Here is a 461,373-nt window from a genome sequence, read left to right on the forward strand (position 1 = left end):
GGCGCGGTCCCGTAAGCGGTATCGCCGATGAGTCGATCCGGTTTGATATCGAACCGATCTTCGACCCGATCAATCATTGTCTTGGTGCTCTCGGCCTCGGCCGTTCGATGAGCAGGTGTTGCTTCTACATCCACGATGACGCCGTGCTCGGTATCGATCAGGTAGTTCGTGGAATATGCGAAGAACGCCGGTCCTCCTGGAGCAGCGGTCCAGCGGGCTTGAGGATCAGTCAGCGATAGGTACTTCGGAAGTGTTTCCCCCAGAGCTTCCGCATCAAGCCCCTCAAGGTACTCACGCACCGCGCGGGTGCTCAGAGCCGGATCACCCCAGTTGACCTGCTCATCACCAGGTATGCCGCGCTGTCGACTCGCATCCGCTTTGATGATGCTGGCGTCCACGGCGAATCCTTCGCCTTTGACCAGGCCTGCATCCATACAGCGCCGCAGCACTTCATTGAACAACCAGCGAAACAAATCACTGTCCCGGAAACGGCCGTGTCTATTTTTGGAAAAGGTCGAATGGTTGGGGACTTCATCTTCAAGGCTCAACCGGCAGAACCAGCGGTAAGCCAGATTCAGATGGGCCTCTTCACACAAGCGACGTTCAGAGCGAATGCCATAGCAGTAGCCCACGATCAGCATGCGCAGCATCAATTCAGGATCAATCGAGGGACGCCCAAGCGGGCTATAAAAATCGGCGAGGTAGTCGCGCAGATCACTCAGATCGAGACACTGATCAATGCTGCGCAGAAGGTGATTTGCTGGGATGTGATCTTCAAGGTTGAACGAGTAAAACAGTCGATTCTGTCCACTCGATAACTGTCCCATCATGCTGTGATATCCCCCACCGCCCAATGGAGATATTTTGCCGCAAGGCAGGTAGAGGAGCTACTTTTTCAACAGCATCGACCCGAAGCTGATGTTGGGAAAAGGCAAAACCGTGCCATGAGCGAACGATAAAACGTCTTCGGAATTTACGCATGCTATAGAAACTTGGTCTAACCAACCTCTTCAATTCCTAAGAAGATTGTCTAGGAAATTCCATGTGAAAACCGGTGAGACCATCTGAGGAGGTACACCAGATCCGCCCCTTGTGCGCTTCCACGATAGAGCGGGTAATGGCCAGCCCCAATCCGGCATTGCTCGCATTACCTTCACGGCGCGCAGGGTCAGCACGATAAAAGCGATCGAACAGCTTCTGTAGATGCTCAGGCGGGATGGTGCTTCCGGGGTTCTCGATGCTGACCGCTGTCAGGCTAGCGGCCTGTCTGATTGAAAGGTGGATAGTCTCGCCCGACGGGGTATAGCGCAGTGCGTTGGCAAGCAGATTGGAAATCGCCCGCTCGAGCATCAGCGGATCACCCCGAACCTCTCCGGAGCCAGACACCGCCAGCTGAATACCCTGTTCTTCTGCCAGCAGCTGGTAAAACTCAAACAGTTTGGCGGCCAGGTCGGCCAGCGCTATCGGTGCTTGCTGCGGGATGATAAGTCCGTTGTCCGCCTTGGCCAGAAACAACATGTCGTCAATCATCCGTGACATGCGCCTGAGGTCGTCCAGGTTGGCGTGCAGGTTTTCCTCGTACGCAGTGCTATCGCGTTGTCTGCTCAATACCACCTCGGTGTGTGTCATAAGGTTGCTCAGCGGTGTACGCAGCTCGTGTGCAATGTCAGCGGAAAAATTCGACAGACGGATAAAGTCTTCCTCCAGTCGTGCCAGCATGGCATTGAACGACAGCACCAGCTGTTGCAGTTCCAGCGGCACCGGTTCAAGAGGGATTCGCTGCTGCAGCGAGCCCGCAGACATCGATGCTGCAGTGTCCGTCACTTGCCGCAGTGGGCGCAGGCCACTTCGGGCGACCACCCAGCCCAGTGCAGCACTCAAAAGCGCACAGATAATCAAACCGATCCAGAACCAGCGCTGCAGGGTCACGAAGAAATGCGCGTGGTTGGTTACATCCAGAGCCAGCAGGATTGTCAGCGGTGCTGTCTGACCAGGAGCCGTGACCTGCGCCGTCATGCCGCGAAACAGTTGCTCGCCATCTTGCCACGCCCACAAGTCCTGTTCGGCAGCATGCCTGAAACTCTTTGGAATCGCGGTTGCTGATGAATCAGCAAACAGCACACTGCCATCACCGCTCACAATTATTGCCAGTAGGTCCTGATGAGCACCCAGCAAAGCGCGCAGTTGCGGTAATTCATTCTCAAGATTCTCACTGTTGCGGGCCTTGCCAAGAATTTGCCTGGTTGATTCGAGCTTCTCCACCAGCGCCTGCCGATCAAGCTCCTGGAAGTGATGCTGGCTGAGCATGTAGAAGCTAAGCCCTGCGATTACAAGTACTGCGATAACTGCAGACATGAACATCAGACTCATGCGTGCCGTCAGCGACAGTTGGCGCAGGTTCATTCCAGCTCATCCATCATGTAGCCCATGCCACGGGCGGTATGGATCAGCTTGCGCTCGAAATCGTCATCGATCTTTGCCCGTAGCCGGCGTACCGCAACCTCGATGACGTTGGTATCACTGTCGAAGTTCATATCCCAGACCTGTGAGGCAATCAGCGACTTGGACAGTACTTCGCCCCGCCGCCGCAGCAACAGCTCCAGCAGGGCAAACTCTTTGGCAGTCAGGTCAATGCGTCGGCCATCTCGCATAGCCCGGCGCTTGAGCAAGTCGACTTCAAGATCCGCCATTTTCATGCTGGTCTGCACCGGCGAACTGTTGCCCCGGCGTAGTAGCGTACGCACCCGTGCCAGCAGCTCAGAGAAGGCGAATGGTTTGATCAGGTAGTCGTCCGCACCCAGCTCCAGACCTTTGACGCGATCCTCCACGCCATCACGGGCAGTCAGGAACAAAACAGGGACATCTTTGCCTGCAGCGCGGACCATGCGCAGCACCTCCCAACCATCCAGCCCCGGCATCATCACGTCGAGGATCAGCAGGTCATAGGCCTCGCTCAGCGCGTACTGCAGCGCATCGGTACCAGTCAGCACCCGATCGACGTTGAAGCCAGCTTCACTCAGACCTTGCTGCAGGTAGGCACCGGTTTTTGGTTCGTCTTCAGCCACCAGTAGTTTCATGTACGCCGTTTCCGATAAAGCAGAGGCCCCCGAGTGTGCCGGCAAAACCTGCGACCAACCAGAAGCTTACCGAAATGTAATCACGGCAACAGGTGACTGTCAGGCTACACACGGCGACAGCAAGCCTGTAGCGACATGACACAAGCGTAATCTGCACTTCAGGTTACTGACAGCATGAGCCGTTTAAGGTGGCATCGAGCCTAAAGCTCTACCCCTGCACTCCTTTGGGCGGGGGTTACCAAAACCATGAGGATTCACAAAATGAAAGCAATCCAAGCCCTGTTCGTCGTCGCTGCCCTAAGCGTTTCCAGCATAGCGCTGGCCGAAGGAGGCAGTGATCGGGTTTCCGCTCGTATGGAGCAACTCCGTGATGCCTCTCAAGCGGCTGCGCAGTTGGCAAGTCAACAGAAAGCCGAGGCTCCCGTTGCCGTCAGTCATGACAAGCAGCCTGGTCACGCCAACTGCTGAGCGCAGCAACCTTACAGAATTGTAATCACCCAGAGAGCTGGGGTATGGCAGTGTAAACCTGCTCGCTGGCGGCATTCGCAAGCAATATTCGGGGCGAGCACGGTTTGACTGACTACCGGTGTCCTAAAAGTAGCCGACTAAGCCGTATCTAGATGACGTAGTGCCAGCTCTTCTGACTGATTGGACATGACGCAATGCAAAGCAAAACCTCAAGACGAACATTCGTAAAAGGCTTGGCTGCTACCAGTCTGCTGGGTGGCCTTGGATATTGGCGCGTACCGGCATGGGCCGCAAGTCCTGCATTGCTGGCGCAAGAACTGCGTGGCACCGAGTTTGATTTATTGATCGGTGAAACTCCGGTCAATATCACAGGCACGGCACGTACCGCGATGACCATCAACGGCACCATGCCAGGACCAACTCTGCACTGGCGTGAAGGCGATACCGTCACCCTGCGGGTGAAAAACAAGTTGCGTGAAGATACCTCGATCCACTGGCACGGCATCCTGCTGCCCGCCAACATGGATGGTGTGCCAGGCATGAGCTTCAACGGCATTGCCCCGGATGGCATGTACGAATACCGCTTCACGGTCAACCAGAACGGCACCTACTGGTATCACAGCCACTCGGGCTTGCAGGAGCAGGTTGGCGTGTATGGCCCGATCGTTATCGAGGCCAAAGACCCCGAACCGTTCGTCTACGACCGCGAGCATGTGCTGATGCTTACCGACTGGAGCGACGAGCAGCCAGCTCAGATAGTGGCCAAGCTAAAGAAACAGTCTGACTACTACAACTTCCACCAACGCACCGTCGGTGATTTTATCAACGATGTCAGCGACAAGGGCTGGGATGCGACCGTCACTGATCGAGTGATGTGGGCCGAGATGAAGATGAGCCCCACCGATCTGGCCGACGTCAGTGGTTACACCTACACCTACCTCCTTAATGGTCAGAGCCCGAACGGCAACTGGACCGGCTTGTTCAAACCGGGCGAGAAGTTGCGCCTGCGCCTGATCAACGGTTCGGCCATGACCTACTTCGACGTGCGCATTCCCGGCCTGAAGATGACCGTGGTCGCCGCAGATGGTCAATACGTCAAGCCGGTCAGTGTCGACGAACTGCGTATCGCTGTGGCAGAAACCTACGACGTTATCGTCGAGCCGGAAGATGCGCAGGCCTACACCATTTTCGCCCAATCGATGGATCGCAGCGGCTATGCCCGTGGCACCCTGGCGGTGCGCGAAGGACTGGTTGCTGTCGTGCCGGAACTGGACCCGCGCCCGGAGCTGTTGATGTCCGACATGGGCATGGATCACGGCAGTATGGCCGGCATGGATGATGCCAGCATGGCGGGAATGGATCACTCGAAGATGGCCGGCATGGATCACGGCTCTATGGCTGGCATGGACCATTCATCCATGGCCGGTATGGACCACAGTAGTATGACGGGGATGGCTGGAATGGCCGGCATAAGTAAAAGTATGCCGGCCATGCAAACCCACCCTGCGTCCGAGTACAACAACCCGCTGGTCGACATGCTGACCATGATGCCCACCTCCAAACTGGATGACCCGGGCATTGGTTTGCGTAACAACGGCCGCCGGGTACTGACCTATGCCGATCTGCACAGCACTTTCCCCGATCCGGACGGCCGCATACCGAGCCGCACCATTGAACTGCACCTGACCGGGCATATGGAGCGCTTTGCCTGGTCGATGGACGGCATCAAGTTCGCCGATGCCGAACCGGTTCGCCTGAAGTACGGCGAGCGGCTGCGCATCACCCTGGTCAACGACACCATGATGACCCACCCCATCCACCTGCATGGCATGTGGAGCGACCTGGAAGATGACAACGGTAACTTCATGGTGCGCAAACACACCATCGACATACCGCCGGGCAGCAAGCGCAGCTATCGGGTAACCGCCGACGCCCTGGGACGCTGGGCCTACCACTGCCATCTGATGTATCACATGGAAATGGGCATGTTCCGTGAAGTCCGCGTGGATGCGTAAAGGAGATATCCAATGAACACATTTCTGCAGCGAAATACCTTACTTGCCAGTGCAGCGGCACTGAGTTTACTGCTGTCTTTGTTTGCCCCAGCGGCAATGGCTGACGATGGCCATAATGAGCACGATCACTCGGCTACTGCGCCTGCAACACAGGGTGCAAGCGACACGCCGGCTCCAAAAGCGCAGTCAAATGCGCCTAAGGCTCAGCAGATGGACCATGGCGCCATGAGCCACGACGGCATGGATCACTCGAACATGATGCAAATGCAGGACGGCGACAATGCCGGGGAAGGTTCGCACAATGGCCAATAAGCGTTTCCGTCTTAATGTCATTGCCCTGAGCGTTTCTCTGAGCGCCGTGAGTAGCAGTCTCACCTTTGCTGCTGAGGCAATGGATCATTCAGCAATGGGTCAGGGCTCCATGCCGATGGACCACAGCATGATGAAGCCAGACTCTGCTCAGAGCCCGATGGAGGGTATGGACCATAGCCAGATGAATCATGATGCGATGGACATGGATATGGGTGAAATGCCCATGGACCACAGCATGATGAAGCCAGCTGCTGATCAGAGCCCGATGCAGGGCATGGACCATAGCCAGATGGATCATGACGCGATGGATATGGGTGAAACGCCCATGCCTGCCATGGATCACAGCACTATTGATCACAGCCAGATGCAGCATGCCGCGCCGGCGCCGACCAGCGAAAGCCGTACTCCGATCCCGCCCATCACCGAGGCTGACCGGGAAGCGGCGTTCCCTGATGTCCACGGCCATAAGATGGACGACAATGCCATCAACAGCTTTGTCCTGTTTGATCAGCTCGAATACCAGAATGCCGACGCCGGCAGCGTATTGGCTTGGAATGCGATGGGCTGGGTCGGTGGCGATATCGATCGCCTCTGGTGGCGCTCCGAAGGTGAACGTACCAACGGCACCACCGAAGCTGCCGAAGTACAAGCCTTCTGGGGCCACGCCATCAGCCCGTGGGGGGAAACTGTGGTTGGTGTGCGCCAGGACTTCAAGCCCGGCGCACCGCAAACATGGGGCGCCATTGGTATTCAGGGCATGGCGCTGTACAACTTTGAAACGGAAGCCACGGCATATATCGGCGAAAACGGGCAGAGCGCTGCGCGGTTGGAAGGTGAGTACGACATCCTGTTGACTAACCGCCTGATTCTGCAACCGCGTGCCGAAGCGAATTTCTACGGTAAAAACGACGACTCCCGAGGATACGGCTCGGGGCTTGCCGATGTCGATCTTGGCCTGCGCTTGCGCTATGAAGTCGTTCGCCAGTTCGCGCCTTATATCGGCGTTAGCTGGAGCAAGGTTTACGGTAATACCGCCGATTATGTTCGCGATGAAGGTGGTGACAGCAGCGAAGCACGCTTCGTCGCGGGCGTGCGCATGTGGTTCTGATGCCGCCATTGATTTTTTTTGTTCAAACTCCTCGCAAGCCAGCCAATAAGCGCAGAACCTCGAATTCAACCTAAGGAATACCGATGAAGCGAACCCTGATTACACTGACCACTGCCGGTGCAGTAGCCGCCCTGGGTATCGCCAGCGTGGCCTATGTCGGCCTGATCAATGTCGGCGCGGATGATCCCCACTGGAAACCCGTGCACGCCTTTCTGAACTTTGTCCGTGAACGCTCGATCGCTGTGCGCGCACGGGATATTCAAGTGCCTGCGCTGGACGATCCAGCACTGATCAAAGCCGGCGCCGGCAATTACAATGCCATGTGCATCGGTTGTCATCTGGCGCCGGGCGTCGAAGTCACAGAACTGAGCCAGAGCCTGTATCCGGCACCGCCAAATCTGGCAGTAGAGGGTGCACCAGCCGATCCGGCCATCAGCTTCTGGATCGTCAAGCACGGCATCAAGGCCACAGGCATGCCAGCCTGGGGCAAGAGCATGGGTGATGAGTACCTCTGGGGACTGGTCGCCTTCATGCAAAAACTGCCACAGCTGGATGCCGGCCAATACCAAGCGCTGGTCGCCGCCAGCAGTGGCCACCAGCACGGCGGTGGCGAGAGCATGATGCACGACCATGAAGGCCAGCATGGCGCCCCCTCCGCAGGCGGCAGCGACCATCATGCGGCCATGGCAGAAATGGCCGGACATGGCTCAATGGAGAGTGCCTCGCCTGACGGGGCAGACAAGCAACCGACTGACGAGCATGCGCAGCACGCTATGGCGCCTGCACCTACACCTGCAGCACCAGCCAAAACCCACATTCACGCCGACGGTAATTCACATGAGCACGCCAATTAACAGCCAACGCCTGCGCCTGTTGGCGCTATGCGCTTTATTTCTGCTGCCCGGAGCGCATGCCGCCGAACCACTAACCATCGACGTGCATCGCGACGCCAATTGCGGTTGCTGCAAGAGCTGGATTCGTCACCTCGAAGCCAATGGTTTTCAAGTCATTGACCATGTTGAAAGCAACATGAGTGCAGTCAAACAAGAGCTCGGTGTGCCCTACCGTCTGGCGTCCTGCCATACCGGCGTTATCAACGGCAAGTTTGTCGAAGGCCATGTGCCGGCCGCTGAGGTTATCGAACTGACCAGGCGCAATGATCTGGCGGGAGTCGCTGTACCGGGCATGCCGAAAGGCTCGCCCGGCATGGAAGCCGGTGGCGCTGTACAGCCCTACGAGGTCATTGGCCTGACAGCGTCAGGCACAGAACAGGTTATCGCCGAATACCCAGGCAACTAGCGCTTCCGGTTGCATCTGGCTGAAGAAAATAAGCCAGTACAGCTATCAAACAGAGTAGCTGAACCGGCGTAAAAATTAGCACTACCGCGAACCAAGGAACACGACACGTCTTGGGTACTCGGTCCAAGCTGTAACAAGGAGGAGAAGATCATGTCGAACTTGCCCCCAACCGTAGAAAAGCCAACACCCTTCTGGAGAAGCAGAGGCGGCATCGTGCTGGGTATGTTGCTGGTGATTGCCGTGTTCTACGTGGTGAATGAGCACCTTGCACACGCTGGGCAAGCATTGAGTTATCTGCCTTATCTGATTTTACTGGCATGCCCGCTGATGCATGTTTTCGGGCATCACCACGGTGGGCATGACCACAGAGAGCATAAGCAATCCGAAGATGCGCCAAACAAGGACGATCAGAGGAGTTAAGCCATGCACAGCCATGAGAATGACCATCCGCGGCACACACAAGCCCAGTCTGAAGGCGAACTGCACGATCCCGTCTGCGGCATGAAGGTCAGCCTCGACAGTAAATTTGTCGAGGAGCATGCGGGCCAGACCCTCCATTTTTGTAGCGCCAAGTGCCAGGCAAAATTCGTCGCCGAACCTGCGCGCTATCTGGCTGACAAACCTGTAGATACAGCCAGCAGTTCCGGGCCACAAGCAGCACTGGCGGGTGCTGCCGAATACACCTGCCCGATGCATCCGGAGATCCGTCAGCCGACTCCGGGTGTCTGTCCGAAATGCGGTATGACCCTGGAGCCGGTGATGCCGGTGCTGGAGGATGAAGAGAACCCGGAGCTCAATGACTTCAAGCGCCGCTTCTGGTGGACGCTGCCGCTGACGATCATCGTCACCATCCTCGCCATGGGAGGCCATGCGGTGCAGATATTCCAGGGCAACACGCAGAACTGGGTCGAGCTGGCACTGGCTACACCGGTCACGCTCTGGGCTGGCTGGCCGTTCTTTGTGCGCTGCGTGCAGTCCTTCCTGCATCGCAGCCCGAACATGTGGACGCTGATCGGGCTGGGCACCTCGGCGGCCTATCTGTACAGCGTTGTGGCGACCTTGTTCCCGCAGGCTTTCCCGGCAACCTTTCTGCATGAAGGGCGGATCGGGGTGTACTTCGAAGCCGCCGCCGTGATCATCTCGCTGACCCTGCTCGGGCAGATGCTCGAACTCAAGGCCCGCTCGCAAACCTCTGCGGCGATCAAATCATTGCTTGGTCTGGCGCCGAAAACCGCACGACGGATCAACGCTGATGGCAGCGAAGAAGATATCCCGCTGAGCCATGTGCACCTGAATGATCAACTGCGCGTGCGCCCCGGTGAGAAGGTGCCGGTCGATGGCGTGGTGGTCTCGGGCGAGAGTGCTGTCGACGAGTCAATGCTCACTGGCGAGCCGTTACCGGTGATGAAGCGTCAAGGTGATGCGCTGATTGGTGCCACCATCAACAGCCAGGGCAGTCTGGTCATGCAGGCGCAGAAAGTCGGAGGCGAAACCATGCTGGCGCAAATCGTACAGATGGTCGCTCAGGCTCAGCGCTCAAAAGCACCGATGCAGCGCCTTGCCGATGTCATTGCCGGTTACTTTGTGGTGGTTGTGATAAGTATTTCCGTGCTGACATTCCTTGGCTGGGGTCTTTGGGGGCCGGAGCCGAGCTGGGTGTTCGGCCTTATCAATGCGGTGGCGGTGCTGATCATTGCCTGCCCCTGCGCGCTGGGCCTGGCCACGCCGATGTCGGTGATGGTGTCTACCGGCAAGGCAGCCAGCAGTGGCGTGCTATTTCGCGACGCGGCAGCCATTGAGAACCTGCGCAAGATTGATACGCTGATCGTCGACAAGACCGGCACCCTGACCGAAGGGCGACCAGCATTTCACAGTGTCGAAGCGGCGACTGGCTTCGAAAAACAGCAGGTGCTGCAGCTGGCCGCCAGCCTTGATCAGGGTAGCGAGCACCCACTGGGGCGCGCCATTGTCGATCAGGCCAATGCTGGCGGTTTGCAGTTGTCAGTTGTGCAGAACTTTGAGACGGTTTCCGGTATCGGGGTGCGCGGTCAGGTAGACGGCCACCAGTTGCTACTGGGCAATACCGCACTGTTGCAAGAGGCCGGCATAGCCACCGAAGCTGTGCAGACGCGTGCCGAAGAATTGCGCAGCGAAGGCACTAGCATTATGTATCTAGCAGTAGACGGTGCTCTGGCCGGCCTACTGGCTGTGGCCGACCCGATCAAGGAAACCTCGAAGCTGGCCGTTCAACGTCTGCAAGCTGCCGGCGTCACGGTAATTATGGCAACCGGTGACGGCCTGACAACGGCAAAGTCTGTGGCGCGGCAACTGGGTATTGAAGAGGTGCACGGCGAGGTCAAGCCACAGGACAAGGAGCGCCTGGTCGCAGATCTGCAAAAGGCCGGCAAGCGTGTGGCCATGGCCGGTGACGGTATCAATGACGCCCCGGCGCTGGCGCGTGCCGATGTCGGCATCGCCATGGGCACCGGTACCGACGTGGCGATGAACAGTGCACAGATCACCCTGGTCAAGGGCGACCTGATGGGCATCCTGCGTGCGCGCAGCTTGTCCCAGGCCACGGTGAAAAACATGCACCAGAACCTGACCTTCGCCTTTCTCTATAACGCCATGGGCATACCGCTGGCTGCCGGCCTGTTCTTTCCACTCACCGGGTACTTGTTGTCGCCAATTATCGCTGCGCTGGCCATGAGCGTCAGCTCGGCCTCAGTCGTATTCAACGCGCTGCGTCTGCGCAATGTGCGGATTGATGAACCGTAAATTTACTGCTTGACCTTTCTATAAGGTCAAGGTTGAGGATGGTCGTAACAGCCAGCCTGTGGCTCTAACCGAACACAGACATTCGGTAGGGTTTTATGGCTGTCGACGACTAGATCCGCAGATTCGAAACTTGTTTTTAATTCAAATCAGATGGGCCTTACGAAGCACCAGAGCACAGACAAACGATATCAGCGCTCTGGAAGTTCGTGACCAATTATCCAAAAATTCTACAGGCAGAAACAGTTTAACTATGAGGGTTAACGCCATGAAATTAAGTGCAATAAAGCTTGGCTATGCTGCAGCTTTCGCATTCGCAATTCTATGGATCATCTGCAGCCTGATGGTGTGGCTGATGCCAGCCATGATGTTGAATATGACTGGCAACATGATGCACACCGACTGGTCGCAAATGGGCTGGCATATGTCACTGGGCGGCATGCTGCTCGGATTGATCGGCTGGTCGGTGGTAGCAGGAATAAGCGGATGGTTACTGGCAACTATCTACAACAAACTTCTTTAACAAAACCGGGGTTGCCCAGATTTTACGGGGCAACTCACGTGTCTCATACGCTCTTGTCTATGGAGCGCTTTCTTGCTGCCAAACCCGGCGGCTACCTCGATTAATCGCATTGGAGGCGAAAGCATGACTGCTTTCCTTTTTGCACGCCGGGCTGGTAAGGGTGTAATGGCTGCCGTGCTTTGGCTGAGTCTTGCTACCGGCGCACAGGCCGAAACCCTCAGTTTTGCCCGAGCGCAGGTATTGGCGCAGCAGGACGCACCGGAGAATCTGGCGCGTCAGGCGCAGCTTGAATCCGCTCAGTTCTCAGTAGAGCCGGCAGATGCCTTGCCTGATCCGCAGCTGATCCTTGGAGTCGACAACGTGCCGGTTGAGGGCGCGGATCGGTACAGCCTCAATCAGGACTTCATGACCATGCGTCGAATCGGTCTGATGCAGGAAGTACCAAACAGCGACAAGCGCAAGGCGCGCCGCAGTCTGGCCGTAGCCACGGTTGGCGTAGCCGAGGCAGAGCAGCGGGAGATGCTATTGCAGACCCGGCGGCAGACCGCACTCAACTGGCTGAATGTCTACTATGCCGAGCACAGCGTGGCCTTGTTTGATCAGTTGGATTTGCAGATCAGCCTGCTGCGTGCGACGGTGCAATCGCTGATCGCTGGCGGCTCTGCGTCCCCCACTGAATTGCTGCAAGCCGATGAGCTGGCGCTTACGCTGGAGGATCGCCGTGATCAGCTACAGCGCGATGTCGCTGTGGCTCGTGCCGCATTGCGCCGCTGGATTGGTGCGGCGGCAACTGAACCACTGGTGGGCAATCCGCCGGTATTTCAACTAAGCGTACCGCAGCTGCATCAACGACTGCACGAGCATCCTGAGTTGAACGCAGCGAATGCCCGTGTCGGTGAAGCCAACGCGGCGCTGGCCGAGGCGATCGCTGAGAAGACCCCAGATTGGGGCGTCGGCTTTGTCTATAGCAACCGTGCCCCGCAGTTTGGTGACATGGTCTCATTGCAATTCACCTTTGATCTGCCGATGTTCGTTGGCAGCCGTCAGGGACCGACGATCAAGGCCCGGCAACAGAGCGTGGCGCAACTGGAGGCCGAGCAGGAGGTCTTGCTGCGCGAACATGCGGCTGAGCTGGAAAGCGGTCTGGCCGAGCTGGAACAACTGCACAAGGCACTGACTCGCACGGAAAAATCTCTTATACCGCTGGCCAGCCAGCGCGCCGAACTGGAACTGGCGGCCTACAAGGCGGGCAACCGCCAGCTGAGCACAGTAATCAACAGCCGCACCGCGCTGATCGAGGCGCAGCTGCGCGAGATCGAGCTCAAACGCCAGGTCAGCGAGCTATCTGCCAATCTGTATTACGCCTATGTGGAGAGCCTGCAATGAGTCGCCCTATTTTTCTGTATTCGCTGTTGGGCCTGATGCTAGCAGCAGGTAGTGGCGCTGCGGGTTATTGGTTTGGCCAGCAGAGCGCCAGTCATGTGCAAATGCCCCATGCCTCAGCGCAAAGCGACGAACGCACGGTGCTTTACTGGTATGACCCGATGAAACCGGATCAGCATTTCGATCAGCCCGGTAAATCGCCCTTTATGGACATGCAGCTGGTACCCAAATATGCCGGCAGTCTGCCGGAGGCCGATGTTCTCAGCGTGTCGGCACAAGCGGTGCAGAACCTGGGTATGCGCACTGTGCTGGTACAGCGCGGGGTGCTGCCTACGGGTATCGAGGCGGTTGGCTCGCTGGCTTACAACCAGCGCGAAGTTGCCACCCTGCAGGCGCGCGCAGCCGGTTTCGTCGAGCGCGTGTATGGCCGTGCACCGGGTGATGTGCTGGCGGCCGGCACGCCACTGGCCGATCTGCTGATTCCCGAATGGTCCGCCGCCCAGCTGGAGTTCATCGCCGTATTGCAGAGTGGCGATAGCCGCCTGATTGCAGCTACACGTGAGCGCCTTCGCCTGCTAGGCATGTCCCAGGCTCTGATTACGCGGGTAGAGGGTCATCGACAACCCGAGCCGTTGCAGACCATCGTTACGCCGCTGGCTGGCGAGTTGCAGTCGCTGGAAGTGCGCGTGGGCATGGCGGTCTCGGCAGGCCAGGATTTGGCGCAGGTCAACGGGCTGGCCAGTGTATGGCTGGATACCGCGATTCCCGAAGCGCAGGCCGGCTTGGTTGAAGTAGGGGCGCCGATCAGTGCCACGTTGGCGGCCTTTCCAGGACAAACCCTGCATGGCAAGGTCATCGCGCTGTTACCCAGCGCTGACCTGCAGACCCGCACGCTGACGGTACGTAGCGAGCTACCCAACCCGGACGGCAAGCTGCGCCCGGGCATGTTTGCCGCAGTTCGGCTCAACAGTGCGGGAGAGGAAACGGTGTTGCTACTGCCCAGCGAGGCGCTGATTCGCAGCGGCAAGCGCACGCTGGTCATGCTGGCCGAAGGCGAAGGGCGTTTCCGTCCACAGGAGATCACTATTGGCCGTGAAGCCGATGGCCGTGTGCAGGTACTGACCGGCTTGCAGGAAGGTCAGTCCGTGGTCACCTCGGGGCAATTTCTGATCGACTCCGAGGCCAGCCTGCAGGGCTTGCTCGCACAGACCTCCGATGTTCAGTCAGAGGCGCCGGCATTAGAACTGCACAGGGCACAAGGCATCATCCGTGCGCTGGACGCGAAGCAGGTTACGCTGGAGCACGGCTCCTTCGACAGCCTGAACATGATGGGAATGACCATGCCGTTTACGTTGGCTAGCCCTGAAGTGGCTGCCGGTTTGCAGGTCGGTGATCGGGTGCAGATTGCCGTCAGCCAGAGCCCAGCGGGACTGGTGGTCGAGCAGCTGACCAGGCAGGCGAAGCAGCAGGAGGAAACGCCATGATCGCGAGGCTTATTCGCTGGTCGATCGGCAACCGCCTGCTGGTATTGCTTGCGACCCTGTTCATTGTGGCCTGGGGCATCTGGTCAGTACGCAACACGCCACTGGATGCGTTGCCCGACCTGTCCGATACCCAGGTCATCCTGCGCACCAGCTTCCCCGGCCAGGCACCACAGATTGTCGAGAACCAGGTGACCTACCCGCTGGCGACCAGCATGCTCTCGGTGCCGGGGGCGAAGACCGTGCGCGGCTATTCGTTCTTTGGTGACTCGTTTGTTTACGTGTTGTTCGAGGACGGCACTGATCAGTACTGGGCACGCTCACGGGTGCTGGAGTACCTCAATCAGGCCCAGGGCCAATTGCCGCCAGGCGTGACCACCAGCCTCGGACCTGATGCCAGCGGCGTCGGCTGGATCTACCAATACGCACTGGTCGATCGCAGCGGTCAGCATGATCTTGCGCAACTGCGCTCGCTACAGGACTGGTTCCTCAAATACGAACTGAAAAGCGTGCCGAATGTGGCCGAGGTGGCCACCCTCGGCGGCATGGTCAAGCAGTATCAGGTAGTGCTTGATCCGCAGAAGTTGATTGCCTACGGGGTGACCCTGCAGGAGGTCGAACAGGCCTTGCAGGATGCCAATCAGGAAACCGGAGGTGCAGTGCTGGAGCTGGCCGAGCGCGAGTTCATGGTACGTGCCAGCGGCTACCTGCAGAGCCTGGAGGACTTCCGAAATGTGCCGCTACGCGCCTCGCAGAGCGGTATTCCGGTGCTGCTCGGACAGGTGGCGAACATCCAGCTGGGCCCGGAAATGCGTCGCGGAATTGCCGAACTGGATGGTCAGGGCGAAGTCGTCGGTGGCGTGGTGATCATGCGTTCGGGCAGCAATGCGCGCGACACCATTCAGGCGGTCAAGGACAAGCTGGCGGTATTGCAGGCGAGTTTGCCCGATGGCGTCGAGCTGGTGACCACCTACGACCGCTCACAGCTGATCGACCGTGCCATCGCCAACCTCAGCTACAAGCTGCTGGAAGAGTTTCTGGTGGTGGCGCTGGTCTGTCTGATTTTTCTCTGGCACCTGCGCTCTTCGCTGGTAGCGATTATCACCTTGCCGGTGGGCATTCTGGCAGCGTTCATCGTCATGCATCTGCAGGGGGTGAACGCCAACATCATGTCGCTGGGCGGCATCGCCATCGCCATCGGCGCCATGGTCGATGCAGCGGTGGTGATGATCGAGAACGCGCACAAGCATCTCGAAGCCTGGCACGCCAAGCACCCGGAGGAGACGTTGCAGGGTGAAACACGTTGGCAGGTAATCGGCGAGGCAGCGGCCGAGGTTGGCCCGGCACTGTTCTTCAGTTTGCTGATCATCACTCTGTCTTTCCTGCCGGTGTTTACTTTGGAAGCCCAAGAGGGCCGGCTGTTTGGCCCGCTGGCATTCACCAAAACCTACGCCATGGCCGCTGCTGCCGGACTGTCGGTGACTCTGGTGCCGGTATTGATGGGGTTCTGGATTCGTGGGCGTATCCCCAATGAACAACAGAATCCGCTGAATCGCGGTCTGATCGCGGCGTATAGGCCGATCCTCGAAGCAGTGCTGGCCTGGCCCAAAGCTACCCTGTTGGCAGCGCTGCTGGTGTTTGTCTCCAGCCTCTGGCCACTGAGCCAGCTGGGTGGCGAGTTTTTGCCGATGATGGATGAAGGCGACTTGCTTTATATGCCCACTGCGTTGCCCGGCCTTTCGGCCAGCAAGGCCGCACAATTGTTACAGCAGACCGATCGCATGATCCTTTCTGTTCCTGAAGTAGAGCGGGTGTTCGGCAAGGCCGGTCGCGCCGAAACGGCCACCGATCCGGCACCGTTGGAGATGTTCGAGACCACCATCCAGTTCAAACCGCGCGAGCAATGGCGTGCTGGCATGACGCCCGAGAAACTAATCGAGCAACTGGATCAGGCGGTGCGGGTGCCCGGGCTGTCGAATATCTGGGTGCCGCCGATCCGCAACCGTATCGACATGCTGGCCACCGGAATCAAGAGCCCGATCGGGGTGAAGGTTGCCGGTACTTCGCTGGAGGCTATCGAACAGCTTACCCGCGAAATCGAAACCGTAGCAAAACAGGTGCCTGGGGTCAGTTCGGCGCTGGCCGAGCGCCTGTCGGGAGGTAGCTATGTGGACATCAAGATCAACCGTCTGGTGGCCGCACGCTATGGCCTGAACATCAAGGATGTGCAGGCAGTGGTGTCAGGTGCGATTGGCGGAAAAAACATCGGGCAGACCGTCGAAGGGCTGGCGCGTTATCCGATCAACCTGCGTTATCCACGCGAATGGCGCGACAACCCCGAAGCGCTGCGGCAGCTTCCGATCCTCACTGCCAGCGGTCAGCAGATCACCCTTGGCGCGGTGGCCGATGTCAGTCTCAGCGAAGGGCCTCCAATGTTGCGCAGCGAGAACGGGCGCTTGTCCGGCTGGGTGTATGTCGATGTGCGCGGTCGCGATCTGGCGTCCACCGTGCATGAGTTGCAGCAGCGCATCAGCGCCGAAGTACAGCCCGTGACCGGCATGAGCATTGCCTACTCGGGGCAATTCGAGTATCTCGAACGGGCCAACGCAAGGCTGGTCTGGGTAGTGCCGGCGACTTTGCTGATTATCTTCGTGCTTCTGTTTCTGACCTTCAACAGCTTTAGTGAGGCGCTGCTGATTCTGGCGACCTTGCCGTTCGCCCTGTCCGGTGGCATCTGGTTGCTCTACTGGTTCGGCTTCAATATGTCGATCGCCACTGGGGTCGGTTTTATTGCCCTAGCCGGAGTCTCGGCGGAGTTCGGCGTGATCATGTTGCTGTATCTGAAGAACGCTTGGCAGGCACGGCTTGCTGCCGAACGCAGCGACAATCAGGCATTGCTCGATGCTATTCGCGAAGGTGCTGTGCTGCGTGTGCGCCCCAAGATGATGACAGTGGCGGTCATTATTGCCGGCCTACTACCGATCCTCTGGGGAGGCGGTGCAGGCTCCGAAGTGATGAAGCGCATCGCTGTGCCAATGGTCGGCGGCATGATCACCGCGCCACTGCTGTCGATGCTGGTTTTACCTGCGGCGTTCTGGTTGTTACGGCAGGAAAGGGGCAGGCAGTAGCGCCGTTTTCACCCTTGTATACCCGTCTCTATCAAGTGCATTACGCTAATGTGAGGCGTCGATTGATTGAGGGAAACTGCACGCTTGACCTTGACATAAGGTTAAGGTTGAGAATGAATCCTGCACCGGATTTCGCCGATAACCTGGAGGAACTAACCATGCAAACTATCGAACTTAACGTACAGGGCATGACCTGTAGCTCTTGTGTAAAACACGTCAACGCCTCTTTGAATCAACTGGCCGGCGTAACCTCCGTCGAGGTTGACCTGACTGCTGGCCGAGTCCGCGTCACCGGTTCAGTAGAGGCCGAACCGCTGATCACTGCTCTTGATAGTGTGGGATATCCTGCGCAGCTAGCTACGTCTACTGCTAGTGATATTAAGGACTGCGACCAGTGCTAACTGATATACCCCCAACGTCCGCTTTTGGCACATCTCTGCCGGTCGGCATTACAGCATCCGCTGGTCAAGCAGGCATGCAATTGACTGGTCGGTGGCTTTGCAAATTGGCGATCAACTGCGATGCCATTACACAACACCATCTCGCACTGACAGTTATTGGTCTTTTTTGTCGACCAATCGAGCAGTTTTTGGGTCATAAGCCTTTTCAGTGATAGAGCCATCTCGAATGCGCTCAACCGCTTCGTTAATGACATTAAGCGGCACCAGGAACCACTCCCTTGGCTTAACCGGATGGCCGAAGCGGTCTTCGATGGTTAGGTCCAACTGTGCGGCACCGAACAGGCGGTGGAAGATGTTTTCAAGCCGGGTGCGATTCAGGTTGTGCAGCTTGTAGGTGGCGACCACTTCCACGTCGGCCAGCAAGTAAGTGGCATCTTTGTTTGCGCCTGCGATGCGGGTTTCCACTTTGCCGCCGGTCACGCCAATCTTGTGGATCAGCTCGCGGTGTTCGGTGACGAAGGGGTGGCTGGACTGGCTGCGCAGTACATAGATGGTGCCGCTTTCTATGTCGTCAGGCTCGGCACTATCGCTGAACATCGGGCCGGCATCGACCTTGATGAGGCGAGACCCGGCACGCCCCTCGCTGTCTTTGTAGAGCGCCCGCTGCAAAGATCGCAGTAACAGATCGCTTTCCGTCTCATTGGAGTAAATGACGCGCAAACGTCCATTCATCTCCGCATTTGGTGTCTTGTAGGTGTCGCCTATCTCGGCGACATAAGCGATCAGTCCGCTCAGGACGAAAAAATCCCCAACCTCGATGCTAGCGTTCTTGCCAAAGGGTTTGGTTATCCACGATTTTTGCTTGAGGCCCGTGCCCACCTCATCAAACAGTGGCTTAAACCTCTCAAAGTCTTTACATGGGGCTCGGGCGGCAATTTCTTCCGCCGCCTTTATCGCCGCATGGGATCGCACATGCCGTAGTACGGTGATGTCGTCCTGGTCGGCGGATTCACTGCCGATACCTAGCTCCGCCAGCAAAGCGTCTTCGTCCAGGTCATCCACATTTACTGTGGCGACCGCGGCCCCTGACAGCAAACCTGGGCTATCCAACTCAGCGAGCAGGGTTTGCGCCTCGGGCAACTTGCGAAGTTGATCCAGGCGCACGGCGTACAAGCGCTCGAAGATGTCGCGGCTCTCACCATGCAGAGGGGCGCGGCCGTGTGCTTGGTGAAATCGCAGAATGTCCTCGAAACCGGCGATGATGCGTTCTTCGCGCGGGGTTCGATTGGCTGTCTTGAGTAAAGGTACTTCGACCCCTAGCGCATCCAGCAAGTCATCATCATTCATGTCAGCCATTGGCAGACTCTCCCGACGCCGCTTTTGCCTTAGCTTGGGCGCGGTAGCGTGCCAATGCGGCTACACCTTCAGCCATACGCTTTTCCCAGGCGTCGGCGGAGTTGATGTCCGGCAGGCGACCCCGCTCATTCTTGAACTGAAGAGCACGCCTTGCCAGCTCTCGGGCTTCGTCTTCAGGAATACTCACCTTCTTGGCAGCTATGCTGGCTTGCACTTGGCGCAGGGATTTCTCATCCATCGCTTTCGCCAGCACGGCATAGGCGGCATCGAAGGGATTGATGCGGTCGATCAGATCAATATCCAGGTCGCGCACGTTGATGAACTTGCGTACGCCATCCAGCAGCGCCGTGCTGCCTTGTATGGCGTCAGCACCGTTAGTATCGGCCTGACCCAAGGCCAACTTGGCCTGCTGGGTGATGTTCATCGCGGCGATGGCGTGTTGGCGAATGGCTTCCTGATCGCTATCGCTCAAGTCCGGGTAGCGCTCGCGTACGATCTTGCCCATGCGCAGCTGGGTCAGCTCTTCGGGCAAGGTGTTTTCTTTGTCAAACAGGCCGCGCTCCACCACGGTTTTGTCTTGCAGGAAGCTGGTGACGACCTCGTTAAGGTCTTCCTTGCAGATGCGCGTTGCTTCTGGGCTACTTGGCGTGGAAAGCCCGTTTATCTCTACATGAATCTGGCCTGTATCTTTATTCACGCCGATGTTGTGGCCGTCGTTTTTGTAACCTTCGTCGCCGTAATCAAAGCCGTCCTTCGGGCCAGTGTTCTTGGGGGTGAACTCATACCTCGGGGCCAGTACTTGCTCCATCAGCAAGCTCGCGGAGATGGCTTTGAGCATGTCGTTTACGGCCTCAGCCACCGCTGCCTGATCTGCTGCCGGCTCTGCGATCAGGTTAGTGAATCGGGAGCGCTCTTTACCCTCGGCATCACGCGTGGCGCGGCCAATGATTTGCACGATTTCAGTCAGACTCGAACGGTAGCCGATAGTCAGCGCATGCTCGCACCAGATCCAGTCAAAACCTTCCTTGGCCATGCCCAGCGCAATGATCACATCGACGTTATCGCGGTTGTTCTTTTGCGCAGGGTCTTTCAAGGCGCCGAGCACCTTGGAGCGCCTTGCTGCGTCGCTGTCATCCACCAGGTCGGCCACTTTCAGCGTACGACCATCCTTGGCTTTGATGAGGTGAAATCCGGTTGCAGTATCGACACCTTGCCATTCGCCAAGCGCCCCCATGATTTCGTTGACCTCGCGCTCCTTGTCTTTGAGGCTTTCGCGAGCATTTACATTGGGGATATGGACGATGGTTTTCAGTGCCGGATCAAGCACCTTGGCGACCGCATCCACGTAGCGGCCGGTGTAGAAGAAATAACCGATGTCCAGCGACTTTAGCCAGCGGTAACCATTGAGTTGCTCGTAGTAGGTGTAAGTTACCGTCTCAAACTTGGATTCTTCCTCCGGGGCCAGCACAGCCTCCCCGTCGCCACGAAAATACGAGCCCGTCATGGCCACTAAGTGCACTTTATCGCGCTCGATTAACGCGCTTAGCTGACTACCCAGAATGCTGTCTGGATTAGCGGAAACGTGGTGAAACTCATCAATGGCGATCAGGCGATTGTCGAAGGCTTCGATGCCCAACTCTTCCACAGCAAAACGGAAGGTGGCATGGGTGCAGACCAGCGTCTTGTCAGTGCTTGCCAAGAAAGCTCGCACGGCTTGCACCTTGGACTTGGCTACACGCGGCTCGTCGATACCTGGTGCATTACACAGGTTCCACTGCGGGGCTACTTGCCAGTCCCAGTAGAAGCCGAACGAACTCAGCGGCTCGTCGGCGAAGCTGCCGCCAATGGAGCGCTCAGGCACCACGACAATGGCCTGCTGTAAGCCCTGGTTATGCAGCTTATCCAAGGCGATAAACATCAATGCGCGGGACTTGCCCGATGCGGGCGGTGATTTGATCAGCAGGTACTGCTCACCACGCTTGGCATAGGCGCGCTCTTGCATGGTACGCATGCCCAGCTCATTGGCTTTGCTGGAAGCCCCGGTGTGCGCGATGGTGATGGACACCGACGGGACCGTGTAGGCATTGGTCGGGTTCCGCAAGGATTCCGTCATGCGCTTTTTTCCTTTTTTGTTCTGGGCGCGACTTTGGCTTGGCCTGCCGTCATCTTGGTATAAAGCTCAAACAGCTTTTCCAGCCGTTCAGTGTCGTTTTTGAAACGACGACCAATATAAATACGTTCCAGTACCTCATCGTTGCGCTCGTGGGCGTGACGAAGGTTGGCCGGCATGCTGTCTGGGGCATACAGGTCGGCGATGGTGGCGGGAAAATGGGCTTCGCGGGCCAGCAGGATGGCTTCGGCGCAGTCGGTTAGATCGGCTTTGTTTTGCTCTGTCAGTAGCGGTACGGGAAATGTGTTCCAGCCGAGGGTGTTGGAGTAGCGATAGCGTGTTTCCAGTTTGCCGCAGACTGTGGCAATCCAGACTAGATGGATGCGGGAGGCGATAAGGGCTAAGTTCCATAGGGGGGCGTCGTACAGGCCAAACGCAAGGTCGCTAACAATTGTGTCACTCGGTAATAGACCGACAGGTAAGTATTCGCGCGTCTCAGAAGAAACCTTGGCCACAACGATCGAGCTTACTTGGGAGTATCCAGCAATTTGCACAAACCGATATGGCCGTGCTGCAAAGCCTCTAGTTGATTCAGCGTCAGATTTACCTCGACTTTCTGCAACCAAACTCAGACGTTCCGCAATGAAAGCACTCGTCATGGCTTTATTCTGTTGCCCTTCCTCGATCCATAGGCAATAACGTTTTCTCCCATTAATTAATTCATCCGAGCCGATAAGGCCTCTGATGAAGGGTTGAACAGACTCGTCAAACTTCATTTGAGAACCGAGTCCACTGTCCAGAATCAGATTTCCACCATCGCGAGGCATATTTCCAAATAACATGGGGGCTTGCTCCCCGATGGGCGCATTCGCTTTCTGGACGTAAGCAAGACTGTCAGGTACCAAATACGGTCCGATGGCCGAGCATTGTTTAAGCAACTCATCTTGATAGAGCTTCTTCGGCACAGAAGATCTCTTGCCTAAACCAACAATCACCACGGTAACTCCCGCGTTGTGGCTGGCAAGATTGGCCCATTTAAATGATGTATGCGCAAAGCGAATTTCACATCCACGTTGAAACGTGGCCGGCCAGACGTCAATCGCCTGCTGGCCTTGGCAAATGCTGTTTGTGGCCACAAATGCGCCTACAGCATTGGACTCGTTATCGACGTACTCTAGGAATTTGGCGATCCAGCCTGTTACGTAGTCTGTCGTCTTGGCGAGCTTCGGGTGTTTTTGCCACGCACTAACCATGTCACTTTTTTGATCGTCGGTTTGCCACTTGCTGCCCTTATATGGCGGGTTGCCACAGACATAAGTCTCACCGCCGTCGTTCTCGAAGTCGATTTCGCTCTGATTTAGTGGCGTGCCGAATAAATCATCTGAGAGAACTTTCACGCCCGTCCCGGTAGGCGGACACACGCTTAACCAATCCAGCCGCAGCGCATTACCACAGATAATCCAGTTCTGCGCATCCAGCGGCAAGAACTCTTCTAACGCATCCTGCTGGCCGCGATACAGCACGTCGCATTGGTACTCGGCAATGATCAGCGCCAGGCGGGCAATTTCGGCTGGAAAATCGCGCAACTCAATGCCTCGGAAGTTGGTCAGCGGGATTTCCGATTTGTTGTGAGCCTCGCTGCGACGCTGATTGATCGCGGCTTCGATCTCGCGCATCTGCTTATAGGCAATCACCAAAAAGTTGCCGGAACCGCAGGCGGGGTCGAATACGCGGATGCGCGCAATACGTTTACGCAGATTGAGTAGCTTGGCCTTGTTGTCGCCGGCCGCTTCCAGTTGCCCGCGCAGGTCATCCAGAAACAGCGGGTTCAGCACCTTGAGGATGTTGGGCACACTGGTGTAATGCATACCCAGCGCACCGCGCTCTTCATCATCAGCCACGGCCTGGATCATGCTGCCGAAGATGTCCGGGTTGATTTTTTGCCAGTTCAGGTTGCCGGCGTGCAACAGGTAAGTGCGCGCCATGCGGGTAAAACGCGGTGTGTCGGTTGATCCTGCAAACAGGCCGCCATTCACATAGGGGAATTTATTGGCCCAGCCAGGCAAACGCGGCTCGACGCTCGGGCGCTCGGCCAGTTTGAGGTCCATGGCACGGAAAATTTCCGACAGCACTTCATGGCTGTTAGAGCCGTCACGTTCGCTGTACTGCTCAACCGTCTTGGTAAACAGACCATCGCCATGAAAAATGTCCGTGTCTTCCGCAAAAAAACAGAACACCAGCCGCGCCATGAAGTGGTTCATGTCGGCACGGCGCTCGGCCTTGGCCCAGTCCGGGTTCTCGCTCAGCAGCTCGACGTATAGCTTGTTAAGGCGGCTGGTGGCGCGCACGTCGATGGGGTTTTCCTTGATCTCCTTGATGGTGGAGATACCAGCCAGCGGCAGCAGAAAGCCGAAGTGGTTGGGTAGATCCTCAAACTCGCAGGCTACGAGATCACAAGTGGCCAACTCTTTGATCTGAATTGTCTGCCCGTCAGTGGCAAGAATGAACTTTACCTTGCCCTTTGCTGTGGCTGGGCTTGCATGTAACCCCGTAAGGGTTTCGCCTACATTGTCCACATCGCATACGGCAATGTGGATGTTATTGCGGAGCAGCACGCCACCAGGCACATCTGAGGTGTTGTTATTGCCCGCGCGCAACCGCTTGAGCGCAGTGCCTTTATTGCCAAAGGCGGCCAGAAAGGCATACGGAAATTCCGACGCGTCAAAAGGCTCAAGTGCTAGATCTGATATGGCGGACTCAATTTCAACTGCATTCATTTGGCATCTTGCCTATCGGGGAGCGTCATCGTTTTTGTATTTGGCGTATTTAGTGGCCGAAGTGTAACGGGCAGCCCCCTGTCTTGTAGAGGGCTGCCTTCGATACCTTGGAGTCAGAGCCAACGAGCCCTTGGCAATGCGCTATTCACCCGCACGGTAAGGGTTTTGCCATTTGAGGCTGGCTGAGTGAGTCGCCCCTAGCGTTTTGGGGGATAGTCCGGGCTTCTGACACCTCTCTGCATGTCTCAACTACTCAATACGAATGCAAATAAGTGGTCAATAAATCACGCAATAAGCATTGAGCGTAACGCTACCTGCCGACCAAACGCCTTCGGCGGAAGCGCAACGGCTTTCTTCACCGCCTCCTCATTACCAACCAAGATCACCTGTACCTGTGCCCGAGTAACAGCGGTGTAGATGAAGGTGCGATCCAGCACTCGCGACTTTCGCACCGGCACGATAACCCGCCTGAACTGACTGCCCTGGCTCTTGTGAACGGTGATGGCGTAAGCGTGTTGCATCACATCAATATCGCTGTCGAGAACGTAGTGTTCTACGCCCTCGTAAATAGCCTTTCCCAGCGCAATTCGGATGTCAGGGTTTTCGTCATCGACCAAATTGACCTTTATGGGTTGTTCGAAGACCTCCATGAGCTTGCCCAAACAACCGTTTTGCAGGTTCCTTTCCCACTTGTTGGCTGTGAAGAGCAGCAGATCGCCCTCACAGAAGCCCGTCGCTTCAACCTCGCCCGTCTCGGGGTTAGTGGCCACCAGATGCCTTCCTTGGCCCGCGTAGCGCACATGGCAGACGCGGTTCAGTGTCTCCACCCCAGCAAATTGGCAGGAACGGGTAGCGCCGAGGATTTGCGTGCTGTCTCGATCCTGCTCGTAAAGTTTGAGAACGGTCGTGATGATCTGGTCATCGGCACATGGGATGAATACGACCTCGCCCGCTGCATCCTCTGAAAATGCTGGCCACTGGCCCTCGCGGATTGCCTTGGCGGCTGCCGGAATAGCCGACTCCTTGGCCTGCCGCTTAACCTCCATGAGCTGGGTGGAAGGCATTCCCGGTAGGTCGCATAGCACATGCAGGATAAGGCCCGCACCAATCGGAGGTAGTTGGTAAGGATCGCCTACCAGGATCAGGTGAGTGCCCGATGGCAGCTTGCAGACCAGCCGGTGGAAGGTCACCAGATCGAGCATAGAGGCCTCGTCAATGACGATGATCGGCGCAGGCCCCATTTCCTCGTTACTGACATTGCGCAGGAAACCGGCGATGGTGGTGGCAGACTCTTGGGTAGCCTCCATCATGCGTGCTGTTGCGCGACCCGACAGGGCCATTTGAAAGCGAGGGCGTCCAAGGGTGTCCAGCGCCCGATAGAGCGCCTTCAGCACCGTCGTTTTACCGACACCAGCCCCGCCCGTAATGATGCTGAAGCGGTTTTCTAGCGAAGTCTTGACTGCTGTCTTCTGTGCCTCGTTCAGTGCAAAGGCAGGGATATTAAGATGCAGTCGTTCCTCGCGCTCAAAGTCGCCAATCAGGGAGTCTATGTCAGTCGGGAACAGTTGCTGTTGGGTGTCAGGGTTGTTCAGCAATGTGCGGATGAACTCTGCGCACTGGCGCTCCATGATATAGGTGCCGGGGGCGTGCAGCATGATCTCGCCGGTTTCGGTTTCGCGGCAGATAAACTGGCCAGAAGCTTTGCCCTGAATCAGGGCCTTAGACATAGCCTTCAAGGGGGCAGAAAACGGCCGGACCAAGCGGAAAAACGTATCTTTAAGGTCGTCCAGAGTGGCACAGGTATGGCCTTTCTCCGATACCCGATACAGGGCCTCTTCAAGCGCAGCAGCCAGCCGTCGAGAGTCGTCTAGGGCAACACTGAACTTGTCTCGGGCGATGCCATCCACGCGCTCCCAGCTGCCCTCGAATGACAACAGCCGGTAGGGATCTTCGGTCAGGGCGATGATGGTGTTCTTTTTGTGGAACCTAATGACCTTGCGGGCGAGATCGAGGGGAATATCGCGCTCCTGCACAAAGCGCAGGGTCTTTGCATCGCCATTCTCGGCCCACTTTTCGAACAGTCCATCACGCACATGCTTAGACACAATCACTGGCGCAATGGCGTCGTGATCCTGATTGTCTAGCGCGTCGTAAAGCCGCTCGCCCAAGGTATCCCAAAGTTTGGTTGCCTTGACCTCACGAATACCCGCTGCATGGTCGGCTAGCCATTGAATTAACTGGCTACCAGAGGGGCGAACCAATCTAACGTCCTGAGCCTCGATCTGGGTTTCGAGCACTGTGTATGAGCCGTGGGTTCGCTGAATGTTGCAAGCTTCGCCATATATCTCGTAAATGCCGCCTATAGTGATGTTCGCCGGCTCCACGATCGCGGCTGACACGCTGACAACCAAGGCGCTTGCTCGATCATTGAGGCCAGTCACCAGGTCAATCCGATGGCCGAAGGCGATGCATCCGTGTCGATTTTTGACCCGCATTCGGGTCAAGCGAACAGTCGTGCTGATCAGATTCGGGATCGGCGCATTCATCGTGGAAGTCGCCCGGTTTCTTGCATGAACGAGGACAGCAGGTTGTACTGCTTAAGCATGCTCTTAGCTTCCGCCAACTCAGCACTCAGGGCTGCGTTCTCCTGCTCCAGAGCGTTAAGCCGCTTGCCGTCATTGCGGCGCTGCTTGGCTTCCCTGTCGCGCATCGGTGGTTCTTCTTGGAGCGGTTGAGCGGCGGCAACCGGGGGAAGCAGTACGCCAGTGCCTCTTAGTCGATCCTCAAGCTCTTCTAGCGCTTTTTTGATTGATGGGTTCTGTCCCAGTGCGCTTTTGCCAAAACCGCATTCAGCGGCAATTTCTTTGCGATTGAGCCTGCCCCGATGGGCATACTCACGAAAGTCATCGTCAGACTTCGATACAAACCAAGCGATAAATGTGGCCAAGTTTTGTTCGGCTTTTTGTTGTCCGCTGACCATGTTCACTTCACCTGCACAGACAGCACTTTCTCAATAGCGTCGCGGAAGCCGGGCTTGTGAATCTTCCTGCCTTTGGCATCCTCCACTTCGCCCCTGCTCCCAATCGACAGCCCCACAAGGCTCAGCGTTGTCGGATCGATGGCCGCTTTTAGCGCAGACAACTCCGCATCATTGAAGCGCGGCTGTGTCGAAACAGCTTGCCCCATCGCGCTTCCAATGATGATCGGTGCGCCACTGTGCCTGGCCTTACGTGCCTCCTTAGCCTTGAGCGACCGCAACTCATTTGCGAGCAGGCTAACGCTCATGCGCAGCACTGGGTCTTCGATGTGTTCGATCCAATTATTGGGATCAGCTTTTGTTTGACTGCCCTTGGCTGGAAGCGAAGCCAGCTTCCACGCCTGGATCAATTCACGGTAATGCTCGCCGGTCGCATTGACGATGGACTTCTCACCGGGAACCGGCAGACCTCGGTCGTTGCCAAGGGTGATGATGGTTTTGTAGGAGAAGTCGGAGGACTGCCGCTCATGTAACAGCCGGCACGCTTCGTTGATGGCTTCCAGGCTGCGCTTGCGGCGGCTATCGCTGGCCTCGCTCAACAACCGCTCGTAGGTTTCCTGCGGAGAAACAAGTTGGTCATTCATCAACACAAGCCTCTTGATCGCGGGCCAACTGGCGTGCGCGTTTGGGATTGCAGAGAATCTGTTTAATCTCGGTCGAAATACGTGTCATCTCCGGCTCGTGGGTATCAAGATCAAGCAGCATCAGGTCGCCCGAGAACAGGTCGTCGATCTTTTGCCATGAACCGAGACGATGAAGAAGGAACCGGTTCAACTCATTTACAACTACCAGCATATCTTCGTCGTCGAGCCTAAACATGGCCGGTGCCAAACCGTTGTTTTCGGCCATACGGTCGATGGCCTGAGCGATCAATGGCACAGCACGCGAGGGGTTAGTCGATTTGTAAATGGTCGCGTTCTGGCAGACTTCGGCCAGCAAATGGTAGTTCGTGTTTGATTCCTCAAAGACGACGCCGACCTCGGCAAGATCGCCAGCGGCGATCAGTCTGACGCCATTCTCGCCTTCGCCGGTCTGCTCGCCTTCCTTGATAAGTTTCAGACAGCCCTGAACGTAGTGATTGACTGCTACATAATCATTCAGTAGTCCATCTAGCTTCGCAGCGCACTTCTCTTGAATGGCTCTCGCCTGCTTAAGCTTTGACTGCTCACGCTGGGTATCTAGCTGATCCGCCTGACAAGCGTCGTAGAATGCCTGTTCCAAAAGCTCGACCTCTTTCGTGTACCTTTGAAAAGGTGCGCTTTCAGTGTGAACCTCCAATGCGAGTTCGTTGGCCAGCGCCACCAGCCCGCCGAGGAACGGAACCCCAGTGACAAAGAATCGACAGCGCGGGCAATTCTTCTGGCCTAGATAGCCTGCCTCAACAGGCGCATAGATAGTTTCAGCCTTTCTCTCAACCACAACCTCGCCGCCAATATTGCATGCGGCAGCTGACATGGGGCAGATGCCGTAATCGAATACCACGCAGGCCGAGTTTGGTACGTCAGATTCGAGCAACGAGCGATTTCCGTCCGTTGCGATCAGTTGATGTCGAAGCGGCTGTAATCCCCGCGTCCTTACCTCTTCGGCATGACGCTGAGTTGAGATCTGTGCGGCGCGCTTCTCAGTCTCGCCCATGGTGCGGCGCATCTGATCGTTGTTCAGCCTGATGTAGTAGATCGTCATCACCAGCGAGGCATGACCAACAAGCTTGGAGATCAGATGAATAGGCGCTTCGCCGTCTGCGATGAACGCCGTAATCAGACTGACACGTAGGCTGTGCGGTGTGTAGGGGCTGATATAGCGCTGATTGCTCACTTTGAATTTGGGGTATTCGCTGGCAAGGTTTTCGCCAGGGCGCTGAATCGCGTAGAGCAATGCCGGCAAGGTGTGAGTGAAAGCCGTTGTGGTGAAAGCCGGCTGACCCGAGGCGTCCGTGCGGAACAAAAAGCATTGGGTGCCACGCGCCTGCAAAATCTTCTCATTGGTTTCGGCGCGAAGTTTGATGTCAGACCAGCGCGTAGGCTCTTTCAGCGGGTTGTACTTGGCTTGCCAATCGCGCAGCAAGAGGAACCAATAGAGCAGATCATCAGGAATCCACGGAACTTCATAACCGCCTTCCTGGCGTCCGGTCTTGTTGGTAGTCACATATAGCTTTGCCGCGTCCTTGTCGCCGCGCTGGACCGCAGCCTGCGGGCGACGCTTCTTACTCCCTTTCCCAGCCAGAGGGCCGGTATTCTTCTCCCAGCGAATACCGCCATGCTCAGCATTGAGAACGGCTATCTCGTTATCCGCCTCGCCGCTGTCCAGCCAGAGAATCTGTTGGCCGCGCAGCGGAAAACGCAGCAACGTGTAGAGCGCCACAAAGCGAACAGGCGACCAAATCTGATAGCTATTTACCACTTCGCGCTTGTCTTTCATCTTGCGGTCAGCCTTAACCTCGCGCCAGATGCAGTTCGGATCGTCGCGGTCGATCAGCGTTTCGTCCACATAAATCCAGTCGGCGCGGGTCGCAAAGAAGTCTTGTAGGTGCGGCAAATCCGTCAGACTGGGCCTTGTCTGCAATACCTGTTCGCCGTTCGGCACCAGGAAATTGCGCGCCCGGAGGATGTATTCATAACCAAGCGGCGGCTTGGTGGACTGGTTGGGCCGATAGGCCTGCAAGCTATCTGCAAAGCCGGCCAGCACCGTTTGAAAGGGATTCCGGAAATCAGCCAGCACAATGCGCTCGTCCATGTCGGCATCGGTGCAGTGTTCATCCAAAAGCCAGCCGAAAAAGGCCGCGATAGCACTGTGATAGGGCCTTCTCAGGGACTCGGCCTGCGCTTCAATGAACTGCTGATAGGCCTCAGTGGGGAATGGATTGGCTCGCAGCAGCAGGTGTACCGGCTCATCTGGCAATTCCTGTATCTGATAGAAACCACTCAAAAAAGCCCTCACCGCGGCTTTCTTTCCGGCGATGTTTATTTGGTTCTTCAACCACTGCTCAACATTTGCCCACATGTGCGGGTAGTCCGCTAGAGCAGCGCTAGGGTTTTCATTGCCAAAGAAGTCGTACCAGTCCAGCCAGCCGGCGTCGGCATAGACCTCGTTGGGGGTAGCCGGCAGCCGCGGGTCTTCGCGGTAGCGCCTTAAGTAGTCGAGCTGACGCTTGATGCCCAGCGCCTGGGCTGCCGCCTGTGCCTCGGCGTAGGTCGGGTAGAAGTCGGGCCGTTCATTGCCGAGGAAGCCGTACCAGTCGATCCAGCCGGCGTCGGCATAGACATCACCCGGGCGGGCAGGCAGTTGCGGGTCTTCGCGGTAACGACTCATGTAGTCGGGCTGACGCTTGATGCCCAGCGCCTGTGCTGCCGTCTGGGCCTCGGCGTAGGTCGGGTAGAAGTCGGGCCGTTCATTGCCGAGGAAGCCGTACCAGTCGATCCAGCCGGCGTCGGCATAGATCTTATCGGGACTAGACGGCAGCCGCGGGTCTTCGCGGTAACGCCTTATGTAGTCGGGCTTACGCTTGATGCCCAGCGCCTGGGCTGCCGTCTGGGCCTCGGCGTAGGTCGGGTAGAAGTCGGGCCGTTCATTGCCGAGGAAGTCGTACCAGTCCATCCAGCCGACGTCGGCATAGAGCTCACCAGGGTCGTACGGCAGTCGCGGGTCTTCGCGGTAGCGCCTTATGTACTCGGGCTTACGCTTGATGCCCAGCGCCTGGGCAGCCGTCTGGGCCTCGGCGTAGGTCGGGTAGAAGTTGGGCCGTTCATAGCCGAGGAAACCGTACCAGTCCATCCAGCCGGCGCTGGCATAGACCTCATTCGGGCAGGCAGGAAGTCGCGGGTCTTCGCGGTAGCGCCTTATGTAGTCGGGCTGACGCTTGATGCCCAGCGCCTGGGCTGCCGTCTGGGCCTCGGCGTAGGTCGGGTAGAAGTTGGGCCGTTCATAGCCGAGGAAACCGTACCAGTCGATCCATCCGGCGTCGGCATAGATCTTATCGGGCCTAGACGGCAGTCGCGGGTCTTCGCGGTAGCGCCTTATGTAGTCGGGCTGACGCTTGATGCCCAGCGCCTGGACTGCCGCCTGGGCCTCGGTGTAGGTCGGGTAGAAGTCGGGCCGTTTATTGCCGAGGAAGTCGTACCAGTCTATCCAGCCGGCGTCGGCATAGACATCACCCGGGCGGGCAGGCAGTTGCGGGTCTTCGCGGTAACGACTCATGTAGTCGGGCTGACGCTTGATGCCCAGCGCCTGTGCTGCCGTCTGGGCCTCGGCGTAGGTCGGGTAGAAGTCGGACCGTTCCTTGCCGTGGAAGTCGTACCAGTCTATCCAGCCGGCATCGACATAGACCTCATTCGGGCAGGCAGGCAGCCGCGGGTCTTCGCGGTAGCGCTTTGTGTAGTCGGACACATTCCTGATGCCCAGCGCTTGGGCTGCCGCCTGAGCCTCGGCGTAGGCCGGGTAGATGTCGGGCCGCTTCTTGCCGAAGAAGTCGTACCAGTCTATCCAGCCGGCGCTGGCATAGACCTTATCGGGGCCGGACGGCAGCCGCGGGGCTTCGCGGTAGCGCTTTTTGTAGTCGAACTGACTCTTGATGCCGAGCGCCTGGGCTGCCGCCTTTGCCCCGGAGTAGTTATAAAAATTTTTCTTGGCTGGCATCGGCGTCAGTCCTTGGTCAAAGGTCGTGGGAATCGTCTGCATGCTGCAAGCGCAGCCGCGCTTCCAGGTCTCGGAGACTCTGACGCATTTGCGCCGTTGTGGGCTGCGTGTAGGTCTGACTCGATGTGATCGAGGCATGGTGCATGGCGTTCTTGATCAACAGCGGGTCGGCGCCATCGCGAGCAAGTCGCTGCCCATAGGCATGACGGTGGCCATGCGGGGTTGTGCCCTCGCTCTTCTCGTACACTAACCCAATCCTCTCAATAGCCAACCTGTGAGCCTTGCGGAACATGCGGTGCGAGTAGGGCTGGCCGTCGCGGTTGGTAAAGGCATAGGGATGATCTTCGCTGGCCTTCGGCTTTAACCGCTGTTTCAGGTGGTAGTCACGCCACAACTCGGCAAAAATCTGCCCGGCTTCATGGGGGAAGAAGAAGACCTCGAAACAGCGTCTGTGCGGGTCGGTAATCAGGCTGTTCTTCCACCCGAGGAACAGCGGATCAGTCGCCTTGACCAGTCGGTTGCGGGGTTGCAGGGCGAACTGGCTTTGAAGGTAAGCAGCGCGATTGCCTTTACCGCTAGGTGCCAGCCCGTATTCAGGGTGATAAATACGGACGATGACCTCCCCGGCCTCTAGGCTAACGTCTTCACTCCAAAGCGATAGCGCTTCAGACAGCCTTAAACCACCGTAGTGCATGAGGTAGGTAATCAGGACATTTCGAAGATCTGTCGGCCCGCGTGAATCTCGCGCCCGCCTGCGGAAGCCCTCGGAAACCAGCAGATCGAAGTGTTCCTCTTGAAACGCCTTGGCAGCCGTTTGCCGCTCCACAGGCATTATCCGTGAACGCACGGCTCTGGACTGGTTCGTCTGCGGCTTGGAACGCCACAGGTGGGACAGAAAGGCATTATCCCTGCGGTGCGAATAGGCAGCCCAATTCAGCCGTTCCTCGTGCCGAGTCGCCTGCCGCCATGGATTGAGTTGCAGCTTGGCGTCTTCGTTGACGACAGCCAGCCAATCGGTGAATCGCGTGACATGGCCGATCAATTTACCGGCATCGTCCGGTTGCCTTGGTTGCCACCACAGGCCAGAGGGGTCGCAGCTTTTGGACACCGTGCCGGTGTAAAGCGCGTCTGAGAACGCCGTGAACAGCGCCCTCGGCGTGTCATAGAAGCCCTGGTTGGCCTCCATGTATTCCAACAACAACTGCAACGCGAAAGTTGCTGAATCCTGCCATGAGCGACTTCTGAGCCGGCTCAGATGAATATAACGAACGAACTGATCCAAAACCCCGTGATCAGTGACGATAACCGGCAGAACTGTCTGCATGCCGGTTGCGTCACCCACAATGGTTCGGAACTCACGGTGAGAGAATTTCATGAAGGTAGGCATTGCTTCTCAATAATGGCCTTGCTATCATCTCGTATTATGATAGGATATTTTTAAGCCTTAATTAATGTAATTAAAACAGAAGCTGCTCAAGAATTCGAGACCTTTTTGCTTAAGGAGGGGTTTTTGTGCTCTTGGAATTCCGATGAGGGCTACAAATCCGCACACTCAGCGCAGGCTCCATCAGCCCCTGCAGGCTGTTCGGCCGGGAGCCTAGCGGTGATCGCTGGCAAAATATCTACCAGCAATCACCATTGCACACCTCGCAGAGCGTCGATCCGGCGATAGACTTCATACAGAGAAATCATATCGCCCTGCGCCATAATTTCGAGCGGGGAGCGCCCGTTGAAAAAAGCGTTGTTGTTCGCCATAGAAGGGAATCCATAGACGTTTTCTGGGTTGTCGAAGATTTGCCGAAGCACTGCATGGATGTTCAGCACGAAACTCACACGCTGCATCTGATCGGCATCCAGCGAGACAGTCCAGCCTGGGGCTCGCTGCTTGGCGCGGTTATAGGTGCTGCGCGAAATACGCAGGATTTTGCAGGCCTGCTCTCTCGACGCACCCCAAATATCGAGAATGCACTTACGGGATAGGTGCGCCTGAACTATGCAAAAAACCTCAAATTAACCCACAAACAGAGCAACAACGATCAACGAAGGACCGATTAACTACTCAATGTGGTTAGCAGGTTCTCAGTTGGTGGTCATGCCTGAGTTCAGGCGAGTTGAAAAACCGACTTTTTCAACAGAATCTGCCAAGAGCTGCCCCTCATAAGTGGCCACGAAACGAGGGGCAACGAACCACATCGCAATCTTGGTCATGCCACATGTTTGCGATGCTTCACCGATGCAATACAAGCAATCGCTATCGAAACGACAATTTCGTTCACATACGCTTACATCCGGTAATATCCGGACAAGCTAGGGATTAGGGAAAACAAGAAATGGATCTCACTCCGATAATCGCGCAGGTCTGGGGCACGCTTGGCTGGTTTATCCCGCTGATGCTGCTGATCGGCCTAGTCAAGTCGCCTTGGGCCAAGGGCCATATTGGCGAACTCCTGGTGCGGCTGTTTGCCCATTGGCAGCTGGACAAGCAAACCTACCGCCGCCTGCACAACGTCACGCTGAACACGCCAGACGGCACCACGCAGATCGACCACGTATTTCTATCGCCTTACGGCATCTTCGTGCTGGAAACGAAGAATATGAGCGGCTGGATCTTTGGCAGCGAGAAGCAGGCGCAGTGGACGCAGAAGCTCTACAAACGCACGTTCAAATTCCAGAACCCGCTGCGACAGAACTACAAGCACCTCAAGGCCCTGGAAGCCACTCTTGGCGTTAACCCCGAGCACCTGCATTCGGTTATCACCTTTGTCGGCGGCAGCACCTTCAAAACCGACGTACCAGCCAACGTGACCCAGGGCATTGGCTTTATCCGCTATATCAAGTCATTCCAGCAGCCGGTATTCAGCGAGACGCAAGTCGACGCCATGCTGCACGCCCTGCAAACCGGCCGCCGCGCGCCGACCCTCGCAACCCACCGCGAGCACGTGCAAAACCTCAAGCGACGTAGCGACCCAACAGCCGAGCGGCAATGCCCGAAATGCGGCAGCGCGCTGCTGATTCGCACTGTGAAGTCAGGGGCGAAAGCGGGGCAGCAGTTTTGGGGGTGCTCGGGGTTTCCCAAGTGCCGAACCGTGCAGAATATTTGAAAGGTTGGAAATCGTAGCCTCTCTCCAACTATTCTTATTAGAAAAATATAACGAACACAACCGAGAATAAATTTCGAAACAAGAAGCACTGTGAACTTAGCCCCACCTACAAACGGGAAATTTTTAATAAAGCAAAACAAGCCAACAATAAAAGGATGGCGAAATGGAAATTGACATCAGGCATTGCAACAACTTCACATCCGCCAAGATACATATCGAAGCCGGCAAATTAAACATTAAATTTGCCCCAAACGGCACGGGGAAAAGTACAATTTCAAAAGCCATTCAATTCGCATCGACTAAAAATGAACAAGCATTAGCCGAGCTACTGCCCTTCAAATTTCGCGGTGAAAATCCAGACAACATAAAACCTGAAGTAACTGGCATTGAACACTTCGACAGTATTATGTGCTTTAACGAAGAGTACGTAAGCAAATTTACCTTTCAACCCGACGAGCTGGTAAGCAATAGTTTTGATATATTTATACGCACAGAAGCTTACAAAGAAAAAGAACGAGACATCCAAGCTCTTACAAGTGCAGTTCAGCAGCAATTTGCAAACAACCCTGATTTAGAAATGCTACTCGCTAACTTTAAAGAGTTAAGCGGCGCATTTAAAGTTACCGCTAACGGTGGCTTAGCCAAAACATCAACTGGGGCCAAAGCACTTTCCATTGCAAATAAAATTGATCACATACCGCAGGGACTAGAACATTATAAGCCATTTATCCAAAGCCCCAAGAGTGTCACTTGGATTGATTGGCAAGCCAAAGGACACAAAGAGTTTTCTGAACTATCTGATTCATGCCCGTTTTGCACAAGTGACTCTGTAGACAAAAAAGAGCAGATTGCAAAGGTGAGTCAAGAGTACGACAAAAATCTTATAAAAAACCTAGTGAGCATTATCGAAGTCATCAATAATTTAGGGGAGTTTTTCTCAGAACCTGCGAAAGAAACACTTAATGTTATTAAATCCCTTAAAGACGGAATTGAAAACGAGCACGAAACCTTTATCGTAACAATTAAATCACAGATTGATAATTTGGTTACAAAGCTTGAAAAACTCAAAAGCCTAACCGGATTCGATTTTAAAGAAGGTGACGTTGTTGGGCAAAAATTGTTGAGTTACAAAATCGACATTCAGTTTTTTGACACATTAAACTCTGCTAAAACCAACGAAACAATAGCCATAATCAACCAATCAATTGACGATCTAATACAGCAGGCCGGCCCACTGCAGGGAAAAATCAATCAACAGCGAAAAGAAATGCAAATACTGATTGAAAAACATCAGGCTAACATTAATGAATTCCTTACTTTCGCCGGATATCGCTATCAGGTAGCAATCATTGGTGAAGGCATACAATCACAATTAAAACTACGACATATTGATCACTCAAACAATCTGAGCGGCGGCAGTCAGCACTTGAGTTTTGGTGAGCGCAATGCTTTTTCAATTGTCTTATTTATGTATGAGTGCATTGCCAAAAACCCAAGCCTAATAATACTAGACGACCCTATATCATCATTCGACAAAAACAAAAAATATGCGATCTTAGAGATGCTTTTTAGCCGCAGCGCAAAAGACTGCTTAAATGGCAAGACAGTGCTAATGCTAACCCATGATGTCGAACCGATTATTGATACGCTAAAGTCTGTTCGGATGCGATTTAGCAATAAAGTTTGTGCAGCTTACTTACGACTAAAAAAAGGACAAATCACAGAACAGCCAATCTCAGGAAGCGATATAAAAACCTTTATACAGATATGCGAAACCATATTTGGATCAGCGCACGATCCTGTAATTAAACTAATTTATCTGCGGCGCCGCTATGAGGTTTTGGGTGCGCTTGAAACTGCATACCAAGTGCTGTCAAATTTATTTAAGAAGCGCGCAGCCCCCGAAGACCATCGAATTCCAAAAACTGCTGATGGCTTGAGCGCACCTCTATCGCCCGATGACGTATCGCTAGGAATCGCGGAAATAAAGTCCTACATCCCAGAACTTCCGGCAGACTATCTATCCTTGATTGCGTTATTTAGTGACGAGGAACGAGTTAAGACAATGTATCGCCAAAGCACCAATGGTTATGAAAAACTACAACTAACTCGAATACTGTTAGATGTAGACACCATTGACAACACGATTATCAGGAAATTTATCAACGAAGCTTACCATATTGAAAATGAGTTCATCTTCCAATTAGACCCAGCGCAATTCGATTTAATTCCTGAATATATAGTTATGGAATGCAATAAAATCTTAGGGGAGACCGTCGAATGAATTTTATGGGAAAAAGGGGACGGAAAAAGCGGAAAAAGGGGACAGATTTATTTATTGGGTCACTGTCCGTTTTTGGCACTTCTCTGCCGGTCGTCACTACGGCGTATGGCTAGCATCCCTCCACCACTGATCGATGCGTTCAATAACCTCAATCTGGACCCCGCGGCTTAATTTTGAAGCTTCCTAACTGTGCAAAGATATATCGTAACTCTGCACGGATAGACGACGATGCCGCAATCTTGAAAATGTGGTGCACCCCAACATTGACGCCAACACCATCGCGTATTTCGCGTCTTGGAGTTTTGGACTTAAAAAGGGTAACTCCAATAATTCAACGTATGGAATAGAGCTACTCCTGAGTTGAAAATGGTGTTTTTGTGGTAGGAAAAGGGTCCCTAGGGCGAAGTTTGGGACCTCGTAGGAGGGTAACTAAGAAAGATCTGTTTGGCGTACATCTCGTACACCTGACCCTGGTTGAGGAATATCACCTTATAGAGTGGCTCTGGCTTGCTCATGAGGAACGACAGCGTAGTGAAAAGGGCGCGCAGCTTACCACAGACAATCCGCCGTGGCCGCGACCAGCCGTCAAGCAGCCCTAGGAAGCTGGCGGCTTGCCGCCTATAATCGCAGCCCCTTGAAGATTCCCGACGACCGCGCATGACCAGAAAGCTCTATATCGAAACCCACGGCTGCCAGATGAACGAGTACGACAGCTCGCGCATGGTCGACCTGCTGGGCGAGCATCAGGCGCTGGAAGTCACGGAGAATCCGGCGGAAGCTGATGTCATCCTGCTCAATACCTGTTCCATTCGCGAAAAAGCCCAGGACCGGGTGTTCTCGCAGCTGGGTCGCTGGCGTGAGCTGAAGCTGGACAACCCGCAACTGGTCATCGGTGTCGGCGGCTGTGTAGCCAGCCAGGAAGGGGCGGCCATCCGCGACCGCGCACCCTATGTTGACGTGGTATTCGGTCCGCAAACCCTGCACCGCCTGCCGGAAATGATCGATGCCGCGCGCAGCACCCGCCAGCCGCAGGTGGATATTTCCTTCCCCGAAATCGAAAAATTCGACCGCCTGCCCGAACCACGCATCGACGGCCCGAGCGCCTATGTCTCGGTGATGGAGGGTTGCAGCAAGTACTGCTCCTTCTGCGTAGTGCCCTACACCCGCGGCGAAGAGGTCAGCCGGCCGCTGGCCGACGTGCTGCATGAAGTCAGCCATCTGGCCGAAAACGGCGTGCGCGAGGTCAACCTGCTCGGGCAGAACGTCAACGGCTACCGCGGCGCACGCAAGGACGGACAGATCGCCGACTTTGCCGAACTGCTGTATGCGGTGGCGGCCATCGACGGCATCGACCGCATCCGCTACACCACCTCGCACCCGCTGGAGTTTTCCGACGCGCTGATCGAGGCCCACGCCAGCATTCCTCAACTGGTGAAATTCGTGCATCTGCCGGTGCAGGCCGGCTCCGACCGTATTCTGGCGGCGATGAAGCGCAACCACACGGCGCTGGAATACAAGTCGCGGATACGCAAACTGCGTGCGGCAGTACCGGATATCTGCGTCAGCTCGGATTTCATCGTCGGCTTCCCCGGCGAAACCGAACAGGACTTCGTCCAGACCATGAAGCTGATCGAAGACATCGGTTTCGATTTTTCCTACTCCTTTGTCTACAGCGCCCGCCCCGGTACCCCGGCAGCCGAGCTGGCGGATGACACGCCGGAAGAACTGAAGAAGCAGCGCCTGCAGATCCTGCAGAACCGCATCAACCAGCAGGGCTTCGAAATCAGCCGGCGCATGGTTGGCAGCACCCAGCGCATCCTGGTTACCGACTTTTCCCGGCGCGACCCCGGCAAGCTGCAGGGCCGCACCGAGAACAACCGCATCGTCAACTTCCCCAGCAGCAATGCCGGCCTGATCGGCCAGTTTGTCGATGTCCGCATCGACGATGCCCTGCCCCATTCCCTGCGCGGCAGCCTGCTTGAGTAAACCCGGCCACATAACCCTGCCAGTGCGTGACCGGCGCGTGCACCGCGCGACTTCCCGCAGAGCGCTGTCAGGTTTATTCTTCCCTTATCTTTTTTGCCCTCAGGCGGCCAGCCCATCACTTTGAACGCGACCCTGGAACTGCACAGATTCATCCTCGAGCCCTTCGAGGCCCAACGCTTCGCCAACCTGTGCGGACAATTCGACGAGCACCTGCGTCTGATCGAGCAGCGTCTGGCCATCGAGATCCGTAACCGTGGCAACCAGTTCGAACTGATCGGCGATGCCCGGCGTACCCAGGCTGCGGAGCTGTTGCTGCGCCGCCTGTACCGGGAAACCGCTGCCAGCGAACTTACCCCGGACCTGGTCCACCTGTTTCTGCAGGAGTCGGCCATCGAGGATCTGGGCAGCGCGAAGAATGACGCCAGTGTCAGCCTGAAGACACGCAAGGGCATGATCCGCCCGCGCGGCAGCAACCAGCAGCGCTACGTCAAATCGATTCTCGAGCATGACATCAACTTCGGCATCGGCCCGGCCGGCACCGGCAAGACTTACCTCGCGGTGGCCTGTGCCGTGGACGCACTGGAGCGCGAACAGATCCGCCGCATCCTATTGGTGCGCCCGGCCGTCGAGGCCGGCGAGAAGCTCGGCTTCCTGCCCGGCGACCTGTCGCAGAAGATCGACCCCTACCTGCGTCCGCTGTATGACGCGCTCTACGAAATGCTCGGCTTCGAGGCCGTGGCCAAGCTGATCGAACGCCAGGTGATCGAAGTCGCGCCGCTGGCTTACATGCGCGGCCGCACCCTGAACAACAGCTTCATCATTCTCGACGAGAGCCAGAACACCACGGTCGAACAGATGAAGATGTTCCTCACCCGCATCGGCTTCGGCTCCACTGCGGTGATCACCGGTGACATTACCCAGATTGACCTGCCGCGCGGCACCAAGTCCGGACTGACCCAGGTGATCGATGTGCTGCGTGACGTGCCCGGCATCGCTTTCACCCATTTCCAGCCCAAGGACGTGGTGCGCCATCCGCTGGTACAGCGCATCGTCGAAGCCTACGAGCGCCACGAAAACACGCCACAGGGTAAAACCGGCCGCAGCACCACAGGTCGCGAAGATGCTTGAACTGGACCTGCAACTGGCCAGCGACACGGCAGAGCTGCCGGCCGAAGCGGATTTTCGCCGCTGGTGCGAACTGGCTCTGCAACAGCGCAGCGCCGACTCGGAACTGACCATCCGCATCGTCGATGAAAGCGAAGCGCGTGAGCTCAACCACACCTGGCGGCACAAGGACTACGCAACCAATGTGTTGTCCTTTCCGGCCGACATCCCCGACGGTCTGCTGGACATTCCACTGCTCGGCGATCTGGTGATCTGCGCACCGGTGGTGGCCCGCGAAGCGGCTGAACAAGGCAAGGCACCGGCGGCCCACTGGGCGCATCTGGTCATCCATGGTTGCCTGCATCTGCTTGGCTACGATCACATCGAGGATGCCGAGGCCGAGGAAATGGAAGCACTGGAACGAAAATTGCTGGCTGAACTGGGTCATCCTGACCCCTACGACGATGAATAACCGCAACAACAGAAGGTACCCGGGTAGAACACCATGAGTGAAGACCGATCGAGCACCGAGCAGAAGTCCTGGCTGGAAAGACTTACCCAGGCTTTTGCTCATGAACCCAAGAACCGCAAGGAGTTGCTGGAAGTGTTGCGCGAAGCGCACCTGAACAAGCTGCTCGACAGTGACGCGCTGGCGATTGTCGAAGGCGCGATCCAGGTTGCCGACCTGCAGGTGCGCGACATCATGGTGCCGCGCTCGCAGATGATGAGCATCCGCGTCGAGCAGACCCCGGCCGAGTTCCTGCCGGCGGTGATCGAGGCTGCCCACTCGCGTTACCCGGTTACCGGCGAAAGCCTGGACGAGGTACTCGGCATACTGCTGGCCAAGGACCTGTTGCCGCTGATCCTGCAGAACAGCGAGCACACCTTTGACATCCGCAAACTGTTACGCCCGGTAACTTTCGTCCCCGAGTCCAAGCGCCTCAACGTGCTGCTCAAGGAATTCCGCGCCAAGCGCCAGCATATGGCCGTGGTTATCGACGAATACGGTGGTGTTGCGGGACTGGTGACCATCGAAGATGTGCTGGAGCAGATCGTCGGTGAAATCGAGGACGAGCACGATGTCGAGGAAGACAGTTACATCCGCCCGTTGCCCAGCGGCGATTTCATCGTCAAGGCACTGACCCCGGTGGAGAACTTCAACGACTTCTTCGAGTGCGACTATTCCGAAGACGAGTTCGATACCATTGGCGGCCTGGTGATGAGTGCTTTCGGCCATCTGCCCAAGCGCAATGAAATCACCGAGATCGGCGAGTTCCGTTTCCGCATCGTCAACGCCGACAGCCGGCGCATTCACCTGCTGCGCGTCTCGCCGCTGAGCCGTTAAGCCCTCCCGGCGGGACACGACCAGTGGTTTTTCCCGCCCAAACCCCAAGGAAGTATCTGGGTTGAACATGAACTGGATCACCCGCCCCGGCTGGCCGGGCAACCTGCTGGCCATGGCTGCCGGCGCGCTGACGCCGCTGTGCATGGCGCCCTTCGATTTCTGGCCGTTGTCGCTGTTATCGCTTGGCCTGCTCTACCTGAGCCTGCGCGAACTCGCACCGAAAGCCGCAATGCTGCGCGGCTGGAGCTATGGCTTCGGCCTGTTCGGCGCCGGTACCAGCTGGATCTACGTCAGCATCCATGACTTCGGTGGCGCATCGCCCCTGCTGGCTGGCGGCCTGATGCTGCTGTTCAGTGCCGCCGTAGCCCTGTTCTTCGCCCTGCCGGCCTGGCTCTGGAGTCGCTGGCTGCGCAACGGTTCCGGTCTCGGCGATGCGTTGGCGTTCGCCGCCCTGTGGGTGGCACAGGAAGCGTTTCGCGGCTGGTTCCTCACCGGTTTCCCCTGGCTGTTTGCCGGCTACAGCCAGCTGGACGGGCCGCTCGCCGGCCTGGCACCGCTTGGCGGCGTGTGGCTGATCGGCTTCGTGCTGGCTTTCAGCGCCGCCCTGCTGGTCAACCTGCCGCGCCTGCGCCAGCAACCGCGCGCACTCAGTCTGGGTCTGCTGTTGCTGCTGCTGTTCTGGGGTACTGGCTGGAGCCTGCAGCAATACAGCTGGACCGAACCCGCCGGGAAAGCCTTATCGGTAGCTGCGGTACAGGGCAATGTGGCGCAGAACATGAAGTGGGACCCGGCGCAACTCAATGCCCAGCTGGCGCTGTACCGTGACCTGAGCATCAAAGGCCCGCGCGTTGACCTGCTGGTCTGGCCGGAAACTGCCGTGCCGGTTCTCAAGGACTATGCCGGCAGCTATCTGCAGGCGATGGACGCCTTCGCCAACGACAGGCAAACCACGCTGATCACCGGCGTTCCGGTACGCGAGGTGGATGCCGACGGCAACAAGCGTTTCTATAACGCCATCACCGTGATCGGCAAAGGCCAGGGCACTTACCTGAAACAGAAGCTGGTGCCGTTTGGCGAGTACGTACCGCTGCAGGATGTCCTGCGCGGCCTGATTGCCTTCTTCGACCTGCCCATGTCCGACTTTGCCCGCGGCCCGGCTGACCAGCCGTTATTGCAGGCCCAGGGTTACCAGGTCGCTGCCTACATCTGCTACGAAGTGGTCTACCCCGAGTTTGCGGCCGGGCTGGCGGCGCAGAGCAATCTGTTGCTGACAGTGAGCAACGACGCCTGGTTCGGCCATTCGATCGGCCCCCTGCAGCACCTGCAGATGGCGCAGATGCGCGCACTCGAGGCCGGGCGCTGGATGATTCGTGCGACCAATACCGGGGTCACCGCACTGATCGACCCTTTCGGGCAGATCGATACGCGCATCGCATCCTTCGAACAAGGCGTCCTCTACGGCGAAGTGCTGCCAATGCAGGGGCTAACCCCTTACCTGCGCTGGCATAGCTGGCCTCTGACGCTCTGCTGCGGGCTGCTTCTGCTGGGCGCGGCCAGAGCCAGAAAAACCCGCACCGCGGCCTAGCCAGGGCTGCCGGCGCGAAACAGTTGCGATCCGCAAATCAGGCAAGCCCGTGCACCTTCGGCAGTTTTCCACTCCGCCAGGGTACCGCAGACGGCGCAGCACAGCGGCTTGTGGCGGCGCAGCACGGACTGCCGCCGCTCCGGAGTGCGCAGTGGCAATCTGACCAGGGGATCATCGGGCGGAGCGCGACGTTCTGCCGGCAGCAGTCCGTCGGCCGCCGCATGCCAGCCCGGCAACCAGGGTAGGTCGCCCTCAAGATAGGCCCGAATCAGTGCCATCTCCGCCAGGCTCAGGTCGCTGAGCTCCAGCTCGGCAGGAGCCTCCATGCGCAGGTGCACGGCGCTGTCGGCTTCCTCAAGAGCCAGCGCAATGCGCTGCAACAGGTGGCCATAGGGGCCCGCGTCTGCCGCATCTGGTTTTGTTCGCCGCATTTGTCACCTCGCCGGAGACCAATAGCCTTCAGATGAAGCGTAGTTGGCTTCACCGGCATGCCAATGCCTGTCGACCAACGGAGCCTGCCATTCGTCCGGACCCGAGCACTGGCCACGGCAATCAGGGTTTCCCTCGGGTTGGCGCGCTCATGTATGCTACGCGGCTTTCCGCAAGCCAAAATTCTCAGCAAACCGCCATGCACGAACAGTATCAGCCCCGCGAAATCGAAGCCGCCGCCCAGTCCCATTGGGATGCGCAAAAATCCTTTGTCGTCAGCGAACAGCCGGGCAAGGACACCTTCTATTGCCTGTCGATGTTCCCCTACCCCAGCGGCAAGCTGCACATGGGCCACGTGCGCAATTACACCATCGGTGACGTGATCGCCCGCTACCAGCGCATGCAGGGCAAAAACGTGTTGCAGCCGATGGGCTGGGACGCATTCGGCATGCCAGCGGAAAACGCGGCGATGAAGAACCAGGTGGCCCCGGCCAAGTGGACCTACGAAAACATTGCCTACATGAAAACCCAGCTGCAGAGCCTCGGCCTGGCGGTGGACTGGACCCGCGAAGTCACCACCTGCAAGCCGGACTACTACCGCTGGGAGCAATGGCTGTTCACCCGCCTGTTCCAGAAAGGCGTGATTTACCGCAAGAACGGCAGCGTCAACTGGGATCCGGTGGACCAGACCGTGCTGGCCAACGAGCAGGTGATCGACGGGCGCGGCTGGCGCAGCGGCGCGCTGATCGAAAAGCGCGAAATTCCCATGTACTACTTCAAGATCACCGCCTATGCGGAAGAGCTTCTGAGCAGTCTGGATGATCTGGATGGCTGGCCGGAACAGGTCAAGACCATGCAGCGCAACTGGATCGGCAAGTCCCGCGGCATGGAAATCAGCTTCCCCTACGATGTCGCCAGCGTTGGCAGCCCAGGGCAGATGAAGGTCTTTACCACCCGCCCCGACACGCTGATGGGTGCCACCTACGTGGCAGTGGCCGCCGAGCACCCGCTGGCAACTTTGGCCGCACAGAACAATCCCGAACTGCAGGCGTTTATCGACGAGTGCAAGCGCGGCGGCGTGGCCGAAGCCGATATCGCCACCCAGGAAAAGAAAGGTCTGGCCACCAGCCTGCGCGTCACGCATCCGCTGACTGGCGAACTGCTGCCGGTGTGGGTCGCCAACTACGTGCTGATGAACTACGGCGAAGGCGCCGTAATGGCCGTGCCGGCCCACGACGAGCGCGATTTTGCCTTTGCCGGCAAGTACGGCCTGCCGATCCAGCCGGTCATCCGTACCAGCGCCGGTGATGCAACCCCGGCGCCCTGGCAGGATGCCTATGCCGAGCACGGCCAGCTGATCAACTCCGGTGATTTCGACGGGCTGGATTTCGACGGCGCCTTTGACGCCATCGAAGTGGCCCTGCAGCGCAAGTCGCTGGGCCAGGCACGTACCCAGTTCCGCCTGCGTGACTGGGGCATCAGCCGCCAGCGCTATTGGGGCTGCCCAATCCCGATTATTCATTGCGACACCTGTGGCGATGTGCCGGTGCCGGAAGACCAGCTGCCGGTAGTGCTGCCGGAAGATGTGGTGCCGGACGGCGCCGGCAGCCCGCTGGCACGCATGCCCGAGTTCTACCAGTGCCAGTGCCCGACCTGCGGCGCACCGGCCAGGCGCGAAACCGACACCATGGACACCTTTGTCGAATCGTCCTGGTACTACGCCCGTTACGCCTCGCCGCAATACAGCGGCGGCATGGTCGACCCGGCCGCGGCCAATCACTGGTTGCCGGTAGACCAGTACATAGGCGGAATCGAGCACGCCATCCTGCACCTGCTGTATGCGCGCTTCTTCCACAAGCTGATGCGCGATGAAGGGCTGGTCAGTTCCGATGAGCCATTCCGCAATCTGCTGACCCAGGGCATGGTGGTTGCCGAGACTTACTACCGCACCCTCGATAATGGCGGCAAGGACTGGTTCAATCCGGCCGATGTCGAGCTTGAGCGTGACGCCAAAGCCAAGGTCATCAGCGCCAGGCTGAAGTCCGATGGCCTGCCGGTGGAAATCGGCGGCACCGAGAAGATGTCCAAGTCAAAGAACAATGGCGTCGACCCGCAGTCGATGATCGATCAGTACGGTGCCGACACCTGCCGTCTGTTCATGATGTTCGCTTCGCCGCCGGACATGAGTTGCGAATGGTCGGACTCCGGCGTCGAGGGCGCCAACCGCTTCCTGCGTCGCGTCTGGCGCCTGGCCCACAGCCATGTCAGCGCCGGCCTGCCGGGAGCGCTGGAGGTTGCCAGCCTGGATGACAACCAGAAGGCCGTGCGCCGCGCCATCCATCTGGCTATCCGCCAGGCCAGCACGGATGTTGGCCAGCACCACAAGTTCAATACTGCCATCGCCCAGGTGATGACCCTGATGAACGTACTGGAAAAGGCCTCCACGGCCAGCGAACAGGATCGCGCCCTGCTGCAGGAAGGCCTGCAAACCGTAGCCCTGTTGCTGGCCCCGATCACCCCGCATATCTGCCATGTGCTCTGGCAACAGCTGGGCATGAGCGGAGCGGTCATCGATGCACAATGGCCGCAAGTGGACGAGTCGGCGCTGGCCCAGGACAGTCTGGTGCTGGTAGTACAGGTCAACGGCAAGTTGCGCGGACAGATCGAAGTGGCCGCCACCGCGAGCCGCGAAGCCGTCGAGGCAGAAGCCCGCGCCAATGAAAATGTCCAGCGCTTCACCGAGGGCCTGAGCATCCGCAAGGTCATCGTGGTGCCGGGCAAACTGGTCAACATAGTCGCAAGCTGATAGAACATGAGGCCTTGATGGCACCGCAGCTTCTCAGGAGAAACCCGCTAATGATCAAACGCAACCTGCTGCTCATAGGCCTGAGCGCCCTGATATCGGCCTGTGGCTTTCAGCTGCGCGGTACCGGCGACATGCACTTCGCTCTTCAGGAGCTGGGGCTGACAGCACGCAATGCCTACGGTGAAACCGTCAAACTGACACGCAAGGGACTGGAAAGCAGTGGCGTCACGGTTACCGAAACCGCACCTTACACGCTGGCCCTGATTCGTGAAGAGCAGACATCGCGCACCGTCAGTTACACCTCCAGTGCCCAGGGCGCAGAAAGCGAGATAACCAAAACTCTGGAATACGCCATTCTCGGCAAAAACAACCAGACGTTAATGAGCAACCAGCTGGAAGTGCAGCGCAGCTATATCACCGACTCCAACAACATCGCCGGTGCCAGTGAGAGCCAGATACAACTAAGTGGCGAAATGACCAGTGCCATGGTGCAACAGTTGCTCGGGCGCATCCAGATGATCACGCCGGCACAACTGGATGCCCTGCAAGCCAAGGCCGATGCCGATGCCAAGGCTGCAGCGGAAGCTGCCGAAGCCGCACGCAAGGCCGATGAGGCATTGCAGCAACAGGTCACGCCAATCGAACTACCGGGCATTCCCCTGCCATTGCAGGGCGAATAATCCGCAAACGGGTGTTGTTCTGCCCCTGACTGCGACCAGCCAATGAAGCTCAATAGCGCGCAACTCGGCAAACACCTGCAAGGCAAGCTGGCCGCAGTCTATGCGGTCAGCGGTGACGATCCGCTACTGTGCCAGGAAGCCGCCGATACGATTCGCAGCAGCGCACGCAGCCAGGGCTTCAGCGAACGTCAGGTGTTTCATTGCGATGCCAGCTTTGACTGGAGTCTGCTCTACGAAGCAGGCGCCAGCCTGTCACTGTTTGCCGAGCAACGCCTGATCGAACTGCGCATTCCCGGTGGCAAGCCCGGCGATAAAGGTTCCAGCGCCCTGATCGACTATCTTGCCCGGCCAGCCGAAGACACCTTGCTGCTGATCAGCCTGCCCAAGCTGGATGGCAGTGCGCAAAAGACCAAGTGGGCCAAGGCGCTGATCGACAACGCCGATGCGGTGTTTGTACAAATATGGCCGGTGGAAACCGCCCAACTACCGCACTGGATCAGCCAGCGCCTGGCCCAGACCGGACTGAGTGCCAGCCAGGACGCCGTTGAACTGATTGCTGACCGTGTGGAGGGCAACCTGCTGGCGGCGGCGCAGGAAATCGAAAAAATCAAACTGCTGGCCGATGGCACGCCGATTGATGCGGACTACGTGCTTGCCTGCGTTGCTGACAGCGCGCGCTTTGATGTCTTCGGCCTGATCGAAGCCTGTCTCAACGGGGATGCCGTACATGCACTGCGCATGCTCGACGGCTTGCGTGGTGAAGGTGTGGAGCCCCTGTTTCTATGTGCCATGCTGGCCCGCGAACTGCGCCTGCTGAGTGGCCTGGCTCTGCAAATCAGTCAGGGCACAACCCCGGACCGTGCATTTGCCGCCGCCCGCCCACCGGTCTGGGACAAACGCAAGCCACCCTTGCACAAGGCGTTGCAGCGGCATTCCGCCGGACGCTTCAACCACTTTCTGCTGGAACTTCAACAGGTCGATGCGCAGGTCAAGGGACAAGCTGCCGGCGACCCCTGGAGCAGTCTGGCTCGCCTGTGCCTGCAGCTGGCAGGTCAGCGCCTGCTGCTGGAAGCGTGACAGCATCAACCAGTGAACATTCACCTGCGGTCCGGGCGCCCTGACTTAACGAGCACAGTCACTTTCGGCCCCTTCTCACCGCCAACCATGAGTCGAGCTTCAATGAATCAGTCACACCGCCTCACTACCGTCACACGCCCCTTGCTGCTGTGCCTGTGCTTTCTGCTTTCTGCCTGTGCCGAGCAGTCAACTGCCGAGGATGCGCCGTCCGCCACGACTTCCAGCCAGCCGTCGGCGGCGCCTGCCGTCAGCGTGCTCCCGCCGGTAACACCGGCTCCGCTGCAGCCGGCCATCAGCTTTGCCGAGTGGCGTGACCAGTTCCGCCACGAAGCACTTGCGCAAGGCATCAGCACACAAACATTTGACCAGGCTTTTGCCGGGATCACCCCGGACCCAACGGTCCTGAGCGCAGACAGCAGCCAGCCCGAATTTACCCGGCCAGTCTGGGAATATCTGGAAAGCGCCACTTCCGCCAGTCGTGTGCGCAACGGGCAAGCCAAGCTGCAGCAGGAACAGGACGATCTGGCCAGCATCCAGCAGCAGTATGGCGTCGAGGCCGCCTATCTGGTCGCGGTATGGGGCATGGAAAGCAGCTACGGCCAGTTCATGGGCAACCAGTCGGTGATCCGCTCGCTGGCCACCCTGGCGTATGCCGGCCGCCGGCAACAGTTTGCCCGCACCCAGCTGCTGGCAGCGCTGGGGATTCTGCAACACGGCGACATTGCCGCGCAGAGCATGCGCGGCTCCTGGGCCGGCGCCATGGGCCAGACCCAGTTCATCCCTACTACCTATGACAGCCATGCCGTGGACTTCGACGGTGACGGCCGGCGCGACATCTGGAACTCTTCTGGCGATGCCCTGGCCTCGGCCGCACATTACCTGCAGGCGTCCGGCTGGCAGAGCGGGCAACCCTGGGGTTTTGAAGTACAGCTGAGCAAGGATTTTGACTACGCCCAGGCTGACCCTGACGCACGCCACAGCGTAGGCGAATGGCAGGCAATGGGTGTGCAGAGCGGATTCCACGGCGCACAGCTGGCGGATCAACCCGCTGCGCTGATCCTGCCGGCAGGCCATCGCGGCCCGGCGTTTCTGGTGCTGAACAACTTCCGCGCCATCCTCAAGTACAACAACTCGACGTCCTATGCACTGGCCGTTGGCCTGTTGGGCGACCGCCTGCAGGGCAAAGGCGAGATACGCGCAACCTGGCCCATGGATGAAAAACCCCTGAGCCGCACCCAGCGTATCGAACTGCAGGATGCTCTGGGCGCAAGAGGTTTCAATCCGGGACCGGCAGACGGGATCATCGGCGCCAATACGCGCAAGGCAGTACGTGCCTACCAGCAGAGCCAGGGCTGGCCGGCAGATGGCTTTCCTACGCTGTACCTGCTGAAAACCCTACAAAACTGAGTGCCTAACGGCCGAGCTGGCGTAACTCGTCAGACTCGACAACGCGCACACCCTTGCCCTCTTCCAGCGCCAGACGCCAGAGGGCCCGGGCCAGCACACCGGCCTCGATACTGCGCAACTTGCCGGGAATCAGACGCATCAGTGGTGCTGCCAGACGCTCACCAATTCGAAACTCCTGGCGCACGCCGTCCAGCAACGACGGCCGGGCAATGGTCAGCTGTGGCCAGCCCTGCGCGCGCAACGCCTGCTCCATCTCACCCTTGACCCGGTTGTAAAACACCCGCGAGCCGGCATCGGCCCCGAGCGCACTGATCACCAGAAAGTGCCGCGCCCCCATGTCACGGGCACGCTGGGCAAATGCCACGACCAGATCATGGTCCACTGCACGAAAAGCTTCTGGCGAACCGGCCACACGGATCGTGGTGCCCAGACAGCAGAATGCTACATCCGGTTTGCCTTTCAGGGCGGGCAGCAATTCTTCCAGCTCGCCAACCGGATTCACCAGGTGAGCGTGTTCGGCAAGTGGCCGTCGCGTCGGGGCAACCACTTTGGACACTGCCGGCACACTGAGAATACGATCCAGCAAATGCTCGCCGGTCAGTCCGGTAGCACCAGCGAGCAGAACATGCTTAGGCGTTTGGGGCATTCGTGATTCTCCGCATCAAGTGCGCACAGACTAATGAATCCGGCTGGATATGTCTTGTTTCCTTGCACCAGAATCGATCAGGGCATCACTCCTGCCAAGACCAAGTGTAATCAGACGAAGCACAGCGTCAGCGGCTCGGCAATATAGGCCGGTTTCTCCTGACCCTCGATCTCCATCACGGCCCTGGCCTTGATCAGCCATTGCCCGGGGTTCTTTTCCTGCACATCAACCACATCCAGCTGCAAGCGCACGCGCGAGCCGACTTTTACCGGCTGAATGAAGCGCAGGCTGTCCAGCCCGTAATTGACCGCCATCTTCAGGTTCTCCGGCATGATCATGATGCTCTCCATCAGCATCGGCAGCAGCGACAGCGAGAGGAAGCCGTGCGCGATGGTCGAGCCAAAGGGAGTCTGGCGGGCCTTTTCAGGGTCGACATGAATGAACTGATGGTCACCGGTACAGTCGGCGAACTGATCGATACGTTGCTGATCGATCTCCACCCAGTCGGAACAACCCAGCGACTTTCCTATGTAACCCTTGAGTTCGGCAACAGGTACAAATGGCATGACAACTCCTTGAGTAATAGCGCAGCCACCAGGTATGACGGCTGTCCGTCTGGTAGATCAGCATGCAGTGTAGCGCCGGTCAAGCAAGATACTGCGCGGCGAATGACGGTGTATAGCCGGGGGTATAGCAACCTATAATGCGCTGAAACCAATCCGGAGATCCCCATGCTGTTGCGCGGCCTGACCCTGCTGATACTGATGCAATTGCTCGGTACGGCGATAAACGTCCTGTTTCTGCCGATGATTCCCGGCCAGGTACTTGGCATGCTGCTGCTGTTTGCCCTGCTGCTGTTGCGCGGCGAAGTCAGTCCGCCCTTGCAGGAGGCAGCCAGTAGCCTGCTGCGGTATCTGCCGCTGCTGCTGATTCCAACTGCCGTGAGTTCGGTGCTGTTCATCGATACCCTCAGTGGCCAGCTGCTCGCCATCGGCGCCGCCCTGCTGCTGTCAGTGGCAGTGTCGCTGATGTTCACCGGCTGGTTGATGGAACGGCTTATCGCCCGCCAGACACGCCAGGAGGACCAGGCATGAGCCCTGATATACAGGCCGCCTGGCAGGCAGTGATCCATCACCCGTTATTCGGCATCGGCCTTACCCTGGCCACTTACCAGCTGGCCCTGGCCGTCTATGAACGCACCCGCTGGCCGATCTTCCAGCCGGTACTGCTGGCCATGTTGATGGTGATCGGCATCCTGCATCTGTTTGCCATTGATGTTCGCGAATACCTGAATTTCACCGGCATCTTCGTCCTGCTGCTGGGGCCGGTTATCGTTGCGCTGGCAGTGCCGCTGTATATCAACCTGCGGCACATCCGCCAGCTGTTGAAGCCGGTGCTGCAGACGCTGCTGATCGCCGGACTGATCGCCACCCTGATGGGCTCCGGCCTTGCGTGGTTGTTCGGTGCCAGCGAGGAAATGCAACGGACGCTGCTGACCAAGTCGGTAACCTCACCGTTTTCCATCCTGCTGGCCGACAAAGTCCATGGCATACCGGCCCTTGCGGCGATTTTTTCTATCCTGACCGGCGTCATCGGAGCGATTGTCGGCCCCAGCCTGCTGCAACGGATCAACGTCCGCCACCCGGCGGCGATTGGTATGGCCATGGGCCTTACTTCCCACGCCGTGGGCACTGCCAGAGCACTGCAGGAAGGCGAGCAATGTGGCGGCTTTGCCGCGCTGGGCATGAGCCTGATCGGCGTCGCTACGGCGGTACTGCTGCCTGTCGCCGTCAGTCTCATCGCCTGAGGTCCGTCCCATGAGCCTCGCCCTGTTTCCGCTTGCAACCCTGCTGTTTCCCGGCTGCCAGCTGGATCTGCAACTGTTCGAGCCGCGCTATCTGGACATGCTCGGGCGCTGCCTGAAACAGGACAGCAGCTTCGGTATTGTCGGGATAATCGAAGGGCGGGAAGCCGGCATAGCCGCCCGCGACTTCTCGATGATCGGCTGTGAAGCCCTGATCCGCGACTGGCAGCAGCTGCCTAACGGTCTGCTGGGCATCCGTGTCGAAGGTGGCCGGCGCTTCAGGGTCAAAAACAGTTGGGTGGAAGCGGATCAGTTAATCAGTGCCGAAATCGAATGGCTGCAGGAGGAGGCCGAGCAACCCCTGCTCGAGCAGCACGCCGACCTGGTAGCTCTGTTGCAGGCGCTGGCCGAACATCCACTGGTAGACCGCCTGAACCTGAACAGCAGCCCCACTGGCCAACAGATGCTGGCCAACCAGCTGGCTTATCTGCTGCCATTCTCCATCGCGGAAAAAGCCCGGTTGCTCGAGCTGAACAATCCGCAGCAGCGCCTGGCAAAGATCCAGACCCTGCTTGAGCGGTTGCAGGGCTCTCTGGGCGCCTGAGCACTCAGGCTGCAGTTGCCCCGGCGCGGTTCGACGGGAACACCATGCCACCATCACACACAAGGAAGTCGATGCGGTTATCCGCCAGCGCCTGCAGCGCCTCTTCCGGAGTATTGATGATCGGCTCTTCATGGGCGTTGAAGCTGGTATTGACCAGCGTCGGCAAGCCGGTGATGTCCTTGAAAGCCCGCAGAATGTCGTAGTACAGCGGATTCGTCTCGCGCTCGATGATCTGCGGCCGCGCGGTACCGTCGACATGCACAACGGCAGCGATCTTGTCGGCCCACTCGGGTTTGACCTTGGTGGTAATGGTCATGAAGCGGCAGGCGTAACGGTTGCGCTCATCCACGTCATAGACCCGCTCGGCATCCACATCTAGTACGAAGGGTGCAAAAGGCATGAACTCGGTACGCTGCAGGCGCTTGTTGATGCTGTCATTCACTTCGCGCTTGGCCGGGCTGGCCAGAATGGTCCTGGCACCGAGTGCGCGCGGGCCCATCTCCATGGCGCCATAGAAGATTGCCCCGACCCAGTTTTCCGCCAGTAGCTGCGCGGTCTTCTGCACATGCTCAGGACTGCGCTCGACACGAAAGCCCAGCCGTTCGCCGGCACTGAGCAGGTCTTCGCCGGTATAGGGCCAGCCGTAATACAGGTGGGTCAGACGGTCTCGGGTCAGCCTGTCCAGCCCCTGACTGGCAATCCAGTAGTCGACGCAGGCACCGACCGGCAGACCTTCATCGCCCATCGCCGGGAAAATGAACACTTCCTCGACCCCTGGCAGTGCTGCCACCAGCTGATTGAGCCGCACGTTGGAAAACACCCCGCCACTCATGGCGATGTACTTGGCCGGATGCTTGTTCAGCAAGGCCTGCAACCAGTTGACGATGACCTGCTCGGTGGCAATCTGGATCGAAGCGGCGATGTCCTCGTTGGACAAACCGTTGAACAGCTTTTCCAGCTCGGCATGCAGTGCCTTGTGATCGGCCAGATGGTTATGGATATGCCCGCTCTCGTCGACCGGAAATAATTCGACGATCTGCGGCGCCACCACGGGCTTGCCGAAAGCAGCCAGACCGGTGAGTTTGCCTTCATGCCGGTTGGGGCGGAAGCCGCATGCGGCAGTGGCGAAGGCATAGGCCAGGCCAATCGAGGCACCGGAGTTCTGCGGCTGATCGAGCAGCGTTTCCTCACCACCCCAGAGCAGCTCCAGCTGCTGGTTGGCAAACAGGTAGGCCGAATACTCGGCGGCATCACCACCGCCGTCACAGCTGACCAGCAACACATCATCCGTCCAGTCGCAAAAACGCAGGGATGACAGTACGTGGGCTTTGTGATGGTTGCTGAAGTGCAAGGCCACATCGGCACGCAAGCCCATATAGCGGCGCAACTTGTCGAAGTCGAGGAAAGTCGCTGCATCCAGGTTTTTCTGCTTGATCATCAGGCTCGCCAGTGAGCGCTCACGCTTCTGCCCAAGCACCTTGCGCCGCACATCACGCAACGGCAAGGCCGAGGTCTTGAAGCAGGACACCGGGAATTTCATCCGCGTAAAGGCAACTGCATCCACCTGCTGGCGATTGATACCGGCAATGCGCAGCACCTCGTCAATTGACTGCAAGTCGAAGAAGCCGCCGTCATTCTTGATCCGGTTCAGCCGCTCTTCCTTGCAGAAAGCCAGCAACTGATCATTCTTGAACAGGCAAGCGCCTGCATCATGGCCGGTGTGAATGCCCAATATGTACATAGCGTTTGACTACCTTGACAAAAGGATGGCGCGGGCCGATCCGGTAATAAATAAGAGTTGGTTAAGAGCGCCCGGGGTCAGGAGCGTTCCCGGATTTTTTCCACGATGGCGGTCGTCGAGCTGTTCTCCACCAGACCGAGCACCCGCACCTCACCACCATATGCCGTGACAATCCCGGCACCCACCACCTGGTCGATGGCATAATCACCACCTTTCACCAGCACATCCGGCCTGACCGCACGCAGCAGGTTCTCCGGAGTATCCTCCGGGAAGCTCACTACCCAGTCCACAGCACCCAGTCCGGCGAGTACTGCCATGCGCCGGTCGACCGAATTGATCGGTCGACCGGGGCCTTTCAGTCGACTGACCGAAGCATCGTCATTGACCGCCAGTACCAGTCGATCGCCCTGGGCGCGCGCCTGTTCCAGATAGGTCACATGGCCGGCATGCAGGATGTCGAAACAACCATTGGTAAACACGATTTTTTCGCCATGGGCGCGGGCATCCTCGACCGCCAGCAATAACTGATCAAAGCTGACCACCCCGCGCTCGGAGCCTTCCTCGCGCTGTACCGCGCGGCGCAATTCCGGCGCGCTGATGGCAGCGGTACCAAGTTTGCCGACCACGATACCGGCCGCCAGATTGGCCAGCGCCACCGCCTGTGGCAGCTCTTCACCGGCAGCAATGCTCGCCGCCAGGGTGGAAATCACCGTATCGCCGGCACCGGTTACATCGAACACTTCGCGCGCCCGCGCCGGCAGGTGCAAGGCCGGATGGCCGGGGCGCAGCAGGGTCATGCCGTGTTCGCCACGGGTCACCAGCAATGCACCCAACTCCAGTTCCTGCATCAAATGCGCACCCTTGGCCACTAGGTCGGCCTCATCGGCGCAATGACCGACGACCACCTCGAACTCATGCAGATTGGGCGTGATCAGGCTGGCACCACGATAGATCGAGAAATCCCGGCCTTTCGGATCAGCCAGTACCGGTATACCGCGTGCCCGGGCGGCCTGCACCAGGACCTGATGATTCTGCAGCGCGCCTTTGCCGTAATCGGAAAGCACCAGCACCTTGATTCCTGCCAGCAGACTTTCAACTTGCAGAGCCAAAGCCGGGGCGTCGGTCTTGAACTGCTCTTCGAAATCCATCCGCAACAATTGCTGGTGACGACTCAGAACACGCAGCTTGACGATGGTCGGCTGACTGGGAATTTGCTGGAAATGTGCCGCCACACCAACTGCCGCCAGGCTATCGCGCAGGCTCTCGGCGGCCTCGTCGACGCCGGTCACGCCAACCAGCAGCGCCGGCGCACCAAGTGCGGCAATGTTCAGTGCAACGTTGGCAGCACCACCGGGGCGATCTTCGATCTGCTCGACCTTGACCACCGGAACCGGCGCTTCCGGAGAAATGCGCGAAGAACTGCCATGCCAGTAGCGGTCGAGCATGACATCGCCAACCACCAGCACGGTAGCCTGATCAAAACGGGGCATGGACAGCTTCATGGGCACTCCGGAGGCGGTAAAAGCGCCGCGAATCATAACACAGGGGGTGCTGGCACAGCCTGAGGTCTGCGACAGCTTATTCGACCAGACGCCGCACCCAGAACAGCTCATGGCGACGCACTGCCTTGCGGAAAAACTCATTCTCGCCGGTTGCCGGCCAGCGACGTCCGGCCAACAGGTACTGCACAATCCGCCTCAGGCGTTTTTTCCAGGGTTGCCGGCCCTGCAGATCATGCTGCATGGACAGCGCCATAGCCTTGTCCAGCTGCTGCTGTGCGCTCAGGCACAGGCTCCACATGGCGTCTGCCGGCAATGCCTGCAAGACTGGTGGCAGAGCGACACCGCCACCAGCAGGGCCCATCGGCCAGCGGTCGTTATCGTGCAGGTGGTTGGCGTACAGCAACAACGTCTGCGGCTGCCAACTGCAGATCTCGATGGCCTCCAGCAGCGCCCGGGTGGCCGCTATATGGTCGCTGTGCGGATCAAGCTGCGGATGTGGCGTGACCACTACATCCGGGCGGAAATGTTCGAGCAGCGCCGCCAGATCCGCGCGCAGATTGTTCCAGGTCGGCAGGCCATCGGCATCGCCAGGCAGGCGCAGTGGATTCTGGCCACGCACCAGCCGGATATCCGCTTCGCCGGACTCACGCGATGGACAGACCCGTTCGGCAGAGGACGCCATGTCCGCCAATTGCAGGCAGTAATAACCCAGCTGCACGCAACGCTGTTGCGGCACGCCGCCCCAGAGCGGGATAGCCAGACTGTCCCAGCTGCGCAGACGCCCCTTGAGTCGGGCCGCCGCCGCCTGCTCAAGACCCAATGCCTGATAACTTTCTGCTTCGATTTCGCCCTGAGTCAGGGTAACGATGCTTGCCTCTGCGGCCTGGCTGTAGAGGCCAAATGCCGCCAGCTCGGCATCATCAGCATGCGGTGCGATCACCATCACCCGCTGCTGACGGTAATCCGCGTTCCCGATGGCGTAGAGCACGTCAGCGGAGCGGATTTGGCAGCGGCGACCGTTCAGGGTCAGCCTGCCGCTTCTGAGCGCCTCAAGCTGCCCCGACAGATTCAGATATCGCCGGCCCTTCACGCCACGCTCGAAATCCTGCCGGTCATCGCCAATCAATACATGGGGGTCCAGCCAGCGGCCTAACCAGCTACAGCAGATTTCTACCTGCAGAATCAGCGTGTCTGCAGTGCCCACGTCACCATCAACCCGCACAACGCCTGACTGCAATTGCACGGCATGGGTGGGCGTGCCATCGGGGAATGCATATTGATAATCCTGATCCGGCGCGTAAAACAGGTGATCGGCAAACCAGGCCTCATGCGCTACCCAGCCCAGCACCAGCAGCACAGGCAGCCACCACCACGCCACCCAGATTGCCAGCGCCAGCAGCACCAGCAGACCAGCCGCCAGCGCGAGGCGCTTGTGCCGGCGATGCCGCTTCAACAGCTGCTGCTTGCGTCCTTCCATGCTTGCCCCCGGTTCAGACCTGATAGGCCGCCGCGCGATTGCACCAGCGATCCTTGTATTCGCGGTCGGCACGGCCAAACGAATAACGCAGCACTTTGCCCAGCGCGCGCGCCTCAGCCCAGGCATTCTGCGTATTCACAAAGCTCAGCACACTGCCCGGACTGAAATCGCGCTGTTGCGGATCGACCCCGCCGTTGATGTACTCGACGCTGACCCAGCGGGGTGATTCAACGCGATACAGGATCTGGATTGCCACCGGCTGATCAGCCAGATAGACCACCGAGCCGGTCATGAACTCGCGCATCAAGCCGAACACTTCTGCCAGATGCGCCTCACCTGTTGCCGGAAAACCCCAGCGGCGCTGGAACAGGTCAGCATAAATCGCGGCCTGTTCGGCAGCAGTCAGCTCAAGCATCGGGCGAATCAACCCTCCCGCTTCTTCCAGCAAACGCTGTTCACGGCGCTGGTTGTAACGGAATTTCTTGCTGTATTGCTCGGGCTCACGGGCCAGTGCCAAGCCTTCCGGCTGCTCGCGCAAGGTGCTGATCTGCTGCACATGCAACGCCGATATATAACGCGCCTTGTGGCGCAAAGGAATCTGCGCCGCCTCGGCAATCGGCAGAATGATTTCGGCATTCCCCAGATCAAACAGGCCACGTTTCAGCTGTTGCTTGAGTACATCCTTGGACAACGCCAGATACCGCCCCCACACCGGAATAGCCGCCTGCAACTCGCCGTTCTCCGGCCAGCCCAGATAACGCACCGGAATACCGGCCAGCGCCGCCAGGCGCTCGACTACCTGCGGATGGGTCGCCACACTGCCGCCAAACTTTTGCCAGACTTCGCTGTAGGCGGGCGCGTCTATCGCCACCCAGCCCTTTTCACGAAACCAGCGCAGACGATCAAGCATCAGTCATGGGTCTCGACAGCCGGTGCCTCGTCTTCTTCAAACTGACGTGCGTGCAGGCGTGAGTAATAGCCATTAAGTGCGAGCAATTGCGCGTGAGTGCCACGCTCGACGATCTTGCCCTGATCCATTACCAGAATCAGATCGGCCTTCTCGATGGTACTCAGGCGGTGCGCAATCACCAGCGTGGTGCGGCCCTGCATCACCTTGTCCAGAGCGGCCTGGATGTGCCGCTCTGATTCGGTATCCAGGGCCGATGTAGCCTCGTCGAGAATCAGCAGCGGTGCATTTTTCAGCAGCGCGCGGGCAATCGCCAGACGCTGGCGCTGGCCACCGGAAAGCAGTACGCCATTCTCGCCAACCAGGGTCTTGTAGGACTGCGGCATTTTCTCGATGAACTCATCGGCATAGGCTGCGGCAGATGCCTGCTGGATGTCTTCCAGCGGCGCGCCTGCCAGATCACCGTAGGCAATATTGTTGGCCACCGTGTCGTTGAACAGCGTCACGTGCTGCGTCACCAGCGCTATATGCCGGCGCAGGTTGCGCAAGGTGTACTCCTCGACATCAACCCCATCGAGCAGAATCTGCCCCTGCTCATGGTGATAGAAACGCGGCACCAGATTGGCCAGGGTCGACTTGCCACTGCCCGAGCGACCAACCAGCGCCACCATCTGCCCCGGCTCGGCGATAAAGGAAATATCGTCCAGCACCGGCTTGTCCGTATCCGGGTAACTGAAACTCAGGTTGCGTACCTCAAGACGGCCGGTGATTCTGGGTAACTCCACCGTCCCGCTATCAACCTCCGGATGCTCATCCAGTTGCTCGAAAATACTCTCGGCAGCCGCAAGGCCTTTCTGTACGGTCGAACTTACCTCGGACAACTGGCGAATCGGCTTGGGCAGCAGGCCCGCCATGGTGATATACGCAACCAGCTCTCCAGCCGTTGCATCTCCGCGCATCAACAGCACCAGAAACATCAGCACGGCCATGGCGACATAAATCACCAGTTGCAGCATGGGGGTATACACCGCACCCGTCTTGATCATGCGCAACTGGCGGTTTGCATTGTCTTCGGTAACCTGACGAAAGCGGGCCTGCTCATAAGGTTCACCGCCGAAGCTACGCACAACCCTGTAGCCCTGAATGGTCTCCGAAGCCACATGGGTAACATCGCCCATGGCCAGCTGGATCTTCTTGCTTTGCTTGCGGAACTTGCGACTGGCACTGACCACCATCAAGCCGATCACCGGCAGGATGCCCAGCATGACCAAAGTCAGCTTCCAGTTCATCCAGAGCAATGTGCCAAACAGGAAAATTACGGTCATGCCTTCGCGGATAACCACCTTGATGGCATCGGTAGCAGCGCCGGTAACCATGGTCACATTGAAGGTAACGCGCGAAATCAGATGCCCCGAGTTGTGCTGGTCAAAATAGCGATTGGGCAGGGTCAGCAGGTTATCGAAAAGCGCAATGCGCAAATCGCGCACCATACCCAAGGAAACCCTGGCCAGGAAAAAGTTGCCAAGATAAGAGCCGATGCCCTGAAAGGCGGCAATCAGCACGATCATCAGCGGCACGGCCTGCAGCAGCTGCAGGTCTCGCAGATAGGGTACATGCGGGAACAGACTGGCCTGGGGATTGCTCAATCCATCGACAAAATACTTGAGGATGTATCCCAGCATCGGCTGGGTAGAGGAGAAAAACAGAAACCCGAGGATACTGATCAGAAACAGGCCAGCATAAGGCCATACGTAGCGCAGCAACCGCAGATAAACCTTCAGGTCGGATTGCTGGTTATCCTTGGGCATTGCTCGACCCTCATTACTATTCACTGGATGCGGAAGCAAATTGTACCAGCGAACCCTTCACTACTGTGGGTCAGCAAAAGCAAACCCGGCAACCTGATCTGGTGCTGAAATGGTCATATTGCAAAGATTCCATCTCGGCGCAGCCCGGTTTCACTAGCTCAACCCTTTGCCATCGCAGTAACTGGACGCATGGTGACCGCACTGTTGAGCCGCTTGCAATAATCCAGCAATGGCTTCTCGAGCAGATGCCAGGAGATGATGGCGCATACAAGCGTCAGCAACGATGCCAGGCCGAATACCCATAGCGGCCCGAGTTGCGGCCATTTCAGAAATATCACCTGCTGGATGGGGAAGGCATAGAGGTAAAGACCATAGGAGTAATCACCAACCCGGTTGTACTTCAAGATCCAGCCGCGCGGAATGTACGCAATATAAAAAACCGCATAGCTGAGAAACAGCGCCGCGAACAAGTCATACATCAGGCCGCCGCGAGACAGCAGCATCAGCGCGCCCAACAACAGCAGCAGGCCACCATGCAGTGGCAATCTCGCCCCGTAACAGGTCGCCAGACCTCCAAGGAAAAAACACAACGACAATCTGAGCATCTCGTCGGATACCGGAGCCTCCAGCATCCAGAGACCGGCCAGGGTGTTGCCGAGATACCAGAGCACAAATACACCGACAAACAAACGCAACCGTTTCCCGCCCAGATAGCCAAGCAATCCGAGCACGGCAAGCGCCAGGTACATTTTCATCTCATAACGCAACGTCCACAGAGAGCCATTGACCGCATCCGGATACGGGTTGCTGGCAAACACACCCGGCAGGTCATATTCGGTCTTTATCATCAGCAGGTTCTTGTAAAAATATTTCCAGGTTTCACCGCTGCGAAAGAACGCTTCCGCATCCAGCGTGCTCCAGAAAAAACCAGCCATTAACACAGTGAATAGCAATACCCCGAAAAGCCCCGGAATCACGCGAAAGACCCTTGCCCGGCAAAAGTTCAGCAGTGAACGCTGGCGCCCCCAGCTCTGCATCACCAGAAAGCCACTGATGATGAAAAAGGCATTGACCGCCAGCATGCCAACGCTTCCCCCGAGAAAGATCTTCAGTGGATCATCCGCTTCGCCCTGGGTCGACAGCCCCCAACTGTGCGCGTAGATAACCATCAGCGCGGCAATGCAGCGCAACAGATTGAAGTTATTCTCGCGAACACCGGCAAAGTTGCCCAATACAGCCATCAGCGCTCTTCTCCGGCAGCAGTCTTACGCCTTTCAACCAGCAATGCGATGATCACCAGCAGCAAGACCGGTATCCAGCCGCGCACCAGAAAGGCTGTCGCCAGAAGGATGTAACCGGTGATTTGCAGCGGCTTGGCCGCGCGCGCGCTACCCAGATTCAACACTCAACTCCAGTCAAATTCACGGCCAAGCAGTGAAAACAGCTGCTGGTTGAATGGTCGGTAATAATCTGCAAGCAGCTGCTTTGCATCCGCCGGGATCGGCTCACTGTAGCCTCCCTCGAAATGCGGTCTGATCTGCTCGCTCTGCCAGGCATGCCGGCTGATGCCAAAGTGTGCCTCGATCGCGTGCAGGCTGTTACGCGTATCTCGCCTGAACTCTTCACTGGAAATTACCTGAACCTGACTGAAGGGGAACTTCTGCAGATAACTTAGTAAACAGGAAAAGTACAAACCATGCTTTATCAGTGGAAGGTCGACAACCCCACCACGATCCATCACATCAATTTCAAAGCGCACATCGTCTAAAAATGACTCGCCAAATACCGGACGGATCTGCATATTTTCAAAGCCGACCAGCCGATAGCCATGTACCCACTGATCAAACCATTGCGGATTTATGCTGCGCATTTTGCGAAACATCTGCCAAGCAGAAAATGCTCTGGAAACAGGCTCGCGCAACAATGCCAACAATTTCAGGTCCGGATTGTAGCGAGCAAGGCGTTCAGCCACTAGATCGCCAGCCATCAGATAACCAGGCGTGATGTCCAGGGTGATTCGTGACGCCCTGGAGGGTGTTGCCGCCTCAAAGAACGAGTGATAGTAATCAGTACCTTTCTCGTAATGCGCATCACAATTGAAAAAGTGGATTTCCTTCTGCAGGCTCGGCACTACATCTGGGTGCTGTGATAGATAATGGAACAGCGCGGTAGTACCACCTTTCTGTGTCCCCAGCACAACACCAGCAGGCCGCATTGGCGGATAGAAGGCTTTTTCAACGTGGCGTACCAGACGTGCTTTCCTTTTCCTCAGCGAGCGAACGAAACGTTTCAATTCAATCGCTCCTGTTCAGCCATGGGAAATCGCCCTGCCGACCGGGCAAGCCAAGGAAGTCCATCAATTTGCCATAGGCTCCCGGCTGCGTGAGGTTCAGCACCAGCAGATCATCCTGGCGAAACCGAAAATACTCCTGCACTGCACTAATGTGCTCCTGATAAATTCTTATGTAGCGCTGTCGATCATAAGCACCCTGCGTAACCGGTCCGAACACGAAGGTCAGGTACTGCAATAACCAGCCTTTGTAATGGTATTTGATCTCGGCCAGTTCTGCTTCGTCTGGGTGCGCGGAAAAGCCGAACATCTTGCGATGAAAGCGCTCAAGACTATCGAACCATTGATCGCCATTATCCCGCACAGTCAGAATGAACTTGCTGCCCGGGAACTGCACATCCAGCGCCTGATAGGTGAAAGGCAGGCTGAACGGAATATCCTGAAAAAACCGCGCGGTGCGACAGTATTTGAACAGTGGCCGATACTCTCTGCGGGACCAGTTTTCCAGCTGCAACTCTGCATGCTTCTGCTTGCCAACCTTCCAGCCCAGCTCCTGAAATACCTGCTCCAGGGAGGTCGTTCCAGTCTTGTTGAAGCCGATACAGAACACCTTCTCGTCGCTCTTGCCAAACCCGAACATTAGTCCTTCCTGTAATAGTGACCTTAGCCGGTAGCGGTCATAGGTATTCTTCGCCAGCATCGCGAAATCTTGTTGTTCGTGCCGGGACACCTAATGCCACCGCATAGGCTGGCAAATCCCGGACAGCTGTTGCGCCAGCGCCCAGTAGAGCATGCTCCCCCAACTCCAGCGCATTGATGACGCCTGCACCCAGCGCAACAATGGCACCAACTCCCAGCCTTACATTGCCGCCAAGCACACCTCCCGGCCCGACACTACTTCCATCGCCCAATTTGCAGTCATGCTCGACTATCGCCGAAGTATTGATGAGGCAGTGCCGTCCGATCTGCGCCCCTGCATTGACAATCGCACCCGCCATAATGACTGCGCCTTCGCCCACGACTGCATCACCAGCCAGAACGGCTGCAGGATGTAACAGACTCTGCCAAACGACATCGTTACACAGCGACTCGATACGTGCTGCCAGATCCAGTCTGCGTGCGTTGTGACCGACCGCCAGCACCACCCTGCAACACTCCAGCTGGCGCATGATGCGCGGCAGATCTTCACAGGTACCAAGTATTTCTACGCCCAGGGCTGGCGTGCCAGCCATCTCGAAATCATCAATTACTCCCACCAGACGCAACCCGTTGCTTAGATGGAGAATATCCGCCAGTACCCGGGCATGACCTCCGGATCCAACCATAAGCACGGACTCTTGTCGCATTCACCTCTCCCGACAGCTAACAGCCTGAACGACCTTCACGACAGATAACGCAGCATTTCCGCAATCCATAGTCACAATCCACAACTGAACTTTCCTATGTTCTGACTTGCAGAGAGATATAAAATCCCCTGACTGATTCAAGCAGGATATAGCCAGTGTTTTTCCTTTCCAACAAACACCGCGTCGAGCGACTCAAGGGGCGCTTGCAGACAAGGTTCGAAAACGAGCTGGATGCCATTCGATGCAGAATCGACATGCCTGACAATATTCTTGATGACTATCTGCGAGATCGTAAAAGCCCTGATTTCCAAAAGGTATTCAGCAAGGATATGCCACTGATCAGCGTATGCATTGCTACTTACAATCGAGGCCGCCTGCTCACCGAACGCACTATTCCCTCGATATTGCAGCAAACCTACAGAAATCTTGAGCTGATTGTGGTTGGCGACTGTTGTGAGGATGACACCGAAGAGCGGGTAGCTGCAATCAACGATCCTCGTCTGCACTTTGTCAATCTGGAAGAGCGTGGGCGCTATCCAGATGACAGCACTTTGCGCTGGATGGTCGCCGGTAGCAAACCGATGAATCACGCCCTGTCACTAGCCAAAGGTGACTTCATTACCCACCTTGATGACGATGACCGCTTCCCTCTCGATCGCCTGGAGAAGCTTGTGGCATTCGCTCAACAGCGGAAACTGGAATTCGTCTGGCACCCGTTTCAATACGAAGTCGCCAATGACCAATGGGAAACCAACTCGGCCACCAAGTTTGCAGCCGGTCAAGTTACGACTTCATCGGTGCTTTATCACAACTGGTTGAAGCGCATCGAATGGGACATCAACGCTTACCGCCTGAAGGAGCCAGGCGACTGGAACCGTTTCCGCAAGTTCAAGTACCTCGGCGTCAGTCATGACCGCTTTCCCGAGCCGCTGCTGTTCCACTACAAGGAAAGAAATCAGGCGCTAGTGACTGACTGAGTCAGCCGCGCTCCTAGGCAGCCCTCCGAATGACCTCGACGACCCGTTCCACGTCCGCCTCGGTCAGGTCAGGATAGATAGGCAAGCAGAGAACTCTTGCTGAAACCTGAGTAGCATGAGGCAAGTTACCCCGATGCGCCGAGGGCATGCCCTGATACATCGAAAACTCACTGATCAGTGGAAAGAAATAACGCCGCGCATAGATCTCATTGCTCTTGAGCAACGCATACAACTCATCGCGCTTGAGCGAGTACTGCGGATCAACCAGCACAGGAAAGTAGGAATAGTTGGCCTTGCCCCCGGCGAACACCTGTGCGCAACGAATGCCTGGAATACCCGCCAACCCAACTCTGTACCATGTATCAATCTGGCGCCGGGCGGCCATGGACTGCTCAATATACTCCAGTTGCAATAGTCCGAATGCTGCGCTTATTTCATTCATCTTGCCGTTGATGCCGGGTGCTACTACGGACACCTCGTCGGTAATTCCGAAATTCTTCAGCTGATCAATACGTTGCTTGGTCTGTGCATCGGGACAAATGATGGCTCCGCCCTCGAAGGTATTGAACACCTTGGTAGCGTGGAAGCTAAGCACACTCAGATCACCATGGCGCAGCACGCTGCCGCCAGCATCGCGCACACCAAAAGCATGTGCTGCATCGTAGATAACACGCAAATTATAGGTATCGGCAATCCGCTGGATTTGCTCCACATCGCAAGGATTTCCGTAGCAATGTACCGGCATTATGGCCGTAGTGTGCGGCGTGATTGCAGCCTCAATAAGCGCAGGATCCAGATTCATGCTTAGAGGATCAATATCTACAAAGACCGGCTTGATGCCACGCCATAGCAACGAATGGGCAGTAGCCACAAATGAATAGGGTGTGGTGATTACTTCGCCGGTAATCCGTAATGCCTGCAGCGCAACCAGCAATGCAATTGTGCCGTTATTGAACAAAGCCAGATGATCAACCCCAAGGTACTCGCAAAGCGACTGCTCCAGTCGCTGATGCATCGGCCCGCCATTGGTAAGAACGCGGCTTTGCCAGATGTCCTCAAGGTAGGGGATGAACTCATCCAGAGGGGGCAAATTTGGCTGGGTTACAAATAGTTTTTTCTCTGCCATCTTCGCTCCTTGCAAGCACCAGAAGAAATTGCGTCAGGAACGCTTTCAATCACAGGTTTGAACGGGGGATGCTTCTAGAAATCACCTGCCGATCTGAACTGCAGACTTAGCCCGATGCTAGCACAACGAACCAAATCCAGACCCCGGACAATACCGTCAGATAGCGCCCGGGCATCTGGAACTCAATTGTCGAGTAAAATGTGCGGCACTCATAAGGGGTAAGCATGCAAATTATTGTAAAACACGATTACCTGAGCCTGCGCCAGGGCGCCCGGGTGCTTGAAGCAGATAGTCATGGCGATAAAGTTCTACTACTGCCTGACGGAAACTACCTGAAGCTGTTCCGTCGAAAGCGCCTGCTTTCCTCAGCAGCACTCTGGCCTTATGCCCAGCGCTTTGCTGACAACACCCGGGCACTGCATGCCAGAGGCATACCCTGCCCGAAGATCATTGCTGTTTTTCGCATCCCGGCCATTAACCGGGATGCCGTGCATTACGCGCCACTCCCGGGCCAGACCTTGCGAGAGCTGATTAAGCATGATCAAGCAACCAAAAACTTGCGCAGGCGTCTGGCTGAGTTTGTCGCCAGATTACATGCGCAGGGCGTTTACTTTCGCTCACTGCATCTGGGCAATGTTGTCCTCACTCCCGACAATGAATTCGGCCTCATAGACATCGCAGACTTGAAATGCCAGAGCCACCCCCTAAGTAGAATGCAACGCATACGCAACTTCCAGCACATGCTGCGCTATGACATCGACAAACAATGGTTATTTTCAGACCCGTTGAACCCTGAAGATTTTTTTGGCCAGTATCTCTCACTGAGCCATTCAACCATGGAACTTGCGGACTTCGTCAGGAAGCTCGACAAAAAGAGTTAACCTTTTCGCCGCCCAACCTGACGATAGCCCTACAGTGGCTCAGAAATATCTTCAGGAATAACTTTCTGCTTGCTACCACCCAGCGCAAATGCCATGGCAAGGGGTAACCAGGTCACAAACCACCCGGGATTCGGCTTCATCCACTGGGCAATACCATCAGTCTGCACAACGACACCTGAATAAATCAGCAAAACCAGTGTCGCCATTCCCAGGTCAGTAAATCGATACTGATATGCCCTGACAATCGCCCAACCCCAGAGCAACAGCCAGGAAATCAAGCCCACGGCGCCAAAGCGGATAGCTATATCAATAAACATATTGTGCGGGTGCGACCAAACTTTCTTGGACGATGCAATGGCTACCTGGAATTTTTCGAATCCCAGACCAACCAACCAGTTATCCAGCGCATGCTTTATTCCTTGCTCCCATAATTCCGACCTGAACGAAACGCCTCTCTTAAGAAAAACACTATTATCAAGAATAAAGACCAAACCCAGTGCCAATACAAAGAAACCAAATAACAGATAAATCTTACGGTTGCGCGACAACAATGCAACGATAACAAGCGCAAAAAGCAAAGCAAGCCAAACGCCACGACTTTGATTTGCAATCAGGAAAATACTATAGCCCGCCAGGGTCACAACAAATACTGCATTCAGAAGGGGTCGCGTGGTCTTTCTTAACCCGAGACTGACTACCAGCAACATAAGGGCACCGGTTGCCTGTGCCGCAGGAATAATTACACTCCACAGCCCAATGGCGGGGTGTCTGGACAACAACGACTTACCCTCAACCAGATAAAAGAACAACCAGGAAGCCCACGCCCCAATACCGCCAAGTACAGCGAAAATTAACAGGAATCTTGTACATTTTTCCTGGTCTGCTTGCGCAATCGCGAAAAAGCCAAGCAATGTCAGGCCGGCATATAGAGGAATTTTCAGTTCGCGCAAATCATGTGTGCTTTGTGCGTGGTAAATAACTACAAACGAGAACCACGCTGCCGCAAACAAATACAGACCCGCACCTGTACGGCTCAATGACTTATAGCGGGACGAATAGAAGCACACATGCAAAAACGCAGGAACCCATATAAATACTATTATCAATTTATGATATGGCGTATTACTCGTCAACAGCCAGTGCGCACAAAATAAAATAAAAAATCCAAAATATATCGCCCTGACAAGATACTGCTCTTTATTCGAACCAATCAAAACCCTTACCTCAAAAAACTGAAATTCACTTCAACTTGTAATCGAACAAAAATTACCCCCGGATATTATCCTTATCGGAACAGCTTGGCGACTTCCTCAAGAAAAACTCTTGAATATGCATATAAAAATTCAAATCCATATTTTTTCAGCACCGGATATAATCTACCAAAATCAGAAATACCTGCTTCCCGGATGCTCTGCATAATTTCTTTTCGTCTGGCTTTGCTAACGCGCCGTGCTCGCCTGCGACTCTGATCAAGCAACGTTTTCTTTAATGCTCCATCATAAAAATTCGCCTCATCTACATCACCACTCGCTCGCAAACGCGCGATCTCAAGCCGGACATTTTCGTACACACGCTCCTGATAATCTGCAAAGGCTATATTTTGCGTGGCGCTCCCGGAGTGCACCCGCACCATGGCCATTGCTGTTTGATCATCCACTAGGGCCACACAAGCCCCTCGCAGGATGCAGCGCAGTACATAATCCCAATCTTCCAAAGCCCTCATGCCCACTCCGAAGAGACCTACCCGCTGCAACAGAGAGCGCCGGAACAGGGCTGTTTGCAGCGGTAAGCGATTGTTCCGGATAAGTACGGGGAAGGTTTCTTTTCCGTAACCCGAAATCAGATGCCGCTGTTCACGCACCGAATCCAAACCATAATTGGTGAAGAGTTCGGAGCGTTTGCTGTCTGAGAAAAATCGAAGTTTTGAATAGGATATGTCCACGGCCGGGCAACGCCGGAAGTGCTCAATATGGGCCTGCAACTTGGTAGGCGAGAGCAGATCATCTGCATCAAGAAATGCCACGAACTCACCGCGCGCCAACTCCATACCGGTATTGCGCGCGACGGACACGCCTTGATTCTGCTGGTGAACATATTGAATTCGCGCATCTTTCTGCGCTAACGCAAGCACTCGACTCGCCGTGTCATCGACAGAGCCATCATCAACAATAATCGCCTCCCAATACTCATGCGTTTGCGCCTGAAGACTCGCGACGGTATCCGCAACAAAGGCACCATAGTTGTAACAAGGCACAATAATCGAAACAAAATCCGCCCTGTTCAACCCAGACCTCCAATTGACTTAGCCACCTCTGAGAAAACACTCACGAGCAAAGGAGGTGCATTAATTTCCGAAAGAAAGCCGGCACACTACCCGGCACTCGACCTGATCCGGCCGGTCCACAGGAGCTATGCAGTTGCACATGTACTTTATCTAACAGCCTTGAGGTAGCGGGCCGGCTGACCAACGTAAACGCCGCCGCCTTCAAGATCCCTGGTAACCAGAGCACCTGCGCCAATCACAACATCACTTCCGATAGTTACTCCAGCGAGAATTATTACATTGGCGCCTATCCATACATTGCTGCCTATGTGCACGCTTTTATTGATCAAAGGCTGGGCGCCGAAAACCAAGTCTGGGTCACGAACATCATGGGTCGTCGAAATAATGCGGACACCAGGGCCAATGATAACGTCGTCGCCAATTTCTATTTCCCCGGAGCCTTGCAACCAGTTATAGGCCCCGATGACCGAACGCTTGCCAATCCGTACTTTGCCGCCACACTCGATAATTGCATAGTTTCTGAGCTCGACCCGCTCGGATAATTCGAGTTGCGCGCCTTTGGTTATCTGCAAGATACAGCCTGATCGGAGTTTGACGTCATCAGCAAATTTCACTGATGCATTTTTATCGATTTTCACCTCGCAACCGCGACCGATTCGCACCCGCTTGCCCAGTTCGATTAGTGACCCTTTACCTCTCAGAACACAAACCAGAGTATTCATGGACTTGAGAAGGTAAGGCCGCAGCATACTCATTTTCATACAAGCTTCCGCTCAAAACCATCAACGTGCCTTAACGCTACCTTCCAGTATTCGCCACAGGCCTTTTAGAGTCTTGCTGCCCCAGTATTTTGCCGGTATCTGCCGTAATAACTCGACGGCCAACTGCCTGTCGGTACGTGCGCACTTGAGCAGCATTGAATTACGAAACCTTGCACAGACCTCTGCATACGCCGGGTGGTCGCTGAATGCTGCATATGTTTTCAGCACATTATCGACCATGAAGCGATAATTCTTATAGGTATTAGTGCCGTGCACCCGGTACAGGGCAAGCACTTCTGCAAGAATATCGACGAAATAACCGGCCCGGGTGATCTTCAGCTGGATATACAGATCCTCAAGACGGATCTGTGGATCGAAACCACCAACCTTTTCCAGCGCCTCGCGACGAAACATCAGCGTTGGCGCCGGCGCGCCGGGTTTGCGATTGAGAAATACATCCTCGAAATCCAGGCGCCGCAGCGCAAGCTTACGCGGCGCTCCACGCGAAACACCCCGGGCATCGATCTCTTCGATATTCCCCGCGCAAATGCCCACTTCCGGTTTGCCTTGCATGTAGGCGACCTGCAAGGCCAGACGCTCGGGCAACATAACGTCATCCGAGCCAAACGACACGATCAGGTCACCGCGCGCGCGCGCAATGGAATCGTTCAGGGTGCGCGACAAGCCCTGATTCTTCTGCACCAGAAAATCGAAGCCGTGTTGCTGCTGCAGCCTGCGAATGCGCTCGACACTGTCATCAGTGGAGCCATCGTCCACCACCAGCAACTCGACGTTGCCATAGGTCTGGGCCAGCACACTGCCGATACTGGCCTCGATATAGGGCCCGTGGTTGTACGACGCGATAATCACGCTGACCAGCGGCTGTTCGGTATTCAACGATGTCATGCACTGACTCTCAAAGGAAATTCAGCCGCTGCCACAGCCCACGCCAGCCCGTAGCTGGCGGCACCATTGGCCAGGGTTCTGCCAGCATCGCAGCCATACGCTCCGCCAGGTGCGCGTAACTCAGATGGCTTTCGACAAAGGCTCGGCCGGCATCGGCAATCCGCTGTGCCCGCTGTGGATCCAGGCGCAGCGCAGCGATATGTTCGCGCAACTCGCCGAGACTGTTATACAACAGCAGATGCTCGCCCTCGCGCAAGCCGATGGCTGCCTCATCCCTGCCCTGACGCCAGGCCAGCAACACACAACCACAGGCCATGGCCTCGAAGTTCTTCGCCATGTACTCATCCAGCCCCACATCGGCGCTGATGAACAGGCGAATCCGGTTGAGCATTTCCCGGTAGGCGTCACCCGGTTCGGTACGCAGCATTTGCAGTGGCTCGACACTGGCCAGTGCTTCCAGCAACTCCTTGCGCCCGGAATAGGCAGCGCTGGCGGTACGGCCGATAAAGCCCAGCTCGATGTCACGCTGCGTCAAGTCGCGGGCGTCGGGTTGCACATACTGGTGAGCCGGGTCATAACCCTTGGGTGCAAAACTCACGTTGAACCCTTCGCCTTGCAAACGCGCCGCCACACTGGCACCGGTTACCAGTATCCGCGCACGCGGCAGGCGCTTGTAGAAACGGCTGAACTGCCCCTGCCAGCGCGAGTTGTGCAGATAGTTCTGGCAGGCATCCTCGTCATACACCAGCAAGCCTTCAATGCCCGACAGGTAGCGGGTCTGCTGGTAGACATTCTTGATCGGCAGATCCAGCATTACCCGCGTGAAGCTGTGCAGGTCGACAGCATGCAACGATTTGCGCAGATTGCGCTGCTGCTGTTTGTCCAGCCGCATTACCTGCAGGTCAACCTGCTTGGCCAGCTCGGCGTACAACGTGCTCAAATCCGGCAGTCGTTTTGCCGCAGTGACTAAAAGCACGCGCATCAGGCCAATCCCGAAGCCAGGCGCACAGCCTTTTTCAGATAGCTCCAGCGCAATGCCTGCAGTGGACTCAGACCCAGCGCGTGGCGATAGAAACGTTTTGCCGCAGGTTTGTCATCCGCCAACAACGCTGCACGAAACAATGACAGGTAGCGCTGTGCTTCATAACGTTTACGCAGTGGCTGGCACTCGGCCGGCAGGCTGGCAAAGACTTCGCGCAGCATGCCTTGCGCCACCGCCTCTTCGTCATCACGGTTATGCCGCAGGCTACCGGCGTGTTTGTGGATGCGTGCCAGTGGTTGCTTGGTCAGGGCTACCGGAGCACTCACCAGCAGGTAGGCAAACACCGGAATGTCTTCGCCAGTGCGCAACTGCTCCGGGTAGGGCCGCTGCAGCAACAGGTCGCGGCGAAACAGCGTGCAGCAGTGCGAGATGGAGATTTTCTTTTCCAGCAGGTAGCGCCGGATCAACTGCCGCGGCGAACCGCTGGCAGGCGTGGGCAGCCGCAGTCGCTCGCGACCATCCGCCGTCACCGACAGCTGGGCGCCGAGTACCAGACCGGCATCCGGGTTTGCCTGCAGGGTCTGGCGCAGACTGGCCAGAGCCTCGGGCAGCAATTCGTCATCGGCATCCAGCAGCAACGCATAGCGTCCATGGGCCAGCCTGATGCCATGGTTGCGCGCCGCAGCGGCACCGGCATTGGCCTGACTGATTACCTGCACCTGCGGATAACGCTGCGCATAGTCCGCCAGCACATCGGCCGTGTTGTCCGTGGAGCCATCGTTGATCACCAGCAACTCAATGTCATCGGCCCACTGCGCGAGCACCGAGTCCAGCGCGCGCGGCAGCAGATGTGCATAGTTGTAGGCCGGAATGATCACGCTGATCAGCGGTGGCTGCTCAGCGTTCATCGCTGCATGCTCAGAGAGCGTCGTCATATGGCTTGACGCCATCCTTGACCACCAGAATGTCCTGCATGATCAGGTACTCCAGATCCGAGCCGAAGAACATGTTCAGGGCATCGGTCGGCGAGCAGATCATCGGCTCGCCACGGCGATTCAGCGAGGTGTTCAGCGACACGCCATTGCCGGTGAGGTTTTCCAGTTCCTTCATCAGGTCGTACCAGCGCGGGTTGAATTCGCGCTGCAGTACCTGGGCGCGCGAAGTGCCGTCTTCGTGCACCACTTCGCTGACACGGGTTTTCCACTCCTCGTTCACTTCGAAGGTGAAGGTCATGTACGGACTCGGGTGATCGACCTTGAGCATCTGCGGCGCAACGCTATCCAGCATCGACGGGCAGAAGGGTCTCCAGCGCTCGCGGAACTTGATCTGCGCATTGATGCGGTCAGCCACGCCCGGCACGCTCGGACAACCGATGATCGAACGGCCACCAAGGGCCCGCGGACCGAACTCCATGCGCCCCTGGAACCAGGCCACCGGATTGCCATCGACCATGATGCGCGCGATGCGCTGCACGGTGTTGTCGATCTGTTGCCAGTTCGGCTTACCCGGATGCCGCGCACAGGCGGCGATCACGTCTTCGTTACTGTATTCCGGGCCGAGGTAGACGTGTTCCATCTTCTCCACCGGCACGCCGCGCGCTTGCGAGACGTAAGCGGCGGCACCCACCGCAGTACCGGCATCACCGGAAGCCGGCTGCACGAACAGCTCCTTGACTTCCGGACGGGCAATGATCCGCTGGTTGAGTTTGACGTTCAGTGCGCAGCCGCCGGCAAACACGATCTTGCCGGTTTCCTTGAGAATGTCGCCCAGGTAGTAATCCATCATCTGCAGCGAGAGCTTTTCGAACAGCGCCTGCATGCTGGCGGCGTAATGGATGTACGGATCGTCGGCGATATCGCCTTCACGCTTGGGCCCCAGCCACTCGATCAGCTTGGGCGAGAAGTAGAAACCCTTGCCCTTTTCCTTGTAGCGGCGCAGGCCGATGACGTTGGCATAGTCGGTATTGATCACCAGCTCGCCATTATCAAAGCTGGCCAGCCGCGAGAAGTCGTACTTGCTGGCATCACCATAGGGCGCCATGCCCATGACCTTGAACTCGCCGTCGAGCATCTCGAAACCGAGGAATTCGGTGACGGCACCGTACAGCCCGCCGAGGGAGTCCGGGTCGTAGAATTCCTTGATCTTGTGGATCTTGCCATTCTCGCCATAGCCGAAGAAGGTGGTGGCGTACTCGCCCTTGCCATCGATGCCGAGGATTGCGGTTTTTTCCTTGAAGCCCGAACAGTGGTAGGCACTGGAAGCGTGCGCCAGGTGATGCTCGACCGCTTCGATCTTGACCTTCTTCAGATCAAAACCGAGCTGCTCCAGGCACCATTTGACCTTGTTGCGATAACGCTTGTAGCGCCGGTTGCCCATCAGGATCGCATCCAGCGCACGGTCCGGGGCGTACCAGTAGCGTCTGGCGTAATGCCAGCGTGCCTTGTCGAAGATGCTGATCGGGGCGAACGGAATAGCCACCACATCGACGTCGGACGGTTTGATCCCGGCCTGTTCCAGACAGAACTTGGCCGACTCATAGGGCATGCGGTGCTTGGCGTGCTTGTCGCGCACAAAGCGCTCTTCTTCTGCGGCGGCAATCAGCTTGCCGTCAATGTACAGGGCGGCAGAAGGGTCATGGCTAAGGGCGCCGGACAGTCCGAGAATCGTCAATGCCACAGGAGAAACCTCTATTCAGGGCAGGTGCCGGGCACCTGCGGTAAACGTTTGTCGAGCAACCGGTACAGCGCTGAATCAGCCGGCCAGTTGCGCAAAAAGCGCGCGCGATCCCGCGCATAAGCTGGCTTGAAGCGGCGCAGGCTGCGGTGTTGCTGCATGGCATCCAGATCAATCAAGGACCAGCAGCCAACTCCCTGCACCTCATCCCAGAACAGATTGTAGCCTTTCAGGTCGCCATGGCTGATGCGCTCGCGCAGCAGTGCCTGGAACAGCCGGTCCAGTGCCAGCAAATCACTCTCGGGCGGTGTGCTGTCGAGATACGGCTGGAAGCGCGTGATTATATCTTGCCCCGCCAGGTATTCGGTAATCAGATAGGCCGGACCGCGCAACCAGCACCAGCGCCGCTCGATTACTGCCAGCGGCTGTGGCGTGGCAATGCCGAGCAACTCCAGGCGATTGCCCTCACGCCAGCTGTGCCAGGCGCGACTGGGTCGCCAGAAGCGTTTGCACCAGTGCAGCAGGCTCTTGATGTTGTAGCGTTTGGCCAGCAGCCTAGTGCCGCCAACCTCCACCCGCGCCACCGTGGCAGCACCGCCGGTCTTGTGGATATGCCCCTGCTCGATGCGCCCATCCAGCTCCGCCAGCAAGGGTGCCAGCTGCGTTTCAGCTTCGCGGCGCACCACGCGCAAACCGAAGGCACCTATGCGGGCGCTGAACAGGCTGCAATCGCGGGCGATCTTTTTCAGGTAGTCACGCAACCGCCAGCGCCGCACCTTGGCAATTTCTTTCTGCAACCGCTCCAGCGGCAAGGCGTGTTCAGCGTTGGCCAGCAGGTAATGCACCAGCAGTTCTTCCAGCGAGGCCTCGATCTCGGCTGGCAGCTGGGCAAAAAACACCCCGAGATTCTCCAGCACCCTGGCCCTGGATAGCGGCTGCCCGGCCGTTTCGACCTGCACACCGCCGCCATCGATGACGAACAGCTGTCCCTGCTGACGCAGCAGATTGTCCAGATGCAGGTCGGCCTGCCACAAACCCCGCGCATGCATCTGGCCGATCAGGCTCAGCGCTTCGCCCAGAACGGCTTGCTGAGCATCGGATAAACAGGGTTGCCGCTCCACGGCACGCCAGGCATCCCAAAGGCTTTCAGCGCCCTCCAGGTAATCGAACAACAGCCAGCCGCCCTCGCCCGCCATCTGGCCATGCGCCAGCAGTGCCGGGGTCTTGAGCCCCTGCCCTGCGAGCAACTGCGCACCGGCAAGCTCACGGGAATAATGCCGCTCGCTATTGCCGCCGATCAGCAGTTTGGCCAGCACCTTGCGCCCTTGCCACTGCGCCACGCCGACATAGCGCTGCCCTGGCAGGACACGCATCCAACGCTCGATCTGCAACGTATTGCACGCGTCCAGCTCTAGCGCCAACGGCAATTGCGGATTACGGCCGGCTAACCGGGAAAGTTTCACCGCCGCCCGTCCTTGTCACGCTGACGGGCACCCAGCCGATCCATCCAGCTGTCTAACCCGGTTTCGCCGCCCAGATAGGTCACGAGGAACAAGTGCACTTCGTCCTCCGTCCAGGCATTGGCGCGACGCAGCAAAGGCTCCAGGTCCTTGATCCGGTCACGCCGGCCAAACCACAGTGGCCGGGTTTTCTCCAGATCGATCAGACAGGCCTGATAGCCTTCTGCCTGCGGCCGCAGAAAAATATGTTTGGGATAGAAGCAACCATGCAGCTGCCCTGCGGCGTGCAGGCGGGCGGCGAGCTGGCCACAGGCAAGGATGATGTTGCGGCGCTGTAGCGCGGTCAGCGCATCCCAGCCTTCGAGCAATTTGAACAGGTCGCTCCAGCCATCCAGTGCGCGCGTCAGCAATATTGCACAGGACTCGCCCGGGCGCTTGCGTGCGGCAAAAAACGCCGCCTCCAGCGCCGGGATGCCCAGCTCCCGGTAACGCCGGATATTGCGCAATTCGCGGGCAAAGGTCGGCTCGCCCAGCGGATGCGCCAGGCTGCGGGTCAGATGGTTGGTCTGGCGTTTGAGATAATAGGCATGCCCGTCCAGCTCCAGCCGGCAGACCGTGCTGTAACCACCGCGCTCGGTATTCGGCTCGTCCACCGGCTCCAGTTGCAGCGCCCACAAGGCATCGAAGCTGGCCAGGCCATGCTGTTCCAGCAGCGCGCGATCCTCAGCAGCAAGGTAGTCGTTCATTCGCGGCCCTCGAAGAAGCCGACGACCTGCGCAATACGCTTCTTGTCACTGGCATTCAGCCGCTGGCGCCCGCGGTACTGCAGGTAAAAGCGCAGGCGCTGGGTGCGACTCAGGCAGGTCTTGGCCACCTTGTCCAGGCAGGCCAGATCCTTGACGATGCGATAGCGCAGAGTCGGCCCCCACCAGAACCCGCCGGACGGACAGTCGATGAGGAACACCTGATCGCTCGTATTGACCAGTAGGTTGCGCCACTTCAGGTCATTGTGGGTGAAGTGCTGGTCATGCAGCGCACGGGTGATGCTTGCCACCTGCTGGCTGATGTTGCGCACCCAGTCCGGGTTAGCCAGGCGCGGGTCACGGGTCAGCGCCAGCTGGGACAGGTCGCAGGTGCCGACCAGTTCCCGGGTAATCAGCGCGCCACGCACAAAAGAGCCTTTCTGCCGCTGCATACCGGCCGCGACCACCCTCGGCGTGGGTATGCCCCATTGGGCAAAGCGCTTCAGATTGCGACACTCGGTCATCACCCGGGTGCGTCCGCTGAAACGGCGCAGACCCTTGCCATTGCTGCGGTAGCGTTTGACGTAATAACCAACTCCGGCGCGCTCTAGGCGGATCACCTCGGAAATTTCATCCTTGGTAATACGCTGACCCTGCAGGGCAAACACTGCATCCAGGCTGCCGAAATCGGCCACAAGCGCAACAAAGTCATCTTCCAGTTTCCAGCCCGCCATCAGAGTGCGTCCCCGTAACGCTGCTTGCGTGCATAAAGCTTGTCCGCCTTGCCCTGCAACCAGCCGAGCAACCGGGCTTCTTCACGGAGTATCTGGCGCAGCGGTTGCCGGAAATACCCGCGCAGGAAGCGCAGCTTGTCGCGCTCGGTCAGACCAATATCCAGCACCGAGAAATACAGCGCGGCCAGATCCTTGTCACGCCAGCGGCGTGGCGTAGCGTTGCGTGTCTGCGCGCGGTGCAGGTCGATCAGCGACAGGCGCAGAGTATCTGCCGTCAGCGGCTGGTCGGTGTGCAGCAGAAAGTGGCAGATATAGCAGTCACGGTGATTGACCCCGGCACGATGCATCATGCCGGTCATGCGTGCCACTTCTGCAATCAGCGCGCGCTTGAGGCGGGGCTCGGGCGGCTGCTGCGCCCAGTGCAGACTGAGTTGCTCGAGGTCGGTGGTAGGTGCCAGCTCCTCGGTGACGATAAACGAGTGCTGCCGCGCCGGATTGCCTCCACGCTCGCCATAGGCCACTGCGGTCATGGTCGGCACGCCGGCAGCGGTCAGGCGCTTGATCGCCAGCCATTCCTGCCGGGCGCCGAGTACCGGCAATTTGGCAGTCAGCAGGTTCTTGACGATCTCGCCCCAGCCGATACCGCGATGGATCTTGACGAAATAGCCGTGCCCGACGAGCTCGGTGCGCAGAGTGCGGCGGCCTTCCAGTTCACGGTAGACCTCGCCCTGCAACTGTTCGACGGCAACGAAGGGGTCCTGCTTGGCCCACAGGGTTTTGAAGGGTTCGGCGAGGAATAGCTTCATGCACCACCCCCGACAATCACATCCGCTGCCTTTTGCGGCATCGAATAGAGGTCGGCAGACTCGGCAAACGCCAGCCCGTTACGCCCCCAGAAAGCCCGCCGCTGATCGTCGGCCAGCATGTCGGCCAGCTGGTGGTCGAGGGCCGCCTGCTCGAACGGACTGGCCAGCACCCGTCCGCAATCGGCCTCGGCAATATAGTGGGCGTAACCGCAGACATCGGTGACCAGTACCGGCAAACCGGAGACCAGCGCCTCGAGCAGCACGGTACCGGTGTTCTCGTTGTAGGCCGGATGGATCAGCAGATCGGCACCGAGCAGGAAGCGCGGAATATCGCTGCGCCCCTTGAGAATATCGACCTGCGCGGAGACCCCGAGCGTCTTGGCCTGCAGCTGGAACGGCCGCGGGTCGTCCTGACCGATGGCGATCAGCCGTGTGCGTTTTTTCAGCTCGCGCGGCAGCGCCGCCAGCGCCTTGAGGCTGCGGTCCAGGCCCTTGGTCTTGAAGCCGGAACCGATCTGCACCAGCAGCAGGTCGTCATCCGCCAGCTTGAACTCGCGACGGAATTCAGCCCGAATTTCGGCGGCATTGGCCGGTGCCCGGCGGTCCTGGGCGATACCCGGCGGCAGCAGGTGAAAGCGCTGCAGCGGGGTGTGGTAATGCTGCACGAACAGCGGTTGCTGCACTGCCGAAATCATCAGGATCTCGGTGTTCGCATCGACGCCAAACACCGCCCGCTCGTAGTCGGCAAAGTGCTTGTAGCGACCCCAGCGTTTGTAGATCGGATTGCGCAGGGTTTGCGCCTTGTCCTCGTAGCAACCGTCGGCGGCATAGTAGACATCCAGCCCGGGCATCTTGTTGAAACCGACCAGCCGGTCCACCGGATCACGGGCCAGATCAGCTGCCAGCCAGGCAGTGAATTTTTCGTTGCGGCGGTGGTTGAACAGCGCCTTGACCGGCGCCACCCGCACATCGAAACCGGCCGGCACTTCACCTTCCCAGATGGGCGTGTAAACGCGAATGGCATGCCCGCGTTGCTGGCATTCCAGGGCGATCCGCATGAAGTCGCGCTGCAAGCCGCCGTAGGGAAAGTACTTGTAGAGCACGAAGGCAAGTTGCATCACGGCTTTCCAGTCAAGCGTAGGGTGGGCCTTGGCCCACCAACTGCGGCGTAAGCATACCGGTGGGCTGAAGCCCACCCTACGAAAGCTGTCATGCATCCTCTCCAGCCAGCAGCAGTGCTTCCAGCTGCGTACCAACATGCTGTGCATCAAGCCCATCAAAGCACGACTTGTTGCGGTCGCCGCTACCGGCACCCGGGCCACTGGCACACAGATGGATCTGGCCCTTGCCGTAGGCACCGACCTTGCCCGGCAGGGTCGGTCCATACAGGGAGATGGTGGGCACATCCAGCGCGGCAGCCATGTGACCGAGGCCGGTGTCCACCGCCACGCAGGCGCGGGCACCGGCTATTACCTTGGCCACGCCGGCGAGATTCAGTTTCGGCAGCACGGCAACATGCTCCAGTCCTGCCGCAATACGTTCGGCGCGGGCCTGCTCTTCCGCGTTGCCCCAGGGCAGGCGGACTGCCCAGCCCAGTTCGTTGCAGCGCTCGGCCAGCGCACGCCACTCGTTCTCCGGCCAGTGCTTGCTCGGCCAGGTGGTACCGTGCAGGAACAGCAGGTAAGGCAATTCCGGCGCGTCCGCCATGCCGGCCCGATCCAGCCCATAGTCACCCAGACCTGCGGGCAAGGCATAACCCAGCGCGCGGGCGAACAGCTGGCGGACCCGCTGCAGCGCATGCTGGTCCTTGGGTACCGCATAGGTCCGGTCATAGAAGTGGCAGGCGATGGGTTCACGGGCCGAATCGCGGTCCAGCCCGGCCACCGGCGCCTGTACGTAACGGGTCAACCAGGCGCTCTTGAGCAGGCCCTGGGCATCAATCACCAGATCGTATCTGGTCTCGCGCAGACGCGCCTTGAAGCGCCGCCACTCACCGTCTCTGAAGGTTTGCAGGGGATGCTTGCGCCAACGGCGGATGGCCACCGGCAGCACCTGCGCCACCGCCGGATGCCAGGCCGGAATCTCGGCAAAGCCCTCTTCCACCACCCAGTCGAACTGGATGCCCGGAATCGCCAGTGCGGCATCGGTAAGCGCCGGCAAGGTATGAATGACATCGCCGAGCGACGAGGTCTTGATCAGCAGGACGCGCAACCTAACGCACCTCGACCGGACTGCCGAGCAAACGCTCCAGTGCGTCAATCACCGGCCGCGGTTTCAGATCACGCAAACAGTTGTAATGACCGAAGCGGCAGGTGCGCTCGAAGCACGGGCTGCACTCCAGGCCCAGGCGAACTATTTCCACCTGATCGGCCAGCGGCGGGGTGAACTGCGGCGAAGTGGAACCGTACACCGCCACCAGCGGGCGATTCAGCGCCGCGGCGACATGCATCAGACCGGAGTCGTTGGACACCACGGCGCTGGCGCTGGACAACAGGTCAATGGCTTCGGCCATCGAGGTCTGCCCGGCCAGATTCACACACTCCTCACGCAGACCGGGAATCAGCCGGCTGCGGATATCCTCACCGCCGGGCTGGTCGCTCTTCGAGCCGAACAACCAGACCTGCCAGCCCTGACGAATCTTCAGCTCGGCAACCTTGGCGTAATGCTCGGCCGGCCAGCGTTTCGCCTCGCCGAACTCGGCACCCGGGCAGAGGGCCAGCACAGGGTGCTGCAGACTCAGGCCGAATCTGGCCAGCGCCGCCTCCCGGCTGGCCGGATCGATCTGCAGCAGCGGCCGTGGATAAGGCTGCGCCAGTGCGGCTCCCGGCTCGAAGGCCAGTGCCATGAAGCGCTCGATCATCAGCGGGTAGCGGTCTTTATCCAGGCTGCGGATGTCATTCAGCAGACCGTAACGCATCTCGCCTTTCCAGCCGGTGCGTTTGGCAATGCCGGCAAAGAACGGTACCAGGGCGGATTTCAGTGAATTGGGCAGCAGGATTGCCTGATCGTACTGACCAGCCAGGCTTTTGCCGATCTTGCGCCGCGCCGCCAGATCCAGCACGCCATGCCCCAGCGGAAAGCTCAGGGCTGCCCGCACTTCGGGCATGCGCTCGAGAATCGGCCGGCTCCAGTCGGGCGCCAGCACATCGATGGCGCAGCCCGGATGGCGCTGTTGCAGACACTGGAAGAGTGTCTGCGCCATGACCATGTCGCCTACCCAGCTGGGTCCTACGATCAATATGTTCATGCTTTACCCGTAGGGTGGGTTAGTCGCATCAGCGGCGTAACCCACCATGGATGTCGGCAGACATCCCTTTGGCCGCCCCTTCGGGCCGGATGGCGGGTTACGACCTGCGGTCTAACCCACCCTACGCTTACTTGACCAGAGTGCGCCATTCCGCATGGCCGGCACTCTTGCCGTTGACCAGGTCGAAATAGGCCTTCTGCAGTTTCTCGGTCAGCGGACCACGGCGGCCGGCGCCGATCTGGCGACCGTCGACTTCACGAATCGGCGTGACTTCGGCAGCGGTGCCGGTAAAGAAGGCTTCATCGGCGATGTACACCTCGTCACGGGTGATGCGCTTCTCGACCACCTTGATGCCCAGCTCGTCGGCCAGCGTGAGGATGGTGTTGCGGGTAATGCCATTCAGGCAGGAGGTGACCTCCGGGGTGTAGACCACGCCATTGCGTACCAGGAAGATGTTCTCCCCCGAGCCTTCCGCTACGTAACCTTCGGTATCCAGCAGCATGGCCTCGTCGGCACCGCCGGAGATGGCTTCCTGCAATGCCAGCATCGAGTTGATGTAGTTGCCGTTGGCCTTGGCCCGGGTCATGGAGATATTCACATGGTGGCGGGTGAAGGAGCTGGTACGCACCTTGATGCCCTGCTCGAACGCTTCGTCGCCCATGTACGCGCCCCAGTACCAGGCCGCCACTATGACATGCACCTTGAGGCCGGCAGCGCGCAGGCCCATGGCCTCGGATCCGTAGAACACCATCGGCCGCAGGTAGGCGGTTTCCAGATTGTTCTCGCGCACCACTGCACGGTGGGCCTCGTTGATCTCTTCCTTGCTGAACGGCATCGGCATATTCATGATGTGCGCCGAGTCGAACAGGCGGTCGGTATGCGCCTGCAAACGGAAAATCGCCGTACCTTCCGCCGTGTTGTAGGCACGCACGCCCTCGAACACACCCATCCCGTAATGCAGGGTATGGGTCAGGACATGGGTGGTGGCATCGCGCCATGGCACCATTTTGCCGTCATACCAGATCACGCCATCACGATCGGCCATCGACATATCAATCTGCTCCTTATCTGTTCGCTCAATTCAACAATTCGTTTACTGCCGCGCGCCCCGGTCAAACCTGCCGCCCGCGTCCAGCCTACAACAACCCCAGCTCCCGCCAGACCCTCAGCACGGTACCCCGCTCGGCGGACAACTGGTCAGCGGCGACTTTGCCGGGCTGTTTCTGCAAGGCCTGCCGGTGGGCTACGGCGCGCAGCGCCCGGTAAGCGTCCTGCAACAGGCTGACATCCTCCAGCGGCAACAGATCCAGCTCGCCCAAGCCATCCAGAATGCGGATATTGTCGGTATAGCGTAGCAATTGCGGGTGCCTGTGCGACCAGGCCAAGACCGCGTATTGCACCATAAATTCAATATCGACGATACCGCCGGCGTCCTGCTTGAGATCGAAGCTCTGCCCGGCGTCGAAGGCGTTGACGGCTGTGCCGGCTGCCGTTTCGCGGGTGCCCAGGTTGTCGCGCATCTTCGCGCGCATTTCGGAAACCTCTTCGCGCAGCTTGGGCAGATCGCGCTCACCACCCAGCACCCGGGCACGAATCGCCTCGAACCCCGCCGTCACCCGCGGACACCCGACCAGCACCCGCGCACGCACCAGGGCCTGATGCTCCCAGGTCCAGGCTTCGCTTTCCTGATAGCGCTCGAACGCCGCCAGCGAACTGACCAGCAGACCGGAAGCACCGGAAGGACGCAGGCGCATGTCCACTTCATACAGCGGCCCCGAAGTGGTCTGGGTGGTCAGCAGGTGAATGATGCGCTGCCCGAGCCTGGCGAAAAACTGAGCACCATCGACCGGTTTGGCACCATCGGTTTCCGCCAGCGAATCGGCATCGTGAATGAACACCAGATCCAGATCAGAACCATGGCCGAGCTCGATACCACCAACCTTGCCATACCCGACGACGATGAAATCCGGGTTGCACAGGCTGCCATCGACGCGCCGCGGCGTGCCGTGCCTGGCCACCATCTGCCGCCAGGCCAGCGCCAGCACCTGCTCGAGAATGGCTTCGGCAAGCCAGGTCAGATAGTCACTGACCTTCATCAGCGGCAAACTTCCGGCAATTTCCGAAGCGGCAACACGCAAGCGGTGCGCCAGCTTGAAATGCCGCAGCGCCTCCATTTCCTGCTCCAGGTCATCCTCGGGAATACGCGCCAGCCGCTCACGCAATTCGGCCGCCAGTTCGGGCGCCAGTGGCGGCTTGAACAGACGCCCCTCGTTGAGCAACTCATCGAGCAGTAACGGGTAGCGCGCAATCTGCTCGGAAATCCACGGGCTGGCCGCACACAAGCGGATCAGCCGCTGCAGGGCGCCGGGATTTTCGCTAAGCAGTACCAGATAGGCCGAACGCCGCACAACCCGCTCCACCAGCGGCATCACCCGTTCCAGCACCCGGTCCGGATCATCGTGCTCTGCCGCCTGCACCAGCAGGCGCGGTATGAACGCATCCAGCCGCCCACGCCCCATGCGTTGCATGGCACGTACCTGCGGCCCGCGCTTGAGGTCAAGAATACGTTTGAAAGCCGCCTCGGCATTATCAAAACCGGCCTCGGCCAGTTGCTGAATGGCACTTTCCGGCTCCACCGCTTCTTCCCACAGCGGCAACCACTCCAGCCCGGCGGCCCCAGCGGCCTGCTCGTCTTCATCCTCGTCAGGATCGGCAATTACATGGCGGAAATGCCGGTCAATGCGTGCGCGCCATTGCATCAGCTCCAGATGAAACTCACCCCAGCTGGCAAAGCCCAGCATGCAGGCGACGCGCGCCTGATCCAGCTCGTTATCCGGCAACATCTGCGTCTGGCGGTCACCGATGGCCTGCAAGGCATGCTCGGTATAGCGCAGGAATTCGTAGCCCTGCCGCATGTCATCTACTGCTGTCGCCGGCATATAACCCTGGGCTTGCAAGGTCCCCAGAACTTTCAGTAATGAGCGCTGCTGCAGGCTCAGGTCACGGCCACCATGAATCAGCTGGAAGACCTGGGCGATGAATTCCACTTCACGAATGCCGCCGGCGCCGAGCTTGATGTTATCTGCCATGCCCTTGCGCCGTACCTCCTGCTGAATCAGCAGTTTCATGGCGCGCAGTGCCTCGATGGCGGAAAAATCCAGATAGCGGCGGTAAACAAACGGCCGCAGCATTTCCAGCAACTGCGCACCCGCCTGCTGGTCACCGGCAACCACCCGAGCCTTGATCATGGCGTAACGTTCCCAGTCACGACCCTGATCCTGGTAGTACTGTTCCAGCGCATTGAAGCTCAGCGCCAGCGCGCCGGCCGAACCGTACGGACGCAAACGCATGTCGGTGCGGAACACGAAACCATCCACGGTGATCGCATCCAGCGCCTTGATCAGCCGCTGGCCCAAACGAATGAAGAATTCCTGGTTATCCAGCGTGCGCTTGACCCCCTCGGTTTCACCGCCCTCCGGGTAGCCGAAGATCAGATCGATATCCGAAGACAGGTTGAGCTCATGGGCGCCCAGCTTGCCCATACCGAGGATCACCATATGTTGCGGCGTGCCCGTATGGCGACCGATTGGCGTGCCGAACTGGACAATGTGGCGCTGGTAGATCCACTGATAGGCCAGGTCGATGCAGGCATCGGCCATGTCCGACAGGTCGCGACAGGTTTCCACCAGCGTGGCCTGCCGGGTGACATCACGCCAGATGATGCGCAACTGCTGACGATTGCGGAAACGCCGCAGACGCCGTCCGAGATCGTCCTCGTCCGGGCAGTCGGCCAGACACGCCTGGAGCAGGCTGCGCATCTCGGCGTGCGCCAGTTCGCGCTGCAACAGGCCGGTGAACTGCTCGTCAAGTAACAGCTGCGGATCGCGCAGCAACTGCTCGGTTACAAAATCACTGGCGGCGGTAACCCGGCGGAAGTCTTCGCGAAACCCGACAGGCCAGGAATCTGCAGCTCCCTGCTCGGCCAGCGCACTGGCAAACTCCCTTTCAGCACGCCCGGCACATGCCTGCAATAGGTCTGGCAAAGGAGGCAGCAAAGGCAAACTCATGGTCTATCCTTGATGAAAGCGGGCTGACTGGAAGGCAGATTCTACGGCTGCAACTGCAGCCTGATTACAGCAAATCCCATGTAGTAGTACTACATAAGTAGACTATTCCAAACCAGCCCGGCAGGTTAATATGTAGTAAAACTACAAAACGGAAAGCCGTCAGTAGTTCCCGAATTCGCTGCTACTGCGTAACGCCGTGCAGCAACTGGTGACCGATTCTGGAAGCCTTTGAGCCTTGGAGCAAGCCATGCAAGACCTCGATCCCGTCGAAACCCAGGAATGGCTGGACGCCCTCGAGTCGGTTCTCGACAAGGAGGGCGAAGACCGCGCGCACTATCTGCTGACCCGCATGGGTGAACTGGCAGCCCGTACCGGCACCCAGTTGCCCTACGCGATCACCACGCCTTATCGCAACAGCATACCGGTCGGCCATGAGGCACGCATGCCCGGCGACCTGTTCATGGAACGGCGGATCCGTTCACTGGTGCGCTGGAACGCGCTGGCCATGGTCATGCGCACCAACCAGCAGGACCCCGACCTCGGCGGCCACATCGGCACCTTTGCTTCCAGTGCCACCCTGTATGACGTCGGCTTCAACTATTTCTTCCAGGCCCCGACCGAAGAACATGGCGGCGACCTGATCTACTTCCAGGGCCATGCCTCGCCGGGCGTGTATGCCCGCGCCTTCCTTGAAGGGCGCATCACTGAAGACCAGCTGAACAAATTCCGCCGGGAAACCGACGGTGGCGGCCTGTCTTCCTATCCGCACCCCTGGCTGATGCCGGAGTTCTGGCAATTTCCCACGGTGTCCATGGGCCTCGGCCCGTTGCAGGCGATCTACCAGGCACGCTTCATGAAGTACCTGGAGCATCGCGGCTTCATTCCCGCCGGCAAGCAGAAGGTCTGGTGCTTCATGGGCGATGGCGAGTCCGACGAGCCGGAATCCCTCGGAGCGATTGCCATGGCCGGTCGCGAGCAACTGGACAACCTGATCTTCGTGGTCAACTGCAACCTGCAGCGCCTCGACGGCCCGGTGCGCGGTAACGGCAAGATCATCCAGGAACTCGAAGGGGTGTTCCGCGGTGCTGGCTGGAACGTCAAGAAAGTCATCTGGGGCCGCTTCTGGGATCCGCTGTTCGCCAAGGACAAGAACGGTGCCTTGCAGCGGCGTATGGACGAGGTGGTTGACGGTGACTACCAGAACTACAAATCCAAGGACGGCGGCTTCGTCCGCGAGCACTTCTTCAACACCCCTGAACTCAAGGCCATGGTCAGTGACCTCTCCGACAAGGAGATATGGAATCTCAACCGCGGCGGCCATGACCCCTACAAGGTGTATGCCGCCTACCACGCTGCCGTGAACCACAAGGGCCAGCCCACCGTGGTGCTGGCCAAGACCATCAAGGGTTATGGCATCGGCGCAGGCGAAGCGCAAAACACCGCGCACAACGTGAAGAAAGTCGACGTCGAGAGCCTGAAGAAATTCCGCGACCGCTTTGACATCCCGATCAACGACAACGATCTGGACAAGCTGCCGTTCTACCGCCCGGCCGAAGGCAGTGCCGAGGCCCGCTACCTGCTGCAACGCCGTGAGGCACTGGGCGGTTTCGTGCCGCAACGGCGCAGCCGCAGCATCAGCATTCCGACGCCGCCACTGGCCACCCTGAAGGCCGTTCTTGACGGTTCCGGCGACCGCGAAATCTCCACCACCATGGCCTTCGTGCGGATCCTCGCGCAACTGGTCAAGGACAAGGACCTCGGCCAGCGCATCGTGCCGATCATCCCCGACGAGGCGCGCACCTTCGGCATGGAAGGCATGTTCCGCCAGCTGGGCATCTACTCCTCGGTCGGCCAGCTGTATGAGCCGGTGGATAAAGACCAGGTGATGTTCTACCGCGAGGACAAGAAGGGCCAGATTCTCGAGGAAGGCATCAACGAGGCCGGCGCCATGTCCAGCTGGATGGCTGCCGGCAGTTCCTACAGCAGCCACAACCAGCCGATGCTGCCGTTCTACGCGTTCTATTCGATGTTCGGTTTCCAGCGTATCGGCGATCTGGCCTGGGCCGCCGGCGACATGCAGGTGCGCGGCTTCCTGATCGGCGGCACTGCCGGGCGCACCACCCTGAATGGCGAAGGTCTGCAACACGAGGACGGCCACAGCCACATCCTCGCCTCGACCATCCCCAACTGCCGCAGCTACGACCCGACTTACGGCTACGAGCTGGCGGTGATCATCCGTGAAGGCATCCGCCAGATGATCGAGGAACAGCAAAGCGTGTTCTTCTACCTGACGGTGATGAACGAGGCCTATGTGCAACCGCCAATGCCCAAGGGTGTCGAGGACGGCATCATCCGCGGCATGTACCTGCTGGAAGCGGACAAGAGCAAAGCCGCGCATCAGGTACAACTGCTCGGCTGCGGCACCATCCTGCGCGAAGTGCGCGAGGCGGCGAAAATTCTTCGCGAAGACTTCAATGTCGGCGCCGATGTCTGGAGCGTGACCAGCTTCAATGAGCTGCGCCGCGAAGGTCTCGCCGTGGAGCGCTGGAATCGTCTGAATCCGACCAAGAAGGCGCGCACCACCTACGTCGAGCAATGCCTGTGCAAGAGCGACGTACCGGTGATTGCCAGCACCGACTACATGAAACTGTTCGCTGACCAGATTCGCCAGTGGCTACCCGGCAAGGAGTACAAGGTACTCGGCACCGACGGCTTCGGCCGCAGCGACAGCCGGGCCAAACTGCGGCACTTCTTCGAGGTGGATCGCCACTTCGTCGTGATTACCGCACTGGAAGCGCTGGTTGCCCGTGGCGAAATCAAACCCAAGGTGGTGGCCGATGCGATCAAGCGTTTCGGTATCGATCCGGACAAGGCCAACCCGCTGGAGTGCTGAGTCATGAAAACTGCATCGCTGATTTTTTCCTGGACTGCTGCACGGGTTAACTATTGCCGGTCTTTGTCTGAAGGGTGGGCTTCAGCCCACCAATGCCCACGCAGAGCGTCTCGGCGGGCTGAAGCCCACCCTGCGTCCGCGCTTTGCCAAGGAGAAGGATTGTGAGTGAGTTGATTCGCGTACCCGATATCGGCAACGGTGAGGGTGAAGTGATCGAGCTGCTGGTCAAGGTCGGTGATCGCATCGAGGCCGAACAGAGCCTGCTGACCCTGGAGTCGGACAAGGCCAGCATGGAAATTCCGGCGCCACGCGCCGGCGTGATCACCCGCCTGCTGGTCAAGCTGGGCGACAAACTGAAAACCGGCGATGACCTGCTCGAGCTGGACAGCGGCGAAGCCGCGGTTACCCCGCCCGCAGAGCCAGCAGCACCTGCTGCCGCAGAGACAAGCGCCAGCGCAACTCCAGCGCCGGAGCAGACCGCGCCTGCCGCCGCCAGCACCAGCGCACTGCAGGATATCCAGGTGCCGGATATCGGCTCGTCCGGCAAGGCGAGGATCATCGAACTGCTGGTCAAGGTCGGCGACACGGTAGCAACCGAACAGTCGCTGCTGGTGCTGGAGTCGGACAAGGCCAGCATGGAAATTCCCTCGCCGGCCGCCGGCGTGGTCACTGCCCTGCACGTCAAGCTGGAAGACGAAGTCGGCACCGGCGATCCGATCCTGCAATTGCAGGTCAGCGCGACAACCCCCTCTGCAGCAGCCAGCCCTGCCGCCGCCGCACCAGCACCAGCCACGCCTGCGCCAGCACCTGCAGCCAACGCAGCTGCACCAACCCGTAGCGAGCCGCCAGCAGAACAGCCCGCAACGCAACCCGGCAACAGCAGGGTGCATGCCGGTCCTGCCGTACGCCAGCTGGCGCGCGAACTGGGCGCGGACCTGGCGGCGGTGACCGCCAGCGGACCACACGGTCGTATTCTCAAGGAGGACGTGCAGCAGTTCGTCAAACAACAGCTGCAGAAGGCCAAGCAAGCACCCGGCGCCATGGGTGGCAGCGGCATCCCGCCGGTACCCGAGGTCGATTTCAGCAAGTTCGGCCCGGTGGAAGAAATACCGATGACCCGGCTGATGCAGGTCGGCGCCGCCAACCTGCACCGCAGCTGGCTGAATGTGCCCCACGTGACCCAGTTCGACAACGCCGATATCAGCGAACTGGAAGCCTTCCGCATTGCCCAGAAAGCCACTGCGGAAAAAGCCGGGGTCAAACTGACCGTGCTGCCGTTCCTGCTCAAGGCCTGTGCGCACCTGCTGCTGGAACTACCGGACTTCAACAGCTCGCTGGCGCCGAGTGGCAAGGCACTGCTGCGCAAGGGTTATGTACATATCGGTTTCGCCGTGGACACCCCGGACGGCCTGCTGGTCCCCGTGCTCAAGGACGTCGACAAGAAAAGCCTGCTGCAACTGGCCGCCGAAGCCGCCGAACTGGCGGAAAAGGCGCGCACCAAGAAACTCCTGCCGGACGCCATGCAGGGTGCCTGCTTCACCATTTCCAGCCTCGGGCATATCGGCGGCACCGGCTTCACGCCGATCGTCAATGCGCCGGAAGTGGCGATCCTTGGCGTCAGCAAGGCCAGCATGCAACCGGTCTGGGATGGCCAGGCGTTCCAGCCGAAACTGCTGCTGCCGCTGTCGCTGTCCTACGACCACCGGGTAATCAACGGCGCCGCCGCGGCACGCTTCACCAGGCGTCTGGGCGAACTGCTCGGCGATATCCGTACGCTGCTGCTGTAACTGTCGTCGCAGGACACTGTAGGAGCGGGCTTGCCCGCGAATAACTTGGCCGGGTTATTCGCGGGCAAACCCGCTTCTACAAGAACCGTTAAGTCGCAAGCTCATGGTGTTATCCACCCACGCGCCGTAATACGTTAACCTGCGCGCCCCGCAATCCAAGAGCACCCCGCCATGGCCAACCGCCGTTACAGCTGTATCGGCCTGTTCAACCCCAAGTCGCCGGAGAACGTCGGCGCGGTAATGCGTGCGGCCGGCTGTTACGGGGTCAACTCGGTGTTCTATACCGGCAAGCGCTATGCCCGCGCCCAGGATTTCGTCACCGATACCAAGAAGGTGCATCAGGACATTCCGCTGATCGGCATCGACGACCTGCAGCAGATCATCCCCCTCGGCTGTACGCCGGTCGCGGTGGAAATGGTCGAAGGTGCCCGCGACCTGACCACCTTCACCCATCCGGATCGGGCCATCTACATCTTTGGCCCGGAAGACGGCTCGCTGGACAAGCGGGTGCTGTCCTGGTGCGAAGAGGTCATTTATATTCCCACCAACGGCTGCATGAACCTCGCGGCGACGGTCAATGTGGTGCTCTACGACCGTCTGAGCAAAGGCCTGAACACCCGCTCCGGCCCGCAATTCGGCTGAACCGCCAGCCGCCAATCCATTCAACCGACGAGGCATCCCCCATGGTCCTGCGTTCCCGGATTCTGGCCCACAAGGCACAACTGCCCAGCGCCGAACAGGCATTACCCGGTCGTGCAACAGCGCTGGCCGTACCGGCGGCTCACCATGTCAACGGCCACGCCCTGCAACCGCCGTTCCCTGCCGGATTGCAGCAGGCGATATTTGCCATGGGTTGTTTCTGGGGTGCCGAACGGCGCTTCTGGCAGCAGCCCGGCGTGTGGAGCACGGCAGTCGGCTACGCCGGCGGCTTCACGCCGAACCCGACCTACGAGGAAACCTGCTCCGGGCTGACCGGCCACACCGAAGTGGTGCTGGTGGTGTTCGACCCGCAACTGACCAGCTATCAGGCGCTGCTGAAAACCTTCTGGGAGGCACACAATCCGACCCAGGGCATGCGTCAGGGCAACGACACCGGCACCCAGTACCGCTCGGCAATCTACTGCCTGAACGATGAACAACTGCAGGCCGCCGAAGCCAGCAAGGCAGTATTTGCGCAAGCCCTGCAAGCTGCCGGCCATGGCCCGATAACCACAGAGATTGCCATGGCAGGCCCCTTCTACTATGCCGAGGCCTACCATCAGCAGTATCTGGCGAAGAACCCCGGCGGTTATTGCGGCCTGGGTGGCACCGGCGTCTGCCTGCCCGCCTGAGCTGATCCGGGAACCCTCGCCATGCCCGCGCTTAACCGCGTACGCCACCTGAGCCAGAGCATCGCCTGCCCCTGGCAGCTGGCCTATGACTACCTGTGTGTACCCGAACACTTCTGCCAGTGGGCCTCGGGGCTCGCCAGCGGCATGCAACGGATAGATGGCCAGTGGCTGGCAACAACGCCGCAGGGGCAAGTACGCCTGACCTTCAGCCCGCCCAATAGCTATGGCGTGCTCGATCACTGGGTGCACATCACGCCGCAAGTCAGCATCTATGTGCCGCTACGGCTGGTCGCCAATGGCGAGGGCTGCGAGCTGATCCTCAGCCTGTTTCGCCAGCCAGGCATGAGTGAGGAACGCTTCGCGGCGGATGCGCAGTGGGTGCAGCGCGATCTGCTGACGGCCAGGCAACTGCTCGAAGCCCTGTAGCCCTCAGCCGGCAGTCTTCTCCTCGATCAGCCAGTCCAGCGTCCAGCCGGGCTGACCCTGCGCCAGCAGGTTTGCCAGCCAGGGCAACAACTCGCGCAATTCCTCTTCCAACCCCCATGGCGGATTGGCGATCACCAGCCCGGAACCGTTCAGCCGTTCGGCGCTGTCGGCCGGCTGCACCAGCAACTCGGCACGCAACAGTTTCGGCGCCGGACTTTTCGCCAGTTGCTGGTAGAAGCGCCTGAGCTGGCCGGGCTCCTTGATCGGGTACCAGATCAGCACAATGGCCTGGCGCATGCGCCCGATCGCCTCGCTCAGCGCCTGCACACAACGCTGCAACTCGTCGGCCTGTTCGAACGGCGGATCGATCAGCAGTACCGCACGTTTCTCCCGTGGCGGCAGCAAGGCCCGCGGCACATGCCAGCCCTCACCCAGATGCACCGCCACGCGGCGGTCGAAATGCAGGTTCTCCTTGAGCAGGCGGCCATCCTCGGGATGCTTCTCGTTGCAGTGCAGACGATCCTGCTCACGGGTCAGCTGGCGTGCCAGCTCCGGCGAGCCGGGGTAATAGCGCAGCTGGCCATCCGGGTTCAGGTTGCGCAGCACCTGCAGGTAATCGGCACAGCTGGCAGGCAGGTCAGACGCCCGCCACAGGCGGGCAATGCCCTGCAGGTATTCGCCGGTGCGACTGGCCTGATCACCACGCAGGTCGTAGAGCCCGACACCGGCATGGCTATCGAGGTAGGCGTAGGGTGCGTCCTTTTTCGCCAGCAGGGCAAAGATGCGCGACAGGATCAGGTGCTTGAGCACATCGGCATGGTTGCCGGCATGGAAGGCGTGGCGGTAATTCATCGAAAACTCCTGGCAAGGCGGCGAATTCTAGCAGCCTGCGCCAGGTCGATGCGTGCAGGGGCCTGCTTTGGCCGCTTTATCACGGGCATCGATGAAGCTGGGCGTGCGCAGCATTGCCACATAAGCTGGCAGGATTGACTCAATCCACCGGGATACGACCCATGACCGATACCCTGCTCAGCGCCCGCAATCTGGCTTTTGAACTCTACGAAGTACTGGATGCGCAGAGCCTGATCCAGCGCGAACGCTTTGCCGAGCACAACCGCGAGACCTTCGACGCCGCCGTGGATACCGCACGCAGCATTGCCGAGGAACTGTTCGCCCCGCACAACCGCAAGGGCGATGAACAGGAGCCGCAGTACGTGGACGGCGCCGCGCAGATCATCCCGGAAATCAAACCGGCGCTGGAAGCCTTCCATCAGGCCGGTTTCCTCAACGCCACACGCGATTTCGAGCACGGCGGCATGCAACTGCCGAATCTGCTGTCGCAGGCCTGCTTCGCCCACTTCCAGTCGGCCAATATCGCCACCTCGTCCTATTCGATGCTGACCATGGGCGTGGCCAACCTGATCGAGAATTTCGGTAACGACGAGCAGAAGCGCCTGTTCCTGCAGCCGATCATCGACGGGCGCTTCTTCGGCACCATGGCCCTGACCGAACCGCATGCCGGCTCCTCGCTGTCGGATATCCGCAGCAAAGCCGAGCCGGCCGCCGATGGCAGCTACCGGATCAAGGGCAACAAGATCTTCATTTCCGGCGGTGACCAGCCGATCTCGGAAAACATCGTGCACATGGTGCTGGCCAAACTGCCGGACGCGCCGCCCGGCGTGAAGGGTATTTCACTGTTTATCGTGCCCAAGTTTCTGGTCAACGACGATGGCTCAGTGGGCGCGCGCAACGATGCGTTGCTCGCCGGGTTGTTCCACAAGATGGGCTGGCGCGGCACCACCTCCACCGCGCTGAACTTTGGCGACAACGGCAATTGCGTTGGCTATCTGGTGGGCAAGCCACACCACGGCCTCAACTACATGTTCCAGATGATGAACGAGGCGCGCATCGGCGTCGGCATGGGCGCGACCATGCTTGGCTATGCCGGCTACCTCTATTCCCTGGAATACGCCCACCAGCGCCCGCAGGGCCGCCAGCCGGACGGCAAGGACCCGACCAGCCCGCAGGTGGCGATCATCGAACACACCGATGTGAAGCGCATGCTGCTGATGCAAAAGGCCTACGTTGAAGGCGCTTTCGATCTCGGCCTGTATGCCGCGCGCCTGTTTGATGACACCGAAACCCTGGACACTGCCGAAGAGCGCCAGAACGCGCTGGAACTGCTTGACCTGCTGACACCGATCGTCAAATCCTGGCCCTCGGAGTTCTGCCTGAAGGCCAACGAGATGGCCATCCAGATTCTTGGCGGCCACGGCTATACCCGCGAGTACCCGGTTGAGCAGTACTACCGCGAGAACCGCCTGAACCAGATCCACGAAGGCACCCACGGCATCCAGTCGCTCGACCTGCTCGGGCGCAAGGTAGCGATGAACAATGGCGCGGCACTCAAGCAGTTGCTCAAGCTGATTCATCAATGCTGCGCAAGGGCGACCGCTTTCGAGTCACTGAATGCCCTGCGCCAGCCGCTGGAACAACTGCTGGCGCGCCTGTCTTCCACCACCCTGGCCCTGCTCGGCGATCTGATGAGCGGCAAGGTCAATCAGGGGCTGGCCAACTCGGCGCTGTACCTGAAAGTGTTTGGTCACATGGTGATCGGCTGGCGCTGGCTGGAGCAGGCAATACGGGCTGAGCAAGGCTTGGCCAGCGGCAACCCGGCGGATGCCGAGTTCTACCAAGGCAAGCTGCAGGCGGCACGCTACTTCCTGACCTGGGAGGTGCCGGGCTGCCAGCATGAGCTGAACCTGCTGGAGGCGCGCGACGATACCTGCCTGACCATGCAGGGCGAGTGGTTCTGACGCAACGCCTTGCTGTCTGATCAAGTGCGCCTTCTCGGCGGTCGCACTGGTGGCAGAACCCTGGTATGAGCCAAGCCTGCCGGCTCTTCGGCTGGCTTGTGCCTGCATTCAAGGGCTGCCGACGCCTTCGCGCCTGAACCCGCGGCAGCGCTCAGCGGGTTTCGCCGAAAGCCGGTCTCCCGTGCGGCAGGCTGAACCGGCAAACAAGCCTGCAGCTTCTTTAGCAACCGGCCAAAGCCACAGGTTAGAATCCCGGCATGCACCCTGCATGTTGAAAAGTCCCCTCGCCACACATCACCGGAGCCGCACACTTGGACGCCAGCAGCATCAACAACCTGTTCATGATCGGTGCGCTGCTGGTAGGCCTGAGCATCCTGGTGAGCAATTTTGGCTCGCGTTTCGGCATCCCGATCCTGGTGGTGTTTCTGGCCGTCGGCATGCTTGCCGGCGAAGACGGTTTCGGCGGGATTGTTTTTGATGATTACTCGACCGCCTACCTGATCGGCAATCTGGCGCTGGCGATCATCCTGCTCGATGGCGGCCTGCGCACGCGCGTCGAGAGCTTCCGCGTAGCCCTGTGGCCGTCCCTGTCGCTGGCCACCCTGGGCGTGCTGCTGACTGCCGGACTGACCGGACTGGCAGCTGCCTGGCTGTTCAAGCTGACGCTGCTGGAGGGCCTGCTGATCGGCGCGATCGTTGGCTCCACCGATGCCGCAGCCGTGTTCAGCCTGCTCGGCGGGCGCGGCCTGAACCAGCGGGTCAGTGCCACCCTGGAGATCGAGTCGGGCAGCAACGACCCGATGGCGGTGTTCCTCACGGTCACCCTGATCAGCATCATCAGCAACCAGCAAGCCCTGAGCTGGGCACTACCGCTGGAATTGCTGAGTGATTTCAGCATCGGCGCGGCAATCGGCCTCGGTGGCGGCTGGCTGCTGCTGCAGATCATCAACCGCCTGCAACTGGCCAACGGCCTCTACCCGCTACTGGTGGTCAGTGGCGGCCTGCTGCTGTTCGCGATTACCAACAGCCTGAACGGCAGCGGCATTCTGGCCATTTACCTGTGCGGGCTGGTGCTGGGCAACCGGCCCATTCGCTCGTGGCATGGCATCCTGCACATGCTTGACGGGCTGACCTGGCTGGCACAGATCGGCATGTTCCTGGTGCTCGGGCTGCTGGTCACGCCCCATGAACTGCTGCCGATCGCCCTGCCGGCGCTCGGACTGGCGATGTGGATGATCCTGTTTGCCCGGCCGCTGTCGGTATTCCTCGGCCTGTTGCCGTTCCCGGCCTTCCATGACCGCGAAAAAGCCTTTATCGCCTGGGTCGGCCTGCGCGGTGCGGTACCGATCATTCTTGCGGTATTTCCGCTGATGGCCGGCCTGCAGAACGCGCAACTGTTCTTCAATCTGGCGTTCTTCATCGTGCTGGTGTCTTTACTGCTGCAAGGCGCCAGCCTGCCATGGGCCGCGAAACTGCTGAAAGTGGTAGTACCGCCGGACCCGGCGCCGATCTCGCGGGCCGGTCTGGAAATTCACCCGACCAGTGAATGGGAGCTGTTCATCTATCGCCTCGGTGCAGAAAAGTGGTGCATCGGCGCCCCGTTGCGGGCGCTGAAAATGCCAGAGGGTACCCACGTGGCGGCACTGTTCCGCGGCACTGAACTGCTGCATCCGTCCGGTAGCACTACACTCCACGCCAGCGACATTCTTTGCGTAGTCGGGCATGAGCATGACCTGCCGACACTGGGCAAGCTGTTCAGCCAGGCTCCCCAACGCGGTCTGGACCTGCGCTTCTTCGGTGATTTCGTGCTCGAAGGCGATGCTGAACTTTCAGCCGTGGCCGCACTCTATGGCCTGCAACTGGGCGAAGTCGATGGAAGCCTGCCGCTGGGCAGATTTATGGCCCATGAAATCGGTGGCCAGCCCATTGTTGGCGACCAGGTGGAGTGGAACGGCCTGATCTGGACCGTTGCCGTGATGGAAAACAACAAGGTCCGCAAGGTCGGGGTCAAGTTTCCTGAAGGCAGAAGCCCGGGACCTTCGCTGTTCCTCTAGACTGCTATACGGGATACTTTTAACCATCCTTCCGAATCAAACCCACAATCAGTGAGCCACCGATGACCCTTACGCCATTCCTGCGCTCCCTTGTTTTCATCAGCCTGCTTGGACTCTGTCTGCCTGCCACCGCCAGACCCGACAGCGGCTTGCCATCCATCGCGGATGTGCAGCAAAGCATCGAGGGTCTGGCCGACCGCAAGCTGCCGGAAACCGAACAGAAAAACATGCTGATCGTGCTCACCAGCACACTGCAGAACCTCGAAGACATTGATCAAACCCAGAAGGAAATGGCGGAACTCGAGCAGCGCCTGAAAACAGCGCCCGAGGTAATCAAGCAGTCGAAAGCGGAACTGATCAAGCTGGACGGTCAGCCTGAGTCTCCCGACCTGAAGCGGTACGCCAACAGCAGTCTTGAGCAGTTGCAACAGCTGTTGGCCGAGCGCAATGAACAGCTCAACAAAAGCCAGAAAATACTTACCCAGGCCAACAGCATTGTCATCAACGCACAGTCGCGGCCCGAACGCGCCCAGTCTGATGTCAACCAGATGCTGGAGCGTAGCCAGCAAATCAATACGGCCCTGTCTAGCGGCAAAATCAACGGCAAGCCCCTGAGCAAAGAAGTCCGCGTGCAGCTGCTCAGCGAACGCGAACTGATCAGTCTGCAGACCGACCTGCTGAAAGAGCAGATGGCTTCTAACGACATACTGCTCGACCTCGGCACCTCCCTGCGCGACCTGGAAGTCCTGCGTTCCAAGCGGCTCGACAATGAAATGCTCGAACTGCAAACGCTGAGCAGCAACAAGCGCCGCGAGGAATCGGAAAAGGCCATCGAGCAATTTTCACTGGCAGCCAAGCATGCAACGCCGGACAGCCTGTTTGCCAAGGAGGCTCAGGCCAACCTGGAGCTCAGTACCGACATCCTCGCGACCACCGACCAGTTGAGTCTGATAAACCGGCGCAACCTGGAGGTAAACCAGCAGCTCGACAGTATCAACCAGACCAAGAAGTCTCTGGATGAGAACATCAATGTACTCAAGGGCAGCCTGCTGCTGGCGAAAATTCTCTACCAGCAGAAACAGTCGCTGGAAGACATCAAGGTTGACCCCGGCCTGGCTGATCAGGTCGCCGATATTCGCCTGCGCCAGTTCGAAATCGGCCAGCAGCGCGAACAACTCATCAACCCCCAGCAGTACCTGCAAAAACTGCTCGCGCAAACCGGTGACGAAAGCGTCACTCCCGGCATGATTGACCGCCTGCGCGCGCAGATCAAAACCCGCGTCTCGTTGCTGGAAAATTACAACCGCGAACTCAACTCGCTGCTCAATGCCTCGATCGCCCTGCAACTTTCGCAAACCTACCTGATGAGCAAAAGCGAGGAGCTGCGCGACACCCTGGAAGAACAGATGTTCTGGGTGCCCAGCAACAAGCACCTGACGTTATCCGGCTTGCTGAAAGTTCCTTCCCGGGCATTTCAGCAGATCAGCAACTTTCCCTATGGCCAGGGCTTCAAAGACTTCGCCAGCGCCATGACCGAAAAACCCTGGATATTCATTCCGGTACTTCTGCTGATAATCACCCTGCTCTGGCAGCGCAAGGCACTCAAGGAAAAATTGTCCAGCCTGAACAAGGATATCGGTCACTTCAAGCGGGACAGCCAGCTGCATACCCCGGTGGCGGTGCTGCTCAACCTGTTACTGGCACTACCTGTCACCCTGATATTTCTGCTTACCGGCTTTGCCCTGCAGCTAGACGGCAGTGGGCACATGCTCTACCTGGTTAATGCCATGTTTGGCGTGGCCAAGGCCTGGCTGGTGCTATACACCTGTTACTGCCTGCTCAAGCCCGGCGGCGTGGCCGAACGGCACTTCCACTGGCCCCGTGAAACCACCCTGACGCTCTACAAGCTGATTCGCGCAATCGGCCTGGTGATCATTCCCCTGCTGGTAGTGGCCACCATCGCCGAGCACCAGCCGCAGGCCCTGACCAAAGACAACATGGGCATGTTGCTGGTAATGATCGGCTTCCTGATGCTGTCAGTGCTGTTGCGCCGCCTGTTGCTGACCGGCCCGGTCCGCGAGCATGCCTCCCTGGTGCGCCTTGCCCTGGGTGGCGCCCTGACCCTGTTGCCGCTGGGGCTGGTTGTCGCCATCGGCATGGGCTACTACTACACCGCGCTCAAGCTGACGGACCGCCTGATTGATACGCTCTACGTAGTGATGATCTGGGTCATTATCGAGGCGATGCTGATGCGCGGGCTGGGTGTTGCCGCCAGGCGCCTGGCCTACAACCGGGCAGTCAGCAAGCGCGAGCAAATTGCCAAGGAAGGTGCCGAGGGCGGCGAGTTCGTCGAAGAGCCGACGCTGGATATCGAGCAGGTCAACGAACAGTCGATGCGCCTGATCCGCCTGGCGCTTTATGGTGTACTTGCGGTTGCGCTGTACTGGGTCTGGGCCGACCTGCTTACCGTCTTCAGCTACCTCGACAATTTCACCCTTTACCAGTACAGCAGCGGCACCGGTGCAACTGCCACCATGGTGCCCCTGAGTCTGGGCGACCTGCTGGGCGCACTGCTGATAGTCGCCCTGACCATCGCCCTGGCCAGTAACCTGCCCGGGCTGCTGGAAGTGCTGGTGCTGTCCCGTCTGAAGCTGGCGCAGGGCTCGTCCTATGCGGCAACCACCCTGCTGTCCTACACCATCATCGGGGTCGGCACGGTGACCACCCTGTCGGTGCTCGGGGTCAGCTGGGACAAGCTGCAATGGCTGGTAGCGGCCCTGTCACTGGGCATCGGCTTCGGCATGCAGGAGATTTTTGCCAACTTCATTTCCGGCCTGATCATCCTCTTCGAGCGGCCGGTGCGCATCGGTGACACGGTGACCATAGGCCCACTGTCCGGTACCGTCAGCCGCATCCAGATCCGCGCGACCACCATCACCGACTTTGACCGCAAGGAAATCATCGTACCCAACAAGTCGTTTATCACCGATCAACTGATCAACTGGTCATTGACCGATACCGTGACACGCATCGTGCTGACCATCGGCCTGGCCTATGAGGCCGATCTGGCCCTGGCGCGCAAACTGATCATGAAAGCCATGCTGGATAATCCGCGGGTTCTGCGCGATCCGGAACCGCAGATATTCTTCGTCAATATCGGCGCCAGCACTTTCAACTACGATGTGCGCTTCCATGTGCGTGACCTGGCTGATCGCCTGCCGGCCACCGATGAAATACTCACGACCATCGCCCTGAGCTTCCGCGAGCATAATGTCGAGATGGCCTTCAACCAGATGGATATCTTCGTCAAGAACATGCAGGGCAAGGAAGCGCAACTCGAAAGCAAGCAGGTCAACCTGCCGCCTGCCGGACCCGAGGATGCCGCGCCGGCGCAAAACGCCTGATCACCAGCGGCGCTGGACTCACCCCTTCAATTCCGAGCAAAATACTCGGAATTGAAGGGGTAACCAACCGTGAAGCAGCTTACCGACCTGACCTTTGACAACCGTTTTGCCCGTCTGGGTGATGGGTTTTCCACTGCGGTCATGCCCAAACCGATAGCCGAACCCCGGCTGGTGATTGCCAGCCCGGCGGCCATGGCGCTGCTGGATCTGGATCCGGCACAAGCACAGAGTCCGGTGTTCGCCGAGTTGTTCGCCGGCCACAAACTCTGGAGCACGGCGCAGTCGCGGGCGATGGTCTATTCCGGCCACCAGTTCGGCCAGTACAACCCGCAACTGGGCGATGGCCGCGGCCTGCTGCTCGGCGAAGTGGTGAATGACGCGGGCGAGTACTGGGATCTGCACCTCAAGGGCGCCGGCCAGACCCCCTATTCGCGCTCCGCTGATGGCCGCGCCGTGCTGCGCAGCTCGATCCGCGAATTTCTCGCCAGCGAGTACCTGCACGCGCTGGGTATCCCCACCAGCCGCGCGCTCTGCGTCACTGCTTCCAGCACGCCGGTGTGGCGCGAAAAGCAGGAAAAGGCCGCGATGTTGCTGCGCCTGGCGCCCAGTCACGTACGCTTCGGGCACTTTGAGTACTTCTACTACACCAGGCAGCACGACCAGCTGAAAATCCTCCTTGAGCATGTACTGAGCTGTCATTTCCCGGAAACCCTGCAGCAGCCCGAGCCCTATGCGGCATTCTTCCGCACGGTGGTGGAGCGCAATGCCGGGATGATTGCCAGGTGGCAAGCCTATGGTTTCTGCCACGGCGTGATGAACACCGACAACATGTCGATTCTCGGTATCACCTTCGACTTCGGCCCCTACGCCTTTCTCGATGACTTCGATGAAAAGCACATCTGCAACCACTCCGACGATAGCGGCCGCTACAGCTTCAGCAATCAGGTGCCGATTGCCCACTGGAATCTGGCGGCACTGGCGCAGGCGCTGACACCCTTTGTCGCAGCCGAGCAACTCCGCGAAAGCCTCGACCTGTTCCTGCCGTTGTACCAGGCCCACTACCTCGACCTGATGCGCCGTCGCCTCGGACTGGACAGTGCGGCTGATAACGATCAGCAACTGATCGAACGCTTGCTGCAACTGATGCAGGGCAGTGCTGTCGATTACTCGCTGTTCTTCCGCCGCCTCGGCGAACTGCCGGCCGAACAGGCAGTCGCCCGCCTGCGCGATGAGTTCATCGATCTCGCCGGATTCGACCGCTGGGCACACGATTACTGCAGCCGCAGCGCTATGGACAAGCGCTCACAAGCCGAGCGCCAGCAACACATGCATGCGGTTAACCCGTTGTACCTGTTGCGCAATTATCTGGCCCAGCAAGCCATCGAAGCCGCCGAGGCAGGTGATTACACGGCGGTGCGCAAACTGCATGCCGTGCTCAGCCAGCCTTTCGTGGAACAACCCGGCCAGCAGCGCTATGCCGAACGCCCGCCGCAGTGGGGCAAGCACCTGGAAATCAGCTGTTCGTCCTGAGCGGTGCATCAGCCAGCAACCATTCCAGCCCCATCGCCACATGCCACCCGGTACTGTCGAACAACGGCAGCGGCGCAGCACAATCCTGCAGTAACAGGCCGATTTCGGTGCACCCGAGGATCGCCGCCTCGGCGCCTGCCGCGCGCAACTGCTCCAGCTGCTGCAAGTAGAAGTCACGCGAACTGGTGGTGAAACTGCCACGGCACAGCTCGGCAAAAATGATCCGGTCCAGCTCCGTCATCGCTGAACGATCCGGCAGCACAATCTGCATGGCGAAACCCCGGCTCAGGCGCTCGCGGTAAAAATCCTCCTGCATGGTAAAGCGCGTGCCCAGCAGTGCCGCACGCCGGATACCTGCATTGTGCAGAGCCTGACCTACCGCATCGGCGATATGCAGCAACGGTATATCCAGTGCTGCCTCGATCACCGGCGCGACCTTGTGCATGGTATTGGTCGCCAGCAGCACAGCACCAGCACCGGCCTGTTGCAAGCCGCGCGCGGCCGCGGCCAGCAGTTCACCAGCGGCTTGCCAGTCACCGGACTTCTGCAGTTCGGCTATGCCGGCAAAATCCACCGAATGCAGCAGCAGCGGAGCCGAGTGCAAGCCGCCCATGCGTTCACGCACACCCTGATTGAGCAAACGGTAATAGCTGGCAGTCGACTCCCAGCTCATGCCACCCAGAATACCAAGCGTACGCATGTTCTCTCTCCTTCAGCCGTTACAGGAACAGGCTACTCCTGCAACGGAAACTAGCAAACAAAATAACCAAATAGCATATAAAGAGACGCAAACAGTCTTAGACTATCTAAGCAAAGCTCACTATCTTTGCCCTCCTGTCCGTCCATTCGAACTGTTGCAGCCCACCGCACTGGCACGTCGCCCTGAAGGAACACACATGTCCTGGGACTCACTCCCACTGATTTTTGTCAGCGCCCTGCTGGTCTGGGTGCTGATTTCCTTTATCCGCGAAAAATGGAGCCCCGATGTGGTGGCGGCCATTGCCGTAGCGGCGCTGCTGGTCAGCCAACTGCTGACCCCGGCGGAAGTGCTCAGCGTGCTGTCCAACCCGGCACCGGTAACCATTGCCTGCATGTTTGTCCTGTCTGCTGCGCTGGAGCGCACCGGTTGCATCGATGCGCTGGGCAACTGGCTGGGCAATCTGGTCGGGACCAGTCCGACCCGCACGCTGTTTGGCCTGACCATCACCGCCCTGGTGATTTCGGCCTTCCTCAACAACACCCCGGTAGTAGCGATTCTTACTCCGGTGGCAATTGCGCTGGCCAAGCGCTCCGGCACCTCGGCGTCCAAACTGTTGATCCCGCTGTCCTACGCCACCATCCTCGGCGGCACGCTGACGATGATCGGCACCTCGACCAACATTCTGGTCGACGGCGTGGCACGCAAGGCCGGCCTGGCGCCCTTCGGCATGTTCGAAATCACCGGCGCCGGCCTGGCACTGGCAACGGTCGGCATGCTCTACATGATGACCATCGGCAAGCACCTGCTGCCTGAGCGCGACAGCCTGTCGAAACAGTTGCGGCCCAATCTGGATCGCACCTTCATGAGCGAGCTGCTGGTGCCACACGACTCGCCGATGCTCGGCAAAACCCTCAGTGAGGCCAACCTGAATGGCGGCAGCGGACTGAAAGTACTGAAGATCTTTCGCGAGCAGCAGGAGATCACCGAACCCGGCCATGATCTGATACTGGCTGCCGGCGATCAGCTGTTTATCCATGGCCAGGTCAAGGATGTAGTGGAGCTGCGCGGCAGCGGCCATCTGAGCTTCAGTCGCAGCGAAGCCTTCGAGACGATCAGCAGTCATGACGTGATCCTCGTCGAGGCCATTGTCGGGCGCAACTCACGCTACAGCCACCGGCCGATGCGCGATCTCGACCTGACCGCACGTTACGGCATCGCCGTGCTTGCCATCCATCGCCAGGATGAAAACGTGCAGGGCAATCTGGACGAGTTCCAGCTGCAGTTCGGTGACGTGATGCTGGTAGAGGGTACGCCAACCCAGATCAAACGCTTTGCCGAGAACGGTGAACTGATCAGCCTGAATACCGTGCTGGAGCGTTCGTTTCGCCGCGACAAGGCGCCGATTGCCATCCTCGCGACGCTCGGCGTAATGCTGCTGGCTGCCTTTGGCCTGATGCCCATCGAGGGACTGGCGATCATTGGCGCGGTCACTGTACTGGCGACCCGTTGCCTCGATGTGGAGGATGCCTACAAGGCCGTCGACTGGAAAATTCTCAGCCTGATTTTCGGCATGCTGGCCGTCAGCATTGCCATGGGCAAGGTCGGTCTGGTAAGTCTGATCGTCGACAGCGTAATGACCCTGATGCCTGCGGCAGGGCCTTTGCTGATGCTGTCGCTACTCTATTTGTTCACTTCGATCCTGACCGAGATACTGTCGAACAATGCGGTTGCCGTGCTGCTTACGCCGATTGCTATCGGCATGGCCCAGCAGCTGGGCGTCGATCCGCGGGCCTTTGTCGCCGCAGTGATGTTTGCCGCCAGTGCCAGCTTCGCCACCCCGATCGGTTATCAGACCAACACCTTCGTCTATAACGCCGGCGGCTACCGCTTCAGCGACTTCTTCAAGGTTGGCGCACCGCTCAATTTACTGCTCTGGGGTGTGGCAACAGTGGTACTCCCGCTGGTCTGGCCGTTGACGCCGGTGTGAATCAGCTAACGCCGGGGCCCCTGCCGGCGCACGCGTTCATCACAACAAGACATTGACCATCCGCTCGTCACTTCCCATGATGCAGGTTTACTTCCCTGCCTCAAGGAGCGCCCTGATGAAACTGGAAACCCTGGCCATTCACGCCGGCTACAGCCCCGACCCGACCACCAAGGCGGTCGCCGTGCCGATCTATCAGACCACTTCCTATGCTTTCGACAACACCCAGCACGGTGCCGACCTGTTCGATCTGAAAGTGCCGGGCAACATCTACACGCGCATCATGAACCCGACCAGTTCCGTGCTCGAACAGCGCGTCGCCGCACTGGAAGGCGGTGTTGGCGCACTGGCCGTAGCCTCCGGCATGGCCGCCATCACCTATGCCATCCAGACCATTGCCGAGGCCGGGGACAACATCGTTTCGGTGGCCAAACTGTATGGCGGTACCTACAACCTGTTTGCCCACACATTCCCGCGCCAGGGCATCCAGGTGCGCTTTGCGCCGCATGACGATATCGCCGCACTGGAAGCACTGATCGACGACAGGACCAAGGCGGTGTTCTGCGAATCCATCGGCAACCCGGCCGGCAACATCATTGACCTGCAGGCGCTGGCCGATGCCGCGCACCGTCACGGCGTACCGCTAATCGTCGATAACACCGTGGCCACCCCGGTGCTCTGCCGGCCGTTCGAGCATGGCGCCGATATCATCGTGCACTCGCTGACCAAATACATGGGCGGCCATGGCACCAGCATCGGCGGTATCGTCGTCGACTCCGGCAACTTCCCGTGGGCACAGCACAAGGAACGCTTTGCCATTCTCAACACCCCGGATGCTTCCTACCACGGCGTGACCTATACCGAGGCGTTCGGCCCGGCAGCGTTCATCGGCCGCTGCCGCGTGGTACCGCTGCGCAACATGGGCGCGGCGTTGTCACCGTTCAATGCCTTCCTGATTATGCAGGGCCTGGAGACGCTGGCACTGCGCATGGAGCGCCACTGCGAGAACACCCTGAAAGTCGCCGAGTTCCTGAAAAGCCACCCGCAGGTGGCCTGGGTAAAATACGCCGGTCTGACGGATCATCCCGAACATGCACTGGCCCAGCGCTACTGCAGCGGCAAGCCGGCTGGTATTCTTTCCTTCGGCATCGTCGGCGGCCAGGAGGCCGGGGCGCGCTTTATCGATGCGCTGCAACTGGTGGTGCGACTGGTGAATATCGGTGATGCCAAGTCACTGGCCTGCCATCCGGCTTCGACCACCCACCGCCAGCTTAACGACGAAGAACTGGAGAAGGCCGGCGTGCCCCGTGACATGGTGCGCCTGTCGGTCGGCATCGAGCATATCGATGACATTCTGGAAGATCTCGGGCAGGCGCTGGTTGCCGCGAAAAGCTGAGCTGATGCAGTAAAACCTTGATATTCGCCGGGGTGACTCCACTTAAGCAGGTATAACCTGCCGGAGTTACCCCATGAGCGATGCATTACTGATCCCCTGCCCACACTGCAACGCACTCAACCGGATTCCAGCCGGGCGCGTGCAGGATGTACCACGTTGCGGGCGCTGCCAGCAGGCGGTGCTGCCGTTGCAACCTTTCAGCGTCGACCAGCACAACTTCACCAGCCAGCTCAAGGGCGATCTGCCGCTGTTGCTGGATGTCTGGGCGGACTGGTGCGGGCCCTGCCGCGCGTTCGCGCCGACCTTTGCACAAGCCGCGCAACAATTGACCGGTCACTGCCGGCTGGGCAAGCTCGACAGCGAAGCCAATCCGCAACTGGCCGGGCAACTGGCCATCCGCTCGATTCCCGGCCTGATCCTGTTCCGCCACGGCAAGGAGATCGCACGCCAGAGCGGTGCCATGAGCCTGCCGCAGCTGCTCGGCTGGCTGCAACAACAGGGCGTCTGAGCGCTTTCGTCAAGTGACAGGGAGCTGTAGGGTCATAGGCCGCGCCAACCGCGAGCAGTAGCCTTGAGCGGCAAAACTGCCTGGATTAGCTGAATGAACATGCCGACTGAACTGGTGCGCCAGCTCACCGAGGAACAGATTGCCTTCGTCAAGCGCAGCGGACTCAAGGCCGAAGTGCTGGAGCCGGGCTTCGTGCGCCTGCGCATGCCCTTGCAGGGCAACCAGAACCACATAAACAGCATGTATGCCGGTGCGCTGTTCACCCTCGCCGAGATCCCCGGTGGCGCATTATTCATGACCAGTTTCGACGTGCAGGGCTATTACCCGATCATCAAGGAAATGACCCTGCGCTTCCGCCGTCCGGCAACCAGCGACATTCTGGTCGAGGCGCGTCTGGACCAGGCACAGGTAGCCCGGATCACCACGCAAGCGGACGCCGAGGGCAAGGCCGATTATCGGCTGGATCTGGAGTTGAAGGATACCGCTGGCGAGGTGGTAGCCATCAGCCAGGGCTTGTACCAGTTGCGCAAACGCTGAGTCCACGCCCCGGTTCAGCCGGGGCGGGCATAGTTCGACTAGCTGCCTGACTCCAGCAAACGGTGCAGTTCGACGAACTGCTGGGTCAGCTTGTGTCTTGGATCCAGATGGATCAGCGGCAGGCAGGCCTGATGCGACTCACGCATGCGCACCGAACTCATCAGGTTGACCGGCAGCATGGGCAAGCCCTCCTCGGTCAACTCGTCGAGTAACTGCTGTGGCAGGCTGGCACGTGGCTGAAACTGGTTGACCACGATGCCTTCCACTTGCAGATCCTCGTTGTGGTCATCCTTGAGCTCTTCAATTTCCGCCAGCAGTCCATACAGGGCCTGACGCGAGAAGCTGTCGCAGTCAAAGGGGATCAGCACGCGATCCGCGGCGATCAATGCCGAAACGGTATAAAAGTTCAGTGCCGGCGGGGTGTCCATATAGATGCGATCGTAGTCGCCAGCCAGATCTTCCAGCAGCTTGGCCAGTTTGTTGATCTTGTGCTTTGCCTCGAGCTTGGGCTGCAGATCAGCCAGTTCGGCAGTGGCGGTAATGACATGCAGGTTGTCGAACGGTGTCTCGTAGATATCGACCTTGCCCTTCTTGCTGAACGCACCGGATGACAGGGTCTGCTTGAAGAACTCAGCTATCCCGTTGGGTATATCGGCACCGGTCAGGCCGGTCAGGTAGTGGGTCGAATTGGCCTGGGAGTCCAGGTCGATCAACAGCGTCCGATAGCCTTCAGCCGCGCTCACCGCCGCCAGATTGCAGGCAATACTCGATTTGCCCACACCGCCTTTCTGATTGAACACTACACGCCGCATCTGCTAATCCCCTCTCTCGAAAGCCAAGACTTTAAGCCGGTCGGCAGCTGCCGATCGAACTTGTCCGTTTTATTAATGATATTGCCCTGAAAGCTCGTGCACCGCCTCGATAAAGGCGCCTGCATGGGCCGGATCCACCTCGGGAGTGATGCCATGCCCGAGATTGAACACATGACCGCTGCCGGCCCCGTAACTGGCCAGAATCCGCCCTACTTCGCTACGGATAGCCGCCGGTTTGGCGTACAGCACAGTCGGGTCCATATTGCCCTGCAAGGCCACCCGGTCTCCAACCCGCGCGCGCGCCTGGCCGATATCGCATGACCAGTCCAGACCGAGCGCCTCGGCGCCGGTATCCGCCATCGACTCCAGCCACAGTCCGCCGTTCTTGGTAAACAGGATCACCGGCACCCGGCGCCCTTCGTGCTCGCGCAGCAAGCCGCTGACGATCTTCTGCATGTAGGCCAGCGAGAACTCCTGATAGGCCGCAGAGGACAGGTTGCCGCCCCAGGTATCGAAAATCTGCACGGCCTGGGCACCTGCCCTGATCTGCCCGTTGAGGTAGGCGGTCACCGCCTGCGCCAATTTGTCGAGCAAGCGGTGCATGGCCTGGGGATTGTCATACAGCAGTGCCTTAGACTTGCGAAAGTCTTTGGACGAGCCACCTTCAACCATATAAGTGGCCAGCGTCCACGGACTGCCGGAAAAACCGATCAGCGGCACACGGCCATTCAGGGCACTGCGTATGGTGCGTACAGCGTCCATCACGTAGCCCAGATCCTGCTCCGGATCGGGTATCGGCAGGGCATCGATATCCGCGGCACTGCTGATGACCTTTCTGAAGCGCGGCCCTTCGCCGGTTTCAAAGTACAAACCCTGGCCCATGGCGTCGGGGATGGTCAGGATGTCCGAGAACAGGATGGCCGCATCCAGCGGATAGCGATCCAGTGGCTGCAGGGTCACTTCACAGGCGAATTGCGGATTCTGCATCAGGCTCATGAAATCACCGGCCCTGGCCCGGCTGGCGCGGTATTCAGGCAAATAGCGACCGGCCTGGCGCATCATCCATACCGGCGTGACATCCACAGGCTGCTTGAGCAAGGCACGCAGAAAACGATCGTTTTTCAGCAAAGTCATAACAGTGTTCCGGATTGAAGTGCGGGCATTTTCGCAGAGCCCTATGTAAAAGGCACAGCGATTGCCGTGCCTTTCGTCATGCCGACTGGCTGGCTTCTGCCTCAGACGCCCAGATAGTCCAGAATTCCCTCGGCAGCATTGCGGCCCTCGAAAATCGCCGTGACCACCAGATCCGAGCCGCGCACCATGTCGCCGCCGGCAAAAATCTTCGGATTGCTGGTCTGGTGCTTGAACCTGGCTGCTTCCGGTGCCACTACCCGTCCCTGACTGTCGGTCTGAATGGCAAACTCCTCAAACCACGGCGCCGGACTCGGGCGGAAACCAAAGGCAATCAGTACCGCGTCGGCGGGAATGATTTCCTCGGAGCCCGGGATCGGTTCCGGACTGCGGCGCCCACGTGCATCCGGCTCGCCAAGGCGAGTTTCAACGACCTTGACACCCTCTACCGAGCCTTCACCGACAATCGCAATCGGCTGGCGGTTGTAGAGGAACTTGACGCCCTCTTCGCGGGCATTCTTAACTTCCTTGCGCGAACCCGGCATGTTGGCTTCGTCGCGGCGATAGGCGCAGGTCACCGACTTGGCGACCTGGCGAATCGAGGTGCGGTTACAGTCCATCGCCGTATCGCCACCACCGAGCACCACCACACGCTTGCCTTTCATGTCGATGAAGTCTTCGGGGGCTTTCTCGAAGCCGAGATTGCGATTGACGTTGGCCACCAGGAAGTCCAGCGCATCGTACACACCGGGCATCTCTTCGCCGGGGAAACCGCCCTTCATGTAGGTGTAGGTGCCCATGCCCATGAACACCGCATCGTATTCATCGAGCAGTTGCTGGACGCTGATGTCGCGGCCGACTTCGGTATTCAGGCGGAACTCGATACCCATGCCGGCGAAAATTTCGCGACGGCGTGACAGTACCGTTTTTTCCAGCTTGAACTCCGGGATACCGAAGGTCAGCAAGCCGCCGATTTCCGGGTTGCGGTCAAACACCACCGGGGTGACGCCGCTACGCGCCAGAATATCCGCGCAGCCCAGACCGGCCGGGCCGGCACCGATTATGGCTACCTTCTTGCCTGTAGGTATGACACTGGACAGATCCGGACGCCAGCCCATGGCAAAGGCGGTATCGGTAATGTATTTCTCCACCGAGCCGATGGTCACCGCGCCAAAACCGTCGTTCAGCGTGCAGGCACCTTCACACAGGCGATCCTGCGGGCATACGCGACCACAGACTTCCGGCAGCGTGTTGGTCTGGTGGCACAATTCGGCAGCAGCCAGAATGTTGCCCTCGGCGACCAGCTTGAGCCAGTTGGGAATGTAGTTGTGGACCGGGCACTTCCATTCGCAATAGGGGTTGCCGCAGCCCAGGCAACGGTGGGCCTGATCAGCTGCCACCAGCGGCTTGAAGTTCTCGTAAATCTCGACGAATTCCTTCTTGCGCTGGCGCAAGAGTTTCTTCTTCGGGTCTTTGCGTCCGACCTCGATGAACTGGAAGTCATTGTTCAGACGTTCAGCCATTTCAAAAACCTCTCAACAGCAGCCTGCTACTGATTCTGTCAGGCTGCAAAACAACGGGTAAAGCGGCGCACGCGCCGCTTGAGACTGGGTTACTGCGGGTTGGCCCGGGTGCTGGTGAGCAGCGACTTCAGGCTGGCAGCCTTTGGTTTGACCAGCCAGAACTTGCGCAGGTAATCGTCCAGGTTCTCTATCAGATTGGCGCCCCAGGTACTGGCAGTCTCCTCGACATACTCGCGCAACACCGACTCCAGGTGGCTGCGGTAAGCCTCCATGGCCTCACTGCTGATGCGCTGTATTTCCACCAGCTCATGATTGACCAGATCGACGAAGGAGTTGTCCAGATCAAGTACGTAGGCAAAACCACCGGTCATACCCGAACCGAAGTTGTAACCGGTCTTGCCCAGTACGCAGACAAAACCACCCGTCATGTATTCACAACAATGGTCGCCGGTACCCTCGACTACCGCATGGGCACCGGAGTTACGCACGGCAAAGCGCTCGCCAGCCGTACCGGCTGCGAACAGCTTGCCGCCGGTCGCACCGTACAGACAGGTGTTGCCGACAATGGCTGACTCCTGCGTCTGGAACGAACTGCCCGGTGGCGGCGCAATCACCAGCTTGCCGCCGGTCATGCCCTTGCCCACGTAGTCGTTGGCGTCCCCCTGCAGGTACAGGTTCAGGCCGCCGGCATTCCACACGCCGAAGCTCTGCCCCGCGGTACCGTTGAAGCGGAAGGTAATTGGCGCCGCCGACATGCCCTGGTTGCCATGTTGCCGGGCAATTTCACCCGACACCCTTGCGCCGATGGAACGGTCACAGTTGCAGATATCCAGACTGAACTCGCCACCGCTCTTGTTGGCAATCGCCGAACGGGCCAGATCGACCATCTTCTCGGCCAGCAGGCCCTGATCGAATGGGGGGTTGCGCTCCACTTCACAGAACTGCGGCTTGTCGGCAGCAATATGCGCGCTACCCAGCAACGGGCTCAGATCCAGATTACGTTGCTTGCCGGTCTCGCCAGGCAGCATTTCCAGCAGATCGGTACGCCCGATCAGCTCTTCCAGACTGCGCACCCCCAGCCTGGCCAGCCACTCACGGGTTTCTTCGGCGAGGAAAGTGAAGAAGTTCACCACCATGTCGACAGTTCCGATGTAGTGGTCCTTGCGCAGCTTTTCGTTCTGCGTGGCGATACCGGTAGCACAGTTGTTCAGATGACAGATGCGCAGGTATTTGCAACCCAGCGCGATCATCGGCGCGGTACCGAAGCCGAAGCTTTCGGCACCGAGAATGGCCGCCTTGATCACGTCCAGACCTGTTTTCAGGCCACCATCGGTTTGCACCCGCACCTTGCCGCGCAGGTCGTTGCCACGCAGGGTCTGATGGGTCTCGGCCAGACCGAGTTCCCAGGGGCTGCCGGCGTACTTGATCGAACTCAGCGGTGAAGCACCGGTACCACCGTCGTAGCCGGAAATGGTGATCAGGTCGGCATAGGCCTTGGCCACGCCCGCGGCGATGGTACCCACGCCATGTTCAGCCACCAGCTTGACCGAGACCAGCGCCTGCGGATTGACCTGCTTGAGGTCAAAAATCAGTTGCGCCAGATCCTCGATGGAATAAATGTCATGGTGTGGCGGCGGTGAAATCAGTGTCACCCCCGGCACGGCATAACGCAGGCGGGCAATCAGGCCATTGACCTTGCCACCCGGCAGCTGGCCGCCTTCGCCGGGCTTGGCGCCCTGAGCCACCTTGATCTGCAGCACTTCGGCGTTCACCAGATATTCCGGTGTCACGCCAAAGCGGCCGGTGGCGACCTGCTTGATCTTCGAACTGCGATTGGTGCCGTAACGGGCCGGGTCTTCACCACCTTCACCCGAGTTGGAACGCGCACCCAGCTGATTCATCGCCGCGGCAATCGCTTCGTGTGCTTCAGGCGACAGCGCACCAAGAGAAATACCTGCAGAATCAAAGCGTTGCAGAATGGCGCCGAGTGGCTCTACCTGATCAAGTGGGATTGGCTGGTCAGCCAGTTTCACTTGCAGCAGATCACGCAGCATGGACACCGGCCGGTTATCGACCAGCGCGGTGTATTCCTTGAAGCGCGCGTAATCGGCTTGCTGGACCGCCATCTGCAGCATGGTCACTACGTCGGGGTTGTACGCGTGGTATTCCCCACCGTGGACAAACTTCAGCAGACCGCCCTGCTGGATCGGCCGGCGCGTGCTCCATGCTTCCTGTGCCAGCATTTTCTGCTCGGCTTCCAGGTCGACGAAACGCGCACCCTTGATACGTGAGGCCACACCACGAAAGCTCAACTCCACCACTTCGTCGGCCAAACCCACCGCCTCGAAAAGCTGGGCGCCACGGTACGAGGCGATAGTCGAAATCCCCATCTTGGACAGGACTTTCAGCAAACCCTTGGAGATGCCTTTGCGGTAATACTTGAAGACCTCATGCAAATCGCCGAGGACCTCACCATTACGCACCAGATCAGCAAGCAGTTCATAAGCAAGATAGGGGTAGACGGCGCTGGCACCAAAGCCGCAGAGCACTGCAAAGTGATGGGGATCACGCGCAGTAGCCGTCTCTACCAGAATATTGCAGTCACAACGCAAGCCTTGCTCTACCAGCCGGTGATGTGCCGCGCCAACAGCCAGTGCCGCGTGCACCGGCAGTTTCCCCGGAGCAATTTCGCGGTCACTGAGTACCAGCAGAACCTTGCCAGCACGCACGGCCTGTTCGGCCTGATCAGCGATAGCCCGCACCGCTGCCTCCAGGCCGAGCTCCTCTGCATAGTTGAGATCAATATGCTCACGCTCGAAACCGGGACGCTGCAGATTCATCAGCGTCCGCCACTTCGCCGGAGAAACCACCGGTGAACTGAGAATCAGGTGATTGGCGTGCTCGGGAGCCTCGTCAAAAATATTGTGCTCGGCACCCAGGCAAGTCTCCAGCGACATCACGATAGATTCCCGCAGCGGGTCGATCGGCGGGTTGGTTACCTGGGCAAATTGCTGACGAAAATAATCAAAGGGCGAACGTATGCGTTGCGACAATACCGCCATCGGTGTGTCATCACCCATGGAGCCGACCGCTTCCTGACCCTGTTCGGCCAGCGGACGCAGCACCTGGTCACGCTCCTCAAAGGTGACCTGGAACATCTTCATGTATTGCTTTAACTGGTCGCCATCGTAACTGGAAGCACCGTTATCCTCATCCAGCGCAGCCTGGATACGCAGGGCACTTTTACGCAACCACTGCTTGTAGGGGTGGCGGGACTTGAGGCGATTATCGATGTCATCGGACTGCAGGATCTGCCCGGTTTCAGTATCAACCGCGAGAATCTGGCCGGGGCCAACACGGCCCTTGGCAATCACTTCGTCTGGCTGGTAATTCCACACGCCAACTTCTGAAGCCAGTGTGATATAGCCATTCTTGGTGGTGACCCAGCGCGCAGGCCGCAAACCGTTGCGATCCAGCAGGCACACGGCATAGCGGCCGTCGGTCATTACCACACCTGCCGGACCATCCCAGGGCTCCATTTTCAGCGAGTTGAACTCGTAGAACGCCCTTAGATCGGCCCCCATGCTTTCAACGTTCTGCCAGGCCGGCGGAATGATCATGCGCAGACCGCGAAACAGGTCCATGCCGCCAGTCACCATCAACTCCAGCATGTTATCCATGCTGGACGAATCCGAACCCACCCGGTTGACCAGCGGACCCAGATCATCCAGATTGCCAAGCAGATCGTTGGCAAACTTGCTGCGACGGGCCTGTGCCCAGTTGCGGTTGCCGGTAATGGTATTGATTTCGCCGTTGTGCGCCAGAAAGCGGAAGGGCTGGGCCAGCGGCCACTTGGGCAGCGTGTTGGTGGAGAAGCGCTGGTGGAACACGCAGATCGCGGTCTGCAACCGCTCATCACCCAGATCTGGGTAAAACTGTTGCAGGTCCGCCGGCATCATCAGACCCTTGTAGATAAGGGTCTTGTGCGAAAAACTGCAGATGAAGTGTTCTTTATCCGTTGCATTGGCCACAGATGAGCGACGCCGGGCCACAAACAGTTTGACGGCGAACTCCTGATCACTCAGCCCCTCACCACCAATGAAAACCTGCTCGATCTGCGGCAGGCCTTCAAGGGCGAGGCGTCCCAGCACCGAACTGTCAACCGGCACACTGCGCCAGCCAATCAATTGCAACCCGGCAGCCAGAATCTCGCGATTCATGTTCTCGCGCGCAACATCTGCCCTGGCCGGATCCTGATTCAGAAAGACCATACCCACGGCATATTGCGCTGGCAATTCGGCGGAAAAGTGCTCTAGCGCCTTGGCCCGCAGGAACAGGTCGGGCTTCTGAATCAGCAGGCCACAACCGTCACCCGTCTTGCCATCGGCGTTGATCCCGCCCCGATGCGTCATACAGGTCAGCGCTTCGATAGCCGTTTGCAGCAAGTGGTGACTGGCCTCACCCTGCATATGGGAAATCAGGCCGAAGCCGCAGTTATCCTTGAACTCATCAGGATGATAAAGACCTGCTTTCATAGACATTCTCACCAGAAACTTCTTTCAAATTCAGACAGTTACCTTGCGCGCAGGTCAGTGCGCCAGCTTTGCGCAGGCAAAAGGGAGGTTATTGTACATATCCACCCAAGTCGTCACAAATGTTCATGACGAACCGATGGAATCGCATGTCGCCTGAGCGAAGGAAAGCCTGGCGCAAGGCTGTTAGCGCTTGCGCCGTCCTTTAAGGCCAGTCAACGCCCCTTGAGCATCTCTTGCTGGATGCTGCGGAATGTTTTCGCCCAGGGTTTGCCAGCCTGCAATTTTGCCGGAAGGGTTTTCAGCGCTGCGTCAGCAGCGGCACGACTGGAAAACACGCCATAGGTAACTACGTACAGGTTACCGCCCTGATGCGCTTTAACGTAGTAATGATATTCGTTGCCGTTTTGCTTTACCAAAGCCCTGGCGCTATCTTCACTTCGCGTGCCCAGCACCTGCAAGGCAAAACGCTCGGGTGACTGGGCGCTATACCATGCGGTTCCAACCGGAACCGCCGGCGTCACTGACTTGACGGCCGAGACTGCAGGAGTGACCGCTTTTTCCACGGGCTTTACAACTGGTGGCGGCTCAACTTTTACCGCAGCGGAAGGCTGTACCGGCAAGCTGCTCGCCGCACTATCCGGAACGGGAGCAGTTTTAGTACTCTGGGTGTCCTCTGGAATGCTGACCGCTTCCATCGGCTTGGCAGGCAGCGGCAAAGGTACACTGGCTAGCGCATCAGCATCGGCTGCAGAAGTGCTTTCGCCTGTATCCGTCTGGCTCGTCATTTCTCCCGGCTCGTCAGCGTCTGCCTCACCGGACGCCAGAGCCAGCGGCTCTCTAATTACCGGGTTAGCCGATTGTGACTGGGTACTAAATTCGACCGCTGAATCAGAGGTATTAGCCTCTGCAGGCTGGTGTTCGCCTGCAGGTAAAGAAACAGCCTGCTGAGGCTGCGGCTTTTCATTATTCATGAACCACACACCGATGACTGCAACGCATGCAACAGTCAGTGCCAGCAAGTGCTTACGGGGCAATCTGAACGAGAAGCCGCGCGAGTTGCTTTCACCCCTATCAGCCAGCATGGCATCAACCAGCGTCTCTCTGGCAACAAGATTTATTGCCCCAGGCCAGCCACCTGACTGCGCATGAATATCTTCAATCTGTTCATCCGTAAGCAGATCTATGGCTTGTCCCGCCCCCTCCAGCCGCTGTGCAAGATACTCGCGCGTTTCCGTGTCGGTATAGGGCTGCAACTCGATACGATGAAAGCCCTCCGCATCTGGGGAAAGGCTGTCCAGCCGCTCGGCCAGCGCTGCCTCGCCAAAGAGGAATACGTGCAGACGACCCTCGCCATTCCCTGCAGCCAGTGCAAGCAATGCTTCAAGCGCCTGATCTTCCAGCAGACCAGCATCATCAACCAGCAAATACTCCTCTTGCCCCGTTAATGCCAGCTGACCTGCACGCGCGAGAATTGCCGCTAACGAAGCTGAACTTGCCTCAACTCCCCTCGCAGTCTGGGCCAACACATCCGCTGCGGTGGAACACTCCTTCCCCGACAGCACCAGGCTTTGAACCGACTGTTTATTGGTGCTGGCAACCAGCGCCTGGCGCAGCAGCGTCTTGCCGCTGCCTTTGGGGCCGGTAACCAATAACAATAACTGGCCATAACGAGCCAAGTGGTGCAGTTGCCCCAGCACAGACTTACGCTGCGCGGGATAAAACTTGAACCCCGGAACGCGCGGGGTAAACGGGTCATGGCTGAACTGGTAATAACTCAGAAAGGCGTCATCAGCATGCAAACTGGTCATGAAATCCTCTTTACTTTTATAGCTGCCTAACTATGGCCCGATAGTCGGCGACCAAAGTGTCATGCAATATCTTTTCGGGGTATTCGCCCACCACAACAGCATCACCGAGTTGGCGCAACAGAACAAATCTGACACGCCCAGCCTGTACTTTTTTATCTACAGCCATGTGCTCCATAAAGTGCTCAGCTCGCATTTCGGCTGGCGGCACTACGGGAAGTTCCGCCCGCTGGAGCAGGCGAATGCCGCGATCCCTGACTTCAGCACCTATGAAGCCCAGACGACGCGACATCTCCAAGGCCATGACTGTACCTGCTGCTACAGCCTCGCCATGCAACCAGACCCCGTAGCCCATGTGCGTCTCTATGGCATGGCCAAAGGTATGTCCAAGATTAAGGATTTCCCGCAAGCCCGACTCTCGCTCATCAAGCGCAACGACACGGGCCTTTGCAGCGCAGGATTTTTCAACAGCCTCAGTCACAAATGACGGATCCAGAGCCAGAATTTTTTCTATATTGACTTCCAGCCATCCAAGAAACTGCTGATCACAGATCAATCCATACTTGATTACTTCGGCTAATCCCGCACAGAGCTCGCGCCTGGGCAGGGTTGCCAGAGTATCAATATCAATCAACACAGCCATGGGTTGATAAAAGGCTCCGATCATATTCTTGCCTAGCGGGTGATTAATCCCGGTCTTTCCACCCACAGAAGAATCCACCTGGGAAAGCAAGGTCGTAGGCACCTGAATGAAATTGATTCCGCGCTGGTAGCAGGCCGCGGCAAAGCCTGCCATGTCACCGATGACACCGCCACCCAAGGCAATCAGCGTGGATTTTCGATCAAACCGCGCATCCAGCAATCCATCAAAGATCAGTTGCAGCGTTTCCCAGTTTTTGTAGGCTTCACCGTCAGGCAAGATAACAGTGGCCAGACTATAGCCCTCAAGCGCTGACTGCAGGGCCTTCAGATACAAGGGTGCCACAGTCTGGTTGCTGACAATCGCAACCTGGGTACCGTGAATATGCTTGGAAAATATCTCTTTGCTGCCAAGCACAGCCGACCCTATGTAAATAGGGTAACTGCGCTCGGCGAGATCGACGTGAAGAGTCTGCATGAAGCCCTCCGAATAAAGGGCGATAGGATAACGCAGTTCTTCAGATATTTACCGGACCGGACAATCAGGTAATCGTTCCAGAATCTCCTGAACGACCATCCGCGGAGGGCGCTCGTCAGTCTCAATGACCATGTCAGCTATTTCCCGATAGAGAGGATCACGAACCGACATCAACTCCACCAGAACCTTTTCAGGATTGGCTGTCTGCAGCAGCGGCCTGTTGCGATCACGGGAAGTCCGCCCCAACTGCTGCTCAATCGAAGTGAACAGATAAACCACCTGACCGCCAGCGCTTAGGCACGCCCTGTTGGCTGCTCGCAAAACGGCACCACCGCCGGTTGCAATCACTACACCGTCCAAGGCGCACAACTCGGCAATCATTGCCTGTTCGCGCTCACGAAATCCCGACTCACCTTCAACGTCAAAGATCCAGGGAATATCTGCTCCCGTGCGTTGCTCAATTTCCTTATCCGAGTCCTTGAATGGAACCCGCAGTTCCTTTGCCAGCAAACGCCCGATGGTGCTTTTGCCAGCTCCCATCGGGCCAACCAGAATCAGATTTTGCACCAATTACTGTTCCGGAGTAATTGCTGAACCGTTCATGATTCTGGGCGTCAGGAAAATCAGCAATTCGCTCTTATTGTCGAAAACTCTCGTGCTTTTAAACAGCTGGCCCAGGTATGGCAGATCTCCGAGGAATGGAACCTTCTCGACTGTTTTACTCTGCTGGGTGCTAAACACACCACCGATTACTATCGTCTCGCCGTCACGTACCAGAACCTTGGCATTGACCTCGTTGGTTTTCAGAGCAGGCACGCCATTGATTCTTGGCACAGAGTCGTCGATATCATCCTTGGTGACCTTGACTTCCATGATCACCTGATCATCTGGCGTAATCTGCGGTGTAACCTCGAGTGACAACACAGCATCCTTGAACTGGGTAGTAGTAGCACCGCTTGAGCTGGCTTCCTGATATGGAATTTCTTTACCTTTCAGTATTTTGGCAGTTTCTTTATCAGAAGTTACTACTTTCGGCTGGGATATAACCTCGCCATTCCCGGTGCTTTCCATGGCAGTCAGCTCCAGATCGAGAATTGTATTATCCGTGATAAACCCGATCCCCAGGCCAGAAGTCGCAGAGTCGACCCCCATATCAACAAAAGTACCCGCAGTGCCGCCGCCGTCAGTCACGCCATTGCCTGAACTGCCACCGATAACCCAGTTGCCATTATTTGTGCTCAGGCCTCTCCACTTAACGCCAAGCTCCTTCTCGTAGCCAACATCCGCCTCGACTATGCGCGCCTCGATAAGCACCTGCCGAACTGGAATATCCAGCTGCGCGACAACACGTCTCAGTTCATCCAGACGATCCTGAGTCTGGTACGCGATAATGCTGTTAGTACGATCATCAACAGTTAATGAGCCGCGACCTGCAGACGCGCCCTCACCTTCAGCATCACTGGCCGTTACACTTTCAAAAAGTTTGGCTATGTCCGCAGCCTTGGCATAGTTCACCTGGATCAACTCGCGCCGCAGGGGAGCCAGCTCATCCATTAACTGCTGGGACTCAAGTTCTTGCCTTTCGCGAGCAGCAATTTCATCAGCAGGCGCGATCAACAGCACATTGCCAACCTTTCGCTGATCCAGCCCCTTTGTCTTGAGCACCAAGTCGAGAGCCTGATCCCATGGGACATTTTGCAGACGCAACGTTATGCTTCCCTGCACGCTATCACTGGCAACCAGGTTCAGATTCGTAAAGTCCGCAATCAGCTGAAGTACGGAACGAACATCGATATCCTGAAAGTTAAGCGATAACTTCTCGCCGGAATATGCAAACCGGTTTTCATCACGCTTGGCCTTTTCTGCCTGAGTCAACGGCTTAACGCTGACAGTAAGACGCTTGTCCGTCTGATAAGCCATGTAATCGTAAGAACCTGTAGGCTCAATAGTAACTACTGCCTTGCCTGACTGCTCAGTCGCATTCACAAACAAAACTGGAGTTGCAAAGTCTTTAACATCAAGGCGCAGCCTGAGCGATTCGGGAAGAGTTGTCTTGGCAAACTCAAGCTTAATTTTACCACCCTGATCTGTAATATCAGGGCTAATCGACGCTGCGGAAAGGTCAATAACGATATTGCCCTCACCTTGCGCGCCCCTCTGGAAGTCAATCGCACTTATCGACTTGCCAGTAGATTGGTAAGCAATGTTTTTCGTCGGGCTGTACTGACTTTTCGCTACTGCAGGCGGCGGCGAGCTTACCGGAGCCGCATTGGCCACCTGGCCACCTACAACAATAAAAACAGTATTTCCTTCAGAACGGGCACTATAAGGTTTCGGATCCGAAAGATTGATGATTAATCTGGTACGGTCCTTTGCCTCTACAACAGTAAGGCTTTTGGCTGCGCCAACCGCGATTTCCTTGTTTTTGACACCCAGTTTGTTGACAACACCCGGCAAGTCCAGAGCAATGCGCGCAGGCTGCTCGGTTGTATACCCCCGGGGAGAGGCAACCGGCTCATCAAACTGCAACTTCAGCTCAACACCTTCACCAGGCAGCGCGCCGACATCAATCGACTGTAGCTCAGCCGCAAACAGGGCGGATGAAGCCAACACCGTCGCCAAAGCAAATCCAGCACGCACCAAGGAGCTATTCATTCTCAGGTTCCGTTCTTTAGCTTGAAAGATATTATTCATTATTATCACCCACCCTTAAGTGCGCTCTTTGAGCGGGATACTTCGAGGGCGCTCCAACCAGCCACCTTCCCCATCCGGAACTATTTCAATGACATCAACACTTGAGTCTTTTATTGAAACTATTCGTCCGTTATTGCGGCCAAGATAATCTCCAACCTTGACTCGATGCACCCCGCCAGCGCCACGAACCAGTGCATTCAGCCCTTGCTCGTTTGAAAGCGTTCCCACCATCTCGAAAACTTCGATATTGAAACCTTCAAGAAATTGCCGGATCCGTGTCTCATCAGGCTTTATATTTCCGGAGCCTTTGTGTTGCGACAAGATATCGATCTTGACCGAGGGCTGGAACGGGGAGCGCATGACCGAGGCGGTATAGGTAAACGCCTCATAGGGCTGGAACTTTGGCACAGGCTCTATTGAACCCTTTGGCTTGGCTCGCACTTCCTCCATAAACGCCTGGATATCGCTGAAATCCCCACCACCACAACCGGCCAGCAACAAAAGAGGGACGAAACACAAACAGAACCGATATCTGCTCATTGATTCAACCCCTTGTCGTTATAACGATAGGTTTTGGCTAGAACGCTCATGCGCAACCTTGAAGGCTCGTCTTTGTTAATAGGTTCTACAGAAAAATCATGCAGCGTAACAATTCGCGGAAGGCTCGATACCCCACTAACAAAAGTAGCCAGATCGTGATACCCGCCCTCAACCACTATCTGGATGGGCAACTCAATATAAAATTGCTGTTGAACTTCGGGGAGCAATTTGATTTCAGAGAATTCCAAGCCGCTAGCCAAGCCCGTACGCGTTATATCCTCCAGCAAGCCCGGCACTTCAGTGTCACTTGGCAACTGCCGAAGCAAAGCACCGAAAGACTCCTCCATCTCTTTCATCTGCTCTTTATAAGCTTCAAGGTTTGCTGCCTGGAAAGCCTTGAGAGTAAATTGCTCCCGCAATGACTGCTCTTCAATCTGCTGTTGCTCAAGTTGCAACTGAATATCTTCAAGATTGAACTTGTAACCCGCTACCAGCACAGCAACCAGAAGCAATATTCCGGCTATTGCTTTTACAGGTGCTGGCCAGGATCCCGCATTTTCAAAATCAAGGTCTGCAAGATCAATCTTGCGCAGACTCTCCAGAGATTCAGAAAAACTCATTTCTTGCCCTCCTCTTCGCCTGCCACGACAGGTGAAACCTGCTGCACGCTCAAGGTAAACACGTTCGCCTGATCAACACCGCCGGAAGAAACTGCCTTGACCTCAGACAAATTGGGCGATGCCAGCCACTCGGAACCGTCCAGATTACGCATCAAGCTGGATACCCTGTTGTTCGACTCGGCAGCCCCGTTAATCGCGATACTGTCGCCCGTCATATTCAGACTGGTGAAGTACACCCCGTCCGGCAATGTGCGAACCAACTGATCAAAAACCCGTGCGATTATCGAACGGTTACCCTGCAGATCCTGAATAATCTTCATCCGCTCCAGCAATTGCTGCCTGCGTGTCTTCAGCTCTTTAATTTCCTGAATCCTGGCATCCAGTGTCGCAATTTCTTTCTTCAGAAAATCATTTCGTGCGTTTTGATTATCAATGGCGGCATTCAGATACTGATTTCCAAGAAAAACCAGGCCAACGGCTAGAACAAGCACACCTGCCAACGACACCAGAAACTGTTGCTTGCGCTCTTCGCGCAACTGCTCCCGCCATGGAAGTAAGTTAATGCGGGCCATTAATCAAAACTCCTCATCGCCAAACCGCAGGCAATCATCAGCGCCGGAGCATCACTTGCCAAACTGCCGGCGTTGACCTTACTGCCAAGTGCCATCTCTGCAAAAGGATTGGCTACCAGTGTGGGGGTGCCGATCTTCTGCTGAATCAGACGATCAAGGTCTGGAATTGATGCCGTCCCACCAGCGAGAAGAATGTAATCGACATCATTGAACTGCCCCGAAGCGAAGAAGAACTGCAACGAGCGCGAAACCTGCTGTACCACTGCTTCCTTGAAAGGCTGCAAAACCTCGGCCTCATAATCATCAGGCAGACCACCGGCCTTCTTCGCCAACCCGGCCTCGTCAACTGAAAGGCCATAGCGACGCTGAATTTCTTCAGTAAGCTGGCGCCCGCCAAACATCGACTCGCGGCTATATATGGTCTTGCCGTTGTGCAGGACACTGAGCGTCATCATGGTCGCGCCGATATCTATAATCGCGACGGTAAGATCGTCGCGATCGGAGCCAATCTGCTGAACCACCAACCCGTAAGCACGCTCAAGGGCATATGCCTCGACATCAACAACTTTCGCTGTAAGCCCCGCCACTGACAAGGCCGCTTCACGCACCTCGACATTTTCCTTTCGGCAAGCGGCGAGAAGAACATCCACACGCTCCGCATTCCTGGCGGAAACGCCCTGTACCTCGAAGTCAATTGCCACTTCTTCCAAGGGATAGGGAATGTATTGATCCGCTTCGATTTTCAGCTGGTTTTCCAGATCATCATCCGAGAGTCCAGCCTCCATTTCGATTGTCTTGGTAATCACGGCAGAGCCGGCCACCGCAACAGCTGCATGCTTGGCCGAGGTCCTGGCCTTGACGAGCACACGCGCCAAAGCCTGACCCACGCCATCCAGCTCGGCGATATTCTTTTCGACGACAGCGTTTGGGGGAAGTGGCTCAACAGCGTAAGCCTCTACTTTGTAGCGGCTTCCCGAGCGACTCAATTCTATGAGCTTCACCGAGGTCGAACTGATATCGATCCCCAGGAGCGTGTTCGCTTTCTTATTGAAGAGCCCTAGCACGTCTGATTTCCTATCAACATCCGAGACTTACGGAAGGTTTATATTTTTCTACATTAAATAACAGTCTTGACAGAAGCGCAAATGGCGACCTAGTAAAAAAACTGCTTATAATGTGATCAGCTTTTCGTTTCGAACCACTCCCCACGCTTAACCCATTCTTTTATCTGGAAATCCAACCATCTTGATACGCCTTTTAAAGTTCCTTTGGTGGTCTTTTGTTGCCCTGTTTTGCGGGCTATTGCTCAGTTTAAGCGGTGCCTACCTTTATCTGAGCCCCAGCCTTCCCTCAGTAGAGTCCCTGAGGACGGTCAAACTGCAGATGCCCCTGAAGGTTTTCAGCAGCGATCAGAAACTGATAGCAGAGTTTGGCGAGATGCGTCGGGCACCAATAAAGTTCGCCGACATCCCCCAGGACTTTATCAATGCGCTGCTGGCAGCTGAAGATGACAATTTTGCCAATCACAACGGTGTAGACCTGACCAGCCTGGTTCGGGCCGGCTCCGAGCTATTGAAGAGCGGACACATCCAGACTGGCGGCAGCACCATCACCATGCAGGTTGCAAAGAACTTCTTCCTGACCAGCGAGCGCAGCTTTTCAAGAAAGATCAACGAAATATTGCTTGCCCTGCAAATAGAGCGCGAACTCAGCAAGGATGAAATTCTCGAGCTCTATGTAAACAAGATTTATCTGGGCAACCGGGCATACGGCATTGAAGCCGCCGCCCAGGTGTATTACGGCAAATCGATTCGCGACACCAGTCTCTCGCAAATGGCCATGATTGCCGGCTTGCCCAAGGCACCCTCACGCTTCAACCCGCTTGCCAACGCACCGCGCAGCAAAGAGCGCCGGGACTGGATACTTGGCCGCATGTACAAACTGGGGCGCATAGACAAAGAGCGCCTGGAGCAGGCCATTGCCGAACCTATCGATGCCAGTTACCACGGTCCGCAACCTGAGCTGGAAGCACACTATATCGCCGAGATGGTTCGCGCCGAAATGGTCGGCCGCTATGGCAGTGATGCCTACACAGAAGGTTTTCAGGTCACGACTACGGTACCCAGCACCCTGCAGAATGACGCCAACCTCGCCGTCCGCGAAGGACTCGCCAGCTACGACTCCCGCCATGGCTACCGCGGGCCGGAGCTGCGGCGTCCGGGCATGACCAAAAGCGCCTGGCTGGAAGAACTGGCAAAGCACCGCAGCATCGGCGGCCTGGAGCCAGCCATCGTTACCCAGGTCGAAAAAAGCGGCATCCTGGTATTACTCAGAAACGGCGAAGAGCAGGCCGTGCCATGGGACAGCATGAAATGGGCAAGACCGTTCCTCAACACCAATAGCCTCGGGGCAAGACCGCAACAGCCGGGTGATGTGGCACAGACCGGCGATCTCGTTCGGGTAAAGCGCGAGACTGACGGCAGCCTGAGCTTTACGCAGGTGCCGGCGGCGCAGGCCGCACTGGTTTCACTTGATCCGTCGAATGGCGCAATTCGCGCTCTGGTCGGTGGCTTCTCCTTTGACCAAAGCAATTACAACCGGGCCATTCAGGCAAAACGCCAGCCTGGTTCCAGCTTCAAGCCCTTCATTTACAGCGCTGCACTGGACAAGGGTTTTACCCCGGCAACCCTGGTCAATGATGCGCCCATTGTTTTTCAGGAAGCCGGCATGGAAGAGGCCTGGCGCCCCAAGAATGACAACAATACATTTCTTGGGCCGATTCGCCTGCGAGAAGCCCTGTACAAGTCGCGCAACCTGGTATCCATTCGCGTCCTGCAGACCATCGGCATAGATTACGCACTGGACTATGTCAGCAAGTTTGGCTTCAACAGGGACGATCTTCCGCGCAATTTGTCACTCGCACTGGGCACCGCAAACCTCACCCCGATGGAAATTGCCCGTGGCTGGAGCGTGTTTTCCAATGGTGGTTACAAGCTCGACCCGTACCTGATCGAGCGCATTGAAAGCCGTGACGGCGAGGTTCTTTACAAGGCCAATCCGGCAACGGTTCCAGTCGCAGAGACCTTTGCAAAAGAACAACTCAAAGACGAACTCAACGGCACCACGGATAGCCCTCCAGTGCTCGCCGAACGCATCATTGACGGCCGCACCACTTACATTCTGACCAGCATGCTGCAGGATGTGATCCGCAAAGGTACCGGGCGGCGCGCGCTGGCAATGAAGCGCAATGATCTGGCGGGCAAGACCGGCACCACCAACGAGTCCAAGGACAGCTGGTTTTCCGGCTTCAACGCGGATTATGTGACAACCGTCTGGGCCGGCTTCGATCAGCCGGAAAGCCTGGGCCGCCACGAATACGGCGGCACCGTCGCGCTGCCGATATGGATGAGCTTCATGAGCGCGGCGCTTGCAGGAAAACCCGAACACCTGCTGCCCGAACCGGAAGGCATCATGACCTTGCGCATCGAACCGCTAACCGGCCGCGCGGCGCCCCCGGGCACACCGGATGCCTATTTCGAACTGTTCAAGAGCGAAGACTCGCTTCCAGCAGCCAGCGAGCTTGATCCTGCCCTCGGAATCCCGGGCGGACCACTGCCCGCCGACCAGGCTGCGCCAATCGATCTGTTCTAGGACTGCACAGGTGCTCAAAAAAAATGCCCCCGCCATGACGACGGGGGCATTTTTATTGGAGCCTTACAAGGCTCGCCAGCAGTTAGCGATCAAACACATCATTTACCGACTGCAGGGGGTAGTGCTTGGGATAGGGCAGCGTGGCTACGCCTGACTCGATAGCCGCTTTGGCCACAGCATCACAGACGACCGTAATCAGACGCGCATCCATTGGCTTAGGAATGATGTACTCGCGGCCAAACTCCAGAGCGATACCACCGTAAGCATCACAGACTTCCTGCGGCACCGGCAGTTTTGCCAGATCACGCAAGGCCAGGGCAGCCGCTACCTTCATCTCCTCATTAATCCGCTTGGCACGGACATCCAGCGCGCCACGGAAGATGAACGGGAAACCCAGCACGTTATTCACCTGATTCGGGTAGTCGGAACGGCCAGTCGCCATAATCACGTCAGGGCGGGTCTGCTTGGCCAGTTCCGGGCGGATCTCCGGATCAGGGTTGGAGCAGGCAAAAACAATCGGATTGGCCGCCATGCGGTTCAGGTTTTCGGCAGACAACAGATCCGGACCAGAAAGCCCGACGAACACGTCGGCGCCATCCAGCGCATCGCTCATGGTGCGCTTGTCGGTGTCATGGGCGAAAACTGCCTTGTACTGATTCAGATCATCACGCCCGGAGTGAATAACCCCTTTGCGGTCACACATGAAAATATTTTCAATGCGCGCACCCATGCTTACCAGCAACTTCATGCAGGAGATGGCCGCAGCGCCCGCACCCAGGCAAACGATTTTGGCTTCGGGCAGCGTTTTTCCGACAATTTCCAGCGCGTTGAGCATGCCGGCAGCCGTGACAATGGCCGTTCCGTGCTGATCATCATGGAAAACCGGAATATCGCACTGTTCAATCAGCGCGCGCTCGATCTCGAAACACTCCGGAGCCTTGATGTCCTCAAGGTTGATACCGCCGAAAGTGATGGAAATGCGCTTGACGGTGTCGATGAAGGCTTGCGGGCTTTCCGAGTCGACTTCGATGTCAAAAACATCAATACCGGCAAAACGCTTGAACAACACGCCTTTACCTTCCATGACCGGCTTGGATGCCAGCGGGCCAAGATCACCCAGACCAAGAATGGCTGTGCCGTCGGAAATCACTGCTACCAGATTACCTTTGCCGGTGTAGGTGTAAGCCAGCTCGGGATCACGTGCGATCTCGCGCACCGGCTCGGCAACACCCGGACTATAGGCCAGCGAAAGATCACGTGCGCTGGCTGTTGGCTTGGTTATCTCGACGCTCAATTTCCCCGGACGAGGCTTGGCGTGATATTCGAGAGCAGCAGTTTTCAGGTCAGTCATTTTGGCGACACCACTTCTGGGTTGATTTTGGCAGGTGGGCGAGAATAACCAATACACCCGGTCCGGACAAGCAAACCCTGCATCAACGGACCAGCTTCAGCATGTCTCCCGGCTTGACTTCGCCGGCCGGATAAAGCCCGTTGAGCAAGCGAATCCGCGCAGTCTTGTCCTCCGGAAGATCCGCCGTTCTGGCCAGACTTTCCAGGGTTTCACCGGGTTTAACTGTAACCACATGAATAACCGCTGGCTGGGCCAGCTTCAGCTCTGCCTTGGTCAGCGCTCTGAAACTGTGAATAACTGAGAGAAACTGGTTGTCCTCACTTTCCAGAGAGCCACGGCTCTTGACCGCTGCGACAAACATGAACACCTGCTTGTCTTTCACGATCAGCGCCACGCGTTTGGCCGGCTGCCCCGGAATAACCGCCGTCACGGCTGGATAGCCCGCCTGTTTGAAGCTCTCCTCCATGGCCAGACGCTGGTCACCAACCTGCTTGCGCAGCATTTCTTCAGGTGTCAGGCGCTCATCAAATTCGCCCATGGTCATGGCGATGAATGCCTGCTTGTCCGCAGTATGCATAACCAGCGCATCCGGCCGATTCAGCAACTCCCAACCCTGCGGAATAGTAACGGTGAAGTCGAGGTCGGCATGATAGAACTGCTGGTCGCGACGCACGCCCTGATCAGCCGAATCGCCTATCGGCAAGCCCTCCAGGTGCTCCAGGAAAACCTGCTTGTTGACTACCTGTTGCGCGCCCTGCAAAGCATGCGCCGGACCGACTACCTGCTGCAGGCGGGTGTCGTTGTCCGGGTGCGTGTCGAACAGCCCGTGATAGCCCGAATCCTTGACCGGTTGCCCCTTCTTGGCCGCCTGATCGCGGGCAAAATCATCCTGCGCCTTGAGCACTTCGACTACCTGGATCATTGCCTGCGGATCATAGCCACTGCGCGCCAGATACTGCGCACCGAGCCCGTCAGCTTCCAGCTCCATGTCCCGGCCATAGCCTCTAACTACAGCACCACCAACCACATTGGTCAGGTCGCCTGCCGCACCAACTCCGGTACCTATGGCAACCATCTGCCCGAGAATATTCCAGGCCTGCGCCTGGCTTTGCTGGCGCACGCTGTGGCGGGCCGTTACATGGCCGACCTCGTGACCGAGCACTGCGGCCAACTCGGCTTCAGAGTTGAGGTAAGCCAGCAGGCCACGGTTGATGAAGATGTAGCCACCGGGCAGGGCAAAGGCGTTGATATCGGCACTGTCAACCACGGTGAACTGGTACTGCAGATTGCTGCGGTGGCTGTTGCTGGCAACTTTCTCGCCCACCTGCTGCACGTAGGCCCGCAGTTTTTCATCCTTGTAGATCGGGTACTGCTTGAGCACCTGCTGGTAAGCCTGACTGCCCATGCTCAGCTCATCCTGCTCACTCATCATGACGAAATCGTTGCTGCCGGTAACCGGATTGACCGCGCAACCGGCCAGACAGGTCAACACCAGCGCCGCCGCGACATCACTACGAAACCTCATTGCACTACCTCCAGCATGATTTCAGCCGTAATCGGCAATAACCAGCGAGCCTGGCCGGGCTTGAGCAGTCCGCGTCGCGAGCGATCGATCACCCAGCCACGGGCCTCAACTTCACTGCCTGCAAGCTTCTGCAGGTTTTCGATATCAAACTGCGGAAAGAGTTTCTGCTTGACCTGCAAAACCAGTGAGCCACCCATTTCCAGCCAAATACCACCACGATTTCGTTCAACCCGCAGCACCTTGCCACGAATCAGGGCAAAACCTCCTGATGCAACCTGCCCGGGCTCAAGCCATTCAGGCTTGCGCCAAAGCCCAACAGCGGAGTTGCGGGCACTGCGCTCCGCTGCCTGCTGACAGCCCAGCAACCGGGTTTCCGGCGCAAAAGCCACCTGATAACCCAGGCCTTCGGCCAGTAACTGTGCTTCAAGGTTGCGCCCCCGGTTATCGTAGGCATGTGCCAGCATGCGCCCGTAATGATCTTTTGCCGGCACGCCGACCTGCAGGGCAACCTGATCATCATTGGCGCGAACCAGTCGCTCAAGGCGCTTTCTGGCCTTTACCGCAAAGGGCTGTTCCGGGCGACCCTGGTGAGCCAGCTCCGGCGTGTTCAAACCGATCAGACGCACACTACGGCCATTCGTCAGCCGCAGGGTATCCCCATCAACCACTTTCTCGACGCTATAAACCGGCAATTGTCCGGGCAGCGGGCAGGCAGCATGGCCCGGAAAAGACGCCATCAGGCCAATAAAAAAGGCGCCCATCAAGGACGCCTTTTTTATCGACTGCGAAGGAACACGCAAGTCTGCTTTGCTCATTCAGCCAATTACTTGGTGCCGAAAACGCCAAAACGCTGTTTGAAGCGATCAATACGGCCGCCAGTGTCGAGCACTTTCTGCTTACCGGTGTAGAAAGGGTGGCACTCGTTGCACACATCGATGCTGAGGCTCTTGCCCAGAGTGGAGCGAGTCTTGATCACGTTACCGCAGCTACAGGTAGCATCGATTTCGACGTAATTAGGATGGATATCAGCTTTCATGAGAATTTCCTTGTATCTGGCGTGCCGCCACCCGACCCTATGTCGAATACCGCACGTAAACAGGCGGCGGATCATACCAGAGCCCACAGGCGATGCAAGCCACCCGTAGCGCCCATCGATAGCCGGCAATAAACTGCGGCCAGACCGGCGCTGTGCCCGGCACAGCTAACCGGCCAATACGCCAGAATATAGTCACACCATGTGCACGGCATGCAATGCTGTACCCGCCACAGGCCAGAAATTCACATCCGACCGGAGTCCGTGTTGCCCGAGCTCATTTTGCGCCTTGCCCTGCCGTCGCCGCTGCGCCGCCTGTTCGACTATCGCGCCCCGCCCGGCCTGACACGTCAGGACCTGCAACCGGGCATGCGCCTGAAAGTTCCATTCGGGCGGCGCGAGATCGTTGGCGTACTGATCGAACTGCGCAACCACAGCGAAGTTCCGCCAGAAAAACTGAAAGCCGCCCTGCAGCTGCTGGATCCGCACACCCCCCTGCCTGCGGCCCTGCTCAAGCTTTGTCTGTGGGCTGCCCAGTACTATCAGCACAGCCTCGGCGATACCTTCAGCTGGGCACTACCGGCGCTGCTGCGCCAGGGCGAACCTGCGCAGTTGCGGCAGGAGCGTTACTGGAAAGCGGTCACCGGCGCCAATCCGGACGATCCACGTCTGCAACGTGCACCGCGCCAGCGCGAGGCACTGGCGACGCTTGCGCAACATCCCCACGGCGTCGCCCAGCAACTGCTAAGCCAGCTGCAACTCAGCCGCGACAGCCTTGAGTTACTGCAAGCCAAGGGGCTGGTAGAGCTTGAGGTTCGCAGCAGCACACCACAACGCCATCACGGTGGCTGGCTGGCGCAAGCGGAGCTGCCACTGAATGCCGAACAGTCCAGCGCCTGCAACGCCATTCACTCCGGACTGGACAGCTTCAACGCCTACCTGCTCGCCGGTATCACCGGCAGCGGCAAGACCGAGGTCTATCTGCAACTGATTCGCCAGACTTTGGAGGCCGGCAAGCAGGCTTTAGTACTGATTCCGGAGATCAACCTGGGCCCGCAGACCCTGCAGCGCTTTACCCGGCGCTTCAATGCGCGCATCGTTCTGCTGCATTCGGCAATCAGTGACCGTGAACGACTGGACGCCTGGCTGGCAGCGCGTGACGGTGAGGCCGATATCATCATCGGCACCCGCTCGGCGCTGTTCACGCCGATGAAAAACCCCGGCCTGATCATCATCGACGAAGAACACGATGCCTCCTACAAGCAGCAGGAAGGCCTGCGCTACCACGCCCGCGACCTGGCACTGGTGCGAGCACAGCAGGAAGACATCCCGATAATCCTTGGTTCGGCCACACCCTCCCTGGAAAGCCTGCAGAATGCCTACAACGGCCGTTACGCCCTGTTGCGCCTGACCCGGCGCGCCGGCGGCGCACAACCACCACGGCTGTTGCGGCTGGACATCAAGAGCCGGCCACTGGATGCAGGAATTTCCGGGCCCATGCAACAAGCCATCGAACAAACCCTGCAAGCCGGACAGCAGGTGCTGGTATTTCTCAACCGCCGCGGCTTTGCGCCCACCCTGCTGTGCCACGACTGCGGCTGGATCAGCCAGTGCCCGCACTGCGATGCGCGCATGACCCTGCACCAGCGTTCGGCCGAGTTGCGTTGCCACCATTGCGGTCATAGCCAGAAACAGCCAAAGGCCTGCCCGGACTGCTCCAGAGTGGACCTGCGGCCGGTCGGCGCGGGGACCGAACGTGCCGAAGAGCGCCTGAACACGCTGTTCCCGCAGTTTCCCGTACTGCGCGTTGATCGCGACAGCACCTCGCGCAAAGGCGCCATGGACAAACTGTTTCAGAGCATCCAGCGGGGCAAGCCGTGCATCCTTGTCGGCACACAGATGCTGGCCAAAGGTCATCATTTTCCACGGGTAACTCTGGTGGCGATTCTGGATGCCGACGGTGGTCTGTTTTCCGCGGACTTCCGCGGCAGCGAACACACAGCGCAACTTATCCTGCAAGTCGCCGGACGCGCCGGACGCGCCGACGAGCCCGGACGGGTGATCATCCAGAGCCATCTGGCGGATCATCCGCTGCTGGTGCAATTGACCGAACAGGGTTACTTCGCCTTTGCCGAACAGGCATTGAGCGAGCGGCGCAGCGCAGGACTTCCGCCGTTCAGTCACCTGGCATTGCTGCGCGCCGACTCTCTCAAGCCGGCGCAGGCCGAAGAGTTCCTCGATGCGGCCTGCGCCCTGGCCGAACAGTTGCTCGGTACACTGAACTGCAGCGGCGTTGAGCTGCTCGGCCCGGTGCCGGCACCGATGGAGCGGCGTGCCGGCCGTTATCGCGCGCAACTGCTGCTGCAAGCCAGCAATCGGGCCAGTCTGCACCGGTTGCTGACCCCCTGGATTCAGCAGCTCGAGCAGTTGCCAGGCAGCCGCAGCGTGCGCTGGACGCTGGACATCGACCCTACCGACTTGTTCTGAAGGCCGACGCAACGGTTGGCAAGCCTGGAGCTGCCACGGATAATGCGGGTCTTTTCCTCGCACCACGCCGCCAACTGACGGCCCCAAGAGCACAGCATGAAAGACACTATTCGCCACCTGATCCAGCAAGCCCTGTGCCGCCTGACTGCCGACGGCATTCTGCCTGAAGGCCTGAGCCCGGCCATTCAGGTGGAGAACAGCCGCGACAAGAGCAACGGCGACTTCGCCAGCAACATTGCCCTGATGCTGGCCAAACCCGCCGGCATGAAACCCCGCGATCTCGCCGAAAAACTGGTCGCCGTGCTGCCGGCTGAGCATCAGATCAGCAAGGTGGAAATCGCCGGCCCGGGATTCCTCAATTTTTTCCAGAACAGCGCTGCGCTGGCGCAGCGTCTGGAAGCCGCGCTGACGGATGAGCACCTTGGCGTCCGCAAGAACGCTCCGCCGCAACGGGTAGTAATTGATCTTTCCTCGCCGAACCTGGCCAAGGAAATGCACGTTGGGCATCTGCGCTCGACAATCATTGGCGACGGTGTGGCACGGGTGCTGGAGTTTCTCGGCGATACGGTAATCCGGCAGAACCATGTCGGCGACTGGGGCACCCAGTTCGGCATGTTGCTGGCGTATATGGAAGAAAACCCGGCCGCCGTGGAAGGCGAGCTGGCGGACCTCGAACAGTTTTACCGCGCCGCCAAAATGCGCTTCGACGAATCCGCCGATTTTGCCGATCGCGCCCGCGAACTGGTCGTACAGTTACAGGCCGGCGATGCCGGTTGCCTGCGTCTCTGGCACCGCTTCAACGATATTTCCCTGAGCCACTGCCAGAAGGTCTACGACCGTCTGGGCGTGAAGCTGTCGATGACTGATGTCCGCGGCGAGAGCGCCTACAACAGCGATCTGCCGGGGATCGTCGAGGCCCTGCGCGATAAAGGCCTGCTTAGCGAGAGTGACGGCGCCCAGTGCGTGTTCATGGACGAATTCCGGAATGCCGAAGGCAACCCTCTGCCAGTGATCGTGCAAAAAGCCGGCGGTGGCTACCTGTATGCCACCACCGACCTGGCCGCCATGCGCTACCGCAGCCAGACCCTGCACGCGGACCGCGCCCTGTACTTCGTCGACCAGCGTCAGGCCCTGCACTTCCAGATGGTATTTGAAGTGGCCCGGCGCGCCGGCTTCGTAGCACCAGAGATGGAGCTGGAGCACATGGGTTTTGGCACCATGAACGGCGCCGATGGGCGGCCATTCAAAACCCGTGACGGTGGCACGGTAAAGCTGATTGACCTGCTCGATGAAGCCGAAGAGCGCGCCTATGCCCTGGTCAGGGACAAAAATCCCGAACTGAACGAAGAAGAACTACGCGTGATCGGCCGCGCAGTGGGTATCGCTGCGGTGAAATATGCCGACCTGTCAAAGCACCGCACCAGCGACTACAGCTTCAACTTCGAGCAGATGCTCAGCTTTGAAGGCAACACCGCGCCCTACCTGCTCTACGCCTATACCCGTGTCGCCAGTATCTTCCGCAAACTGGGCAAGGGCGTGGACGAAATCGACGGGCAGATTCAGCTCGACGCCGTGCAGGAGAAAGAGCTGGCCGCCAGGCTCGCGCAATTTACCGAAATCCTCAACAACGTCGCTGAAAAGGGTACCCCTCACACCCTGTGCAGCTATCTGTACGATGTTGCCGGACTGTTCTCCAGTTTCTACGAGCATTGCCCGATTCTGTCGACGGATGATCTGGCCGTACGCAACAGCCGCCTGCACCTGGCCGCCCTGACCGGCCGCACCCTCAAGCAAGGGCTTGAATTGCTGGGCCTGCAGCCCCTGGAGCGCATGTAAGTGGCCGCCCGCAAGAAAGCGCCACCACCCAAGCGCGGTGCCAGCCGCTACAAGGCTCCGCCAAAGAAACCGGTACCCGGCTGGATCTGGCTGGCCTGCGGCTTGCTGGCCGGTGGCTTCATCGTCTTCCTCATGCAACTGCAGCCCGGCCGCGACAACATCAAGCGCGACAAGCCGGAGCAGGCCAGCACTGCCGTCAAGGCCAAGCCTGAGGTGAAAAAAGAACAACCGCAAAAACCCAAGTACGACTTCTACACCCTGCTGCCCGAGTCGGAAGTGATTGTCCCGCCCGATGCGATGACGTCACCCGCAACCAGCGAAAAACCGGTCAGCGCGGCAGAAGCGGCAAAAATCGATGCTGCACGCGCCGAGGCACTGCTTAACGGCCAGACACCGCCACCGATGCCACCGGTAGCCAAGGCATCCGCAACCACCGAGGTCTTCCTGCAGGCCGGCTCGTTCCGCAAACGCGAGGATGCTGACAAGGTCCGCGCGCAGATCATCCTGCTCGGGCAGAACGTTCAGGTGGAGTCCGGCACTGTGCGCGAGGAAACCTGGTATCGCGTACTGGTCGGCCCGTTTGCCAATCGCGAGCAACTTGCGCAGGCACAGAAATCCCTGGCTGGCAGCGGCTTTAGCAACCTGCTGTTACAGCAACGCCAATCCAACTGATCGGCTTTTTCGCTGCTGACGGTTGAAAAGCCCGCAGCAGCGCCCCATCTCTTCCTGCACAAGGGCCGTCGGCCCAGCAGCGGGAGCAGCTTCTCTTGACCACTATTGTTTCAGTGCGCCGTAACGGCAAAGTCGTCATGGGCGGTGACGGCCAGGTTTCGCTTGGCAACACCGTGATGAAAGGTAATGCGAAAAAGGTCCGGCGCCTCTACCACGGTCAGGTGCTGGCAGGCTTTGCCGGTGCCACCGCGGATGCCTTCACCCTGTTCGAGCGTTTTGAAGGGCAGCTGGAGAAGCATCAGGGCCATCTGGTTCGCGCCGCCGTGGAACTGGCCAAGGACTGGCGTACCGACCGTTCGCTGAGCCGCCTGGAAGCCATGCTGGCAGTGGCCAACAAGGATGCCTCGCTGATCATTACCGGCAACGGCGATGTGGTCGAGCCCGAGCAGGGCCTGATCGCCATGGGCTCCGGTGGCGGTTTTGCCCAGGCAGCCGCCATGGCGCTGCTGCAGAAGACCGAGCTGTCAGCCCGTGAAATCACCGAGACGGCCCTGAATATCGCCGGTTCCATCTGCGTATTCACCAACCAGAATCTGACCATTGAGGAGCAGGACTGCGCCGAATAAGGCGCAACCTGTTCCGGAGCAAATCGTATGTCCATGACGCCCCGCGAGATCGTTCACGAACTCAACCGCCATATCATCGGTCAGGACGACGCCAAGCGTGCCGTGGCCATCGCCCTGCGCAACCGCTGGCGGCGCATGCAATTGCCGGCGGAGTTGCGCCAGGAGGTCACCCCGAAGAACATCCTGATGATCGGCCCGACCGGGGTTGGCAAGACGGAAATAGCCCGCCGTCTGGCACGTCTGGCCAACGCCCCGTTCATCAAGGTCGAGGCGACCAAATTTACCGAAGTCGGCTATGTGGGACGGGACGTCGAATCGATCATTCGCGACCTCGCCGACGCCGCCATCAAGATGCTCCGTGAAGATGAGATGCAGAAGGTACGCTTCCGCGCCGAAGACGCTGCCGAAGAGCGCATTCTCGATGCCCTGCTGCCGCCGGCACGTAGTGGCTTCAACGAAGACCCGGCGCCCAGCCATGACTCCAATACCCGTCAGCTGTTCCGCAAGCGACTGCGCGAAGGCCAGCTGAACGACAAAGAGATTGATATCGAAGTCGTCGACAGCCCGGTCGGCGTGGAAATCATGACGCCACCGGGCATGGAAGAAATGACCAACCAGCTGCAGAACCTGTTCTCCAGCATGGGTCAGGGCAAGAAGAAATCGCGCAAGCTCAAGGTGCAGGACGCCCTCAAACTGGTGCGTGACGAGGAAGCCGCACGTCTGGTCAATGAAGAAGAGCTCAAGGCACGGGCGCTGGAAGCCGTGGAGCAGAATGGCATCGTCTTTATCGACGAGATCGACAAGGTGGCCAAACGTGGCAATGTCGGCGGTGCCGATGTTTCCCGTGAAGGCGTACAGCGCGATCTGCTGCCGCTGATCGAGGGCTGCACGGTCAACACCAAGCTGGGCATGGTCAAGACCGACCACATCCTGTTCATTGCTTCCGGCGCTTTCCACCTGAGCAAGCCCAGCGATCTGGTTCCCGAACTGCAGGGCCGCCTGCCGATCCGGGTCGAACTCAAAGCCCTCACGCCGGATGACTTCAAGCGCATCCTCAGCGAACCGCACGCCTCGCTGACCGAGCAATACACCGCATTGCTGGCCACCGAAGGCCTGCAGATCGAGTTCCTCGAGTCCGGTATCCAGCGCGTTGCCGAGATCGCCTGGCAGGTCAATGAAAAGACCGAGAACATCGGCGCGCGGCGCTTGCACACATTGCTTGAGCGCCTGCTTGAGGAAGTGTCGTTCAGCGCCGGCGATCTTGCCGGGCAACAGGCTGGAGTTGCGTTGAAAATCGATGCCGATTACGTCAACGGCCATCTGGGCGAACTGGCACAGGATGAAGACCTGTCGCGTTATATTCTCTGAGCAGACCGCTACTGCGTCGGCGCTCGCAGAGGCCGACGCCACCAACTCGATCGACCAGACATCAATGAAAATCCCGACAGCCATCAAGCTACACAAGGCCTCCAGAACCCTGGAGCTGCAATATGGCGCGCAGGTCTACAGCCTGAGCGCTGAATTCCTGCGGGTGCACTCCCCGTCTGCAGAAGTTCAGGGACACGGCCAGCCGATACTGCAATACGGCAAGCAGGATGTGGCGCTGCTCGAACTGCAGCCGGCAGGCAACTATGCGCTGAAGCTGTGTTTCGACGATGGCCACGACAGCGGCCTGTTCACCTGGGATTATCTCTATCAGCTGGCGACCCGCCAGGAGCAGCTCTGGAACGATTATTTGCAGGCGCTGCATGACGCCGGTCGCACCCGCGATCCGCAGGCAAGTGTTGTCCGCCTGATGCAATAGTTCACGGCAACCCTGCGAAAGCACAAATGCGCACTGGCCGTGATCGGCAGCGCAGGCTATTGTCTGAGCGTATCTTTACCGGATCAGTGCAGGCCATGAAGACCCGCGACCGCATACTTTTTTGCGCGCTTGAGCTGTTCAACCAGCAAGGTGAGCCGAACGTAACAACCCTGGAAATTGCCAATGAGCTGGATATAAGTCCGGGCAATCTCTACTACCACTTCCATGGCAAAGAACCTTTGATCATGGAACTGCTGAAACGCTTTCAGAGCGAGATGGCACCACTGCTTGATCCACCGGAAGATATCCAGCTCGACGCCGAAGACTACTGGCTGTTCATTTCGCTGATCGTCGAACACCTGTCAAACTTCCGCTTTCTGTTTCAGGACCTCTCCAACCTCGCCGGACGCTTCCCCAAGCTCGGTCGCAGCATTCGTGACTGGCTGAATGAACTCAAGCAAACCGTGGCCTCCCTGCTGGCGCGCCTGAAAGCCGAGGGCTATCTGGAAAGCGATACCCCGGCGCTCGGCCAACTGGTCGAGCAAATCACCCTGACCCTGCTGTTTTCCCTGGACTATCAGCGCATTCTCGGCCGCCCGGGGGAAACCCGCCTAGTCGTGTTTCAGGTGATGATGCTGGCCATCCCGCACCTGAAACAAAGCTCCAGGGCACCGGCAGAACAACAGGCGCGCCGCTTCCTGGAGAGTTGAAATCCACACAGCAAAACGCCCGGCAAGCCGGGCGTTTTTCATTGCCTTGCAGAATCAGGCCGAAGTCGGGGGCGTAAGCGTCGGCGCTGCTGCCGGTTTGGCTGCTGCAGTATTTGCCGCCGGCTTTTTCGCAGCAGGCCGGACTTTCGCGGCAGGCTTGGCTGCTGCCCGCGCCGGTGCTTTGGCTGCTGGCTTGGCTGCTGTCTTGGCCGGCGCTCTAGCTGCAGACCGGGCTGGAGCTTTCGCTGGCTTGATGGCTACGCCGGTCAGCTTTTCGATTTGCTTGGCCAGCAGATCAACCTTTGCCTGCAGGGTCTTTACTTCGTTGCGGCTGGGTACGCCGAGACGGGAAATGGCACTGTTCAGGCGCTTGTCGAAAGCCTCTTCCAGCTCATTCCACTTGCCTACTGCCTTGTCCTTGACCTCTTCGACCTTGGACTTGGCACTATCAACGGAGGTTTTGACCGCTTCTACCTGCTTGTTGACATTGGTCTTGGCCAGCTTCTGGGCTTTCTCGCCATCCTTTACCAGTTCATCAAACAGGCTGTTACCGTCCTTGCTGACCTTGGAAAAAGCACCCAGACCGGCAAGCCAGATCTGCCGGGAGTATTTCTCGATCTCGCCGATCCAGGAGTTGAGTTCTTTCTCGACTTTCTTCTGCACAGGTTTCTTGGTAGCCATACAGCTCTCCTTACTTGGTACGCGCGACTTGCTCTAGCGCGGCGCTGAGCTGGTCGAGTTTATCAGACAGTGCCGCAATGTCCTGATGCGAAGGGATGCCCAGCCGATTCAAGGCATTGGCAACCCGGTTGTCGAAGCTCTGCTCGATCTTGTCCAGCTGCACTTCAACTTTTTCCTTCACACCGCTTACGCTGCTCTTCACGGAGTCGATCTGCGAGTTGGCCGCATCAACCTGTTCGTTGACCAGCTGCTTGCCTTTCTTCTCGATGCTTTCTCCGACCTTGACCAGATCCTTGAAAATCTCGGCGCTGTCATGACCGGCCTTGTTGTATGCGCCGAGGCCAGCCAGCCAGATTTTGCGGGCGTATGCCTTGACGTCGTTCAGAACCACGCCCTGGGCATCGGTTGGTTTCTTTACGGATGCTTTGGTCATGCTACACCTCGGGTCTCAAGTCAAAAAAGGGTGCCTCTTCAGGCTTGCCACCAAGGTATCGGACTAAATTAGAAAACGCATACCAGTCTGCGTCAACCGGATCAGGCGTTGAGCTTTTCATCGAGGGTGTTTTCTATTTCGTCCTGAATGGTTCTCTCGAAGGCCATCAGCAAAAACCCCAGATCCAGCTCCACACGCACACGCTGCTCATCGACGATGACACGACCGTGAGCGCCCACCCGTTTGAATACAATCACATCGTCATGCCAGCGATAACGAATGTCATATTGGCGGGATAACGACTCCGCCAGATCTTCTGCCAGTGAGCGGACAACATCACGCTCCAGGCTATGTTGACGCTCGACAACAATATGCGACATGCAGAACTCCAAACGACAACATTAAAAGTGCTGTGACTATAACAGTATGTTCAGGCTGCAGCTGACTGCAACTTGCAGACAGTTTCAAGCCCGCACAAAATCTCCGAATCCTCGCGCGCATAACCGCGCTAGAATGCGCAGTAAATCAGCCCGGCGAAATCAACATGAGCGATCCGCAAAAAGCTCCCGACCAGGAACCCGTCACGCACTTTGGCTACCAGAACGTGCCCGAGAGCAAGAAGGCCGCCAAGGTGGCCGAAGTCTTCCATTCGGTCGCAGCCAAGTACGACCTGATGAACGACCTGATGTCCGCAGGCGTGCACCGCCTGTGGAAGCGCTTCACTATCGAATTGTCGGGCGTGCGCCCGGGCAATCGGGTGCTGGACATTGCCGGCGGCACCGGCGATCTGACCAAGCAGTTTTCGCGCCTGGTGGGCAGCAACGGTGAAGTGGTACTGGCCGACATCAATGCCTCGATGCTCAAGGTCGGGCGTGATCGCCTGCTCGATCTGGGCGTGGCCGGCAACGTCAAGTTTGTCCAGGCCGATGCCGAGAAGCTGCCGTTCCCGGACAACCACTTCGACGTGGTCACCATCGCCTTCGGTCTGCGCAACGTCACCCACAAGGAAGATGCCCTGCGCTCGATGCTGCGCGTGCTCAAACCCGGTGGTCGCCTGCTGGTACTGGAGTTTTCCAAACCGAGCAACGGGCTGTTGTCCAAAGCCTACGACACCTACTCTTTCAGCTTGCTGCCCATGATGGGCAAGCTGATCACCAACGATGCCGAGAGTTATCGCTATCTGGCCGAGTCGATCCGCATGCACCCGGACCAGGAAACCCTCAAGGACATGATGGCCAGCGCCGGCTTCGAAAGAGTCAGCTACCACAACATGACCGGCGGCATCGTTGCGCTGCACCGCGGCATCAAGCCCTGAGGTAACTGCATGCTTATTCAGGCGTTGCTGGCGGCGGCAGAACAGGGCTTGCGACAGGTATTGAGCCTGGACAGCACGGCGCTGGCACGACTGGGCAAAATGCAGGGCAAGGTGATTGCCATCGAGTGTGCCAGCCCGCCATTGAACCTGTTCCTGCTGCCGGGCAACGACGGACTGCGTCTGGCGGCGCACTGGCAAGCCAGCGCAGATTGCACATTAAAGGCGCCAGCCTCACGCCTGCTGCAACTGGCCCTGGCGCAGGACAAGAGTGCCGTACTGCACGCCGACGACGTTGACCTGAGCGGTGACAGCGCTGTGATGCTGGAGCTGGCAGACCTACTGCAAACCCTCGAACTGGACTGGGAGTACCAGCTGTCACGCTGGCTGGGCCCGGTTGGCGGCCAGCTGCTCGGCAGCAATCTGCGCAGTACTGCACAATGGACCAGCAGCAGCCTTGGGCATCTGCGCGACAATCTCGCCGATTATCTCAGCGAAGAGTCGCGCACGCTGGTCGGTAAACGCGAGGCCGAAGCCCGCTTCAATGAGCTGGACCAGCTCAAAATCTCTCTGGACCGACTGGAAGCGCGCATACAACGGCTGGCCGGCAAGGTCGAGCAATCACCATGAAACTCCTGGCTGTTCGTCGCCTGCTACGCATCCTGCGTGTCAGCATTCATTACCAGCTGGATGACCTGCTGCTCGCCCTGCCCCTGCCCTGGTGGCTGCGCACATTCGGCCATTGTCTGCCGTGGCGCTGGCTGCCCCGTCCTGATCTCAAGTTGTCGCGCGGTGCCCGCCTGCGCCTGGCGCTGGAGGACCTGGGACCGATCTTCATCAAGTTCGGCCAGCTGCTGTCGACCCGCCGGGATCTGTTGCCACCGGACATTGCCGACGAAATGGCCCGCCTGCAGGATCAGGTACCGCCTTTCGACCCCAAACAGGCCGTTGCACTGATCGAGAAACAACTCGGTCTTTCGCTGGACAAGGTGTTTGCCCGCTTCGACCACGCACCTTTGGCCTCGGCCTCGATCGCCCAGGTGCATGCCGCCAAACTGCTAAGTGGCGAAGAAGTAGTGGTCAAGGTGATTCGCCCCGGGCTGCGACCGACCATCCGCCAGGACATTGCCTGGCTGTTCACGCTGGCGCGCCTGGCCGAGAAGACTTCCGCCGACGCGCGGCGTCTGCGCCCTGTAGAAGTGGTCGCCGACTATGAGCGCACCATCTACGACGAACTCGACCTGTTACGCGAGGCCGCCAACACCAGCCAGCTGCGGCGCAATTTCGATGGCTCGCCACTGCTCTACGTCCCGCAGGTCTACTGGGGCTGGTGCCGTCCGCAGGTACTGGTTCTCGAACGCATCTACGGCCTGGCCGTCACCGACATGGCCGGCCTGGCCAAACAGAACACCGACATGAAGCTGCTGGCCGAGCGCGGCGTGGAGATCTTCTTCACCCAGGTGTTCCGTGACAGCTTCTTTCATGCCGACATGCACCCCGGCAATATCTTCGTCAGCAGCAACAACCCGCGCAACCCGCAATACATTGCCATCGACTGCGGCATCATCGGCAGCCTGACGCCGGAAGATCAGGATTATCTGGCGCGCAACCTGATCGCGTTCTTCAAACGCGACTATCGCAAGGTCGCGCAACTGCATATCGACTCCGGCTGGGTACCGGCCAACACCCGGATCAATGATTTCGAGGCAGCCATCCGCACCGTGTGCGAGCCGATCTTCGAAAAACCGCTGAAAGACATCTCCTTTGGCCAGGTGCTTCTGCGCCTGTTCCAGACCGCCCGGCGCTTCAATATGGAAGTGCAGCCGCAACTGGTGTTGCTGCAGAAAACCCTGCTCAACATCGAAGGCCTCGGCCGCCAGCTCTACCCTGATCTGGATCTGTGGAACACCGCACAACCCTTTCTCGAAAAGTGGATGCGCGAACGTATCAACCCCCTGCAACTGCTGCGCAACCTGCAGTTGCAAGCCGAGCAGGTGCCGCACCTGTCGCAGATTGCCCGTGACACCCTGGAACGCCTGTCGCTACCTGTCGCAGCTGCGGGGAGCAAACCGGCAGCCACGCCGGCCAGCTGGCCCGAACGCCTGCTGGGTGTCGCCCTGATTGCCGGGGGCATCTTGCAACAACCGGTTTTGCTCCTGAGCAGCTGGCCCGCCGGACTGATGATTGCCGGCGGCCTGTATCTGGTTTTACGCCGGTAGCCACACCCGCAAGGGGCTGGCAGACTAGCGTCTTTTTTACGATGGCCTGAACCATCGACATGGAACAAGCGATGAGCAACTGGCTGGACGAGATCAAGTGGGACAGCGCCGGCCTGGTACCGGCAATTGCCCAGGACTATAAAAGTGGCCGCGTGCTGATGATGGCCTGGATGAATCGCGAAGCCCTGCAGCTCACCGCTCGCGAAGGCCGTGCGATCTACTGGTCACGCTCGCGCAACAAGCTGTGGCGCAAGGGCGAGGAATCCGGGCATGTGCAGAAACTGCACGAAATGCGTCTGGACTGCGATGCCGACGTGATCATTCTGCTGGTCGAACAACTGGGTGGCATCGCCTGCCATACCGGACGCGAGAGCTGCTTTTACCGGGTTTTTTCCGATAATGCCTGGCAGGCAGTCGACCCGGTACTGAAAGACCCGCAAGCCATCTACACTAGGGCAGACAAACATGACTGAGCAAAGCATGAACGACACCCTGAGCCGTCTGGCCGAAGTCCTCGAGTCACGCAAAGGCGCCGCAGCCGACAGCTCTTACGTGGCCAGTCTGTACCACAAGGGGCTGAACAAGATTCTGGAAAAGGTCGGTGAAGAATCGGTCGAGACCATTCTGGCGGCCAAGGATGCAGCCGTCAGCGGCAACTGTGACGAGCTGATTTATGAAACCGCTGACCTGTGGTTTCACTCGCTGGTCATGCTGGCTGCGCTAGGCCAGCACCCACAGTCAGTCATCAACGAACTTGAAAGGCGTTTCGGCCTTTCCGGGCATGCGGAAAAAGCTGCCCGCAATCAGTAAATCAGGAGAGCTCTTATGGGTTTCGGCGGAATCAGTATCTGGCAACTGCTGATCATTCTGGCCATTGTGGTCATGGTGTTCGGTACCAAGCGTCTGAAAAATCTCGGCGCGGATGTCGGCGAAGCCATCAAGGGCTTTCGCAAATCGATGAATGACGGCGAACAGGGGCAAAAACCCTCGGTCGATGACAAGGGTCAGACCATCAACGGCGAAGCCCGCAAGGTCGAAGACCCGCTGAAGAAAGATTGATCCATGTTTGATGTCGGTTTTTCCGAGCTGCTGCTGGTTGGCCTGGTGGCACTGCTGGTACTCGGCCCTGAGCGGCTGCCGGTAGCTGCGCGCATGGCCGGCCTGTGGATCGGTCGTCTCAAGCGCAGCTTCAATTCGCTCAAGAGTGAAGTCGAGCGCGAACTCGGCGCAGACGAAATCCGCCGCCAATTGCACAACGAAAACATTCTTGAGCTGGAGCGCGAAATGCACAAAAGCCTGCAGCCGCAAGCCCGTGCCGAAGCCCCGGCAAGTGCAACTGCAGCAGCCACGCCAGAACCGACCCCGACTAGCGACAAGCAGCCATGAGTACAGACTCCGAAACCGATCAGGAAATGCCGCTGGTCGCTCACCTGACCGAACTGCGCACGCGGCTGCTGCGCTGTGTGGTCACGGTACTGCTGCTGTTTGCCGGGCTGTTCTACTTTGCCCAGGACATCTACGCGCTGGTCGCCGCGCCGCTGCGAGCCTTCCTGCCAGCCGGCGCCACCATGATCGCCACCGGCGTGGCCTCACCATTTCTCACGCCGTTCAAACTGACCCTGGTGGTTGCCCTGTTCCTCAGCATCCCGGTGATTCTGCAGCAGATATGGGGCTTCATCGCCCCCGGCCTGTACGCCAAGGAAAAGCGGATTGCCGTGCCGCTGCTGATCTCCAGCATCCTGCTGTTCTACGCCGGAATGGCGTTCGCCTATTTCGTGGTGTTCCCGCTGATCTTCAGCTTTTTCGCCAGCGTAACGCCCGAAGGTGTGGCCATGATGACTGACATCGGCCAGTACCTGGACTTCGTGCTTACGCTGTTTTTCGCCTTCGGCGTCGCTTTTGAAATCCCGGTGGCTACCTTCCTGCTGATCTGGGTCGGCATCGTCGACGTACAAACCCTGCGCAAAAGCCGCCCCTATGTGATCGTCGGCTGCTTCGTCATTGGCATGTTTCTCACACCTCCGGATGTGTTTTCCCAGACCCTGCTGGCCTTGCCCATGTGGCTGCTGTTCGAGTCCGGGCTGTTCTTCGGTGCCATGATCAAGAAGCACGAAACCCTCGAAGCGCAAACTGCCAGCGAAGACCAGCCGCCAGCACCGCTGCCGTGAACCTGCTGCTGCTGGAAGACAGCGACTTTATCAGCGCCAACCGGGTGATTCTGCAAGGCCGGCGCCTGCAACACCTGCGCGCAGTGCAGCGGGTCGAAGCAGGCGATAGCTTGCGTGTCGGCCTGCTGGACGGGCTGATGGGTGAAGGCCTGATCACGGCACTGGATGAGCACCATGCCGAACTCGACGTGCGGCTGGATGCGGTTGTCCCCGACAAACTGCCGCTCACCCTGCTACTGGCACTGCCCCGACCGAAAATGCTCAAGCGCATACTGCAAACCATCAGCGCCATGGGCGTGCCACGACTGGTTCTGCTGAACAGTTATCGGGTGGAAAAAAGTTTCTGGCAGACTCCTTTCCTCAGCCCGGAAGCCATTCGCGAACAACTGCTGCTGGGGCTGGAGCAGGCGCGCGACACCGTGCTGCCTGAAATCATCATCGAGAAGCGCTTCAAACCCTTCGTCGAAGACCGTCTGCCTGCGCTGGCTGCCGGAAGCCTCGGCCTGACCGGTCACCCCGGCAATTATCCCGACTGTCCACGTGCCGTTAGCCAGCCGGTAACCCTGGCCATCGGCCCGGAAGGCGGCTGGATTCCGTACGAGGTCGAGCTGCTGGAAAAAGCCGGACTGCAACCGGTGCAACTCGGCGCGCGCATCCTGCGGGTGGAAAACGCGGTTCCTGCCCTGCTCGCCAGACTGTTCTGAAGCGCCGATGAACACTGTCAATCCGCGTCGCGGCTATCTGCTGGGGCTCAGTGCTTACCTGATCTGGGGCCTGTTCCCGCTGTATTTCAAAGCCATCGAACAGGTTCCGGCGCTGGAAATAGTCGTTCACCGGATAATCTGCTCGGCGATCTTTGGCGCCGCCCTGCTATTGCTGTGGAAACACCCGGGGTGGTGGTCGGAGCTGCGTAGCAACCCGAGCAGACTGGCGGTACTGACCCTGTCCGGCACTCTGATTGCGACCAACTGGCTGGTGTATGTGTGGTCGGTCGTGCCTCTTTGGCGGGACGCTACTAAGAAAATTGTTGGTATAGCGTCCGGAGCGCCGGACCGGTTTGTGCCAAGTCTCTAAGGTGAGCGAAAAAGATCTACAAGACCAGCAATGGTGAGTGGCACGTATAGCAATGCCAGCCTTTAATTCTTTTCGCTGTTCCTGGCCTGGGATTGAGCGGGACATTGTGTGGTGTGTCATCCGCGCCCGCGCTGGCTGGACAACCAGCCGCTGTGTGCAGCGCGCCTGTTTTACGGTACCAACTTCGAAGCCGAGGCGGGCCTTCTGCCTCCGGGGCGGTACGCTTTGGCGTTCAGTCCCGGGATATGGCGGCAAGCAGTCGTTCGGCTAGCAGTAACTCCCAACTCCCAAACGCTATTCGAGTTGTCCGTCCCAGGCCCCTGTCCTGGCTTCCATCTCCTCTTTCATCTGTGCGGGCAGCAGCTCAACAGGGTCGCGGCCTTCCCGTATCTCCCAGCCGCCACCCAGCGCCCGGTAAACCTGCACCAGTTTGGCCGCCACGTCGCCCTGGGTGGATACCAGTAAATCCTGTTGCTGGGCGTCGGAGCGCAGGGTGCTGATCACCGTGTTAAACGGAATCAATCCGTTCTGGTACTGGGAGGTGGAAGTATCGACCGAGCGCTGGGATGCGCTTGCCGCGGCCCTGTAGGCCGCCAGTTGCTCATAGGACTTGAGGTAGGCCACGATAGCGTTTTCGACATCGCCCTGGGCTTGCAGGACAGTGTTCTGGTAGTCCACGAGCAGTTGCTGGAAGCGCGCATCCTGTAGCCGGACGTTGCTCTTGAGTCGCCCGTAATTGAAAATATTCCACTGGAAGGCGGCAAACAGGCTCCAGCTTTCACTGCTGTTGTTGAACAGGTCGCTGCTATCGGCCGCATCGGTACCGATGGAGCCGCCAATCGACAGCGAGGGGTACAGTTCTGCCTCGGCCACCCCGATCTGCGCGCTCTGGGACGCCATGCGACGCTCCGCCGCGCGAATGTCGGGCCGCTGCCTGATCAGGTCCTGGGGCATGCCCAGTGCAATCCGGGCAGGGGCCAGGGGAATACTGCGTTTCTGCCCGAGCAGGTAGGTGAGGTCCTGGGGGGGCTTGCCCAGGAGGATAGCCAGTGTGTTTTTCAATTGCTGCAGGGTGGATTGCAGTGCCGGTACACTGGCCCGGGTATTGTTCAACAGGCTTTCGGCCTGGTCCACGTCCAGTTCACTGACATCCCCCGCATCCAGCTTGGCCCTGGCAATCCTCAGGCTTTCCTCTTGCAGGCTTACATTGCGCCGGGCGACATCGAGCCGGGACTGATTGGTACGAATCAGGATATAGGTCTGGGCAACCTGGGACACCAGCGACACCAGTGCACCGTCAAATTCGGCAACGCTGGCGTCCAGCTCGGCGGATGCAGACTCGACCTGGCGTCTGAAGCTACCCCAGAAATCCACCTCCCAACTCAAGTTAAAACCGACGTTGTAATCCTTGAAGATATCGCCGTCCTCCCTTTGTTTGGAGGCCCCGCCCGCAATCTGCTGTTGCTGGGGGTACTGGTTACCCACGGCAATGGCCAATTGCTGTTGCGATTGCAGCACACGCAGACCCGCGGAGCGCAGGCTGAGGTTTTCCTGCAGCGCATCGGCAACCAGTTGATCCAGTACCGGGTCGCCATAGGCCGCCTGCCACCACTTGGTATCGACTGTGGGTTGAGTGCTCAGGCGCGGGTTGCCCGTGTCCAGCCACTCGCTCTCAAGGGGTGCAGGCGGGCGGCTAAAGTCCGGCCCGAGCAGGGTGCAGCCGCATAGCATGATGGTGCAGCCCAGGAGTGCGCCGGCGACTCTGGCGTGAGGCATCACTGCTGAAATCTCACGGCGCAGCGCTCACTGCAGGGCCCCGGGAGCGGCGGCATCCTCGGCGCGGTCATGGCTGCCGGTAATAATCAGGACTGACCCGGTGGTGCCCACCCGCAGCGCGACGTCTTCGGGTAATTCCCCCAGAGTGATGCGAACCGGCACCCGCTGGGCCAGGCGGATCCACTCGAAGGTCGGGCTGACATTGGGGAGCAATTCGTAACCGGTACTGCCGTCCTGCTGGGCGATGCCCCAGCCGATACTGTCCACCCGGCCCTCTATGGGTTTGTCGGGGTAGGTCATGAGGGTGACTATGGCCCGATCGCCGCTGTGAACATGGCCGATGGAGTTTTCCTTGAAATAACCGTCAATCCGGAAGCTGTTGGCATCGACCAACGCCAGGGTGGGCTGGTTGGCGACTGCCTGACTCCCTATCCGCAGATTGAGGTTGGTCACGTAGCCGTCGACGGACGCGGTGACCCGGGTGAATTCCAGGTTGAGCTGAGCCTGCCTGAGTATCGCTGCGGCTTCCCTGATGCTGGCGTTGTTCTCCCCATGCGCCCCGAGACTGGCCCGTGTTCGCGCCAGATCGGCCTCTGCCTGCATCAGCGAGGCCCGCGTCTGGGTGAGGCTGGCGATCGCCGACTTGCGCTGCTCAACCGCCACGTCATAGCTGGCTTCGGCTCGCTCTACCGACTTTTTCGATGTGGCCCGCTGTGGCAGCAGCTCCTGCTGGCGCTCAAACTCCGCTTTATCCTTGGCAATCTGGGCATCGGCTTTGGCTATGGCGCTCTGCGCCTGCTCAATGGATGCGCGGGCAACCTCGACCTGGGCCTGTGCCGCCTCCACTTGTTTCAGCTGGGCCCGGTAGCTGTCATTCGTTTGATCGTACTGCGCTTGCGCTTGCGCCAGACTGGCTTCAAAGGTGCGAGGATCTATGGCGAACAGCAGTTGCCCGGCGCTTACGTACTGATTGTCCTTTACCGCCAGTTCCACAATAGGGCCCGACACGCGCGGCGTAACCTGCACGACTTCGGCCTGGACCTGGCCGTCCCGGGTCCAGGGGTTCAATACATAGTCCCGGTACTTGAGCAGCACTGCCGCAACTGCGACCAACACCACTGCCCCGCTTAGAAGATATTTGCGCGGTATGTTCACTCGTTACGCCCCGACAATAAAAGTTCCGATGACCACTGTGTAAATGACCATCAGCGCCAGCAAGACCAGCGGCGGATAATAGAAGTTTCTGGTCCACTGGTAGTGGTCGAGGAGGCGGCTGGTCGCGAGGGTGGCTATCATGGCGATTGCACCTGCCACCAGCATGGGCGGCATATACACGCCGCCGATGGCGAATTCATGGGGTATGGGCAGGATCATACTTTGCGGTGCTCGATCATGCGAATCGATCTTCATGCCAGGGCGCCCATTTGATCATACTTGCGTTGTCCGTGTAATCCAGCAGCGCGGCGGACAGGGCGCGGTAGGCGCCCAGCACGCGGTAGAAGTTCTCGGCGTCCGCCTCGGTGAAATGGCCTGCGGGCGTCGATTCCAGTGCCTCCTTGATATGGGACTCCAGTGTGGCCAGCACCTGGTCCGTGTTCACCCGGGCAAGCTTCCCGTCTCCCGATGCCCCGGGGTCACGGCCCAGCTGCTGTAACAAAGCGCAGATATCCAGACGCCAGGCGCGAAAGTCCGGCAGCAGTTGCTGCACCAGGAAGCGGGCCTGTGGACTGGTGCGAGCTGCCTGCAAGCCCTGCAGCTGGATAGCCAGTGATTGCACGCTGGTGACCAGGGCACGAACCTGCGCCGGCTCGGCGCCGGCTATTTTCGCAGGGTCGATATGGGGAGCCCAACTGGCAAGCTTGGAGGGTATTGTCGCCACCTCGCGCTGGTGAAATCGATAGCGCAGGCGCTGCAGGCGACTGGTCGGGGCGCTCCGCCCCCATTGCAGGGCATCTGTTAGGTACTCGCTGCTGCGAAAAAAACGCCTCAGCAGGCGCAGAAACACCCGCTCAGGCATGAAATTGAAGGGAAAGTAAGCGGTGATAGCCAGGGCCAGAAAGACGGGGACAAGGGTCAAGCCGTTGGTGGTGACAACCAGAAAATTGTAGCTCTGTGGATTGGAGACGGAGATCACGGAAAGCAGTATTGACAGAGCCAGTGCTCTGGCCAGCTCTTGCCGGGGGGCGGCCAGCAGGTAACAAATGGCGAAGGTGACGCTGAACAGCATCGCCCCCAACCCCTTGAAACTGGACAGCTGTGGCATGACAAAAATATACAGGAAGCCCGCAAACAACACCGACCCTGCCGCCGGAAGAAATGCGCTCGATACGGGAATCTGAGGCATATTGACCAGGGCGATGCCAAATGAGGCCCCCATGGCCACCACCCCGAAGCCTCCGGGCAGGTCGGGGACGTAGATCACGGTCAGGAACACCAGCCACAAAAAAACCAGATAGCGCAGAGCGCAGGCCAGACGGTCGGGGTCGACGACAAGGGACTGGCGTGTAACAACAGGCGGCGCCGGGGCGGTTTCAAACCTGGTAATACCCGCCACCCGCTGAAACATGGAAGCGCTCACTTGGTCCAGTGCCAGTATCTCTCGCTGGACGACGGTTACCGCCGCGCGCTGCACATGTGACAATTTCTCCAACTGGTTTTTATCTGCGGGAAGAGCCATGGACTGTGGGGCGCGTTTGGGAGCGGTGCCCGCGAACATTTTGCCGATCTGCGTCAGGCGCTGATCCAGTTCAGCGAGCAGCGCTTCGAGGTCTGGTAGCAGCAGGGGCATGTTCAGGGGCTGAAGTTCGGCGAAGGTCTCGCGCCAGCGGCCGATACCCTCGCTCAGTTGTGCCAGCTGCGCCTGGTAGTCATGCCACTGGGCGCGCAATTGCCACACCTCCCTGCTCTCGAGCTCTGCGCTGTTCAACAACTGGTCAAAATTTGCTTTCGCCTGCACGCTTTCATCGATCAGTTTTGTGACCTGCTGCTGCTCCCCCCGGCCCAGCAGCAGGTCGCCACAGGCCCTGAACATCCGCTGCTCCAGCGCGAGCACGTCCGCTGCCTGTTGCCTGATGTCGCGGGTATAGGAGGGCCAGAGGAAAATCGAAACCAGGCTGTATACCAGGATACCCAGTCCCGTCTCCTGGACCCGCAGGGTGGCGGTGGTAAAAGCATGGACCGGATCGGGGCCCGCATCCATGCAGATAATGGCGCAAACAAAGCCGGCAACTTGCCAGAAATACGCGTGCCGGCTGCCGCTCATCATGTAGGAGCAAAACATCAGGTACAGGGAGAAAATCAGAAAAAAGGACCAGCGCTCCTGGGGGAAGAGCGCAATGAAGGTCAAGGAGGCAAAAAATGCCAGCAGCGTGCCGCACATTCTCAGGACAGCCTTGTTCAGGGACGCGCCAACGCTGGTTAGTGAGATGAAGGCGACGGCGAAGCCGGCCCAGTAGGGTCTCTCCCAGTTCTGTGACAGCGCGATGCCGTAGGCGATCGTCATGGCAAGGGCGGTCTTGATCGCCTCTTTGGTCCTGCTAGAAAGTGTCAGGGATACTGGCACAGGTCGCCGCCTTTGGGTCTGTGGGCATAACAAGCGGGCGTCGGCCCGCCTGACACCCAAGGATCCTCTGAAGTACCTATGCATTTCTGGCTGACTTCAGCGTTCACCAATTTTAAAAGCGATAAATCGATCAAAATATGACCAGATTTATCGCGTATTTGCTTAATCTCAGCGGTCGCAAGCACTTTCTGCGGCCATTTCCCGCATTACAGGCGCACCTCTCCTGTATTTACCAATAAATGCCGGCGCGCCATCCACAGAAGCGCCTTGGCGCAGCGACAGACCACGGTCACCCAAATAACCGTTGATCACTGCCAGGATGCCGGCCGCGAGTTCATTTTTTTCCAGCAAGCGACGAAAGTTGAGGATGGTTGTTTCATCGGGAATACGCTCCAGGCTCAGCACGGCAAACTGGCGCAGGATAGTGGTTTCGTAAAGCGCCTCTTCCATCGCCGGATCGCTGTAACCAAACCAGTTCTGCAATAGATGAACGCGCAGTATCGCCATCAGCGGATATGACGGACGGCCGCCTTCGCCCTTTGGGTAATGCGGTTCAATCAAGGCGATCAAACCTTTCCACGGCACTACCCGATCCATCTCAATCAGGAACAGTTCTTTGCGAGTTTGCTTGCGCTTGCCTGCGTATTCGGCATCGGCGAAGGTCATCTGCTTCATCGGGAAACTCGGCGGCTTGGATGCCAATACTTTACTAAAATCAGGAAGTCTTTTTCAGCGTTTCCGTAGCTGAAACAGTCAGGGGTTGTGCACTTTGGCCCTAACCACTAAAAAGGTGCAGTAGATACACTATCGCCGGAGCCTTTGAAATTGGTGGGCCGTGCTGGATTCGAACCAGCGACCAATTGGTTAAAAGCCAATTGCTCTCGTTCACCTGCATCTGGGCCGCTCTGACGGTGTACAGCCTGGATATCTGGCTGAGCCTGCGCAGAAGAATCTGAGCAAAAAACGTCCAGCCCGGTACAAGCCACGCGCGCCAAGGGCTGGCTCCAGTCATCCCGAGCTTATCCACAGAAGCATCCCCGCAGATTGTGCGAAAGTCTTTGATAGTGCTGCTTTTTTAGCCACTGTCTGGCGAGCGGCTGGAGACTAGGCGGCGGGCCAAGGCTCCCCAGCTTATCCACAGAGGCATCCCCGCCAATCGGGGATAAGTGCCTTGGCTCAATCTTCCGGTCGCAGTTTGAGTTCGACCATCAGGTCATCGGCCAGTGCCTCCAGACGAACCTGCAAGGCATCCAGCGTCAAGCCAAGTGGCACCGCCAGCAAGGCCTCGGCATGGAACAGCGGTTCGCTGCTCATCGGTGCCGGGACTACCTCCGTGGTAAAGCGCTCCAGATTGACCCCCAGCTCACTCAACAAGCGGGTGATGTCACGCACGATACCGGGGCGGTCATTGCCCACCAGATCCAGATGGATCGGTTTCCAGGTGCAGGAGGGCTCGATCCCGCTTTGCGCCACCACCACGCGAATACCCTGAGCGTCCAGCGCCTGCAGTGCCTGCACCAGCTCTTCATAGGCTTCGGCCGGCACCGCCACGCGCAGGATGCCGGCAAACTGCCCGGCCATTCGCGACATGCGGCTTTCCAGCCAGTTACCACCGTGCCCGGCTACACACTGGGCGAGCTTTTCCACCAGCCCGGGTTTATCCGGGGCAATTACTGTCAATACCAGATGATCCACGCTTGACTCCTTGCTATGTGCCTTGGCCGGGCTTCAAAGTCCCAGCCAGTAAGTGAAGTAGACATCGTCACGAACATAACCCAGTCGCTCGTACAACGCTTGCCCGGCATGATTGTCGCGGGCGGTTTCCAGCTGCAAACCACAGGCACCACTGGCCCGGGCATGGTCTCGCGCGGCGTTCATCAGTGCTTCGCCAACCCCTTGCCGCCGGGCTGCCGGCAGCACATACAGGTCGCTGAGCAACCAGGACGAGCGCAACGCCAGTGAGGCGTACAGCGGATACAACTGCACAAAACCCTGCGCCACGCCCTGGCTGTCACGGGCCAGCAGCACTCGGGAGTCGCCGCGCAGCAAGCGCTCCTGCAGAAAGGCACGAATCTCTTCAAGCGCGCGCGGCACCCGGTAAAATTCCAGATAACCGGCAAACAGTCCGCTCAATTCTTCAAGATCAGCGGGCGTAGCTGGCAGCACAGGCATGGCGGTACCTCGGACAGGATCAACGCAGTATAGCCAGTCGCACCTGAGCGCCGGAGCAACAGGCGTGCCTGATTTTTTCCGGCGCTTCATGTAGTATTCCCCGCCTCGCACTACATGGCCCGGCGGCCAGGTGCTTTGAGCCGTTCCCAGCCCAAAGGCATTCCGTAAAAAAGTTGAGGCAAACTATGACTGATCGCATAAAAGTAGGGGGCCTGCAGGTCGCCAAAGTTCTCTACGACTTCGTCAACAACGAAGCCATCCCGGGTACCGGCGTAACTGCAGAGCAGTTCTGGAGCGGTGCCGATGCGGTGATTCATGACCTCGCGCCGAAAAACCGCGCCTTGCTGGCCAAGCGTGATGCCATCCAGGCGCAGATCGACGGCTGGCACCAGGCCCGCGCCGGTCAGGCCCATGATGCCGTCGCCTACAAGGCCTTCCTGCAGGAAATCGGCTACCTGCTGCCGGAACCGGCTGACTTCAAAATCACCACCGAAAACGTCGATGATGAAATTGCCCGTATGGCCGGCCCGCAGCTGGTGGTGCCGGTGATGAATGCGCGTTTCGCCCTCAACGCCTCCAACGCCCGCTGGGGCTCGCTGTACGATGCCCTGTACGGCACCGACGTGATCAGCGAAGAAGGCGGCGCCGAGAAAGGCAAAGGCTACAACAAGGTCCGCGGTGACAAGGTCATCGCCTACGCGCGGGCCTTCCTCGACCAGGCCGCACCGCTGGCTGCCGGCTCCCACGTCGACGCTACCGGCTACCGCATCGATGCCGGCAAGCTGCTGGTCAACCTCAAAGGCGGCAGCAACAGCGGCCTGCAGGACGCTGCCCAGCTGGTCGGCTTCCAGGGTGACGCTGCCGCGCCAACCGCTGTATTGCTCAAGCACAACGGCCTGCACTTCGAAATCCAGATCGATGCCAGCACCCCGGTCGGCCAGACCGATGCCGCCGGCGTGAAAGATGTACTGATGGAAGCCGCTCTGACCACCATCATGGACTGCGAAGACTCGGTCGCCGCCGTCGATGCCGATGACAAGGTCGTCATCTACAAGAACTGGCTGGGCCTGATGAAGGGCGATCTGGCCGAAGAAGTAGCCAAGGGCGGCAGCACCTTCACCCGCACCATGAATCCGGACCGCGAATACACTGCAGTGGACGGCAGCAGCCTGACCCTGCACGGCCGCAGCCTGCTGTTTGTGCGCAACGTCGGGCACCTGATGACCATCGACGCGATCATCGACAAGGACGGCTTTGAAGTGCCGGAAGGCATCATGGACGGCCTGGTCACCAGCCTGATCGCCCTGCATGACCTCAAGGGCAACAGCAGCCGCAAGAACAGCCGTACCGGCTCGATGTACATCGTCAAGCCGAAAATGCACGGCCCGGAAGAGGCGGCGTTCACCAACGAGCTGTTCGGCCGCGTGGAAGACGTGCTGGGCATGCCGCGCAACACCCTCAAAGTCGGCATCATGGACGAAGAGCGGCGCACCACCATCAACCTGAAAGCCTGTATTCAGGCCGCCAGCGAGCGCGTGGTGTTCATCAACACCGGCTTCCTCGACCGCACCGGTGACGAGCTGCACACCTCCATGGAAGCCGGCGCCATGGTGCGCAAAGGCGCCATGAAAACCGAGAAGTGGATCGGTGCCTACGAAAACTCCAACGTCGATATCGGCCTGGCCTGCGGCCTGCAAGGTCGGGCACAGATCGGTAAAGGCATGTGGGCCATGCCCGACCTGATGGCCGCCATGGTTGAGCAGAAAGTTGCCCACCCGCTGGCCGGCGCCAATACTGCCTGGGTCCCCTCACCCACGGCTGCCTCTCTGCACGCCCTGCACTACCACCAGGTTGACGTGTTTGCCCGTCAGGCCGAGCTGGCCAAGCGTGCACGCGCATCGGTCGATGACATTCTGACCATTCCTCTGGCGCCCGCTACCAACTGGACTGCCGAAGAAGTGCAGAACGAGCTGGACAACAATGCCCAGGGCATCCTCGGCTATGTGGTGCGCTGGATCGATCAGGGCGTCGGCTGTTCGAAAGTGCCGGATATCAACGACATCGGCCTGATGGAAGACCGCGCCACCCTGCGTATCTCCAGCCAGCACATCGCCAACTGGTTGCGCCATGGCGTAGTCAGCCTTGAGCAAGTGATGGCCAGCCTCAAGCGCATGGCGCCGGTGGTTGACCGGCAGAACGCCAGCGACCCGCTGTACCGTCCGCTGGCCCCCGACTTCGACAGCAATATCGCCTTCCAGGCCGCTGTCGAGCTGGTTGTCGAGGGTACCAAGCAGCCCAACGGTTACACCGAGCCGGTGTTGCACCGTCGGCGTCGCGAGTTCAAGGCCGCCAACGGTCTGTAACGGGATGTCAGAAAAAAGCCGCCGCCAGGCGGCTTTTTTCTGTCCGCTACGATAGCATTGACCAATGGCTTTATTGGGATACCGATAGATTCTGCCAATACAACCCATGGCAGCAATCAATTTCGATAGCAGACCTGCATCGCCTAATATAGCCAGCGTCAACTAACCAACCACGAGGATTTACCGATGTCGTTGATCAACACTCAAGTACAGCCGTTCAAAGCCAATGCCTTCCATAACGGCAAGTTCATCGAAGTCACCGAGCAATCCCTGCAGGGCAAGTGGTCCGTGCTGATCTTCATGCCGGCCGCCTTCACCTTCAACTGCCCGACCGAGATCGAGGACGCGGCCAACAACTACGCCGAATTCCAGAAAGCCGGTGCCGAGGTCTACATCGTCACTACCGACACCCACTTCTCGCACAAGGTCTGGCATGAAACCTCGCCGGCGGTCGGCAAGGCCCAGTTCCCGCTGATCGGCGATCCGACCCACGTACTGACCAACGCGTTTGGCGTGCACATCCCCGAAGAAGGCCTGGCCCTGCGCGGCACCTTCGTGATCAACCCGGATGGCGTGATCAAGACTGTGGAAATCCACTCCAACGAAATCGCCCGCGACGTGTCGGAAACCCTGCGCAAGCTGAAAGCTGCCCAGTACACCGCAGCCCACCCGGGTGAAGTGTGCCCGGCCAAGTGGAAGGAAGGCGAGAAGACCCTGGCGCCGTCACTGGACCTGGTCGGAAAAATCTAAAGATGGTTACGGAGCTGCTGCGCTAGGCACTCCGCTCCACTTTCCGCCTGCCGGAGCCTTACCTGGCTCTTAAAGGCGCCCGAACGCCCGGGCGCGATCCGCCCGGGCGTTTGTTTGTCCGCAATTCATCAATACAAGGAACCGTCGTCATGTTGGACGCTACGCTTAAAACCCAGTTGCAGGCCTACCTCGAGAAGGTCATCCAGCCGTTCGAAATCGTTGCGTCGCTGGATGACGGTGATAAATCCGCAGAAATGCTGGCGCTGCTGAATGACATCGTCAGCCTGACCGACAAGATCACGCTGCGTATCGATGGCAATGATGCGCGCAAACCGTCGTTCGCCCTCAATCGTCCGGACGCCAACATCAGCCTGCGCTTTGCCGGCATCCCCATGGGCCACGAGTTCACCTCGCTGGTACTGGCGCTGCTGCAGGTCGGCGGCCACCCGTCCAAGCTGGATGCCGAGGTGATCGAGCAGGTCAAGGGTATTCAGGGCGAATTCCGTTTCGAAACCTATTTTTCGCTGTCCTGCCAGAACTGCCCGGACGTGGTGCAGGCCCTGAACCTGATGGCTGTGCTCAACCCGAATATCCAGCATGTCGCCATCGATGGTGCACTGTTCCAGGACGAGGTCGAGTCACGCCAGGTCATGTCGGTGCCGAGCATCTACCTCAACGGCGAAGTGTTTGGCCAGGGCCGCATGGGCGTGGAAGAAATTCTCGCCAAGATCGATACCGGTGCGGCTGCCCGCGACGCCGAGAAGATGAGCGCCAAAGACGCCTTTGACGTACTGGTGGTCGGCGGCGGCCCGGCTGGTGCAGCAGCGGCCATCTATGCCGCGCGCAAGGGTATCCCCACCGCGGTGGCTGCCGAGCGTTTCGGTGGTCAGGTGCTGGACACCATGGCCATCGAGAACTTCATCTCGGTGCAGGAAACCGAAGGGCCGAAGCTCGCGCGTGCCCTCGAAGAACATGTGCGCCAATACGAAGTCGACATCATGAACCTGCAACGCGCCAGCGCGCTGGTTCCGGCGAAAAACCCCGGCGAGCTGCACGAAGTGAAGTTCGACAGCGGTGGCAGTCTAAAGGCCAAGACGGTGATCCTCGCCACCGGCGCGCGCTGGCGTGAAATGGGCGTGCCCGGCGAACAGGAATACAAGGCCAAGGGCGTATGTTTCTGCCCGCACTGCGATGGCCCGCTGTTCAAGGGCAAGCGCGTGGCTGTGATTGGCGGCGGCAACTCGGGCGTCGAAGCGGCGATCGATCTGGCCGGCATCGTCAGCCATGTCACCCTGCTCGAGTTCGACAGCCAGCTGCGCGCTGACGCCGTGCTGCAACGCAAGTTGTTCAGCCTGCCAAATGTGGATGTGATCACCAGCGCCCTGACCAGCGAAGTCAAAGGCGATGGCCAGAAAGTCACCGGGCTGGTCTACAAGGACCGCAACTCGGAAGAGTTCAAGTCGGTGGCGCTGGAAGGCATCTTCGTGCAGATCGGCCTGCTGCCCAACAGTGACTGGCTCAAGGGCACCATCGAACTCAGCCCGCGCGGCGAGATTATCGTCGATGCGCGCGGTGAAACCTCGCTGCCCGGCATCTTCGCGGCCGGTGATGTGACCACCGTACCGTACAAGCAGATCGTCATCGCGGTCGGCGAAGGTGCCAAGGCCTCGCTCTCGGCCTTTGATCACCTGATCCGCTCTGCCTGAGTGCGCAAAGGCAGGGGTGCCCCGGCGGGCACCCCTGCCTCGCTGTGCGCCTGAACTGCATCCGCAGCCAGCCCTGCTGGCAGTCATCGCACCAGCCGCCTTGGCGGTACTGACGTTGTACTGATCGCCTCGCGCGGGTTCCCCCGCGAGCGGCTAAAGGCGCGCCTGTCCAGCGCGCCGCCTGTTGCTGGAAATCCTCATCTGTCCAAGGCTCGACTGCCGAGCGTTGAACTCTGTCTGCGTCAGCCATCAGATGGTCATCCAGATCCTCGTCGGCTGCGGTTACACTCGCAAAGATCTGCTTCTTGACCAGCAGATCGCCAGCCTCGAAGACACAACCTTGAGCAGTCGGGACGCCGGCCCAAAGCATTTTTCAGCCTTCTGCGGAGTAACCATACATGGAACATATCAATGTCACCCGGGACGGCCACATCCTGCTCATCAGCCTCAACCGCGCGGCCAAATACAATGCCCTGTCCCAGACCATGTACAACGAACTTGGTCAGGCTCTGGCGCAGCTGAACAGCGACCCGCAGCTGCGCGTCGCCGTGCTGTGTGCCGAGGGCAAGCATTTCACGGCCGGCGTCGAGCTGGATTACTGGGCGCCGGTGTTCGCCTCCGGTCAGGGCATGCCGGAAATTCCCGGCGGTATTGATCCGTTCGGCATGCAGGGCGAACGCCACAGCAAACCCATCGTCATGGCAGTGCAGGGCTACTGCTTCACCTGGGGGGTGGAGATCCTGCTGAATACCGAAATCCGCATCGCCGCCAGCGACACCCAGTTCCAGATGCTCGAAGTGCAGCGCGGGATCTACCCCTGCTGTGGCGCGACCTTCCGCCTGCCTCGCGAAATCGGCTGGGGCAATGCGCACAAGGTGCTGCTCACCGGCGAACGCTGGAGCGCCGAGGATGCCTTGCGCTGGGGCATGGTGCAGGAAGTAGTCGCGCCCGGCGCACAGCTCGAACGCGCCATGGACTACGCACGCCAGATTGCCGACTGCGCGCCGCTGGGCGTGCAGGGCGCACTGCGTTCGACGCGCACCGCTCAGGCGCAGCCGCACGCACAGGCAATGGCCGAGATGTTCCACTACCTGCAACCGGTGATGGCCAGCGAGGATGCCGCCGAAGGCGTACGCTCCTTTGTCGAGCGTCGCAAAGCGGTATTTACCGGCCGTTGAGCCAGCCGTCTGCTTCCACGAAAAAAGACCAATATATTGAGCGGGCATGTGCACAATCAGGCGCCATGCCGCACCAAGGCCATGCTAACCCTGCGGCTGGACACGCTGACCGCACAAGCTGCTGTAGCGCCTGCTTGCACCAAACCCTAACGGCATTGATGATAGTTTCCTGCCCTGCATGTACCCCTTCGAGGAGCCACCATGACCGACATGACGCTGTTTTACTCCGCCACCTCGCCCTTCGTGCGCAAGGTGATGCTGCTACTGCATGAAACCGCACAGCTGCAGGACGTGACCTTGCAGGAGGTCGCGCTCAGCCCGGTCAATGCCAATGCCGAAGTGAATGCCGCCAATCCGGCTGGCAAGATTCCCGCCTTGCGCCTGGCCGATGGCAGCCTGCTGTACGACAGCCGGGTGATCCTCGACTATCTGGATCAACGCCATGGCGGCCCTTCGCTGGTGCCGGCCGGCCAGCAGCGCTGGACCTGCCTGACCCTCGCCGCACTGGCCGATGCCGCACTGGATGCCGCCGTACTGATCCGTTATGAAACCTTCCTGCGTCCGCAGGACAAGCGCTGGGATGACTGGTTACAGGGCCAGCAGGAAAAACTCGAGCGGGCGCTGGCGCGCTTTGAACAGGCGGTCGGCAGCGAACTGGCCAACGGTTTCGATCTGGCCGCGATCAGCGTGGCCTGTGCCTTGGGCTATGTCGATCTGCGCCAGCCCGGGATGGGTTGGCGCCAGCGCTACCCGCAGCTCGCCGCCTGGTATGCCGATGTCAGCCAGCGACCTTCGATGCAGGCCACCCAACCGCCAATCTAGGCGCTGCAAGGCACGCCTGCCGACCTGATACACTGCGCGCCCACGCTCATCAGGTCGTTCTCCGTGCCCTCCTCTGCTTTCAGTTCCCTCGCGCTGTCTCCCGCCACCCAGGCCAACCTGCAAAGCCTCGGCTATCTACAGATGACGGCGGTCCAGGCCCAGAGCCTGCCGCTGATTCTCAAGGGCCTGGATCTGATCGCCCAGGCCAAGACCGGCAGCGGCAAGACCGCCGCCTTTGGTATCGGTGTGCTGGAAGCGCTGAATCCGCGGTTTTTCGGCTGTCAGGCGCTGATTCTCTGCCCGACCCGCGAACTTGCCGATCAGGTGGCCAAGGAAATTCGCCGGCTGGCGCGCAGCGCCGACAACATCAAGGTGCTGACCCTCTGCGGCGGCGTCTCCATCGGCCCGCAGATCGGCTCGCTGGAACATGGTGCGCACGTGATCGTCGGCACCCCCGGACGCATCCAGGAACATCTGCGCAAAGGCACACTGAAGCTCGACGGCCTGAACACGCTGGTCCTCGATGAAGCCGACCGCATGCTCGACATGGGCTTCTACGACAGCATCGCCGAGATCATCGGCCAGACCCCCGCGCGGCGCCAGACCCTGCTGTTTTCCGCCACCTACCCGGCGGGCATCAAGCAACTGAGTGCCGCCTTCATGCGTGACCCGCAGCGGGTGGTGGCGGAGGCTCTGCATGACGACACACAGATCGAGCAGCGCTTCTACGAGATCAGCCCCGAACAGCGCATGGATGCCGTACTGCAGGTGCTGGCCGCCTACCGCCCGGAATCCTGCGTGGCATTCTGCTTCACCAAGCAGCAATGCCAGGAGCTGGTCGAACACCTCACAGCCCACGGCATCTCCGCCAGCGCGCTGAACGGTGATCTGGAACAGCGCGACCGCGATCAGGTGCTGGCGATGTTCGCCAATCGCAGCCTGTCGGTGCTGGTGGCCACCGATGTGGCGGCACGCGGGCTGGATATCGATGCGCTGGACATGGTGATCAACGTCGAACTGGCGCGCGACTCGGAAATTCACATCCACCGTGTCGGCCGCACCGGGCGCGCCGGCGCCAAGGGCATCGCCATCAGTCTGGTCGCTCCGGCCGAGGCGCACCGCGCCCAGGCCATCGAAACCCTGCAGAAAAGCCCGCTGAACTGGCACCCGCTGAACAGCCTCAAACCGCGTGACGGCACACCGCTGCAGCCGGCGATGGCCACCCTGTGCATCTCCGGCGGGCGCAAGGACAAAGTGCGTCCGGGCGATATTCTCGGTGCGCTCACGGGTGATGCCGGGATTCCCGGCACCCAGGTCGGCAAGATTGCTATCTTTGATTATCAGGCGTATGTCGCCGTCGAGCGCAGCGTGGCGCGGGCAGCGCTACAGCGCCTGAATGCCGGCAAGATCAAGGGCCGCAGCCTGAAAGTCCGCCTGCTTTAAATACTGCCTGGAAGGAACTGCCGGATCAGCGCCGCGGCACCGCATACAGCGGACGAATGTCCTGCCACAGGCTGTTGATGAACTTCACCACATCCTCGCGGGCCGGCACGCTTTCCGGCAGCACGTCCAGCAGCGGCCAGACATGCGGCATGCCTTCGGCGACCATGATTTCCACATCGACGCCTTCTTCACGGGCCTTCTGTGCCGCCAGCAGGGAATCATCCAGCAGCACTTCGGTGCTGCCGACGTAGAAACGCATCGGCGGCAGACCGGTGAAATCCGCCTCCAGCGGATGCATGCACTCATGGCTGGGGGTCTTGCCCTCGGGCATGTAGCTTTCCTTGAAATACATCAGCGCACGCTCCGAAAGCATGGCTTCAAGCTGCCGGTTGGTCTGGTGCGAACCGCTATTGGCTTCCTCGAAGCGCAAGGCCGGGGACAGCATGAGCATGCCGGCTGGCAGCGGTAACCCGGCGCTACGCGCACCGAGCACGGTGGTCATGGTCAGGTTGCCGCCCGCGGAGTCGCCGGCGATGATGATTTTCGCCGGGTCGTAATCATGCTCCAGCAACCAGCGATAGGCGGCCAGGCAGTCTTCCACACCCGCCGGAAAAGGATGCTCGGGGGCCAGCCGATAGGACGGCATGATCACGGTGGAATGGGTTTTCAGCGCCAGCATGCCGCAAAACGAGTAATGCGGCTTGATCGCCGGCAAGACAAAGCCGCCACCATGCAGATACAGAATGACAAAGTCGGCGCTGGATTTTTCGCTGTACAGCCACTTGACGGGAATGCCGTCCAGGCGGCCGTTACACACGCGCACTTCACGCGGCATTCTGGCCAGTCCCTCACTGAGGGTCACCGCCTTGCGCCGCAGTGCCGCGATATCGGTCCCGGGGCGCATCAGTAGCGGCTTGACCACGTGCTTCAGGAAGCGGGTTACGGCGTGCGACGTCAGACTGCGGGCAAACATGCTTGATCCTTGCATCCAAACTCGTGAGCCTTGGCCGGGCGCTGCCGCAAAAAACGATCAACTCAAGCCTAACACTCTGAATTTATTGTGAAATTTAAATCTCTGGCAATCTTCTACAGGAGTCCCGGAAAACACCCCGACTGGTACGCCAAAACAATAAGAACACAGGATGCGGCTTGTCCTGCAAGCTGGATGTGACAATATGAGTGTCGATTATACGGCGTCATAATTAGAAATAGCCTTCTAAACATTGCAGATATGCTGCCGTTCAGCGCACAAGGCTTTCCCCGCGCAGCGATGGTCAGGAGCTTTAGTCATGGCACAACTTTCCGGTCTGGATAATTTCACGCTCTATGATGAACAGGGCAACGTGTACAACCACGTTGCGGCGCTGGGCATTTATGATCCTTCGACATCACCCAGCGGCATGACCCGCTTCAAGGACATCCTGCACCACTTCAAAAGCCGCATGGGCGAGTTCCCGATTTTCCGGCGCAAACTGGTAACCGTGCCCTACGGAATAGACCGTCCGTACTGGGTCGAGTCGGGTGAAATAGACGTCGAATTCCACATCCGTCACATTGCCCTGCCGCATCCGGGCGACTGGCGCCAGTTGATGATCCAGACCGCACGCCTGCACTCACGCCCGCTGGATCGCACCCGGCCACTCTGGGAAATCTATGTCATCGAGGGGCTGGACAAGATCCCCGGCCTGCATCCGGGTTGTTTTGCCCTGTTTCTCAAATTCCACCATGCAGCAATTGATGGCCAGCGCGGCATCGCCCTGCTGGAGGCCGTGCATGCCATAACCGCCGATGAAACCCATAGCATGCCGGCGTATTACACGATGCCCGAGTCGGGCCGTGCACCCAATACGCTGGAAATGCTGGCCAACGTGGCAAAAAACACCGTAAGCCGCTCCCTCGGCCTGTCCAATCTCTACGTTTCGACGGCCAGCAAAGTCGGCGCACTGATCTGGGAGCGCCTGCCCAAACCGTTCTTTCCGGTAGACGAGTCGGTACGCAAACTGCCGGTCAGAGCTGCGGCACCGACCCGCTTCAACCATCCGGTCTCGGCCAACCGGGTAATTGATGCCGTGCATTTCTCCCTGAGTGACATCAAGATTATCCGCCAGGGCATTCCCGGCTGCACGATCGACGATGTCTTTCTTGCCGTGTGCGGCGGTGCCCTGCGGCGCTACCTGAACAGCAAGGGCGAGCTGCCGGACGAGTCACTGCGGGCACTGGTGCCCAAAGCCGTCAATGAAAAGATCATCACCAAGCGCAAACTGCACAGCACTTATGAGATCGGTGGCACACCGGTCGCGCTGCGCACCGATATACAGGACCCGGTAGAGCGTCTGCATGCCGTTCGTGCGGAAATCCACAATGCCAAGCACACCGCCGAAGGCCTTGGTCTGAATCTGTTCCAGGATCTGCTGGATAACCTGCCGGAAGCAGCCGGACGGGCATTGCTGCGTCATGCACTACTGCCGCTGATCAATGTCTCTGCCTCCAACGTGCGCGGCCCGGAGCTTCCGATGTATGTCGCCGGCGCCCGGCTGGTGCATTTCTATCCGGTGGGCATTGCCACCGACTTTGTCGGCCTGAACCTGAGCGGCTTCAGCTACAACGGTGTGCTGTGGATCAGTGCCGTAGCCTGTCGCAACATGATGCCGGACCCCGGCTTCTTCGCCGAATGCCTGAACCACAGCTTCAATGATCTGCTGGAAGCGGCAAAATTCATCACCGCCGTGCGCACCGCCGGTTCGACATCGAATGTCTACGCCCTCGGCGCCGTGACGGGCAAAAGCAATCCGAAAAGAAAACCTTTGCCAATTGCCAAAGCGCAGGCGGCGAACCCCGCTGGAAAAACTGCCAAAGCAGCCAAAGCTGCACCTAAAGCAACCCGAACCAGACCACACATCAGCACGGACACCCTGCAATGAGCCACAAGGACAACCGGCAACTGCCTGTATACGTCGAGCGCTTGAAAGTTGCCGGCGGATTCTGGAGAAGACTGTTTCTGCAAATCCTGTTTCGCCTGGCCGCCAAAGGCAATCTTCGTCTGGGGATGAATATCCAGAAAATGCGCCGCCAGCAGGAAGCGCTGGATGTACGCATGACCCCGGCAGACTTCAGTACCCGGCGGCGCGCAGCAGAAACCGACGAATTCCAGGCCGAATGGGTAGAAGCCCCGGACCTGCAACCGCAACGGGTGATTCTGTACCTGCACGGCGGTGCCTTCATGTTCCGCTTCCCGCGTACCCATGCACGCCTGGCCGGGGACTGGTGCAAGGCCTTGAATGCCCGGGCGCTGATGGTCGACTACCGTCTGGCACCGGAACACCGCTGGCCTGCCGGGATTGATGACTGTCATGCCGCCTATCGCTGGCTGCTGGCCAGTGGCATTCAGGCTGAAAATATCGTGCTGGCGGGCGACTCTGCCGGCGGTAATCTGTCATTGGCCCTGCTGCACCGGATCAAGGCTGCCGGCGAGCCAATGCCGGCTTGTGCCGTACTGCTCTCGCCGTTTGTCGACTTCACCCTGAGCAGCCCCAGCCTGTGCCTCAATGAACTGCGTGACCCGATCTTCACCGCCCGCGGCATAGTTGCGGTACGCAGCTACTATGCTGAGCCGGAACAGTTTCTCGAACCCGGCCTGTCGCCGCTATTTGGTGACTACCGGAATTTTCCGCCGCTGCTGTTTCAGGCCAGCGACACCGAGATGCTGCGCGACGAAAGCCTGCGTGCCGCCGCCCGCGCCCATGCCGCCGGTGTCAACGTGCGCGTAGAGCTCTGGCAAGGCCAGCTGCCCCACGTGTTCCAGGCTTTTCACAAGCTGCCGCAGACAAAGGCTGCAGTGGCCCGGATTCTTGCCTTTATCGGCCAGCACACCCACTGGGACAACCAGCCGTGAGCGGGCTGGCCGGACCGACTTCAGCTTCCCTGCCTGCCGATAACGAATGCCCAGGTTGAAGCGCCGCCACCTGCTTGCACTGGGTCTGGTCACCTTGCTGGTGCTGGTGTTTATCGCCGGGCCGAAGGTGACGGTGGAGCTGCAGCCCTTCACCCGTCCGCTGCCGGAGAATCTGCAGGCTTATCTGGCAGACAGCGAAGCGGCATATCCCGACATCACGCCGGGTGCCGAGAAAACCATCATCTGGGCGCACCCCGAGCACCAGCAAACCGCTCTGGCGATTGTCTACCTGCACGGATTTTCCGCCACCCGCCAGGAAACCGCGCCACTCTGCGACGACCTGGCTGCCAGCCTCGGTGCCAACCTGTTCTATACGCGACTGACCGGCCATGGCCGCAGTGGCTCAGCAATGGGCGAAGCGAATGCTGGCGACTGGCTGCGCGATGCCCAGGAAGCACTGGCCATAGGCCAGCGCCTGGGGCGGCGGGTACTGGTCATCGGTACCTCCACCGGCGGCACTCTGGCCGCGTGGCTGGCCGCCACACAAACCGATGCACCGGTGCTGGCCTATGTGCTGATCTCGCCCAATTTCGGCCCCAGGGATCCCGCCGCACAGGTACTGACCTGGCCCTGGGCCAGCGAGTTTGCACCGCTGCTGCTTGGGCCAGAACGACAATGGACACCACTCAACAGCGAGCAGGCTCGCTACTGGAGCCACCGCTACCCGAGCAGAGCCTTGCTGCCCATGATGGCGCTGGTGGATACCGTCAACCAGCTTCCACTTGAGCAGGTTCAGGCACCGCTACTGATGATTCACGCCGAGGATGACCAGGTGGTAAGTAGCGCCGCAGCAACCCGGGCCTTCGCCCGCTTCGGTTCGCCAATCAAGCAGCGCGTGGTGTGGCAACAGAGCCAGGACCCCAGCCATCATGTGCTGGCCGGTCGCATCCTGGCGCCGCGGGATACCGCAAGGGTGGCGCAGTCGATCGAGCGGTTTGTCCAGCCCCTGCTCGGGGCAAGCCCCGCGGCCCGCTGAGGCGCTACAGCCCGCGGTCAGACTGCCTGCAGACGCTCGGCAAACATCCGCGCAAACGTGTACGCATCGCCAGCCCAGCGCGCCGAGATGTAATTGCCGTCACAGACCACCCAGGCCGGGCGACTATCCTCGAGTGTGTCGCGATACAGCGCAGTGGCCTTGCGGAAGTAGTCAGGCACGTCCGGAGTCACGCTGAGCAGGTCGGTAGGTCGCGCCAGCGCACGTGTCACCTCAGCTTCAACGCCACGATAGCCTTCCGGCTCTCCCGGCAGTTCAACATAGGTGCGGTAGTAATTCGGCTCCCACACGCGCCCGAGAAAGCGCGTCAGGTTCCACGCATCACGCTCCATGCTCCAGGGCAGGGCCGTGGTCTTGCGCCCGTAGAGTACCGAGCGGCCATCTGCGCGCTTGCTGCGCGCGGCGAGCAGTACGCCATGGGCAATGGCGGCTACCGGACGATCGGCGGCAAAGAAATCCGCAATGAAATCCAGCAATACAGGATCTTCCAGATAGCCCTGCATAGCTTTGGCCCGATGCCCGCCGGAAAGCATCAGCCCACTGAAAGCACTGGCGCGCAGTCGCGAAAACTTGTGCGGGTTGAGGTACGCCCGGTCTTCGAGTAACTGCTGATAGCCCTTGCGCACACTGGCATCTGCGCGCAACAGCAATCCCAGCAACTTGAAATGGCGCAGCAATGGCAGCCCGCCCCACAAGTCGAGCCCCTCACCATTGAGCATCAGCCTATCCGCTGCCGAAGGCTGGCCGTCCAGCGTGGCAAACTCGACCCTGATCCCGGCGGCACGCAATACCTGCCAACAAACCACGACATGGGTCGGATCGAAATCACTGGACGGCAAGGGAATCAGGACGGTTTTGGCAGGCATTGCAACGCTCGAATACTCAACTGGGGTGGACAGTGCTGGCAGGCTGGCACTTGACCACAGGATGCAATTCTATCGCGCGGCCAGAGTGTCCGTGCAGCTTTTGCAGCAGGGGCAGATAGAAGTCTGTGCAACTCTGTGATTCCTGCTAACTTTCTTCCACCGCCGATTACCCGGAGCAGCCATACGCCATGAGCACTGAAATCAACATACTGTCGCAGTCTGTCCAGCTGCCCAACGGCTCGACACTACCCAACCGCATGGCCAAAGCCGCAATGACCGAAGGCCTGGCTGATGCACGCGGCTACCCGTCGGCTGCGCTGGAGAAACTCTACGCAGCCTGGGGCAAAGGCGGTTGCGGATTATTGATCACCGGCAATGTTCTGGTGGATCGTCATCACCTTGAGCGGCCAGGCAACGTGGTCATCGACCGTACACCCGATGCCGACATGCACGCGGCCCTGCAGCGCTGGGCCACGGCGGCGAAAGCCGGCGGCGCGAAGCTGTGGATGCAGATCAGTCATGCCGGCCGGCAAACTTCGGCGATCGTCAATCCGCATCCCAAGGCACCCTCCGCCATCGCGCTGGCCCTGCCAGGAAAGCAGTTCGGCACACCGGTAGCGATGAGCGAAGGCGATATCCAGGAAACCATCCAGCGCTTTGCCCAGGCCGCCGCCGCCGCACAGGCCGCAGGTTTTGACGGCGTACAGATTCATGCTGCCCATGGCTATCTGCTCTCGGCATTTCTCAGCCCCAGGGCCAACCAGCGCACGGATCGCTGGGGTGGTTCGCTGGAGAATCGGGCGCGCATGCTGCTTGAGGTACTCAAGGCCGTTCGCCAGCGTACCGGCGCGGCTTTCACTATCGCGGTAAAACTCAACTCGGCGGACTTCCAGAAAGGCGGTTTCAATTTTTCTGACAGCACGCAAGTGGCGCAATGGCTGACCGAGGGCGGCATTGATCTGATCGAGATATCCGGCGGCAATTACGAGCAGCCACGCATGATGGACATGGAAGGCTTGGAGAAAGCCGACACCTCTGCGCTACCGGCCTCGACGGCGGCACGCGAAGCCTATTTCGTCGACTTCGCCATCGAGATGCAGCGCAAGGTGAGCGTGCCACTGATGGTCACCGGTGGCTTCCGTAGCGCAACGGCCATGGTCAGCGCGGTAAAAGAAGCCGGTGTCGCCGTCATTGGCCTGGGTCGCCCGTTATGCGTGGAAACGCAATGTGTCAATCAATTGCTCAGTGGCGAACGACAGACTCTCGATCGCTGGGAACGACAGCTGCAACTGGGGCCCGGCTGGCTGGGACCACACTCACCATCCGGCCTGATCAAGATGCTCAACGGCTTTGGAGCCACCTACTGGTACTACCAGCAATTCCGCCATTTTGGCCGTGGCGAACCGGCAGACCTGCAACTCGGCGTGTTCACTGCGCTGCTGCGCGAACTCAAGGATCAGAAGCGCTGGATGGCCGCCGCACGCTTTCCCGAGTAATCCGGCCGGGGCGAACCCCGGGCAGGCTGACCGGCAAGCAGATTCAGCCCTTTTGCTTGCCGGTACGGTGCTGGTTTGCAGCTTTTTCAGACGCCATTACTTCCAGAGTCAGATTGATCGCGCTGGCCTGATAACCGATGAAGCGGTCAAACTCTGCGTCTGACATCTCGCGTAAAACATCGTGCTGCCGGACCAGATTGACGAAGCGTCGCTCCCGCTCGTACTGCTTGGGCAGTGCCGTGATACCCCAATAATCCAGACGTTTTTCCAGCGCCGGGTTGTACGTACGCAAAAAGTTGAGAATAAACGGGATCGGGTCATGTCGGGCAATCAGGGCCGCCACCCGCAAGATCATGTCAAACGGCAAGGTGGCGCGCCCCTGCTCTACCTCTTCGAGCAGTTCCGTATCGCTCAGGCCCAGGGCAGTAGCCAGTTCCTGCAGGTTCAGCCCGGCGACCTCGCGCGCATCGCGAAGGAAATTTCCGGCATCCGCCATCGCCGAAAGGCGCTCCGGCGAAATGGCCTTGGCGTAGAGGTCCTTGAGCCAGTTATCACTGGACATCATGGGAATCGCCGAACCGACTCGGGCAACATCCATCAGGCCGCCGGCAACCATGTCGGTATAGCCCTTGAGCTGGCCAAACAAGGCTCCGGCAGCCTTCTCCAGCGACAGCCCTCCAGAGCCGGGGGCTTTCGCGGCACGCTCGCTAGTCGCTGTCGCCGGGGGCTTCTTGCGCGGACGCACCGGCTTGGCTGCAGCCTTGCTCTTGGCCGCGATGGATTTCTCAGCCGCTGTGCGGGTCGTTTTGCCTTTTGCAGTAGCCATGACCATCTCCGTTGAGGACACTCGCCTGAGTGTAGCGCTTGCCGGGCCGAGATACAGCTCAACAGAAAAATCGTCACATTCGTTGTTGCGGAATGAGGCTTGTGACCTGTGCGCAGGCCAGCTACTGCCGGAAGTTCAATGGAACGATCAAGCAGAAATATCCGGTGCAGCAGGCCAGCTGCGGATCAGGGGCAGTGATCAACCCGGCTGGCTGGCATTGCGCAAGGATATCTGGTCATTGAGCGTCCAGAAGTCGTATAGCACCCCGATGAAAAACAGGCCGCCGGTAAAAAAATACACAATACCGGTCAGCCATTTGCCCTGATACATCCGGTGCACGCCGAAAAAGCCGAGAAAGGTCAGCAGCAGCCAGGCGACGTTGTAGTCAATGGCGCCGGAGTGGAAGCGCATGTCGGCATCCCGATCCATACCCGGGATCAGGAACAGATCAATCAGCCAGCCAATGCCGAGCAGGCCCAGGGTAAAAAACCAGATGGTGCCGGTAACGGGTTTGCCGTAGTAGAAGCGGTGAGCACCAAGGAAGCCGAAGATCCAGAGCAGATAGCCGATAACCTTGCTGTGATTGTCCTGCTGCATGGGTATTTCTCTCTGGTTGCTTGATCAAAAACGCCGGCCGGGCTCTTCGTCACTGGTTTGCAGGCTCAGGCCCTGACTCAGGTTGCCCAGATGCTCGGCATCCGACTCCGAGCCCAGCTTGATCAGCAAGCGCAGGTCGTTGGCCGAGTCGGCATGCAGCAGTGCATCTTCGTAGGTAATCTCGCCCTGCGAATAGAGCTGATACAACGACTGGTCGAAGGTCTGCATGCCCAGCTCGTTGGAGCGTTTCATCAGGGACTTGAGCTCATGCACCTCGCCCTTGCGAATCAGGTCTGCTGCCAATGGCGTATTAAGCAACACCTCGATAACCGCGCGACGCCCTTTACCGTCGGGTGTTGGCACCAGCTGCTGGGCGACAATCGCTTTCAGATTGAGGGACAGATCCATCCACACCTGGGACTGCCGGTCCGCCGGGAAAAAGTTGATGATGCGGTCCAGCGCCTGGTTGGCGTTGTTGGCGTGCAGCGTGCCCAGACACAGGTGCCCGGTTTCGGCGAACACTACTGCATGGTCCATGGTTTCACGGGTACGAATCTCGCCAATCAGGATCACATCCGGCGCCTGACGCAGGGTGTTTTTCAGCGCCACCTCGAAGGACTCGGTATCGATACCAACCTCCCGCTGGGTGACGATGCAGTTCTTGTGCTGGTGGATGTACTCGATGGGGTCTTCAATCGAAATGATATGACCGGTGCTTTTCTCGTTGCGATAACCGATCATCGACGCCAGCGAAGTGGACTTGCCGGTGCCGGTGGCGCCGACAAACAGCACCAGTCCGCGCTTGGTCATCGCCAGTTCCTTGAGAATCTCCGGAAGCTTGAGCTGCTCGATGGTCGGGATATTGGTCTCGATACGGCGCAGCACCATGCCCGCCAGATTGCGCTGATAGAAGGCACTGACGCGAAAGCGCCCTACCCCGCGTGCACTGATGGCAAAGTTGCATTCGTGATTTTCGGCAAAATCACGCCGCTGTTGCTCATTCATGACCGAATAGACCACATCCCGCGCCTGATCCGGTGACAGCGGCGTCTTGCTTACCGGCAGAATCGTGCCGTTGACCTTCATCGATGGTGCGATACCTGCAGTAATGAACAGGTCTGATGCACCGCGCTCCACCATCAAACGCAAGAGTTTTTCAAATTCCATAAAAATCTACCTTTGCAGTGGTCAACGCCGCGAAAACAGTCACGCTCTCCGCCGTTTAGAAGTTTTCCTGAATCTTGGCTTTTTCACGGGCGCTGTCGCGACTGATCAGACCTTTGGCCAGCAGACCTTTGAGGCACATATCAAGCGTCTGCATTCCCAGCGAACCGCCGGTCTGGATCGCCGAATACATCTGCGCCACCTTGTCCTCACGGATCAGGTTACGAATCGCCGGCGTACCGATCATGATTTCGTGGGCAGCAACCCGACCACCGCCAACCTTTTTCAGCAGGGTCTGCGAAATAACCGCCTGCAGGGATTCCGAGAGCATGGAGCGCACCATGGATTTCTCTTCGGCAGGAAACACGTCGACGATACGGTCGATGGTCTTGGCCGCCGAGGTGGTGTGCAGGGTGCCGAATACCAGGTGACCGGTCTCCGCGGCAGTCAGGGCCAGACGGATGGTTTCCAGATCGCGCATTTCACCGACCAGAATGATGTCCGGGTCTTCCCGCAGTGCCGAGCGCAGGGCCTCGGAGAAGCCCAGGGTGTCGCGATGCACTTCACGCTGGTTGACCAGGCACTTCTTCGACTCGTGGACGAATTCGATCGGGTCCTCGATGGTCAGGATATGGTGATACTTGTTGTTGTTCAGGTAATCGAGCATCGCCGCCAGGGTGGTCGACTTGCCCGAACCGGTCGGGCCGGTCACCAGCACCAGACCGCGCGGCACATCGGTAACCTTCTTGAATACCTCGCCCATCCCCAGATCTTCCATGGTCAGCACCTTGGAAGGAATGGTCCGGAACACGGCCCCGGCACCACGGTTCTGGTTGAACGCGTTGACCCGGAAGCGGGCAACCCCGGGAACCTCGAAGGAGAAGTCGGTCTCGAGGAATTCTTCAAAATCCTTGCGCTGCTTGTCATTCATGATGTCGTAGATCAGTGCATGCACCTGCTTGTGCTCAAGCGGGGGCAGATTGATCCGGCGCACATCGCCATCCACCCTGATCATCGGTGGCAGTCCTGCAGAGAGGTGCAGGTCTGAAGCTCCTTGCTTGGCGCTGAAGGCAAGCAACTCGGTAATATCCATGGGACTCCTCAATTCCTGACAAGCGGTTAGAATGCCCACAACGCAAGGCAGCCGGGCTCGGTTAATGTCCACGATAGCAGAGAATATTGCAAAGGTTCGCGCACGGATTCGTGGCGCAGCGCAAGCATCCGGGCGCGATTTGGCGGAGATCGGCCTGCTGGCTGTAAGCAAGACCCAGCCGGCCTCGGCCATTCGCGCAGCGGCATCCTGTGGCCTGCGGGATTTTGGTGAGAACTATCTGCAGGAAGCTGTGGAAAAACAGGCCGAACTGAGCGACCTGGCGCTGACCTGGCACTTCATCGGCCCGATCCAGTCGAACAAGACCCGCGCCCTTGCCGAACATTTTGCCTGGGTACACTCGGTTGACCGCTTGAAAATCGCCGAAAGGCTCTCGGCACAGCGCCCGCCTGGCTTGCCGCCGCTGAATATCTGCCTGCAGGTGAATATCAGCGGCGAAGACAGCAAGTCCGGCTGCAATCCGGAAGAGTTACCCGCACTGGCCCAGGCCATCTGCAAATTGCCCAACCTGCGCCTACGTGGTCTGATGGCGATCCCCGCAGCAACCCCTGATACGGCCTTGCAACATGCTGCGTTTGCCCGCTTGCGAGTGCTTCGCGATAGCCTGCAACTGCCACTGGACAGTCTGTCGATGGGCATGAGTGATGATCTCGAAGCCGCTGTCGCCGAAGGCGCCAGCTGGATACGCATCGGCAGCGCCATCTTTGGTGCGCGCAACTACAGCGCACCTTCCACCCAAGGAACCCTCCCATGAGCAATTTCCGAATCGCCTTTATCGGCGCCGGCAACATGGCCGCCAGCCTGATTGGCGGCCTGCGCGCACAGGGCATGCCGGCTGCGCAAATCTGCGCCAGCGAACCCGGCGCCGAGCAGCGTTCGCGGATGGCCCGCGAGTACGGCATCAGCATGCATGCCGACAATGCCCAGGCCGTGCAAGGTGCCGATCTGGTCCTGCTGGCAGTCAAGCCGCAAGTGATGAAAAGCGTGTGTCTGGAGCTGGCTGCGCATCTGCAGGCCAGCCAGCTGGTGGTCTCGATTGCGGCCGGCATCAGCTGTGCGAGCCTGAATGACTGGCTGGGGCCAGTGCCCCTGGTGCGCTGCATGCCCAATACGCCGGCACTGGTTGGCAAGGGTGTCAGCGGCCTGTATGCCACCGCGCAGGTAACCGCCAGCCAGCGCCAGCAGGCGGAAAGTCTGCTGAGCGCCGTAGGCATGGCCCTGTGGCTGGAAGACGAAGCACAACTTGATGCCGTAACCGCCGTATCCGGCAGTGGCCCGGCCTACTTCTTCCTGCTCATGGAGGCCATGACGGCCGCCGGGATAAAGCTCGGTCTGCCTGCAGAGACGGCCGCACAACTGAGCATCCAGACGGCACTCGGCGCTGCGCACATGGCCGCCGGCAGCGAAGTGGATGCCGGCGAATTGCGCCGCCGCGTGACTTCCCCCAACGGTACCACCGAAGCCGCCATCAAAACCTTCCAGGCCGGCGGTTTTGCAACACTGGTTGAACACGCCCTGAACGCAGCCGCCGCGCGCTCGGTCGAACTTGCACACGAACTGGGTAAATAAGGAACCACCATGACCGGACTCAACACTGCTGCCATTTATGTACTGCAAACCCTGGGCAGCCTGTATCTGCTGATCGTGCTGCTGCGCTTTATCCTGCAGCTGGTACGCGCGGACTTTTACAACCAGATCAGCCAGTTCATCGTGAACGCCACGCAACCGTTGCTGAAGCCGCTGCGCAAGGTGATACCCAGTATCGCCGGGCTGGATAGCGCATCACTGATCCTGGCCATCCTGATTCAGCTGCTGGTAATGGCGCTGACGCTGATGCTGATGGGCTACGGTGTTGGCGGCTTCCTGCTGGAGCTGCTGGTATGGGCCATCATTGGCGTCACTTCGCTGTTCCTCAAGGTGTTCTACTTCGCCCTGATCGCCAGCGTGATTCTTTCCTGGATCGCCCAGGGCAGCTACAACCCGGCCGTGCTGCTGGTCAACCAGATTTGTGACCCGCTGCTGGCACCTTTCCGCAGAATCCTGCCGAACCTGGGCGGTCTGGACCTGTCGCCGATTTTCGCCTTTATCGCGCTGAATCTGGTCGACATGCTGGTAGTCGGCAATCTGGCGGCCATGAGCGGACTGCCAGCGCAGCTCAGCCCCTTCCTTTAATGAGCTATTTCCACTGGGATGGCGGCGATCTGATTCTGGACTGCCACCTCCAGCCCAAGGCGAGCAAGGATGAGTTTGCCGGCCTGCATGGCCAGCGGCTGAAAATCCGCCTGACGGCGCCACCAGTGGAAGGCAAGGCCAATGCCCACTTGCTGGCCTTCCTGGGCAAGGCTTTCGGGGTGGCAAAGAGCCAGGTACAGCTAATCAGTGGCGAACTGAACCGGCAGAAACGCGTACGCATCCTGTCTCCGCAAAAGCTGCCGGAGCTCCCGGGCCTGGAGTTTCAGGCACCCTAGGCGCGCTTTTTCACCACTGGGCCGACATGGATTGACGCCACCATTCAGCGCCGCATAATGGTGCCTTTGGCGACAACAGCAGGGGCAACGGGATGAGCATGGAGCTACTGAGCCAGCAGGTAGACAGCTACGTTGCCTGGAAGCGCGAACTGGTACGTGAAATCACCAGATATCGCAGCTGGCTGGAGCGCAATCGCCTCAACGCCCCGGCGCTCGATGCCCGGCTTGAGCGCTCCCTGCAATTGCTGCGCACCGACCACATCACCCTGGCCTTTGTTGGCGAATTTTCCCGCGGCAAAAGCGAGCTGATCAACAGCCTGTTCTTTTCCGCCTATGGCCAGCGCATGCTGCCATCTACGGCGGGGCGCACCACCATGTGCCCGACCGAGCTGTTTTATGACCCGGCTTCCGAGCGCTCGTATATCCGTCTGCTGCCGATCGAAACGCGCGCGGCACAAGCCAGCGTGTCGCAATTCAAGCGTGTACCGCGCCACTGGGTAAACATCCCGCTGGCACTGGACGATAGCGAAAGTATGGCCAAGGCCTTTGCACAGGTGGCCCGCAGCAAACCAATGCCGGTGGAGAAAGCCATTGCCCTGGGCTTCCATCCCGACCTGCTGGAAGGTGCCGGGAAGCCCGGCATCGTCCTGGTTCCAGCCTGGCGGCATGCGCTGATCAACATGGATCACCCGTTGCTGCGCCAGGGCCTGCGCATTCTCGACACCCCCGGCCTGAATGCCCTGGGCAGCGAGCCTGAACTGACCCTGTCCATGTTACCCAGCGCCCAGGCCATCATTTACCTGCTGGCGGCAGATACGGGCGTTACCGCCAGCGACATGGCGATCTGGCAACAGCATATCCGCCAGCTCGACGACGACACCCAGCACAACCTGTTCGCCGTACTGAACAAGATCGACGTGCTCTGGGACGATCTGGCCGGTGAAACCTTCGTGCAGAATGCCATTGGCCGGATCCAGCAAACCACCGCGCGCCAGCTCGGCCTGTCGGTTGCCGACGTACTGCCACTGTCCGCCAAGCAAGGCATGCTGGCCAAGGTCCGCAAGGACAATCTGCTACTGGCACGCAGCCAGCTGGGCAGCCTCGAGCAGTTGCTGTGCGAGCGAATCGTCACCCAGAAAGAGCAGATGATCGAAACCCGCGTGGTCAGCCAGATTCTCAGCATGTTGCACAACAGCCAGCAAGTGCTCAGCCAGCGCCTGCTCAAGGTTCGCGAGCAGCAGACACAACTGGCCGGGCACCAGCAGGATAACGGCCAGATGCTGCATGAACTGACCGCCAAGACCAAGGAAGACCATGCCCTGCATCACAAGCGCCTGCTTGGCCTGAAGGGCAACCAGCGCCTCCTGCACCGTCAAGGCGATCTGTTGCAGGCCGCGACCCGGGCGCAACGCCTTGAACAGCACATTGAAAAAGTCCGCACCAATCTGAAAGGCAGCTGGACCGGCCTTGGCATCAACCGTGCCATTCAACACTTCTTCAAGTCGGTTGCCGCTGATCTGGAAAGCCTTGAGCACGAGGCCGAGACCGCCAACAAGATGGTCGAAGCCATCTACACCAGACACAATCAGGAAAATCCGCTCAACGGCATGGATGCGCCGCTGTTCAACGTCAAGCGTTACCAGCGCGAACTACGCCAACTGCAGGAGCAATCGGATCAGTTCCGCCTGCAGCTGAAAACGCTCCTGACCGACCCGTCCATCCTCAGCAAACGCTTTTACGACACCCTGATGCAGGAAGTGATCGCCTTGCACGAGCGCATCCGCAATGATGCCGAACAATGGGCCAACGATGCGCTGATGCCACTGATGCAGCACACCATGGAACACAAGCAGCTGCTGGAAACCCACATGCTGCGTCTGCGCGTCCTCGCCCAGGAAACCCAGCAAACGCAAAAGCGCTCTGTGCAAATGGAGCGCTACGGCAATGAGCTGGAAGTACAGCTGACCGAGGCCAGTGACATCCTGCGCATCATGCGCAGACCGCCGCCCATCCAGCGCCAGGCGAAAGTGGTCAATCTGCCGGTCGGCCTGCGCCAGCGCGATGCCGGCGAGTCCGCCTGAACACTGCCGCCGCCGCAATATCCTGCAGCAACACACCGCCCCGCGCGCTTGCCCGGCGCGGCAGTGCTAATTAGACTGCTGCACTTCCCAAAATGAGAGCAGGGTCGATGCCCACCGCGTTCCCCGAAGACTCCGTCGGTCTGGTCACTCCACAGCAAATGCACTTCAGCGAGCCGCTGGAGCTGGCCTGTGGTCGCAGCCTGGCTGACTACACACTGGTCTACGAAACCTATGGCGAGCTCAATGCTGCCCGCAGCAATGCCGTGCTGGTCTGTCACGCGTTGTCCGGACACCACCATGCCGCCGGTTACCACAGCACGGAAGACCGCAAGCCCGGCTGGTGGGACAGCTGCATCGGCCCGGGCAAGGCCGTGGATACGCGCAAATTTTTCGTCGTCAGCCTGAACAACCTTGGCGGCTGCAACGGTTCAACCGGACCGGCCAGCCACAACCCGCAAACCGGCCAGCCGTTTGGCGCCGACTTCCCGGTAGTCACAGTCGAGGACTGGGTGCACAGCCAGGCACGCCTGGCCGACGTGCTGGGTATCCAGCAGTGGGCCGCAGTCATCGGTGGCAGCCTCGGAGGCATGCAGGCCATGCAGTGGGCCATCAGCTATCCGCAGCGCATCCGGCACTGCCTGGCGATTGCCTCGGCACCGGCACTCTCGGCACAGAACATTGCCTTCAACGAAGTAGCTCGCCAGGCCATCCTGACCGACCCGCAGTTTCACGGCGGTCACTTCATGGCCCAGGGCGTGATTCCCAAGCGCGGGTTGGCGCTGGCCCGTATGGTCGGGCATATCACCTACCTGTCCGATGACTCCATGGGCGAAAAATTCGGTCACCGGCGCAAGAACGAGCAGCTGAATTTCGACGTGCACAGCGTCGAGTTTCAGGTCGAAAGCTATTTGCGCTATCAGGGCCAGGAGTTTTCCGAGCGCTTTGACGCCAATACCTATCTGCTGATGACCAAGGCGCTGGACTACTTCGATCCGGCCAGCAAACATGACGGCGATTTGACCCGCACGCTGGCTGACGTTGAAGCCGATTTCTGCCTGATCTCCTTTACCACGGACTGGCGTTTTTCACCGGCCCGCTCGCGTGAAATTGCCGACGCCCTGATTGCTGCACAAAAGAATGTCTGCTACTTGGAGATCGACGCACCGCAAGGTCACGATGCCTTTCTCATGCCGATTCCGCGCTACATTCAGGCCTTCAGCAGCTACATGAACCGTATAACCTTTTGAGACAGTCATGAGAGCCGACCTCGACATCATTCAGGAATGGATCCCCGCCGGCAGCCGTGTGCTTGACCTCGGCTGCGGCGATGGCGACCTGCTCTACTGGTTGCGCGAACACAAGCAGGTCAGCGGTTATGGGCTGGAAATCGATGCCGGACACATTGCCAACTGCATCGACAAGGGCGTCAACGTCATAGAGCAGGACCTGGATCAGGGCCTGGGCAACTTCGACAGCAACAGCTTCGACGTGGTGGTGATGACCCAGTCACTGCAAGCCTTGCGCTACCCGGACAAGGTGCTGCGCGAAATGCTGCGGGTCGGCCGCACCTGCATCATCACTTTTCCCAACTTTGCCCACTGGCGCTGTCGCTGGTATCTGGCCACCAAGGGCCGCATGCCGGTATCCGAGTTTCTTCCGTACACCTGGTACAACACACCGAACATCCACTTCTGCACCTTCCGCGACTTCGAAGCACTGTGCCGCGAGATGCAGGTCAGCGTGCTCGATCACCTGGCGGTGGATCACCTGCACCGTGACAGCATGGTCAGTCGCATATGGCCTAATCTATTGGGTGAGATCGGCATTTATCGCGTCAGCGGTCCTGCCCGTGCGTAATAGCTCGCGCACGCAACCCGCCGTCTACAGGAGTCTGCCATGCGTAAAATAATCCTGTGTCTGCTCACCCTGTGTCTGGCGCTGCCGGCCTTCGCCGAGCGCAAGCAGACCTTCGGCACCACCGATGTCCATTACAGCGTGTTCAATTCGAGTTTCCTGCAACCCGATACGGCGGCCGCCACTGGCCTGGTGCGCAGCAAGACCGAAGGCGTTGTCACCGTTGCCGTACTCAGCAATGGCCAGCCGCTGGCGGCCCGGGTGGACGGTGAGGTGAAGAACCTGCTCGGCCAGAGCACGCCGCTGGCCTTCAGGCAGGTCAAGGAACAGAATGCCAGCTACTACCTGGCGCAGTTCCCGCTGGAGCAACGCGAAGTACTGACCTTCACGATCAACGTCAAGGGCAGCGATGGCAGTAGCAACAGCTTCAGTTTCAATCAGGAAGTGTTTCCGGACGAATGACCAAGCTGCTCGAAGAGCTGGTACTGGCCAGCCACAATGCCGGCAAGTTGAAGGAACTCCAGGCCTTGCTGGGTAACGGCATACGCGTGCGCTCGGTTGCCGAATTCAGCACCGAAGTTCCGGAAGAAACCGGCCTCTCATTTGTCGAAAACGCCATTCTCAAGGCGCGCCATGCCGCCCGCGTATCCGGCTTGCCGGCACTGGCCGACGATTCCGGGCTGGCGGTCGATGCGCTGGGCGGCGCGCCAGGCATCCATTCGGCACGTTATGCCGATGGTCAGGGCGATGCAGCCAACAATGCCAAATTGCTCGTTGCCCTCAAGGACGTCGCAGAAGACCAGCGAGGCGCGCAGTTCGTTTGCGCACTGGCGCTGGTGCGGCATGCCGATGATCCCTTGCCGGTCATCTGCGAAGGGCTCTGGCGCGGACGCATCCTGCCGCAGCCGCAAGGCAGCAATGGCTTTGGTTACGATCCGCTGTTCTGGGTAGCCGAGCGCCAGTGTTCCAGTGCCGAGCTGTCACCGGCAGACAAGAACCGGCTCAGCCACCGCGCCCGTGCCATGGCCCTGCTCAGGCAGCGACTGGATCTGGCATGAGCAAAGCCCAGCCTGCCAGCCGCTTCGAACTCCCGCCATTGTCGCTGTACATCCATATTCCCTGGTGCGTGCGCAAGTGCCCCTATTGTGACTTCAACTCCCATGCCGCCGGACCGCAGCTGCCGGAAGATGACTATGTCGAGGCACTGCTGGCTGACCTGCAGCAGGATCTGCAGCATGTGCACGGGCGCCCGCTGACTTCGATCTTTTTTGGTGGCGGCACCCCCAGCCTGTTTTCCGCGAACGCGCTTGGGCGCCTGCTGGATGGCGTGGAACAGCGCATCAACTTCACTACGGGCATTGAAATTACCCTGGAAGCCAACCCCGGCACCTTCGAGCAGGCCAAGTTCCGTGATTACCGCAGCCTGGGCATCAATCGCCTGTCGATCGGCGTGCAGAGCTTCGATGCGGCCAAGCTCAAGGCCCTGGGGCGTATCCATGACGGCGCGGAAGCCATCCGTGCAGCCGATATGGCGCGTGCCGCCGGTTTCGACAATTTCAATCTGGACCTGATGCACGGCCTGCCCGGGCAGAGCATCGACGATGCCCTGCAGGACTTGCGCACGGCCATCGCGCAGAGTCCTGCGCACCTGTCCTGGTACCAGCTGACCATGGAGCCCAACACGCAGTTCTGGAGCCAGCCGCCGCAGCTGCCGGAAGAGGACACCCTGTGGGATATCCAGCAGGCCGGCCAGCAGCTGCTCGCCACCGAAGGCTATGCGCAATACGAAGTGTCGGCTTATGCCAGAGCCGGCCGGCAGGCACGGCACAATCTCAACTATTGGCAGTTCGGTGATTTTCTCGGCATCGGCGCCGGCGCCCACGCCAAGCTGAGCAGCCCGCGGGGCGCAATCCAGCGCAGCTGGAAAACCCGCCAGCCGAAAGACTATCTGGCTGCGGGCAAAGACTTCATTGCCGGTCAACGCCTGTTAAGCGCCGAGGAACTGCCGTTCGAGTTCCTGATGAATGCCTTGCGCCTGAACCAGGGGGTAGCCAGCGAACTGTTCAGCCAGCGCTGTGGCCTGCCACTGGAATGCCTGGCCAGCGCACGCGCTCTGGCCGAAAGCCGCGGCTTGCTGGAGCGCGAGCCGCAACGGCTGTGCGCCAGCCGCGAAGGGCAGTTGTTTCTCAATGATCTGCTGCAGTACTTTCTGCCCTGACCTGCACCGGGCTAAACCGCTACTGACACCTGCCCAACCACCCTGAAGGACCACCGATGGACTTGCTGCTGGATTTGCTCACCGACCTTTCGCGCTGGAGTCGCGGCCATCTGTCCGAGATTGCGCTGGCGATCATGGCCACGTTACTGGTGCTGTTCGGACCGGGGATCAACAACGCGATCAGGCGCTCGATTGGCGGCCTGAACTTCTTTCTGCGCACCCTGCTGTTCGTACTGGTATGCGTGGCCGGTTACGGGCTGGCGATCATATTTCTCAGCCCGTGGCTGGCCAATGCGCTGGGCTACTTCAACAACTACACGCTGGCGCCGGTGCTGTTGCTGGTTTTCTTCCTGATCGGTGTGCTGGCTGACCGGGGCTGATCAGCCAGGCCAGTCAGTCGATGCGCTGGAACTTCAGATCCCACACGCCGTGCCCGAGGCGCTCGCCACGGCGCTCGAACTTGGTCACCGGCCGCTCTGCCGGGCGCGGCACATAGCGGCCGTCTGCGGCCAGATTGCGATAGCCTGGCTGGGCATTCATCACTTCCAGCATGTGTTCGGCATAGGCCTCCCAGTCGGTGGCCATGTGCAGCACACCACCCACTTTCAGTTTTTGCCGCACCAGCTGCGCCCAGCCCGGCTGGACGATACGCCGCTTGTGATGGCGGGCCTTGTGCCAGGGGTCGGGAAAGAACAGCAACAGGCGGTCGAGACTGGCGTCCGCCACGCAATCGCGCAGCACTTCAATGGCATCACAGCTGTACACGCGGATATTGCTCAGGTTCTGCGTCAGCATGCCGTTGAGCAGTGCGCCGACACCCGGGCGATGCACCTCGACACCAATGAAATCTTCATCGGGTGCGGCGGCGGCCATCTCCAGCGTGGCCTGACCCATGCCGAAACCGATCTCGAAAGTGCGCGGCGCGCTGCGACCGAACAGCTGATCAAAATCCTGCAGCCCGGCACCCGGTTCAAGGCCGAACTTCGGCCAGCCCTGATCCAGCCCGCGCTGCTGCCCTTCGGTCATGCGTCCGGAGCGCATGACAAAGCTCTTGATCGCGCGGTGCGGGCGTTCGTTTGCCTCGGGCGCAGCCGATTGGTCGTCAGTCATGCTCAACTCAGGGTGCCTTCAAGTGGGGACGATGCACTGGCATAGAGCTTCTTCGGCATGCGCCCGGCCAGCCAGGCCAGACGACCGGCGATAATCGCGTGCTGCATGGCTGCACCCATCAGCACCGGGTCACCGGCATGGGCAATCGCACTGTTCATCAGCACCGCATCACAACCCAGCTCCATGGCAATGGTGGCGTCGGAAGCGGTACCTACGCCGGCATCCACCAGTACCGGCACCCTGGCCTCCTCGAGGATGATGCGCAGGTTGTAGGGGTTGCAGATGCCCAGCCCGGTACCGATCAGGCCGGCCAGCGGCATCACCGCGATACAGCCGATTTCAGCCAGCTGGCGAGCGATGATCGGATCATCGCTGGTGTAGACCATTACGTCGAAACCATCCTTGACCAGCACCTCGGCGGCCTTGAGGGTTTCGATCACATTGGGGAACAGGGTCTTCTGGTCGGCCAGCACTTCCAGCTTGACCAGATTGCGGCCATCCAGCAGTTCGCGCGCCAGGCGGCAGGTTCGTACCGCCTCCACGGCGTCAAAACAACCCGCGGTATTCGGCAGGATGGTATAGCGCTCGGGTGAAATGACATCGAGCAGGTTCGGCTCGCCAGGATTCTGGCCAAGATTGGTGCGACGTACCGCTACCGTGACTATCTCTGCGCCACTGGCCTCGATAGCCAGACGGGTTTCCTCAAGGTCGCGGTACTTGCCGGTACCGACCAGCAGCCGCGACTGGTAGGTGCGGCCGGCGATCACAAACGGCTTGTCAGGTCGGGCCTGGCTCATGGCATGTAACTCCCTGCGAGAGCCATTGGCAACAACCAATGGCTGGATAAAACGGATTGATGGCAACGCAAACGACCTTCCGGCTAACCGCCGCCGATGGCATGCACCACTTCGACACAATCATTGTCTTTCAATAGGGTGCTGCCGTGCAGACTGCGCGGCACGATATCCAGATTCAGCTCTACCGCTACGCGCCGGCCCTGCAGATCCAGCTTTGCCAGCAATTCGGCAACTGTTGCGTGGTCTGGTAACTCGAATGCGCAGCCATTGAGCCGGATCTGCATGAGCGTCTGCCAACCATCGGAAAAGGGGTGGGCATTCTAGCCCGATCAACCCTGATGACCAAGGTGCGAATCAACGCCCCATCCGCCAGGCCGCCAGGCCCAGACAGAACCAGCCACCGAGAAAGGCCAGTCCACCGAGCGGTGTGATCATGCCCAGCTTGCTGATGCCGGTCAGGGTGAGCAGATACAGGCTGCCGGAAAACAGCAGGATACCCAGAGCGAACAGCACACCGCTGACGCGCAACACTGGCTGCGGGGCATGCAGCCACAGCAACGCCACCGCCAGCAGCGCCAGACTGTGCACCAGCTGGTAGTGCGTGCCGGTCTGGAATACCGCCAGATACTCGCTGCTCAGGCGCGCCTTCAGGCCATGGGCGGCAAAGGCCCCCAGCGCCACGCCGGTAAAGCCGCCAAAGGCAGCCAGCAACAGGAACACTCGTGCCATTTGCACTCTCCACAGAAACAGACCAGAAAAGGTCTGGCTATAATGGCCGCCTCCTGTCTCACGGCCAAGCTGCAATGCTGCGCTCCCTGTTTCGACGCCTGCTGCGTTACGCCTTCTATTTTGCTGCCCTGTCGGTATTGCTGGTGCTGTCCATGCGCTGGATACCGCCGATCGGCAGCGGACTGATGATCGAGCGCAAGCTGGAATCCTGGGCCGATGGCGAGCCGGTCGAGCTGCAGCGCAGCTGGCGACCCTGGTCCGAGCTGCCGGACAACCTGAAGGTGGCCGTGATCGCCGCCGAAGACCAGAAGTTTGCCGATCACTGGGGCTTTGATGTCGATGCCATCCGTGCGGCCATCAGCCACAACCAGAGCGGCGGCAACCTGCGCGGCGCCAGTACCCTCAGCCAGCAGGTGGCCAAGAACATCTTCCTCTGGTCCGGCCGCAGCTGGCTGCGCAAGGGTCTGGAAAGCTGGTTTACCGTGCTGATCGAACTGTTGTGGTCGAAGCAGCGGATTCTCGAGGTCTACCTGAACAGCGCCGAATGGGGCGATGGCATCTTCGGTGCAGAGGCCGCCGCACGTTATCACTTCGGTATTGGCGCAGCCTACCTGTCCAACCAGCAGGCCAGCCTGCTGGCCGCCGTACTGCCCAACCCGCGCGCCTGGAGCGCGCACAAGCCGGGACCGCATGTGACCCGCCGGGCCAGGTGGATTCGGCAGCAAAGCTATCAGCTGGGCGGCAGTCATTATCTGGCCAGGTTGCAGTCCCGGCCACCCGCATGGTGGCCGGCAGCACTACCCTCGCCATAAAGCTGCCGATAGACCCCGGGGCACCGTGGTCGCGCCAGACAAGCATGCACGGTCAAAACAAAAAACCCGCCACTGGGGCGGGTCTTGAACCTCTGCAACAACGTCAGGCCTGAATCGAGCCCTTGAGCTTGTTCATGGCATTTTTCTCCAACTGACGGATGCGCTCGGCGGAAACGTTGTACTTGGCCGCGAGGTCATGCAGGGTGGATTTTTCCTCGGCCAGCCAGCGCTGGTAAAGAATATCGCGGCTGCGCTCATCCAGACCGTCCAGCGCCTCATGCAGACTGGCCGAGGAACTGTCGGCCCAGTCGGCATCTTCCATCTGCCGCGCCGGGTCGTAGCGATTGTCTTCCAGATAATGTGCAGGCGTCTGGTAAGCCGCATCGTCATCGGCATCGGCAGCCGGATCGAAAGACATGTCATGCCCGCTCAGGCGGCTTTCCATTTCCCGCACTTCGCGCACTTCGACGCCCATGCTTTCAGCCACTGCATGCACTTCATCGTTGCTCAGCCAGGCCAGACGCTTCTTCTGGCTGCGCAGATTGAAGAACAGCTTGCGCTGCGCCTTGGTGGTAGCGACTTTGACGATACGCCAGTTACGCAGAACGAACTCGTGAATCTCCGCCTTGATCCAGTGCACCGCAAAGGACACCAGGCGCACACCCATTTCCGGGTTGAAACGCTTGACCGCTTTCATCAGGCCGACGTTGCCTTCCTGGATCAGGTCAGCCTGGGCCAGCCCGTAGCCGGAATAGCTGCGGGCGATATGTACGACAAAACGCAGGTGCGCCAACACCATCTGGCGGGCGGCTTCCAGGTCTTGCTGGTAAAACAGTTTTCCAGCCAACTCGCGCTCCTGCTCGACACTCAGCAGCGGGATGCTGTTGACCGTATGCACGTAGGACTCCAGGTTGGCACCGGGCGCCAGGGCATAGGCAGGTTGCAAAGATGTGGTCATGCGAATCCTCCGACTCACGAAACGGGCTGCAGTTTAGCACTGCGCCTTCAGACATGGAACCGCCTGAAAAGTTCCCTTACAGATCATATAATCCAATAAAATCAGCTAGTTACTATCTTGGCGAGAGCTCGCTCAGATGCCGCGCGACAGCCAGCCAGGCACCGATATAACCCAACAGCAGGGCCGCCAGCAACAGGGACAGGCCATCCTCCGCAGGCACGCCGAGCAGGGCGAAATCGCTGCCATACAACCCGGCCAGACGCATCACCGCACCATTGAGCCAGTCCAGCCCATAGGCCAGCAGGCCCCAGGCCAGCAAGCCGGCACCCGCGCCATAGAGTGCGCCCATGTAAAGGAACGGTCGGCGTACATAACTGTCGGTACCACCGACCAGCTTGATCACCTCGATCTCGTTGCGCCGGTTCTCGATATGCAGCCGAATGGTATTGCCGATGACCAGTAGCAGCGCGGCAATCAACAACAGGCTCAGGCCAAACACGAAGCGGTCGCCCAGCCGCAGGATCGCCGTCAATCGCTCGACCCAGACCATATCCAGCTGCACCTGCTCGGCCTTTGGCAATTCGGCCAAGCGGTTGCGCAGGGCCTCCAGAGTGGTTTTGTCGACCTCGTGGGGCGTCACCAGAATCACCCCGGGCAACGGATTCTCCGGCAACTCCCGGAGCGCCTGACCCAGCCCGGAGCCTTGCTGGAACTCTTGCAGTGCCTGCTCGCGGCTGATCCATTCCGCCTGCGCCACACCGGGCATACTGGCGACTTCATCACGCAGCTTTTCACCCTGGGCATCGCCGACGTCCATTTTCAGGAACACCGAGATCTGCGCGGCCTTCTGCCAGGAGCCACCCAGCCGTTCGAGATTACCCAGCAACAGGGACAGGCCCATGGGCAGACTCAGCGCCACCGCCATCACCAGACAGGTGAAGAAGCTGCCAAACGGCTGCCGGACCAGACGGCGCAGGCTGTCGAGCAGACTGGCGCGATGGCTTTCCAGCCAGGCACGCAGATGCCGGCGGAAATCCGACTCCGGCTTTTTCCCGCCTGCCGGGGCTACGGCTGCCGGCCCACCGATCCGTTCAGCCGCTTTGGGATTACGTATGGCACTCATCAGCTGGCCTCCCCGTCGCCAATCAGGCGCCCGCGCTGCAGGGTCAGCATGCGGTGACGCATGCGTGCGATCAGGGCCAGGTCGTGGCTGGCGATCAGTACCGTGGTGCCCAGCCGGTTAATGTCCTCGAATACTCCCATGATTTCTGCCGCCAGCCGCGGATCCAGGTTGCCGGTCGGCTCATCTGCCAGCAGCAGGGCCGGACGATGCACGATGGCACGGGCAATACCGACGCGCTGCTGCTGTCCGGTGGAAAGATCCTCGGGAAACTGCAGGGCCTTGTCGCCGAGACTGACCCGCTCCAGCGCCACGCCGACACGATCGGCGATTTCCTGCTTGTCGAGGCCGAGAATCTGCAGTGGCAACGCCACATTGGCGAACACGTTGCGATCGAGCAGCAAGCGGTGATTCTGGAAGACCACACCGATCTGTCGGCGCAGATAGGGAATCTGTGCATTGGTGATGCTCGCCAGATCCTGCCCGGCCAGCAGCAACTTGCCATTGGAGGGGCGCTCCATGGCCAGCAACAAGCGCAGCAAAGTACTTTTGCCGGCGCCCGAGTGACCGGTGACGAACAGGAATTCGCCGCGCCGCACCTTGAAACTCAATTCATGCAGGCCGATATGGCCGTTCGGGTAACGCTTGGCGACCTGTTCGAATCGAATCATGTGCGCTCCCTGGCCGCAAACAGGGCCTTGACGAAATCGTCCGCGGCAAAGGTGCGCAGATCGTCAATCCCCTCACCCACACCGATGTAGCGGATCGGCAGATTGAACTGCTTGGCCAGGGCGAAGATCACCCCGCCCTTGGCGGTGCCGTCCAGCTTGGTCAGTGCCAGCCCGGTCAGTTCGACCGCCTGATGGAACTGCTTGGTCTGGTTGATCGCATTCTGTCCGGTGCCGGCATCCAGCACCAGCAACACCTCATGCGGCGCCGTCTGATCGAGCTTGCCGATTACCCGGCGCACCTTCTTCAGCTCTTCCATCAGGTTGTCTTTGGTGTGCAGACGGCCAGCCGTATCGGCAATCAGTACATCAATGCCGCGGGCCTTGGCCGCCTGTACCGCGTCAAAGATCACCGAAGCCGAGTCGGCACCGGTGTGCTGGGCAATTACCGGTATCTGGTTGCGCTCGCCCCACACCTGCAGCTGCTCTACCGCTGCGGCACGGAAGGTATCGCCGGCAGCCAGCATGACCTTCTTGCCATCCTGCTGCAGCTTCTTCGCCAGCTTGCCGATGGTGGTGGTTTTGCCCGCACCATTTACTCCGACCACCAGAATCACATAGGGCTGGATGGCTTTGTCGATCTGCAGCGGCTGCTCCACCGGTTTGAGCAACTGCTGAAGCTCTTCCTGCAACGCCTTGTACAGCGCATTGCTGTCCGCCAGCTCCTTGCGCGCCACACGGCGGGTCAGGCTTTGTACGATCTGCGTAGTCGCCTCGACACCAACATCGGCTGTCAGCAGACGGGTTTCCATTTCCTCGAGCAGGTCATCATCAATGGCTTTCTTGCCGAGAAACAGGCTGGCCATGCCTTCGCCCAGACTGGCACTGGTCTTCGCCAGAGCCAGCTTGAGACGCAGAAAGAATCCATCCTTGACCGCTTCGGCAGATTTACCCTCGCCCGCAACAACAGCAGCAACGACTTGCGGCGGAACCACCGGCGGCGCTTCGGCAACGCCTGGGCTCGGCGCATGGCTGACTTCAGCGCCGGCATTGATACGGAAACGCGAGAAAGCCGGCGCGGGCGTGGCTGCAGGGGTAACCGCAGCCGGTGCCGTCTCGGCCGGAAGCGCAGGCGGCTCAGTCGGCTCAGGCGGTGCAACCGCCGGGGCAGGCTCCGCCGGCAAGACCGGCGGTTGCGCCTCAGCAACCGGAGCAGTTCCACTGGCAGGCAGGCCTTCTGCGGCCTGCTGCTCCGGCGCCGGTTCTGGCAGCACATCCGGCTGCGAAGCGACTGCCGCCGCCGGCGCTGCGCCGGCTGCCGGCTGCTCAGCCGGTTTCCTGCGCATCCAGCCGAACATGCCTTTCTTTTCCGTAGCCGGTTTGTCGGCTGCAGGCAGCGGACTTTCGGGCTGCGCCTGCTTCGGGGCACCCGGTTGCTGGCCGGCAGATGCCTGATCTGCCGGAGGCTGGGAGTTTTTCTTGTCGTCAGTGGAACCAAACATGGATGGCAACTATCTCATGCAAGCGCCACGCTAGCCGGATACCGCTAGTCATGGCCGCCGGGGAAACGGATGCGTATCCTAGCATCTCCACGCTCGCTGGCGGTACGACCGCCGCAGCCGTCTGACGGGTTCCAATACTGATGAAATTCACACAACTGCGGGCGTTATGCCTGCTTGCTTGCATCCTCAGCGTGCCAGTGCAAACCCTTGCAGCGGCACCGCAACCTACCCACGAATTCACCCTGGACAACGGCCTCAAGGTGATTGTGCGCGAAGACCACCGGGCGCCTCTGGTGGTTTCGCAGCTCTGGTACAAAATCGGCTCGAGTTACGAGACACCGGGGCAGACCGGCCTCTCGCATGCTCTGGAGCACATGATGTTCAAGGGCAGCAAGAACCTCGCCCCGGGTGAAGCCTCGCGCATCCTGCGCGAACTGGGCGCCGAGGAAAATGCCTTCACTTCCGACGACTACACGGCCTACTACCAGGTGCTGGCGCGTGACCGTCTGGGGGTGGCTTTCGAGCTGGAAGCCGATCGCATGGCCAGCCTGCAAATTCCGCCCGAAGAGTTCACCCGTGAAATCGAGGTGATCAAGGAAGAGCGGCGGATGCGCACCGATGACAAGCCTTCCTCGCTGGCTTACGAGCGCTTCAAGGCGCTGGCATACCCCGCCAGCGGCTACCACAACCCGACTATCGGCTGGATGGCCGACCTGCAGCGCATGACCGATCCGCAGCTGCGCGCCTGGTACCAGGCCTGGTATGTACCGAACAATGCCACGCTGGTGGTGGTCGGCGATGTCAGCGCAGAGGAGGTGAAAACCCTCGCGCAGCGCTATTTCGGCAATATTCCACAGCGCAGCGTGCCGATTGCACGACGGCCACTGGAGCTGGCCGAACCGGGCGAGCGGCGTATCAGCCTGCATGTAAAAACCCAGCTGCCCAGCCTGATGATGGGTTTCAACGTGCCCGGCCTCGCCACCAGCAAAGACAGCACTTCGATCCATGCGTTACGCCTGATCGCCGGCCTGCTCGATGGTGGCTACAGTGCACGCCTGCCTTCGCGCCTTGAGCGCGGCACGGAACTGGTCAGCGGCGCTTCGGCCTGGTACGACGCCTTTGCCCGCGGTGACAGCCTGTTCGTGCTTTCCGCCACGCCCAATGTGCAGAAAGGCAAAACCCTGCAGCAGGTTGAAGCCGGTCTGTGGGGGGAACTGCAAGCCTTGCAACAGCAGCCACCGAGCAGCGAAGAGCTGGAGCGGGTGCGCGCCCAGGTCATCGCCGGGCTGGTTTATGAACGCGACTCCATCACCAGCCAGGCCACCACCATCGGCCAGCTGGAAAGCGTCGGCCTGCGCTGGCAGTTGATGGATGAGGACCTCGCCGCCCTGCAGGCGGTGACGCCTGCCGATATCCAGGCCGCGGCGAAAACCTACTTCACCCGCTCGCGCCTGAGCGTCGCCTACGTATTGCCCGAGGAGCCCCGCGATGAATGAGCGCAACGGACTGCATTACGCGCTGACGGCCCTGATCATCAGCCTGCTGGTTGGCGCACTGGCCATGCTGGCCAGCCAGCCGACCTCTGACCAGGCTCATCTGGCCCCGACGGAGGCGCCTGCTGCCGGCCTGCAGTCGCTGGCCGAACTGGACGGCAAGGCCCCGGCCCGCCGCGCACTGGACATCCAGACCTGGCAAACCGCCGAAGGCTCGAAAGTACTGTTTGTCGCCGCGCCTGAATTGCCGATGCTCGACCTGCGGGTAACTTTCGCCGCCGGCAGCAGCCATGATGGCGATCAACCGGGGCTGGCCATGCTGACCAATGCCATGCTCAACGAAGGCATTGCCGGCAAGGACGTTACTGCGATCGCCGAAGGTTTCGAAAATCTTGGCGCTGCTTTCGGCAACGGTGCCTACCGCGACATGGCGATAGCCTCGCTGCGCACCCTTAGTGCCCCGGCACAGCGGATCCCGGCACTGGAACTGTTTACCGAAGTCATTGGCCGGCCGACCTTCCCGGCAGACTCGCTGGCACGCATCCAGAACCAGATGCTCGCCGGCTTTGAACAGCAGAAGCAGAACCCCGGCAAACTGGCGGCGCTGAGGCTGTTCGAGAACCTCTACGGTACGCACCCTTATGCGCATCCCAGCGATGGCGATGCGCAAAGCGTGCCCGGCATTGATGTCCAAGCCCTGCAGGCATTCCATCAAAAAGCCTACAGCGCCTGCAACGCCGTGATTGCACTGGTCGGCGATCTCAGCCGCAGCGAGGCCGAGGCCATAGCCGAACAGGTTTCCCGGGCCTTGCCAGAAGGTCCTGCGCTGCCGAAAGTGGCCCAGCCCGAAACACCCGAACCGGGCCAGCAGCACATCGAATTCCCGTCGGCGCAGACCACCCTGTTTCTGGCCCAACTCGGTGTCGACCGGCAGGATCCGGATTACCCGGCACTCTATCTGGGCAACCAGATTCTCGGTGGCGGCGGCTTCGGCACGCGTCTGATGGAAGAGGTGCGCGAAAAGCGCGGGCTGGCCTACGGGGTGTACTCCAGCTTCAGCCCGATGCAGGCCCGCGGCCCGTTCATGATCAACCTGCAGACCCGCGCCGAACTGAGCGAGGGCACCCTGCAGCTGGTACAGGACATCCTGCGCCAGTACCTCGCCGAGGGCCCGACGCAGAAAGAACTGGATGATGCCAAGCGTGAAACCGCCGGCAGCTTTCCGATGACCACGGCCAGCAACGCCGACATCGTCGGCCAGCTCGGTGCGATCGGCTTCTACGACCTGCCCCTGACCCAGCTGGAAGACTTCATGGCGCAGGTCCAGGCGCAGACGGTTGAAAGCGTGAAAGCCGCCATGCAGAAACATCTGTCGGCGCAAGCCATGCTGATCGTCACCGCCGGGCCGACTGTCGCGCAAAAGGAACTACCACCACCCACTGACAAACCGGCAGCACTGCCTGCCGGCGTACCGGAGCACTGATGCGCAATAAACCGAAAGCCCGGCCAGCCGTCGCCAGCCATGGCGGCGAAGGCCAGCTGCGCATCATCGCCGGTGTCTGGCGCAGCCGGCAGTTCAATTTCCCGATGGCTGCCGGCCTGCGCCCGACCCCCAACCGCGTGCGCGAAACCCTGTTCAACTGGCTGGCACCCCATGTCGAAGGCGCCCGGGTGCTGGACGTCTTTACCGGTAGCGGTGCGTTGTTTCTCGAAGCCCTCTCGCGCGGTGCCGGCAGTGCCCTGGCGCTGGACCAGAACCCGGCAGCCATCAACGCCCTGCGCGGTCATCTGCAGATCCTGCGCTGTGACAACGGCCAGCTGCTCAACACCGATGCCCTGCGCTACCTGCAGCAGCAAGCAGCAACGGCGTTTGATCTGGTATTTCTCGATCCGCCGTTCGGCCAGGACCTGCTGCGACCGGCCTGCGCTGCGCTGGAAGAACAAGGCTGGCTGAGCAAGGACGCATGGATATACACCGAAAGCGATAACCCGCCCTCCAGCCTTGGCCTGCCGGGTAACTGGCGCCTGCATCGCGAACAGAAGGCTGGCCAGGTGTATTACACGCTGTGGCAACGTACGGCCTGAACCCATGAATGGCAACTTCCAACCGGCCTGGTGGCTGCGCAACCCGCACCTGCAGACACTCTGGAGTGCGTTCTTCCGGCAAGCGCCGCAACTGCAGCGCCAGCGCGAGCGCCTGTGGCTGGAAGATGGCGATTTCCTTGATCTGGACTGGTACGGCCCGCATACGGCCGAAGCGCCGCTGGTGCTGGTGCTGCACGGCCTGACCGGCTCTTCCGGTTCGCATTACGTGCTTGGTCTGCAACAGGCTCTGGCGGCGCAGGGCTGGGCCAGTGTCGGGCTGAACTGGCGCGGCTGTTCCGGAGAAGCAAACCTGTTGCCGCGCGGCTACCACTCCGGCGTCAGTGAGGACCTGGCCACGGTCATTCGCCACTTGCAGGCGACCCGCCCGATGGCGCCACTGCATGCCGTGGGCTATTCACTGGGCGGCAACGTATTGCTCAAGTACCTCGGCGAAACTGCGGAACACTCCGGCCTGCAGGCCGCCGTGGCGGTATCGGTGCCCTTTCGCCTGGATCAGTGCGCGGACCGCATCGGCATCGGTTTTTCGCGGGTCTATCAGGCACACTTCATGCGCGAATTGCTGGCCTATGTGCGCGACAAGCAACAACGCTTTCGCGATGAAGGCCGCCGCGAACCGCTGGCCGCCCTCGAGAATCTCGGCCAGCTGGAAGATATGCGCACCTTCTGGGACTTCGACGGCCGTGTTACCGCGCCGCTGCACGGCTTTGCCGATGCCGATGACTACTATCGACGCGCGTCCAGCCGCTATTTTCTCGGCGCCATTCGCGTGCGTACCCTGCTGATCCAGGCCGCGGATGATCCCTTTGTGTTCCGTCACAGCATTCCGGCAACAGACGAGCTGTCTGCCGGCACCACCCTGGAACTGCATGCCCGCGGCGGCCATGTCGGCTTCATCGAGGGCAGCCTGCGCCGCCCCGCCTTTTATCTGGAGCGGCGGATTCCCGCCTGGCTGGCGCAACAGCTGAAAGGCAACTAAGACAGGACTGATTTATCTGCGCAACCTTGGCCGGGACTGCTTGCTGAGCTAACATCCAGCCCTTCATACCCCCTCGGCAGGACCTTGCGATGAACAGAGTGCTTTATCCCGGCACCTTCGACCCCATCACCAAAGGTCATGGAGACCTGATCGAACGTGCTGCTCGACTGTTCGATACAGTGATCATCGCGGTGGCAGCCAGCCCGAAGAAAAACCCGCTATTCACTCTCGAACAGCGCGTCGAACTGGCCCGTGAAGTGACCAGTCACTTGCCGAATATCGAGGTGGTCGGCTTTTCCACCCTGCTCGCGCACTTCGCCACCGAACAGAGGGCCAATGTCTTCCTGCGCGGATTGCGCGCGGTATCCGACTTCGAGTACGAATTCCAGCTGGCCAACATGAACCGCCAGCTGGCGCCGAATGTGGAAAGCATGTTCCTCACGCCCTCCGAAAAATACTCGTACATCTCCTCGACGCTGGTACGCGAAATTGCCGCACTCGGCGGCGATATCAGCAAGTTCGTGCATCCGGCCGTGGCTGCGGCCCTGGACGAACGCTTCAAGGATCGCTGAACCCCGCAAGCACACGCCTGGCCGCTATCCGGGCGTGACGCAGCGGCCTGTGTTACGGCACAATTCGTCCATCGATAGCCAATAACGTCGTGCCAGATGCATGACGGGAGCCGTTGCATGTCCCTGATCATTACCGACGACTGCATCAACTGTGATGTCTGTGAACCCGAATGCCCGAATGCCGCCATTTCCCAGGGCGAGGAGATCTACGAGATCGACCCCAACCTGTGTACCGAGTGCGTAGGGCACTACGATGAGCCGCAATGCCAACAGGTCTGCCCGGTCGACTGCATCCCGCTCGATGTGAATCACGTCGAAAGCAAGGATGAGCTGATGCAGAAATATCTGATTATCTCCGGCAAAGCCTGAAACCAGGGCCTGTCCGGCCAGCCATATAGGCCCCGCCAAGGTCCAGGGCAGGCTTCAGCCCGGCAGATTTCGACCTTCAACAGCGGACTGAAGCCCAACCTGCGCCACTGCACCGGCTAACTTGATGAAACGACTGCCCGCGCTGTTTGCCACGCCCCTGCTCAGTCTCAGCCTGTTGACCCAGGCTGCCGACAGACCCGGGCAAGCCGCAGTGGCCACCGCTCACCCGGCAGCCACCGTGGCCGGGCTGGAAACCCTCGCCGCCGGTGGCAATGCCTTTGATGCGGCCATTGCCGTTAGCGCCGCACTGGCGGTGGTCGAACCCTATGCATCCGGCCTCGGTGGCGGTGGTTTCTTTCTGCTGCGCCAGGCTGGCAACAAACCCGCCTATCGCTTTCTCGATGCCCGCGAGCGGGCGCCCCGCGCAGCGCACGCGGACATGTATCGACAGAACCCCGAACAGTCGCTGAACGGCGCACAAGCAGCAGCCATTCCCGGGTTGCCCGCCGCACTGGTTGATCTGGCGCAACGCTACGGCCGACTGCCCCTGCTGGCCTCGCTGACGCCGGCGATCCGCCTGGCCGAGGATGGCTTTCCCGTTGATCGCACTTATCAGGAACTCGCCAGCTGGCGCCTGCAGACACTACGTAAAAACCCGGAAAGTGCGCGGATTTTTCTTGCCCGGGGTGCAGTTCCCGAGCAATACAGCCTGATCCGCCAACCGCAACTGGCGAAGACATTGAAGCGCCTGGCAGCTTACGGTGCCGCCGGTTTCTACCAGGGCGAAATGGCTGAGCAACTGGTTGCTGGTGTGCGGGCTGGTGGCGGCATCTGGAGCCTGCGCGACCTGGCCGACTATCGGGTGATCGAGCGCCAGCCACTGTTGTTCGAGCTGGACGGCCAGCGCCTGCTGATCAGCGCCCCGCCGCCCTCGGCCGGCGGTGTGGCACTGGCGCAAAGTCTGGGCATGCTGCAACAACTGCCCTGGCAGCAAGCCGAACCCGTACAGCGCACACATCTGGTCATCGAGGTGCTGCGCCGCGCCTACCGTGAGCGCAGTCAGCTGGGCGACCCTGACTACACTGACAACCCTCTCGAGTCGCTACTCGATACCCGTTATCTGGAGCAGCTGGCCAGGAGCATTGACCCACAGCACGCCACGCCCAGCAGCAGCCTGCCGCGGGCACCGGCCAGACGCGATGATGAGCAGGCCACGCACTTCAGCCTGATCGACAGCGAGGGCAACGCTGTCGCTGCCACACTGTCGATCAACCTGCCCTTTGGCGCGGCCTTTACCGTGCCGGAAACCGGCGTGTTGCTGAACGATGCAATGGACAACTTTGCTGCCGACCTGCAAGGCCGGAATACCTATGACCTGAGCGCCAACGTTGCCAACGTCATTGCTCCCGGCAAGCGCCCGCTATCCAGCCTGAGCCCGACCTTTATCGAAGGCCCGGACGACTTTGCTGCTTTCGGCACGTCGGGCGGCAGCCGCATTCCGAGCACGCTGCTGCTGGCCATACTGCAATATCTGGACAGGCAGCCTATTGCCAGCTGGACCTCGGCACCCCGCTTTCATCAACAGTACTTGCCGGACAAACTCGAGTACGAACCGAGCGCGTTCAGTGCGACGCAGACAGACCAACTGAAAGCTCGCGGGCATCACCCGGAGATGCTTGACAGGCGTTATGGCAACCAGCAGGTGTTGCGCTGGAGCAAAACGGATAACCGGGTGGAAGTCGCCAGCGACCCCCGCGGAGGCGGACTGGCCGCAACCCTGCCAGCAACCACAGAGTAGCGGTCACGCTCAGCGTCCTGATGGGCGCCGAGGGCAGGCACGCCAGCCAGCCGGACCGGCAAGCCTTCAGTCGAAAAAAATCAGTTGCTTGTCTTCGGCGAGTATCTCGCGCAGCGCTCCCACGAACTGACTGTCCGGGCTGCGGCTCAGCAGCAGAACGTTGCGCAAGCTCTGGATAATGCGGCCGGCATAGCCCAGATCGTTCATCAATGAACTGGCCTGATCACCGCTCAGGCGCGCACTGCGCACCTCGGCAAAGACCCTGTCGCGGAAGTCACCGTCATACTTGGCTGCAGCCTCGTCGAACAGCTGCACGCGCTCGCTCCAGGCTTCCCGGGGCACATCGAGCTGACTGATCTCGCGAATTTCCTGCAGCATGGAAATAATATGCCGGCGCAACTCGACGTACTCCTGACGGATCATGGCGTCGTCGCCGCGCAGATAGAAGCCGAGATTTTTCTGCAGATGCTTGGCGTCCTTTACGGCATCCACCAACTCCATTGCCGCGCGCTGACATCCCAGCCAGAAGGCTCGTTGCGGTTGATCCAGCTCGATATCCAGGCGACTCATGAAGGTCAGCAAATCACTGTAAACGCCTTTAATATGCAGCTGATACAGCTGGCCAGCTTCAGTTTCCTGAAGCCTGGGCTTGGCATTGAGCAGCGCCGGATCGGGGTGCCTGAGATTCAACTGGTCGACCGGAAGAAACAGCGCATGGCAAATTACTTCCAGACTAAGGCGGCCCATGTGCTGCAGCTCGTGCAGCACTGCCCTGACCGCCGTATCCGCAGAGGCCAGCGCGCTTTCATCGAGGTAACGTGCCCTTGTCGGCTGCACTTCCTGGTGCGCCAGATCGGTAATCAGAACTGCCGGCTCTAGCTGGTCAGGCAGCCGGCGCTCAAGGAATGCTGCCAGACGGTCACGCAAGGGCCAGAACAGTGCGACACCCATCGCATTGAACAGGCTGTGGAATATGGCCAGCTCGATGAGCAGATTGCCTCTATAGCCAATATCATCCGCAAGCCAGTAAACCACTGCAGAAATAGGCGCCAGCAATGCCAGTGCCAACACTCCGCTACTCACATTGAACAGCACATGGGCCAGCGCCAGTCGCTGCCCGGCCCGCGCACCACCCACGGCGCCAATGATCGCAGTGATAGTAGTGCCCACGTTGGAACCGATGGCCAGCGCGAAGCCCTGTTCGATAGCCAGATGACCGCCGCCCAGTGCAGTCAGGATCAGCATCAGGGTAGCGTGACTCGACTGCAGCAAAACCGTGATCAGAATACCGATAGCGGCGTACAGCAACTGGCCTGCTATGCCCGACACCTGGTACTGCAACGGATCAAAATTGCCGGCGAGGGTGGAAAAGCCATCGCGCATCTGGTCGATGCCGAGAAACAGGAAGGCGATACCCATGGCAACCCGCCCGACCGCCTGCCCACGTTGACCGGTAAAGTTACCCAGCACCCCGAACACCAGAAAAGGCAGCGCAATCGGACTAAGACTTACCTTTTGCCCGGCCAGCGCCAGCAGCCAGATGCCGCTGGTAGTGCCCAGATTGGCGCCGAAGACAATCGCGATACCGGCAGCCAGGGTAATCAGCCCGGTACTGATAAAGGCGATGGTCAGTAGCGAAACCAGTGAACTGGATTGCACCAGTGCAGTAGAAATGATGCCGAACAGCAGGCTTTTGAATGGACTGGCGGTACTCTTCGCCAGCACCCGCTCCAGCTTGCCGCCGGTCAGCAGGCGCAAGCCCTCTTCCAGACATTGCATGCCAAACAGAAAGAGCGCCAGCCCGGCACAGAGCGCCAGCCAGCCCGGACTATAGAAGAAACTCAGGGCCAGCAGGCCAAACAGAAAAATCCAGACGTGGGAACGCCAGCGCAAGGCTGTCTGGTGTTTGGTGTCAGCCACTCTTTATTTTTTCATTTCTGAAAATTTGAATTACTTGAATCGCAACCTAAGCAACGAACAAATGCCTCTCGCATTGGATCCCCAATAAGGGACTGGGCTGACTCGCCAACATTTCCTCCCATTAGACTAAACGGGTAACTTACTATAAAGGCTGCACTTCCAATTATTGTCGCTGCAATCAACAACGGACGCGCTATCAAAAGATCACCCATCATTACGAAACCGTTAGGTGCGTCTGCGGTATAAATAGTGCTACCGCTAACATTTTGGTGGTTATCCATAGTCGTGGCACTTCCACCTTGCTCCATTTCTTCTGCCTTTACAGGCAAGGTCAGCAAGACAGTGGAAAATGCCAGAACAGCAGCAGTTGTGCGAAACAGATTCATGAAAGCATTCCTTTCAGCAAGTTGACTGTGTGTCTAACTATAACAGCGCGTTACGATTTGTCAGTCTGATTGCCAACAACTGTCGTATTTTTTGCCAACATCCCCACGAAATCAATTAACTACGGCATGCACTTAAACGCGTTATCAAGCATAAACGCCTGATCAGCGCAGCTGATATCAACGCTGGCAACGTGGGCAATACACACTGGAGCGCTGCCCCAGACGCACCTCACGCAAACTGCCACCACAGTTCTTGCAGAACTCCCCGCCCCGCCCATAGACAAACAGTTCCTGCTGGAAATAGCCCGGCTGGCCATCGCCACCGACAAAGTCACGCAGGGTGGTGCCGCCACGCTCGATGGCATAAGCCAGAATGCGTTTGATTTCGTCAGCCAGCCGCATGTAGCGTGCGCGGGAAATGGAACCTGCTTCGCGCCGCGGATCAATACCGGCGGCAAACAGCGCCTCACTGGCGTAGATATTGCCTACCCCGACAACCACCGCGTTATCCATGATGAACGGTTTGACCGCCATGCTGCGACCACGGGAGCACTGATACAGCCGCTGCCCGCCAAAGGTATCCGACAACGGCTCCGGACCAAGATTGCGCAGCAGCTCATGCTGCAGCGGATCACTGCTCCAGAGCAGCGCGCCAAAGCGTCGCGGGTCGGTATAGCGCAGCGCCAGGCCTGACTCCAGTTCGATATCGACATGTTCATGTTTGGCAACCGGCGCACCACAGGGCACCAGCCGCAAGTTGCCCGACATGCCCAGATGACTGATCAGGGTGCCGCTTTGCGCCTGCAGCAACAGATACTTCGCGCGGCGCTGCACTTGCACGAAACGCTGCCCCGATAGCCGGACGTCCAGATCCTCGGGGATCGGCCAGCGCAACCGCCGCTCACGCACGATGACCCGGCTGACCCGTACGCCTTCCAGATAAGGCGCGATGCCGCGCCGGGTGGTTTCTACTTCGGGTAATTCGGGCATGCCGCTGTTCTGTCTGGGCCAAAGCGGACAACTTAGCAGGAATCCCCCTGTACCTGCGAGCCGCCGGCGCAAGCGCCCGGGTTGTCGGGACGGGTATACTTGTCGCCTTATTTTCCGGAGTCATCCCATGTCCCTGCCCAGCCTGCGCCTCAAAGCCAATGCCGACCGCCGCCTGCGTGCCGGCCACTTGTGGATCTACAGCAATGAAATCGACGTTGCTGTCAGCCCTCTCGGCGGGTTTGCCGCCGGCAGTCAGGCCATCCTCGAAGCCAGTGGCGGCAAGCCGCTGGGCATCGTCGCCATGAGCCCGCAAAACCTTATCTGCGCCCGCCTGCTGTCCCGTGATACCAGCCATATGCTGGACAAGTCGCTTCTGGTGCATCGCCTTCAGGTTGCCTTGTCGCTACGCGAGCGACTCTTCGACAAGCCGTTTTACCGCCTTGCCTTCGGTGACTCCGACCTGCTGCCCGGGTTGGTGGTCGACCGTTTTGGCGACATTCTGGTGGTGCAGCTGGCCTCGGCGACCATGGAGCAACTCAAGGACGAAGTGATTGCCGCGCTGGTGCAGGTACTCAAGCCCAGCGGCATTCTGTTCAAGAATGACTCCGCTGCACGCGATGCTGAAGGCCTCGAGCGCTACGTCAGCACGGCCTTCGGCGAGGTGCCGGAGTGGGTCGCCCTGGAAGAAAACGGGGTGAAATTCGAAGCACCGGTACTGCAAGGGCAGAAGACCGGCTGGTTCTACGACCACCGCATGAATCGCGCGCGGCTTGCCCCTTATGTAAAGGGCAAGCGCGTGCTTGATCTGTTCAGCTACATCGGTGGCTGGGGTGTGCAGGCCGCCGCCTTCGGCGCCAGTGAAGTAATGTGCGTGGATGCCTCGGCCTTTGCCCTGGATGGCGTCGAGCGCAATGCCGCCCTGAACGGACTGGCCGAAAAAATGACCTGTGTCGAGGGTGATGCTTTTGAAGCCCTGAAGGAATTGAAAGCCGCCGAAGAACGCTTCGATGTGATCATCACCGACCCGCCCGCCTTCATCAAACGCAAGAAGGACCTGAAAAACGGCGAAGCGGCCTACCGCAGACTCAATGAGCAAGCCATGCGCCTGCTCAGCAAGGACGGCATCCTGGTCAGCGCCAGCTGCTCCATGCACCTGCCCGAAGACGACCTGCAGAACATCCTGCTGACCAGCGCCCGCCATCTGGATCGCAATATCCAGCTGCTCGAACGCGGCAGCCAGGGTCCCGATCACCCGGTACACCCGGCCATTGCCGAGACCCGCTATATCAAAAGCCTGACCTGCCGGTTACTGCCTAACAGCTAAACCGGGCACGCACCTGCCGGATCCGGATATTTTTCCGCAGGTGCGTCTTTCCCCTGCCTCACAAGCCGGCTGGCCAAATCCGGTTTATCAACTAAGCTTCCCTAGTGCGTCGGGTTTTTCGCTTTCTGACAATGGGCAAAATCTGCATTCGCCATAGCTCGTCAGATATCAGCCAGTACCTGCGCCCGACAACATCCCGTAAATTCAAAAATCACGCACCGGATCGCGCCGAGTGTCACGTTAGGGAGTCTTATGGCTGATCAGGCTGGTGATAAAGCGTTCCTGCAATTCACCCACGTGAAGAAGACTTACGACCACAAGACACTGGTGGTCAAGGACTTCAACCTGCAGGTAGCCAAGGGGGAATTCATCACCCTGCTAGGCCCTTCCGGCTCGGGCAAGACCACCTGCCTGATGATGCTCGCCGGCTTTGAAGACGTTACCAGCGGCGAAATTCTCATCAATGGCCGCTCCGTTACCAGCATTGCACCTTACGCGCGCAACATCGGCATGGTGTTTCAGCAATACGCACTGTTCCCGCACATGACTATCCGCGAAAACCTTGCGTACCCGCTGAAGATCCGCAAGCAAAGCAAACCGGAGATACAGCGCAAGGTCGATGAATACCTCGCGCTGGTTGAGCTGCAGGACTTCGGCGGCCGTTATCCCGGCCAGCTCTCTGGCGGCCAGCGCCAGCGTGTCGCCCTGGCCCGCGCGCTGATCTTTGCACCGGATATCGTGCTGATGGATGAGCCCCTCGGCGCCCTGGACAAGAAGCTCCGCGAACAGATGCAGTTCGAGATCAAGCGCCTGCATGAGCAACTCGGCTTCACCGTGATCTACGTAACCCACGACCAGACCGAAGCGCTGACCATGTCCGATCGTATTGCCGTATTCAACAACGGCGAAGTCCAGCAGTGCGCAGCGCCGAATGTGTTGTACGAGCGCCCGGCCAATCTGTTTGTCGCCGACTTCATCGGTGAGAGCAACAAGCTACCCGGCGTGATCGAATCCGTAGGTGACGAACTGGTGACGGTACGGTTGGACAGCGGCGCACAAGTCAGTGCCCTGAAGGCCAACTGCGATCAGGTCGGCCAACCCACGACAGTATCGATTCGCCCGGAAAAGCTCACTTTTACCGATCACCTCGGCAAAGCCGGCAATCAGGTGCAGGCACGCTTTATCGTCCGCCACTATGTCGGCGAATACATTCGCTACCATTTCCAGACCGCCGATGGGTGCGAGCTGGTGGTAAAGAATCTGAACGACAGTTCAGCACCGCAACTCAGCGCCAAGGATGAAGTCGCCCTGGCTTGGCTCCCGCAAGACAGCCAGGCGCTGGATGTTCGACCGGACACCCCGGTGTCCTAATAACACTCGCAAACCCAGGAGCAAAACCATGATGCGATTACCCTTCAAGCAGTTTTCCGCCTGCGCCCTTGCAGCGGCTTTGTCATTCAGCGCTTTCAGTGCCAGCGCCGAAGAAACCCTCACCGTTGTCTCATGGGGCGGCGCCTATGGCGCAGCACAGAAGAAGCACATGATTGACCCGTTCCAGAAGGAAACCGGGGTCAAGGTGTTGTTCGAGGACTATTCCGGCGGCGTGGCTGAGATGAAAGCCCAGGTAGAGTCCGGCAATATCCAGTGGGATGTGGTCGATCTGGAAGTGATCGATCTGGAGCGTGCCTGCTCCGAAGGCCTGCTGGAAACCATTCCGCACTCCATTCTTCCCGCCGGCGCAGATGGCACCCCGGCCGAGAAAGACTTCATTCCTGAAGCCCTGTCCAACGAGTGCGCTATCGGCAATATCGTCTGGTCGGTGGTGTATGCCTATAACAAAGACACCGTTGGCAAAACCACACCAACCACTATCGGTGACTTCTTCGACACGGCCAAAATCCCCGGCAAGCGCGCCTTGCGCAAACGCCCACAGGTCAATATGGAGTGGGCTCTGATGGCGGACGGTGTTCCCGCCGCCGATGTCTACAAAGTACTGGCCACCCCCGAAGGACAGCAGCGCGCCTTCGACAAACTGGACACGATCAAGAACGACATCGTCTGGTTTGACTCCTGGTCACAAGCGCCACAACTGCTGAATGACGGCGGTGCGGTGCTGGTGCAATCGGCTAACGGTCGCTTCTACGATGCCATCGTTCAGGAAGGCAAACCTTTCGTCATTGTCTGGTCCGGGCACGTCTATGACCTGGACGCCTGGGGCGTGCTGAAGGGTTCGCCGAAGAAAGATCTGGCATTCAAGTTCATCGCCTACGCGACCCAGTCCAAGCCGCTGGCAGGCATGTCGGACGTGGCCTACGGCCCGACCCGCAAGTCCTCCACGCCGATGATGGACCCTGCAGCCGCACCACACCTGCCGACTGCACACCTGGACACAGGCCTGCAGGCCGGTTCGGCGTTCTGGGCTGACTACGGCGAGTCGCTGGGCGAGAAATTCAACGAGTGGCTGCTCAAATAACCCGCTGATTACCCCTCCCCCTGCCGGGAGGGAAATTCAGGCACGGGCCGCTATCGGCTCGTGCCTATCAGCCACACACCAGCAGGAGTTGTCGCTTGTCAGCACTGACCAGCACTGAAGCCAGCCAGGCCGCCAGCGCCCAACGCAAAAAACGCATTCGCGCGTTTTTGTTTGTGGTGCCCCTTTTGGCGTTTATTCTGCTGACTTTCGTCGCGCCCATCGGCAGCATGCTGTGGCGCAGCGTAAGCCACCCGACGGTGGCCGAGCTGATTCCGCAAACCCTGGTCGAACTGCAGCGCTGGGACGGCAAAAGCACTCCCGATCAGCAAACCTTCGGCGTTTTCGCCATCGAATTACAGGCTTTAGCCAAGCAGCGCCTGTCCGGCAAGCTGGCTGAAGAGTTCAACCGTGCCTTCACCGGCATGTCCAGCGTGGTCAAATCCACGGCACGCAAAGTCAGCCGCCTCAGCCCCGAGGAACTGGACAGTCAGGGTGCAGACATCCTGCGTAACGCCAACCCCAAATGGAGTAACCCGGAACTGTGGTTTGCCATTCAGCGGGCCGGCAAGCCCTACACCTATGACTACTATCTGACCGCCCTCGACCTGGAACTGCGCCCCGACCAGGGCATACAGGTGCGGGAAGAAACACAGATTTATCTCCAGCTGTATGGCAAGACCCTGAACATGGCGCTGGTGATTACCCTGCTCTGCGCCCTGCTCGGCTACCCGCTGGCCTATTACCTGTCCGGTCTGCCGAAAAACCGTGCCAACCTGTTGCTGGTACTGGTTCTTCTGCCGTTCTGGACCTCGTTGCTGGTGCGCACCACCGCCTGGATTGCCCTGTTGCAAACCAACGGAGTGATCAATTCGTTCCTTATCGGTGCCGGCGTGATCGACCAGCCGATCGAGATGCTCTACACCTCGTTCGCCACCATCATCGCCATGACCCACATCCTGCTGCCATTCATGATTCTGCCGCTGTACAGCGTGATGCGTGGCATCGACCCCAGCTACCTGCGCGCCGCCATGTCACTGGGCGCCAAGCCGCTGCCGGCCTTCGCGCGCATCTACTTTCCCATGACCCTGCCGGGACTGAGCGCCGGCGCGCTGCTGGTGTTCATCATTTCGGTCGGTTACTACATCACCCCGGCTCTGGTCGGCGGCACTGACGGACAGATGATCAGCAATATCATCGCCTTCCATATGCAGCGCTCGAACAACTGGGAGTTGGCGGCGGCGCTGGGCTCCCTGTTGCTTGGTCTGATCCTGCTGCTCTACTGGCTGTACGACCGCTTTGTCGGCGCCAGCAATATCAAGCTGGGTTAGGAGTGATATGCCCATGAGCCACATTCCCGCCCACTTCGGCTTCTGGCATCGCCTCGGTGCCCGCCTGTTGCAAACCAGCTCATGGCTGGTGCTGCTGTTCCTGATTTTGCCGATTCTGGTGATAGTCCCGCTGTCATTTAACGTCGAACCCTTCTTCAGCTTTACCGAGGGCATGCTGACCTTTCAGCCCGAGGCCTACTCCCTGCGCTGGTATATCGCCATTTTCAACGACCCGAAATGGATTCTGGCGATCCAGAACAGCTTCTTTATCGGCATCTGCGCCACCCTGATCGCCACCATCCTGGGTACCTGTGCCGCGGTCGGCCTGGCCCGTGATGACATGCCGGCCAGACGCCTGATTACCGCACTGCTGCTCTCGCCGATGATCGTGCCGTTGATCATCACCGCCGCCGGGATGTTCTTTTTCTACGCCGATCTGGGTCTGGCCGGCAGCTACCTGGGGGTAATTCTGGCCCACGCGGCGCTTGGCACGCCCTTCGTGATCATCACCGTCACCGCCACCCTCACCGGCTTCGACTATGCACTGGCCCGGGCAGCGCTCAACCTCGGCGCAAGGCCTCTGCAGGTATTCTTCGACATCATCATGCCGCTGATTCGTCCGGGGGTAATTTCCGGTGCCCTGTTCGCCTTCATCACTTCCTTTGACGAAGTGGTGGTAATCCTGTTCATGGCCGGCCCCCAGCAGCGCACTATCCCCCGGCAGATGTTCTCTGGCCTGCGCGAGCAGATAAACCCGAGCATTCTGGCCATCGCCACCTTCCTGATTCTGGTGTCGATTGCCCTGCTGGTGACTATCGAGCTGCTGCGCCGCCGTTCGGAGCGCATGCGCGGTATTGAGCTGGCCGAATAGCCCCGCGCTGAATCAACGGCGTATAACGGGTCATTTCTCGCGAAACTGCAGTGCCCCCGGTCAATTGCCGTTTGCCAGCGACGGCTCACGCCTTCAACATATACGCATATCCCTGATTAGCCCTTGCAGGACCATTCGCCATGCCTGATTACCGTTCGAAAACCTCCACCTTTGGCCGCAACATGGCCGGTGCTCGTGCCCTGTGGCGCGCCACCGGGATGAAGGATGCAGATTTCCAGAAACCCATCATCGCCGTAGCCAACTCCTTCACCCAGTTCGTACCCGGTCACGTGCACCTCAAGGACATGGGCCAACTGGTCGCCCGCGAAATCGAACGTGCCGGCGGCGTAGCGAAAGAATTCAACACCATTGCCGTGGACGATGGCATCGCCATGGGTCACGACGGCATGCTCTATTCGCTGCCCAGCCGCGAAATCATCGCCGACTCCGTCGAATACATGGTTAACGCCCACTGTGCCGACGCGATTGTCTGCATCAGTAACTGCGACAAGATCACCCCCGGCATGCTGATGGCCGCCCTGCGCCTGAACATCCCGGTGGTGTTCGTTTCCGGCGGGCCGATGGAAGCCGGCAAAACCAAACTGGCCAGCCACGGCCTGGACCTGGTCGATGCCATGGTGATTGCCGCCGATGACTCGGCCTCCGACGAGAAAGTCGCCGAATACGAGCGCAGTGCCTGCCCGACCTGCGGCAGCTGCTCCGGCATGTTCACCGCCAACTCGATGAACTGCCTGATGGAAGCTCTCGGTCTGGCGCTGCCCGGCAACGGCTCGACCTTGGCCACCCACAGTGACCGCGAGCAGCTGTTCCTGCGCGCCGGCCGACTGATCGTCGAGCTGTGCCAGCGCTACTACAAGGAAAATGACGACTCGGTGCTGCCGCGCAACATCGCCAACTTCAAGGCCTTTGAAAACGCCATGAGCCTGGACATCGCCATGGGTGGCTCGACCAATACCATCCTGCACCTGCTGGCCGCAGCACAGGAGGCCGAACTGGACTTCAACCTGCGCGATATCGATCGCCTGTCACGCAAAGTCCCGCAGCTGTGCAAGGTGGCGCCGAATATCCAGAAGTACCATATGGAAGACGTGCACCGTGCCGGTGGCATCTTCAGCATCCTCGGCTCACTGGCGCGCGGTGGTTTGCTGCACAGCGACGCTGGCAGCGTGCACAGCCCGAGCATGGCCGCAGCCATCGCCCAGTGGGATATCACTCAAACCCGGGACGAAGCCGTCCATACTTTCTTCAAGGCCGGACCAGCCGGAATCCCGAGCCAGACGGCCTTCAGCCAGTCGACTCGCTGGGACAGCGTCGATGACGACCGTGAGCACGGCTGCATCCGCAGTGTCGAGCACGCCTACTCGCAAGAAGGCGGCCTGGCCGTGCTCTACGGCAACATCGCCGAAGACGGCTGCGTGGTGAAAACCGCCGGCGTCGACGAGTCGATCCACGTATTCGAAGGCTCGGCGAAAATTTACGAAAGCCAGGACAGCGCCGTGCGCGGCATTCTTGCCGATGAAGTGAAAGAAGGCGACATTGTCATCATCCGCTACGAAGGCCCGAAAGGCGGCCCCGGCATGCAGGAAATGCTCTACCCCACCAGCTACCTGAAGTCCAAAGGCCTGGGCAAAGCCTGCGCCCTGCTTACCGACGGCCGCTTCTCCGGCGGCACCTCGGGCCTGTCCATCGGCCACGCCTCGCCGGAAGCCGCTGCCGGCGGAGCCATCGGTCTGGTACAGGAAGGCGACAAGATACTGATCGATATCCACAACCGCAGCATCAACCTGCTGGTGTCCGCCGAAGAGCTGGCCACCCGTCGCGCCGCCCAGGACGCAAAAGGCTGGAAGCCGGTTGAGCAGCGCCCGCGCAAAGTCAGCACCGCCCTCAAGGCCTACGCCCTGCTGGCCACCAGCGCCGACAAGGGTGCCGTACGCAATAAGGCACTCCTGGACGGCTAAGGCCACAAGGACAGGATGAAGTTTCCCGGGCTCGAATTCGCACAGGGCAAAAACCTTGCGGAGAGTCCGCGCAAAGCTCAAGTAGAGGAAAAGCATGCAAGCTGACGTGAAAGCACTGTTGAAACTGCCGCGTGAAGAGGCCTTCAGGCAATGGCTCGGCCTGGCCGGCGAGTGGGTAGAGGAGCCCAATATCCGCCGTGGCGGAGAGAGCGGCGTGAAACGGGTGATGACCACCGAAGGCAAAATGCTCTACCGCAAACAGCAGGTCGGCCACATTTACCGCCCCTGGCACCATCCTTTCGGCTATCCGACGGCCATGCGCGAACAACAAGTGCTGCTCGCTTGCGCAGACCTGCATGTCACGGTTCCCGTTCTGGTTTACGCCGATTGCCGCAAAGTCGGCGGCGTCTGGCATGCGTTGCTGGTAACCGAGGCGCTCGATGGTTTCAGCAGTCTGGAAGACTGCTACGCACGCGGTGATGAGCAACGCTGGGGGGAGGATCTGCATCTGCGCATCCTGCACGAAGTCGGCTGCACGCTGGCACGCTTCAACAAGGGCCGCTTCGAGCACGGATGCCTGCGCATGAAGCATGTCTTTGTGCGGGTAGGCGAGAAAATCGAAGTGGCACTGATCGATCTGGAGAAAAGCCGCAAGAGTTTCAGCGCAGTGCGCGCCGCCCGTCATGACATAGGCCAGATGAAACGCCACTGCGACTGGAATACCGCCCAGTGGCAGTCCTTCCTCAGTGGCTTCGAAGAGACTTTCGGCGCTGACTACAAAAAAATCTGAGACGGCTCACACCTGCACCTTTGCCCCCCCGCAGCAGACCGGCAACGCTTCGAAGCTGGAAGCGTTAACTGGCGTAACGGGTTAAACTGCCTCACTGTTTTCTTCTCCGGAGCTCCCCATGTCCCGCGTCACCCTGAGTCGCTATCTGATCGAGCAGACCCGCAGCCATAACACCCCGGCCGATCTGCGCTTCCTTATCGAAGTGGTTGCGCGCGCCTGCAAGGCTATCAGCTATACCGTCTCCAAGGGGGCTCTGGGTGGTGTTCTTGGCAGCATGGGCACCGAGAATGTACAGGGTGAGGTGCAGAAGAAACTGGACGTGCTGTCCAATGAAATCCTGCTGGAAGCCAATGAATGGGGAGGCCACCTGGCCGGGATGGCCTCGGAGGAAATGGACAATGCCTACCAGATTCCCGGGCAGTACCCCAAAGGTGCCTACCTGCTGGTCTTCGACCCACTGGACGGCTCCAGCAACATTGATGTCAACGTTTCGGTAGGAACCATTTTCTCGGTACTGCGCTGCCCCGACAGCAACGGTTGTACCGGGGATCTGGGCGACGACGCCTTTCTGCAGGCCGGCACCGAGCAGGTTGCCGCCGGCTATGCCATCTACGGCCCGCAGACCATGCTGATGCTGACCCTCGGCAACGGTGTGAAAGGCTTCACGCTGGATCGGGAGATGGGCTCGTTCGTGCTGACCCATGACCATATCCAGGTGCCTGAAAGCACCGCCGAATTCGCCATCAACATGTCCAATCAGCGTCACTGGGAAGCCCCGGTGAAGCGCTATGTGGACGAACTGCTGGCAGGCAAAACCGGCCCTCTGGGCAAGAACTACAACATGCGCTGGATTGCCGCCATGGTGGCCGATGTCCACCGCATCCTGACCCGCGGCGGCGTCTTCATGTATCCGCGGGATGATCGTGAAGCCGACAAACCGGGCAAACTGCGCCTGATGTACGAAGCCAACCCGATGTCGTTCATCATCGAACAGGCCGGTGGCATGTCAACCAACGGCTATCAGCGCATCCTCGACATCAAACCCACCTCGCTGCACCAGCGTGTAGCCGTATTTCTCGGCTCCAGAGAAGAAGTCGAACGCATCACTGGCTACCATCAGGCCTGAGTCCAGGAAGACTGTCCGCTCATTGGCGCGCGCCAACCGGCCTGCGCAAGCATCCAAGCAGGAGTTTGTTATGGTTAAGCGTTCAATGATTGTTATATGCGCCTTGATGACACTGGCTGCCTGCAGCAAGGTCAATCAGGAAAATTACGCCAAGCTTTCCGCCGGCATGAGCAAGGCAGAAGTGGAAAACCTGCTTGGCAGCCCTGCCGACTGTTCCGGAGCGGTCGGCCTCACCAGCTGCACCTGGGGCAACGAAAAAACCGGCATCAGCGTGCAGTTTGCCGCTGACAAAGTGGTGATTTTTTCGGGCAACGGGCTGAAGTAAGCCGTACACACGTCAGACCCCACTCCCTTGTTTCAGTGCCGGATGCGGTATCCCGTGCGGAATATCCACCAGACGCCAGCCAGGCACAGCAGCAGAAAGCCCAGGGTCATGCCCAGGCTGATACCCACATCAACATCGGCAACACCGTAAAAGCTCCAGCGGAAACCGCTAATCAGGTACACCACCGGATTGAGCAGAGTTATCTTCTGCCAGAGCGGCGGCAGCATGTCGATCGAGTAGAAACTGCCGCCGAGAAACGCCAGCGGCGTGACGATCAGCGCCGGGACTATCTGCAATTTTTCCCAGCCATCGGCCCAGATACCGATGATGAAGCCGAACAGGCTGAAGGTAATCGCCGTCAACAGCAGGAACGTCAGCATCCACAGCGGATGCACTATCTCGAAACTGACGAACAGGCGTGCCGTGAGCAGAATGATCAGGCCGAGAATCACCGACTTGGTTGCTGCCGCACCAACATAACCGATGACAATTTCCATGTAGGACACCGGCGCCGACAGCAGCTCGTAGATGGTGCCCGAATACTTCGGCATATAGATGCCGAAAGCGGCATTGGAAATGCTCTCGGTCAGCAGTGCCAGCATGATCAGCCCCGGCACGATGAAGGCCGCGTAACTGACGCCCTGAATCTGCACGATGCTGGAGCCGATGGCCGAGCCGAACACCACGAAGTACAACGAGGTGGAAATCACCGGCGTGGCGATGCTCTGCATCAACGTACGCCAGGTGCGTGCCAGCTCGAACAGATAGATGGCGCGAATCGCATACAAATTCATCAGCGCGCCCTCAGCAAGTTGACGAAAATTTCTTCCAGCGAACTCTGGCTGGAGTGCAGGTCCCTGAAGTCGATGCCATGCGCTGCCAATGCCTTGAGCAATTCGGCAATCCCGCTCTGCTCGTTCTGGATGTCGAAGGTAAAAATCAGTTCGTGACCGTCTGCACCCAGTTCGAGGGCATAGCTCGCCAGGGCCGGCGGCAACTCCGGCAGTGCCTCCTTGAGCTGGATGGTCAGCTGCTTCTTGCCCAGCTGGCGCATCAAGCGGGCCTTTTCCTCGACAAGAATCAGCCGGCCTCCAGAAATGATGCCGATACGATCGGCCATCTGTTCGGCTTCCTCGATGTAATGCGTGGTCAGAATGATGGTTACCCCGCGCTCACGCAGGTTACGCACCATAGCCCACATATCACGTCGCAACTCGACATCGACGCCGGCAGTCGGCTCATCGAGGAAGAGGATGGCGGGTTCATGGGACAGCGCCTTGGCAATCATCACCCGCCGCTTCATGCCGCCGGAAAGCTCGAAAATCTTGGCGTCCTTCTTCTCCCACAGGGACAGATCTTTCAACAACTGCTCAAGGTAGGCCGGATTCGCCGGCTTACCGAACAGCCCGCGACTGAAGCGCACGGTGGCCCAAACGGTTTCGAAGACATCGTTAACCAGTTCCTGCGGCACCAGACCGATCTGTGAGCGCGCGCCACGGTAGTCCTCGAGGATATCCTTGCCAGCCACCTTCACCGAGCCCGTGCCGGGGTTGACGATGCCGCAGATAATGCTGATCAGCGTGGTCTTGCCGGCACCATTAGGTCCGAGCAGGGCAAATATTTCACCCTGGCAAATCTGCAGATTGATGTCCTGCAATGCCTTGTGCCCGGAGGCATAAGTCTTGTTCAGCCGTTCGACCGAAATAACCGATTGCACACTGCTTACCTACGCTGTTGACGGCTGGCCAGTGTAAGAAATTTACCGATTGGAAAGTGTTCATGGGCGATATAAATTTTCATTGCCCGTTTGCCCGCGAAAACACGCAGCCGGCAGCAGGCTTAACCATCATATTTCTCGATATGTCGAAAGCATATTTTCGACTTTTCTCCAGAGCATTTCCCGTTACGCTTGCTGAACTCTGGTGAAAGGATGCTGTGACGATGCAATGGAGAAACTCCCCTGAAGGTTATGGGCTGCTGAGCATCCTGCTGCACTGGCTCATTGCTGCAGCCGTGTTCGGCATGTTTGGCCTGGGGTTATGGATGGTCGATCTCGACTATTACAGCAGCTGGTACCAGACCGCACCCGATCTGCACAAAAGCATCGGCCTGTGCCTGTTCGCGCTGATGCTGCTGCGCTTGCTGTGGCGCGTACTGAGTCCGCCGCCGGCACCGCTGGCCAGTCATGCCCCGAGGATACAAAGGGCCAGCAAGGCCGCACATTGGCTGCTGTATGCCGGACTGTTCGCCCTGATGCTCACGGGTTATCTGATCTCTACCGCTGACGGACGCGCTATCAGCGTGTTTGGCTGGTTTGAAGTGCCGGCCAGCCTGACCAGCATACCGGACCAGGAGGATGTCGCCGGCGAGGTGCATACCTGGCTTGCCTGGGCACTGGTAATCCTTGCCGGACTGCATGCGCTGGCGGCACTGAAACATCACTTCATCGACCGCGACACCACCCTCACCCGCATGCTCGGTCGCACCGGGCACTAGTTTTCATCCCCCACAGGAGTTTCATCATGCTGAAGAAGACGCTTGCCACCCTGGCACTGGGCGCTGCACTGTTTGCCGGACCGTTGCTGGCTGCCGATTACGAGATTGATCGCAAGGGCCAGCACGCCTTTATCAATTTCAAGATCAGCCACCTGGGCTACAGCTGGCTGTACGGCACTTTCAAGGATTTCAGCGGAACCTTCAGTTACGACGAAAAGAATCCTGATGCCAGCAAGGTGCAGGTCAGCATCCAGACCGCCAGCGTCGATACCAACCATGCCGAACGCGACAAGCACTTGCGCAGTGACGACTTCCTGAATGTCAGCGAGTTTCCGACCGCGACCTTCGAGTCAACCGCGATCAAGACTACCGGCAGCAAGAGTGCGGACATCACCGGCAATCTGACACTTAACGGTGTAACCAAACCGGTAGTGATCAAGGCCACTCTGGTTGGCGAGGGCTCCGATCCATGGGGTGGTTACCGTGCCGGTTTTAGCGGCACTACCTCATTCAAGTTGAAAGACTTTGATATCAACAAGGACCTGGGCCCGGCTTCGCAGGAGGTCGAACTGACCCTCTCGGTGGAAGGCGTCCGCCAGTAAGCCAGACGCAACGAAAAACGCCGGCATCATGCCGGCGTTTTTCGTGTTCGGAGACTTCAGTCTTCGCTGGCTCGCGTCGACAGCAGCGCCGGACGTTCGCGTTTGCTGCTGCGGTTCTCCAGCTCGCTGAGCTGTTCGAGCGTTGGTAACCGCTCGCCCTTGCGAATAATCAGCGGCTGCTTGACCGGCACGGCTGGCTCCTGCCTGGCACTGCGTGCCTGTTCCTGGCGAGAGTCATCGCGGCGACCACCGCCATTGCCACGGGCCGGCCCTTTGCGCCCCTGACCGCCCGGCTTGCCCGGCTTAGCGCCCTGGCCAGCGCCCGGACCTCTGCCGCCCTGACCACGCCCCTGACCTTGCGCGGGTGCCGCTCCTCCACGGCGCGGGTTACGCCCGCCCGGTGCTTTTGGCGGATTGGGGCTGACGTAGTCGGCACGGTTGCCAAAGTTGTCGAATTCATCGTCGAGGAAAGCTTCGGGATCCCTGTTTGGCGGAGGGACGACCGGCGCACTGGGCGCTGCTGGGCGGGCTTCGGCCGGGCCGCGACTTTGTCCGCGACCGGCATTGCGGCCATTGCGGGAGCGACCTTCCTTGCCATCGGCACTGTTGGCTGCCGGCTTGTTGCGCTCACGTTGCGGGCGGTCGGCACGCGGTTGACGCTCCGGACGCGGGCCGCGCACTTCCGGCTTCTCCACTTCTACCGTTGACGCATCGAAGCCCATGCTGTCGCCATCGGCAATCCGCTGGCGGGTCATGCGCTCGATGCCCTTGAGCAGTTTCTCTTCGTCAGGTGCTACCAGCGAAATGGCTTCACCACTGCGGCCAGCCCGGCCGGTACGACCGATGCGGTGTACATAGTCCTCTTCGACATTCGGTAGTTCGAAGTTGACCACGTGCGGCAGCTGGTCGATATCCAGACCACGCGCCGCGATATCGGTGGCCACCATGACGCGCACCCGGTTGGCCTTGAAGTCGGCCAGGGCCTTGGTACGGGCGTTCTGGCTCTTGTTGCCGTGGATCGCCACCGAAGCCAGGCCATGCTTGTCGAGGTACTCGGCAAGGCGATTGGCGCCGTGCTTGGTACGCGTGAACACCAGCACCTGTTCCCAGGCGCCGGCAGTAATCAGGTGTGCCAGCAATGCACGCTTGTGGCTGGCCGGCAAACGATAGACACGCTGCTCGATACGCTCGACCGTGGTGTTCGGTGGCGTAACTTCGATGCGCTCCGGGTTATGCAGCAGCTTGCTGGCCAGCTCGCTGATATCACCGGAGAAAGTTGCCGAGAACAGCAGGTTCTGGCGCTGGGCCGGCAGCTTGGCCAGGACTTTTTTCACGTCGTGAATAAAGCCCATGTCGAGCATGCGGTCGGCTTCATCGAGAACCAGGGTTTCCACGTGGGAAAGGTCAATCACTCTTTGCCCAATCAGATCGAGCAGACGGCCGGGACAGGCAACGAGCACATCGACACCCTTGGCCATGGCCTTGATCTGCGGGTTCATGCCAACCCCGCCAAAGATCACCGTGCTGACCAGCGGCAAATCACGGGCATAGGCCTTGAAGCTGTCATGCACCTGCGCCGCCAGTTCGCGGGTTGGCGTCAGCACCAGCACACGCGGCTGGCACGGGCCATGGCGATGCTCGCGATCGGGATGACCGTTGGGAAACAGCCGTTCCAGGATCGGCAGCGCAAAGCCACCGGTCTTGCCGGTGCCGGTCTGCGCCGCAACCATCAGGTCGCGGCCTTGCAGTACGGCCGGTATGGCCCGCAACTGTACGGGAGTGGGTTCGGTGTAGCCGGCAGCCTCGACGGCGCGGACTAATGCCTCGGAGAGACCGAGGGATGCAAAGGACATGAGTAATCCTGTCTGATTAGGGCCTGGCCCTGTGGGAATATCTGCCTGGCTGGAGGTGTCCGGAAGACACCACCCCGTCCGGTCCTGCTGAGCCAAGGAAGGCCGAGCGTCCGGGCGTAAGCCTGGCGGGAACCCGGAGTATAACAGAGCCTCCGGGGTGAGCGGTAACTGCGCAGTTGGCAGTCATTCAGCAACGCCGGCCGACCTTCAACGGGGCAACTTCAGATTGTGCCAGATGGCCAGGCTCGGCTCGGCCTGGTTGAGGGTATAGAAATGCAGGCCCGGCGCACCGCCTTCGAGCAGGCGCTCACACATCTGGCTTATGACCTGCTCGCCGAAAGCCTGAATGCTCTGCATGTCGTCACCGTAGGCTTCCAGCTGCTTGCGGATCCAGCGCGGGATTTCCGCCCCACAGGCATCGGAAAAGCGCGCCAGCTTGCTGTAATTGGTGATCGGCATGATGCCCGGCACCACGGGGATATCGATACCCAGTTTGTGTACCCTCTCCATGAAGTAGAAGTAGCTGTCGGCATTGAAAAAATACTGAGTGATCGCACTATCTGCACCGGCCTTTGCCTTGCGTGCGAAATTCTGCAGATCATTCTCGAAGTTTCGCGCCTGCGGATGCATCTCCGGATAGGCTGCAACTTCGATATGGAATTGCTCACCGGATTCGTCACGAATGAACTCTACCAGCTCATTGGCGTAACGCAGTTCACCGCTGGCCATGCCCATGCCTGAAGGCAAGTCACCACGCAGGGCGACGATGCGCCTGATCCCGGCAGCCTGGTACTGCTGGAGCAGGCTGCGCAGATCCGTGGTCGAATCACCAACGCAGGACAGGTGCGGCGCTGTGGGCACACCGACTTCGCCGTCGAGCTGAAGCACGGTATTCAGCGTACGGTCGCGGGTCGAACCGCCGGCGCCATAGGTGCAGGAAAAAAAATCCGGGTTGTAGCTGGCCAGTTCACGCGCCACGCCCATGAGCTTGTCATGCCCGGCGTCGGTCTTGGTCGGGAAGAACTCGAAACTGTAGCGACGTTGTGCAGTCATAAGGAAATCCTGGGAAACATGGGATGGAAATCGACCACAGGTCTTTTCCACCTTTCGGCCGAACAGGGCGGGCAAGCACTATGCGCGCTGCCCGCCCCGAGCTCGATCAATAGCGGTAGGTTTCCGGCTTGTACGGGCCGTCCACGCTGACGCCGATATAGTCGGCCTGCTTGCCGGTGAGGCGAGTCACCACGCCACCAAAGCCCTTGACCATTTCCAGCGCCACTTCCTCGTCGAGCTTCTTCGGCAGCACTTCCACTGTCAGTCGCGCGGCCTGCTGTGCAGCCGGTAGCGCGGCAAATTTCTGGCCATACAGGAAGATCTGCGCCAGCACCTGGTTGGCGAAGGAACCGTCCATGATCCGGCTCGGGTGACCGGTGGCGTTGCCCAGATTGACCAGACGACCTTCGGCCAGCAGGATCAGGTAATCCTCATTCTGCGCATCGAAGCTGCCCGGCCCGGTACGGTGGATCTTGTGCACCTGCGGCTTGACCTCTTCCCAGGCCCAGTTCTTGCGCATGAAGGCGGTGTCAATTTCGTTGTCGAAGTGGCCGATGTTGCACACTACCGCACGCTTCTTCAGCGCCTTGAGCATGTTGGCGTCGCACACGTTGACGTTTCCGGTGGTGGTAACGATCAGGTCGATCTTGCCCAGCAAGGCCTGGTCGACGCAGCCTTCGCTGCCATCGTTATTGCCATCGAGGTAAGGCGAGGCCACTTCGAAGCCGTCCATGCAGGCCTGCATGGCACAGATCGGGTCGACTTCGCTGACCTTGACGATCATGCCTTCCTGACGCAGCGACTGGGCCGAACCCTTGCCCACATCACCGTAGCCGATCACCAGCGCCTGCTTGCCGGCCAGCAGATGGTCGACGCCGCGCTTGATCGCGTCATTCAGGCTGTGGCGGCAGCCGTATTTGTTGTCGTTCTTGCTCTTGGTTACCGAGTCATTGACGTTGATTGCCGGAACTTTCAGCGTACCGGCCTTGAGCATGTCGAGCAGGCGGTGCACACCGGTGGTGGTTTCTTCGGTGATGCCGTGGATCTTGTCCAGCATCGCCGGGTATTTCTCGTGGATGATCTGGGTCAGATCGCCACCATCGTCAAGAATCATGTTGGCGTCCCACGGCGCGCCATCCTTGAGGATGGTCTGCTCGATGCACCACTCGTATTCCGCTTCGGTTTCACCCTTCCAGGCGAACACCGGGATTCCGGCAGCCGCAATGGCGGCAGCGGCCTGATCCTGGGTGGAGAAAATGTTGCAGCTGGACCAGCGCACTTCGGCACCGAGCGCCGTCAGCGTCTCGATCAGTACCGCGGTCTGGATGGTCATGTGGATGCAGCCGAGAATCTTGGCGCCCTTGAGCGGTTGTTCAGCGGCGTACTTGCGACGCATGCCCATCAGCGCAGGCATTTCGGATTCGGCAATGATGATTTCCCGGCGGCCCCAGGCAGCCAGAGTCATGTCAGCAACTTTGTAATCGGCAAAAGCAGCGCTCATGCGAGTGTCTCCATTCGTATTTAATGCGAATTGAGCGCCGTTGTGCGTATTCAGGGCCGGGACCGATGGTCTCCGGCAACCCGGTTAACGCGCCCCGTTCGAGCCTGACAGTTGCAAACCGCTGATTGAGCATCGGGTATGCAAACTGCTGCAGCGCCCCTCGGACGGATGGCGGGTACAGCGATCGCGGAGGATCACTGTGACAAGCCCGGCGATTATAGCGATCCGCAGGCGCTTGCCCAAGTCTTTCTGACAGGCTGAACGGCACAAAGCCTGCCTGATGTTTATCCGCCGCTCATGCGGGCTTCGGTTAAACTGCCTGCCCCCGAATCCAGAGAGCCAGCCATGACCATCCGCCCACTCCTGCTTTGTTGTACCGTGCTGTTACTTGCGGGTTGTGGCGGGGTAGACCCGAACTCGCCGATGGGCAAGCGTCAGGCAATCTTCAAGCAGATGCTCAAAACCAGTGAAAACCTCGGCGGCATGTTGCGCGGCCGTGTGCGGTTCGACGAACAGGACTTCCGCGCGCAGGCACAGCAACTCGAACAGTTATCCAGACAGCCGTGGCAACATTTTCCTGCCGTACGCGACGAGGGCGATACTGCGGCCAAAGCCGAAGTCTGGCAGCGTCAGGAACGTTTCCAGGAACTGGCCAACGCCCTGCAGGCACGCACCGGCGAGCTGGCGCAGGCGAGTCAGGCCCAGCCGTTGACGCCGGCGGCCGTCAAGCCTGCGCAGGCCAGGGTAGAAGCTGCCTGCAAGGCTTGTCATCAGGAGTTTCGCTCGCACTGAAGGGCGTTGCGCTCATGCCCGGGCATGAGCACAACCTGAACAGCTCAGAGGCCAGCGGCAGCGCGAAGCTGTTCGGCCTTGTCGGTTTTTTCCCAGGTAAAGCTGGTGAAGGTGTCGTTGCCCACGGTGACCTGTTGCGGCGTGCGGCCAAAGTGACCATAAGCGGCAGTGGCCTGGTACATCGGGTGCAACAGATCGAGCATGCGGGTGATCGCGTAAGGGCGCAGGTCAAAGATGTCACGCACCAGGGCGATAATCCTGTCGTCGCCGATCTTGCCGGTACCGAAAGTATTCAGCGAAATCGAAGTGGGCTGGGCCACGCCGATGGCATAGGACACCTGAATCTCGCACTTGTCGGCCAGACCGGCGGCAACGATGTTCTTCGCTACGTAGCGACCGGCGTAGGCTGCCGAGCGGTCCACCTTGGATGGATCCTTGCCGGAGAAAGCCCCGCCGCCGTGACGGGCCATGCCGCCGTATGTATCGACGATGATCTTGCGCCCGGTCAGACCGCAGTCACCCACCGGCCCGCCGGTGACAAAGCTGCCGGTCGGGTTGATGTGAAACTGGGTATCTTTGTGCAGCAGTTCGGCTGGCAGCACCTGCTTGATGATCAGCTCCATCACACCTTCGCGCAGGTCACTGTATTGGACCTCCGGGTTGTGCTGGGTGGACAACACCACGGCGTCGATACCGACCACCTTGCCGTTGTCATAACGACAGGTGACCTGCGATTTGGCATCCGGGCGCAGCCAGGGCAGCAAGCCGGACTTGCGCGCCTCGGCCTGACGCTGCACCAGCTGGTGGGAGAAGCTGATCGGCGCAGGCATCAGCACCTCGGTCTCGTTGCTGGCGTAGCCGAACATCAGACCCTGATCACCCGCACCCTGATCTTCCGGCTTGGCGCGGTCGACGCCCTGGCCGATCTCCGGTGCCTGCTTGCCGATGATGTTGATGATGCCGCAGGTTTTGCCGTCAAAGCCGACATCCGAGCTGGTGTAACCGATATCGCAGATGACCTTGCGCACCAGCTCTTCCAGATCGATCCAGGCGCTGGTGGTGATTTCGCCGGCGACAATCGCCACGCCGGTTTTCACCAGTGTTTCGCAAGCCACGCGGGCGTGCTTGTCTTCGGCAATGATGGCGTCCAGCACGGCATCGGAGATCTGGTCGGCAATCTTGTCCGGATGACCTTCGGAGACGGATTCAGAAGTAAAAAGGGCGTATTCGCTCATTGTGACGGTTTCCTGTGTGACGAATCGATTGTGGTTACCGCAGGTAGCCGGAAATGGCGCACCTGAATCTGGAAACCGTTGCGTAAACCTAGATAAACACTGTCTTCGGGCAGCAGGCCGGCGCTACGCGCCCAGCGCGACAGGTCATCCTGCTCGAAGCCCAGCCAGAGATCGCCGCAGGCGTCCCTGGCCCAGGTCTGGTTGTGACTACACAGCTCGGTAATCAGCAGACTGCCACCAGGCTTGACGCGCCCGGCGAGTGATCTGACGGCCTCGGCAGGCGCGGCAAAATGGTGCAGCACCATGTTCAGCACCACACAGTCTGCACTCAGGCTTGAGCCCTGCAGGGCATCGGCAAGTTCCAGCCGGACATTCTCCAATCCCCTGGCGGCACAATGCTGCCGGGCAATATCGAGCATCTGCGGACTATTGTCGACGGCAATGACTTCGGCAAAACGCTGCGCCAGGTCTGGCAGAAAACGGCCATCGCCAGGACCGATTTCCAGGGCGCAGGCCCCGGCGGCAAAGCTGATTGAGTCAAGCAGACCCAGCAGGCTGTCGCGGTACTGTGGCAAGCCGGCAATCAGATCCTGCTGGGCCTGAAAGCTGCCGGCCATGCGCGCAAAGAAATCCCGGCTGACCGCCGCGCGCTGTGCGTGCACCTCGGCAATGCGCTGTTGCACTGCAGCCGCCAGATCCAGTCTTTCCACCTCATCCAGCAGCGCAGCATGCAGCACACCACCCAAAACTTCGGGGCAGGCCAGCGAACGCCGATAGAAAATGGCATTGCCTTCACGGCGGGTGGCGACCAGCCCGGCCTGGGCCAGCACCTTGAGATGATGGCTGATGCCCGACTGGCCGGTGGCAAAAATCTTCGCCAGCTCCAGCACGCCGAACGAGTCGTTGGCCAGCACACGCAGAATCTGCAGGCGCAGGGGATCCCCGCCTGCCTTGCACAAGCTGGCCAGCATATCGCTGGTACCGGGTCGGAATGCAGCTAGCGGAAGGTTCATGGGGCGGCAGTTTAGGCCGCAGGCTGGCACATGGCAATGGCTATATCAAAGAAAATTGATATAGATTTTCTGGCTATTCCCAGTCAATCCGGGCCAGGCGCCATTCACCGTCCTCCAGCCACCATTCGAGATCGACGCTGAACTGTCTGGCGCTATCGGGCAGCAAGCCTTGCGCACCGGCCAGCATGACCTCCGCCCGGGTGTGGCCCTTGTCGCGGTAGACCGGATCAATCTGGCTGCGCTTGCCCAGTGCCAGCACCTGGACCTGCTTATGCCGCAGATAGAGTAGCGCCATGGTGCGTTTAGCCCAGTTACGATCGTATTGCTGCTCGGCCATGAACTGCGGATGCAGTTGCTCAAGCACCGCACTGCTGCGTTTTTCCTGCAAATTTTCCTGCAACAGGCTGACGGCTTTTTCCAGCGCCGCTTGTGGCGAATCCTTGCTACAGCCGGCGACACCGTTGAAAGCCAGCAGACAGAACAGCACAAGGTGGCGCAGTGGCATCTTCAGCTCCTGTTTCCGTTATGCTTGCGCGTCAGTTCAGACCGCCGCCTGTTTCGGGAGTCCATCATGCAGACGCTGTATCCGGAGATCAAACCCTACGCCCGCCACGCGCTGGCAGTCGATGAACCGCATGTCCTGTATGTCGATGAAAGCGGATCTCCCGATGGTTTGCCGGTGATCTTCATTCACGGCGGCCCCGGCGCGGGTTGCGATGCGCTGAGCCGGCGCTTCTTCGACCCCAACCTGTACCGCATTGTCACCTTCGATCAGCGCGGCTGCGGTCGCTCTACGCCCTACGCCAGCCTGGAAAACAATACCACCCGGGATCTGATTGCCGACATGGAGCTGATTCGTGAACGGCTGGGCATCGACAAGTGGGTGCTGTTCGGCGGCTCATGGGGTTCGACTCTGGCACTGGCCTATGCCCAGCAGCATGCACAGCACGTGCACGCGCTGATCTTGCGCGGCATCTTCCTGTGCCGCCCGCAGGACTTCCAGTGGTTCTATCAGGAAGGCGCCAGCCGATTGTTTCCCGACTACTGGGAGGACTATCTGGCACCCATTCCGAAAGAAGAACGTGATGATCTGATGCAGGCTTTCCACAAGCGCCTGACCAGCACCGACGAAATTGCCCAGATGCACGCTGCGCGCGCCTGGTCCGGCTGGGAGGGTCGCACCGCCACGCTGCGCCCGAGCGCACAGGTGGTTGACCGCTTTCATGACCGCGCGCTGTCGATAGCCCGCATCGAGTGCCACTACTTCGTCAACAATGCCTTCCTCGAGCACGACCAGCTGCTGCGTGACATGCCGAAGATCGCCCATTTGCCGGGCGTCATCATCCATGGACGCTACGATGTGATCTGTCCGCTGGACAACGCCTGGGCACTGCACAAGGCCTGGCCGAACAGCGAGCTGCAAGTCATTCGTGATGCCGGGCACGCCGCCGGCGAGCCGGGCATTACCGACGCACTGGTACGGGCTGCCGACCAGATCGCCCATCGGCTGCTGGAACTGCCGCCGGAAGAAGCATGAAGGCCTTGTTGCAGCGGGTGCGCGAGGCGCGGGTGGAGGTCGCCGGCGAAGTGGTCGGCAGCATCGGGCCAGGACTGCTGGTGCTTGTCGGGGTAGAACCACAAGACACTCAGGACAGCGTCTCGAGGATGCTGCACAAGCTGCTGAACTACCGGGTATTCAGTGACGGCGCCGGCAAAATGAATCTGTCGCTCAGGGATGTGGCTGGCGGGCTGCTGCTGGTATCCCAGTTCACCCTGGCCGCCGATACGCGCAGCGGCTTGCGCCCGGGGTTCTCCACGGCGGCACCACCTGCGCAGGGTGAAGCACTATTTGAAAATCTGCTGCAGCAGGCACGCGCGCAACACGCCAGCGTTGCCAGCGGGCGCTTTGGCGCCGACATGCAGGTGCATCTGGTCAATGACGGGCCGGTAACCTTTCTGCTGGAAAACTGACTGCGGCAAGGCTCTACAGCGGCAGCTTCTCGGACGCCAGCAGCACCCGGTTGCGCCCTTCCCGCTTGGCCTGATACAAGGCGGCATCCGCAGCTTGCATCAGTTCATCCAGCTCCTCACCGTGCACACGCCGGTTGGCCAGGCCGGCCGAAAAGCGTACGGTGAGCGGCCCGGCCTTGGTCATTATCGCGCTGGATGAAAACTGTTCGCGCAAGCTTTCTACCCGCGCCAGCGCTTCACGCACATCCAGACCGGTGAGGATCAGCAAGAACTCCTCCCCGCCAATACGGAATACCACATCGGTGCTGCGCAGGCTGGTCTCGAAGAAGTCCGCCACTGCCCGCAACACTTCATCCCCCACCATATGGCCATGGGTGTCATTGAGAATCTTGAAATGGTCGAGATCTATCAGCGCCAGCACCAGCTCGCTATCTTCGCGGCGCGCCCTTGATTGCTCACGGGCAAAAAACTCATCCAGATAGCGCCGGTTGAACAGGCCGGTCAGTGGGTCGTGCAGTACTTGTTCGCGTACTTGCTCATGCAGCCTGGAGATGGTTCTGAGACGCTCCTCACTCACTGCCAGCGCCTGGCTCAGGCGCAGCTCGCTCAGGTGTGGCTGGGTCACGTCGCGCAGATAGAGCATCTGCCCCAGCACGAAGTTACCCACCCTTGCCGAGCGCTCGATCAGACGCCGATGAACTTCGAAAAAACGCGGCGGGTTTTGCAACTCGAGCAACGGCGGTGTAGCGCTTGCCACGCTCTGCGCCAGCAGATCAGTCAGCTGCTGCCCATAAACCGGCCAGTCGGTCAGTCTCTGCCCCTGCCAGCCAGGCTTCATCGCTGCCAGCTGCAATGCCGCCGGATTGGCCTCGATCACTTCCTGCCTGCTGTTGATCACCAGCACAGGGTCAAACAGCACCTTGAGCAGCAAGTGCTGGGCTACCGGCAGCAAGTCAAACATCCGCCCCGCGAAGATCAGAACAACGAAAGTGATGAGCACAAAGACAAAGCTCATGGGCGTCGGATCAAAGCCGAATACCGTCCAGTCGTAATGCACGTAGGCCAAATGAGCAGCCAGAGGCACCGCACTGAGCAGCGCAAAAACCACATAATGCAACCGGTGCCGGCCCTGACCGAGAAATGCGGCACGCAGAACCACCCCGACACTGAGCATCACCAACAGATAGACATAGGCCGAGACCAGAAAAAACAGCGGGCCATGCAGGTAGCGCACGGGAGCTCCAGGCTCGGCGGAAACCGGTCCCGTGTCCGGCAGATAGAACAGCCCATGCCATGAGTTGCTCAGCGCCATCAGCCAGGCCAGCAGTGGCATGACCGACAACGCAGCCAGGCCACGCCTGCCTAGCGGCTTATTCTCGCTGTTGACGTACTGCCAGAGGAACAGCGCCCAGAATGTCGGCGTAGCGACCAGCCCCGGCCAGGCCATGCTGGCCCAGAAAATCTTGCAGGCTGCAGCCTGCGCAGACATTTCAGCCGCCGCAGTCGCCACCCACCAGATGGCGGCAAAGTGCAATAAAGCGAAACCATTACGCCCCGGAAAGTCACGCTGCCTGGTCACCCACAACGACATGAGCAACATGCCAAGACAAAGCAACAGCGCAAAAAGCACAGGTGCGGACAGGCTCCAGCCCGCACTGCAGCTATTCATATGCCATTATTCCATGCTCAACTTTGCAGGTCATAAAACCCCGATGCAGGATTTTCCCGTTGAGGGACTCTGTTCAATCTATCAGAGCAATCAAAAGGCGCAACGCAATATCAACCTGTCTGGCTGGCGCTGCGGAGAACAAACCGCTGTTGTTGCCGGAAGTCTGACAGTTCATTAGGCTACGCCATGAAACCAACCTGGCAGCCTCAGCGCTGCAGTCCCAACCCCAGAGGAACTCCAGATGAACTCTCTTGCCAAACTTCTTGCCGGTGCTGCAATCAGTCTCAGCCTTGTCGCCTGCGTATCCGGCGGCAACAGCTCGGGCGAAATGGAAATTCGCAGCGGCAAGATCGAGCAGATCAACCCGGCGCAAATCACCAGTTCGCATCACACCGGCCTTGGCGCCGTTGTCGGCGGTCTCGGCGGTCTGGCGCTAGGCAGCCTGATCGGCAACGGTACCGGGCGTGATGTCGCCATGGCTGCGGGCGCCATTGGCGGCGCATTTGCCGGTAATGAAGCACAAAAGAACTATGACCAGCCAAAGCCGGGCGAGCAGATCATCGTGCGTCTCAAGAGCGGTGTACTGGTCTCCGTCACACAGCCGGTCAGCAGTGTTCTGCAGGTAGGTGAAGCTGTCTTCGTGGAAGGCTCGGGAACTGACGCACGCGTCGTGCCGCAGTACTGATGACGACTGCCAGGCACCGCAACGGTGCCTGGCAGAAACAACCAGCTCAGACCGGCCTGGTCTGCTCACCCAGCAGCTTTTCAAAGTCTTTCACCGGCATGCCCGGCGCCCACAGAAATCCCTGCCCAAGATCACAGCCCAATGCGACCAGCCGCTCCAGGGTTTGCCTGTTTTCGATACCCTCGGCCAGCACGGTCAGATTCAAGCTGTGCGCCATCTGCACTATGGCGCGGACAATGGCTTCGTCCTGAGGATTTTCCACCAACTGCCGGGTGAAGCTCTGGTCAATCTTCAGTATCTCCACTTCAAAACGCTGCAGATAACCCAGATTGGAATAACCCGTGCCGAAGTCGTCGATCGAGAGGCTTACGCCCCGCCTGCGCAGGCGATCCAGCACCTCGAAAAGGGCTAACGACTCGTCAATGAACAATGACTCGGTAAGCTCCAGCTCCAGCGCACTGGCTGGCAACCCTGAATCCTGCAGGGCTTTGCTTACGACCAGGTCGACATCACCCCGGCGAAACTGCACCGGCGATAAATTCACCGATACCCGCATCCAGGTGAACCCCTGGCGATGCCAGCGCATGGCTTGAGCGCAAGCCTCCTGCAACACCCAGGCGCCGATATCAATGATCAACCCGGTATTTTCGGCAATCGGAATGAAGGTTTCCGGCTTGATCAGGCCGAGCTGCGGATGTTGCCAGCGGATAAGCGCTTCTGCTCCCACCAGCCTGCCACTGACCAGCTCGACCTGCGGTTGGTAGTGCAGCGTGAACTGCTGGTTTGCCAGCGCCGGTCGAATATCCGCTGCGAGCCGCAGGTGTTCGTTGACACTGGCATCCATCTCCTCGTCATAGCAGCGCCAGGCATTGCGTCCGGAGTCTTTGGCCTTGTACATGGCCATATCGGCTTTTTTCAGCAAGGTATCGAAATCACTCCCATCATCCGGCGCCAGCGCTATCCCGAGGGAGCAGGACATCAGCACCTGGTGACCACTGACGGTAAAGGGCATGCTCAGCCGCTCAAGTACCTTCAGCGCCGCACTGGCAGCGTCATCGCGACCATTGACCTCGCCAAGGCTGAGCAGGAACTCGTCACCGCCCTGCCGGCAAACGGTATCCCCGCCGCGAACCACTTCCTGCAGCCGGTTGGCTACCTGACAGAGCAAATCATCCCCTGCCGGATGACCCAGCGAATCATTGATGGTCTTGAAATTGTCCAGATCGAGAAATAACAGTGCCACGTGTCCCTTACTGCGCTGGCTCAATGCCAGTGACTGCTCGAAACGATCGCGCGCCAGCAAACGGTTGGGCAGCCCGGTCAACGGATCATGCCGGGCCAGATGTTCAATCTGCTGCTGCGAATCGCGCACCCGCTGATTTTCCGCTTCAAGTTTGCTCAGGGCATTACGCAAATCACCCGCCAGCAGCCAGCTGGCAAAACCTACCGTTGCAATCACAGCAGCGGCATCAACAATATTCCCCGCCCGCAACGGTGGTACTTTGTTGACATAAATACCCTGAATATTGAGCACACCATTGAGCACAATGTTGGCCAGCATAAAACCCAGCAGCAACAGGAACAGTCGCGCACTGCCCATTAACCCGGCAAAAATCAGTATGCCGCAGTAGCCCAGCAAGGCATGGTCGCGCAAACCCTGATCGATCCACACCAGCAAGGTACCCATGGTGGTCAGAATCACCAGCAGTATGCTGGAAGCCAGTTGCAACCTGCCGGCTCTGGCCATTCGATGGGCGACCAGCAGCAAGACAATGCTCACCAGGGTAATCGTCGACGTTCGCCAGTTTCCTACCAGCAGGTTTTGCAGGGCAACCAGGCCCAGCGTCACGGCAACCGCAAAAATGATCTGACTGATCCGGCGCAGCTGCAGCTCTGTCGAAGCCGAACTGGCAATGAACGAATTGAGCCGAGGCTTTTCCATGGCTGCCCTGTTTTGATTGTCCATCCCAATCCTAGCTCATGAGCTGATAAACGCTTTGCCCGGCAGTAACCGGACGGGCCATGAACTTTATCGGTCATCACGCGTAGTAACACGAACGGAAGCTGCTGCAGAAACCCTGGGCACCCTGAAGCTGGGCCGGATTATTGCCGCGCAAATCTCCAGACAAGCACAATGCACGACTGCCGGGCAAAAAGCGCCGACATAACCAGCAAAAATGGATACGAGCCTGCACTTTCACTTTGCCTGCGCAGTGCATTTCATTATCCACAAACGCGAACTTTTCCTGCTCCAGCCAAGCCGGAATGACTGGCAGAACACATGGTCGCAGCGGTCAGTTGTTCCCTGTCTGGATCGAATGCGTATCCGCTTGCGTCAGCCTTAACCCCTGGCCCGATCAACAGCCCTGGCGGGCCTTGCATTGGCTGAAGTGCAAGCTCAAGGTGAGTGATAGCCGTTGAGGCAATCTTCAGCCCCAGAGAGACAGCTGTCACGGCCAGCGCAGGACAGCTATCATGCGCGCCCCTCCCCAAAAAGCATTCCGCTATGAAACCGCTGCTGATTCTTGGCGCCGAACTAGACCGTACTGATACCTGGATTCGTTACGAGAGCAACATGTGCCATAGCTGCGCATCCAGCTGTTGCACCATGCCCGTCGAGGTGCGTTTCAACGATTTGTTGCGCATGGGACTGGTCGCAGAGTTCGAGCGCAGCGAACCACGCAAAGGTATCGCCAAGCGTCTGCAGAAAGAAGGTATCGTCGAGCGCTACAATCAGAAAAGCGAGATATTCACGCTGGTACGCATGGCCAACAATGACTGCCTGTACCTTGACCGCAAGACGCGGCTCTGCACCATTTATGACAAGCGTCCGGATACCTGCCGCAATCATCCGAAGGTCGGCCCGCGGCCTGGCTACTGCGCGTTCAAACCCAAGACTTGAGCAGCAGTAGCCGACGCCGGCGATGCATCAGTTTATCGGTGCAGCCTGCACGACTTTCTTGTCATCCAGCGCTACCTGACCTTTCGGTTTGATCAGACTGAAGTCGATCAGCGACTTGGGCTGATAGGGATTGCCGATCAGCACCGGGCGTTGCTTGAACTGCGCACTGATCAGGCTTTTGCTCGGATCGAACTCGCCGAAACTCAAACCTGTCAGATCCGCCCAGGTGTGGATCAGGTTGGAACTGCTGTAAGGCCTGCCGAGCTCGGCACGAAAATCGGCCGCCTTGCTCCCCTGCCATTGCCCGGAAGTCCAGACGATGAACGGCACGGTATACATCGGCGAAGTGGGCTTGCCCTCGCTGCGCCCGAGCATGTCATTCTCGGGAGAGTCAAACACCGCCTCGCCGTGATCGGACAGGTACAGCAGCAGGTCCCTTCCGCCACTGCTGGCAAGCTTCTCGATCAGACTGGATACGACAAAATCGTTGTACAAGACCGCATTGTCGTAGCTGTTGTAGGTCGGCAACTGATCGTCCGTCACCCACTCCGGCGCTCCCTGACGATCCTTAAAATGATCGTACTCTTCGGGAAAGCGGTACTTGTAGCTCATGTGCGTACCGAGCAGGTGCACCACGATGAACTTGCGTGGCGCCGGATCGGCCAGCGCCTTGCTGAAGGGCTCCAGCACATCGCCATCATACTGGCGGGTATTCTGTTCGCGGTTGTTGTTCAGATAGACCTGCTCATCGGCCTGCTCGGAAAAAGTCGTGAGCATGGTGTTGCGCTCGGTCATGGTCTGCTGGTTGGTGATCCAGAAGGTCTTGTAGCCCGCCTGTTTCATCAGGTTGACGATGGACGGAGTGGTCAGATAGGCATCCGGATTCTGCTCATCGGCAAACGTCAGCACTTGCTGCAACGCCTCGATAGTGTAGGGGCGCGGGGTAACCACGTTATCGAATACCGCCAGCTGATCACGCATGGCATCCAGCCTGGGCGTCGTAGCCCGCGGGTAACCGTACAGACTCATGCGCTGACGGTTGGTTGACTCACCAAGTACCAGTACCAAAGTTCCCGGCTGATCAGCATGCGCATCGACCAGATTCTTCAGCGGCGGCAATTTGGCATTGGCCGAGAGCAGCTCCTGCATGCTGCTCAACTGCTGGGTATATTGGTGATAACCAACCATCAGCTGCCATGGCGTTACCGTCGAAACGCGCTCCTCGAACTTGGTCAGGCCGATACTGAAACCATCGTTGAACACCAGATGACGGGCCGGATAGCCCAGCGTTGCGATACCGATCAACAGGCTGACGATGATTGCCGAGCGCCCGGGCAGATAGACCGGACGAATTTTGCGCCACAGCAGCCAGGCACCCAGCCCGTAGGCCAGAAATGCCAGCGGCATCCACCAGGCCATGTACTGGCTGAGGTACTCGGCTGACTCGGCCTGGTTGCTTTCGAACATGATGAAAATCACGCTCTGGGAAAAATCCTGGCCGTAAATCAGGTAATAACCAAAGGCCGGCAACGAGCACAGCCACAACAGCCCGCCCAGCACACCTGCTATCTGGCGCGCACGGCCAGGAAACAGCAGCAGCGGGACCAGCCAGAAGCCACTGAGCAGTATGGTCTGCCGAAAGCCGCGCCAGCCGATGCTGTCGGTGGCATACAGGAAAAACTGGGTGACACCGGATATGTACCAGAAAAATAAAAACATCCAGCCAAGGGCTGCCCAGTCAATGCCCTTGCGAGGTAGTTCTGCACGTGCAGCAAGCATTCTCAATCTCCGCGTTTTGGCCAGCAGCGACAACCGACATCGACAACAAGCCTGAAAAATTGGCGATAATTTAACCAGTGCAACGTGAATAAAGTGTCAAATTTACCGCTGCACACACGGAAAACCGCAGCTGCAAGAAAAAGCCCCCGGCAGACTGGCTGGCGGGGGCTTTTTATTCTGGCTAGCGCTTAGTTCTTGCTCGCGCGCTTGCGATCGGTTTCGCTGAGGAACTTCTTGCGCAGGCGGATCGACTTCGGCGTCACCTCACACAGTTCGTCGTCCTGGATGAACTCCAGCGCCTGCTCCAGGGTGAAGCGCACCGGCGGCACCAGCGCGATCACTTCATCCTTGCCGGATGCGCGCATGTTGTCGAGCTTCTTGCCCTTGGTCGGGTTCACGCCCATATCGTTGTCGCGGCTGTTGAGGCCAACAATCTGCCCTTCATAGATTTCCTGGCCGTGCTCGACAAACAGCTTGCCACGCGCCTGCAGGGTTTCCAGCGAGTAGGTCAGCGCCTTGCCGGTAGCTACCGAGACCAGTACACCGTTCTGCCGGCCGGACATATCACCGGATTTCATCGGCGCATAGCGGTCGAAGATGCTGGTGAGGATGCCGGCACCCGAGGTCAGGGTGAGGAACTCGTTACGGAAACCGATCAGGCCACGGGCCGGGATGTTGTACTCCAGACGCACACGGCCCTTGCCATCCGGCGCCATGTTGGTCAGATCACCTTTACGCAACCCCATCTGCTCCATGATGGCACCCTGGGATACTTCCGGCAGGTCGATAGTGACGTTTTCGAAAGGTTCGTGCTTGACCCCGTCGACGACCTTGATGATCACTTCCGGGCGACCGAGGGCCATTTCAAAACCTTCGCGACGCATGGTTTCAATCAGTACCGAGAGGTGCAGCTCACCACGCCCGGAGACCTTGAACTTGTCGGCGCTATCGCCTTCTTCCACGCGCAGGGCCACGTTGTACAGCAGTTCCTTGTCCAGACGCTCCTTGATGTTGCGGCTGGTGACGAACTTGCCTTCCCTGCCGCAGAACGGCGAGTCGTTGACCTGGAAGGTCATGGAAACGGTCGGCTCATCGACGGACAGCGGCTTCATGGCCTCGACATTCAACGGGTCGCACAGGGTGTCGGAAATGAACAGCTGCTCGAAACCGCTGATGCAGACGATATCGCCGGCAGCGGCTTCCTCGACGTCTACGCGATGCAGGCCGTGGTGGCCCATCAGCTTGAGGATACGACCATTGCGACGCTTGCCTTCAGCATCGATCGCCACCACCTGGGTATTCGGCTTGATACTGCCGCGGGCAATGCGGCCAACGCCGATCACACCAAGAAAATTGTTGTAGTCCAGCGCGGAAATCTGCATCTGGAACGGACCGTCACGATCCACTTGCGGCGACGGTACGTGATCGACAATCGCCTGGTACAGCGGCGTCATGTCTTCGGCCATATCGCTGTGGTCCAGACCGGCAATACCGTTCAGGGCCGAGGCATAAACCACCTGGAAGTCCAGCTGCTCTTCGGTGGCTCCGAGGTTGTCGAACAGATCGAAAATCTGGTCCAGTACCCAGTCCGGACGCGCGCCCGGACGGTCAACCTTGTTGATCACCACGATCGGGCGCAGGCCGGCCTGGAAGGCCTTCTGGGTGACGAAGCGGGTTTGCGGCATCGGCCCGTCCTGGGCATCGACCAGCAGCAGCACCGAATCCACCATCGACATCACGCGCTCTACCTCACCGCCAAAATCGGCGTGGCCGGGGGTGTCGACGATGTTGATGTGGTAGCCGTTCCAGTTGATGGCGGTGTTCTTCGCCAGAATGGTAATGCCGCGCTCTTTTTCCTGGTCATTGCTGTCCATCAGGCGCTCGGTGTCGAGTTCGTTACGCTCGAGGGTGCCGGACTGGCGCAGGAGCTTGTCAACCAGGGTGGTCTTGCCATGGTCAACGTGGGCAATGATGGCGATGTTGCGGAGATTCTCGATCACGATGCAGTCTCAACTTGGGATTCTGAAATTCAGCCGCGTATTCTACGCAGCCTTGAGGAAATAAGGGGTTAAAACAGCTTGCGGTCGGGAGGACGCCTGCGGCGCACCTCGGCGAGCCAGCGTGCCGCCCTAGCCCTGCCGATAGACGCGCACATTGGCATGCCCCTCCTTGAGCAGGTGATGAGCATGCAGGCGGCTCATGACGCCCTTGTCGCAATACAGCAGGTACTGGCGGTTGCTATCCAGTTCCTTGAAGCGGCTATTGATCGCATAGAACGGCAGTGACTGTACTTCTATGCCGGGCAAGGCCAGAGGCTGATCCTCGACATCATCCGGATGGCGGATATCAATCACCACCTGTCCGGGCAGTGCCTCGCAGACTTCCTCGACCAGCAGGTCTTCGCCCAGCTCATCAATCACCCGGTCAACGGTAATGCGCCGGACACCGGCAAGCGCCCGCTCCAGCACCGCCATATCGAAATGAGATTCTTCATGCTCGATGCGCCCCGGCTTGGCGCGGGTGGTCGGATTGACCGAAATCACCCCGCAATACTCGGGCATATGCCTGGCGAACTCGGCCGTGCCGATCTGTGTCGCCGTATCAATGATGTCCTGCTTGTGACTGGCCAGCAGCGGACGCAGCACCAGCATGTCGGTAGCGGCGTCAATCACCTTGAGATTGGTCAGCGTCTGGCTGGAAACCTGGGAGATGGCCTCGCCGGTGACCAGCGCATCGATGTGCAGATCCTCGGCCAGACGCGTAGCCGCCCGCAGCATCATGCGCTTGAGCACCACACCCATCTGCCTGTTATCGACTTTTTCCAGTATCTCGCCGAGCACCTCTTCAAAAGGCACGCTGAGAAACAGCACCCGGTGCGAGCTGCCGTACTTCGTCCAGAGAAAGTGGGCGACTTCCATGACGCCCAACTCATGGGCGCGACCGCCGAGATTGAAGAAGCAGAAATGCGTGAGCATGCCGCGACGCATGATCTGGTAAGCCGCCACCGTCGAATCGAAGCCGCCGGACATCAGCACCAGGGTCTGGTCCAGCGAGCCCAGCGGATAGCCGCCTATGCCCTGATGCTGGCGATCGATGATGAACAGACGCTCATCGCGAATTTCCAGACGCACCTCGACCTGCGGATTTTTCAGGTCAATGCCTGCCGCATTGAATTCACGCCGCAGGTGGCTGCCGACAAACGCCTCGACTTCCATCGAAGTAAAGCTGTGTTTACCCGCCCGCTTGCAACGCACGCTGAAAATCTTCCCCGGCAGCAACGCACCGAAATGCTGGCGGCATTTGTCCAGAGTATCGGCAAAGTCGACCAGCGGATATTCATGCACTTCGAGGAAGTGCGCGATACCAGGCATGCAGCACAGCCGCTGATACATTTCAGCCAGCAATTTCGGCTCGCTCAGGCTGGTCAGCAACTCGAGATTGTCCCACTCACCCAGCACCTGCAGCGCAGGATCGAGATCCTTGAGCACCGTGCGCATGTTCTTCGCCAACTGGCGGATGAATTGCTTGCGCACCGGCCGGCTCTTGATGGTGATTTCAGGGAAAACTTTGACGATCAGCTTCATGCAATCCACCGCGCAAGTGCAGCGGCCGAAAAGAGGGGCGCGGATTATAGCGGAAATTGCTCAAGCTTTGATCAAAAACATGCACAAGCCGATTCGCACCAATTAAGAGCGCGCAAAGCGCAAGAGCACCGTTACGGTGCGTATTTGCCTATACATTCAATACCGTCAAGCTACGAAGCCTCTTCCGAAAGGTTGGAGACGGTTATTTCTCTTCTATGGCATGCATTTTGCCTCCTTGCGAGTCAGGTTACTCTGGCGGACTATCCCGCCGGGATTCACCGAATCAATACAAGGGCTCCATAACGGGCTTTATTCCTCAGGAGGAAAACATGTCTAAGACTGTGCAACTGATCAAAGACCACGACGTTAAGTGGGTAGACCTGCGCTTCACCGACACCAAGGGCAAGCAGCACCACGTGACCATGCCCGCCCGCGATGCGCTGGACGAAGAATTCTTCGAAATCGGCAAGATGTTCGACGGCTCCTCCATCAGCGGCTGGAAAGGCATCGAAGCCTCCGACATGATCCTGATGCCGGACGACAGCACTGCCGTGCTGGATCCGTTCACCGAAGAGCCAACCCTGATCATCGTCTGCGACATCATCGAGCCCAGCACCATGCAGGGCTACGACCGTGACCCGCGCTCGATCGCCAAGCGCGCTGAAGAGTTCCTCAAGAGCACCGGCATCGGCGACACCGTATTCGTCGGCCCCGAGCCCGAGTTCTTCATCTTTGACGAAGTGAAATTCAAGTCCGACATCTCCGGCTCGATGTTCAAAATCTACTCCGAGCAAGGTTCCTGGATGTCCGATCAGGACGTCGAAGGCGGCAACAAGGGCCACCGCCCTGGCGTCAAAGGCGGCTATTTCCCGGTTCCGCCATGCGACCACGACCACGAAATCCGTACTGCCATGTGTAATGCCATGGAAGAAATGGGCCTGGTCATCGAAGTGCATCACCACGAAGTGGCAACTGCCGGCCAGAACGAAATCGGTGTGAAGTTCAACACCCTGGTCAACAAGGCTGACGAAGTTCAGACCCTCAAGTACTGCGTACACAACGTAGCTGACGTTTATGGCCGCACCGCGACCTTCATGCCGAAGCCGCTGTATGGCGACAATGGCTCGGGCATGCACGTTCACCTGTCGATCGCCAAAGACGGCAAGAACACCTTTGCTGGCGAAGGCTATGCCGGCCTGTCCGATACCGCGCTGTACTTCATCGGCGGCATCATCAACCACGGTAAAGCACTGAACGGCTTCACCAACCCGTCGACCAACTCCTACAAGCGTCTGGTCCCGGGCTTTGAAGCACCGGTCATGCTGGCCTACTCGGCGCGTAACCGCTCGGCCTCGATCCGTATTCCCTACGTCTCCAGCCCACGGGCTCGTCGTATCGAAGCACGCTTCCCGGATCCGGCAGCCAACCCTTACCTGGCCTTCGCAGCCCTGCTGATGGCTGGCCTGGACGGTATCCAGAACAAGATGCACCCCGGCGATGCCGCCGACAAGAACCTCTACGATCTGCCACCGGAAGAAGCCGCCAACATTCCACAGGTTTGTGGCAGCCTGAAAGAAGCCCTGGAAGAGCTGGACAAGGGCCGCGCGTTCCTGACCAAAGGTGGCGTGTTCTCCGATGACTTCATCGATGCCTACATCGAACTGAAGAGCGAAGAAGAGATCAAGGTGCGCACCTTCGTACACCCACTGGAATACGAGCTGTACTACAGCGTCTAAATCCAGCGCAATGAAAAGCAGGCCTCCTTCGGGAGGCCTCTTTTTTGTCAGCAGGAAAACCACACGACAGACTTGCAAGACAGCCGTACCAGTGTAAGGCTTGGATAAAGCCAAGAGGGGACTCACCATGCGTACACCCATTGCCGCCTGCCTGCTGATGCTTCTGGCACTTCCAGCCAGCGCAGAGATCTATAGCTACACCGACGCCAGTGGCAACAAGGTATTCACCAATCAGCCACCGGACGGCATCAAGACCGAATCCGTAAAGCTGCCGCCAATGAACACCATGGATCCGCCAGAGGTCAGCGCCCCTGCGGATACCACTACATCAACCAGCAGCACCGCCCAAAGCCAGCCATACAATCAGGTGCAACTGACCAACCTGCCGACCGAGGAAGCATTGCGCTCCAACAACGGCACCTTCACCGTCCGCGCAGCGCTGAAACCTGCACTGCGCCCGGGTGACAGCCTGCAACTGCTGCTCGATGGCCAGCCCTACGGCGCGCCGACCAATGTGCCACTGCTGCAACTCAGTGAAATTGATCGTGGCGACCACACGCTGGTTCTGCAGGTGAAGAGCGGTGACCAGGTGGTTCAGGAAAGCGCTCCGGTCAGCTTTACCGTACAGCGCGTTGCCGTTGGCGGCGCCAAACCCGCCCAGCCATTACCGAAACCCCGCAATTGAGCAGACTGGCTTTCACATTTGCTTGCCTTCTGCTCGCCGGAGTTTGCACCCCGGCACTGGCCGAAGTTTTCACCTATGTGGACGCCGATGGCAACCGGGTCTATACCGACCAGCCGAAACCGGGCAATGCCAAGCGCGTGGAAATGGCACCCCTGAACAAGATGCCGGCAGTGAAGCGTCTCAGCCCACCCAGACCCCCTGCAAAAGCACCTGTAGAACCGCCATATCAGGTGCTCAGAATCCTCTTTCCGGCACCAGACAGTGTGGTTGAAGATGCCGCCGGCAACCTGATGGTAACCATCAATAGCGAGCCGGCGTTATTGCCCGGGCACAGCTATCGACTCCTGTTCGACGGCACGCAGGTTGGCCAACCAGGCCGTAGCGCGGTATTTCCCCTGGAAAACCTCGAGCGTGGAACCCATCAGCTGGCAGTGGAAATCATCGACAGTCAGGGGCTGGTAGTCGAACGCACCCCCAGTCAGCCGGTGCATGTACGCCGCGTCTCACTGGACTCCAAGCGCCGCGCACAACCATGCAAGCTCCCCGACTACGGCGTGAGGCCGGAGTGCGCCCTGAAGGACAGACCCGAGCCGGATAACGATATCCCGTTCATTCCGTTTATCTGACGCCCTCGCCAGCATAGGCACCAAATTGGTGCGCGCTGCCATTTTAGCGCCTAAGCTAAGTCTTCCAGAGTACGAACAACACCTGCCGAAAGCCCCGAAGCAGGCTTTTCTGTGCCTGTTTCAATGGATTGCGGAGCAATTGCCAGCATTGGTTTGTTTCTTGCAGGCATGTACATAACAGCACCGTATTAGCGCACGGCTGATCTTCCGACCTACAGGCCAACCCACGGCACCATGACCATCAACGACGCATTGCACCGCTTGCTGCTCGACAACCTGACTACGGCGATCTTGTTGCTTGATGCCGAGCTGCACCTGCAATACATGAATCCTGCCGCCGAGATACTGCTCGCCGTTAGCGGACAGCGCTTTCATGGCCAGCTGGTCAGCGAGCTGTTCAGCGAATCCCCCGAAGCACTGCACTCACTGCAACAGTCTGTGCATTCGGCCAATCCGTTCACCCGGCGTGAAGCCGTACTGCACACCCACAACGGCCAGCAGCTGACGGTTGACTACGCCGCCACCCCGCTCCACAACCGCTCGGCTACCTACCTGTTGCTGGAAATCCTGCCGCGCGATCGCTTGCTGCGTATCACCAAGGAAGAAGCCCAGCTGTCCAAACAGGAAACCACCAAGATGCTGGTGCGCGGCCTGGCCCACGAGATCAAGAACCCGCTGGGTGGTATCCGCGGCGCCGCTCAGCTGCTGGCGCGCGAGCTGCATGAGCCGGGGCAGAAGGATTACACCGACGTCATCATCGAAGAGGCCGATCGCCTGCGCAATCTGGTGGATCGCATGCTCGGCTCCAACAAGCTGCCATTTCTGGCCCCCGCCAATATCCACGAAGTGCTGGAACGCGTCTGCCAGCTCGTTGATATGGAGAGCCAGGGCGGCATCACCCTGATTCGCGACTACGACCCGAGCATTCCGGACGTAATGATTGATCGCGAACAGATGATCCAGGCAGTGCTGAACATCGTGCGCAACGCCATGCAGGCGCTGGCCAGCGCCAACCCGCCAGTAGAAGGCCGCATTACCCTGCGCAGCCGGGCGCTGCGCCAGCTCACCATCGGTCATAACCGGCACCGCCTGGCGTGCAAGGTCGAGATTATCGACAACGGTCCGGGGATTGCCGCCGAACTGCAGGAAACCATTTTCTACCCGATGGTCAGCGGCCGTGCCGATGGCACCGGCCTGGGCCTGGCCATCGCCCAGAACATCATCAGCCAGCATCAGGGCCTGATCGAATGCGAGAGCCAACCCGGCAATACCGTCTTCAGTCTGTACCTGCCGCTTGAACAAGGAGCAACAAACCCATGATTCGCAGCGAGTCCATCTGGGTCGTCGATGATGACCGTTCCATCCGCTGGGTCCTGGAAAAGGCGCTGCAACAGGAAGGCATGTCAGTGCAGACCTTTGACAACGCCAACAGCCTGCTCAGCCGCCTGGAACATCAGCAGCCGGATGTGATCATTTCCGATATCCGCATGCCCGGCCCGAGCGGTCTGGATCTGCTGGCGCAACTGCGCGAAAGATTCCCGCGCCTGCCGGTGATCATCATGACCGCGCACTCCGATCTGGACAGTGCCGTGGCCTCCTATCAGGGCGGTGCGTTCGAATACCTGCCCAAGCCGTTCGATGTCGATGAAGCCATTGCTCTGGTCAAGCGCGCTTGTCAGCATGCCCGTGAACAGGAAGGTGGCGTCGCGCCGGCAACGCAGGCAACCACCCCGGAAATCCTCGGTGAAGCACCGGCCATGCAGGAGGTGTTCCGCGCCATCGGCCGCCTCTCCCACTCCAACATCACCGTGCTGATCAACGGCGAGTCAGGCACCGGCAAGGAACTGGTGGCCCAGGCCCTGCACCGCCACAGCCCGAGGGCCAGAGCCCCGTTCATCGCCCTGAACATGGCCGCCATTCCCAAGGACCTGATGGAGTCGGAACTGTTCGGCCATGAAAAAGGCGCCTTTACCGGCGCGGCCAGCTTGCGCCGTGGCCGCTTCGAGCAGGCCGATGGCGGCACGCTGTTTCTCGATGAAATCGGCGATATGCCGGCCGACACCCAGACCCGCCTGCTGCGTGTGCTGGCTGACGGCGAGTTCTACCGGGTTGGCGGGCACACCCCGGTCAAGGTTGATGTACGCATCATTGCCGCCACCCACCAGAACCTTGAAGGTCTGGTGCAGGACGGCAAGTTTCGCGAAGACCTGTTCCACCGTCTGAACGTCATCCGCATTCACATTCCGCGACTGTCGGACCGCCGCGAGGACATTCCGGCGCTGACCCGGCACTTTCTCAGCCGTGCCGCCCAGGAACTCAGCGTCGAGCCGAAACTGCTGAAAAAGGAAACCGAGGAATACCTCAAGCAGCTGGCCTGGCCGGGCAATGTGCGACAACTGGAGAACACCTGCCGCTGGATCACGGTGATGGCTTCAGGGCGGGAGGTGCATGTAAATGACCTGCCACCGGAGTTGCTCCAGCAGCAGCCCGACAGTCCCGCCGATGCCGGCTGGGAACAGGCCCTGCGGCAATGGGCCGATCAGGCGCTGGCACGCGGCCAGGGCAACCTGCTGGATGTGGCCGTGCCGGCCTTTGAACGGATCATGATCGAGGTCGCCCTCAAGCATACCGCCGGCCGCCGCCGGGATGCCGCGCTGCTGCTGGGCTGGGGGCGCAATACGCTGACGCGCAAGATCAAGGAACTGGAGATCATGATCGACGGCGACGACGAGGATGGCGGAGACGCCTAGCGGTACGCGCCGCTATACGGTTAGGCTATCGGCCCGCCGTTCCGGCGCCAGTCCGGAGCGGCACCCCGTTTGGCCAACCTTCTTACTGCGGATCCGAAGATGTTCCATATCGTGCTGTTCGAACCGGAAATTCCGCCCAATACCGGCAACATCATTCGCCTGTGTGCCAACACCGGCAGCCAGCTGCACCTGATCGAGCCGCTGGGTTTCGAACTGGATGACAAGCGCCTGCGCCGTGCCGGGCTGGACTATCATGAATACGCGCAACTCAAGCGACACCGGAACCTGCCCGACTGCCTCGCGGAGATTGGTGGTCAGCGCCTGTTCGCCTTTACCACCAAAGGCAGCCACTGCTACGCCGAAGTCGATTACCAGGCGGGCGATATTTTCCTGTTCGGCCCCGAGAGCCGTGGACTGCCGGTAGCGATTCGCGAAAGCGTGCCCTGCGAGCAGCGCCTGCGCCTGCCGATGCGTCCCGAGTGTCGCAGCCTGAACCTGTCGAATGCGGTGGCCGTGGTGGTTTACGAAGCCTGGCGGCAGCACGGCTTCGCCTGAAATGGGCATGGCCGAGCCTGCGCGCTGTTCACTGCTGCGCGCTTGAGCGCCAGGTCAGCCATACACGCAAATCGAACTCCAGCTGCTGGTAGCCCGGCAGCATGTGCTCGCACAGTTTGTAGAATGTCTTGTTGTGCTCGAATTCGCGCAAATGCGCCAGCTCATGCACCACGATCATGTTGAGGAACTGTGGCGCCGCCTCGCGAAACACGGCGGCGATGCGGATTTCCTTCTTCGCCCTGAGGTTGCCGCCCTGCACCCGTGACACAGCCGTATGCAGGCCCAGGGCATGTTTCACTACATCCAGCTTGCTGTCATACAGGACCTTGTCCAGCCCCGGCGCGTTACGCAGATACTCCTGCTTGATCTGCATGGCATAGGCGTACAGCGCCTTGTCACTCTGTACCCCGTGCTGCTCGGGGTAACGCTGCTGCAGGTAATCGCCCAGCCGGCCCTGCTCCAGCAGCAGGCTGACCTGCTGCAGCAGGTTGGCGGGATAGCCGCGCAGGTATTTCAGGGCTGTGGCCATGGTTCCAGGGACTCACATCTCTCGCAAGGCGGGCTAACGCCCTGCCTGCATAAAATACAAAAGCCCGCCGGAGCGGGCTTTTGTCATGGCGCCGGCCTTAATTGACCTTGGCAGCCAGCTCACCACTGGCGTAACGCTGGAACATGCCTTCCAGGGAGATCGGCTTGATCTTCGAGGCATTGCCGGCGGTGCCGAAGGCTTCGTAGCGGGCGATACAGATATCGCGCATGGCTTCCACGGTTTTGCCGAAGAACTTGCGCGGATCAAACTCGCTCGGCTGCTCGGCCATCATCCGGCGCATGGCGCCGGTCGAAGCCAGACGCAGGTCGGTGTCGATGTTGACCTTGCGCACACCGTGCTTGATGCCTTCGACGATTTCTTCCACCGGCACACCGTAGGTTTCCTTGATGTCGCCGCCGTACTGGTTGATGATCGCCAGCCACTCCTGCGGCACCGACGACGAGCCGTGCATCACCAGATGGGTATTGGGGATGCGCGCGTGGATCGCCTTGATCCGGTCGATCGCCAGAATGTCGCCGGTCGGTGGTTTGGTGAACTTGTAGGCGCCATGGCTGGTGCCGATGGCGATGGCCAGGGCATCCACCTGGGTGCGCTTGACGAAATCCGCCGCTTCTTCCGGGTCGGTGAGCATCTGGCTGTGGTCCAGCGTGCCTTCGGCGCCAACACCGTCTTCCTCACCGGCCTGACCGGTTTCCAGACTGCCCAGGCAACCCAGCTCACCTTCGACCGACACGCCGCAGGCGTGGGAGAAAGCCACGGTTTCCTGGGTGACGCGCACGTTGTAGTCATAGTCGGCCGGGGTCTTGCCATCGGCTTTCAGCGAGCCGTCCATCATCACCGAGCTGAAGCCCAGCTGGATCGAACGCTGGCAGACATCCGGGCTGGTACCGTGATCCTGGTGCATGCACACCGGGATATGCGGGAATTCTTCGATCGCCGCCAGAATCAGGTGCCGCAGGAACGGCGCACCGGCGTATTTCCGAGCCCCGGCCGAGGCCTGCACGATCACCGGCGAGTCGGTTTTGTCCGCCGCCTCCATGATGGCGCGCATCTGCTCGAGGTTGTTGACGTTGAAGGCCGGTACGCCGTAACCGAATTCGGCGGCGTGATCGAGCATCTGACGCAGACTGATAAGTGCCATGTTGCCTGTCTCCCGTAAGGGTTGGTTAATTCGTGGCAACCGCCTGCAGCGGTTGCATGTCAATTATTCGGGCTGGGCCTTGCAGTTACGGCCAAAGATGGTGTGACCGTTGATCGCATAGACTTCGGCGTGATCGCCCTGCAGCACAAAGGCCAGCTCGCTGTCGCTGTAGAGTTCGCCATTATCGCCCGGCATGCGCTTGAGTACATGCAGCATATCGCCGGCACCTACGCGCACCTGCACGCTCTGGCCGTCAGCGCCATCGGGGCGCCAATAGACTTTGGCCTGCGAGTCACAAATCCATTCGTTCCATGCGCCTTGCGGCTCCGGTTGAATCTCGAAGGAGCAGGCACTCAGCAGGCTCAGCGTCATCAATAACAGATACTTGGCCATCTTGCCTCCCCGGAGTGGCAACCTGCTGCGCAGTTTGCCAGCACAAAAAACTTAACCTTTGGCCCGTGTTTCCAGCACTTCCACAGCCGGCAGCACCTTGCCTTCAACAAACTCGAGGAAGGCACCGCCACCGGTGGAGATATAGGAAATCTGCGCGCCTACGCCATATTTGTCGATAGCTGCCAGCGTGTCACCACCGCCGGCAATGGAGAATGCCGGACTGGCCGCGATGGCTTCAGCCAGCACCTTGGTGCCGTTGCCAAACTGGTCGAATTCGAACACCCCGACCGGGCCGTTCCACAGGATGGTTCTGGCCGCCTTGAGCAGCTCGGCAAACTGCAGCGCCGTTTGCGGACCGATATCGAGAATCATGTCGTCTTCGGCAACATCCGCTACCAGCTTGACCGTGGCCTGTGCATCCTCAGCGAAGGCCTTGGCCACCACCACATCCACCGGCAGTGGCACGCTGACCCTGGCCGCAATGGCTTTGGCGGTATCCAGCAGATCCGCCTCATACAGCGACTTGCCCACCGGCAAGCCGGCCGCTGCCAGGAAGGTATTGGCGATGCCGCCGCCGACGATCAGCTGGTCGCAGATCTGTGCCAGCGAGTTCAGCACATCCAGTTTGGTCGACACCTTGGAGCCGGCAACAATCGCTGCCATCGGTTTGGCCGGATTACCCAGTGCCTTGCCCAGCGCCTCCAGCTCAGCAGCCAGCAACGGGCCGGCGCAGGCGACCTTGGCAAATTTGGCCACGCCGTGGGTCGATCCTTCGGCGCGGTGTGCCGTGCCAAAGGCATCCATGACGAACACGTCGCACAGCGCCGCATATTGTTGCGCCAGTTCGTCGGCGTTCTTCTTTTCACCCTTGTTGAAGCGCACGTTCTCGAACAGCACCAGCTCGCCGGCCTTGACCTCGACACCGCCGAGGTAGTCGGTAACCAGCGGCACTTCACGGCCCAGGGCTTTGCCCAGATAGGCGGCTACCGGCGCCAGGCTGTTTTCAGCACTGAATTCACCCTCGACCGGACGCCCCAGGTGCGAGCAGACCATCACGGCAGCGCCTTTCTCCAGAGCCAGTCTGATGGTCGGCAGGGCAGCGAGGATGCGTGCATCACTCTTCACCACACCGTCTTTCACCGGCACGTTGAGGTCTTCACGGATCAGTACGCGCTTGCCGGCAAGGTCAAGGTCGGTCATTTTCAGAACGGTCATGGCAGCAGTCCTTCTCGGGGCTGATTAAACAGATTTTGTGGATACAGCAAGAAAGTGTTCGGCGACATCGAGCATGCGATTGGCAAAGCCCCACTCATTGTCGAACCAGGCCAGCAGATTGACCAGCCGCGGGCCGGACACGCGGGTCTGGCTGCCATCGACAATCGCCGAATGGGCATCGTGGTTGAAATCACAACTGGCATGGGGCAATTCGGTGTAGTCCAGCAGGCCTTTCAGCGCGCCTGACACACTGGCCGCGCGCAACAGCTGATTGACTTCCGCCGCCGTGGTGTCGCGGGCAGTCTGCAGGGTGATATCCAGACAGGAGACATTCAGCGTTGGCACCCGAATGGCCTTGGCCTGGATGCGGCCGTGCAGTTCCGGCAGCAGCCGTTCGATACCCCGCGCCAGCCCGGTTGAAACCGGAACCATCGACTGAAAAGCCGAGCGCGTGCGGCGCAAGTCTTCGTGGTGATAGGCGTCAATCACCGGCTGGTCATTCATCGCCGAGTGCAGCGTGGTGATCGAAACCTGCTCCAGTCCAATTGCCTGGTTCAGCACCTTGAGCAACGGTACGCCGCAGTTGGTGGTACAGGAGGCATTGGATACCAGACGCTCGCGGCCGCTCAACTGCAGCTGGTTGATGCCGTAGACGATGGTGGCATCCACATCCGCAGCGCTGGCCATCGGCTGCGACAACAGCACCCGCGGTGCGCCGGCATGCAGAAAGCGTTCGGCCTGGGCACGGGTGGTGTACTGGCCGGAACACTCGATCAGCAGATCGATATCCAGCGCCGCCCAGTCGATCGCTTCCGGCGTGCTCTGGCGCAGCACCTTCACGCAGTCGCCGTTGATATGCAGGCAGTCACCAGCGACCTTCACCTCGCCGGGGAAGCGCCCGTGAGTGGAGTCGAAACGGGTCAGGTATTCGATGCTGGCCTGATCGGCCAGGTCGTTCAGGGCAACAATCTCGATCGCGCTGCCAGCGCCCCGCTCATGCAACGCGCGCAACACACAACGGCCAATACGGCCGTAACCGTTGAGGGCAATGCGATAGGGGCGGTGAGTGTCAGGCATATTCGGCACGGTAGCGGTCAACCTGCAGGAGCGAGCTTGCTCGCGAACAATGTTTGCGCATCGCGAGCAAGCCCGCTCCTACAAGGACAGTCAGCAATCCAGCAGTTCGGCAGCAGTTTCCAGGACATTCTCGACGGTAAAGCCGAACTCCTCGAACAACGCCGGGGCCGGAGCCGACTCACCGAAGCTGGTCATGCCGATGATGCGCCCTTCCAGACCCACGTACTTGTACCAGAAGTCCGCATGGGCGGCCTCGATAGCGATACGCGCGCTGACCTGCAGCGGCAGTACTTCCTGCTTGTAACCGGCATCCTGCTGGTCGAACACGCTGGTCGACGGCATCGACACCACACGCACCTTGCGACCCTGCTCACTGAGCTTGTCACAGGCCTGCACGGCCAGACCGACTTCCGAACCGGTAGCGATCAGGATCAGTTCCGGTTCACCGGCGCAGTCCTTGAGTACGTAGGCACCACGGGCGACATCTGCCAGCTGCCGGGCATCGCGCTGCTGGTGCGGCAGGTTCTGCCGGGAGAAGATCAGCGCCGACGGGCCGTCCTTGCGCTCGATGGCGTATTTCCAGGCCACAGCGGATTCCACGGCATCGGCCGGACGCCAGGTGTCCAGATTCGGTGTGCTGCGCAAACTGGCCAGCTGTTCGACCGGCTGGTGGGTCGGACCGTCTTCGCCCAGACCGATGGAGTCATGGGTGAACACGTAGAGCACCCGCTGCTTCATCAGCGCCGCCATGCGCACCGCGTTGCGCGCGTACTCCATGAAGATCAGGAAGGTCGCGCCATAGGGCACGAAGCCACCGTGCAGCGCCACACCGTTCATGATCGCGCACATGCCGAACTCGCGCACGCCGTAGTACATGTAGTTGCCGCTGGCATCCTCAGCCGTCACACCCTTGCAACCCTTCCACAGGGTCAGGTTGGAACCGGCCAGATCGGCCGATCCGCCGAGGAACTCCGGCAACAACGGGCCGAGCGCGTTCAGGGCATTCTGACTGGCCTTGCGGCTGGCGATGGTTTCGCCTTTGCTGGCGACATCCTGCACATAAGCCGCGGACTTCTCGGCAAAATCGGCCGGCAACTCTCCAGCCATGCGCCGCTGCAGCTCGGCAGCCAGTTGCGGATGGGCCTTGGCATAGGCGGCAAAGCGCTGGTTCCACTCGGCTTCCGCCGCGGCACCGGCCGCTTTGGCGTCCCACTCGGCGTAGATCTCCGCCGGAATTTCGAAAGGTCCATGATTCCAGCCCAAGGCTGCACGGGTGGCGGCAATTTCATCGTTACCCAGCGGTGCACCGTGGCACTCTTCCTTGCCCTGCTTGCCCGGCGAGCCAAAGCCGATCACGGTTTTGCAGCAGATCAGCGTCGGTCGCGCGGTTTCAGCCTGAGCCGTTTGAATAGCAGTCTGGATTTCTGCAGCGTCATGCCCGTCGACATTGCGGATCACCTGCCAGCCATAGGCTTCGAAGCGCGCCGGGGTGTCATCGGTAAACCAGCCCTCGACTTCACCGTCGATGGAGATGCCGTTGTCGTCATAGAAGGCGGTCAGTTTGCCCAGGCCCAGGGTACCGGCCAGCGAGCAGACTTCATGGCTGATGCCTTCCATCATGCAGCCGTCACCGAGGAAGGTGTAAGTGCGATGGTCGACGATGTTGTGGCCATCGCGGTTGAACTGCGCGCCGAGGACCTTCTCGGCCAGAGCGAAGCCCACGGCATTGGCAATGCCCTGCCCCAGCGGACCGGTAGTGGTTTCAACGCCCGCGGTGTAACCGTATTCCGGGTGTCCGGGCGTCTTGCTGTGCAACTGACGGAAATTCTGCAGATCGTCGATCGACAGGTCATAGCCGGTCAGGTGCAGCAGGGAGTAGATGAGCATCGAACCGTGGCCGTTGGACAGCACGAAGCGGTCGCGGTCGGCCCATTGCGGGTTACCCGGATTGTGTTTGAGGTGGTCACGCCAGAGCACTTCGGCGATATCCGCCATGCCCATCGGGGCGCCGGGATGGCCGCTGTTGGCTTTCTGCACGGCATCCATACTGAGGGCACGAATGGCATTGGCGCGTTCACGACGGCTGGGCATCGACGATCTCCTGGGAGTCTGCTTGTGGGGCGAAAGGTGCGAAAAAGGCGGCCATTTTCGCCCAGCAGGCCACTGCGCGGCAATCACAGATGTGCGAACGGTCGGCTTTTCTGCCATTCCGCGCGTTCCCCCGCGGCGCACAATTGATTAATCTCGGAGCATCAGCCGCTGGCATGAGGGAGAGACAGGCATGGCCACAGAGCACACGGGCGCGCCTCATCCGGCAGCGCCAGCAGGTATGGAGAAGCTGCAGGTGCTTGCTGCCGACGGGGTCAGCAACCAACTGACGCTGTACCCAGCCGGCGAGGACCGGGCAGTCATCGTATTGATGCCCGCCATGGGTGTCCGCGCCGACTTCTATCGCCCGATCGCGCAAAGTCTGGCAGGTGCCGGCTGGCACACCGTCACGGCCGATTTGCGCGGTATCGGTGAAAGTGGGGCACGGGCACAGGCTGGCGCCCGTTTCGGCTATCGCGAAATGCTCGAACTCGACTGGCCCGCCAACCTCGACGCGGTCCGCAAGCGCTTTCCCCGACTACCGGTTTATCTGTTCGGACACAGCCTTGGCGGCCAGCTCAACGCTCTGTATGCCGGCCTGCACCCGGAGCGCCTCGACGGACTGATTTTTGTCTCCAGCGGCTCGGTGTATTTCCGCGGCTGGCACTTTCCGGCCTCGCTGAAAATTCTCGCGATGTCGCAGCTACTGCGCGGCATCAGCGAAATAGTCGGCTATCTGCCCGGCAAGAAAATCGGCTTTGGCGGCAGCGAAGCCCGCGGAGTGATGCGTGACTGGGCGTACCTGGCCCGGACCGGCCGCTTCAGGGTAGCCGGCAGCACAGTCGACTATGAGAGCGCCATGCAGTCCTTCAGCAAACCGCTGCTGGCGGTTTCCTTCAGTGACGATGACTTCGCCCCGCACGCCTCAACCCGCAACCTGCTGCAAAAACTGCCCGCCGCAGCGGCCACCCACCTCCAGCTTCAACCCGCTGATCTCGGTCTGCACGCGACAGGCCATTATGGCTGGGTAAAAAGTCATCAGGCGCTGGTCGAGCGCATCAGCGCCTGGCTGGCCACGCAGCCAACCCGCCAGTAAGCGGCAGCCCGGGCCAGAGCTCAGGTTAGCCTGTGCTGCTGGCGCCAGACACTCGGCCGACAACCGAAGCGCTGCTCAAACCAGTAGGAAAATACACTCAGCGACGAGAAACCCAGCAGCCCGGCAATCTCGCCAAGGGCGCGTTGCTGATTGTGCAGCAGGCGCAGCGCCTGCTCGCTGCGTACCTTGGCAAGCAGCGACGAGTAACTCTCCCCCTGCAACTGCAGTTGCCGGTGCAGGGTACGCCGGTCGCGGCCCAGCTGCTGCGCCAGACGTTCCACCGAGCAGCGCCCGCCGGACAACTGCAGGCCGATCAGCTGCTGTACCTGATCCACCAGAGCCACTCTGGATTGCTGTTTGAGACTGTCCAGATAGTGATGGACATAACGCGCGATAACCGGGTCGGCGCTTGGCATCGGCGTATCCAGATCGCTGCTGCGGCAGACAATACCGTCCAGTTCGCTGTTGAATTGCAGTGGTACGCCGAAGACCCGCCGATGGGTGCTTTCGTCCCTTGGTGCCGGGTGGCGGAAGTGGATCGCCAGCGGCAACCAGGTCTGACCCAGCAGGCTCTTGAGAAATCCATGGGTAACCGCCAGTGACAACTCGGTGACCTGCCGCGCAGACAGATTGCCGAAGCTGGCGTGGACCTCGCGGATCAGCGCCACACCGTTTGCCTCCTCCAGGCTCAGCGACAGCGCATCGGTATGCACGGACAGGTAGCTTTGCAATGCTTCCAGCGCCTTGCGCAGGGTCGGCTCCTCACGCAGCAACAAGGCTAACGGCCCGAGATTGGATGGCTGCCGGGTGCGCGCCATGCGCAGGCCGAAATCCTCCGCGCCAGTGGCCGTTGCAGCGCTTTCCAGCAGCCGCACCACCGCCATCGCCGGTATCTTCAGGTCAACCTGCTGCAAACTGGCCGGACTGATATCGACCTCACGCAACTGCTGTAACGGGTCGAGACCCAGCGAGCGAGCCACCTCGGCAAAGCCGGTCAGACTGGCGCTACGGATCAACATGACCATGGCGAACCCTCTTGACGCTGCGGCAAGCGGTCGCAGCAATGTCCCGAATTACCCAATAATAGTCCCGAAATGTCGAATACGGACACCGCCGCCTGCTTAACCTGCGGACTTCTACTTTCACATCAGGAAGCCTGCCATGCGCAACTTGTCCATGCAGAACATCACCCCAACCATTGGCAGCGTGGTCAACTTCGATCTGGCCAGCGCCAGCAGCGCGGACATGGCAGATATACGCCGCCTGCTTGGCGAACGCATGGTACTGGCCTTCCCCGATCAGCACCTGAGCCGCGAACAACACAAAGCGCTGGGCAAGCATTTCGGCACCGGCGTGCTGCACCGCCACGCCCTGGCGCTGCACTCGGGCAGCAATGACCCCGACGTCGTGGTGGTCAAAGCTGACGCCAACTCCAAATACGCGGTCGGCGAATCCTGGCACACCGATGTCAGCTGTGACCCCAACCCGATTGCCGTATCCATGCTGTACATGAAGCAGGTCCCGGAAAACGGTGGCGGCGACACCCTGTTCGCCAGCATGTATGACGCCCTCGAAGGCCTCTCCGCGCCGCTGCGCAAGATGCTTGAAGGGCTGACCGCGCGGCACAACGGCGCCCTGCCGTGGCGTGACGGCTACGGCATCGAACCACCGAAAGACCAGCCCTACAATGTCACTGTGCATCCGGTGATCTTGCGCCACCCGGAAACCGCACGCCCCCTGCTTTGGGTAAACGGCGGCTTCACCCAGCGCATCATGGAAGTATCCAAACACGAGAGCGACCACCTGCTGGACATGCTGCTCAATCACATCGAACGCGAGCCGAAATACCAGTGCCGGATCCGCTGGCAGAACAACATGCTGGTGATGTGGGATAACCTCGCTACCCAGCACATCGCCAGCTGGGATTACTTTCCACAAACCCGTATTGCCGAACGCGTCTCGGTGGTCGGTCCCGAACTGGCAGCATTCCAGAGCTGAGAGCCGGCCCTCCCAGCCACGGCACGGGCCGCTCCCTGCCCAACCATCTTGAGGAGTTGTTCTTGCCCGTGCCCATGCCCGATTGCGCCAGCAGCCCATGCGACGATGACCCGCCCGTATCGCGCCGATACGCCTGGCTGGTGTTCTTCCTGACCTTTGGCCTGATGCTCTCGGACTATATGTCGCGCCAGGTGATCAATGCCGTGTTTCCGGCGCTCAAGGCTGAATGGGCGCTGACAGACACCCAGCTGGGGCTGCTGGTCAGCGTGGTGGCGCTCACCGTTGGCGTGATGAGCTTTCCCGTTTCGCTGCTGGCGGATCGCTGGGGCCGGGTCAAAAGTGCCACTGCCATGGCCTTGCTCTGGGGTGTGGCTACCATCGCCTGCGGGTTATCCGGCAACTTTTTCATGCTGTTTATCGCCCGCGCACTGGTCGGCCTAGGTGAAGCCGGCTATGGCAGCGCCGGTGGCGCCATTCTGCTTGGGGTGTTCCCGCGCCGGCTGCATGCCACGGTGACCGGCGCCTTTCTGTCCGCGGCACTGTTCGGCTCGGTGCTGGGGGTAATGTTCGGCGGTTTGATCGCCGACAGTTATGGCTGGCGCATGGCCTTCATCCTGGTCGGCGCGTCCGGGTTGGTGCTGGCCATTGTCTATCCGCTGCTGGTGCGCGAACCCGCACCTGCGGGCAGGCAGGCGGCAGCAAGAATGCCGCTCAAGGCAGTGTTTCATGAATTACTGCGTGCCCGCAGCGCGCTCTGGACTTACCTTGCATCGGGTTTGCAAATGTTCGTCCAGGGCTCGATCATTGCCTGGATACCCAGCTACCTGAACCGCTATCACGCCATGGACTTGAGTCAGGCCGCCATGTTTGCCGGGGGACTGGTGCTGATGGCCGGGATCGGCATGACTCTGGGTGGCGCACTGGTTGACCGGCTGAGTACCCGCCACGCGCGAAACAGGCTACTGGTCCCCATGTGCTATGCGTTGGGCTCAAGCTTCCTGTTGCTGGCTGCCCTGCTGCTGGCAGACGGGCAGTTACAACTGCTGCTGATTGGCCTCGGCCTGCTGATTGGCGCCGGCTTTGCCGGACCCTCCGGAGCGGTGGTGTCGAGTGTCACCAATGCCTCGCTTCGCGCCAGCGTACTGGCCACCCTGACGCTGGGCAACAACATCCTCGGCCTGGCGCCAGGCCCCTTTATCACCGGGCTGCTGGCCGACAGTTTCAATTTGCATCTGGCAATGACTCTGGTGCCCCTGATCGGCCTAGGAGCAGCTGCTGCCTATTTTGCTGCCAGCCGCCATTACCTGCAGGATCTGCAACTTCAGCAAAATTCCCGTCCGGCGCATTAAACTGTACCTGGCGATCGCTAACCGGAATGCGCCGGATCGTTTTTGGACGGGGAGAATCATTGCATGCTGTCCTGGCTCAAACAGTACCATCGCGACCTGCTGGCCGGCGACGTAACGGCCGGCATCATTGTGGTACTGATGATGGTTCCGCAAGGTATGGCCTATGCGCTGGTTGCCGGCCTGCCGCCGGTAGCCGGACTGTACGCCAGCCTGCTACCGGCCTGCGCCTATGCGCTGTTCGGCAGCAGCATGGTGCAGTCAGTCGGGCCGATGGCCATCACCTCGTTGATGACTGCCTCTTCACTGGCCGGTCTGGCGCCTGCGGGCTCGGAACTGTACTCGGCAATGGCCGCGCAAATGACTCTGATTGCCGGCGTGGTGCTGTTTCTTTGCGGCTTGTTGCGCCTGGGCTTTCTGGCGCAATTCCTCAGCCGCCCGGTACTCAGCGGTTTTACCAGCGGCGCCGCGCTGGTGATTGCCGCCAGCCAGTTCTCCACCTTGCTGGGCGGCTCCCTGAAGCAGATCAACCTGCCCGGCGCAGCCATCGGCCTGAGCTCACTGCTGTTGCTGTGGCTGGCGCGCCAGTACCTGATGCGGCTGCTGAAAAGTCTGGGGCTTGCCGGCAAGGTCGCCGACATCCTGGCCAAGATGGCCCCGGTATTCGTGCTGGCACTGGCCATCCTCTGCGTGTTGTTGCTGAATCTCGAGCAGGCTGGCGTGCAGGTTGTCGGCAAGGTTCCGTCCGGCTTGCCGGCACTCGGTCTGCCGCTGGCATTTGGGCAAATGCGCGAATTGCTGATGCCTTCGCTGCTGATCGGCTTCATGATTTTCCTCTCCAGCCAGTCGGCGGCGGTCAGCCTGGCGCAGAAGCGCGGTGAGCGCATCAATGGCAATCACGAATTGCTGGGGCTTGGCGCAGCCAATCTGGCCAGTGCCGTTTCCGGCGGGTTCCCGGTAACCGGCAGCATTTCGCGTTCGGCGGTCAATTACACCGCCGGGGCCAACACGCCACTGGCCAGCGTTATCACCACTGTTCTGATGGCGGTATTGCTGAGCGTTCCAACGGGCTGGATGTCCCCCCTGCCGCTCTCGGCGCTGGCGGCGACCATCATGATTGCGGTGCTCGGCATGCTCGACTTTGAAACACCGCGCGAGGCCTGGCGCTATGATCGTGGCGATGCGCTGGCCTGGGGCGTTACCCTTGCCGGCGTGCTGCTGCTTGGCGTCGAGGAAGGCGTCATCGTCGGCTTGCTGCTGTCGCTGGGCACGCTGATTGCCAGAGCCAGCCGTCCGCATATAGCCGTGATCGGCCGTATACCCGGCACCGAACATTACCGTAACGTCTCCCGGTATGCCGTGGAAACCCGTCCCGAACTGCTGCTGTTGCGCGTAGATGCAGCCATATTTTTTGGCAACGCCGAACGCATCAGTGACAGCGTGCTGGAGCAGTTGCAAGACAGCCAGCGTGACGTGGTACTGGTGCTGTCTGCCGTCAATCAGATAGATACCACCGGTTTGTACACGCTGGTCGAGCTCAATCGCGCCCTCAACGCACGCGGCATTCGGCTGAATCTGGCTGAAGTCAAAGGACCGGTCATGGACCGCCTGCAACGCAGTGATCTGCTGCTAAGCCAGCTCAGCGGCAAGGTGTTTCTCAGTACTGCTGCGGCATTCTCCGCCCTGACTGAACCAGACAATCCGGCTGCGACTGTGCCGGCAAACCCGATTTAATCCCCGGCCTGCAACTTTTCCGCTTGCCGTGCCGCGCGCTGACCGCTGCGCAGGGCACCTTCGATGGTGCCCGGATACAGGGCGTCGGTATGTTCGCCGGCGAACAGCACGCGGCCCAGCGGCTGCTCCCACAATCGCCAATACTGGCTGATTTCCCCCGGCCCATAGGCCAGATAGGCACCGCCGGCCAGCGGGTCATTGCCATAGCGGCGCACTTCGAAACCCGTGTAGGCGGCGCGCGCACCGGGATAGTACTGGTCCAGACGGATCAGTACCTGATCGGCCATCTGCCGGTCATTGAAGGCCTTCATCATGCGCGCGTTGTCACCGGAGATATTTACCAGCAGATTGGCGCCGCCCTTGAATGCCGGCTCGATCCACAGTATGCCGAGCCCCTGGTTGCTGACTATCTCGCCACTCAGGCGCGTAGCCCCCCAGAAGGGCTTGCTGAACTTGAGCAGAATCTGCTCGCGCCAGCCGTAGTTGATGTCCTTCAAGGCCTTTTGCTGTAACGGCGACAGGGCCGGTGTCAGGCTGATCCTGGCCAGCGCCGGCAGCGGCAACGCCAGCACCACGTAGTCGGCCGTGTAACCGGCAGCGCCAACCTTGACCGTCACCCCGTCCTCATTCTGGGTAATCGCCTCCACTCGCGCACGGGTCTTGATGGTGCGCAACGGTTTGACCAAGGCCTGTGCCAGCACCTGGCTACCACCGGGCAGGCGTGCATTGTGTTGCATCAGCGTGGACTCGCCGCGATACACCCGGGTCTGCTGCACCAGATACAACAGTGACAGCCGCGACGGTTCGTCGTAACGGGAACGGATACGCTGCTCTACGAGCGCTCTTGCCACTGGTTGCAGGTTCAACTGATCCAGCCAGCGAGCCACGCTGAGTTGATCCAGCGCCTGCAGCTGCGAATCTGCCAGCGGCTGCAAGGGGTCATCCATGCGCGCCGCCAGTTCTTCTATATGTTCTTCATACTGCCTGAGCGCCGCGGCCACTGCAGGCTGCTGGCGCTGCAGGTCGGCCTCGGTGAACAAGCGGCCATCAATCAGGTAGGCTGGCTGAGCCACGGCGGCCGGCGCCGGTTGCACCTGCAGCTTGAACAGCTGCAGGTAGTGATACAGCTGCGGCTGCAGTTCCCTGCTGCCAAGCCATTCGGCAGAGGCCAGGCTGGCGCGGCCACCGACCTCTGGCCGAGCCTCCAGCAAGGTCACCTGCCAGCCTTGCTCCTGCAATTCATAGGCGGCTGTCAGCCCTGAAAGTCCGGCACCGACCACAATCGCCGAAGGTGGCTGGTCAGCGGCCAAGGCCGCGGCACTGCCCAGCAGCAACCACAGCAGGCCCAGGCGCAAAGTGCTGGCAATCATCTTCTGTCTCCGCTTCTGGCAACGGCGCGCAGAATACGCCAGCCACCCGGTCCGGGCCAGAACTACCGGCAGCCTGATCTGGTAGGCTTTGCAGATTAGCCGAGGAGAGTTGCCGATGAGCCTGAATGCCCAATGGATGCAGCGCGATCTGGACGTGCTGTGGCATCCCTGCACGCAGATGAAGGATCACGAGACCCTGCCGATCATTCCGATTCGCCGTGGCGAGGGCGTCTGGCTGGAGGATTTCGACGGCAAGCGCTATCTGGATGCGGTCAGCTCCTGGTGGGTGAATGTGTTTGGCCACGGCAATCAGCGCATCAGCCAACGAATCAAGGATCAGCTGGACAATCTGGAGCATGTGATGCTGGCCGGCTTCAGTCATCAGCCGGTAATCGAGCTGTCCGAGCGTCTGGTCGAGATTACCCCGGCCGGACTGAACCGGGTGTTCTATGCCGACAACGGCTCATCCGGCATCGAAGTCGCCTTGAAAATGAGCTTTCACTACTGGCTGAATCTCGGCCAGCCAGCGAAGAAGCGCTTCATCACCCTGAGCAACAGCTATCACGGCGAAACTGTGGCAGCCATGTCGGTCGGTGATGTGGCGCTGTTTACCGACACTTACAAAGCCCTCTTGCTGGACACCATCAAGGTACCCAGCCCGGATTGCTACCTGCGCCCGGACGGCATGGGCTGGGAGGAGCACTCGCGCAACATGTTCGCCGCCATGGAGCAGACGCTGGCCGAGCATCACCACGAGGTTGCCGCAGTGATTGTCGAGCCGCTGATCCAGGGCGCCGGCGGCATGCGCATGTACCACCCGGTCTATCTGACATTGCTGCGCGAAGCCTGCGATCGCTATGGCGTGCATCTGATCCACGACGAGATTGCCGTCGGTTTTGGCCGCACCGGCAGCATGTTCGCCTGCGAGCAGGCCGCTATTACCCCGGACTTCCTGGTGCTGTCCAAGGCCCTGACCGGCGGGTTTCTGCCAATGGCGGCGGTCCTCACCACCGATGCCGTGTATGGCGCCTTCTACGATGACTACGCTACTTTGCGGGCCTTTCTGCATTCGCACACCTACACCGGCAACCCGCTTGCCTGTGCCGCGGCCCTGGCCACCCTGGATATCTTCCGCGATGACCGGGTGATCGAAGCCAACAAGGCCTTGAGCAGCCGCATGGCCAGCGCCACGGCGCATCTGGCCGATCATCCGCATGTCGCCGAAGTGCGCCAGACCGGCATGGCCCTGGCCATCGAGATGGTACAGGACAAGCCCGGCAAGATAGCCTACCCATGGCAGGAACGCCGGGGCCTCGAGGTATATCGGCATGCCTTGTCGCGTGGCGCCCTGCTGCGGCCACTGGGCAGTGTGGTGTATTTTCTGCCGCCCTATGTGATAACCCCGGAGCAAATCGACTTCCTCGCCGAAGTAGCCAGCGAGGGCATCGATCTGGCAACCCGGCATTCCGTCAGCGTGGCAACACCCAACAGCCTTTATCCCGGCTTCCGCGACCCCGGCTAGTCTGGCAAGCGGATGTCATTTGCTGTCATTAGCCCTGGCCGGGCATCACCAGCCACCGCTTTTCTGCCCTACGCCAGGTGCGCCATAGCGGTTAAGCTTGGCGCTGTCCCGTCACTGTTTGTAGTCTGACCCATGCGCCTTTCCCGTTTTTATATAGATACGCCGCTATCGCTCGGCAACCATGCATTACCCGATGCCCAGGCTCACTACATCGGCCGCGTCTTGCGCCTGAACACTGGCGCGGCAGTGCAATTGTTCGATGGCAGCGGCATGGAGTATCTCGGTGCAATCAGCGAGGTCGGCAAGAAACAGGTGTGTGTCGAATTGCATGAGCAACTGCCCGGCATGGCCGAGTCCCCCCTGCGCATCCATCTCGGTCAGGGCCTGTCACGCGGTGAGCGGATGGATTGGGCCATCCAGAAAGCTACGGAGCTGGGGGTAAGTGAAATCACCCCGATAGTTTCGGAACGTTGCGAAGTACGCCTCAAGGACGAACGCACCGAAAAACGCCTGAGCCACTGGCGGCAAATCGCCATCAGCGCCTGCGAACAATCCGGCCGCTCAGTTTTACCGGTAATTCATGCACCGCTGGAACTGGAACACTGGCTGCAGCAGAGTTCGGCAGATCTCAAGCTGGTGCTGCACCCCCTTGCACAGGAGCTGAGCAAGCACAGCACGCCGAAATCCCTGGCCTTTCTGATCGGCCCTGAAGGGGGTATAAGCGATAATGAGGTCAGCCGCGCACAGGCTGCCGGCTTTCAAACGGCACGACTTGGCCCGCGCATATTGCGTACCGAAACTGCACCGGTAGCTGCGCTGGCACTGGCGCAATTCCTCTGGGGCGATTTCTAGTCGCGGGATTCCATCCGCAGCAAAGGTCAGATCAGTCCGGCATCCGCCAGCAACTGCTCCAGCCCGACCAGGTCGGGGATTTTCAACACATTGCCATCCAGCGACACGGCTTCGAGCTCCAGCGGAGCCAGCTCCACATCCGCCCTCGCCAGATTCGAATCAACCTTTACCGAGTGCGGGATGCTTTGCAGCAGCAAGGCGATGAATTTGATTTGCGGGCGCCCACCAAGAGCGTTGAGTACGGCAACCCGACAGCCCGGGCCAACGCTGGCAACCCCATTGGATGCGGCTTCAAACGACAGCAAGGGCAAACGCAACTCACGCCAGCTGAACTGTCCCAGCAACCAGGGCGGCATGCCCTCGGCAGTCTGTGGTGCCCGGTACGGCACCAGTTCCGCGAGTGCCACGTTGGGCAGCAGCAAAGTACGATCTGCCAGAGGCAATAACAGACCCGTGAGGCTTTCAACGCTGCTCTGGGCTGCGACGGCTTGGCTCATGCAAGACTCCTAAAACTGTGTATTGAACAGGTTCTAACCTGATTAAACCGCGACTGTCAGGCGCACTGCTCGGCCAGATGGTTCACCAGCGCGGTGGCCAGTTCGCGGGGGTCACCATTGAAACTGCTGTAACCACCATCGCGCATGCTGTCGGTCATACTCGGGCAGGTGCAGGTCTCGGCCCGTTGTGTCCAGATAAGACCGCCCTGACGAATCACGTAAGCTGCCGCAGCACTGCCATCGCTACCCATGCCGCTGAAAGCGATGACCCCGAAGCGATTGCCATACTGACGGCCCAGATTGAGCATCATCTGATCAATCGAAGGACTATAGGGTTCAGGCCAACTGCGATTGCTCATGTGCATTAGCCCATCTTCGGTAAATGCCAACTCGTTACTGACCGGCGCAACAATCACCTCGCCATAACGAACTGCTTCGGCATCCCGCGCCGCCGTTACATGCCATTGACTGTGGCGGCCTACCGCCTGCGGCAGCATGGCTTCAAAACTCGCATCTATGTGTTGAGCGTATACAAAGCCGATGGGCAAGCCCCCAGGCAGGGCATCCAGAAACGCCTTGACTGCGCTGGGTCCGCCCAGCGAGGCGGCCAGTAACCAGACCATATCAGCGGGACCCGATTTGAGCGGGGTATCCGCCAACACACCCGGTACCTCTACGCGGTTAGGTCGCTGCGCATCTTCCAGCAAGGCATTCAGACTGGGGCCGATTGCCTTGGTCGGGTCACCGACCAGACGTTTGAGCTTGCCAAACAGCCGCCGTTCCCAGCGCGGATAATTCTCCGAATGGCGCTCCGGCGCATGTCCTTCACCAAACAGTACCGGTGCGCTGGCGCGCTCGATCAACTCGTCAACCAGCGGTGAATCTTCCATTTGCGACAGGTCAACCAGCCACAGATCCGTTTCGCACTCCTGCAGCACTTCAGGTTCAAGGCGTGCCGGATCACTATTGAGCACCACCTGATAACCGTTACTCTGCAGGGCCTGCTGCAGGACATGACGTTGCAGGGAGGTGTCGGCGATTACCGCAATACGGCCTGCAGTCTTGTCAGTCATTTGCCTTGACCTTGACCAGCCGGTTGATGGTTTCCAGCAGCAGCGACTCCTGGTAAGGCTTGCCGAGGTACTCGTTGACCCCGATAGCCATGGCGCGCTGCCGGTGTTTTTCCCCGGTCCGCGAGGTGATCATGATGATCGGCAGATCCTTCATCCGCTCATCGTGACGAACCAGAGTGGCCACTTCAAAACCGTCCATTCGCGGCATTTCAACGTCAAGCAGAATGACGTCCGGATGATGTTCCTGCAGTTGTGTCAGGGCATCTACCCCATCCTTGGCCGTGATCGCATTCATCCCCGCACGCTCCAGCAAGCGAGTAGTCACTTTGCGCACGGTAACCGAGTCGTCCACCACCATAACCAGTGTCGGCCGGGTGTGATCGCTCTCTTCCTGCAACTGCTTCTGCAGTGCCGAACGACGCAACTGGAACTGGTCAAGGGCGTGCAGGGAACGGATGGTTGCCAGCAGGTCAAGAATGACCACTACGCGACCATCCCCCAGAATGGTTGCACCCGAAATGCCATGCACCGATGAAAATTGCCGACCCAGGCTCTTCACCACAATCTCGCGCGAACCCGCCAGGCTATCCACCTGCACCGCCATTGCATGCTCGGCCGAGCGCACCAGAATCACCGGCAATGGCAGGCTTTGCCCAACCAGTTTCGGATGCTGCTCGTTATTCAGCAGATCACCCAGATACTTCAGGTCATAGGTCTGGCCGGCATATTCGAAGCGCGCCGCTTCGGTCTGGCCGACTTCGCGCTGATACAGCGCCTCCAGCTCAAAAGGCGAGACGCGCACAATACCTTCGATGGTGTTAAGCGGAATGGCGTACAAATCCTCACCCGACAACACCATCAGGGCCCGGTTCACCGAAACGGTAAACGGTAGTCGTATCAGGAAGCGCGTGCCCTCGCCGACGGCAGATTCGATCCGCATCGAACCACCCAGCTGCTTGACCTCGGAGTGCACCACATCCATACCGACACCGCGGCCGGAAATCTGGGTAATTTTCTCGGCCGTTGAAAATCCGGCCTCAAGGATGAACTGCAGGATCTCCTGATCCGACAAGTCAGCATCGGCAGTCATCATGCCGCGTTCGATTGCCTTGCGGCGCACGGCAGCAAGCTGGATCCCGCCGCCATCATCGGCCAGCGTCAGCAGGATATCGCCACCCTCACGACCCAGTCCGAGGGTGATGGTGCCGACTTCGGGCTTGCCGGCTGCCTGGCGCGTTGCTGCAGACTCGATACCGTGGTCAACCGCATTGCGCAACATATGCTCAAGCGGAGCCACAATGCGCTCGAGCACAGTACGGTCCATCTCGCCTTCAGCATTGGCTACATTGAATTCAACCTGCTTGCCCAGCTCGCCGGAAATCTGCCGGACAATCCGCCGCAAACGCGGTACCAGCCGGTCAAAAGGCACCATGCGCGTGCGCATCAGGCCTTCCTGCAGTTCGGTATTGACCCGCGCCTGCTGCAGCAACAGGGTTTCAGCGTCGCGGTTCTTGACTGCCAGGGTTTCCTTCAGGTCCAGCAAGTCGGATGCCGACTCGAACAGTGCCCGGGACAATTGCTGAAGCTGTGAATGGCGATCCATTTCCAGCAAATCAAACTCTTCATAGCCCGAACGTTCAGCCTCCGACTGATAGCGGCTGAGAATCTGCGCCTGGGTTTCGGTATCCAGACGACGCAGCTGGTCACGCACCCGCTCAATCGTGGCCTCCATTTCCCCGAGGGTATAACCAACATCGCTGACCTGCTGTTCAACACGACCACGGAAAATCGAGGTTTCACCAGCCAGGTTGACCAACCCTTCAAGCAACTCGGCTGGCACCTTGACCAGTTCCTGGGGCGCTCGCCGGGCTTCAGCCTCCTGCGCTGCCTCCGCCGCGCGCCGGACAAAAGGCAAGACTTCCGCTTGCCTGGCCGTTGCGGCTGGCTGGGTGCTGACCGCCACGATCGGCAGGTCGAGCTTGCGCAGCGGGAGTACTTCCGATTGTGCGGACTTGACCGGTCTTGCCTGTGCATCGGCCTCGTCACTGCGACTGATGCGTTGCCGCAACTGCTCCAGTTCCGCCTTCAAGCCGTCAAACGCCGATTGCACATCGGCAAACATCGACTCCGGCCAGGGCTGGCCCTGCAGCTGAATATCGCCGAGGTATTGCTCTAAATCATTCGCAAGATCACCCAGTCGTGACTGGCCGGCCAGGCGTGCTCCACCTTTTAGGTTATGCAGGGTTCGCTGTATCTTGCCGAGCGGCTCAAGGTCATCACGAGCCGCTTCCCAGCTGCCCAAAGCCGCTTCTACTGTTTCCAGCAGATCATCAGCCTCCTCAAGAAAAATATCGAGGATGTCGGACTCCGGGCCGTCTACATTTTCCTGCTCGACCGGTTGCAGATGCACACTGGTGGGCATCTGCAACTGCGATCCGGGATCTGCAAGCAAGCCCCGGATTGCCTGAATCAGCAGCGCGCCGGATGGCATAGGTGCCTGATCGCGCACGGCTTCAAGCATATCTGCCAGACAGTCATGACAGCTTTGAAGAAGCACGAACAGGTCAGACGCGGCTTTCAGCTTGCCGTTGCCAAGCCCTTCGTAAAGAAATTCCAGTTCATGCGCAAGGTCGCCGATCTCCCTGATTTCGGCCATCCGTGCACCACCCTTGAGGGTATGCAGGTCACGCTGCAGCGACTCCAGCTCAAGGCTGTTATCCACATTCTGCATCCAGTTCTGCAGCGAGGCAGAGGAGCTCTCGATAATGTCAAAGCCTTCCTCGAGGAAGATCTCGACCAGCTCGGGGTCTGCTGCTTCAGTGGGAATATTGTCGGGAAGCGCCTCTGTGACCAACCCTGAATCTGCTGCCGCGTCAAAGCTGAGCGGCTCTTCACTGGCCTGGATAGCCGGAATTTCCAGTGGTTGCGCACCCAGCTGCGGCAGCGCTTCCTCCATCGACCACTCCGCATCGGTCAATGCGGGCATTTCTGTCACTTCTTCTTCAGCAAAATCCTCTGGCGCCTCGCCTGCATGTTCAGAAGCAGGGCTTTCGGGCATCTCCAGGTCTGGTAATTGCAGTTCCGCGATGGACAAATCACCCAGGTCATACTCATGGGACTCGTCTGTGCCGGGCACAGGTTCGGTAGCTGCAGGAGTTAACGGTTCAGGAAGTATTTGTTCGCCAGCTTCATCCTGGGCGAAAGCATGAGAAATACCGCGGCCGAAGCTGGCCAATGAACTGATCAGTTCCGACGGGCTCACCAACGGTTGCCGCAACTGCATCTGCTCAACCATGACAGCTAGGCGGTCATGGCCCTGATGCAACAATCCGGACAATTCGGCTGTCGCCAGATAACGGCCATCGACCAGGCCTTCGTAAAGGGTTTCCATCTCATGGGCAAGATCGCCGATCGGGCGAATTCCCGCCATCAGGGCGCCACCCTTTAGAGTGTGCAAGTCGCGCAACAAGGCAGCCAGGGCTTGCGTGTTGTCGTTATCATCAATCCACTTTTCCAGGCAATGGCTTGACTCTTCAACGAGTTCAATGGCCTCTTCCAGAAAAATCTCGACCATCTCATCGTCGAGCTCTTGCAGATCGTCAACCTCGGCTACCTCAAGCTCCTGTATCTCTTCCGCTGGTGAAACCGAGTCAGGCACGAACTCAACCGGCTCGTCTGCTGGTTGCTCCTCTACAACATCGACCAGTCCCGGCAGCTCACTATTTTCTGGCTCGACCGGGTTTGGCGCTTGTGCAGAAACTGCCTGATTCATCAATTCGTTCAGGGCTGCAATCTGTGCAGTCTGCGGTTTTACTTCGAGCCCGGCAGCAAGCTGATCCATCATGCTGATCAGCGACTCGTGGGCTGCTTCAATCTCTGCAAAGAAAGTCGCGTTTGCCTGCAATTGGCCAGCCTGTACTGCGGCATAACATTGCAGCAGACACTGACAGAGCGCATCGATCTGCGGCAGCTCCGCCATCTGCGCGCCACGGCCGAGTGTTGCCAGCTCTTCCAGCAACCCATCGAGCTCACGCCGCTCTGATGGGTTGGCATGCCAGTGCTTAAGCAGGGCCTCGGCATCGAGCAATATATCCATGCCCTGGGCAAGAAAAATGCCGATCAGTTGCGGGTCACGCGCACTACCTTCTTCCTGGAACTGGCTGGCCTGAACTGTCAGGCGCTCTTCGTACAGAGCCCCAAGCCGCTCGAGGAAGTCTGCCGCTCCCGCAACGGACTGCAGCGGGGTAGTCTCCAACTGATCCAGACCTTTCCTGAACAGTTGGGTTGCTTCACGCAACAGCTCTACTTCTGCCAGATCAATATCGATCAAGTGGGCTTTATAATCTTTGGCCAGCTTTTCCAGCGGAGCGGCAATCTCTGCGATAGGCAGGATTCCAGCCATATAGGCGCTGCCCTTCAGCGTATGCAGGGCACGTTGCAGATTGTCAGTTACCGGCAGGGGCAACTCTCTGGCACAGTCAGCCAGAAATGCCTGCAGTGTTTCCAGGTGGGACTGCGCCTCAGTAAGAAAAATCTCCAGCAACTGCGCATCAATCAGTTCGACTGCAACTGTTTCGCTGGTGTCTTGCGCCTGAGGTGCGGCTGCACCTGCTGTCTCGTTCTCGACTTCAGGTTCGCTTTCCGGCATGGCCAGTTTCTGACCAAGTGCCAAGGCATGCGCCCGGGCTGCCAACAGATCGACATCATCCCGCTGGCGCTGCGCCTTGGCAGCATACTCGCTGACCAGTTCAGGCAGCAGGGCGAACACATCTGCAATCGACTGCTGAACATCTGTATCGGGAACAATGCTGCGATCCAGAACCCGATTCAGCATGTTTTCAATGGACCAGGACAGCTCGCCGATCACCAGGGCCCGAACCATGCGTCCGCTACCCTTGAGGGTGTGAAAGGCTCTGCGGATTTCAGCAAGGGCTTCCTTGCTCTCAGTATCCGCGAACCATTGCGGCAGATATTCGCCAAGGGTTTCCAGAACCTCACCAGCCTCTTCAACAAAAACCTCCAGCAGGTCCTCGTCAACCGGCTCCTCATCGGCCGGCGGCGGCAACAGGCTTTGCGGAACATTCTGCGCCGGTGGGTTGATAGCCTGTACCGGCTGTGCCATTACATCGGCTACTGACAGCGGCTTCTCGGCAGGAGCTGTTTCTGCCAATTCAACCGGTTCTGGCAACTCGACCTCGGGCAGATCCAGCTCAGCCAGATCTTCAGCATCCCATTCCGCCAAGGGCTGATTATCGTCATCAACCAATAGCTCGTCGGAAAAATCATGCTCGACAACAGCGCCTTCGCCTGAGGGTGCTGAATCCTCACGGATGTCCTGCAGCTCGATCTCGTCCAGCAGATCGTCATCGTCACCCAAGTCTGCTGTTTCAACTGAAGGATTCTCGCTGAAATAGTCCACCTGCAACTCAGGTTCGACAGGGAGCGTATCTTCCTGAATCTCCGACCAGACGACATCAACAGCATGCAGATCTTCAGCAAAATCCTCCACAGCCATTTCTGCAATGGCCTGGTCTTCCTCGTCGACAACACTCTCCGGCAATTCTGCCGCCAGCACATCGATCTCTTGCAACGGGTCACTACTGGGCACAGGAAGCGCTTCTTGCGTATCGGGCCAGTCAAGAATTGACGGCTTTTCCTGCAGCGGATAACCCAGACTGTCGAGGCTGTCTTCAGCCACATTGAGAATCTGCTCGCCTTGCTCTATGCGATCCTCAGCAACCCGCTCCAGGTAGTACTCAATCCCGGTAATGGCATCGGCAAGGGTGTCCAGGCTTTGCCAGTTCGGCACCATCTTGCGAACCAGCAATTGCTCCTCAATGTAACGTGTCGCAGCGCCAAGCAATGCAGCCGCCCTGGGCAGGGGGATCATGGCCAAGCCGCCACGAACCTGTGACAGCAACGCCGGAACACGCTCCAGATGCTCGTGATTCCATTGCGAGGCAATGAATTCGACAATGGCGTCCTTGGCCTGCTCAAGGCCATTGCGCGCCTCTTTGATCACCACCTGGTGAATTTGCGCAACATCCGTAGTCGGAACCAGACTGTCTTCGTCTTTGCCTGACTCGGCCGGGCCAGCCATGCCCGCCAGCGTCGCCTCCACATAGAGCAATGCCCCGGCGATATCCATTAACAAGGCATCGCTTGACTGTTGCTCGCCGCGCGACATCTTATGCAGCAGCTCCCACTGGTCAAGGATAACTTTGCGCGGTTGTGCAAACCCCAGAACAGCCAGGGTATCGCCGATTTGCTTGAGCGGTGCCAGCATTGGCTCGAGGTCGGAGAAAGTCTGGCGATCACTGCGCACAAACAAATCCAGACTGTCTTTTACCCGCACCAACTCCTCACAAAGTGCCGTCACTACCGAGCGCATCGCATCGCGATCAGGACCAGCAAGTCGCGCCTGCTCGTCCTCAACCTGACCACTATCGGGTAAGGCCAGATCGAGCTTGAACCGGGCTTTGAGTGCATTGATTCTTGGTGAAAGCGTTTCAGCCTTGGCCACGTAAAACAGCAGGTTCTTGATCAGCTCCGACGGCGCTTCCTGATTGACGCCAACACTGCCCTGCTCAATAAATCGCTTTAATTCCTTGTCTACCTGACGCAATAGCCCCCTGACCGATGCGCCATTACTCACGCAGCCTTCGGCCAGACCTTCTATCAAGCCGGAACTGATCTGCCAAAGCTGACCGAGCGGAGCATCCTTGCAAAGACTTTCGAGACGCGCGAATACCCGCGCCATATAACCGAGATTGGTGGCCAGATCCTGATTACGAATAATCCCCACCAAGGCCTGCTGCTGCATTTGCCGCAGCTTGCGCAACAAAACCGGAAGATCACCACTATGCAAACTGGCGAGCGCATCAGGAGACAACATGGCTGGGCGTGATGACAAGTCCGGGGAAAACAGACTTGTCTCGGAAAGCAGCGCCTCTCCCCGCGCCGAGCGCAAATCATTCAACAGGGGCAGAATAGCCATCGGCAAATCACGCCGGGCTTCCTGCACCCGCTCCAGATAAGCCGGCATCTGCAGAATTGCCTGCATGAGCACCTCAAGTGCCTCATTGCGGTTGGCAATGCGCCCTTCGATCATCGCCTGAGCGAGGTGTTCCATTTCCTCTGCGAGCAGGGCAGCACCAAAAAACTCTACCATTTGCAGGGTGCCATGCACCTGATGCAGGTAGGTCAGACAGAACCGCATGCGCGTCAAGTCCTGCGGATTTTCGACATACGCTTCCAGCGCCTGACGTGCCTGCTTCAGCGTTTCGGCAATCTCGCCCTTGACCCATTCCAGGGCGACATAGTCGTGCCAATCACCCATAACGACTCCGCTCATACATTCTTCCGGATAAACGCCAAAACCTGATCGTCAGCCACCGGCAGCATATCCGGATGTTGCCAATCGACCACTTCACCCACACCAATCACCAGCAATCCGCCTGGTGCCAGGCGCTCAACCAGGCGATTAAGAATTTCACGACGCCGCCAGCGCCGGAAATAAATCAACAGGTTCTGACAAAAAATTACATCCACACCGGAAAATGGCGCTTTGGCCAGCTCCAGCACATTGAGTCTGGCAAAACACACTCGCGAGGCCAAAGCCGCCCGAACCTTGTAGCGCCCTTCACCCAGCGGATCAAAGTAGCGCTCAAGAAGATCAACTTCGATCTGCTCCAGCCTGCGTGCACCGTACTCAGCATTCCGCGCCTTGCTCAGGGCTTTCATGCTGATGTCCGTGCCGGTAACCCCGAACAGCTCGGGTTGCTCGCAGTTGCGCAATGCCTCTGCCGCAACTATCGCCAGGGAGTAAGACTCCTCGCCGGTAGAGCAACCAACGCTCCACAGCGCCAGCGGATGCCTGAGGCCTGTCTCGGAAATCCGTCTGCGCAAATAACCATCAAGAATTTCGAAAGAGGGCCGGTGGCGAAAGAACCGCGTCTCCTGAACCGTCAGGTGATCCAATAAGTTCGACCACTCGATTGCACCTCGCAAACCATCAGTTACCTGCTGGTAATAGCTGCTGTAATCGGCGATGTTCAACTCACGCATCCGCGTACTCAGGCTGGCCTGCAAGAGCGCGCGGCGCTGATCGCTCAGCACCAGGCCGGTTCGATTTTCCAGAAGAACCTGCCAGTCACGAAATTCCTGCACGGACATCTCGGCCAATGGCCTCAATGCCCAGGCGCCGTCTGACTGCATGCCATGTCCCTCGCCACCGCTCATGGTCTGGCTTCTCCAACAGGCATCCAAAGCGGACCTCTGTTAAGTAGTTTCTCGAGCCTAACCAGCTGATTCCGGCAAGGTAAAACCGGATACAGAACCACGCATCTCGCTGGCCATTTTCGCCAGATTTCCGATGCTCTTGGCTGTCACTGTGGTACCGGCGGACGTCTGCGAAGTAATTTCCTGAATCACGTTCATCGTGTTGGAAATATGGCCCGCCGAAGATGCCTGTTGCCGCGCAGCGTTGGAGATGTTCTGGATCAATGCCGCCAGGGTCTTGGATACCTTCTCGATCTCTTCCAGCGCCACACCGGCATCCTGTGCCAGGCGGGCTCCGCGCACCACCTCGGAAGTCGTTTGCTCCATCGAGATAACTGCTTCGTTGGTATCGGTCTGAATGGTTTTAACCAGCGCCTCGATCTGCTTGGTTGCCGCCGACGAACGTTCCGCAAGACGCTGTACTTCGTCCGCTACCACGGCGAAGCCTCGACCTGCATCACCGGCCATGGATGCCTGGATCGCCGCGTTCAGTGCAAGGATGTTGGTCTGGTCAGCAATGTCGTTAATCAGACTAACGATGTCACCGATCTCCTGGGACGACTCACCGAGTCGCTTGATCCGCTTCGAAGTATCCTGGATCTGTTCGCGGATGTTATCCATGCCGGTGATGGTGTTATGCACCACCTCGTTACCCTTGTTGGCAATGGCTACCGAGCGCTCCGCTACCGCGGTGGACTCCGAGGCGTTTGCCGATACCTGGTCAATCGAAACCGCCATTTCATTGATAGCCGCAGAAGCTCCGGCAATTTCCTGCGCCTGGTGCTCGGATGCCTCAGCCAGATGCATCGCCGTAGACTGGGTTTCCTGCGCCGCCGCCGATACTTGCACGGCCGTCAGGTTGATGGTTTCAACCAGATCACGCAGCTGGTCAATGGAGTAGTTGATCGAGTCCGCAATAGCACCCGTGAAGTCCTCGGTTACTGTCGCGTTAACTGTCAGGTCACCATCTGCCAGGTCAGCAATTTCATCCAGCAGACGCAAGATTGCAGCCTGGTTCCGGTCATTCTTCTCTGCCGTATCCGCCAGACGCAGATTGGTGGATCGAATCATTACAAAGCCGATGAGAATGATCGAACCCAGGGCGAGAGCGGCCAGCACATAACCAAGCAGGGTGTTCAGGTAGCGGCTGTCGGCAAGGTTTTCAAACTGCGTACCAAGGGCCGAGGTCTTGTCCAGCATGCTCTGGGACACGGTGAAAATTGTGCCCGCAGATTCCCGAACCTGAAACAACTCCGGGGAAGCTTCAAGAATCTGGTCAACCGAACCCGAAACGAACTGGAACAGTTCGGCAATTTCCGCCAGCCGGTCTTGCGCTTCAGTATCCTCTACCCGCGGAATATCCATGGCAGGGTTGCCGTACTGCATGGCATCGAGGATACGACCAAACAAGCTCGCATCCCGACCAAACATGTCAGAAGCCTGAACGGAGTTGTCATCACCTGCCAGCACCTGGTTAACCGAACCAAGAATACGCTCCGCCAGCAGTGCCTGACGCTGAGCTACTGACACCTGGTTGGCCGGGGCATCGCCATCCAGAAGAATCGCGTTGACTTCTTCATAGTCGATCTGCAATTGCGGAATAGTTTCTTCAAGCGAAGTTGCCAGTTCATGCAACGAAGTTACCGCCTGTTCGGCAGCCAGAATCGCATCCGCGTTCTTCAGCATCACGTCCCAGTCTGCCTGTACCGCAGCAATCTGCTCTTTCACTGCCTCGGGAGCTGGCGGCAAGCCTGTGGCGGGGTTGCCATCAACCAAGACTTTCCAGTCCCCTGCAAAGTAATCACGCGCTTCCTTGAGGACCTTGAAGGCATCCGCCTTACCGGCAGCCGATTCCGTTGCGGCCTTGGATATCTGCTGGGAGGTTACCCGGAGGTCGCCAGCAATCGACAGGTAAACCTTGTCGTAATCCGCCTGCTTGCCGAGATAAAAGAAGTTGGCAAACAGCAAAACGATCGACACGATCAAGATCACGAACAGTCCAGTGATCAACGTGTTGCTGCGCAAACCCGCTATAAGATTGCCTGCATCAAGTTTTTTCATTATCTGGCCCCCACCCGGACCTCACGCTTTACGTTTTTCATGCAATGCCAAAGGGCCGACAAGGTCGACCCAACCGAGAAACCCTAAACTGTCACTTCGATGAAGTCTTGATGCTGCACCAGCGCATGCGGGCTGAACACTAGCCAGGGCTGCTCACGCTGGAAAACACCATGAATAAAAGGTTGGATCTTGGCCTCCAGGGGAGGCAACTGCTCCGAAAAGGTTTCAACCGGGAAGTGTTGCATCCCGAAAACCTCATCCACAGTCAGCCCGGCAAAAATCTCTTGATGGTCCACCAGCAATAGCCGGCGCTGCTTGCGTATAGCAGTAAGGTCTTGACCGAAAAAGCCGCATAGATCCATAACCGGCAACAGACGTCCACGAACGTTCGCAACCCCCTTGACCCAGGACTTTACGCCCGGAAGCAAAGTGAATCGTGGTTCGTGAAGAACTTCGCTGACTTCACCCATGGGGGCTACGAAGTGGCGATCGCCCATGCGAAAGCCGATGCCACTCCAGGTTTGCAGCACTTCCTGCTGCGATGGCAGGCCAGCGGCATAAACTCGACAGCGCTGATCAATTCCGGCCAGAAGCTGGAAAGGTGTCTGCAGGTCCGACATGCGGCCTTTGCCTCTTTATTGTAGTTTTAGTCGCAAAGCTGACGGGTTTGTTAACCAGCCAGTACAGCCTTGAGGGTCTTCATCAGAGTAGCTTCATCAATTGGCTTGGTCAGGTAGTCCCGCGCACCCTGCCGCTTACCCCAGACCCGATCAGTTTCCTGATCCTTGGTGGTAACAATGACAACCGGAATGTGGCTGGTTTCCGCATCCTTGCTCAACTGGCGCGTAGCCTGAAAGCCGTTGAGACCCGGCATGACGATATCCATCAACACAACATCGGGCTTTTCCTGACGTGCAAGTGCCACGCCGTCAGCCCCGTTTTCAGCCTTGAGCACCTGATGGCCATTCTTCTCCAGCATGGCAGTCAGTTTGTACATCTCGGTAGGCGAGTCATCAACAATTAGAATACGAGCCATGGAACTCCCCATAAATTGGCTTTTCTGGCATCAAGCCAGGGTTCAGGATGCCTGCTCTGCCGGTACGAAATCGGGAACATGCGCCTTGATTGCGCCGAGCAATTCTTCCTTGCTAAACGGCTTGGTCAGATATTGATCAGAGCCGACGATGCGGCCCTTTGCTTTGTCGAACAGACCATCCTTGGAGGACAACATGATTACCGGGGTCGACTTGAAAGCACTGTTGTTTTTGATCAACGCACAGGTTTGATAGCCATCAAGACGCGGCATCATGATATCGACAAAGATAATTCGTGGTCGGGAGTCGGCAATCTTTGCCAAAGCATCGAAGCCGTCCACCGCCGTAATCACATCACAGCCCACTTTTTTCAACAGGGTTTCCGCGGTGCGACGAATCGTTTTCGAATCGTCGATCACCATGACCTTCAACCCTTCGGAATGCTGTTCCATGTTTGCCCTTCCATCGACCCGGTGATTCATTATTTTATTTTTGCATCAGTGCGCCGAGACTCGCTACCGACTGGGCAAACCCATCGAGCGATCTTTTTAACACAGTCTCCAACGGCAATCTACCAGACTGAAACAGTACCCGCCTTGACCAAAAACCCTCGGCACGCCAACCTCAGCAACCTTTATTAACGCCAAACAACCAACATCCAGCCGGGAGATCTCTTCATGAACATCCGTTTGGGCATCGTAATGGATCCCATCGCCGACATTTCCTTCAAGAAGGATAGTTCCCTTGCAATGCTGCTGGCCGCCAAAACCCTTGGCTGGTCCCTGTTTTACATGGAACAGCGGGATCTTTACCAGAAGGCTGGCGAGGCCCGTGCCAGAATGCGCCCGCTTCAGGTTTTCGACAATCCGCAGCACTGGTTCGAGCTGGACAGCGAACTGGATCAGCCCCTTTCAAGCCTGAACGTGATCCTGATGCGCAAGGATCCCCCTTTCGACAACGAGTTCGTTTACAGCACTTACCTGCTCGAGCAGGCCGAACGTGACGGCGTCCTGATCGTCAACCGGCCACAAAGCCTGCGCGACTGCAACGAGAAGCTCTTTGCCACGTTATTCCCGCAGTGCACCCCACCTACGCTGGTAAGCCGGCGTGCAGACATCTTGCGCGAGTTCGCCGAGGAACAGCGTGACGTTATTCTCAAACCGCTGGACGGAATGGGCGGAACTTCGATCTTCCGGCACCGCCAGGGAGATCCAAACCTCTCGGTAATCCTTGAAACGCTTACCGCCAATGGCTCTCAACAAATAATGGCCCAGCGTTACCTGCCCGCCATCAAGGACGGTGACAAACGCATACTGATGATCGACGGCGAACCGGTACCCTATTGCCTGGCGCGCATTCCGGCACAAGGCGAGACCCGCGGTAACCTTGCTGCCGGCGGACGCGGCGAGGCGCGACCGCTGAGCGCTCGCGACCTCGAAATTGCCAGTCTGGTCGGTCCCGAACTGCGCGCACGCGGGCTGTTATTTGTCGGACTCGACGTGATCGGGGACTTCCTTACCGAAATCAATGTCACCAGTCCGACCTGTATCCGCGAGATAGATAACGCCTTTGATACGCAGATTGGCGAAAAACTGATGCAGGTGATCACTGCCAGGCTGGCCAGCCGCTGAGGTCCGGGCGATCTTGCATCAGGCTGCATGACGGCGCATGGCAAAGACAACGACTGGTTCGTGGACATTTCCGTGACTGCTCGGCAGACTGCCGACAGTCCAGTGAAAGCTACTAGCCATGCCGCCTGATTCAATCCCGCCAGAATTAATCACCACAGGCATCCGCCCCGCGGACCGCCTTGGTTTTACGCTGTTTCTGGCAGCGCTGATTCATCTGGTCCTTCTCCTCGGCGTGGGCTTCACTTTTAGCAAGCCCGAGCTAATCAGCCGCAGCCTGGAAATCACGCTGGCCAGCTTCAAGAGTGACAAGCCCCCGGAGAAAGCCGACTACCTTGCCCAGGAAAACCAGCAAGGCAGCGGCACCCTGGAGCACAAAGCCGCACCCAAAACCACCGAACAGGCAATGTTTCAGGATCAGGAAGTGCGCCGGGTCACACCGCCTAGCGCACCACCGCCAGCCAGTCAGGAGCCCGTGAAGAAAACCACCGTTGCTACCCGCGCGCCGCGACCGGAGAAAACACCGGACAAAAAGAAACAACAACCGCAACCCAAGCCCGCGCAACAGGTCACCGGCTTCGATAGCGCCCAGCTCTCGACAGCCATCGCCAGCCTGGAAGCCGAGCTCAGTCAGGACGTCCAGCGCTACGCCAAGCGCCCCAAGATCCAGCGCCTGAATGCGGCATCGACCCGGCGCGACAAGGGCGCCTGGTACAAGGATGAGTGGCGCAAGAAGGTTGAGCGCATCGGCAACCTCAACTATCCGGCCGAAGCACGACACAAGCGTATCTATGGCAGTTTGCGCCTGCTGGTCTCAATCAACCGGGACGGTACGCTCTACGAGGTGCTGGTACTGGAGTCATCGGGACAACCGATTCTCGACCAGGCAGCATTGCGCATTGTCCGGCTGGCAGCGCCCTATACACCGTTTTCCGGCGACCTGAACGAATTTGACCGCCTGGAAATCATCCGCACCTGGCGCTTCGATCGTGGCGATCGACTCACCAGCCAATAGCCGCTCGCCCAGCCCCGACAAGACCAGCGCAAACCGCTGCTTGCCAGCCGACCCTTGCGGCCCGGCGCGCAACCTCCGAAACTAGGCCCATGAAGACACTTGAGCCAAGCTACCTGAAACATCACTTGCTGATCGCCATGCCACACATGGACGATCCGAATTTTGCGCAGTCGCTGATTTACCTGATTGACCACAACGAGCAAGGGGCCATGGGCCTGGTGATCAATCAACCCAGCGGGCTGAGCCTGGCCGACATCCTCGAGCAACTGCGCCCGGAGGTTACGCCGGCCGAGCACTGTCACCACCTGCCCATCATGGCCGGCGGCCCGGTGCAGACCGATCGGGGCTTTGTCCTGCATCCTGCCGGGCATGACTTCCAGGCCACCCTGGATCTGGGCGAACTGGGTCTGTCCACCTCCCAGGACGCGCTCTTCGCGATTGCCGACAACAACGGACCGGACAAATACCTGATTACCCTCGGCTATGCCGGCTGGGGTGCTGGCCAGCTGGAGAACGAGCTGGCCGAAAACGCCTGGCTCAGCTGCCCCGTCGATCCCGCCATATTGTTCGACATGCCCCATGAGCAGCGCCTGCAGGCAGCCGCCAGACGCCTGGGCGTCAATCTCGGCCTGCTCACCAGCCAGGCGGGGCATGCATGAGCGAGCGACCTGCAGCCAGACCTTTGCGCCTGCTGCTGGGCTTCGACTATGGCAGCAAGCAGATCGGCGTCGCCGTAGGCCAGGCGGTCACCGGTCAGGCTCGCGAACTGTGCGTGCTCAAGGCGCAGAATGGCGTACCCGACTGGCAAAAGGTAGCGGCGCTGCTGCGCGAGTGGCAGCCGGATGCACTGATAGTGGGCCTGCCTTTGAATATGGATGGCAGCCCGAGCGACATGAGCGCGCGCGCTGAAAAGTTTTCCCGTCAGCTGCACGGCCGCTTTAATCTGCCGGTGCATACCCATGACGAGCGGCTGACCACTTATGCTGCCAAGGGCGAACGCATGGCCCAGGGGCAGCACTCCGGCAACTATCGCGAGAATCCGGTAGACGCACTGGCCGCTGCCATGCTGCTCGAAGGCTGGCTAAGCGCACACAACGAGGACACCCCATGACACTACCTTCCCCGGCCGAACTGCTGCCGAAAATGGCCGGCGACCTGCAGCACTACCTGCAGGCCCGCGGAATCCACAACCCGTACTTCATCGGCATCCATAGCGGCGGCGTGTGGGTCGCCCAGGCCCTGCTCGAGCAACTCGGTCGCGACGATGCGCTGGGTACGCTGGACGTATCTTTCTATCGCGACGACTTCAGCCAGAACGGCCTGCACCCGCTGGTGCGGCCTTCAGCCCTGCCCTTCAGCGTGGATGAACAGCATCTGGTGCTGATCGATGACGTGCTGATGAGCGGCCGCACCATTCGCGCCGCCCTGAATGAGCTGTTCGATTACGGCCGGCCGGCGAGCGTCACCCTGGTGTGCATGCTTGACCTGAATGCCCATGAACTGCCGATACGCCCTGATATAGTAGGCGCCACCCTGTCGCTGCCCGAGGGCGAACGGATAAAATTGCTCGGCCCGACACCGCTGAGCTTCGAGCTCAAGTCCCTCGCTTCCCACTGAGATAACCGCGATGACGCCAACTGCCAGCAAGCGCCCGCTGCAACTCAACGACCAGGGCCAGCTCCGCCATTTCCTTTCCATCGACGGCCTGCCGCGCGAGCTGCTGACGGAAATTCTCGATACCGCAGACTCCTTCCTTGAAGTAGGTGCACGGGCGGTGAAGAAGGTGCCACTGCTGCGTGGCAAGACCGTGTGCAACGTGTTCTTCGAGAACTCCACGCGCACCCGCACCACCTTTGAACTGGCGGCACAGCGCCTCTCGGCCGACGTGATCACCCTCAACGTTTCCACTTCCTCGGCGAGCAAGGGCGAGAGCCTGCTGGATACCCTGCGCAACCTCGAGGCCATGGCTGCGGACATGTTCGTCGTGCGTCATGGCGACTCCGGCGCTGCCCACTTCATCGCCGAACATGTCTGCCCCGATGTTGCCATCATCAATGGTGGCGACGGCCGTCACGCCCACCCGACCCAGGGCATGCTCGACATGCTGACCATCCGCCGCCACAAGGGCGACTTCAGCCAGCTTTCGGTAGCCATAGTCGGCGACATCCTGCACTCCCGCGTGGCCCGCTCGAACATGCTGGCCCTGAAAGCCCTGGGCTGTCCGGACATCCGCGTGATCGCTCCGAAAACCCTGCTGCCGGTGTGTGTCGAACAGTACGGCGTGCGCGTTTTCACCGACCTCGCCGAAGGCCTCAGGGACGTCGACGTGGTCATCATGCTGCGCCTGCAGAAGGAACGCATGGCCGGCGGCCTGCTGCCCAGCGAGGGCGAGTTCTACCGCCTCTACGGCCTGACCCAGCAGCGCCTGCTACTGGCCAAGCCGGACGCCATCGTCATGCATCCCGGGCCGATCAACCGCGGCGTGGAAATCGAGTCGGCGGTCGCCGATGGCGTGCAATCGGTGATTCTCAATCAGGTCACCTACGGCATTGCCATCCGCATGGCGGTCATGTCGATGGCCATGAGCGGGCAAAACACCCAGCGCCAACTCAATCTGGAAGCCGGAGAGCAGAACTGATGCGCACCCGTATTCATGGCGCCAGGGTCATCGACCCCGCCAGCGGCATGGACCGCAACTGTGAACTGTTCATCGAGGCCGGCAAGCTGATGGCTTTCAACCAGGCTCCGCCCGGCTTCATCGCCGAGCAGAGCATCGACGCCAGCGGCCTGATCGCCGCGCCGGGTCTGGTCGATCTCAGCGTGGCCCTGCGCGAGCCCGGCTTCAGCCGCAAGGGCACGATTGCCAGCGAAACCCTGGCGGCAGCCGCAGGCGGCGTCACCAGCCTGTGTTGCCCGCCACAGACCAGACCGGTACTGGATACCCCTGCGGTTGCCGAGCTGATTCTTGACCGCGCCCAGGAAGCCGGGCATGCCAAGGTTTACCCGATCGGTGCATTCAGCAAGGGCCTGGCCGGAGAGCAACTGGCAGAACTGGTCGCCTTGCGCGATACCGGCTGCGTAGCCTTCGGCAACGGCCTGAGCAATTTTGCCAGCAGCCGGGTGCTGTGCCGGGCCATGGAGTACGCGGCAACCTTCAACCTGACCCTGGTGATCCACTCGCAGGACGCCGATCTGGCCGCCGATGGCCATGCCCATGACGGCGCCACTGCCAGTTTCCGCGGCCTGGCCGGGATTCCGGAAACGGCGGAAACCGTGGCACTGGCGCGCAACCTGCTGCTGGTCGAGCAAACCGGCGTGCGCGCGCACTTCACCCAGCTGACCAGCGCCAAGGGCGCCAGCATGATTGCCCATGCCCAGTCACGCGGCCTGCCGGTGACCGCAGATGTGGCGCTTTACCAGTTGCTGCTGACCGACGAAGCCCTCTATGACTTTTCCAGTCTCTACCATGTCCAGCCGCCGCTACGCAGCGCACGGGATCGTGACGGTCTGCGTGAAGCAGTAAAAAACGGTGTGATCCAGGCGATTGCCAGTCATCATCAACCCCATGAAGCGGACGCCAAGCTGGCCCCGTTTGCCGCCACCGAGCCGGGTATCAGCAGTGTCGAACTGCTGTTGCCGCTGGCCATGCGTCTGGTGGAAGACGGCCTGCTCGACTTGCCCACCCTGCTGGCGCGTCTGACTTGCGGACCGGCCAGCGCCATGCACCTGCCAGCCGGACGGCTGGCGGTCGGTGCGCCGGCCGACCTGCTGCTGTTCGACCCCGAAGCCGGCACTCTGGCGGGTGAGCAGTGGTTTTCCAAAGGCCGCAACTGCCCGTTTATCGGTGAAACACTGCCGGGCAAGGTGCGCTATACACTGGTGGATGGCCGCATCAGTTACCGCAGCTGATCCACGCCCAGGACAGCGTCTCAGCCACCCTGACGACGCTGGGCACGGGCGACGCGCTCAGCCTCGGCGCCACCTTCAATCAACACCGCCTGCACATAATCGATGTGCAACTGCGAACAGCGCCGCGCCTCCTCGGCACGCCCCTCGATAATCGCCTGGAACAACGCGTGATGCTGTTCGCGCAGGCGCTCGCGGGTCTCGCTGCGCTGCAGATACAAACCGCCGATGTTGGTCACTACGTTATGCCGGAGCAGATCAAACAGTCCGCGAATGGTGTGCAACAGCACCGCATTGTGACTGGCTTCGGCAATCGCCAGATGAAAGCGCGCATCGGCCGCCCCCTCCTCCGCCCGGCTGGCCTGACTGTCCTCGGCGTAGCAGGCCTGCAACGCCTCATATGCCTTGCGCAAGCGCTGGTGATCCGGAGCTGTGGCACGCAGCGCCGCATAGTAGGCGCAGGAGCCTTCCAGGGTATGCCGGAACTCCAGCAAATCGCGCTGGGCGCCGGGGTTGCTTTCCAGCAACTGCAATAGCGGATCACTGAAAGTCGAGCCCAGCTCGGCGGCGACATAGTTGCCGCCGCCCTGGCGACTGACCAGCAAGCCGCGGGCTACCAGCTTCTGGATGGCTTCGCGCAGGGACGGCCGCGACACCCCGAAACGTTCGGCCAGCACCCGCTCGGCGGGTAACCGCTCACCGGCTTTAAGACTGCCCTCAAGGATCATCGCTTCCAGCTGCATGACGATGTCATCCGACAGACGGCGCTGTCGCACCTGACCCACTTCCATTGCCTGCTCTCCATTGGTTTGACCAGTTGCAGCGCTCTACCGCGGCCCTGGGCGGATAGCCTAGCGGTCAGAAGCAGCGGCTTGCAAGCCAGGCATCTACGACCAAAGTAGCGGTTCGGATAATTGACAAGCCCGGAGGTGATTTTTATTCTGCGCTCGCATTATTTGTTAATTGGTCTTACCAATATTTGTGCGCAAACAATTTCAAGAACAGTCCCCGAGGACAGCACCCATGTCACACATCCGGCCCGCCCTTACCCATTCCGCCCAGTGCAGCGTCCAGCCGTTGCACCTCGCCCACCTACAGGAGTAATCCGCATGTCATCCGGACTTCTCGCGCTGATTGCCTTCTCACCCATCCTGCTCGCAGCAGTACTGCTGATCGGCCTGCGCTGGCCTGCGCGGCGGGCGATGCCACTGGTCTATCTGCTGACTGCCGGCATCGGGCTGGGCGTGTGGGGCATGAGCCTCAACCGTGTGCTGGCCTCCACCGTGCAAGGGCTGATCATCACTGCCGGCGTGCTGTGGATCATTTTTGGCGCCATCCTGTTGCTCAACACCCTCAAGCACTCGGGTGGCATCACCGCCATTCGGGCCGGCTTCGCCACCATCAGCCCGGACCGGCGCATCCAGGCCATCATCATTGCCTGGCTGTTCGGCTGCTTTATCGAGGGTGCCTCGGGTTTCGGCACGCCGGCGGCGATCGCAGCTCCGTTGCTGGTGGCGATCGGTTTTCCGGCCATGGCTGCGGTGATCCTCGGCATGCTGGTACAAAGCACGCCGGTGTCCTTCGGTGCCGTGGGCACACCGATCATTATCGGCATCAACAGCGGTCTGGACAGCGCCGGCATCGGCGCACAGCTGGTGCAGCAAGGTTCCAGCTGGAATGCGTTTCTGCAACTGATCACCAGCGAAGTGGCGATCATGCACGCCACCGTCGGCACCCTGATGCCACTGATCATGGTGCTGATGCTGACGCGCTTCTTTGGCCGCGAGAAAAGCTGGAAAGCCGGGCTGGAAGTGCTGCCTTTTGCCCTGTTCGCCGGCCTGGCCTTTACCCTGCCCTATGCCCTGACCGGCATCTTCCTCGGCCCGGAGTTTCCCTCGCTGCTGGGTGGCCTGATCGGTCTGGCGATTGTTTCCACGGCCGCGCACTTTCGCTTCCTGACCCCGAAACAAAACTGGGACTTTGCTCCGGCCAGTGAGTGGCCAGCCGAGTGGCTGGGCAGTGTCGAGATGAAGCTGGACAGCCTTACCGTACGCCCGATGAGCACGCTGCGGGCCTGGCTGCCCTATGTGCTGGTCGGCGCCCTGCTGGTCATCAGCCGCGTATTCCCCGAAGTCGGCGGTGCACTTAAAGCGGTAGCCGTGGTCTTTCCGGACATCCTCGGCGAGACCGGCATCAAGGCCGACTTCCTGCCGCTGTATCTGCCTGGCGGGATTCTGGTCGCGGTAGTGCTGGCCACTTTCTTCCTGCACCGGATGCAACTGCGTGACATGCGCGCGGCACTCAAGGAGTCGACAGGCGTGCTGTTCGGTGCCGGCTTCGTCCTGCTGTTTACCGTGCCGATGGTGCGCATCCTGATCAACTCCGGGGTCAACAGCGCCGAGCTGGCGAGCATGCCGATCAGCATGGCGCGCTACGTTGCTGACAGCGTGGGCAACATCTATCCGCTGCTGGCACCGGCTGTCGGCGCCCTCGGCGCCTTCATCGCCGGTTCCAATACGGTGAGCAACATGATGCTCGGCCAGTTCCAGTTTGGCGTGGCCGAAAGCCTGGGGGTTTCCACCGCACTGGTCGTGGCGGCACAGGCCGTCGGCGCGGCCGCCGGCAACATGGTAGCGATCCACAACGTGGTGGCAGCATCGGCCACTGTCGGCCTGCTCGGACGCGAAGGCGCGGTGTTGCGCAAGACCTTCTGGCCTACCCTTTACTACGTGCTGTTCACTGGCCTGATTGCCTTGTTCGCCATTTATGCGCTGGGCATCAGCGACCCACTGATGGCAGGCTAGGCAAGCCCGGACTCCACAAGCAAGGTAACCCGCATGATCATCTCCGCCTCCACCGATTACCGCGCCGCCGCCCGGCGCAAGCTGCCGCCGTTCCTGTTTCATTACATCGACGGTGGTGCCAACGCCGAACAGACGCTGCGGCGCAATGTAAGCGATCTGGCCGACATTGCCCTGCGCCAGCGGGTACTGCGCGACATGTCGGAGTTGAGCCTGGAAACCCGCCTGTTCAACGAGACCCTGAGCATGCCGGTCGCACTGTCGCCGGTTGGCCTGACCGGCATGTATGCGCGGCGTGGCGAAGTGCAGGCGGCGCGGGCAGCGGCTGACAAAGGCATCCCTTTCACGCTGTCCACGGTGTCGGTGTGCCCGATTGAAGAAGTGGCGCCAAAGCTCGCCCGGCCCATGTGGTTCCAGCTGTACGTGCTCAAGGATCGCGGCTTCATGAAGAATGCGCTGGAGCGCGCCAAAGCTGCCGGCGTTACCACGCTGGTGTTCACCGTCGACATGCCGGTACCCGGTGCGCGCTACCGTGACGCCCACTCCGGCATGAGCGGCCCCAACGCGCCACTGCGGCGCATGCTGCAGGCCATGACCCACCCGCTCTGGGCCTGGGACGTCGGCCTGCAGGGCAAGCCCCACGATCTGGGCAACATCTCGGCCTACCGCGGCAACCCCACCGGACTGGCTGACTACATCGGCTGGCTGGGTGACAACTTCGACCCGTCGATCTCGTGGAAAGACCTGCAATGGATCCGCGACTTCTGGGACGGGCCGATGCTGATCAAGGGCATTCTTGATCCGGACGATGCCAGGGATGCGGTGAAGTTCGGCGCCGACGGCATCGTGGTGTCCAATCACGGTGGCCGCCAGCTCGATGGCGTGCTCTCCAGTGCCCGCGCCCTGCCAACGATTGCCGATGCGGTAAAGGGCGAGCTGGCCATTCTCGCCGACTCCGGCGTGCGCAGCGGCCTGGATGTGGTGCGCATGCTCGCCCTGGGCGCGGACAGCGTGATGCTCGGCCGCGCTTACATTTATGCGCTGGCCGCCGCCGGTGAAGCGGGCGTGCGCAATCTGCTGGAACTGATCGAGAAGGAAATGCGTGTGGCCATGGTGCTCACCGGCGCCCGCAGCATCAGCGAGATCAGCGCCGACTCGCTGGTGCGCGAGCTCCGGCACGCCAGCCACTGACCAGGAGTTCCCATGCCTCTGCCCACCGCTTTCATTGCCGCTGTCGAACAGCTGATTCCGTCTGACCGGCGTTTCTCCGATGCGCTGTCGACGCTGGCCTTTGGCACCGACGCCAGCTTCTACCGGCTGATCCCGCAACTGGTGCTGCGCGTGGAAAGCGAAAGCGAGGTGGTACAACTGCTCCGCCTGGCAGGCGTGCACAAGGTGGCAGTGACCTTTCGCGCTGCCGGTACCAGCCTGTCCGGCCAGGCGATTTCCGACTCCGTGCTGATCGTGCTGGGCGACAACTGGAACGGCCGCGAGGTGCGCCAGCAGGGCGCGCAGATCCGTCTGCAACCGGGCGTGATCGGCGCCAATGCCAACGCGCTGCTGGCACCGCTGGGGCGCAAGATCGGCCCCGATCCGGCCTCGATCAATGCGGCAAAGATTGGCGGCATCGTCGCCAACAATGCCAGCGGCATGTGCTGCGGCACCGCCCAGAACAGCTACCACACCCTGGCTGGTCTGCGCCTGGTGCTGGCCGACGGCACAGTGGTCGATACCGAGCAGCCGGCCAGCGTCACGGCCTTTCGCCACAGCCATGCCGGCTTGCTGGAACAGTTGGCCGAACTGGGGCGGCAGACCCGGGCCAACCCCGCACTGGCAGCCAGGATTCGGCATAAATACCGGTTGAAGAACACCACCGGTCTGTCGCTGAACGCGCTGGTGGACTATCAGGATCCGCTGGATATCCTCAGTCACCTGATGGTCGGCTCGGAAGGCACCCTGGGCTTCATCAGCGCGGTGACCTACCAGACAGTGCCGGAGCATCCGCACAAGGCCACGGCGCTGCTGGTGTTCCCCGATGTGGCTAGCTGCTGCCGCGCCGTGACGCTGCTCAAGCAGCAACCGGTCTCCGCCGTGGAATTGCTCGACCGCCGCAGCCTGCGCTCGGTGCAGAACAAACCGGGCATGCCGGACTGGGTGCAGTCGCTCTCGGCCAATGCCTGCGCCCTGCTGATCGAGTCGCGTGCCGCCAGCGCCAGTCTGTTGCAGGAACAGATCGGCGCGATCAAGGCCTCCATCGCCGCTTTCGCGCTGGAAAGGCAGGTCGACTTCAGCACCGACCCGGCCGTGTACAACCTGTTATGGCGAATCCGCAAGGACACTTTCCCGGCGGTCGGTGCGGTGCGCGCCACCGGGACGACGGTGATCATCGAGGACGTGACCTTCCCGCTCGAGGTGCTGGCCGAAGGGGTCAACCGCCTGCTGCAACTGTTCGACAAGCACGGCTACGCCGAGGCAATAATTTTCGGCCATGCGCTGGAGGGCAACCTGCACTTCGTGTTCACCCAGGGCTTCGACGACCCGGCACAGGTCGCCCGCTACGAAGCCTTCATGCACGACGTGACACAGCTGGTGGCTGTCGAGTTCGGCGGTGCACTCAAGGCCGAGCACGGCACCGGGCGCAACATGGCGCCGTTCGTCGAGCTGGAGTGGGGTGAGGATGCCTACCAGCTGATGTGGCAGATCAAGCGCCTGCTCGATCCGCAAGGCATTCTCAATCCGGACGTGATCCTCTGCGACGACCCGCAGATTCATCTGAAGAACCTCAAACCGCTGCCGGCGGCTGATGACATAGTCGACAAGTGCATCGAATGCGGCTTCTGCGAGCCGGTCTGCCCGTCCCGCGGGCTGACCCTCAGCCCGCGCCAGCGCATCGTCATCTGGCGCGACATTCAGGCGAAGCAGCGCGCCGGCATCGACACCACACAGCTGCAGGCCGCCTACCAGTACCACGGCCTCGACACCTGCGCCGCCACCGGACTGTGCGCCGAGCGCTGCCCGGTAGGTATCAACACCGGCGATCTGGTGCGCAAGCTGCGCGGTGCGCAGGCACACCAATCCGGCACAGCCAGCTGGCTGGCCAGGCATTTCGCCGGCGCCCTCAAGGGCACACGCCTGGCCCTGCTGGCCGCCGACCGTGCGCGCCGGTTGCTCGGCGCGCCACGGCTGGCGCGCTGGTCCACGAGCCTGCATGAGCACGGCGGATTACCGCTATGGACGCCGGCCATGCCGCAAGCCGTGCAGCCCCTGAAGTGGCTGCCAATGCCGGCTACCGGGCGCCCCCGCGTGGTCTACCTGCCGGCCTGCGTATCGCGCGCCATGGGCCCGGCGTTCAGCGATAGCGAACAAACCACGCTGCTCGACAAAACCCGCCAGCTGCTGGAAAAAGCCGGATTCGAGGTGGTGTTCCCGCAAGGTCTGGACAGCCTGTGCTGCGGCCAGCCGTTCACCTCCAAAGGCTACGCCGAACAGGGCGATAGCAAGCGCGACGAGCTGCTGACCGCTCTGCTGCAGGCCAGCCGCAACGGCCAGGACCCGATCTACTGCGACACCAGCCCCTGCACCCTGCGGCTGGTAGAGGGCAATGCCGACAGCCGGCTGCGGCTCTACGACCCGGTGAAATTCATTCGCGAGCAGCTGCTCGACAAGCTGGACATCACCCCCCAGCTGCAGCCGGTGGCGGTGCACGTGACCTGCAGCACCCAGCATCTGGGGGAGGCGCAGGGCCTGATCGATATCGCCAGACGTTGCGCCAGCACGGTGGTGATTCCCGAAGGCATCCATTGCTGCGGCTTTGCCGGCGACAAGGGCTTCAGCCGGCCCGAGCTGAATGCCCATGCCTTGCGCACGCTGAAGGATGCCGTGCAAACCTGCACGGAGGGACTGTCGACCAGCCGCACCTGCGAGATCGGCCTGTCGCACCACAGCGGCATCGACTACCACTCGCTGGTCTATCTGCTCGACCGGGTCAGTCAGCCGAAGGCCGGCTGACCTTACAGCGGACAACGCCTCGGGTCAGGACAGCTCACCTACACTGACAGGGTAAGCCTCGCCCACGGAGAAGCACCATGCGCCGTCTTGCCCTGTTCCTCTGCGCTGCCCTGCTCAGCGCCCCCCTACTGGCCATGCACTGCCCACAGGACATGGCCAAAATCGACGAGTTGCTGAAAACCGATCCGCCAGCCAGTCCCCAGGTATTGACAGAAGTGCAGAAGCTTCGTGCGGAAGGCGAGGCATTGCACAATGCCGGCGACCATGCCGAGTCGGTGAAAGTGCTGCAACAGGCTCTCGACCTGCTGCAGAGCAGCGAGTAGCGCGGCGGATTCTGCCGCTCGCCGGGCGCGCCGCAATGATCGATTGCGTCGACGGTTCTAGGCGCGCTGCCAGGTCTCGAAGCAGTACGCCGGGCTCTGCTCGCCGGCAACCTGCGCCTGCCGCTCGAGCAGGCGCCAGTCCTGCTCCGGCACCTCGGGAAACCAGGCATCGCCCTGCGGGCTGAGGGCCACGCGGGTCAGGTACAGGCGCTCGGCCATGGCCAGACCCAACTCGTACAGCTGCGCGCCGCCGATCAGCATCAGCTCGTCAACGCCCTGCGCAGTTGCCCACTGGCTGGCGCGGGCGATTGCCTGATCCAGCGAAGCGAACACCTCGGCACCTTCGAGCTGCAAGTCCGCCTGCCGGCTGACCACCAGATTGAGCCGGCCCGGCAACGGCCGCCCCAGCGAATCCCAGGTCTTGCGGCCCATGATGATCGGCTTGCCCAGGGTCAGCGCCTTGAAGTGCCGGAGATCCGCCGGCAAATGCCAGGGCAGCTGGTTGTCACGGCCGATCACACGGTTTTCCGCGAGGGCGGCGATCAGGCACAGGCGCGGCGTCATACCGCCACCGGCGCCGGAATATGCGGATGCGCCTGATAACCGAGCAGCTCGAAGTCCTCGAACCTGAAGGCCAGCAGGTCAGTCACTGCAGGATTGAGCTGCATCACCGGCAACGGCAGCGGCTCGCGCGACAGTTGCAGATCGGCCTGCTGCAGATGGTTGGCATACAGGTGGCAGTCACCGCCGGTCCAGATGAACTCACCCGGCTGCAAGCCGCAGACCTGCGCCACCATCAGCGTCAGCAGGGCATAGCTGGCAATGTTGAACGGCACCCCGAGAAAGATGTCGGCCGAGCGCTGATACAGCTGGCAACTGAGCTTGCCGTCGGCCACGTAGAACTGGAACAGCGCATGACAGGGTGGCAATGCCATCTGCTCGACCAGCGCCGGGTTCCAGGCCGAGACGATCAGCCGGCGTGAGTCCGGATTGCTTTTGATCATCCGGATCAGATTGCTGATCTGGTCGATCGACTCACCATTGGGCGCCGGCCAGCTGCGCCACTGGTAGCCGTAGACCGGGCCGAGGTTGCCCTCGGCGTCAGCCCACTCGTCCCAGATACGCACACCGTTATCTTTCAGATACCGGATATTGGTATCGCCCTGCAGGAACCACAACAGCTCGTGGATGATCGACTTCAGATGGCACTTCTTGGTAGTCACCAGCGGGAAACCCTCGGCCAGATTGAAGCGCATCTGGTGGCCGAACAGGCTGTAGGTGCCGGTGCCGGTGCGGTCGCTCTTGAAGGTGCCGCTATCGCGCACCAGACGCATCATGTCGAGGTACTGTTTCATCCGGCGACTCCCTGTGCGGCCTGACGGCGGTAGGCAAACCAGATCAGGAAGATGCCCAGCGCGACCATCGGCAGGCTGAGCAACTGGCCCATGGTCAGCCAGCCGAAGGCCAGGTAACCGAGCTGCGCATCCGGTACGCGGAAGAATTCGGCAATGATGCGGAACACCCCGTACCACAGGGCAAACATGCCGGACACGGCCATGGTCGGCCGTGGCTTGCGCGTGTACAGCCAGAGAATCACGAACAGCGCCAGCCCTTCCATGGCGAACTGGTAGAGCTGCGAAGGGTGCCGCGCCAGTTGCTGCGGGTCACTCCATGCCGGAAACACCATCGCCCAGGGCGCATCGGTGGCCCGGCCCCACAGCTCGGCATTGATGAAGTTGCCGATGCGTCCGGCGCCCAGGCCGATCGGCACCACCGGCGCAATGAAATCCATCAGCTGGAAGAAGGTCTTGCCATTGCGCTTGCCGAACCACCAGCAGGCCAGCATCACGCCGATGAAACCGCCGTGGAACGACATGCCGCCCTCCCACACCCGCAGCATTTTCAGCGGCTCGTGCAGATAGGCAGCCAGATCGTAAAACAGCACATAGCCCAGCCGGCCACCGAGGATCACACCCATGGCCGACCAGAACACCAGATCGGAGAGCTTCTCCTTGCTCCACTGCGGATCAAAGGCCTGCAGCCGGCGCGACAACAGCAGCCAGGCACCGCCGATGCCGACCAGATACATCAGGCCGTACCAGTGGATCTTCAGCGGCCCGATGGCCAGGGCTACCGGATCAATTTGCGGGTAAACCAGCATTGCGACTCCTCAAAGCAGAAAATTCAGACCAACAACAAACAGCAACAGGGCAAACAGGCGCTTGAGCAAACGCGGTGACAGCCGGTGCGCCAGCCGCGCGCCAAGGCGGGCAGAAAACATGCTGGTGAAGGCAATGCCGACCATCGCCGGCAGATAGATAAAACCCAGGGTCAAATCCGGCAGTTGCGGATTATGCCAGCCAATCAGCATGAAACTCAGCGCACTGGCCGCGGCTATCGGAAAACCACAGGCCGAGGAGGTAGCCACTGCCTGCCGGATCGGCACGCTGCGCCAGCTGAGGAACGGCACGGTCAACGAACCGCCGCCGATACCAAAGATCGCCGAGGCCCAGCCGATCACACCACCGGCCGCAGTCAGCCCGAGCTTGCCCGGCACCGGCGCACTGGCTCTGGGCTGCAGCCCGAAAGCCATCTGTATGGCAATCACCAGGGCGAACACGCCGATCAGTTTTTGTAACTGCGGGCCATTGATGGCCGCTGCGGTAAGCGCACCGACCCCGGCACCGAGCAGGATGCCCAGCGACATCCAGCGTACGATCGGCCACTGCACTGCACCCTGTCGATGGTGTGCCAGTACCGAGTTGATCGAAGTAAAAATGATCGTCGCCAGGGAAGTGCCGACGGCCAGCTGGGTGAGGATTTCCGGAGAAAACCCTTGCGCGGTGAAACTGAACACCAGTACCGGCACGATGATGATTCCGCCACCCACGCCAAACAGCCCGGCCAGAACACCGGCCGCAGCTCCCAGCAACAGGTAGAGCGCAAATTCCATCGAAACCCCCAAAGCTAATGCGCGCATGTTACCGGATGGCTGCCAGCGGCTCCATCATTGGCCTACCGGCGGCCGGCCCGGATTTCCCGGGCTGGACGTTAGCCGTGCAGATAGCCATGATCAAAGGCCGTCGAACACAAAGGATTACCCATGTGCCTGATCGTCTTTGCCTGGCGCCCCGGCCACCCGCAACCGCTGATTGTTGCGGCCAACCGTGACGAGTTCTACGCCCGCCCCAGTCAAGCCCTTGGACACTGGGACGACCGCCCCGGCATATATGCCGGCCGTGACCTGAAGGCTGGCGGCACCTGGCTGGGCATCAGCGAAACCGGGCGCTTTGCCGCGCTGACCAATATCCGCGACCCGCGACTGCCCCAGGGCGGGCCGTCACGTGGCGAGCTGGTAGCCGGGTTTCTGCATGGCCGGCAAAGTGCCGGGCAATATCTGGACGAGCTCGGCAAACGCGCGGCTGCCTATGCCGGCTTCAATCTGCTGGTCGGGGATAGCCGCCAGCTCTGGCACTTCAACCAGCAGCAAGGCATCCCGCGCCAGCTGCAGGAAGGCCTTTACGGATTATCCAATGCCGACCTGGACAGTCCCTGGCCCAAGTTGCGCCGCGCCAAGGCGGCCCTGGCCAGCTGCCTGGAACAGCCGCAAACCGGCGCACTGCTGGATCTGCTGCAGGATGCGCAAAGCGCCGACGCTGCCGAACTGCCGGAAACCGGCGTCGGTCCGGCGCTGGAAAAGATGCTCTCCAGCGTGTTCATTGCCACTCCCAGCTATGGCACCTGTGCCAGCACTGCGCTGATTGTCGAGGCTGCCGGTATATCGCGGCTGGCCGAGCGGCGCTTTGGCCCGGGCGGGGTGTTGCAGGGCGAAACCCGCCTGGATATCCGCCAGCTGCCCGCGCCAAAGGTCTGAGTGGCCGGAGCGTCTGGCACAGCGGGTCGGTAGCGGTCAGGCCTCGATAGTCGCCGCCGGATTGATCATGCGCTCCAGACCCAGATTGCGCAGCTCCAGTTGCAGGGTGCTGTAGATAACAGCCGGACTATCCATTTTCAGTAGCCGCTCCAGCAGTTCGCTGGCCATTGCCTTGCTGATCTGGCGCAGCAACCACTTCACCTTGGGCAGGTTGGTCGCATTCATCGACAGGCTGTCAAAGCCCAGGGCCAGCAGCAGCACGGCAGAAGCCGGATCCGCAGCCATTTCGCCGCAGATACTCACCGGCTTGCCCTCGGCATGGGCGCCATCGACGACCAGCTTGAGCGCGTGCAGCACCGAGGGGTGCAGAAAATCGTAAAGATCGGCAACCCGCGGATTGTTGCGGTCAACCGCCAGCAGATATTGCGTCAGGTCGTTGGAGCCGACCGAGATGAAGTCGACCTGCCGCGCCAGTTCACGTATCTGGTAAACCGCTGCCGGCACTTCGATCATCACCCCCACCGGCGGCATCGGCACATCGACACCCTCATCGAGCACCTCGCCCCAGGCGCGGTGAATCAGGTGCAGCGACTCCTCCAGTTCCTGCAGACCGGAAATCATCGGTATCAGGATGCGCAGGTTGTTCAGCCCTTCGCTGGCCTTGAGCATGGCGCGAATCTGTACCAGAAAGATTTCCGGGTGGTCGAGGGTGATGCGCACCCCGCGCCAGCCGAGGAAGGGGTTGTCTTCCTTGATCGGGAAATACGGCAACGCCTTGTCCCCACCGACATCCAGCGTGCGCATGGTCACCGGCAGCGGATGGAAAGCCTCGAGCTGCTCGCGGTAGATTGCCAGCTGCTCTTTCTCGCTGGGAAAGCGGTCACGAATCATGAACGGCACTTCCGTGCGATAAAGCCCGACGCCCTCGGCACCGCGCTCCTGGGCACGCGCCACATCAGCCAGCAGGCCGGTGTTGACCCACAGCGGCATGCGTACCCCGTCCAGAGTTATGCACGGCAGCTTGCACAGCGTATCCAGCCCTTTGGACAGTTCCCGTTCTTCCTCGACCACCGCACGGTATTGCCGGCTCAGTTCTGCCGAAGGGTTGGTAAACACCTCGCCGTGATAGCCATCGACGATCATCTCGATGCCATCCACCTTCGAGTACGGCAGATCGACCACACCCATCACCGTGGGAATACCCATGGCGCGCGCAAGAATGGCCACATGCGAGTTACCTGAACCGCGCACCGAAACCAGACCGATCAACTTGCCTACCGGCACTTCACCGAGCATGCCCGGGCTCAGTTCCTCGCTGACCAGAATGGTATTCTCGGCGTAGCTCAGACTCTGGGTGCGCGCTTCCTGCAGGTAGCCGAGCAAACGCCGGCCCAGATCCTTGATGTCCGAAGCGCGTTCGCGCAAATAGGCATCGTCCATCATCTCGAAACGCTGGACATGGTCATTCACAACCTGACGCAAGGCGCCCTGCGCCCATTGTCCGGTGCGGATGATGCGATTGATCTCGTTACCAATGGCATCGTCGTCGAGCATCATCAGATAGACATCAAACACGGCGCGCTCTTCCGGGCGCAACTGGGTAGCCAGCTTGGCTGACAGCGCATGCAGGTCTTTGCGTACCGATTCCAGCGCGCCGCTGAACAGCTGCAATTCGGTCTCGATATCCTCGACGCTCTTGTCCGGCACCACATCCAGATCCGCTGGCGGCAGCATGACCACCGCCGTACCTACTGCGGCACCGGGCGAACCCGCTACGCCGATGAACTTGGCTTCGTGGATGCCTTTGCCCTGCAGCCCACGGATCGAACCGGTCGCTTCGGCGTGGGCGATCACCCCGGCAAGCTGTGCGCTCATGGTTACCAGAAAGGCTTCTTCGCCCTCGTCGAACTGGCGGCGCTCCTTGTGCTGGATAACCAGTACGCCCATCACCCGGCGGTGGTGAATGATCGGCGCGCCAAGAAACGAGGCATAGCGTTTCTCACCGGTTTCGGCGAAGTAGCGATAGCGCGGATGACTGGCAGCATCTTCGAGATTGAGCGGCTCCTCACGGGAGCCGACCAGACCCACCAGACCTTCGCTGGGGGCCATGCTGACCTTGCCGATCGAGCGTTTGTTCAGGCCCTCGGTAGCCTGCAGGACGAAACGGTTGGTATCGGTATCCAGCAGGTAGACCGAGCATACCTGGCTGTTCATCGCCTCGCGCACACGCAGCACAATGATCCCCAACGCTGCCTTCAGATCCTTGGCAGCGTTTACTTCCTGGACGATCTTGCGCAGCGTGTTGAGCATTTTGCACTCCCTGGACTAACAGTCACGCGCCGGCAGACACGGTGCGAGTTCCTTGAGGGCGCGCCGATAGACTTCGCGCTTGAATGTCACCACCTGTCCCAGGGGGTACCAGTAACTGACCCAGCGCCAGCCATCAAACTCCGGCTTGCCGGTTACATCCATACGCACCCGCTGCTCATCGGAGAGCAGACGCAGCAGAAACCACTTCTGCTTCTGCCCGATGCACAGCGGTTGACTGTGACTGCGCACCAGACGCTGCGGCAGACGATAGCGCAACCAGCCGCGAGTGCAGGCAAGAATCTGCACATCCGGCTGTTCCAGGCCGACTTCTTCAGTCAGTTCGCGATACAACGCTTCTTCCGGCGATTCATGCTGATTGATGCCGCCTTGCGGAAACTGCCATGCCGACTGATTGATACGCCGCGCCCACAGCACCTGTCCGACGTCATTGGCAAGGATGATGCCGACATTCGGGCGAAAGCCATCGGAGTCAATCACGGTGGGAACCTCGAAAATACATATGCAGGCATTGTTCCACAAAGCCGCGCGGCGCGGCAACGCAAGCGCTGTGCCAGTGGGCAGTCCGCAGAAAACACCTTATTCTGTGCGGCCTTTGTGACAACCCGTGGGGGTTCAACCGTGCGCCTGGCTCTCTTTGATCTCGACAATACCCTTCTGGCTGGCGACAGTGATCACAGCTGGGGCGAATTCCTCTGCCGGCACGGTCATGTCGACGCCAGCGCCTACCAGGCCCGCAACGATGCGTTTTATGCCGATTACTGTGCCGGCAAACTGGACGTTGTGGCCTATCAGAATTTCAGCCAGGCAATTCTCGGCCGCACACCGATGGCCGTCCTCGCACAATGGCATGCCCAGTTCATGGCCGAGGTGATCGAGCCACTGATTCTGCCCGAAGGCGAGGCGCTGCTGGCACAGCATCGCAGCCAGGGTGACCAGCTGCTGATCATTACCGCCACCAACCGTTTCGTCACCGGACCAATTGCCGCAAGGCTGGGCGTGGAAAACCTGCTGGCCACCGAGTGCGCCATGCAGGATGGTCGCTACCTGGGCAGGATCAGCGGCATTCCCTGCTACCAGCAAGGCAAGGTCACCCGCCTCGAACTCTGGTTGCAGGAACAGGGACTTGATCTGCAGGACAGCTACTTCTACAGCGACTCGCGCAATGACCTGCCACTGCTCGAGCGGGTCAGCCATCCGGTGGCCGTCGACCCCGACGACGTATTGCGCAGCACTGCCCGGGCGCGCGGCTGGCCGGCTATCTCGTTACGCAATTCGCTAGTGCAGGGGTGACGGCCCGCCGCCATCCTTATCGAGCATCGCAGCAGGGTCCAGCTGATCGTTGATACTTTCAAGCTCCTGATCATCCAGCAGCGCCTGCACCTGCGGGTCAACCATGCACAGGCCCATGGCACCATCCGGCAGGGAGGCAGTAATGCGGTACGGCACGCCCTCCTGGTCGACACAGATCTGCGCCATGTCCATGAACTTCGGCGCGCAACGCTGTCCTTGCGCATCGATCAGCACCACCACTTTCGGGCGCAACTTGAACCGGGGGTTCTTTTCCACCACCAGGCCGACTTCCCCGGTGTGCAGCTGGACCAGAGTACCTACCGGGAAGATACCCAGCCACTCGATGAAGTGCAGCACCAGCTCGCTGTCAAACTGCTGGTCACGCATTTCCATCAGGACCTTGAAGGCATCCTTTACGCTGCGCGCGGAATCGTAGACGCGGTTGCTGGTGATCGCGTCAAAGGTATCGACGATGCTGATGATCCGCGTGAAGGGCGCTATATGCTCGGCGCCCAGCTGGCGCGGATAGCCTCTGCCATCGGGGCGCTCGTGGTGGCCGAAAACCACATCAATCACTATCGGCGGCAAATCCTTGTGACCGACCAGCAATTGGCGACCCATACCCGGATGCGCCTTCATCACGGCGAATTCCTGCTCGGTCAGCTTGCCCGGCTTGTTCAGAATTTCCGAATCGATGCGTATCTTGCCCACATCGTGCAACAAGCCAGCCAGGCCAAGCTGTTCAAGCCCGCTGTGTTCGATGCCGAGATAACGGCCAAAACCCATGGCCATCACCGAAACCGCCAGGCAGTGCTGACCGGTGTAATCGTCCTGGCTTTTCATGCGTGACAACCAGAGCAAGGCACTCTCGTTGCGCAACATGCTTTCCAGGTTTTCCCGAACCACCGTGCGGCAGGCGCCGGTATCAATTCCGCGGCCCAGCTGGATATCAAAGAACATGTCCTTGACCAGCGTCGAGGTCTTGCGCTCCTGTACCCGCGCTTTCTGTACCTCGGTGGATAAAGGTTCGCGTTTGACTTGCTGTTCAGGCTTCAGCGGGCGGCCATCGCGGGCCAGCTGCGCCGCGGCAGAGCGAAGCTGCTGCTGTTTCGGTCTGGCAGCGTTATCCACCGGGGAAGTGCCCAGCTTGATGATGACGCGGCGGTATTCATCGACGTAAACGAACTGGCACACACTCCGCACAGCGAGCAGGTCTTCCCTGGTCAGCAATGGAAAGCCCTGGAACAGAAACGGTGTTTCGCTCCACGGCCGATCCACTTCGCAGACATACATGCCCAGTTCGAGCTGGGAAACATCGATTTTTCGCTTGGCCAGAAGCCTGATATCACTCATAAGGGACCTTGCTCTCGCAGTGAGATGCCAATCCGCAAGCGCACAACTCTCCGCCTGGATATGAACTTAAACCAGAAACCGGCCCGGCAACCAGCTCAGCCATCGGCCTTGAGCAACTCCTTGACCTTGCTCACATATCTGGCCTGCGCTTCGGCACTGTCGAGGCCTTCCAGCTTTGCCCAAGCATCGTATTTGGCCCGCCCGACCATATCCAGCATGCCGGGACGCTTGCCACTCACATCGCCAGCCGAACCCTGCTTGTAGTGGGCGTAGAGAAACAGCATGTCGTCATTGCCGGGACGACTCTTCAGGGTCTTGATATCGGCTTGGGCTTTTTCAAATGTGCTCATGGCGGTTCTCCGTATGGTTTTTATTCAGACAAGGTGGCAGGAAATGCTTGTGAAAATACCGGCTCAGACCGGCTTGGCACCCATCAGCGCCATGATTGCCAGCAACAACACAGCTACCAGTACAGCGTAGGCCATGCTCAATTTCAACAGCAGACCGGGTGCCGGCACAGCCCCCAGGGCTTGCCAGGCACGCAGGCGCCCCGCCAGCAAAAGAGCAGACAACACCAGCAAGGCAAACAGCAGCGAACTGCCCAGCAGCCAGGTCTGCCCCAGCGGCAAACCCGCCAGATGCACCAGCCACCAGCCACTGACCGGCAAACTCAGCGCGAGCAGGCCGAGTGCCGGAAAGCTGAAGCGCAGGGTATTGCGCAACTTGCGCTGCAGCACGGCAGTGTCGCCACTGCGCTGCGCCTTCCAGAGCATGAACAGGTGTGCCAGCAGCCCCAGCAGAACCAGCACACCTGGCAGGCTGTGGGAAATTTTCAGCAGAAGGTAATGTTCCATGGCAACTCGCTCAGGTCGAAGGGCTCAGCCGAGAAACAGCTTATAGGCCGGATTTTCTGTTTCATCCCAGTACGGATAGCCGATCGCATCCAGCGCTTCCGGAATCAGGTGCCGCTGTGCATGCGGTACCTGCAAGGCCGCCAGTACCCGGCCGTCCGCCGCGCCGTGGTTGCGATAATGAAACATCGAGATGTTCCAGCGCCCGCCCAGCTTGCTCAGGAAGTTGAACAGCGCGCCGGGCCGTTCCGGAAACTCGAAGCGGAATACGCACTCATCCGGCACGGCAGCCGCATGCCCGCCGACCATGTGCCGTACATGCAGTTTGGCCAGCTCGTTATCGGTCAGGTCCTGCACCGGAAATCCCTGTTCATGCAGGCTGGCCAGCAGCGCCTCACGCGGATCGTTTTCCGGATGGGTCTGCACGCCAACGAAAATCTGCGCCTCGCCATCGCTGTGATAACGGTAGTTGAATTCGGTGATCTGGCGCTTGCCGATGGCTTCGCAAAACGTCTTGAAGCTGCCCGGCCGCTCCGGAATGGTCACGGCAATGATCGCTTCGCGCTTCTCGCCCAGCTCGGCCCGTTCGGCGACGTGGCGCAGACGATCGAAGTTGATATTGGCACCGGAGTCGATACCGACCAGCACCTGATCCACGCAACCCTCGCGCTCGACGTATTTCTTGATTCCGGCCACTGCCAGCGCGCCGGCCGGCTCGGTGATCGAGCGGGTGTCATCGAAGATATCCTTGATTGCCGCACAGACTTCATCGGTGCTGACCGTGATCACTTCATCGACATGCTGGCGGCACACGGCAAAGGTATGCTCGCCGATCTGCGCCACCGCCACACCATCGACAAACAGGCCTACGGTTGGCAGCACCACACGCTTGCCGGCAGCCATGGCCGCCTGCAGGCAATTGGAGTCTTCCGGCTCGACGCCGATTACCTTGATCTCCGGCCGCAGGTATTTGACGTAGGCGGCAATCCCGGCGATCAGTCCGCCGCCGCCGACCGGCACGAAGATGGCATCGAGTTGCGCCGGTTGCTGGCGGAGGATTTCCATGGCCACGGTGCCCTGCCCGGCAATGGTGTCCGGGTCGTCATAGGGGTGCACATAGACATAGCCCTTTTCCTCGACCAGCTTGAGCGAGTGGGCCAGTGCCTCGGGGAAGCTGTCACCATGCAGCACCACCTTGCCGCCCCGTGCGCGCACGCCATTGACCTTGATCTCCGGCGTGGTCCGCGGCATCACGATGGTCGCCTTGACGCCCATGTGTTTGGCTGCCAGCGCCAGACCCTGCGCATGATTGCCGGCCGAAGCGGTGACCACGCCGCAAGCCAGCTGCTCGGCAGACAGTTGCGCCAGCTTGTTGTAGGCGCCACGAATCTTGAACGAAAACACCGGCTGCAGGTCCTCGCGCTTGAGCAGAACCTGGTTGCCGGTACGCTCGGACAACTGCCGGGCCGGCTGCAACGGTGTTTCCACCGCCACGTCATAAACGCGCGAGGTGAGGATCTTCTTGACGTAGTGTTCGAGCATCAGGGCTTTCTTATGGGGTTTGTGCTGGATACCGCAGTCTACCCCAGCGTTTCACCGCGCCACCACCGGGACCACGAGGATTTGCCGATTTATCCGGCTATAATTCGCCCCCGCTAATTGAATGCACGGTGCCGCATGACCCAGGACCAACTCAAACAAGCCGTGGCGCAAGCCGCCATGGACCTGATCCTTCCGCAACTGGATCAGAAGAGCGTGATCGGTGTTGGCACCGGCTCCACGGCCAACTTCTTCATCGACATCCTGGCCCGGCACAAGATGGAATTCGACGGCGCCGTTGCCAGTTCGGATGCCACCGCAGCGCGACTGAAGGCCCACGGCATTCCGGTTTACGACCTCAACGCAGCCGGCGATATCGAGTTCTATGTCGATGGCGCCGATGAAAGTGACGCCCACCTGCACCTGATCAAGGGCGGCGGTGCCGCACTGACCCGCGAAAAGATCGTTGCCGCAGTGGCCACCACCTTCATCTGCATCGCCGACGAGAGCAAGCTGGTGCCGGTACTCGGCAACTTCCCGCTGCCGGTCGAAGTGATTCCCATGGCACGCAGCCACGTGGCCCGTCAGCTGGTAAAACTGGGCGGCGATCCGGTGTACCGCGAAGGCGTGCTGACCGACAACGGCAACATCATCCTCGACGTGTTCAACCTGTCGATTGTTGATCCGGTCAAGCTGGAAAGCGAGATCAACGCCATTGTCGGCGTGGTCACCAACGGCCTGTTCGCCGCGCGCCCGGCAGATGTTCTGCTGCTTGGCACCAGCGATGGGGTGCAGACGCTCAGGGCCTGAGCGGCGGCTCGGGCTTGGCAAAACGGTAAAACAGGTTCGGCTCGCTGACCAGGTAGAGCACACCCCGGTCATCCAGGGCCAGGCCCTCGGCCTGCGGCACCCGCCGCTTGAGGCCATGCAAACCGCGCCAGAGCAACAGGCTGCTGATCGGCTCACCGGCGAGATCCAGTTCGAGAATCAGGCCTGATTCATCGGAAAGGGCCAGCAAGTGGCCGGTATGCGGATCAAACTGCAGGGCCGACAGGTCGCGCACAAACAACTCGCGATCACGCTGGCGATCACTTTTCACCCGCACTTCAACCGGCGGACCATAACCGTCACGAGGAAAGCCGGCGACGCTGAAGATACGCAGCGGATTGCGTTCCTTGGCGATGAACAGGCGCTGGCCCGCCGGATCATAGGCCAGCCCTTCGAAACCATTGTTGTCATGCGGACCGTTCGGCAGTGTCAGCTGTTCACTGTCGGCAGCATCCAGCCAGCGGGTACGCTCATCTACATGCACGCGGACCAGGCGCTGGCCATGTTCATCACTGATGACATAAATGCCCCGGCTGATGTACTCCACCGCCTCGGTATCGCCGAAACCGGTCAGCGGGATGCGCCGCAGCAATTCGCCGTCCGTGGACAGCTCGATCAACTCGTTGGCCTTGTTGGTCACGCTGAGCAGGCTGCGCCGATCAGGATCGAAGGTCAGCGCAGAGACATTCTCCAGCCCGGCAATCGCTCTGGCTTCGATTTGCACCTGATAATCCGGCAGCCAGAGGGACTCCTGCCGTCATTGCCCGGCATTGCGCCACGCTTGCCACTGGAATTGCGCCAATTCGAACAGGCGCCAGTTGCTGCCGAGCATGATCGCTACAGCAGCGACCAGAAACAGCAGCAGTACGCTCAGGCGTTTCAGTGAAACCTTGGGCATCAATTACTTCCGACAGTTGGCACAACGCTCAGCGATTACTCGGCTGCCGGCTGCTTCCTGAATACATAGAACAGGTTGCGCTCGCTGACGATGTACAGATTTCCCTCAGCGTCCAGCGCCACCCCTTCGGCTTGCGGAATGAAATGTTCCAGCCCGTGCAGCCCGCGCAACAAGGCAATGAAATTGCTCGGCCGGTAGTCCTGGTTCAGCTCCACCAGCAGATGCGACTCCTGCGACAGCGCCAGTACATGGCCACTGCGCGGATCCACCGTAAGCCCCGCCAGATCGGTCATGATAGTGCCCAGATCAGCCAGCTCCTGCAGGTCGCCGGTCACCTGCCGGCCATCCGTGGGCAGACTGAACAAGGCCAGTGGGCGCTTTTCCTTGCCCAGCAGAAAACGCTGCCCGGCGCGATCCCAGGCCAGCCCCTCGAAGCCCTTGTTGGCATCGTCGGCATAGCCGAGATCGACACGTTGCAGCGCCTGATCTGTGCGCAGTTCCTTGCTGTCCGGCAGCAGCCGCAGAATGAACAGGCTGTGCTGGCGCTCGTCGGTAATCGCTATCAGGCCGTCATCCATGACCGCCACGCCTTCCATATTGGCCGCACCGATGACCGGAATGCTGCGCAACACCTCGCCCGCCAGCGACAACTCGATCAGCAGCGGAGTTTTCCCGCTGACCGTGAGCAACGTGTTGCTTGCCGGGTTATAGGCCAGGTCTGAGAATTCCTCTTTTTCGAAACCGGGAATCTCGGTCTGCAGCACCGCCGTGTAATCGGGCAGCCACAGACTGGCGGCGCGCACCTGCGGAGTCGCCCTGGCCTCGTCCAGCCACAGCAGCACCCGCGCATCCCAGCGCATCAGGTAAGCGGCCAGCGCCAGCAGCAGCAACAGAAGAAGAATGACGAATCGGCGTAGGGTCATAACAATGCTCTGGCTGGCAAAAGGCAAGGCGCCTGCGTTGTCTGAACGCAAGCACCGGATGAGCAGGCATCATACCCAGCGCGGGTGAAAAATCCGTAACTAACTGCAGGCCGCGTACGACCGGCCTACAAGTGGGCGACGCACTTGATCTCGACCTTCAGCTCCGGCAGCAGCAGGGCACTGACCTGCACCACCGTCTGGCAGACTTCCGGAGGCTTGCCATAGGCCTGCTGGCGTTTGGCATAAATTGCCTCGGCCTGGGTCAGCAGCTCCTGCATGTCGGTGATGAACAGGGTTTCATCCACCACGTTATCCAGCGTTGCGTCGAATTGCGCCAGCACGCGCTGGATATTGCTGTAGGCCAGCTCGATCTGCGCAGGCAGATCGGCAGCCGCTACACCCTTGGCATCCACGCCGACCTGCCCGGACAGGTAGAGCACATTGCCGACCCGCACGCCCTGGGCGAAAAATGCCTTGTAGGGCCCCGAACGAAAACTGCTTTTGCTGACTGACATCAAGCCTCTCCCTGCGCCTTCACGGTCGCCTGCACTACGCGGGTGGTAAACCCCGCCTGGCCGACCAGTTCCAGCTCCAGCAGGTCGCCATCGGCCAGTTTTCCGACGCCGGCCGGCGTTCCGGTCAGGACCACATCACCCGCCTGCAGGCTGAACTGCCCGCAAATGTGCTGGATCAGCGGCAGGATCGGATTGAGCATGTCGCGGCTGTTGCCATCCTGGCGTACAACACCGTTCAGGCTCAGGCGAATGCCGATATCGGTCAGGTCGGTCAGCGCATCGCCCGGCACGAAAGGTGCCAGCACGCAGGCGCCATCGAACGACTTGGCGACCTCCCACGGATAGCCTTTGGCCTTGAGCTGGTCCTGCACCTCGCGCAGGGTCAGGTCCAGCGCCGGTGCAAAGCCGGAAATGGCGTCCAGCACCTCCTCGGCATCGGGCGTTTTCGACAGCGGCTTGCCGATCAGTACGGCGATTTCCGCCTCGTAATGCACCGCGCCACGCTCAGCGGGGATGCTGAAGCTGTCGTCCAGCGGCACCACGCAACTGCCCGGCTTGATGAACAGCAAGGGCTCGCTCGGGACGGGGTTGTTCAGCTCTCTGGCATGTTCGGCATAGTTGCGTCCGACACACACCACTTTGCCCAGCGGGAAGTGGATGCGGGTGCCATCGAGGTACTGGTGCTGGTAGGTCATACAAGACTCCGGACCTGCGTAGGGTGGGTGTCAGCCCACCAGAAAGGTTACCCGTGACGCAGGCTTGACGGGCTAAGCCCGCCCGGCGAGCGCCGGACTGAATCAGAGCGGGAATATCTTGCCCGGATTCATGATGCCGTTCGGATCAAAGACGGCCTTGATCGCCTGCATGCAGGCAATCTCCTCGGCGGAACGACTGTAGCCGAGATAGTCGCGCTTGGTCATGCCCACGCCATGCTCGGCAGAAATCGAGCCGTGGTACTTCTGCACCGTCTCGAACACCCATTTGTTCACCGTCACGCACTTGGCAAAAAACTCGTCCTTGCTCAGGTTGTCCGGCTTGAGGATGTTCAGGTGCAGGTTGCCGTCGCCGATATGGCCGAACCACACCACTTCGAAGTCCGGATAGTTGGCGGCGACAATCGCATCGATGTCATGAAGAAAGGCCGGCACCTTGCTCACGGTGACCGAAATATCGTTCTTGTACGGCGTCCAGTGGGAAATGGTCTCGGAAATGTACTCGCGCAATTTCCACAGATTCTCCAGCTGCTGCTGGCTCTGGCTCATCACCCCGTCCAGCACCCAGCCTTGCTCGACGCAATATTCAAAGGTTTCCAGCGCCTGATTGGCGACTTCCTCGGTGCTGGCCTCAAACTCCAGCAGCGCATAGAACGGACATTCGGTGTCGAACGGAGCCGGCACGTCGCCACGCGCGAGGATCTTCTCCAGCGCCTTGTCCGAGAAGAACTCGAAGGCGGTCAGATCCAGCTTGCTCTGGAAGGCATGCAGCACCGGCATGATCGAATCCAGATCCGGCGCACCGAGCACCATGGCGGTGAGGTTCTTCGGCGCCCGATCCAGACGCATGGTCGCCTCGACCACGAAGCCCAGGGTGCCTTCGGCACCAATGAACAACTGGCGCAGGTCGTAGCCGGTGGCGTTCTTGATCAGGTCCCGGTTCAGCTCGAGCACTTCGCCCTTGCCGGTGACGACAGTCATGCCGGCGACCCAGTTACGCGTCATGCCGTAGCGAATTACCTTGATCCCGCCGGCATTGGTGCCGATATTGCCGCCAATCTGGCTGGAACCACTGGAAGCGAAGTCCACCGGATAATACAGGCCATGCTCTTCGGCAAATTGCTGCAGCTGCTTGGTGACTACCCCGGCCTGACAGCGGGCGGTACGGTCGAATTCGTTGAACTCGAGAATCTGGTTCATGTAGTCGAAGGCCACCACCACTTCGCCATTGGCCGCCACCGCGCCAGCCGAGAGCCCGGTACGCCCGCCCGAAGGTACCAGCGCCACCTGATGCTGGTTGGCCCAGCGCACGATCGCCTGCACCTGCTCGATGCTCTTGGGGAAAGCAATCGCCAGCGGCTTGGGCGCGAAATGCTTGGTCCAGTCCTTGCCGTAGGTATTCAGCGAGTCGCTATCGGTCAGCAGCTTGCCGGGCTCCAGCAGGGACTTCAGCGCATCAATCAGGGTGGCGGTGGTCATCGTGCAACTCTCGGATCATTCATGGTCATCCTGAGCACGCTTCATCGGCCAGGTACGGGTGTTTCAGGGGGTGCTTATGCTAGCATATGCACCCCGCGAAACGAGCCTGACGGCGCATCGCGGGACGCCGGAACTGACGCCGGCCTTCCCTTATTACTTCAAGCGGCGCAAAGGAATTCCGATGAGCAAGACCTCTCTCGACAAGAGCAAGATCAAGTTTCTTCTTCTCGAAGGCGTACACCAGAACGCCCTCGATGTTTTGCAGGCCGCCGGTTACAGCAATATCGAGTACATCAAGGGCGCACTGTCCGATGCCGACCTGAAAGAAAAAATCGCCGACGCCCACTTCATCGGCATTCGCTCGCGCACTCAGCTGACCGAAGAGGTCTTCGACTGCGCCAAGCGTCTGGTCGCCGTAGGTTGCTTCTGCATCGGCACCAACCAGGTCAACCTGAATGCCGCCCGCGAACGAGGTATCGCGGTGTTCAACGCGCCATATTCGAATACCCGCTCGGTGGCCGAACTGGTGCTGGCCCAGGCCATCCTGCTGCTGCGCGGCATTCCCGAGAAGAATGCCTCCTGCCACCGTGGTGGCTGGATCAAGAGCGCCGCCAACTCCTACGAAATCCGCGGCAAGAAACTCGGCATCGTCGGTTACGGCTCGATCGGTACGCAGCTTTCGGTACTCGCCGAAGCCCTCGGCATGCAGGTGTTCTTCTACGACCCGGCGACCAAGCTGCCGCTGGGCAATGCCACGCAGGTCGGCAAATTGCATGACTTGCTCGGCATGGTCGACATCGTCTCGCTGCACGTTCCGGAACTGGACAGCACCAAGTGGATGATCGGCGAAAAGGAAATCCGCGCCATGAAGCCCGGCGGCATCCTGATCAACGCCGCTCGCGGCAGCGTGGTGGTACTCGAAGCACTGGCCGAGGCGATCAAGGACGAGCACCTGATCGGCGCCGCCATTGACGTGTTCCCGGTCGAGCCCAAGTCCAATGACGAAGAGTTCGAAAGCCCGCTGCGCGGCCTGGACCGGGTAATCCTGACCCCGCACATCGGTGGCTCCACCGCCGAGGCACAGGCCAACATCGGCCTGGAAGTGGCGGAGAAGCTGGTCAAGTACAGCGACAACGGCACCTCGGTGTCCTCGGTCAACTTTCCGGAAGTGGCCTTGCCTGCCCATGCCGGCAAACACCGCCTGCTGCACATCCACCAGAACATTCCGGGTGTGATGAGCGAGATCAACAAGGTGTTCGCCGACAACGGCATCAACATCGCCGCCCAGTACCTGCAAACCAACGACAAGGTGGGTTACGTGGTGATCGACGTGGATCGCGACTACTCCGATCTGGCGCTGGAAAAACTGCAGCACGTCAGCGGCACCATCCGTAGTCGCGTGTTGTTCTAAGCGCTGGTGATGTTATCCAAGGGAGGCTGCGGCCTCCCTTTTTGTTGCAGATTCGCCACTGAATTCACGCGAGGGACCGGGTTATGCCGGATTGGAAATCCGGCTACTTTCCTGGGCTTTTGGTATAAGCATTTATCCTAGGCTCAGCACTTTCCTCGGCATTGATCTACCGGTTGCGCCTTGCACGGCGCCTTACTTTCTCTTTGCGCGCGCAAAGAGAAAGTAAGCAAAGAGAAAGCGCGCCCGGCATACGGCCCGGTTCTTCGCTGCGCTGCGCACCGGTTTCGTTCGCTGCATCGGTGCTCCAGGGGCCCGCTGTGAAGGGCCATCCGTGGCCCATCACAGCTTTCGCGGCATCCATGCCGCTCAACCCCTTGCACACCGATGCCGCTCACCCTGCTGACGGGGTAGTTGGTCCGTGCTTGTCAGTCACTGTTTCGTTGGAAATACAAAGTTTCGGTAGTCGGACCGTCCCCGTCAGGAGGCTGAGCGCAGGTGCTGCGCAGGGGGGCATTTGGCATGGATGCCAAATGAGGCGCGCTGGGCCATGGATGGCCCTTCGCGCCGACCCTCGGAGCAGTGCCGGAGCGAGGGAAGTCGCGCACAGCGCGACCCGTATGTCGGGGGGTGTTTCTTTGCCTAGCTTTCTTTGCACAAGCAAAGAAAGTAGGTCGCCCGGGAGGGCGAAACCAAAGCTACCAATCACACTCGCCAATCAGGCTGAAATCCAAAACAACAACTGCTATGGATTTCCAATCCATTAAAAATCTCATACCGTCCCACCCTCTCGTGGCGAGCATTTCTCAGGCCATCGATCAGGCTAATTGATATGCTTGGAAGCACTGCACTACACCCTACGACCTTTCTCGAGACTTGCCTCATGACCCGACTTGCACCGCAATTACTTCGTCCGGCCATCCTTGGCCTGCTGACCAGCCTGGCACTACCGGTCTGTGCACAAACCACCGAGCCCGCCAAACATACTCTGGTGCAACAGGGCGAATACCTCGCGCGCGCCGGTGATTGCACCTCTTGCCATACCGCCCAGCAGGGCCAGCCGTTCGCTGGTGGTTTCCGTCTGGACACACCGTTCGGCTATCTGCTCAGTCCGAATATCACCCCTGACCAGCAGACCGGCATCGGCAGCTGGAGCGCCGACGACCTCTATCGCACCCTGCATGACGGCGTGAACAAGCACGGCCAGTACCTGTTCCCGGCCATGCCCTACACCTCTTACACCAAGGTCACGCGCGCCGACAGCGATGCCATCTATGCCTACCTGATGAGTCTGCCGGCGGTGACTAACGCGGTGGAAGTCAACCACTTGAGCTTTCCCTTCAATGTGCGCCTGAGCATGCTCGGCTGGAACGAACTGTACTTCGACAAAGGCACCTATCAGGCCGATCCCAAGCAGAGCGACTCCTGGAACCGTGGCGCCTATCTGGTCGAAGGCCTCGGGCACTGCAGCGAGTGCCACTCACCGCGCAACCTGCTCGGCGGCATCGAGCAGAGCAAAGCCTTCAGCGGCGCCGAAATCGATGGCTGGTTTGCCCTCAACCTGACCGATGGCCTGAAGACCGGTCTCGGCAAGTGGAGTGTGGCGGAGATTGCCACCTACCTGAAAACCGGTGCCGACAAAGGCAAATCCACCAGTCTCGGGCCGATGGCCGAAGTGGTGCACAACAGTCTGAGCTTCATGACCGACAGCGACTTGCAGGCCATGGCTGAATACCTCAAGGCACTGCCGGCCAGCTCGCGAATGAGCCAGGACTACAAACCCGACACCAGCCTGAAAACCGGCGCCACACTGTATGTGGACAATTGCAGCGGCTGCCATCAGGCCCAGGGCAACGGCATGCCCGGCGTATTTCCGCCACTGGCCGGTAACGGCGTAGTGCTGGCCGAGGACCCGAACGACATCCTCAAGGTGGTGCTGTTCGGCGTACCGGTACAGGACGGCTACATCGCCATGCCGTCCTTTGGCCACCTCAGTGACCAGCAGATTGCCGATCTGGCCAATTATGTGCGCAACAGCTGGGGCAACCAGGCTTCCGCCAATGCCACCGCCAGCCAGGTGGCAAACCTGCGCAAGATGCCCGTCGAGTAATCAGCCTCGCTCCGAGCCTTCCAGCTGCTGCAGGCAGCGTTGCGCCTGCGCCAGCTGTTCCTCGTTGAACAACTGCACGCCGAGCCGCTGCAAGGCGGCTGCGGTGACGCCCATACCCGCGACCTTGCGGCCGCTGAAACTGCCATCGTAATTGTGCAGATTGCCGCAGGATGGGCTGCGCGCCTTGAGCACGGCAATGCGGATGTCATGTAGCTGCACCAGCCGCTGCGCTTCTGCCGCACCGGCGAGAAACGCCGCAGTGACGTCCTCGCCGCTGTCGGTCACTACCGGCACCTGGCCGTCGAGTACCCGCTCCCCCTGCCCGCCCGGAATTTCTGCCGGTGCCCGCGGTACCGGCAAGCCCCCGGCCACTTCCGGGCACAAGGCCACGATGCGCCCTTCTGCCTGCCACTGCTGCAACAATGCAAACGGCCCGTGACTACCGGCATCGTAACGCACGGCCTGGCCCAGCAGGCAGCGACTGACCAGAATCTTCTGCATGATCAGAGCACACCACTGCCACGCCGGCGAAACCAGCCGGTCAGCGACAGTCGCTCGCACTGCGCCGGCAGCACCTCGTGAAACAGTTGCGCCGAACGGAACAACACCAATCGCCCGGCCAGCGGCTGCACATCCAGACTGCGCGGCTGATCCGGATTTTCATCGAGAAACAGACGCAACTCGCCGCCAGCGTCATCGCTCCAGTTTTCGTTCAGATAGAACACGGCGGATAAATCCCGCCGGTCATCATCGCGAAAACGATCCAGATGGCGCATATAGAAAGCGCCCGGCGGATACAGGGCAAAATGACTTTCGTAATCCTCCAGCCCCAGATACAGACTGGCGTTCAGCCCCCGGCGCAAGGCATCCATGGCCAGTAGATAGTCATCGGTCACTGGCGACTGTCCGGGCTCCAGCCACTGGATCGAGTCGCCACGTACCGTCGGGCGTATGCGCAAGGCGTTGCCGCGACCGGTCGCCGCCTCGGTCAACAGGCCTTGCGCATCGCGTTGCCGGCATTCGCTGGCCAGCTGGCGAGTCTGTGCCGGCAGCAGAAAGTCGTCGGCAATCGCCCAGCCCTGGCTGACCAGGTCATCGGCAAGTCTTTCCAGCAAGGCATCGGAAATAAAGGTTTTCATCGACAGATTCTATCAGCGCCTCGACAACCCGGCGCTATGCAGACGAAAATGGCGCTTTTCCCGCGACAAGCGAAACCCGCCCCGCTTGCCGCTGCCTGCCAAGGAGCTTCCATGCGCGTTTTGCTTGCCGCTTTGTTCATGTTGTTCAGCCTGTCGGTACAGGCCGATGATTACCTCAAGCTCTATCAGGTTACCGGCTGGCCGCAGCAGCGCGCCAATTTCAGCCAGGCGCTGGCCGCCGCGCAGTTACGTTATCGCGACACCCTGCCGGCAGCCATGTATCAGGCGCTGCTGGAAAGCAGCAATCGCCGCTTCGCCGCCCAGGCCATGGATCAGCGTGCCTTGCAGGCCCTGCGCGAGTCACTGGCCGACCCGCAGCCGGCGCTGCAATTCTTTCAGGGTGAAGTCGGCAGCAAAGTGATTACCGACGAGATCCGCGCCAGTCGTGGCGACCAGCTGGCCCTCTACGGCAAGGGCCTGCCGCGCTCGGATGCCGGGGCGGTGCGTCGCCAGCTGATCAGCCAGCTGGCCAAGGCCCTGCCTGCCAGCGAAGCCGGTGCCGAAGTCAGCCTGGCCCTGGCCGGTGTGGCTGCCGACAGCCTCAGCGACATGCTCCCCGGTGTGCTCGGCAACAGTGAAGAGCTGCTCAACACCCAGCGCGAGCGGCTGCAGCAGCAGATCAACAGCGATCTGGACAACACCCTGCTGTATGTCTATCGCGATCTCAGTGATGCCGAACTGCAGCAGTTCGTCGATTTCGCCCAGTCGCCGGCAGGCCAGAATTACTACAAGGCGGCCCTCACCGCGCTGCATGCCGCCATGCATCCGCCAGCGGCACCCCAGCCCGCCAACTGATCATCAGGACAGGTACTGCGCCAGAAAGTCCAGATAGCGGCTGCGCAGTGCCTGTGTTTCGTTGGCCAGGTGATGCCGGCCGCCCTCAAGCAGACACAGCCTCGGCTGGCTGAACTTGTCATCCAGCACGGCAAGGTTGTGCCGCCAGTCAACGGTCAGATCCGCATCGCCCTGCACGATCAGCGGACTCCTGTCGCAGCGGGCGGCAGACTCGATACGCGGTATCCAGCGCGCCAGCGCGCCCACCCAGGCCACGGGCAGAACCCGGGCCTGAAGCGGGTCGTGAAACTGCACAAATTCAATGAACTCGGCATCACTGGAGTTGGCATAAAAGTGCCGGGGAATACTTTTTACAAAGGGTTTGACCAGCTGGTAACTGAGCCTGGAACGCCACCAGGCGCGCGGCCTGACCAGCGGCGCCAGCAAAATAGTCTCGCCAAGCTGCGCCGCGGGCTCACCGGTAAGCAGGTAATCAATCAGAATCGCACCGCCGGTGCTCTGCCCGCAGAGATGCCAGGGTTCTGGCAATTGCAGCTGCGCGGCCATATCCAGCAAACCGGCGAGCACCGCTTGGTATTCGGCAAAATCATCGATGCTCGCCACGCTGCCCGTGGACAGGCCGTGGCCGGGCAAATCCGCCGTGAGTACCACGAAACCCATCTGCAACGCCCACTCGATCAGGTGCCGGTACAGGCCGACATGGTCGTAATAGCCATGCAGCAGCACCAGCGTCGCCCGCGGCTGCGCCGGCCACCAGGCCTGCAGCACCAGTTCGTAGCCCGCTACCTGCAGCGTACCGATGCGGGTCTGCTGCGCCAGGGCGAATTGCAACCGGTAAAAACGCCGATAGGCCTGCACCTGCGCAGATTCGGCGCCTGTCTGGTTGAAGGGCAACAGTTCGGCACGCAGGCTGTCGGGTTGAAAATCTGCAGGCATGGGCATATCCATCAAGGGCTTAAGCGTCAATATCCGGACTCACGGGCGGCATTGCATGGCTGGATGTTCGGCGCTGGGCCAGTCCGTGGCAAGCTTGCCGAGGATAATTTCTTTCAGGAAAGCAACGCATGTCTGTGCCGCGCAAGAATCTGCTGATCACCGCATTCGCCCTGTGCTGGCTGAGCGCATTGCTCGCGGCACTCTGGTGGTACCAGAACCGCTACATACGGCCCTTCGAGTTGCGCAGTGAATTGTTCAGCGCCGCGGAACTGGCGTTGCCCGCCGAGCTCGCTGGTCCGGGGCCGATCCGCCTGGTGCATTTCTGGGATCCGGCCTGCCCGTGCAATGTCGGCAATCAGCAGCATCTGGCCGAACTGGTGGCGCACTACGCTGCGCTGGGAGTCAGTTTCCATGCCGTGCAGAAGCCCGGGACAAAGGGCCAGCTACCCGAGTTGTTGAGCAATATCCCCGTGCTCGCCTTGCCACCGGGTGCCGGGCAGATACCCGCCAGTCCGGCGGTTGCCATCTGGGACCAGCAGGGCCGGCTGGCGTATTTCGGCCCCTACAGCGAAGGTGCCACCTGCAACGCCAGCAACAGTTTCATCGAGCCGGTGTTGCAAGCGCTGCTTGATGGCCGCCCGGTGAACGCCACCCAGACGCTGGCCTCGGGCTGTTTCTGTGACTGGCGTCCAGCAAACTAGTGCGCCAAACTGGCGCGCGCCTGACGATCGCCCCATGGCCATCGACTGCATAAAAACAAGAACCACCAGAGGTAAACCATGCAACGCAAAACCCTGATAATTGCCCCATTGGCCGTGCTGCTTGCCGCCGCCATCGGTGGTGCTTTTTACCTGCTGGGCAAACAGCCGGTGCGTGACGGCAAACTGGCACTGGAACATCTCGGCGCCCCGGTGACGGTCAATTACGACGAGCGTGGCGTACCTCACCTGTATGCGCAGAACCAGCTCGACCTGTACCGCGCCCTCGGCTATGTACACGCCCAGGACCGCCTGTTCCAGATGGAGATGCTGCGTCGTCTGGCGCGCGGCGAACTGGCTGAAGTGTTCGGCGAAAAGCTGGTCGACACCGACCGCCTGTTCCGCACCCTGCGCATTCGCGACCGCGCCACCAGCTACATTGCCGAACAGGATAAGACTTCGCCGGCATGGCTGGCCCTGCAGGCCTACCTGGATGGCGTCAACCAGTATCAGGACACGCGTCCGGCACCCATCGAGTTCGATATTCTTGGCATTCCCAAGCGCCCCTTCACTGCCGAAGACACGGCCAGCATTGCCGGCTATCTGGCCTACAGCTTCGCCGCGGCTTTCCGCACCGAACCGATCCTGACCTATGTGCGTGACCAGCTCGGCGCCGATTATCTGCAAATCTTCGATATCGACTGGCACCCGGAGGGCGTAACCCGCTCAGCGGCACTGGCCGCCAATGACTGGCGCGCACTGAACCAGCTGGCGAGCATCAGCCACCAGGCGCTGCAGGCCGCCGGTCTGCCGCAATACGAAGGCAGCAACGCCTGGGTGATTGCCGGTAGCCGCACACAGAGCGGCAAACCGCTGCTGGCTGGCGACCCGCATATCAGTTTTGCCGTGCCCTCGGTGTGGTACGAAGCCCAGCTGAGCACGCCGGACTTCCAGCTGTATGGGCACCATCAGGCGCTCAACCCGTTTGCCATGCTCGGGCATAACCAGCAGATGGGCTGGAGTCTGACCATGTTCCAGAATGACGATCTCGATCTGATCGCCGAAAAGGTCAACCCGGACAACCCGCAACAGGTCTGGTATCAGGGCGGCTGGGTGGATCTGCAAAGCAGCCAGTCGGAGATTCAGGTCAAGGGCGCCGAGCCGGTCAAACTGACCCTGCGCAGCTCGCCCCACGGCCCGATCATCAATGACGCGCTGGGCGAGGGCATCGCGAACAGCCAGACGCCGATTGCCATGTGGTGGGCCTTTCTGGAAACGCCCAATCCGATCCTCAACGGCTTTTATGAACTCAACCACGCTACCGACGTGAAAAGTGCCGCCAGGGCAGTCGAGCAGATCCAGTCGCCCGGGCTCAATATAGTCTGGGCCTCGGCTGCCGGCGATATCGCCTGGTGGGCAGCGGCGCGCCTGCCGATCCGCCCGGCCGGCGTCAACCCGGCGTTCATTCTCAACGGCAGTACCAACCAGGCCGACAAGCTGGGCTTTTACCCCTTCCGCGACAATCCGCAGGAACTCAACCCGCGGCGCGGCTACATCATGTCGGCCAACCACCAGCCGCTGCCGGCCAGCGGCATCCAGATTCCGGGTTACTACAACCTGCCTGATCGGGCCCAGCGTCTGACCGACCTGCTCGAGGATCCTGCTATCAAGTGGGACCTGCAAAACAGCCAGGCCGTGCAGCTGGATACCGCCAGCGGCTATGCCCGGCGCATCCTGCAACCGTTGCAGGACGATCTGCTGGCCGCCGCTGCGGATGATCAGCAACGTGCGCTGGTCGAGCAGCTGCTTGAATGGGATGGCAATCACACGCTGGATTCGGTGCCGGCCACGCTGTTCAACCAGCTGGTCTATGAACTGGCCCTGAATGCCATGCAGGACGAACTGGGCGAAGCCTTTTTCAACAACCTGCTGGCCACGCGCATCCTCGATCTGGCCCTGCCACGGCTGGCTGCCGATGCCGGTTCGCCCTGGTGGGATCAGGTTGCCACGCCCGAACCGGAATCACGCGCCGACACGGTAAAACGTGCCTGGCAACAAGGGCTGCAGCATCTGCACAAAACCCTTGGCGACGACAGCAGCAATTGGCAATGGGGCAAGGCGCATACCCTTACCCACAACCATCCGCTGTCCAAGCAGCCACCGCTGGACCTGCTGTTCAATGTCGGGCCCTTTGCTGTACCCGGCGGTCACGAGACGCCCAACAACCTCTCTTCGCGCGTGGGCAGCGGGCCGTGGCAAGTGCTGTACGGCCCGTCGACCCGCCGCCTGGTGGATTTTGCCGACCCCGAGCATGCCCTGGGCATCAACCCGGTGGGCCAGAGTGGCGTACTGTTTGACCAGCATTACCGGGATCAGGCCGAGCCCTATGCCCTCGGCGACTATGTCCCCGAGCACTTCAGTCGGGATGATGTGAAAGCCAACACCCGCTCCACCCTGACGTTCACCACCCAGCCATGAGCACACGCGGACCCGGGCCCGGCTTGCAAGGAGCAACTGCATGAAACGCGCTTTTCAGATACTGGGTATCGCCCTGCTCGGCGTGCTGGCCCTGATCATCGTCCGCACCCTGCTGCTGCCCGCGCCTTTGCTCGGTGCCAGCGATCCGGCATTGCCGGACGGAATCAGTGCAGAAACCGCCGCGCGCCACCTCGGTGAAGCGATTCGTTTCCAGACCATTGCCCGTCAGATAGGTGCCAGCGAGGCAGAACAGGCCGCCAGCCGCAGTGCCTTTGCCGACATGCAGGCCTGGTTGCTGCAGACTTACCCGCTGCTGGCGGCCAACACCCGGCTCGAGCAGATCGGCGCCGGCAGCTTGCTGTTTACCTGGCAAGGCAGCAACCGGGAGCTGGATCCGGTACTGCTGATGGCGCACATGGATGTGGTGCCGATAGCACCGCGCGAGGAGCGCAAATGGCAGTTCCCGCCCTTCTCCGGCACGCTGGCTGACGGCTATGTCTGGGGCCGTGGCACGCTCGACACCAAGGGTTCCATGATTGCCATGCTCGAGGCAGCCGAGCTGTTGCTCAGCCAGGGTTTCAAACCCGAGCGCAGCGTGCTGTTCAGTTTTGGTGCCGATGAGGAAATCGGCGGTTATAACGGCAACCGCCTGGTCGCCGAGCATTTGCAGCAGCAGGGAACAAAACTCGCCTGGGTTTCCGATGAAGGTGGCGCCATCACCCGGGGCATCATTCCCGGCGTTAACGCCAACGTCGCGCTGGTCGGCATTGCCGAAAAAGGCTCGGTGACGCTGAACGTCACGGCTTCCGCCATCGGTGGTCACTCTTCGATGCCGCAGGCCTTTGATGAAACCGCCATCGGGCGGCTGAGCCTGAGCCTGCAGCAGATTGGCCACCATCCATTTGCCGCCCATATCCAGGGGCCGACCAATGACTTCCTCGACACCATTGCCCCGGCACAAGGTTTCCTGCCGCGCATGCTGCTGGCCAACCGCTGGCTGTTCGGCCCGCTGATCACACAAATGCTCGAAAGCACCCCGGCAGGCTCGGCACAACTGCGCACGGTGATCGCACCGACCATCATCAATGGCGGCAACAAGGAAAACGTCCTGCCACCCGACGCCCGCGCCATCATCAATCTGCGCATTCATCCGGCCGACAGCATTGAAAGTGTGCAGCAACACGTCAGAGGCGCGATCAATGATCCGCAAGTGAGTATCAAGGTCATGCCCGGGGCTCGCGAGCCCTCGAGCATCTCCGATGTCAACGGCGAAGCCTACCAACACCTGAGCCGGACCATTCGCGCCAGCTTCGGCAATACCCTGGTGGCTCCCAATCTGACGGTGGTCGGCACCGACTCACGCTACTTTCTGCCGCTCACGCAGAATGTCTTTCGTTTCGCGCCGATTCAGCTGACGCAGCAGGACATGCAGCGCATTCACGGCCTCAACGAGCGCATTGCAGTCAAGGATCTGGGTGCAGCAGCAGCCTTCTACTACCGGCTGATCAGCACGATGCCGACCCGGGACAACTAGTCAGCCGGGGCGGCTAGAACAGCGGCTGGTCATCGCGGACAAGCACGCACAAGCGGCCCTGCTCGTCCTCGCGCCAGTCGTGAATGAAGTGCATCACCACCTGCCCGTCAGCCGTGATGCTCGCCACATGGTCACCGCTTTCGGCCATGAAAAACGCCGCAGAGCCGACAGCCGCCACACACTCGATATAGGCATTGCTGAACAGCGCCGGGTCGCAATCATCGAAGTAGGCCTCCCGCTGCGCGGCATCCCAGCTGGCTGGCGCCTGAAAAGCACCAGCGAACAGGACCCGCGCATCGCCCAGCTCCTCTTCCTCTGCCTCGAAATCGTCCTCATCCGGCCGGTATAACGTGCAATCCTGCGCTTGCGGATGCTGCAGGATGGTCAGGCGCGCCTGCAGGCGTTCACGCGGATCAAGTCCGGCGGCGTCACAGATTTGCAGCCATTGCGGGTCAGCCGGATTGTGTTCATCGGATAGCGACATACAAGCCTCGGGGCAATCTTTAGAAATGCAAAAGGGCCACGCAAGGTGGCCCTGTTGCGATGACGCAGGTTATCAGCCTCAGGAGGCCGAAGCACCTTTCCAGCTGGAGCCGGAGGCTTCCGCAGCCATGGCTTCCATACTCTGCTGCAGGGCACGCTTGCGACGTGCCTCGGCACGCCGGCCGAGATACCAGGCAATGAAAGTCGCCAGCGAAACCGCCAGCAGAATCAGGCTGGCTACCGCGTTGATTTCCGGCTTCACGCCCAGCCGTACGGCGGAGAAGATCTCCATCGGCAAGGTGGTTGCACCAGGGCCGGAGACGAAGCTGGCCAGTACCAGATCATCCAGCGACAGGGCAAAGGCCATCATGCCGCCCGCTGCCAGAGACGGCAGGATCATCGGGATGGTGATCAGAAAGAACACCTTCCACGGGCGTGCGCCCAGATCCATTGCCGCCTCTTCGATCGACAGGTCCAGCTCGCGCAGGCGTGACGACACCACTACAGCCACGTAAGCCGTACAGAAGGTTGTATGCGCGATCCAGATGGTCACCAGGCCGCGCTGTTGCGGCCAGCCGATCAGCTGCGCCATGGCCACAAACAGCAGCAATAGCGACAGACCGGTGATCACTTCAGGCATTACCAGCGGCGCGGTAACCATGCCACCGAACAGCGTACGGCCCTTGAAGTTGGAAATCCGCGTCAGCACGAAGGCCGCTATGGTTCCGAGGATAACCGCCGCGATTGCCGTGTAGAAGGCGATTTCCAGCGAACGCCCCACCGAACTGATCAGCTGACGGTTGTCGAGCAACCCCGCATACCACTTGATCGACCAGCCACCCCAGACCGTCACCAGTCTGGAGCCGTTGAACGAGTAGATGACCAGAATCACCATGGGCAGGTAAATGAACGTCAAACCAGCCCACAACATGAAGTTTGTATAACTGAAGCGCTTCATATCTTGCCCTCCAGCTCTTTGGCTTGATTTCGGTTAAACAGGATTATTGGCACCATCAGGATCAGCAGCATGATCACCGCCAGCGCAGAGGCTACCGGCCAGTCACGGTTGTTGAAGAACTCCTGCCACAGAACCTTGCCGATCATCAGGGTTTCCGGTCCGCCAAGCAGCTCGGGAATCACGAACTCGCCTACTGCCGGAATGAACACCAGCATGCAGCCGGCAATGATGCCGTTTTTCGACAACGGCACGGTGATCTTCCAGAAGCTGTTGATGTTGCTCGAGCCCAGGTCGGATGCCGCTTCGAGCAAGGTATGGTCATGCTTGACCAGGTTGGCAAACAGCGGCAGCACCATGAACGGCAAGTACGAATAGACAATACCGATGTACACCGCCAGGTTGGTGTTGAGCAGCTGAAGCGGCTCGTCAATCAGCCCCATCGATATCAGCGTACTGTTGATCAGACCGCTTTTGCTCAGCAGGCCCATCCAGGCATAGACGCGGATCAGGATCGCGGTCCAGGTCGGCATCATGATCAGCAGCAGAAACACCGTCTGAGCTTCCTTGCTGGAGCGGGCGATGGCATAGGCCATCGGGTAGCCGATCAACAGGCACAGCAGGGTGCTGAAAAAGGCAATCTTCAGCGAGCCCAGATACGCGGAGACGTAAAGTGCATCCTCACTAAGCAGGACGTAGTTGCCAAAGTTCAGAATGACCTGAAACTGTTGATCCAGATAACTGTAGATCTCGGTGTAGGGCGGGATCGCAACATCCGCCTCGGCAAAGCTGATCTTCAGTACGATGATGAATGGCAGCACAAAGAACACGAAGAGCCAGATGAATGGCACCCCGATGACAAAGTGCCGCCCCCGCGGGGTCAGGCTTTTAAGTTTTGGCATGCTCATGAGCGCAGTACCACGCCGCTGTCATGCTCCCAGAAGACGAACACCTCGTCACCCCAGGTCGGACGAGCACCGAGGCGCTCCGAGTTGGCCATGAACGACTGCACCACCATGCCCCCGTTCAGTTTGATGTAGAACACCGAATGTCCGCCGAGGTAGGCGATGTCGTGCACCTTGCCGCGCGCCCAGTTGACATCATCGCCAGGCTGCTCGGTGGTCACCAGCAGCTTTTCCGGACGCAGTGCGTAGCCAACGTGCTTGTCCCGCGCCGAGGTGGTAACGCCATGGTTCACGTAGATTTTGCGATCCAGATCCGGGCAGGCAATCACCGCATGATCCTGCTCGTCTTCAACCACTTCACCCTCAAACAGGTTGACGGTACCGATGAACTCGCAGACCTGCCGATTGATCGGCGTCTCATAGATGTCGACCGGACTGCCGATCTGCTCGATACAGCCCATGTGCATGATGGCGATGCGCTGGGCCATGGTCATGGCCTCTTCCTGATCGTGGGTCACCATGACGCAGGTCACATCAACACCCTCGATGATATCCACCAGCTCCAGCTGCATCTGCGAACGCAGCTTCTTGTCCAGTGCGCCCATCGGCTCATCCAGCAGCAGCAATTTCGGACGCTTGGCCAGCGAGCGTGCCAGTGCAACGCGCTGGCGCTGGCCACCGGAGAGCTGGTGCGGCTGGCGCTTGGCATACTCGGTCATCTGCACCAGCTTGAGCATGTCGTTGACCACGCTCTCGATTTCAGCCTTGGGCATGCGGTCCTGCTTGAGACCGAAGGCGATGTTCTGCTCCACTGTCATGTGCGGGAACAGGGCATAGGACTGGAACATCATGTTGATCGGGCGCTCGTACGGCGGCAGATCGGTGATGTCCTGGCCATCGAGGTAGATACGCCCGTCGGTCGGCTTCTCGAAACCGGCAAGCATGCGCAGCAGGGTGGATTTACCAGAACCAGAACCGCCGAGCAGGGCGAAAATCTCGCCCTTGTAGATCGACAGGGATACATCATCCACTGCCGCCGTCTCGTCAAACTTCTTGGTTACCCGGTCGATTTTTACCAGCACCTGTTTCGCAGGCTGCTGATTGCCGGCGAGGGCTTCTTCTTGTACACCGGAGGCTATTGCCATTTACTACAACTCCCAACACTTGAAGACCCGGCCAGGGTAGCCAGGCTTGTTTGAATTATTTGTCATCCATGATCTGCAGCCCATTTCACCCTATCGCTTGATAGTTACCTGGCAACAGGCATTCGGAAATTCGCTACGGCACCAACCATCTGGCAGATGATTGCCTGCTTCCAGACTTTTTCGATGGTGCTTTCGCAGACGTTTCGCCTGCGAAAAAACCCTCTGCAACACTCCGGCCACCTTCCGATGGCCGGAGTTTCTGCCTGCTTACTGGCCCGATTTGATCTTGGTCCAGCTGCGTGTCATGGCGCGTTGCACTTTCGGTGACAGCTCGCCAAACGCGTAAAGTTTTTTCATGGTTTCAGGTGGCGGATAGATCCCCGGATTGTTGCGGATATCCTCATCAACCAGCGGCGTAGAAGCCGAGTTGCCATTCGGGTAAGCCACGTAATCGGTGATTTCTGCGACTACCGCCGGATCCATGATGTAGTTCAGATAAGCCAGCGCGTTGTCTGCATTCTTCGAGTCAGCCGGTATGGCCATCATGTCGTACCAGGAGGCTGCGCCTTCCTTGGGAATCACGTAGGCCACTTTCACGCCATTCTTGGCTTCTTCGGCCCGGGCCTGAGCCTGGAAAGCATCACCGGACCAACCCAGAGCCACGCAGATATTGCCGTTGGCCATATCCGAAATGTACTTGGAGGAATGGAAGTAGGTGATGTAAGGGCGCAGCTTCATCATCAACTCTTCAGCCTTCTTTACTTCAGCCGTGGTAGTCGGATTAGGATTCAGCCCCTGATAGAACAGCGCTGCCGCCATGACTTCCTGCGGCGCATCCAGCATGGACACGCCACACGACTTGAGCTTCTCGAGGTTTTCCGGCTTGAAGATCACGTCCCAGGAGTCAATGCTGTCAACGCCCAGCGCTGCCTTGACCTTGTCGACGTTATAGACGATGCCGGTGGTACCCCACATGTAGGGGAAGGCGTAGAGATTGCCCGGATCGGCAGTCTCCAGGGTTTTCATCAGATCCGCATTGAGGTTCTTCCAGTTCGGCAGCTTGGACTTGTCCAGCTTCTGGAATACACCGGCCTTGATCTGCTTGGCCAGGAACTGGTTGGAAGGCACGACTACGTCATAACCGGAAGCTCCCGACAGCAGCTTGGCTTCGAGTACTTCATTGCTGTCGAAAACGTCGTAAACCACCTTGATGCCGGTCTGTTTTTCAAAATTGGCATTGGTGTCTTCGGCAATGTAGTCAGACCAGTTGTAGACATTCACCGATTTGTCGGCGGCCTGGGCAAAACCGGCAATAGCGCCAGTGAGCGACAAGGCAATCAGCGTCTTGGAGTATTTTTTCATGCAAACCAGCTCCCAACTTGAGTTTATGGACTCCCGGCCCAGGCAGTGCGCCCGGACTCATGAGCCCCAACAAAAACCAAACAATCATCCTTGTTGGCGACGTAGCTGCTGCCTTCCCTGTGTGAAATTGCAGACGTCTTCCTCGTACAAACTAGGTTAGCAACTCCTTGATGGTCAACTGGCCACCGGAAAAGTACACAACTGTCATTTGCACATCATTAACAAAGCAGTAACCATGCCAACCCGAGGCAACGCCGAAGCATCAATCCAGCCGCCAGCTCAGACAGACGACAACAGGAACTCGCGCTCCCAGGAGCTGATCACCCTTTTGTAGTTCTCATGTTCGGCACGCTTTACCGCCACATAGCCGCGCATGAAGTTCTCGCCCAGATATTTCACACCTTCCTTGCAGTTTTCCATGCGCTCAAGGGCGTGCTCGATGGTCACTGGCAGGCGCAGGTTGCGGCGCTCGTATCCACGGCCCTTGACCGGCGCGCTCGGATTGATGCCCTCGACCATGCCCATGTAGCCGCACAGCAAGGATGCTGCGAGTACCAGATACGGGTTGGCGTCGGCACCGGGCAGGCGATTTTCCACGCGCCGGTTTTGCGGATTGGCCTCCGGCACACGCAGACCTACGGTGCGATTTTCTTCACCCCACTCGACGTTTACCGGCGCCGAGGTATCCGGCAGGAAGCGGCGGAACGAGTTGACGTTGGGGGCGAACAGCGGCAGCAGTTCGGGAATGAACTTCTGCAGACCACCAATATGATTCATGAACAGCTTGCTCATGGAGCCATCTTCATTGGAAAAGATGTTCTTGCCGGTCTTGGTATCCACCACGCTCTGGTGAATATGCATGGCGCTGCCCGGCTGGTCGGTAATCGGCTTGGCCATGAAGGTCACTTCGACATCATGCTTGAGGGCGGCTTCACGCATGGTGCGCTTGAACACGGTAATCTGGTCTGCCAGATGTAGCGGATCGCCATGACGGAAATTGATTTCCATCTGTGCCGGGCCGTCCTCATGGATCAGGGTGTCAAGATCCAGCTCCTGCGCCTCGCACCAGTCGTAAACATCCTCGAACAACGGATCGAATTCGTTGGCCGCATCAATCGAGAAGGACTGGCGACCCACTTCAGGGCGACCGGAGCGGCCTACCGGCGCGACCAGCGGAAAATCCGGATCGGAGCACCGCTTGGTCAGATAGAACTCCATTTCCGGCGCAACAATCGGCGTCCAGCCCTTGTCGGTATACATTTTCAGGACTTTCTTGAGGATATTGCGCGGCGACAGTTCGATCGGATTGCCCTGCTTGTCGAAGGTGTCGTGAATCACCATCGCGGTCGGCTCCAGTGCCCAGGGCACCAGATAAACAGCATCCTGATCCGGCCGGCAGAACATGTCGATATCGGCGGTGTCCAGCAACTCGTAATAGATGTCATCGTCGACATAATCACCGGTTACCGTCTGCAGCAACACGCTCTCGGGAAGGCGCATGCCCTTCTCGTCGAGAAACTTGTTGGTAGGCGCAATCTTGCCGCGCGCGATGCCTGTCAGATCACTGATCATGCATTCGACTTCAGTAATTTTTCGATCTTTCAGCCAGGACGTAAGCTGATCCAGTTTGACACTCATGTTGACCTCGATGGTTGTAGCCTGACGTTGTTTATAGTCAATTCGGAATTGCTCCGCTCAGTTGAGCAGAGAAATACCCGAATCGCCTGTAATGCTGTGAAACAGGAACCGGTAAAAAGACTGGTCAGCTGGACGCCGCGCAGCGCTACAGCAGCTTGCGCGCACGCCGGAAGCGCGACGATGCAGGGGCCGTTGCCGGCTGAAGCGCTGTTCAACAAAACAACGCAACGCCTTTAGCAAAAGACCATCTAGACTCTGGGTAGACGCAGGCTGATCCGGAGCGCTTGCCGGCAATGGAGAGACCCGCGATGCTGTATCAGGATTCGCCAGCCTGACTGGCGCGCTTCCTGCAGCCGCTGGATAGTGATTATTCGAGCCGAACGGCTGAATGCGGGTGGCTTGGCCATTCGACGTCTGGCACGACATGAAACACCGGTTTTTGCTGTTATTCGAATCGTTCCGAGCTTAGCGCTGTTCATTTTTTTATACAATAGGGCGTAAAAAATTAAACACAGTCTGTTTCGTAACGCCAAAACAAGGGCAATCTCGAAGCTACCAAAACCTCAGAAAACCATGTAATTAGTTGCCCACAGGCATTTTAGGGCACAATGCCGCGCATATTGAATGGCAGAGCTGACCTCACGCTCCTTTGCCATAATGTTCAAACGCGTGATTGAAATTTTAAACAACAGGTTCTGCATCATGTCGGCTACTCCCATTACCGTAAAACTCAACGAGGCCAACGACTTCCTCAAGGACAATCCGGATATCCAGTTCGTCGATCTTCTTATCGCGGACATGAACGGGGTTGTCCGCGGCAAGCGGATCGAGCGCGCCAGCCTGCACAAGGTGTATGCCAAAGGCATCAACCTGCCGGCCTCCATCTTTGCCCTCGACATCAACGGCTCAACCGTGGAAAGCACCGGCCTGGGGCTGGACATTGGTGATGCAGACCGCGTCTGCCTGCCGATCCCCGGCACGCTGTGCAACGAGCCGTGGCAGAAGCGCCCGACGGCACAACTGCTGATGACCATGCACGAACTCGATGGCAAGCCTTTCTTTGCCGATCCACGGGAAGTGTTGCGCCAGATCATCAGCAAGTTCGATGATCTCGGACTGACCATCTGTGCCGCCTTTGAGCTGGAGTTCTACCTGATCGACCAGGAGAACGTAAACGGCCGACCACAACCACCACGTTCACCGCTGTCGGGGAAACGGCCGATATCGACCCAGGTGTATCTGATCGACGATCTGGATGAATATGCCGACTGCCTGCAGGACATCCTCGAAGCCGCCAAGGAGCAGGACCTGCCCGCCGACGCCATCGTCAAGGAAAGCGCCCCGGCCCAGTTCGAAGTCAATCTGCACCACGTGCAGGATGCCCTCAAGGCCTGTGACTATGCCCTGCTGCTCAAGCGCCTGATCAAGAACGTTGCCTATGACCATGAAATGGACAGTACCTTCATGGCCAAGCCTTATCCGAAACAGGCCGGCAACGGTTTGCATGTACATATTTCCCTGCTCGACAAGAAAACCGGCAAGAACATCTTCACCAGTGACGACCCGGAGAATCATCCGGTCTTGCGTCACGCCATCGGCGGCATCCTTGAAACCATGCCCGCCTCCATGGCTTTCCTCTGCCCCAACGTCAACTCCTACCGCCGCTTTGGTGCGCAGTTCTATGTGCCCAACGCGCCAAGCTGGGCGCTGGACAATCGCACCGTTGCGGTGCGCGTGCCCAACGATAGCCCCGATGCGATGCGTATCGAGCACCGGGTTGCCGGTGCGGATGCCAACCCTTACCTGATGATGTCGTCGATACTCGCCGGCATTCACCACGGCCTGACCAACAAGATCGAACCGGGTGAGCCCATCGAAGGCAACTCCTACGAGCAGCTGGAACAGAGTCTGCCAAACAACCTGCGCGACGCTTTGCGTGAACTGGACGAAAGCGATGTGATGAACAAGTACATCAGTCCGGACTACATCGACATTTTTGTCGCCTGCAAGGAAGCAGAGCTCGAAGAGTTCGAAACCACCATTTCGGATCTGGAATACAACTGGTATCTGCATACCGTCTGATATTTCAACCGCAAGCTACTAGCGGCTGGCCCTTGCTGTGGATATTCTTGGCTGGCCGCTACGTTCTTCAAAATCCCTTGTTATCAGGCAGCTTTGGGCCGCAACAGTGGCTGACCGAAACGGCGTCCAGCGATCTACTAGAATAGGGAAGCCGCACTATGCGCCGACTGATTGCCTGCCTGCTGATAACCCTGCTGCCAAGTCTTGCCAGCGCTGAACAAACGGTACTCACCGTACTGAACTGGAACGACTATATCGACCCGCAGGTGCTGGTCGATTTTGAAAAAGAAACCGGCATCAAGATTGATTACAAGACTTACGGCTCTGCGGCCGAAATGAAAGAAATGATCGACAGCGTGACCGCTGCCGACATCGTGGTACCCACCAACCCGGACCTGCCGGGCCTGATCAAGGAAGACAAGCTGCTCCTGCTGGATCAGAGCAAGCTGCCCAACAGCAAGAATATCGATCAGTCCATGCTGATGAAAATGCTCGCATTCGATGCGGGCAACCGCTACTCGATACCCTACCTGTGGGGTGCGGTAGGACTGGCCATCAACACCCCCCAGGCAGAAGCGGCCTATGGCGGCAAGCTGCCACAGAGCTGGAGCCTGGTTTTCGACCCCGAGCAAGTGGCCAAATTGTCCGGTTGCGGGGTCAGCTATCTGGACTCCGTGGATGACGTCATGACCAGCCTGATGAACTACCGGGGCCGAATCCTGGAAGACTCCTCTCCGCGGCAGATCCTCAAGGCAGGCAAGTCCCTCGAGGCGATCAAGCCAGACCTTCGCTACATAGACAGCGAGCGCTACATTGAGGACCTGGCCAGCGGCAAACTGTGCGTGGCCATTTCCTTTGTCGGTGATGCGCTGGCTGCCGCCGATGCCGGGCAACCGGTAGAGTTCGTCATCCCCAACGAAGGGGCCACGCTGTTTATCGACAGCCTGACGATTCTCAAGTCCTCACAGCATCAGGACGCGGCCTATCGCTTCATCGATTACCTGCTGCGCCCGGACGTTATCGCCAAGATCACTGTCGCCACCCTTTACCCGAATGCCAATGCCGCAGCCATCGAGCTGCTGCCGGAAAGCCTGCGCAACCGGCCGGGTATTGTTCCGGACAAAGCAACCAAGCGCCGTCTGGCACTGCTCAAAGCGCTGCCTGAAGCACAGGAAAAAGCCCGCGATCAGGCCTGGAGTGCCTTGCTGGCCAAGTGACACCGTCACTACCCCTGCTGCCCCCATGCTGCTGATAACCTGTTGCGTGGGCGCAACAGGTTATCCATCGGCAAACAAGCCCGTGAGCTGGCAGCTTTTCTGCCCTGCTGTAACCGTCTTGCGGGTTTGCCTGCAGCAGTCTCCAGACGCCTTTGAATGCGGGGAATTATCAGACTGCAACACCCGGCAGCCTGAAACTCCAAAGTACCTCCCGAACCCCGAACCGGCGCGCCGAAAGCACACTGATCCGGCGCGCACCGGATAGCAGCAGCCCGCCCGACATTCCGCTTTCCGCTGCAGGCGACTCCTGACCCAACCGGTCCATTCTGCCGTTCCCCCGCTTGTAGTCACTGCATCCCCGCACAAGCTCGCGTTGTAGTTTTCTTTCCCCGACTGCTAAAGTCGGGACGCCTGAAGTAACAAGCTCGTCGCGCGTCAATGAAAAAACGGCTTCCGCCACGCGCCAAAAACTTGCACTTACCTGCACCTGACTTAAGGGATGTCGCCCAATGCACCGCCTTCTTGCCTGCCTGTTGATTGCTCTGCTACCCGGTTTTGTAGTCGCAGCTGATGAAAATGTTCTGCGCATATACAACTGGAATGACTACATCGCCCCGGAAGTGCTGACCAATTTCGAGAATGAAACCGGTATCAAGATTGTCTATGACACCTTCAGTACCGACGAGGAACTAAGCAAGGCGTTTGACGACAACGCGCCCTACGACATCATGGTGCCATCCCACGACTCACTGCCCCGCCTGATCAAGGAAGGCAAGCTGACCTCGCTGGATAAGGCCAAGTTACCCAATGCCGTCAATCTCGACTCGCAGGTGCTCAGCAAGCTGTCCGCATTCGACCCCCAGAATATTCACGCGATGCCTTATCTGTGGGGAGCCGTTGGCTTGGCCATCAATACCCCGAAGGCCGAAAGCGCCTTTGGTGGCCCGCTGCCGGAAAGCTGGAGCGTGGTCTTCGATCCCGAGCAAAGCGCCAAGCTGGCCAGTTGCGGCATCAGTATTCTGGATGCGTCCGCCGAGGTATTCGACGGCCTGATGAACTACAAGGGCCGCAGCATTTCGCACACGCCGCCACGCCGGATCAAATCTGCCGCCAAGACATTGTTTGCCATACGGCCGAATATCCGCCAGATCGACAGCGAGGAGTACATCGAGGCCCTGAATACCGGTGATCTGTGCGTCGCTGTTGCCTGGACCGGAGATGCGCTGGTCGCTGCCGATGAGGGCCAGCCGGTAGTCTTCGTGGTGCCTGAAGAAGGTGCCCCGATGTTCATTGACACCCTGGTAATTCCTACCAATGCAGCACGCCCTGACCTCGCCTACCGGTTCATCAACTATCTGCTCAAACCAGAAGTAGCCGCCCAGATCACTACCGAAACGCTGTACCCGAACGCCAATGCTGCAGCCGACCAGTTTCTTTCGGCAGAACTGCGCAACATGCCGGGGATCAAACTGGACAAGCAGATGCGCCGCCGCCTGACCATGATGCCAACCCTGCAGGATGACACCCAGGAAGCCATCGATGCCGTCTGGGCAGAATTCATCGAAGCACCAACACCTGAGGCGCTCTGACTTCAGCCTTCCGATGAGCAGCTCAGAACACCAACAACCGAGCGTTGCCAGAACCCGCAAACCGAGGGCCAGCAGCCAGGCGCGCATTGCCGCAATCCTTGCGGCAGTCCGCGCCGAACTGGCGGAGCAAGGCACCGGCGAACTGTCCATCTACAGTGTTGCCGCGCGTGCGGGGATCCCTCCGTCCTCGGTGTACCATTTCTTTGCCAGCGTCCCGGCCCTGCTCGAGGCACTCACCAGCGAAGTCCATGCGGCATTCCGCGCCTGTCTGCAGGCGCCGCTGGATCATGCACAACTGCGTGACTGGCGGGATCTGTCGCGCATTGTCGAATCGCGCATGCTCGAAACCTACGCTGCAGATCCTGCGGCACGCCAGCTGGTTCTCGCCCAGCACGGGCTGACCGAAGTTACCCGTGCCGATCAGCGTCACGATGTCGAACTGGGTCGTCTGTTGCAGCAGCTTTTTGCCCGGCACTTCCAGCTGCCGGCGCTACCGGAAGATATCGACATCTTCACCCTGGCTCTGGAACTGAGCGATCGCGTTTACGCCAGCTCTGTCCAGTCCCATGGCGTCATTACCCCGCGCATGGCCGAAGAGGGCATGCGGGTATTCGATGCGTATCTGGCCCTGTATCTGCCGGCCCACCTGCCAAAACACCCTGCGCCCATCTGCGGTGCTGCAAGCCAGTAAAGACTCCAGGATTATCGATATTTATCGGCTTTATAATTGAAATTAGGCTCTCGATAGTTTTAATTTGCTTTATTTGCAGATATTTATCGATTATAAAATATCCAGCTTAACTGCAGCGGTAACGCAGAATCCGCCAAGCCCTGCTACTTTCAGACTAGTCAAATCCACTGTTGCCCGAGGTGTTCCATGTCCCGCATTGTCTCCGTCGCTGCTACCCAGATGGCCTGTTCCTGGGATAGCGCCGCCAACATTGCCAACGCTGAAAAGCTGGTGCGTGAAGCCGCCGCCAAAGGCGCGCAGATCATCCTGATTCAGGAACTGTTCGAAACCCCCTACTTCTGCCAGAAGCCCAACGCCGACTACACCCAGCTGGCCACCACCGTTGCCGAGAATCCGGCCATTGCGCACTTCCGCAAAGTCGCCGCCGAACTCAAGGTGGTGTTGCCGATCAGCTTCTTCGAACTTGCCGGCCGTGCCCGCTTCAACAGCATTGCGATCATCGACGCCGATGGCAGCAACCTCGGGGTGTACCGCAAGAGCCATATTCCCGATGGCCCCGGCTACCACGAAAAGTATTATTTCAACCCCGGTGATACCGGCTTCATGGTCTGGGATACCGCCTACGCCAGAATCGGTGTGGGCATCTGCTGGGATCAGTGGTTCCCCGAGTGCGCACGCAGCATGGCGCTGATGGGCGCAGAAATTCTCTTCTATCCGACCGCCATCGGCAGTGAGCCGCATGACCCCAATATCACCTCGCGCGAGCACTGGCAGCGGGTCCAGCAAGGTCATGCCGGCGCCAATGTGATGCCGCTGGTTGCCAGCAACCGCATCGGCAAGGAAGAGCAGGATGGCTCGGAAATCACCTTCTATGGCTCCTCGTTCATCGCTGACCAGTTTGGTGAAAAGGTTGCGGAACTGGACCAGAGCGAAGAAGGCATCCTGGTGCACAGCTTCGATCTGACCGAGCTGGAAAAGGTCCGCAGCGCCTGGGGTGTCTTCCGCGACCGCCGGCCGAACCTGTACTGGCCGATCGGCACCCTCGATGGCGAAACGGCGTCCGAATAAGGCCGCCAGCTTTCCCGCAGCCGTTCCCACCAACAGACCTGGCGGTGGCAATGGCTGCCACCATTTTCCACCCTGCTCCAGATTGCACAGGTGACTCCATGACTACCCTGACCAGCACGCCCCGCGCCGACGGTTTTCGCATGCCCGCCGAATGGGCAACCCATCAGCAGACCTGGATGGTCTGGCCGCAGCGCCCGGACAACTGGCGCCTGGGTGGCAAACCGGCACAAGCTGCATTTACCGCAGTGGCAAAAGCGATTGCCGGTTTCGAGCCGGTCACCGTGTGTGTCAGTGCCGAACAGTACGATAACGCCAGCGCCCGCTTGCAGCAGGCGAATATCCGCGTCATCGAACTGAGCAGCGATGATGCCTGGGTACGCGACACCGGTCCGACCTTCGTGACCAGCGCCAGCGGCGAGGTACGTGGGGTGGACTGGACCTTCAACGCCTGGGGCGGCTTCGATGGCGGCCTCTACTGGCCCTGGCAGCGTGACGATCAGGTAGCCCGCAAAATCTTGCAAATAGAAGGCTGTGCCCGTTACCGCACCGAAGGCTTCGTGCTGGAGGGCGGCTCGATTCACGTGGACGGTGAGGGCACCCTGATCACCACCGAGGAATGCCTGCTCAATCGCAACCGCAACCCGCACCTGAGCCGCGAGCAGATCGAAACCCTGCTCGGCGAGCACCTGGCCATCGACAAGGTGATCTGGTTGCCCGACGGTCTGTTCAATGATGAAACCGATGGTCACGTCGACAACTTCTGCTGCTATGTACGCCCCGGCGAAGTGTTGCTGGCCTGGACCGATGACGCGCAGGATCCCAACTATTCACGCTGCCAGGCAGCCCTGCGGGTACTCGAAAGCCAGCCGGATGCCAGAGGCCGCAAGCTGGTCGTGCACAAGATGCCGATCCCGGGCCCATTGCATGCCACGCCCGAGGAATGCGCCGGGGTCGACCTGAGCGCCGACAGTCAGCAGCGCGATCCGTCGATTCGGCTGGCCGGCTCCTATGTCAATTTTCTGATCGTTAACGGCGGCATCATCGCGCCACGCTTCGATGATCCGAAAGACGCCGAGGCAGAGGCTATTCTGCAGCGGCTATTTCCCGAGCATCGGGTAGTGATGGTACCCGGCCGGGAGATATTGCTCGGCGGCGGCAATATCCATTGCATTACCCAGCAGCAACCGGCGCGCAGTGAATAAATAACTGGCCTGCCACCCGCTAATGGCATTGCCTGCAATTATCCAAGTGATACCCTCGTCAGGATGAAAGCAGTCAAAACCGAACCAGGCAACGAGCAGAAACCGCAGGCTACCCTGACGCAGAGCGAACTTGTTCTCGAGGCACTGAATGCCGGCAAAAACAAGCGTGTGCGCAAGCTGCTGGCACGCATGCACCCGGCAAAAACCGCGGCGTTACTGGAGTCCCTGGAACCTCAACAGCGTCTGGACCTGTGGCAACAGATCGCTCCGGTGCGCGAGGCACGCATACTCCCGCACCTGAGCCAGAGTCTGGCTCTGCAGCTGCGCAACGATCCCGGCGAGAATGGTCACGCGGAAGATGGTACTGGCGAGACAGGCACCAGCCACCTGGAAGCTGCCCGTAAAGCACTGGCCCAGGGCAAGCTCAAGCGGCTCGGCAAGATCCTGCACCCCCTGCATCCGGCCAAGATCGCCGGACTTCTCGAGGCCTTGCCGCCGGAAGAGCGCCGCGTCGCCTGGAGCATGGTTGAAACAGAACGTGCCGGCCGTGTCCTGACCTATCTGCATGACGAGATTCGCGCCAGCCTGGCGCTTGAGCTGGATATCGAGGACCTGCTGGCCTCGGCCTCATATCTGGAACTGGATGACCGGGTTGACCTGATCCAGACCCTGCCCAGCGAGCTTGGGCAAAGGCTGCTGCACGCCAGCAACGCACGCCAGCGGCAGCTGATCGAGTCGATGCTGTCCTATCCGGAAGACTCTGCCGGCGGCCTGATGAACGCGGACACCATTCAGGTGCGCGCGGAGGTCAAGGCCAGTACGGTACTGCGCTACCTGCGCCTGCTGGAAAACCTGCCGCCACAAACCGACATGCTCATGGTGGTCGATCGCAAAGGCCACTACATCGGTGCACTGCGCCTGAGCGCACTGGTTACCGCCGAGCTGGACCAGCAGGTCGCCGACCTGATGCACAAGGACATAGCCGCCATTCCGGCAGACAGCAGCAGCGCCGATGTGGCGCGCCTGTTCCAGGATCAGGATCTGTTGTCAGCGCCGGTAGTCGACGAGCAGAACCGCTTGATCGGCCGAATAACCATTGATGACGTGGTCGACCTGATTCGCGAAGAATCCGATCGCGCGCTGATGCAGATGGCCGGTCTGGATGATGAAGCGGATATCTTCGCGCCCGTACTGGTCAGCTCGAAACGCCGGGCCATCTGGCTCGGCATCAATCTGGTCACCGCCTTTGCTGCGGCCTGGGTAATCGGCCTGTTCGAAGGCACCATTCAGCAACTGGTAGCGCTCGCCGTACTGATGCCGATCGTCGCCAGCATGGGCGGGATCGCCGGCAGCCAGACTTTGACCCTGCTGATTCGCGGATTGGCGCTGGGCCAGGTGCAGAAAGGCAACACCCGTACCCTGCTGCGGCGTGAGCTGGGCATCTCCGTGCTCAACGGCCTGCTCTGGGCAGTGATTATCGCCTTGCTGGCAGTGCTCTGGTTCGGCGACTGGGGCATCGGCGCCGTTCTCGGCGCCGCCATTCTGGTCAACCTGCTCTGTGCGGCGTTCGCCGGCTGGGGCGTGCCGTTGCTGTTACAGCGCATGGGTATCGATCCGGCCCTGGCCGGCAGCGTGATTCTTACTACCGTCACCGATGTGGTCGGCTTTTTCGCCTTTCTCGGGCTGGCGACCATTTTCCTGCTCTAGTGCTACTCAAGGCGCGCGCCTGGACTCCAGCGCGCTAAACACCAGCATCCCGGCCAGCATGGCCAGCACAAACACCAGAACCTGCCAGTGACCCGTCAGCAGGATCGCCAGCGCCGGCCCCGGACAGATGCCGGCAATCCCCCAGCCGATACCGAACAGCAGGCTGCCACCGATCAACCGCGGGTCCAGCTCACGCTTCTGCGGCAATTGCATCGGCGCCCCGAGCAGGGATTGCGTCTGCCGACGCGCCCAGCTGAACGGTAACAGGGCCGCCACAATCGCGCCGCCCATCACCAGTGCCAGCGAGGGATCCCACAACCCCGCGAGGTCGAGAAAGCCGAGGACCTTGGCCGGATTGGCCATACCGGCCAGCAGCAGACCGATGCCGAAGAGCAAACCGGCGATAAATGCTGTCAGTTTGCGCATGTTCAGGCTCCCAGCAGATGACGAATGACAAACACCGTGGCAAAACCACTGGCCATGAAACACAGGGTGGCCACCATCGAACGTGGCGACAGGCGCGAAATACCGCATACACCATGCCCGCTGGTGCAACCCGAGCCGTAACGGGTGCCAATCCCCACCAGCAGTCCGGCAACGATCAGGCCGGCAGTGCCGGTCTGGAACTCGATACGCGGCAATGCGCCAAACACCCCCCACAGCAGCGGCGCCAACAGCAGCCCAAGGAGGAACAGCGCTTTCTCGATGCGGCCATCGGCGCCGCGTTGCAACAGGCTGCCGAGCAATCCGCTGATGCCGGCAATCCGGCCATTGGCAACCAGCAGCACACTGGCGGCCAGGCCAATCAGCAGCCCCCCGGCCAGCGATGACCAGGGCGTGAAATTGATCCAGTCAAGCGTCATTGCGGTGAACCTCCACAGAACTGTTGATACAGGGTATTGATCACCGCCAGCGCTGCCGGACTGGTGATACGGTAATAAATCTGTTTGCCCTCACGACGGGTATCGACCAGAGCTTCCCGGCGCAGCACGGCAAGCTGCTGCGACAGGGTCGGCTGGCTGATCCCCAGCAACGCTTCAAGCTCGCTGACATTGCGCTCGCCCTGCGAAAGCTGGCACAGCAGTAGCAAACGATCCGGATTGCCCAACGCCTTGAGCAACTGGCCGGCGGCACCGGCGTTGTCGCGAAGTTGCTGGATATCGAGTGCAGTTTCTGGAGCGGTCATGGGCGCAGCCTTCAGTTAGCCAGATAACAATATATATTTTTATATATTATATGGCAAACAATAATCCGTGCCGTGTTGATGGTTCGGGCTGTTGAAAAGTTCTCAGGACGACTCGGCGATCTGCAACAAGGCTCGCTCGAATACTTCAACCGGCTGGCCACCCTGCAACAGATGACGATCATTGATAATGATCGCCGGCACCGCCTGTATGCCGTTCTCCTGGTAGTGCTGTTCTGCCGCACGCACTTCGGCTGCGAACGCGTCGCCGGCCAGAATCTGCGCCGCACGCGCCTGATCCAGCCCGACCTCATCAGCCAGGCGTGTCAGCAACTCGTGGCTTGACGGGTTTCCCCCTTCGCTGAAATAGGCACTAAACAGGGCCTGCTTGAGTTGCAGCTGGCGCCCTTGCAGCCCGGCCCAGTGCAGCAGGCGATGGGCATCAAAGGTGTTATAGATGCGGCTGCGTTCCTGCAGGTTGAACCTGAAGCCCAGCTCGGCACCGCGCTGGCGGATGTTCTCGCGCACCTGTGCAGCCTGCTGCGGGCTGGAGCCATACTTTTCCTGCAGGTGCTGCTGGATATCCTGGCCTTCTGCCGGCATCTGCGGGTTGAGTTCGAAAGGCTGGAAATGCAAATCGGCCTGTACTTTGTCGCCCAGCCGCTGCAGTGCCTGTTGCAGTGCCAGTAGCCCGATCACACACCATGGACAGGAAACATCGGAAACAAAATCAATTTTCAATCGCTGCGTGCTGGACACGGAGTTCCCCTGATAAAGGCTGCAGCCCAAGGCCAGTTGCCGGCGACGGGCAGGACTCAGGCCGCTTTACAGGTGCGCAGGCCCAACAGTGAATACACCGCGCAGCTGCCGAAAACAGCGGTGGCCAGCGGTACCAGACCAATCCAGCCCCAGGCGCCAATAAAGCCGGTCAATGCCATGGCAATCAGCGTCATGCCGAGGCCATAACGTATCAATCGATCAATACCACCTACATTTTTGGTCATGCGCCATCTCCAGAAAAAAATCCACTTGGCAAGCCCTGCGCTGAGCATAGCCATGCAAGCAGTATCTGAACACCGCTGCCGGCACAAATTTCCCGCTCAGGGTTGACAGACAGGCATCCAGGAGCCAGCTTTACAGCGCGAATGCGTTGTATGTTTGCTGCTGCAGGAAGGCCCATACGCTCAATTCCGCAGAACCGCACGCACCAACCCATTCCCGAAATATTTACTGCTGAAAACCGGAAGAGCTGATTTCACTTGACCTGCGTCACTTGCTGCCCGCCAAACGGGTTCTTAATGAAACTGCAACACTGTTTCAGGATTCTCCCCATAGGTTCAAAAGAGTGAGGTGAACATGAGCGACTCAACCAACAAGCTCGGCTTAGGCGCGCTGATCGCGCTGGTAGTCGGTTCGATGATCGGTGGCGGTATTTTCTCGCTGCCACAAAACATCGCAGCCAGTGCCGGACCGGGGGCTGTACTGATTGGCTGGGCGATCACCGGGGTCGGCATGTTGACCCTGGCCTTCGTGTTCCAGACTCTGGCCAACCGCAAACCCGAACTCGACGGTGGTGTATACGTCTACGCCAAGGCCGGCTTCGGTGACTATATGGGCTTCAACTCGGCCTGGGGATACTGGATCAGTGCCTGGATCGGCAACGTCAGCTACATGGTGCTGCTGTTCAGCACCCTGGGCTTCTTCTTTCCGGTCTTCGGCGAAGGCAACACCGTAGCTGCCATTGTCTGCGCTTCGGTCCTGCTCTGGATGTACCACTTCCTGGTACTGCGCGGGATCAAGGAAGCGGCAATCATCAACATGATTACCACCATCGCCAAAGTCGTACCGCTGGCAATGTTCGTGGTGCTGGCGGCCGTGGCTTTCAAGCTGGATATCTTCACCGCTGATATCTGGGGCGCAGGCAATGCCGACCTAGGCAGCGTGATGGATCAGGTGCGCAACATGATGCTGGTCACCGTCTGGGTGTTCATCGGTATCGAAGGCGCGAGCATCTTCTCGGCACGGGCGAAAAACCGCAGCGACGTGGGCAAATCCACCGTGATCGGTTTTATCGGCGTACTGCTGATTCTGGTGATGGTCAACGTGCTGTCGATGGGCATCATGCATCAGCCCGAACTGGCCGCTCTGAAGAACCCGTCGATGGCAGGCGTGCTGGAGCATGTAGTTGGCCACTGGGGCTCGGTGCTGATCAGCGTCGGCCTGGTGATCTCGCTGGTCGGAGCCTTGCTGTCGTGGACCCTGTTGTGCGCCGAGATTCTCTTCGCCAGCGCCAGCGACCACACCATGCCGGCCTTCCTGCGCAAGGAAAACGCCAACAAGGTGCCAGCCAACGCGCTGCTGTTGTCGAACCTGATGATCCAGCTGTTCCTGATCATCACCCTGTTCAACGACGCCACTTACCTCAAGCTGCTGTATCTGGCTACGTCGATGATTCTGGTGCCGTACTTCTTCTCGGCGGCCTACGGCCTGCTGCTCGCCGTACGTGGTGAAACCTACGAGAAAGACCCGGGCGACAAGGGCAAGGATCTGTTCATCGGCCTGATCGCCACCCTCTACGCCATCTGGCTGGTTTACGCCGGCGGCATGCAGTACCTGCTGCTGTCTGCCCTGCTCTACGCACCGGGTGCCATCCTGTTCGCCAAGGCCAAGATGGAAATGGGCAAGCCGGTATTCACCGGTATCGAGAAAGTCATCTTCGCCGTGGTTCTGATCGGCGCCGTCTATGCAGCCTATGGCCTGCAAGCCGGTTTTCTGGAAATCTGATTGAAGGAGTCCAACATGAGCAAAGTTAAACTAGGGGTACATTCTGAAGCCGGTACGTTGCGCAAGGTCATGGTCTGTTCACCAGGCCTGGCGCACCTGCGGCTGACTCCCGGCAACTGCGATGAACTGCTGTTCGATGACGTGATCTGGGTCAATCAGGCCAAGCGCGACCACTTCGACTTTGTCACCAAAATGCGTGACCGCAATATCGACGTGGTGGAAATGCACAACCTGCTCACCGAGACGGTGCAGAATCCCGAAGCGCTGAAATGGATTCTCGATCGCAAGGTCAACCCGGACCAGTTAGGCGTGAGCATGCTCGACGAAATCCGCAGCTGGCTGGAAGGCATGGAGCCACGGCATCTGGCGGAATTCCTCATCGGCGGCGTGTCCATCGCCGACCTGACCAAGGGTCTGGGCAGTAACGAAAGTCTGGATTCGTTCGCCGAATTCGCCGGTGCTTCCAGCTTTGTCCTGCCGCCACTGCCAAATACCCAGTTCACCCGCGACACTACCTGCTGGATCTACGGCGGCGTTACGCTGAACCCGATGTACTGGCCGGCCCGCCGCCAGGAAACCCTGCTGGCTTCGGCGATCTACAAGTTCCATCCGGACTTCACCAATGCCGAGTTCGAAGTCTGGTGGGGCAACCCGGACGAAAACCATGGCGCGTCCACCCTTGAGGGTGGTGATGTCATGCCGATCGGTAATGGCGTAGTGCTGATTGGCATGGGCGAGCGTACCTCCCGCCAGGCCATCGGCCAGGTAGCCCAGGCGCTGTTCGCCAAGGGTGCAGCCCAGCGCGTAATCGTCGCCGGACTGCCCAAGTCGCGCGCCGCAATGCACCTGGACACCGTCTTCACCTTCTGCGACCGCGACCTGGTCACCATCTTCCCGGAAGTGGTCAACCAGATCGTTGCCTTCAGTCTGCGCCCGGATGAAAGCAAGCCCGGCGGTATCGATGCGCGCCGCGAGTCCAAGCCGTTCCTCGACGTGGTCGCCGAATCCCTCGGTCTGAAAAAACTGCGCGTAGTACAGACCGGTGGCGACAGCTATGAAGCCGAACGTGAGCAGTGGGACGACGGTAACAACGTGGTCTGTCTGGCACCCGGCGTGGTGGTCGGCTATGACCGCAATACCTACACCAATACCCTGCTGCGCAAGGCCGGCGTTGAAGTGGTAACCATCAGTGCCGGTGAACTCGGCCGCGGACGCGGCGGCGGCCATTGCATGACCTGCCCGATCATCCGCGATCCGATCGATTACTGATCAGTCAGCTCACCCCCGGGGTGGATAACCCGTAAAACGGTTTTCACCCCGAGTTTCTTCGGCGGATATGGCCAAAGGCCGTTATCCACCCTGTCCCGGAATTTTGGAGATCCCCCATGGCTTACAACATGCATAACCGCAACCTGCTCAGCCTGATGCACCATTCCAAGCGTGAACTGATGTTCCTGCTGGACCTCGCCCGCGACCTCAAGCGCGCCAAATACAGTGGCACCGAGACCCAGCACCTGAAAGGCAAGAACATTGCGCTGATCTTCGAGAAAACGTCGACCCGCACCCGTTGCGCGTTTGAAGTGGCCGCCTATGACCAGGGCGCCAACGTCACCTATATCGATCCGAACTCCTCGCAGATCGGTCACAAGGAAACCATGAAAGATACTGCTCGCGTGCTCGGACGCATGTACGACGCCATCGAGTATCGCGGCTTCAAGCAGGAAATCGTCGAAGAACTGGCCAAGTTCGCCGGCGTACCGGTGTTCAACGGCCTGACCGACGAATACCACCCGACGCAGATGCTCGCCGACGTATTGACCATGCGCGAGCACAGCGACAAGCCGCTGCATGACATCAGCTACGCCTACCTCGGCGATGCCCGCAACAATATGGGCAACTCGCTGTTGCTGGTCGGTGCCAAGCTGGGCATGGATGTCCGCATCGCGGCACCCAAGGAGCTGTGGCCGCACGATGAGTTTGTCGCGCAATGCAAAGCCTTTGCTGCCGAAAGCGGTGCACGCATCATGCTTACCGAAGACCCGAAAGCAGCGGTCAAGGACGTTGACTTTATCCACACCGACGTCTGGGTTTCGATGGGCGAGCCGGTAGAAGCCTGGGGCGACCGTATCAAGCAACTGCTGCCGTATCAGGTCAACAGCGAGATGATGAAGGCCAGCGGCACACCGCGTACCCAGTTCATGCACTGCCTGCCGGCGTTCCACAACACCGACACCAAGGTCGGCAAGCAACTGGTTGCGCAGTATCCGTTCCTCGCCAATGGCGTGGAAGTGACAGAGGAAGTCTTCGAGTCGCCAGCCTGCATCGCCTTTGACCAGGCGGAAAACCGTATGCACACAATCAAGGCAGTCATGGTCGGCACGCTCGGTAACGTCTGACGGCAGTCTGCAAGGTGGAAACCCGCAATGCGGTTTTCCACCTTTGTCATTTTTGGTGGATAAGGCCCAGGGCCGTTATCCACCCTACCCAGGAGAACAACCGTGCGATTAGTCATTGCTCTGGGCGGCAACGCCCTGCTTCGCCGCGGCGAAGCCATGACCGCGGAAAATCAACGCGACAACATCCACATCGCCTGCGAACAGATTGCCAAGGTCGCAACCGGCAACGAGCTGGTGGTGGCACACGGCAATGGCCCGCAGGTTGGTTTGCTCGCCTTGCAAGGCGCGGCCTACGATGCCAAGAACCCCTACCCGCTGGATGTTCTCGGCGCTGAAACCGAAGGCATGATCGGCTACATGATCGAACAGGAGCTGGGCAACCTGCTGCCTGTAGAAGTACCCTTCGCCACCCTGCTCACCCAGGTAGAAGTCGATCCTGATGATCCGGCCTTCCAGCACATGACCAAGCCGATCGGCCCGGTCTACCCCAAGGAAGAGGCAGAGCGCCTGGCAGCGGAAAAAGGCTGGACCATCGCACCGGATGGCGACAAATTCCGCCGCGTAGTAGCCAGTCCGCGGCCCAAGCGTATCTTTGAAATCCGCCCGCTCAAGTGGTTGCTGGAGAAAGGCACGATCGTCATCGCTGCCGGCGGTGGCGGTATCCCGACCATGTACCAGGACGGCAAGTTGATCGGCGTGGAAGCCGTGATCGACAAGGATCTGTGCTCGGCGTTTCTCGCCCAGGAACTGCAAGCCGACCTGCTGGTGATCGCCACCGACGTGGATGCCGCCTATATCAACTGGGGCAAGCCAACGCAAAAGGCTGTTGCCGAAGCCCATCCCGATGAGCTGGACCGCCTGGGTTTTGCCGAAGGCTCCATGGGGCCGAAAGTACAGGCGGCCTGCGAGTTTGCCCGCAATACCGGCAAGGTCGCGGTCATCGGTTCACTGCCGGATATCGAGGCCATCGTGCGCGGCACTGCGGGCACACGCGTCAGTACCGCCAAACCAGGCATCAGCTACCGCTGACAGGGCACAGGATCAGGCCCGTGCGATCTTTCACCGGGCCTTGGCCTGTCTGCCTGTTCCTGCAACCGCACTGACCTTGTTGCCAGCCCGGAATTGACTAACACACCTGCGACCGAAGCCAGCGCTTCATTTCGTACAAGGACGCCAGCATGGCCGACGCTAACAAGAAAATGAGCCTGCTCGGGCTGACTACGCTGGTCATGGTCAACATGATGGGCTCCGGCATCATCCTGCTGCCATCCAGCATGGCCCAGCTCGGTGCGGTATCGCTGCTGTCCTGGATTGTCACCGCCATTGGCTCCATGTGCATTGCCTATTGCTTTGCCCAGTGCGGTATCTACTGCACGCGCCCCGGCGGCATGTCGGCCTACACCGAAGAAGCCCATGGCAAGTCGGCATTTTTCCTGTGCTCGTATCTGTACTTTCTTTCCCTGGTGATCAGCAATGTGGCCATCAGCATTGCTGCCATCGGCTACCTGACACCCTTTGTGCCCTGGCTGGGTAGCGGTTCGATTCCGCTGTTTGTCGGCACCCTGTCGATGATCTGGATAACCACGCTGGCCAACTTCGGCGGCCCGAGCCTGACCGGGCGACTGGGTTCGATTACCGTGTGGGGCATCATCCTGCCGGTTGCCGGGTTGAGTATCTTTGGCTGGTTCTGGTTTTCAACCGAAGTATTCAGCGCTGCCTGGAACCCCAATCAACTGGCCGTGAGTGACGCCATCACCCAGAGCATCCCGCTGACCCTGTGGGCTTTCCTCGGCATGGAGTCGGCTGCGCAGAGCTCTGACGCCGTGGAAAACCCCAAACGCAATGTGCCCCTCGCCTGCCTGTTCGGCACGCTCGGCGCCGCTGTGGTCTACGTCCTGTCCACTACCGTGATCCAGGGCATAGTGCCGAATGCCGAACTGGCCAATTCCAGCGCGCCGTTCGCCCTGGTCTATGCGCAGATGTTCAACGACTCCATCGGCAACCTGGTCATGGCGCTGGCGGTACTGGCCTGTGTCGGCTCACTGCTCGGCTGGCAATTCACCCTGGCCGAGACGGCCAAGGTCACGGCCAGTCAGGGCATGTTTCCAGCCCTCTTCGCCCGCGTTAACCGGCTCAATGCCCCCCTGGCCGGTCTGGTTTGCTGCGCCATTCTGCAGAGTCTGATCGCCCTTACGACCATCTCGCCGAATGTCAGTGAGCAATTCGGCAAGCTGGTCAATCTGGCCGCAGTGACCAACCTGATCCCCTATGTCACCGCACTCTCCGGCCTGCTGGTGATCATGTTCAAGGCACGGGTCGCGCTCAATGTGTTCCGCCGCAACAGCCTGATCATGCTGGTGGCCATGCTGTACTGCTTCTACGCCCTGTACGCTTCGGGTATGGACGCGATGTTCGGTGCCGCCATTGTGATGATTGCCGGCTATCTGCTGTTCGGCATCATCGCCAAGCGCTTTGTAACCGCCACTGACATTCCGCAACAGCTGTAGGAGCATGACCATGAAGCGGATTTTTATGCACCTGCTGGCGGCCAGCCTGATGCTCGGCACCGGCCTGCTGCCTCTCGCCAGCCAGGCCGACACCCTGCAGCGCATTCGCGACAGCCAACGCTTTACCATCGGCTTTGTTCCCGGCTATGCGCCCTTCTCCGACGGTAACGAACAAACCGCCCGCGGTTACACCATCGAGTTGTGCCAGCAAATCGGCGAACGCCTCCGGGTGCAGCTGGACCTCCCCGGGCTGCAGGTGCGTTATCAGCCGGTCACCATTGAAGACATGCTCGGCGCAGTACACAGCGGGCGGGTCGACATTCTCTGCAGCCCGGTGGATGAAACCCTGCAGCGCCGCGAGCAGGTCAGCTTCTCGCTACCGGTGTTCATTTCCGGGCTCGCGGTGATCATGCGCCGCGACGCGCCCGCGGTGCTGCAGGAGCGGGTCAGGAACGGTGCCGCCAAGGCGGTACCCTTGTGGCGCGGCAATATCGTCCAGCAACTGGACAAGTTTACCTTCGCCGTACTGTCCAGCAGTCACAGTGCCGAATGGGTGCAGCAGCGTTTGCGCGTGCTTGGTCTGAAATCGCGCGTGGTAACGGCAGACAGCAGCGCTGCCGGCATTCACATGGTCAGCACGGGGCAGGCTGACGCTTTTTTCGACGACCGCGTGGTGTTGCTCAATTATGTAGCGACAGAGACTGGTGGCGAGCAGCTCATGGTGCCCGAGCGCCTGTTCGATGAAACAGCCTCGGCGCTGGCGCTCGGCCGCGGTGATGAGGACTTCCGCTTGCTGGTCGACCGCAGCATCAGCAGCCTGCTCGGCAGCCCGCAAGGCGAGGCGCTTTATCAGCGCTATTTCGGTGCCCCGAACACCGCAACGCGTCTGTTGTTTCGTCTTTATCCGAAGCCCTGAACAGGCCCCGCCTGCCCGCTCCGGGTAAAACTCCGGAGCGCTGCGGTTGCAGCCAGCACCCGTAACAGTCAGCAAAAACCCCTTGATTGACAGGCGCTGGCTGTGGCTCGATGGCCTTCATGGACGTGACCAGCCAGTCATGCCTTGCGTCACCCTAGCCACTTGAAACCTGACCCGGTTTCCCCTCAGCCGGCAAGGCCGAACGCCTTGCGGTGGCCAAACAAGGAGTTTCGCTACATGTCCCGCTTACCCGTTATCGTCGGTTTCGGTGGCTACAACGCCGCCGGCCGCAGCTCGGCACACCACGCCTTCCGGCGCATGGTGATCGAATCGCTGGACAGCCAGAACCGCCAGCAGACTCTGGCCGGCCTGGCGGTAATGATGAAACTGGTCAAGGTGGTCGACGGCCAGTACCGCACAGCAGATGACCAGCCACTGACACTGGCAGAACTGGAAACCCGTTACGCGCAACAGATCATCGACGGCACGCTGATTCGGCGGATCGAAAAAAGCCATCTGGATGTCGATGCCGCGCCCTGGCAGAAGAACCTCAACCTCACCGGCACCGCCGGCAAGCCGCTGGAATTCATCACCCTGCGCAAACACCTGCCGGAGCCGTTACCGAGCGACTGGATCGTCGAGGAGCTGAATGCCACCGATGTGCAGGTCACGCTGTATGACGGCTGCGATATCAAGGTCGACAGTTTTCGCGCCCTGCCGGTGAAATCTGCCGGCCAGCTGCCCAGCGGTTTCGAGCCAGGCGAACTGTATGCCTCGCGCTTCCACCCGCGCGGCCTGCAGATGGCCATCGTCGGCGCCACCGATGCACTGCGCTCTACCGGCATCGAGTGGTCAACCATTCTTGAGCATGTGGCTCCCGACGAGGTGGCCGTGTACTCCAGCAGCATCATGAGCCAGCTGGATGAGAATGGCTTCGGCGGGCTGATGCAGTCACGCCTCAAGGGCGGCCGGGTCAGTGCCAAGCAGCTGGCCCTTGGCCTCAACAGCATGCCGGCGGATTTCATCAATGCCTACGTGCTGGGCAGTGTCGGCAGCACCGGCAGCATCACCGGGGCCTGCGCCAGCTTTCTCTACAACCTGCAGAAAGGCATCGAGCAAATCAGTGCCGGCAAGGCGCGCGTGGTCATCGTCGGCACCAGCGAGGCGCCGATCAACCAGGAATGCATCGATGGCTATGGGGCGATGGGTGCACTGGCCACCGAGGACGGCTTGCGCCAGATCGAAGGCAGCGAACAAGTGGATTTCCGCCGCGCCAGCCGCCCCTTCGGGCAGAACTGCGGCTTCACCCTGGCCGAATCATGCCAGTACGTGGTGCTGATGGACGACGCGCTGGCAATGGAACTCGGCGCCGATATTCATGGCGCCGTGCCGGATGTGTTCATCAATGCCGATGGCTTCAAGAAGTCGATCTCCGCACCCGGTCCCGGCAACTATCTGACCATGGCCAAAGCAGTCGCCAGCGCCATGCAGATCGTCGGCGAGGACAGTGTGCGCCAGCACAGCTTCGTGCATGCCCATGGCTCGAGTACGCCGGCCAACCGCGTCACCGAATCCGCACTACTCGACCGTACCGCCGCCACCTTTGGCATCAGCAACTGGCCGGTGACTGCGGCCAAGGCCTACCTCGGTCACTCGCTGGCCAGTGCCAGCGGCGACCAGCTGATCTCGGCGCTGGGCAGTTTTCGCTACAACCTGATTCCGGGCATCAAGACCATCGATGCGATTGCCGAGGACGTCCACCAGCAGCACCTGCACATTGCCACCGCAGATGTCTCCAGCGGCAGCCGGCCGCTGGAGCTGTGCTTTATCAATTCCAAGGGTTTTGGTGGCAACAACGCCAGTGCTGTAGTGCTGGCCCCCTGCGTGGCAGAACGCATGCTGCGCAAGCGATATGGTGCAGAACGCTTTGCCGCCTATTGCGCCAGGCGTGAACAGACCCGAGCAGCGGCTGATGCGTATGACCAGCGGGCCCTGCACGGCCAGTTCGATATTCTTTACAATTTTGGCAATAACCAGATAGACGACCAGCAGCTGGAAATGTCCGCCGAGCAGATTCAGGTACCCGGTTTCAGCCGGCCACTGGTGTTCTCCCGGGATTCGCGTTACCGCGACATGCTCGACTGAAGTGGCAGCGGTTTGTCATACAAAAGTTTGATAACCAGGCATTCCATAGACTAATTGCGCATTGGTCATTGCCCTGTAATCCGTCACACTCGCTCGATTGTTGTTGCTACTCCGCCCCGCCAGCCGACCGGAAGACACCACACATGAGCAGCCTCAGCGTGAGCAATGCTATCGAGCAGACCAAGAAAAACGGTCTCAACAAGGCCAAAAAAGGCAAGGGTTACAACCTGCGCCTGATCCGCAGCCGTCTGGCTGCGGTCAAGGCTGCGCGACTGCACCATGACAACCGGGAATTGCTGTTCGTCATCAACGAAGGCATCCACGGCAATCTGGGCGGCATCGGTAATGCCGATCTGTTCAAGCAGGCACGCCCGGAAGAACTCGCACTGATCAGGGAATACCTGAGCGAAACCTGTCTGGCCCTGCATGATCTGGCCGACAGCAAGTCGCCGGATATTAGCGCCCATGAAAAAGCCGACCTGTTTCGCCGTGCCAGTCAATGCTATGGCCACTCAGCACTGATGCTCAGTGGTGCAGGCAGCCTGATGCCCTATCACATCGGCGTGGTGCAGGCCCTGCATCAGAAAGATCTGCTGCCCTCGGTGATTTCCGGCTCGAGTGGTGGCGCACTGGTTGCAGCCATGATCGGTACCCGCAGCCATGCGGATCGCTGCTCTATTCTGGACGGTGACAACCTGCCCGACATGCTCAGGGAAACCCTGATCAAACTCCGGGCCGAGGCAGCGCCGAGCAAACGGCTGTCCCTGATGCCGCTCATGCTGACCGAAGAAATTCTCACGCAAATTGTCGAAAGCTGGATTCCTGACCTGACCTTTGGCGAGGCCTTCGAACTCTCCGGCATTGTCATCAACATATCGATCACACCCGCCACCATTACCGGTGCTTCGCGGTTGCTGAACGCCACGACCTCGCCCCACGTCTACATTCGCGAAGCTGTCCGCGCTTCCTGTGCGGTGCCGGGGGTTTTCCCGCCGGTCGAATTGTGCGCCAAAGGCTTTGACGGCCAGCGCCGCCCTTACATCAAGGGTCAGAAGTGGATCGACGGTTCGGTTGGCCTCGACCTGCCTTCGCGCCGGCTCGGCCGGCTCTACGGGGTAAATCACTTCATTACCAGCCAGACCAACCCGGCGGTGCTCTGGGCGGTCAAGCGTGCCGGCCAAGCCGGGCCAACCGGCAAGCGGATCATCGAATGGGCCACTGATGTGTTTCGCGCCAACCTCAAGGCCATTCAGCCACTGAGTGGCGCATTGACCGCCCGCCTGCCCTGGGTACGCGGCCTGAATCACCTGTTCTATTCGGTAGCCGGGCAGGAATACACCGCCGACATCAACATCCTACCGGGCAAGCATGTCGTAGGTATCCACGAAGTGCTGGCACTGATCAGCCTGAAGCAAACCGAGGCGCTGATTGCCGATGGCAAAAAACAGACCGAGGCGCAGATCGAGCTGATCCGTAACTGCACCATGATCCGCAAGACGCTGGATGAAATCCTGGTGCAGTACGGTTTACCGGCCCTGTAGCGGCAACGCCTGAACTGGCGCCGCGAGGCGCTTCACGCAGGTCGCCTCAACCTCATCGACGCCAGTCAGCCGGTGATGCCGCGCTGCAGTACAAATTGCCCGCTGAAACGTACTGCAACCTCGCCACCGGCGGTCAGCACCTGACTCTCCAGTTGCAGCCGGGCGACGCCACGTCGTTCGAAGATGGTTACAAATCTGCTCCACGCCGCCGCCTCCGGCGCGCTACAGCACGCCCTGGCATCCGTGGTTACCGGCAGCAGATAACTGATCTGCGCATCCCTGATCACTACCGCCCCATGCAGACCGGCCTCCTGCAAGCGCAAATGCAACCAGCCCCAGCCCGCCAGTAGTGCGCCACAGTAGAGACTGCCGCCGAACATGCTGTCATGCAGATTGCAGTTGGCTGGCAACGGCAGCTGTAGCTGCAGCTGATGCTCGTGCCAGCTGGCTACGCGTACCTGCATGGCGCGGGTCAGCGGTATGTCGCGGTACAGCAGCGTTTCAAGATCGCTTTGCGCCTGATCAGACATGTTCACCTCCGTCTCAATCCAGGGCGCGAGCCAGCTGGATCAGCTCGTCACGCCAGGCTGCCGCCAGCGGCAAGGCAATGAACGACGGATTGAGAAACGACTCACGCGCTTCGTAGGTCAGTGCCCGGCCCTTGAGGTCCAGCACTTCGCCCGCGGCACCTTCAAGCACGCCCTGGGCAGCAGCGGTGTCCCACTGCGACGTGGGTGCCAGCCGCGGATAACAATCGGCATTGCCCTCGGCCAGCAGGCAGAACTTCAGCGAGCTGCCACGGCTGGCCAGTTGCAGGTCACCGAAGCGCTCGCTCAGGCCTTCCAGCAGACGTTCCTGGGCCGGGCTGGAATGCCGGCGACTGGCAACCACGGTAAATGCATCTGCAGGCGCTATCCGCACGGCAACCGCCTCGGCTGGCGCACCGTCTTCAGCGCGCCAGGCACCCAGACCGGCACCACCAAAGTAGCAGCGGCCGCTGGTCGGCATGCCGACCACGCCAAACACCACCCGCCCCTGTTCAATCAGTGCCACATTGACGGTGAACTCCTCGCTGCCCGAGATGAACTCCTTGGTCCCGTCCAGCGGGTCGACCAGCCACCAGCGTTGCCACTGCGCCCGTTCGACCAGCGGAATATCGGCTGCCTCTTCGGACAACACCGGGATCTCCGCATCCAGTTGCTGCAGGCCGGCCAGCAGCACATGATGGGCCGCCAGATCGGCAGCGGTTACCGGTGAATCGTCCAGCTTGGCCGTGACTTCGGTGTCACAGCGCCAGAATGGCAGGGTCGCCGCACCGGCCTCGCGCACCAGGTCGATGACGGCAGGCAGAAAAGGGTGACTCATAAACTCAATACTCCTCGTTGAATCAGAATATCGCGCGCCAGATACAGCGCTGCCAGCGCGCGGCCTTCGCTGAACTGGGGATTGTCCACCAGAGACGACAACTGGCGCAGGTTGACCCGCTCGACCCGCATCGGTTCAGGCTCGTCGCCGGGCAGCGTTTCCGGATAAAGATCCCCGGCCAGCACCACCTGGATCTTCTGGCTCATATAGCCCGGCGACAACGACAGCTCGGCGAGCAACTCCAGTTGTCGCGCGCCAAACCCGGCTTCCTCCTTGAGTTCGCGGTTGGCCGCATCCAGCACATCTTCGCCCGGCTCGACCAGGCCCTTGGGCAGGGACACCTGATAGTCCTCGGTGCCGCCGCAATATTCCTCGACCAGCAGCGCATGCTCGGCATCAACCATGGCCACAATCATCACCGCGCCATAGCCGCTGCCCTTACCGACCAGGCGTTCATAGGTACGCTCCACACCATTGCTGAAGCGCAATTGCACTTCCTCAATGCGGAACAGGCGGCTGCTGGCAACAATCTCGCGGGCCAGTACGCTGGGTTTCTGGCGCATCAACTTTCTCCCTTCAACTACGCGTTATCATACCTGCGCCAGCCCGCTCTGGCCGCCCGCCAGTCACACAAATGCACACCACCTGCGAGACTTCGAGATGCAGCTACTGCCCTGGGATCAGATCGACACGGTTCTGCTGGACATGGATGGCACCCTGCTCGACCTGCACTTCGACAACCATTTCTGGCTGCACCACCTGCCGCAACGCTATGCCGAACATCACGGCATCAGCCAGCAACAGGCCGAAGCTGAACTGCTGCCACTGTTTCGCCAGCACGCCGGCCAGCTGAACTGGTACTGCACGGATTTCTGGAGTCGCGAGCTGAAACTGTCGGTGCGTGACCTCAAGCGCGAAATCGCCCACCTGATCGACCTGCGCCCGGATGCCGACACCTTTCTCGCCGCCATTCGCGCTGCCGGCAAGCGTGTTGCGCTGATCACCAACGCTCACCGCGACTCGCTGTCGCTGAAGCTGGAACGCATCGAACTGGCGCCCTTTTTCGATCGCCTGATCAGCTCCCACGATTACGGCTTCCCCAAGGAAGACCAGCAGTTCTGGTTTGCCCTGCAGCAGGACTTCGGCTTCGACCCGGCCCGCACCCTGTTCATCGACGACAGCCTGCCGATCCTGCGCAGCGCACGCCAGTTCGGCATAGCCCGGCTACTGGCAGTACGCCAGCCGGACAGCCAGCAACCGGCGAAGAACACCGAAGAATTCAATGCGGTGGATGACTACCGCCTGCTCCTGCCCTGATCCGAACCTAGAGCACCGGTGACAGCAGCCGTGCCAGACGCCGGACCAGCCGCTGCAAGCCATTGACCTTGCTTCCGGCGGCGGTCTGCTCCAGAGACTGCTCGAAATCGGCCAGCAGCATCTGCTCGACCTGCTCGGCCAGAGCGCTATCAATGGTCAGCAGCATCACTTCGAAATTCAGCCGGAACGAACGGTTGTCCAGATTGGCACTGCCGATCGCCGTCATGTCGTCATCCACCAGCACCACCTTCTGGTGCACAAAGCCCGGCTGGTAGCGATAGATGCAGATACCGGCCCTGACGGCATCCTCGGCATACTGGTTGGAAGCGGCATAGACAACCCGGTGATCCGGCCGCGATGGCAGCAGGACGCGCACTTCCACTCCGCGCAAAACCGCCAGACGCATGGCCGCCAGCACCGCCTCGTCGGGCACGAAATACGGACTGGTAATCCACACCCGCCGGCGCGCTGCATTGATCAGGGTAACGAAAAACAGCGAGCAGGTTTCCTGGGCATCGGCCGGGCCACTGGTCAGCAGCTGGCAGAGCATGCCGTCCTCGGCGTATTGCTCGGCCAGCAGCAGCGGTGGCACTTCACGGGTAGCCCAGAACCAGTCTTCGGCAAACGACTCCTGCAAACTGGTCAACACCGGGCCACTGACTTCGATGTGGGTATCACGCCAGGGCGCCAGTGGCGGTTTGAGGCCGAGGTATTCGTCGCCGACATTGTGGCCGCCGACATAGCCCAGCCGGCCATCCACCACCACGATCTTGCGATGGTTGCGGAAATTCAGCTGGTACCGGTTGCGCAGACCCCGGCGGCTGGCGAAGGCATGCACCTTGACCCCGCCGGCACGCAGGGTTTCCGTGTAGGCCTTGGGCAGGGCGTGACTGCCGACACTGTCAAACAGCAGATAGACCGCCACCCCGGCGGCGGCGCGCTCCAGCAGCAGCTGTTGCAGACGACGCCCCAGTTCGTCGTCATGCACGATAAAAAACTGCACCAGCACGACCTTGCGCGCCCCGGCAATGGCCTTGAAGATCGCGGCAAAGGTCGCCTCGCCATTGACCAGCAGGCGCACATGGTTATGTGCCAGCAACGGCATGTGGGCCAGCCGGGTGACGGCTTTCACCCGATCGACTTCCCCGGCCATTTCGGCCGTTCTGGCTTTCTCCACCCAGGGCCGCCAATCCTTCGCTTGCAGCGCTTGCTGCATGGCAACATCGGCCTCGCGGCGGGAGCGCACATAACTGTCAAAACGGTTGCGGCCGAATACCAGATAGGGCAACAGGGTCAGCGCCGGCATGAACACCAGGGCAATCGCCCAGGCCAGCGCACCCTGCGCGGTGCGCACCTTCATCACCGCATGCAGTGCCGCCAGCAGCCCAAGCCCCTGCAGCAAGGCAAACAGATAACCCAGCAACAGGACGCTGTCGTGCTCGAGAGTCAATCGCAAACCTCCACTGAAATACGCTCCGTTGTCGGCTGAGAAGGGTCGGCTGCGGAGGTCTGGCAGCTAGACGCCCCGCTTGTTCCCGGCAGCAGCCTGCAACACTGCAGGTGGCGACAGCTTGCCGCGCTCGCCGCAGATGGGCAATAGGCCCGCCCCGGCAACTTGCGCCGCGACAATCAACAGTTACCCTCGTGCGCCGCCAGCGGTTAGGCTAGCCATCCTGACTTTCTGTGGATTCTCACCATGAGCGAAGCACTCCCCGAGCAGCCTTTTGCCGACCAGCCACTCAACCCGATCGAGGTACGCCTGCTCGGCTGCCTGATCGAGAAGCAGGCCGCCACCCCCGAAGCCTACCCGCTGACGCTGAATGCCGCGGTACTCGCCTGTAACCAGAAAACCAGCCGCGAGCCGGTACTCAACCTGAATCCCGGCGAGGTCGGTCAGGGCCTGCGCAGTCTTGAAAGCCGCGGACTCTGCCGGCTGGTCATGGGCAGCCGCGCCGATCGCTGGGAGCATCGCACTGACAAGCAGCTGGAGCTGCTGCACGCCCAGGTCATTCTGCTTGGCCTGTTATTGTTGCGCGGCCCGCAAACCCTCAATGAACTGCTGACCCGCAGCCAGCGCATGCATGCTTTCGATGACCTTGCCGAACTCGAGCACCACCTGCAGCGTCTGGCCAGTCGCGGGCTGGCTTGCCAGTTGCCACGCCAACCCGGCCAGCGCGAAGAGCGCTATATGCACCTGCTGGGTGACCCGCTCGATTTGCAGGCCGCCATGGCTCCACGCACAGCAGAACGCAGCGACAACCAGCAGGACGATCAGCGCCTGCAGCAGCTGGAGGCACGTATCTGCGCGCTGGAAGAGCGTCTGGCACAGATTGAGGCACACCGCGACGACAACCAGGATTAATCTGCAACCAGACTTTTACCGGCCCGACGGCTTGCCGCCCATCTGGCACCAGCCTGACAGCCGTCACTGCAAAACCTTTTACCCGGGAGCAACCCAATGGCCGCCAGCAGCCTGCTGACCCTGATCGATGACATTGCCAGCGTGCTCGACGATGTAGCACTGATGAGCAAGGTCGCCGCCAAGAAAACCGCCGGCGTGCTCGGTGACGACCTGGCGCTGAACGCCCAGCAGGTAGCCGGGGTCAAGGCCGACCGTGAACTGCCGGTGGTCTGGGCGGTGGCCAAAGGCTCGCTGAAGAACAAGGCGATTCTGGTACCGGCAGCACTGCTGATCGGCACCTTTGCGCCCTGGGCGGTGACTCCGCTGCTGATGCTCGGCGGTGCCTACCTGTGCTTCGAGGGTTTTGAAAAGCTTGCGCACAAATACCTGCACAGCCGCGAGGAAGACCGCGCCCGGCATGCCGAACTGAACGCCGCCCTCAACGACCCCGAGCTTGACCTGCTCGCTTTCGAGCAGGACAAGATCCGCGGTGCCGTGCGCACCGACTTCATCCTCTCGGCGGAAATTATCGTCATCACCCTGGGTACGGTAGCCGGTGAGGTTTTTCTCAAGCAGCTCAGTGTGCTGGTGGTGATTGCCCTGGTGATGACCATAGGTGTCTACGGACTGGTGGCGGGCATCGTCAAGCTGGATGACGCCGGCCTGCACCTTTCGGAGCAGCCCGGTGACAGTCTGCTGCAGCGCAGTCAGCGACAGCTCGGCCACTTACTGCTCAGCGCCGCGCCCTGGCTGATGAAAAGCCTTTCGGTAATAGGTACTGCCGCCATGTTCATGGTCGGCGGCGGCATCCTGATTCACGGCGTCCCGGCCGCCCACCACCTGCTTGAACAGCTAGCCGGCAGTGCGGCCAGCCTGGCGGCCATCGGCCCGCTGCTGGGCATGCTCAGCGCACCCCTGTTCAATGGCCTGGCCGGTGTGCTTGCCGGTGGCCTGGTGTTGTTACTGGTAACAGCCGGCAAGCGGACGCTGACGGCACTCAAGGGCAACCAATAGCCAGCTGTACCTGCACTCAGGTAAATCCCGGGCAGAAAAAAACCGCCCGCAGGCGGTTTTCTGGATGCTGCCAGCGTTACAGCTGCGGCCCGGCGTTGCGGATGGCATCCGACACATCGAACTTCTTGAAGTTTTCGATGAATTGCTGGGCCAGGGCCCTGGCTGCCTCGTCGTAACCTTCCTTGTTGGCCCAGGTGTTGCGCGGGTTGAGCAAACGGGTCTCCACACCCTCGACGGCCTTGGGCACGTTGAGGTTGATAGTTGGCAAATGCTCGGTTTCGGTGCCGATCAGGGCGCCGCTCTGGATCGCCGCAATAACGCCGCGGGTAGTAGGAATATTGAAGCGTGTGCCTACACCGTAGCCGCCGCCGGTCCAGCCGGTGTTGACCAGATAGACCTTGGAGCCGAAGCCCTTGATGCGCTTGATCAGCAGCTCGGCGTACTCACCGGCCGGACGCGGGAAGAAGGGCGCGCCGAAGCAGGTGGAGAAGGTCGACTTGATGCCGCCGCCACTGCCCATTTCGGTAGAGCCGACCAACGCGGTGTAGCCGGACAGGAAGTGATAGGCCGCCTGCTCTTCGTTGAGGATGGATACCGGCGGCAGTACGCCGGTCAGGTCGCAAGTGAGGAAGATCACAGCGTTCGGCTCGCCGGCCTGATTGGCCACCACGCGCTTCTCTACCAGTTCCAGCGGGTAAGCGGCGCGGCTGTTCTGCGTCAGACTGTCGTCGGTGTAATCCGGCACGCGGTTTTCATCGAGCACGACGTTTTCCAGCACGGCGCCGAACTGGATGGCTTTCCAGATCACCGGCTCGTTTTTTGCCGACAGGTCGATGCACTTGGCGTAGCAGCCGCCCTCGATGTTGAACACTGTGCCCACGCCCCAGCCGTGCTCGTCGTCACCGATCAGGTAACGGCTTTCATCGGCCGACAGGGTGGTCTTGCCAGTGCCGGACAGTCCGAAGAACAGCGTGGTGTCGCCGTCTTCGCCAACGTTGGCGGCGCAGTGCATTGGCAGAACGTCGGCATCCGGCAGCAGGAAGTTCTGCACCGAGAACATGGCTTTCTTCATTTCACCGGCGTAACGCATACCGGCCAGCAATACCTTCCTGGCAGCGAAATTGATAATCACGCAACCATCGGAGTTGGTGCCGTCACGCTCGGGCTCGCAAACGAAGTTGGCCACATTGAGGACCTGCCATTCGGCCTTGTCCGCCGGATTGTATTTGGCCGGATTGATGAACAGGCAACGGCCAAACAGGTTCTGCCAGGCAGTCTGGGTGGTCATCTTCACCGGCAGGTAGTGGGCTGCCGCCGCACCTACATGCACATGGGAAACGAAGTGATCCTGACGCTGGTTGAATTCCTCGACGCGCGCCCACAGGGCATCGAACTTGTCGGCAGGGAATGGCCGGTTGATGCTGCCCCAGGCGATCGAGCCTTGGGTACCGGGCTCTTCCACAATGTACCGATCAGCTGGCGAGCGACCCGTGCGGTGTCCGGTACGGACGACCAGGGAGCCGTTGGCGGCCAGTTCACCTTCGTTACGGCGAAGGGCTTGCTCAATCAACTGGGCGGCGCTGATATCGATGTATTGAGTGGCTTGCGTCATGTGGTCCTCGTCGGCGTGAGCCGAGTCCTCCAAGCAAAAAGGTAGTCATCCACTGGGAATCACTACAACGAAGAAAAAGAGCGCGCGATTATGTCAGAAAGGCGCACTTTAGTAAAAAAGCCTCAATGCCGCGTGCTAGAGGCCTGCTGGCTGCCACCGCCAGAAAACAGCTGGGCAATATCCGCCGCGTCGAAGGCATAGCGCTGGTTGCAGAACTGGCAATCAATCACTACTTCACCGGCACTTTCCCCGAGCAGTGCCTCGGCATCCTGCTGGCCCAGGCTGGCCAGGGCATTCAGCGAGCGCTCCCGCGAGCAACTGCAGCGAAACTCCAGCGGCTGCGGCTCGAACAGGCGTACCACTTCTTCGTGATACAGGCGATGCAACACGGTCTGGTTGTCCAGCCCGAGCATTTCTTCGGCGCGCAGGGTGTCCGCCAGCGTGGTCAGGTGCTGCCAGTTGGCGGCGCGCTCCTCGGGATCACGCAACTGTTCGGCCGGCAAGGCCTGCAACAGCAGGCCGCGGGCCAGCCGGCTACCATCGGCGTACAGCCAGAAACGCGTCGGTAGTTGCTCGGAATTGGTAAAATAGCTGCTCAGGCAGTCCGCCAGGGTTTCGCCATCCAGCGCCACAATCCCCTGGTAACGCTGGCCCTGGCGCGGATCAACGGTCAGCGCCAGAGCGCCATCCGGCATCAGTTCGCGCAGACTGGCGCCGTCAACCAGCTGCTCGGCGTGATAACGGGCAATCGCGCGCACCTCGCGCTCACTGGAGCACTCGACCATCAGCAATGGTATGGCGCCGGAGGAACTGGCCTGCAGCACCAGCAGGCCATCGAATTTCAGTGTGCCGACCAGCAACGTAGCCGCTGCCAGCAATTCACCGAGCAGCTGCCCCACCACCGGGGGATAGCTGTGTTTGGCCAGCACATGCACATAACTCTGCTCGAGCGCGGTCAACTCGCCACGCACATCGCTGTCTTCAAACAGAAAACGCTGGGTGAAATCGGACATGCCGTATTCGCCTTGCTCAAAATGGCCGCCGATTTTAGGGGTAAAGCCGCTTTCGACCAAGTCCCGGTCGTCAATCCGTGACAATGACTGCCGCTACGCATCCTGCCCGCCACGAAACTGCTGAAGCTGACGGCGCTGTTTCTTGCTCGGCCGGCCATCGGTCTGCACGCCCAGCGCCCCCGCCTTGCGCAGGGCCGCCGCTGCCTCGCGGCGGGTCTGACTGTCCGCCGTTTCCTCATACAGCAACTGGGCCTGCGCGGCGCCACGGCGCACCGCCGACAGTTCGCGGACTATCACACTGCGCTCATCAAAGCCCTGGCGGATCTGGTATTCATCACCCACACGGGGCTCCTTGCCCGGTTTGCAGCGCTCGCCGCGACAGTGCACTTTGCCGCCCTCGATGGCCTCCTTGGCCAGCGCGCGGGTCTTGAAAAAACGTGCCGCCCAGAGCCATTTGTCCAGGCGGATTTTTTCCGCGCCCTCACCACTCATACATGGCACTCCTGATAGCATCTGGCACCATCATGCCTGATGCCAACCCAGGGCATGTCGTCTAGACTCAAATGTCCGCATCCGGATAAATACCTTGAAAACCTTTGATCAGCTCTGCGTGGTCGGCCTCAACGAGTGGATTGACCTGCCCGCCCTCGGAATGATTGGCTTGCGCGCAAAAATAGATACTGGCGCCAGCACTTCCTGCCTGCATGCCAGCGATATCCAGCCATTCCAGCGCGATGGCAAGGACTGGGTGCGTTTCAGTGCCCATTTCGGCACGCTGGTGCAGCGCAGGCACCCCTGCGAAGCGCAGGTAGTCGCAGTAAAGACCATCAAGAGCTCCAATGGCCAGACGCAGAGCCGCTACGTGATCCTCACGACCCTGGCGCTGGGCGACCGCGTGTGGCCAGTCAACTTCACCCTGGCCTGCCGCAAGAGCATGCAATATCGCGTGCTGCTCGGCGCCAAGGCCCTGGTTGCCGGTCAACTGGTGGTCAATCCGGCGCTGAAGTATGTGCAAGAAAAACCGCTTTCCTACTCCTCCAGCCTTTCCACAGGTACCCCATGAAAATCGCCATACTGTCTCGCAACCCACGCCTGTATTCGACCAGACGCCTGGTCGAGGCCGGAACCCAGCGCGGCCATGAAATGGTGGTGATCGATACCCTGCGTGCCTACATGAACATCGCCAGTCACAAGCCGCAGATCCACTATCGCGGGCAACCTCTGGAGGGCTTCGATGCAGTAATCCCGCGAATCGGCGCCTCCGTGACCTTCTATGGCTGCGCCGTGCTGCGCCAGTTCGAAATGATGGGCGTGTTTCCGCTCAACGAGTCGGTCGCCATCAGCCGCTCGCGCGACAAGCTGCGCTCGTTACAACTGCTGTCGCGCAAGGGCATCGGCTTGCCGGTGACCGGCTTCGCCCACTCCCCGGACGATATCGAGGATCTGATTCGCATGGTCAGCGGCGCGCCGCTGGTGATCAAGGTACTCGAAGGCACTCAGGGCATTGGCGTGGTCCTCTGCGAAACGGAACAGGCTGCCGAGTCGGTGATCGAGGCCTTTATGGGCCTCAAGCAGAACATCATGGTGCAGGAATACATCAAGGAATCCGGCGGCGCCGACATTCGCTGTCTGGTGGTCGGTGACAAGGTCATCGCGGCGATGAAGCGTCAGGCCAAGCCCGGCGAATTCCGCTCCAACCTGCACCGCGGCGGCAGTGCCAGCCTGATCCGTATCACCCCGGAAGAACGCTCCACCGCCATCCGCGCCGCCAAGATCATGGGCCTGTCGGTGGCCGGGGTGGATATCCTGCGCTCCAACCACGGCCCTCTGGTGATGGAAGTGAACTCCTCACCCGGTCTGGAAGGCATTGAAGTAACCACCGGCCGCGATGTCGCCGGGCTGGTGATCGCTTATCTGGAAAAAAATGCCGCGCCCGACCGTACCCGCACCCGCGGCCGGGGTTGAGCCGCCAGGCACTTTCCCGACCGCGCGGCAGACTGCGCGCGCAGCAGAAACCGCTTAGCCCTGACCGGCTTCGCGCGGCAGCAGCAGACCCAGCGGTAGACAGACCCGCGCTTCCAGACCACCGCCGGCACGGTTGCGCAACTCGACATTGCCGCCGTGCAGCGCCGCTATCCGCCGCACAATCGCCAACCCCAGTCCCGAGCCCTTGCCGCCTCGGGCACTGTCCCCGCGAATGAACGGGTTGAACAGCGCCTCCAGCTCGGCCGCGTTCAGGCCCGGCCCGCGATCCAGCACACTGAGCACCAGATACGGCGCGGTACGTCCGCCCTCCACTGCAGCGGCCACTTCGACCCCTTCACCGCCATAGTGCAGCGCATTGTCGATCAGGTTGACCAGCAGCCGCTTCATCGACACCCGTCGCAGCGGCAGCCTGGGCAGCGTATCCAGGCACAGACGCACCTTCTCTTCGGGGTGGTTGTACGGCGCGACGCTCTCGCGGATCAGTGCCGCCAGATCCAGCTCTTCCAGTGGCTCGTCACTGCCATCCCGGATAAAGGCCAGAAACTGATCGAGAATCGCATCCATATCCTCGATATCACGCACCATCTCGGCAGCCAGCTCGGCATCGCCCTGGACGAATTCCAAGGCCAGACGCAGACGGGTCAAGGGGGTGCGCAGATCGTGGGAAACGCCGGCGAGCATCAGTTCACGCTCGCGCCCGGCCCGCTCGACATCCTCGGCCATCTGGTTGAAGGCGCGGTATACCTCGGTAATTTCATGGGGCGAATCGGTCGTCGGCAGCCGCACACTGCGGCCCTTGCCGAATTCCCTGGCGGCAATCACCAGACGCTTGAAGGGTGCGTTCAGCTGGCCGACAAATATCCAGGCGGCGGCAGTCGACAGCAGACCGATACCCAGGAACCAGCCGAGCACACCAAGAATGCGCTCGCCACTCAGTGGAAAGGGGTACAGCGGCACCATCACCCAGTCCGGCCCTAGCGAGGGCGCATAGACCCAGAGCGCCGACTGTCCATGCATACGCAGGCGGGTTTGCGTACTGGGGCCCAGCTCCGTGCGCATCTGCGCAAGAAAAACCCGGCTATAGGGAAAATGCTCCTCGACCTTGGGCAAGGCGTCCAGCGTGACCCGGCGCAAACCGGTGGCGGCGGCAATCTGATCGCGCTGACCGGCATCCGCAGCCCAGAACGCCCGCAAGGTCAGCGCGGCGCCGTGGGTATATTGCCGATCCACCAGCATTTCTTCGTTGAGCATCAGGTAGGCAAGGGTCAATGCCTTGGAAAACATGACGACGAAGAGCACCAGCAAGATGATCCGGGCAAAGAAACTTTGCGGAAACCACCCGGGCATCTTCATGAAAGGCGGACCACCCACAGCGCAATTGAAAAACACACCGCCTGCCGCGAATTACCCGCTGCAGGCAGTGTGTTGTATCGGTCGGAGCAATGCATTATTCGCCGGATGCCTTGGCACCATCCGGCACGAACACATAGCCCACGCCCCAGACCGTCTGGATATAGCGCGGCTTCGCCGGATCAGGTTCGATCATCCGCCGCAGACGTGAAATCTGTACGTCGATCGAGCGCTCCAGCGCATCCCACTCACGACCGCGCGCCAGACTCATCAGCTTGTCGCGGGTCAGCGGCTCGCGGGCATGTTGCACCAGCGCCTTGAGCACCGCGAACTCGCCGGTGGTCAGCATATGCATCTGGTCACCCTTTTTCAGCTCGCGGGTGCCGAGGAACAGGCTGTATTCGCCAAAAGTCACCACATCGTCATCACCCGCCGGCGCACCCGGCACCTGGGGCGCCTGACGGCGCAACACCGCCTTGATGCGGGCCAGCAGTTCGCGCGGGTTGAACGGTTTGGACAGGTAGTCGTCGGCACCACCCTCCAGACCCTGAATGCGACTGGCTTCATCACCCTTGGCGGTGAGCATGATGATCGGCATCTGGTTGTCGGTGCTGCGCAAGCGGCGGCAGGCCGACATGCCATCCTCGCCGGGCAGCATCAGGTCAAGTACCAGCAGATTGAAGATTTCCCGCGACAACAGGCGATCCATCTGTTCGGTGTTTTCCACCGACCGCACCCGATAGCCTTCTTCACTGAGGAAGCGCTCAAGCAGGCTGCGCAAGCGGGCATCGTCATCGACGATGAGGATCTTTTCGCCTTCAACCGCTGTAGAACTGTTCATGAACTCTCCTTGATTCAATACGCCGGGCATTATTACCCAAGGCCGGCGGCATAACGCTGCTGCATTGTTAGCAGATTTTTCCCCGATGATAGCCTGCAGCCAATCAGCCTGCGCTTATAATGCCCCGACTTTTCCTTCGGCACCCCTGGCTTGTCGAAATTCTTTTTTAATTCAGGTAGTTGAATGAACAGCATCAACCAGCGCATCGCCGCCGAACTCTCGGCTCTTTCCAGCACTCCGGTGTTACCGCAGCAAGTGGCCGCGACCATCGCCCTGCTCGACGAAGGCTCGACCGTGCCGTTCATTTCGCGCTACCGCAAGGAAGTCACCGGCAGTCTGGATGACACCCAGCTGCGCATGCTCGAGGAGCGTTTGCGCTACCTGCGCGAACTGGACGAGCGTCGTGCCAGCATCCTCGCCAGCATCGAAGAGCAGGGCAAACTGACCGCCGAACTGACCCGCGAGATCAATCAGGCGGAAACCAAGACCCGTCTGGAAGATCTGTACCTGCCGTACAAACTGAAGCGCCGCACCAAGGGCCAGATTGCCCTGGAGGCCGGCCTTGGCGAGCTGGCCGACCGTCTGTTCAATGATCCGACGCTGGATCCGGAAACCACCGCCGCCGGCTTTATCAGCGCCGACAAGGGAGTGGCCGACGCCAAGGCGGCGCTGGATGGCGCCAAGTACATCCTCATGGAACGCTTTGCCGAGGACGCCAGTCTGCTCGAGCAGCTGCGCAACTTTATGCAGCAGGAAGCCACCCTCAGCGCCCGCGTGGTTGCCGGCAAGGAGCAGGAAGGCGCCAAGTTCAGTGACTACTTCGAGCACGACGAGCCGTTCAAAAGCGCTCCCTCGCACCGCGCCCTGGCGATTTTCCGTGGCCGTAACGAAGGCGTACTCAGCGCCAGCCTCAAGGTCGGCGACGAAGCCCCGGGCAGCATGCACCCCGGTGAAGGCATGATCGCCGCACGCTTCGGCATCGAAAACCGCGGCCGCGCCGCCGACAAATGGCTCAGCGAAGTGGTGCGCTGGACCTGGAAGGTCAAGCTCTACACCCATCTGGAAACCGACCTGTTCGGCAGCCTGCGCGAGCAGGCCGACAGCGAAGCGATCAAGGTCTTTGCGCGCAACCTCAATGACCTGCTGCTGGCCGCCCCGGCCGGCCGGCACACCACCCTCGGCCTCGACCCCGGCCTGCGCACCGGCTGCAAGGTGGCGGTGGTGGATGGCACCGGCAAGCTGCTGGATACCGCCACGGTCTACCCCCACGTACCGCACAACCGCTGGGATGACACCCTCGCCGCGCTCGGCAAGCTGTGCGCCAAACACCAGGTCAAGCTGATCGCCATCGGCAACGGCACCGCCAGCCGCGAAACCGACAAGCTGGCCATCGACCTGATCAAGCTGCTGCCGAATCTGAAAATGAGCAAAGTCATGGTCAGCGAGGCCGGTGCCTCGGTGTACTCGGCCTCGGAACTGGCCGCCAAGGAGTTCCCCGATCTCGACGTGACCCTGCGCGGCGCAGTGTCCATCGCCCGGCGCCTGCAGGACCCGCTGGCCGAGCTGGTGAAGATCGAACCCAAGTCGATCGGCGTTGGCCAGTACCAGCACGATGTGTCGCAGCTGCAACTGGCACGCTCGCTGGAAGCGGTGGTGGAAGACTGCGTAAACGCCGTTGGCGTCGACCTGAATACCGCCTCGGCTGCGCTGCTGGCGCGCATCTCCGGCCTCAACAGTACGCTGGCGCAGAACATCGTCGCCCACCGCGACGCCAACGGCGCGTTCAAAAGCCGCGAGGCACTCAAGCAGGTGCCGCGTCTGGGTGAGAAAACCTACGTACTGGCTGCCGGTTTCTTGCGCGTGATGGACGGTGACAACCCGCTGGACGCCTCCGCCGTGCACCCGGAAACCTACCCGCTGGTCGAGCGCATCGCCCGCGACACCGGTCACGATGTGCGCGCACTGATTGGCGACTCAGCCTTTCTCAAGCATCTCGACCCCAGGCAGTTCACCGACGAAACCTTCGGTCTGCCAACGGTGACCGACATCCTCAAGGAGCTGGACAAGCCCGGCCGTGACCCGCGACCGGAGTTCAAGACCGCCGAATTCCAGGAGGGCGTGGAAACCCTGAAAGACCTCAAGCCCGGCATGCTGCTGGAAGGGGTGGTGACCAACGTGACCAACTTCGGCGCCTTCGTCGATATCGGCGTGCATCAGGACGGCCTGGTGCACATCAGTGCGCTGGCGGAAAAATTCGTCAAAGACCCTTACGAAGTGGTCAAGGCCGGCGATATCGTCAAGGTCAAGGTGATGGAGGTGGAGATTCCGCGTAACCGTATCGCCCTGTCCATGCGTCTGTCCGACACCCCCGGCGAGAAAGTCGAAGGCCCGCGCGGCGGCGCTAATCGCGGCAATAGCCCGCGCAGCGAACGGCATTCCAGCCAGGACAAGCCGGCACCGGTCAACGCCGGCATGGCTGCCCTGTTCGCCAATGCCAAGCAGCTGAAAAAGAACTGAGGAGTTGCCCATGGACATGCCACCGAGCTACCGGAGCAGCGCCTTCAACAACATGCTTGGCGCCGAGCTGATCAGCCTGGCCAACGGCCAGTCCGAGGTGCGGCTGCGCATGCGTCCCGAGCTGGGCAATCGTGGTGGCAAACTGCACGGCGGGGCGCTCTTCACCCTGGTGGATATCGCCATGGGCCTGGCCTGCTCGGACAGCCACGGCTTTGATCAGCTCAGTGCCACCCTGGAATGCAAGATCAACTACCTGCGCGCAGTCAGCGACGGCGAGGTAGTCTGCCGCGCCAAGGTGATTCACGCCGGCCGCCGCACCCTGGTGCTGGAGGCTGATGTGCTGCAAGGCGACACATTAGTTGCCAAGGCCCAGGGCACCTTCGCCATGATCAACAGCCCGGCCGGCTAATCCCGCCCCAGGTTTACGATCAGCAGGGTCAGAATGCCCGCGACCAGCCCCCAGAACGCCGAGCCAATACCGAAAAAGCTGACCCCCGAGGCACTGATCATAAAGGTCAGCAAGGCCGCCTCGCGCTCGCGCAGTTCGTACAACGCCACACTCAAACCGTTGCCGATAGAACCGAGCAAGGCAATCGCCGCGATGGACATCAGCAAGGCACTGGGTAACGCGGTAAATAGCGCCACCAGGCTGGCACCGAACAAGCCGACCAGGGCGTAAAACACTCCGCACCAGATCGCCGCCGTATAGCGCTTGGCCGGATCCTCATGGGCGTGCGGGCCGGTACAGATGGCCGCAGTGATAGCCGCCAGATTGAGCCCATGGGCGCCCAGCGGCGCCAGCAGAAACGAGGCGATACCGGTGACACTGAGCAATGGCGAGGCCGGTACCTGGTAGCCGTCGGCACGCAACACCGCCAGTCCGGGAATGTTCTGCGAGGCCATGGCCACCACAAACAGCGGCAGACCAATACTGACAATCGCACTCAGGGAGAAACCCGGCGTGGTCCACTGCGGGCTGGCCAACTCCAGCGGCACGGCCGACAGATCGAGCAGACCCGACAGATAAGCCACAACAGTGCCCACCAGCAGCGCCGCCAGCACCGCGTAACGCGGCTGCCAGCGCTTGAGCAGCAAGTAGCCGAGCAACATCGCCAATACCAGTTCGCTGTGTGCCTGCAGCGCCGGAAAAATCTCACTGGCAATGCGGAACAGAATCCCCGCCAGCAAGGCCGAAGCCAGCGAAGCCGGCAACCGGCGCATCAGCCGCTCGAAGCTGCCGGTGACGCCGACCAGAATCAGCAGCAGCGCACAGACCAGATAGGCACCAATCGCCTCACTGAACGGCACACCGGGCAAACTGCTGATCAGCAAGGCCGCACCCGGCGTCGAAAAGGCCACCACCACCGGCTGGCGATAACGCAGGGACAGGCCAATGGTGCACACCGCCATGCCCAGCGATAACGCCCAGATCCACGACGTGATCAAGCCGCTGTCCAGACCTGCCGCCTGTCCCGCCTGAAAAATCAGCACCATGCCGCTGGTATGTCCGACCAGCATGGCTATAAAGCCGGCAACCAGTGCCGACAAGGAACTGTCAGCAAGAAAGCGTGGCAGTTTGAATTGGCCCACCCGGCAACTCCTGGTCACTCGATGACGATAGAAAGCGCGAGGGTAGCAGCAGTGCGGGGCGGAAAAACAGCGGGCAGCCGATTCTCTGCCTGACGGCACAACAGACTTGTAGAGTGCCGCAACTGCCCCCATATTGTTCGGCCAACGGTCAAGGAGCTCACCGTGAGCGATCTTTTCAACCGCCGCCTGACACTACTCGGCGCACCTGACAATCTGTCCCTGTTGCGCCAGTGCCTGCACGGCATCGAACGCGAATGCCTGCGTGTCCAGGGCGATGGCCGGTTGGCCATGACGCCGCACCCTGCAGCACTGGGCTCGGCACTGACCAATGCCCAGATCACCACTGATTATTCCGAGTCGCTGCTGGAGTTCATCACGCCGACCGAAACCGATCCGGCAGAAACCCTGGCGGACCTGGAGCGCATTCACCGTTTTGCCTACAGCAAGCTGGGTGATGAATACCTGTGGAGTCCGTCGATGCCCGGCCCGCTGCCGGCCGAAGACGATATTCCGATTGCCCGTTATGGCGATTCGAATATCGGCAAGCTGAAGTATGTCTATCGCAAGGGCCTGGCCCTGCGCTATGGCAGAACCATGCAATGCATTGCCGGCATTCACTACAACTTCTCCGTTCCCGAAGCCCTGTGGCCGGTCCTGCAGGCGGCTGAAGACGACCACAGCAGTAGCTGCGACTATCAATCCGCCAGCTATATCGCGCTGATCCGCAACTTCCGCCGTTACAGCTGGCTGTTGATGTACCTGTTCGGTGCTTCACCAGCACTCGATGCCGCCTTCCTGCGCGGCCGTCCCCATGACCTGCAACAGCTGGATGCCGATACGCTGTACCTGCCCTGGGCTACCAGCCTGCGCATGAGTGATCTGGGCTACCAGAGCAATGCCCAGGCCGGCCTGACGCCCTGCTACAACGATCTGGCCAGCTATACCAGCAGCTTGCGCCAGGCCGTCGCCACCCCTTACCCGCCCTACGTAGCCGCCGGCACGCACAGCGACGGGGAATGGCAGCAGCTCAACACCAGCATTCTGCAGATCGAGAACGAGTACTACTCGAGCATTCGCCCCAAGCGTGTGGTGCACAGCGGCGAGCGACCGATTCAGGCCCTGCTGGCCCGCGGCGTGCAATACGTGGAGGTTCGCTGCCTCGACATCAATCCGTTCCTGCCGCTGGGCATCGACCTCGAAGAGGCACGCTTCCTCGATGCCTTCCTGCTGTTCTGTGCACTGGAAGAAAGCCCGACCCTCGGCGGCATAGAGTGCCGGGACTGCACCAACAACTTCCTCAAGGTCGTCACCGAAGGCCGCCGGCCGGGGCTGCATCTGCAGAGCGATGGCGGCGAGGTACTTTTGCAGGACTGGGCCAACCGGTTGCTTGAGCGCATTGCCGCTGTCGCCAACCTGCTCGATCGGGGTCAGCCCCAGGCACCACACGGCAAGGCCCTGCAGGCACAGCGCGACAAGGTCAGCGATCCCGGCCTGACACCCTCGGCACAAATATTGAACAGCCTGCGCGAGAATCAGGAAAGCTTTACCCGCTTTGCCCTGCGCCAGAGTCTGCAACATGCCCGCTATTTCCGTAGCCAGCCACTGAGCCCCGAGCAGCAGCAAAACTACGAAGCGCTCGCCAGTCAGTCGCTGGCCCAGCAGGCCGAAATCGAACAGAGTGACTCGATACCCTTCGATGCCTTTGTTGCCGCTTATCAGGCCAGCATTACCGGCTAGCCGGACGCGCCGGGTAAAACGCCTAGTGCGTCACATATCTGATGCCTGCCGACCGGCCAGGCGTCAGGCACGGTTATTCTGCAATCATCACAACATGATGAGCCGTGCCATGGGCGACACCAACCATCTCGCCGAAGAAGAGCAGCAGTGGAGCCTGGAAAGCCTGAACAAGGCCTATCAGAAGGGCTATATGGCTGGTCTTACCAGCCACTCGCTGAACCAGCAACCCTATACCGCAGACGTGCTGCAAGCTGCCTGGGAAGCCGGCTGGAGTGACGGCCAGGAGCAGGCCCTGCTGCAGCCGCAATCCAGAAGCGCCTGAGGCAGCCGCTTCCGCTGGCGGCTGCGCTCCGCGCCGAAAGCTTACAAAGCCTTTTCAAACACCTGTGAATTACGCTGGAAGTTGTAGAGGGAGGCTCGTGCCACTGGCATACGCTCGACCGTGCTGGGCTGAAAGCCGCGCTCACGGAACCAGTGGGCGGTACGTGTGGTCAGCACGAACAGCGTCTTGAGGCCCATTTTGCGGGCGCGCTGCTCGATGCGTTCGAGCAGTTCGTCACCGCGGCGACCGTGGCGATATTCCTGCTTGACCGCCAGGCAGGCCAGCTCGCCGGACTGGGAGTCAGGGATCGGGTGTAACGCCGCGCAGGCAATAATCAGCCCGTCGCGCTCGACAATACTGAACTGGCCGATTTCGCGCTCCAGCACATCCCGCGAACGACGCACCAGAATCCCCTGCTCCTCCAGCGGCGTGATCAGATCGATCAGCCCGCCGACATCCTCGATGCTCGCTTCGCGCAAGGACTCGAACTGCTCCTGATCGACCAGCGTGCCGCTGCCGTCCCGGGTGAACAGTTCGGTCAGCAGTGAGCCATCGGTGGCATAGCTGACGATATGGCTGCGCTTGACCCCGTCCCGGCAGGCCTCGGCAGCCGCCTCCAGCAACTCGGCCTGATAGTTGTCAGCCAGGCGCTGCACATGTTTCGACACCTCGTGGGGGCGCAGCTCGCGCACCAGCATGCCCTGCTCATCGAGCAGCCCGGCGTCACTGCCGAACAGCACCAGCTTGTCGGCTTTCAGCTCGATGGCCGCCCGGGTGGCCACGTCTTCACAGGCCAGGTTGAAGGTCTCGCCGGTCGGCGAATAGCCCAGCGGCGACAACAGCACGATGCTGCGCTCGTCCAGCAGGCGGTTGATACCGCGCCGGTCAATGCGCCGGACTTCGCCGGTATGGTGGTAATCCACGCCATCGACCACACCAATCGGCCGGGCCGTGACGAAATTGCCGGAGATCACCCGCAGGCGGGCGCCCTGCATGGGCGAGGACGCCATGTCCATGGAGAAACGCGCCTCGATGGCGATACGCAACCGCCCGACAGCATCCACCACACAGTCCAGCGTTGGTCCGTCAGTGATGCGCAGATTGCGGTAGTAGTGCGCTGTCAGGCCGCGCTCGGCCATACGTACAGCAATCTGCGGACGCGAGCCGATCGCCAGCACCAGCCGCACGCCCAGGCTGTGCAGCAGCACCAGATCTTCCACAATGTTGCCGAAGTTCTCATGCTCGATACCGTCACCCGGCAGCATGACCACAAAAGTGCATTCGCGGTGAGCGTTGATGTAAGGCGTAGCGTGACGCAGCAAATTGACGTAATCGTGCATGAAGAACCCGTCCAGAAAACCTTGATCCCATCCCGCCCGGTGCCGGGCCGGAAGCCAGGGCAAGGGGCCGACCAGGCAACCCTGCCCAATCCCGCCGCATCAACCGGCAGGAGAAATCCGCGCTATCGTCGCAGCAACATTGCGTTCAGGCTCCCTTGAAGTCAGAGACAGTAATGACAGATCAGCTCCCGTAGCACGCGCACGGTCGGTTCGATGGCAGCCAGCTCCAGGTATTCGTCCGGCTGGTGTGCGCAGGCAATATCACCAGGGCCCAGCACCACAGTCTCGCAGCCAAGCTGCTGAAGATACGGTGCTTCGGTGGCGAAGGCCACCGCTTCTGCTGTGTGCCCGGTCAGGCGCTCGGCTATGCGCACCAGTTCGCAATCGGCAGCCTGCTCGAACGGCGGCACGCTGGAAAACAACGGCGAATAATCCAAGCGTACCTGGTAGCGCTCCGCCAGTGGTTGCAACTTCTGCCGGATCGCCTCGCGCAACTGTTGCGGATCCATGCCCGGCAGGGGGCGCAAATCGAACTCCAGGGAGCACTGGCCACAGATCCGGTTGGGGTTGTCGCCGCCATGGATACAGCCGAAATTGAGCGTTGGCTGTGGCACGCTGAATTGCGGATTACTGTACTGCGCCTGCCATTGCCGGCGCAGCCCGATCAGTTCGCCAATGCTTGCATGCATGGCTTCCAGCGCGCTGTGGCCAAGGCCGGGGTCGGAGGAGTGTCCGCTCTGGCCGAGGATATCGATGCGCTCCATCATGATGCCCTTGTGCATGCGAATCGGCCGCAAGCCGGTCGGCTCGCCAACCACTGCGGCACGCCCAAGCGGCTTGCCGGCAGCGGCCAGGGCGCGGGCCCCAGACATCGAGCTTTCTTCGTCACAGGTCGCCAGGATCAGCAACGGCTGACGAAAATCATGCTCCAGCAGGCCCTGCACGGCCTCGATCACCAACGCAAAAAAGCCCTTCATGTCGCAACTGCCCAAACCGTACCAGCGACCATCGCGCTCGCTCAGAAGCAGTGGATCGGAGCGCCACAAAGCCTCGTCAAACGGCACCGTATCGCTATGCCCGGCCAGCACCAGCCCGCCCGGCCCGCTACCGCGAATTGCCAGCAGATTGAATTTTCCGGGGGCGACCTGCTGCAGCTCGCAACGGAACCCCAGCAGATCCAGCCACTCGGCCAGCAGCTCGACCACCGGACGATTGGACTGGTCCAGCGCAGGCTGGGTACAGCTTACCGAGGGCGCGGCCAGCAGCGCGGCGAAGCGGTGTTGCAGGGAAGGAACAGACATCGGCAATCTCCGTAAGGCCGACCCCATGATAGGGCCGACGCTTACGGAGAGGGAACCACTGATTGCCGCCGACAGCCCGAAAGCTGCCGGCAAGCACTCAGAGGAAGATGCCGCGCAGAATCAGGAAGAACAGGATCGACAGACCCGCACCGACCGGCAGGGTGATTAACCAGGACATGAAGATCGAGCCGATCACGCCAAGGTTGAGCGCACCGATACCACGGGCTATGCCGACGCCCAGCACCGCGCCCACCAGCGTATGTGTGGTCGAAACCGGCAAGCCGAGTGCAGAGGCGCCCACCACGGTAGTCGCCGCGGCCAGCTCGGCGGCAAAACCGCGGCTAGGGGTCAGCTCGGTGATCTGCTTGCCGATGGTGGCAATTACCTTGTAGCCGTAGGTGGCCAGACCGATCACGATGCCGATGGCACCGAGCAGCAGTATCCAGCCCGGCACCGCACTTTTCGCGCCAGCAACAGCGGTACCGCCGGACTCGATCACGCCGACAATCGCCGCCAGCGGTCCGACCGCATTGGCCACGTCATTGGAACCGTGGGCGAAGGCCATCGAGCAGGCTGTGAACACCATCAGCACGGCGAACACCTTCTCCACGCTGGCATAGTGGAAGTCCTTGTCGGCCTCGATATCAATGTGAATACGGCTGATCAGCACGATACCCAGCAGCATCACCAGGAACCCTATCCCGAGCGCCAGCACCAGGCTCTCGCCACCACTCAGATTCAGGCCGATATGCTTGAGCCCCTTGGACAGGGTTACGATCGCCACCATGAACCCGGTGAGGAACATGTACATCGGCACAAAACGCTTGGCATTGTTGAACGGCTTGTCGGTATTGATGATCAGCTTCTGCACGCTGATAAACAGGCCGAAGGACACCAGCCCGGCAAGTGTCGGGGAAACCACCCAGCTGGCCACAATCGGGCCGACTTCCGACCAGTGCACCGCATCCATCGAGACACCGACTGCGGCAAAACCGATCACGGCACCAACGATGGAGTGCGTAGTCGATACCGGCCATCCCTTGCGCGAAGCAATCAGCAGCCAGGTACCGGCGGCCAGTAGCGCCGACATCATGCCCAGCACCATCAGGTCCGGACTGATCTGACTGGCGTCAACAATGCCGTTCTTGATGGTGTCGGTGACTTCACCACCGGCCAGATAGGCACCGCAGAACTCGAAAATCATGGCGATAAAGATCGCCTGCTTGATCGTCAGTGCGCGCGAACCCACCGAGGTACCCATGGCATTGGCTACATCATTGGCACCCACACCCCAGGCCATGAAAAAACCGAAGGCGCAGGCCAGCAAGAGCAGCAGCGTGCCGTATTCACTAATCATCGACATAAGAAATTACCTTGAGATTCGCAAAAGACTGCCGCTTAGCGCGCCAGCAGCTGTTCCAGCCGATAGCCGACACGCTGCGCGCGGTCCGCTACCTCGCCAATCCAGTTGATGATCTGGTAAAGAAACATCACATCTACCGGAGGTAATTCCTTCTCCACCTTGAACAAGGCCCGCCGCACATCTATCTGTAAATGATCGGTTTCGTTCTCGATAGCATCCAGCTCGGCAATCATGGCTTCCACCAGAGTAGCCTCACGACCGCTGAAACCTGACTCGAGCAATTCATCCAGCTCATTCATGGCTTTCAGCGCCTGGGCGCTGGCATCTACCGTGCGCTGCACATACGTCAGCATCAGCGCGCTGACCGACTCCGGAATGGCCATTTCGCGGCCCAGCATCAGCCCGGCGATGTCCTTGGCGCGATTAGCCACTTTGTCCTGTACACTGAGCAACTCCAGCAAATCCGAGCGTGGCACGGGCAAGAACAGGCTTTTCGGCAGATTTCGCCGAACGCCTTTCTTCAGCACATCCGCTTCCATTTCAAGGCGGGTCATTTGCTGCTGGATTTGTTCAACCATTGCCCAGTCGCCTGCCACAACAGCAGTAAACAGGGGCACCAGGCAGGCAGCACATTCGTGCGCCTTGGCCATATGCTGCTGCATGGGCTTGATTGGCGAACGGCCAAACAGGCTGATAAAAGGATTGGTTGGCATGGGCGTCCCCGATTGAGTTGGTTACCCAGTATAAGCCGCGATTGTTTTTTTCGTAACAAACTCCTACAACGAGCAAAGTGCCATGCCGACAGAAACCGAAATAAAACTGCGTACCAGCCGGGCAACCCTCGAGGCCCTGCGCGAGCACCCGCTGCTGAAGAAACGCAACAAGTCCGGCTGGCAAAAGCACGCACTGTCCAACCAGTATTTCGACACCCCAGACCACGCTCTGGCTGACGCCAAGGTGGCATTACGCCTGCGCCGTGACGGCGAGCACGTCATCCAGACCCTGAAAAGCCGCGGCCAGAGCGTAGCCGGCCTGTCCGAGCGCAATGAGTGGAACTGGCCGCTGCAAAGCGCCGAACTGGAGCTGAGCAAGCTGGATGACAGCTGCTGGCCCGCCAGCCTCGCCGGACTCGACAAAAACACCCTGCAGCCGATTTTCAGCACCGACTTCGTCCGCGACAAGGCCGATATTGCCTGGGGCCGCGGCAAGGCCAGGGTATCCATCGAAGCGGCCCTCGACCTCGGGCAGGCCTGCACCGGTGCGCAGCAGGAAGAGATCTGCGAACTGGAACTGGAGCTGCGCGCCGGCGAACCTGCCGCCCTGCTTGAGCTGGCCATCGAGCTGGCCACCGATCTACCGTTGATGCCCTGCGATATCAGCAAGGCCGAGCGCGGTTATCGCCTGTTTGACCCCGCCAGTTACAGCCTGAGCCTGCCGGCACCAGCGCTGCAGGCCGGGCAAGCACTGGATGATGTATTTGCCGCAATCGCCTGGCACCTGCTGGGCAGCAGCCAGCGCCTGGCCGAGCAATATCGCTTCAACGGGCACTGGAAGCTGCTGGAACAGTGGCTGCAACAACTCACCGACTTGCGCGCCCTGCTCGCCAGCCTCGGCCAGGCAGCCCCGCGCGTCAGCAGTCATGCTTTGCGCGAAACGCTGGACGCGCTGCTCAATGCCTGGCGCCCGCTGGTTCTGTCCGGCCAGCAGGACGAATCCATCCGCCAGCAGGCACCCGCACTCTTTGCTGAAGAATTGGGCCAAACCCGCTGGGGCCTTTTCTCGCTGCAGGCTTCACTCTGGTTATTGCAACGCAGCTGGCAAACTGGCCGCAATGCACGCGGCAACCGCCAGGGCCAGGCGACTATCGATAACTGGTTACCGCGCCTGCTTGGCGAAGAAGCGCTGGCCCTGCAGCTCACTCGCTATCAGCAACAACCCGAAGACCTCGCCGAGCAATTGCCGCGCATCGAGCGTCTGCTGGTCTGGCTGCGCCACGCTCGTCAGGTACTTGAGGTGCCTGAAGTTGACCGGCTGTACGGTGAACTGCTCAAACTGGAAGCGCTGGCCCGCCAGCCGATCGACGCCGGGCAGTTGGCCGCACGCACCCTGCAGGCCCATACTGTGGCAACGCTGCGTGCCTGGAAGCAGCTGGGCAACTAGATCCACTGCTCCAGCCTGACCCAGGCCAAATCGACCGAGGGAGCCCCATGTCCGCCAACCTTTCGTTCACTCAGGATCATTTGCTGGATCTGGGCGAGATACTGCTCGAACTGGTCAACCAGTCACGCCTATCCCAGGATACTGCCGAGCACGTTCTGGCGATTCGCCGCAGTGCAGTGAACAACCAGCAACATCCTCTGGAGTTTCTCGCCGCGCAGAAGCTGGAGGACCTCGCCAACCCCGGCCGCAAACTCGATCTGGAAACCCTCACCCGCTGGCTCGCCGAACTCGCCGGCCAACCCTATCTGCGCATCGACCCGCTGAAGATCGATGTGGCGGCCGTGACCCCGCTGATGTCGCACGCCTTTGCCCAGCGCCACAAGATTCTTGCAGTGGCGGTCGATAGCCAATCCGTCACCATCGCCACCGCCCAGCCGTTTGTCAGCAGCTGGGAAGCCAACCTGCTGCATGTGCTCAAACGGCCGATCAAGCGGGTAGTGGTCAGCCCGGTCGACCTGCAACGTTTCACCAACGAATTCTACCGACTGGCGCGCTCGGTCAGCGGCGCCAACGCCGGCGAGACCAAGATCAGCGGCGTCAGCAACTTCGAACAACTGCTCAATATCGGTGCCAGTGACAAGGCGCCGGATGCTGACGATGCGCACATCATCAATATCGTTGACTGGATTTTCCAGTACGCCTACCAGCAGCGCGCCAGCGACATTCATATCGAGCCGCGGCGCGAGCAAGGCACCGTGCGCTTCCGCATTGATGGCGTACTGCACAACGTCTACCAGTTCCCGCCACAGGTGACCATGGCCATCGTCAGCCGCCTGAAGAGCCTGGGGCGGATGAACGTGGCGGAGAAACGCAAACCCCAGGATGGACGGGTCAAGACCAAGACCCCGGAAGGTGGCGAAGTGGAGCTGCGGCTGGCCACGCTACCCACCGCCTTTGGCGAAAAGATGGTGATGCGTATCTTCGACCCGGAAGTATTGCTGAAGAACCCTGACCAGCTGGGTTTCTCGGCCGACGACCTGCGGCGCTGGGAAAGCATGACCATGCAGCCCAACGGCATCATTCTGGTCACCGGCCCGACCGGCTCGGGCAAGACCACCACGCTGTACACCACGCTCAAGTTGCTGGCCACGCCGGAAGTCAACGTCTGCACTATCGAAGATCCGATCGAGATGATCGAAGGCACCTTCAACCAGATGCAGGTCCAGCACAATATCGACCTGACCTTCGCCAGCGGCGTACGCGCACTGATGCGCCAGGATCCGGACATCATCATGGTCGGCGAGATCCGCGACCTGGAAACCGCCGAGATGGCCATTCAGGCAGCCCTCACCGGCCATCTGGTGCTCTCCACCCTGCACACCAACGACGCACCCAGCGCCATCACCCGCCTGCTGGAACTGGGCGTGCCCTATTACCTGCTCAAGGCCACCCTGCTCGGCGTCATGGCCCAGCGTCTGGTGCGCACCCTGTGTCCGCAGTGCAAGGCCCCCGTGGAGATTGACGAGAGCGACTGGCAAGCCCTGACCCGCCCCTGGAGCGCCCCGCTACCAACCCAGGCCCATCGTGCCGTGGGTTGTACCGAGTGTCGCGACACCGGCTATCGCGGCCGCGCCGGGGTCTACGAAATCATGCTGCTCAACGATGGCATCAAGCCGCTGATCACCGCCGACACCGACCTGATCACCCTGCGTCGCCAGGCCTTCAAGGAAGGCATGCGCAGCCTGCGTCTGTCCGGCGCGCAAAAGGTTGCGGCCGGCCTGACCACCATCGAAGAGGTGCTGCGCGTAACCCCGCAGAGCGAGCAAAAGTAGTCTGGCGCCTCCGCACCTGGCGCTTTTCAGGGCCGGGTCTTTATGCGCAGGCCTTCTCCCTGACAATTGCACAAGGCAATCGCACGGGACAGACAATCCGTCTCGGGCTACTCTCGAAATCTCTCCACGCCACAAGAACGCAGACCCGATGAGCCTGCCCGGTCGAAAATCCGCATTCCTGCACCTGATCCTGCTCTGCCTGCTGCTGGTCTGGGCAAGGGCTGGCTGGGCGCAGCCCGTGCAGATCAATAGCAAGTCCGAAGGCTATGCCGGTCTGCTCAGCCAGGTGCTCGAGGAGCAAGGCACACCCCTCGATCTGCCACAAGCCATGGCACTCTTTCGCCAGGGGCGCGGCCAGCCCGGCAAGAGTCCCATCCTCAATTTCGGCATCGACAGCCCGCCCGTCTGGCTGCAACTGGAACTGGACAACCCGGCAGATCAGCCCGTTGCCGTGATGGTCGTGAGCGGGACCACCTGGATAGACCATCTGCAACTGTCGCTGGTGCAGGCGGACAAGCTGCTGGGGCAATGGCAAATGGGCGATACTCTGCCCGGCGCCAAACAGCTGATCCCCGGAATTGGCTTTGCTACCCGGCTGCTGATACCGCCAGGACGCAGTGAACTGTATCTGCGCGCGGCAAGCCCGGACCCGCTGGTGCTGCCGATAGAGGTGCTGGATGTCGATGTTTTCGATGCGCGCCAGCACGAATACAGATTCGTCTACGGCCTGATCTACGGCTTTCTGCTCTCGATGATTGTCTACAACAGCATGCTGTATATCGGCTTGCGTGATCGCAGTTACCTGCATTATTCGCTATACCTTGCGCTGTTTGGCCTGCTCAACATGACCTATACCGGCCACGGCTTTGCCTGGTTCTGGCCGGACAACCCGTCATTCCAGAACCACTGCATCCTGCTCATGATGGTGATGTTCGGTTGTAGTGGGCTGGCCTTCACCAGCAGTTTTCTCTCGCTGGAAAGATACGCCCCGAAATCCCTGCGCCTGCTGCAAGCGCTATGCATCCTTGCTCTGGCCAGCCAGGCCTTCAGCCTGCTGTTCAACGCACAGGCGGCGGAAACCCTGGCCGCCTTCGTTTTTGCGCTGGTTGCCTCGCTAGGCATGCTGTTACTGGGCATTCTTGCGCTCAAGCACCGGCACGTTGCCGGTCACTACTACCTGGCCGCCATGTTTTTCGGCATGCTCGGTACGCTGATCACCACGCTGACCGTCTGGGGGCTGCTGCCCTTCACCGGCTGGAATTATGGCGCAATCAAGATCGGCATCATCCTGCAGGCCATCCTGCTGGCCCTGGGCCTGAGCTTCAAAGTCCGGCAGCAGCAGAAAAGCCGCCTGCAGGCCGAACGCATGGCCGAACGCGATCCGTTGACCGGCCTGCACAACCGCCGCGGTTTCAATGAGCAGGCTGCCGCAATCTGGAGCACAGCCGTGCGCAACCAGCGGCCGCTAAGCCTGATCATGCTCGATCTGGATCACTTCAAGACCATCAACGACCTGCACGGTCATGCTACCGGCGACAAGGCGCTGAAACTGACAGCCGACATGCTCGCGCAAAACTGCCGTGGCGGTGATGTACTGGGTCGCTGGGGCGGCGAGGAATTTCTGCTGCTGTTGCCGGAAACCGGCATTTCCGAAGCCCAGGCCCTTGCCGAACGCTTGCGGATGGAAATCCAGACACTGGAGCTTGCAGAAAGCCACACGAAACTCGCGCTGAGCGCCAGCTTCGGGGTGATCGAGCGTTCCTCCCAGGGCCAGCTGGAACAGCTGATCAACCAGGCAGACCGGCTGCTGTATGTCGCCAAACACAGCGGGCGCAACCGGGTATGCCGCGAGGACTAGCCGCGGCTGACGACCTGCCGGCTGCGCATGGCTGCGGCTACGCGCTGCGGCTTGCAGTTGAGGTAATCCGAGCGCTGCAGCCAGCGGCGATCCGGGTACCAGGAAAACATGAACTGGCCACCCTTGAGGTTATCGATGACCATTCGCGCCACTTCCGGGCGCACCGCAGGGCAACCCAGACTGCGGCCAATCCGTCCCTGCTTGCTGATCCAGCGCGGGTTCACGTAGTCCGCCGCATGAATAACGATCGCACGCTCGCGGGCACGATCGTTTACTCCCAGCTCCAGGCCGTCCATGCGCAATGAGTAACCGTGTTTGCCCAGATAGGTTTCCTCGGTACGGAACAGCCCGAGGCTGGACTGGTAGCTGCCGACGCTGTTGGAGAAACGCGTAGCAAAGTTTTCCCCGGACATCCGCCCATGGGCAACGAAGTCGCGCAACAGCAGACGATTGCGTTGCAGGTCAAACACCCAAAGGCGCCGCGCCGAAGAAGGCTGCGAGTAATCGATAACCGCCAGCCGTTGTGCCGGTTCGGCACCGTTGTTGACCGCACACTGCATGGCGGCAATCGCATGTTTCAGCGCCTGCTGGTTGATTCCGGGAGCCACTCGCGACAATTTGTCCACCAGAGGCTGGTAGGATGGCGTAGCGGCCAGCAGCTGTTGGGACGAAATACCCGCGACAGCGAGGCTCAGGAAAAGCCTGCAGAAAAGTTTGAACATGCTTGGAACGACCTCTTGAAGCGCGTGTTGCAGACATCCTGTCGCTGACTGACTGCGTTGTTATGGTCCCCCCGGAACCACTTATTGCCGGGGGTCGGGCAGCCTTGATGGGCGTCATATTAACTGGAGCGGTGCGATTGTACAAAAAATGCTCAATTTTTATCGGCTTTCTGCTGATCAGCGCACAGTTGATGCCGCTGGCCAGCGCAGAAACATCCCTTCAGCCACAGCAGGGATTGCCCGCCAACTGCCCCGGAATGCCCATCAATTACAGCAGTGAAAATCGCCAACGGCTGGAAGATTTCTACCAGCAGCGCAGCATGCAGCCGGCCTGGGTAAACCCCGGCCAGCTTGAAGCGCTCGCCACCCAGCTGGAGCAGCTGGCCGACGACGGACTGAATCCGGCCAACTACCAGCTGCAAAACATTCGTCAGCTGATCGCCCACCCCGCCACCCCGGCAGCCCGGCCGGATTGCCGGGATCTTCTCGTCAGCCAGGCCTACCTGCAAGCGCTGCATGATCTCAGCCGTGGCCGCCTGCAGCAGAGCGCGATCGAGCCGCTCTGGCATTCCGAGCTGACACCGCCGCCGAGCAGCTCGGTCACGCTGAGCCCAAACCAGCTGGCGCTGAATGACTTGCCGCAGGCCTTCAACGAAGCCCGCCCAAACACCTTCCAGTACCAGCGCTTGCGCCAGAGCTATGCACAATTGCGCCAGCGTGCCTTGCCCGACTGGCCAAAAATTGCCGGAGGGCCGCTGCTCAAGGCCGGTATGCGGGATCCGCGCATCCCGGCCATAGAAGAACGCCTGATCAGTGAAGGCTACCTGCCGGCCAGCGCCGCCAACCCGACCGACACGCAATACGGCCCGCAGGTCTTGGCGGCGATGCAGGAATTCCAGCGCCGCCATGGCTTGCAGCCTGACGGGATCATCGGCCCCGGCACCCTGACGGAGCTGAATGTCAGCGCTGCCCAGCGCCGCGACCAGCTGCGCATCAATCTGGAACGCTGGCGCTGGATCACCCCGGATATAGAGGCCGAGTCACTGCTGGTCGATATCGACGGTGCCCATCTGAGCTATTACCGCGATCAGGACCTGATCTGGAAAACCCGCACCCAGGTCGGTCGCGCCGAGCGCCAGACGCCATCACTCAAGTCGATGCTGACGCGACTGACGCTGAATCCGACCTGGACGGTGCCACCGACCATCCTCAAGAAGGACAAGCTGCCGGCGATTCGCGCCAATCCCGACTTTCTTGCCGAGCACGAATTGCGCGTGCTGGATTTCCAGGGCAATGAACTGGACCCGGCCACGGTGGACTGGCAGCGGCCCGGCGGCATCATGCTGCGTCAGGACGCCGGACCGAACAACCCGCTGGGGCAGATGGCCTTGCGCTTTCCCAATCCCTTCTCGGTGTACCTGCACGACACACCGAGCCAGGCCCTGTTCGCCAAATCACCGCGCACCTTCAGCTCCGGCTGTGTTCGCGTCGAAGGCGTCAACCGGGTGCTGGAACTGCTGCTGACACCTGCCGAGCAACAACAGGTCAGTGACATGCTGGCCAGTGGCCGCACCGTGGAGTACCGCTTGCCACGTCAGGTGCCGATTGTCATGGCCTACTGGACTGCAGAAGCGGACGAGAACGGACAGCCGCTATACCGCCCGGATATCTACGGGCATGATGCCAGGCTCGTGGCAGCGCTCAACGCGGCAACCCGCTGAGCCCTGCAGCCTAAAGAACTGATCCGCAATACCCAGCCCAGGAGATTCAATTCATGCAAATCGGCAGCGTAATGTTTCTGTTCGTCGGTCTCGCCATCGCCCTATTGTTCATGGGCTTCAAAGTCGTACCGCAAGGCTATCAGTGGACCGTGGAGCGCTTCGGCCGTTATACCAACACGCTCAAACCAGGCCTGAACATCATCGTGCCGGTGGTGGACAAGATCGGCCGCAAGCTCAACGTGATGGAAAACGTACTGGACATTCCACCCCAGGAAGTCATTACCTCCGACAACGCCACGGTGCAGATCGATGCCATCTGTTTCTTCCAGATCATCAATGCGGCGCAGGCGGCCTACGAGATCAACCACCTGGAACACGCCATCCGCAATCTGGTGATGACCAATATCCGCACCGTGCTCGGCTCCATGGAGCTGGACGCCATGCTCAGCCAGCGTGACGCGATCAACGAGCGCCTGCTGCGGACCGTCGATGAAGCCACCGCGCCCTGGGGCATCAAGATCACCCGTATCGAAATCAAGGACATCAGCCCGCCCGCCGATCTGATGGCGGCCATGTCCGGACAGATGAAGGCCGAACGCATCAAGCGTGCGCAAATCCTCGAAGCCGAAGGTCTGCGTGCCGCCGCCATTCTCACCGCCGAAGGCAAAAAGCAGGGGCAGATTCTCGAGGCTGAAGGTGAGCGGCAGGCCGCCTTTCTCGAAGCCGAAGCCCGTGAACGTGCCGCCGCAGCGGAAGCCGAGGCGACCCGACTGGTTTCCGAAGCGATTGCCAGCGGTAATGTGCAGGCGGTCAACTACTTCGTCGCGCAGAAATACATCGATGCACTGGGCAAGATGGCCAGCGCCGATAACAGCAAGGTGATCCTGATGCCACTGGAAGCCAGCCAGATGATCGGTTCGATCGGCGGCATCGGCGAAATCGTCAAGGCCACCTTCGGCGACAAGCAGGTCTGAGCATGTGGGACTATCTGCAACATCTGTCGTTCTGGGACTGGCTGGCCTTCGGCAGCCTGCTGCTGATCCTCGAAGTGTTCGGTGCCGGTGGTTATCTGTTGTGGACCGGAATCGCCGCGGCCATCGTCGGCCTGCTGGTCTATCTGTTTCCCGCGCTGCCCTGGGCCTGGCAATTCCTGCTGTTCGGCTGCCTGTCGATTCTCACTGCGGTGTACTGGTGGCAGCGGCAACAGGCTGCCGGCAAGCCTTCGGACCAGCCAGGGCTGAACCAGCGCGGCAGTGAATTTGTCGGGCGTACCTTCGTCCTGCACGATGCGATTGTCGGCGGCCGCGGCAAGATCAAGGCCGGCGACAGCCTGTGGCTGGTCAGCGGTAAGGATCTGCCAGCGGGCAGTCAGGTGCGCGTCACCGGGCTCGAAGGTGTGGTACTGCAGGTCGAAGAAGTTTGAACCAGCAGCAGGAAATCCTTGCGCCACTGCAACTGCACAGCAGCGCTGGTTTGCTCAACCAGCCGGGCTGGGCGCGGCAGCCGTTCTGGCAGTACCGGCGCAGTGGCGTGCCGGCTTCTGCCTGGCGCATCAAGGAATGGGATTACTACGCAGTGGTGTCGCCCGCAGGCTTCGCCATCGCCTTGACCGCCAGCAATCTCGGCTATGCCGGCCTGTACGCCATCTGCTTTGTTGATCTGGCCAGCGGCCAGAGTTACCAGAGCGAAGCCCTGCAAGTGCTGCCGCTGGCCCGTCATGCCTTTCCGGAGCAGGCTGCCGACGGCGAGATTTGCTTCCACAGCAAGCACCTCTCGCTGCATTTTGTCAGCGTCGCAGGCCAACGCCGCCTGCACTTTGCCAGCAGCCAATTGCAGGGACCGGACGGGCGTGGCATCGAAGGCGAGATCCTGCTCAGTCAACCGCCCGGGCTGGAGTCGATGAACATCGCCACTTCCTGGGCGGAAAACCGCAAGGCGTTCTACTACAACAGCAAGCTCAACTGCCTGCCAGCCAGCGGCGCTTTCGACTTCGGCGGAAAACACCATGTGCTGCAGCCCGAGCGTGATCTGGGCGTGCTGGACTGGGGCCGCGGCGTCTGGACCTACGACAACACCTGGTACTGGGCATCGGCATCCGGCTTTCTGGATGGCGTGCCGTTCGGCTTCAACCTTGGCTACGGCTTCAGCGACCGCTCGGTGGCCACGGAAAACCTGCTGGTCTATGGCGGGCGGGTGCACAAGCTGGATCAGGTCGAGTTCCACTTCGACCGCAACGACTGGCTCAAGCCGTGGCAGGTCAGCAGCAATGACCGGCGCCTGCAGCTGAGCTTCCGTCCGGCAGTCGATCGCAACAGCCGGCTCAACCTGCTGGCGATTGCCTCGGAGCAGCATCAGCTGTTCGGTTACTACAGTGGCCAGGCAGTACTCGACGATGGCCGCATCCTGCAGCTGCAGGACTTCCCCGGGTTTGCCGAGGAAGTGCGCAACCGCTGGTAAGCCGGCTCGTTACCTCGGGACTGGTGTGCAGGCTGGCAACTGCTGCGCAAATTTCCATCCTGATTACAGCCCTTGGGGTCAGACCCAGAAGGACGACACCCGCTCGATCAGCCAGTAGCTGGCCAGGCCACCAATCGCATAGGCCTGCAGTTGCACCGCCCAGCGCGGCTCGTGGCTGAGGCGCAACAAGCGGCTGAGCAACATGGCCGCAGCCAGTACCAGAGCGATAAAGGTCAGCTGCCCCAGCTCCACCCCGACGTTGAAGAACAGCAATGCCAGCGGAATGGCATTGTGCGGCAGACCGACTTCGGCCAGCGCACCGGCAAAACCGAGCCCGTGCAGCAGACCGAAACTGAAGGCCACCAGCCACGGCTTGCGTGTCGCCAGTCCGGCATGACCGCGACTGCGCTGGAGAATTTCCAGCGCGACGAAAACAATCGACAGGGCAATCGCCGCTTCCACCGGTGGACCCGGAACTTTGACGATATCCAGCGTGGCCAGCGCCAGGGTGATCGAGTGGGCGATGGTGAAGGCGGTAACGGTGAGGATCAGCTGCTTGCGGTCACGCACCACCAGAATCAGGGCGAAGACAAACAGCAGGTGATCGAAACCGGCCAGAATGTGCTCGAATCCCAGAAAGGTGTAGGTGGTGACAACTTCCAGCGGGCCCTTGCCGGGCTGCAGGGTGAATTGCGGGTCAACCGGCAGGATGCGTTCCAGCTGCTCGCTGCCATCGGCTCGCTCGACCCGCACCAGCACATCCAGCCCCAGCGGGGCCAGGCCATTGAAGCGGATCGGCTGGCCCTCCAGACCACCGGGCACATGAATTTGCCAGCGCTTGAGCAGCGCGCCGCTGGCAAAGCTGGAGGTCGGTGTTCCCCGCTGCTGTGTTCCTTGCGGAAAAGTCGGGCTGACCTTGAGTGTGGTCTGCTCGTCCAGCGCCGGCACCTTCCACAGCACCTGATAGTTTTCCGCGTCTATTTGCCGGAGCTGCAGATAGGCCGGGCGAAAGGTATCGGCCAGCGCGTCAAAGCTCAGCAGCAGACACACCAGTAACCAGCCACAGCGCATCATTGTTGCGACCCGGCCGGCGAAGCCGTGGACAGATCCGCTTCGATAGCTACTTCATACTTCTTCTGCAACTGCTCGTAGTAGGCCTGCTTGGCCTGCTGGCGCTGCTCATTCTCCCAGTCACGCTCGACCGCCTTGCGCACCTCGGACAAGCTGGCCGGCCGCCCGGGGGTCATGCTGGTGACCAATACCAGGTGCGCGCCAAAACCCGAAGGCACCGGACCGCTCCACTGCCCGACCGGCAAACCGGGTAACGCCCGGGCAAACTCGTCACCGAAATCACGGGCCAGCAAATCGGCCGGGATTGTCGCCACGGTTGTCGGCAATTGCGTGCGGTCACCCACCTGCTCCGGGCTTTCCCCGGCCTGCAGACGCTGCAAGGCAGCACTCATGTCGGCTGGCAGGTCAGCGTGCCGGTTCGGATCGAACAACACCTGGGTGAATGCCACTTCGGCAGGCAGGGCGTAGCGCCCGGCGTTCTGCTGCAGGAAGCGCTCCAGCTCGGCATCCTCCGGCGCTTGCTGGAGCGCCGACTCTTCCGCCAGCACTTCCAGCTTTTGCGCCACCCGCCGGCGAATCACCGGATCATCGCGTTCCAGCCCCAGCGCCACACCTTCGCGATACACCAGTTCTTCGCGAATCCGCGAATCCACCAGGCCTTGCAACTCCTCCGTGGTCGGCGGTCGCTGCCAGGTAGCCTGAAACGCCTGGGCGATTTCGTTGACCATCGCCTGGCTGATGACAACCCGTTCCTCACTACTGCCCTGACGGGCCGAAACCACCCCGAACAGGACAAACAGCATGAGGCCAAGAAACAGAAAATGTACCAGCGGTTCACGAAAAATCTTGCCCAACAAAATCATTTCCCCAGTAGGTTGGTTGGAAGCTCATGGCTGTTGCAGCGACGAGACCTGTATGGATTTGAACACGACCCGGGCCGGATCGGTGGCAGCACGGCCAAATAAAATCGGGCAGAGAACCCCCTGCCCGACAGAAGTGCAGCAACCAAGGCCAGGCTTTAGCCCGGGTTGTACCAGATCGGCGAAGTAACCACCCGCTCCTGCTCGGTCATCGGCACATCCGGTGTCATTTGTACCTTGTAACGCACGCTATCGTAGGCGGTCCAGCGTGGTGTCGGAATCTCCACGGCACGCAGGTAGTAGTAGGCGCGCTGGGCCGGATCGAACTGCGGGTCGGTGAAACTGCCAACCAGTTCAGTTGCGCCAATGCTGTTCTGGTAGGTGGCGGTGGCCAGATCAACCGTGTTGCCCACCGGCGGCAGCCTGCCATCCACTTCCTTGCGCGTGCCCTGCTCGCTCCAGGCTACATTGAAGATGCGCTCGTGGCTTTCACCCCTGGCGTCCACCCAGCCCTTGATGATCTGCGCCGCATCCAGGTTGGAGCCCTGCGGGTCCTTGAGCGCCGCAAACAGGAAGGTCGGCGCCTTGCCCGCCGGCGCTGCTTGCAAGTCACCGCCCATGGGTACACCGCGGGCATAACCGCTCGCCACCAGACTTGCCGGTTCGGCGTCCTGATTGCTGAAGTCGTAGCCGGCAAAAAAGCGTACCGATATCCGCGGACCGGATGACGCGTAGGTCTCCCGGCGCTGCATGGCATCCCACAAAGCTTCACGGGTGTTGGCCGTAGCCCATACCCCGGTAACACCGGCTCCTACCTGGGTCCAGCCGAGCCGCCGGTAACCTGCCTTGTCGGTGAACATCACGTGATTCCAGCGCTTCGGACCCGGCTGATCGGCAACAAACTTGCCCCAGAAATTATCCTCTTCACCGCCAGTGGCCAAGCCATTGTGCGTATCACTGCCGGCGACCATGCCGTACTTGAACGGGTTGCTGCCGAACTGCTGCTGCAGACGCAAGCCGGCAGTCAGCGCGGTGCGCAGGTACTCTCCCTTGAGGTCGGCCTTTTCCTTCGGCACACCATTGAGGTTGGCCGTGTCCCAGATACCGAAGTTGGCATATTCATCATTCGGCGACAGCAGCGGATGAGTCTCGCTGGTGCCCTTGATCTGGTACACCTCGAACAGCGGCTCCCAGCGCGCACGGTCTTCCACCCATTGTCTGGTCAGCGGCTCGCCGTTGTAGCGCTTGTCTTCGAACATCTGACCGTTAGACAGGTTGCCATTGTGCGGGATGGCCAGCACCTTGCCGCCGGTCTTGCTTTCCCAGGCCGCCAGCCAGGCCCACAGGCTTTCCGGGTCGATGCCCGGCACCTTCGGATCGGCACTGACGAAGGTGGTCAGCGGCGGCGTATCGCGGGTCTTGTCGGCACCGTCGCGGAAGATCACGTTGCGGTGCAGGTTGTTGCCATCGGTGCCGTTGGACGTCCACTCATAGGCGATAAACGCGGTGAACTTGCCCGGCTCGTTGTACTTTTCCATGATATCGACGTTTTTCTGCCAGGCCGACATCATCCACTTCGGATTCATGAACACCTTGGGCAGGCTGCGCGTGGCCTGTGCATTGATCACCTCGCGCGCGGCATCCGCGGCTTGCTGACCGCCGCCGTCCATCATTGCGCCCCAGCGCTTGACCGTTGGATCGGCCATCAGTTCGGGGTTCTGTTCGCGTACCAGATTGATCGTACCCATGCCGTCGGAATGGTCGGTCAGTGCCATCCAGTCCAGCGGCCGCTGCAGCCTGGCCATCGCACCAGTGCTGCTTCTGACCTCTTCGCCACGGGCAAAACGCACTGCCTGCTCGGGTGGCAGGGTGGTTCCGGCCAGCCCGGCATCACCCGACCAGCCGGAGTGCACATGTTCATCACCCCAATACACCTTGTCCGGCAAACCCGTAGCAGCTGCAGCGGCAACGCTGGCCGAGCAGCCCATGGCGACGATCAGCAGGCCGGGAACCCGATAAATTCTGCGCATGATGCATCTCCGGTGGTGGCTGCGGGCTGGCCTTGTATTTCGTCAGCAGGACTGGCGGATTGCGCCAGGCAAACGGCTCGCATGCGGAAGTCTAGCTCAGCGCCGGTAATTGCCAGCCGAAACCCGCAAAGCGTGCTCGGTCGTCAGCTTCCGGCCAAACAAAACCCTGGCTGCAGAAAATGAAAAGGGCGTAATCCTCGCGGATTACGCCCTTTTCGGCAGGTCAGGTAATCAGAAGTTGTACATCATGCCCAGATTGACGCTGGAGAGACTGGTTTCGTAGAAGTCGATGTTGTTGTCCTGTTTGCCATAGGCAAAGGTCCCCAGCGCCTTCCAGTCTTTCAGCCCGAAGGGCTCGATATAGGCAGCCGTCAGCGATGCACCGTAGCTGTCCTGCTGCTGCTTCTTGCCATAGATCGGGTTGTAGTCATCGCTGCTCATGGTGCTGACCACTGCGGTGGCGCTCAGTGCCCAGTCCTGAAAGCCGGTGTAACGGTAATCGAACTGCATGGCGTAGCCATCCATCGCCATCGCATCACCGTCCAGATTGGCGTCGATGTAGCTGTAGGTCGAGACGAACATACTGTCCGGGCTGAGCTGTGCGTTATAGGTAAAATCCAGCTTGCCGAAATCACCGTTGCGATCCAGATCATTGATCTGTTGCGCATTCAGGCCCAGCCCGCCGTCTACCACCGGGGTCACGCCGCTGAGTTCCTTGTCCAGATCGATGGTGCGATGGGTGTAGGTGATGTCGAAGTCGGACTCCATGATGTGTTCCCAGCCCAGGCGCATGCCGTTGCTGGTCTGGTCGGTCCGGCTACGCTTGGCGTTGACCACATAGGGGTCTTTGTAAACCTCACGCTCGGCGGAAGCCAGCAGGCTGGCGCGCAGGTTGCCGAGCGAGCCGACACCCTGACGGATGCCAACGCCCATCGAACCGTCTTGCGTAAGGAAGTCGTCCAGTTCGGTACCGCCAAATATCTGCGTCCGCGAATCGGCAAAGGTGTACGACAGCTCGAATGCAGGAGTTACCCGGCTGTAGTTCTTGCTATCCGGCGAGCTGGTTACCGAATTGATGCGCCTGTCACTGACGTCCGTACCGCCGACGCTGGCCAGCATGTTGCTTTCCATCGAGTTGGCAGAGGCTCCGAGAAACACGAAGCCCTTGAGACCGTCCTTCTGCGGAATCTTGTCAACGGCATGTGCACTAAATGCCATGGCGCTGCCCACGGCAACAAAAAGCAATTTCTTCATTTTGTTCACCCCGATCTGTTGTTGTTCGATTGTTACAAAATCTGTCCTGACCGGATGATGATGGCAGAGACTTGCGCAACTGCCTAGCTGCAATCACCGGCCAAGCCGGGCCGCCCCTGAGACGGCCCGGGTATTTCTGGCCGGCTGCCGAGAGCACTACTGGTAGTCAGACAGCGGCACGCAGGCACAGAACAGATTGCGGTCACCGTAAACGTTGTCAACCCGGTTTACGGTCGGCCAGTACTTGTGCAGACGGGTATGTGTCGTCGGGCTGACGGCATGCTCGATGCTGTACGGCCGCTCCCACACGCCGATGACATCCGCCAGTGTGTGGGGTGCGCGCTTGAGCGGGTTGTCTTCGGCCGGCCACTGGCCTTCCTGCACTTTGGCGATCTCGGCACGGATGCTCAGCATGGCTTCGATAAAGCGATCCAGCTCGTGCTTGGATTCGCTTTCGGTGGGCTCGATCATCAGCGTACCGGGCACCGGGAAGGACATGGTCGGCGCATGGAAGCCGTAGTCCATCAGGCGCTTGGCCACGTCTTCCTCGCTGATGCCGGTTTCCGCTTTCAGCGGACGCAAGTCGAGGATGCACTCGTGGGCGACCCGACCGTTACGCCCGGCGTAGAGCACCGGAAAGGCTTCACCGAGGGCCTTGGCCAGGTAGTTGGCATTGAGGATCGCCACCTCGGTGGCATCGGCCAGTTGCGGGCCCATCATGGCGATGTACATCCAGCTGATCGGCAGGATGCTGGCGCTGCCCCAGGGCGCGGCGCTGACCGCACCGTTGCCGGGGTTCGGGCCCTTGATCGGCACCACCGGGTGGTTGGCGACGAAGGGCGCCAGATGCGCCTTGACGCCGATCGGGCCCATGCCCGGGCCGCCACCGCCGTGGGGAATGCAGAAGGTCTTGTGCAGGTTCATGTGCGACACGTCGGCGCCGATATCCGCGGGGCGGGTCAGGCCGACCTGGGCGTTGAGGTTGGCACCATCCATGTAGACCTGGCCGCCGTGACTGTGGATCACCTCGCAGATTTCACGAATGCCTTCCTCGTACACGCCGTGGGTCGAGGGGTAGGTGGCCATCAGGCAGGCCAGCTGCTCACCGGCTTCGGCCGCTTTCTTCTTCAGGTCTGCCAGATCCACGTTGCCCTCATCATCGCAAGCGACGATCTGTACCCGCATGCTGGCCATCTGTGCCGAGGCCGGGTTGGTGCCGTGGGCCGAAGCGGGAATCAGGCAGATATTGCGATGCGCATCGCCACGGCTCTCGTGGTATTTGCGGATCGCCAGCAGGCCGGCGTATTCACCCTGGGCGCCGGAATTGGGCTGCATGCAGATGGCATCGAAACCGGTGATGGCGCACAGCCAGCTTTCCAGTTCCTCGATCATCAGGCGATAACCTTCGGCCTGCTCGACCGGCACGAAGGGGTGCAGGTTGGCGAACTGCGGCCAGGTGATCGGGATCATCTCGCTGGTGGCGTTGAGTTTCATGGTGCACGAGCCCAGCGGAATCATCGCCGTGTTCAGCGCCAGATCCTTGGTTTCCAGCTGCTTGAGGTAACGCAGCATTTCGGTTTCGCTGTGGTGGCTGTTGAACACCGGATGGGTCAGGTAGGCCGAACTGCGCTCCAGTCCCGCCGGGATACCGCTGGCAACGCCGGCAGCATCCAGCGCGGCCACGTCCAGACCATGCTCTTCGCCGAGGAACAGATCGAACAGGTTGGCCACGGTATCGGCGCTGCAGGTTTCATCCAGGCTTACCGCCAGCACATCCTCACCGATCACCCGCAGGTTGATGCACTGGATGTGCGCACGGGCGAGGATTGCTGCCTGCTGGTTGCCGACCTGCACGGTCAGCGTATCGAAGAAGTGGTTGTTCAACCGCTTGAAGCCTTTTTGCTCAAGGCCGGCGGCAAGGATCGCGGTCAGCCGCTGCACCCGCTGGGCAATGCGCTTGAGGCCCTGCGGGCCGTGGTAAACCGCATACAGACTGGCAATATTGGCCAGCAGCACCTGCGAGGTACAGATGTTCGAGTTGGCCTTCTCGCGGCGGATATGCTGCTCGCGGGTCTGCAGTGCCAGACGCAGCGCACTGTTGCCGCGGGCATCCTTGGACACACCGATGATGCGGCCGGGGATGGCGCGCTTGTACTCGTCGCGGCAGGCGAAAAAGGCCGCGTGCGGGCCGCCGTAGCCCATCGGCACACCAAAGCGCTGTGCCGAACCGAAAACCACATCGGCGCCCAGCTCGCCCGGTGGTGTCAGCAGCAGCAGCCCGAGAATATCGGCGGAAACACAGGCCAGCGCCTGCTGCGCGTGCAGCTGATCGATCAGCGGCTTGATGTCACGGATTTCGCCCTGGCTGTCGGGGTACTGCAGCAGGCCGCCGAACACCTGGTAATTGGCCAGGTTGTCCACGCTATCGATGGCCAGCTCGAAGCCGAAGGCCTCGGCACGGGTCTGCACCACGGAAATGGTCTGCGGATGGCAATTCTGGTCGACGAAGAACAGATTGCTCTTGCTCTTGGCCACGCGCTTGGCCATGGCCATGGCTTCAGCCGCAGCGGTGGCCTCATCGAGCAACGAGGCGCTGGCCAGATCGAGCCCGGTCAGGTCGATGGTCAGCTGCTGGAAGTTCAGCAACGCTTCCAGGCGGCCCTGGGCGATTTCCGGCTGGTAGGGCGTGTAGGCGGTGTACCAGCCCGGATTTTCCAGCACGTTGCGCAGGATCACCGTGGGCGTCAGGGTGCCGTGATAGCCCATGCCGATCAGGCTGGTCCACACCTCGTTCTGCGCGGCATAGCCACGCAGCTTGGCCAATGCGCCCTCTTCGTCCAGCGCGGCCGGCAAGCCCAGCGGGCCATTCAGGCGAATCGCCGGCGGCACGGTCTGCGCGATCAGTTCGGCGCGGGTGGCCACCGCCAGGCTGCTGAGCATGGATTGCTGCTCGACGGCATCCGGTCCGAGATGGCGACCGAGAAAGGCTTCGGATTGCAGCTGGGCGAGCGAAGGGGATTGCGACATGGGGCTAAACCTCAAAAATGACAAAGCCCCATCGTCTATGGGGCTGGCGAAACTTCTCGGGCAATCTGCCCCCTGGGACGGGGGCTATCCGTCAGGCGTCGGCAGCGGCCTGATAGGCTGCCGCATCCAGCAACTGGTCCAGCTCGGCAACAGTGGCCGGCTTGAGCTTGAAAAACCAGTTGGCGTAAGGGTCTTCATTGACCAGTTCCGGGTTATCCGTCAACGCAGCGTTTACCGCGATGATTTCACCGCTGATCGGCGCGTAGATGTCCGAAGCCGCCTTGACCGACTCGACTACCCCGGCCTGCTGCCCTGCAGCCAGAGAGGCACCGACCTCCGGCAGCTCGACAAACACCACATCACCGAGGGCTTCCTGGGCATGATCGGAAATGCCTACCGTCACACTGCCATCGGCTTCCAGACGGGCCCATTCGTGGCTGGCGGCATAACGCAGGTCAGCGGGTACATTGCTCATGTGTCATTCCTCAAATGTCAGTGGCAGCATCGGTCTGCCGGAAATTTAGCAGGTTGGGTGCATAGACCCTAGATCAAAGCCTTGCCATTACGCACAAATATAGGTTGCACCACGCGCACCGGAAACCATTTGCCACGAATCTCGACCTGGGCGCGGTCACCGGTGGCCGCCGGCACACGTGCCAGGGCGATCGACTTGCCGAGGGTCGGCGAGAAACTGCCGCTGGTGATCTCGCCATCACCAACACCCTCGACGCGGACCATCTGATGAGCGCGCAGAACGCCGCGTTCCTCCAGCACCAGTCCGACCAGACGCGGCTGGTTGCCGACACTGCGCTGGCTCTGCAGCGCGGCACGGCCGACAAACTCACGGCTGGCCGGCTCCCAGCCGATGGTCCAGCCCATGTTGGCCGCCAGCGGCGAGACGCTTTCATCCATGTCCTGGCCGTACAGGTTCATGCCGGCCTCCAGACGCAGGGTGTCACGGGCGCCGAGACCGATCGGGGCGATACCGGCGCCGACCAGCTCACTGAGGAAAGCCGGGGCCTGTTCGGCCGGCAGCATGATTTCCAGACCGTCCTCACCGGTGTAACCGGTACGCGCGATGAACCAGTCACCTTCAGGCAAACCCTGGAATGGCTTGAGCTGGTTGATCAGCGCCGCACGCGCCGGCGATACCAGTTCGGCAGTCTTGGCGCGGGCGTTCGGCCCCTGGATGGCAAGCATGGCCAGTTCGGCACGCTCGTTGAGGGTGACATCAAAGCCGGCTGTCTGCGCCTGCATCCAGGCCAGATCCTTGTCGCGGGTGGCGGCGTTGACCACCACTCGGTAGCCATCCTCGGCAAGGTAGGTGATCAGGTCATCGATCACCCCGCCCTCTTCATTGAGCATACCGCTGTAGAGCGCCTTGCCCGGCGTGGTCAGCCGCTCGACATCATTGGCCAGCAGATGCTGCAGATAAGCCTTGGCTTGCGCGCCGGCAACATCCACCACGGTCATGTGCGAAACATCGAAGACACCACAATCGCGGCGCACCTGATGGTGCTCCTCGACTTGCGAGCCATAGTGCAGCGGCATATCCCAGCCGCCGAAGTCGACCATCTTGGCACCCAGGGCAAGGTGCTGGTCGTAAAGAGGGGTGCGTTGTCCCATAAGTGGCTCCGCAATGCGCTGGCATGTTTCAGGAGGCGCGCATTGTAACGGCAAGGTCGTTACAGGTCATCTTGCACAGATCAACGGAATTGCTCGGCAGCGGGTGATTTAACGGATCGAGCTGACCAACGGTCAGCGTTATCGATACTTTTTGTATTTAATCTGTCCAGATAACTAGAAAAAAACCGAGGCTTGCCGTGGCCGATCCACGCAGTGAACGCAGCGCTCAAAAACTGGCGGATGCCCAGATCGAACTGTTGCTCGAGCAACCGGGAAAAACGCCGACGGTCGAGCAGGTACTGCAACGTGCCGGCGTCGCACGCGCCACGTTTTATCGCCACTTCACCGACCTTGACGCCCTGCTGGCCTGGCAAGTCGAGCGCATGCTGGATGCGATTTCCGCCAGCATCGACTGGAGCAGCCATGTTCAGGAAGGATTGTTCAGCGGGCGGGTGACTCGCGCCGTACTTGAACATGCGCTGGCCAGACCCGACGTGTACCGGCTGTTCGTTACCGGCCAGGCCGGAGCCGTACCCATGGACCGCCTGTTCAGCCGTTTTTACCAGGCCTCCCTGGCCTTCCAGAAACAACGCTGCGCGCAGCTGGGCATTCAACCCGGCGCGCCGCTGGAAGTCATCTGCAGCAGCCTCAGCGGCCAGCTGATCGGCATGCTGCGCTGGATGCTGCAGAGCCCCACCGAAGTCAACCGCGAGCAGGCGGTGAGCTGGATGCGCCAGATGTTTCTGTACGGCGTGCAGCAATTCCTCGAACCTGCGGAAAGCATTCCGGGCGTCCCGCACAACTAGTCCATGGTGCCAACGGCGAGCTGAAGTCAGGCCAGCGGTTAGTTGCCCCGCAGGAGCGGCAGACACATGGCTGACGGTTGAAGCGCGAGTCGGTCAACCCCCGGCGCAAGCCGCTGGAACCGGCCGGGCTCTTTCAACCCTGTCAGCCGATGCGCCGCCCCGAGCGGCGGATCAGCACTATTACCGGCAACAGGCCAACCGCCACCAGCGTCAGCGCCGGCAAGGACGCACGCGCCCACTCACCCTCGCTGGTCAGCTCGAAAATCCGCACGGCCAGGGTATCCCAGCCAAACGGCCGCATCAGCAAAGTGGCCGGCATCTCCTTGAGCACATCGACAAATACCAGCAATGCCGCACTCAGGGTGCCGGGCAGCAGCAGCGGCAGGTACAGGCGGCGCAACATCGGCCGGCCGCTGACGCCGAGGCTGCGTGACGCTTCCGGCAAGGACGGGCGAATCCGCGCCAGGCTGTTCTCCAGCGGGCTGTAGGCCACCGCCATGAAACGGATCAGATAGGCCAGCAGCATGGCCGTCAGGCTGCCCGCCAGCAGGGGTTTGCCGGCACCAGCGAAGTGCTGGGTCAGCGGAATCACCAGCTGGTTATCCAGATAGCTGAAGGCCAGCATGATCGACACTGCGAGCATCGAGCCCGGCAAGGCGTATCCCAGATTGGCGATGCCGACCAGCGCACGCATGCGCCGGCTCGGCAACTGCCGGCGGGCAAAGGCCAGCCACAGCGCCAGCAGCACGGTCAGCACGGCGGCCAAGGCGCCAAGGTAAAGGGTATGCAGGATCAGCTCGACATAGCGCTGATCCAGATCGAAGCGGGCCCGCTGCCAGAACCACACCAGCAGCTGCAGCAGCGGAATGACAAAGGCACAGGCGAATACCAGCCCGCACCAACCGGATGCCGCCAGCGCGCGCCAGCCTCTGAGCCGGTACAGCGCCCGACTGCGTGCGCGCTCCTGCACCGGTCGCTGGGCGCCCCGCGCCTTGCGCTCGCCATACAGCACCAGCGCGACGAACAGCAGCAGCAGGCTGGCTAGCTGGGTGGCGCTGCTCAGGCTGAACAGGCTGTACCAGGTCTTGTAGATCGCCGTGGTGAAAGTGTCGAAATTGAATGCGGCCACCGCACCGAAATCGGCCAGGGTTTCCATCACTGCCAGCGCCATGCCGGCGCCGATCGCCGGTCGCGCCATCGGCAGCGCCACGCGCCAGAAGGCCTGCGTAGGTGACAGGCCGAGCACCCGCGCCGCCTCCATCAGGCCCTTGCCCTGGGCAATGAACGCCGCCCGCGCCAGCAGATAGACATAGGGGTAGAACACCAGCACCAGCACCACGATCACCCCGCCGCCGGAGCGCACCTTGGGCAAGCGCAGATCCGCACCAAACAGCTCGCGCAGCAACGTCTGCAGCGGCCCGGCAAAGTCCAGCAGGCCGATAAAGACGAATGCCAATACATAGGCCGGTATGGCAAACGGCAGCATCAGCGCCCAGTCCAGCCAGCGCCGCCCGGGGAATTCGCAGAGCGCCGTAAGCCAGGCCAGGCTCACCCCCAGCAGCAACACGCCGACACCGACGCCGAGCACCAGTTGCAGGGTATTGCCGAGCAGGCGTGGCAGCTGGGTTTGCCACAGGTGCGCCCAGATCGTCACGTCCACTTCCTGCCAGCTGAGCAGCAGCACGCTCAACGGCAGGATTACCAGCGCTGCCAGGGCAACGGCCGGTACATACCAGCGACGACGGTTCGAATGGGGCACAGGCGCTCCCGGGCACTGCAGCAACAAAGGGGCGGCCAGTATAACGGCCTGCTGCACCGCCGGTGGTGGCAATCGCGCACGCGCTCAATCAGCCGGACTGATGCCCTTGCATTCAACCCCGCACCCGCCGGCGACTTTGACCTACCCTGAGCGCATCACGCATTGTTACGGAGCCCGGCATGTCCTCTTCTGCTTACCTGAACAGCCCCTGGCCGGGCGAAGATGGCGGCCCGCAGCGTCTGCAGATACCGCGCAGCGGCAGCGGGCTGGCGCTGCAGCCGGGCGAAACGCTGGGCTGCGTGACGCGCAACACACTGATGTCGACCATGACCGTGCTCGGCGCGCCCGGTGAAGTGTACCTGCTGACCCACTCCGCGCTGCGCGCCAACATCGGCCTGCCGACCACTTCCTGCGTCGAACTGATCGACCCGCTGACCCTGCAAACCCGCTGCAAATCGCCACGCCTTAAGGGCGGGCCGATGTGGCCGGGCGGCATGGCGATCCATCGCAACGGCGATTTGTATGTGGTCTACGGGCGCTACGCACACCGGCTCAATCGTGCCTGTGAGCCGCTGGCCAGCCGGCAGCTGCCGGTGAATCTGCCGTACAACTCGTTCGTCATCCTCGACAACGGCCTGCTGGTGACCAAGAACCTTTCGGACAGCGTACCGGCGCGCATCAGTGTGCTCGATCCGCACACCCTCGAGCCGGTGTGTGCCGACATCGAATGCCCGGAGCCGTCGATAGCCCGACTGAGCAGCAGCGGCAACACGCTGTATGTGGTCGGCGTGCGCTCGATCATGCGTTACCACTGGAGCGATAGCTCACAAACGCTGCAGCGCGATCCGGACTGGCACTGCGACTATATCGGCGACAGCAGCCAGACTTACGGCTGGGACGTGGTGCTGGAAGGCGGCCATGCCTGGTTCATGGACAACGGCAAACACCGCTACGTCACCCGCATGATCGGTGCCGGCGTCAACCCGACTGCCAACCGGCTGATCCGGGTGGCGCTGGACGATGCACGCAACCGGGAAATTCTGCCGATCAGCGGCCTGCGCGGCGGTAGCGTGACCAACCCGCCCCTGCATGACTTCCAGCGGCAGATCGTGGTGGCCTATGACTCGGCCAACAGCTACCTGCGCGCCTGGCGTTTCAACCCGCAATCCCATGCGTTGACGCCACTCTGGGACAAGCACGCCTTCGGCTGCGCCAGCCACATGATCAGCTACCCCGACAGCGGCGAGCTGGTGGTCAACGATTACCGCAAGCGCGGCGAAGAAGTGGTGGTACTGAATATCGAAAACGGTGCCGAGCTGGCGCGGGTGCGCAGCGGCGGTCTGACCCAGGGCGTGGTGTTCCCCAGCAGCGGCTGGAACCGCGACCTGTACTGGTCATCCATGGGGCGGTTGGCGCGGATTTTTGTGCAGTGAAGGCGGCGGCCGGCCGTCTTGCTGCGGCAACGCTCAGTTTCCGAAGATCGACCAGCCGGTACGCTTGACCAGCATTTCCAGCGCTTCGGCACCCAGCTTGCTATTGCCTACGGTATCCAGCCCCGGCGACCACACGGCAATCGAAGCCTTGCCTGGCGCGATGGCCAGAATGCCGCCGCCGACACCGCTCTTGCCCGGCAAGCCGACGCGGAAGGCAAATTCGCCGGAGCCATCGTAGTGTCCGCACATCAGCATCAGTGAATTGATCCGCCGCGCCCGCTGGGCACTGACCACTTTTACCCCGCTACTGGGATTCACCCCGTCCGCCACCAGAAACAGCCCGGCATGCGCCAACTGCTGGCAGCTCATGGAAATCGAGCAATGGTGGAAATACACCCCCAGCACCTGCTCTACCGGATGACTCAGGCGCCCGAAGGAGGCCATGAAGTGTGCCAGCGAGGCATTGCGATGCCCGGTCAGCAACTCGGAACGGGCGACATTCTCATCAATGCCGATACTCCGGTCATTGGCCAGAAAACGCACGAATTCAAGAATCTCGGCCAGGGTTTCTTTCGGTTGATGGCCCATCATGATGGCATCGGCAATCGCGATGGCACCGGCATTGATAAAAGGGTTACGCGGTTTGCCGCTCTCGTGTTCGAGCTGCACGATGGAATTGAACGGATCGCCGGATGGTTCACGGCCGACCCGTGACCACAGCCCATCACCGAGCTTGCCCAGGGCAATGGTCAGGGTGAACACCTTGGAAATGCTCTGGATGGAAAACAGCTTGTCCGCACAGCCGGCACTGAAGGTCCGGCCGTCTGCCAATACCACCGCCATGGCGAACTGGTCGGGATCGATACAGGCCAGTTCCGGGATGTAGGTAGCCACCTTGCCGCGCTCGCTACGGCTACTCAACTCTGCGTTGATTTCGTCGAGAATATCTTGCATGCCAGCCATACCCACGGGTCAACAGGAACCAGGCGCCTGGCAGCAAGTCTGGCCACGGCACACTCGAATTACTCCTGCAGGTTAACTGACGCATTGTGCGCCTGTCGTGCCTGGATAATCGTGTTGCCCTGGCAACGGGTAGTGCGTACACAGCAAAACGCCCCGTAGGTCGGGGCGTCTGGTGTAGATCTGCGCGGCTGGATCAGTTCCAGCCGGCGCGATCCATCAGCATGGTCGCCTCGACCTGACGCTTGCCGGCCACTTCCAGCGGAATGCTGTCGGCCTTGAATTCACCCCAGGCCGCCACTTCTGCTGATGGCTGAACTGCAGGGTTGGCCGGGTACTCCTGGTTCAGGCCAGCAAACAGCCCCTGCGCTTCGGCGCTGCTCATCCACTCCAGCAGTGCCTGTGCCGCCTGCGGATGCGGAGCGTACTTGGTGACGCCGGCACCCGACAGGTTGACGTGCACACCGCGATCCTGCTGGTTCGGCCAGAACAGTTTCACCTGCAGATCGGGGTTCTGCTTGTGCAGTCGTCCGTAGTAGTAGGTGTTGACCAGACCGACATCGCACTGGCCGGCATCGATGGCTTGCAGCAGCGCGGTGTCATCGGCAAACGGATCGGTAGCCAGATTGTTGACCCAGCCCTTGAGGATTTCCTCGGTCTTTTCCGCACCATGGGTTTCGATCAGGGTAGCGGTCAGCGACTGGTTGTAGACCTTCTTGCTGGTACGCAGGCACAGCCGGCCTTCCCAGTTGGCATCCGCCAGTGCTTCGTAGGTCGACAGTTCTTCCGGAGTGACCCGCTCTGTGGAGTAGGCGATGGTCCGCGCGCGCAGTGACAGCCCGGTCCAGGCACCATTGGCGGAACGGTACTGCGGCGGGATATTGGCTTCGATGGTCGCGGACTGGAGTGGCTGCAGCACGCCCTGCTGTTCGGCCTGCCATAGGTTGCCGGCATCCACGGTAATCAGCAGATCGGCCGGCGTGTTCTGGCCTTCGGCCTTGAGCCGGGCCAGCAACGGCGCTTCCTTGTCAGTGATGAACTTGATCGGCACGCCGGTCTTGGCGGTATAGGCGTCGAACACCGGCTTGATCAGCTCGTCGATACGTGAGGAGTACACCACCACTTCGTCGGCAGCCAGACTTGGCGTACTCAACAGACAGGCAGAAAGAGCAACAAACAGCGAGCGATGAAACAGCATGGCACCTACCTCGGTCATGATTCTTTTGCGAATGATAGCAAATCTCATTTGCAAAGAGTACCAGTCAGCGCGATTCAGCTCGTCTGCGGCTCCACACGGGCCAGTTCCGGCAAATCGCCGCTCAGGCCGAGCGCCTGACGGACAAACAATGCCTTGGCTTCGGGCAGCCCGTTGACCAGACTGAGCCCGGCGTTGCGCAGCCAGCGCAGCGCTGGTGGCGTGGCCTGGAACAGTCGCTCGAAGCTCTCCATCGCCGCCATCATCGCCAGGTTGTGCGGCATGCGCCGCCGCTCGAAACGACTGAGCACCCGCTCATCGGCCAGCCGCTCACCGCGCTGCAAGGCATGCAGCAGCACTTCAGCCAGCATCGCCGCATCGAGAAAGCCGAGATTGACGCCCTGCCCGGCCAGCGGATGAATGGTGTGCGCCGCATCCCCGACCAGTGCCAGCCCCGGCTCGACATAGCGCTTGGCATGCCGCTGGCGCAGCGGGATGCACAGGCGCGGATCAACCTGCAGCACCTGGCCCAGACGCTGCTCGAAGGCCTTGCCCAGTTCGGCGGCGAAGGCAGCGTCATCCAGCGCCATCAGCTGCTCGGCATGTTGCGGAGTACAGGACCAGACGATCGAACACCAGTGCTGGTCGCCGTCGCGCTGCAATGGCAGAAACGCCAGCGGACCGTCATCGGTGAAGCGTTGCCAGGCGGTGCGCTGGTGCGGCTTGGCACAGCGCACGCTGGTGACCAGCGCATGGTGCAGGTAATCCCACTCACGGGTGGCACAGCCGGCCAGCCGGCGTACCGCCGAGTTGGCGCCATCGGCGGCAATCAGCAAGGGCGTCTGCAATTCACGTCCATCCGCCAGCTTGAGCTGCCAGCCTTCGGCATTGCGCCGCAATGCCTCCAGCCGCGCCTCACCGAGCACCTGCACACCACTGGCCAGCAGCTGTTCGAGCAGGGCATCCTGAATCACCCGGTTTTCAACGATATGCCCCAGCAGTTCGGCATGCACGCTGGCGGCCGAGAAATGGATATTGCCGGTGCCGCTGCCGTCCCACACCTGCATTTCCGCATAGGGACTGGCGCGCCGGGCGAGAATCCCCTCCCAGGCACCCAGTCGCTCGAGGATGCGCTGGCTGGCCATCGACAGCGCGCTGACCCGTGGCTCGAAGGGCGTCTGCGGATCGAACGGCTTGACCTGCAGCGGGCCACCATCGAGCAGCAGAATATTCAGCCCGCTGTCCTTCAGCGCCAGCGCCAGGGCACTGCCAACCATTCCGGCACCCACAATGATCAGATCGGCTTGCATCATTTCTCCCGGGCTATTGAGGACGTATGCCCAGACCCATGGCCTGACGGGCAAACCAGCGCTTGGCCGGCGGAAACAGGTCAAGACCGAGCAGACCCAGATTGCGCCCGGCGGCCAGCAGCGGCTGGTCATTGGAAAATAGCCGGGTAACCCGGTCGGAAAAGCCTACCGTAAGATTCTGGTCCAGCGCCTGACGCTGCAGATAAGCCTGCAAGGTAACAAAGTCACCTACCGGCGCCTGGCTGTCGAGCAGGGTTTCGGCCAGACACAGGGCATCACGCAGCGACAGGTTATAGCCCTGACCGGCAATCGGATGCAGGCTGTGCGCCGCATTGCCGAGCAGCACCAGATGCGGACGCACCTGCTCGCTGGCTTCGATCAGTTGCAACGGATACAGATGGCGACTGCCTACCTGCTTCAATGCGCCCAGCCGGTAACCGAACACCTGCTGCAGCTCGGCGAGAAACTCGCGGTCACCCAGCTGCAGCAAGCGCTCTGCATCCTTGCCCGGACGCGTCCAGACCAGCGCACAGCGGTTATCCGGCAACGGCAACAGGGCCAGCGGGCCTTCTTCGGTGAAGCGCTCGAAGGCCTGCCCGGCATGGGCCTCAGCCGGGGTGATATTGGCGATCAGTGCGGTCTGCCGGTAAGGCGTGGTCTGCACGGCAATGCCCAGCTGCTCGCGCAGCCCCGAGCGGCCACCGTCGGCCAGCACAGCCAGGTCGCAATCCAGAGTGCTGGCGTCATCCAGGGTCAGCCGGTAGCCGTCATCCAGCGCTTCCAGCGCATCAACCTGCGCCGGGCAGCGCCACTCGACCACTGCAGGGTCGAGCGCACGCCACAGGCACTGGCCGAGCCAGGCGTTTTCCACCACATAACCGAGGGCCGGCACGCCTTCTTCCGCTGCGGTCAGGCGGGTTGCACCAAAGCGGCCACGCTCGGAGACATGGATCTGCGCAATCGCCGCCACATGCCGGCTGAGCTCCGGCCACAGGCCGAAGCGCTGGTAAATCTGCTGGGTGCCATAGGACAGCGCCGAGGAGCGTGCGTCGTAACTGGGCTGATAGCTGTTGCCGGGGGCAAACGGCTCGATCAGCACAATCTTCCAGCCGCGCTGGCGGGCACCGTCCTGCAAGGCCAGCGCCAGGCTGGCGCCAACCAGGCCACCGCCGATGATCGCCAGCTGCACGCGGCTCATGCCGGCAGGGCCTGCCCGGCCATGGTGACTGCCGGCCCCATCAGCGCCTCGATCTCGGCCACCTGTTTCGGCACAGCACTGGTGAGTATCTCGCAGCCGCCTTTGGTCACTACCACATCATCCTCGATGCGCACGCCGATGCCGCGCCACTTCTTCGCCACGCGCTCGTCATTGGCCGGAATGTAGATGCCCGGCTCCACGGTCAGCGCCATGCCGACTTCCAGCTCGCGCCATTCGCCGCCGACCTTGTAGTCACCGACGTCATGCACATCCATACCCAGCCAGTGACCGGCGCGGTGCATGTAATAGGCCTTGTAGCCCTCATTGGCGAGCTGCTCCTCGAGGGTTCCGCCGAGCAGACCGAGCTCGATCAGGCCGCTGACGATCACCTGCAAGGTGGCCTCATGTGCCTCGTTCCAGTGGCGGCCGGGGGCGATCACTGCGAAGGCCGCTTCCTGGGCCTTGAGCACCAGCTCGTAGATGGCTTTCTGTTCCTGACTGAAACGGCCATTGACCGGAAAGGTACGGGTGATGTCACTGGCGTAGCAGTCGATCTCGCAGCCGGCGTCGATCAGCACCAGATCGCCGTCCTTGAGCAGTGCATCGTTCTCGCGGTAATGCAGGATGCAGGCATTGCGCCCGGCGGCGACAATCGAGCCATAGGCCGGCATCTTCGCCCCGCCCTTGCGGAACTCGTAATCCAGCTCGGCTTCCAGATGGTATTCATAAAGTCCGGCACGGCTGGCCTGCATGGCACGGATATGGGCGCGCGCAGAAATTTCCGCAGCCGCCTTCATCACCTTCACTTCGGCTGCGCTCTTGTACAGGCGCATGTCGTGCAGCAGGTGATCGAGGGCAACAAACTCGTTGGGCGGCTGCGCGCCCTGGCGCGCCTTGGAGCGGATCACATTGATCCAATCGACCAGATGGCGGTCGAACTCCGGATTGGCACCGAGGGCGTAGTAGACACGTTCACGGCCCTCGATCAGCCCGGGCAGGATGTCGTCGATATCGCCAATCGGAAAGGCGTCATCGGCCGCAAACTGGCTGATCGCGCCGTCCTGGCCGGCACGTAGGCCGTCCCACAATTCACGCTCCGGATCGCGCTCGCGGCAGAACAGCACGAATTCGCCATGGGCCCGACCGGGAATCAGCGCCATCACCGCTTCCGGCTCGGGAAAGCCGGTCAGGTACTGGAAATCACTGTCCTGCCGGTAGATGTGCTCGACATCGCGGTTGCGGATATACACCGGCGCCGCCGGCAGGATGGCAATGCTGTTGGGTTCCATCTGCGCCATCAGCGCCTTGCGCCGCCGGGCATATTCGGTCTTGGGTATGCGCAACATGAAACTCCGCCGTCAGTGGATGGAAGGTTTGGACTCTGCCGGCGCGGTCTTGCCGCACTCGGTGAACAGCAACAGCGGCGCGACCCGCAGATATTCCATGACTTCCATGTAATCGCTTTCGCCGTCTTCCGATTCTTCCAGCGCGCTCTGCACCTGGGCGATGGAGGCCAGATCCTGCAACACTTCCATGGCTTCGCTGCTCAGGGCCTGATCGGCGATGGCCATGCCGAAGCCGTTGAGAAAGCCCTGGCACCATTCGCCCAGTGCCTGAGCCCGCTCCGGCAGGGCCGTCTCATCAGTTGGCAGCAACAAGACAACGGCCATTTCCGTGCCGGTCAACTCGCCACGTACCATCTCCTGCAGGCCGATCAGCGCCTGGCGCAGGTTATCCGGCAGGCTGTCGCCCAACAGTTCGGCTGCATCCTCCAGCCAAGGTGCGGAATCGAAACCGGCACCGCCACAACTGCGGCCAAGCAACAGCCCGTGCAGCTCGGCAGGTGAAACCGGCTGGCCACTGGTAGCCAGCAAGCTGGCAAAAGAAAAATACGCTGAATTTGCATTAGGCATGGGTAACTAGGCGCAACCGTACGCGATGTCTAGAATGAGGGCTGGTATCCTAGCATCGGCAGGCGCGCCAAGACCATCGACGCGCTGCCCGGTTTGACCCCCACCCGGGAGCGTTCTATATAGTCCCCGGTCACGCAACGGCCAAAGTAGAGAGTCCATGGAAGACGCCGATCTGCAAAAACTCACAGCCAGATTCGAACTGCTGATCCAGCGTCTCGAACAGCTGAAGGCGCACAACCGGCTGCTACTGGCCAACGAAAAGGCCTGGCGCGAAGAGCGCGGGCAGCTGATCGAAAAAAATGAACTGGCTCGGCAAAAAGTGGAATCGATGATTCTGCGCCTGAAAGCCCTGGAGCAGGACACATGACCCAGAACAAAACCGTCACCGTGCACATCCTCGACAAGGAATACTGCATCGCCTGTCCTGACGACGAGCGCAGCAACCTGGAAAGTGCCGCCCGCTACCTCGACGGCAAAATGCGCGAAATCCGCTCCGGCGGCAAAGTCATCGGCTCCGACCGCATCGCCGTGATGGCCGGGCTGAACATCACCCATGAGCTGCTGCACAAGCAGGAGCGCCAGGAAAAACAGGTCAGCGTCGCCCGTGACCAGGTGCGCGACCTGCTCGACCGGGTCAATGATGCACTGACTACGGATGACACTCCGGACCTGTTCAATCCAGCGAAAAACTGACAAACCTGCTTACATGCCGTCAGCCGCTTCAGGACCACCGTCGATTGCCGGCAGAACGTTTGCAGGTATACTCGACACAGCTCCCTGGTGTGTTTGCCAGTCGGTCATGTCCCTGAGCCGATACGCAAAACCACGGGGGTTGCACGTTGGGGCAGGTGTGCATGTCCGCCTGACGGAAAGCCTTAACGCCTCCTGCAACCTCCACCTTGAACTTTCGGGTTCAAGGGCTAAACCGACAGCGGCACCTCCGGGGAGTCTCCTTTCATGATCAGCGCCGGCACGCTTTCCCGCCCGGCCCTGCGGCGGCAATTGCGCCAGGCCCGGCGCAATCTGAGCCCGACCGAACAACGCCTGGCCGCCCGCGCACTGTATCGCCAGCTGGCCCAGCACCCGCTGTTCCGCCGCGCGCGCAGCATCGCCCTGTACCTGCCCAATGACGGTGAAATTGATCCCGGCCTGTTGCTGCAGGAAGCCTGGCGCCGCGGCAAATCGGTATATATCCCGCGGCTGGCGCGCTGGCCTTCCACACACATGCTGTTTCAACGGATCAGCCCCGGCGAAACCCTCAAACCCAATCGCTTCCGCATTGCCGAACCGACAGCCAACCGGGCACGTCAGCGCAGCTGCCGGGCTCTTGATCTGATTTTCCTGCCACTGGTGGGGTTTGACGAGTTTGGCGGACGTCTGGGCATGGGCGGCGGCTTCTACGACCGCAGCCTGGCCAGCCTGCTGCGCCGCAAGGACTGGCGTACGCCGCTACTGATAGGCCTGGCCCATGAATGCCAGAAGGTTGACCGGCTGGCCGTGAGTCGTCTGGACATGCCGCTTGCGGCATGCGTTACCGACCGGCGCTGGTACCGCGCAAGACAAGCAGATCAGTAAGCGTGCAGCACTCCAACCTGTTCGGTGGCAGTCTGCCGCTCCCAAAGCGTTTGTGTGTAGCCTGTGGTGACCACGCCCAGGCCAAACAGAATAACCAGTACCCACAGTAAATCCGGCTTGCGTTTCATTTTCGTTCCAGAACGGTTTCGCTGAGCAGTGATGGCGAAAGCAACGTTTATTATTTTAATTTTCTTGCACTGCAGGGCCAGCATACACCGCACAAAGGCCTGACAACGTGAAAAGTCGCACAATTGACGCCATATAATTGGCTCACTTAAATCGTAAACAGGAAAAACCCCTAGATGCCCAGATGGTTGATGAAGTCAGAACCGGCAGAGCTGTCCATCCATGACCTGCAGAGGCTGGGCATGGCGCGCTGGGACGGGGTACGCAATTATCAGGCGCGTAACTTCGTGCGCAGCATGCAGCCAGACGAGCTGTTCTTTTTCTACCACTCCAGCTGTCCGCAACCGGGCATAGCCGGTATCGCCCGGATCATCGGCGAGTCCTATGCGGACCCGACCGCAATGGATCCGCAAAGTCACTACTACGATGCCCGCACCAGCGCCGGGAACAACCCGTGGCTGGCGCGCGATGTCGAGTTCGTCGAAGCCTTCCCCGCTATCATTCCCCTGGCGCAGCTGAAAGCCTGCCCGGCCCTGAGTGAACTGCCGCTGGTGCAGAAAGGCACGCGTCTGTCGGTAATGCCGGTCAGTGACGCACAATGGCAAGCGGTACTCAGCCTGCGCTGAGTCGTATTGGCCATCAGGCTGGCGCCAGCCCCTTGCGCCAGCATCACCTTATGCCGGCTTATCAGGCCCGCCCATGCTGATTGACCCGCTTGAGCGCTGCTCTACACTGCAGCAGTCGATTCACACCAAGGAAATCTCCTGCGATGAAAGCCGTACTCTGCAAAAGCTTTGGCCCTGCCGAAAACCTGGTTCTTGAAGAAGTCGCCAGCCCCGAGCCGAAAAAGAATGAAATTCTGCTGGATGTGCATGCTGCCGGAGTCAACTTCCCCGACACCCTGATCATCGAAGGCAAGTACCAGTTCAAGCCGCCCTTTCCGTTCTCACCGGGAGGCGAGTGTGCCGGGGTGGTGGCGGCGGTGGGTGAAAAGATTACCCACATGAAGCCCGGCGACCGGGTCATGGCCCTCACCGGCTGGGGCAGCTTCGCCGAGCAGGTGGCCGTGCCGGCCTACAGCGTCATGCAGATTCCCAAGGGCATGGATTTCAACAGCGCAGCGGCTTTCGGCATGACTTACGGCACCTCCATGCATGCGCTGAAAGACCGCGGCAACCTGCAGGCCGGTGAAACCCTGCTGGTACTGGGGGCATCCGGCGGTGTCGGCCTGGCTGCCGTGGAAATCGGCAAAGCCATGGGCGCCAAGGTCATCGCCGCTGCCAGCAGCGCAGAAAAACTCGCCGTGGCCAAGGCTGCCGGCGCTGACGAACTGATCAACTACAGCGAGGCCAGCCTCAAGGATGAAGTGAAACGCCTGACCGGCGGCGCCGGTGCCGATGTGATCTACGACCCGGTAGGTGGCGACCTGTTCGATCAGGCGATCCGCTCGATTGCCTGGAACGGCCGCCTGCTGGTGGTGGGCTTCGCCAGCGGACGGATTCCCGAGCTGCCGGTCAATCTGGCGCTGCTCAAGGGTGCGGCAGTCGTCGGCGTATTCTGGGGCTCGTTTGCCCAGCGCCAGCCGCAGGACAATCTGGCCAACTTCCAGCAACTGTTTGCCTGGTATGCCGAAGGCAAGCTCAAGCCGCTGGTGTCGCAGACCTTTCCACTGGCACAAGCCGCCGATGCGATCAACGCGCTCGGTCAGCGCAAGGCCGTGGGCAAGGTTGTCGTGAAGGTACGCTAGTTAGGTTACACCCCATGTTTGCCATGTGCCTGCATGGCAAACATGGCGCCCCACCAGACTAACGATGCAGGCCCGTCAGCCTCAGGGGCGCGGTGCATAGGCAAATACATCGGCGCGCATCTGTGCCGGATCCATCCCCGCCTCGACCAGCGCATCCAGCGTCGCATAGATCATTGCCGGTGAGCCGCTGGCATACACATGCAGGTCCTTGAGATCGGCAAAGTCCTGACGCACCGCTTCGTGCAACAGACCTTTGCGCCCCGCCCAGTCGTCCGCATCGCTGACCACCTGATGCAGGTGCAGATTGCTCATCTGCTGCCATTCATCCCAGTGCGGCACCGTGTAAAAATCTTCCGCCTGCCTGGCACCCCAATAGAGATGTATCGGATGGGTAAAGCCAACGGCACGGCAATGCTCAACCAGACTTTGCATCTGCGCCATGCCGGTGCCGGCTGCCAACAGCAACAAAGGGCCATCCGGCAACTGCGCCAGATGGGTATCGCCAAACGGCAACTGAACCCGTACCAGTCGCTCACGCTGCAACTGTTCGATCAGGCTCTGCGGGCGCTCTTCAACAGCCAGGATATGCAGCTCCAGCTCACGCCCCTGATGTGGAGCCGAGGCAATGGAAAACGCCATCTGCTCGCCGCCAGCGTCTTCGAGCAGCAGGTACTGCCCGGCATGGTAGCGCGGCGGCTTGCCAGCCGGTGCCAGCAGGCGCACGCGCCAGACATCCCCACCCAGCTCGCTGCATTCCAGCAGCTGGCACGCGGCACGGCGCAGCGGCAATTCACCGGCCGCCAGCACGCCATACCATTGCAAGACGCAATCCTGTTCCGGCTCGGCCAGACAGGCAAATACTTCTCCGTGTTCATGGCTGGCACCGGCCTGGCGCACCCGGCCCTCGACCAGTAGCGCCGCGCAAATATGGCAATTGCCGTTACGGCAACTTTGCGGGCAACTCAGGCCCTGACGCCGTGCCGCATCCAGCAGGCGCTCGCCCGACTCCACATTGAGTACCAGCCCCGAAGGCTGCAGGGTGACTTTCATCAATCGATTCCCAGTTCCGCCCACAAGGCATCAACGCGCTGCTTGACCGCCTCATCCTGCACTATGGCACGACCCCACTCGCGCGTGGTTTCGCCGGGCCACTTGTGGGTGGCATCCAGCCCCATCTTGCTGCCCAGACCGGACACCGGCGAGGCGAAGTCGAGATAGTCGATCGGCGTATTGTCGATCAGCACGGTATCGCGCTTGGGATCCATGCGCGTGGTGATGGCCCAGATTACATCGTTCCAGTCACGGGCATTGATGTCGTCGTCGGTGACGATGACAAACTTGGTGTACATAAACTGGCGCAAAAATGACCACACGCCGAGCATCACCCGTTTGGCATGGCCGGGGTACTGCTTCTTCATGGTTACCACTGCCATGCGGTAGGAACAGCCTTCCGGTGGCAGGTAGAAATCGGTGATCTCGGGAAACTGCTTCTGTAGCAGCGGCACGAACACCTCGTTCAATGCCACGCCAAGGATCGCCGGCTCATCCGGTGGCCGCCCGGTGTAGGTGCTGTGATAGATCGGACTTTTGCGTCGGGTGATGCGCTCCACGGTAAATACCGGGAAGCGATCCACTTCGTTGTAGTAACCGGTGTGATCTCCGTACGGCCCCTCGTCGGCCATTTCGCCTGGATGAATCACCCCTTCCAGCACGATCTCGGCACTGGCCGGCACTTGCAGATCACTGCCACGGGCCTTGACCAGCTCGGTCTTGTGGCCGCGCAGCAGACCGGCGAAGGCGTACTCGGAAAGGCTGTCCGGTACCGGCGTCACCGCACCGAGGATGGTTGCCGGATCCGCACCCAGCGCCACGCAGACCGGATAGGGCTTGCCCGGAAACTTCTCGCACCAGTCACGAAAATCCAGCGCACCACCGCGGTGGCTGAGCCAGCGCATGATCACCTTATTGCGCCCGATCACCTGCTGGCGGTAGATACCCAGATTCTGCCGCTCTTTATTCGGCCCTCTGGTGATAGTCAGCCCCCAGGTGATCAGCGGCGCCACGTCGCCCGGCCAGCAAGTCTGAACCGGCAGCTTGCCCAGATCGACGTCATCACCTTCTTCGATCACCTCCTGGCAGGGCGCGTCCTTCAGCACCTTGGGCGCCATATGCAGCACTTTGCGGTACAGCGGCAGCTTGGACCAGGCGTCTTTCAGGCCTTTCGGCGGCTCCGGTTCCTTGAGCATGGCCAGCAGCTTGCCGATTTCGCGCAGTTCGCTGACCGCCTCTGCCCCCATGCCCAGCGCCACCCGCTGCGGCGTGCCGAACAGATTGCCGAGCACCGGCATGTTGAAACCCTTGGGATTCTCGAACAGCAGCGCCGGGCCCGCCTTGCGCAGGGTGCGGTCGCAGATTTCGGTCATTTCCAGCACCGGCGACACCGGAGTCTGGATACGCCTGAGCTCGCCGCGCTGTTCCAGACCACTGATAAATTCGCGCAGATCGCGATACTGCATGCAATTGCCCCGTCCAGGCCGAGCAGAGAGAAGTGGGCAAAGTTTACCGCCGAACCCGGCTATGCAGAAGCAAAAGCCGGAAACGACAAGGCCGGGTTGCCCCGGCCTTGTCTGCTACAGCAACAAACCACGCGTTACTTGCTGCGCTTCATGGACATGAAGAACTCGTCGTTGGTCTTGGTGTCCTTGAGCTTGTCGAGCAGGAACTCGATGGCGGCGATTTCGTCCATCGGATGCAACAGCTTGCGCAGGATCCAGATGCGCTGCAGTTCTTCCGGATCGGTCAGCAGCTCTTCGCGACGGGTGCCGGCACGGTTGATGTTGATCGCCGGGAACACGCGCTTCTCGGCAATCCGCCGCTCCAGCGGCAATTCCATGTTGCCGGTGCCCTTGAACTCTTCGTAGATCACTTCGTCCATCTTCGAGCCGGTTTCCACCAGCGCGGTAGCGATGATAGTCAGCGATCCGCCTTCCTCGATGTTGCGCGCAGCACCGAAGAAACGCTTGGGCTTCTCCAGCGCATGGGCATCGACACCACCGGTGAGTACCTTGCCGGAGCTCGGGATCACGGTGTTGTAGGCACGCGCCAGACGGGTGATCGAGTCGAGCAGGATGACCACATCCTTCTTGTGCTCGACCAGGCGCTTGGCCTTTTCGATGACCATCTCGGCAACCTGCACATGGCGGGTCGGTGGCTCGTCAAAAGTCGAGGCCACTACTTCGCCGCGCACGGTACGCTGCATTTCGGTCACTTCTTCCGGGCGCTCATCGATCAGCAGGACGATCAGATGACACTCGGGGTTATTCCGCGCGATGTTGGCTGCGATGTTCTGCAGCATGATGGTCTTGCCGGCCTTTGGCGGTGCCACGATCAGGCCACGCTGGCCCTTGCCGATCGGCGAGCAGAGATCGATCACCCGACCAGTCAGGTCTTCGGTGGAGCCGTTGCCAGCTTCCATGACCAGACGCTTGGTCGGGAACAGCGGCGTGAGGTTTTCGAAGAGGATCTTGCTCTTGGCATTTTCCGGACGATCGTAGTTGATCGTGTCGACCTTGAGCAGGGCAAAGTAGCGCTCGCCTTCTTTCGGCGGGCGAATCTTGCCGACTATGGTGTCACCGGTGCGCAGGTTGAAACGGCGGATCTGGCTGGGCGACACGTAGATGTCATCCGGACCGGCCAGATAGGAGGAATCGGCGGAGCGCAGGAAGCCAAAGCCGTCCTGCAGAATCTCCAGCACACCATCGCCGGAAATTTCTTCGCCGCTTTTTGCATGCTTTTTCAGCAATGCAAAGATCACATCCTGCTTGCGCGAACGGGCCATGTTTTCCAGGCCCTGCTGCTCAGCGATTTCGAGCAGTTCGGTAATCGGTTTTTGCTTGAGTTCGGTCAGGTTCATGTATTGAGATTATTTAGAATTAGGGGGAGGCAAGCATTGAGCTTGGGAGGCCGCGGCGCGCGGGAAGCACTCTGGGCGCTTCGGGAAGCTATTGTGGGGGCGTCGGCGACGGCTTGCAGGAAGCAACCGCAGCAAGGGTTGCGAGCCGGAATTTAGCACCGGCCAGTGCAAGCGTCCAGCCCAGAACGCAAAAACCCCGCAATTAGGCGGGGTTTTTCTCTGAAATCACTCAGATATTGGCGTCGAGAAAGGCTGCCAACTGCGATTTGGACAAGGCACCGACCTTGGTTGCCTCGACATTGCCATTCTTGAACAGCATCAGGGTCGGGATGCCACGCACGCCAAATTTCGGCGGAGTATCCTGATTTTCGTCGATGTTCAGTTTGCACACCTTGAGCTTGCCCTGATAGGTCTGGGCAATTTCGTCGAGTACCGGTGCAATCATCTTGCACGGGCCGCACCATTCAGCCCAGTAGTCGACCAGAACCGCACCCTCTGCCTTGAGCACATCTTGCTCAAAGCTGGCATCGCTGACATTGGTGATGAAATCGCTCATAAAAATCTCCGCTACCGAAGCTGAAAGTGTGCGCCATGATAGCCCTCTCCACAGCCAATCGAAAGCCGCTATCGATTGAGCTTGACTATGACGCGGCGCAAATATCCCCATCAATTGACCGGTAACAATGAATTAACCTGCTGTGCGTTGGCTCTGGCCACCTATCGTGGCAGGATGTCGGAGTTAATGAATGGACGCTTGCGCATGCCTCGAACTGCCCCGGAAAACTTTCCCCTGATTGCCGCCATTGACCTTGGCTCCAATAGTTTTCACATGATTCTGGCCAAAACCGATCAGGGCGAGATTCGCGTCCTTGAACGTCTTGGCGACAAGATCCAGCTGGCTGCAGGCCTGGACGAACAGCGCCAGCTCAGCGAAGAAGCCATGCAGCGCGGCCTCGAGTGCCTGAGCCGCTACGCCCAGCTGATCACCGACCTGCCGCAGGGCGCCGTGCGGGTTGTCGGCACCAACGCCTTGCGCGAGGCGGTCAATCGCGACACTTTCATCCAGCGCGCCGAGGCCCTGCTCGGACACACGGTCGAAGTTATCTCCGGACGCGAAGAGGCCCGCCTGATCTATCTGGGGGTGTCGCACAATATGCCGGCATTCCAGGGCAATCGCCTGGTGGTCGATATCGGTGGCGGCAGTACCGAATTCATTATTGGCCAGAGCTTCGAGCCACTGATCATGGAAAGCCTACAAATGGGCTGCGTGAGTTACAGCCAGCGCCTGTTTCAGGATGGCAAGATCACCCCGGCACGCTATGGCCAGGCATATACCGCAGCGCGCCTGGAACTGATGCGCGTTGAGCAGGCCCTGCAGCGCCATGGCTGGCAGGAGGCCATTGGTGCCTCAGGAACCGTGCGTGCGATTGGTCTGGCGGTAAAGTCGGCGGGCCTGAGCAACGGTGAAGTGACCCTTGAAGGCATGACCTGGCTGAAGCGCAAACTGTTCAAGCTCGGCGATGTCGACAAAATCGACTTTGAAGGCGTCAAGAATGACCGCCGCGCCATATTCCCCGCCGGCCTGGCCATCCTTGAAGCGATTTTCGACGCCTTCGGCCTGCAACAGATGGTGCACTCCGAAGGCGCCCTGCGCGAAGGTGTGCTGTATGACCTGATTGGCCGGCTGCAGCATGAGGATGTTCGTGAGCGCACCGTATCGGCGCTGATGGAACGCTACCATGTTGACCCGGAGCAGGCCTTAAGGGTTGAAACCAAGGCGCTGGAGGCCTTGCAGCAAGTCGCCGGCGACTGGGATCTGCAGGAGGAGTGGCATCAGGAACTGCTGGTCTGGGCTGCCCGGGTTCACGAAATCGGTCTGGATATCGCTCACTTTCAATACCACAAGCATGGCGCTTACCTGATCGAGAACTCGGAGCTGGCAGGCTTCTCCACACAGGATCAGCAGATGCTCGCGCTACTGGTTCGCGGCCACCGCCGGGGCATCCCCAAAGATCGCTTCAGCGGCAGCGGCAGTGAAGGTGAAAAGCTGCTGCGACTATGCGTACTGCTGCGCTTTGCGATTCTTTTTCATCACATTCGCGGCAACCGTGAAGTGCCCGAAGTGCGCCTTCTGGCCAAAGCCCAGCAATTGAGCATCCGCTTTCCGCAAGGCTGGCTGGAGAATAACCCGCTGACGGTTGCCGACTTTGCCCAGGAAGCCGAGTGGCTGGCCAAAGCCGGATTCAACCTGCTGGTCAGTTGAGGCCGAGCTAACGGATTGGTAATCCGCTGCGGTTTTTGGGGCTGGCATTTACTTGAGTGCCGGACCTTGGCGCGTTCCCCTGCACTCGGCTAATGGTTTACTTGCGGTGCTTGCGCAGCGAGTCAAGAAAAGTGGGGCGCCCGGCGGGGCGCAAAAGTAACGCCCAGCCAGCCTCGATAGCCAGTCGAGCAAAGGACGCTAGTCAGAAACGGATTAGCAATCCAGTACCCCGCAGAACCCCACTAACGCGCCAGTGGCTTGCTCAGTTTTTCCAGCAACATCGCCTGCGCATCACGCGACAGCTGATTGCCGGTGGGCTGCTGGCGAATGTAGGTGCCATCGTTGTGCAGCACCCAGGCATGAGTGTTGTCGGCCAGATACATCTCAAGTTCCTTCTTGACGCGCAGGATGAGCTTCTTGCCCTCTACCGGGAAGCAGGTCTCGACCCGCCGGTCCAGGTTGCGCTCCATCAGGTCGGCACTGGACAGATACAGTGCCTCTTCACCGCCGTTGAGCACGTAGTAGATACGACTGTGCTCGAGGAAACGGCCGATCACCGAACGCACATGGATATTCTGCGAAACCCCCGGTACGCCCGGCCGCAGGCAGCACATGCCGCGCACGATCAGGTCGATCTTCACCCCGGCCTGGCTGGCCTTGTACAGCGCGCGGATGATCTTCGGATCCGTCAGCGAGTTGACCTTGAACATGATATGCGCCGGCTTGCCTTCTGCAGCAAAGGCTGCTTCCCGGGCAATCATGTCGAGCAGGGTTTTCTTCAGGGTGAACGGCGCATGCAGGAGCTTCTTCATGCGCAGGGTCTTGCCCATGCCGATCAACTGGTTGAACAGCTTGTGCACGTCCTCACACAAAATGGCGTCCGCTGTCAGCAGGCTGTAGTCGGTGTACAGCCGGGCATTGCCGGCGTGATAGTTGCCGGTACCCAGATGCGCATACTGGCGTAGCTCGGCACCTTCGCGGCGCAGAATCAGCAGCATCTTGGCGTGGGTCTTGTAGCCGACCACACCGTAGATCACCACGGCACCGGCTTGCTGCAAGCGGCTGGCCAGGGCCAGGTTGGATTCCTCGTCGAATCGCGCACGCAACTCGATCACCACCGTGACTTCCTTGCCGTTGCGCGCCGAATCCACCAGTGCATCGACAATTTCCGAGTTGGCCCCCGAGCGGTACAGGGTCTGCTTGATCGCCAGCACGTTCGGATCCTTGGCGGCCTTGCGCAACAGATCCACCACCGGGGTAAAGGATTCGAAAGGATGCAGCAGCAGGATGTCCTGCTTGGCCATCGCCTTGAACAGGTTATCGCTGTCCTGCAGCACCTTGGGAATGCTCGCGGCAAAGGGCTCGGACTGCAGTTCCGGCTGGCTTTCCAGGCCGGTCACGCTGAACAGCCGGGTCAGGTTTACCGGACCGTTGACCCGATACAGCTCGCTCTCGGCCAGGCCGAACTGCTTGAGCAGATAATCCGACAGCTGGTTCGGACAGGTATCGGCCACCTCCAGACGTACCGCATCGCCGTAGCGCCGCGAGAACAACTCGCCGCGCAGGGCGCGCGCCAGATCTTCAACATCCTCGGCATCCACCGACAAGTCGGCGTTGCGGGTCAGGCGGAACTGGTAACAACCCTTGACCGACATACCGTTGAACAGGTCATCGGCGTGGGCATGAATCATTGATGAGAGGAACACGAAATTGTCGCCAGGCCCGGCAACTTCCGGCGGCAGCTTGATCACCCGCGGCAACAGGCGCGGCGCCGGGATGATCGCCAGCCCCGAATCGCGGCCAAATGCATCCACGCCTTCCAGTTCGACGATGAAGTTCAGGCTCTTGTTCACCAGCAACGGGAACGGATGGGTCGGGTCGAGACCGATCGGTGTAACGATCGGCGCAATCTGCTCGCGGAAATAGCGTCCGACCCAGGTCTTGACCTTGGCCGACCAGTTGCGCCGGCGAATGAAGTTGACCTTGTGCTTGGCCAGCTTGGGCAACAGCACATCGTTCAGAGTGGCGTACTGGCGGTCCACCTGCTGGTGCACCAGTTCGCTGATGCGTGCCAGCGCTTGCTGCGGTTGCAGACCGTCGATACCTGCCTGCTCGCGGGCAAAGGTGACCTGCTTCTTCAGCGCCGCAACGCGAATCTCGAAAAACTCGTCGAGGTTGCTGGAAAAGATCAACAGGAACTTCAGCCGCTCCAGCAACGGATAGGACTCATCCAGAGCCTGCTCCAGCACACGGATATTGAACTGCAGCTGGGACAATTCACGGTGCAGGTACATGCCAGGGTCATCGACACCCGGAATCACCGGCGCCGGCACCGGTTCTGCCACTTCCGGCTCGGCAACCACCGGCAAAGCGGCACCGGCAACTAGTGCCTGGTCTGCCACCTCGACCTCGATTGCATCGGTAACTTCAACTTCTTGCTTGTTCATTACTGGTCCTGTGGGGTTGCTACCCCTGTTGCATGAGCTCGGCAGCCCGTTTGGCAAAATAGGTGAGAATTCCATCGGCGCCGGCACGCTTGAAGGCGGTCAGTGACTCAAGAATGACCGCTTCGCTCAACCAGCCGTTCTGGATTGCTGCCATGTGCATAGCGTACTCGCCGCTGACCTGATACACGAAGGTCGGCACACGAAATTCCTGTTTGACCCGCCAGAGAATGTCCAGATAGGGCATGCCCGGCTTGACCATGACCATGTCGGCACCTTCGGCCAGATCGGCCGCCACTTCGTGCAGCGCCTCATCGCCGTTGGCCGGGTCCATCTGGTAGGACAGCTTGTTGCCCTTGCCCAGATTGCCCGCCGAGCCCACCGCATCGCGGAACGGCCCGTAGTAGGCACTGGCGTACTTGGCCGAATAGGCCATGATCCGCACATTCGGGTAGTCGGCCAGCTCCAGGGCTTCGCGAATCGCCTGTACCCGGCCGTCCATCATGTCCGAGGGCGCCACGATCTGGGCACCGGCAGCGGCATGCGACAGGGCCTGTTTGACCAGTGCATCGACGGTGATGTCGTTCTGTACATAACCACTGGCATCGAGGATGCCGTCCTGGCCATGGGTGGTGAACGGATCCAGCGCCACATCACTGATGATTCCCAGATCGGGAAAGCGCTCGCGCAAGGCGCGAATCGCGCGCTGGGCGATGCCCTCCGGGTTCCATGCCTCGGCGCCATCCAGCGACTTCTTCTCCAGTGGCGTCACCGGAAACAAGGCTATCGCCGGAATGCCCAAGGCCACCAGCTGCGCAGCCTCCTCAAGCAGCAGATCGATCGACAGGCGCTCGACACCCGGCATCGACGGCACCGCTTCGCGGCGATTTTCTCCATCGAGCACGAACACCGGCAGAATCAGGTCATCGACACTCAGGCGTTGCTCACGGACCAGCCGCCGGGAAAACTCGTCGCGACGGTTGCGACGCAAGCGTGTGCCGGGAAACAGCCGATTGGCAGGCGTAATGCTCACAGGGACTCCAGAATCCGCAACACGGACATTAATGTGACATTCATATCCTCTTATTATGACCAATGCATGACACTGTTGTCGGCAGGCAACTGCGGAAAAACCGTTTTTTGCCACGCCGGGGAAAATCGAACTGTCCTTCCCAGTCACGACCCCAGCGGGTAGGCTGCGGGTTTTCAGCTACCCAGAGCGCCCCATGCTGCAAGCTTTCCTGCAAGACTACGGATACCTGGCGCTGTTCATCGGTACCTTCTTCGAGGGCGAAACCATTCTGGTAGTGGCCGGATTTCTTGCTTCACGCGGCTATCTGGATATCAACCTGGTGATGCTCACGGCGGCCAGTGGCGGTTACTGCGGTGACCAGCTGTGGTACTTCCTCGGACGCCGCAAGGGCCGCGAGATTCTGGCACGCAAACCGCACTGGGAGGCGCTGGGCGAAAAAGCCCTGAACCACTTGCGTCGCTATCCGGATATCTGGGTGCTGGGCTTTCGTTTCGTCTACGGTTTGCGCACGGTAATGCCGGTTGCCATCGGCATTTCCGGCTATCCGCCGCTGCGCTTTCTGCTGCTCAACGCACTCAGCGCCATCATCTGGGCAATTGTTCTGGGGACTGCGGCCTTTCATCTGGGCAGCGCCCTGGAGCTGTTGCTGGACGACATCAAGCACTATGAAATTCTGGTAATCAGCGCACTGATCATCATTGGCTGCGGGCTTTTCGGCTGGCGCCGCTTCCGCAACCGGCGCCCGTCCTGATCAGGCCGGCGCAGGCTCGCTGCGCCGCGGCAGCCAGACAAACATGCCGCTGAGCAGACTGTAGGCCAGCAACAGCAGCCAGGCCGTCTCGCCGGCCGCCACTATGCCGACCGACTGCAGCAACCACAGGGCCGGCACATTCAGCAGCAGACGGGCGAGTTCCAGCCAGCGCGCCAGCGGGCGGTTCTCCAGCCATACGCCTATCACGTACAAGCCAAAGGCAGCCCAGCACCAGCCGATCAGCAGATCAGCAAAGCCATGGCTGGCTGACACCATCAGCAGCCAGGTTATGCCCAGCACGTAGCCGGCAAACTGCAGCGCCGCATACAGCTTCTGCCCACGGCCGAGTGGCACGTCAAACTTCACGAAGTCACGCAGCTCATGCTTTTCCAGCGGATAGCGGGCGGCCACGTCAGCCGGACGCCAGCCGGTCGGCATGAACCAGATGCGCAGCTTGTCCCACCAGGAGCCGGCATGCACCGCATCGCGCCACAGTTGCGCATAAAAGTGCAGGTTGGCCCAAAGCGGATTCCAGCTGGCCAGCGGCGTGGTCACGCCATAGATCACCGGTTCTTCGTCCAGCTCTTCCTGAAAAGTTCCCAGCAGGCGATCCCAGATAATGAACACCCCGCCGTAATTGCGATCCATATAGCGCGGGTTTTGTCCGTGGTGCACACGGTGATTCGACGGCGTGATGAAAAACCACTCGAACCAGCCAAGTTTGGGGATGTGCCGGGTATGTACCCAGAACTGGTAGAGCAGGTTCAGTGAGCCAACGGTAATCAGCACCACGGGCGGAATACCGATCAGCGCCAGCGGCAGATAAAAAATCCAGCTGAGCAGAAAGCCGGTGCTGGTCTGGCGCAGGGCGGTCGTCAGGTTGTAGTCCTCGCTCTGGTGGTGCACCACGTGCGAAGCCCAGAACACATTGCGCTCATGACCGAAACGGTGACTCCAGTAGTAGCAGAAGTCATACAGCACAAAAGCCAGCACCCAGACCCAGGGCGATTCAAGGGAAAACTGGAACAGCGCAATCCGTTCCCAGATCAGCAGATAGACGATCAGCCCGAAGCCCTTGGTCAGCAGCCCGCTGGCCTGCGAGAGCACACCGGCGCTGAGGCTGTTGATGCTGTCTGCCAGCCGGTAGGTGCTGACCCCGCGCCAGCGGTCGGCGAGCAACTCCAGCGCAATCAGCAGAAAGAAAAACGGAATTGCATACAGCACGTAATTCATGATTTCCCCGTAGAGTTAGCGCCAGCCAGCGGCTAGGATGGCGTAAGTCCCAATCTGCATCCTAGCGCAACTCGGGAGTAAGGCATGCGGCAGGAAACGACAACCTGAAGGTCATTTGGCGACAATATGCGCAAATTGTTCAAATACAGCCTGATAGGCCTGACCTTGCTCAGCTGCGCCGCCCTGCTCGGCCTTTATCCCTATCGCGCCGCCCTGCTGCCACAGCCCGTGCAACCCGCGCAAATCAAGCAGCAACTGGCAGACCATCTGACCCTCTTCACGCCGCCGCAAGGCAGCGGCCCCTTTCCCACCGTGCTGGCCTTTCATGGCTGTGGCGGACAACGCCAGAGCATGGTCGACAACCTGAATAGCTGGCTGTTACCGGCCGGCTATGCCGTGCTGTTTGTCGACAGCTTTGCTGCACGCGGCATCCGGGACTGGCAGCCGGTCTGTGATGGCAAGCTGTTATGGGGCAACGAGCGGGCGCAGGATGTTTACGCCGCGCTGGAACTGGCCGCCGCCATGCCGCAAGTCGATGCCCGGCGCATGGCCGTCATGGGCTTCTCCCACGGCGGCTGGGCGATTCTGGACGCCCTGGCCTATGGCGGTGCAGCCGGACACGGCTTTGCCCGGCCGGATCCGGATGTGCTCAAACTGCTCCGCGCCGCCGTCACCTATTACCCTTTTTGCGGCTATCCGGCGCAACTGCGCATTGCCAGTCAGGCACCACACGACATTCCACTGCTGATGCTGCTGGCCGGCCAGGACAGCGTCACCGATCACCAGCAGTGCCTCGACAGCCTGGACGATCTCCAGCTGGACCAGATCCAGCTGGTGCAATATCAGACCGCCGACCATGTATTCGACCAGCCCAGCCCGATGAATACCTACCAGCCGGCCATCGCAGCAGACGCCCAGCAGAAGACCCTGGCATTTCTGCGCGAACGCCTGCAGCCCCCCCAGTGATCAGGAGAACCCCCATGCAGAAAAAAGTTGCGGTCATTCTTTCCGGTTGCGGCGTCTACGACGGCGCGGAAATTCACGAGAGCGTACTGACCCTGCTGCGCCTGGACCAGCGAGGCGCGCAGGTGCAGTGTTTTGCCCCGGACATTGCACAACTGCATGTAGTCGATCACTACAGCGGCGATGAAATGGACCAGACACGCAATGTGCTGGTGGAGTCGGCACGCATCGCCCGCGGCAATATCAAGAACCTGCATGAGCTGCATGTGGGCGATTTCGACGCGCTGATTCTGCCGGGCGGTTTTGGCGTGGCAAAGAACCTTTCCGACTTTGCCATCAGCGGCGCACTGTGCACCGTACAGCCTGACGTACTGACGGCCACCCAGGCCTTCGCCAAGGCCGGCAAGCCGATTGGCCTGATGTGTATCGCACCGGCCATCGCGGCAAAAATCTTCGGCGAAGGGGTGCACTGCACCATCGGCAGCGACCACGATACAGCTGCCGCCCTGCAGCAGATGGGCGCCCTGCATATGGAGTGTACGGTCGATGAGATCATCGTCGACGAACAGCATCGACTGGTTAGCACACCTGCCTACATGCTCGCCGGCCGCATCAGCGAGGCCGCCTCGGGCATCAACAAGCTGGTCGACCGCATTCTGGAGATGGTTGGCTAGGCAGGCGATTGCGCCAAAAAGCCGGACAAGCGCGTCCGGCTACTGGTTAGCACCGCAGCAATGCTGCAAGGTGAACGCAATCAGAGCAGCAGGACAGCGCAATGCACAGCACCCCAGTGGCAATCACCGACGAACTGCGCACGGCCATTACCGGTTATTTCGACCGTGTTCCGTTCAACCAGCTGCTCGGCCTGCAGCTTGAAGACATTTCCGCAGACAAGGTCAGCATGCTGATGCCGATGAAGAACGAGCTGATCGGCAATTACATCCACAGCATTCTGCATGGCGGTGCCATCGCCACCGTACTCGATGTGGTTGGCGGCGCCATGGCCACGATTGGCGCCCTGGGCCGTCACCAGCATTTGCCATTGGCCGAACGCATGCGCGCATTATCCAAGCTGGGCACCATCGACCTGCGCGTGGATTACCTGCGCCCGGGCCGTGGCGAAGGCTTCAGGGCCACCGCCGTGCTGCTGCGCTCGGGCAACAAGGTCGCGGTAGTGCGCTCGGAACTGCATGCTGTGGACGGCACGCTGATTGCCGTGGGCACCGGCACCTATCTCTGCGGTTGATGCTCAGGCGCGAGCCAGACGGGTAAGGATGCGATCCAGCGCATTGGCGAACGCCTGCTTGTCCCGCTCGCTGTAAGCGCCCTGCCCGCCGCCCGCCTGACCCTGCTCGCGCAGGTCGGTGAACAGATTGCGCACGGCCAGGCGCTCGCCCATGTTGTTGGCATCGAACTCGCGACCGCGCGGATCGAGTGCCGCCACGCCTTTCTTGATCAGCCGGTCGGCCAGCGGCACATCCGAGCAGATCACCAGCTCCCCCGGCACGGCATGTTCGACCAGATAGTCATCGGCAGCATCCGGACCACTGGGCACCACGATCAGGCGGACACAGGCGAACGCCGGTTTGCTCTGTGGCTGGCCGGCGACCAGCACCACCTGCAAGCCACGCTTGAGGGCAAACCTGACCAGCTGATCACGCGCCGGACGCGGGCAGGCATCGGCATCAATCCACACGCGCAACCCCGCCTGCGCCCCGCTCATTTCCCCGTCAGCTCCGCGCGCTGCCGTGACTGCCACCAGTCGCGGCCGTAAAACAGCGCAATCAGCAGCAACACCAGCGCCTGGGCTGACAGGCTGTAGCCATCCGGATGCACGCCCAGCCAGCCCAGCTCGATAAAGTGCAGCGGCTGCAGTGACAGCACGCCGGCCTCCTGCAGGGCCTTCACTCCGTGCCCGGCATACACCACCGCCAGGGCACACATGAGCACCGCGTTGACACTAAAGAAAGTGCCCAGCGGCAAGCGCGCGGCGCCACGCAGGATGATCCAGGCCAGGCCGAGCAGCAGCACCAGCGCAGTCAGCGCACCCAGCAGCACCCAGTTCTGCCCGCCCGGACCGGCCTGCAGCCACAGGGTTTCATAAAACAGAATGACCTCGAACAGCTCGCGGTAAACCGCGATGAAGGCCAGCATGGCAAAACTGAAACGGCCACTGCTGCCGAGCATCGACTGTTGCAGATAACCCTGCCAGGCGTCTGCCTGACGGCGGCCGTGCATCCACACGCCGACCCAGAGCAGCATGGCGCTGGCGAAAATCGCCGTGGAACCTTCCAGAACCTCGCGCTGGGCCCCGCCGATATCCAGCAGCCAGGCCGCCACCGCCCAGGTCAGCACCCCGGCCAGCAGGGCCAGGCCCCAGCCGACATGCACACTACGGGTCGCGTGCTGTTGCCCGGTCTTGTTCAGGAACGCCAGGATCGCCGCCAGCACCAGAATCGCCTCGACCCCTTCGCGCAGCAGAATCAGCAAGCTGGAAATGAAACTCAGCGAGGCCGACATGCCGCCTTGTGAGAGCAGTTCGGCCGAGCGCTGCAACTGCTGGTCTGCACTGGCCAGAGCCTGCGCCGCCTGCTCGACGGTAACGCCATCCTGCAGCGCCTTGCGATAAGCCATCAGCGCCCGTTCGGTGGCCTTGCGCTGTTCGGCATCAATATTGTTCAGGCCGCTCTCGACCAGTTCGAAGCCTTCCAGATAGGCGGCGACCGACAGCTCATAGGCCTTGGTCGCTTCACCGGCGCGGTAAGCGTCCAGGCTGGCTGCCAGCATCTTGCGGGTGTGCTCGACATATTGCCCGGCACTGCGTTTGGGTTGTGGCGGATGGGCGCGCTGGGCACGAAAGCGTGCTGCAGCCGCCTGATCCTGGCTGCTGGCGATTTCCGCCGGGGTTTTGCCGGCCAGCAAGGCAAGGCTGAAGGTTTCCCCTTCGTTGACCGGCGGCGCACTCAGGCTGGCGATATAGCTGGCCAGATCCCAGCGCTGCAGCTCGTCCAGCTGGTCGGTAAAACCGGCCATTTCCGTGCCGTCCACGCCCAGCCCGATGGTGTTGTAGATGTCGTACAGGCTCAACTGGTCAAGCCGTGCCTGATCACGCAGATTGGATGGCGCCGGAAGCATGCCGACGGCTGCCGGGCCGTCACCCGCGCCACTGGCGCCGTGACAAACGCTGCAATTCTCGGCAAACAGTGGCGCCCCGCGCGCCGGGTCCGGACTGATGGCCGGCGCCTGCTGCACCTGATACAGATCGACCAGTTCGGCGGCTATCTGGCGTGCCTGGCGGGCGACCGCGGCGCCGTCCTGACGCTGGCGAATGGCTTCATCCAGCTGATGCAGTTCCTGCTCCAGCCTGGCCCGTCCGGGCTTGGCCGGCAGACTGGCCAGCAGCCCTTGCAGGACAACCATGAACTCCTGCTGCTCAAGGTACTCCGGTTCATCGATTACCTGCCCGGCGGAGACGGTGCGCGGGTAGTCTGCGCCGATATAACCGAGCAGATGCAGGGCGCGCGCACTGTCATTCTGCGGGGCTGCCAGCAACGGCAAGGCCGTGCAAATCAGCAGGGCCGAGAGGCAGCGTGTCACAATAAATCTGGTAGCAATCATGACCCAATCACAAATAAGAATTGATATCGTCTGATTGTACGCAGTCCGCCGTCTCTTGAAATCCCCCTGCAGAAAATCCTTTCTGGCTGCCTTCGCCCGGCGCCAGGTTGCATCCAGCATGGTCGCCCTCGAAGGGAGTCAGCCGGTGCGCCTGACCATCGCCAGCAGCCCGGCGGCAACCATGAACAGGCCGCCAAAGGTACGATTGAGCAAACGCTGCTGCGCCGGCGAACGCAGTACTCGCAGCACCCGCGCAGCCAGACCGGTGTAGGCCGCCATTACCAGCAGATCAACCACGATCATGGTCAGCGCCATAAGGGCATATTGCGGCAATTGCGGCTGCTGCAACTCGATAAATTGCGGCAACACCGCAAGGATGAAAATAATCGCCTTGGGGTTGCTGGCGTTGACCAGAAATCCGCTAAGCACCAGCGCCGCCCGGCGCCGCGGCGGATGCGGCATGTTTTCAGCGCGTAAAGGTGCCGGCGCCGCCTGCCATTGCTTCCAGCCCAGATAGACCAGATAGAGCACCCCGAAGCCCTTGATCAGGCTGAACGCCAGTTCGGACGTGGCCAGCAAGGCACCGACACCGGCGGCAACAATGACGATCTGCAGCAGCAGCGCCACCTGCAGGCCGAAGGCATTCCAGTAGCCACGACGAAAGCCGTACTGCAAACCGGCCGACATCGAAGCCACAGCCCCGGCACCGGGTGACAGGCTGATCACCCAGCAGGCAATGAAAAAGGCAATCCAGGTTTCCAGACTCATGCAAGCACTCACGGCATACCGGCAAAGCGCAAGGATAACGCTGCGCGAAAGCGGAACGCCATGCCCGCCAAGTGTTGACGGAGTAACCCTTCAGCGACGCGGCAGGACGGGACGGGCAATCGGCTGTACCGGACGCGGGGGCAGCACCGAACCGGGGGGGCGCGGCCGCACAATCGGCCGCCGGTCTGGTCCCGCTGGCCAGCTGTTGTAATACGGCGCGTTGTTATAGTTGCTGTCTTCCTGCTCTGCCGGCTCAGCCTGGGCTGCCGCAACGGCGGCGGCTTTGGCCGCCTCGGCTGCCCGTTGCTCGCGCAATCTGCGCTCTTGGGCCATCTCGTCGGCCTGGCGCTGCAAGGCTTCGCTGCGTTGCTGTGCCGCTTCAGTTTCTGCAGCCGAAGGGCCGGCCGGCATCTGCAGCTGCTCGGCAGTGTGCCCGGAGGGTGGCGGCTGGTCGGAATAGGTGACGTTCCCTGCAGCATCTACCCACTTGTACACCGGCTCCTGCGCAGCGGCATGGGGCAACAGCGCAACGCCGGCACAGAAGATAGGCAACAGGAGCAGAATTCCCGGCTTCGCTACAGACATGCATTCCTCCGCGGCAGGGCTTGAACGTTACCGGTCAGCATGGCACTTCCCGCTGAATAGTCCAGCAGGCAGCTGCTCCGGTAACGCAAAAGCTGCACGGGTCAGTCCGGCAAATCCTTGTGCAATTGCACCGGGCTGGTCTTCTTGCCCAGCGCCGTACGCACCCGGATATTGATCGCCTCTACCGCCAGCGAGAAGGCCATGGCGAAATACACATAGCCCTTGGGCACATGCACATCAAAGGCTTCGGCAACCAGCACGGTGCCCACCACGATCAGGAATGACAGCGCGAGAATCTTCAGCGATGGATGCTTGTCGATGAACTCGCTGATGGTTCCCGAGGCCAGCATCATTACCAGCACCGAAATGACAATGGCCGCGATCATCACCGGCACGTTCTGCACCATACCCACGGCGGTGATGACCGAGTCCAGCGAGAAGATGATGTCGATAATGGCAATCTGGATAATGATGCCGAGGAAACCGTAGGTCTTGCCGGTACTGGAAGGCCCCTCATCGGCAACCTCCGTGCTGTGGTAGATCTCCATGGTGCTTTTGAACAGCAGGAACAGACCGCCGAAAAACAGGATCAGGTCACGTCCGGAAATACCCTGAGCAAACACCGTAAACAGGTCATCGGTCAGGCGCATTACCCAGGTGATCGACAGCAGCAGGCCGATACGCGTGCCCATGGCCAGCGCCAGCCCGAAAATCCGCCCGCGCGCCTGCTGCTCTTTCGGCAGGCGGCTGACCAGAATCGAGATAAAGATGATGTTGTCGATGCCCAGCACGATTTCCAGTGCCGTCAATGTCAGAAACGCAACCCAGAGCTCCGGGGTCATCAGCCATTCCATGTTTTCTACCTCAAGGGATAACGCCAGGGTTACTCGGCTTGCGCCAATTGTTGTTCCAAAGCTTCCAGCTGCTCAAGGGCGGCCATCCACTGCTCTTCCAGCCCGGCCTCGCGGGCTTTCAATTTAGCCTGCATGGCCAGCTGTTCGCGCAGTTCATCCTTGCGCCCCGCTTCGTAAATCGCCGCATCGGCCAGACCGGCTTCGACACCGGCCAGTTGCTCATGCAGTTGTCCCAGGGCTTTTTCCAGCTTCTCCGCTTCCCGCCGATGGGGTGCCAGTTGCTGGCGCAACGCCGCTGCCGCCTGGCGCTGTGCGCGCCGGTCAGTCTTGTCTGCACCCGGCTCGCTGGTGCCGGCGGGGATCTGCCGCGCACGGTAATCCACCAGCCAGCGGCTGTAGTCATCCAGGTCGCCGTCGAAGGTCTGCACGCGGCCATCGGCCACCAGCAGAAACTCGTCGGTGGTGCTTTTCAGCAAATGCCGGTCGTGGGAGACCACCAGCACTGCGCCGGAAAACTCCTGCAGGGCCATGGTCAGCGCCAGGCGCATTTCCAGATCCAGATGGTTGGTCGGTTCGTCGAGCAGCAGCAGATTGGGGCGCTGCCAGGCAATCAGTGCCAGCGCCAGGCGGGCCTTTTCGCCACCGGAAAAATTGACTACCGCTTCGTCACAACGGCCACCGCGGAAGTCAAAACCACCGAGAAAATCCCGCAGCGTCTGCTCGCGCTCGCTCGGGGCAATCCGCTGCAGGTGCAGCAGCGGGCTGGCTTTATTGTCCAGCGAGTCCAGCTGGTGCTGGGCAAAGTAGCCAATGGACAGATTTTCACCGCGCTGCAGGCGGCCGCCCAGTGGCTGCAAGTCGCCGGAAAGGGTCTTGATCAGGGTTGATTTACCCGCGCCATTCGGGCCCAGCAGGCCGATACGTGCACCGGGCACCAGTTGCAGCTTGACCTGTTGCAGTACCGTCTTGTCGCCATAGCCCAGCCTGCCTTCAGCCAGGTCCAGCAGCGGACTGGAGATTTTCTGTGATTCGCGGAAGCAGAAATCAAACGGCGAGTCGACATGCGCCGGGGCCAGCTCTTCCAGACGCTCCAGCGCCTTGATGCGGCTTTGCGCCTGGCGCGCCTTGGTCGCCTGGGCCTTGAAGCGGGCAATGTACTTTTCCATGTGCGCGCGCTGTGCCTGCTGTTTCTCGAAGGCTTGCTGCTGCTGCGCCAGGCGCTCGGCGCGGGTGCGCTCGAAGGTTGAATAACCGCCGCGGTAGAGCACCAGTTTCTGCTGCTCCAGATGCACGATGTGATCCACTACGGCATCCAGAAAGTCACGGTCATGGGAAATCAGTATCAATGTACCGGGATACTCCTTCAGCCAGCTTTCCAGCCAGAGGATGGCATCCAGATCGAGGTGGTTGGTCGGTTCGTCGAGCAGCAACAGGTCGGACGGACACATCAGGGCCTGCGCCAGATTCAGGCGCATGCGCCAGCCACCGGAAAAGTCAGCTACCGGCTGATCCATCTGCGCGTTACTGAAGCCCAGACCGGCAAGCAATTTGCGCGCCCGCGCATCCGCGCTGTAACCGTTGGCGTTATCCAGTTCCAGATGCAGGCGGGCAATGGCGTGACCATCATGGGCCGCCTCGGCAACGCCCAGCTGCTGTTGCACGCTGCGCAGATGCTGGTCACCATCGAGCACATAATCCACCGCCTGGCGTTCGAGGGTCTCGATCTCCTGACGCATATGGGCAATGCGCCAGTCCGGTGGCAGCAGGCAGTCACCGCCGTCGGCACCCAGCTCCCCACGCAGCAGGGCAAACAGGCTCGATTTGCCGGCACCGTTGGCGCCAATCAGTCCCGCTTTCTGGCCCGGATGCAGGGTAAGCTCGGCACCATCGAGCAAACGCTGCGGGCCGCGCTGCAGGGTAAGATTTTGCAGTCGAATCATCTGATCCTGTCCAGGGCAGTCGGCCGGCGCAAAGTGCCGAACGAAAAATAGCTAATGGTGCAGCAGGTTGAGCACCGCTGCTCTTGCGGCCGCGGAGTTTATCAGCTTTCGCTGCCACAACCTGCGGAGCAAGACATGCCTGCCGATTTATGGAACTTCGCCAAACGCGTCTATGCCTGCCCGGGCGCAGAGGAAGCCTGCCTGCAACTGCAGGCCAGCGGGGCAGATGTCTGCCTGTTGCTGACCGCGCTCTGGCTTGAGCAGCGCCAGGTCGCCTGCAGCGGGACACGCAGCAAAGCGCTCCAGAGCATTGCCGGGCCGTGGCAGGATGCAGTGGTAAAACCGCTAAGACAGATGCGCCAGAGTTGGCGCACCAAGGCGCAACAGGATGAGCAACTGCGGTTGTTGCGCGAGCAGGTCAAAATCCTGGAATTGCAGGCCGAGAAGGCTTTGCTGACGCGACTGGAACAATGCAGCCAGAGCTGGCCGGCAAGTAAAGCAGGCTCCTGGCTGATCACGCTGGCAGGAGCCGCTGGCAGAGACAACCGCGCTGCGCTGGATACCCTGCGCAGCGCAGCCGCGGCGGTTTAACTCGCCGGCTTGGCAGGAGCAGCTGCGGCAGGTTTGGCAGCGGCAGGCTTTCTCGCGGCGGGTTTGCGTGCTGCCGGTTTGGCCGCAGGCTTGGCCGCCGGCTTGGGAGCAGCGGGTTTGGCGGCTGGCTTGGCAGCAGCCGCAGGTTTGGCAGGGGCGCGCCGGCGCGCCGGAGCCTTAGCTGCAGGTTTTGCCGCTGCGGCAGGCTTGGCGGCAGCCGCCTTGGGCGCTGCGGCCTTGGTTGCAGCCGGTTTGGCATTGCGCATATTGAGTGCGGAGCTGACTGCTTCGCGCACCTTGTTCACGCCTTCAGCCAGATTCATGCTTTCCTGGGCGTCACGCTTGAGGTCGGAAATGTACTGCAGGGTCTGGGTCTGACGATCCATCAGCGCATCGAGCAGGTCTTCCAGCTCGGCAATGCTTTTACGCGCCTTGGCCTGCGCCTTGGATTTACCGGCAGTGGCAGCTTCCTGCATCTTGATACGATTCTTGTGCAGCTTTTCCTGCGCCTTGTTACGCTCTTTTTCCAGCTTGGCGAGGATACTTTCAGCTTCTGCCATGGCTTTTGCGCAGGCATTTTCCAAGTGCGCCACAAGGCCTCCTGAAAGCTCCTGCAGCAAGTGCAACGGGGTAGGCAGTGACTTCTTCTTTGACGACATGGCTCGCCTCCAGGCGTGTGGGTATGGTCCCATCTTAGCCCTGTAATGCAGCGGCGGCCAGAAGCCCTCGGCGTTTTTACGGCTATTCAACCGGCAATTTCACGCAATTGTCATATGCCCATAGATCCGGCCACTGCCGGAGCAAGTCTCTCGACCAGTTCAGGCGTCAAAATTGCCAGACATCCTTCCAGCCGAAAGCCCGTCACCCTGACCGGGTGCAGACAGAAAAAGGAACTAGACACAGGCACAGAACCGCTGAATACAACCTGACGTCACAGACGCCAGATACATCCGCCTTTCAGGCCTGGGGCAGTGCTTCTTGCTGGTGGGCGTTATGCAGCACTTCGATCATGCAGTCTTCCAGCTCGAAACGCTCCTGCAGCAATTCACCCAGCTGCTCGAGCTCCGCATGCAGTGATTTGCTTTCACGGCAATCGCCATTGTCGCAGTGGTCATTGAACGACAAGGCAACCTGGGTGATCGCCTCGATGCGCGGGTAGATCCGGCGCGCCAGCTCCAGGCCGCGCTGATCGTCGAAGCTGCGGGCTTCCTGCAGCAACTGCTGGTAGATCTCGAAATGACCCGCCGACACGTAGTCGACCAGCAATTGACAGAACCCCTTGAGGTCATTGGCGTTGGCGGCAGGCGCATGCTGTTCTGCAGTCAGCTTGCCGAAGAGAAGCACCAGTTGATGGCGCTCCTGCAGCCAGCGATCAATCACCTGGTGCAACCCGCCCCAGCGTTCCTGGGCGTTCTGGCAGCTCTCTAACATGATGCTTCGCTTCCCTTGTGGTCTTGATTTTATCGGCGAACTTCCAGGTCAAGATGCCTAATACGAAGTCGCGCGGGAAGGTGCTGGCAACGCAAGCGCCGCTGACAACACGAGCCAACAGGGTATGCCGCCCCTCTGATGCAGACAAGCCACTGTCAGTGGAAAATTCATACAGCTGTTTAATCGCTTCCGGCACACCTGCCGCAGACGTCAGCTGCGTCGCAGCAATTGCAACAATGCGAATACCAGCATGCCGAGAAAAGCCAGCAGGCTCCATTCGGCAATGCTCAGGGTAAACAATGACCAGCTGACCTCGGCGCAATCGGCGCTGCCGTGCAGCACCACCTTGACCACGTCCTGAAACGGCAGCGAGTCCATCAGGTAATCCAGCGGCGGAATACAGGCCGGCAGCTGGTCAGCCGGCATCGATTGCAGCCAGACCTGGCGAGCCGCGGTGCCACCGCCAGCCGCCACAATCAGCAGCAGCAGCACCGCGTAAATGCGCTGGCCAAGCATGCCGGGACCATGCACGGCGGCCAGCAGGCAGACCAGACCGAACAGCATTACGCAGATCCGCTGCACGATGCACAACGGGCATGGCTCGAGACCGACCACATGCTCCAGATACAGTGCGCCGGCCATGATCAGCAGACAGCCGATGAACGCCAGCAAAAACAGGCCGCGGGAAGTTAAAAATGACATGCCGACTCCGAAAACCCAGACCCTCGACAAACAACAGCCGCTTGTCAGGGTAAAAAAACGCAGCAGATGCTTGCAGGATCGGGCGCCGATCACAAGCCCGAATGCAGTTTGAATATATCAGCCGCTGCGGCTGCCCTCCACAGGCTGTGGCAGCTCCGGCAAGGCCTGGCCCATCAGTTCCAGGCCTTGCTGCAACAACTGGTTGCTGCGCCCGATATCGCCGATGCGGGCAAGCAGGCGCGCCAGTTCGGCACAGTTTTCCGCATCCGGCTGCAACAACAGGCTGGCCTCGAAGTAGTCCCGGGCCTTGCCCCACAGTTCGCAACTCAGGCACAGCCGGCCAAGGCTGAGCAGCAACAGCGGATCTTTCGGCTGCTGTTGCAGCCAGCCCTCGGCCAGTTGCAACTGCTTGGCGCTGTCCTTGCTGCGCAGCTGGCCATAGAGTCTGACCAGACGGGCGTCATAACCCTGCTTGAGCGCCTTGCGCAGCAGACTTTCCGCTTGATCATCCGCACCCAGACGGTGCAAGGCTTCGCAGTAGCCCAGCAACAGTTCCGGCTGGCGGCGCAAACCCGAGGACATCTGTTGCCAGGCCTCCGTGACTGCCTGCAGCGCATTCGTGCCTTGTGTTGCGGCTGCCTGCAGACGTCCCTGCCAGGTCTGCACTTCCAGCACAGCCAATTCCTCCGCTGCCAGCGCCTTGCTCTTGTGCAGCTGCGGCAGCAGGGCCAGCAGTGCCGAATGATCGGCGCTGCTGCGATACTGCTGCACCAGCTCGCGCAATACCTGTGGATTACCCGGATAACGCTTGTGCATGACCTGCAGGGTTTCCAGCGCTGCCGCCTGATCGCCGCGCGCCGTTTGCAGTTCGGCATGCGCCAGCGCCACTGCCAGCTCGGCCTTGGGCTGGCTGGTCAAGGCCCGCTCGAGCAATCCATCGGCTTCCGCGGATTGCCCCAGCTGCTGGGCCGCCCGCGCCGCGCCAAGGTAATACATCAGGGGCTGCTCGGCGTCTTCTGCAGCCCGTTGCAAATGCTTTTGCGCCCGTGCCCAGCGGCCTTCCTGCAAATCCACAAAGCCCTGCTCGGCGGAGATCCGGGCCCGGCGGCTGCGATTGCGCCCCGACCACGGATTGACCAGCCCGAGCGAACCCAGCAACAGCCCGAACAGAAAGCGCAAACCGTAGAACAAGGCCCAGATGGCCACCAGCAGCGCCAGCGTCGCCCACAGACTGGCTTCAAAACGGAAGCCCTGATAAGCCACCAGCACGTAACCGGCACTCTGCGCGATCGCCATGCCCAGCGCGGCGGCGGCAGCCACCACCAGCAATATCAATAACGCCAGCCGACTCATGGCTGCTTACCTGCAGCCGGGGCAACAGGCTGCTCTTCGACCTGCTGCCGCCGGAGTATGTAGGCCTGCAGCGCGGCCAAGGCTGGCTGCATGTCCGGCACGCTGACCGACACCGGCTGCGTGGCCAGTTGTTCGATGCTCGCCAGCATGGCGCGGCTCTGTGCGTTGTCCTGCTGGAATGCGCCCTGCAAAATTGAGCGGGCCTGCCCGAGCGCCATCGTATAGACCTGGCTATCAGCATTCAGAGCTGCCCATTGCGCCTGCTCCAGCGCCAGATTCAGCGCCAGACGCACCTGATCCAGTTGCATCCCGGCCAGCAACGGCCGTACATCCTGGTCGGCATTCAGCTGGATACGGAAATAGCGCGACAACTGCTCCCGCCACTGGGCCAGTCGGCTGCTGCCATCGCCCTCGGCGGCGGAGTTGTCCTGAACCTCGCCCTGCAGGGCAAACACCGGGGTCAGCGGCTGTAGGCCGGGGGTCTGCTCGCGCAAGGCACCCAGCTGCAGAAACAGGCCACTGCGGTCCGGTTGATCAACGCTGCGCAGGGCCTGCAACAACGTGGCAATCTGCTGACGGGTGGCAAAGGCGTCCGGATCATCCTGCTCGCGCAGAATCTCACTGGCCCCCTCTACCAGCACCAGCGCACTGTTGATGTCCTGCAGGGCTGCCAGACGCAGACTGGCCAGACGCAGCAGGTGTTCGGCTTCCGCCAGCCGCCAGCCCTGACGGGTACCACCGAGTACGCGGGAGACGCGGCGACTGAGAGCCTGCTGCTCACCCTGCAACTGGGCCAGCAGTTGCTGCTGGGCTGACAATTCTGCTGCGGGGGCAAAATCGGCAAATTTGCTCTGCAATGCTTTGCTCGCGGCAGCACGCTCACCGAGCTGCTGGCGAAGCTGGTCCAGCTGCGTTTGCACAGTCGAGGCGGCGGCTTGTTGCCGTTGCTGCCAGATCCCCCAGCCCGCGGCACCGGCGGCGAGAAGCGCCAGCAGCAAGGCCAGCAAGGCCAGTCCATTGCCGGCGCGCTGCGGTTTGGCAGGCGCGACCGGGGGCTCGCGACGGGGCTCTACAGTTGGTTCGACAGGCAGATCAGCTTCACTCACGTTCATATCCTTATCGCTTCAGTGCGCCGGTGCAGGTTCAGCCTGCAGCGCTTCCAGCAGGGCCGCGGCACTCGCGCCACGACAATCGACAACATGCCGTACCCCGGCAGCCCTGGCCAGCGCCGCCACCCTGGGGCTGGGTACAAACAGTGGCAAACTTGCCACATACGCCCAATCATCAGCGGCCAGCCGGATCAGATGCTCCAGCCCCTGGCCACTGCTGACCAGCAGACCATTGAGTTGCTGCTCGTCTATCCGGGCCCGCAACAGACCCGCCGGGTACTCCGGCAACACACGCCGGTACAGTGAAAGATAGTCAACCGTGACGCCTTGTGCGCGCAAGTGCATGGCAATCAACTCGCGGCCACCCTCACCCTTGAGAATCAGCACGCGCGGCTGCGGCACCTGCAAAGCCCTGTGCAACTGCGGCATCTGCAGCAGGGCTTCGCTGTCATCTGCGGCCTGCGGCCAGCACACCGGCAAACCATGATCGGCCAGCAACTGGCCGGTAGCCGCGCCCACACTGAACCATTGCAGATGTGCCGGAGGCTGCGGCCAGTAATGCTCCAGACGCTGCAGCCCCAGGCGGGCCGCTGGCTTGCTGACCACGATGACGGCCGTGTAGTGATCCAGCTCGAGCATCCGCGCACGCTGCCCGGGTGTTTCCGGCAGCGGCTGAGTCTCCAGCAGCGGCAGGCTGCTGGAGAAAATGCCGCGCGCTGCAAGCTGTGCGGCAAGGGCTTGCGACTCCACTTGCGGGCGCGTCAGCAGCAGGCGCCAGTCACTCACGGCTGGCCGGTCTCGCCATACACCGCCCGCAGAATTTCTGCCGCGCCCTGCTGCAACAACTGTTCGGCAACCTGCACGCCTAGACTTTCTGCGGCTGTCGCCGGCGCGCGCTGTTCAGCACGCAGCAAACGCCCGCCATCGGGCTGGCCGACCAGTCCGCGCAACCACAACTGCTCGCCCTCAAGTACCGCATAGCAGGCAATCGGCACCTGACAGCCGCCGTTAAGATGTTTGTTCAGGGCGCGCTCGGCACTGACCCGCACAGCCGTCTGGGCATGATGCAGCGGTGCCAGCAAGGCATGGATGTCACTATCGGCGCTGCGGCATTCGATACCGACCGCCCCCTGACCACCGGCCGGCAGGCTGTCTTCGGTACTCAGCGAGGAGCGGATGCGTTCGGCAAAGCCCAGGCGGATCAGCCCGGCTGCGGCCAGAATGATCGCGTCATACTCGCCGGCGTCCAGCTTGGCCAGACGGGTGTTGACGTTGCCGCGCAGGAAGTTGATTTTCAGGTCGGGCCGGCGCGCCAGCAGCTGGGCCTGGCGGCGCAGGCTGGAGGTGCCGACCACGCTGCCGGGCGGCAGCTGGTCAAGACTGGCGAAGCGGTTCGAGACGAAGGCATCACGCGGATCTTCGCGCTCGCAGATACAGAACAGGCCAAGACCCTCGGGAAAGTCCATCGGCACATCCTTCATCGAATGCACGGCGATGTCCGCCTCGTGCTCCAGCAGGGCGGTTTCCAGCTCCTTGACGAACAGGCCCTTGCCGCCGATTTTGGCCAGCGGTGCGTCGAGCAGCTTGTCGCCGCGACTGACCATCGGCACCAGGCTGACCTGAATGCCCGGATGGGCCTGTTCCAGGGCAGCCTTGACGTATTCAGCCTGCCACAGGGCGAGGGCACTTTTGCGGGTTGCGATGCGGATGGGACGCGGGGGCATGGCGGCTCTCGAACAATGAACAGCCACCATGATAACAGGACAAAAGCAGCAAATCGGCCCGCTTGCCTGCCGTGACCTGAGTCGGCTAAAGCTGGTTCATCAGCTTGCGCACCCCGGCCACATGGCGGCGGCTGACTGTCAGCGGCTCGCCGTTGAGGTCACGCAGGTATAACTGGAAATGGCCCAGCGCAGTACGTTGCAGACGTTCGATCCGCTCGCGCGCCACCAGGGCATTGCGGTGAATACGCACGAAACGCTCGCCGAACTCGTCTTCCAGGGCTTTCAACGGCTCATCCAGCAATACCTCGCCTTGCGGATGGCGCAGGGTGACGTACTTGTGGTCGGCAATGAAGTAGATCACCTGCTCCAGCGGGATCAGCTCGATACCCTTGCGCGTGCGCGCACTGATATGGCTGCGCGGACCGCCCACTTCGTCCTCCACCGGACGGGTCAGGGCTGCCAGTTGTACGCGGTTAGGCCGTTCGGCGTTCTTCAACGCTTCGGCCAGGGCCTCCAGGCGCACCGGCTTGACCAGATAACCGACGGCGCTGACCTGAAATGCCTCCAGCGCGAACTCGTCATGGGCGGTACAGAAGATCACCGCCGGCGGCGCATCGCGCTCACACAGTTTGGCCGCCACTTGCAGGCCGTCCATGCCCGGCATGCGGATATCCAGCAGAACCACGTCCGGCTTCAGACTGTCGATCAGCTGCAATGCTTCTTCGCCATTACCGGCAGCCGGCTCCAGTGCCCGGCAACCGGGAATCTGGCCGAGCAGGCGGGCCAGACGTTCACGGGCCAGCGGTTCGTCATCGACAATCAGGACATTCATATTGCTCATGCTTCCTGCGGCAGACTCGCACAAGGATAGCGTAGACAAGCGAAATGGCGACCGTCACGACGTTCGACAATTAATCTTGCCTGCGGACCGAAAATCGCCGCCAGACGCGCCTCGATATTGCCCAGCGCCTGACGGGTGCCGCGCGAGGGCCTGGCATCGGCGGCCGGATCAAAGGGGTTGCTCACACACAGTTCGAAAATGCCCTCGCGGTAAGAACCCTCAACGCGCACCAGACCACCGTCTATGCGCGGCTGAATACCATGGATCAAGGCATTTTCCAGCAAGGGTTGCAAGGTCAGCTGGGGAATCGGCAGCTGCGCCGGCAGCGTATCGACCTGCCATTCGAGCTGCAAGCGCTCACCCAGCCGGTATTTTTCGATCGACAGGTAGCGCCTGGCCAGTTCCAGCTCCTCGCACCAGGGCACCAGCACACCGGGCTTGGCCAGGCTGGCACGGAACAGGTCGGAAAGGTCCAGCACCGCCTGCTCGGCCTTGTACGGATCGACGGCGACCAGGCTGGCAATACTGTTCAGGCTGTTGAACAGGAAGTGCGGACGAATACGCGCCTGCAACGATTCGATGCGTGCCTTCAGCTCCGCCTGCTGCTGCCGCCGCCACTGGCTCTGCAGATAGAAATAACGCAACAGCAACGCCGACATGATCAGTGCAATCAGTGCATGGCGCAGATAGAAGTTCGCCTCGCCGTTGCGCTGCATCGCCCCGCCCAGATTGAAATAGTCGGCAACCGCCGAGCAGCCCAGCGTCAGGGCGAGCACCACACAACAACAGGTGGTCGAAGCCAGACTCACCGGCATGCGTGCCAGCAGCGGACGCAGACGACAGAGCACAGCCGCCGACAGCAGCACGATCCACTGCACAAACAGCGAGGTCAGCGCCAGGCGCACCCAGTCGAAGCCCTGCATGATCGGTTCGGCCAGTACCAGCACCAGCACCAGCAACTCGGCCAGCAGGATCAGACTGAACAGGGCCTCCGACTCGCACAGCTCGGGCAGGAAGAAATCATCCTCGACCGCCGGCAAGGCTTGCGGCTTGAACCAGTTTTTGTTCATTTGCTTGGCGATCCCCGCTTCCGCGATTGCAGCAAGCCGCGCGAAGGCGGCTCCGTGCCTGTTATTATTGGTCCACTTTATCCGTTCCGCGGGCATCGCGCCTGCCCCATTCTCACCTCAGCCACGAGTCAGCCATGAGCCAAGATAAGACCAACCAGTCCTGGGGCGGCCGCTTCAGCGAACCCGTCGATGCCTTTGTTGCCCGCTTCACCGCTTCGGTGGATTTCGACAAGCGCCTGTACCGCCACGACATCATGGGCTCGATCGCCCACGCCAGTATGCTGGCCAAGGTCGGCGTGCTGACCAGCGCCGAGCGCGACGCCATCGAGGCCGGTCTGCGGCAGATCCAGGGCGAGATCGAAGCCGGCCAGTTCAACTGGCGCGTCGATCTGGAAGACGTACACATGAACATCGAAGCGGTGCTCACCGAGCGCATCGGCGTCACCGGCAAGAAGATGCACACCGGGCGTTCGCGCAACGATCAGGTGGCTACCGACATCCGCCTGTGGCTGCGTGACGAGATCGACCTGATCCTCGCTGAACTGACCCGCCTGCAACAGGGCCTGCTCGGTCTGGCCGAGGCCGAGGCGGACACCATCATGCCCGGTTTCACCCACCTGCAGACCGCACAGCCGGTGACCTTCGGCCACCATCTGCTGGCCTGGTTCGAAATGCTCTCGCGCGATTACGAGCGTCTGGTCGACTGCCGCAAGCGGGTCAACCGCATGCCACTGGGCTCTGCCGCCCTGGCCGGCACCACTTACCCGATCGATCGCAGCATCACCTGTGAACTGCTCGGTTTCGACGCCGTTGGCGGCAACTCGCTGGACGGCGTTTCCGATCGCGATTTCGCCATCGAGTTCTGTGCGGCGGCCAGTCTGGCGATGATGCACCTGTCGCGTTTTTCCGAAGAGCTGGTGCTGTGGACTTCAGCGCAGTTCCAGTTCATCGACCTGCCGGATCGCTTCTGCACCGGTTCCTCGATCATGCCGCAGAAGAAGAATCCCGATGTGCCGGAACTGGTCCGCGGCAAATCCGGCCGGGTATTCGGTGCCCTGCTGGGCCTGCTGACCCTGATGAAAGGCCAGCCGCTGGCCTACAACAAGGACAACCAGGAAGACAAGGAACCGCTGTTCGACGCCGCCGACACTTTGCGCGACTCGCTGCGTGCCTTTGCCGACATGGTGCCGGCGATCAAGCCCCGCCGCGAGAGCATGCGCGAAGCGGCATTGCGCGGTTTCTCCACCGCCACCGATCTGGCCGACTACCTGGTCGGCAAGGGCCTGCCGTTCCGCGACTGCCACGAGATCGTCGGCCATGCCGTCAGACACGGCGTGGAAACCGGCAAGGACCTGGCCGAAATGAGCCTGGACGAACTGCGCCAGTTCAGTGAGCAGATTACTGATGATGTATTCGCCGTGCTGACTCTGGAAGGCTCGGTGAATGCCCGCGACCATATCGGCGGCACCGCACCGAATCAGGTGCGCGCGGCGGTAGCGCGTGGCAAGGCGCTGCTTGCCGGGCGCTGAGCTGCGCGTTTTTCCTGACTGGATATCCGCAGTACTGATCGTTCCCTCGCTCCTGCGTGGGAACGCAGCGTCAGGCGCTCCGCGCCTGTGGGCCGCAGAGCAGCCCGGGAGTCGTTCCCACGCTGGAGCGTGGGAACGATCAGAAATTTCCAATCCGTCATAGCCCTACCCAGCACCCTTGAGGTTTCCGCGCTGGAGCATGGAAACCATCAGCAACACCAAGGCTTACGCGTTCAAAGCACCCCGGCGCTGCGCAGCTGGCTGATCTGCTCCGCGCTCATGCCCAGCAGTGACTGCAACACCTGCTCGGTATGCTGGCCCAGTAGTGGCGGTGCCTGGCGGTACTCCACCGGTGTGACGGACAGGCGGATCGGGCTGGCCACCTGTGGTGCCAGGCAACCCAGCGCATGGGGCAGATCAAGGCGCAGACCGCGGGCCTTGACCTGCGGGTCTTCAAATACCTGCTGCAGATTGTTGATCGGCCCGCAGGGTACGCCGGCCTGCTCCAGCAGTTCGATCCACAGCGCCGTGCTCTTGAACACCGTGACCTGGCGCAGCAGCGGTATCAGCACCTCGCGATTGGCCACCCGTGCCTTGTTGCTGGCAAAGCGCGGATCGCTGCCCAGCTCGGCACAGCCGGCCACCTCGCAGAACTTGCGGAACTGGCTGTCGTTGCCCACGGCCAGAATGAAATCGCCATCGGCGCTGGGGAAATCCTGGTAAGGCACGATATTCGGGTGGGCATTACCGAGGCGTTTGGGCGGCACGCCGGTGGTCAGGTAATTCATCGCCTGGTTGGCCAGACAGGCCACCTGCACATCCAGCAGCGCCAGATCAACATGCTGGCCAACACCCGTCTGCTCGCGGTGATTGAGCGCGGCGAGAATGCCGATGGTGGCGTACAACCCGGTGAGAATATCGGTGAGGGCCACGCCGACCTTCATCGGACCGCCGCCCCCTTCCTCCTCGCTGCGCCCGGTCAGGCTCATCAGGCCGCCGAGGCCCTGCACCATGAAGTCGTAACCGGCGCGCTTGGCGTAAGGCCCGTCCTGGCCGAAACCGGTTATCGAGCAGTAGATCAGCCGCGGATTGATGGCTTGCAGCGAGGCATAATCCAGCCCATACGCAGCCAGCCCGCCGACCTTGAAGTTCTCCACCAGTACATCACATTGCGCCACCAGTTCACGCACGATGCGCTGGCCTTCGGCCTGGGTGAAATCGATGGTCAGCGACTGCTTGTTGCGGTTGGCGCCAAGGAAGTAAGCCGCCTCGCCGGTGTCGTTGCCCTGCGCATCCTTCAGGTAAGGCGGCCCCCAATGGCGGGTATCGTCACCCACGCCGGGGCGCTCGACCTTGATCACTTCGGCGCCAAGATCGGCCAGCACCTGCCCGGCCCAGGGGCCGGCCAGCACGCGGGATAGGTCAAGCACACGGATATTGGCAAGGGCGCCGGACATGGCAGCAGCTCCATAAAAAGAACGCATCAGATAGGGCGGGCAGACGCAGGGCGGGCTTCCGCCCACCGTAGCCAATAGAACCTTGGTGGGCTGAAGCCCACCCTACGGTTTGTTTACGCCTGCAGATCTTTCAGAGTCAGATCCAGACACAGGCGCGCCTTGGTCACCAGCTCGTCGATCTCGGCTTTGCTGATCACCAGCGGCGGGGCGATGATCATGGTGTCGCCGACCGCACGCATCACCAGCCCGTTGTTGAAGCAGTGACCACGGCACAGCATGCCGACGCCCTTGCCTTCGTAACGGGCGCGGGTTTTCTTGTCGCGCACCAGTTCGATGGCGCCGAGCATGCCAACCCCGCGCACTTCGCCAACCAGCGGGTGATCGAGCAGTTCACGCAAACGCTGCTGCAGATAGGGACCGGTTTCCTCACGCACCTGTTCGACGATCTTCTCTTCGCGCAGGATGCGGATATTTTCCAGCGCCACGGCGGCTGCCACCGGATGCCCGGAATAAGTGAAGCCATGGTTGAAGTCACCTGCCGCCTTGAGCACCTCGGTCACCTTGTCGCTGACAATCAGCCCGCCCATCGGGATGTAACCGGAGGTCAGGCCCTTGGCGATGGTCATCAGGTCCGGCTTGAGGCCGTAGTAGTCGCTGCCGAACCACTCACCGGTACGACCAAAACCGCAGATCACTTCATCGGCAACAAACAGGATGTCGTATTTGGCGAGGATCTCGCGGATTTTCGGCCAGTAGGTTTCCGGCGGCACTATCACCCCGCCGGCGCCCTGGATCGGCTCGGCGATAAAGGCCGCGACGTTCTCCTCGCCGACCTCGAGAATCTTCTTTTCCAGCTGCTCGGCGGCCCATACGCCGAATTCATCCGCGCTCATGTCGCCACCCTCGCCGAACCAGTAGGGCTGCGGGATATGCACGATGCCCGGCACCACCCCGCCCTGCTCGTGCATGTAGCTCATGCCGCCAAGGCTGGAGCCGGCCACGGTGGAGCCGTGATAGCCGTTGATGCGGCTGATGATGATCTGCTTCTGTGGCTGTCCCCTGGAGGCCCAGTAATGGCGGACCATGCGCAGCATGGTGTCATTGCCTTCGGAACCGGAGCCGGTGAAGAACACGTGGTTCATGCCTTCGGGGGCGATTGCGGCGATGGCCTTGGCCAGCTCCAGCACCGGCGGATGGGCAGTCATGAAGAAGGTGTTGTAGAACGGCAGCTCTTTCATCTGCTTGCTGGCAGCATCGGCCAGCTCTTCGCGGCCGTAGCCGATCGCGGCACACCAGAGGCCGGCCATGCCGTCGAGAATCTTGTTGCCTTCGCTGTCCCAGACGTAGACACCCTGGCCCTTGACGATAATGCGCGGGCCAACGTCAATGACTTGCTGGAAGTCGCTGAACGGCGCCAGGTGGTGGTCGCGGCTCATGGCCTGCCAGGCGAGGGTTTGCGGATTCTTCGGGGTGGTAGTCATGTCGTCTCCAGAGTGCGGCAAGGCAACGGCACACAGGCCGCTGCGGGATTAACTGCGATCCAGCAGATGCTTCAAGGCGAAGTCAGGATCAGCTTCCTGCTCGTCCAGTTCATGGCGTTTGATCAGCGTATACAGCTCGACAAAAGGTGCGCCGAAGGTTTCCAGCATGATCGGGCAGCGCTCCCACTCGTCCAGTGCCTGTGCCAGATTCAGCGGCAAGGCACCGGCGGCAGACACCGCCGGCCGGTCACTGGTCTCCGGGCCGGGTTCGAGGCGTTGCTGCATGCCACTGAGGCCGGCACCGATCATCAGCGCCAGACTCAGGTAGGGATTGGCATCGCCACCCGGCAGGCGGTGTTCCAGCCGGCGGTTGGCCGGATCGGAGTGCGGAATGCGGAAAGCCACAGTGCGGTTGTCGTAACCCCACTCGGCGCTGGCCGGCGCTGCGTCCGGGCGCTGCAGGCGCACATAGGAATGCACATAAGGGGCAAGGATGGCGATCGACGCCCGTGCTGAAGCCTGCCAGCCACCGACGAAATGCCGCAAGCGCGGATGCGCCGAGCCGTCGCTGTCGGTAAACGGATTATTACCCCCGACATCGCTCAGGCTGATATGCCAGTGCATGCCGGTGCCGGGCTCCTGCAGATAGGGCTTGGCCATGAAGGTCGCCCGGCAACCATGGCGGCGCGCCAGCTCACGGGCCAGACGCTTGAAGCGGAACACCGCATCGGCTTGCGCCAGCGGTTCGCCGGGGCCGAAATTGACTTCATATTGACCGGTTGCCGCTTCGTGGCCATAGCCGGTAATCGGAATGCCCTGTACCTCGCAGGCATCCCACAGGTCATCGAAAAACGGCGCAAAGCTTGCGGCGGTTTCCGCAGAGGAGACGTCATGGGAGCTTTCCACATGCGGCACTCTGGCGGACATGCCATGCGCCACTTGCAGGCTGCCATCGGCGTTGCGCTGCTCGTGCACCAGAAAGAACTCCAGCTCCGGCGCCACGCGGGCACGGTAGCCGGCAGCCGCCAGTCGATTGAGCATCTGCTTGAGCAGCTGGCGTGGCGCCAGTTCGGCGACATTCACCTGCCGCTGACCATCGGCTGCGGTGAAGCGCGCTTCGATATCACACAGGATGCTGGCGGTTGGCACCTTCGCCAGCGGATCACGCACCAGCGTGCTCCAGTCCGGGCGCAGTGCCATGTCCGGAAAGGTCTGCGGAAAGATTCGGTCGAACACTGCCTCTGGCTCACCGCCGGTAACTGTCAGACCAAGCAACAGCGAGGGCATTTTCGCCCCCGCAGTTTCGAGGAAACTGGCGGTGCCGAGGATCTTGCCGCGCGCCACGCTGGTCAGGTCGGCAAACACCAGCTCGACCCGGCGAATGCCGTTGGCCTCAAGCCAGGCCAGTGCCTCGTCGGCGGTGGACAAATGGGGATGCATGCAACCGGACCTCAAGGCGTAGGGTGGGCTTCAGGCCACCAGGCAGTCTTTGCAACAACGGTGGGCTGCAGCCCACCCTTAAAATCTATCGGTAAGGGTTACTCAGAAAAACGCCTGCAGACCGGTCTGGGCACGACCCAGAATCAGCGCATGCACATCATGGGTGCCTTCGTAGGTGTTGACCACCTCCAGATTGACCAGATGCCGGGCCACGCCAAATTCGTCGCTGATGCCATTGCCGCCCAGCATGTCGCGGGCCATACGGGCAATGTCCAGCGCCTTGCCGCAGCTGTTGCGCTTCATCATCGAGGTGATTTCCACTGCCGCGGTGCCTTCGTCTTTCATCCGCCCCAGACGCAGACAGCCTTGCAGAGCCAGGGTGATGTCGGTCTGCATATCCGCCAGCTTCTTCTGGATCAGCTGGGTTTGCGCCAGCGGGCGGCCGAACTGCTTGCGATCCAGGGTGTACTGCCGCGCCGTGTGCCAGCAGGCTTCAGCGGCACCCAGGGCGCCCCAGCTGATGCCGTAACGCGCCGAATTCAGGCAGGTAAACGGACCTTTCAGGCCGCGCACATCGGGGAAAGCGTTTTCTTCCGGGCAAAACACGTTGTCCATGACGATCTCGCCGGTCAGCGAGGCGCGCAGGCCAACCTTGCCCTTGATCGCCGGTGCACTCAGACCTTCCCAACCCTTTTCCAGCACGAAGCCGCGGATTTCGCCGGCATCGTCCTTGGCCCAGACCACGAACACGTCGGCAAACGGGCTGTTGGTAATCCACATCTTGGCGCCGCTCAGGCGATAGCCGCCATCGACCTTTTTCGCCCGCGTCACCATCGAACCGGGGTCGGACCCGTGGTCCGGCTCGGTCAAGCCGAAACAGCCGATGAACTCACCCGAAGCCAGTTTCGGCAGGTATTTCTGTTTGGTCGCTTCAGAGCCGAATTCGTTGATCGGCACCATCACCAGCGAAGTCTGCACGCTCATCATCGAGCGATAGCCGGAGTCGATACGCTCGACTTCGCGGGCAATCAGGCCGTAACTGACATAGTTCAGGCCACTGCCGCCGTACTGCTCGGGGATGATCGCGCCGAGCAATCCGGTAGCACCCATTTCGCGGAAAATCGCCGGATCGGTGTACTCGTTGCGGAATGCTTCGAGTACCCGTGGGGCCAGCTTGTCGGCGGCAAACTGGCGGGCGCTGTCGCGAATCATGCGCTCTTCGTCAGTCAGCTGCTGATCGAGCAACAGTGGATCTTCCCAGTGGAAACTTACCTTGCCGGCCATGATGGATTCCTCAAACAGTGATTTCGCAACAGTCATCGAACCGGGTCTAACCAGCACAGCTGGCGTCCCGGCAATTAGCGTGGATTAACTCTAGTCAGGCGCAGGCGGTAGGGCAAACGAGAAATTTGCACGCTGTTGTGCTAATTTCTCACTCCGAAGAGTGTTTTAACTTAATTTTTTGCGCACGCCTGTGCCGCATGCGCATAACTGGATTCAGTATGCGTCGCAAAATTCCCAGCACGGCTGCACTGGTCAGCTTTGAAGCCGCCGCCCGTCACGAGAGTTTCACCAAGGCCGCCGAGGAGCTGGCGCTGACCCAGAGCGCCATCTGCCGGCAGATTGCCGGGCTGGAAAGCTTTCTCGGCATCCAGCTGTTTCGCCGCACACGCCGCGGCGTCAAGCTCACCGAAGCCGGCCTGGCCTATGCGCGGCGCGTCGCCGCCCAGCTGGATGCGGTCGAGCGCGATACCCTGGCGGTGATGAGCCAGCAGGGCGCGCAAAATATCGAGCTGGCGGTGGTGCCGTCCTTCGGCACCCAGTGGCTGCTGCCGCGGCTGGCCGAATTCCAGCGCCTGCAACCGCAGATCACCGTCAACCTGTCCAGCCGCACCCGGCCGTTTCTGTTTGCCGATACCAGCTTCGATGCAGCAATCCATTTTGGCGACGGCGAATGGTCGGGCACCGAAGCGCATTTTCTGATGCCGGAAAACTCCTTGCCGGTGTGCAGCCCGCTGCTGCTGGGTGCCCGGCAGACTCTTTCTGCTGCGGAAATAGCTCGTCTGCCGCTGTTGCAGCAAAGCACCCGGCCCTATGCCTGGCGCCAGTGGTTCAACAAGCAGGGCCTGAATATGCCACAGGATCTCAACGGCCCGCGCTACGAGCTGTTTTCCATGCTCGCGCAAGCCGCCAGTCACGCTATGGGCGTGGCGCTGATTCCGCCTTTCCTGATCGAACGTGAACTGAGCGATGGCCGCCTGAAAATCGCCAGCCCGCATACGGTGCCGACCGACAAGGGTTACTACCTGATCATCCCCGAACGCACCGTTGAATCCGCCGCGCTGCGCTGCTTTCGTGACTGGTTGCGTCAGGCAGCCCATGCCTACCAACTGGAAAACCACCCCTAGCCTGCGCGCTCAACGGACTGTCTTCATGCAGCAGGCTCACCGGCAAACTACAGTCCGGTAAATCGGCGCCAAGCCAGCCATGGCTAGCGTTGCGCAGGATTTAACTGCCCAGCTGGTCTACAGTTCCGGAAACAACAAATTCGACCGACGGCAACTTTGCCGGATAGTCAGCTTTGCCGCTTCAGGCCATATATTTACAGGGCCGGACCAGTAATTGCGCACCCTGCAGACAGCATGCCTGAGCCGCATAGGGCTATAACTTTTGGTTATGCAATTTTTAAATTCCATAACCCTTGCGCTGTGCATTCCGGATCAGCAAAATGCCGCGCCCCCGGGCCCGGCAAGCCCGGGTCACGCGGTGCTATGTGCTGATCAGCCACCCGGATTGCCAACGTAGCGATCCGGCCAACCCTAGAAAGATCACACGCAGGAGACTTGCTGTGCACATCGGTGTCCCTCTCGAAACCCATGCTGGTGAAACCCGGGTAGCTGCTACTCCGGAAACCCTGAAAAAACTGATTGCCCATGGCCATCAGATCACCGTCCAGAGTGGTGCCGGCATTCAGGCCAGCCTGCCGGATCATGTCTTTGAAGTGGCGGGTGCGGACATCGGTGATGCCGCCACGGCCCTGGGTGCCGACCTGATACTGAAAGTACTGGCGCCCAACGATGCCGAACTGGCGCTGATGAAGCCCGGCGCGGTACTGGTGGGTATGCTCAACCCGTTCGACAACGCGACCATCGCCAAAATGGCCGAACGCGGCATTACCGCCTTCGCCCTCGAAGCCGCACCGCGCACCTCGCGCGCGCAGAGTCTCGACGTGCTGTCGTCGCAAGCCAACATCGCCGGCTACAAGGCAGTGCTGCTCGGCGCGCACCATTACCCGCGTTTCATGCCGATGCTGATGACCGCTGCCGGTACGGTCAAGGCCGCCCGCGTACTTATACTGGGTGCCGGCGTGGCGGGTTTGCAGGCCATCGCCACGGCCAAGCGGCTGGGCGCGGTGATTGAAGCCTCCGACGTACGCCCGGCGGTGAAGGAACAGATCGAGTCGCTCGGCGCCAAGTTCGTCGATGTGCCGCTGGAAACCGACGAAGAACGCGAGTGCGCCGAAGGTGTCGGTGGTTACGCGCGGCCGATGCCGGCTTCGTGGATGCAGCGTCAGGCCGGCGCCGTGCACGAACGCGCCAAACTGGCCGATATCGTCATCACCACCGCGTTGATTCCCGGCCGCAAGGCGCCGACCCTGCTGCACGCCGCCACCGTCGAAGAAATGAAACCCGGCTCGGTAATCATCGACATCGCGGCGTCCCAGGGTGGCAACTGCCCGCTGACCGAAGTGGATCAGGTGGTGGTCAAGCATGGCGTGACCATTGTCGGCCACAGCAATCTGGCGACCCTGGTGCCGGCGGACGCTTCCGCCCTGTATGCGCGCAACCTGCTGGATTTCCTCAAGCTGGTCATCGACAAGGACGGCCACCTGCACCTCAACCTCGAAGACGACATCGTCGCCGCGTGCCTGATGTGCCGCGACGGCCAGGTCGTACGCAGCAACGGCTAAGCCCGAGGCTGAATCCAAGGAGTTAGAAAATGGAAGACATGCTGATTTCCCACGGCGTCTACAACCTGATCATCTTCGTGCTGGCGATTTATATCGGCTACCACGTGGTGTGGAACGTCACCCCCGCGCTGCACACCCCGCTGATGGCGGTAACCAACGCGATTTCCGCCATCGTCATCGTCGGCGCCATGCTGGCTGCCGCCCTGACCGTAACCCCCATGGGCAAGCTGATGGGCACTCTGGCCGTGGCACTGGCGGCAGTGAATGTGTTCGGTGGTTTCCTGGTTACCCGGCGCATGCTGGAAATGTTCAAGAAGAAGGCCCCAAAAGCCAAGGCAGAGGGCAAATAAGATGAGCATGAACCTGATTACCCTGCTCTATCTGATCGCTTCAGTCTGCTTCATTCAGGCACTGAAAGGCCTGTCGCACCCGACCTCGTCGCGCCAGGGCAACCTGTTCGGCATGCTCGGCATGGGTCTGGCCGTGGTCACCACGGTGTTCCTGGTGTTCAAGCTAGCGGCGCAACTCAACGAAGGCGGCAGTGCCGCTGCCGGTCTGGGTTATGTACTGTTCGGCCTGCTGGTCGGCGGCAGCGCCGGCGCGATCATGGCCAGACGCGTGGAAATGACCAAGATGCCCGAGCTGGTGGCCTTCATGCACAGCATGATCGGCCTGGCGGCGGTGTTTATTGCCATCGCCGCCGTGCTGGAACCGCAGTCGCTGGGCATCGTTGCCGCGCTGGGCGATCCGATCCCCAGCGGCAACCGCCTGGAGTTGTTCCTCGGCGCAGCCATTGGTGCGATCACCTTCTCCGGTTCGGTGATCGCCTTCGGCAAGCTCTCCGGCAAGTACAAGTTCCGCCTGTTCCAGGGCGCGCCGGTGCAGTTCAAGGGCCAGCACTGGGTCAACCTGGGCGTGGGCCTGGCAATCCTCGCGCTGGGTCTGCACTTCACTTTCAGCGGCAGCCTGAGCGCATTCCTGCTGCTGCTGGCACTGGCGTTCGTTATCGGCGTTCTGATCATCATCCCGATCGGCGGCGCCGATATGCCGGTGGTGGTGTCGATGCTCAACAGCTACTCGGGCTGGGCGGCGGCCGGTATCGGCTTCTCGCTGAACAACTCGATGCTGATCATCGCCGGTTCCCTGGTCGGTTCCAGCGGCGCGATTCTCTCCTACATCATGTGCAAGGCGATGAACCGCTCGTTCTTCAACGTCATCCTCGGCGGCTTCGGTGGCACCAGCGAAGCTGCCGGCCCGGCCGGCGACAAGGAAGCCCGTCCGGTGAAGTCCGGCTCCAGTGATGATGCGGCCTTCCTGCTGACCAACGCCGACACCGTGATCATCGTGCCGGGTTACGGCCTGGCCGTGGCCCGTGCGCAGCACGCGCTGATGGAGCTGGCCGAGAAACTGACCCACCGTGGCGTCACCGTCAAGTACGCCATCCACCCGGTGGCCGGCCGTATGCCCGGCCACATGAACGTACTGCTGGCCGAAGCCGAAGTGCCCTACGAGCAGGTGTTCGAGATGGAAGACATCAACTCCGAGTTCGGTCAGGCCGACGTGGTGCTGGTGCTCGGTGCCAACGACGTGGTCAACCCGGCGGCGAAGAACGATCCGAAGTCGCCGATCGCCGGCATGCCGATCCTCGAGGCCTACAAGGCCAAAACGGTGATCGTCAACAAGCGCTCGATGGCCAGCGGCTACGCCGGCCTGGACAACGAACTGTTTTATCTGGACAAGACCATGATGGTGTTTGGCGATGCCAAGAAAGTCATCGAGGATATGGTCAAGGCGGTCGAGTAATCGAACACGTTAGCAGCATAAAAAACCCGGCCTAGGCCGGGTTTTTTATGCTCGTTATTTTTTATGCTCTAACAGCTCGCGGTAGAGCTGCGCCATCTGCCGGCCCATCTGTTCAGAGGTGAATAGCTGCTCATAACGCTGTCCAGCTTTGCGCCCCATTTCTTGTGCCTGCTCTGGGTTGTTCCATAGTGTGCGCATGGCTTCACGGAAAGCTGCGGCGTTGCTCGGCGGCACTACTAAGCCGGTTTCGCCGTGGATATTGATATAGCTGGTGCCGGTGCCGATTTCGCTGGAAATCATCGGTTTGCCGTACATGGCCCCCTCTAATAAAGAAATACCGAAAGCCTCGGAGCGTAGATGCGAAGGGAATACGATTGCGCTGCAGAGCTGCAACAAGGCGACCTTGTCTTCCTCACCCAATCGACCGAGAAAGTGCACATTGGTTAAGCCTAGCGTGACGGCTTGGTCACGCAGCTCCTGCTCCAGCGGGCCAGCGCCGACTATGACAACTGGGTAATCCGTGCCCTGTGCAGCCTCAAGCAGAATGTGCAGGCCCTTGTAGTAGCGCATCACGCCGACAAACAGAAAGAAGCGCTCGCCGAAGCGCTGACGCCAACTCTCGACACAGTCATTCGTCGGAACCGGATAGCTGCTCTTATCCAAACCATACGGGACCACCACCGTCTTGTTGCGGTAATGCTTGAGGACCTCACTTGTGGCCAGATAGTTAGGTGAGGCCGCGACAATGCGGTCAACCTGACTCAGAAACCGGTGCATCAGCGGACTATACAGGTGCAGCAAGTGTTTCTGCCGCACGATATCCGAGTGATAGGTCACCACCGTAGGCTTGTTAATGCGCGCAGTGAAATGCACCACATCCATAAACGGCCAGGGAAAGTGGTAGTTAATCACATCGGCCTCTGCCGCCAACTCGCGGAAGCGTTTAATCACGCTGTAAGAGAAGCCGGTGGAGGCCAGCTGAATGTCCAGCTTGGCTTGATGCACTTTGTGATCGGCGACCATAACTTCTCGAGGCTGTGGGTTGGCGCTGAGGGTTAGTACCTCGCCCTGAATGCCGTGGGCAATCCCGCTCTGGCAGAGTTGATAAATCACCTGCTCGATGCCACCCACCGATTCTGGCAGATAGGTTTTGAAAAAGTGCAAAACGCGCATCAGGACTCCACAACTTGTCGGTATACGCGCGCAGTGATCTGCGCGCAGCGCTGCCAGGAAAATGCTTGGGCGCGCAGCAGACCGGCATCCCGTTGTTGTTGCCAATACGCTTGATCATCAATCAGCCGCAGCATGGCCGCAGCACAGACCTGTTCATTCTGCGCATCGATATATGTGCCCGCCTCACCGGCTACTTCCGGCAATGCCGAACTGCGCGTCAGCAGCACTGGCGTGCCACTGGCCATGGCTTCCAGAACGGGCAAACCAAAGCCTTCATACAGCGACGGGAACACCAGCAAGCGCGCGCCAGCCAGCAGTTCGGCAACGGCAAGATCACTCTGATAGCCGAGTAGTCGCACTTGCCCGCTGACGATGGCTCGTTGCAGCGGCGCCGCCAATTGCTCAGTGCGCCAACCCGGCATGCCAACAATCACTAGCGGATAGCGTGAGCGCACAGCCGCCGGTAACTGCTCAAAAGCGCGCAGGGCCAGTTGCAGGTTCTTGCGCGGCTCCACTGTACCCACACACAACAAGTACTCGCCCGGATACAAACCCAGGGCCTGCAGCGGCGCAGTCAACTGCTCCACGCTTCGGGGGTGAAAGCGCGCAGCACAGCCCAACGGCGCCACCGTCACCCGATCGGCCGCTACCCCGTAAAATCGACAAACCTCGGCACCGATAAAGTCCGAATCCACCAGGATGCGTTGGGCCCGCTCGACACTATGCGCAGCATGCCGCTCAATCTCGACGAGGCGATCCTTGGGCTGAGTTTCAGGAAAATGCACATGGGTCAGATCATGCATAGTCATGACCATTGGCCCGTCGAACTCGAATGGCCACAAGCTCGGGTCATGATAAAGCGCGGGGTTAAGGCGCCGGACACCCTCGTTGAAGCGCTTTTGCTGCAAACGGCGGCGCAAGGTGTAGGCGTCAGGCAGCACCCGTTTAACCAGACTACTCAATCGCGAGTAGCCTGGCATGGCAGAAGACGGTAACTGCTGCTGCCATCCCCAGCCATCAAACAGCTCAAGACAGAGCTCACTGTCTGCACGCAACGCGTTTGCCAGTTCAGCAACGTACTGGCCGATGCCAGTACGTGGTGCTCGCAGGATGCCGGCATTAAATGCGATGCGCATCTGCAAGTTCCGTTGCCGGATGGGCAGGAACTTGTGGTGCGATCCCCTCAAGAGTTCTTTCAACCAACTGGAGGCTCGCGTCACGCCATCCGATCCAACACCAATCCTCAATAGGCCGGGCGGCTGGAAACTGGCCTGTAATAGAGAACTCAGCTATCTGATTGGCAAGACTCGCCGGGGCCTGCAAATCGAAGTAGCTGACAAAATCACCGCCGATTTCGCGAAAAACCGGAATGTCGCTGGCAAATACGGGCAATCCTCGCTGCATCGCCTCTACCAGCGGCAGACCGAAACCCTCCACGTAGGAGGGAAAAACCAGTGCCCGCGCCTTGGTATAGGCAAACTCGAGACCCGAATCGTTGACCCGGTTGAACATGAACAGCCGGCGGTTCCACTCGGGATGCTTGCGAATCCGCGAAACCAAGTCATCACATTTCCAGCCGATCTTGCCAATGATGCACAGACGAGCATTGCTGCCTTGCGCCCACAGAAGCTCAAAGGCATCCAGCAGGTAAGCATGATTCTTTCTCGGCTCGATGGTACTGACCATCAGGTAAACCGGATCGCATGAACGAAACAGCTCCTGCAGCTCGGCACTGCCATGCCGGCCTCGACCAACCTGATCAAGTTCCGAGCCCAGATGAAAATGCCCATGCCAGCGCTTGGCGGCCTCGACCGGTCCGAGCCGCTTGGTCATCTCGGCGGCCACTTGCTCGCTGATGGTCTCGGAAATAGCCATGAAACCATCCGCCGTAAGGGCTATCCAGTCGAACCACTTGTCGAATACGGTCACCAGACCTGCATCGCAGAACTGCGGGTGAGTCAGCGGGATAAGGTCGTAGATGACCGAAATGATCCCGACACCTTTGGCCTTGAGCTTTTCCGCCGTCGGGAAAAAGTCCGCATGCCAGGAGGAGTCCAGCAGAATCAACTGGTCACCGCTCACGGCCTCCAATGGTTCGGCCCGATCGAGCGCAGGTTTGGCGCGACGATTCAGCCATAGCACCAAACGCAATGGCAGCGTGATCGACAGACTGCCCAGTTTTGCCAGGATAAACAACAGGCGGCGCAGGAGCAGCGAACGGCTAAATGGCCACAGCCGCTCCAGGCGTGAGTGCCAGAAGAAATAGCGATTACGCAGATGATCAAGCGTAATAATCAGGTACTGCCGCACGGTAGCATCCCGACCTACTTTCAGTGGCGCCAGACTGTTAACCCGATAAAGCTTTCCGGCACGCATCATCACCGGTATGCATTCGACCAGCGGCGTTATTGTACCAAGCTGCTTGATGATGCTGCGCACCACCCGCTGGATGCCTGAGTTGACCTCGGGATGCTCATAAACGTAGGTGCATTCGATCAGAAAACGCATTCGACACCTTCATCTTTTTCGGGTGCCGGAAGGTACGTTACTTGACAGCGACTGCCAACCTGAATCGCCCAGGCAACGATCATTGCACCCGCCCGTACTTGTCATCGAAGCGCACGATGTCATCCTCGCCCACGTACTCGCCGCTCTGCACCTCGATCATCACCAGATCAAGTACTCCGGGGTTCTCAAGGCGGTGTCGATGGCCAGCAGGAATGAAAGTGGACTCATTTGTATCGATCAGGCATTCGGTCTCTCCATTGGTGACCTTGGCCACGCCCTGAACAACTATCCAGTGCTCGCTGCGGTGGTGATGCATCTGCAGTGACAATGCAGCACCCGGATTGACCACGATGCGCTTGATCTTGAAACGCACCCCCTCCTCCAGAACCGTATAAGTCCCCCAAGGGCGGGCCACGGTGCGGTGCAGGCGATAGGCTTCGTGATTCTGCTCTTTAAGCAACTTGGCTACCTGACGCACCTCTTGAGCGCGGTCGACACGAGCCACCAGTACGGCATCAGCCGTATCGATGACAATAAGGTCGTCAACGCCCACCGTCGCTATCAGACGCCCCTCACCCATAACGAAGGTGTTGTGTGTGTCTATAAGGATTGCATCGCCCTGAACACGATTACCCTCCTCATCGGCCGGCACCAGCTGCGACAGCGCTCCCCACGAGCCGATATCGCTCCAATCAAAGGCTGCAGGTACCATCACGACCTGGTTTGAGCGTTCCATCAGCGCATAGTCAATAGAAATGTCCGGCAGGGCGACAAAACTCTGGCTGTGCAGTTCCTGAAGCAACACGCCGGCGCTTTCGTGCGCGGGACTGGCAGCAATACACCGGGCCGAGAGATCAGCTATCTCCGGTGCATGCTGAGCCAATTCGCGTAACAGAGTGCCGGCGGTGAAGCAAAACATTCCCGAGTTCCAGAGGAATCGGCCGCTTTGCAGATACTCGCGGGCCGTATGCAGGTCCGGCTTCTCAACGAAGCGCAGAACCCGGCAGCCGCCCGCCTCGTCAAGCACCTCACCGGACTCGATATAACCGAAACCTGTTTCCGGCGCGCAGGGAGGGATGCCGAATGTGACCAAATAGCCTATTCGCGCCAACTGGGCTGCATGAACAGCTGAACGCCGGAAACCCTCTACATCCTGTATCAGGTGATCCGCCGCCATCACCACCATCACGACTTCATCACCGTACCTAGCACCCAGTGCCTGGGCTGCCACTGCAATCGCCGGTGCGGTGTTGCGCCCTTCTGGCTCAAGAACGAAACGCGCCTGATGACGGGGAAGACGACTTTCAAAGAAGTGATCTTTGCTGGTGAAGTAGTGCTCACGGTTGGTCACCGTGACGATCTCGCCACCCTCCGGAGTCAGCGCAGCGGCACGCGCATAGGCCTTGCCCAGCAACGAGTCACCATCGGGAAGACGCATGAATGGCTTGGGATGACCCTCGCGAGATACCGGCCAGAGGCGCGTGCCGGCACCACCGGACATGATCACAGGGACAATGAGCACGGCTTTACTCCCGACCAACACGGAACAAATCAGCATCCACCATCATGCCGATAAGTTGATCCAGGCTGGTGCTTGGTTTCCAGCCAAGTTGACGAGCAGCTTTGTCTGGATTGCCCAACAGCACGTCAACCTCGGCCGGGCGGAAAAACTGCGGATCAATGACCACATGATCCTCGTAGTTCAGACCAACGCATGAGAAAGCTAGTCGGCACATATCCCGCACTGTGGTGGTAACACCCGTGGCTATCACATAATCATCGGCCCGGTCCTGCTGCAACATCAGCCACATGGCCTCGACGTAATCACCCGCAAAGCCCCAATCGCGTTTGGCGTCGATATTACCCATGCGCAATTCGTGCTGTTTGCCCAGCTTGATACGCGCTACAGCGTCGGTCACCTTACGGGTGACGAACTCAAGACCGCGCAGCGGCGATTCGTGATTGAACAGAATGCCGCTGGAGGCATGCAAGCCGAAGCTTTCGCGATAGTTAACCGTTATCCAATGGCCGTAGAGCTTGGCCACCCCGTAGGGGCTGCGGGGATAGAACGGCGTGTTCTCGTCCTGCCGTTCGGCCTGGATAAGCCCAAACATCTCACTGGTAGACGCCTGATAGAAACGGCTGTCAGGGCAAAACTGACGGATCGCCTCAAGCACATGAGTCACGCCCAGGCCACCCACGATGCCGGTAGTGACCGGCTGGTCCCATGAACTGCCTACGAAACTTTGAGCACCCAGGTTATAAATTTCCTGGGGCTTGCTCTTGATCACGGCGCGCTGGATCGAACAGGCATCTGCCAAGTCACCTTCCTGATACCGAATCTGGCCCTCAATGCCCAGCTCGCGCAGACGCCAACGCGTATCCGAGCTGCGACGCGCGACCAGACCATGCACTTCATAGCCCTTTTCAAGCAGCAGTTTGGCTAGATATGCGCCGTCCTGGCCCGTAATACCTGTGATCAAAGCAGTTCTTGTCATTCTCTTTCTACTCTTGGTTCCCAGTCAGAAAGCACGCTCTGTAGGGTCTCTGTGATTGAAATGCCAGGCGTCCACCCGGTCTGTTCTCTTAGTTTCAGCGAGTTGCCCATTACTCGCCGCTGCTCGCTGGGCCGCAGGCGAGTTTGATCCTGATGAAGATCGACATTCAGGCCGGCGATGGTTGCCATCTGCTCGATTAGGGTACTAATCCGCTGCTCCTGCCCCGAGCAAACGTTGTAAATCTCACTATTGTGACCGTGTTCGAGCAAAGAAAAATAGGCATTGATTACGTCGCGAACGTCGAGAAAATCACGAGTAACATCAACGTCGCCAATGTCGATGCGAGGCGCCTGCAGGCCTTTGCGAATTCGCGCCAACTGCCTGGCAACGCCCGGTATAACAAAGTCTTCCCTTTGACCGGGCCCGACATGATTGAAAGGACGCGCCACCATGATGCGCCAGCACTCCTTATAGCTCCATTGCAGACAGAGCAACTCAGCCGCAACTTTACTGACCGCGTAAGGGTTGCGTGGCTTCGGGAGCAATTGCTCATTGATTGGCAGATCACACTCGCCGACCTGACCATACACATCACCCGAACTGACATACAGAAAGGTGCCGCTAAATCCGGCACGCTTCAGTGCCTGCAGTAGATTTAGCGTACCCAGCACATTGACCTGCAAAGTATGTGCAGGATCCTTAAAGGCTTCCGGGACAAAGGTCTGTCCGGCCAGGTGAATCACCGCCTCGGGCACGCACTGCTGGAGCCATGCATCAAGTGAAGCGGGATCCAGCAGGTCGTAAGCCTGTTCCGGGATCAGTTTCCAGCCGGTCATAGCAGGTAACGCGGCACGCAAATGGCAACCGACAAAACCGCCGAGGCCGGTGACTAGCAGGGTTTTGACGTTCATAACAACACCCTTTTCAAGGAAGCTCGGGAACAAATGCAACTTACTTTTCCAGGGAAATACGGAAGCCAAGAATGATCCTGAGAAACAAAACTTGGTGACCACTTGGAGATCATGGCGTCAGTCCAAGGAGTACTGTGAAACAGAACAGGGAGCATGTACGACCCCCCAAACATTCTGGCCATCTTCAGGGTAGGAAATGGAAAATCGTGCTCCACCTGCGCAGTAATCGGTTATTTCTCCAATAAGTAACTGCCCCCGATTCACAGGATTCTCCACAAAGCTACCAATACCGGCGATAAGCCCATACTCGCCGGGACACAGCGGGCAATTAAAAGTGAACTCCATGACACGCAGCACATGTGAGCCATCAGCAGGAATGAAGATGCCTTCGGCAGCGGCGTTGAAATGCATCAGCTGGCGGCCGCTGTCATCAGTGATGCCCAGCGTCACAGTCAGCCCACTCACGGCCTCCTGCAACGCCTGATAAAACACCCTGACACAAAGCTGGCTGGCGAATGGGACATGGTCCGTCTCCGCTCCCTGCTCGTCCAGTAAGACAATTTCCTGAATACGCACTTCACCACTGCCGGTGCGAAGAGACTCTACCCGATCGGCAAAAGCCTGATGCCTGTCCGACTTGGTCGCTTTCTCGGCGGATGGCGCTCGCGCGACCGTGACGTTTTTCTGCAAACCGGCACTGGCCATACGTCGGAATACTTCAGACTGGTAAGCCGCGCCTACTTCCCGCGAACTGCCCTGCAGCCTGACTTTTCCGTTTTCCAACCACAGCCCCTGGTCGCATAGCGAACGAATGCCGTCGGCTGAATGGGTGACATAAAGAAAGGTCGTCCCCCCATCCAGCAGCGATTTAATCTTATGCAGACACTTGTTCTGGAAATACGCATCGCCCACGCTCAGGGCTTCGTCGACAATCAAGATTTCCGGTTTCACATATACAGCACAAGAAAACCCGAGCCTCACGGCCATGCCGCTGCTGTAGGTTTTAACCGGATGTTCGATGGCATCCTGCAGCTCGCTGAAATGTATGATTTCGGGCAATGCCTCGGCGATCTCGTCATGTTGCATGCCATGCAACATGCAGAACTGGCGGATATTCTCACGCCCCGACAACTCCGGGTTGAAACCGGCTCCGAGTTCGAGCAGAGCAGAAATCCGGCCGCGCACACTGACGCTGCCGCCACTGGGCGTCAGAACCCCGCACAGCACCTTGAGCAAGGTACTCTTGCCGCTGCCGTTCTCCCCGACGATCCCCAACCGGCTGCCCGGCATCAGGCTGAGTGTCACGCCATCCAGCGCACGGGTCTCCCGGAAGTACTGTTTGCGGCCGGGTGAGAGCAACTCAAGCATCCGCTGACTGGGGCGCGTATAGCTGCGGTAGATTTTGGAAACCTCGCAGACCTCGATAATGGCTTCCGATACGGGCGTTGAGTTCATGGCTGAAGGTCCAGTTCAGAGTACATCGGCAAAACCGGATTTCAGTCGGCGAAACAGAACAAATCCGGCCACCAGAATCGTTGCACCCAGCGCCAACAGAAGCGCCAGCGCCAACCAGTCCACCTCGGCCGTAGCGAAGACGGCATGACGGGAAATCTCGGTGAGGTAGAAAAATGGATTCCAGTCCATGATCAATTTGCGCACCCAAAGCGCACCATGCTCTTCGACCAAGGTTGCCGGATAGAGGATCGGAGTCAGCCAGAACAGAATGTTCACAACCACCGGAACGACCTGCCCGAGATCAGGGATATACACGGACAACGCTGCGACAGCATAAGCGACACCCAGCGTCAGCAGCAGACAAGCCATCCACACCAGAAGATAGATGGCCGCAGTGTCGCCTATGCTGATGCCGTAATGAAGCATCAGGCCAAACGCCAACAGCAGAATGATCGCCTGACTCAGTAATGCCGAGGCAAGAGGAATCAGCGGCAGCACCCAGAACGGAAAGGCAATCTTGCTGACCAGATAACGGTATTCTCGCAGAATGCCGGTGCTGCGCCCGACCACCTCGGAAAAAAGAATCCACAACGAAAACGGAATGAAATAGAACAACGCAAAAGGTATGTCGCCATAACGCGCCCCCATACGTCCGCTCATCAGGGTAGAAAACACCACCACATTGATCAGCGCATAAAGCAGCGGCACGCCAATGGTCCAGAACACACCGGCATAGGATCCCGCATAGCGGTTTAGCAGATCACGCTTTGCCAGCATCCAGGCTAGCGACAGACTATTGATTATTCCCGACTTGCGCATGCGGCCTCATATACCGAAACACCCGCAGACGGGCAGTTCATGATTGGGGGGATTAATTTTCGCCGAAGATGTCCCGCGTATAGACCTTGCCGGCCACATCCTGCAGGTCGTCAGTCATCCGGTTGCTGATTATGACATCACAGATGCGTTTGAATGTAGCCAGATCTTGAATGACCGGTGACTTGAAGAACTCAGACTCTGCGAGCGCCGGCTCATGAATGACTACCTCCACACCCTTAGCCTTTAACCGCTTCATCACACCCTGGACGCTCGATGCGCGAAAGTTGTCCGAACCACTCTTCATGATCAGCCGGTAGATACCGACCACGGCGGGGCTGCGGCGCAGAATATCCTCGGCAATGAAATCCTTGCGCGTGCGATTTGAATCAACAATGGCGCGGATGAGGTTCTGTGGAACGTCACGGTAGTTGGCCAGCAGCTGCTTGGTGTCCTTGGGCAGGCAGTAACCGCCGTAGCCAAAAGAAGGATTGTTGTAGTGGCTGCCAATCCGCGGATCCAGACCGACACCCTCGATGATCTGACGGCTGTCGAGACCATGACTAAGGGCATAGCTGTCCAGCTCATTGAAAAATGAAACGCGCATGGCCAGATAGGTGTTGGCAAACAGCTTGATCGCTTCCGCCTCAGTCGAGTCAGTCAGCAGAACCGGAATGCCCTTCTTGATCGCCGCATCACACAACAACTCGGCAAAGACCCTGGCCCACTCCGATCGCTCACCAACGACAATGCGTGACGGATACAGGTTGTCATGCAAGGCACGACCCTCTCGCAGGAACTCCGGGGAGAATATTAAATTGTCGCAGCCCAGACGCTGCCGCGCTCCTTCCGTGAAGCCAACCGGCACGGTCGACTTGATAACGATCACCGCCCGGGGGTTGATGGCTAACACCTGCTTGATCACCGCCTCCACGCTGCTCGTGTCAAACTCGTCAGTCTGCGAATCGTAATCCGTAGGCGTAGCGACAATCACATACTCTGCGCCACCGAAGGCATCCTGAGGATCAAGGGTTGCACGCAGATTGAGGGCGTGATGACGCAGGTAATCCTCCAGTTCGGAATCCTGGATCGGTGATATCCGCTGATTAAGCTGCTCCACCCGCTTTGCCGAGATATCCAGAGCCACTACTTCGTGCTGCTGAGCCAGTAATACACCATTGGACAGGCCAACATAACCAAGACCTGCGACCGCAATCTTCATATCCGTACCCACTTTCTTATTTTTTGCGGCCTATTGCCATGGAATCGTTAGTGGCTGAACGCCAATATCGTGCGCCCAAAAAACGCCTTCCTGCACCAAGGAAACCTGCAAACTTCCGCCCTTGATTTCCATGGCTGAATCAATTGGCAGGCGAACCGCCAACTCGCCCTTGGCTGGGATATCGAATGGTAAATCCATGCGGGTATCCCAGCCAGAAGCAGGCAGGCCCGTGGAATCCAGGAATCGCCAAGAAATACGCATCGGCGTGTTAACACGGGATCCAGCAGCAATAGTCAAATCTCCAGTGTTATGGATGCTTAAGTAGACAATGGTCTGGCCCTCAACCCTAGCTATGCTACCGAAACGATAATCCAGCTTACGAATTTCCTCTTGGGTGTATCTCCGCCCCAGCAAAGAGAAACTGCCTGGAATCTGGGTTACCCACGCGGGATCGCAGCCTTCAAAACCAATCGGAACAACCTTACTCATGAAATCAAGGTACGCATTCTCATCGTCGCTTTTTTCAACGAAGGACATGAATAAAGCCAGCCGTCTTGGCAGCTCAGCACAATCCTTCCCGTATTCCAAGGTATAACCTGGAGGTACAAAACCGGAGTAACCATTCAATGTCTTGGCACCATGCCGCAGTGAAACCCACATCGCATCTAACTCGTCCGCGAAATAAGGCCCCTGACGCTGAGCAAAAAACAGGATGGCATCCGGATTAACTTCCTGAGGCACAGTCGCCTCAATCAGCGATAAACGATCACGCCATTCGCTTTTATGGCTAACATACATGGAGGTCGCAGCACATTCGAGAAACACCAGCGGCAAGATGACCAGCATGACCAGCCGACCACCCCAGCGCCACTTGTCTCGGAGGTAATCGATAGCCAATACCACCATGTAGGCCACGGGAAAGAGCAATACCTGATCCAGACGTGTCATTACACGGATTGCAGAAGCCAGCGGCAACTGGTGCAGTACATACCAGAAACTGAACCCACCAACATTCAGGGTCAAGGCAATAAGCCCAAACAGAACCCCGGCTATTACCATGAATGTATGAGCGTTGCTGCTTCGCGCGCCCACGAGAAAACCCATTGCAGCCAACAGCATTGGCATTGCTCCCATGAACATCTGATGCTCATGGCGCATTGGAATATCGGCAAAGAGGCCTGCTGTTGGCCAAGACCAGAAATCAGACAAATCGGCGAGAAAATAGCTTTGCGGCCGGGGCAGCATCGATGCTATCTCTCCCCATGAGCGTACTGCCCCGTAGAGCCTGGATACTTGGATATACGGATAAAACAGCACCACCAGCGCAATCAGCTGACCAGTTAGATAAAGCAGAATTCGCCACTTGTCCTGCCGGACCTGAATCTGCCACTGCGCGTTCAGCTCTCGGATTGGTTGCACAAAAGGTTGCTTCAAACTGCACCGGCTGAAGACGAAATGCATGCAAACTGTGGCAGCGAGCAGCAATAGCGTAAAGAATCCCATATAGATGCCGGCGTAAAACTGCCATACCAACCAGGCGCCTGAAATGACCAACAGGCGATATTTCTTCTGCTCCAGAAAAAGAGTGAAGAACGCCATGGCAAGCGGCACGCCAAAGCGGTAGTGCAGCTGGGCATGGCCTGCATGGGCAGTCGTTGGCAAAGCGAAAGCAAAAATCAATGCCCCCACCGAGGAAGCCAGCGGGCTCCCCCCCAGAAGGCGCAATGCATAATAGGCAGCAGCAAAGTTCGCCACATAACCAAACAAGAACCAAAGCTGAAAGGCAGTGTCAGGCTCCGCTACAAAAAGACGGGCCAAGAGATATACAGGCGCCGAGCCGAACAGGTTATCCGAAAAGCCCAGCACATAAGGGAAGGGGGAAAAGAACCCAAGTTGCCAGAGCGACTCGGATTCACCGAAAAAAAACTGATAAATATTTTCCAGGAAGTAATTGTTAAGGCGCGCATCAGCAATGTCTCCAGGCATCAGCGCCAGCCCGTGCAGCTGCCTGAGCGGAACTGCGACAAAAGCACAAACGAATAACGCAACAACACACAACAAATACGATCGACTTTTCATATAAAGGGCTACCGGCACTTATAGTCCATCGACTCCGCGCTTTTGCGGAACGGATCGGTCAAATCATCCGAATAAAACCCCATCAACAGTCGCTTTTTGGGCAGCCAATTGGCTCTAAAGTAACGCCCGAAACTTGCAATCGCCCCACCCTTTTCCGTGAGCTTCACGCATCCATTCTCGATCGCAATGGTTCCAGATTCGAGTTGCTCCGTAAGTCGCACATCAACCAGACGGTGCTCCTTGACGTACTCCTTGGTGAACACTTCTTCAAAGCGCTCATGACGGATTCCGCCGCCGCGCTGCTGAAGCTTTTCCAGAATGTAGAACGACAACGAACGGTCAATCACCGTAGGCACCGAAATGGCCAGTGCATAGCCCGCCAGCAACCAGATCACCACCAACAGAGTCTTTTCAAAACCCGTAAAGAGCGCAAAGTAACGAATGCCGAAAAGAATCAACGCTGCGAGTATCGCCGCAATAAACACATCGGCAATAGCTGCGTAAAAAACCACATCAACCCGCAGATACCGTACATGAAACCAGTAAACACCGAGCAGCAGGACGAGGAACAGCAGACTGGCTAAGCCGGACTTGAGCACTTTCATATTTTGAACACCAGAAATTTGTTACCCAGATAACTCAGAGAGACCTGCAGGACAGTAGCCAGCAGAAAACCCACGCGGTAATCGAGACCGAAATAATCGCTCCACACCAACAGCACCGCGCCGTGCAGCAACGCGATGGCACCATACAGGCCACTGAAGCGCAGCGCCTCTGCAAAAATCGGCTCCCCGGTACGCGGAAATACAAAATACCGGCTGCCGACGAATGAAGCGCTGATACCAAATACAGCCGCCGTCAGGTTAGCCAACCCGGCCGAGGAAAAATGCAAGACCTGCAGATTGAAGGCGAGTACCGCGAAATGCACGGCGGTGGCGACTATGCCATTGATTCCGTAGCGCAGCACCTCCATGTAAGGGGCCTTCATGGGCGAGAAGTCTGTCCCCGGGTTTCAATGACGCGCTCGACGAAATCATGGTATGCAATCGCATTGCTCACCGTACCGCCGCGCACAACACCCGTTAGCATAAGCGTCATAAGAGCAAGAGCTCCCGTCTGCAAAAGCATGAGTACCAGGATCCCCAGCGCAACAGAAAACCAGCCCGGGGTCGAGAAACCGACCAGCTTCAGGATGATGGCCGCTGTAATCCCCACCATGGAAAAGCTGGCGATCAATCCGCAGAGGATACCGACCCTGACCAGTACGTCCTCAGCAAACACCATCAGCCCCTTAAATCCGTGCAGCACCAGGCCGACAAAATTCATCTTCGACTGGCCTGCATAGCGAGGGCCACGATCGATCAGCCGCGCAGTGGTGCGCAGTTTAGAGGCCAGCACCGTGCCGGCGACATGAATGGGTAACTCCTGCATGGCCACCAGACGCCTGACAGCATTCGCCTTCAGTCCCATGAAGTTACCGAAGCTGATCGCGCGACCGGTCATCAGACTGAAGAAGCGCTTGTAGATGGCATAGAACAGTTTGAACTTCAGCGTTTCAATGCGGCTTTTGCGCTGGGCAACCACCACGTCGACTTGTTCTTGTTCCAGCCCTTGGAGAAGATCAGGAATAGTCGCGGGTAGATCCTCACCGTCCGAATCCATCACAACCACTCGCTGATGCGACTCAATACGCTCGGATACATATCCCAGTCCGATGGCGATGGCGCGCTGATGCCCGACATTACGTCGCAGCTGCAGGATTACACCCTCCAACCCAGCCCGCTGCAGACTGTCGATATCAAGCGAGGTCTTCACCGAGCCGTCGTCCACCGCCACCACGAAGATCCTGCCGGCAAACTGCACGGCCAGCTCCATAAACAGGCGGCTACTGGCCTCGACGTCCTCGTAAACCGGGGTGACCACAATCAGCGGGTGATCAGCGAAACTCATGCCTGCACCAGACGACGGAAATAGTCGATGGTTCTGGATAGTCCGGCCTCCAGCTGCACTTGCGGAGCCCAGTCCAGCGTTGTGCGCGCCAGCGTGATATCCGGCTGGCGCTGACGCGGATCATCCTGCGGCAGCGGCTTGAGCACCAGCTGTGAAGTACCACCGACCATGCGCAACACCTTTTCAGCCAGCTCACGGATGGTGAACTCCACCGGGTTACCCATGTTGATCGGTCCAGTCACTTCCGCCGGACTGGCCATCATGCGCACGAAGCCTTCGATCAGGTCATCGACATAACAGAAGCTGCGCGTCTGGGCGCCATCACCATAAATGGTGATGTCCTCGCCGCGCAGGGCTTGGACGATAAAGTTGCTCACCACCCGACCATCGTTGGGGTGCATGCGCGGGCCATAGGTATTGAAGATGCGCACCACCTTGATCTGCAGCGCGTGCTGACGGTGGTAGTCGAAGAACAGGGTTTCAGCGCAACGCTTGCCTTCGTCATAACAGGAACGGATACCGGTCGTGTTGACATGCCCCCAGTAGTCCTCGGTTTGCGGATGTACCTGCGGATCACCGTACACCTCGCTGGTGGAGGCCTGCAGAATCTTGGCACCCGTGCGCTTGGCCAGACCAAGCATATTGATCGCGCCATGCACGCTGGTCTTGGTGGTCTGCACCGGATCGCGCTGGTAATGCACCGGGGAAGCCGGGCAGGCCAGGTTGTAGATCTCATCGACCTCCACATAGAGCGGGAAGGTGACATCGTGGCGCAGCATCTCGAAATGCGGGTTGCCCAGCAGGTGCGCGATATTGTCCTTGGTGCCGCTATAGAAATTGTCTACGCACAGCACATCACAGCCCTCTGTCAGCAGACGCTCACACAGGTGCGAGCCGAGAAAGCCAGCGCCGCCGGTCACCAGTACACGCTTACGGTTGGAAATGCGCAAAATCTAGATTCCTGACTATGAGTAAATGACTGAACCAAGCGCTTCAACGAAACAAGCGACGCTTGATCCCGGCCAGCGCATGAAGCAATTTCCAGCTTCGACTCGAATGCATCGTGGCCAATTGTGCTTCTGCCTCATCGGCCCGACGCATGGCGTCTGCCAGTGCCATCTTAAGCTGTTGATCCGCTTCTATCGGGTAACTGAGTGGATGGCCGTGGCAAAGCTGGAATTCATCCAGAATATTGGGCGGAATGCTGAAACATGGAATCAACTCAGGATGTTCCTGAGCCAAGTAGTACCAGTTAATGCCATCGCAATAGGCATATTGATAGCCCGCCTCAAGGATCAGAGACTCCCACGCGGGCCTTTTGATAAACGGTGACTCAAGCATCACCAGCCACGGCCTGAATCGAGCAAAGTCCATCCCGCGCAGGACCTGCTCTTCAAAGCCTTCGACATCTATCTTGAGAAAATGAAATGGCTCGGACGGCGGCAGGTATTGTTCGCATATGGCATCAAGTCGGCTAACCCTTACCGTGCGAGGAGTAAATTGAATACCGGCCGCTTGCTGAATATCGCGCATTTCTTCGCTGAGGGTGGACAGGCCGGTATTACGATCTTCATAAAATGTTAGTTCGCCCTGCGCCTCGCCTACTGCTACACAGAGCGTCACATCTTCCGGGCGCTCGGCACAAAGTGCCTGATAGTAGTGCTCAACGGGTTCAATATTGATTCCGCGCCAACCGCGCTCATACAGTGACTTGGTCACCGAGTCATGGGTGGGATGATTAGCGCCAACATCAATATAGCGTCCCGGTCCAAACAATTTGAAAACGCGCCAAAGGATCACATCTTCGAAATTCTGGGCATATGAAATGAATGGCATAGGAATATTCCAGTAGGCACAGGTTAGACTCTATTCTTTACGATAAATGACATAAATAATGTCAGCTGGCGCAAATCGTAGAAGTGGCAGAGATAACGATGCAAAAAAACATACCACAAGCCGAGCAAGTAAGCCATGCGATCCTGCTTGAGAAACACGAGAATAGAGGCCGCGCAAGCTAAATGTCGAAAGTGTTCCACTCGTAATTTTTTTAAAATAAAATTTATTCGCCAGCCGGCTTAAATTCCTAGCATTAAAGTAGTGGACATGAGGGGAAGGCAAGCCCTTTTGCCACATTCTCTCGAATAAAGAATTTATACCTACACGACAACATGCTTTTGAAAAGCGATATATTACCCCACTACTACTGGGCAAATTGAGTAAAAGCAAACCACCTGGCGACAGGTGTCGACTACACGCGCGCAATGCGCTTTCAACATCTATAATGTGCTCAATAACGTCATTAAACACAATAACATCAAAAATTTCTTTTTCTCCAAGTGCGCTCGGAAAAAAACCAAAGCGAACCGGTTTACCCTGGCCGTTTGCGACATCGTAAATGCGTCTGTCCGGCTCGATTCCCAATACGGAAAAGTGTGAACTCGCAATATCCAGAAACCAACCATGCGCCGACCCTACATCTAACAGGCGCCCACCTGCGGTGGGTCGCAGTAGCGTGAGCGAACGAACGAGTCTTTTAAAATTGCGCTCGCGCAACAGTCTTAGGCCGTTGGCGCGAGAGAGTTCATTTAACTGACAATGCGCGTCGTCCACGTTAATGGCGGGCCTCAAGTCAGCAAACTCGTAGCCACAGCTTGCGCAAGAGTAGTGCCACTCCCTAGAGCCGTGCTTCATATGATCCGAGCATACTCTACACCTCATCATATTAATCATTTAGAAATCGCTCACTGATATCCAGACGCCTGCACAAATAACAGCCGCACCAACAATGTTATTTAAACTAATCTTTTCACCGAGAAAAAAATGAGACATCACCGGAACCAGGAAAAACGCCATGCCCGCAAAGGGATACGCAACTTTCAACGGCACGTCTTGCAATACAAAAAGCCACATAATGGTTGCGCCGCCGTAAACAATCAACGCGAAAATCAGTGCGGGTGAAATCATACCGATAGAATATCCGAAAATCTGGATACCTGAACTTCCAGCAGCAATTTTGAACAAAACTTGACCAAGCGATAGCGCGATAACCGAGGCCAATATCAGGAGAATTTGAGTGGTCGTCACGAGCCAATATCCTATTCGTTATTCTGTGGGATCGAATCGAACATAAATATTTCAATTCCGGATTCGCGCGCGATGTATAAGTCGACGAGGAATCGACGAAATATCGTAAGAGATAAACGCAAGCACGAATTGCAATCCAACTAAAATCGGTAGCGAAGCAAGCATAACGGTACCGGCTGGGGTGGCGCTTCCATTATGGAGAGCATCGAGCCAGTGATAGCAACCATACGCAACACCGAATATAACCATGACCATGCCGATAGGCAGTTCAAATGACGCAATAGACATGTCGCGCAGGTAATAATTATAAAAAACACGCTTGCCGAAATTGCGAAAATTTTTAAAAAAGAACTCTCCCACTACACGAGAGACTTTCAGGTTACTGATCTCATCACCATAATTAGCGTGCATTGGTATATCAAGAACTACGGCGCGGATGGTATTAAGCCGAAAGAGCATATCCGACTCGAAAAAATATCGCTTACTGATCTTATCTAAAGGAAGGTGTTTGAGCGCATCACGATGAATTGCCGTATAGCCGTTGGTGGGATCAAACAAGTCCCAGTACCCTGATGAAAGCTTAGTCATAAAGGAAAGTACAGCGTTGCCAACTATTCGAATGGCCGGCATTCTGCCAATACTTTCAAGATCAAAAAAACGATTTCCCTTAGTATAATCAGCCTCGCCCGCGATCAATGGTGCGACGAAATCTGGTATCAAGCTGGGGTCCATCTGCCCGTCACCATCGAGCTTTACTATGATGTCGATTCCGTCCTCAAGCGCCGCAACATAACCGCGCACCACGGCGCCGCCGACCCCGAGATTTTTATCATTATATAGAACGACAATGCGCTGATCGATTAAGTTAGCGGCTACGAAATCGCCCGTTTTTTCAGGGCAAGCATCGTCTATAACATAGATCTTTTCGCATTCAGGTCCGATTTTAGAAACGACATCAACAATGTGCTTTCGAACCTTGTAGGACGGTATGACAACTGCAATACGATGAGCTTTCATATAATTACCGCCGATTATTTTTTAGCATTCAAATCTATTTCAAAATAGGGCGTAAAAATCTTGACCTGGCAAGAGTTACAACAAGAATCGCAGTTAACGAAAATACAACAAAAGGGGCTATTACCTGCCATGCGACAACCTGAGACCCTGCCCGAAATGCGGGCGTTAGCATATCAATAATAAAAGGGTGCAGGGCGTATATGCCTAAGCCATAAGCGCCCAGTCTACTCAATAAATCTGAGTCACGATCCGTACCAGAACGAATCGCAAGGAGCGCAGCGCCTACACCAAAAAAATATGTTCCGAACACATAATCAGGTAGAGAGGTAATGGTCTTGCTGGATGTGAGGAAATACACCTCAAGAAAATGCGAAGTAGCACCGAAAGCAATCAACCACAGCGAAATCCTAAAGACATTTGAATCGCCACGTAAAGTTGATATGTATATGCCGGAGGCAAAGAATAGCGTTGAGAAAAACGGGCCATTCCTTGTATAGAATTCAAAGTCGAAGCCTATAATAGAGTTTTTGTAGGCACCACCAATAACGCCAGCTATAAATAGAGCGCAGCCAACTGAAATCTGAAAGATCCCCATTCTCTGTCCGACCAAGCGCTCGATCCACGCAACCGTGGTACAAATAAATGCAGCGATTGCCAGCGCCGGCAAAAACCAAAGGTGATACTTATAGCCGCCAAAAAGAAAATTTTCATAATTTTGCGTCCATATATAAAACCAAAATCTGGATGAGTCCATTGTACCACTCGGAGACTCAACAGTATTTAGCCAAATATTGTATGGGAGCAGATAAATAACCGAGTATAAAAAATACAAAGCAAGCAATTTTGCACAAAATCGAGCCATTCCAACCACTGGATTTGGAGTGTTCAACACTCGGGAATACAAGTAACCAGACAGAACAAAAAAGCATGGCACAGCAAATCGGGCGGCCTGATTTATTGCAGAAGAAATTAACTCCGCATACGGAATATTGGCGTGAAAGAACGGGAAGCAATGTAGCGTTATAATCGAGAAAATGGCAACAGTTCTCAATCGATCAATGCCATAATTCCTAGTGTTCACTGCTGCTTTATCCATGGGGCCGATTATTGAAATTAATATTTATTTACGGCGATTTCATCGGCCGAGTGCAACGCGAGGTTTATTTCGGCGCAAGCGTAATGAAAATAGCCCACACCACAATATCAATCCCCCGGTACTGACAAACAGCCCGATTCTAAACGAGTTGGGGCGATATAAAACCTCCACGACGCTATCGCCCGGAGGATATTTTAGTGCCTTACCCAGTACCTGCGCAGGGTACAATTCAACCGAAACTCCATTAACTTTTGCCTGCCAGCCAGGGTAGAAAGCATCCGCAATAAATAACCAACCGGCGCATTCAGATTTAATTTCGACTTTATAATATTCGGATCTATTTTCAATTACTTTGAGGTTGGCGCGTGATATCTCCCCGCAGCGACTGGTGGAGTCCGAAAATGCAGCCTCAGTCTCGACAATAAGTTTATCGCCGGCCTTACCTGCCGATAGCAGGCCAACCGCCTCCTCAGTCGAATCAGCTACTACAGCGCTTTGATAAGAACGAATCAACGGCAAGGCATAGTCATTCTTATATATATTTTCAGTAACCCCGTGTAAACCGGGGGCACTTGCCTGACCCAGCATTGAAACATATCGAATACCAAGCACATCAATCGCTCTAGCGCCTGGAGGTACATTACTCTTGCCCTCCAATTCATTTTGAAATACAGGATCAAGAATCCGTCTTCTACTTAAAGCCAACCCCATAGATCCGTCTATGGATTTTATTCCCCACAGCGCCGCCGGATGAGGAATCAAATTATTAATCATATATCGATAGCCTGCCTCCAATTCAGCGGAGTTGGCTGCCATAAATACAAATCCAGGCGCATATGGATTATTTATCATCGACCTGTAATTGACTTGGTCTAGATCACTTAATATTAAATTAACTTCTTCCGAGGGATTTAGCTTCTCCGCCGGAAAAAACCTGAACACTTCATCACGCGTAATTAGCACATATACAATTAGAGTGAGGAAACTGGCTGGCGCAATAAATTTTTCTTTTGTCAAAAGAATCAACAAATAACTTGAGATAGACATCACTATAACAAGCAAGCAATCTGATCTATATGTATCTGAATTTTCGCCCATCCATACATATAAACCGGCAATTAATATCACAATCCCAATAGCAAGAATACTTACTTTAGACATAATGAAATATTGGAGTCTTTGCGATTTCACGCAATCAGTGATCACGCTCAATCCGCGCGCCGAAACCACAGAAACGCCAACCACGGCCACCAATAAGAACGGATGCATAATTCTATAATTATGCAGGCCTGGCACTAAATTATTATTATAGACAAATCTAAATATGGGAGAAGCAAATTCCACCCCCAGGTTTATCAAAGCAAAGGCTGCACAAGCATGTGCCAATATACGCGGCGAAGGCTTCGCCAAAAGTCCAATCACGGAAAAAATTGCTGCTGCTAAAATTCCCAGACTGCCCATTTCCTGAATAGGCTTTATCGGCCAAGCCCAAAATAAAAAACCTCGAATATAAGATGATACGGGGGTCGCCCCACCGAAAGGCAGAGCTACACCATCTCTACGGTGCGAGTACTGAATCAGCTCCAGTATTGGCATCAGCTGCACAGCAGATAACAGAACAGTCAGAATTAGAGCCAAAGCCATGCCTGAAATTATTTTCCAAACATGTGGCAACACCATTAACCGACCGCCTTTTGTTATCAGCAGTGATGATCCATATACGAGTAAGTATATTGCGGCTCCATGAACCAAGTGCGGGTATCCAGAAAACAGCATTAACGTAGCGGGGAGCGGAATCCACAAAGCCCGGGCAACTCCTGGTTGTCGCAACCAGAACTCGCACGCAACAAGCAACCAGGGCAGCCAGGCAAGGGTTCCCGAAACACTGATGTTGTATTGGATACTTATCCAGATCGTAGAAAAAGTGCAAACGGTAGCGCCAAAGGCGGCCGCCCACCGGTCAATGTCCAATTGCCTGCAAAGAACATACAAGCCTACTCCGGCAACAAGCATGTTAAGCCAGTGGAGCACTCCAACCCCATGTTCTGGTTTGAATAACAGTGCACTGAGCAGATTCGTTGGGTTTAAATAACCTCCCTGACTTTCAGCAAATACAGGGTGTCCACCGTAGATACCTGAGTCCCAAAGCAAATCAGCCTCGCCTAGGATCCAGTTATGCAAAACCGATAGCAGGGTCCAGCCATGATGAGCCGAATCCGCATGAATAATCACCTCACCTTGCCAGAGTGATGGCCACCAAAACCATGTGACCAATACAATGAGGAGCGTCAGTGGAGATATAGCATTCATACAACGTATTACAGCGCCACGTAGACATGAATGACCAATGTTTATTCCCGTCTGAACATTGCCGCTCATGATTTTTTTCTCAAAATATTCGAAGCTATTATTAAGCCTTTTTTACGCAAAGGACTTTCAATAAAACGATAATTAAGATCGCTCAAGAGAACTATCAGGAGTGCCGACACAAGAGTAAATTGCCAAAAATATTCAGGGCCAAATTCTTGCTTGCTTGGACTGACTCTGTAATAAATCTCTCTTGTAAAAAAAAATACAGGTACATGCGACAAATAGATCGCATATGAGCGCGAGCCTATCCAAAGTAGTAGCCTTTTTAGCGTCGTCGAAAATGCAAATAAGTCAAAATTGTAGGATGCCAGCCAGACGAGCGCGCCCCCCAGCGCAGCATGAATGCTGAAGCGGTACTCCGAGAGCAGAAGCGCCTGCGAGCCAACTAACCCCATCAGCAGGCAAAGTACGAGCAGCGTCATTATCCCCAGCCAGCGGTGACGCGAGAAAATTTGAGGTCTAAAGCGATTATAATTGAAACTATGGCTCCATATTGCCAGCAGCACACCAAGAGCAAGTGCGTCGGTGCGGAAAACAACCATCATTAAAGTGCGATCTGTGAACCATTGATACAAAATCAGCCCGATAAGCACTATGGACAGAAAGCGTCGACTGACTAGCACCAGCAGCGGCAACAACAGATAGAACTGCTCTTCTAGCGATAGCGACCAGTAGACAAAGCTCGCTCCATAAGGGTTTTGCATAAACGTATATGCAAAACGAACATTTGCATACTGAAATACACCCGCTAAAGTAGCTTCCAGATTAACCTCAAAAGACTCAAAGACACCTGTTTGGTTAAGCAACAGAGATGCCAACAATATTAAAGCCAGCCACAACCAAGCTGATGGCAGTAGCCGCCAGGCACGACGTGTCCAGAAGGCGAGAGTCATCCGCCAGGCCTGTGTAATATTGGTGGCAGCAAGCAAGCGAGGCACCAGTTCTCGGGCAATTACGAAGCCCGAAATGGCCAGAAATAGATCGACACCGGCGCCCCCCATAAAAGATGCGCGCAGCCACTCTAGGGTGGGCGTACTCCATACGTATAAAATGTGCAAGCCATGGTAGACAACCACGCCCAGCACTGCGAAAGCCCGCAGAACCTCAATATCATCTATTCGACGGCTCATCGGGTTATGGACTCCAAAGACTTGCGCGCAATGATGATCTGGCTTTTCGG

404 protein-coding genes, 1 tRNA gene, 1 other RNA gene, 8 pseudogenes and 1 riboswitch (2 of these 415 running past the window's edge) are annotated in these 461,373 nt (G+C 59.7%); of the genes and pseudogenes, 187 read left to right on the forward strand and 227 right to left on the reverse strand.

The features are described 5' to 3' along the window. The 3 genes from BLT89_RS13850 to BLT89_RS13860 form a co-directional block, all read right to left on the reverse strand. On the reverse strand, positions 1 to 830 hold the 5' portion of the coding sequence (locus BLT89_RS13850; RefSeq protein WP_090196561.1) for a transposase. 544 nt of this gene lie to the left of the window's left edge; only the first 830 of its 1,374 coding nucleotides appear in the window; the start codon lies at positions 828 to 830; its stop codon lies beyond the left edge, outside the window. A gap of 187 nt (positions 831 to 1,017) precedes the next feature. Continuing rightward, positions 1,018 to 2,403 (reverse strand): heavy metal sensor histidine kinase, encoded by a 1,386-nt coding sequence (locus tag BLT89_RS13855; protein ID WP_090196564.1) that lies wholly within the window; start codon positions 2,401 to 2,403, stop codon positions 1,018 to 1,020. After that, entirely contained in the window at positions 2,400 to 3,077 is a 678-nt protein-coding gene (locus BLT89_RS13860) for a heavy metal response regulator transcription factor (protein WP_090196567.1), read from the reverse strand. The genes BLT89_RS13855 and BLT89_RS13860 overlap by 4 nt, the downstream gene beginning before the upstream one ends. Positions 3,078 to 3,338: 261 nt before the next feature. On the opposite strand from BLT89_RS13860, the gene BLT89_RS13865 reads away from it, so the two are divergent. From BLT89_RS13865 to BLT89_RS13925, 13 genes are all read left to right on the forward strand, one after another. Continuing rightward, positions 3,339 to 3,545 carry a co-regulatory protein PtrA N-terminal domain-containing protein gene (locus BLT89_RS13865; RefSeq protein WP_090196570.1) on the forward strand — a complete coding sequence of 69 codons (207 nt, stop codon included), beginning with the start codon at positions 3,339 to 3,341 and terminating at the stop codon, positions 3,543 to 3,545. Positions 3,546 to 3,739: 194 nt separating this feature from the next. Next, entirely contained in the window at positions 3,740 to 5,560 is a 1,821-nt protein-coding gene (locus tag BLT89_RS13870; protein WP_090196573.1) for a copper resistance system multicopper oxidase, read from the forward strand. Between the two features lie 12 nt (positions 5,561 to 5,572). Further along, positions 5,573 to 5,872 carry a hypothetical protein gene (locus BLT89_RS13875; RefSeq protein ID WP_090196576.1) on the forward strand — a complete coding sequence of 100 codons (300 nt, stop codon included), beginning with the start codon at positions 5,573 to 5,575 and terminating at the stop codon, positions 5,870 to 5,872. Then, positions 5,862 to 6,980, forward strand: coding sequence for a copper resistance protein B (locus BLT89_RS13880; RefSeq protein WP_172829136.1), 1,119 nt, complete (start codon positions 5,862 to 5,864; stop codon positions 6,978 to 6,980). Before BLT89_RS13875 ends, BLT89_RS13880 begins: the two co-directional genes overlap by 11 nt. 83 nt (positions 6,981 to 7,063) lie before the next feature. Next, a complete protein-coding gene (locus BLT89_RS13885) occupies positions 7,064 to 7,834 on the forward strand; it encodes a c-type cytochrome (protein ID WP_090196583.1) in 771 nt (256 codons plus the stop codon). Then, positions 7,818 to 8,279 (forward strand): DUF411 domain-containing protein, encoded by a 462-nt coding sequence (locus tag BLT89_RS13890; protein ID WP_172829137.1) that lies wholly within the window; start codon positions 7,818 to 7,820, stop codon positions 8,277 to 8,279. Before BLT89_RS13885 ends, BLT89_RS13890 begins: the two co-directional genes overlap by 17 nt. 150 nt (positions 8,280 to 8,429) lie before the next feature. Next, the gene (locus BLT89_RS13895; RefSeq protein ID WP_090196586.1) at positions 8,430 to 8,699 is read left to right on the forward strand and encodes a DUF2933 domain-containing protein; all 270 of its coding nucleotides are present in this window, start codon (positions 8,430 to 8,432) and stop codon (positions 8,697 to 8,699) included. A gap of 81 nt (positions 8,700 to 8,780) precedes the next feature. Further along, positions 8,781 to 11,057: a heavy metal translocating P-type ATPase gene (locus tag BLT89_RS13900; RefSeq protein WP_408003076.1), complete on the forward strand. Its 2,277-nt coding sequence runs from the start codon at positions 8,781 to 8,783 to the stop codon at positions 11,055 to 11,057. Between the two features lie 265 nt (positions 11,058 to 11,322). After that, the gene (locus BLT89_RS13905) at positions 11,323 to 11,577 is read left to right on the forward strand and encodes a DUF5676 family membrane protein (protein ID WP_090199053.1); all 255 of its coding nucleotides are present in this window, start codon (positions 11,323 to 11,325) and stop codon (positions 11,575 to 11,577) included. A 123-nt stretch (positions 11,578 to 11,700) separates the two neighbouring features. After that, on the forward strand, positions 11,701 to 12,963 hold the full coding sequence (locus tag BLT89_RS13910) for a TolC family protein (RefSeq protein ID WP_090199056.1): 1,263 nt from the start codon (positions 11,701 to 11,703) through the stop codon (positions 12,961 to 12,963). Further along, positions 12,960 to 14,444 carry an efflux RND transporter periplasmic adaptor subunit gene (locus BLT89_RS13915; RefSeq protein ID WP_090196591.1) on the forward strand — a complete coding sequence of 495 codons (1,485 nt, stop codon included), beginning with the start codon at positions 12,960 to 12,962 and terminating at the stop codon, positions 14,442 to 14,444. The genes BLT89_RS13910 and BLT89_RS13915 overlap by 4 nt, the downstream gene beginning before the upstream one ends. Next, entirely contained in the window at positions 14,441 to 17,569 is a 3,129-nt protein-coding gene (locus tag BLT89_RS13920) for an efflux RND transporter permease subunit (RefSeq protein WP_090196594.1), read from the forward strand. The genes BLT89_RS13915 and BLT89_RS13920 overlap by 4 nt, the downstream gene beginning before the upstream one ends. 158 nt (positions 17,570 to 17,727) lie before the next feature. Continuing rightward, positions 17,728 to 17,970 carry a heavy-metal-associated domain-containing protein gene (locus BLT89_RS13925; protein WP_090199059.1) on the forward strand — a complete coding sequence of 81 codons (243 nt, stop codon included), beginning with the start codon at positions 17,728 to 17,730 and terminating at the stop codon, positions 17,968 to 17,970. Positions 17,971 to 18,123: 153 nt separating this feature from the next. Here BLT89_RS13925 and BLT89_RS13930 read toward each other — a convergent pair whose 3' ends face one another. From BLT89_RS13930 to BLT89_RS18010, 10 genes and pseudogenes are all read right to left on the reverse strand, one after another. After that, the gene (locus BLT89_RS13930; protein WP_090196597.1) at positions 18,124 to 19,326 is read right to left on the reverse strand and encodes a GIY-YIG nuclease family protein; all 1,203 of its coding nucleotides are present in this window, start codon (positions 19,324 to 19,326) and stop codon (positions 18,124 to 18,126) included. Continuing rightward, the gene (locus tag BLT89_RS13935) at positions 19,319 to 21,439 is read right to left on the reverse strand and encodes a DEAD/DEAH box helicase (protein ID WP_090196600.1); all 2,121 of its coding nucleotides are present in this window, start codon (positions 21,437 to 21,439) and stop codon (positions 19,319 to 19,321) included. The genes BLT89_RS13930 and BLT89_RS13935 overlap by 8 nt, the downstream gene beginning before the upstream one ends. After that, the gene (locus BLT89_RS13940) at positions 21,436 to 24,213 is read right to left on the reverse strand and encodes a class I SAM-dependent DNA methyltransferase (protein WP_090196602.1); all 2,778 of its coding nucleotides are present in this window, start codon (positions 24,211 to 24,213) and stop codon (positions 21,436 to 21,438) included. Before BLT89_RS13940 ends, BLT89_RS13935 begins: the two co-directional genes overlap by 4 nt. Before the next feature lie 284 nt (positions 24,214 to 24,497). Then, on the reverse strand, positions 24,498 to 26,759 hold the full coding sequence (locus tag BLT89_RS13945; protein WP_090196605.1) for an ATP-dependent DNA helicase: 2,262 nt from the start codon (positions 26,757 to 26,759) through the stop codon (positions 24,498 to 24,500). Further along, a complete protein-coding gene (locus BLT89_RS13950) occupies positions 26,756 to 27,193 on the reverse strand; it encodes a VPA1267 family protein (RefSeq protein ID WP_090196606.1) in 438 nt (145 codons plus the stop codon). Before BLT89_RS13950 ends, BLT89_RS13945 begins: the two co-directional genes overlap by 4 nt. Before the next feature lie 2 nt (positions 27,194 to 27,195). Continuing rightward, entirely contained in the window at positions 27,196 to 27,834 is a 639-nt protein-coding gene (gmtX, locus tag BLT89_RS13955; RefSeq protein WP_090196609.1) for a gamma-mobile-trio protein GmtX, read from the reverse strand. Continuing rightward, the gene (gmtZ, locus tag BLT89_RS13960) at positions 27,827 to 31,882 is read right to left on the reverse strand and encodes a gamma-mobile-trio integrase GmtZ (RefSeq protein WP_090199061.1); all 4,056 of its coding nucleotides are present in this window, start codon (positions 31,880 to 31,882) and stop codon (positions 27,827 to 27,829) included. Before gmtZ ends, gmtX begins: the two co-directional genes overlap by 8 nt. 16 nt (positions 31,883 to 31,898) lie before the next feature. Then, positions 31,899 to 33,269 carry a gamma-mobile-trio recombinase GmtY gene (gmtY, locus tag BLT89_RS13965; protein ID WP_090196611.1) on the reverse strand — a complete coding sequence of 457 codons (1,371 nt, stop codon included), beginning with the start codon at positions 33,267 to 33,269 and terminating at the stop codon, positions 31,899 to 31,901. 245 nt (positions 33,270 to 33,514) lie between these two features. After that, positions 33,515 to 33,847, reverse strand: a pseudogene (locus BLT89_RS13970) (hypothetical protein); the annotation flags it as partial. 114 nt (positions 33,848 to 33,961) lie between these two features. Then, positions 33,962 to 34,090 (reverse strand): hypothetical protein, encoded by a 129-nt coding sequence (locus BLT89_RS18010; RefSeq protein WP_269457166.1) that lies wholly within the window; start codon positions 34,088 to 34,090, stop codon positions 33,962 to 33,964. A 122-nt stretch (positions 34,091 to 34,212) separates the two neighbouring features. Between BLT89_RS18010 and BLT89_RS13975 the strand changes: the two genes are divergently transcribed. After that, positions 34,213 to 34,983, forward strand: coding sequence for a nuclease-related domain-containing protein (locus BLT89_RS13975; RefSeq protein ID WP_090196615.1), 771 nt, complete (start codon positions 34,213 to 34,215; stop codon positions 34,981 to 34,983). Positions 34,984 to 35,146: 163 nt separating this feature from the next. Beyond that, a complete protein-coding gene (locus BLT89_RS17955; protein WP_090196617.1) occupies positions 35,147 to 37,267 on the forward strand; it encodes an AAA family ATPase in 2,121 nt (706 codons plus the stop codon). A gap of 428 nt (positions 37,268 to 37,695) precedes the next feature. Here the strand turns inward: BLT89_RS17955 and BLT89_RS13985 are convergent. After that, positions 37,696 to 37,782, reverse strand: a pseudogene (locus BLT89_RS13985) (DUF1820 family protein); the annotation flags it as partial. Positions 37,783 to 37,924: 142 nt separating this feature from the next. On the opposite strand from BLT89_RS13985, the gene miaB reads away from it, so the two are divergent. From miaB to lnt, 5 genes are all read left to right on the forward strand, one after another. Beyond that, positions 37,925 to 39,253 (forward strand): tRNA (N6-isopentenyl adenosine(37)-C2)-methylthiotransferase MiaB, encoded by a 1,329-nt coding sequence (gene miaB / locus BLT89_RS13990; RefSeq protein ID WP_090196620.1) that lies wholly within the window; start codon positions 37,925 to 37,927, stop codon positions 39,251 to 39,253. Positions 39,254 to 39,373: 120 nt separating this feature from the next. Beyond that, a complete protein-coding gene (locus tag BLT89_RS13995) occupies positions 39,374 to 40,381 on the forward strand; it encodes a PhoH family protein (protein WP_090196623.1) in 1,008 nt (335 codons plus the stop codon). Continuing rightward, positions 40,374 to 40,829 carry an rRNA maturation RNase YbeY gene (ybeY, locus tag BLT89_RS14000; protein ID WP_090196626.1) on the forward strand — a complete coding sequence of 152 codons (456 nt, stop codon included), beginning with the start codon at positions 40,374 to 40,376 and terminating at the stop codon, positions 40,827 to 40,829. Before BLT89_RS13995 ends, ybeY begins: the two co-directional genes overlap by 8 nt. Positions 40,830 to 40,862: 33 nt before the next feature. Beyond that, entirely contained in the window at positions 40,863 to 41,702 is an 840-nt protein-coding gene (locus BLT89_RS14005; RefSeq protein WP_090196628.1) for an HlyC/CorC family transporter, read from the forward strand. A gap of 67 nt (positions 41,703 to 41,769) precedes the next feature. After that, positions 41,770 to 43,287 carry an apolipoprotein N-acyltransferase gene (gene lnt, locus BLT89_RS14010; protein WP_090196631.1) on the forward strand — a complete coding sequence of 506 codons (1,518 nt, stop codon included), beginning with the start codon at positions 41,770 to 41,772 and terminating at the stop codon, positions 43,285 to 43,287. Here lnt and BLT89_RS14015 read toward each other — a convergent pair. Next, on the reverse strand, positions 43,284 to 43,718 hold the full coding sequence (locus BLT89_RS14015; protein WP_090196634.1) for a hypothetical protein: 435 nt from the start codon (positions 43,716 to 43,718) through the stop codon (positions 43,284 to 43,286). The genes lnt and BLT89_RS14015 overlap by 4 nt on opposite strands. Before the next feature lie 197 nt (positions 43,719 to 43,915). Here BLT89_RS14015 and leuS point away from each other — a divergent pair, with 197 nt between their 5' ends. The 4 genes from leuS (at position 43,916) to BLT89_RS14035 (ending at position 49,686) form a co-directional block, all read left to right on the forward strand. After that, a complete protein-coding gene (gene leuS / locus BLT89_RS14020; RefSeq protein ID WP_090196636.1) occupies positions 43,916 to 46,522 on the forward strand; it encodes a leucine--tRNA ligase in 2,607 nt (868 codons plus the stop codon). A 50-nt stretch (positions 46,523 to 46,572) separates the two neighbouring features. Further along, positions 46,573 to 47,202 (forward strand): LPS-assembly lipoprotein LptE, encoded by a 630-nt coding sequence (locus tag BLT89_RS14025; protein ID WP_090196639.1) that lies wholly within the window; start codon positions 46,573 to 46,575, stop codon positions 47,200 to 47,202. A gap of 42 nt (positions 47,203 to 47,244) precedes the next feature. Then, a complete protein-coding gene (gene holA / locus BLT89_RS14030; protein ID WP_090196642.1) occupies positions 47,245 to 48,279 on the forward strand; it encodes a DNA polymerase III subunit delta in 1,035 nt (344 codons plus the stop codon). Positions 48,280 to 48,381: 102 nt separating this feature from the next. Continuing rightward, positions 48,382 to 49,686, forward strand: a complete 1,305-nt coding sequence (locus tag BLT89_RS14035; RefSeq protein ID WP_090196643.1) for a lytic murein transglycosylase — start codon at positions 48,382 to 48,384, stop codon at positions 49,684 to 49,686. A 4-nt stretch (positions 49,687 to 49,690) separates the two neighbouring features. On the opposite strand, the gene BLT89_RS14040 is transcribed toward BLT89_RS14035, so the two are convergent. Together BLT89_RS14040 and BLT89_RS14045 are read right to left on the reverse strand one after the other, a co-directional pair. Beyond that, complete coding sequence (locus BLT89_RS14040) at positions 49,691 to 50,332, reverse strand: oxidoreductase (RefSeq protein ID WP_090196646.1); 642 nt, start codon at positions 50,330 to 50,332, stop codon at positions 49,691 to 49,693. Between the two features lie 110 nt (positions 50,333 to 50,442). Continuing rightward, positions 50,443 to 50,898: a MaoC family dehydratase gene (locus BLT89_RS14045; RefSeq protein WP_090196648.1), complete on the reverse strand. Its 456-nt coding sequence runs from the start codon at positions 50,896 to 50,898 to the stop codon at positions 50,443 to 50,445. Positions 50,899 to 51,063: 165 nt separating this feature from the next. Between BLT89_RS14045 and BLT89_RS14050 the strand changes: the two genes are divergently transcribed. Genes BLT89_RS14050 through BLT89_RS14060 form a run of 3 tightly spaced genes read left to right on the forward strand, consistent with a single transcriptional unit; the run spans position 51,064 to position 52,740 of the window. Further along, positions 51,064 to 51,426 carry a CidA/LrgA family protein gene (locus tag BLT89_RS14050; RefSeq protein WP_090196651.1) on the forward strand — a complete coding sequence of 121 codons (363 nt, stop codon included), beginning with the start codon at positions 51,064 to 51,066 and terminating at the stop codon, positions 51,424 to 51,426. Continuing rightward, a complete protein-coding gene (locus BLT89_RS14055; RefSeq protein ID WP_090196654.1) occupies positions 51,423 to 52,139 on the forward strand; it encodes an LrgB family protein in 717 nt (238 codons plus the stop codon). The genes BLT89_RS14050 and BLT89_RS14055 overlap by 4 nt, the downstream gene beginning before the upstream one ends. A 10-nt stretch (positions 52,140 to 52,149) precedes the next feature. After that, the gene (locus BLT89_RS14060; protein WP_090196656.1) at positions 52,150 to 52,740 is read left to right on the forward strand and encodes an LON peptidase substrate-binding domain-containing protein; all 591 of its coding nucleotides are present in this window, start codon (positions 52,150 to 52,152) and stop codon (positions 52,738 to 52,740) included. A 4-nt stretch (positions 52,741 to 52,744) separates the two neighbouring features. Here BLT89_RS14060 and BLT89_RS14065 read toward each other — a convergent pair whose 3' ends face one another. The 10 genes from BLT89_RS14065 to BLT89_RS14105 form a co-directional block, all read right to left on the reverse strand. Further along, positions 52,745 to 54,481, reverse strand: a complete 1,737-nt coding sequence (locus BLT89_RS14065) for a carbamoyltransferase C-terminal domain-containing protein (protein ID WP_090196659.1) — start codon at positions 54,479 to 54,481, stop codon at positions 52,745 to 52,747. 77 nt (positions 54,482 to 54,558) lie between these two features. After that, positions 54,559 to 55,983 (reverse strand): bifunctional D-glycero-beta-D-manno-heptose-7-phosphate kinase/D-glycero-beta-D-manno-heptose 1-phosphate adenylyltransferase HldE, encoded by a 1,425-nt coding sequence (gene hldE / locus BLT89_RS14070; RefSeq protein ID WP_090196661.1) that lies wholly within the window; start codon positions 55,981 to 55,983, stop codon positions 54,559 to 54,561. 76 nt (positions 55,984 to 56,059) lie between these two features. Beyond that, positions 56,060 to 57,460, reverse strand: coding sequence for a PIG-L deacetylase family protein (locus BLT89_RS14075; RefSeq protein WP_090196664.1), 1,401 nt, complete (start codon positions 57,458 to 57,460; stop codon positions 56,060 to 56,062). Positions 57,461 to 57,473: 13 nt separating this feature from the next. Beyond that, entirely contained in the window at positions 57,474 to 58,370 is an 897-nt protein-coding gene (locus BLT89_RS14080) for a GNAT family N-acetyltransferase (protein ID WP_090196666.1), read from the reverse strand. Further along, positions 58,370 to 60,175 carry a lipid A export permease/ATP-binding protein MsbA gene (gene msbA / locus BLT89_RS14085; RefSeq protein WP_090196669.1) on the reverse strand — a complete coding sequence of 602 codons (1,806 nt, stop codon included), beginning with the start codon at positions 60,173 to 60,175 and terminating at the stop codon, positions 58,370 to 58,372. The genes BLT89_RS14080 and msbA overlap by 1 nt, the downstream gene beginning before the upstream one ends. Before the next feature lie 158 nt (positions 60,176 to 60,333). After that, on the reverse strand, positions 60,334 to 61,416 hold the full coding sequence (locus BLT89_RS14090; protein WP_090196672.1) for an acyltransferase family protein: 1,083 nt from the start codon (positions 61,414 to 61,416) through the stop codon (positions 60,334 to 60,336). Further along, on the reverse strand, positions 61,416 to 61,577 hold the full coding sequence (locus BLT89_RS17735; protein ID WP_157718881.1) for a hypothetical protein: 162 nt from the start codon (positions 61,575 to 61,577) through the stop codon (positions 61,416 to 61,418). The genes BLT89_RS14090 and BLT89_RS17735 overlap by 1 nt, the downstream gene beginning before the upstream one ends. Before the next feature lie 3 nt (positions 61,578 to 61,580). Continuing rightward, positions 61,581 to 62,468, reverse strand: a complete 888-nt coding sequence (locus BLT89_RS14095; protein WP_090196675.1) for a sulfotransferase domain-containing protein — start codon at positions 62,466 to 62,468, stop codon at positions 61,581 to 61,583. Between the two features lies 1 nt (position 62,469). Then, positions 62,470 to 63,105 (reverse strand): sulfotransferase, encoded by a 636-nt coding sequence (locus tag BLT89_RS14100; protein ID WP_090196677.1) that lies wholly within the window; start codon positions 63,103 to 63,105, stop codon positions 62,470 to 62,472. A 37-nt stretch (positions 63,106 to 63,142) separates the two neighbouring features. Beyond that, the gene (locus BLT89_RS14105) at positions 63,143 to 63,790 is read right to left on the reverse strand and encodes a NeuD/PglB/VioB family sugar acetyltransferase (protein ID WP_157718882.1); all 648 of its coding nucleotides are present in this window, start codon (positions 63,788 to 63,790) and stop codon (positions 63,143 to 63,145) included. 176 nt (positions 63,791 to 63,966) lie between these two features. Here BLT89_RS14105 and BLT89_RS14110 point away from each other — a divergent pair, with 176 nt between their 5' ends. Further along, complete coding sequence (locus tag BLT89_RS14110) at positions 63,967 to 64,788, forward strand: glycosyltransferase family 2 protein (protein WP_197673513.1); 822 nt, start codon at positions 63,967 to 63,969, stop codon at positions 64,786 to 64,788. 13 nt (positions 64,789 to 64,801) lie between these two features. On the opposite strand, the gene BLT89_RS14115 is transcribed toward BLT89_RS14110, so the two are convergent. Continuing rightward, on the reverse strand, positions 64,802 to 65,914 hold the full coding sequence (locus tag BLT89_RS14115) for a DegT/DnrJ/EryC1/StrS family aminotransferase (protein WP_090196683.1): 1,113 nt from the start codon (positions 65,912 to 65,914) through the stop codon (positions 64,802 to 64,804). A 224-nt stretch (positions 65,915 to 66,138) separates the two neighbouring features. On the opposite strand from BLT89_RS14115, the gene BLT89_RS14120 reads away from it, so the two are divergent. Next, complete coding sequence (locus tag BLT89_RS14120) at positions 66,139 to 66,795, forward strand: phosphotransferase (RefSeq protein ID WP_157718883.1); 657 nt, start codon at positions 66,139 to 66,141, stop codon at positions 66,793 to 66,795. A 29-nt stretch (positions 66,796 to 66,824) separates the two neighbouring features. Here the strand turns inward: BLT89_RS14120 and BLT89_RS14125 are convergent, their stop codons facing one another. The 16 genes from BLT89_RS14125 to glnE all read right to left on the reverse strand — a co-directional run bounded on the left by BLT89_RS14125 (position 66,825) and on the right by glnE (position 85,458). Beyond that, on the reverse strand, positions 66,825 to 68,009 hold the full coding sequence (locus tag BLT89_RS14125) for an O-antigen ligase family protein (protein ID WP_157718884.1): 1,185 nt from the start codon (positions 68,007 to 68,009) through the stop codon (positions 66,825 to 66,827). A 71-nt stretch (positions 68,010 to 68,080) separates the two neighbouring features. After that, on the reverse strand, positions 68,081 to 69,079 hold the full coding sequence (locus tag BLT89_RS14130) for a glycosyltransferase family 2 protein (protein ID WP_090196688.1): 999 nt from the start codon (positions 69,077 to 69,079) through the stop codon (positions 68,081 to 68,083). 146 nt (positions 69,080 to 69,225) lie between these two features. Next, positions 69,226 to 69,840 carry an acyltransferase gene (locus BLT89_RS14135; RefSeq protein WP_090196691.1) on the reverse strand — a complete coding sequence of 205 codons (615 nt, stop codon included), beginning with the start codon at positions 69,838 to 69,840 and terminating at the stop codon, positions 69,226 to 69,228. Between the two features lie 21 nt (positions 69,841 to 69,861). Next, the gene (locus BLT89_RS14140) at positions 69,862 to 70,746 is read right to left on the reverse strand and encodes a glycosyltransferase (protein ID WP_172829138.1); all 885 of its coding nucleotides are present in this window, start codon (positions 70,744 to 70,746) and stop codon (positions 69,862 to 69,864) included. Positions 70,747 to 70,756: 10 nt separating this feature from the next. Further along, positions 70,757 to 71,728 carry a glycosyltransferase family protein gene (locus BLT89_RS14145; protein ID WP_090196695.1) on the reverse strand — a complete coding sequence of 324 codons (972 nt, stop codon included), beginning with the start codon at positions 71,726 to 71,728 and terminating at the stop codon, positions 70,757 to 70,759. Further along, positions 71,728 to 72,663 carry a glycosyltransferase family 2 protein gene (locus BLT89_RS14150; protein WP_231975026.1) on the reverse strand — a complete coding sequence of 312 codons (936 nt, stop codon included), beginning with the start codon at positions 72,661 to 72,663 and terminating at the stop codon, positions 71,728 to 71,730. The genes BLT89_RS14145 and BLT89_RS14150 overlap by 1 nt, the downstream gene beginning before the upstream one ends. Continuing rightward, positions 72,647 to 74,404, reverse strand: a complete 1,758-nt coding sequence (locus BLT89_RS14155) for a carbamoyltransferase family protein (RefSeq protein ID WP_090196701.1) — start codon at positions 74,402 to 74,404, stop codon at positions 72,647 to 72,649. The genes BLT89_RS14150 and BLT89_RS14155 overlap by 17 nt, the downstream gene beginning before the upstream one ends. 11 nt (positions 74,405 to 74,415) lie before the next feature. Beyond that, positions 74,416 to 75,864: a lipopolysaccharide kinase InaA family protein gene (locus BLT89_RS14160; RefSeq protein WP_090196705.1), complete on the reverse strand. Its 1,449-nt coding sequence runs from the start codon at positions 75,862 to 75,864 to the stop codon at positions 74,416 to 74,418. Beyond that, positions 75,861 to 76,607 carry a lipopolysaccharide kinase InaA family protein gene (locus BLT89_RS14165; protein WP_090196708.1) on the reverse strand — a complete coding sequence of 249 codons (747 nt, stop codon included), beginning with the start codon at positions 76,605 to 76,607 and terminating at the stop codon, positions 75,861 to 75,863. The genes BLT89_RS14160 and BLT89_RS14165 overlap by 4 nt, the downstream gene beginning before the upstream one ends. Continuing rightward, entirely contained in the window at positions 76,604 to 77,338 is a 735-nt protein-coding gene (locus tag BLT89_RS14170) for a lipopolysaccharide kinase InaA family protein (RefSeq protein WP_090196710.1), read from the reverse strand. Before BLT89_RS14170 ends, BLT89_RS14165 begins: the two co-directional genes overlap by 4 nt. Further along, positions 77,338 to 78,144 (reverse strand): lipopolysaccharide core heptose(I) kinase RfaP, encoded by an 807-nt coding sequence (rfaP, locus tag BLT89_RS14175; RefSeq protein WP_090196712.1) that lies wholly within the window; start codon positions 78,142 to 78,144, stop codon positions 77,338 to 77,340. The genes BLT89_RS14170 and rfaP overlap by 1 nt, the downstream gene beginning before the upstream one ends. Beyond that, a complete protein-coding gene (locus tag BLT89_RS14180) occupies positions 78,141 to 79,262 on the reverse strand; it encodes a glycosyltransferase family 4 protein (RefSeq protein WP_090196714.1) in 1,122 nt (373 codons plus the stop codon). Before BLT89_RS14180 ends, rfaP begins: the two co-directional genes overlap by 4 nt. A gap of 91 nt (positions 79,263 to 79,353) precedes the next feature. Then, a complete protein-coding gene (gene waaC, locus BLT89_RS14185) occupies positions 79,354 to 80,355 on the reverse strand; it encodes a lipopolysaccharide heptosyltransferase I (protein ID WP_090196717.1) in 1,002 nt (333 codons plus the stop codon). Between the two features lies 1 nt (position 80,356). Then, positions 80,357 to 81,391, reverse strand: coding sequence for a lipopolysaccharide heptosyltransferase II (gene waaF, locus BLT89_RS14190; protein WP_090196720.1), 1,035 nt, complete (start codon positions 81,389 to 81,391; stop codon positions 80,357 to 80,359). A 127-nt stretch (positions 81,392 to 81,518) separates the two neighbouring features. Next, positions 81,519 to 82,442 (reverse strand): branched-chain amino acid transaminase, encoded by a 924-nt coding sequence (locus BLT89_RS14195; RefSeq protein WP_090196723.1) that lies wholly within the window; start codon positions 82,440 to 82,442, stop codon positions 81,519 to 81,521. Between the two features lie 85 nt (positions 82,443 to 82,527). After that, complete coding sequence (glnE, locus tag BLT89_RS14200) at positions 82,528 to 85,458, reverse strand: bifunctional [glutamate--ammonia ligase]-adenylyl-L-tyrosine phosphorylase/[glutamate--ammonia-ligase] adenylyltransferase (RefSeq protein WP_090196727.1); 2,931 nt, start codon at positions 85,456 to 85,458, stop codon at positions 82,528 to 82,530. Between the two features lie 247 nt (positions 85,459 to 85,705). Here glnE and aceE point away from each other — a divergent pair, with 247 nt between their 5' ends. The 5 genes from aceE (at position 85,706) to BLT89_RS14225 (ending at position 91,895) form a co-directional block, all read left to right on the forward strand. Continuing rightward, positions 85,706 to 88,351: a pyruvate dehydrogenase (acetyl-transferring), homodimeric type gene (gene aceE, locus BLT89_RS14205; RefSeq protein WP_090199067.1), complete on the forward strand. Its 2,646-nt coding sequence runs from the start codon at positions 85,706 to 85,708 to the stop codon at positions 88,349 to 88,351. A 161-nt stretch (positions 88,352 to 88,512) separates the two neighbouring features. Beyond that, on the forward strand, positions 88,513 to 90,138 hold the full coding sequence (aceF, locus tag BLT89_RS14210) for a dihydrolipoyllysine-residue acetyltransferase (RefSeq protein WP_090196730.1): 1,626 nt from the start codon (positions 88,513 to 88,515) through the stop codon (positions 90,136 to 90,138). Positions 90,139 to 90,309: 171 nt separating this feature from the next. Then, positions 90,310 to 90,780: an RNA methyltransferase gene (locus BLT89_RS14215; protein WP_090196733.1), complete on the forward strand. Its 471-nt coding sequence runs from the start codon at positions 90,310 to 90,312 to the stop codon at positions 90,778 to 90,780. Between the two features lie 41 nt (positions 90,781 to 90,821). Continuing rightward, positions 90,822 to 91,469 (forward strand): peptide-methionine (S)-S-oxide reductase MsrA, encoded by a 648-nt coding sequence (msrA, locus tag BLT89_RS14220; protein WP_090196737.1) that lies wholly within the window; start codon positions 90,822 to 90,824, stop codon positions 91,467 to 91,469. Between the two features lie 21 nt (positions 91,470 to 91,490). Then, positions 91,491 to 91,895, forward strand: a complete 405-nt coding sequence (locus BLT89_RS14225; protein ID WP_090196740.1) for a hypothetical protein — start codon at positions 91,491 to 91,493, stop codon at positions 91,893 to 91,895. A gap of 3 nt (positions 91,896 to 91,898) precedes the next feature. Here BLT89_RS14225 and BLT89_RS14230 read toward each other — a convergent pair whose 3' ends face one another. After that, positions 91,899 to 92,747 carry a 23S rRNA (adenine(2030)-N(6))-methyltransferase RlmJ gene (locus BLT89_RS14230; RefSeq protein ID WP_090196743.1) on the reverse strand — a complete coding sequence of 283 codons (849 nt, stop codon included), beginning with the start codon at positions 92,745 to 92,747 and terminating at the stop codon, positions 91,899 to 91,901. A gap of 161 nt (positions 92,748 to 92,908) precedes the next feature. Between BLT89_RS14230 and BLT89_RS14235 the strand changes: the two genes are divergently transcribed. The 4 genes from BLT89_RS14235 to selO all read left to right on the forward strand — a co-directional run bounded on the left by BLT89_RS14235 (position 92,909) and on the right by selO (position 101,699). Next, positions 92,909 to 94,711, forward strand: coding sequence for an acyl-CoA dehydrogenase (locus tag BLT89_RS14235; RefSeq protein ID WP_090196746.1), 1,803 nt, complete (start codon positions 92,909 to 92,911; stop codon positions 94,709 to 94,711). Between the two features lie 311 nt (positions 94,712 to 95,022). Further along, the gene (locus BLT89_RS14240; protein WP_090196749.1) at positions 95,023 to 96,765 is read left to right on the forward strand and encodes a potassium/proton antiporter; all 1,743 of its coding nucleotides are present in this window, start codon (positions 95,023 to 95,025) and stop codon (positions 96,763 to 96,765) included. 62 nt (positions 96,766 to 96,827) lie between these two features. Continuing rightward, positions 96,828 to 100,169 carry a mechanosensitive channel MscK gene (gene mscK / locus BLT89_RS14245; protein WP_090196751.1) on the forward strand — a complete coding sequence of 1,114 codons (3,342 nt, stop codon included), beginning with the start codon at positions 96,828 to 96,830 and terminating at the stop codon, positions 100,167 to 100,169. A gap of 69 nt (positions 100,170 to 100,238) precedes the next feature. Next, complete coding sequence (selO, locus tag BLT89_RS14250; protein ID WP_090196755.1) at positions 100,239 to 101,699, forward strand: protein adenylyltransferase SelO; 1,461 nt, start codon at positions 100,239 to 100,241, stop codon at positions 101,697 to 101,699. Here selO and BLT89_RS14255 read toward each other — a convergent pair. Beyond that, positions 101,683 to 102,399 (reverse strand): aspartate/glutamate racemase family protein, encoded by a 717-nt coding sequence (locus BLT89_RS14255; protein WP_090196757.1) that lies wholly within the window; start codon positions 102,397 to 102,399, stop codon positions 101,683 to 101,685. The two genes, selO and BLT89_RS14255, sit on opposite strands and share 17 nt — an antisense overlap. Positions 102,400 to 102,595: 196 nt before the next feature. Here BLT89_RS14255 and BLT89_RS14260 point away from each other — a divergent pair, with 196 nt between their 5' ends. The 4 genes from BLT89_RS14260 to BLT89_RS14275 all read left to right on the forward strand — a co-directional run bounded on the left by BLT89_RS14260 (position 102,596) and on the right by BLT89_RS14275 (position 106,824). Then, positions 102,596 to 104,386: an SLC13 family permease gene (locus BLT89_RS14260; RefSeq protein WP_090196763.1), complete on the forward strand. Its 1,791-nt coding sequence runs from the start codon at positions 102,596 to 102,598 to the stop codon at positions 104,384 to 104,386. Between the two features lie 115 nt (positions 104,387 to 104,501). Continuing rightward, a complete protein-coding gene (locus BLT89_RS14265) occupies positions 104,502 to 105,779 on the forward strand; it encodes a bifunctional O-acetylhomoserine aminocarboxypropyltransferase/cysteine synthase (RefSeq protein WP_090196765.1) in 1,278 nt (425 codons plus the stop codon). Between the two features lie 73 nt (positions 105,780 to 105,852). Next, the gene (trxC, locus tag BLT89_RS14270; protein ID WP_090196767.1) at positions 105,853 to 106,287 is read left to right on the forward strand and encodes a thioredoxin TrxC; all 435 of its coding nucleotides are present in this window, start codon (positions 105,853 to 105,855) and stop codon (positions 106,285 to 106,287) included. Between the two features lie 93 nt (positions 106,288 to 106,380). Continuing rightward, entirely contained in the window at positions 106,381 to 106,824 is a 444-nt protein-coding gene (locus BLT89_RS14275) for a YiiD C-terminal domain-containing protein (RefSeq protein ID WP_090196770.1), read from the forward strand. 38 nt (positions 106,825 to 106,862) lie between these two features. Here the strand turns inward: BLT89_RS14275 and BLT89_RS14280 are convergent, their stop codons facing one another. The 12 genes from BLT89_RS14280 to BLT89_RS14335 all read right to left on the reverse strand — a co-directional run bounded on the left by BLT89_RS14280 (position 106,863) and on the right by BLT89_RS14335 (position 123,237). Next, on the reverse strand, positions 106,863 to 107,636 hold the full coding sequence (locus BLT89_RS14280) for a ParA family protein (RefSeq protein WP_090196772.1): 774 nt from the start codon (positions 107,634 to 107,636) through the stop codon (positions 106,863 to 106,865). 72 nt (positions 107,637 to 107,708) lie between these two features. Beyond that, entirely contained in the window at positions 107,709 to 108,770 is a 1,062-nt protein-coding gene (gene hemE / locus BLT89_RS14285) for a uroporphyrinogen decarboxylase (RefSeq protein WP_090196775.1), read from the reverse strand. Positions 108,771 to 108,871: 101 nt separating this feature from the next. Further along, entirely contained in the window at positions 108,872 to 110,290 is a 1,419-nt protein-coding gene (locus tag BLT89_RS14290; protein WP_090196777.1) for an FAD-dependent oxidoreductase, read from the reverse strand. 89 nt (positions 110,291 to 110,379) lie between these two features. Then, entirely contained in the window at positions 110,380 to 114,825 is a 4,446-nt protein-coding gene (gltB, locus tag BLT89_RS14295) for a glutamate synthase large subunit (RefSeq protein ID WP_090196780.1), read from the reverse strand. Between the two features lie 212 nt (positions 114,826 to 115,037). Further along, positions 115,038 to 116,633, reverse strand: a complete 1,596-nt coding sequence (locus tag BLT89_RS14300; RefSeq protein WP_090196782.1) for an SPOR domain-containing protein — start codon at positions 116,631 to 116,633, stop codon at positions 115,038 to 115,040. A gap of 16 nt (positions 116,634 to 116,649) precedes the next feature. Further along, positions 116,650 to 117,747 (reverse strand): 3-dehydroquinate synthase, encoded by a 1,098-nt coding sequence (gene aroB / locus BLT89_RS14305; protein WP_090196786.1) that lies wholly within the window; start codon positions 117,745 to 117,747, stop codon positions 116,650 to 116,652. Between the two features lie 48 nt (positions 117,748 to 117,795). After that, positions 117,796 to 118,314 carry a shikimate kinase AroK gene (aroK, locus tag BLT89_RS14310; protein WP_090199069.1) on the reverse strand — a complete coding sequence of 173 codons (519 nt, stop codon included), beginning with the start codon at positions 118,312 to 118,314 and terminating at the stop codon, positions 117,796 to 117,798. A 3-nt stretch (positions 118,315 to 118,317) separates the two neighbouring features. Next, the gene (gene pilQ, locus BLT89_RS14315) at positions 118,318 to 120,402 is read right to left on the reverse strand and encodes a type IV pilus secretin PilQ family protein (RefSeq protein ID WP_090196789.1); all 2,085 of its coding nucleotides are present in this window, start codon (positions 120,400 to 120,402) and stop codon (positions 118,318 to 118,320) included. Between the two features lie 54 nt (positions 120,403 to 120,456). Then, positions 120,457 to 120,981, reverse strand: a complete 525-nt coding sequence (locus tag BLT89_RS14320; RefSeq protein WP_090196792.1) for a pilus assembly protein PilP — start codon at positions 120,979 to 120,981, stop codon at positions 120,457 to 120,459. Then, on the reverse strand, positions 120,978 to 121,601 hold the full coding sequence (gene pilO, locus BLT89_RS14325) for a type 4a pilus biogenesis protein PilO (RefSeq protein ID WP_090196795.1): 624 nt from the start codon (positions 121,599 to 121,601) through the stop codon (positions 120,978 to 120,980). The genes BLT89_RS14320 and pilO overlap by 4 nt, the downstream gene beginning before the upstream one ends. Further along, the gene (locus BLT89_RS14330; protein ID WP_090196797.1) at positions 121,598 to 122,173 is read right to left on the reverse strand and encodes a PilN domain-containing protein; all 576 of its coding nucleotides are present in this window, start codon (positions 122,171 to 122,173) and stop codon (positions 121,598 to 121,600) included. The genes pilO and BLT89_RS14330 overlap by 4 nt, the downstream gene beginning before the upstream one ends. Continuing rightward, the gene (locus BLT89_RS14335) at positions 122,173 to 123,237 is read right to left on the reverse strand and encodes a pilus assembly protein PilM (RefSeq protein ID WP_090196800.1); all 1,065 of its coding nucleotides are present in this window, start codon (positions 123,235 to 123,237) and stop codon (positions 122,173 to 122,175) included. Before BLT89_RS14335 ends, BLT89_RS14330 begins: the two co-directional genes overlap by 1 nt. 184 nt (positions 123,238 to 123,421) lie before the next feature. Between BLT89_RS14335 and BLT89_RS14340 the strand changes: the two genes are divergently transcribed. Further along, positions 123,422 to 125,824, forward strand: coding sequence for a penicillin-binding protein 1A (locus BLT89_RS14340; RefSeq protein WP_408003077.1), 2,403 nt, complete (start codon positions 123,422 to 123,424; stop codon positions 125,822 to 125,824). An 82-nt stretch (positions 125,825 to 125,906) separates the two neighbouring features. Here BLT89_RS14340 and BLT89_RS14345 read toward each other — a convergent pair whose 3' ends face one another. The 4 genes from BLT89_RS14345 to rpmE all read right to left on the reverse strand — a co-directional run bounded on the left by BLT89_RS14345 (position 125,907) and on the right by rpmE (position 129,736). Continuing rightward, the gene (locus tag BLT89_RS14345; protein ID WP_090196807.1) at positions 125,907 to 127,175 is read right to left on the reverse strand and encodes a malic enzyme-like NAD(P)-binding protein; all 1,269 of its coding nucleotides are present in this window, start codon (positions 127,173 to 127,175) and stop codon (positions 125,907 to 125,909) included. 82 nt (positions 127,176 to 127,257) lie between these two features. Next, complete coding sequence (locus BLT89_RS14350) at positions 127,258 to 128,700, reverse strand: M48 family metalloprotease (protein ID WP_090196810.1); 1,443 nt, start codon at positions 128,698 to 128,700, stop codon at positions 127,258 to 127,260. Further along, the gene (locus tag BLT89_RS14355; protein WP_231975027.1) at positions 128,697 to 129,461 is read right to left on the reverse strand and encodes a thermonuclease family protein; all 765 of its coding nucleotides are present in this window, start codon (positions 129,459 to 129,461) and stop codon (positions 128,697 to 128,699) included. The genes BLT89_RS14350 and BLT89_RS14355 overlap by 4 nt, the downstream gene beginning before the upstream one ends. Before the next feature lie 62 nt (positions 129,462 to 129,523). Further along, positions 129,524 to 129,736: a 50S ribosomal protein L31 gene (gene rpmE, locus BLT89_RS14360; RefSeq protein ID WP_090196816.1), complete on the reverse strand. Its 213-nt coding sequence runs from the start codon at positions 129,734 to 129,736 to the stop codon at positions 129,524 to 129,526. Positions 129,737 to 130,000: 264 nt separating this feature from the next. On the opposite strand from rpmE, the gene BLT89_RS14365 reads away from it, so the two are divergent. The 7 genes from BLT89_RS14365 (at position 130,001) to BLT89_RS14395 (ending at position 137,868) form a co-directional block, all read left to right on the forward strand. After that, complete coding sequence (locus tag BLT89_RS14365; protein ID WP_090196819.1) at positions 130,001 to 132,220, forward strand: primosomal protein N'; 2,220 nt, start codon at positions 130,001 to 130,003, stop codon at positions 132,218 to 132,220. Positions 132,221 to 132,316: 96 nt separating this feature from the next. Further along, the gene (gene argS / locus BLT89_RS14370) at positions 132,317 to 134,056 is read left to right on the forward strand and encodes an arginine--tRNA ligase (protein WP_090196822.1); all 1,740 of its coding nucleotides are present in this window, start codon (positions 132,317 to 132,319) and stop codon (positions 134,054 to 134,056) included. Then, a complete protein-coding gene (locus tag BLT89_RS14375; protein WP_090196824.1) occupies positions 134,057 to 134,728 on the forward strand; it encodes an SPOR domain-containing protein in 672 nt (223 codons plus the stop codon). A 95-nt stretch (positions 134,729 to 134,823) separates the two neighbouring features. Beyond that, entirely contained in the window at positions 134,824 to 135,354 is a 531-nt protein-coding gene (hslV, locus tag BLT89_RS14380) for an ATP-dependent protease subunit HslV (RefSeq protein WP_090196826.1), read from the forward strand. Positions 135,355 to 135,381: 27 nt separating this feature from the next. After that, entirely contained in the window at positions 135,382 to 136,722 is a 1,341-nt protein-coding gene (gene hslU / locus BLT89_RS14385) for an ATP-dependent protease ATPase subunit HslU (protein WP_090196829.1), read from the forward strand. 64 nt (positions 136,723 to 136,786) lie between these two features. After that, the gene (locus BLT89_RS14390; protein WP_090196832.1) at positions 136,787 to 137,158 is read left to right on the forward strand and encodes a gamma-butyrobetaine hydroxylase-like domain-containing protein; all 372 of its coding nucleotides are present in this window, start codon (positions 136,787 to 136,789) and stop codon (positions 137,156 to 137,158) included. A gap of 95 nt (positions 137,159 to 137,253) precedes the next feature. Next, the gene (locus BLT89_RS14395; RefSeq protein WP_090196834.1) at positions 137,254 to 137,868 is read left to right on the forward strand and encodes a TetR/AcrR family transcriptional regulator; all 615 of its coding nucleotides are present in this window, start codon (positions 137,254 to 137,256) and stop codon (positions 137,866 to 137,868) included. A 57-nt stretch (positions 137,869 to 137,925) separates the two neighbouring features. Here BLT89_RS14395 and BLT89_RS14400 read toward each other — a convergent pair. From BLT89_RS14400 to BLT89_RS14410, 3 genes and pseudogenes are all read right to left on the reverse strand, one after another. Next, positions 137,926 to 138,549 (reverse strand): annotated as a pseudogene (locus BLT89_RS14400) (phasin family protein); the annotation flags it as partial. Positions 138,550 to 138,559: 10 nt separating this feature from the next. Further along, on the reverse strand, positions 138,560 to 138,982 hold the full coding sequence (locus BLT89_RS14405) for a phasin family protein (protein WP_090196840.1): 423 nt from the start codon (positions 138,980 to 138,982) through the stop codon (positions 138,560 to 138,562). A gap of 101 nt (positions 138,983 to 139,083) precedes the next feature. Continuing rightward, on the reverse strand, positions 139,084 to 139,362 hold the full coding sequence (locus BLT89_RS14410) for a polyhydroxyalkanoic acid system family protein (RefSeq protein WP_090196843.1): 279 nt from the start codon (positions 139,360 to 139,362) through the stop codon (positions 139,084 to 139,086). 164 nt (positions 139,363 to 139,526) lie between these two features. Between BLT89_RS14410 and ubiE the strand changes: the two genes are divergently transcribed. From ubiE to BLT89_RS14460, 10 genes and pseudogenes are all read left to right on the forward strand, one after another. After that, positions 139,527 to 140,297, forward strand: a complete 771-nt coding sequence (gene ubiE, locus BLT89_RS14415) for a bifunctional demethylmenaquinone methyltransferase/2-methoxy-6-polyprenyl-1,4-benzoquinol methylase UbiE (protein ID WP_090196846.1) — start codon at positions 139,527 to 139,529, stop codon at positions 140,295 to 140,297. Between the two features lie 9 nt (positions 140,298 to 140,306). Beyond that, positions 140,307 to 140,924 (forward strand): ubiquinone biosynthesis accessory factor UbiJ, encoded by a 618-nt coding sequence (locus BLT89_RS14420; RefSeq protein WP_090196849.1) that lies wholly within the window; start codon positions 140,307 to 140,309, stop codon positions 140,922 to 140,924. Continuing rightward, on the forward strand, positions 140,921 to 142,513 hold the full coding sequence (gene ubiB / locus BLT89_RS14425; RefSeq protein WP_090196852.1) for a ubiquinone biosynthesis regulatory protein kinase UbiB: 1,593 nt from the start codon (positions 140,921 to 140,923) through the stop codon (positions 142,511 to 142,513). Before BLT89_RS14420 ends, ubiB begins: the two co-directional genes overlap by 4 nt. A gap of 71 nt (positions 142,514 to 142,584) precedes the next feature. Then, positions 142,585 to 142,986 carry a phosphoribosyl-AMP cyclohydrolase gene (gene hisI / locus BLT89_RS14430; protein ID WP_090196855.1) on the forward strand — a complete coding sequence of 134 codons (402 nt, stop codon included), beginning with the start codon at positions 142,585 to 142,587 and terminating at the stop codon, positions 142,984 to 142,986. A 7-nt stretch (positions 142,987 to 142,993) separates the two neighbouring features. Next, positions 142,994 to 143,323: a phosphoribosyl-ATP diphosphatase gene (locus tag BLT89_RS14435; protein ID WP_090196857.1), complete on the forward strand. Its 330-nt coding sequence runs from the start codon at positions 142,994 to 142,996 to the stop codon at positions 143,321 to 143,323. Positions 143,324 to 143,338: 15 nt separating this feature from the next. After that, entirely contained in the window at positions 143,339 to 143,572 is a 234-nt protein-coding gene (gene tatA, locus BLT89_RS14440) for a twin-arginine translocase TatA/TatE family subunit (RefSeq protein ID WP_090196860.1), read from the forward strand. A 3-nt stretch (positions 143,573 to 143,575) separates the two neighbouring features. Then, a pseudogene (gene tatB, locus BLT89_RS14445) lies at positions 143,576 to 143,819 on the forward strand (Sec-independent protein translocase protein TatB); the annotation flags it as partial. 76 nt (positions 143,820 to 143,895) lie between these two features. Continuing rightward, positions 143,896 to 144,681, forward strand: a complete 786-nt coding sequence (gene tatC, locus BLT89_RS14450) for a twin-arginine translocase subunit TatC (RefSeq protein WP_090196866.1) — start codon at positions 143,896 to 143,898, stop codon at positions 144,679 to 144,681. Beyond that, positions 144,678 to 145,385, forward strand: a complete 708-nt coding sequence (locus BLT89_RS14455; RefSeq protein WP_090196868.1) for a 16S rRNA (uracil(1498)-N(3))-methyltransferase — start codon at positions 144,678 to 144,680, stop codon at positions 145,383 to 145,385. The genes tatC and BLT89_RS14455 overlap by 4 nt, the downstream gene beginning before the upstream one ends. 7 nt (positions 145,386 to 145,392) lie before the next feature. Then, positions 145,393 to 145,674 (forward strand): annotated as a pseudogene (locus BLT89_RS14460) (EamA family transporter RarD); the annotation flags it as partial. A 375-nt stretch (positions 145,675 to 146,049) separates the two neighbouring features. Here BLT89_RS14460 and BLT89_RS14465 read toward each other — a convergent pair. From BLT89_RS14465 to BLT89_RS14495, 8 genes and pseudogenes are all read right to left on the reverse strand, one after another. Beyond that, the gene (locus BLT89_RS14465; RefSeq protein ID WP_090196870.1) at positions 146,050 to 147,531 is read right to left on the reverse strand and encodes an efflux transporter outer membrane subunit; all 1,482 of its coding nucleotides are present in this window, start codon (positions 147,529 to 147,531) and stop codon (positions 146,050 to 146,052) included. A 27-nt stretch (positions 147,532 to 147,558) separates the two neighbouring features. Beyond that, positions 147,559 to 148,647, reverse strand: coding sequence for an HlyD family secretion protein (locus tag BLT89_RS14470; protein ID WP_197673514.1), 1,089 nt, complete (start codon positions 148,645 to 148,647; stop codon positions 147,559 to 147,561). A gap of 42 nt (positions 148,648 to 148,689) precedes the next feature. Beyond that, on the reverse strand, positions 148,690 to 148,941 hold the full coding sequence (locus BLT89_RS14475) for a DUF1656 domain-containing protein (protein WP_090196876.1): 252 nt from the start codon (positions 148,939 to 148,941) through the stop codon (positions 148,690 to 148,692). Then, positions 148,922 to 151,177: an FUSC family protein gene (locus BLT89_RS14480; RefSeq protein WP_090196879.1), complete on the reverse strand. Its 2,256-nt coding sequence runs from the start codon at positions 151,175 to 151,177 to the stop codon at positions 148,922 to 148,924. Before BLT89_RS14480 ends, BLT89_RS14475 begins: the two co-directional genes overlap by 20 nt. Positions 151,178 to 151,345: 168 nt before the next feature. Then, positions 151,346 to 151,768: pseudogene (locus tag BLT89_RS14485) on the reverse strand (transposase); the annotation flags it as partial. Positions 151,769 to 151,919: 151 nt separating this feature from the next. Next, a tRNA-Lys gene (locus BLT89_RS17740) sits at positions 151,920 to 151,995 on the reverse strand. A gap of 274 nt (positions 151,996 to 152,269) precedes the next feature. Next, complete coding sequence (locus tag BLT89_RS14490) at positions 152,270 to 152,788, reverse strand: glycine cleavage system protein R (protein ID WP_090196881.1); 519 nt, start codon at positions 152,786 to 152,788, stop codon at positions 152,270 to 152,272. Positions 152,789 to 152,821: 33 nt separating this feature from the next. Continuing rightward, positions 152,822 to 153,265: a GNAT family N-acetyltransferase gene (locus tag BLT89_RS14495; RefSeq protein ID WP_090196884.1), complete on the reverse strand. Its 444-nt coding sequence runs from the start codon at positions 153,263 to 153,265 to the stop codon at positions 152,822 to 152,824. 185 nt (positions 153,266 to 153,450) lie between these two features. Here BLT89_RS14495 and BLT89_RS14500 point away from each other — a divergent pair, with 185 nt between their 5' ends. The 6 genes from BLT89_RS14500 (at position 153,451) to dbpA (ending at position 161,527) form a co-directional block, all read left to right on the forward strand. Further along, positions 153,451 to 155,628, forward strand: a complete 2,178-nt coding sequence (locus BLT89_RS14500) for a malate synthase G (RefSeq protein ID WP_090196886.1) — start codon at positions 153,451 to 153,453, stop codon at positions 155,626 to 155,628. 186 nt (positions 155,629 to 155,814) lie between these two features. Continuing rightward, positions 155,815 to 156,378: an alkyl hydroperoxide reductase subunit C gene (ahpC, locus tag BLT89_RS14505; RefSeq protein ID WP_090196889.1), complete on the forward strand. Its 564-nt coding sequence runs from the start codon at positions 155,815 to 155,817 to the stop codon at positions 156,376 to 156,378. Between the two features lie 149 nt (positions 156,379 to 156,527). Next, positions 156,528 to 158,084 carry an alkyl hydroperoxide reductase subunit F gene (gene ahpF / locus BLT89_RS14510; RefSeq protein WP_090196892.1) on the forward strand — a complete coding sequence of 519 codons (1,557 nt, stop codon included), beginning with the start codon at positions 156,528 to 156,530 and terminating at the stop codon, positions 158,082 to 158,084. A 398-nt stretch (positions 158,085 to 158,482) separates the two neighbouring features. Beyond that, positions 158,483 to 159,262, forward strand: coding sequence for a crotonase/enoyl-CoA hydratase family protein (locus tag BLT89_RS14515; RefSeq protein WP_090196895.1), 780 nt, complete (start codon positions 158,483 to 158,485; stop codon positions 159,260 to 159,262). A gap of 210 nt (positions 159,263 to 159,472) precedes the next feature. Then, the gene (locus BLT89_RS14520; protein WP_090199072.1) at positions 159,473 to 160,084 is read left to right on the forward strand and encodes a glutathione S-transferase family protein; all 612 of its coding nucleotides are present in this window, start codon (positions 159,473 to 159,475) and stop codon (positions 160,082 to 160,084) included. A gap of 63 nt (positions 160,085 to 160,147) precedes the next feature. Next, positions 160,148 to 161,527, forward strand: a complete 1,380-nt coding sequence (gene dbpA / locus BLT89_RS14525) for an ATP-dependent RNA helicase DbpA (protein WP_090196897.1) — start codon at positions 160,148 to 160,150, stop codon at positions 161,525 to 161,527. A gap of 25 nt (positions 161,528 to 161,552) precedes the next feature. Here the strand turns inward: dbpA and BLT89_RS14530 are convergent, their stop codons facing one another. After that, on the reverse strand, positions 161,553 to 162,500 hold the full coding sequence (locus BLT89_RS14530) for an alpha/beta hydrolase (protein WP_157718886.1): 948 nt from the start codon (positions 162,498 to 162,500) through the stop codon (positions 161,553 to 161,555). Positions 162,501 to 162,816: 316 nt separating this feature from the next. Here BLT89_RS14530 and BLT89_RS14535 point away from each other — a divergent pair, with 316 nt between their 5' ends. From BLT89_RS14535 to BLT89_RS14545, 3 genes are read left to right on the forward strand one after another with little or no spacing between them, the layout of a single operon-like run. Continuing rightward, complete coding sequence (locus tag BLT89_RS14535) at positions 162,817 to 164,448, forward strand: wax ester/triacylglycerol synthase family O-acyltransferase (protein WP_090196903.1); 1,632 nt, start codon at positions 162,817 to 162,819, stop codon at positions 164,446 to 164,448. Then, positions 164,445 to 165,419 carry an alpha/beta hydrolase gene (locus tag BLT89_RS14540; protein ID WP_090196905.1) on the forward strand — a complete coding sequence of 325 codons (975 nt, stop codon included), beginning with the start codon at positions 164,445 to 164,447 and terminating at the stop codon, positions 165,417 to 165,419. Before BLT89_RS14535 ends, BLT89_RS14540 begins: the two co-directional genes overlap by 4 nt. A 55-nt stretch (positions 165,420 to 165,474) precedes the next feature. Beyond that, on the forward strand, positions 165,475 to 166,455 hold the full coding sequence (locus BLT89_RS14545) for an alpha/beta hydrolase (RefSeq protein ID WP_157718887.1): 981 nt from the start codon (positions 165,475 to 165,477) through the stop codon (positions 166,453 to 166,455). A gap of 17 nt (positions 166,456 to 166,472) precedes the next feature. Here the strand turns inward: BLT89_RS14545 and BLT89_RS14550 are convergent, their stop codons facing one another. Further along, on the reverse strand, positions 166,473 to 167,339 hold the full coding sequence (locus BLT89_RS14550; protein WP_090196912.1) for a type 1 glutamine amidotransferase domain-containing protein: 867 nt from the start codon (positions 167,337 to 167,339) through the stop codon (positions 166,473 to 166,475). Positions 167,340 to 167,527: 188 nt separating this feature from the next. Here BLT89_RS14550 and BLT89_RS14555 point away from each other — a divergent pair, with 188 nt between their 5' ends. Next, positions 167,528 to 168,835, forward strand: a complete 1,308-nt coding sequence (locus tag BLT89_RS14555) for an NADH:flavin oxidoreductase/NADH oxidase family protein (protein ID WP_090196915.1) — start codon at positions 167,528 to 167,530, stop codon at positions 168,833 to 168,835. Between the two features lie 43 nt (positions 168,836 to 168,878). On the opposite strand, the gene BLT89_RS14560 is transcribed toward BLT89_RS14555, so the two are convergent. The 4 genes from BLT89_RS14560 to pilT all read right to left on the reverse strand — a co-directional run bounded on the left by BLT89_RS14560 (position 168,879) and on the right by pilT (position 172,515). Next, positions 168,879 to 169,661 carry a helix-turn-helix domain-containing protein gene (locus BLT89_RS14560; RefSeq protein WP_090196918.1) on the reverse strand — a complete coding sequence of 261 codons (783 nt, stop codon included), beginning with the start codon at positions 169,659 to 169,661 and terminating at the stop codon, positions 168,879 to 168,881. Between the two features lie 198 nt (positions 169,662 to 169,859). Then, positions 169,860 to 170,258 (reverse strand): NINE protein, encoded by a 399-nt coding sequence (locus BLT89_RS14565; protein ID WP_090196920.1) that lies wholly within the window; start codon positions 170,256 to 170,258, stop codon positions 169,860 to 169,862. A 24-nt stretch (positions 170,259 to 170,282) separates the two neighbouring features. Then, positions 170,283 to 171,425, reverse strand: a complete 1,143-nt coding sequence (locus BLT89_RS14570; RefSeq protein ID WP_090196924.1) for a PilT/PilU family type 4a pilus ATPase — start codon at positions 171,423 to 171,425, stop codon at positions 170,283 to 170,285. 55 nt (positions 171,426 to 171,480) lie between these two features. Continuing rightward, positions 171,481 to 172,515, reverse strand: a complete 1,035-nt coding sequence (gene pilT, locus BLT89_RS14575) for a type IV pilus twitching motility protein PilT (protein WP_090196928.1) — start codon at positions 172,513 to 172,515, stop codon at positions 171,481 to 171,483. Positions 172,516 to 172,579: 64 nt separating this feature from the next. On the opposite strand from pilT, the gene BLT89_RS14580 reads away from it, so the two are divergent. The 11 genes from BLT89_RS14580 to BLT89_RS14630 all read left to right on the forward strand — a co-directional run bounded on the left by BLT89_RS14580 (position 172,580) and on the right by BLT89_RS14630 (position 181,534). Beyond that, positions 172,580 to 173,287 (forward strand): YggS family pyridoxal phosphate-dependent enzyme, encoded by a 708-nt coding sequence (locus BLT89_RS14580; RefSeq protein ID WP_090196931.1) that lies wholly within the window; start codon positions 172,580 to 172,582, stop codon positions 173,285 to 173,287. Then, complete coding sequence (gene proC, locus BLT89_RS14585) at positions 173,284 to 174,102, forward strand: pyrroline-5-carboxylate reductase (protein WP_090196934.1); 819 nt, start codon at positions 173,284 to 173,286, stop codon at positions 174,100 to 174,102. Before BLT89_RS14580 ends, proC begins: the two co-directional genes overlap by 4 nt. Before the next feature lie 9 nt (positions 174,103 to 174,111). After that, positions 174,112 to 174,705: a YggT family protein gene (locus BLT89_RS14590; RefSeq protein ID WP_090196936.1), complete on the forward strand. Its 594-nt coding sequence runs from the start codon at positions 174,112 to 174,114 to the stop codon at positions 174,703 to 174,705. Then, positions 174,705 to 175,001, forward strand: coding sequence for a DUF167 domain-containing protein (locus BLT89_RS14595; protein ID WP_090196939.1), 297 nt, complete (start codon positions 174,705 to 174,707; stop codon positions 174,999 to 175,001). Before BLT89_RS14590 ends, BLT89_RS14595 begins: the two co-directional genes overlap by 1 nt. A 92-nt stretch (positions 175,002 to 175,093) precedes the next feature. Continuing rightward, entirely contained in the window at positions 175,094 to 177,082 is a 1,989-nt protein-coding gene (locus BLT89_RS14600) for a dynamin-like GTPase family protein (protein WP_090196942.1), read from the forward strand. A 107-nt stretch (positions 177,083 to 177,189) separates the two neighbouring features. After that, positions 177,190 to 178,329 carry a homoserine O-succinyltransferase MetX gene (gene metX / locus BLT89_RS14605; RefSeq protein ID WP_090196945.1) on the forward strand — a complete coding sequence of 380 codons (1,140 nt, stop codon included), beginning with the start codon at positions 177,190 to 177,192 and terminating at the stop codon, positions 178,327 to 178,329. Between the two features lie 7 nt (positions 178,330 to 178,336). Continuing rightward, positions 178,337 to 178,939, forward strand: a complete 603-nt coding sequence (gene metW, locus BLT89_RS14610; protein ID WP_090196947.1) for a methionine biosynthesis protein MetW — start codon at positions 178,337 to 178,339, stop codon at positions 178,937 to 178,939. Between the two features lie 39 nt (positions 178,940 to 178,978). Further along, on the forward strand, positions 178,979 to 179,398 hold the full coding sequence (locus tag BLT89_RS14615) for a DUF4426 domain-containing protein (RefSeq protein ID WP_090196950.1): 420 nt from the start codon (positions 178,979 to 178,981) through the stop codon (positions 179,396 to 179,398). Next, positions 179,395 to 179,994, forward strand: coding sequence for an RdgB/HAM1 family non-canonical purine NTP pyrophosphatase (gene rdgB, locus BLT89_RS14620; RefSeq protein ID WP_090196953.1), 600 nt, complete (start codon positions 179,395 to 179,397; stop codon positions 179,992 to 179,994). The genes BLT89_RS14615 and rdgB overlap by 4 nt, the downstream gene beginning before the upstream one ends. After that, positions 179,991 to 181,154, forward strand: a complete 1,164-nt coding sequence (hemW, locus tag BLT89_RS14625; RefSeq protein WP_090196956.1) for a radical SAM family heme chaperone HemW — start codon at positions 179,991 to 179,993, stop codon at positions 181,152 to 181,154. The genes rdgB and hemW overlap by 4 nt, the downstream gene beginning before the upstream one ends. A gap of 56 nt (positions 181,155 to 181,210) precedes the next feature. Further along, positions 181,211 to 181,534, forward strand: coding sequence for a DUF3392 domain-containing protein (locus BLT89_RS14630; protein ID WP_090196958.1), 324 nt, complete (start codon positions 181,211 to 181,213; stop codon positions 181,532 to 181,534). A gap of 13 nt (positions 181,535 to 181,547) precedes the next feature. Here the strand turns inward: BLT89_RS14630 and trmB are convergent, their stop codons facing one another. The 4 genes from trmB to BLT89_RS14650 all read right to left on the reverse strand — a co-directional run bounded on the left by trmB (position 181,548) and on the right by BLT89_RS14650 (position 183,790). After that, positions 181,548 to 182,264 (reverse strand): tRNA (guanosine(46)-N7)-methyltransferase TrmB, encoded by a 717-nt coding sequence (gene trmB, locus BLT89_RS14635; protein ID WP_090196961.1) that lies wholly within the window; start codon positions 182,262 to 182,264, stop codon positions 181,548 to 181,550. A gap of 2 nt (positions 182,265 to 182,266) precedes the next feature. Next, entirely contained in the window at positions 182,267 to 183,061 is a 795-nt protein-coding gene (locus BLT89_RS14640) for a thiazole synthase (RefSeq protein WP_090196964.1), read from the reverse strand. A gap of 83 nt (positions 183,062 to 183,144) precedes the next feature. Continuing rightward, complete coding sequence (gene thiS / locus BLT89_RS14645; protein WP_090196967.1) at positions 183,145 to 183,345, reverse strand: sulfur carrier protein ThiS; 201 nt, start codon at positions 183,343 to 183,345, stop codon at positions 183,145 to 183,147. A gap of 70 nt (positions 183,346 to 183,415) precedes the next feature. Further along, positions 183,416 to 183,790, reverse strand: coding sequence for a DUF423 domain-containing protein (locus tag BLT89_RS14650; protein ID WP_090196969.1), 375 nt, complete (start codon positions 183,788 to 183,790; stop codon positions 183,416 to 183,418). A gap of 74 nt (positions 183,791 to 183,864) precedes the next feature. Between BLT89_RS14650 and mtgA the strand changes: the two genes are divergently transcribed. Continuing rightward, positions 183,865 to 184,602 (forward strand): monofunctional biosynthetic peptidoglycan transglycosylase, encoded by a 738-nt coding sequence (gene mtgA / locus BLT89_RS14655; RefSeq protein ID WP_090196972.1) that lies wholly within the window; start codon positions 183,865 to 183,867, stop codon positions 184,600 to 184,602. A 103-nt stretch (positions 184,603 to 184,705) separates the two neighbouring features. Here mtgA and rpoH read toward each other — a convergent pair whose 3' ends face one another. From rpoH to ftsY, 4 genes are all read right to left on the reverse strand, one after another. Further along, positions 184,706 to 185,560, reverse strand: a complete 855-nt coding sequence (gene rpoH / locus BLT89_RS14660; protein WP_090196975.1) for an RNA polymerase sigma factor RpoH — start codon at positions 185,558 to 185,560, stop codon at positions 184,706 to 184,708. Between the two features lie 112 nt (positions 185,561 to 185,672). Continuing rightward, positions 185,673 to 186,683, reverse strand: coding sequence for a permease-like cell division protein FtsX (gene ftsX / locus BLT89_RS14665; RefSeq protein ID WP_090196978.1), 1,011 nt, complete (start codon positions 186,681 to 186,683; stop codon positions 185,673 to 185,675). Then, positions 186,683 to 187,351: a cell division ATP-binding protein FtsE gene (gene ftsE, locus BLT89_RS14670; RefSeq protein ID WP_090196981.1), complete on the reverse strand. Its 669-nt coding sequence runs from the start codon at positions 187,349 to 187,351 to the stop codon at positions 186,683 to 186,685. Before ftsE ends, ftsX begins: the two co-directional genes overlap by 1 nt. After that, positions 187,348 to 188,850, reverse strand: a complete 1,503-nt coding sequence (gene ftsY / locus BLT89_RS14675) for a signal recognition particle-docking protein FtsY (RefSeq protein ID WP_090196983.1) — start codon at positions 188,848 to 188,850, stop codon at positions 187,348 to 187,350. The genes ftsE and ftsY overlap by 4 nt, the downstream gene beginning before the upstream one ends. Before the next feature lie 140 nt (positions 188,851 to 188,990). Between ftsY and BLT89_RS14680 the strand changes: the two genes are divergently transcribed. From BLT89_RS14680 to ggt, 7 genes are all read left to right on the forward strand, one after another. Beyond that, complete coding sequence (locus BLT89_RS14680) at positions 188,991 to 190,346, forward strand: M16 family metallopeptidase (RefSeq protein ID WP_090196986.1); 1,356 nt, start codon at positions 188,991 to 188,993, stop codon at positions 190,344 to 190,346. After that, on the forward strand, positions 190,339 to 191,826 hold the full coding sequence (locus tag BLT89_RS14685) for a M16 family metallopeptidase (protein ID WP_090196989.1): 1,488 nt from the start codon (positions 190,339 to 190,341) through the stop codon (positions 191,824 to 191,826). Before BLT89_RS14680 ends, BLT89_RS14685 begins: the two co-directional genes overlap by 8 nt. Further along, entirely contained in the window at positions 191,826 to 192,428 is a 603-nt protein-coding gene (gene rsmD / locus BLT89_RS14690) for a 16S rRNA (guanine(966)-N(2))-methyltransferase RsmD (protein ID WP_090196992.1), read from the forward strand. Before BLT89_RS14685 ends, rsmD begins: the two co-directional genes overlap by 1 nt. 4 nt (positions 192,429 to 192,432) lie before the next feature. Beyond that, the gene (locus BLT89_RS14695) at positions 192,433 to 193,425 is read left to right on the forward strand and encodes a hydrolase (RefSeq protein WP_090196996.1); all 993 of its coding nucleotides are present in this window, start codon (positions 192,433 to 192,435) and stop codon (positions 193,423 to 193,425) included. Between the two features lie 89 nt (positions 193,426 to 193,514). Beyond that, a complete protein-coding gene (gene coaD / locus BLT89_RS14700; RefSeq protein ID WP_090196999.1) occupies positions 193,515 to 193,997 on the forward strand; it encodes a pantetheine-phosphate adenylyltransferase in 483 nt (160 codons plus the stop codon). Between the two features lie 117 nt (positions 193,998 to 194,114). After that, complete coding sequence (locus BLT89_RS14705; RefSeq protein WP_090197002.1) at positions 194,115 to 194,366, forward strand: YfhL family 4Fe-4S dicluster ferredoxin; 252 nt, start codon at positions 194,115 to 194,117, stop codon at positions 194,364 to 194,366. A gap of 124 nt (positions 194,367 to 194,490) precedes the next feature. Continuing rightward, a complete protein-coding gene (gene ggt, locus BLT89_RS14710; RefSeq protein ID WP_090197005.1) occupies positions 194,491 to 196,164 on the forward strand; it encodes a gamma-glutamyltransferase in 1,674 nt (557 codons plus the stop codon). 66 nt (positions 196,165 to 196,230) lie between these two features. On the opposite strand, the gene BLT89_RS14715 is transcribed toward ggt, so the two are convergent. From BLT89_RS14715 to mutM, 3 genes are all read right to left on the reverse strand, one after another. After that, the gene (locus BLT89_RS14715) at positions 196,231 to 198,057 is read right to left on the reverse strand and encodes a Na/Pi cotransporter family protein (RefSeq protein ID WP_231975119.1); all 1,827 of its coding nucleotides are present in this window, start codon (positions 198,055 to 198,057) and stop codon (positions 196,231 to 196,233) included. 38 nt (positions 198,058 to 198,095) lie between these two features. Then, positions 198,096 to 198,470 carry a multidrug transporter gene (locus BLT89_RS14720; protein WP_090197008.1) on the reverse strand — a complete coding sequence of 125 codons (375 nt, stop codon included), beginning with the start codon at positions 198,468 to 198,470 and terminating at the stop codon, positions 198,096 to 198,098. Between the two features lie 177 nt (positions 198,471 to 198,647). Beyond that, complete coding sequence (gene mutM, locus BLT89_RS14725) at positions 198,648 to 199,460, reverse strand: bifunctional DNA-formamidopyrimidine glycosylase/DNA-(apurinic or apyrimidinic site) lyase (RefSeq protein ID WP_090197011.1); 813 nt, start codon at positions 199,458 to 199,460, stop codon at positions 198,648 to 198,650. A gap of 127 nt (positions 199,461 to 199,587) precedes the next feature. Between mutM and BLT89_RS14730 the strand changes: the two genes are divergently transcribed. From BLT89_RS14730 to bamE, 9 genes are all read left to right on the forward strand, one after another. Beyond that, entirely contained in the window at positions 199,588 to 200,784 is a 1,197-nt protein-coding gene (locus tag BLT89_RS14730) for a class I SAM-dependent rRNA methyltransferase (RefSeq protein WP_090197013.1), read from the forward strand. 252 nt (positions 200,785 to 201,036) lie between these two features. Next, entirely contained in the window at positions 201,037 to 202,155 is a 1,119-nt protein-coding gene (locus BLT89_RS14735; RefSeq protein ID WP_090197017.1) for an ABC transporter ATP-binding protein, read from the forward strand. A gap of 28 nt (positions 202,156 to 202,183) precedes the next feature. Next, positions 202,184 to 203,257, forward strand: coding sequence for an ABC transporter substrate-binding protein (locus BLT89_RS14740; protein WP_231975028.1), 1,074 nt, complete (start codon positions 202,184 to 202,186; stop codon positions 203,255 to 203,257). A 95-nt stretch (positions 203,258 to 203,352) separates the two neighbouring features. Then, the gene (locus BLT89_RS14745) at positions 203,353 to 204,585 is read left to right on the forward strand and encodes an ABC transporter permease (RefSeq protein WP_090197019.1); all 1,233 of its coding nucleotides are present in this window, start codon (positions 203,353 to 203,355) and stop codon (positions 204,583 to 204,585) included. A gap of 13 nt (positions 204,586 to 204,598) precedes the next feature. Next, positions 204,599 to 205,456 (forward strand): ABC transporter permease, encoded by an 858-nt coding sequence (locus BLT89_RS14750; RefSeq protein WP_090197022.1) that lies wholly within the window; start codon positions 204,599 to 204,601, stop codon positions 205,454 to 205,456. Positions 205,457 to 205,596: 140 nt separating this feature from the next. Further along, positions 205,597 to 207,435: a dihydroxy-acid dehydratase gene (gene ilvD / locus BLT89_RS14755; RefSeq protein ID WP_090197025.1), complete on the forward strand. Its 1,839-nt coding sequence runs from the start codon at positions 205,597 to 205,599 to the stop codon at positions 207,433 to 207,435. A gap of 94 nt (positions 207,436 to 207,529) precedes the next feature. Then, positions 207,530 to 208,225, forward strand: coding sequence for a lipopolysaccharide kinase InaA family protein (locus BLT89_RS14760; protein ID WP_090197028.1), 696 nt, complete (start codon positions 207,530 to 207,532; stop codon positions 208,223 to 208,225). Between the two features lie 118 nt (positions 208,226 to 208,343). After that, on the forward strand, positions 208,344 to 209,351 hold the full coding sequence (locus BLT89_RS14765; RefSeq protein WP_090197031.1) for a class 1 fructose-bisphosphatase: 1,008 nt from the start codon (positions 208,344 to 208,346) through the stop codon (positions 209,349 to 209,351). 70 nt (positions 209,352 to 209,421) lie between these two features. Further along, positions 209,422 to 209,676, forward strand: coding sequence for an outer membrane protein assembly factor BamE domain-containing protein (gene bamE, locus BLT89_RS14770; protein ID WP_090197034.1), 255 nt, complete (start codon positions 209,422 to 209,424; stop codon positions 209,674 to 209,676). Positions 209,677 to 209,708: 32 nt separating this feature from the next. Here bamE and BLT89_RS14775 read toward each other — a convergent pair whose 3' ends face one another. Next, complete coding sequence (locus BLT89_RS14775) at positions 209,709 to 210,470, reverse strand: ABC transporter permease (protein WP_090197037.1); 762 nt, start codon at positions 210,468 to 210,470, stop codon at positions 209,709 to 209,711. Continuing rightward, positions 210,470 to 211,393, reverse strand: a complete 924-nt coding sequence (locus tag BLT89_RS14780) for an ABC transporter ATP-binding protein (RefSeq protein WP_090197039.1) — start codon at positions 211,391 to 211,393, stop codon at positions 210,470 to 210,472. The genes BLT89_RS14775 and BLT89_RS14780 overlap by 1 nt, the downstream gene beginning before the upstream one ends. A 224-nt stretch (positions 211,394 to 211,617) precedes the next feature. Between BLT89_RS14780 and BLT89_RS14785 the strand changes: the two genes are divergently transcribed. After that, complete coding sequence (locus tag BLT89_RS14785; protein WP_090197042.1) at positions 211,618 to 212,172, forward strand: cytochrome b; 555 nt, start codon at positions 211,618 to 211,620, stop codon at positions 212,170 to 212,172. A gap of 26 nt (positions 212,173 to 212,198) precedes the next feature. Continuing rightward, a complete protein-coding gene (locus BLT89_RS14790; protein WP_090197045.1) occupies positions 212,199 to 212,774 on the forward strand; it encodes a YceI family protein in 576 nt (191 codons plus the stop codon). A 56-nt stretch (positions 212,775 to 212,830) separates the two neighbouring features. On the opposite strand, the gene BLT89_RS14795 is transcribed toward BLT89_RS14790, so the two are convergent. The 3 genes from BLT89_RS14795 to ahcY form a co-directional block, all read right to left on the reverse strand. Next, positions 212,831 to 214,627 carry a DEAD/DEAH box helicase gene (locus BLT89_RS14795; RefSeq protein ID WP_090197048.1) on the reverse strand — a complete coding sequence of 599 codons (1,797 nt, stop codon included), beginning with the start codon at positions 214,625 to 214,627 and terminating at the stop codon, positions 212,831 to 212,833. A 207-nt stretch (positions 214,628 to 214,834) separates the two neighbouring features. After that, positions 214,835 to 215,680, reverse strand: a complete 846-nt coding sequence (gene metF / locus BLT89_RS14800; protein WP_090197050.1) for a methylenetetrahydrofolate reductase [NAD(P)H] — start codon at positions 215,678 to 215,680, stop codon at positions 214,835 to 214,837. 106 nt (positions 215,681 to 215,786) lie between these two features. Beyond that, positions 215,787 to 217,181, reverse strand: a complete 1,395-nt coding sequence (ahcY, locus tag BLT89_RS14805; RefSeq protein WP_090197053.1) for an adenosylhomocysteinase — start codon at positions 217,179 to 217,181, stop codon at positions 215,787 to 215,789. Between the two features lie 25 nt (positions 217,182 to 217,206). Next, positions 217,207 to 217,349: riboswitch (S-adenosyl-L-homocysteine riboswitch) on the reverse strand. A gap of 177 nt (positions 217,350 to 217,526) precedes the next feature. Here ahcY and BLT89_RS14810 point away from each other — a divergent pair. Further along, the gene (locus BLT89_RS14810) at positions 217,527 to 217,973 is read left to right on the forward strand and encodes a c-type cytochrome (protein ID WP_090197056.1); all 447 of its coding nucleotides are present in this window, start codon (positions 217,527 to 217,529) and stop codon (positions 217,971 to 217,973) included. Positions 217,974 to 218,017: 44 nt separating this feature from the next. Here BLT89_RS14810 and metK read toward each other — a convergent pair whose 3' ends face one another. The 3 genes from metK to BLT89_RS14825 form a co-directional block, all read right to left on the reverse strand. Continuing rightward, positions 218,018 to 219,208, reverse strand: coding sequence for a methionine adenosyltransferase (gene metK / locus BLT89_RS14815; protein WP_090197059.1), 1,191 nt, complete (start codon positions 219,206 to 219,208; stop codon positions 218,018 to 218,020). Further along, positions 219,205 to 220,221, reverse strand: a complete 1,017-nt coding sequence (locus tag BLT89_RS14820; protein ID WP_090197062.1) for a metalloregulator ArsR/SmtB family transcription factor — start codon at positions 220,219 to 220,221, stop codon at positions 219,205 to 219,207. Before BLT89_RS14820 ends, metK begins: the two co-directional genes overlap by 4 nt. 73 nt (positions 220,222 to 220,294) lie before the next feature. After that, the gene (locus BLT89_RS14825; RefSeq protein WP_090197065.1) at positions 220,295 to 220,726 is read right to left on the reverse strand and encodes a hypothetical protein; all 432 of its coding nucleotides are present in this window, start codon (positions 220,724 to 220,726) and stop codon (positions 220,295 to 220,297) included. Positions 220,727 to 220,792: 66 nt separating this feature from the next. On the opposite strand from BLT89_RS14825, the gene pip reads away from it, so the two are divergent. Continuing rightward, the gene (gene pip, locus BLT89_RS14830; protein ID WP_090197068.1) at positions 220,793 to 221,758 is read left to right on the forward strand and encodes a prolyl aminopeptidase; all 966 of its coding nucleotides are present in this window, start codon (positions 220,793 to 220,795) and stop codon (positions 221,756 to 221,758) included. Further along, positions 221,755 to 222,192 carry a D-aminoacyl-tRNA deacylase gene (dtd, locus tag BLT89_RS14835; RefSeq protein WP_090197070.1) on the forward strand — a complete coding sequence of 146 codons (438 nt, stop codon included), beginning with the start codon at positions 221,755 to 221,757 and terminating at the stop codon, positions 222,190 to 222,192. Before pip ends, dtd begins: the two co-directional genes overlap by 4 nt. Positions 222,193 to 222,205: 13 nt before the next feature. On the opposite strand, the gene BLT89_RS14840 is transcribed toward dtd, so the two are convergent. Next, positions 222,206 to 223,861, reverse strand: coding sequence for a histidine kinase N-terminal 7TM domain-containing diguanylate cyclase (locus BLT89_RS14840; protein WP_090197071.1), 1,656 nt, complete (start codon positions 223,859 to 223,861; stop codon positions 222,206 to 222,208). A 241-nt stretch (positions 223,862 to 224,102) separates the two neighbouring features. On the opposite strand from BLT89_RS14840, the gene BLT89_RS14845 reads away from it, so the two are divergent. Next, positions 224,103 to 224,546 (forward strand): glycine zipper 2TM domain-containing protein, encoded by a 444-nt coding sequence (locus tag BLT89_RS14845; RefSeq protein ID WP_090197074.1) that lies wholly within the window; start codon positions 224,103 to 224,105, stop codon positions 224,544 to 224,546. 46 nt (positions 224,547 to 224,592) lie between these two features. Here the strand turns inward: BLT89_RS14845 and BLT89_RS14850 are convergent, their stop codons facing one another. Beyond that, on the reverse strand, positions 224,593 to 226,488 hold the full coding sequence (locus tag BLT89_RS14850) for a putative bifunctional diguanylate cyclase/phosphodiesterase (protein ID WP_172829140.1): 1,896 nt from the start codon (positions 226,486 to 226,488) through the stop codon (positions 224,593 to 224,595). Positions 226,489 to 227,052: 564 nt separating this feature from the next. On the opposite strand from BLT89_RS14850, the gene BLT89_RS14855 reads away from it, so the two are divergent. Further along, positions 227,053 to 227,448, forward strand: a complete 396-nt coding sequence (locus BLT89_RS14855; RefSeq protein WP_090197078.1) for a YkgJ family cysteine cluster protein — start codon at positions 227,053 to 227,055, stop codon at positions 227,446 to 227,448. A gap of 27 nt (positions 227,449 to 227,475) precedes the next feature. On the opposite strand, the gene cptA is transcribed toward BLT89_RS14855, so the two are convergent. The 3 genes from cptA to thiI form a co-directional block, all read right to left on the reverse strand. Then, on the reverse strand, positions 227,476 to 229,227 hold the full coding sequence (gene cptA, locus BLT89_RS14860) for a phosphoethanolamine transferase CptA (protein WP_090197080.1): 1,752 nt from the start codon (positions 229,225 to 229,227) through the stop codon (positions 227,476 to 227,478). Between the two features lie 188 nt (positions 229,228 to 229,415). Beyond that, complete coding sequence (gene typA / locus BLT89_RS14865; protein WP_090197084.1) at positions 229,416 to 231,227, reverse strand: translational GTPase TypA; 1,812 nt, start codon at positions 231,225 to 231,227, stop codon at positions 229,416 to 229,418. Between the two features lie 129 nt (positions 231,228 to 231,356). Then, positions 231,357 to 232,811, reverse strand: a complete 1,455-nt coding sequence (gene thiI / locus BLT89_RS14870) for a tRNA uracil 4-sulfurtransferase ThiI (protein WP_090197087.1) — start codon at positions 232,809 to 232,811, stop codon at positions 231,357 to 231,359. Positions 232,812 to 233,140: 329 nt separating this feature from the next. Here thiI and glnA point away from each other — a divergent pair, with 329 nt between their 5' ends. From glnA to trmL, 6 genes are all read left to right on the forward strand, one after another. Continuing rightward, on the forward strand, positions 233,141 to 234,547 hold the full coding sequence (gene glnA, locus BLT89_RS14875; protein ID WP_090197090.1) for a glutamate--ammonia ligase: 1,407 nt from the start codon (positions 233,141 to 233,143) through the stop codon (positions 234,545 to 234,547). A gap of 127 nt (positions 234,548 to 234,674) precedes the next feature. Next, positions 234,675 to 235,232, forward strand: coding sequence for a DUF4124 domain-containing protein (locus BLT89_RS14880; protein WP_090197092.1), 558 nt, complete (start codon positions 234,675 to 234,677; stop codon positions 235,230 to 235,232). Then, positions 235,229 to 235,858 carry a DUF4124 domain-containing protein gene (locus tag BLT89_RS14885; protein WP_231975029.1) on the forward strand — a complete coding sequence of 210 codons (630 nt, stop codon included), beginning with the start codon at positions 235,229 to 235,231 and terminating at the stop codon, positions 235,856 to 235,858. The genes BLT89_RS14880 and BLT89_RS14885 overlap by 4 nt, the downstream gene beginning before the upstream one ends. Positions 235,859 to 236,092: 234 nt before the next feature. Continuing rightward, positions 236,093 to 237,178, forward strand: a complete 1,086-nt coding sequence (gene glnL / locus BLT89_RS14890; protein WP_090197095.1) for a nitrogen regulation protein NR(II) — start codon at positions 236,093 to 236,095, stop codon at positions 237,176 to 237,178. Then, a complete protein-coding gene (gene ntrC / locus BLT89_RS14895) occupies positions 237,175 to 238,608 on the forward strand; it encodes a nitrogen regulation protein NR(I) (protein ID WP_090197097.1) in 1,434 nt (477 codons plus the stop codon). Before glnL ends, ntrC begins: the two co-directional genes overlap by 4 nt. A gap of 99 nt (positions 238,609 to 238,707) precedes the next feature. Next, positions 238,708 to 239,163: a tRNA (uridine(34)/cytosine(34)/5-carboxymethylaminomethyluridine(34)-2'-O)-methyltransferase TrmL gene (gene trmL, locus BLT89_RS14900; protein WP_090197100.1), complete on the forward strand. Its 456-nt coding sequence runs from the start codon at positions 238,708 to 238,710 to the stop codon at positions 239,161 to 239,163. Between the two features lie 28 nt (positions 239,164 to 239,191). On the opposite strand, the gene BLT89_RS14905 is transcribed toward trmL, so the two are convergent. From BLT89_RS14905 to tkt, 6 genes are all read right to left on the reverse strand, one after another. Next, a complete protein-coding gene (locus BLT89_RS14905) occupies positions 239,192 to 239,692 on the reverse strand; it encodes a YgjP-like metallopeptidase domain-containing protein (RefSeq protein WP_090197103.1) in 501 nt (166 codons plus the stop codon). A gap of 97 nt (positions 239,693 to 239,789) precedes the next feature. Continuing rightward, on the reverse strand, positions 239,790 to 240,854 hold the full coding sequence (gene fba, locus BLT89_RS14910; protein ID WP_090197106.1) for a class II fructose-bisphosphate aldolase: 1,065 nt from the start codon (positions 240,852 to 240,854) through the stop codon (positions 239,790 to 239,792). A gap of 63 nt (positions 240,855 to 240,917) precedes the next feature. Beyond that, a complete protein-coding gene (locus BLT89_RS14915) occupies positions 240,918 to 241,247 on the reverse strand; it encodes a hypothetical protein (RefSeq protein WP_090197109.1) in 330 nt (109 codons plus the stop codon). A 51-nt stretch (positions 241,248 to 241,298) separates the two neighbouring features. Then, entirely contained in the window at positions 241,299 to 242,462 is a 1,164-nt protein-coding gene (locus BLT89_RS14920; protein ID WP_090197112.1) for a phosphoglycerate kinase, read from the reverse strand. Positions 242,463 to 242,486: 24 nt separating this feature from the next. Then, on the reverse strand, positions 242,487 to 243,539 hold the full coding sequence (gene epd, locus BLT89_RS14925) for an erythrose-4-phosphate dehydrogenase (RefSeq protein WP_090197114.1): 1,053 nt from the start codon (positions 243,537 to 243,539) through the stop codon (positions 242,487 to 242,489). 90 nt (positions 243,540 to 243,629) lie between these two features. Beyond that, entirely contained in the window at positions 243,630 to 245,630 is a 2,001-nt protein-coding gene (gene tkt / locus BLT89_RS14930) for a transketolase (protein ID WP_090197116.1), read from the reverse strand. A gap of 190 nt (positions 245,631 to 245,820) precedes the next feature. Here tkt and BLT89_RS14935 point away from each other — a divergent pair, with 190 nt between their 5' ends. Further along, positions 245,821 to 246,723, forward strand: a complete 903-nt coding sequence (locus BLT89_RS14935) for an alpha/beta hydrolase family protein (RefSeq protein ID WP_090197118.1) — start codon at positions 245,821 to 245,823, stop codon at positions 246,721 to 246,723. A 20-nt stretch (positions 246,724 to 246,743) separates the two neighbouring features. Here BLT89_RS14935 and BLT89_RS14940 read toward each other — a convergent pair whose 3' ends face one another. Then, positions 246,744 to 247,748 carry an AraC family transcriptional regulator gene (locus tag BLT89_RS14940; protein WP_090197120.1) on the reverse strand — a complete coding sequence of 335 codons (1,005 nt, stop codon included), beginning with the start codon at positions 247,746 to 247,748 and terminating at the stop codon, positions 246,744 to 246,746. 136 nt (positions 247,749 to 247,884) lie between these two features. Here BLT89_RS14940 and BLT89_RS14945 point away from each other — a divergent pair, with 136 nt between their 5' ends. The 3 genes from BLT89_RS14945 (at position 247,885) to BLT89_RS14955 (ending at position 251,801) form a co-directional block, all read left to right on the forward strand. Then, a complete protein-coding gene (locus BLT89_RS14945; protein WP_090197124.1) occupies positions 247,885 to 248,721 on the forward strand; it encodes a TauD/TfdA dioxygenase family protein in 837 nt (278 codons plus the stop codon). Positions 248,722 to 248,795: 74 nt separating this feature from the next. Further along, positions 248,796 to 250,070, forward strand: coding sequence for an MFS transporter (locus BLT89_RS14950; RefSeq protein WP_090197127.1), 1,275 nt, complete (start codon positions 248,796 to 248,798; stop codon positions 250,068 to 250,070). A 63-nt stretch (positions 250,071 to 250,133) separates the two neighbouring features. Further along, positions 250,134 to 251,801, forward strand: a complete 1,668-nt coding sequence (locus BLT89_RS14955) for a SulP family inorganic anion transporter (protein WP_090197129.1) — start codon at positions 250,134 to 250,136, stop codon at positions 251,799 to 251,801. Here the strand turns inward: BLT89_RS14955 and BLT89_RS14960 are convergent. Then, on the reverse strand, positions 251,798 to 253,171 hold the full coding sequence (locus BLT89_RS14960) for a flavin monoamine oxidase family protein (RefSeq protein WP_090197132.1): 1,374 nt from the start codon (positions 253,169 to 253,171) through the stop codon (positions 251,798 to 251,800). The genes BLT89_RS14955 and BLT89_RS14960 overlap by 4 nt on opposite strands. Positions 253,172 to 253,286: 115 nt before the next feature. On the opposite strand from BLT89_RS14960, the gene BLT89_RS14965 reads away from it, so the two are divergent. Beyond that, complete coding sequence (locus BLT89_RS14965) at positions 253,287 to 254,693, forward strand: adenosylmethionine--8-amino-7-oxononanoate transaminase (RefSeq protein WP_090197135.1); 1,407 nt, start codon at positions 253,287 to 253,289, stop codon at positions 254,691 to 254,693. A gap of 132 nt (positions 254,694 to 254,825) precedes the next feature. After that, complete coding sequence (locus BLT89_RS14970; RefSeq protein ID WP_090197137.1) at positions 254,826 to 255,545, forward strand: 16S rRNA (uracil(1498)-N(3))-methyltransferase; 720 nt, start codon at positions 254,826 to 254,828, stop codon at positions 255,543 to 255,545. A 26-nt stretch (positions 255,546 to 255,571) separates the two neighbouring features. On the opposite strand, the gene BLT89_RS14975 is transcribed toward BLT89_RS14970, so the two are convergent. The 8 genes from BLT89_RS14975 to pilG form a co-directional block, all read right to left on the reverse strand. Continuing rightward, on the reverse strand, positions 255,572 to 256,042 hold the full coding sequence (locus tag BLT89_RS14975; RefSeq protein ID WP_090197140.1) for a chemotaxis protein CheW: 471 nt from the start codon (positions 256,040 to 256,042) through the stop codon (positions 255,572 to 255,574). Between the two features lie 56 nt (positions 256,043 to 256,098). Next, positions 256,099 to 257,115, reverse strand: coding sequence for a chemotaxis protein CheB (locus BLT89_RS14980; RefSeq protein WP_090197143.1), 1,017 nt, complete (start codon positions 257,113 to 257,115; stop codon positions 256,099 to 256,101). Then, on the reverse strand, positions 257,108 to 264,454 hold the full coding sequence (locus BLT89_RS14985; RefSeq protein ID WP_090197146.1) for an Hpt domain-containing protein: 7,347 nt from the start codon (positions 264,452 to 264,454) through the stop codon (positions 257,108 to 257,110). The genes BLT89_RS14980 and BLT89_RS14985 overlap by 8 nt, the downstream gene beginning before the upstream one ends. A gap of 11 nt (positions 264,455 to 264,465) precedes the next feature. Then, positions 264,466 to 265,332, reverse strand: coding sequence for a protein-glutamate O-methyltransferase (locus BLT89_RS14990; RefSeq protein WP_090199081.1), 867 nt, complete (start codon positions 265,330 to 265,332; stop codon positions 264,466 to 264,468). An 81-nt stretch (positions 265,333 to 265,413) separates the two neighbouring features. Next, entirely contained in the window at positions 265,414 to 267,456 is a 2,043-nt protein-coding gene (locus BLT89_RS14995; RefSeq protein WP_090197148.1) for a methyl-accepting chemotaxis protein, read from the reverse strand. 83 nt (positions 267,457 to 267,539) lie between these two features. Next, entirely contained in the window at positions 267,540 to 268,076 is a 537-nt protein-coding gene (locus BLT89_RS15000; RefSeq protein WP_090197151.1) for a chemotaxis protein CheW, read from the reverse strand. A 50-nt stretch (positions 268,077 to 268,126) separates the two neighbouring features. After that, entirely contained in the window at positions 268,127 to 268,492 is a 366-nt protein-coding gene (gene pilH, locus BLT89_RS15005) for a twitching motility response regulator PilH (protein ID WP_090197154.1), read from the reverse strand. Between the two features lie 42 nt (positions 268,493 to 268,534). Continuing rightward, positions 268,535 to 268,942 carry a twitching motility response regulator PilG gene (gene pilG / locus BLT89_RS15010; RefSeq protein ID WP_090197156.1) on the reverse strand — a complete coding sequence of 136 codons (408 nt, stop codon included), beginning with the start codon at positions 268,940 to 268,942 and terminating at the stop codon, positions 268,535 to 268,537. Positions 268,943 to 269,167: 225 nt separating this feature from the next. Here pilG and gshB point away from each other — a divergent pair, with 225 nt between their 5' ends. From gshB to BLT89_RS15045, 7 genes are all read left to right on the forward strand, one after another. Beyond that, a complete protein-coding gene (gshB, locus tag BLT89_RS15015; RefSeq protein ID WP_090197158.1) occupies positions 269,168 to 270,121 on the forward strand; it encodes a glutathione synthase in 954 nt (317 codons plus the stop codon). A 118-nt stretch (positions 270,122 to 270,239) separates the two neighbouring features. Beyond that, positions 270,240 to 271,133 (forward strand): energy transducer TonB, encoded by an 894-nt coding sequence (locus BLT89_RS15020; protein WP_090197161.1) that lies wholly within the window; start codon positions 270,240 to 270,242, stop codon positions 271,131 to 271,133. An 89-nt stretch (positions 271,134 to 271,222) separates the two neighbouring features. Next, positions 271,223 to 271,792 carry a YqgE/AlgH family protein gene (locus BLT89_RS15025; RefSeq protein ID WP_090197164.1) on the forward strand — a complete coding sequence of 190 codons (570 nt, stop codon included), beginning with the start codon at positions 271,223 to 271,225 and terminating at the stop codon, positions 271,790 to 271,792. Further along, positions 271,789 to 272,244 carry a Holliday junction resolvase RuvX gene (gene ruvX / locus BLT89_RS15030; RefSeq protein ID WP_090197167.1) on the forward strand — a complete coding sequence of 152 codons (456 nt, stop codon included), beginning with the start codon at positions 271,789 to 271,791 and terminating at the stop codon, positions 272,242 to 272,244. The genes BLT89_RS15025 and ruvX overlap by 4 nt, the downstream gene beginning before the upstream one ends. Next, complete coding sequence (gene pyrR / locus BLT89_RS15035; RefSeq protein ID WP_090197169.1) at positions 272,241 to 272,750, forward strand: bifunctional pyr operon transcriptional regulator/uracil phosphoribosyltransferase PyrR; 510 nt, start codon at positions 272,241 to 272,243, stop codon at positions 272,748 to 272,750. Before ruvX ends, pyrR begins: the two co-directional genes overlap by 4 nt. Positions 272,751 to 272,760: 10 nt before the next feature. Continuing rightward, positions 272,761 to 273,771, forward strand: coding sequence for an aspartate carbamoyltransferase catalytic subunit (locus BLT89_RS15040; protein WP_090197172.1), 1,011 nt, complete (start codon positions 272,761 to 272,763; stop codon positions 273,769 to 273,771). After that, on the forward strand, positions 273,771 to 275,042 hold the full coding sequence (locus BLT89_RS15045) for a dihydroorotase (RefSeq protein ID WP_090197175.1): 1,272 nt from the start codon (positions 273,771 to 273,773) through the stop codon (positions 275,040 to 275,042). Before BLT89_RS15040 ends, BLT89_RS15045 begins: the two co-directional genes overlap by 1 nt. 20 nt (positions 275,043 to 275,062) lie before the next feature. Here BLT89_RS15045 and BLT89_RS15050 read toward each other — a convergent pair whose 3' ends face one another. Continuing rightward, entirely contained in the window at positions 275,063 to 275,830 is a 768-nt protein-coding gene (locus tag BLT89_RS15050; protein WP_090197176.1) for an FCD domain-containing protein, read from the reverse strand. 318 nt (positions 275,831 to 276,148) lie between these two features. On the opposite strand from BLT89_RS15050, the gene BLT89_RS15055 reads away from it, so the two are divergent. The 4 genes from BLT89_RS15055 (at position 276,149) to BLT89_RS15070 (ending at position 282,171) form a co-directional block, all read left to right on the forward strand. Further along, entirely contained in the window at positions 276,149 to 277,843 is a 1,695-nt protein-coding gene (locus tag BLT89_RS15055; protein ID WP_090197180.1) for an L-lactate permease, read from the forward strand. A 33-nt stretch (positions 277,844 to 277,876) separates the two neighbouring features. Then, positions 277,877 to 279,031: an FMN-dependent L-lactate dehydrogenase LldD gene (lldD, locus tag BLT89_RS15060; protein WP_090197182.1), complete on the forward strand. Its 1,155-nt coding sequence runs from the start codon at positions 277,877 to 277,879 to the stop codon at positions 279,029 to 279,031. Positions 279,032 to 279,043: 12 nt separating this feature from the next. After that, positions 279,044 to 281,848 (forward strand): FAD-binding and (Fe-S)-binding domain-containing protein, encoded by a 2,805-nt coding sequence (locus BLT89_RS15065; protein WP_090197185.1) that lies wholly within the window; start codon positions 279,044 to 279,046, stop codon positions 281,846 to 281,848. A 77-nt stretch (positions 281,849 to 281,925) separates the two neighbouring features. Next, positions 281,926 to 282,171, forward strand: a complete 246-nt coding sequence (locus BLT89_RS15070; protein WP_090197187.1) for a hypothetical protein — start codon at positions 281,926 to 281,928, stop codon at positions 282,169 to 282,171. Positions 282,172 to 282,228: 57 nt separating this feature from the next. Here BLT89_RS15070 and BLT89_RS15075 read toward each other — a convergent pair whose 3' ends face one another. The 4 genes from BLT89_RS15075 to BLT89_RS15090 are packed head-to-tail and all read right to left on the reverse strand — an operon-like array spanning position 282,229 to position 285,124. Further along, complete coding sequence (locus BLT89_RS15075; protein ID WP_090197190.1) at positions 282,229 to 282,735, reverse strand: dihydrofolate reductase; 507 nt, start codon at positions 282,733 to 282,735, stop codon at positions 282,229 to 282,231. Further along, positions 282,732 to 283,526 carry a thymidylate synthase gene (locus BLT89_RS15080; RefSeq protein ID WP_090197193.1) on the reverse strand — a complete coding sequence of 265 codons (795 nt, stop codon included), beginning with the start codon at positions 283,524 to 283,526 and terminating at the stop codon, positions 282,732 to 282,734. Before BLT89_RS15080 ends, BLT89_RS15075 begins: the two co-directional genes overlap by 4 nt. Beyond that, complete coding sequence (gene lgt, locus BLT89_RS15085) at positions 283,523 to 284,332, reverse strand: prolipoprotein diacylglyceryl transferase (protein WP_090197195.1); 810 nt, start codon at positions 284,330 to 284,332, stop codon at positions 283,523 to 283,525. Before lgt ends, BLT89_RS15080 begins: the two co-directional genes overlap by 4 nt. A gap of 9 nt (positions 284,333 to 284,341) precedes the next feature. After that, positions 284,342 to 285,124, reverse strand: coding sequence for a sulfite exporter TauE/SafE family protein (locus BLT89_RS15090; protein ID WP_090197196.1), 783 nt, complete (start codon positions 285,122 to 285,124; stop codon positions 284,342 to 284,344). A gap of 150 nt (positions 285,125 to 285,274) precedes the next feature. On the opposite strand from BLT89_RS15090, the gene BLT89_RS15095 reads away from it, so the two are divergent. Then, positions 285,275 to 286,045: an NRDE family protein gene (locus BLT89_RS15095; protein ID WP_090197198.1), complete on the forward strand. Its 771-nt coding sequence runs from the start codon at positions 285,275 to 285,277 to the stop codon at positions 286,043 to 286,045. A gap of 36 nt (positions 286,046 to 286,081) precedes the next feature. Here the strand turns inward: BLT89_RS15095 and ptsP are convergent, their stop codons facing one another. Together ptsP and BLT89_RS15105 are read right to left on the reverse strand one after the other, a co-directional pair. After that, a complete protein-coding gene (ptsP, locus tag BLT89_RS15100) occupies positions 286,082 to 288,355 on the reverse strand; it encodes a phosphoenolpyruvate--protein phosphotransferase (RefSeq protein WP_090197200.1) in 2,274 nt (757 codons plus the stop codon). 15 nt (positions 288,356 to 288,370) lie between these two features. Next, positions 288,371 to 288,853, reverse strand: coding sequence for an RNA pyrophosphohydrolase (locus tag BLT89_RS15105; protein ID WP_172829141.1), 483 nt, complete (start codon positions 288,851 to 288,853; stop codon positions 288,371 to 288,373). Between the two features lie 141 nt (positions 288,854 to 288,994). Here BLT89_RS15105 and BLT89_RS15110 point away from each other — a divergent pair, with 141 nt between their 5' ends. Then, entirely contained in the window at positions 288,995 to 289,666 is a 672-nt protein-coding gene (locus BLT89_RS15110) for a histidinol-phosphatase (RefSeq protein WP_090197206.1), read from the forward strand. On the opposite strand, the gene BLT89_RS15115 is transcribed toward BLT89_RS15110, so the two are convergent. The 4 genes from BLT89_RS15115 to ilvA all read right to left on the reverse strand — a co-directional run bounded on the left by BLT89_RS15115 (position 289,652) and on the right by ilvA (position 293,415). After that, positions 289,652 to 291,019 (reverse strand): HD-GYP domain-containing protein, encoded by a 1,368-nt coding sequence (locus BLT89_RS15115; protein WP_090197209.1) that lies wholly within the window; start codon positions 291,017 to 291,019, stop codon positions 289,652 to 289,654. The two genes, BLT89_RS15110 and BLT89_RS15115, sit on opposite strands and share 15 nt — an antisense overlap. A gap of 95 nt (positions 291,020 to 291,114) precedes the next feature. After that, on the reverse strand, positions 291,115 to 291,369 hold the full coding sequence (locus BLT89_RS15120; RefSeq protein WP_090197211.1) for an acyl-CoA-binding protein: 255 nt from the start codon (positions 291,367 to 291,369) through the stop codon (positions 291,115 to 291,117). A gap of 63 nt (positions 291,370 to 291,432) precedes the next feature. After that, a complete protein-coding gene (locus BLT89_RS15125) occupies positions 291,433 to 291,873 on the reverse strand; it encodes a DUF2269 family protein (RefSeq protein ID WP_090197214.1) in 441 nt (146 codons plus the stop codon). A gap of 24 nt (positions 291,874 to 291,897) precedes the next feature. Then, positions 291,898 to 293,415: a threonine ammonia-lyase, biosynthetic gene (ilvA, locus tag BLT89_RS15130; protein WP_269457176.1), complete on the reverse strand. Its 1,518-nt coding sequence runs from the start codon at positions 293,413 to 293,415 to the stop codon at positions 291,898 to 291,900. Between the two features lie 132 nt (positions 293,416 to 293,547). On the opposite strand from ilvA, the gene rpiA reads away from it, so the two are divergent. Continuing rightward, positions 293,548 to 294,219, forward strand: coding sequence for a ribose-5-phosphate isomerase RpiA (gene rpiA / locus BLT89_RS15135; protein ID WP_090197219.1), 672 nt, complete (start codon positions 293,548 to 293,550; stop codon positions 294,217 to 294,219). Here the strand turns inward: rpiA and BLT89_RS15140 are convergent. From BLT89_RS15140 to BLT89_RS15160, 5 genes and pseudogenes are all read right to left on the reverse strand, one after another. After that, a pseudogene (locus tag BLT89_RS15140) lies at positions 294,209 to 295,135 on the reverse strand (SdiA-regulated domain-containing protein). The gene rpiA and the pseudogene BLT89_RS15140 sit on opposite strands and share 11 nt — an antisense overlap. A gap of 35 nt (positions 295,136 to 295,170) precedes the next feature. Next, positions 295,171 to 296,058, reverse strand: a complete 888-nt coding sequence (locus BLT89_RS15145) for an SdiA-regulated domain-containing protein (RefSeq protein ID WP_090197222.1) — start codon at positions 296,056 to 296,058, stop codon at positions 295,171 to 295,173. A 125-nt stretch (positions 296,059 to 296,183) separates the two neighbouring features. Then, a complete protein-coding gene (locus tag BLT89_RS15150) occupies positions 296,184 to 296,573 on the reverse strand; it encodes a Rid family hydrolase (RefSeq protein WP_090197224.1) in 390 nt (129 codons plus the stop codon). Continuing rightward, positions 296,573 to 297,268, reverse strand: coding sequence for a fumarylacetoacetate hydrolase family protein (locus tag BLT89_RS15155; protein WP_090197227.1), 696 nt, complete (start codon positions 297,266 to 297,268; stop codon positions 296,573 to 296,575). Before BLT89_RS15155 ends, BLT89_RS15150 begins: the two co-directional genes overlap by 1 nt. Before the next feature lie 102 nt (positions 297,269 to 297,370). Further along, complete coding sequence (locus BLT89_RS15160; protein WP_090197231.1) at positions 297,371 to 298,765, reverse strand: FAD-binding oxidoreductase; 1,395 nt, start codon at positions 298,763 to 298,765, stop codon at positions 297,371 to 297,373. Positions 298,766 to 298,946: 181 nt separating this feature from the next. On the opposite strand from BLT89_RS15160, the gene serA reads away from it, so the two are divergent. Continuing rightward, positions 298,947 to 300,176, forward strand: a complete 1,230-nt coding sequence (gene serA, locus BLT89_RS15165; protein WP_090197234.1) for a phosphoglycerate dehydrogenase — start codon at positions 298,947 to 298,949, stop codon at positions 300,174 to 300,176. Positions 300,177 to 301,056: 880 nt separating this feature from the next. After that, entirely contained in the window at positions 301,057 to 302,283 is a 1,227-nt protein-coding gene (locus tag BLT89_RS15170; protein WP_172829142.1) for a c-type cytochrome, read from the forward strand. On the opposite strand, the gene BLT89_RS15175 is transcribed toward BLT89_RS15170, so the two are convergent. After that, a complete protein-coding gene (locus BLT89_RS15175) occupies positions 302,284 to 302,784 on the reverse strand; it encodes a DUF523 domain-containing protein (RefSeq protein ID WP_090197240.1) in 501 nt (166 codons plus the stop codon). Positions 302,785 to 302,786: 2 nt separating this feature from the next. Further along, on the reverse strand, positions 302,787 to 303,422 hold the full coding sequence (locus tag BLT89_RS15180) for a 2OG-Fe(II) oxygenase (RefSeq protein WP_090197244.1): 636 nt from the start codon (positions 303,420 to 303,422) through the stop codon (positions 302,787 to 302,789). Positions 303,423 to 303,533: 111 nt separating this feature from the next. Between BLT89_RS15180 and BLT89_RS15185 the strand changes: the two genes are divergently transcribed. Then, positions 303,534 to 304,277, forward strand: coding sequence for a hypothetical protein (locus tag BLT89_RS15185; RefSeq protein WP_090197247.1), 744 nt, complete (start codon positions 303,534 to 303,536; stop codon positions 304,275 to 304,277). Between the two features lie 3 nt (positions 304,278 to 304,280). Here the strand turns inward: BLT89_RS15185 and BLT89_RS15190 are convergent, their stop codons facing one another. Next, positions 304,281 to 305,213 (reverse strand): phospholipase BipL, encoded by a 933-nt coding sequence (locus BLT89_RS15190; protein WP_090197250.1) that lies wholly within the window; start codon positions 305,211 to 305,213, stop codon positions 304,281 to 304,283. 128 nt (positions 305,214 to 305,341) lie between these two features. On the opposite strand from BLT89_RS15190, the gene BLT89_RS15195 reads away from it, so the two are divergent. The 3 genes from BLT89_RS15195 (at position 305,342) to BLT89_RS15205 (ending at position 309,923) form a co-directional block, all read left to right on the forward strand. Next, positions 305,342 to 305,914, forward strand: a complete 573-nt coding sequence (locus tag BLT89_RS15195; protein WP_090197253.1) for a DUF6436 domain-containing protein — start codon at positions 305,342 to 305,344, stop codon at positions 305,912 to 305,914. Between the two features lie 78 nt (positions 305,915 to 305,992). Beyond that, positions 305,993 to 308,389: a penicillin acylase family protein gene (locus tag BLT89_RS15200; protein WP_090197256.1), complete on the forward strand. Its 2,397-nt coding sequence runs from the start codon at positions 305,993 to 305,995 to the stop codon at positions 308,387 to 308,389. A 40-nt stretch (positions 308,390 to 308,429) separates the two neighbouring features. Continuing rightward, positions 308,430 to 309,923, forward strand: coding sequence for a M20 family peptidase (locus BLT89_RS15205; protein WP_090197258.1), 1,494 nt, complete (start codon positions 308,430 to 308,432; stop codon positions 309,921 to 309,923). A gap of 13 nt (positions 309,924 to 309,936) precedes the next feature. Here BLT89_RS15205 and BLT89_RS15210 read toward each other — a convergent pair whose 3' ends face one another. From BLT89_RS15210 to BLT89_RS15235, 6 genes are all read right to left on the reverse strand, one after another. Next, a complete protein-coding gene (locus BLT89_RS15210) occupies positions 309,937 to 310,407 on the reverse strand; it encodes a hypothetical protein (RefSeq protein WP_231975030.1) in 471 nt (156 codons plus the stop codon). 78 nt (positions 310,408 to 310,485) lie between these two features. After that, complete coding sequence (locus tag BLT89_RS15215; RefSeq protein ID WP_090197261.1) at positions 310,486 to 311,364, reverse strand: ABC transporter permease subunit; 879 nt, start codon at positions 311,362 to 311,364, stop codon at positions 310,486 to 310,488. Next, positions 311,361 to 312,269 carry an ABC transporter permease subunit gene (locus BLT89_RS15220; protein ID WP_090197265.1) on the reverse strand — a complete coding sequence of 303 codons (909 nt, stop codon included), beginning with the start codon at positions 312,267 to 312,269 and terminating at the stop codon, positions 311,361 to 311,363. The genes BLT89_RS15215 and BLT89_RS15220 overlap by 4 nt, the downstream gene beginning before the upstream one ends. Next, positions 312,266 to 313,411, reverse strand: a complete 1,146-nt coding sequence (gene potA, locus BLT89_RS15225) for a polyamine ABC transporter ATP-binding protein (RefSeq protein WP_090197268.1) — start codon at positions 313,409 to 313,411, stop codon at positions 312,266 to 312,268. Before potA ends, BLT89_RS15220 begins: the two co-directional genes overlap by 4 nt. Positions 313,412 to 313,678: 267 nt before the next feature. Continuing rightward, complete coding sequence (locus BLT89_RS15230) at positions 313,679 to 314,773, reverse strand: polyamine ABC transporter substrate-binding protein (RefSeq protein WP_090197271.1); 1,095 nt, start codon at positions 314,771 to 314,773, stop codon at positions 313,679 to 313,681. 279 nt (positions 314,774 to 315,052) lie between these two features. Next, positions 315,053 to 316,411, reverse strand: coding sequence for a glutamine synthetase family protein (locus tag BLT89_RS15235; protein WP_090197277.1), 1,359 nt, complete (start codon positions 316,409 to 316,411; stop codon positions 315,053 to 315,055). 702 nt (positions 316,412 to 317,113) lie between these two features. Here BLT89_RS15235 and BLT89_RS15240 point away from each other — a divergent pair. The 7 genes from BLT89_RS15240 to mgtE all read left to right on the forward strand — a co-directional run bounded on the left by BLT89_RS15240 (position 317,114) and on the right by mgtE (position 325,967). Next, positions 317,114 to 318,493, forward strand: coding sequence for a glutamine synthetase family protein (locus BLT89_RS15240; protein WP_090199086.1), 1,380 nt, complete (start codon positions 317,114 to 317,116; stop codon positions 318,491 to 318,493). 158 nt (positions 318,494 to 318,651) lie between these two features. Next, positions 318,652 to 319,710, forward strand: coding sequence for an extracellular solute-binding protein (locus tag BLT89_RS15245; RefSeq protein WP_090197280.1), 1,059 nt, complete (start codon positions 318,652 to 318,654; stop codon positions 319,708 to 319,710). A 509-nt stretch (positions 319,711 to 320,219) separates the two neighbouring features. Further along, positions 320,220 to 321,299 carry an extracellular solute-binding protein gene (locus BLT89_RS15250; protein WP_090197283.1) on the forward strand — a complete coding sequence of 360 codons (1,080 nt, stop codon included), beginning with the start codon at positions 320,220 to 320,222 and terminating at the stop codon, positions 321,297 to 321,299. A 13-nt stretch (positions 321,300 to 321,312) separates the two neighbouring features. Next, the gene (locus BLT89_RS15255) at positions 321,313 to 321,990 is read left to right on the forward strand and encodes a TetR/AcrR family transcriptional regulator (RefSeq protein ID WP_090197284.1); all 678 of its coding nucleotides are present in this window, start codon (positions 321,313 to 321,315) and stop codon (positions 321,988 to 321,990) included. 186 nt (positions 321,991 to 322,176) lie between these two features. After that, the gene (gene aguB, locus BLT89_RS15260) at positions 322,177 to 323,058 is read left to right on the forward strand and encodes an N-carbamoylputrescine amidase (protein ID WP_090197288.1); all 882 of its coding nucleotides are present in this window, start codon (positions 322,177 to 322,179) and stop codon (positions 323,056 to 323,058) included. A 98-nt stretch (positions 323,059 to 323,156) separates the two neighbouring features. Then, positions 323,157 to 324,260 carry an agmatine deiminase gene (gene aguA, locus BLT89_RS15265; protein WP_090197291.1) on the forward strand — a complete coding sequence of 368 codons (1,104 nt, stop codon included), beginning with the start codon at positions 323,157 to 323,159 and terminating at the stop codon, positions 324,258 to 324,260. Positions 324,261 to 324,323: 63 nt separating this feature from the next. After that, the gene (mgtE, locus tag BLT89_RS15270) at positions 324,324 to 325,967 is read left to right on the forward strand and encodes a magnesium transporter (protein ID WP_231975031.1); all 1,644 of its coding nucleotides are present in this window, start codon (positions 324,324 to 324,326) and stop codon (positions 325,965 to 325,967) included. Between the two features lie 6 nt (positions 325,968 to 325,973). Here the strand turns inward: mgtE and BLT89_RS15275 are convergent, their stop codons facing one another. The 5 genes from BLT89_RS15275 to BLT89_RS15295 all read right to left on the reverse strand — a co-directional run bounded on the left by BLT89_RS15275 (position 325,974) and on the right by BLT89_RS15295 (position 328,154). Further along, a complete protein-coding gene (locus tag BLT89_RS15275) occupies positions 325,974 to 326,393 on the reverse strand; it encodes a YeeE/YedE family protein (RefSeq protein ID WP_090197294.1) in 420 nt (139 codons plus the stop codon). Positions 326,394 to 326,395: 2 nt separating this feature from the next. Beyond that, positions 326,396 to 326,830 carry a YeeE/YedE family protein gene (locus tag BLT89_RS15280; RefSeq protein ID WP_090197297.1) on the reverse strand — a complete coding sequence of 145 codons (435 nt, stop codon included), beginning with the start codon at positions 326,828 to 326,830 and terminating at the stop codon, positions 326,396 to 326,398. Next, positions 326,827 to 327,153, reverse strand: coding sequence for an ArsR/SmtB family transcription factor (locus tag BLT89_RS15285; protein WP_090197300.1), 327 nt, complete (start codon positions 327,151 to 327,153; stop codon positions 326,827 to 326,829). Before BLT89_RS15285 ends, BLT89_RS15280 begins: the two co-directional genes overlap by 4 nt. A 102-nt stretch (positions 327,154 to 327,255) precedes the next feature. Further along, positions 327,256 to 327,909 (reverse strand): DsbA family oxidoreductase, encoded by a 654-nt coding sequence (locus BLT89_RS15290; protein WP_090199091.1) that lies wholly within the window; start codon positions 327,907 to 327,909, stop codon positions 327,256 to 327,258. 56 nt (positions 327,910 to 327,965) lie between these two features. Next, entirely contained in the window at positions 327,966 to 328,154 is a 189-nt protein-coding gene (locus tag BLT89_RS15295; RefSeq protein ID WP_090197302.1) for a YgaP family membrane protein, read from the reverse strand. A 352-nt stretch (positions 328,155 to 328,506) separates the two neighbouring features. Here BLT89_RS15295 and arcD point away from each other — a divergent pair, with 352 nt between their 5' ends. The 8 genes from arcD to BLT89_RS15335 all read left to right on the forward strand — a co-directional run bounded on the left by arcD (position 328,507) and on the right by BLT89_RS15335 (position 339,439). Beyond that, the gene (gene arcD / locus BLT89_RS15300; protein WP_090197303.1) at positions 328,507 to 329,934 is read left to right on the forward strand and encodes an arginine-ornithine antiporter; all 1,428 of its coding nucleotides are present in this window, start codon (positions 328,507 to 328,509) and stop codon (positions 329,932 to 329,934) included. Between the two features lie 15 nt (positions 329,935 to 329,949). Next, a complete protein-coding gene (gene arcA / locus BLT89_RS15305; protein WP_090197306.1) occupies positions 329,950 to 331,203 on the forward strand; it encodes an arginine deiminase in 1,254 nt (417 codons plus the stop codon). A gap of 116 nt (positions 331,204 to 331,319) precedes the next feature. Beyond that, positions 331,320 to 332,330 (forward strand): ornithine carbamoyltransferase, encoded by a 1,011-nt coding sequence (locus BLT89_RS15310; RefSeq protein ID WP_090197309.1) that lies wholly within the window; start codon positions 331,320 to 331,322, stop codon positions 332,328 to 332,330. Between the two features lie 102 nt (positions 332,331 to 332,432). Then, positions 332,433 to 333,359 carry a carbamate kinase gene (gene arcC, locus BLT89_RS15315; protein WP_090197312.1) on the forward strand — a complete coding sequence of 309 codons (927 nt, stop codon included), beginning with the start codon at positions 332,433 to 332,435 and terminating at the stop codon, positions 333,357 to 333,359. Between the two features lie 149 nt (positions 333,360 to 333,508). Continuing rightward, the gene (gene potE / locus BLT89_RS15320) at positions 333,509 to 334,837 is read left to right on the forward strand and encodes a putrescine-ornithine antiporter (protein WP_090197315.1); all 1,329 of its coding nucleotides are present in this window, start codon (positions 333,509 to 333,511) and stop codon (positions 334,835 to 334,837) included. Between the two features lie 10 nt (positions 334,838 to 334,847). After that, positions 334,848 to 335,753, forward strand: coding sequence for an amino acid ABC transporter substrate-binding protein (locus BLT89_RS15325; RefSeq protein WP_231975032.1), 906 nt, complete (start codon positions 334,848 to 334,850; stop codon positions 335,751 to 335,753). A 237-nt stretch (positions 335,754 to 335,990) separates the two neighbouring features. Continuing rightward, complete coding sequence (locus BLT89_RS15330; RefSeq protein WP_090197318.1) at positions 335,991 to 337,898, forward strand: beta-ketoacyl synthase; 1,908 nt, start codon at positions 335,991 to 335,993, stop codon at positions 337,896 to 337,898. Positions 337,899 to 338,041: 143 nt separating this feature from the next. Continuing rightward, the gene (locus BLT89_RS15335; protein ID WP_090197321.1) at positions 338,042 to 339,439 is read left to right on the forward strand and encodes a DUF3336 domain-containing protein; all 1,398 of its coding nucleotides are present in this window, start codon (positions 338,042 to 338,044) and stop codon (positions 339,437 to 339,439) included. A gap of 65 nt (positions 339,440 to 339,504) precedes the next feature. On the opposite strand, the gene BLT89_RS15340 is transcribed toward BLT89_RS15335, so the two are convergent. The 3 genes from BLT89_RS15340 to nudE are packed head-to-tail and all read right to left on the reverse strand — an operon-like array spanning position 339,505 to position 341,367. Next, positions 339,505 to 339,969, reverse strand: coding sequence for a thioesterase domain-containing protein (locus tag BLT89_RS15340; RefSeq protein WP_090197324.1), 465 nt, complete (start codon positions 339,967 to 339,969; stop codon positions 339,505 to 339,507). Between the two features lie 13 nt (positions 339,970 to 339,982). Beyond that, a complete protein-coding gene (gene cysQ, locus BLT89_RS15345; protein WP_090197327.1) occupies positions 339,983 to 340,804 on the reverse strand; it encodes a 3'(2'),5'-bisphosphate nucleotidase CysQ in 822 nt (273 codons plus the stop codon). After that, positions 340,801 to 341,367: an ADP compounds hydrolase NudE gene (gene nudE, locus BLT89_RS15350; RefSeq protein WP_090197329.1), complete on the reverse strand. Its 567-nt coding sequence runs from the start codon at positions 341,365 to 341,367 to the stop codon at positions 340,801 to 340,803. Before nudE ends, cysQ begins: the two co-directional genes overlap by 4 nt. A gap of 97 nt (positions 341,368 to 341,464) precedes the next feature. Between nudE and yrfG the strand changes: the two genes are divergently transcribed. After that, positions 341,465 to 342,121, forward strand: coding sequence for a GMP/IMP nucleotidase (yrfG, locus tag BLT89_RS15355; RefSeq protein ID WP_090197333.1), 657 nt, complete (start codon positions 341,465 to 341,467; stop codon positions 342,119 to 342,121). 7 nt (positions 342,122 to 342,128) lie between these two features. Here yrfG and cls read toward each other — a convergent pair whose 3' ends face one another. Next, the gene (gene cls, locus BLT89_RS15360; RefSeq protein ID WP_269457167.1) at positions 342,129 to 343,571 is read right to left on the reverse strand and encodes a cardiolipin synthase; all 1,443 of its coding nucleotides are present in this window, start codon (positions 343,569 to 343,571) and stop codon (positions 342,129 to 342,131) included. A gap of 246 nt (positions 343,572 to 343,817) precedes the next feature. Here cls and BLT89_RS15365 point away from each other — a divergent pair, with 246 nt between their 5' ends. After that, a complete protein-coding gene (locus tag BLT89_RS15365) occupies positions 343,818 to 344,483 on the forward strand; it encodes a YceH family protein (protein WP_090197336.1) in 666 nt (221 codons plus the stop codon). 96 nt (positions 344,484 to 344,579) lie between these two features. Then, complete coding sequence (locus BLT89_RS15370; RefSeq protein ID WP_090197338.1) at positions 344,580 to 345,536, forward strand: DUF808 domain-containing protein; 957 nt, start codon at positions 344,580 to 344,582, stop codon at positions 345,534 to 345,536. A gap of 76 nt (positions 345,537 to 345,612) precedes the next feature. Here BLT89_RS15370 and BLT89_RS15375 read toward each other — a convergent pair whose 3' ends face one another. From BLT89_RS15375 to BLT89_RS15385, 3 genes are all read right to left on the reverse strand, one after another. Then, complete coding sequence (locus BLT89_RS15375) at positions 345,613 to 347,148, reverse strand: phosphoenolpyruvate carboxykinase (RefSeq protein WP_090197342.1); 1,536 nt, start codon at positions 347,146 to 347,148, stop codon at positions 345,613 to 345,615. Positions 347,149 to 347,270: 122 nt separating this feature from the next. Continuing rightward, entirely contained in the window at positions 347,271 to 348,161 is an 891-nt protein-coding gene (gene hslO, locus BLT89_RS15380) for an Hsp33 family molecular chaperone HslO (protein ID WP_090199100.1), read from the reverse strand. Between the two features lie 93 nt (positions 348,162 to 348,254). After that, positions 348,255 to 348,653 carry an RNA-binding S4 domain-containing protein gene (locus BLT89_RS15385; RefSeq protein WP_090197345.1) on the reverse strand — a complete coding sequence of 133 codons (399 nt, stop codon included), beginning with the start codon at positions 348,651 to 348,653 and terminating at the stop codon, positions 348,255 to 348,257. A 94-nt stretch (positions 348,654 to 348,747) separates the two neighbouring features. Between BLT89_RS15385 and rimB the strand changes: the two genes are divergently transcribed. Both rimB and rimK read left to right on the forward strand, forming a co-directional pair. Continuing rightward, positions 348,748 to 349,224: a retropepsin-like aspartic endopeptidase RimB gene (gene rimB, locus BLT89_RS15390; RefSeq protein WP_090197348.1), complete on the forward strand. Its 477-nt coding sequence runs from the start codon at positions 348,748 to 348,750 to the stop codon at positions 349,222 to 349,224. Next, complete coding sequence (gene rimK / locus BLT89_RS15395; protein WP_090197351.1) at positions 349,221 to 350,126, forward strand: 30S ribosomal protein S6--L-glutamate ligase; 906 nt, start codon at positions 349,221 to 349,223, stop codon at positions 350,124 to 350,126. Before rimB ends, rimK begins: the two co-directional genes overlap by 4 nt. Positions 350,127 to 350,180: 54 nt before the next feature. On the opposite strand, the gene BLT89_RS15400 is transcribed toward rimK, so the two are convergent. Further along, positions 350,181 to 351,500, reverse strand: a complete 1,320-nt coding sequence (locus tag BLT89_RS15400; RefSeq protein ID WP_090199103.1) for an ATP-binding protein — start codon at positions 351,498 to 351,500, stop codon at positions 350,181 to 350,183. 94 nt (positions 351,501 to 351,594) lie between these two features. Beyond that, positions 351,595 to 352,338 carry an osmolarity response regulator transcription factor OmpR gene (ompR, locus tag BLT89_RS15405; RefSeq protein ID WP_090197354.1) on the reverse strand — a complete coding sequence of 248 codons (744 nt, stop codon included), beginning with the start codon at positions 352,336 to 352,338 and terminating at the stop codon, positions 351,595 to 351,597. 183 nt (positions 352,339 to 352,521) lie between these two features. Here ompR and BLT89_RS15410 point away from each other — a divergent pair, with 183 nt between their 5' ends. Together BLT89_RS15410 and BLT89_RS15415 are read left to right on the forward strand one after the other, a co-directional pair. Beyond that, positions 352,522 to 354,855, forward strand: a complete 2,334-nt coding sequence (locus tag BLT89_RS15410; RefSeq protein ID WP_090197357.1) for a Tex family protein — start codon at positions 352,522 to 352,524, stop codon at positions 354,853 to 354,855. Between the two features lie 10 nt (positions 354,856 to 354,865). Beyond that, positions 354,866 to 355,264: a PaaI family thioesterase gene (locus BLT89_RS15415; RefSeq protein WP_090197360.1), complete on the forward strand. Its 399-nt coding sequence runs from the start codon at positions 354,866 to 354,868 to the stop codon at positions 355,262 to 355,264. On the opposite strand, the gene BLT89_RS15420 is transcribed toward BLT89_RS15415, so the two are convergent. Further along, complete coding sequence (locus BLT89_RS15420; protein ID WP_231975033.1) at positions 355,261 to 356,445, reverse strand: benzoate/H(+) symporter BenE family transporter; 1,185 nt, start codon at positions 356,443 to 356,445, stop codon at positions 355,261 to 355,263. The genes BLT89_RS15415 and BLT89_RS15420 overlap by 4 nt on opposite strands. 162 nt (positions 356,446 to 356,607) lie before the next feature. Between BLT89_RS15420 and gshA the strand changes: the two genes are divergently transcribed. Together gshA and rmf are read left to right on the forward strand one after the other, a co-directional pair. Beyond that, complete coding sequence (gene gshA, locus BLT89_RS15425) at positions 356,608 to 358,182, forward strand: glutamate--cysteine ligase (RefSeq protein WP_090197364.1); 1,575 nt, start codon at positions 356,608 to 356,610, stop codon at positions 358,180 to 358,182. 109 nt (positions 358,183 to 358,291) lie between these two features. Then, complete coding sequence (gene rmf, locus BLT89_RS15430; RefSeq protein ID WP_090197366.1) at positions 358,292 to 358,504, forward strand: ribosome modulation factor; 213 nt, start codon at positions 358,292 to 358,294, stop codon at positions 358,502 to 358,504. Positions 358,505 to 358,545: 41 nt separating this feature from the next. Here the strand turns inward: rmf and argA are convergent, their stop codons facing one another. From argA to BLT89_RS15450, 4 genes are all read right to left on the reverse strand, one after another. Then, a complete protein-coding gene (gene argA, locus BLT89_RS15435) occupies positions 358,546 to 359,844 on the reverse strand; it encodes an amino-acid N-acetyltransferase (RefSeq protein ID WP_090197368.1) in 1,299 nt (432 codons plus the stop codon). Between the two features lie 161 nt (positions 359,845 to 360,005). After that, positions 360,006 to 361,145, reverse strand: a complete 1,140-nt coding sequence (gene argE / locus BLT89_RS15440) for an acetylornithine deacetylase (RefSeq protein WP_090197371.1) — start codon at positions 361,143 to 361,145, stop codon at positions 360,006 to 360,008. A 97-nt stretch (positions 361,146 to 361,242) separates the two neighbouring features. Then, positions 361,243 to 362,508: an inorganic phosphate transporter gene (locus BLT89_RS15445; RefSeq protein ID WP_090197374.1), complete on the reverse strand. Its 1,266-nt coding sequence runs from the start codon at positions 362,506 to 362,508 to the stop codon at positions 361,243 to 361,245. A gap of 35 nt (positions 362,509 to 362,543) precedes the next feature. After that, positions 362,544 to 363,221, reverse strand: a complete 678-nt coding sequence (locus BLT89_RS15450; RefSeq protein WP_090197377.1) for a TIGR00153 family protein — start codon at positions 363,219 to 363,221, stop codon at positions 362,544 to 362,546. Between the two features lie 82 nt (positions 363,222 to 363,303). Between BLT89_RS15450 and BLT89_RS15455 the strand changes: the two genes are divergently transcribed. From BLT89_RS15455 to BLT89_RS15465, 3 genes are all read left to right on the forward strand, one after another. Next, positions 363,304 to 364,668 carry a CYTH domain-containing protein gene (locus BLT89_RS15455; protein WP_090197380.1) on the forward strand — a complete coding sequence of 455 codons (1,365 nt, stop codon included), beginning with the start codon at positions 363,304 to 363,306 and terminating at the stop codon, positions 364,666 to 364,668. 47 nt (positions 364,669 to 364,715) lie between these two features. After that, a complete protein-coding gene (locus BLT89_RS15460) occupies positions 364,716 to 366,500 on the forward strand; it encodes a GspE/PulE family protein (RefSeq protein WP_090197383.1) in 1,785 nt (594 codons plus the stop codon). 148 nt (positions 366,501 to 366,648) lie between these two features. After that, entirely contained in the window at positions 366,649 to 368,358 is a 1,710-nt protein-coding gene (locus tag BLT89_RS15465) for a sensor domain-containing diguanylate cyclase (RefSeq protein ID WP_090197385.1), read from the forward strand. On the opposite strand, the gene BLT89_RS15470 is transcribed toward BLT89_RS15465, so the two are convergent. Then, positions 368,355 to 369,080: a murein L,D-transpeptidase catalytic domain family protein gene (locus BLT89_RS15470; RefSeq protein WP_090197389.1), complete on the reverse strand. Its 726-nt coding sequence runs from the start codon at positions 369,078 to 369,080 to the stop codon at positions 368,355 to 368,357. The two genes, BLT89_RS15465 and BLT89_RS15470, sit on opposite strands and share 4 nt — an antisense overlap. A gap of 137 nt (positions 369,081 to 369,217) precedes the next feature. Here BLT89_RS15470 and BLT89_RS15475 point away from each other — a divergent pair, with 137 nt between their 5' ends. The 4 genes from BLT89_RS15475 to BLT89_RS15490 are packed head-to-tail and all read left to right on the forward strand — an operon-like array spanning position 369,218 to position 373,258. Next, a complete protein-coding gene (locus BLT89_RS15475) occupies positions 369,218 to 370,801 on the forward strand; it encodes a L,D-transpeptidase family protein (protein ID WP_090197391.1) in 1,584 nt (527 codons plus the stop codon). Between the two features lie 53 nt (positions 370,802 to 370,854). Continuing rightward, a complete protein-coding gene (locus BLT89_RS15480) occupies positions 370,855 to 371,775 on the forward strand; it encodes an SPFH domain-containing protein (protein ID WP_090197394.1) in 921 nt (306 codons plus the stop codon). Positions 371,776 to 371,777: 2 nt separating this feature from the next. Then, the gene (locus BLT89_RS15485) at positions 371,778 to 372,224 is read left to right on the forward strand and encodes an NfeD family protein (protein WP_090197397.1); all 447 of its coding nucleotides are present in this window, start codon (positions 371,778 to 371,780) and stop codon (positions 372,222 to 372,224) included. Then, the gene (locus tag BLT89_RS15490) at positions 372,221 to 373,258 is read left to right on the forward strand and encodes a DUF2804 domain-containing protein (protein ID WP_197673515.1); all 1,038 of its coding nucleotides are present in this window, start codon (positions 372,221 to 372,223) and stop codon (positions 373,256 to 373,258) included. The genes BLT89_RS15485 and BLT89_RS15490 overlap by 4 nt, the downstream gene beginning before the upstream one ends. 78 nt (positions 373,259 to 373,336) lie before the next feature. On the opposite strand, the gene BLT89_RS15495 is transcribed toward BLT89_RS15490, so the two are convergent. From BLT89_RS15495 to gcvT, 7 genes are all read right to left on the reverse strand, one after another. Beyond that, complete coding sequence (locus BLT89_RS15495; RefSeq protein WP_090197399.1) at positions 373,337 to 374,332, reverse strand: HupE/UreJ family protein; 996 nt, start codon at positions 374,330 to 374,332, stop codon at positions 373,337 to 373,339. Next, the gene (locus BLT89_RS15500; RefSeq protein ID WP_157718888.1) at positions 374,329 to 375,183 is read right to left on the reverse strand and encodes a peptidyl-prolyl cis-trans isomerase; all 855 of its coding nucleotides are present in this window, start codon (positions 375,181 to 375,183) and stop codon (positions 374,329 to 374,331) included. The genes BLT89_RS15495 and BLT89_RS15500 overlap by 4 nt, the downstream gene beginning before the upstream one ends. Positions 375,184 to 375,347: 164 nt before the next feature. Then, entirely contained in the window at positions 375,348 to 377,219 is a 1,872-nt protein-coding gene (locus tag BLT89_RS15505; protein ID WP_197673516.1) for a DUF3604 domain-containing protein, read from the reverse strand. Between the two features lie 231 nt (positions 377,220 to 377,450). Beyond that, positions 377,451 to 378,473, reverse strand: a complete 1,023-nt coding sequence (locus tag BLT89_RS15510; RefSeq protein WP_157718889.1) for a DUF2860 family protein — start codon at positions 378,471 to 378,473, stop codon at positions 377,451 to 377,453. Positions 378,474 to 378,629: 156 nt separating this feature from the next. After that, entirely contained in the window at positions 378,630 to 381,500 is a 2,871-nt protein-coding gene (gene gcvP, locus BLT89_RS15515; RefSeq protein WP_090197407.1) for an aminomethyl-transferring glycine dehydrogenase, read from the reverse strand. A 91-nt stretch (positions 381,501 to 381,591) separates the two neighbouring features. Continuing rightward, positions 381,592 to 381,975, reverse strand: a complete 384-nt coding sequence (gene gcvH, locus BLT89_RS15520; RefSeq protein WP_090197409.1) for a glycine cleavage system protein GcvH — start codon at positions 381,973 to 381,975, stop codon at positions 381,592 to 381,594. Positions 381,976 to 382,043: 68 nt separating this feature from the next. Continuing rightward, positions 382,044 to 383,126 (reverse strand): glycine cleavage system aminomethyltransferase GcvT, encoded by a 1,083-nt coding sequence (gene gcvT, locus BLT89_RS15525; protein ID WP_090197412.1) that lies wholly within the window; start codon positions 383,124 to 383,126, stop codon positions 382,044 to 382,046. 197 nt (positions 383,127 to 383,323) lie between these two features. Here gcvT and BLT89_RS15530 point away from each other — a divergent pair, with 197 nt between their 5' ends. Further along, the gene (locus BLT89_RS15530; protein ID WP_157718890.1) at positions 383,324 to 383,932 is read left to right on the forward strand and encodes a TetR/AcrR family transcriptional regulator; all 609 of its coding nucleotides are present in this window, start codon (positions 383,324 to 383,326) and stop codon (positions 383,930 to 383,932) included. Between the two features lie 142 nt (positions 383,933 to 384,074). On the opposite strand, the gene BLT89_RS15535 is transcribed toward BLT89_RS15530, so the two are convergent. Continuing rightward, positions 384,075 to 385,691 carry an ABC transporter permease gene (locus tag BLT89_RS15535; protein ID WP_090197417.1) on the reverse strand — a complete coding sequence of 539 codons (1,617 nt, stop codon included), beginning with the start codon at positions 385,689 to 385,691 and terminating at the stop codon, positions 384,075 to 384,077. 179 nt (positions 385,692 to 385,870) lie between these two features. Between BLT89_RS15535 and BLT89_RS15540 the strand changes: the two genes are divergently transcribed. Next, positions 385,871 to 387,124: a hypothetical protein gene (locus BLT89_RS15540; protein ID WP_090197420.1), complete on the forward strand. Its 1,254-nt coding sequence runs from the start codon at positions 385,871 to 385,873 to the stop codon at positions 387,122 to 387,124. 33 nt (positions 387,125 to 387,157) lie between these two features. On the opposite strand, the gene BLT89_RS15545 is transcribed toward BLT89_RS15540, so the two are convergent. The 6 genes from BLT89_RS15545 to BLT89_RS15570 form a co-directional block, all read right to left on the reverse strand. Beyond that, entirely contained in the window at positions 387,158 to 388,078 is a 921-nt protein-coding gene (locus tag BLT89_RS15545) for a glutaminase (protein ID WP_090199111.1), read from the reverse strand. A 202-nt stretch (positions 388,079 to 388,280) separates the two neighbouring features. Next, on the reverse strand, positions 388,281 to 389,282 hold the full coding sequence (locus BLT89_RS15550; RefSeq protein ID WP_090199114.1) for an extracellular solute-binding protein: 1,002 nt from the start codon (positions 389,280 to 389,282) through the stop codon (positions 388,281 to 388,283). Between the two features lie 74 nt (positions 389,283 to 389,356). Beyond that, positions 389,357 to 390,589 carry a 2-octaprenyl-3-methyl-6-methoxy-1,4-benzoquinol hydroxylase gene (locus tag BLT89_RS15555; RefSeq protein WP_090197422.1) on the reverse strand — a complete coding sequence of 411 codons (1,233 nt, stop codon included), beginning with the start codon at positions 390,587 to 390,589 and terminating at the stop codon, positions 389,357 to 389,359. A gap of 13 nt (positions 390,590 to 390,602) precedes the next feature. Continuing rightward, the gene (gene ubiH / locus BLT89_RS15560; RefSeq protein ID WP_090197425.1) at positions 390,603 to 391,787 is read right to left on the reverse strand and encodes a 2-octaprenyl-6-methoxyphenyl hydroxylase; all 1,185 of its coding nucleotides are present in this window, start codon (positions 391,785 to 391,787) and stop codon (positions 390,603 to 390,605) included. Beyond that, positions 391,784 to 393,133 carry a Xaa-Pro aminopeptidase gene (pepP, locus tag BLT89_RS15565; RefSeq protein WP_090197428.1) on the reverse strand — a complete coding sequence of 450 codons (1,350 nt, stop codon included), beginning with the start codon at positions 393,131 to 393,133 and terminating at the stop codon, positions 391,784 to 391,786. The genes ubiH and pepP overlap by 4 nt, the downstream gene beginning before the upstream one ends. A 12-nt stretch (positions 393,134 to 393,145) precedes the next feature. After that, positions 393,146 to 393,700 carry a YecA/YgfB family protein gene (locus BLT89_RS15570; RefSeq protein WP_090197429.1) on the reverse strand — a complete coding sequence of 185 codons (555 nt, stop codon included), beginning with the start codon at positions 393,698 to 393,700 and terminating at the stop codon, positions 393,146 to 393,148. Between the two features lie 157 nt (positions 393,701 to 393,857). Between BLT89_RS15570 and BLT89_RS15575 the strand changes: the two genes are divergently transcribed. The 4 genes from BLT89_RS15575 (at position 393,858) to BLT89_RS15590 (ending at position 395,275) form a co-directional block, all read left to right on the forward strand. Beyond that, complete coding sequence (locus tag BLT89_RS15575) at positions 393,858 to 394,067, forward strand: TIGR02449 family protein (RefSeq protein WP_090197432.1); 210 nt, start codon at positions 393,858 to 393,860, stop codon at positions 394,065 to 394,067. Further along, positions 394,064 to 394,393: a cell division protein ZapA gene (locus tag BLT89_RS15580; protein ID WP_090197435.1), complete on the forward strand. Its 330-nt coding sequence runs from the start codon at positions 394,064 to 394,066 to the stop codon at positions 394,391 to 394,393. The genes BLT89_RS15575 and BLT89_RS15580 overlap by 4 nt, the downstream gene beginning before the upstream one ends. A gap of 78 nt (positions 394,394 to 394,471) precedes the next feature. After that, a non-coding RNA gene (gene ssrS, locus BLT89_RS15585) (6S RNA) lies at positions 394,472 to 394,651 on the forward strand. A gap of 6 nt (positions 394,652 to 394,657) precedes the next feature. Continuing rightward, positions 394,658 to 395,275 carry a 5-formyltetrahydrofolate cyclo-ligase gene (locus BLT89_RS15590; protein WP_090197438.1) on the forward strand — a complete coding sequence of 206 codons (618 nt, stop codon included), beginning with the start codon at positions 394,658 to 394,660 and terminating at the stop codon, positions 395,273 to 395,275. Here BLT89_RS15590 and BLT89_RS17745 read toward each other — a convergent pair. Further along, positions 395,269 to 395,487 (reverse strand): hypothetical protein, encoded by a 219-nt coding sequence (locus BLT89_RS17745; RefSeq protein ID WP_157718891.1) that lies wholly within the window; start codon positions 395,485 to 395,487, stop codon positions 395,269 to 395,271. The genes BLT89_RS15590 and BLT89_RS17745 overlap by 7 nt on opposite strands. 90 nt (positions 395,488 to 395,577) lie before the next feature. Between BLT89_RS17745 and BLT89_RS15595 the strand changes: the two genes are divergently transcribed. Both BLT89_RS15595 and BLT89_RS15600 read left to right on the forward strand, forming a co-directional pair. Further along, a complete protein-coding gene (locus BLT89_RS15595; RefSeq protein WP_090197441.1) occupies positions 395,578 to 396,027 on the forward strand; it encodes an EVE domain-containing protein in 450 nt (149 codons plus the stop codon). A gap of 143 nt (positions 396,028 to 396,170) precedes the next feature. Beyond that, positions 396,171 to 397,148 carry an NADPH:quinone oxidoreductase family protein gene (locus tag BLT89_RS15600; RefSeq protein ID WP_090197443.1) on the forward strand — a complete coding sequence of 326 codons (978 nt, stop codon included), beginning with the start codon at positions 396,171 to 396,173 and terminating at the stop codon, positions 397,146 to 397,148. An 81-nt stretch (positions 397,149 to 397,229) separates the two neighbouring features. Here BLT89_RS15600 and BLT89_RS15605 read toward each other — a convergent pair whose 3' ends face one another. The 4 genes from BLT89_RS15605 to trxA all read right to left on the reverse strand — a co-directional run bounded on the left by BLT89_RS15605 (position 397,230) and on the right by trxA (position 401,617). Further along, on the reverse strand, positions 397,230 to 398,198 hold the full coding sequence (locus BLT89_RS15605; protein ID WP_090197446.1) for a CDP-6-deoxy-delta-3,4-glucoseen reductase: 969 nt from the start codon (positions 398,196 to 398,198) through the stop codon (positions 397,230 to 397,232). Further along, positions 398,198 to 399,664: a 4-hydroxy-3-polyprenylbenzoate decarboxylase gene (gene ubiD, locus BLT89_RS15610; RefSeq protein ID WP_090197448.1), complete on the reverse strand. Its 1,467-nt coding sequence runs from the start codon at positions 399,662 to 399,664 to the stop codon at positions 398,198 to 398,200. The genes BLT89_RS15605 and ubiD overlap by 1 nt, the downstream gene beginning before the upstream one ends. 134 nt (positions 399,665 to 399,798) lie before the next feature. After that, on the reverse strand, positions 399,799 to 401,061 hold the full coding sequence (rho, locus tag BLT89_RS15615) for a transcription termination factor Rho (RefSeq protein ID WP_090197526.1): 1,263 nt from the start codon (positions 401,059 to 401,061) through the stop codon (positions 399,799 to 399,801). A gap of 229 nt (positions 401,062 to 401,290) precedes the next feature. Next, entirely contained in the window at positions 401,291 to 401,617 is a 327-nt protein-coding gene (trxA, locus tag BLT89_RS15620) for a thioredoxin TrxA (RefSeq protein WP_090197527.1), read from the reverse strand. A 204-nt stretch (positions 401,618 to 401,821) separates the two neighbouring features. Between trxA and ppx the strand changes: the two genes are divergently transcribed. Further along, the gene (gene ppx / locus BLT89_RS15625; protein WP_090199115.1) at positions 401,822 to 403,324 is read left to right on the forward strand and encodes an exopolyphosphatase; all 1,503 of its coding nucleotides are present in this window, start codon (positions 401,822 to 401,824) and stop codon (positions 403,322 to 403,324) included. A gap of 242 nt (positions 403,325 to 403,566) precedes the next feature. Here the strand turns inward: ppx and ppk1 are convergent, their stop codons facing one another. Both ppk1 and hemB read right to left on the reverse strand, forming a co-directional pair. Further along, positions 403,567 to 405,771 carry a polyphosphate kinase 1 gene (gene ppk1 / locus BLT89_RS15630; protein ID WP_090197530.1) on the reverse strand — a complete coding sequence of 735 codons (2,205 nt, stop codon included), beginning with the start codon at positions 405,769 to 405,771 and terminating at the stop codon, positions 403,567 to 403,569. 19 nt (positions 405,772 to 405,790) lie between these two features. After that, positions 405,791 to 406,801 (reverse strand): porphobilinogen synthase, encoded by a 1,011-nt coding sequence (gene hemB / locus BLT89_RS15635; RefSeq protein WP_090197531.1) that lies wholly within the window; start codon positions 406,799 to 406,801, stop codon positions 405,791 to 405,793. Positions 406,802 to 406,994: 193 nt separating this feature from the next. Between hemB and BLT89_RS15640 the strand changes: the two genes are divergently transcribed. Continuing rightward, complete coding sequence (locus BLT89_RS15640) at positions 406,995 to 407,552, forward strand: DedA family protein (protein ID WP_090197534.1); 558 nt, start codon at positions 406,995 to 406,997, stop codon at positions 407,550 to 407,552. Here the strand turns inward: BLT89_RS15640 and BLT89_RS15645 are convergent, their stop codons facing one another. Further along, positions 407,553 to 408,785, reverse strand: a complete 1,233-nt coding sequence (locus BLT89_RS15645) for a sterol desaturase family protein (RefSeq protein WP_090197537.1) — start codon at positions 408,783 to 408,785, stop codon at positions 407,553 to 407,555. Positions 408,786 to 408,911: 126 nt separating this feature from the next. On the opposite strand from BLT89_RS15645, the gene BLT89_RS15650 reads away from it, so the two are divergent. The 3 genes from BLT89_RS15650 to BLT89_RS15660 all read left to right on the forward strand — a co-directional run bounded on the left by BLT89_RS15650 (position 408,912) and on the right by BLT89_RS15660 (position 410,994). Continuing rightward, complete coding sequence (locus BLT89_RS15650; protein ID WP_090197540.1) at positions 408,912 to 409,751, forward strand: dienelactone hydrolase family protein; 840 nt, start codon at positions 408,912 to 408,914, stop codon at positions 409,749 to 409,751. Between the two features lie 14 nt (positions 409,752 to 409,765). Further along, positions 409,766 to 410,422: an isoprenoid biosynthesis glyoxalase ElbB gene (gene elbB, locus BLT89_RS15655; protein ID WP_090197543.1), complete on the forward strand. Its 657-nt coding sequence runs from the start codon at positions 409,766 to 409,768 to the stop codon at positions 410,420 to 410,422. Positions 410,423 to 410,523: 101 nt separating this feature from the next. Continuing rightward, complete coding sequence (locus tag BLT89_RS15660) at positions 410,524 to 410,994, forward strand: thioesterase family protein (RefSeq protein WP_090197546.1); 471 nt, start codon at positions 410,524 to 410,526, stop codon at positions 410,992 to 410,994. Positions 410,995 to 410,997: 3 nt separating this feature from the next. Here BLT89_RS15660 and BLT89_RS15665 read toward each other — a convergent pair whose 3' ends face one another. The 6 genes from BLT89_RS15665 to BLT89_RS15690 form a co-directional block, all read right to left on the reverse strand. After that, positions 410,998 to 411,450, reverse strand: coding sequence for a YaiI/YqxD family protein (locus tag BLT89_RS15665; RefSeq protein ID WP_090199118.1), 453 nt, complete (start codon positions 411,448 to 411,450; stop codon positions 410,998 to 411,000). 17 nt (positions 411,451 to 411,467) lie between these two features. Next, complete coding sequence (locus BLT89_RS15670) at positions 411,468 to 413,366, reverse strand: cytochrome c/FTR1 family iron permease (protein ID WP_090197548.1); 1,899 nt, start codon at positions 413,364 to 413,366, stop codon at positions 411,468 to 411,470. Between the two features lie 138 nt (positions 413,367 to 413,504). Then, complete coding sequence (locus tag BLT89_RS15675; RefSeq protein ID WP_090197551.1) at positions 413,505 to 414,134, reverse strand: LysE family transporter; 630 nt, start codon at positions 414,132 to 414,134, stop codon at positions 413,505 to 413,507. A gap of 90 nt (positions 414,135 to 414,224) precedes the next feature. After that, positions 414,225 to 414,719 (reverse strand): DUF4124 domain-containing protein, encoded by a 495-nt coding sequence (locus tag BLT89_RS15680; RefSeq protein ID WP_090197554.1) that lies wholly within the window; start codon positions 414,717 to 414,719, stop codon positions 414,225 to 414,227. Positions 414,720 to 414,820: 101 nt separating this feature from the next. Further along, on the reverse strand, positions 414,821 to 415,573 hold the full coding sequence (locus tag BLT89_RS15685) for a TerC family protein (RefSeq protein ID WP_090197557.1): 753 nt from the start codon (positions 415,571 to 415,573) through the stop codon (positions 414,821 to 414,823). Positions 415,574 to 415,602: 29 nt separating this feature from the next. Beyond that, positions 415,603 to 417,513: an ATP-binding cassette domain-containing protein gene (locus tag BLT89_RS15690; RefSeq protein ID WP_090197560.1), complete on the reverse strand. Its 1,911-nt coding sequence runs from the start codon at positions 417,511 to 417,513 to the stop codon at positions 415,603 to 415,605. 135 nt (positions 417,514 to 417,648) lie between these two features. Here BLT89_RS15690 and BLT89_RS15695 point away from each other — a divergent pair, with 135 nt between their 5' ends. Further along, positions 417,649 to 418,104, forward strand: a complete 456-nt coding sequence (locus tag BLT89_RS15695; RefSeq protein ID WP_090197562.1) for a TIGR02444 family protein — start codon at positions 417,649 to 417,651, stop codon at positions 418,102 to 418,104. On the opposite strand, the pseudogene BLT89_RS17750 reads toward BLT89_RS15695, so the two are convergent. From BLT89_RS17750 to BLT89_RS15740, 9 genes and pseudogenes are all read right to left on the reverse strand, one after another. Beyond that, positions 418,104 to 418,763: pseudogene (locus BLT89_RS17750) on the reverse strand (AlgP family protein); the annotation flags it as partial. The gene BLT89_RS15695 and the pseudogene BLT89_RS17750 sit on opposite strands and share 1 nt — an antisense overlap. Positions 418,764 to 419,061: 298 nt before the next feature. Further along, entirely contained in the window at positions 419,062 to 419,535 is a 474-nt protein-coding gene (rsd, locus tag BLT89_RS15705; protein WP_090197565.1) for a sigma D regulator, read from the reverse strand. A 210-nt stretch (positions 419,536 to 419,745) separates the two neighbouring features. Next, on the reverse strand, positions 419,746 to 420,237 hold the full coding sequence (locus BLT89_RS15710; protein WP_090197568.1) for a disulfide bond formation protein B: 492 nt from the start codon (positions 420,235 to 420,237) through the stop codon (positions 419,746 to 419,748). A gap of 117 nt (positions 420,238 to 420,354) precedes the next feature. After that, complete coding sequence (locus tag BLT89_RS15715) at positions 420,355 to 421,590, reverse strand: heme biosynthesis HemY N-terminal domain-containing protein (RefSeq protein ID WP_090197571.1); 1,236 nt, start codon at positions 421,588 to 421,590, stop codon at positions 420,355 to 420,357. Then, positions 421,587 to 422,696 (reverse strand): uroporphyrinogen-III C-methyltransferase, encoded by a 1,110-nt coding sequence (locus BLT89_RS15720; protein WP_231975034.1) that lies wholly within the window; start codon positions 422,694 to 422,696, stop codon positions 421,587 to 421,589. Before BLT89_RS15720 ends, BLT89_RS15715 begins: the two co-directional genes overlap by 4 nt. An 18-nt stretch (positions 422,697 to 422,714) precedes the next feature. Beyond that, entirely contained in the window at positions 422,715 to 423,485 is a 771-nt protein-coding gene (locus tag BLT89_RS15725) for a uroporphyrinogen-III synthase (RefSeq protein WP_090197576.1), read from the reverse strand. Beyond that, positions 423,482 to 424,423 (reverse strand): hydroxymethylbilane synthase, encoded by a 942-nt coding sequence (hemC, locus tag BLT89_RS15730; RefSeq protein ID WP_090197578.1) that lies wholly within the window; start codon positions 424,421 to 424,423, stop codon positions 423,482 to 423,484. The genes BLT89_RS15725 and hemC overlap by 4 nt, the downstream gene beginning before the upstream one ends. Before the next feature lie 85 nt (positions 424,424 to 424,508). Continuing rightward, positions 424,509 to 425,255: a LytR/AlgR family response regulator transcription factor gene (locus BLT89_RS15735; RefSeq protein WP_090199121.1), complete on the reverse strand. Its 747-nt coding sequence runs from the start codon at positions 425,253 to 425,255 to the stop codon at positions 424,509 to 424,511. 5 nt (positions 425,256 to 425,260) lie between these two features. Further along, the gene (locus tag BLT89_RS15740; RefSeq protein ID WP_090197581.1) at positions 425,261 to 426,334 is read right to left on the reverse strand and encodes a sensor histidine kinase; all 1,074 of its coding nucleotides are present in this window, start codon (positions 426,332 to 426,334) and stop codon (positions 425,261 to 425,263) included. Between the two features lie 134 nt (positions 426,335 to 426,468). On the opposite strand from BLT89_RS15740, the gene argH reads away from it, so the two are divergent. After that, positions 426,469 to 427,863 carry an argininosuccinate lyase gene (gene argH, locus BLT89_RS15745; protein WP_090197583.1) on the forward strand — a complete coding sequence of 465 codons (1,395 nt, stop codon included), beginning with the start codon at positions 426,469 to 426,471 and terminating at the stop codon, positions 427,861 to 427,863. Between the two features lie 233 nt (positions 427,864 to 428,096). Here the strand turns inward: argH and BLT89_RS15750 are convergent, their stop codons facing one another. The 4 genes from BLT89_RS15750 to BLT89_RS15765 all read right to left on the reverse strand — a co-directional run bounded on the left by BLT89_RS15750 (position 428,097) and on the right by BLT89_RS15765 (position 433,525). Further along, complete coding sequence (locus BLT89_RS15750; RefSeq protein ID WP_090197585.1) at positions 428,097 to 429,320, reverse strand: CaiB/BaiF CoA transferase family protein; 1,224 nt, start codon at positions 429,318 to 429,320, stop codon at positions 428,097 to 428,099. A gap of 113 nt (positions 429,321 to 429,433) precedes the next feature. Further along, positions 429,434 to 430,801 (reverse strand): aspartate aminotransferase family protein, encoded by a 1,368-nt coding sequence (locus tag BLT89_RS15755; RefSeq protein ID WP_090197588.1) that lies wholly within the window; start codon positions 430,799 to 430,801, stop codon positions 429,434 to 429,436. A 48-nt stretch (positions 430,802 to 430,849) separates the two neighbouring features. After that, the gene (locus BLT89_RS15760) at positions 430,850 to 432,241 is read right to left on the reverse strand and encodes a glutamine synthetase family protein (protein ID WP_090197591.1); all 1,392 of its coding nucleotides are present in this window, start codon (positions 432,239 to 432,241) and stop codon (positions 430,850 to 430,852) included. 102 nt (positions 432,242 to 432,343) lie between these two features. Further along, positions 432,344 to 433,525, reverse strand: a complete 1,182-nt coding sequence (locus BLT89_RS15765; protein WP_090197593.1) for an acyl-CoA dehydrogenase — start codon at positions 433,523 to 433,525, stop codon at positions 432,344 to 432,346. A gap of 218 nt (positions 433,526 to 433,743) precedes the next feature. On the opposite strand from BLT89_RS15765, the gene BLT89_RS15770 reads away from it, so the two are divergent. The 4 genes from BLT89_RS15770 (at position 433,744) to BLT89_RS15785 (ending at position 438,014) form a co-directional block, all read left to right on the forward strand. Continuing rightward, entirely contained in the window at positions 433,744 to 434,649 is a 906-nt protein-coding gene (locus BLT89_RS15770; protein ID WP_090197596.1) for a LysR family transcriptional regulator, read from the forward strand. Positions 434,650 to 435,089: 440 nt separating this feature from the next. Next, entirely contained in the window at positions 435,090 to 436,211 is a 1,122-nt protein-coding gene (locus tag BLT89_RS15775; RefSeq protein ID WP_090197598.1) for a Re/Si-specific NAD(P)(+) transhydrogenase subunit alpha, read from the forward strand. 29 nt (positions 436,212 to 436,240) lie between these two features. Continuing rightward, positions 436,241 to 436,561, forward strand: coding sequence for an NAD(P) transhydrogenase subunit alpha (locus tag BLT89_RS15780; RefSeq protein WP_090197601.1), 321 nt, complete (start codon positions 436,241 to 436,243; stop codon positions 436,559 to 436,561). Between the two features lies 1 nt (position 436,562). Further along, positions 436,563 to 438,014, forward strand: coding sequence for an NAD(P)(+) transhydrogenase (Re/Si-specific) subunit beta (locus BLT89_RS15785; RefSeq protein WP_090197604.1), 1,452 nt, complete (start codon positions 436,563 to 436,565; stop codon positions 438,012 to 438,014). A 54-nt stretch (positions 438,015 to 438,068) separates the two neighbouring features. On the opposite strand, the gene BLT89_RS15790 is transcribed toward BLT89_RS15785, so the two are convergent. The 22 genes from BLT89_RS15790 to BLT89_RS15890 form a co-directional block, all read right to left on the reverse strand. After that, the gene (locus BLT89_RS15790) at positions 438,069 to 439,187 is read right to left on the reverse strand and encodes a glycosyltransferase family 4 protein (RefSeq protein WP_090197608.1); all 1,119 of its coding nucleotides are present in this window, start codon (positions 439,185 to 439,187) and stop codon (positions 438,069 to 438,071) included. After that, positions 439,187 to 440,323, reverse strand: a complete 1,137-nt coding sequence (locus BLT89_RS15795) for a glycosyltransferase family 4 protein (RefSeq protein ID WP_090197610.1) — start codon at positions 440,321 to 440,323, stop codon at positions 439,187 to 439,189. Before BLT89_RS15795 ends, BLT89_RS15790 begins: the two co-directional genes overlap by 1 nt. Beyond that, positions 440,307 to 441,695: a glycosyltransferase family 4 protein gene (locus BLT89_RS15800; protein WP_090197613.1), complete on the reverse strand. Its 1,389-nt coding sequence runs from the start codon at positions 441,693 to 441,695 to the stop codon at positions 440,307 to 440,309. Before BLT89_RS15800 ends, BLT89_RS15795 begins: the two co-directional genes overlap by 17 nt. A 79-nt stretch (positions 441,696 to 441,774) precedes the next feature. Further along, entirely contained in the window at positions 441,775 to 443,217 is a 1,443-nt protein-coding gene (locus BLT89_RS15805; protein ID WP_269457168.1) for a mannose-1-phosphate guanylyltransferase/mannose-6-phosphate isomerase, read from the reverse strand. A gap of 4 nt (positions 443,218 to 443,221) precedes the next feature. After that, complete coding sequence (locus BLT89_RS15810) at positions 443,222 to 444,193, reverse strand: GDP-mannose 4,6-dehydratase (RefSeq protein WP_090197618.1); 972 nt, start codon at positions 444,191 to 444,193, stop codon at positions 443,222 to 443,224. Next, a complete protein-coding gene (locus BLT89_RS15815) occupies positions 444,190 to 445,104 on the reverse strand; it encodes a GDP-mannose 4,6-dehydratase (protein ID WP_090199123.1) in 915 nt (304 codons plus the stop codon). Before BLT89_RS15815 ends, BLT89_RS15810 begins: the two co-directional genes overlap by 4 nt. A 117-nt stretch (positions 445,105 to 445,221) precedes the next feature. Then, positions 445,222 to 446,559 carry an ABC transporter ATP-binding protein gene (locus tag BLT89_RS15820; RefSeq protein WP_090197620.1) on the reverse strand — a complete coding sequence of 446 codons (1,338 nt, stop codon included), beginning with the start codon at positions 446,557 to 446,559 and terminating at the stop codon, positions 445,222 to 445,224. 15 nt (positions 446,560 to 446,574) lie between these two features. After that, positions 446,575 to 447,378, reverse strand: coding sequence for an ABC transporter permease (locus BLT89_RS15825; protein ID WP_090197624.1), 804 nt, complete (start codon positions 447,376 to 447,378; stop codon positions 446,575 to 446,577). Positions 447,379 to 447,430: 52 nt separating this feature from the next. Further along, entirely contained in the window at positions 447,431 to 448,597 is a 1,167-nt protein-coding gene (locus tag BLT89_RS15830; protein WP_090197627.1) for a nucleotide sugar dehydrogenase, read from the reverse strand. Positions 448,598 to 448,627: 30 nt separating this feature from the next. Next, complete coding sequence (locus BLT89_RS15835) at positions 448,628 to 450,676, reverse strand: hypothetical protein (RefSeq protein ID WP_090197630.1); 2,049 nt, start codon at positions 450,674 to 450,676, stop codon at positions 448,628 to 448,630. Between the two features lie 8 nt (positions 450,677 to 450,684). After that, positions 450,685 to 451,281: a hypothetical protein gene (locus BLT89_RS15840; RefSeq protein ID WP_090197633.1), complete on the reverse strand. Its 597-nt coding sequence runs from the start codon at positions 451,279 to 451,281 to the stop codon at positions 450,685 to 450,687. Then, positions 451,278 to 451,649 (reverse strand): GtrA family protein, encoded by a 372-nt coding sequence (locus tag BLT89_RS15845; RefSeq protein ID WP_197673518.1) that lies wholly within the window; start codon positions 451,647 to 451,649, stop codon positions 451,278 to 451,280. Before BLT89_RS15845 ends, BLT89_RS15840 begins: the two co-directional genes overlap by 4 nt. A gap of 11 nt (positions 451,650 to 451,660) precedes the next feature. Next, positions 451,661 to 452,626 carry a glycosyltransferase gene (locus BLT89_RS15850; protein WP_090197638.1) on the reverse strand — a complete coding sequence of 322 codons (966 nt, stop codon included), beginning with the start codon at positions 452,624 to 452,626 and terminating at the stop codon, positions 451,661 to 451,663. Next, the gene (locus BLT89_RS15855; protein ID WP_090197639.1) at positions 452,623 to 453,576 is read right to left on the reverse strand and encodes a UDP-glucuronic acid decarboxylase family protein; all 954 of its coding nucleotides are present in this window, start codon (positions 453,574 to 453,576) and stop codon (positions 452,623 to 452,625) included. Before BLT89_RS15855 ends, BLT89_RS15850 begins: the two co-directional genes overlap by 4 nt. Positions 453,577 to 453,619: 43 nt before the next feature. Next, a complete protein-coding gene (locus BLT89_RS15860) occupies positions 453,620 to 454,462 on the reverse strand; it encodes an FkbM family methyltransferase (protein WP_090197642.1) in 843 nt (280 codons plus the stop codon). 30 nt (positions 454,463 to 454,492) lie between these two features. Continuing rightward, positions 454,493 to 455,236 (reverse strand): class I SAM-dependent methyltransferase, encoded by a 744-nt coding sequence (locus BLT89_RS15865; protein WP_157718893.1) that lies wholly within the window; start codon positions 455,234 to 455,236, stop codon positions 454,493 to 454,495. 120 nt (positions 455,237 to 455,356) lie between these two features. Further along, positions 455,357 to 455,710 carry a DMT family transporter gene (locus BLT89_RS15870; RefSeq protein ID WP_090197648.1) on the reverse strand — a complete coding sequence of 118 codons (354 nt, stop codon included), beginning with the start codon at positions 455,708 to 455,710 and terminating at the stop codon, positions 455,357 to 455,359. A gap of 51 nt (positions 455,711 to 455,761) precedes the next feature. Then, positions 455,762 to 456,727, reverse strand: a complete 966-nt coding sequence (locus tag BLT89_RS15875) for a glycosyltransferase family 2 protein (RefSeq protein WP_090197651.1) — start codon at positions 456,725 to 456,727, stop codon at positions 455,762 to 455,764. A 34-nt stretch (positions 456,728 to 456,761) separates the two neighbouring features. Further along, positions 456,762 to 457,823 carry an acyltransferase gene (locus BLT89_RS15880; RefSeq protein WP_090197654.1) on the reverse strand — a complete coding sequence of 354 codons (1,062 nt, stop codon included), beginning with the start codon at positions 457,821 to 457,823 and terminating at the stop codon, positions 456,762 to 456,764. A 39-nt stretch (positions 457,824 to 457,862) separates the two neighbouring features. Then, entirely contained in the window at positions 457,863 to 460,202 is a 2,340-nt protein-coding gene (locus BLT89_RS17755) for a glycosyltransferase family protein (RefSeq protein ID WP_157718894.1), read from the reverse strand. Continuing rightward, positions 460,199 to 461,323 (reverse strand): acyltransferase family protein, encoded by a 1,125-nt coding sequence (locus BLT89_RS15885; protein ID WP_090197657.1) that lies wholly within the window; start codon positions 461,321 to 461,323, stop codon positions 460,199 to 460,201. The genes BLT89_RS17755 and BLT89_RS15885 overlap by 4 nt, the downstream gene beginning before the upstream one ends. Further along, positions 461,320 to 461,373, reverse strand: the 3' end of a protein-coding gene (locus BLT89_RS15890; protein ID WP_231975035.1) for a class I SAM-dependent methyltransferase. 642 nt of this gene lie beyond the right edge of the window; only the last 54 of its 696 coding nucleotides appear in the window; its start codon lies beyond the right edge, outside the window; the stop codon is at positions 461,320 to 461,322. The genes BLT89_RS15885 and BLT89_RS15890 overlap by 4 nt, the downstream gene beginning before the upstream one ends.

Source organism: Pseudomonas pohangensis, assembly GCF_900105995.1.
GTDB lineage: Bacteria > Pseudomonadota > Gammaproteobacteria > Pseudomonadales > Pseudomonadaceae > Aquipseudomonas > Aquipseudomonas pohangensis.

Bases quoted from the DNA above. Each gene is read 5' to 3' on its own strand.
- BLT89_RS13855 (WP_090196564.1), bottom strand. From the start codon at position 2,403: ATGAACCTGCGCCAACTGTCGCTGACGGCACGCATGAGTCTGATGTTC.
- BLT89_RS13860 (WP_090196567.1), bottom strand. From the start codon at position 3,077: ATGAAACTACTGGTGGCTGAAGACGAACCAAAAACCGGTGCCTACCTG.
- BLT89_RS13865 (WP_090196570.1), top strand. From the start codon at position 3,339: ATGAAAGCAATCCAAGCCCTGTTCGTCGTCGCTGCCCTAAGCGTTTCC.
- BLT89_RS13870 (WP_090196573.1), top strand. From the start codon at position 3,740: ATGCAAAGCAAAACCTCAAGACGAACATTCGTAAAAGGCTTGGCTGCT.
- BLT89_RS13875 (WP_090196576.1), top strand. From the start codon at position 5,573: ATGAACACATTTCTGCAGCGAAATACCTTACTTGCCAGTGCAGCGGCA.
- BLT89_RS13880 (WP_172829136.1), top strand. From the start codon at position 5,862: ATGGCCAATAAGCGTTTCCGTCTTAATGTCATTGCCCTGAGCGTTTCT.
- BLT89_RS13885 (WP_090196583.1), top strand. From the start codon at position 7,064: ATGAAGCGAACCCTGATTACACTGACCACTGCCGGTGCAGTAGCCGCC.
- BLT89_RS13890 (WP_172829137.1), top strand. From the start codon at position 7,818: ATGAGCACGCCAATTAACAGCCAACGCCTGCGCCTGTTGGCGCTATGC.
- BLT89_RS13895 (WP_090196586.1), top strand. From the start codon at position 8,430: ATGTCGAACTTGCCCCCAACCGTAGAAAAGCCAACACCCTTCTGGAGA.
- BLT89_RS13900 (WP_408003076.1), top strand. From the start codon at position 8,781: ATGAAGGTCAGCCTCGACAGTAAATTTGTCGAGGAGCATGCGGGCCAG.
- BLT89_RS13905 (WP_090199053.1), top strand. From the start codon at position 11,323: ATGAAATTAAGTGCAATAAAGCTTGGCTATGCTGCAGCTTTCGCATTC.
- BLT89_RS13910 (WP_090199056.1), top strand. From the start codon at position 11,701: ATGACTGCTTTCCTTTTTGCACGCCGGGCTGGTAAGGGTGTAATGGCT.
- BLT89_RS13915 (WP_090196591.1), top strand. From the start codon at position 12,960: ATGAGTCGCCCTATTTTTCTGTATTCGCTGTTGGGCCTGATGCTAGCA.
- BLT89_RS13920 (WP_090196594.1), top strand. From the start codon at position 14,441: ATGATCGCGAGGCTTATTCGCTGGTCGATCGGCAACCGCCTGCTGGTA.
- BLT89_RS13925 (WP_090199059.1), top strand. From the start codon at position 17,728: ATGCAAACTATCGAACTTAACGTACAGGGCATGACCTGTAGCTCTTGT.
- BLT89_RS13930 (WP_090196597.1), bottom strand. From the start codon at position 19,326: ATGGCTGACATGAATGATGATGACTTGCTGGATGCGCTAGGGGTCGAA.
- BLT89_RS13935 (WP_090196600.1), bottom strand. From the start codon at position 21,439: ATGACGGAATCCTTGCGGAACCCGACCAATGCCTACACGGTCCCGTCG.
- BLT89_RS13940 (WP_090196602.1), bottom strand. From the start codon at position 24,213: ATGAATGCAGTTGAAATTGAGTCCGCCATATCAGATCTAGCACTTGAG.
- BLT89_RS13945 (WP_090196605.1), bottom strand. From the start codon at position 26,759: ATGAATGCGCCGATCCCGAATCTGATCAGCACGACTGTTCGCTTGACC.
- BLT89_RS13950 (WP_090196606.1), bottom strand. From the start codon at position 27,193: ATGGTCAGCGGACAACAAAAAGCCGAACAAAACTTGGCCACATTTATC.
- gmtX (WP_090196609.1), bottom strand. From the start codon at position 27,834: ATGAATGACCAACTTGTTTCTCCGCAGGAAACCTACGAGCGGTTGTTG.
- gmtZ (WP_090199061.1), bottom strand. From the start codon at position 31,882: ATGCCAGCCAAGAAAAATTTTTATAACTACTCCGGGGCAAAGGCGGCA.
- gmtY (WP_090196611.1), bottom strand. From the start codon at position 33,269: ATGCCTACCTTCATGAAATTCTCTCACCGTGAGTTCCGAACCATTGTG.
- BLT89_RS18010 (WP_269457166.1), bottom strand. From the start codon at position 34,090: ATGACCAAGATTGCGATGTGGTTCGTTGCCCCTCGTTTCGTGGCCACT.
- BLT89_RS13975 (WP_090196615.1), top strand. From the start codon at position 34,213: ATGGATCTCACTCCGATAATCGCGCAGGTCTGGGGCACGCTTGGCTGG.
- BLT89_RS17955 (WP_090196617.1), top strand. From the start codon at position 35,147: ATGGAAATTGACATCAGGCATTGCAACAACTTCACATCCGCCAAGATA.
- miaB (WP_090196620.1), top strand. From the start codon at position 37,925: ATGACCAGAAAGCTCTATATCGAAACCCACGGCTGCCAGATGAACGAG.
- ybeY (WP_090196626.1), top strand. From the start codon at position 40,374: ATGCTTGAACTGGACCTGCAACTGGCCAGCGACACGGCAGAGCTGCCG.
- BLT89_RS14005 (WP_090196628.1), top strand. From the start codon at position 40,863: ATGAGTGAAGACCGATCGAGCACCGAGCAGAAGTCCTGGCTGGAAAGA.
- lnt (WP_090196631.1), top strand. From the start codon at position 41,770: ATGAACTGGATCACCCGCCCCGGCTGGCCGGGCAACCTGCTGGCCATG.
- BLT89_RS14015 (WP_090196634.1), bottom strand. From the start codon at position 43,718: ATGCGGCGAACAAAACCAGATGCGGCAGACGCGGGCCCCTATGGCCAC.
- leuS (WP_090196636.1), top strand. From the start codon at position 43,916: ATGCACGAACAGTATCAGCCCCGCGAAATCGAAGCCGCCGCCCAGTCC.
- BLT89_RS14025 (WP_090196639.1), top strand. From the start codon at position 46,573: ATGATCAAACGCAACCTGCTGCTCATAGGCCTGAGCGCCCTGATATCG.
- holA (WP_090196642.1), top strand. From the start codon at position 47,245: ATGAAGCTCAATAGCGCGCAACTCGGCAAACACCTGCAAGGCAAGCTG.
- BLT89_RS14035 (WP_090196643.1), top strand. From the start codon at position 48,382: ATGAATCAGTCACACCGCCTCACTACCGTCACACGCCCCTTGCTGCTG.
- BLT89_RS14040 (WP_090196646.1), bottom strand. From the start codon at position 50,332: ATGCCCCAAACGCCTAAGCATGTTCTGCTCGCTGGTGCTACCGGACTG.
- BLT89_RS14045 (WP_090196648.1), bottom strand. From the start codon at position 50,898: ATGCCATTTGTACCTGTTGCCGAACTCAAGGGTTACATAGGAAAGTCG.
- BLT89_RS14050 (WP_090196651.1), top strand. From the start codon at position 51,064: ATGCTGTTGCGCGGCCTGACCCTGCTGATACTGATGCAATTGCTCGGT.
- BLT89_RS14055 (WP_090196654.1), top strand. From the start codon at position 51,423: ATGAGCCCTGATATACAGGCCGCCTGGCAGGCAGTGATCCATCACCCG.
- BLT89_RS14060 (WP_090196656.1), top strand. From the start codon at position 52,150: ATGAGCCTCGCCCTGTTTCCGCTTGCAACCCTGCTGTTTCCCGGCTGC.
- BLT89_RS14065 (WP_090196659.1), bottom strand. From the start codon at position 54,481: ATGTACATATTGGGCATTCACACCGGCCATGATGCAGGCGCTTGCCTG.
- hldE (WP_090196661.1), bottom strand. From the start codon at position 55,983: ATGAAGCTGTCCATGCCCCGTTTTGATCAGGCTACCGTGCTGGTGGTT.
- BLT89_RS14075 (WP_090196664.1), bottom strand. From the start codon at position 57,460: ATGGAAGGACGCAAGCAGCAGCTGTTGAAGCGGCATCGCCGGCACAAG.
- BLT89_RS14080 (WP_090196666.1), bottom strand. From the start codon at position 58,370: ATGCTTGATCGTCTGCGCTGGTTTCGTGAAAAGGGCTGGGTGGCGATA.
- msbA (WP_090196669.1), bottom strand. From the start codon at position 60,175: ATGCCCAAGGATAACCAGCAATCCGACCTGAAGGTTTATCTGCGGTTG.
- BLT89_RS14090 (WP_090196672.1), bottom strand. From the start codon at position 61,416: ATGGCTGTATTGGGCAACTTTGCCGGTGTTCGCGAGAATAACTTCAAT.
- BLT89_RS14100 (WP_090196677.1), bottom strand. From the start codon at position 63,105: ATGTTCGGGTTTGGCAAGAGCGACGAGAAGGTGTTCTGTATCGGCTTC.
- BLT89_RS14105 (WP_157718882.1), bottom strand. From the start codon at position 63,790: ATGGTTGGATCCGGAGGTCATGCCCGGGTACTGGCGGATATTCTCCAT.
- BLT89_RS14115 (WP_090196683.1), bottom strand. From the start codon at position 65,914: ATGGCAGAGAAAAAACTATTTGTAACCCAGCCAAATTTGCCCCCTCTG.
- BLT89_RS14120 (WP_157718883.1), top strand. From the start codon at position 66,139: ATGCAAATTATTGTAAAACACGATTACCTGAGCCTGCGCCAGGGCGCC.
- BLT89_RS14135 (WP_090196691.1), bottom strand. From the start codon at position 69,840: ATGAAAATGAGTATGCTGCGGCCTTACCTTCTCAAGTCCATGAATACT.
- BLT89_RS14140 (WP_172829138.1), bottom strand. From the start codon at position 70,746: ATGACATCGTTGAATACCGAACAGCCGCTGGTCAGCGTGATTATCGCG.
- BLT89_RS14145 (WP_090196695.1), bottom strand. From the start codon at position 71,728: ATGCGCGTGCTTTTAGTCACTGCGGCAAAACGACTGCCGGATTTGAGC.
- BLT89_RS14150 (WP_231975026.1), bottom strand. From the start codon at position 72,663: ATGACGACGCTCTCTGAGCATGCAGCGATGAACGCTGAGCAGCCACCG.
- BLT89_RS14165 (WP_090196708.1), bottom strand. From the start codon at position 76,607: ATGAACGACTACCTTGCTGCTGAGGATCGCGCGCTGCTGGAACAGCAT.
- BLT89_RS14170 (WP_090196710.1), bottom strand. From the start codon at position 77,338: ATGGCGGGCTGGAAACTGGAAGATGACTTTGTTGCGCTTGTGGCCGAT.
- rfaP (WP_090196712.1), bottom strand. From the start codon at position 78,144: ATGAAGCTATTCCTCGCCGAACCCTTCAAAACCCTGTGGGCCAAGCAG.
- BLT89_RS14180 (WP_090196714.1), bottom strand. From the start codon at position 79,262: ATGCAACTTGCCTTCGTGCTCTACAAGTACTTTCCCTACGGCGGCTTG.
- waaF (WP_090196720.1), bottom strand. From the start codon at position 81,391: ATGAACATATTGATCGTAGGACCCAGCTGGGTAGGCGACATGGTCATG.
- BLT89_RS14195 (WP_090196723.1), bottom strand. From the start codon at position 82,442: ATGTCGATGGCCGATCGTGATGGCGTGATCTGGTATGACGGCAAAATG.
- glnE (WP_090196727.1), bottom strand. From the start codon at position 85,458: ATGAGTTTGCCTTTGCTGCCTCCTTTGCCAGACCTATTGCAGGCATGT.
- aceE (WP_090199067.1), top strand. From the start codon at position 85,706: ATGCAAGACCTCGATCCCGTCGAAACCCAGGAATGGCTGGACGCCCTC.
- BLT89_RS14215 (WP_090196733.1), top strand. From the start codon at position 90,310: ATGGCCAACCGCCGTTACAGCTGTATCGGCCTGTTCAACCCCAAGTCG.
- msrA (WP_090196737.1), top strand. From the start codon at position 90,822: ATGGTCCTGCGTTCCCGGATTCTGGCCCACAAGGCACAACTGCCCAGC.
- BLT89_RS14225 (WP_090196740.1), top strand. From the start codon at position 91,491: ATGCCCGCGCTTAACCGCGTACGCCACCTGAGCCAGAGCATCGCCTGC.
- BLT89_RS14230 (WP_090196743.1), bottom strand. From the start codon at position 92,747: ATGAATTACCGCCACGCCTTCCATGCCGGCAACCATGCCGATGTGCTC.
- BLT89_RS14235 (WP_090196746.1), top strand. From the start codon at position 92,909: ATGACCGATACCCTGCTCAGCGCCCGCAATCTGGCTTTTGAACTCTAC.
- mscK (WP_090196751.1), top strand. From the start codon at position 96,828: ATGACCCTTACGCCATTCCTGCGCTCCCTTGTTTTCATCAGCCTGCTT.
- BLT89_RS14255 (WP_090196757.1), bottom strand. From the start codon at position 102,399: ATGCGTACGCTTGGTATTCTGGGTGGCATGAGCTGGGAGTCGACTGCC.
- BLT89_RS14260 (WP_090196763.1), top strand. From the start codon at position 102,596: ATGTCCTGGGACTCACTCCCACTGATTTTTGTCAGCGCCCTGCTGGTC.
- BLT89_RS14265 (WP_090196765.1), top strand. From the start codon at position 104,502: ATGAAACTGGAAACCCTGGCCATTCACGCCGGCTACAGCCCCGACCCG.
- trxC (WP_090196767.1), top strand. From the start codon at position 105,853: ATGAGCGATGCATTACTGATCCCCTGCCCACACTGCAACGCACTCAAC.
- BLT89_RS14275 (WP_090196770.1), top strand. From the start codon at position 106,381: ATGAACATGCCGACTGAACTGGTGCGCCAGCTCACCGAGGAACAGATT.
- BLT89_RS14280 (WP_090196772.1), bottom strand. From the start codon at position 107,636: ATGCGGCGTGTAGTGTTCAATCAGAAAGGCGGTGTGGGCAAATCGAGT.
- hemE (WP_090196775.1), bottom strand. From the start codon at position 108,770: ATGACTTTGCTGAAAAACGATCGTTTTCTGCGTGCCTTGCTCAAGCAG.
- BLT89_RS14290 (WP_090196777.1), bottom strand. From the start codon at position 110,290: ATGGCTGAACGTCTGAACAATGACTTCCAGTTCATCGAGGTCGGACGC.
- gltB (WP_090196780.1), bottom strand. From the start codon at position 114,825: ATGAAAGCAGGTCTTTATCATCCTGATGAGTTCAAGGATAACTGCGGC.
- BLT89_RS14300 (WP_090196782.1), bottom strand. From the start codon at position 116,633: ATGACCAGTTTGCATGCTGATGACGCCTTTCTGAGTTATTACCAGTTC.
- aroB (WP_090196786.1), bottom strand. From the start codon at position 117,747: ATGCAGACTCTTCACGTCGATCTCGCCGAGCGCAGTTACCCTATTTAC.
- pilQ (WP_090196789.1), bottom strand. From the start codon at position 120,402: ATGAATAGCTCCTTGGTGCGTGCTGGATTTGCTTTGGCGACGGTGTTG.
- BLT89_RS14320 (WP_090196792.1), bottom strand. From the start codon at position 120,981: ATGAGCAGATATCGGTTCTGTTTGTGTTTCGTCCCTCTTTTGTTGCTG.
- pilO (WP_090196795.1), bottom strand. From the start codon at position 121,601: ATGAGTTTTTCTGAATCTCTGGAGAGTCTGCGCAAGATTGATCTTGCA.
- BLT89_RS14330 (WP_090196797.1), bottom strand. From the start codon at position 122,173: ATGGCCCGCATTAACTTACTTCCATGGCGGGAGCAGTTGCGCGAAGAG.
- BLT89_RS14345 (WP_090196807.1), bottom strand. From the start codon at position 127,175: ATGACTGACCTGAAAACTGCTGCTCTCGAATATCACGCCAAGCCTCGT.
- BLT89_RS14350 (WP_090196810.1), bottom strand. From the start codon at position 128,700: ATGAGGTTTCGTAGTGATGTCGCGGCGGCGCTGGTGTTGACCTGTCTG.
- BLT89_RS14355 (WP_231975027.1), bottom strand. From the start codon at position 129,461: ATGGGCGCCTTTTTTATTGGCCTGATGGCGTCTTTTCCGGGCCATGCT.
- rpmE (WP_090196816.1), bottom strand. From the start codon at position 129,736: ATGAAAGCTGATATCCATCCTAATTACGTCGAAATCGATGCTACCTGT.
- argS (WP_090196822.1), top strand. From the start codon at position 132,317: ATGAAAGACACTATTCGCCACCTGATCCAGCAAGCCCTGTGCCGCCTG.
- hslU (WP_090196829.1), top strand. From the start codon at position 135,382: ATGTCCATGACGCCCCGCGAGATCGTTCACGAACTCAACCGCCATATC.
- BLT89_RS14390 (WP_090196832.1), top strand. From the start codon at position 136,787: ATGAAAATCCCGACAGCCATCAAGCTACACAAGGCCTCCAGAACCCTG.
- BLT89_RS14395 (WP_090196834.1), top strand. From the start codon at position 137,254: ATGAAGACCCGCGACCGCATACTTTTTTGCGCGCTTGAGCTGTTCAAC.
- BLT89_RS14405 (WP_090196840.1), bottom strand. From the start codon at position 138,982: ATGACCAAAGCATCCGTAAAGAAACCAACCGATGCCCAGGGCGTGGTT.
- BLT89_RS14410 (WP_090196843.1), bottom strand. From the start codon at position 139,362: ATGTCGCATATTGTTGTCGAGCGTCAACATAGCCTGGAGCGTGATGTT.
- ubiE (WP_090196846.1), top strand. From the start codon at position 139,527: ATGAGCGATCCGCAAAAAGCTCCCGACCAGGAACCCGTCACGCACTTT.
- BLT89_RS14420 (WP_090196849.1), top strand. From the start codon at position 140,307: ATGCTTATTCAGGCGTTGCTGGCGGCGGCAGAACAGGGCTTGCGACAG.
- ubiB (WP_090196852.1), top strand. From the start codon at position 140,921: ATGAAACTCCTGGCTGTTCGTCGCCTGCTACGCATCCTGCGTGTCAGC.
- hisI (WP_090196855.1), top strand. From the start codon at position 142,585: ATGAGCAACTGGCTGGACGAGATCAAGTGGGACAGCGCCGGCCTGGTA.
- BLT89_RS14435 (WP_090196857.1), top strand. From the start codon at position 142,994: ATGAACGACACCCTGAGCCGTCTGGCCGAAGTCCTCGAGTCACGCAAA.
- tatA (WP_090196860.1), top strand. From the start codon at position 143,339: ATGGGTTTCGGCGGAATCAGTATCTGGCAACTGCTGATCATTCTGGCC.
- tatC (WP_090196866.1), top strand. From the start codon at position 143,896: ATGAGTACAGACTCCGAAACCGATCAGGAAATGCCGCTGGTCGCTCAC.
- BLT89_RS14465 (WP_090196870.1), bottom strand. From the start codon at position 147,531: ATGCCTCACGCCAGAGTCGCCGGCGCACTCCTGGGCTGCACCATCATG.
- BLT89_RS14475 (WP_090196876.1), bottom strand. From the start codon at position 148,941: ATGAAGATCGATTCGCATGATCGAGCACCGCAAAGTATGATCCTGCCC.
- BLT89_RS14480 (WP_090196879.1), bottom strand. From the start codon at position 151,177: ATGCATAGGTACTTCAGAGGATCCTTGGGTGTCAGGCGGGCCGACGCC.
- BLT89_RS14495 (WP_090196884.1), bottom strand. From the start codon at position 153,265: ATGCCTGTGCTGCCAGCTACGCCCGCTGATCTTGAAGAATTGAGCGGA.
- BLT89_RS14500 (WP_090196886.1), top strand. From the start codon at position 153,451: ATGACTGATCGCATAAAAGTAGGGGGCCTGCAGGTCGCCAAAGTTCTC.
- ahpC (WP_090196889.1), top strand. From the start codon at position 155,815: ATGTCGTTGATCAACACTCAAGTACAGCCGTTCAAAGCCAATGCCTTC.
- ahpF (WP_090196892.1), top strand. From the start codon at position 156,528: ATGTTGGACGCTACGCTTAAAACCCAGTTGCAGGCCTACCTCGAGAAG.
- BLT89_RS14515 (WP_090196895.1), top strand. From the start codon at position 158,483: ATGGAACATATCAATGTCACCCGGGACGGCCACATCCTGCTCATCAGC.
- BLT89_RS14520 (WP_090199072.1), top strand. From the start codon at position 159,473: ATGACGCTGTTTTACTCCGCCACCTCGCCCTTCGTGCGCAAGGTGATG.
- BLT89_RS14530 (WP_157718886.1), bottom strand. From the start codon at position 162,500: ATGTTTGCCCGCAGTCTGACGTCGCACGCCGTAACCCGCTTCCTGAAG.
- BLT89_RS14535 (WP_090196903.1), top strand. From the start codon at position 162,817: ATGGCACAACTTTCCGGTCTGGATAATTTCACGCTCTATGATGAACAG.
- BLT89_RS14540 (WP_090196905.1), top strand. From the start codon at position 164,445: ATGAGCCACAAGGACAACCGGCAACTGCCTGTATACGTCGAGCGCTTG.
- BLT89_RS14550 (WP_090196912.1), bottom strand. From the start codon at position 167,339: ATGCCTGCCAAAACCGTCCTGATTCCCTTGCCGTCCAGTGATTTCGAT.
- BLT89_RS14555 (WP_090196915.1), top strand. From the start codon at position 167,528: ATGAGCACTGAAATCAACATACTGTCGCAGTCTGTCCAGCTGCCCAAC.
- BLT89_RS14560 (WP_090196918.1), bottom strand. From the start codon at position 169,661: ATGGCTACTGCAAAAGGCAAAACGACCCGCACAGCGGCTGAGAAATCC.
- BLT89_RS14565 (WP_090196920.1), bottom strand. From the start codon at position 170,258: ATGCAGCAGGACAATCACAGCAAGGTTATCGGCTATCTGCTCTGGATC.
- BLT89_RS14570 (WP_090196924.1), bottom strand. From the start codon at position 171,425: ATGGAATTTGAAAAACTCTTGCGTTTGATGGTGGAGCGCGGTGCATCA.
- pilT (WP_090196928.1), bottom strand. From the start codon at position 172,515: ATGGATATTACCGAGTTGCTTGCCTTCAGCGCCAAGCAAGGAGCTTCA.
- BLT89_RS14580 (WP_090196931.1), top strand. From the start codon at position 172,580: ATGTCCACGATAGCAGAGAATATTGCAAAGGTTCGCGCACGGATTCGT.
- proC (WP_090196934.1), top strand. From the start codon at position 173,284: ATGAGCAATTTCCGAATCGCCTTTATCGGCGCCGGCAACATGGCCGCC.
- BLT89_RS14590 (WP_090196936.1), top strand. From the start codon at position 174,112: ATGACCGGACTCAACACTGCTGCCATTTATGTACTGCAAACCCTGGGC.
- BLT89_RS14595 (WP_090196939.1), top strand. From the start codon at position 174,705: ATGAGCTATTTCCACTGGGATGGCGGCGATCTGATTCTGGACTGCCAC.
- BLT89_RS14600 (WP_090196942.1), top strand. From the start codon at position 175,094: ATGAGCATGGAGCTACTGAGCCAGCAGGTAGACAGCTACGTTGCCTGG.
- metX (WP_090196945.1), top strand. From the start codon at position 177,190: ATGCCCACCGCGTTCCCCGAAGACTCCGTCGGTCTGGTCACTCCACAG.
- metW (WP_090196947.1), top strand. From the start codon at position 178,337: ATGAGAGCCGACCTCGACATCATTCAGGAATGGATCCCCGCCGGCAGC.
- BLT89_RS14615 (WP_090196950.1), top strand. From the start codon at position 178,979: ATGCGTAAAATAATCCTGTGTCTGCTCACCCTGTGTCTGGCGCTGCCG.
- rdgB (WP_090196953.1), top strand. From the start codon at position 179,395: ATGACCAAGCTGCTCGAAGAGCTGGTACTGGCCAGCCACAATGCCGGC.
- hemW (WP_090196956.1), top strand. From the start codon at position 179,991: ATGAGCAAAGCCCAGCCTGCCAGCCGCTTCGAACTCCCGCCATTGTCG.
- BLT89_RS14630 (WP_090196958.1), top strand. From the start codon at position 181,211: ATGGACTTGCTGCTGGATTTGCTCACCGACCTTTCGCGCTGGAGTCGC.
- trmB (WP_090196961.1), bottom strand. From the start codon at position 182,264: ATGACTGACGACCAATCGGCTGCGCCCGAGGCAAACGAACGCCCGCAC.
- BLT89_RS14640 (WP_090196964.1), bottom strand. From the start codon at position 183,061: ATGAGCCAGGCCCGACCTGACAAGCCGTTTGTGATCGCCGGCCGCACC.
- thiS (WP_090196967.1), bottom strand. From the start codon at position 183,345: ATGCAGATCCGGCTCAATGGCTGCGCATTCGAGTTACCAGACCACGCA.
- BLT89_RS14650 (WP_090196969.1), bottom strand. From the start codon at position 183,790: ATGGCACGAGTGTTCCTGTTGCTGGCTGCCTTTGGCGGCTTTACCGGC.
- mtgA (WP_090196972.1), top strand. From the start codon at position 183,865: ATGCTGCGCTCCCTGTTTCGACGCCTGCTGCGTTACGCCTTCTATTTT.
- rpoH (WP_090196975.1), bottom strand. From the start codon at position 185,560: ATGACCACATCTTTGCAACCTGCCTATGCCCTGGCGCCCGGTGCCAAC.
- ftsX (WP_090196978.1), bottom strand. From the start codon at position 186,683: ATGAGTGCCATACGTAATCCCAAAGCGGCTGAACGGATCGGTGGGCCG.
- ftsE (WP_090196981.1), bottom strand. From the start codon at position 187,351: ATGATTCGATTCGAACAGGTCGCCAAGCGTTACCCGAACGGCCATATC.
- ftsY (WP_090196983.1), bottom strand. From the start codon at position 188,850: ATGTTTGGTTCCACTGACGACAAGAAAAACTCCCAGCCTCCGGCAGAT.
- BLT89_RS14680 (WP_090196986.1), top strand. From the start codon at position 188,991: ATGAAATTCACACAACTGCGGGCGTTATGCCTGCTTGCTTGCATCCTC.
- BLT89_RS14685 (WP_090196989.1), top strand. From the start codon at position 190,339: ATGAATGAGCGCAACGGACTGCATTACGCGCTGACGGCCCTGATCATC.
- rsmD (WP_090196992.1), top strand. From the start codon at position 191,826: ATGCGCAATAAACCGAAAGCCCGGCCAGCCGTCGCCAGCCATGGCGGC.
- BLT89_RS14695 (WP_090196996.1), top strand. From the start codon at position 192,433: ATGAATGGCAACTTCCAACCGGCCTGGTGGCTGCGCAACCCGCACCTG.
- coaD (WP_090196999.1), top strand. From the start codon at position 193,515: ATGAACAGAGTGCTTTATCCCGGCACCTTCGACCCCATCACCAAAGGT.
- BLT89_RS14705 (WP_090197002.1), top strand. From the start codon at position 194,115: ATGTCCCTGATCATTACCGACGACTGCATCAACTGTGATGTCTGTGAA.
- ggt (WP_090197005.1), top strand. From the start codon at position 194,491: ATGAAACGACTGCCCGCGCTGTTTGCCACGCCCCTGCTCAGTCTCAGC.
- BLT89_RS14720 (WP_090197008.1), bottom strand. From the start codon at position 198,470: ATGAATCTGTTTCGCACAACTGCTGCTGTTCTGGCATTTTCCACTGTC.
- mutM (WP_090197011.1), bottom strand. From the start codon at position 199,460: ATGCCCGAATTACCCGAAGTAGAAACCACCCGGCGCGGCATCGCGCCT.
- BLT89_RS14730 (WP_090197013.1), top strand. From the start codon at position 199,588: ATGTCCCTGCCCAGCCTGCGCCTCAAAGCCAATGCCGACCGCCGCCTG.
- BLT89_RS14735 (WP_090197017.1), top strand. From the start codon at position 201,037: ATGGCTGATCAGGCTGGTGATAAAGCGTTCCTGCAATTCACCCACGTG.
- BLT89_RS14740 (WP_231975028.1), top strand. From the start codon at position 202,184: ATGATGCGATTACCCTTCAAGCAGTTTTCCGCCTGCGCCCTTGCAGCG.
- BLT89_RS14750 (WP_090197022.1), top strand. From the start codon at position 204,599: ATGAGCCACATTCCCGCCCACTTCGGCTTCTGGCATCGCCTCGGTGCC.
- ilvD (WP_090197025.1), top strand. From the start codon at position 205,597: ATGCCTGATTACCGTTCGAAAACCTCCACCTTTGGCCGCAACATGGCC.
- BLT89_RS14760 (WP_090197028.1), top strand. From the start codon at position 207,530: ATGCAAGCTGACGTGAAAGCACTGTTGAAACTGCCGCGTGAAGAGGCC.
- BLT89_RS14765 (WP_090197031.1), top strand. From the start codon at position 208,344: ATGTCCCGCGTCACCCTGAGTCGCTATCTGATCGAGCAGACCCGCAGC.
- bamE (WP_090197034.1), top strand. From the start codon at position 209,422: ATGGTTAAGCGTTCAATGATTGTTATATGCGCCTTGATGACACTGGCT.
- BLT89_RS14775 (WP_090197037.1), bottom strand. From the start codon at position 210,470: ATGAATTTGTATGCGATTCGCGCCATCTATCTGTTCGAGCTGGCACGC.
- BLT89_RS14785 (WP_090197042.1), top strand. From the start codon at position 211,618: ATGCAATGGAGAAACTCCCCTGAAGGTTATGGGCTGCTGAGCATCCTG.
- BLT89_RS14790 (WP_090197045.1), top strand. From the start codon at position 212,199: ATGCTGAAGAAGACGCTTGCCACCCTGGCACTGGGCGCTGCACTGTTT.
- BLT89_RS14795 (WP_090197048.1), bottom strand. From the start codon at position 214,627: ATGTCCTTTGCATCCCTCGGTCTCTCCGAGGCATTAGTCCGCGCCGTC.
- metF (WP_090197050.1), bottom strand. From the start codon at position 215,680: ATGACTGCACAACGTCGCTACAGTTTCGAGTTCTTCCCGACCAAGACC.
- ahcY (WP_090197053.1), bottom strand. From the start codon at position 217,181: ATGAGCGCTGCTTTTGCCGATTACAAAGTTGCTGACATGACTCTGGCT.
- BLT89_RS14810 (WP_090197056.1), top strand. From the start codon at position 217,527: ATGACCATCCGCCCACTCCTGCTTTGTTGTACCGTGCTGTTACTTGCG.
- metK (WP_090197059.1), bottom strand. From the start codon at position 219,208: ATGAGCGAATACGCCCTTTTTACTTCTGAATCCGTCTCCGAAGGTCAT.
- BLT89_RS14820 (WP_090197062.1), bottom strand. From the start codon at position 220,221: ATGAACCTTCCGCTAGCTGCATTCCGACCCGGTACCAGCGATATGCTG.
- BLT89_RS14825 (WP_090197065.1), bottom strand. From the start codon at position 220,726: ATGCCACTGCGCCACCTTGTGCTGTTCTGTCTGCTGGCTTTCAACGGT.
- pip (WP_090197068.1), top strand. From the start codon at position 220,793: ATGCAGACGCTGTATCCGGAGATCAAACCCTACGCCCGCCACGCGCTG.
- dtd (WP_090197070.1), top strand. From the start codon at position 221,755: ATGAAGGCCTTGTTGCAGCGGGTGCGCGAGGCGCGGGTGGAGGTCGCC.
- BLT89_RS14840 (WP_090197071.1), bottom strand. From the start codon at position 223,861: ATGAATAGCTGCAGTGCGGGCTGGAGCCTGTCCGCACCTGTGCTTTTT.
- BLT89_RS14845 (WP_090197074.1), top strand. From the start codon at position 224,103: ATGAACTCTCTTGCCAAACTTCTTGCCGGTGCTGCAATCAGTCTCAGC.
- BLT89_RS14850 (WP_172829140.1), bottom strand. From the start codon at position 226,488: ATGGAAAAGCCTCGGCTCAATTCGTTCATTGCCAGTTCGGCTTCGACA.
- BLT89_RS14855 (WP_090197078.1), top strand. From the start codon at position 227,053: ATGAAACCGCTGCTGATTCTTGGCGCCGAACTAGACCGTACTGATACC.
- cptA (WP_090197080.1), bottom strand. From the start codon at position 229,227: ATGCTTGCTGCACGTGCAGAACTACCTCGCAAGGGCATTGACTGGGCA.
- thiI (WP_090197087.1), bottom strand. From the start codon at position 232,811: ATGAAGCTGATCGTCAAAGTTTTCCCTGAAATCACCATCAAGAGCCGG.
- glnA (WP_090197090.1), top strand. From the start codon at position 233,141: ATGTCTAAGACTGTGCAACTGATCAAAGACCACGACGTTAAGTGGGTA.
- BLT89_RS14880 (WP_090197092.1), top strand. From the start codon at position 234,675: ATGCGTACACCCATTGCCGCCTGCCTGCTGATGCTTCTGGCACTTCCA.
- glnL (WP_090197095.1), top strand. From the start codon at position 236,093: ATGACCATCAACGACGCATTGCACCGCTTGCTGCTCGACAACCTGACT.
- ntrC (WP_090197097.1), top strand. From the start codon at position 237,175: ATGATTCGCAGCGAGTCCATCTGGGTCGTCGATGATGACCGTTCCATC.
- trmL (WP_090197100.1), top strand. From the start codon at position 238,708: ATGTTCCATATCGTGCTGTTCGAACCGGAAATTCCGCCCAATACCGGC.
- BLT89_RS14905 (WP_090197103.1), bottom strand. From the start codon at position 239,692: ATGGCCACAGCCCTGAAATACCTGCGCGGCTATCCCGCCAACCTGCTG.
- fba (WP_090197106.1), bottom strand. From the start codon at position 240,854: ATGGCACTTATCAGTCTGCGTCAGATGCTCGATCACGCCGCCGAATTC.
- BLT89_RS14915 (WP_090197109.1), bottom strand. From the start codon at position 241,247: ATGGCCAAGTATCTGTTATTGATGACGCTGAGCCTGCTGAGTGCCTGC.
- BLT89_RS14920 (WP_090197112.1), bottom strand. From the start codon at position 242,462: ATGACCGTTCTGAAAATGACCGACCTTGACCTTGCCGGCAAGCGCGTA.
- epd (WP_090197114.1), bottom strand. From the start codon at position 243,539: ATGCCTGACACTCACCGCCCCTATCGCATTGCCCTCAACGGTTACGGC.
- tkt (WP_090197116.1), bottom strand. From the start codon at position 245,630: ATGCCCAGCCGTCGTGAACGCGCCAATGCCATTCGTGCCCTCAGTATG.
- BLT89_RS14935 (WP_090197118.1), top strand. From the start codon at position 245,821: ATGGCCACAGAGCACACGGGCGCGCCTCATCCGGCAGCGCCAGCAGGT.
- BLT89_RS14940 (WP_090197120.1), bottom strand. From the start codon at position 247,748: ATGGTCATGTTGATCCGTAGCGCCAGTCTGACCGGCTTTGCCGAGGTG.
- BLT89_RS14945 (WP_090197124.1), top strand. From the start codon at position 247,885: ATGCGCAACTTGTCCATGCAGAACATCACCCCAACCATTGGCAGCGTG.
- BLT89_RS14950 (WP_090197127.1), top strand. From the start codon at position 248,796: ATGCCCGATTGCGCCAGCAGCCCATGCGACGATGACCCGCCCGTATCG.
- BLT89_RS14955 (WP_090197129.1), top strand. From the start codon at position 250,134: ATGCTGTCCTGGCTCAAACAGTACCATCGCGACCTGCTGGCCGGCGAC.
- BLT89_RS14960 (WP_090197132.1), bottom strand. From the start codon at position 253,171: ATGATTGCCAGCACTTTGCGCCTGGGCCTGCTGTGGTTGCTGCTGGGC.
- BLT89_RS14965 (WP_090197135.1), top strand. From the start codon at position 253,287: ATGAGCCTGAATGCCCAATGGATGCAGCGCGATCTGGACGTGCTGTGG.
- BLT89_RS14970 (WP_090197137.1), top strand. From the start codon at position 254,826: ATGCGCCTTTCCCGTTTTTATATAGATACGCCGCTATCGCTCGGCAAC.
- BLT89_RS14975 (WP_090197140.1), bottom strand. From the start codon at position 256,042: ATGAGCCAAGCCGTCGCAGCCCAGAGCAGCGTTGAAAGCCTCACGGGT.
- BLT89_RS14980 (WP_090197143.1), bottom strand. From the start codon at position 257,115: ATGACTGACAAGACTGCAGGCCGTATTGCGGTAATCGCCGACACCTCC.
- BLT89_RS14985 (WP_090197146.1), bottom strand. From the start codon at position 264,454: ATGGGTGATTGGCACGACTATGTCGCCCTGGAATGGGTCAAGGGCGAG.
- BLT89_RS14990 (WP_090199081.1), bottom strand. From the start codon at position 265,332: ATGCAGTCAGACGGCGCCTGGGCATTGAGGCCATTGGCCGAGATGTCC.
- BLT89_RS14995 (WP_090197148.1), bottom strand. From the start codon at position 267,456: ATGAAAAAACTTGATGCAGGCAATCTTATAGCGGGTTTGCGCAGCAAC.
- BLT89_RS15000 (WP_090197151.1), bottom strand. From the start codon at position 268,076: ATGTCGGACCTGCAGACACCTTTCCAGCTTCTGGCCGGAATTGATCAG.
- pilH (WP_090197154.1), bottom strand. From the start codon at position 268,492: ATGGCTCGTATTCTAATTGTTGATGACTCGCCTACCGAGATGTACAAA.
- pilG (WP_090197156.1), bottom strand. From the start codon at position 268,942: ATGGAACAGCATTCCGAAGGGTTGAAGGTCATGGTGATCGACGATTCG.
- gshB (WP_090197158.1), top strand. From the start codon at position 269,168: ATGAACATCCGTTTGGGCATCGTAATGGATCCCATCGCCGACATTTCC.
- BLT89_RS15020 (WP_090197161.1), top strand. From the start codon at position 270,240: ATGCCGCCTGATTCAATCCCGCCAGAATTAATCACCACAGGCATCCGC.
- BLT89_RS15025 (WP_090197164.1), top strand. From the start codon at position 271,223: ATGAAGACACTTGAGCCAAGCTACCTGAAACATCACTTGCTGATCGCC.
- ruvX (WP_090197167.1), top strand. From the start codon at position 271,789: ATGAGCGAGCGACCTGCAGCCAGACCTTTGCGCCTGCTGCTGGGCTTC.
- pyrR (WP_090197169.1), top strand. From the start codon at position 272,241: ATGACACTACCTTCCCCGGCCGAACTGCTGCCGAAAATGGCCGGCGAC.
- BLT89_RS15040 (WP_090197172.1), top strand. From the start codon at position 272,761: ATGACGCCAACTGCCAGCAAGCGCCCGCTGCAACTCAACGACCAGGGC.
- BLT89_RS15045 (WP_090197175.1), top strand. From the start codon at position 273,771: ATGCGCACCCGTATTCATGGCGCCAGGGTCATCGACCCCGCCAGCGGC.
- BLT89_RS15050 (WP_090197176.1), bottom strand. From the start codon at position 275,830: ATGGAAGTGGGTCAGGTGCGACAGCGCCGTCTGTCGGATGACATCGTC.
- BLT89_RS15055 (WP_090197180.1), top strand. From the start codon at position 276,149: ATGTCATCCGGACTTCTCGCGCTGATTGCCTTCTCACCCATCCTGCTC.
- lldD (WP_090197182.1), top strand. From the start codon at position 277,877: ATGATCATCTCCGCCTCCACCGATTACCGCGCCGCCGCCCGGCGCAAG.
- BLT89_RS15065 (WP_090197185.1), top strand. From the start codon at position 279,044: ATGCCTCTGCCCACCGCTTTCATTGCCGCTGTCGAACAGCTGATTCCG.
- BLT89_RS15070 (WP_090197187.1), top strand. From the start codon at position 281,926: ATGCGCCGTCTTGCCCTGTTCCTCTGCGCTGCCCTGCTCAGCGCCCCC.
- BLT89_RS15075 (WP_090197190.1), bottom strand. From the start codon at position 282,735: ATGACGCCGCGCCTGTGCCTGATCGCCGCCCTCGCGGAAAACCGTGTG.
- BLT89_RS15080 (WP_090197193.1), bottom strand. From the start codon at position 283,526: ATGAAACAGTACCTCGACATGATGCGTCTGGTGCGCGATAGCGGCACC.
- lgt (WP_090197195.1), bottom strand. From the start codon at position 284,332: ATGCTGGTTTACCCGCAAATTGATCCGGTAGCCCTGGCCATCGGGCCG.
- BLT89_RS15090 (WP_090197196.1), bottom strand. From the start codon at position 285,124: ATGGAATTTGCGCTCTACCTGTTGCTGGGAGCTGCGGCCGGTGTTCTG.
- BLT89_RS15095 (WP_090197198.1), top strand. From the start codon at position 285,275: ATGTGCCTGATCGTCTTTGCCTGGCGCCCCGGCCACCCGCAACCGCTG.
- ptsP (WP_090197200.1), bottom strand. From the start codon at position 288,355: ATGCTCAACACGCTGCGCAAGATCGTCCAGGAAGTAAACGCTGCCAAG.
- BLT89_RS15115 (WP_090197209.1), bottom strand. From the start codon at position 291,019: ATGAGTGATATCAGGCTTCTGGCCAAGCGAAAAATCGATGTTTCCCAG.
- BLT89_RS15120 (WP_090197211.1), bottom strand. From the start codon at position 291,369: ATGAGCACATTTGAAAAAGCCCAAGCCGATATCAAGACCCTGAAGAGT.
- BLT89_RS15125 (WP_090197214.1), bottom strand. From the start codon at position 291,873: ATGGAACATTACCTTCTGCTGAAAATTTCCCACAGCCTGCCAGGTGTG.
- rpiA (WP_090197219.1), top strand. From the start codon at position 293,548: ATGACCCAGGACCAACTCAAACAAGCCGTGGCGCAAGCCGCCATGGAC.
- BLT89_RS15145 (WP_090197222.1), bottom strand. From the start codon at position 296,058: ATGACCCTACGCCGATTCGTCATTCTTCTTCTGTTGCTGCTGCTGGCG.
- BLT89_RS15150 (WP_090197224.1), bottom strand. From the start codon at position 296,573: ATGTCAGTCAGCAAAAGCAGTTTTCGTTCGGGGCCCTACAAGGCATTT.
- BLT89_RS15155 (WP_090197227.1), bottom strand. From the start codon at position 297,268: ATGACCTACCAGCACCAGTACCTCGATGGCACCCGCATCCACTTCCCG.
- BLT89_RS15160 (WP_090197231.1), bottom strand. From the start codon at position 298,765: ATGACCACCGCCACCCTGATTGATGCGCTGAAGTCCCTGCTGGAGCCC.
- serA (WP_090197234.1), top strand. From the start codon at position 298,947: ATGAGCAAGACCTCTCTCGACAAGAGCAAGATCAAGTTTCTTCTTCTC.
- BLT89_RS15170 (WP_172829142.1), top strand. From the start codon at position 301,057: ATGACCCGACTTGCACCGCAATTACTTCGTCCGGCCATCCTTGGCCTG.
- BLT89_RS15175 (WP_090197240.1), bottom strand. From the start codon at position 302,784: ATGCAGAAGATTCTGGTCAGTCGCTGCCTGCTGGGCCAGGCCGTGCGT.
- BLT89_RS15180 (WP_090197244.1), bottom strand. From the start codon at position 303,422: ATGAAAACCTTTATTTCCGATGCCTTGCTGGAAAGACTTGCCGATGAC.
- BLT89_RS15185 (WP_090197247.1), top strand. From the start codon at position 303,534: ATGCGCGTTTTGCTTGCCGCTTTGTTCATGTTGTTCAGCCTGTCGGTA.
- BLT89_RS15190 (WP_090197250.1), bottom strand. From the start codon at position 305,213: ATGCCTGCAGATTTTCAACCCGACAGCCTGCGTGCCGAACTGTTGCCC.
- BLT89_RS15195 (WP_090197253.1), top strand. From the start codon at position 305,342: ATGTCTGTGCCGCGCAAGAATCTGCTGATCACCGCATTCGCCCTGTGC.
- BLT89_RS15200 (WP_090197256.1), top strand. From the start codon at position 305,993: ATGCAACGCAAAACCCTGATAATTGCCCCATTGGCCGTGCTGCTTGCC.
- BLT89_RS15205 (WP_090197258.1), top strand. From the start codon at position 308,430: ATGAAACGCGCTTTTCAGATACTGGGTATCGCCCTGCTCGGCGTGCTG.
- BLT89_RS15210 (WP_231975030.1), bottom strand. From the start codon at position 310,407: ATGTCGCTATCCGATGAACACAATCCGGCTGACCCGCAATGGCTGCAA.
- BLT89_RS15215 (WP_090197261.1), bottom strand. From the start codon at position 311,364: ATGAAGCGCTTCAGTTATACAAACTTCATGTTGTGGGCTGGTTTGACG.
- BLT89_RS15220 (WP_090197265.1), bottom strand. From the start codon at position 312,269: ATGAGCATGCCAAAACTTAAAAGCCTGACCCCGCGGGGGCGGCACTTT.
- potA (WP_090197268.1), bottom strand. From the start codon at position 313,411: ATGGCAATAGCCTCCGGTGTACAAGAAGAAGCCCTCGCCGGCAATCAG.
- BLT89_RS15230 (WP_090197271.1), bottom strand. From the start codon at position 314,773: ATGAAAAAATACTCCAAGACGCTGATTGCCTTGTCGCTCACTGGCGCT.
- BLT89_RS15235 (WP_090197277.1), bottom strand. From the start codon at position 316,411: ATGAGTGTCAAACTGGATCAGCTTACGTCCTGGCTGAAAGATCGAAAA.
- BLT89_RS15240 (WP_090199086.1), top strand. From the start codon at position 317,114: ATGTCGGCTACTCCCATTACCGTAAAACTCAACGAGGCCAACGACTTC.
- BLT89_RS15245 (WP_090197280.1), top strand. From the start codon at position 318,652: ATGCGCCGACTGATTGCCTGCCTGCTGATAACCCTGCTGCCAAGTCTT.
- BLT89_RS15250 (WP_090197283.1), top strand. From the start codon at position 320,220: ATGCACCGCCTTCTTGCCTGCCTGTTGATTGCTCTGCTACCCGGTTTT.
- BLT89_RS15255 (WP_090197284.1), top strand. From the start codon at position 321,313: ATGAGCAGCTCAGAACACCAACAACCGAGCGTTGCCAGAACCCGCAAA.
- aguB (WP_090197288.1), top strand. From the start codon at position 322,177: ATGTCCCGCATTGTCTCCGTCGCTGCTACCCAGATGGCCTGTTCCTGG.
- aguA (WP_090197291.1), top strand. From the start codon at position 323,157: ATGACTACCCTGACCAGCACGCCCCGCGCCGACGGTTTTCGCATGCCC.
- mgtE (WP_231975031.1), top strand. From the start codon at position 324,324: ATGAAAGCAGTCAAAACCGAACCAGGCAACGAGCAGAAACCGCAGGCT.
- BLT89_RS15275 (WP_090197294.1), bottom strand. From the start codon at position 326,393: ATGCGCAAACTGACAGCATTTATCGCCGGTTTGCTCTTCGGCATCGGT.
- BLT89_RS15280 (WP_090197297.1), bottom strand. From the start codon at position 326,830: ATGACGCTTGACTGGATCAATTTCACGCCCTGGTCATCGCTGGCCGGG.
- BLT89_RS15285 (WP_090197300.1), bottom strand. From the start codon at position 327,153: ATGACCGCTCCAGAAACTGCACTCGATATCCAGCAACTTCGCGACAAC.
- BLT89_RS15295 (WP_090197302.1), bottom strand. From the start codon at position 328,154: ATGACCAAAAATGTAGGTGGTATTGATCGATTGATACGTTATGGCCTC.
- arcD (WP_090197303.1), top strand. From the start codon at position 328,507: ATGAGCGACTCAACCAACAAGCTCGGCTTAGGCGCGCTGATCGCGCTG.
- arcA (WP_090197306.1), top strand. From the start codon at position 329,950: ATGAGCAAAGTTAAACTAGGGGTACATTCTGAAGCCGGTACGTTGCGC.
- BLT89_RS15310 (WP_090197309.1), top strand. From the start codon at position 331,320: ATGGCTTACAACATGCATAACCGCAACCTGCTCAGCCTGATGCACCAT.
- potE (WP_090197315.1), top strand. From the start codon at position 333,509: ATGGCCGACGCTAACAAGAAAATGAGCCTGCTCGGGCTGACTACGCTG.
- BLT89_RS15325 (WP_231975032.1), top strand. From the start codon at position 334,848: ATGAAGCGGATTTTTATGCACCTGCTGGCGGCCAGCCTGATGCTCGGC.
- BLT89_RS15330 (WP_090197318.1), top strand. From the start codon at position 335,991: ATGTCCCGCTTACCCGTTATCGTCGGTTTCGGTGGCTACAACGCCGCC.
- BLT89_RS15335 (WP_090197321.1), top strand. From the start codon at position 338,042: ATGAGCAGCCTCAGCGTGAGCAATGCTATCGAGCAGACCAAGAAAAAC.
- BLT89_RS15340 (WP_090197324.1), bottom strand. From the start codon at position 339,969: ATGTCTGATCAGGCGCAAAGCGATCTTGAAACGCTGCTGTACCGCGAC.
- cysQ (WP_090197327.1), bottom strand. From the start codon at position 340,804: ATGAGTCACCCTTTTCTGCCTGCCGTCATCGACCTGGTGCGCGAGGCC.
- nudE (WP_090197329.1), bottom strand. From the start codon at position 341,367: ATGCGCCAGAAACCCAGCGTACTGGCCCGCGAGATTGTTGCCAGCAGC.
- yrfG (WP_090197333.1), top strand. From the start codon at position 341,465: ATGCAGCTACTGCCCTGGGATCAGATCGACACGGTTCTGCTGGACATG.
- BLT89_RS15365 (WP_090197336.1), top strand. From the start codon at position 343,818: ATGAGCGAAGCACTCCCCGAGCAGCCTTTTGCCGACCAGCCACTCAAC.
- BLT89_RS15370 (WP_090197338.1), top strand. From the start codon at position 344,580: ATGGCCGCCAGCAGCCTGCTGACCCTGATCGATGACATTGCCAGCGTG.
- BLT89_RS15375 (WP_090197342.1), bottom strand. From the start codon at position 347,148: ATGACGCAAGCCACTCAATACATCGATATCAGCGCCGCCCAGTTGATT.
- hslO (WP_090199100.1), bottom strand. From the start codon at position 348,161: ATGTCCGATTTCACCCAGCGTTTTCTGTTTGAAGACAGCGATGTGCGT.
- BLT89_RS15385 (WP_090197345.1), bottom strand. From the start codon at position 348,653: ATGAGTGGTGAGGGCGCGGAAAAAATCCGCCTGGACAAATGGCTCTGG.
- rimK (WP_090197351.1), top strand. From the start codon at position 349,221: ATGAAAATCGCCATACTGTCTCGCAACCCACGCCTGTATTCGACCAGA.
- BLT89_RS15400 (WP_090199103.1), bottom strand. From the start codon at position 351,500: ATGAAGATGCCCGGGTGGTTTCCGCAAAGTTTCTTTGCCCGGATCATC.
- ompR (WP_090197354.1), bottom strand. From the start codon at position 352,338: ATGAACAGTTCTACAGCGGTTGAAGGCGAAAAGATCCTCATCGTCGAT.
- BLT89_RS15410 (WP_090197357.1), top strand. From the start codon at position 352,522: ATGAACAGCATCAACCAGCGCATCGCCGCCGAACTCTCGGCTCTTTCC.
- BLT89_RS15415 (WP_090197360.1), top strand. From the start codon at position 354,866: ATGGACATGCCACCGAGCTACCGGAGCAGCGCCTTCAACAACATGCTT.
- rmf (WP_090197366.1), top strand. From the start codon at position 358,292: ATGGGCGACACCAACCATCTCGCCGAAGAAGAGCAGCAGTGGAGCCTG.
- argA (WP_090197368.1), bottom strand. From the start codon at position 359,844: ATGCACGATTACGTCAATTTGCTGCGTCACGCTACGCCTTACATCAAC.
- argE (WP_090197371.1), bottom strand. From the start codon at position 361,145: ATGTCTGTTCCTTCCCTGCAACACCGCTTCGCCGCGCTGCTGGCCGCG.
- BLT89_RS15445 (WP_090197374.1), bottom strand. From the start codon at position 362,508: ATGTCGATGATTAGTGAATACGGCACGCTGCTGCTCTTGCTGGCCTGC.
- BLT89_RS15450 (WP_090197377.1), bottom strand. From the start codon at position 363,221: ATGCCAACCAATCCTTTTATCAGCCTGTTTGGCCGTTCGCCAATCAAG.
- BLT89_RS15455 (WP_090197380.1), top strand. From the start codon at position 363,304: ATGCCGACAGAAACCGAAATAAAACTGCGTACCAGCCGGGCAACCCTC.
- BLT89_RS15460 (WP_090197383.1), top strand. From the start codon at position 364,716: ATGTCCGCCAACCTTTCGTTCACTCAGGATCATTTGCTGGATCTGGGC.
- BLT89_RS15465 (WP_090197385.1), top strand. From the start codon at position 366,649: ATGAGCCTGCCCGGTCGAAAATCCGCATTCCTGCACCTGATCCTGCTC.
- BLT89_RS15470 (WP_090197389.1), bottom strand. From the start codon at position 369,080: ATGTTCAAACTTTTCTGCAGGCTTTTCCTGAGCCTCGCTGTCGCGGGT.
- BLT89_RS15480 (WP_090197394.1), top strand. From the start codon at position 370,855: ATGCAAATCGGCAGCGTAATGTTTCTGTTCGTCGGTCTCGCCATCGCC.
- BLT89_RS15485 (WP_090197397.1), top strand. From the start codon at position 371,778: ATGTGGGACTATCTGCAACATCTGTCGTTCTGGGACTGGCTGGCCTTC.
- BLT89_RS15495 (WP_090197399.1), bottom strand. From the start codon at position 374,332: ATGATGCGCTGTGGCTGGTTACTGGTGTGTCTGCTGCTGAGCTTTGAC.
- BLT89_RS15505 (WP_197673516.1), bottom strand. From the start codon at position 377,219: ATGCGCAGAATTTATCGGGTTCCCGGCCTGCTGATCGTCGCCATGGGC.
- BLT89_RS15510 (WP_157718889.1), bottom strand. From the start codon at position 378,473: ATGAAGAAATTGCTTTTTGTTGCCGTGGGCAGCGCCATGGCATTTAGT.
- gcvP (WP_090197407.1), bottom strand. From the start codon at position 381,500: ATGTCGCAATCCCCTTCGCTCGCCCAGCTGCAATCCGAAGCCTTTCTC.
- gcvH (WP_090197409.1), bottom strand. From the start codon at position 381,975: ATGAGCAATGTACCCGCTGACCTGCGTTATGCCGCCAGCCACGAATGG.
- gcvT (WP_090197412.1), bottom strand. From the start codon at position 383,126: ATGGGACAACGCACCCCTCTTTACGACCAGCACCTTGCCCTGGGTGCC.
- BLT89_RS15540 (WP_090197420.1), top strand. From the start codon at position 385,871: ATGTCCTCTTCTGCTTACCTGAACAGCCCCTGGCCGGGCGAAGATGGC.
- BLT89_RS15545 (WP_090199111.1), bottom strand. From the start codon at position 388,078: ATGCAAGATATTCTCGACGAAATCAACGCAGAGTTGAGTAGCCGTAGC.
- BLT89_RS15550 (WP_090199114.1), bottom strand. From the start codon at position 389,282: ATGCTGTTTCATCGCTCGCTGTTTGTTGCTCTTTCTGCCTGTCTGTTG.
- BLT89_RS15555 (WP_090197422.1), bottom strand. From the start codon at position 390,589: ATGCAAGCCGATCTGATCATTGTGGGTGCCGGAATGGTTGGCAGTGCC.
- ubiH (WP_090197425.1), bottom strand. From the start codon at position 391,787: ATGAGCCGCGTGCAGCTGGCGATCATCGGCGGTGGCCTGGTTGGCGCC.
- pepP (WP_090197428.1), bottom strand. From the start codon at position 393,133: ATGTTGCGCATACCCAAGACCGAATATGCCCGGCGGCGCAAGGCGCTG.
- BLT89_RS15570 (WP_090197429.1), bottom strand. From the start codon at position 393,700: ATGCCTAATGCAAATTCAGCGTATTTTTCTTTTGCCAGCTTGCTGGCT.
- BLT89_RS15575 (WP_090197432.1), top strand. From the start codon at position 393,858: ATGGAAGACGCCGATCTGCAAAAACTCACAGCCAGATTCGAACTGCTG.
- BLT89_RS15580 (WP_090197435.1), top strand. From the start codon at position 394,064: ATGACCCAGAACAAAACCGTCACCGTGCACATCCTCGACAAGGAATAC.
- BLT89_RS15590 (WP_090197438.1), top strand. From the start codon at position 394,658: ATGATCAGCGCCGGCACGCTTTCCCGCCCGGCCCTGCGGCGGCAATTG.
- BLT89_RS17745 (WP_157718891.1), bottom strand. From the start codon at position 395,487: ATGCTGGCCCTGCAGTGCAAGAAAATTAAAATAATAAACGTTGCTTTC.
- BLT89_RS15595 (WP_090197441.1), top strand. From the start codon at position 395,578: ATGCCCAGATGGTTGATGAAGTCAGAACCGGCAGAGCTGTCCATCCAT.
- BLT89_RS15600 (WP_090197443.1), top strand. From the start codon at position 396,171: ATGAAAGCCGTACTCTGCAAAAGCTTTGGCCCTGCCGAAAACCTGGTT.
- BLT89_RS15605 (WP_090197446.1), bottom strand. From the start codon at position 398,198: ATGAAAGTCACCCTGCAGCCTTCGGGGCTGGTACTCAATGTGGAGTCG.
- ubiD (WP_090197448.1), bottom strand. From the start codon at position 399,664: ATGCAGTATCGCGATCTGCGCGAATTTATCAGTGGTCTGGAACAGCGC.
- rho (WP_090197526.1), bottom strand. From the start codon at position 401,061: ATGAACCTGACCGAACTCAAGCAAAAACCGATTACCGAACTGCTCGAA.
- trxA (WP_090197527.1), bottom strand. From the start codon at position 401,617: ATGAGCGATTTCATCACCAATGTCAGCGATGCCAGCTTTGAGCAAGAT.
- ppx (WP_090199115.1), top strand. From the start codon at position 401,822: ATGCCTCGAACTGCCCCGGAAAACTTTCCCCTGATTGCCGCCATTGAC.
- ppk1 (WP_090197530.1), bottom strand. From the start codon at position 405,771: ATGAACAAGCAAGAAGTTGAAGTTACCGATGCAATCGAGGTCGAGGTG.
- BLT89_RS15640 (WP_090197534.1), top strand. From the start codon at position 406,995: ATGCTGCAAGCTTTCCTGCAAGACTACGGATACCTGGCGCTGTTCATC.
- BLT89_RS15645 (WP_090197537.1), bottom strand. From the start codon at position 408,785: ATGAATTACGTGCTGTATGCAATTCCGTTTTTCTTTCTGCTGATTGCG.
- BLT89_RS15650 (WP_090197540.1), top strand. From the start codon at position 408,912: ATGCGCAAATTGTTCAAATACAGCCTGATAGGCCTGACCTTGCTCAGC.
- elbB (WP_090197543.1), top strand. From the start codon at position 409,766: ATGCAGAAAAAAGTTGCGGTCATTCTTTCCGGTTGCGGCGTCTACGAC.
- BLT89_RS15660 (WP_090197546.1), top strand. From the start codon at position 410,524: ATGCACAGCACCCCAGTGGCAATCACCGACGAACTGCGCACGGCCATT.
- BLT89_RS15670 (WP_090197548.1), bottom strand. From the start codon at position 413,366: ATGATTGCTACCAGATTTATTGTGACACGCTGCCTCTCGGCCCTGCTG.
- BLT89_RS15675 (WP_090197551.1), bottom strand. From the start codon at position 414,134: ATGAGTCTGGAAACCTGGATTGCCTTTTTCATTGCCTGCTGGGTGATC.
- BLT89_RS15680 (WP_090197554.1), bottom strand. From the start codon at position 414,719: ATGTCTGTAGCGAAGCCGGGAATTCTGCTCCTGTTGCCTATCTTCTGT.
- BLT89_RS15685 (WP_090197557.1), bottom strand. From the start codon at position 415,573: ATGGAATGGCTGATGACCCCGGAGCTCTGGGTTGCGTTTCTGACATTG.
- BLT89_RS15690 (WP_090197560.1), bottom strand. From the start codon at position 417,513: ATGATTCGACTGCAAAATCTTACCCTGCAGCGCGGCCCGCAGCGTTTG.
- BLT89_RS15695 (WP_090197562.1), top strand. From the start codon at position 417,649: ATGCCTGCCGATTTATGGAACTTCGCCAAACGCGTCTATGCCTGCCCG.
- rsd (WP_090197565.1), bottom strand. From the start codon at position 419,535: ATGTTAGAGAGCTGCCAGAACGCCCAGGAACGCTGGGGCGGGTTGCAC.
- BLT89_RS15710 (WP_090197568.1), bottom strand. From the start codon at position 420,237: ATGTCATTTTTAACTTCCCGCGGCCTGTTTTTGCTGGCGTTCATCGGC.
- BLT89_RS15715 (WP_090197571.1), bottom strand. From the start codon at position 421,590: ATGAGTCGGCTGGCGTTATTGATATTGCTGGTGGTGGCTGCCGCCGCC.
- hemC (WP_090197578.1), bottom strand. From the start codon at position 424,423: ATGCCCCCGCGTCCCATCCGCATCGCAACCCGCAAAAGTGCCCTCGCC.
- BLT89_RS15735 (WP_090199121.1), bottom strand. From the start codon at position 425,255: ATGAATGTCCTGATTGTCGATGACGAACCGCTGGCCCGTGAACGTCTG.
- BLT89_RS15740 (WP_090197581.1), bottom strand. From the start codon at position 426,334: ATGAACAAAAACTGGTTCAAGCCGCAAGCCTTGCCGGCGGTCGAGGAT.
- argH (WP_090197583.1), top strand. From the start codon at position 426,469: ATGAGCCAAGATAAGACCAACCAGTCCTGGGGCGGCCGCTTCAGCGAA.
- BLT89_RS15750 (WP_090197585.1), bottom strand. From the start codon at position 429,320: ATGTCCGGCGCCCTTGCCAATATCCGTGTGCTTGACCTATCCCGCGTG.
- BLT89_RS15755 (WP_090197588.1), bottom strand. From the start codon at position 430,801: ATGACTACCACCCCGAAGAATCCGCAAACCCTCGCCTGGCAGGCCATG.
- BLT89_RS15760 (WP_090197591.1), bottom strand. From the start codon at position 432,241: ATGCATCCCCATTTGTCCACCGCCGACGAGGCACTGGCCTGGCTTGAG.
- BLT89_RS15765 (WP_090197593.1), bottom strand. From the start codon at position 433,525: ATGGCCGGCAAGGTAAGTTTCCACTGGGAAGATCCACTGTTGCTCGAT.
- BLT89_RS15770 (WP_090197596.1), top strand. From the start codon at position 433,744: ATGCGTCGCAAAATTCCCAGCACGGCTGCACTGGTCAGCTTTGAAGCC.
- BLT89_RS15780 (WP_090197601.1), top strand. From the start codon at position 436,241: ATGGAAGACATGCTGATTTCCCACGGCGTCTACAACCTGATCATCTTC.
- BLT89_RS15785 (WP_090197604.1), top strand. From the start codon at position 436,563: ATGAGCATGAACCTGATTACCCTGCTCTATCTGATCGCTTCAGTCTGC.
- BLT89_RS15790 (WP_090197608.1), bottom strand. From the start codon at position 439,187: ATGCGCGTTTTGCACTTTTTCAAAACCTATCTGCCAGAATCGGTGGGT.
- BLT89_RS15795 (WP_090197610.1), bottom strand. From the start codon at position 440,323: ATGCGCATCGCATTTAATGCCGGCATCCTGCGAGCACCACGTACTGGC.
- BLT89_RS15800 (WP_090197613.1), bottom strand. From the start codon at position 441,695: ATGCGTTTTCTGATCGAATGCACCTACGTTTATGAGCATCCCGAGGTC.
- BLT89_RS15810 (WP_090197618.1), bottom strand. From the start codon at position 444,193: ATGACAAGAACTGCTTTGATCACAGGTATTACGGGCCAGGACGGCGCA.
- BLT89_RS15815 (WP_090199123.1), bottom strand. From the start codon at position 445,104: ATGAACGTCAAAACCCTGCTAGTCACCGGCCTCGGCGGTTTTGTCGGT.
- BLT89_RS15820 (WP_090197620.1), bottom strand. From the start codon at position 446,559: ATGAACTCAACGCCCGTATCGGAAGCCATTATCGAGGTCTGCGAGGTT.
- BLT89_RS15825 (WP_090197624.1), bottom strand. From the start codon at position 447,378: ATGCGCAAGTCGGGAATAATCAATAGTCTGTCGCTAGCCTGGATGCTG.
- BLT89_RS15830 (WP_090197627.1), bottom strand. From the start codon at position 448,597: ATGAAGATTGCGGTCGCAGGTCTTGGTTATGTTGGCCTGTCCAATGGT.
- BLT89_RS15835 (WP_090197630.1), bottom strand. From the start codon at position 450,676: ATGAAAAGTCGATCGTATTTGTTGTGTGTTGTTGCGTTATTCGTTTGT.
- BLT89_RS15840 (WP_090197633.1), bottom strand. From the start codon at position 451,281: ATGAAAGTGCTCAAGTCCGGCTTAGCCAGTCTGCTGTTCCTCGTCCTG.
- BLT89_RS15845 (WP_197673518.1), bottom strand. From the start codon at position 451,649: ATGGAGGTGCTGCGCTACGGAATCAATGGCATAGTCGCCACCGCCGTG.
- BLT89_RS15850 (WP_090197638.1), bottom strand. From the start codon at position 452,626: ATGAGTTTCGCTGATCACCCGCTGATTGTGGTCACCCCGGTTTACGAG.
- BLT89_RS15860 (WP_090197642.1), bottom strand. From the start codon at position 454,462: ATGCCATTCATTTCATATGCCCAGAATTTCGAAGATGTGATCCTTTGG.
- BLT89_RS15875 (WP_090197651.1), bottom strand. From the start codon at position 456,727: ATGAAAGCTCATCGTATTGCAGTTGTCATACCGTCCTACAAGGTTCGA.
- BLT89_RS15880 (WP_090197654.1), bottom strand. From the start codon at position 457,823: ATGGATAAAGCAGCAGTGAACACTAGGAATTATGGCATTGATCGATTG.
- BLT89_RS17755 (WP_157718894.1), bottom strand. From the start codon at position 460,202: ATGAGCGGCAATGTTCAGACGGGAATAAACATTGGTCATTCATGTCTA.
- BLT89_RS15885 (WP_090197657.1), bottom strand. From the start codon at position 461,323: ATGAGCCGTCGAATAGATGATATTGAGGTTCTGCGGGCTTTCGCAGTG.